This window comes from Streptomyces sp. NPDC091292, assembly GCF_044757265.1.
GTDB lineage: Bacteria > Actinomycetota > Actinomycetes > Streptomycetales > Streptomycetaceae > Streptomyces.
In genome coordinates this window covers 871,280-1,317,353 of sequence record NZ_JBIVUQ010000001.1, presented here as the reverse complement: position 1 = coordinate 1,317,353, position 446,074 = coordinate 871,280, and the positions used below count along the sequence as shown (strand labels likewise).

Below are 446,074 nucleotides of genomic sequence, written 5' to 3'. Positions count from 1 at the left end.
GATCGACGCGGTCCGTACGGTGCATGTCGCGGACCCCGTCCGGCGCTATGCCGTCGACCTCGTCTCGGCCACGCGCAGCCACCCGGACCTGAGGCTCGGCGCCTCCCCGCGCGCGACGCTGCATCTGCTGCGCGCGGCGAAGGCGGCGGCAGCGCTCGCCGGCCGGGAGTACGCACTGCCGGACGACATCCAGGCCCTCGCCGTCGCGGTCCTGGCGCACCGCCTGCTGCCGACGGCCCAGGCCCAGCTCAACCGCAGGTCGGCCGAGCAGGTCGTGCAGGAGATCCTTCAGCGCACCCCGGTGCCCGCCGCGCCCCAGACGAACTCCCACGGCGGCTACCCGGGCCGTGCGCCGAACGCGTCGGTCGTCGGATTCGGTGAGCGTCAGCCGGGCACCCGGAGGCTGTGATGACGGCACCCGGCGGCCCGGCGGCGACGCGGGCCGACGAGGATCACGGGACCGGCGGGGACGCGGGGGACAAGAGCGGGCTGCGGACGGCGCTCGCGGGGCTGACCACCCGGGGCCGTTCCTTCCTGGCGGCGGGCGTCGCGGCGGCCGTGTGCGCCTATGTGCTCGGGCAGAGCGATCTGCTGCGGGTCGGACTGCTGCTCGCCGCGCTGCCGCTGGTCTGCGCGGCCGTCCTGTACCGCACCCGCTACCGCGTGGCCGGCAGCCGCCGCCTCGCGCCCGCGCGGGTGCCCGCCGGGTCCGAGGCCCGGGTCCATCTGCGGATGGACAATGTCTCGCGGCTCCCCACGGGCCTGCTGATGCTCCAGGACCGGGTGCCGTACGTACTGGGGCCGCGCCCCCGGTTCGTCCTGGACCGGGTGGAGGCGGGCGGGCGCCGTGAGGTGTCGTACCGGGTGCGCTCCGATCTGCGCGGCCGGTACCCCCTGGGCCCGCTGCAACTGCGGCTCAGCGACCCGTTCGGCATGTGCGAACTGACCCGCTCCTTCTCGACGTACGACACGCTGACCGTCGTCCCGCGCGTGGAGCCGCTGCCGTCGGTGCGGCTGAGCGGCGAGGCGAAGGGGTACGGCGACGGGCGTCAGCGCTCCCTCGCGCTCGCGGGCGAGGACGACGTCATCCCGCGCGGATACCGCTACGGCGACGACCTGCGCCGCGTCCACTGGCGCTCGACCGCGCGGTACGGCGAGTTGATGGTGCGCCGCGAGGAACAGCCGCAACGCGCGCGGTGCACGGTGCTCCTGGACACCCGGTATCTCGCGTTCCACGGCGCGGGCCCCGACTCGGCCTTCGAGTGGGCGGTCTCGGGCACGGCGTCGGTCCTGGTGCACATGCTCGAACGGGGCTTTTCGGTACGGCTGTTGACGGACACCGGCACCTCCGTACCCGGCGAGGGCTCCGACGGCTTCGCCGGGGTGAGCCAGGAGTCGGCGGACTCGGCCGGAATCATGATGGACACACTCGCCGTCGTGGACCACTCGGACGGCGCGGGCCTCTCGCGCGCGTACGACGTGCTGCGCGGCGGGCACGAAGGTCTCCTCGTCGCCTTCCTGGGCGACCTGGACGAGGAACAGGCCGCCGTGGTCGCCAAGATGCGGCAGCGCAGTGGCGCGGCCGTCGCGTTCGTGCTCGACAGCGTGGCGTGGGCGCGCGGGGCGGACGGCGGCGCGCCGGTCCAGCGGACCGAGGAACGGCTGCGGATGCTGCGCGAGGCGGGCTGGACCGCGGTCGCCGTGGCACCGGGCAGGTCGGTCGCCGCGCTGTGGGAGCAGGCGGACCGGGAGCGCACCGCGGTGGGCCCGGCGCCGTCGACGGGGACGACAGGGGGTTGGTCATGAGCGGGCGCGCACGGCTGGCGCTGTGCTCGGCGGCGGCGACGCTGCTCGCGGCGACCGCGCTGCTGCCGCTGGTCAAGCCGGCGACCTGGATCCTCCAGGCGGCGATTCTGCTGGCGATCCAGACCGCGGTGGGCGCCGCCGGGCGGCGGGTGCCGCTGGCCCGGCCGCTGACGGTGGCCGTGCAGGCCCTGGTGACGCTGCTGCTGCTGACGCTGGTCTTCGCGCGCGAGCAGGCCGTCGCCGGGGTGGTCCCGGGCCCCGACGCGATCCGGCACCTGGGCGAACTGCTCCAGGCCGGCGGGGACGACGTGGGCCGGTTCGCGATACCGGCGCCGCTGTCCCCCGGGATCCGGCTGATGCTGGTGGGCGGCGTCGTGGTGATCGGTCTCGCGGTGGACGCGCTCGCGGTGACGTTCCGCAGCGCGGCCCCGGCGGGCCTCCCGCTGCTCGCGCTGTACTCGGTGGCGGCGGGTCTCGGCGACGGCGGCACGGGCTGGTTCTGGTTCCTGCTCGCCGCGGCCGGCTATCTGGTGCTGCTCCTCGCCGAGGGCCGGGACCGGCTCTCGCAGTGGGGACGGGTCTTCGGCGGCACCCCACGCCGCCCCGGCAACGTCGCGGGCGGCCTGGAGAGCGAGCGCGGCGGAGCGGTCGCACCCGTACGCACGGGACGCCGTATCGGCGCGCTCGCGCTGGGGATCGCCCTCGTGGTGCCGCTGGCGCTGCCCGCCCTCGACGGCGGACTCCTCGACGGGACGGGCGGCGGCGCGGGCACCGGGCCCGGGGGCGGCGGCACCATCTCCGCGGTGAACCCACTGGTGTCGCTCCAGAACAGCCTCAACCAGCCCGAGGACCGCGAGGTCATGTCGTACCGCACGGACTCCGAGGAGAAGCAGGACCTGTATCTGCGGATCGTCTCGCTCGACGAGTTCGACGGCACCGCGTGGAAGCCGTCCGTACGGCGCATCAGCGATGTGCCCTCACCCCTGCCGGAGCCTCCAGGGCTCAGCGGGGACGTACGCCGTACGGAGGTCACGACGCGGATCTCGGCCGCCGACTGGTACGCGCAGGACTGGCTGCCGATGCCCTATCCGGCGAGCCAGGTCCGGATCGACGGCCGCTGGCGGTACGAGCCGGTCGGCCGGACCCTCGTCGGCGACCACGGCCAGACCACGCGGGGCGCGAACTACCAGGTGACCAGCCTGATCGTGCAGCCGACCGCCGACCAACTGGCGAACGCGCCCGAGCCGTCACGGGACTTCGCGCGCGAGTTCACGCGGGTGCCGGAGTCACTGCCCCCGGTGGTCGCGCAGACGGCCCTCAGGGTGACGGAGGGCTCGGCGAACGACTACGAGCGCGCCGTGAAGCTTCAGGACTACTTCGCGCAGAACGGCGGCTTCACGTACAACACGGAGGTCTCGGCGGGCAGCGGTTCGGCGGCGATCGCCCGGTTCCTGGAGCAGAAGGAAGGCTTCTGCGTCCACTTCTCGTTCTCGATGGCGGCGATGGCGCGGACGCTGGGGATCCCCGCGCGCGTGGCGGTCGGTTTCACACCGGGCACCCCGCAGGCCGACGGCACGATGTCGGTGGGCCTCAAGGACGCGCACGCATGGCCGGAACTGTACTTCGAGGGCGTGGGCTGGACCCGTTTCGAGCCGACGCCGAACCGGGGCACGGTGCCCGACTACACCCGGGCGGACACCCCGGCCGGTACGCCCAGCGATCCGGCGGCGCCCTCGCAGTCGGCGAGCACCGCGCCGTCCGCCGCGCCCTCGCAGTCCGAGAGCTGCACGGCGCAGCAGAAGAAGCTGGACGGCTGCGGCAGTACGCCACCTTCCGACGCGGGCGGCTCGGGCAGCGGCGGCCCTCCGCTGAAGACGATCTTCCTGATCGCGCTGGGTGTGATCCTGGCCGTGGGGCTGCCGCTGCTGCCGATGCTGGCGCGGCTGCGGACCCGGTCCGTACGGCTCGGCTCGCCGGGTCGTACGCAGGCGGACGCGGCGGCGAGAACGCTGGCGGCCTGGCTCGAACTCACCGACACGGCCTGGGACTTCGGCATCGCCCCCGACGGTTCGCAGACGCCGCGCGGGACAGCCGCGCGGATCATCCGCCTCGGCCGGCTCGACCCACCGGCGGCGGAGTCCGTGCAGCGCCTGGCGGCAGCGGTGGAGCAGGTCCTGTACGCGCCGCAACCGCAGCCGGTGGCGGGCCTCGCGGAGGACGTACGGCGGGTACGGGCAGCCCTGAGCGCGTCGGTCAGCCGCCGCACGCGTCTGCGCGCCCTGCTCCTCCCCCGGTCGACGGTCCGCATCGTCTGGGCCGTGTCGGACCGCCTGACGTCCCTCCGGATCCGGGCCACCGCCGCCTGGCCGAGGCCGGGGAAGCAGCGCCCGAGCGAATCGGGGTGACCAGGGCAGGGCCCCGGTCGGGTACCCGACCGGGGTGTTCCCGGCCGTCCTCGTGCAGCGGAAATCGGTCCACCCGTCCGCCCTGGCAAACGAAAAGGGGCGACCACTCTCGGTCGCCCCTCGGTACAGCTTCGGTTATGGATGGCCCACACACATGGGCTGGGCACGTGGAACTAGCCCGTGGGTCTAATGGCCACCCTGTTCATCACGCCGTCGCTGCCAGCGCTGCTCGATCCGGTCCATCATCCCCTTGCGCTGACGGCTCTGGCGCCGGGGTGACGGCGGAGCACCTGGCGCCGCACCCGCGGCGCTCGGCTGCTCACCTGGTTTCGGGGCTTTACGCCAACCGGTGACGGCAAGTACCGCGCAACCCAGCATGACGAGGAATCCCACCACGCTGACCCAGATCTGCTGGGCGACCATTCCGGCCATGAGGAGCGCGATACCCACCAGGAAGCCTGCGACCGCCTGGTATACCCGTCGCCGGGTGTACGTACGCAGCCCGCTTCCCTCAAGCGCTGTCGCGAACTTGGGATCTTCGGCGTACAGCGCTCGCTCCATTTGCTCGAGCATTCGCTGCTCGTGCTCCGAGAGCGGCACGGAGTCCTCCTCATCGTGCAGTCGCCGGGGCGACCGGGGGGTTCCCTTCAGGATAGGCAGGGAATCGCCCCCGTGAAACCCGCCCCTCTACGCCAATTCGCCAGTCAGAACCCGCCATGGCGCTCCGGCTCGCTGAGGCGTCCATTCCCCGGCGGGCCGTCCGTCATGCCGAACCTTCCCCCTCGATCATACGGCGAGTAGCGCCCGATCGGGGTGCCTGTGGCGTACTCCATGTGCTGCTGCGCCGCTGATCAGCGGCTGACTCCCGGGGCGCCCCGGGAGTCGACTCACGCCTCGGCCGTTCCGCGCTTCTCGCCGAGGACGTGGAGCTGTGTCGCCACGGAGTGGAAAGCGGGCTGTTCCGCAGCCGCTGCCTCCAGTTTCAGCAGCGCTTCCAGCGCCCCCGGTTCGGTGTCGACCAGCACTCCGGGGACCAGGTCCGCGAAGACCCGTACGCCGTGTACGGCGTCGACGCGGACGCCGGCGGCCTCGACGAGACCGGTGAGCTGCTCGGTGGTGAAGCGCCGGGGCACCGGGTCGCCCTCGCCCCAGCGCCCGTCGGGGTCGGTCAGCGCGTGCCGGGCCTCCGTGAAATGACCGGCGATGGCGCGCGCGAGGACGGCGCCGCCCAGGCCCGCGGCGAGCAGACTGAGGACGCCGGACGGCCGGAGCGCGCCGATGGCGTTGCGGATGCCTTCGGCCGGGTCGTCCACGTACTCCAGGACGCCGTGGCAGAGCACCGCGTCGTACCCTCCGCGCTCGACCACGTCGAACAGGCCGAGTGCGTCGCCCTGGACGCCGGTGACGCGGTCGGCGACGCCGGCCTCGGCGGTCCGGCGCTCCAGCGCGAACAGGGCGTTCGGGCTGGGGTCGACCACCGTGACGCGGTGGCCGAGCCGGGCGACGGGCACGGCGAAGTTGCCGCTGCCGCCGCCCGTGTCGAGGACGTCGAGCGCGTCGCGTCCCGTGGTCTTGACCCGGCGGTCGAGGGCGTCCTTGAGAACGTCCCAGACCACGGCGGTTCGGAGAGAAGCGCGGGGGCGCATCGGGTCCGACACGGCAGTTGACTCCTCGGCGCGGCACCGCCTGTCGTGGGGCGGAGCGATGGGCGTCCTCCGTCGTCCGGCGGATGGTCCGGGGCGGACGGGGAGGTTCAGGCTTTCCCACCCTATTGCCTCGGACCGGCTGCCCCGCGCTCCGTCCCACCTGGGGCTCTCGTTTCGGATCAGGCCGCGCCCGGCCCGCCCTCCCCCCTGGCCGTGCCCGGTGGCCCTTCCTCGGCGCGTGGCGCGGGCAGTACCGGCTGGAGGACGAGCATCCGCTCGACCAGGCGCAGGAACATCGCCACGTCGCGCAGCAGGTCGTCGGCGTCGCGGGTGGTGGCCGCGCCCCGGATGCCCGCCTCGGCGCGGGCGCGGCGGCTCGCTCCGGAGGCGAACAGGGCGCTCCACTCGGTGAGTTCGGGGGCTATCTCGGGGAGGACTTCCCAGGCGCTGCGGATCCTGGCGCGGCGCCGCTCGCCGATCTCCGGGCGGCCCCGGGCCGCGAGTACGGCGGCGGCGGTGCGCAGGGCGGCTAGGTGGGCTGTCGCGTAGCGCTCGTTCGACGTTTCGAGCAGGCCCGCCTCCTCCAGGCCCGCGCGGGCCTGGGCGAGCAGATCGAGGGCGGCGGGCGGTGCCGTGGCCCGGCGGAGCACGGGGTGCACATCGCTCGGCGGGCCGGTCAGTGAGGGGGCAGGGCCGCCGGTGCGGCGCCGGTGGGCGGCGGCTGCGGATGAGCTGGCCATGACGAACCTCCTGTCGTCTGTGTGACGGCGCGGTGGCCGTATGTGCCCATAGTGGACGACGCCACTGACAATGCGGGCTGACCTGCGGTTTTGATTCGATCGCACATTCGAGGTGGCCAAGCCTGTGAGAATCGGGGCCATGGACAGCAGCAGCACCCGCCGTCAGGCGACCCGGCAGAAGCTGTACGAGGCGGCCGTCACGCTCATCGCCGAGCAGGGTTTCTCGGCCACGACGGTGGACGAGATCGCCGAACGCGCCGGGGTCGCGAAAGGGACGGTCTACTACAACTTCGCCAGCAAGTCGGTTCTCTTCGAAGAGCTGCTGCGGCACGGCGTCGGCCTGCTCACGGCCTCGCTGCGCGACGCGGCCGAACGCACCGCGCGCGGGGGCGGCGGCATGGTCGACGCGCTGGACGCGATGATCCGCGCGGGACTCGTCTTCATGGACCGCTATCCGGCCTTCACACAGTTGTACGTCGCCGAGTTGTGGCGCACCAACAGGGCCTGGCAGTCCACCCTCATGGTGGTGCGCCAGGAGGCCGTCGCGGTCGTCGAGGACGTCCTGCGCGAGGGTGTCGCGAACGGCGAGCTGAACGAGGAGATCGACATCCCGCTGACGGCCGCCGCGCTGGTCGGCATGGTGCTGGTCGCGGCCCTGGACTGGCAGGCGTTCCAGCCGGAACGCTCCCTCGACGACGTCCACGCGGCGCTGTCACGGCTGTTGCAGGGGCGCGTGAGCGGAGGGAGCTGAGCGGAAGGTCAGGAAGGCGCCGGCCCGGCGCGGCCTCATCCCCCTGAGACCCCACCGGACCGGCGTATCCCCCGTTTCGTTCCCCCGTCGGGCCCGTGCGGTCCTTCTCCGGGCCCGTCGGTCCTCGTTCCCGTGGTCACCGGGACGAGCCGGCCAAGGGCGCCCGCGCCGTTCCGCCGCCCCGTGCCGGCGGTACCGGCGGGGCGCCCCTTTCCGTGCCACCACTCTTCCGTCCGCGCAGGTCGGGCCCCATCCGCGCGCGTACTCATCTCCCCTACTAGGTACGCGTACTCAGACCTGCGCACGCATCCTCAGGACGCGCCGCCGCCCACTGGTTACGATCGCGTCCGTGTCCGTACTCCCCCTGGTCTTCACCAGCGGCTGGGCGAGCGGGATCAACGCGTACGCGGTGGTCCTGCTGCTCGGCATATTCGGCGCGACCGGTGTCACCGACGAGGTGCCCGCGTCGCTCCAGAGCACTCCCGTCCTGATCACCGCCGGAGTGCTGTTCCTGTGCGAGGCCGTCGCCGACAAGATCCCTTATGTCGACTCGGTCTGGGACACCGTGCACACGGTGATCCGCCCGGCGTCGGGCGCCGTCGTGGCGGCGCTCCTGGCCGGGCAGAGCGGCTCGCTCCCCGACATCGCGGCCGGTGCCATCGGAGGGTCGACGGCGCTGGCCAGTCACGCCGTCAAGTCCGGTACGCGGATGGCGATCAACTCCTCGCCCGAGCCGTTCAGCAACTTCATCGTGAGCACGGCGGAGGACCTGGGCGTCGGCGGGCTCGTGACGTTCGCCATGTTCTATCCCCGGACCGCCGCCGTCATCGCGGCCGTGCTGCTGCTCCTGGGTTTGGTTCTCACGGTGTTCCTGATCTCGCGGATCAGACGGTTCCTGCGGCGGCGCGCGCAGCGCCGCGAGGAGCGCCGCCGGGGGCCACTGGGCGCACCACCCGGGGCGGGTGCGCCACCCGGCGAACCGGGTCCCGTGCGCCGCTGGTAGGCGGTGGATGCGGGCCCGGATCGGCCCCGGCAAGGGCTCAGGGCGTGACTGTCAGTGGTGGCCGATAGAGTCCCTGACATGGCACGGATTGCGGTGATCGGCGCGGGGATGGGCGCCCTGGCGACCGCCGCCCGGCTGGCCGTCGCGGGCCACCGGGTGGTGGTGTTCGAGCGCGCGGAGACCTATGGCGGGGCGGTGGCGGCCGTCGAGCGGGACGGTTTCGTGTTCGACACGGGACCGGGGCTGCTGCTCCTGCCCGCCGTCCACCGGGACCTGTTCCTCAAGACGGGCAAGGAGCCACTGGAGAGCAGCGTCGAGCTGTCCCAGGTGGAGCCGGCGGCGCGCCATGTCTTCGCGGACGGCAGCGAGGTCTCCTTGCCCAACGCGTCCCGCGCGGGCGTCGGCGAGGCCCTGGACGCGGCGCTCGGCGCGGGCAGGGGCGCGCTGTGGGCCGCTTTCATGAACCGCGCGCGGGAGGCATGGGACCGCTCGCGCCGCCCGCTCCTCGAAGAGCCCCTGTGGCCGAACTGGCAGGTGCTGGCCGACCGTGAGCCCTATCCGGCGGTGCCGCACCGCAGGCTCCTGCGCAAGGACCGGGTGGCGACGACGCTGAACGAGGTCGCCGAGCTGGAACTGGACGGCGACCCGGGGCTGCGGGCGCTGCTTGAGCAGTACGCGGTGGCGTGGGGCCTCGACCCGCGCACGGCACCGGCGAGCGCGGCGGTGCTGCCGTATCTGGAGCAGACGTTCGGGGTGTGGGCGGTGCGCGGCGGGATGCGGTCCCTCGCGCGTGCCGTGTACGAGCGGTGCCTCGCGCGCAGGGTCGAGTTCCGGTTCGGCGCGGCGGTGGTGCGGATCGTCGAGAAGGACGGGCGCGCGGCGGGCGTGGAGACGGCCGAAGGCACCGTGGAGGAAGCCGACTTCGTGGTGGCGGGGATCGCGCCGGGCCCGCTCGCCGCACTGCTGCCGGGTACGGACCCGCGCGCGGGGGACGGTGTCGCGCCGCAGTCGGGGATGCCGAGCCGGCTGACCGTCCTGCTGGCGCTGCGCGGCGCCCGGCCCGAGGGCACCCCGCATCGCACGGTGGTCCACGCGGCGGACCGCGACGCCGAGTTGGACGCCGTCTTCGGGACCGCGCCGAGCCTGCCGGAGCGTCCCACGGTCACGGTGCTGCGCCCCGGTGACCCCGCGGGTGTGCCGGACGCCGAGCACGAGGCGGTCACCCTGACGGCGACGGTCCCGGCCCACCGCGCCGGGTCCACGGGCGCCGGCCATGACGCGGTGGCCGACCGGATGATCGAGGCGGCCGGGCGGGCGATACCGGGGCTGCGCGAGCGGCTGCTCTGGCGCGAGGTGCGGACCCCCGCGGACATCGAGGCGACCACGGGCGCGCCGGGCGGGGCGGTCCCCGCGCCCGCGCTGGCGGCGGCCGGGGGCCGGCTGCTCCATCCGTCGAACAGCACGTCCCTGCCGGGCCTGTTCACGGTCGGCGGCTGGTCGCACCCGGGCGGCGGGCTGCCGCACGCGGGCATGTCGGGCGCGCTGGTGGCCGGACTGATCGTGGAGGGACCGGAGTTCCGCGGCTCACGCTGAGCGCGGGGCGACGTCGGCGCTGAGTTCCTGAGTCCGGGACGTGGGAGGGGTCAGTACCGGTACTGCTGCTGTCCGTCGTACCCGGCGCCCGGGTCGGCGGCCGGATAGCCGCCGTTCTGGTACGGATATGGCTGCGGCTGCGGCTGCTCGGGCGGGAGTTCGCCGCCGTACTCGCCGGGCTGACCGGGCTGGCCGTCGACGCCGCGCTGCTGCGGGACCCAGACACCGCCGGGCGGGGTCTCGCCGTAGCCATGGGGCGCGTAGGGGTCCTGGGGGTACGCCTGTTGGGCGTACGGATCGTAGCCCTGGCCGTCGTACGACTGGGTGCCGGTGTACGGGTCGGAGTAGGCCGCGTACTGATGCGGGTCCTGGTTGTATGCGGGCTGCTGCTGGTCGTAGCCGGCGTAGGAGTCGTAGCCGTAGTCCGGGGTGCCCTGGTTCTGCGGGTAGTCCGGGGTGTCGGGCCGGCCGTGGGTGGAGGCAGCCGCGTAGGCCGTGTCGCTGTATATGCCGTACTGGCCGGTGTCGTCGGGCAGGGGCTCCGGCTCGTAGATCGTGGTGGCCGGGCCCGCGCCTGACTGGTCGTACGCGTAGGCGGCGGTCCCGGGGTGCGCGGCTCCGGAGGCGTAGGCCGGGTCGCGGTCGTTGCGGAAGACGTCGTCGTCCGCGTAGGCGGTGTCGGCCGCGTAGGCACCGTTGTCGTGGTGGGGGGCGTCCGGGTGCTGGGCGTCCGGCGGGTAGGGGTCGTCGGCGGACTCCAGGTCGGAGACCTGGAGGGTGGGCTCCTGGCGCCCGCCCGAGCCGGTCCTGCGGCGCTTGCTGCCGCCCGGCCGACCGCCGATGGCCCAGCCGGTCGAGAACCCTCGGCGGAACGACAGCGTGACGTACGTCTGACCCACCGCGAAGGCGATGGCGCCCAGCGCGATCACCGGGACCGAGGGGATCAGGACGCCGAGGACGACGCCGAGGAAGCCGCAGAAGGCGAGCGCGCGATAGCGCAGTCGCGCCTTGTACTGGAGCAGCACCTCACCGAGCAGCCACAACGCGACGATGCCGAACGCGATGTACAGGACCGTCCAGCCCATGTACGCCCCTCTCCTGCGGTCGGTGCCCCACCGCGTACGGCCGGTCTAGACCTGCGGGTGATGCAGCCCCAGATTTTCGTAGATCTCCAGTGTCGCCGTCGAGTTGTTGAGCGTGATGAAGTGCAACCCGGGGACACCTTCGTCCAGCAGCCTCGCGCAGAACTCGGTCGCGAACTCGATGCCAATGGAGCGTACAGCGGCCGGATCGTCCCGCGCCGTGAGGATCCGCTCTTTCAGCGCGGCGGGGAAGGAGGCGTTGCTGAGCTGCGCCAACCGTTCCAACTGCTTCACGCTGGTGACGGGCATGACCTCGGGGATGATCGGGGTCGCGCAGCCCGCTTCGGTGACGCGGTCGCGGAGCCGGAGGTATGACTCGGGGTGGAAGAACATCTGCGTGATCGCGTAGTCGGCGCCCGCGCGGCACTTGTCCACGAAGTGCCGTACGTCGGACTCCTCGTCCGCCGAGCGCGGATGGGTCTCGGGGAAGGCCGCGACGCCGACGCAGAAGTCGCCGGACTCCTTGATGAGCCGGACCAGCTCGGCCGCGTACGTCAAACCCTCGGGGTGCGCGATCCAGTCGCCCATCGGGTCGCCGGGCGGATCGCCGCGGACAGCCAGCATGTTGCGGATCCCGGCGTCGGCGTACTGGCCGATGATGTTGCGCAGCTCGGCGAGGGAGTGGTTCACGGCGGTGAGGTGGGCGACCGGCGTCAGCGTCGAGTCCTCGACGATCTGCTCGGTGGCCTTCACGGTCCCCGCGCGCGTGGAGCCGCCCGCGCCGTACGTCACGGAGACGAAGCTCGGGGCGACCGCCTCGACCCTGCGCAGCGCGTTCCACAGGTTGCGCTCGCCCTTCGGGGTCTTGGGCGCCCAGAACTCGAAGGAGTAGGTGGTTTTGCCCGACGCGAGCATGTCGCGCACCGTGGGTGCGCGATCCGTCCTGGTGGAAGCTGTGCCGAAGGCCATACCGGCAGGTTAGCCAGGTGACGGGAGTCCCCCAACCGGGCGCATGGCTTTTGTCGCGAATGCCGGACTGTTGTCCACGCCTCGGACACCCGGCCGGCGAGGGCCGGACGGAGGGGGAAGGTCAGCCGGCTGCCCGGAGGCGCTTGGCGAACTCCGCCGCCGCGGCTCCCGGGTCGTCCGCCTCGGTGATGGCCCGTACGACGACGACCCGGCGGGCGCCCGCGTCGAGCACCTGGTCGAGGTTGCCGAGGTCGATGCCGCCGATGGCGAACCAGGGGCGGTCGGTGCCCAGGGACGCCGTGTGGCGGACGAGGTCGAGGCCCGGGGCGTGCCTGCCCGGCTTGGTGGGGGTGGGCCAGCAGGGGCCCGTACAGAAGTAGTCCATGCCGTCCTGGGCCGCGGCGGCGTCCGCTTCGGCGGGGGCGTGGGTGGAGCGGCCGATGAGGATGTCGTCGCCGAGGATCGCGCGGGCGGCCGGGACGGGGAGGTCGCCCTGGCCGAGGTGGAGGACGTCGGCGCCGATGGCGTGGGCGATGTCCGCGCGGTCGTTGACGGCGAGGAGGGTGCCGTGGCGCCGGCAGGCGTCGGCGACGACCTGGAGGTGTTCCAGCTCCTCGGCCGCCTCCATGCCCTTGTCGCGCAGTTGCACCACGTCGACGCCCTGGGCCAGGACGGCGTCCAGGAACTCCGGGAGGTCGCCGCGGGTCGTTCGGGCGTCCGTGCAGAGATAGAGCCGGGCGTCGTCGAGACGGTTGGACATGGCGAGGTCCCCCCTGGGCGGTGTACGGCGTGTCAGTGGCGTACGGAACCCGGCCACGACGGCGAGGGCCGTGGTCCGGGGTCCGTACGCGTACGGTTGTGCGTTTGTGCGTTTGCTCAGACGGCGAGCGCCTGGGCGCGGCGCTTCACCTCCGTGCCACGATTCTCGCTGAGCGCCTGCGCGGGGGTGCCGGGCAGGGTCGGGTCGGGGGTGAAGAGCCACTCCAGCATCTCTTCGTCGCTGAAGCCGTCGTCCCGCAGGAGCGTCAGGGTGCCGGTGAGGCCCTTGACGACCTTGTCGCCGTCGATAAAGGCGGCGGGCACGTGCAGCGCCCTGTTCTCGCCACGGCGCACCGCGATCAGCTGGCCCTCCTTGACCAGCTGCCGGACGCGCGTCACCTCGACGCCGACCTGTTCGGCGATGTCGGGGAGGGTGAGCCAGGCGGGGACGAGAGCATCGATCTTTGCGTCAATCTCGGTCACGTGTCCAAGGTTGCCATCTAGCTCTGACAGCGGAAAGCCGGACGCCGTCCCGGCGGGGTGACGGGAACCCTGGCATGGGCCCCACCGACCCGCCCTCCGTACGGGTGGGGCACCGCCTGGCTGCACCGCGCACCGCGTCCCGCTGCGGCGGCGGAGACAGAACGCGGCTGCCGCCGGGGTCGCAGCAGGCGGCCGGGCCGGCTCGGCACTGCCGAACCACCACATCCGCGTCCCGCCATCGCGGCGGAAACGCAACCCGGCTGCCGCCGGGACCACGGCAAACGGCTTGGGCACGCTTGGCACCGCCGGACACCATGTCCCGAGTCCCGCCACCGCAACTGAGAGAGAACCCGGCTGCCCCCAGGGACCACACCGAACAGCCCTACCAGCCCGGCACCACCGAAATGCCACCGCCGCGACGGACACAGAACCCGGCCACCGGCAGGCCGCACCGAACAGCCAGCCGACTCGGCACCGCCGGAACGCCACATCCCACTTCCCACCATCGCGGCGGAAACAGAACCCGACCGCCGCCGGGGACCACACCAATCAGCCGGACCGGCCCGGCACCGCCGCACCACGACAACCCGTGCCCCGCTACCGCGGCGGAGACAGAGCCCGGCCACCGCCGGAACGACCTCAGAGCCGCCAAGGTGGTCCGGCGCCGTAGGGCTGCGCTGCTCCACGGCCCGCCCTCTCGGCGGACGCAGCACCACACAGCCATGCCCGCCCGGCACTACCGGAACACGACATCCCGCCTCCGGCGGGGCCGTGACGCCAAGCCGAGGCCGCACCAAACCGTCGCGTCGACTTCCGCGCCGCCCGCGCACGGCATTCCGGCGTCGTGGCGGAAGGAGGCTTCGGCCGGCACCCGGACCCTTGCCAGTCCACCCGGCACTCACACCTGCGCACCGGGCATCGCTGCGGGCGGATGGGTGGGCGGATGGGTGGGTGGGTGGTCTTCAGCAGAGCTATCTCGTCGCTGATTTCAAGGGGCGCGACGCGTCCGGGAGGAGGGCTGTGTTCATCAGCGTCGCTGATTCGATCAGCTTTCGGCCCTGGGCCAGGTCTCGGGGGCGGCCCACCGCCAGGACCGCGATCAGGCGGTCGTCACGGAGCCAGCAGACCGACCATGCCGCGCCGCTGGGGCTGCCCCGCCATACGGTCGTGTCGGCGCCCCCGTGATGTCCGGCGTACTGCACGAAACGGCCGAACTGCTCCGACCAGAAGTACGGCACCGGGTCGTACACGGCACGTGTCTCGCCGATGATGTCGGCGGCGACCGTGCGGGGGCCCTGGAGGGCGTTGTCCCAGTGGTGGACGAGGAGTCGCGTGCCGTAGCGCGCGGAGGGGAACGAGGCGCAGTCGCCGACCGCGTACACATCCGGTACCGACGTCCGCAGCCGGTCGTCCGCGACGACCTCCCGCTGCGCGCCGAGCGCGATCCCGGATCCGGCGAGCCACCCCGTGGCGGGCCGCGCCCCGATACCCACGACGACGGCGCCCGCGCGCAGCGCCGTGCCGTCGTCCAGGACGACCGCCCCCGGCTCGATGCGCGCCACGCGCGCGTGGGTGCGCAGTTCGGCGCCGGCGTCCGCGTACCAGTCGGTCATCGGCTCGGCCACCTCCGCCGGCAGCGCCCCGGCGAGCGGGCGCCCGGCCGCCTCGACCACGGTCACCGCGCACCCCGCCTCGCGCGCGGCGGTGGCGAACTCGGCGCCGATCCAGCCGGCGCCGACGACCACGATGTCGTGCTGCGCGGCGAGTACGGGCCGCAGCCGCTCGGCGTCGTCCAGCGTGCGCAGCAGATGCACCCCGGGCACCCCCTCGGCGCCGGGCAGCTGAATCGGTTCGGCGCCGGTCGCGACGACCAGTACGTCGTACGGGACGGGCCCCGACTCGGTGTCCAGCTCGTGGTCCCCGGGGCGCACCCCGGTGACCTCCAGGCCGAGCCGCAGCTCCACGCCGAACGCATCGAAGTCGATGTCGAAGGCGGAGCCCTCGGCCTTGCCGAGCAGGACCGCCTTGGACAGCGGTGGCCGGTCGTACGGCTGATGCGGCTCCGCGCCGATCAGCGTGATGCTCCCGGTGAACCCCCGCTCGCGCAGCGCCACCGCCGTCTGCACCCCGGCCATGCCCGCGCCCGCGATGACGACGCGTCCACCCACGCGCGGGCGCCCCGCCGTCCCGTCGTCCACCTGCGTCTGCTCGCTCACGCGATCACCATAAACAACTGACGTTCAGTCAGTCAGGTGGTCGGGCCCGTGACCTCTTGCACACCACGGGCTAGGGTGGCCATGTAGCACTCGCGGGAGCCCGGACGGACCGGGCTGAGAGGGAGGCTGGGCGGCCTCCGACCGTACGAACCTGATCCGGGTCATGCCGGCGAAGGGAGGGGCTGGACGCCCATGTCGCGTACCTCCGACACCCCAAGCGACACCTCAAGCAACTCGAACCCCATAGAGAACAGCACCGAGAGCAGCACCGAGAGCAGCACCGAGAACACCAGCGACGGAAACGCCTCGGACGTACTGGTCGTCGGGGGCGGCATCATCGGGCTCGTGAGCGCCTGGCGGGCCGCCCAGCGCGGACTCCGTACGGCGGTCGTGGACCCCGAACCCGGTGGTGGCGCCGCCCAGGTCGCGGCCGGAATGCTCGCCGCCGTCACCGAACTGCACTACGGCGAGGAGACCCTGCTCGGCCTCAACCTCGCATCGGCGCGCCGCTATCCGGAGTTCGTCGCCGAACTCACCGAGGCGACCGGACTCGACCTCGGCCACCGCGTCTGCGGCACCCTCGCCGTCGCGCTCGACGCCGACGACCGCGCCCACCTCCGGGAGCTGCACGCCCTCCAGAGGCGCTGCGGCCTGGAGTCGGAGTGGCTGTCCGGGCGCGAGTGCCGGCGGCTTGAGCCGATGCTCGCGCCGGGCGTACGCGGCGGCCTGCGGGTCGACGGTGACCACCAGATCGACCCGAGACGGCTCGCCACGGCCCTTCTGACGGCCTGCGAGCGCGCCGGGGTGGTCTTCCGCCGTCAGTGGGCCCGACGGCTCTCAGTGGTACGGGACCGGGCCGCCGGAACCGTCCTGGCCGACGGCTCCCGGCTCACCGCGGATCAGGTGGTCCTCGCGGCGGGCAGCCTCAGCGGCCGGCTCGCGGGCGTACCCGCCGCCGTCCTGCCGCCGGTGCGCCCCGTGAAGGGCCAGGTGCTCCGGCTCACCGTGCCGCGCCGGTACGCGCCGTTCCTGAGCCGGACCGTACGGGCCGTCGTCCGGGGCAGCCACGTCTACCTCGTACCGCGCGAGAACGGCGAACTGGTCGTCGGCGCCACCAGCGAGGAGCTGGGCTGGGACACCACGGTCACCGCGGGCGGTGTGTACGAGCTGCTGCGGGACGCGCACGAACTGGTGCCCGGCATCACCGAACTGCCGCTGACCGAGACCCGCGCGGGCCTGCGCCCCTGCTCACCGGACAACGCGCCCCTGCTCGGCCCGACCGATCTGCCGGGCCTGCACCTGGCCACCGGCCATTTCCGCAACGGCGTCCTGCTGACGCCCGTCACCGGCGACATCGTCGCCGAGGCCCTTGTCACCGGTGAACTCCCGGCCGAGGCAAGGCCCTTCGCACCCCAACGCTTCGGCGCCAGCGCGCCCGTACCCGTGGAGCTGCCCGTATGACCGCGTCGGTACCACCGTCGACCTCCCCCTCGCTCCCCGCCTCCGCCTCCGTCTCCGTCTCCGTCAACGGCGAGGCGCGTGACGTGCCGGCCGGCACCACCCTCGACGTGCTCGTCGCGACGGTCGCCCCGGCACCGTCCGGTGTCGCCGCGGCCCTCAACGAAACCGTTGTCCCCCGCGCGCGGTGGTCCGCCACCACGCTCGCCGACGGCGACCGCGTGGAAGTCCTCACCGCCGTCCAGGGAGGCTGACCGCCATGGCCGACGATCCGCTTGTCATCGGCGGTACGTCCTTCACGTCCCGGCTGATCATGGGTACGGGCGGTGCGCCCAGCCTCGACGTCCTGGAGCGGTCCCTGATCGCGTCCGGCACGGAGCTGACGACGGTGGCGATGCGCCGCGTCGACCCGGGCACCCAGGGCTCGGTGCTCTCCGTGCTCGAACGGCTCGGGATCCAGGTGCTGCCCAACACGGCGGGCTGTTTCACCGCCGGTGAGGCCGTGCTGACGGCACGCCTCGCGCGCGAGGCGCTCGGTACGGAGCTGGTGAAGCTGGAGGTGATCGCCGACGAGCACACGCTGCTGCCCGATCCGGTGGAGCTTCTCGACGCGGCCGAGACCCTGGTCGACGACGGGTTCACCGTGCTGCCGTACACCAATGACGATCCCGTGCTGGCGCGGAAACTGGAGGACGTGGGGTGTGCGGCCGTGATGCCGCTGGGGTCGCCCATCGGGTCCGGGCTCGGGATCCGGAATCCGCACAATTTCCAGTTGATCGTGGAGCGGGCCGGGGTGCCGGTGATTCTGGACGCGGGGGCCGGGACGGCGTCCGACGCGGCGCTCGCGATGGAGTTGGGGTGTGCCGGGGTGATGCTCGCGTCGGCCGTTACGCGGGCTCAGGTGCCGGTGTTCATGGCGGAGGCGATGCGGAAGGCCGTCGAAGCGGGCCGGCTCGCCTCCCGGGCAGGGCGGATTCCCCGGCGCCTGTACGGCACCGCCAGCTCTCCCACGGAGGGCCTGGCCTCCCTCGACCCGGAGCGCCCGGCCTTCTAGGTCGCAGGCGTCACAGGTGTGCTTCAGTCGTGGACCCGTCCCGCCACTGTCCGGTCAGGCCGAGCGCGGCGCCTCGTAGACTCGCGGGCGTGGACACGACCCTTCAGGACCCGCTTGTCGGGCAGGTGCTCGACGGCCGGTACCGCGTCGACGCACGTATCGCGGTCGGCGGGATGGCCACGGTCTACCGGGCCATGGACACCCGCCTCGACCGTGTGCTCGCGCTCAAGGTGATGCACCCCACGCTGGCCGCCGACGTCTCGTTCGTCGAGCGGTTCATCCGTGAGGCCAAGTCGGTGGCGCGGCTGTCGCACCCCAATGTGGTCGGTGTCTACGACCAGGGCGCCGACGGGGCGTACGTGTACCTGGCCATGGAGTACGTCGCCGGGTGCACCCTGCGGGACGTGCTGCGCGAGCGCGGGGCGCTGCGGCCGAGGGCGGCCCTCGACATCCTGGAACCGGTCCTGGCCGCGCTCGGCGCCGCGCACCGGGCGGGGTTCGTGCACCGGGACATGAAGCCGGAGAACGTCCTCATAGGGGACGACGGCCGGGTCAAGGTCGCGGACTTCGGTCTCGTACGGGCCGTGGACACCGTGACGAACACGACCGGCGCCGTCCTCGGCACCGTCTCCTATCTCGCCCCGGAACAGATCGAGCACGGCACCGCGGACCCCCGTGTCGACGTGTACGCGTGCGGGGTGGTCCTCTACGAGATGCTGACGGGCGCCAAACCGCGCTCCGGCGACTCCCCCGCGCAGGTGCTCTACCAGCACCTCAACGAGGACGTACCGCCGCCGTCGGCCACCGTGCCGGGGCTGCCGTACGAGCTGGACGACCTGGTCGCGGCGGCGACCGCCCGTACCCCCGAGGTCCGGCCGCACGACGCGGTGGCCCTGCTGGCGCGGACCCGTGAGGCGCGGGCCGGGCTCACCGACGCGCAGTTGGACGCGGTGCCGCCCCGGGCGCGGGCCGAGGACGGGCGGGACATCTCCGACGACCGTACGAGCGTCATCCCGCGCGCGTTGGCGTTTCAGATGCCGTTGCCGGTGAACGAGGACGACGACGCGGACGGATTCCACCGCACCAGCCGCCTGGAGATGCCGCCGCCGTCCGGTCCCGCGCCCCGCTACCGGCGCTCCCGGCGCGGCCCGCTCGCGGCCGTGGTCGCCGTGCTCCTGGTGCTCGGTCTGGGCGCCGGTGTCTGGTACATCAACTCGGGCCAGTTCACGAAGGTCCCGGCGCTGCTCACGCAGTCCGAGGCGGACGCCAGGAAGCGGCTCGCGGACGCCGGTCTCGACGTGGGTGAGGTCAAGCGCGCGTACAGCGACACCGATCCGAAGGGCACCGTCGTCGCCACCGACCCCGCGGCGGGGACCCGTATCCGCGACAACGGCAAGGTCGGGCTGACGCTCTCGCTGGGCCCCGAGACGGTGAAGGTGCCCGATGTCGAGGGCCTGCCGCTGGCCGGCGCGCGGACCCGGCTCAAGGACGCCGGACTCGAACCGGGCATGGTCACGCAGGAGTTCAGCGACGCGATCGACCAGGGCGCCGTGATCCGTACGGACCCGGCGGCCCGGGAGTCCCGCAGGGCCGGCTCGGCCGTGGCCATCACCGTCAGCAAAGGCGCCCCCGTGGACGTCCCCGATGTGACGGGCGAGTCCGTGGACGACGCGACCGAGGAGCTGACGGACGCGGGCCTCAAGGTGGAGATCGCCACCGAGCAGGTCACGTCGGAGTTCGACGCGGGCGAGGTCGCCCGGCAGTCCCCCGGCGCCGACAGCCAGGCCGCCGAGGGCGACACGATCACGCTGACGGTCTCCAAGGGGCCCGAGATGGTCGAGGTCCCGGACGTCGTGGGACAGAACGTGGACGACGCCAAGCGGACGCTGGAGAGCGCGGGCTTCAAGGTCAGCGAGGACCGCGGGCTGCTGGGGCTGTTCGGCGACACCGTGAAGAGCCAGTCCGTGGAGGGCGGCGACGAGGCGCCCAAGAACTCCACCATCACCCTCACGATCCGCTGAGGTACGCGCGCGTGACACCCTGAAACGTGTGACCAGCACCCAGTCCCGTAACCCCGTCGGCGGCCATGTCCCCGTGGCGGGCGGCCTCGCGAAGGTCGGCATCGGCTACGCGCGCGAGATGGGCGACGAGACCATTCAGGTCTTCGTCGCCAATCCGCGCGGGTGGGCGACCCCCGCGGGCAACCCCCGGCAGGACGAGGAGTTCCGCGCGACCTGCGCCGCCGAGAACATCCCCGTGTACGTCCACGCGCCGTATCTGATCAATTTCGGCTCGCACACCGAGGCGACCGTCGACCTGTCCGTGGAGTCGCTGCGGCACTCACTGCGCCGGGCCCGCGTGATCGGCGCACTGGGCGTCGTCGTGCACACGGGCTCCGCGACCGGCGGCAGGCCGCGCGCGGTGGCCCTGGCGCAGGTACGGGAGCGGATGCTGCCGCTGCTTGACGAGCTGACGCACGACGACGACCCGTATCTGCTCCTGGAGTCGACGGCGGGTCAGGGCGCCTCGCTCTGCTCACGCACCTGGGACTTCGGGCCGTACTTCGACGCGCTGGACGCCCATCCGAAGCTGGGCATCTGCCTGGACACCTGCCACATCTTCGCCGCGGGGCACGACCTGACCGGCCCTGACGGCATGGCGCAGACGCTCGATCTGCTGGTGGACACGGTCGGCGAGGGGCGGCTGCGGCTGATCCACGCCAATGACTCGCAGGACGTGGTGGGCGCCCACAAGGACCGGCACGCGAACATCGGCGCCGGGCAGATCGGCGAGGAGCCGTTCCGGGCCCTGATGCGGCATCCGGCGACCGAGGGCGTGCCCCTGATCGTCGAGACGCCCGGGGGCAAGGAGGGCCACGCGACGGACGTGGCGCTCCTCAAGAAGCTCCGGGGTACCCCATAGAGGTATACGGCATCACAGCTCGGGGCCGTCCCCTGGCTCCTCCTGATAGGAGTAGCGCTGCTCGCGCCAGGGGTCACCGATGTTGTGGTAGCCCCGCTCCTCCCAGAAACCCCGGCGGTCGGCGGTCATGTACTCGATACCCCGGACCCACTTCGGGCCCTTCCAGGCGTACAGATGGGGCACCACGAGGCGGAGCGGGAAGCCGTGCTCGGCGGTGAGCAGCTCGCCGTCCTTGTGGGTGGCGAACATCGTCCGCTCGGTCAGGAAGTCGTCGAGCCGCAGATTCGAACTGAAGCCGTACTCGGCCCAGACCATCACATGGGTGACGCTCGGCGCGGGGGGCGCGAGTTCCAGGACCGTGCGGGCCAGGACACCGCCCCACTCGGCGCCGAGCATGCTGAATTTGGTGACGCAGTGCAGATCGGCCACCACCGTGGCGTACGGCAGGGCCGAGAACTCGTCGTGGTTCCAGCAGTGCTTGTCGCCGTCGGCCGTCGCACCGAAGACCCTGAACTCCCATCGCTCGGGCCGGAACTTGGGCACCGGGCCGTAGTGCGTCACGGGCCAGCCGCGCTGGAGCCGCTGTCCCGGTGGAAGCTCCGACGCCCCTGCCTGTCCAGATTCGCGCCCCACCGGATGACCCATGTCTCCATCCTGACAGACCCACGACAGTGGCCGTGACCAGCCCGGTCCGGCCCACCGGGCACCACCCGGCCCCGCCCGCACCACAGCCTCGACCCGTCCGCACCACCGCCTCGCTCCGCCCTCACTCCGCCCTCACTCCGGCTTCGATTCGGGCAACTCCTACTAAGCATGCACTTACTGGACGGCCCCCGGTGCCGATGCGAGGATGCGCCCACCTGCCCCCGACCCCCGTCCCCGTCCGGAAGGAGCCTCTGCGATGCAGGGCGACCCCGAGGTCATCGAATTCCTCAATGAGCAGCTCACCGCCGAGCTGACGGCGATCAACCAGTACTTCCTGCACGCGAAGATGCAGGAGAACTTCGGCTGGACGAAGCTCGCCAAGTACACCCGGGCCGAGTCGTTCGACGAGATGAAGCACGCGGAGGTGCTGACCGACCGGATCCTGTTCCTTGAGGGCCTGCCCAACTATCAGCGGCTCTTCCATGTCCGGGTCGGGCAGACGGTCACTGAGATGTTCCAGGCGGACCGGCAGATCGAGGTCGAGGCCATCGACCGGCTGAAGCGGGGGATCGAGGTGATGCGGGCCAAGGCGGACATCACATCGGCCAAGATCTTCGAGGACATCCTCAAGGACGAGGAGCACCACATCGACTATCTCGACACCCAACTGGAACTGGTCGAGAAGCTCGGCGAAGCGCTCTACATCGCCCAGGTCATCGAGCAGCCGGACAGCTGAGCCGGGGTCGACGGCCCACCCGGACGGCCGACCGCGCCGGCGGAACGTTCAGGCGGCTTCGGCGGGCTCCGAGGCGGACAGCTCCGCGAACGCCGGGCGCCCCTCGTCGGCGGCCACCCGGCTGGGGCACGCGCCACGGCCGAGCAGCGCCTGAATGCGGCGTACGCACGAACCGCAGTCCGTGCCCGCTTTGCAGGCCGAAGCGATCTGGCGCGGGGTGCAGGCACCCGACTCCGCATGCCGCTTCACCTGCGCCTCGGTGACTCCGAAGCAGTTGCAGACGTACACGCGGGTTCACCTCCCGGGCGGGATCGCTGATCAGGGGCCGCCCCGAAGAGTCGGTGAGGCTAACCTAACCTTACCCGCCGTCCGGGGTGGGCAAAAGTCCCCTTGACGCAGGTGGGGCGCGGATCACATCGATCCGCGCCCCACCCGCGTCTGTGCGCCGGTGTCACTGGTCCCGGTACATCTCCGCGACCAGGAACGCGAGGTCCAGGGACTGGCTGCGGTTGAGCCGGGGGTCGCACGCCGTCTCGTAGCGCTGGTGGAGATCGTCGACGAAGATCTCGTCGCCGCCGCCCACGCACTCCGTGACGTCGTCGCCGGTCAGCTCGACGTGGATGCCGCCGGGGTGGGTGCCGAGGGCCTTGTGGACCTCGAAGAAGCCCTTGACCTCGTCCAGTACGTCGTCGAAGCGGCGGGTCTTGTGGCCGGACGCGGCCTCGAAGGTGTTGCCGTGCATCGGGTCCGTCACCCACGCGACGGTCGCGCCGGAGGCCGTGACCTTCTCGACCAGCTCGGGGAGCTTGTCGCGGACCTTGTCGGCGCCCATGCGGACGATGAAGGTCAGCCGGCCGGGCTCGCGGTCCGGGTCGAGGCGGTCGATGTACGTGAGCGCCTCGTCCACCGTCGTCGTCGGGCCGAGCTTGATGCCGATCGGGTTGCGGATCTTCGACGCGAACTCGATGTGCGCGCCGTCGAGCTGCCGGGTCCGTTCACCGATCCACACCATGTGCCCGGAGACGTCGTACAGATGGCCCGTGCGGGAGTCGACGCGGGTCAGCGCGGACTCGTAGTCGAGGAGCAGCGCCTCGTGCGAGGCGAAGAACTCGACGGTCTTGAACTCCTCCGGGTCCGTGCCGCAGGCCCGCATGAAGTTCAGGGCGTTGTCGATCTCGCGGGCCAGCTGCTCGTACCGCTGGCCGGACGGGGACGACTTCACGAAGTCCTGGTTCCAGGCGTGCACCTGGCGCAGATCCGCGTATCCGCCCGTGGTGAAGGCGCGCACCAGGTTCAGCGTGGAGGCGGACGCGTGGTACATCCGCTTCAGGCGCTCGGGGTCCGGGACGCGCTCCGCCTCGGTGAAGGCGAAGCCGTTGACGGAGTCGCCGCGGTAGGTCGGCAGCGTGGTGCCGTCGCGGGTCTCGGTCGGCTTGGACCGCGGCTTCGAGTACTGCCCGGCGATCCGGCCCACCTTCACGACGGGCACGGACGCGGCGTACGTGAGGACGGCGCCCATCTGGAGGAGGGTCTTCAGCTTGGCGCGGATCTGGTCGGCGCCGACACCGTCGAAGGACTCCGCGCAGTCCCCGCCCTGGAGCAGGAACGCCTCGCCCCTGGCAACGGCTCCCATCCGGGCACGCAGCTGGTCGCACTCCCCGGCGAAGACGAGCGGGGGATAGCTTTCGAGCTCGGCGATCACATCGCGCAGAGCCTCGGCATCGGGGTACTCGGGCTGCTGCGCCGCGGGCAGGTTCCGCCAGGTGTTGCCAGCGCTCGCGCTGGGCTTAGCGTTCACGGTCACCTCGCCCACATTACGGGGTCGTGTCGGGCGTCCACCCCAGCGCTCACGTTGTGAGACAAGATGTCCGTGGGACGGGCCGGGCGTCGCGTGGTCGGGCGGCGGACGTCGGGTAGGGTGCGTGACATGTTCGCGCACTCGCTCCCCAGCTCCGTTCAGAACTGGTGGTGGACCGCTCATCCGGCGGCCCACTGACTGCGCGTACCCGATCACGCGAAGGCCGCCCGAGGGGCGGCCTTCTTCCGTTTCCGGGGCCGTTCCTCCTCCGATCCACCCGTACGCGATGCGCGTACGGACCCAACCGGAAGGAACGAACCCATGGCCCCCATGGATCTGCGCCGCCTGCTCGACGCCGACTGCCCCCCGTTCGCGCTGCTGCGCCGCCGTACGCCCGGCCATGACCACGACACTGTGGAGGTGCTGCTCGGGCCGGTGCGGAATGTCGAGCGGCTGGCGGACATCCCGGTGGGCGACCGGCCGTCGCTGGCTCTCGTGCCGTTCCGGCAGATCCGGGAGCGCGGCTTCGACGTCCGCGACGAGGGCACCCCGCTGGCCGTCCTGACCGCCGACGAGACGTACGAGCTGCCGCTCGCGGACGCCCTGGCGCAGTTGCCGGCGCACGGGGTGCGGGTCGAGGGCGGCGGGTTCGACGTGGCCGACGACGCGTACGCCGAGATCGTCGGGCGGGTGCTGCGCGAGGAGATCGGGCGGGGCGAGGGCGCCAACTTCGTGATCCGGCGGACGTACACGGGGGAGATCCCCGGGTTCGGGCGGGCGGACGCGCTGGCGCTGTTCCGGCGGCTGCTGGTGGGCGAGCAGGGCGCGTACTGGACGTTCGTGGTGCACACCGGGGAGCGGACGCTGGTCGGCGCGAGCCCGGAGGCGCATGTGCGGATGAGCGGCGGCACGGTCGTGATGAACCCGATCAGCGGGACCTACCGCTACCCGGCGGGCGGCCCGACCGCCGAAGGGCTGCTCGGTTTCCTCGCCGACGGCAAGGAGATCGAGGAGCTGTCGATGGTCGTCGACGAGGAGCTGAAGATGATGTGCACCGTCGGCGACATGGGCGGGGTCGTCGTCGGTCCCCGGCTCAAGGAGATGGCCCATCTCGCGCACACGGAGTACGAGTTGCGGGGCCGCTCCTCGCTGGATGTGCGCGAGGTGCTGAAGGAGACCATGTTCGCGGCGACGGTGACCGGATCCCCGGTGCAGAACGCGTGCCGGGTCATCGAGCGGTACGAGCCCCTGGGACCCGACGGCGCGGCACGCGCGTACTACGCGGGCGCGCTGGCGCTGATCGGGCGGGACGCCGGGGGCGCGCAGACCCTGGACTCCCCCATCCTGATCAGGACCGCCGACATCGACGCGGCCGGGCGGCTGCGGGTGCCGGTCGGCGCGACGCTGGTGCGCGGCTCGGACCCGCACGGCGAGGTCGCCGAGACCCACGCCAAGGCGGCGGGCGTCCTGACCGCCCTTGGGGTGCTGCCCGCACGGCCCGGCACGGCGGACGTACGCCCAGTCCTGGCCGACGATGCCCGGGTGCGGGCCGCGCTGGACGGGCGGCGGGCGGGGCTCGCGCCGTTCTGGCTGCGGATGCAGGAGCGGACGGACGGGCTGCGGGGGCATGCGCTGGTCGTGGACGGCGAGGACACCTTCACGGCGATGCTCGCGCATGTGCTGCGCTCGTCGGGGCTCGACGTGACGGTACGGCGGTACGACGAGGAGGGGCTGCGCACGGCGGTCGTCCGGCACCCGGGCCCGGTGGTGATCGGCCCGGGGCCCGGCGATCCGACGGACACGGCCGACCCGAAGATGCGGTTCCTGCGGTCGCTGGCGGCCGAGCTGATCAGGGGGCACGCGCACGGGGTCCTGGGCGTGTGTCTGGGGCATGAGCTGATCGCGGCCGAACTCGGGCTCGACCTCGTCCGCAAGGAGGTGCCGTACCAGGGCGCGCAGACCGGGATCGAGCTGTTCGGGCGGACGGAGACCGTCGGCTTCTACAACAGTTTCGTGGCGCGCTGCGACGACGACACGGCCCTGGAGCTGGCCGCGCACGGGGTCGAGGTCAGCCGGGACACCCGCACCGGCGAGGTGCACGCGCTGCGCGGACCGGGGTTCACGGGCGTGCAGTTCCACCCCGAGTCGGTGCTGTCGCTGCGCGGGGCGGGGATCGTGCGGGAACTGCTCGGTCAGCTGGTGGGGGCGGCCGGTACGAGGACGTTCTCGGAGCGGCGGCCCGCGCGGTAGTCGAGGATGTTGTGCAGGGTCGTGTCGATGATCTGCTGGACGGCGTCGCGGGTGTAGTACGCCTGGTGCGAGGTGACGACGACGTTCGGGAAGGTGACGAGGCGGGCCAGGGTGTCGTCCTCGACGGCCTCCAGGGACTTGTCGAGGAAGAACAGCCCGGCCTCCGCCTCGTACACATCGAGCCCGACGCCCGTGAAGCGGCCCTCGCGCAGTTCGGCGACGAGGGCCCGGGTGTCGATGAGGCCGCCCCTGCTGGAGTTCACGAGGACGGCGTCGTCCTTCATCGCCTTGAGGGCGGCGGCGTCCACGAGGTGGTGGGTGTCCGGCAGCAGCGGGACGTGCAGGCTGATCAGGTCGGACTCGGCGAACAGCCGGTCCTTGCCGGTGTACTCCATGCCGAGCGCGGTGCAGGCCGGGTTCTCGGCGATGTCCCAGCCGAGCAGCCGCATCCCGAAGCCGTGGGCGATCCGGGTGAACGCCTCGCCGATCTTGCCGGTGCCGACGACTCCGGCGGTGCGGCCGTGCAGATCGCGGCCCATCAGCCCGTCGAGGCGGAAGTCGAAGTCGCGGGTGCGGTTGGAGGCGCGGACGATACGGCGGTTGACGGCCATACCCAGGGTCCAGGCGAACTCGGCGACCGAGTACGGCGAGTAGAAGGAGACGCGGGCGACGGTCATGCCGAGGCGTTCGGCGACGGGGAGGTCGATGTTGTTGAAGCCGGTGGAGCGCTGGGCGATCATCTGGGTGCCGCCGGCCGCGAGGGTCTGGAGGACCCGGTGGCCGAGGTCCGCGTTGACGCTGGTGGAGATCGTCTCGTAGCCCGCCGCGATCGGGGCGGTGTCCTCGTTGAGGAAGACGTCCAGACACCGCACCTCGTGGTGGCCGGCGAACGCCTGCTCGATGAGGGGCCGCTCGTCGGACTGCACACCGAAGGCCAGGATTTCCATGGGCGCTCCCGTCACTCCCGCGAGGGGTGGTCACCGCCGAATATAGGGCGGTGACCACCTGGCCGCGCGGTACGGGCCCGGTGCGTCGGTCGGCCGGTGGGCCGGCCGAGCCGTCAGGTCAGCCGAAGAAGACGCCGACCTCCTTGTACAGCTCCGGGTCGACCGTCTTCAGCTTGGCCGTGGCCTCCGCGATCGGGACGCGGACGATGTCCGTGCCGCGCAGGGCGACCATCTTGCCGAAGTCGCCGTCCCGTACGGCGTCGATCGCGTGCAGCCCGAAGCGGGTGGCGAGCCAGCGGTCGAACGCGCTCGGCGTCCCGCCGCGCTGGACGTGCCCGAGGACGGTGGTCCTGGCCTCCTTGCCCGTACGGGACTCGATCTCCTTGGCCAGCCACTCGCCGACGCCCGACAGCCGCACATGCCCGAAGGAGTCGAGGGTGCCGTCCTTGAGCACCGCGTCCCCGTCCTTGGGCATCGCGCCTTCGGCGACGACCACGATCGGGGCGTACGAGGCCTTGAACCGTGACGTCACCCAGGCGCAGACCTGGTCGACGTCGAAGCGCTGTTCGGGGATGAGGATGACGTTGGCTCCGCCGGCGAGGCCCGAGTGCAGGGCGATCCAGCCGGCGTGCCGGCCCATCACCTCGACGACGAGGACCCGCATGTGCGACTCGGCGGTGGTGTGCAGCCGGTCGATCGCCTCGGTGGCGATGCCGACGGCGGTGTCGAAGCCGAAGGTGTAGTCGGTGGCCGACAGGTCGTTGTCGATGGTCTTGGGGACGCCGACGCACGGAATTCCGTACTCGTCGGACAGGCGCGCGGCGACGCCGAGGGTGTCCTCGCCGCCGATCGCGATGAGGGCTTCCACCTCCTGCTTGGCGAGGTTCTCCTTGATCCGGCGGACGCCGTTCTCCACTTTGAAAGGGTTGGTGCGCGAGGAACCGAGGATGGTGCCGCCGCGCGGCAGGATGCCACGCACCGAGGGGATGGCGAGCGGAATGCTGTCCCCCTCCACGGGACCCCGCCAACCGTCCCGGAAACCGACGAAGTCATAGCCGTACTCCTGCACGCCCTTGCGGACGATGCCCCGGATGACGGCGTTGAGCCCGGGGCAGTCGCCGCCTCCGGTCAGTACTCCGACGCGCATGGAAGTGTCCCTTCGCTCTGGGATGAGCCGATGGGGGCCACGCTAGTAGTGATCCACGTCACTCCGGGATGGGTCGCATGGTCAATTCCGGGGCGATTGTGGGGAGTTGATCACTGGGTGTTCACTCGAAGGAGGGGTCGGCGAAGGAAGGCTGACGGGCAACACCGCTGACCGGGGCGGCGGTCATGGGGCGGTCACGCGGCGGTCACGCGTCGTCGAGGCCGCGCTCTATCGCGTACCGCACCAGCTCGACGCGGTTGTGCAGTTGGAGTTTGCCCAGGGTGTTCTGGACGTGGTTCTGCACGGTGCGGTGCGAGATGACCAGGCGCTCGGCGATCTGCTTGTAGCTCAGGCCCTTGGCGACCAGCCGCAGCACCTCCGTCTCACGGTCGGTGAGCTGGGGCGCCTTGGGCTCGTCGGGCGCCGATGGCGCGGGGTCGGACGCGAGCCTGCGGTACTCGCCGAGGACGAGACCGGCGAGGCCCGGTGTGAACACCGCGTCGCCGACGGCGGTGCGGCGCACGGCGTCGATCAGCTCCTCGGTGGACGCCGACTTCAGCAGATAGCCGGTGGCGCCGGACTTGACCGCCTCCAGGACGTCCGCGTGCTCCCCGCTCGCCGACAGGACCAGGACGCGCAGCGCGGGGTTGGCGCCGACGAGTTCCTTGCAGACCTGGACGCCCGGCTTGGCGGGCAGGTTGAGGTCGAGGACGAGGACGTCGGGTCCCGCGGCAGGCGCGCGGCGCACCGCCTGCTCGCCGTCGCCCGCGGTGCCGACCACGTCGAACCCGGCCTCGGCGAGATCGCGTGCGACGGCGTCCCGCCACATCGGATGGTCGTCGACCACCATCACCTTGATCGGCCCGCCCGGCTCCTGGTGCTCGCTCACGGTCATCCCGCCGCCCCCTTCTCGTTCCGGCTCTCGTACCGGCCCACTCCTGCGCCCTGCCGCACCGTCATCGGTCCGCCTTCCCCCGTGGAACTCTCAGCTCTACTTCCGTGCCCTGGCCCGGTACCGACAGCAGTTCGGCCGTGCCGCCGATGTCCCGCAGCCGGCCGCGGATCGACAGGGCGACACCGAGGCGCCCCTCGCCCTCGGCCTGCGCGAGCCTCCCCTCGGGGATGCCCGGCCCGTCGTCCCGCACGGTCACGATCACCTCGTCCGGCTCGTCCTCGACCAGGATCCACGCCCTGGCACCGGCACCCGCGTGTCTGTCGACATTGTCCAGGGCGGCACTGACAGCGGCGGCCAGCTCCCGCGCCGCGACCGGTCCGAGCAGCACCGGAGCGCCCGGCTCCGACAGGGTTACGCGGGATCCGGCGTGCCGGGCGAGCAGCGACCGCAGATCGCGCGGCCCGTCGCCCTGCTCACCGTCGGGTTCCTCGACGGCCCGCACCAGGGCGCCCTGCGAAGCGTCCTCCGACGCGCGCGACGCGGGCACCATGCCGCCGGCGACGAGGGTGCGCAGCGCGACCTCCTGCTCGCCTGCCATCCGGCCCAGCTCGGCGGCCTCACCGCCCAGCGCGCTGCCGCGCCGCTGCACCATCGCGAGGACCTGGAGGACGCTGTCGTGGATGTCGCGCGCGAGGCGCTCGCGTTCCCGGGTCGCGGCCTCGATCTCCAGGGCGCGCGCGAGGGTGCGTTCGGAGGCGCGGGCCAGCTCCACGACGTAGCCGATGGCGATGGCCGCGACCCAGACGAGGAGGACGTTGTGCAGGGTGTCCCGGGTGATGTCGCCGCGCTGCACGATGTTGGCGACCCCGACGAGCGCCGACGCGCCGGCCGCCCAGCGCCAACCGCCCTTCAGCGCGTACGCGAGGACGGCGCCCGCCGTCCATATCGACGGGAGCGTGGGACCGCCGGAGGCGATGCGTTCGCCGGTGGCGGCGACGGGGGTGAGGAGGATGCCTGCCAGCGCGATGGTCAGGTCGGCGGCGAGGAACCGCTTGGTGCAGCGCGCGGCGCTCGCGACCTTGCCGAGCGTGGTGAGGGTCCAGACGACGAGGACGGCGTAGAAGGCGATGGCGACCGAGGGGCGCTCGAACTCGTCGTACGCGGAGATGAACAGGGCGATGGCGTACACCATCGTGAGGACGCGGTACGCGGTGAGCGCGCGCCACAGCGGCTGCTCGACCGACATCTTCATGACGCGTTCACGCCTGGCCATGTCCCCCACCCCTTGGGCGCCCTCCTGGACGCCCCTCTGCCCGGCGGGCCCGCCGCCGCTCAGCGGCCGGGCCGCTCCTGCCCGTCGCTGTCACCGTTCTGACCGGCCTGATCGGCCTGATCGGCCGCCGCCCGGTCCGTCTTCTGGGCCTTCGCGGCCTTCTCCGCCTTCGCGGCCTCCGCGATCTGCCGCTTGGCGGCGGTCGCGTAGATGTCGACGTACTCCTGACCCGAGAGCTTCATGATTTCGTACATGACCTCGTCGGTCACGGCCCGCAACACGAACCGGTCGTGCTCCATGCCCTGGTAGCGCTCGAAGTCGAGCGGCTTCCCGATCCGGATGCCGGGGCGCATCAGCTTCGGCATCACCTTGCCCGGCGGCTGGATCTTCTCGGTGTCGATCATCGCGACCGGGATCACCGGCGCGCCCGAGGCGAGCGCCACGCGCGCGAGGCCACCCGGTTTGCCACGGTAGAGACGGCCGTCGGGCGAGCGGGTGCCCTCCGGGTAGATGCCGAACAGCTCCCCGCGCTCGAGGACGTCGACACCGCTCTTGACGGCGGCCTCGCCCGCGCCGCGCGCGCCGGAGCGGTCGACGGGCAACTGTCCGACGCCCTTGAAGAAGGCGGCCGTCATGCGGCCCTTGATGCCAGGCGTGGTGAAGTACTCGGCCTTCGCGATGAACGTCACTTTGCGGTCGAGCACCGCGGGCAGGAAGAAGGAGTCGGAGAACGACAGATGGTTGCTCGCCAGGATGGCGGGACCCTCGGCGGGGATGTTCTCCAGGCCTTCCACCCAGGGCCTGAAGGCGAGCTTCAGCGGCCCTCCGATGGAAAACTTCATTGCGCCGTAGATCAACCGACTGCCTCCTGTGTCTGTCGGTCAGACCTTAACCCGCAGGGCGCGTGCGGGGCCCGACGACCCTGGTCGGTGTCAGTGCGGTCGCGTACGGTGAAGTACGCCGCTTCGCCGCGGCGCATCCCGAACGCCCCTCGCGTGCCGTGCGACCACGTCAGCCGCTCCCTTCACACGCGCACGTCCCGATCACCCGCACACGCCCCGATCACCCGCACACCCCCCGATCCCTTACACGGATCCCTTCACCCGGATCCCTTCACACGAACAGGAGACCGAAGGTGCCGGTCCTCCCTGGAGCCGAGCCGTACCGCCACGAGGGCGGCGAGGTCGGCGTCCTCCTCTGTCACGGATTCACCGGTTCCCCGCAGTCGCTCCGCCCCTGGGCGGAACATCTCGCCGAGCACGGTCTGACCGTTTCACTGCCGCTGCTGCCCGGACACGGCACACGCTGGGAGGACATGCAGGTCACCGGCTGGCAGGACTGGTACGCGGAGGTGGACCGCGAACTGAGCGCCCTCCGTGAGCGCTGCGACCAGGTCTTCGTCTTCGGCCTCTCGATGGGCGGCGCACTGACCCTGCGGCTCGCCGCGCGGCACGGAGACGCGGTCCGGGGTGTCGTCGTCGTCAACCCGGCGATCCAGATGCACGGGCTCGCGGCGAAGGCACTGCCCGTCGCCCGGCATCTGGTGCCCTCGATCAAGGGGCTGGTCAGCGACATCGCCAAGGAAGGCGTCGAAGAGGTCGGATATCACCGGGTGCCGCTGCACGCCGCGTATGCCCTGTCCAAGCTCTTCGGTGTGGTCGACGCGGAGCTGCCGCAGGTCACGCAGCCGATGCTGCTGCTGCACAGCGTGGTGGACCATGTGGTGCCGCCCGCCGACTCGGCCCGGATCCTGAGCCGCGTGTCGTCCACGGACGTCACCGAGATCCTGCTGGAACAGAGCTACCACGTCGCGACGTTGGACCACGACGCGGACCGGATCTTCGAGGAGAGCCTCGCGTTCATCGGCCGGCTCGCTCCCAGTGTCGGCAAGGAAGGGACGGCCACCGGTGGCTGAGCACGACGCGGACCGCGACGAAAGCCGCGACCCGGACAAGCGCCCGGTCCCCGGGGACCAGGACCCGGGCGGCGAAGCGGTGCCCATCGACGAGACGGCGGCCTGGGAGGCGATCGTCGCGGGGTACGGGACGGAGCCCCCGGACCCGCCGGGCGCCAAGCCGTTCAAGTCGATCGAGGACCTGGCCCTCCTGGAGGCGGAGCCGAACGGCACGGGGGACGACAGACCGGCGAAGGGCATGTCGAAGGACGCGGGACCGGGTGCCGAATCCAGCGCCGGCCCCGCCTCGGACTCCGGTTCCGGGCCCGGCTCGGGTTCCGGTTCCTCGGATGACGCCTCCGGCCCCGGCAAGCCCCTCGGCAGCTCGGTCGCCTTCGCCCCCGGCGTGGGACCGCGTGACTACACGGCGCCCGAACCCTCCGACGACGACTTCGACAGCGACGACGAAGGGCACTTCGTACCGCCCGAGCCGCCGCCGCTGCCCCCGGCCGACGTCACGGCCAAGTTCGCGTGGCTCGCGGTGCTCGGCGGGCCGGTCCTGCTGCTGCTCGCGGTGCTGCTCGGCTGGGAGATGACGTGGTGGCTGGCCACCGTCGGCATCGGCGGCTTCCTCGGCGGCTTCGGCACCCTGGTGATGCGGATGCGCCCGGACGACGAGGACGACGACCCGGGACGCGGCGCGGTGGTGTGACCCGGGGCGCGGCGGCACCAAGAGAGCCATGCCGCCGTAGACGCCATGACGCTATGACGCCATGACGCTATGACGCGGGGATTCTGAGGGCGGCGAGCACCGGCAGATGGTCGGTCGCCGCCCTCAGATCTGCCCGGGTGACCCCCGGCTGCTCGGTCGGCACCCCGCAGCCCAGCACCTCCACACCCGCCGTCGCGAAGATCGCGTCGATCCGCCGCCGGGGGTCGTCGGGGCTGAAGGTCTGTTCCGTACCCCACGGCTTCGTGGCCCAGCAGTCCTGGAGCGCGGCAGCGAGTCGGCGGAACGTATGGCCGTGGGGGCGCTCGTTGAGATCGCCGCCCGCGACGGCATGGTCCACGCCCAAGCCCGCGAGCCGGTCCAGGAGCATGCCGCCCTGCTCGTACCGCTCGTCCGCCCGCAGGGACAGATGGCAGCTCACGACGCCGAGCCGGGCCCGGCCGAAGCGGACCACGGCGGTGGCGAAGCCGCGGCGGTGCTCGCCGGGCGTGAGGGGCAGCAGTACGTCCTCGGTCCGCTCGACCGTGGCGCGCAGCGAGCACAGCAGCGCCGGTCCCGCCGAGGTGCCACCGCCGGAGAGGACGACCAGGTCCGTGGCCGAGGCGAGGCGGGCCAGCTTCTTCCGCCAGCGGAAGAACCGGGGAGCCTCCTGGAGCAGCACCAGGTCCGGGGCGCAGGCACGGATCACCCGGGCGAGCGCCTCGGTGTCGTCCCTCAGGGAGCGGATGTTGTACGACAGTACGCGGACTACGGCCGAACCATCGGGTTCCGCCGAGGAGTTGGGGAGCATGGGGTCAACGTACGCCGCCCCGGCACCGGCACCTGTGAAGGCACCCGGCGCCGGGGCGGCGGAAGGTCGAACGGGTCAGCCCTGGCGGGCCAGGTCGGCCGCGCCCACCAGACCGGCCTTGTTGCCCAGTTGGGCGGCGAGCACCTGGGCGTGGGGGCGCCACTGGCCGCCGATGAGCCAGCGGCGGAAGGACTTGCGGATCGGGTCGAGCACCAGCTCGCCCTCGTCCGACACTCCCCCGCCGACGATGAACGCGGACGGGTCGAACAGCGAGGCGAGATCGGCGAGTCCGGCACCGGCCCAGCGGGCCAGTTCGCGGAACGAGTCGATCGCGACGAGATCGCCCTGACGAGCGGCCTGGCTGATGTGCTTGCCCTCGATACCGGCGGGCGTGCCGTCGCCGAGGCCGAGCAGCACGGTCGCGTTCTCGGGTGTCGCGTTGGCCCGCTGGCGTGCGTACCGCACGAGGGCGCGGCCCGACGCGTACTGCTCCCAACAGCCCTGGCTGCCGCAGCCGCACAGGAGTCCGTCGGGTACGACGCGGATGTGGCCGAACTCGGCGGCCACGCCGAACCGGCCGCGGCGCAGCTTGTTGCCGATGATGATGCCGCCGCCCAGGCCGGTGCCGAGCGTGATGCAGATGACGTCCTCGTGGCCCTGGCCCGCGCCGAACTTGTACTCGCCCCACGCCGCCGCGTTGGCGTCGTTCTCCACGACGACCGGCATGCCGACCCGCTGCTCGACCTTGTCCTTCAGCGGTTCGTGGCGCCAGTCGATGTTGGGCGCGAACAGCACCGTGGCGCGTTTGTCGTCCACATAACCGGCGGCGCCGATGCCGACGGCCTCGATGTCGTGCCCCGAGCCGGCGCCGGCGACGGCAGCGCAGATCGCGTCGACGATGCCCTCGGCGGTCGCCGGAGTGGGCACGGTGTGTGTCTCCAGGATCGTGCCCTCTTCGTCGACCACTCCGGCCGCGATCTTCGTACCGCCGATATCGACGCCGATGGTGAGTCCCATGTGTCCCTCAGTTTCGGTCGAGCCCCGCTACGGCCAACCGTACCCGAGGGGGCATCAGTCGAGGTCGATGTGTTCCCCGGGACCGGGGCCCTCGTCGCGCGGATCGCGGGGGTCGCGGGACTCCCGGGTGTCGCTGGGGTCCCGGCCGTCCTGCGCGGCGCCGGACCCTCGGGTCCAGCGGCGCTCCTGCGCCTCGACCGCGGAACGGTAGGCGGCGAGGAGTTCGGAGCCCGCGGCGGCGAGGTGGTCGAAGACGTCGGGGTTGCGCTCGATGACCGGTTCGACGGCGGCCTTCGCCTGCTGCACGACCTGCTGGACGGCCTGCTGCGCGGCGCCCTGGGCCAGTCCGCCGAGGAGCGGCGACTGGAGCCCGGAGAGCTTTTCGGCGACGGTGTCGACCAGTCGGCGCAGCTCTTCGGCGGCCGAGCCGGGCTGCGAGCCGTACTGGGTGCGGCGGCGGGCCTTCTCGGCGGCCAGGTCCTCGGCGCAGGCCGTGGACCACGCGTCGGCGTCGAAGGCTCCGGGCTGCTGGGGCTGCTCGGGCTGTGTGTCTCCGCCGGATTCGGGAACGGGGCGCTCGGTGGCATCGCTCATGGCGGTCAGACTCCTGCGGCAGGCGGGCGGGTCGTACCTTCGACGGTACCCGAACGCGGCCCGGTGTTTCATGCCCGAGGCCACAGCTCCGGATCCGGTACGAAACGGATGCGCAGCTCGCCCTCGCGCAGCCCGGCCCCGGCGACCGTGCAGCGGCGCAGCGCGGACGGCAGCTCGACGACCCGGCGGAACTGCCCCGTGGTGACGACGAGTTCGTCCCCCCGCCGCACCAGATCGAGGGTGTCGCGTACCGCGCCGGGCAGCGGGATGTGCCACACGTAGAGGCCACCGTGGCCGCCGCCCTCCTCGGAGCTGTGGTCGGTGAGCGGCCAGGTGACGCGGTGCCGTGGCGCGGAGATCAGGGGTACGCGGAGGGCGGCGAGGTCGTCGGTGCCGCGCGGTTCACGTCCCAGGTGCGGAATCTCGTACACCGAATGCGCCCCGCCGGTCCCGCCGGCCCCACCGGCCCCATCGGCCCCACCGACCCCATCCCCGGCGGACGCCCACTCCTTGAGCGTCTTGCGCTGCTGGGCCACGAGTCCGGCGAGCCAGGTGTCGGCGGTGTCGTCCGGCAGGACGCGGTTCGCGAGGAGCGCGTCGACCCGCAGGCCGTGCAGGGCGAGCCCGGCGGCGGTGGTCCGCAGCAGGTCGCTCGCGGCGGGGCCCGGTTCGGCGACCAGCCGGACCGTGGTCTCCGGGTCCTCGACCACGGCCTGGACGGCGGCCAGGGCGACGTCCCAGCCCTCGGCGGTCTCGTACAGACCGGCCGACGGCATCGGGACCCCGGCGAGGCGGCCGAGCAGGGGCCGCAGGGCGCGGGCCGCCTGCCGTTCGGGCGGCAGGAGCCGGCGCAGATAGCGGCGGAGTTGCTCGGGCAGCGCGAGCAGAGGCAGGGCGGCCGGAAGCGGGGGGAGGTCGACGACCACGACGTCGTACGGGCCGTACGCGGCCGTGGACAGGGCGCCGAGCAGGGCGAACTCCGCGCCGCCGGGGAGCAGGGTGAGTTCCTCGTCGTCAAGGCGGGCGGCGCCGAGCAGGCCGAGGGCAGGCGCGAGACGGTCCTGAAGGCTGACGAGGCCGTGGCGGAGTGCGGCGGAGGGGTCGGGGCGGACCGCGGTGAGGCCGGGTTCGACGGTCACGGGGGTGGCGCCGGTGGGGGTGCCGAGCGCGGTGCCGAGGGTGTCCGTGGGGTCGGAGCCGAGGATCAGGGTGCGGTTGCCCTGCCGGGCTGTTCCCAGTGCGGTGGCTGCCGCCGCCGTGGTCTTTCCGGTGCCGCTTTGACCTGTGACGAAGATGGTGCGCATTGCTTACGGTCCCTTTGAGGCGGGCGGTACTTGGCGTTGTGCCCACCCTCCCCCAGTCTCGGCTTCGCTCGACAGGGTGGTGCCCCCATCGCCGTGCGGAACGCCTGCCCACAACGAGGGCGGGTTCACTGAGGACAGGGGGCGGGCTCGCCTATGAGCCGACTGGGATCAGGAGCCCGTTTCCACTCGCTTCTTCAAGCCCGCCAGAGCCCGGTCGATGATGACCTTCTCGGCCTTGCGCTTGATCATGCCGAGCATGGGGATCTTGACGTCGACCGTGAGCTGGTAGGTGACCTCCGTGCCGCCCGTGCCGGCCGGCTTGAGGAGGTAGGAGCCGTCCAGGGAGCGCAGCATCTGGGACTTGACCAGGGTCCAGCTCACCTCGTGGTCACCGGTCCAGGTGTACGCGAGGGTCTGGTCGTCCTTGATGGCGCCCGCGTCCATGACGAGGTGGACCTGTTCGGCGCGGCCCTGGTCGTCGGTGGCCAGGATCTCGGCCTCCTTGACCTCGCCGGTCCAGTCCGGGTAGCGCGCGAAGTCGGCGATCACTCCCATGACGTCGGCCGGTGCCGCCTCGATCGTGATGCTCGAACTGGTGTGTTCCGCCATCGCCGTGGCTCCTCCAGATGCGGTCCGGTCGGGGTGCGCTGTGAAGGCTACCGCGCAGCACGCCGTCACCGTCCCAGGCCCCGGCCCGTCACCACTCCAGCGCCCACGGCCTGCCCGCCGACGCGAAGTGCCCCACGTTCACGCACTCCGTGGCGCCGATCCGCATCCGCCGGACCAGCGGCTGGTGGACATGGCCGAACAGCGCGTACCGGGGCCGGGTGCGGTGGATCGCGGCGAGGAGGGCGCGGCTGCCCCGCTCGAAGCGGCGCGGCACGGTGTCGTAGCAGAGTTCCGGAACGTCCGGCGGGATGTGGGTGCACAGCACGTCGACCTCGCCGACCGCCTCGATCTTGGCGGCGTACTCCTCGTCGCTGATCTCGTATGGCGTGTGCATCGGGGTGCGCAGTCCGCCGCCGACGAAGCCGAAGACCCGGCCGCCGATCTCGGCCCGCTGCCCGTCGAGGACCGTCGTACCGGGGCGGGCGTACTCCGGCCACAAGGTCGGGATGTCGACATTGCCGTAGGTGGCGTACGTCGGTGTCGGGAAGGCCGCGAACATCTCGGCGTACTGCCGGCGCACCGCGTTCTCGATGGCACCGGCGCGGTCGCCGATGCCCGCCCACAGGCTCGCCCCGAAGTCGCGGGCCTCCTCGAAGCGGCGGGCGGTGCGGAGTTCGACGATGCGGTCCGCGTTCTCGGTGCCGAAGAGGTCGGGGAAGATACCGCGCGAATGGTCGGCGTAGTCGAGGAAAAGCACCAGGTCACCGAGGCAGATCAGGGCGTCGGCGCCGTCGCCCGCACGGGCCAGGTCACGGGTGTTGCCGTGCACGTCGCTGACCACATGAACGCGCGTGGAGCGCGCTTCCGCTCGCCTACCTGCCATGGCGATCACCCTAGATCCGGCGGACGGCGGAAGGTAGGGGCGGCCGGACCTGCGGTGACTTCCTAGTCATGAAGCGGGTGGACTACTGTGCGCGCAGGAACTCCATGACATGTGACGCAGCGAACATCTGGCCGGAACCCTCTATCGAAGGAGCCGTACCGATGGGTAACGTCCGGGCCGTCCAGTAGTGCTCACGGTTTCATCGATCCGGTCTCCAGGAACCCCGATCCCTGAACCCCGAGCACCTGCCCGAGCCGTTGGACCGCACCGCCGCAGCAGCACACCGTCGTGGCGCCGGCGCCGTATGAGGAGCAGCAGTCTTGCGCGAGTTCAGCCTTCCGGCCCTGTACGAGGTCCCCGCGGACGGCAATCTGACCGACATCGTCCGCAGAAACGCCGCGCAGCATCCGGATGTCGCCGTGATCGCCCGGAAGACCGACGGCGCCTGGCGGGACGTCACGGCCACGGCCTTCCTCGCCGAGGTCCGAACGGCGGCGAAGGGTCTGATCGCCTCGGGCGTGCGACCCGGCGACCGGGTCGGCCTGATGTCGCGCACCCGCTACGAGTGGACGCTCCTCGACTTCGCGATCTGGAGCGCGGGCGCCGTGACGGTCCCGGTGTACGAGACCAGCTCGCCCGAGCAGGTGCAGTGGGTGCTGTCCGACTCGGGCGCGGTGGCCTGCCTGGTGGAGCAGGACGCGCACACCAAGATCGTCGAGGCGGTACGGGACCGGCTGCCGGCGCTCACCCAGGTCTGGCAGATCGACGCGGGCGGCGGCGCGCCCGGCGCCGTCGAGGAGTTGGGGCGGCTCGGCGCGGACGTCGATGACGCGACGGTCGAGGAGCGCTCGTCGCTCGCCAAGGCCGACGATCCGGCGACCATCGTCTACACCTCGGGCACCACGGGCCGCCCGAAGGGCTGTGTGCTGACCCACCGCAGCTTCTTCGCGGAGTGCGGCAACGCCGTGGAGCGGCTGCGTCCGCTGTTCCGTACGGGCGAGTGCTCGGTGCTGCTGTTCCTCCCGATCGCCCATGTCTTCGGGCGGCTGGTGCAGATCGCGGCGATGATGGCGCCGATCAAGCTGGGCCATGTCGCGGACATCAAGCATCTGACCGATGAACTCGCCTCGTTCCGGCCGACGTTGATCCTCGGGGTGCCGCGGGTCTTCGAGAAGGTCTACAACTCGGCGCGGGCCAAGGCGCAGGCCGACGGCAAGGGCAAGATCTTCGACAAGGCGGCGGACGCGGCCATCGCGTACAGCCGCGCCCTCGACGCGCCGTCGGGTCCCTCGCTCGGGCTGCGGATCAAGCACCGCGCCTTCGACAAGCTGGTCTACGGCAAGCTGCGCGCGGTGCTCGGCGGGCGCGGCGAGTACGCGATCTCCGGCGGCGCCCCGCTCGGTGAGCGCCTGGGTCACTTCTTCCGCGGTATCGGCTTCACGGTTCTGGAGGGCTACGGCCTGACGGAGACGTGCGCGGCGACGACGTTCAACCCGTGGGACCGGCAGAAGATCGGTACGGTCGGCCAGCCGATGCCCGGTTCGGTGGTGCGGATCGCGGACGACGGCGAGGTGCTGCTGCACGGCGAGCACCTGTTCGCCGGGTACTGGAACAACGAGGCCGCGACGGCGGAGGCGCTGGCCGACGGCTGGTTCCACAGCGGCGACATCGGGACCCTGGACGAGGACGGGTATCTGCGGATCACCGGCCGCAAGAAGGAGATCATCGTGACGGCGGGCGGCAAGAACGTCGCCCCCGCGGTGATCGAGGACCGGATCCGGGCGCACGCGCTGGTCGCCGAGTGCATGGTCGTCGGCGAGGGCCGCCCCTTCGTGGGCGCGCTCATCACTCTGGACGAGGAGTTCCTGGGGCGCTGGGCCCGGGAGCACGGCAAAGCGGAGGGAACGGCCGCCGCGCTGCGCGAGGACCCGGATCTGCTTGATGCGATCCAGAGCGCGGTGGACGACGGCAACGCGGCGGTGTCCCAGGCGGAGTCCGTCCGTAAGTTCCGGGTGCTGCCGTCCCAGTTCACCGAGGACTCGGGGCATCTGACGCCCTCGCTGAAGCTCAAGCGGAATGTTGTGGCGAAGGACTTCGCGGACGAGATCGAGTCGATCTACCGGGGCTGACACCCCGATCCACGGAAGCCGCCACTCCGGCGCCGACTACCCCGGGCCGCCCGTCACAACAGCTCCTTCAGGCGCTCCGCCAGCAGATCCCAGCGCCATTTCTCCTCCACCCAGGCGCGCCCTCGCTCGCCCATGCGGGCACGGAGTTCCGGGTCCGCGAGGAGGGCGAGGACGCGGTCGGCGGTCTCCGGTGCGTCCCCGCCGCGTACGACCCAGCCCGTCTCCCCGTCGAGCACGGCGTCCGGGGCGCCGCCCGAGTCGCCCGCGACGACGGGCAGTCCGGTCGCGGACGCCTCCAGATAGACGATGCCCAGGCCCTCGACGTCGAGGCCGCCCCTTCGCGTACGGCACGGCATGGCGAAGACGTCACCGGCGCCGTAGTGCGCGGGCAGCTCCGACCAGGGGACGGCGCCCGTGAAGCGGACGGAGTCGGCGACCCCGGTGCCTCGCGCGAGGGTGCGCAGGTCCTTCTCGTACGGGCCGCCGCCCACGATCAGCAGCACGGTGTCGGGGCGGGCGGCCAGGATCCGGGGCATCGCCCGGATGAGGGTGTCCTGGCCCTTGCGCGGGACGAGCCGCGAGACGCAGACCACGACGGGCCGGTCCGCGAGGCCGAGCCGGGCCCGGACCGCGGCGCCGCCGGAGTCCGGGTGGAAGGTCTTCTCGTCGACGCCGGGCGGGAGTTGGACCATCCGCGCGGCGGCTTCGGGCGTGAGCGCGGCGGCGATCCGGGAGCGGGTGTACTCGCCCAGGTAGGTGAGCGTGTCGGTGTGCTCGCCGATGCGGCGCAGCAGTTGCCGGGACGCGGGGAGCTGGGCCCAGCCGGCCTCGTGCCCGTGGGTGGTGGCGACCAGCCGCCGCGCTCCGGCGGAGCGCAGTGCGGGCGCCATCAGACCGAGCGGTGCCGCGGCCCCGAACCAGACCGACGTACAGCCGTGCTCCCGCAGCAGCCCGACCGCGCGCCGGGTGGTCCGGGGGGTCGGAAGGAGCATCGTCGTACGGTCCCGTACGACCGTGAAAGGCTGTTCGGCGTCGAAGGCCGCGGTGGCCTCGGCGCCCTCGTGGCCGCGCTTCCAGGTGGAGGCGTAGACGACGATGCGGTCCGGGTCGAGGCGCAGCGCCATGTTGTGCAGGAACGCCTGGATTCCACCGGGCCGGGGCGGGAAGTCGTTCGTGACGATCAGGGTCTTGTGCATCGCCGCCGACAGTACCGAACGGCACCGCGCCCGCCGAACGCCACCGGCCGGACGGCACCGCACCGGCCCCGCCTGATGGCACGGGCGCGGCGGTGCCCTGCATGATGGAGACCCCGGACAAATAGCGCAAACAGCGAAAAACTGACCAAAGGGCTATGAGAACGAGGTGGGTATGACGGGCGCATGGGGGAAAAGGGTCCCCGAGTACGGCTGGATCCTCACGACGTGGCTCGCGACGAGAGCCATGCTCCTGTTGCTCGTCTTCAAGGTCATCGGCTTCCCCGGCCCCGATGTGACCAGCGATGTCTCAGTGATCTACCAGGGCTGGTTCGAGATCCTGCGCCACGGCACCTTCCCGCTCGACGACGTCACCTGGCAGTACCCGCCCGCCGCCGCCTTCGCGATCCTCTCCCCCGGTCTGCTGCCGTTCCTGGACTACGCGTCGGCGTTCTTCGTGCTCGTCCTGTGCGCGGACGCCGTGGTACTCGGACTCCTCCAGTACGCGGGCACCCGCCCCGGCAAGTCGGCGCGCGGCGCCTGGGTGTGGGTCGTCGGAGTCCCGCTGCTCGGCCCGACCGCGTACGCCCGCTACGACCTGATGGTGACCGCGGTCGCCGTCACGGCCCTGCTCGCCGGGGCACGGCACCCGCGGATGATGGGCGTCCTCGCGGGCCTGGGCGCCATGCTCAAGGTGTGGCCGGTGCTGCTGCTCACCGGCACCCCGCGCGGCCGGGCGACGCTCCGGTCCTGGACGGCGGCGCTGGTGACGGGCGCCGCCCTGCTCGCCGGGTTCGCGGTGACGATGCCGGGCGCGCTGTCGTTCCTCGGCTTCCAGCGGGACCGGGGCACCGAGATCGAGTCGCTGGGCTCCCTGGTCTTCCATGTCGCCCGGCACTTCGGCTGGTCGGGGCACGCCCAGCTCAACTACGGCTCGGTGGAGTTCCTGGGCCCGTACGTGCCGCTGGTGAGCTTCCTCGCGCAGGCCCTGTCGGTGCTCGCGCTCGGCTGGCTGGTGCTGTGGCGGCTGCGGGCGCGTGCCTGGACGGCGAGCACGCCCGCCGACGCGGCCTTCGTCGCGGTGCTGCTGTTCACCACGACGAGCCGGGTGATCAGCCCCCAGTACATGGTGTGGCTGGTGGGTCTGGCCGCCGTGTGTCTCGCGTTCCGTGGCACCCGGATGGGGGCGCCCGCCCTGCTGGTCCTGGCCGCGACGCTGGTCACGACCCTGGAGTTCCCGGTCTGGTTCTCTCATGTCGTCGCGAGCGACTGGCTGGGTATCGCCCTGCTCGGCGCCCGCAACGCGCTGCTGGTGGCCGCGACCGTCCTGGCCTCGGTGCGGCTGTGGCGCCGTACGGTCACCGAGCCGGCGCGGCGGCAGAAGCAGGGCCCCGCCGCGCCACCACGGATCAGCCGAGTTCCGTCCGCAGATACCGCTGCCAGCGCTCGGTGAACTGCTCCGGGGTGGTGTCCAGGACGTCCCGCAGCGCCGTCTCGACCGCGCCCGCCCGCTTCCCGTGGGCGCCGACCGCCCGGTAGAAGGCGTTCAGCTCGGACTCGCCCCATTGCTCGGCGATCATCCGGCAGGCCAGCCAGCCGCCCTCGTACGCCTGGGCGAGCGCGTCGGCGTCCCGGCCGAAGCCGAAGTCCTCGTCCTTCGGCAGCGCGGCGGGCACCCGCCCGGCGACCACCGCCGCCTCCAGTTCGGGCGCGGCCTGGGCCGGGGTGCGCCCGGTGTCCCGGTAGCCCACCCAGTCGGCGTAGCCCTCGGAGAGCCAGAGCGGGGTCGCCGCCGATGTCCGGGCGCGGGTCGCCACATGCGTCGACTCATGGGTGAGGACGACCTGCTTGCCGAAGTCGCCGAGCGCGCCGTACGCCTCCGGGTTGAGGATGATCCGGTCCGCGGGCGCCCGCGCCGATCCACCGGCTTCCCCGGTGGTGACGGCGGCGATCCCCCGGTACCCGCTCGCGGGCGCCCCCAGGAGCCCCGCCATGTCGTCCAGGGTCTTCGGTACGAGGACGACGACCTGCCGGGTCCAGTCCTCGCCCCACGCGGCGCTCACCTGGGGCACCGCGCGGTCGGCGAGGCGCGCGAAGCCGCGCAGCCCCGCCTCGTCCTGCCCGACGCCCAGGACCAGGCTGTGCGCACCCCGCGCCACCCCGACCGGACCCTGCTCCCAGAGCTGCCGTCCCGCCTTGCCGGCGGGGCGGTCCCCGGTCACGTACCAGCGCCCGTCGCGCTCACGGAGGTCGAGGGTGCGCGGGGTGACGACGGGGGCGCGGTCGTAGCCCTCGATCCGGTAGGCGAGGTCGGCGTCGGCGGTGGCGCGGGTGCCCGAGCGGTGGACGGCGGTCACGCGGTACGTCCAGGCGGCCAGCGGGACGTCGCGGAGGTTGCGGAAGGTGTCGCCGCCGGCTGCCGGGGCCGGGTCACCGGTGGCGCGGTACGCGGACGCGTCCTGGGCGAGCACCGCGCGCGCCCGCCGGTCCAGGAGCCGCTGGATCTCACCGGTCGCCGTGTCGGGCGCCGGGGACCCGCCGCAGCCGACGAGGACGGCGCCCAGGGCTCCCAGTACGAGCCACAGAACCGCCGTCCGTCCGCTCTGCCGTCCCTGCCGTCGACCCGCCACCCGGCCGATCGTACGAGGTGACGGGCGCGGCGCGAACGGGGCGCGGTCGGGATCCGGCCGCGCCGGGCCGGACCCGGGTTACGTCGGACCGGGTGACCTCAGACCCGGGTGACCGACGAGACCGGCATCATCCCGACGGGGTCGTAGCGCACGGGGGCGCCCGGATAGGGCGCGTGGATCACCTGGCCGTTGCCGACGTACATCCCGATGTGGCTGGCGTCGCTGCGGTACGCGACCAGGTCGCCGGGGCGCGCCTGCGAGAGCGGCACCTGATGGCCCGCGTACCGCTGGGCCTGCGAGGTGCGCGGCAGTCCGACACCGGCCTGGCCGTACGACCACTGCGTCAGGCCCGAACAGTCGAACCCGGAGGGGCCGTTGGCTCCCCAGACGTACGGGCGGCCGACGGCCGAGCGGGCCGCGGCGACGGCCGCCGCCGCGCGCGCCGACGGGGCGGCGGAGCCGCCGAGGTCGGGCAGCGTGTCGCGCCCTGAGCGGGATGCCCGGTCGTAGGCGTCGCGCTCGCCGGGCGGCAGCGCCGCGAGGAGACGGCGGGCCTCGCCCAGCTTCCGTTCGACGACCCGCTTGTGGCGGGCCACGGCCTGGCGGCTGCGCTCCAGGTCGGCGAGTGTGCGGGTGGCGTCGGCGCGCTCCTGGGTGAGGTCGCGCTGCGCCGCGAGGAGTTCCCTCAGCTCACCCGCCTGGCGGGCGCTGACGCGGTCCAGGGTCGCCGCCCTGTCGAGGTATCCGGCCGGGTCGGAGGAGAGCAGCAGCGCGAGCGAGGGGTCGACGCCGCCCGCCCGGTACTGCGCCCCGGCCAGTGCGCCGAGGGCGCCGCGCATGGTGTTGACGCGGTCCTGCCCCCGGGCGATCCGGTCCTGCGCCGTGGACACCTTCTTGCGGAGCCGGTCCGCGCGTTCGTCCGCGCTGTTGAACGCCTCGGTGGCCTGTTCCGCCTGCGTGTACAGCCGGTCCACCTCGGTCCTGGTGTCGGCCGGTGTGTCCCGGGGCGCGGCGCCCGCGGGTGCCGCTCCTAAGGCGGCTGCCGCGGTGGCCGCGGCGGCGGACAGGACGGTGACCCGGGTGCTCCGGTCGAGACCGGAGGCTGCGGGACGGCGATGGGACCCCACGGGTAGCCGCTCTCCCTTCCGCTGACGGACCCCCGGATTCGGGGGAATGCGCGGCAGACAGTAGCCGTGTGATCACCCGGGGGCCAAAGACCGCGCCGTGCACGCACGGTGACGCCCCGCCGGAGACGCAGGTCACCGACGGGGCGCGGGGTCAGCGGGACGCACCGGAATTCGCCCGATCGGGCGGTACCGGCACGGGCGCCGGAGGTCAGATACGGACGCCGAACTGGTACGGCATGTTGTTGATCGACTCGTAGCGCACATTGGCGCCGGTGCGCGGGGCGTGCAGGACCTGGCCGCCGCCCGCGTAGAAGCCGACGTGGTGCAGGTCGCTGTAGAAGATGACCAGGTCGCCGACCTGGAGATCGCTCTGCGAGTAGATGCGCGTACCGGCGTTGGCCTGGGCCTGCGAGGTGCGGGGAATCGTCACGCCGGCCTGGGCGAAGGCCCAGGAGGTGAGGCCCGAGCAGTCGAAGGAGCCGGGGCCGCTGGCGCCGTAGACGTACGGCGAGCCGATCTTGCTCTGCGCGGCGCCGTAGGCGGAGCCGGAGAAGCCGCTGGCGGGCTTGCCCGAGCTGAGGGCGGAGCGCTCGCTGGCGCGGCTGGCGCGCTGGTCCTCCTCGGCGAGGGCCGCCTTCTCCTGCGCGGTCAGGGTGTTGAGGAGCTTCTGCGCCTCACCGAGCTTGCCCTGGACTTCCTTCTTCTTCTTGCCGAGTTCGGTCCGGGTGTCGGCGAGGTCGCCCAGCTTGTCGGAGGCTTCCTGGCGCTGCTGCGAGAGCGAGCGCTGCTTCTCCTGGATCTTCTTCAGCGCCTCGACCTGCTGGCCGCTGAGCTGGTCGAGCGTGGACGCCTTGTCGAGGTAGTCGTCCGGGTCGGCGGAGAGGAACAGCTGGACCGAGGGGTCGATGCCGCCGGTGCGGTACTGGGCACTGGCCATCGAACCGAGGCCGCCGCGCAGGTCGTTCAGCTCGTCCTGGCCGCGGGCCACCTTGTCCTGGAGGTTGCCGATCTGCTTTTCGAGCTTTTCCTGCTTCTCCTTGGCCCCGTTGTACTTCTCGGTGGCCTTCTCCGCCTCTTCGTAGAGCTTGTCGACCTTGGACTTGACCTCGTCCTTGCTCGGCTTGGCGCTCGGGGCGGCCTGAGCGGCCTGGGAGGTCAGTGCCACGGCTGCGGCGGCGGTCGCGGTGAGCACAGTCACGCGGGTGCGGCTCGGCTGCTTCGGTCGACGGTGGGACGCCACGGAGGCGAGCTCCTTCTTCCCTCAGCCGCCTGCCGAGAACGCCGGCGGGCGGTGCCCCTCCACCGTCACTCCTTATGAGTGATCACCCGAGTGGAGGTTCGACGCCTGACCTTAGTGACCTTCTTGTGATCAGTTCAAATCCTCATGAGAAAAAAGTCGGTCTCCCGGAGGTTTCTTTGCCGACAACACACGTGCAGTGATGCTCGATTGACCCTATGTCGCGATCAGAACACGCCAATTCGGGCATGCGGAACAGAGGTTACGGAGGGGATGGGGGGAGACTTAGGGTGCCTACGGGCCTTATGCCGCGCGCATCGACGGCACCACGCGGGGCAGGACGCTCAGCCGTGCGAGAGGCGCTTGAGCAGCACCACGGAGGCGACCGGACGCGCGCCCGCCTTGGCGACCCCGTCGGCCACCTCGCGGTCCGTCGACACGACGATCACGGGCCGCCCCGGCGGTTCGGCACGCACCAGCCGGCGGATCAACTCGTCGGCGGTGACCCCGGGTTTCGAGAACAGCACCCGCACCCCGCGCGGCGGCGCGAGCAGCACGGGCGCGGCCAGTTCGGCGCCGTCGAAGACACAGGTCACCTCGGCACCGGTCTGCGCGGCGAGCAGCGACAGCTGCCCGAGGAGCCGCAGCCGCTGCTTCTCCAGCGGCATCTGCGGATAGCCGGTCTTGGTCACGTTGTAGCCGTCGACGACGAGATGGGCCTGCGGCAGGGCGAGCAACTGGTCGATGATGGCCGGGTCGTGCTCGGACAGGGCGCGCGCGGCGATGTCCTTGGGGGTCATCCGGCCGGGCTCGACGGCGTCCACGGTCTCGGCGGGCCGTACCGACACGGGCGGCAGCGCGAGTTCCCTGCGCAGCCCCTGGGCGGACTCCAGGACGGTGTCGAGGAGCAGCCGCACCCGCATGTCCTCGACGCTGCGGCCCTCGCGGGCGGCCCTGCGGCTGGCCTCCAGGGCGGCCTCGGCCTCCCCGAGCCGCGTCCTGAGCCGGCGGCTCTCGCTCTCGGCCGCCGACACCTGCGCCTGCGTCTCACCCCGCAGGGTGTCGCTCTCGGCGTGCGCCTTGCGCAGCGCCGCCTCGCCCCGCTTCACATCGCTGAGGGCCCCGCGCAGCTTGCGGTGAAGCGATTCGGCTTCCCGCTTCGCCGCGTCGAGTTCGGTGCGCAGCCGTTCGGTCTCGGCCCGGGTCTGCGCGCGGGCGCCGGCCAGTTCGTCGCGCAGCCGCTCCAGCTCCTGCCGGGTCTCCTCGTCGACCCGCTCGGCGTCGGCGCGCTGCGCCTCCTCGCCCGCGGCGGCGACGAGCTTCACCCAGCCCGTCGGGCGCAGGACGTACGCGGCGGCGGCGACGTCCAGCGGATCGGCGGCGGGCGGCGGCGCCCCGGAGTCGAGCGCGCCGGCGATCTCCGGCTGGGTCTCGCGCAGGCGTTCGGCGATGCGCTGCCGGAACAGGGTGTCGTTCTCCAGCGCCGCGGCCATGGCGTTGCCCGCGAACTTGACGCGCCGGGTCGGGGTGAAGCGCGCGTACTGCCGCAGAGGTGCGGGCAGTTCGGCCACGGTGAGTCCGCCGAAGCCGTCCGACACGATCTGGACGACCCGGCGCCGCACACCTTCGGGCAGCGGGCGGTCGAGCACCTCAGCGGCGCCGTCCTCCGGCCCCCCGCCTCCGCTCTCCACCATCGGTCACCCCACTAGCTGTGCGGGGCCCGCTCCGTCAGGAGCCGGCGCCCGGCCTGTCCACGAGTTCCACCTGATCCACGGCGTTGCACCAGCGGCATCGCACGGACTCGATGGTCTCACTGACGACGTCGCGTTCCTCGATCTTCGGCTCACCGGCCAGGTCGAGATGGACATACTCGACGACCTTCGACGAACGGGTCACGTCGAAGCGGGTGAGGTTGCCGCAGAGCGTGCACCGCCAGCGGGTGCGGTCGGTCGGCAGGGGAACCGTCATCGGGGCCGTCGCTTCCTTCGTCACCGGGGGCGCGCCGTGGCGCACCCGTCTTCTCCATGGTGCGCCCGTCCTTCCCGGCGCGTGTGGCCGTAACCCTACGGCCTGCCCGGGGGCCCCCGCTCCGGCATCGGAACCGGCGAGGCGATCTGTCAGGTATGGCCGCTTTCCGCCATGATCTGGTCATGATCGGGACTCGGGGTGGCAAGACGGGAACGACGATCGGACGCATGCCGCGCGGCCTGCCCACCGCCCCGGTGACCTACGCGCTCGTCGCCGCCTGCTGTCTGGTCTTCGTCTTAGGGCCGGGCTCGGGGCTGAACCCGGTGTACGGGACCGGGGACGAAATCCTTGTGGCGCAGCGGGCGTACTTCGCGCGCTGGGGGGTGATTCCGGCGGACCTGTTCAGCGGTGACCCGGGCGCCGCGGTCACCCCGGCGACCGCCCTGTTCATCCACGGCACCTGGCCGCACCTGCTGGGCAACATGCTCTTCCTGTGCGTCTTCGGGATCATGGCCGAGGAGCGGATGGGCCGGTTCCAGTTCGCGCTGTTCTATCTGTGCTGCGGCTACTTCGCGCTGTTCGGGTACGCGCTGGTGCACGCCGATTCGACGCAGACCCTGGTGGGCGCGTCGGGGGCGATCGCGGCGGTGCTCGGCGCCTTCCTCTATCTCTTCCCCAAGGCACGCGTCACCAGCGTGTTCCCGTTCCTCTTCTTCCTGCCGCTGCGCTTTCCCGCGTGGATGGTCCTGCCGTTCTGGGCGTTACTCCAATGGCTGGCCACGGGCCAGGACAGCCAGGGTCCCGGGGTGGCGTATCTGGCGCACCTGATCGGCTTCTTAGTGGGGTTCGTCTACGCGTGGGGGCGTTGCGGGCGGACGGCTAGAGTGAGGCAACCAGCCACGGCCACCGAGGGAGACAGCAAGCCGTGATCACCGCGATCGTGCTCATCAAGACCAGCGTGGACCGCATTCCGGAGATCGCGGAGTCGATCGCCGCGCTGGACAGCGTCAGCGAGGTCTTCTCGGTCACCGGCACCTATGACCTGATCGCCATGGTCCGGGTGCGGTCCCATGACGATCTGGCGGATGTCATCCCCGGCCGTATCAGCAAGATCCCGGGCGTCGAGGGCACGGACACGCATGTGGCGTTCCGTACGTACTCGCAGCACGACCTGGAGGCCGCTTTCGCGATCGGCCTGGACTCCTGATTCCTGCTGCCTGCTGCCTGATTCCTGATTCCTGATTACTAGCGGGACCCTTCGCTTCCGGTGGCCGGGACGCAGCGGCCGTCCTCGGTGCGGTAGGTCCACCGCGCGCCCTCGGTGACCAGCTCCCGGACGGCCCGTACGAAACGCTCCACATGCTCGTCGGGCGTGCCGGCACCGAAGCTGACCCGGATGGCGTTGAGGGACGGCTCCCCCGGCGCCGCCTCAGGCGCCCCGCACTCGCCGGTGTCGCCCGGCTCCGCGCCGAGGAGGGTGCGGACCAGCGGGTGGGCACAGAACAGACCGTCGCGTACGCCGATGCCGTACTCGGCGGAGAGCGCCGCCGCGAAGTGCGAGCTGTTCCAGCCGTCGACGACGAAGGAGAGGACGCCCACGCGCGGGGCGTCGTCGCCGAACAGCGACAGGATCCGCACCTCGGGCACCTCGGCGAGGCCCGTGCGCACGGCGTCGATGAGCTGCCGCTCCCGCGCCACGAGCGAGTCGAAGCCCGCCTCCTGAAGGGCCGTGCAGGCGGAGGCGATGGAGTAGGCCCCGATCACATTGGGCGAGCCGGCCTCGTGCCGGGCGGCGCTGTCGTGCCACTCGACGTCCACTCCGCCGTCGGCGCGGCGCGCGACCTTCCGTGAGGCGCCGCCACCGGCGAGGTACGGCTCGGCGTCCCGCAGCCAGTCGGCGCGCCCCGCGAGCACACCGGAGCCGAACGGCGCGTACAGCTTGTGTCCCGAGAAGGCGACCCAGTCGACGTCCAGTTCCTGGACGGAGACGGGGTGGTGGGGCGCGAGCTGGGCGGCGTCGAGGACGATCCGGGCGCCGTGCGCGTGCGCGGCGGCGGCCAGCTCCCGCACCGGCCACAGCTCGCCGGTCACATTGGAGGCGCCGGTGACACAGACCAGGGCCGACCCCTGCGGATCGCGGTCGGCGAGGGCGCGCTCCAGGGTGCGGACGGCGTCGGCGTGGGTGCGGGGCGCGTCGAGGTAGGTGGTGCGGGCGTCGCGCCAGGGCAGCAGCGAGGCGTGGTGCTCGGTCTCGAAGACGAAGACCTCGCAACCGGCGGGCAGCGCTGCGGCGAGCAGGTTCAGCGAGTCGGTGGTGGAGCGGGTGAACACGACCTGGTCGCCGTCGCGGCAGTCGAGGAAGTCGGCGACGGTCTTCCGGGCGTTCTCGAACAGGTCGGTGGAGAGCTGCGAGAGGTATCCGGCGCCGCGGTGGACGCTGCCGTAGTACGGGGCGTAGGCGGCGACGTCGTCCCAGACGCGCTGGAGGGCGGGGGCGCTGGCGGCGTAGTCGAGGGCGGCGTACGTGACATCGCCGCCGGTGACGAGCGGGACGCGGACGTCACGGCCGAGGACGGGCAGCGGGGTACAGCCGGCTTCGGCGGAAGGGGCAGTGGCGGTGGCGGTGGCGGTGGCGACGGCAGTGGTGGCGACGGACATGGCGAACTCCCGTGAGTGGCAAGCGAGATGACCGCGCCGTCGGGGGCCGCGCGAAGACGCGGGCCACACCAGGACGGCACGGGAAGGGGGGGACGATCACACCGGACGGGGGTGTGTGCGGAGGCGGGGCTCTGCGCCCTATCGCATTCGCTTGCTCACGAGACTGCTCCCTCGACGACCAGGACCCCTGGTGGAGCGAGGGGTCCGCGCTTGCCGTAGACCTCGCTGCCTACGACCTGGTCTTCACCCGGGGCACCCCGCCACGGACGGAGGGTTGCCGGACAGCGGGCCGGGGCCGATTCGCTGTCACTCATGACCTGCCGAAATTATGACAGACACCCGGAGGCCGGGCCAACGGGCGTCCAGATAGCGGACCCTGCGGGCCCCCGGGGGCCGTCCGTCACTTCGAGGTGGCGTTCACCCAGCGCTCCAGGGTCCGCCGCGCCGATCCCGAGTCGATGGACTCGGCGGCACGGGCCAGCTGGGCGCGGATCTGTTCGGTGAGAGGCCCGTCGCCCGGTGCCAGGGCGACCAGCGCGGCGGCCGAGTTGAGCAGCACCGCGTCCCGTACGGGCCCTGTCTCGCCGGCGAGCAGCCGCCGGGCGACCTCGGCGTTGTACGAGGCGTCGGCTCCGCGCAGCGCCTCGACGGGCACCAGCTCGATCCCCACGTCCCGCGGGTCGAACGCCTGCTCGCTCACCGCGCCGTTCCGCACCACCCACACCTTCGATGTGGCGGTCGTCGTCAGCTCGTCCAGTCCGTCGTCGCCGCGGAACACCAGCGCCGACGAGCCGCGCTCGGCGAGCACCCCGGCCATGATCGGCGCCATCCGGGCATCCGCGACACCGGTCGCCTGGGCCTTCACACGGGCCGGATTGGTCAGCGGGCCGAGGAAGTTGAAGGTGGTCCTGATGCCCAGTTGACTGCGGGCAGCGGCCACATGGCGCAGCGCCGGGTGGAACTTCACCGCGAAGCAGAAGGTGATCCCGGCCTCCTCGGCGACCTCGGCGACCCGCTCGGGCGTCAGGTCCAGATTGACGCCGAGCTTCTCCAGGACGTCCGACGCGCCGCTCGCCGACGACGCGGCCCGGTTGCCGTGCTTGACGACCTTCGCCCCGGTCCCGGCGACGACGATCGCCGACATCGTGGAGATGTTGACGGTACGGGCGCCGTCCCCGCCGGTGCCCACGATGTCGACGCTGGGCCCCGGCACCTCGATCACCCGGGCGTGCTCGTACATGGTGCGGACGAGTCCGGAGATCTCCTCGACGGTCTCGCCCTTGGCCCGCAGCGCGACCGCGAACCCGGCGATCTGCGCGTTGGTGGCCTCACCGCGCAGGATCCGGTCCATCGCCCACGCCGTGGCGTCCGCGCCCTGGTCCTGCCCGGACAGAAGCGCGTCCAGGACCCGGGGCCAGGAACGGCCCGCCGTGGTGTCGCCTCCAGCGGGGGTCACAGCGCTCATGGTCGCTCCTGGGTCGTAGACATGCGTACCGACGTACCGACAGGGCCACCCTATCCAGCCGTGGGGACAGCGAAGAGCCCCGTCCGGGCTGTGGACGGGGCTCTCGCTGTGGCGACCTGATGGCGACCAGGGCGTCAGTGGTGACCGTGACCGCTGGTGATCTCCTCGTACTCCTCGACCGTCGGCTTCGGGATCTGGCCGTCCTCGCCGTAGTAGCCCTTGGACAGCTTGGCCCGCAGCTTCTGGCCGCGCGAGATCTTGCGCTTGACGCCGTTCTCGTCGACCTCGGGGCCGATCTCCTCCGGCCGGTACTGCTCGTGCGCGGTGAGCGTGTGCAGCGCCTGCTGGTTGAGCGGCTCGTGGACCTCGATGAACTCACCGTGCGGCAGGCGCTTGATGATGCCGGACTCGCGTCCGTGCAGCACCTTGTCCCGGTCCCGGCGCTGGAGGCCGAGACAGATCCGCTTGGTGATGAGGAACGCGACGACCGGCGCCACGAAGAACGCGATCCGTACGAACCAGGTGATGACGTTGATCGACAGATGGAAGTGCGTGGCGACGAGGTCGTTGCCACCGCCGATCAGCATGACCACGTACCAGGTGATCCACGCGACACCGACACCGGTACGGGTCGGGGCGTTGCGCGGGCGGTCCAGGATGTGGTGCTCGCGCTTGTCGCCGGTGACCCAGGACTCGATGAACGGGTACACCGCGATGGCGACCAGGACCAGCGGGAAGATCATCAGCGGGATGAACACGCCCAGGGCGAGCGTATGGCCCAGGAAGTTGATCTCCCAGCCCGGCATGGTGCGGATCAGGCCTTCGGAGAAGCCCATGTACCAGTCGGGCTGTGCGCCGGTGGACACCTGGTCCGGGCGGTAGGGGCCGAGCGCCCAGATCGGGTTGATCGTGACGAGCGCCGAGATGACCGCGATGACACCGAAGACCAGGAAGAAGAAGCCTCCGGCCTTGGCCATGTAGACCGGGAGGAGCGGCATGCCGACGACGTTCTTGTTGGTCCGGCCGGGGCCCGCGAACTGCGTGTGCTTGTGGTAGAAGACCAGGATCAGGTGGCCGACGACCAGGCCGAGCATGATGCCCGGCAGCAGCAGGACGTGCACCGAGTAGAACCGGGCCACGAAGTCCCCGCCGGGGAACTCTCCGCCGAACAGGAAGAACGACAGGTACGTGCCCACGATCGGCACGGACAGGACCGCGCCCTCCATGAAGCGGACGCCGGTGCCGGACAGCAGGTCGTCGGGGAGCGAGTAGCCGGTGAAGCCGGTGAACATGCCGAGGACGAACAGCAGGAAGCCGAACATCCAGTTGATCTCACGGGGCTTGCGGAACGCACCCGTGAAGAAGACGCGCATCATGTGGACGAACATGCCGCCCAGGAAGATCAGCGCCGCCCAGTGGTGGATCTGCCGGATCAGCAGACCCCCGCGGACGTCGAAGCTGATGTGCATCGTCGAGTTGAACGCCTCGGACATCAGCTGGCCCTGGAGCGGGATGTAGCTGCCGGTGTACTCCACCTCGTTCATCGAGGGGTGGAAGAACAGCGTCAGATACACACCGGTCAGGATGATGATGATGAAGCTGTAGAGGCAGACCTCGCCCAGCATGAAGGACCAGTGGTCCGGGAAGATCTTGCGCATGTTGGCCTTGGCCAGGGAGTAGATCCCCAGCCGGCCGTCCGCCCAGTCGGCGACGCGCTCACCCGCGGGTGCCTCGCGGCGCGCGCTGCCGCTCTCGTTCGTCTCGTTCTTCTCAGTACTCATCCGCGCTCCCAGAAGGAAGGACCGACGGGCTCTGCGAAGTCGCGGAGCGCCTCAAGGTATCCGTCCGCGTTCACTCCGATTTCCAGCTGCGGCAGGGCGTGCCCGGCCGGGCCGAAGATGACCCGGGCGCCGTCGGAGAGGTCGAAGGTGGACTGGTGGCACGGGCAGAGGACGTGGTGCGTCTGCTGCTCGTAGAGGCTGATCGGGCAGCCGACGTGGGTGCAGATCTTGGAGTACGCCACGATGCCCTCGTGCGACCAGGCCAGCTCCTGCTTGTCCTTGATGTTCTGCGGCTGGATCCGCACGACCATCACGGCGGCCTTGGCGATCTCGACCTGGAAGTCGTGGTCGTGCTCCTCCAGGCCCTCCGGCTTGACGAAGGTGAGCGAGCCGACGGCGATGTCCTCGGGACGCAGCGGCTCGTTCGTGTTCATGTTGACGAGCAGCTTGCCCTTGCGCCAGGCGGTGTGCCGGAGCTTGGTCCCGGGCAGCGGGCCCAGGTCGCGCAGCAGCACCACACCGGAAAGCGGTACGAGGGTCAGCGCGCCGAACATGGTGTTGCGGATCAGCTTGCGCCGGCCGAGCGCGGACTCCTTGGCGCCCTGCTTGAAGTCGGCGAGGACCTTGGCCTTGACCTCGGGCTCGGCCGCGATCGGGTGCCGCTCGTCGGCGATCTCCACGTCGGACATCAGGGTGCGGGCCCAGTGGACCGCGCCCGCGCCGATGCAGAAGAGGGCGACGCCGAGGGTCATGCCCAGCGCGAAGTTCAGCGCGTTGATGTGGCCGAGCGGCCACACGTAGATGGGCTTGTCCTTGGGGATGCCCACGTAGGAGGCGATGAAGCCGACGGCGGCCAGCATCGACAGCGTGAACAGGAAGGCGACGACGCGCTCGGAGCGCTTGGCGGCCCGGTCGTCGATGTCCTGGACACGGTGCTCGTGCGGCGGCAGTCCGGGGTCCGCGAACGGGTTGTCGGTGTCCGCGAGGGCGACGGTCCCGTGGGCGGTGTCCTGCTCAGCGGGCAGGTTCTCTTCTGGAATGTCTTGGCTACTCATGACTTCTTGGCCTTTGCGGTCCGAGCGGCGACCCAGACGGCGACGGCGATCAGCGCGCCGAGTCCGAAGATCCAGGCGAACAGGCCCTCACTGACCGGCCCGAGGCCGCCCAGGTTGAGACCGCCGGGGCTCACGGTCTTGTCACCGTTGACGGCGTCGACGTACGCGATGATGTCCTTCTTGTTCTGCTCGGTCATCGTCGTGTCCGGGAAGGACGGCATGTTCTGCGGGCCGGTCTGCATGGCCTCGTAGAGGTGCTTGGGGCTGACGCCCTCCAGGCTCGGCGCGTACTTGCCGTGGGTCAGCGCACCGCCCTGGCCGGTGAAGTTGTGGCACTGCGCGCAGTTGGTGCGGAACAGCTCACCGCCCTTGGCGGCGTCCGCTCCGGCGGGGTCGTACTGCTGCTTGGTCGGGATCTCCGGACCGGCGCCGAGCGACGCGACGAACGCGGCGAGCTGGTCGATCTCGGCCTGCGAGTAGATGACCTTCTTCTTGGGCGCCTGCGCGCTCTGCTGCTGGAGCGGCATACGCCCGGTGCCGACCTGGAAGTCGACGGCGGCGGCGCCGACACCCACCAGGGGCGGGCCGTCGGTACTGCCCTGACCGCCGGTGCCGTGGCAGCTCGCGCAGCCCACGGCGTACAGCTTCTTCCCCTCTTCGATGGCGAGGGACTGGGCGGTTGTGTCGGCCTGCGCCTTGTCCGCCGGGGCGAACACGGCGTACAGCCCCCCGGTGGCCGCCAGCGCGAGGAGTAGGACGACGACAGCAGCCAGCGGATGGCGTCGTCGTGCGGAGAGCTTTTTCACGGATTACCCCGGTGTCAGGATCTTCTGCGTCGATGCTTCTGGGTGTCGGGCGGGCGGCTTCCGGGCCGCCACCCGATTACTTGATCAAGTAGATCGTGGCGAAGAGGCCGATCCACACGACATCGACGAAGTGCCAGTAGTAGGACACGACGATCGCGGCGGTCGCCTGCTCGTGGGTGAACCTCCTGGCCGCGTAGGTGCGGCCCAGGACCAGCAGGAAGGCGATCAGTCCGCCTGTCACATGCAGTCCGTGGAAGCCGGTGGTCAGATAGAACACCGAGCCGTACGGGTCGGAGGAGAGCGAGAGCCCGTCCTTGATGACCAGCTCGGTGTACTCGAATACCTGACCGCCGATGAAGATCGCACCCATGATGAAGGTGACGATGAACCACATCCGGAGCTTCTTCACATCACCGCGCTCGGCGGCGAACACACCGAGCTGGCAGGTGAGGGAGGAGAGCACCAGGATCGTGGTGTTGGTCGCCGAGAAAGGAATGTTGAGGCTGTGCGCCATTTCCTTCCAGTGCGCGGGACCGGTCACCGATCGCAGGGTGAAGTACATCGCGAAGAGGGCCGCGAAGAACATCAGCTCGGAACTCAACCAGATGATGGTTCCGACGCTGGTGAGGTTCGGTCGGTTGACCGACGGGTGCGCGGGCCCGGTGTCTACTGTCGTTGCTGTCGCCACGACCGACATTATGTCGGTCGCTTATCTTGCGCTCACTCCGGGGGTGCCGTTCGGCGCGTCCATCGCGTCTGCCCAGCCCGGATGGCCCATCGAAGCGGTGTCCGAACCGGTGTTGACGCGGTGGGTGAGGGAGTAGCATCCGCGGCATCGGATCCGATCAAGGCCCAGCGACACGGAGGAACCATGCAGCCGACCGCCACGGTGCTGGTGTACAGCGATGACGCGAACACCCGCGAGCAGGTCCGGTTGGCGACCGGCCGCAGGCCCGCGACCGACGTTCCCGAGGTCGAGTTCATCGAGTGCGCCACCCTGCCCGCGGTGCTCAAGCAACTGGACCGCGGCGGCATCGACGTGTGCGTGCTCGACGGCGAGGCGGTGCCCGCCGGCGGGATGGGTGTCTGCCGGCAGATCAAGGACGAGGTCTTCAACTGCCCGCCCGTGCTGCTGCTCATGGGACGGCCCCAGGACGCCTGGCTGGCCACCTGGAGCCGCGCAGAGGCCGCGGTGACCCTTCCGATCGACCCGGTCGAGTTCGCCGACGCACTGGCCCGCCTGATCCGCGGCCGGCTCTCCCTGGACGTCTGAACGGGTCGTACGGGCGGTCCAGTGCCGCCCGTACGTGTCACCCCGTACGTGTGACCCGGTGTCAGACCTGGGGGCGCAGCCGGGCGATCTGGGCGGCCGGGGGCCTGCGGTCCTTGGCCTTGCCGATCAGCGAGCTGCCCTCTTCCCAGTCGCCCCAGTCCAGGTTCCAGTCGCCGTAGCCGTTCCCGAACGCGTCCATGTCCTCGCCGTTGCTGTTGATGACCTTCACCAGGTCGCCCTCCTTCACGGTCTCGAAGAACCATGCGGCGTTCCCGGTGCTCATGCCGGTGCATCCGTGGCTGACGTTGGCGGCTCCCTGGGAGCCGACGGACCAGGGTGCGGCGTGCACGTACTCACCGCTCCAGGTGACCCGGGTCGCCCAGTACACGGGCAGGTCGTAGGAGTCGGAGCTGCTGCTGGAGATGCCGATGCTGGTACCGCGCATCCGTACGAAGTATTCCTTGCCGAGGATGACCTTGATTCCGTTGCGGGTCTCGTAGCCGGGCTTGCCGGTGGTGACCGGGATCTCGTTGATCTCCTCGCCGTTGCGGTACACGGTCATGGAGTGGGCCGAGGCGTCGGTGACGGCGATGATGCGGTCGCCGATGGTGAGGTTCAGGGGCTTCGTCTCCTCGCCCCAGAGACGGTCGGCGACCTTGATGCCGTTCAGATTGGAGCGGACCGTGATCTTCGAGTCGGCGGGCCAGTACTCCTTGGGGCGGTAGTGCAGGGTCTGGTCGTCGATCCAGTACCAGGCGCCGTCCACGACGGGCTTCGACTCGATCTTGAGGCCGCGCTCCACGATCTTGCGCGACGCCGCGTCCTTGACGGGCTCGCTGAGTTCGGCGATGACGGGCTGTCCGACACCGTAGGTGCCCTCGTCGGGCCCGAAGCTGACCTCCAGGGTGTTCTTCTGCTTCGGGGTTCCCGTGTCGAAGGTGATGACCTTGTTGCCGGGGGCGCCCTCCTTGTCCTCGGTGCTGACGTGGAGGGTGTAGTGGGCCGCCGCGGCCAGCGGGACGGTGGTGTGCCAGCGGGTGCCGTCGGCGGAGAGTTCTCCCGCCACGTAGCGGCCCACGGCGTCGGTCGCGGTCACATCGGTGATGCGTCCCTCGCCGCCCTTCGACGTGACTTCGAGGGGCTTGTCGGGGTCCGCCTTCTGGTTGCCCGTGGGCCCGTTGAAGACGATCTGGCGCGCCGCGTCGTACGGCTTCGCCGACAGGGGATGGTCGTCGGATTCGCCGCAGGCGGTGCCGCCCACGCAGAGGGCGACCACCAGCAGACTGCAGCTCAGTACCGTACGGGTACGCGGTGTGTGGCTCATGTAGCTCACGGTAAGAAGCTTCGCGCGCGCCAGCGCGGCGGGTGAGCCGTCCGAGGGGGGACCTTTACGGCAAAGGGGGAACCCTTGAGGCAAACGGCGGACCCGGACCCTCCAGGAGGAGAATCCGGGCCCGAGTGCCGTGCTGGAAAAAAGCGTCCTACTGGTTCTGGTTCTCGCCGTGGTAGTACTCGAAGACCCAGCCCCAGAGCCCGACCAGGATGAACGGGAGCGAGAAGAACAGCAGCCACCAGCCGAAGACGATGCCCGAGAAGGCGAGCGCGCCACCGGTGGCGAGCGTCAGGGGCTGCCAGCTGTGCGGGCTGAAGAAGCCCACCTCGCCGGCGTCGTCCGCGACGTCGGCCTCCTTGTTGTCCTGCGCGCCCACGTCGACCCGCCGGGCCGTGAAGGCCAGGTAGTAGCCGATCATGATGCACAGGCCGAACGTCAGGAAGAGCGCCGTGGTACCGGCCGGCTCCTTCGACCACACGCCGTAGACCACTGCCATGGCGAGGACGAAGACACTCAGCCAGATGAACATCTTGCCTTGGATCTTCACTTGCCGGCCTCCTTGCCACCCGCGGTGAGGGCGTCACCGGTGGGGCCGTAGCCCGCGTTCTGGAGCTGGTCCAGCGCCGCGATCTCCGGGTGGTGGAGGTCGAACGCCGGGGATTCGGAGCGGATCCGGGGCAGCGTGAGGAAGTTGTGCCGCGGCGGCGGGCAGGACGTGGCCCACTCCAGCGAACGGCCGTAGCCCCAGGGGTCGTCGACCTCGACCTTCTTGCCGTACTTGGCGGTCTTCCACACGTTGTAGAAGAACGGCAGGACGGAGAGTCCGAGGAGGAACGAGCTGATCGTGGAGATGGTGTTCAGGGCGGTGAAGCCGTCGGCCGCCAGATAGTCGGCGTACCGGCGCGGCATGCCTTCGGCGCCCAGCCAGTGCTGGACGAGGAAGGTGCCGTGGAAGCCGACGAACAGCGTCCAGAACGTGATCTTCCCGAGGCGTTCGTCGAGCATCTTGCCCGTGAACTTGGGCCACCAGAAATGGAAGCCCGAGAACATCGCGAACACGACGGTGCCGAAGATGACGTAGTGGAAGTGCGCCACCACGAAATACGAGTCCGAGACATGGAAGTCCATGGGCGGCGACGCCAGGATCACGCCGGTGAGACCGCCGAAGGTGAAGGTGATCAGGAAGCCGACCGCCCACAGCATCGGTGTCTCGAACGACAACGACCCCTTCCACATCGTGCCGATCCAGTTGAAGAACTTCACACCGGTCGGTACCGCGATGAGGAATGTCATGAAGGAGAAGAAGGGCAGCAGCACACCACCGGTGACATACATGTGGTGCGCCCACACGGTCACGGAGAGACCGGCGATCGCGATCGTCGCGCCGATCAGACCCGAGTAACCGAACATCGGTTTCCGCGAGAACACCGGGATCACTTCCGAGATGATCCCGAAGAACGGCAAGGCGATGATGTAGACCTCTGGATGCCCGAAGAACCAGAACAGGTGTTGCCACAGCAACGCGCCGCCATTGGCCGGGTCGAAGATCTGCGCACCGAACTTCCGGTCCGCCTCAAGTGCCAGCAGCGCCGCCGCGAGCACCGGGAACGCCAGCAGGACCAGCACACCGGTCAGCAGCACGTTCCACACGAAGATCGGCATACGGAACATCGTCATGCCCGGCGCCCGCATGCAGATGATCGTGGTGATGAAGTTGACCGAGCCCAGGATCGTGCCGAAACCGGAGAACGCCAGACCCATGATCCACATGTCGGCGCCGATACCCGGCGAGCGCACCGCGTCCGACAGCGGCGAGTACGCGAACCAGCCGAAGTCCGCCGCGCCGCTCGGCGTCAGGAACCCGCCCACCGCGATCAGCGAGCCGAAGAGGTACAGCCAGTAGGCGAACATGTTCAGCCGCGGGAACGCCACGTCCGGCGCGCCGATCTGCAGCGGCATGATCCAGTTCGCGAAACCGGCGAACAGCGGCGTCGCGAACATCAGCAGCATGATCGTGCCGTGCATCGTGAACGCCTGGTTGAACTGCTCGTTCGACATGATCTGCGTACCCGGCCGGGCCAGTTCGGCGCGCATGAACAGCGCCATGACTCCACCGATGCAGAAGAACGCGAATGACGTGACCAGGTACAACGTACCGATGGTCTTGTGGTCCGTGGTCGTCAGCCACGAGACCACGACACTTCCTGGCCGCTTACGCCTGACCGGCAACTCGTTCTCGTACGAGTCGTCGGCCTCGGCGGCACCCTGGGATTCGTTGAGGATGCTCACAGGTTCGTCGTCTCCCGGTTCTTTTCGTGGGTCGTCTGCGCGATGCCGGCCGGGACGTAACCGGTCTGACCCTTGTCCGCCAGCTCCTTGAGGTGCTGCCGGTAGCGCTCGGGCGAGACGACCTTCACGTTGAAGAGCATGCGGGAGTGGTCGGTGCCGCACAGCTCGGCGCACTTGCCGAGGAAGGTGCCCTCCTTGTTGGGGGTCACCTGGAAGGCGTTGGTGTGGCCCGGGATGACGTCCATCTTCATCAGGAAGGGCACGACCCAGAAGGAGTGGATGACGTCGCGCGACGTGAGGACGAAGCGGACCGTCTCTCCCTTGGGGAGCCAGAGCGTCGGGCCCGGGTTGCCCGTCTGCGGGTTGCGGTCACCGGGGACACCGACGTCGTAGACTCCGCCGGCGTTGGCCGGGTAGGCGTCCTCGAACCGGTCCGGAATGGCCGCCAGGTTCGGGTCCGTCTTGGCGTTGCCCGTCGAACCGGGCACATCCTCGATGTAGTTGAACCCCCAGCTCCACTGGAAGCCGACCACGTTGATCGTGTGGTCGGGCTTCTTGCCGAGGTCGAGGAGCTTCGACTCGTCGCGGGCCGTGAAGTAGAACAGCACCGAGACGATGATGATCGGGACCACGGTGTACAGCGCCTCGATCGGCATGTTGTACCGGGTCTGCGGGGGAACTTCGACCTTGGTGCGGCTGCGCCGGTGGAAGAACACGCTCCACAGGATCAGGCCCCACACCAGTACGCCCGTGGCGAGCGCGGCTGCCCAGGACCCCTGCCACAACGAGAGGATCCGCGGAGCCTCTTCTGTGACCGGGGTGGGCATACCGAGGCGGGGAAAGTCCTTGTATGTGCAACCGGTGGCGGTCGCCAGGACCAGGCCCGCGGTCAGTGCCTGGACCAGCTTTCGCCGCATCGGGCGCCGCAACTTGGGGGTACCTCCCACGCCCTTCAGGCAGTGGGGGAGGTCGGAGCCGTTGGGACTCACGTAGCGCCTTCCCGAGAGTCTCGCCCGCGCGGTCGGCTGCGGCCTCCACGCTGGTCGGTCGCCGCCCCCTGCCGCGGGCAGGGGTTTGGATGTTTATGCGGGGCAAACCCTACTGGACGCTATTTGGGGTCGCGCGGGGAGGGTGCCCAACGCGCCGTCCGACTCCCCGAAGGGGTGGCCAGGGCTGGTGGGAGCCGTGCGGAACGGCCCGGATCGGGCGCTTGATGTGCCGTTCTGACGGCCCTTCCGACGCCTCTCGCGACGCCCCTTCCGAAGCGCTGCGCGGCCCGCGGGTTAGCGTACTGACGTGGTCTATTTCGATGTCGCGTCCTCCGCTCCGCTGCATCCCGTCGCCCGGCAGGCGTTGCAGGCGTCGCTCGACGAGGGGTGGGCGGACCCGGCGCGGCTGTACCGCGAGGGGCGGCGCGCCCGCATGCTGCTCGACGCCGCGCGCGAGGCGGCGGCGGAGGCCGTGGGCTGCCGTCCGGACGAGCTGGTCTTCACCTCTTCGGGTACGCGTGCGCTGCACTCCGGCATCGCCGGGGCGCTCGCGGGCCGGCGCCGCACCGGACGTCATCTGGTGGTGTCGGCGGTCGAGCACTCCGCGGTGCTGCACTCCGCCGAGGTGCACGCGGCGGCCGGCGGTGAGGTGACCGAGGTGCCCGTGTCACGGTCGGGCGCGGTCGCGGTGGACACGTACGGCGGCGCGCTGCGGGCGGACACGGCGCTGGCGTGTCTCCAGTCGGCGAACCACGAGGTGGGCACCGAGCAGCCGGTGGCCGAGGTCGCCGAGGTGTGCGGCGCCGCGGGGGTGCCGCTCCTGGTGGACGCGGCGCAGTCCCTCGGGTGGGGGCCGGTGGCCGGGGGGTGGTCGCTGTTGACGGCGAGCGCGCACAAGTGGGGCGGTCCGGCGGGTGTCGGGCTGCTCGCGGTGCGCAAGGGGGCGCGGTTCGCGCCTCAAGGGCCCGCCGACGAAAGGGAGTCGGGGCGGGCGGCCGGCTTCGAGAACATCCCCGCGATCGTGGCGGCGGCTGCCGCGCTGCGGGCGGTACGGGCCGACGCGGCGGCCGAAGGGGCGCGGCTGCGGGAGCTGACGGAGCGGATCCGGGCGCGGGTGCCCTCGCTGGTGCCGGATGTGGAGGTGGTGGGCGACCCGGTACGGCGGCTGCCCCACGTCGTCACTTTCTCCTGTCTCTATGTCGACGGGGAGACCCTGCTGCACGAGCTGGACCGCGAGGGCTTCTCGGTGTCGTCCGGCTCGTCCTGTACGAGCAGCACGCTGACGCCGAGCCATGTGCTGAAGGCGATGGGGGTGCTGAGTGAGGGCAATGTCCGGGTGTCGCTGCCGTTGGGCGTGACCGGTGCGGAGGTGGACCGGTTCCTCGGGGTGCTGCCGGGTGTGGTCGCCTCGGTCCGCGAGCGGCTGGGCGCCCCGGTGTCCAGGGCCGAGGTGTCCGGCACGTCCGTGGTCGTCGACTCCTTGGGCAAGCGCTGCCCGATCCCGGTGATCGAGCTGGCCAAGGTGATCGGGGACGTGCCGGTCGGCGGCACCGTGACGGTGCTCGCCGACGACGAGGCGGCCCGGCTCGACATTCCGGCGTGGTGCGAGATGCGGGACCAGGAGTACGTGGGCGAGCGCCCGGCGCCCGTGGGTGCGGCCTACGTGGTCCGCCGCACCCACTGATCCCGGGGGGTCAGCCGAAGTGGGCCCGGATCTCGTTGCCCGCCTCGTCCCCGTACGCCTTGACGAAGCGCTCCATGAAGTGGCCCCTGCGTACCTGGTACTCCTGGGTGCCCAGGGTCTCGATGACCAGGGTCGCGAGCATGCAGCCGACCTGGGCCGCCCGCTCCAGGCCGACGCCCCACGCCAGGCCGGACAGGAATCCGGCGCGGAAGGCGTCACCGACACCGGTCGGGTCGACCTTGGCCTCCTCCTGCGCCACTCCGACCTCGATCGGGTCGTCGCCGGTCCGCTCGATACGGACGCCCCGCGCGCCGAGGGTGGTGACCCGGTGCCCGACCCGGCCGAGGATCTCCTCGTCGGACCACCCGGTCTTGGACTCGATGAGCCCCTTCTCGTACTCGTTGGAGAAGAGGTAGGTCGCGCCGTCGAGCAGTATCCGGATCTCGTCGCCGTTCATCCGGGCGATCTGCTGCGAGAAGTCGGCGGCGAACGGGATCGACCGGGTGCGGCACTCCTCGGTGTGCCGGAGCATGCCCTCCGGGTCGTCGGCGCCGATGAGGACGAGGTCGAGACCGCCCACGCGGTCGGCGACGGCCTTGAGTTCGATGAGACGGGCCTCGCTCATCGCGCCCGTGTAGAAGGAGCCGATCTGGTTGTGGTCGGCGTCGGTGGTGACGACGAAGCGGGCGGTGTGCAGCACTTCGGAGATACGGACGGAGGCGGTGTCGACGCCGTGCCGGTCCAGCCAGGCCCGGTACTCGTCGAAGTCGGCGCCTGCCGCGCCCACCAGGATCGGGGTCGCGCCGAGCTGTCCCATTCCGAAGGCGATGTTCGCCCCGACACCACCCCTGCGGACATTGAGGCTGTCGACGAGGAAGGAGAGGGAGACCGTGTGCAGCTGATCCGCGACGAGCTGGTCGGCGAAACGGCCGGGGAAGGTCATCAGATGGTCGGTGGCGATGGAGCCGGTGACTGCGATACGCACGGCGAGGCTGCTCCTGGGTGGACGGCGCTGACATCTCACGCTATCGGGTCGCCGCGCCACCGGTAACAGCGCCGAAGTGGGAAAACTACCCGATAGTAGGTCTTTTTTGCCGGGGTCCGGGGTGCTTACGGTGCCCGTATGACGAACTTCCGGTTCCGGGATTCCGCTCCGCTCGACCTCGAAGGCGGGCTCGCCTCACTGCGCGGCGACTGCGCCCGGATGGCGCCGCACTGGAGGGCGCCGCACGATGCCGCCCCGCGACCGGTGCCGTCGTCCTTCGCCCCCGGGATCCACGGCGTGGTCGTCCCCGCCGCGTCGGCGAAGCTGCTCGACGCCATGTCCGAGTACGGCGACTGAGACGCCCGTACCGGAAACCCCCGTACCTCCTGGGGCGCGCGGGGGAACCGTGCGCTCCCCCGGTGCGTCCCATCGCTGTCCCCCGCGCGGGGGACATGGGCAATGAAGGGGCGATGCGGTGAGCACCGAGCGGGACGACCACGACACGACCGGGCAGCGAGCGCGCCGTTCCCCGTGGACGATCGTCTCCGTCGCGGCGGCGGTGCTGCTGGCCGGGGGCGGCGGCGCGTATCTCGCGACCGCGTCGGACAGCGGCCCTGGCGACGACAAGTCCGCCGCGCCGAGCGGCCGGGGGGCCACACCGCCACCGCTCGCGCTGGACGGGTACGCGGGTGTACCGGCGGATGCGGGGAGTTCGGCACCGGGCATCGCGCCGGGTGAGCCCGATCCGAACGGGACGGCGTACAGGGCGGTGGGTCCGCTGCCGGACGGGCCGGGCAGCGCGGCCGTGTACCGGCCGGACGGCGAGGTCGGCGCGGGTGAAGTGGGGCGGCTGGCAAAGGCGTTGGGCGTGGCGGGCACGCCTCAGCGGTCCGGTGGGGCATGGGTCGTGGGTGCCGCAAAGGACGGCTCGGGTCCGGTACTGCGGGTGGACACGAACGCGCCGGGCACCTGGACGTTCTCGCGGTACGCGCAGGGCACCGACAACTGCGAGTCCGCGACCACCTGCACCTCGACCGCCCCGAAGGGCACGGACACCGCGAAGCCGGTGACCGAGCGGACCGCGAAGGCCGCCGCCGCTCCCGTGCTGAAGGCCCTGGGCCAGGACGACGCGAAGCTCGACGCGGGTCAACTCATGGGTGCGGTACGGGTGGTGAACGCGCAGCCGACGGTGGGCGGGCTGCCCACCTACGGGTGGACGACCGGGGTGCGGGTCGCGGCGAGTGGTGAAGTCGTCGGCGGGAGCGGCCAGGTGAAGGCGCCGGCGAAGGCGGCGACGTATCCGGTACTCGGTGCCCGGGAGACGCTGGAGCTGCTGAACAAGGAGGGCGGTTCGCGCGTCGGTATCGGTGGCTGCGCGACGCCCGTCCCGCACAAGGACCGGCTGGAGCAGCCGTGCGGCGACGGGTCGGCCACCGACCTGCCGAAGCGGGCGCCGCTCGACGTCAAGGGCGCCACCTTCGGCCTCGCGGCCCAGTCGGTCGCCGGGCGGCAGGCGCTCGTACCGTCCTGGCTGTTCGAGGTGCGGGCGCCGGGCGCGGGGGACGCGTTCACGGTGACGTATCCGGCGGTGGACCCCGCGTATCTGGCGGTGCCCGAGACGGTTTCGCAGCCGCCGTCCGGTGAGACGGTCACCCGTAGCGTCCCCGTCGACTGGTACCAGGCGTCCGGATCGGAGCTGACGGTGCACTTCACGGCCGGGGTGTGCAGCACGTACGAGGCGTCGGCGAGCGCGAGCGGCGACGAGGTGACCGTGAAGGTGACCGAGACCGGGGAGAAGGGGCAGCTCTGCGTCGCGATGGCCAAGTTCGAGAAGCGGACCGTGCGGCTCGACGCGCCCCTCGGTGACCGGACAGTCGTGGACGCGCACGGCAAGGCGGTGTCGAAGACCGCACCGAAGGGCACGCCCCAGGAGCGCTGAAAAGGCATCGGGTACGACGGTGGCGGCGCCCCTGTGTGATGCGGGGCGCCGCCACCGTCGTACCCGCGAGTCAGACCCGCGAGGGTGCTTTAGCTGAAGGAGTCACCGCAGGCGCAGGAGCCCGTGGCGTTCGGGTTGTCGATCGTGAAGCCCTGCTTCTCGATGGTGTCGACGAAGTCGATGGAGGCGCCGCCGAGGTACGGGGCGCTCATCCGGTCGGTGACGACCTTGACGCCGTCGAAGTCCTTGACGACATCGCCGTCGAGGGAGCGCTCGTCGAAGAAGAGCTGGTACCGCAGGCCGGAGCAGCCGCCGGGCTGGACGGCGACGCGCAGCGCCAGGTCGTCCCGGCCTTCCTGGTCGAGCAGGGCCTTGACCTTGCCCGCGGCGGCGTCGGACAGAACGATGCCGTCGGTGGTCGTGGTCTCGTCCGATACGGACATCTACATCTCTCCCGGGTTGTACGGAGACTGCTTGCCGACGTGTGCAACCGGCGGGGCCGCGGATTCATTCCGGGCCTGGGGTGTCTTTCCGCTCGCTTTTCGCGTGCGCTTCCATGCTCGCACATGGGCCCGCGGACCGGCATGGTCGCGGCTGCCGGTGATGCGTCACATCGACGCGATGGCCATCGTCAAAGTGACGTGAAGCAGTTATGATAGATAGCGTCAAATAGACGAAAAGGGGGGCCGGGGCACGAGCCCGCGGGCCGCCCGAGAGCCCCGAGCGGCGCGGAGCAGCGCCCCGGGGCCATCCCTCGCAGAGAAGAAAGGGTGCGTGACGTGACCACCGCCCAGCCCTTGGATGTCCAGCCGACCCCGCTCGCCCTGCTGCTGCTCGGCCGCGAGGCCGACCCGCGCAGCGAGCGGGGCGTGGAGTGCCCCGGAGACCTGCCGTCACCGTCCGACCCGGACCTGGTGGAGCGCGCCCGCGCGGCCAAGGAGAAGCTCGGGGACAAGGTCTTCGTACTCGGGCACCACTACCAGCGCGACGAGGTCATCCAGTTCGCGGACGTCACGGGTGACTCGTTCAAGCTGGCCAGGGACGCCGCCGCGCGCCCGGAGGCCGAGTACATCGTCTTCTGCGGTGTGCACTTCATGGCCGAGTCCGCGGACATCCTCACAGGCGACGACCAGAAGGTCGTCCTGCCCGACCTCGCGGCCGGCTGTTCGATGGCCGACATGGCGACCGCCGAGCAGGTCGCCGAGTGCTGGGACGTGCTGACGGACGCGGGCGTCGCCGAGCAGGTCGTGCCCGTCTCGTACATGAACTCGTCCGCGGACATCAAGGCGTTCACGGGCCGGCACGGCGGCACGATCTGCACCTCGTCCAACGCGCGCCGCGCCCTGGAGTGGGCCTTCGCGCAGGGTGAGAAGGTGCTCTTCCTGCCGGACCAGCACCTCGGGCGCAACACCGCCGTCCGCGACCTCGGTCTCTCGCCGGCCGACTGCGTCGTCTACAACCCGCACAAGCCCGGCGGCGGTCTGACCGCCGAGCAGTTGCACGACGCGAAGATGATCCTGTGGCGGGGCCACTGCTCCGTGCACGGCCGCTTCTCGCTGGAGTCCGTCGAGGACGTACGGGCCCGGATCCCCGGCGTCAACGTCCTGGTGCACCCCGAGTGCAAGCACGAGGTCGTCGCGGCGGCGGACCAGGTCGGCTCGACGGAGTACATCATCAACACGCTGGAGGCGGCGCCCGCCGGTTCGAAGTGGGCGATCGGTACGGAGCTGAATCTCGTACGGCGCCTGGCGAACCGTTTCGCCGACCAGGGCAAGGAGGTCGTCTTCCTCGACAAGACGGTCTGCTTCTGCTCGACCATGAACCGCATCGACCTCCCGCACCTGGTGTGGACCCTGGAGTCCCTGGCCGAGGGGAACCTGGTCAACCGCATCGAGGTGGACCGCGAGACGGAGAAGTACGCGAAGCTCGCGCTGGAGCGGATGCTGGCTCTTCCGTAACGGACTCTTCCGTGGACAGAACCTGAGAGGGGCCCGGGGTACGTGCGTACCCCGGGCCCCTCTTGTGCGCTACCGGTGGAACCCGGCCGTCAGACCTGTGCCGGCTCCGGTGCCTCCGTCGCCTGCGGCGGGACGCCCCCGTCGCCGCCCGCCCGCTTCGCCTCGCGCTTGGCGCGTCGCTTGTCCTTGCGGAGTTCGACGAACGCGTACAGCGTCGGGACGAGGAGCAGGGTCAGCAGCGTCGACGAGATCAGTCCGCCGATCACGACCACCGCGAGCGGCTTGGCGATGAATCCGCCCTCGCCCGTGACGCCGAGCGCCATGGGCAGCAGCGCGAAGATCGTCGCCAGCGCCGTCATCAGGATCGGGCGGAGCCGGTGCCGGCCGCCCTCGATGACGGCCTCGACCGTGCTGTAGCCCTGGCGCCGGTACTGGTTGATCAGGTCGATCAGCACGATCGCGTTGGTGACGACGATGCCGATGAGCATCAGCATGCCGATCATCGCGGGCACACCCATCGGCGTACCGGTGAGGAGCAGCAGGCCGATCGCGCCGGTCGCCGCGAACGGGATCGACACCAGCAGGATCAGCGGCTGGATCAGCGAGCGGAACGTCGCGACCAGCAGCATGAAGACGATCGCGATGGCCGCCAGCATCGCCAGGGCCAGGTTCTTGAACGCGTCGTCCTGGTCCTCCGAGACACCGCCGATGGACGCGGTGGCGCCGTCGGGCAGCTTCAGCGAGTCGATCTTCGACTGGAGTTCGGTGCTGACCGCGCCGGTGTTGTCGCCGGTCGGCCGGGCCGTGATGGTCGCGGCCCGCTGACCGTCGATCCGGGTCATGGAGACCGGACCGTCGACCAGCTTCACGGTGGCGATGTCACCGAGCTTCACCTGACCGAGCGGCAGCGCCTTGAGCTGGTCCAGGGTCTCGGCGGGGTTCGCGGACCGGACGACGATGTCGCGCTCGGTGTCGTCGAGGGTCGCCTTGCCGCTGACCGAGCCGCCCACCGCCTGGGTGACGGCGGCGCCGAGCGTGGCATCGTTGAAACCGGCCGCCGCGGCCTTGTCGTTGGCGGTGACGGAGATCCGCGGGACGGACTGCGACAGGTCGCTCTGGACGTCGGTGACGTCGTCCAGCTTCGCGACGGTGTCCCGGACCTCGTCGGCCGCCTTGCGCAGCACGTCGCCGTCCGCGGCCTTCACCACGACGCTGAGGTCCTGGCTGCCGAACCCGTCACCGGCGGAGAGCGTCGTCTGACCGATGCCGGAGAGCTTGCCGAGCCCCTCCTCGATCTGGTCCCGGGTCTTGTCGAAGGTCGCCTTGTCCTCCAACGTGACCTGGAACGAAGCCTGGTTGGTGTCCGTGCCGCCGCCGAAGGCCGCCATGAAGCCGGACGAGCCGATGGTGACCTGGTAGTCCTTGACGTTGTCGATGCCTTCGAGCATCGTCTCGATCTTCTTCGCGGACGCGTCGGTCGCCGCCAGGCTGGTGCCCGGCTTCTGCTGCTGCTTGATCGTCACGATCTCCTGCTCGCCCTGGTCGAAGAAGTTGGTCTTCAACAGGGGCGCCATCGCGAAGGTCGCGACGAGCACCAGGATCGCGATGGCGAGGCTGGTGAAGCGGCGGCGGGTGGCGAACTGCAGCACCGGCACGTACACGCGCTGGAGGCGGCTCTTGGCCTCCTTCTCCTCCGCCAGGCGGCGCGCCTCGTCGGGGTCGACGCCCCGCGCGGCCTTCGGGGGCCGCAGGAACCAGTACGAGAGCACCGGGACGACGGTCAGCGAGACCAGCAGGGACGCGAGGAGCGCCGCCGTCACGGTCAGGCTGAACGAGCCGAACAGCTGGCCGACCATGCCGCCGACCAGACCGATCGGCAGGAACACCGCGACGGTGGTCAGGGTCGAGGCGGTCACGGCGCCCGCGACCTCCTTGACCGCCTTGAGGATGGCCTCCTCGCGCTCCTCGCCGTAGCCGAGGTGGCGCTTGATGTTCTCCAGGACCACGATCGAGTCGTCCACGACGCGGCCGATGGCGATGGTCAGGGCACCGAGGGTCAGCATGTTGAGCGACAGGTCGCGGGTCCACAGGACGATCAGCGCGAGGACGATCGAGAGCGGGATGGAGACCGCGGTGACCAGCGTCGAGCGGATCGACGCCAGGAACACCAGGATCACGAGGACCGCGAAGAGCAGACCGAGCGCGCCCTCGGTGGTGAGGCCGTCGATGGACTTGGAGACCGCGGGGCCCTGGTCGCTGACGACGGTGAGCGTGGCGCCGGAGCCGAGGTCCTTGCGGAGGTCGGGCAGCTTGTCCTTGACCGCGTCGGAGATGGCGACGGCGCTGCCGTCCTGGTCCATGGTGAGCGCGACCGCGAGGCTGGGCTTGCCGTTGGTGCGGGTGAGCGAGGTCGCCTTCGACGGCTCCTGCTTCACCGAGGCGACATCACCGAGGCGTACGGGCGGCGTGCCGCCCTGGCCCGTGATCATCAGGTCCTCGATCTGCTTCAGCGAGGTGAAGCCGCCGCCGACCTGGACCGTGCGGTTGCTGCCGTCCTGGTCGAAGGAGCCGGCCGGGACGGTGGCGCCGCCCGCCTGGAGCGCCGGGCCGAGCGCCGCCGATGTGAGACCGGCCTGCGCCATCTTCTTGTCGTTCGGGGTGACGGTGACCTGGAGGTCGCGGACGCCGTCGATGGTGACCTGGCCGACGCCGTCGATGTTCCTCAGCTCGGGTACGACCGTACGGTCGAGCTGGTCCTTGAGCGCCTGCTGGTCCTTGTCCGAGGTGACGGCGAGGACGACGGTCGGGATGTCGTCCGTCGAGCCGGCGATGACCTGCGGGTCGACCGAGTTGGGCAGTTGGGCGCGGGCGCGGTTCACGGCCTGCTGGACATCGGCGACGAGCTGCTTGGTGCCGCCGCCCCCGAAGTCGAACTGGGCCATGATCACGGCGCTGCCCTCGCTCGCCGTGGAGGTGACACCGGTGATGCCGTCGACCGCCTTGATGCTGTCTTCCAGCGGTTCGACGACCTGCTTCTCGACCACATCGGGAGACGCACCCTGGTACGGGGCCAGGACGGACACCATCGGAAGTTCGATGGTGGGCAGCAACTGCTGCTTGAGCTGGGGTATCGCGATGGCACCGAAGACGATCGCGATGATCGACATCAGTCCTATCAGGGCCCGCTGGGCGAGGCTGAATTTCGACAGCCAGGACATGGGTGCGGTCTCTCTTCTGTGGCTTGCGCGGCAGGAGGAGGGATATCTGAACCCCCCGGGATACACCTTGCGCCATGCCCGAACCCGTCTTCCTCGCCCCCAGGTCCCTTTCCCTTATGCGGCGCATACTGCGGGCGGAGTACGCGCCATACACCTTCGGGTCTAGTGGTCTTTCGTTTGGATCAGGCCGGATCAGGGAGCGGGGTCTGGTGCCGTGCATCGCAAGGCGGAGGAGGGAGTCAGGGCGGCGCCCTGGCGACCGACGACAACGCGGCGAGGTGCGGCGCCAGGGCCCGCGAGCCCGGCCTGATCCAAACGAGAGGCCCTTGGCCGTCGGGTGGACGAATGGACCCGTGGTTCTGTGGGCGTCAGTCCGTGCGGGGGCGGACGAGTCCCGACTCGTAGGCGATGACGACGAGTTGCGCGCGGTCGCGGGCGCCGAGCTTGGCCATGGCCCGGTTCACATGCGTTTTCACCGTGAGCGGGCTGACTTCGAGGCGCTCGGCGATCTCGTCGTTGGAGTGGCCGCCGGCGACCTGGACGAGGACTTCGCGCTCGCGCACGGTGAGGGCGTCGAGCCGTTCGGCGCGGGCCGGGTCGCGGTCGTCGGCGCCGTCGCTCTGGGCGAGGAACCGGGCGATCAGGCCCTTGGTCGCGGCCGGGGACAGCAGGGCCTCGCCGCCCGCGGCGACCCGGATCGCGTTGAGGAGTTCCTCGGGCTCCGAGCCCTTGCCGAGGAATCCCGAGGCGCCGGCCCGCAGCGACTGGACCACGTACTCGTCCACCTCGAACGTCGTCAGCATCACCACCCGGACCCCGGCGAGGGCCGGGTCGGCGCAGATCAGCCGGGTCGCGGCGAGGCCGTCGGTGCCGGGCATCCGAATGTCCATGAGGACGACGTCGGCCCGCTCGGTGCCGGCGAGGCGTACCGCTTCGGCGCCGTCGGACGCCTCGCCGACCACCTCCATGTCGGGTTCGGAGTCGACGAGGACCCGGAACGCGCTGCGCAGCAGTGCCTGGTCGTCGGCGAGCAGCACCCGGATGGCGGTCATACGCGGTCCCCCGTCTCCTTCGTGCCCCGGCCGGCACGGGTCTTGACCGGCAGGATCGCATGGACCCGGAAGCCGCCTCCGTAACGGGGTCCCGCGGCGCAGCTACCGCCGAGCGCGCCGACGCGTTCGCGCATGCCGAGCAGTCCGTGCCCGCCGCCCTCCTCCAGCGGCCGGTCCGACTCGGGCGGCGGTGCGTCACCGACCGCCGCGGTCGCTCCGCCGTCGTCAAGGACGGTGATCTCCACCCGGGGGCCTACCCGGACGACACTGACCTCGGCCTTCGCACCCTCGCCCGCGTGCTTCTGCACATTGGTCAGGGCCTCCTGGATGATCCGGTACGCGGCGAGGTCGACGGCGGCGGGCAGGGCGGTGCCGTGGTCGCCGCGGGCGACCTCGACGGGCAGCCCGGCGTTGCGGAAGGTGTCGACCAGCTCTTCCAGGCGGTCCAGGCCCGGCGCGGGTTCGGTGGGGGCCTCGGGGTCGCCGGACTGCCGGAGCAGGCCGACGGTGGCGCGCAGCTCGCCGAGCGCGGAGCGGCTGGCCTCCCGGACGTGGGCGAGGGCTTCCTTGGCCTGGTCGGGGCGCTTGTCCATGACGTGCGCGGCGACGCCCGCCTGGACGTTGACGAGGGCGATGTGGTGGGCGACGACGTCGTGCAGGTCGCGGGCGATCCGGAGGCGCTCCTCGGCCACCCGGCGGCGGGCCTCCTCGTCGCGGGTGCGTTCGGCGCGTTCCGCGCGTTCGCGTATGGCGTGCACGAAGGCGCGGCGGCTGCGGACGGCGTCGCCCGCCGCCGCTGCCATACCGGTCCAGGCGAAGATGCCGAGGTATTCCTGCGCGTACCAGGGCAGGGGTCCGGCGAGCATGGCGGCGGCGGTCAGGGCGGTCATCGTGGGCAGGCCGGCCCGTGCGGTGGTGGGCCGGTCGGTGGTGGCGGCGACGGTGTACAGCGCGACGACGACGCTCATGACGACGGGGGCGCGGGGCTCGCCGCTGACCAGTTCCACGAAGGAGAGGGCGCCGGTGGCGCAGAGAACCGGCACGGGGGCGCGGCGCCGGAAGATCAGCGCGGTGGCGGCCAGCACCATGAGGACGAGGCTGAAGGCGCTGGGGGTGTGGGTACCCCATTGGTCGGGGCCGTGCTTCTGCGGGTCGACGAAGGCGCCGGCGATCATGCAGACGAGGACGCCGGCGGCGAGCGCGGCGTCCGGTGCCAAAGGGTGCTCCTGGAGCCAGGAGCGGGCGGCTTTCGCCCGGTGATGCACGGCCGTGCTCCTCCCGCGTGGGACGTGACCCGACCACGGCCTGATCCGTGGTCGGCCCTCGGCCCTGCGGCCGTTCGATATATCCGTCCGACGCCGTCCGACGCCGTCCGACCCGGTCCGCAGGGGAGCCCGCAGGGCCGGTCAGTCAGCCGGTCAGCCGGGGATCAGACCCTCGTCCGTCAGCAGGTCGCGGACCTCTTCGATCGTCGCGTCCGGGGACGGAAGGATCAGTTCCGACGGTTCGAGGGAGTCGTCCGGGAGGGGCGTGCCCAGCTCCCGGACCTTGTCCAGGAGTGTGGTCAGGGTGAGCCGGAAGCCAGGACCGTCGCCGTTCTCCACCTCGGCCAACAGTTCGTCGTCCAGCTTGTTCAGTTCGGCGAGGTGGCTGTCGGCCAGCCTCACCTGCCCCTCCCCCATGATCCGTACGATCATGACGCCCTCCTCGGCGTGGGCCACTGCTTCTCGGGGTTACTGCCCGACCGATTACTGCTCGACCGATTACTGCTCGACCGGTTACTGCTTGTCGAAGCGCGGAGTGTCCTGCGGCTGCTGCGCCTGGCCGGACTGCTGACCGGACTGCTGACCGCCCTCGATGGCCTGCTGCGACGACGAGGTGCCGCCCGCCAGCTCGGCCTTCATGCGCTGCAGCTCCAGCTCTACATCCGTACCACCCGAGATGCGGTCCAGCTCGGCGGCGATGTCGTCCTTGGCCATGCCGGACTGGTCGTCGAGGGCGCCGGACGCCAGCAGCTCGTCGATCGCGCCCGCGCGGGCCTGGAGCTGCGCCGTCTTGTCCTCGGCGCGCTGGATCGCCAGGCCGACGTCGCCCATCTCCTCGGAGATGCCGGAGAACGCCTCGCCGATCCGGGTCTGCGCCTGGGCCGCGGTGTACGTGGCCTTGATGGTCTCCTTCTTGGTGCGGAAGGCGTCCACCTTGGCCTGGAGCCGCTGGGCCGCGAGGGTGAGCTTCTCCTCCTCGCCCTGGAGGGTGGTGTGCTGCGTCTCCAGGTCGGTGACCTGCTGCTGGAGCGCGGCGCGCCGGGACAGCGCCTCACGGGCCAGGTCCTCGCGGCCGAGCGCGAGCGCCTTGCGGCCCTGGTCCTCCAGCTTGCTGGACTGGCCCTGGAGCTGGTTGAGCTGCAGCTCAAGGCGCTTGCGCGAGGTCGCCACGTCGGCGACACCGCGGCGCACCTTCTGGAGCAGCTCCAGTTGCTTCTGGTACGAGTAATCGAGGGTCTCGCGCGGGTCCTCGGCCCGGTCAAGGGCTTTGTTCGCCTTCGCGCGGAAGATCATCCCCATACGCTTCATGACACCGCTCATGGGCTTCGCGCGCCCCCTTCTGACGGACTCCAGCTCAAGCTCTCCAACAGGTCCCACAGTACGGGTCCTGCCTCTATTACCGCACTGTTCGGGGACGGATGCGGTCATCCCCAAGGACGACTGCGTCCGACTCCGCTCCGGCGTAGGGAGTAGGTGTTCCCCGAGGCCCACCGGAGGAACCGTCGGCAACGTCCGGTCTGTCCCTAGAAGGACGACCGGTGTTGCCGGATCGTTCCCCACCTGACCGGTGTCCATACCTCGGCACCCCGTACCCTTGGGTTTTGTGTTCCGTAGCCGTGCCAAGGAAGAGAAGGCCACCGCCGCCAAGGCGGCCGTGACCGACTCCAAGCAGCCCCGTGACCCGCAGGCCCCGAAGGGCCGCCCGACCCCCAAGCGCAGCGAGGCCCAGACGCCGCGCCGCTCCGTGGCGAACACGAAGCTCACGCGCAAGGACGCATCGAAGCGTCAGCGCGACGAGCGGCGTACCGCGATGGAGCGCCAGCGCCAGGCGCTGGCCAGTGGCGACGAGCGTTATCTGCCCGCCCGCGACAAGGGCCCGGTGCGGAAGTTCGCGCGTGACTTCGTCGACTCGCGCTTCTGCATCGCGGAGTTCTTCCTGCCGCTCGCCGTGATCATCCTCGTGCTGAGCATGGTCCGGGTGCCGCAGCTCCAGAACATCGGGATGCTGCTCTGGCTCGCCGTGATCGTGCTGATCATCCTGGACTCGGTCGGCCTGGTGATCCGCCTGAAGAAGCAGCTGAACGCGCGCTTCCCGGACCAGTCCAAGAAGGGCGCCACGGCCTACGCGCTGATGCGCACGCTCCAGATGCGCCGTCTGCGGCTGCCGAAGCCGCAGGTCAAGCGCGGAGAGCGGCCCTGAATCCGGATCCTTTCCCGGACGGTGCGGCGGCCTGGCTGCAGGGTCTGGGCGGGCTGCGTGACGCCGTACGGCAGGAGCTGGTGGCGCGGCAGCTCGACGAGCAGATAGCCGGCCGGTTCCGGGTGGGACGGCGGCTGCGCGTGCTCGACGTCGGCATGGGGCAGGGCACCCAGGCGCTGCGCCTGGCGCGCGCCGGGCACGAGGTGACGGGTCTGGAGCAGGACGCGCGGATGATCGCCGCCGCGCGGGACGCCCTGGCCGCGGAACCGGAGGGCATCCGGCAGCGGGTGCGGCTGATCGAGGGCGACGGCCGGGACACGGGCGTCCACTTCCTTCCCGGCAGCTTCGACGTGGTGCTGTGCCATGGCGTGCTCATGTATGTCGAGGAGCCGGATCCGCTGGTCGCGGGCCTGGCCCGGATGCTGGCCTCGGGCGGTCTGCTGTCCCTGCTGGTACGGAACGCCGACGCACTGGCGATGCGGCCCGGCCTGAACGGGGACTGGGCGGGGGCCCTGGCGGCCTTCGACTCGACCGCGTACCGGAATCGGCTCGGGCTCGACGTGCGGGCCGACCGGCTGGACGCGCTCACCGCCACGCTCGCGGGGATCGGGGCGCCCCTGCACGCCTGGTACGGCGTGCGCGTCTTCACGGACACCGCCCCCGACGGGACCCCGCCACCGCCCGACACGGCGGCCCTGCTCGACGCGGAGGAGCGCGCGGGGCGGACGGATCCGTATCGCGGGGTCGCGGCGCTGCTGCATCTGTGCGGGGTGCGGGGCTGAGGCAGGTGCCGACAGGGGTTCTGACGCGGGGTACCTGATCGGACCCCCACCGGAAGCCGGACATACCTGTCCGAAGTGATACTCCGGACATGGACATAACCCCCCGTACCCATCGCCGTACCCGTGGCCACCGGCTGCTGCTCCCCCTGGCGGCCTCCATGGCCTGCGTGGTCTCCGTGGCGCTGATCGGTGGCTGCTCCGATGCCGGTTCATCGTCCGGGAAGACCGACACGACCACCCGGGCCGCCCCGCCGGTCAAGGCGTCGAACAGCCTCCAGGACGACTACGAGAAGGTCATCAAGGACGTCCTGCCGTCCGTCGTACAGATCCAGGGCTCCAAGGACCTCGGCTCCGGTGTGGTCTACGACGGTCAGGGCCACATCGTCACGAACGCGCACGTGGTCGGCTCCGACCGGACCTTCAAGGTGACCACCGCCAACAACGAGACGGCGCTGACCGCCAAGCTGGTGTTCGCCTACCCGGAGCAGGACCTCGCCGTGGTCAAGCTGGACAGTGTGCCGTCGGGTCTGAAAGCGGCGTCGTTCGCGGACTCCTCGCAGGTCCAGGTCGGGCAGATCGTGCTGGCGATGGGCTCACCGCTCGGGCTGTCCTCCAGCGTCACGCAGGGCATCGTGTCGGCGGTCGGGCGGACCGTCAGCGAGGGCAACGGGGGCGGGGGCACCGGTGCGACCATCGCCAACATGATCCAGACGTCGGCCGCGATCAACCCCGGCAACAGCGGGGGCGCCCTGGTCAATCTGGACAGCAAGGTCATCGGTATCCCGACGCTCGCGGCGACCGACCCCCAGTTGAGCAACAGCGCGGCGCCCGGGATCGGCTTCGCGATCCCCGCGAACATGGTGAAGACCGTCGCGGACCAGATCATCAAGCAGGGCACGGTGACCGATTCGGGACGGGCCGCGCTCGGCATCACGGGGCGTACGGTCGTCGGGCCCAACTACCAGCCGGCCGGGGTCGCGATCGTGGCCGTGACGAACGGCGGGGCCGCCCAGAAGGCGGGGCTCCGGGCCGGGGACATCATCACCAAGCTGGGCGGGCAGCAGATCACCACGATCACCTCGCTGTCCGAGGTCCTGGCCTCCGCCAAACCGGGCGACAAGGTGCAGGTGACGTACGAGCGGGACGGGAACCAGAGCACGGTCGACGTGACGCTGGGCGAGATGTAGCGCGTGGGTGGGGCGGGTGCGCCCGGCCGTAGGTGTGTACGGCCGGGCGCGGGCGGTGCGGTACGCGGCGCTCAGGACGCGGCGTCCTCCGTCTCGGTCTCGGTCGCCGTCTCCGCGTGCAGGCTCATCGGCCCGTAGATCTCGGTCGCGTCCTCGAACAGGCGGACCTGGTCGGCGCCGCCCGCGACGAGCGCCTTCCACTCCTCGCCGATCCAGGACTCGGCGTCGCCCTGCGTGGTGAACTCCTCGGGCTGCACCGCGGGCGGGACCTCGGTCCCGTCGGCCTTTTCGAACCGCCACGTCCACGCCGCCATGCCAGCCTCCTGGGGGTCGATCACGCTGTTCACCACCCCGAAGCCTATGCGCTCCGCTTGGTTACCGGTTCGGAATGCGGGGGTCGTTCGTGGCAGCGGGGTTCGCCGTCGGGGTGATGCCGGTGGGGACGTGCGGGTCGTCCGTGGCCGGGTGCGCAGTTCCCCGCGCCCCTGAAAGGCGGGCGTTGCCCGCCACCTCGAAAGGCGGGTGCTGCCCGTCATCCGTTCGCTGGCCGTCTGTCGGCGTTCGCCCTCCTCTCCTGGACGCGGGAAGATCTTTCCGTGGAACTCACACTGCTTGGTACCGCTGGGCCCGACGGGCTGCCCCGGGGGGGTTGTCCCTGTGCTGTTTGTGCTTTGGCGTTGCGGGATGCTGCTCGGCGGCCGACTGCTGTGCTCGTGGACGGGACGTTGCTGCTCGATCTGACGCCGGGCGCGGCGTTCGCCGCTGCTCGGGCGGGTCACTCGCTCGGGGGCGTGCGGCAGGTGCTGCTGTCGCATCCGCACGACGGGCCGGCCGTCGACGTGCCCGCCGGGCTGCCGCAGCCCGGACGGGTGCCCGACGGGCGCGAACTGGCGCTGCTCACCGGGCACCGGGTGCGCGCGGTGCCGATGGACTCCCCCGGTACGGGGTACGCGGTCACCGGTCCCGACGGGCAGCGGCTGCTCTATCTGCCGCCGGGCGCGGCGCCCGCGGGGCTCGCCGACGACGGCCCGTACGACCTGGTGCTCGCCGATGTCGTGGGGCGGCCGGACGGGGTTGCGCGGCTGCGGGCGGCCGGGGCCGTGGGGCCGACCACCGATCTGATCGCCGTCCATCTCGACCACGACGTGCCGCCGGGCCGTGAGCTGCGGCGCCGCCTCGCGGCGGCCGGGGCGCGGGCCGTCCCGGACGGTACGACGCTGGTCGTGGGCGCCTACGAGGACGTACCGGACGTGCCGCGCCGGACCCTCGTACTCGGCGGCGCGCGGTCCGGGAAGTCGGTGGAGGCCGAGCGGCGGCTCGCCGCGTTCCCCGATGTGCTGTACGTGGCCACCGGCGGGGCGCGCGACGGGGACGCGGAGTGGGCGGTACGCGTGGGGGCGCACCGGGAGCGGCGGCCCGGGTCGTGGCGTACCGCCGAGACCTGTGACCTGGTGCCGCTCCTCGATGAGGCCGGGCCGCCGCTGCTCATCGACTGTCTGTCGCTGTGGCTCACCGACGCCATGGACTCCGTGAACGCGTGGGACGACGCCGAGTGGGGCGGGGGCGGTGAACGGGAGTTGCGGCGCAGGGTCGACGAACTGACGTCGGCCCTGCGGCGGACTCGCCGTACCGTCGTCACCGTGTCCAACGAGGTCGGCTCCGGCATCGTCCCCGCGACCGCCTCCGGCCGCCGCTACCGCGATGAACTCGGCCGCCTGAACGCTGCGTTCGCCGCCGAGTGTGAACATGTCCTGCTTGTCGTCGCCGGTCAGGCCCTTCGTTTGCGCTAGGCCCGAGTGTCCTTGCGGGCGATCACCCGGTACGCGTTCGTGAAGGTCGTCCTGGAGGTCAGGGGGGTCAGCGCGTGGTCCGTGGCCTGGGCCGCTGTGGTCAGGGGGATGGTTGCCCGGGTGAGGAAGGTGCGCGCCCTGCGTTGGGCGGAGGTTGGCGGGTGGGTGCGCCAGGGGGTGTCGGGGCGCGGTAGGTAGTGGTCCAGAGCCAGGGTCAGGGCGCCTGAGAGGTCCAGGGGGGCGTGGGCCGCTCGGTGGTCCGTGAGGATGATCGTGAAGCCCAGGTGGCGGAGTTCGCGGGTGAGGTTGGCCGGCGGGATCAGGTGGAGGGTGCGGCAGTGGGACGGCCACCAGCGGCCCAGGAGGGCGGCGGCCCGGCTGTCGGGGTCCGGGGTCTCGATCAGCAGGTGTCCGCCGGGGCGCAGGACGGTGTGCGCGGCGACGAGTTCGGCGCGTGGGTCGAGGACGCGTTCCAAGTGGTGGAACATGCTCAGGACGTCGTAGCGATCCGTAAGGCGGGGCGCCAGTGTGGGGAGTGGTCCCCTGTGGGCCTCCTCGATCCGGCCCCGTTCCGCCGCTTTCTCGACAGCCGGGCCCGCGTCCAGGCCGTCGAAGGAGGTGTACGGGTGGATCTGCTGCGCGACCGCCGGGAACAGGGCGTCGCCTGTGCCCACGTCGAGCCAGCTCTCCGGCTCCCCGAACGGCAGCAGCGCGCGGGCGGCGGACCGGTGGCGCCGTACCCCGTGCCGGGCGGCGAAGACCCGCGCGGTCCTGGCCGCCGCGTCGCGCTCGTAGAACTCCAGGCCCTCGGGGGTCAGCAGCGGGTTCTGGAAGCAGTGGCCGCAGTCCCGGCACCGTTCGATGACGAAGGCGCCGGGTTTGTGCTGGAGGAGGTCGGGGGTGCGCAGGCGGACGGCGAGGGCCGTCGAGCCGCACCAGGGGCAGTCGGGGCGGCGGCGCTCGTGGAAGTGGTCGGTGCCGCGGGCGAGTTCGGTCAGATACGCGGGGCGCCGCTCGGCGACGGTCCGCTCGGCGACGGTCTGCTCTGTGGAGGGCACAAACCGGAACGTAAGGGATCATGCCGACGGGTTCAACGACAGAGCGGAACCGGTGCGTCACGTGCCGCCGCCAACGCGGGAGGCCGGGTACCGGACGCGGGCGCTGCCGGTACTGTTCGGCGAATGACGTCCCTCAATCTCGACGACTTCACCGACCTGATCGAGCGCCCCGACGGCGGTGTGCGCCGCGACGCCGAGGAGCGCAGGGAACGGCTCGTCGTGCCGCCCGGGGCGCTGGGCCGCCTCGACGAACTCGGCGAGTGGCTGGCGGCGGCGCAGGGCTCCGTACCGGTCCGGCCGATCGAGCGGCCCCGCGTCGTCCTGTTCGCCGGCGACCACGGGATCGCCGAACTCGCCGTCTCCGCACGGCCCGCCGGCACCGCCGACCGGCTGGTGCGCGCCGTCCTGGACGGCACCAGCCCCGTCGCCATCCTGGCCCGCCGCCTCGACGTGCCGATCCGGGTGGTCGACCTGGCGCTCGACTGCGACCGGGACACCCTGCCCGACGAGGTCGTACGCCACCGGGTGCGGCGCGGCTCCGGGCGGATCGACGTCGAGGACGCGCTGACGCCCGAGGAGGCGGAGGCCGCGTTCCGCACCGGGATGGCCGTCGCCGACGAGGAGGCGGACTCCGGTACGGATCTGGTGGTGCTCGGCGATCTGAGCGTGGGCGGTACGACGGCGGCGGCGACGCTGGTCGCGGCGCTGTGCGGCACCGACGCCTCCGTGGTGACCGGGCGCGGCGGCGAGACCATCGACGACCTGGCGTGGATGCGCAAGTGCGCGGCGGTACGCGACGCGCTGCGCCGGGCGCGGCCGGTGCTCGGCGACCAGTTGCAGTTGCTCGCGGCGGTGGGCGGCGCCGACATCGCGGCGGCGACCGGGTTCCTGTTGCAGTGCGCGGTCCGCAAGACACCGGTGATCCTGGACGGCGTGGTGTCGGCGGCGTGCGCGCTGGTGGCGCAGCGGGTCGCGTTCCGGGCGCCGGACTGGTGGCTGGCCGGACACGGCAGCGGGGAGCCCGCGCAGGCGAAGGCCCTGGACCGGATGGCCCTGGAACCCGTACTGGAGCAGGGCGTCAAGGTCGGTGAGGGCGTCGGCGCGCTGCTCGCGCTGCCGCTGGTCCGGGCCGCCGCGGCGCTGTCGGCGGAGCTTTCGGAGCGTACGGAGGCCGGGCCCGCGGAGACGGAGACGGACACGGAAGGGGCCACGGAGGCCGCTGAGTAGGACTCCGTCCGGGCGGAAGCGAACGGCGGACGGGTGGCACACCCAAGTGCCCCATATGATCCCTCATCATGGGAGATGTCCGTACGGCCGTGGCGCAGACGCAGGAGCAGGACCGGGACGAGGCCGTCCGGGACGGCACCCGGCCCCGCTCCACCGCCGCTCCACGGCGAGCCGCCGGGTTCGCGGTCTGGTACCTCCGGGCCGTCACCTTCGTCAACTTCCTGAGCGCCGTCTGGGTCTCCCTCGGCCAGGACCTGCGGCGGCACAACCAGGAGAACCTGTTCACGCCGTATCTGCTGACCGCGGGCTTCGCGTCCGGCGCGTTCACCATGTTCCTGGCGATCACGATGCGCCGCCGCAAACGGGCCGCGTGGATCCTCAACCTCGTGGTGAGCGGCCTGTTCCTGCTGCTCTTCGCCTTCGCGATGGTCTTCCCCGAGATCAGGGGATCCGTACAGAACTGGGTGTCGCTGCTCCTGACCGCCGCGTTCTTCGCGGCGCTCCTGGTCGGCCGCCGGGAGTTCTACGCCAAGGGCGACCGCTCCAACCCCCGGCTCGCGGCGCTCGTCGCGGCCGGCGGGCTGCTGGTGTCGTCGCTGTTCGCGGCGCTCCTGGTCACCCTCACCAACCACGCCCACGACGAGTACCGCTCGACCTTCCTGGACCGCTGGCGCTACGGCACCCTCCGGCTGATCTCGGTCGCCGCGAACGACGAGCGCTTCCCCGGCATCGAGACGTCGAACTGGGTCAACGTCGTCATCAACGTCATCAGTACCCTCCTCCTGCTCGCCGTCCTGTACGCCGCGTTCCGCTCCCGCCGCGCCGTCGACCCGCTCACCGAGGGCGACGAGGAGCGGCTGCGGGCGCTGCTCGACCGGTTCGGCGACCGTGACTCGCTGGGGTACTTCGCGCTGCGCCGCGAGAAGAGCGTGGTGTGGTCGCCGACGGGCAAGGCGGCCGTGGCGTACCGCGTGGTCGGCGGGGTGTCGCTGGCGTCCGGCGATCCGATCGGCGACCCCGAGGCGTGGCCGGGCGCGATCGAACCCTGGCTCGCCGAGGCCCGCGTGCACGGCTGGCTCCCGGCCGTGATGGGCGCGAGCGAGGAGGCGGGCACGATCTACGCCCGGCACGGCCTGGACGCACTCGAACTCGGCGACGAAGCGCTCGTCGAAACCGCCGACTTCACCCTGGACGGGCGGGCGATGCGGACCGTGCGGCAGGCGTACAACCGGGTCAAGCGCGCCGGGTACCAGGTCCGTATCCGGCGGCACGCGGACATTCCCGACGACGAGATGCGGCTGCTGCTCGCACGCGCCGACGACTGGCGGGACGGCGCGACCGAGCGCGGCTTCTCGATGGCGCTCGGCAGGCTCGGCGACCCGGCGGACGGGCAGTGCGTGATGCTCGAATGCACCGACGGGACCGGCGAGTTGCGGGCCGTCCTCTCCTTCGTGCCGTGGGGTCCGCGGGGGCTCTCACTCGACCTGATGCGCCGGGACCGCGCATCCGAGAACGGCCTCATGGAGTTCATGGTCATCGAACTCCTCCAGCGCGCCGACGAGATCAAGATCACCCAGGTCTCACTCAACTTCGCCATGTTCCGTTCCGTCTTCGAACGTGGCTCGCGTCTCGGCGCGGGCCCGGTCCTTCGGCTGTGGCGCTCCCTGCTGAGTTTCTTCTCGCGCTGGTGGCAGATCGAGTCGCTGTACCGAGCCAACGCCAAGTACCGGCCCATCTGGGAACCCCGGTTCCTGCTCTTCGAGAAGAGCGCGGACCTGCCCCGTATCGGCATCGCCGCCGCGCGCGCCGAAGGGTTCCTGGAGGCGCCGGGGTTGCCGAAGTGGCTGCACCGCAGGCATCTGGAGTCACAGCGCGCACCCCTGGAGTCACAAGAATGAGAACGCTCGCCCGTCTGGCACGCGCCGAGTGGGGGCCCCTGTGGGCGGCCGTGCGGGACGGGCTGGCGGAGCGCGGCTGGCGGGCCGCGCCGATGACACTCACGGCGGTCTGTCTGACGGCGGTGTTCCAGTTCGTGCAGAACCAGTCGTGGGGCTTCCAGTTCATCCAGAACCTGGGCTCCGTACGCGCCGACGAACCCCTCTGGCTCGCCCTCGTACGCACCCCGCTGTCCCTGTTCGTGCCCGCGCTCGACCTGCCCGTGTGGGGGGCGCTCGCCCAGATCCTGGTGGTGTTCGGGCTCGCCGAGATCTGCCTCGGCTGGTGGCGCACCCTCGTCATCGGGTACGCGGCCACCCTCGCCGGCACCCTCTACGCGCGCGTGGGCATCGCGCTCGGCCCCGACGGCTTCCTCGGGCTGCCCGCGTCGGACGCACAGATCGTCGACACGGGCCCGTCGGCCGCCGTCGTCGGGCTCGCCGTCTTCCTCGCCTGGCACTACCGCGCGTACGCCACCGGGGCCGCCGTCGTCGCCGCGATGATCGGCGAGGTGATCATCAAGGACAACCTCGCGGGCAAGGAACATCTGGCGGCCGTCCTCGCCGCGTTCGTCCTGATCGCGCTGTCGGCCGCCCGGCACCACCGGGCGGCGGAGGGCACGCTAGCCTGCGGGCGATGTCCGAGAGCGAGAGCGCGCCCCCGTCCGCGGCGCCGGGATGGCACGGGCCGAGGTTCGCCTTCGGCACGCTGACCGCGCTGCCCATACGGGTGACCCGCTGGGACCGGGCCGCCGCCCGCTCCGGCATGCTGTGGGCGCCGGTCGCCGGGCTCACCGTCGGCCTGTGCGCCGCCGCGCTCGGCGGGCTCCTGCTGCTGCTCGGCGCGGGCCCCCTGCTCGCCGCCGTCGCCACCGTCGCCGTCCCCGCCGTGCTGACCCGGGGGCTCCACCTCGACGGCCTCGCCGACACCGCCGACGGGCTCGGCAGCGGCAGACCGGCCGCCGAAGCCCTGCGGATCATGCGGCAGTCCGACATCGGCCCCTTCGGCGTCGTCACGCTCGTCCTCGTGCTGCTCGCCCAGGTCGCCGCCCTCGCCGGTCTCTACGCCGACTCGTGGGCGCGCGGAGCCGTCGCCGCCGCGCTCTGCGGGGTCACCGCCCGGCTGGCGCTGACCCTCGCGGCCCGTACCGGCGTACCGCCCGCGCGCCCCGAAGGACTGGGCGCCGCCGTCGCGGGGACCGTGCCCGTGCGGGCCGCGCTCCTGGTGGCGGCCGGGGCGGTGGGGCTCGCGGCGGGCGCGGGCGCGGCGGGCGGGCCGTACGGAGCGGTACGGTGCGCCGCCGCCGTGCTCGTCGGATGCGCGGCGGCGGAACTCCTGCTGCGGCACTGCGTCCGCAGGCTCGGCGGAATCACCGGAGATGTCTTCGGGGGGATCGCCGAGACGGCGGCGACGGTGAGCCTCGTCATGCTCACGCTCGGTGGATGAGAGGGGCCGATCCCGGCCCGCTCCCCGGCAGCCCCTCCCCTACAACCCCTTGGCGCCCGCACCGGTGGACCACCACGGCGTCACTGAGCGTAGGCTCCGGGTTGGCACTCTTCCGGCCCGGCCAACAAAGCTCGGGTCGGGCCCGGTCCAGGGCCTGTCGTCAGATCCCTGTCTGCCGTGCGACGCCTGGCACGCACGCTCGCCGCGTTGCCGAAAGGCCCCCGTAGCGCCGCTACGAAGACCTTCCGGCGCCTTGCGATCGCACGCACCAGACGCCGCACGGCACGCCCTGCCGGGCGAACGACAGGAATCTGACGACAGGCCCTGGCCCATCCGCCCTCGGCCATGAACTAAACGGAAGCGAGAATTCACCACCGTGACTGCTCTCACTCTCAGCACCGCAGCGGCAGCCGGCCTGCGCGCCGACGCGATCGTCGTAGGGGTCGCCAAGAGCCCCAAGGGCGGCGGCGGACTCGTCGTCGCGCCGGGCGCCGAGGCCGTGGACAAGGCGTTCGACGGAAAGCTCGCGGCCGTCCTGGAGACCCTCGGCGCCACGGGCGGCGAGGGTGAGGTGACCAAACTCCCGTCGCCGTCCGGACTGAAAGCGCCCGTGGTGCTGGCGGTCGGGCTCGGCACGGCGCCCGGGAAGGACGCGACCTACGCCGCCGAATCGCTGCGGCTGGCCGCGGGTACGGCGGCCCGCGCGCTGAACGGCGCGAAGAAGGCCGCGTTCGCGCTGCCCCTCACGGACGCCGAGGCCACCGGCGCCGTCGCCGAGGGCGCCCTGCTCGGCGCGTACGCCTTCGACGCGTACAAGGAGAACGGCAAGGACGCCAAGAACGGCAAGGGCCCCCTCGGCGAGATCGCCCTGACCGGCGGCAAGCCCCGCGACAAGGCGTACAAGGCGGCCGTCGAGCGCGCCCTCGCGGTCACCGAGGAGCTGAACCGCGCCCGCGACCTGGTCAACACCCCGCCCAACGACCTCGACCCGGAGGCGTTCGCGGCGGTCGCCGCCGCCGCGGCCAAGGAACACGGCATCAAGATCCAGGTCCTGGACGAGAAGGCGCTCGTCAAGGGCGGCTTCGGCGGCATCCTCGGTGTCGGCGCCGGCTCCGCCGCGCCCCCGCGCCTGGTGAAGCTCGCGTACACGCACGCCAAGGCCACCAAGCACCTCGCGTACGTCGGCAAGGGCATCACGTACGACTCGGGCGGCATCTCGCTCAAGCCGGCCGGGCACAACGAGACGATGAAGTGCGACATGAGCGGTGCCGCCGCCGTGTTCGCCGCGGTCGTCGCCGCCGCCCGACTCGGCCTTGAGGTCAATGTCACCGGCTGGCTCGCGCTCGCCGAGAACATGCCGTCGGGTTCGGCGACCCGCCCCGGTGACGTGCTGCGCATGTACTCGGGCAAGACCGTCGAGGTCCTCAACACCGACGCCGAGGGCCGGCTCGTGCTCGCCGACGCGCTCGCCAAGGCGTCCGAGGACAAGCCGGACGCGATCGTCGACGTGGCGACGCTGACCGGTGCGATGGTGCTCGCGCTTGGCAACCGCACCTTCGGGATCATGGCCAACGACGAGGCGTTCCGTACCTCGCTGCACGAGATCGCCGGGGAGGTCGGCGAGCCGTCCTGGCCGATGCCGCTCCCCGACCACCTCCGCAAGGGCATGGACTCGCCGACGGCGGACATCGCGAACATGGGCGAGCGGATGGGCGGCGGCCTGGTCGCCGGTCTGTTCCTCCAGGAGTTCGTCACGGACGGGATCGCCTGGGCGCACCTCGACATCGCGGGCCCCGCCTTCAACGAGCAGGGCCCCTTCGGCTACACCCCCAAGGGCGGCACCGGCTCCGCGGTCCGCACCCTGGTCCGCCTCGCCGAGCGCACCGCGGCGGGTGACCTGGGCTGACGCCCTCTCCCCACGTAACGGCCCCGGGCTCCGGCCCGGGGCCGTACGCGTTCCCCGGCCGGGTCCCGCGCATGGGACGTACGTCGCACTCGGCGGCCCGGCGTCCCGGCTGCCGCCGAGTAGTGCGAAGATGGGTTCTCGGCAGGACAGGGCCCCCACCACAGGGCCGAAGACAGAGCGGCCGAATACCAGCCGACCGACCGGTCGACCCCCCGGAATGGGGCCCGGCGCCCGGCGCACATGCATGGAGGACGTGACGTGGCGAACGACGCCAGCACCGTTTTCGACCTAGTGATCCTCGGCGGCGGTAGCGGCGGATACGCCGCGGCCCTGCGTGCCTCGCAGCTGGGCCTGGACGTCGCCCTGATCGAGAAGAACAAGCTGGGCGGCACCTGCCTGCACAACGGCTGCATCCCGACGAAGGCCCTGCTGCACGCCGGCGAGATCGCCGACCAGGCGCGGGAGGCCGACCAGTTCGGTGTCCTCACGACGTTCCAGGGCATCGACATCAAGGGCGTCCACAAGTACAAGGACGACGTCATCGCGGGCCTGTACAAGGGCCTCCAGGGCCTGGTCGCCTCGCGCAAGGTGACGTACATCGAGGGCGCGGGCCGACTGTCGTCGCCGACCTCCGTCGATGTGAACGGACAGCGCATCCAGGGCCGCCACATCCTGCTGGCGACGGGCTCGGTGCCCAAGTCGCTGCCGGCTCTGGAGATCGACGGCAACCGGATCATCTCCTCGGACCACGCGCTGGTCCTGGACCGGGTCCCGCAGTCCGCGATCATCCTGGGCGGCGGCGTCATCGGCGTCGAGTTCGCCTCGGCGTGGAAGTCCTTCGGCACCGACGTCACCGTCGTCGAGGGTCTGAAGCACCTGGTGCCCGTCGAGGACGAGAACAGCTCCAAGCTCCTGGAGCGCGCGTTCCGCAAGCGCGGCATCAAGTTCAACCTCGGCACCTTCTTCGAGAAGGCGGAGTACACGCAGGACGGCGTCCGCGTGACCCTCGCCGACGGCAAGGTCTTCGAGGCCGAGGTGCTGCTCGTCGCGATCGGCCGCGGTCCGGTCTCGGCCGGTCTCGGGTACGAGGAGCAGGGCGTCGCGATGGACCGCGGCTATGTCCTGGTCGACGAGTACATGCAGACCAATGTGCCGACGATCTCGGCCGTCGGTGACCTGGTCCCGACGCTCCAGCTCGCGCACGTCGGCTTCGCCGAGGGCATCCTCGTCGCCGAGCGCCTGGCCGGTCTCAAGACGGTCCCGATCGACTACGACGGCGTGCCCCGGGTGACGTACTGCCACCCCGAGGTCGCGTCGGTCGGCATCACCGAGGCCAAGGCCAAGGAGATCTACGGTGCGGACAAGGTCGTCGCCCTGAAGTACAACCTCGCGGGCAACGGCAAGAGCAAGATCCTGAAGACCGCGGGCGAGATCAAGCTCGTCCAGGTCAAGGACGGTGCCGTGGTCGGCGTCCACATGGTCGGCGACCGCATGGGCGAGCAGGTGGGCGAGGCCCAGTTGATCTACAACTGGGAGGCGCTGCCCGCCGAGGTCGCCCAGCTCATCCACGCCCACCCGACGCAGAACGAGGCGCTCGGCGAGGCCCACCTGGCCCTGGCCGGCAAGCCCCTCCACTCCCACGACTGACCTTCAGTCTCCGGGCGCGACGACCACAGACTTCCGCACTTTTCGTAAGGAGCAACCGAAACCATGGCGGTTTCCGTATCCCTTCCGGCGCTCGGTGAGAGCGTCACCGAGGGCACTGTCACCCGCTGGCTGAAGGCGGAGGGCGAGCGCGTCGAACTCGACGAGCCGCTGCTTGAGGTGTCGACCGACAAGGTCGACACCGAGATCCCGTCGCCCGCCGCCGGCATCCTGTCGTCCATCAAGGTCGCCGAGGACGAGACGGTCGAGGTCGGTTCCGAACTCGCCGTCATCGACGACGGTACGGGTGCTCCGGCGCCCGCCCCGGCCCCCGCCGCCGTCGAGGCCCCGGCGGCCCCGGCGCCGGTCGCCGAGGCCCCTGCCCCTGCTCCCGCTCCCGTACCGGCCGCGGCGCCCACCGCCCCGGCCGCCGGCGCGGCGCAGGGCACCGACGTGGTCCTTCCGGCGCTCGGCGAGAGCGTCACCGAGGGCACCGTCACCCGCTGGCTGAAGGAGGTCGGCGACTCCGTCGACGCCGACGAGCCGCTGCTTGAGGTCTCCACCGACAAGGTCGACACGGAGATCCCGGCCCCGGCGTCGGGCGTTCTCCTGGAGATCGTCGTCGCCGAGGACGAGACCGCCGAGGTCGGCGCCAAGCTGGCCGTGATCGGTGTCGCGGGTGCCGCTCCGGCGGCTGCCCCGGCTCCGGCTCCGGCCGCCCCGGCACCGGTCACTCCTCCGGCCCCGGTCCCGGCTCCGGCGCCCACCCCGGCTCCGGCTCCGGCTCCGGCTCCGGCTCCGGCTCCCGTCGCTCCGGCCGCTCCGGCGCCGGTGGCCGCGCCCGCCCCCGCTCCGGCCCCCGTGGCCGCCGCGCCCGCCGCACCGGCTCCGGCCGCCGCGCAGGCCGTGGACGACGGCACGTACGTGACCCCGCTGGTGCGCAAGCTCGCCGCCGAGCACGGTGTCGCGCTCGCGTCCGTCAAGGGCACGGGCGTCGGCGGGCGGATCCGCAAGCAGGACGTCATCGCCGCCGCCGAGGCCGCGAAGGCCGCGGCAGCCGCGCCGGCTCCCGCCGCCGCTGCCGCTCCGGTCGCCGCCAAGAGGGCTCCGGCCCTTGAGGTGTCGCCGCTGCGCGGTCAGACGGTCAAGATGACGCGGATGCGCAAGGTCATCGGCGACAACATGATGAAGGCCCTGCACTCGCAGGCCCAGCTGACCACGGTCGTCGAGGTCGACATCACCAAGCTGATGCGGCTGCGCAACCAGGCCAAGGCCGACTTCGCCGCGCGCGAGGGCGTCAAGCTGTCCCCGATGCCGTTCTTCGTGAAGGCGGCGGCCCAGGCGCTGAAGGCCCACCCGGTCATCAACGCCCGGATCAACGAGGACGAGGGCACCATCACGTACTTCGACTCGGAGAACATCGGCATCGCCGTGGACTCCGAGAAGGGTCTGATGACGCCGGTCATCAAGGGTGCGGGCGATCTGAACATCGCCGGTATCTCGAAGGCGACCGCCGAGCTGGCCGGCAAGGTCCGGGGCAACAAGATCACCCCGGACGAGCTGTCGGGTGCGACCTTCACGATCAGCAACACCGGGTCGCGGGGCGCCCTGTTCGACACGGTCATCGTGCCGCCGAACCAGGTCGCGATCCTGGGCATCGGTGCCACGGTGAAGCGTCCGGCGGTCATCGAGACGTCCGAGGGCACCGTGATCGGCGTCCGGGACATGACGTACCTGGCGCTCTCCTACGACCACCGGCTGGTGGACGGTGCGGACGCCGCCCGTTACCTGACCACGGTCAAGGCCATCCTGGAGGCCGGCGAATTCGAGGTCGAGCTGGGCCTGTAAGGCTCACCACACCTGGGTGAACGCCCCCGTCCGGAGCATGTCCGGGCGGGGGCGCGGCCGTATTGTCTAGGGCCTGTCGTCACATTCCCGTCTGCCGTGCGACGCCTGGCACGCACGCTCGCCGCGTTGCCGAAAGGCCCACGTAGCGCCGCTACGAGGACCTTCCGGCGCCTTGCGATCGCACGCACCAGACGCCGCACGGCCCGCCCTACCGGGCGAACGACGGGAATGTGACGACAGGCCCTAGAGGTCAACGCCCTTGGGGTCACCAGGACACCCTGCCGAAGGAGCACCGCATGACCGCGCCCGTCGTCCACTCGCTGCGCGAACAGATCCGCGAGCACATCGTGGAGGGGATCGTCAGCGGGCGCTGGAAGCCGGGTGAGCGGATCGTGGAGCGGCGGATCGCGACCGAGCTGGAGGTCAGCCAGACGCCCGTACGGGAGGCCCTGCGGGAGCTGGAGTCGCTGCGGCTGATCGAGTCGGCGCCGAACAAGGGTGTACGGGTACGGAATCTGACGGCGGCCGATCTGGAGGAGAGCTATCCGGTACGGGCCGGCCTCGAAGCGATCGCCGCGGAGCTGGCGGCGGACCGGCTGGCCGAGGACTGCTCGGCCCTGGAGCCGCATGTGGCGGCGCTGTACGAGGCCGACCGGCTGTCGGACGGGACCGGGCAGGTGCGGCACACGGTGGCGTTCCACCGGGAGCTGGTACGGGCCGCGGGCAACAGCGTGCTGCTGCACACCTGGGAGGGCCTGGGCATCGAGGTGTTCACGGCCCTGTCGATCCGGTGGCTCGGAACGGTGCAGCAGTCGTACGCGGAGGAGCACGAGGCGCTGGTGGCCGCCTTCAAGTCCCGCGACCCGGCGATCGCGGACCTGGTCAAGTCCCACGTACTGGGCTGCGCCCCGCGCCCCGACTCCACCGTGGCGCTCTGAGAACACCGGTCCCCCTTCCGCCGGACCCTCAAGCGGGTCGCTGATCACCGCTGCGGCGGGAAAGATCTTCCGCTTACCAGCGGCCGGCCACACCAGGACGCGACACCACCACGCCCCAAGGTCAACCCGCTGACCACCAACACCCACCACACGCCACCAACCCGCACGAATCTGTTCCCGCCGCAGCGGCGCACCACCACCACGACCACCACCACGACCCAAGCTCAACCCCCGACAACCACCCACACGCCCACCACACGCCACCACCCGCACGAATCCTTTCCCGCCGCAGCGGCGGGACGCCACCACGGCGGGTGTCCGGCGGAATCATCGGCGGCAGGACCGGGATGGTCGGCCCCACTTCGGGAGGCGCCCCCGGCGGCCGAGCCGGCGTCCTGCCCCCCGCGCCGGGAAATCGCACCTGGAAACGGCTGCGGAGCCCATGTCATCCGTCGCCGCATCGCCGTGCCGCCGCGCCGTCCAGGCGCACGGCAGAACGGCACCCCGCACCGGAAATCTGCGGCCAGCGGCAGGGCACCCGGTGCCTGCCGCCAAGGCACTCCGTGCCGACTTTAGCCCTCCTCGCACCTTTTACCCTTCGACCCTTTGATCGATCATCGATCAGGGAGTTAAAGTCCCCGATGGGCTCTCACCCAGAGCCCACGCCCTGTCCTGCCAAAGACCTAGGGCACCCGAACCCTTACCGATGAGGGAACCCCCCTTCGACTCCGGAAGGCGGCGCACATGACCGACCCCGCAGCAATCCAGCCGAGCGAGCTGGACCAGCTCCCGGACCGCGACCCCGAGGAGACCGGCGAATGGCTGGCCTCCCTGGACGCCGTCACCAAGGCGGCCGGACCGCACCGTGCCGCGTACCTGATGCGCCGCACGCTGGAGCGCGCCGAGGGCGCGGGCCTTGCGCTGCCGAAGCTGCTGGAGACGGACTACGTCAACAGCATCCCGACCGCCGCCGAGCCCGCCCCCGAGGGTGACGAGGCGCTGGAGCGGCGGATCACCGCGTGGAACCGCTGGAACGCGGCGGCCATGGTCACCCGTGGCAGCAAGCACGGCGTGGGCGGCCACATCGCCACCTTCGCGTCGGCCGCCTGGCTCTACGAGACCGGCTTCAACCACTTCTTCCGCGGCAAGGAGGGCGACGGATCCGGCGACCAGCTCTACATCCAGGGCCACGCCTCGCCCGGTATCTACGCCCGCGCCTTCCTCGACGGCCGCCTCACCGAGGCGCACCTCGACCACTTCCGCCAGGAGGCGGGCGGCCAGGGCCTGCCCTCGTATCCGCACCCCCGCCGCCTGCCCTGGCTGTGGGAGTTCCCGACCGTCTCGATGGGGCTCGGTCCGCTCTCCGCGATCTACCAGGCCCGGTTCAACCGGTATCTGACGAGCCGCGGCATCAAGGACGTCTCGCAGTCGCACGTGTGGGCGTTCCTCGGCGACGGCGAGATGGACGAGCCGGAGGCCACCGCCGCGCTCGGGCTGGCCGCCCGTGAGGGCCTGGACAATCTGACCTTCGTCATCAACTGCAACCTCCAGCGCCTCGACGGCCCGGTCCGCGCGAACTTCAAGATCGTGCAGGAGCTGGAGGCCCAGTTCCGGGGCGCCGGCTGGAATGTCGTCAAATCGCTCTGGGGCTCCGCCTGGGACGAGCTGTTCCAGCTCGACACCACGGGCGCCCTGCTCCGCCGCCTGCGCGAAGTGCCGGACGCCCAGGTGCAGACGTACCAGACGCGTGATGCCGCGTACATCCGGCAGGACTTCTTCGGGAAGGACCCGGCGCTCGTCGAGCTGGCGAAGCTGCTGAGCGACGACAAGATCCTGGAGTGCTTCCACCTCTCGCGCGGTGGCCACGAGCCGCGCAAGGTGTACGCCGCCTACCGCGCCGCGGTCGCCCACAAGGGCGCGCCGACCGTGATCCTCGCGCAGACGGTGAAGGGCTTCACGCTCGGCTCCGGTTTCGCGTCGAAGAACGCCAACCACCAGATGAAGAAGCTGACGGTGGACGAGTTCAAGAGCATGCGGGACCTGCTCGAACTCCCCATCTCCGACGCTCAGTTCGCCGATGGCGTCGTACCTTACGGCCACCCCGGCGCCGACTCGCCCGAGGTCCGCTACCTCCAGGAGCGCCGCGCCGCACTCGGCGGCCCGGCCCCGGCCCGCCGTACGCACGCCGTCGCCCCGCTGCCCGCGCCCGCCGACAAGGCGTTCGCGTCCTTCGACAAGGGCTCCGGCACGCAGTCGGTCGCGACGACCATGGCGTTCGTGCGGCTCGTCAAGGATCTCGTACGCGACAAGCAGACCGGCCGCCGCTGGGTGCCGATCGTCCCGGACGAGGCCCGTACCTTCGGTATGGAGTCGCTGTTCCCGTCGCTCGGCATCTACTCGCCGAAGGGCCAGACGTACGAGCCGGTCGACCGCGACCAGCTCATGTACTACCGCGAGGCCGAGGACGGCCAGATCCTCAACGAGGGGATCACCGAGGCCGGTTCGATGGCGGACTTCATCGCCGCGTCCAGCGCGTACGCGACGCACGGCGAGCCGATGATCCCGTTCTACATCTTCTACTCGATGTTCGGCTGGCAGCGCACGGCCGACCAGATGTGGCAGCTCGGCGACCAGCTCGGCCGCGGCTTCCTGGTCGGCGCCACCGCAGGCCGGACCACGCTGACCGGTGAGGGCCTTCAGCACGCGGACGGCCACTCGCCGGTGATCGCCGCGACCAACCCGGCGGCCCTGTCGTACGACCCGGCGTTCGCGTACGAGATCGCGGCGATCGTCAAGGAGGGGCTGCGCCGGATGTACGGCGAGGCCGCCCCGGGCGAGGACCAGGACGTCTTCTACTACCTGACCGTCTACAACGAGCCGATGCCGCAGCCCGCGAAGCCCGCGGGCGTCGACGAGGGCATCATCAAGGGCCTGTACCGCTTCAACACGGCCGAGTCGGCGGGGCTGACCCTCCCGGTGAACGCCGCGCGGATCCAGCTCGTCGGCTCCGGCACCGCGATCCACTGGACCCTCCAGGCGCAGAAGCTGCTCGCCGAGGAGTGGGGCGTGGGCGCCGACGTGTGGTCGGCGACGTCCTGGACCGAGCTGCGCAGGGACGCCCTGGAGGCGGACGCGGCGCTGCTGCGCGGCGAGGACCGGGTGCCGTACGTCCGCAGGGCGCTGGCCGGGGCCGAGGGTCCCGTCCTGGCGGTCAGCGACTACATGCGGCAGGTCCCGGACCAGATCGCGCAGTGGGTCGAGCAGGACTGGACGTCGCTCGGCGCGGACGGCTTCGGACTCTCGGACACCCGGGACGCGGCCCGCCGGCACTTCGGTGTCGACGCGCGGTCGATCGTGGTGGCGGCGCTGGCGCAGCTCGCGCGGCGCGGCGAGGTTCCGGCGGCGGCCGTGAAGGAAGCGCGGGAGCGGTACGGAGTGTAGGGAGCGGGCGGAGTGATCCGTACGGGGCGTGACGGTGGATACCGTCGCGCCCCGTCGCTCATCATGGGCGCATGCGTGCTGCCCGGCTGATCAAGATGGTGCTCCTGCTCCAGTCCCGCCCGTCGATGACGGCGGCCGAGCTGGCCCGGGAGCTGGAGGTCTCCGAGCGGACCGTCACGCGGGACGCGCAGGCCCTGTCGGAGGCGGGTGTCCCGGTGTACGCGGACCGGGGCCGCACCGGCGGCTACCGGCTGATCGGCGGCTACCGCACCCGGCTGACCGGCCTGGCGCGCGGCGAGGCGGAGGCGCTGTTCCTGTCCGGGGTGCCGGGCGCGCTGCGCGAGATGGGTCTGGAGGACGCGGCGTCGGCGGCCCGGCTGAAGGTGTCGGCGGCGCTGCTTCCGTCGATGCAGGGCGCCTCGCGTACGGCGGCGCAGCGGTTCCATCTGGACGCGCCGGGCTGGTTCCACGAACCGGCGCCGTCCGAGCTGCTGCCGGCGGTCGCGGACGCGGTGTGGGACGACCGGCGGATCACCGCGCGCTACCGGCGGCCGGGCGGCGGCGGTGAGCCGGAGCGCGACGTGGAACGGGAGCTGGAGCCGTACGGGCTCGTCCTGAAGGGCGGCGTCTGGTATCTGTGCGCCCGGGTGGAGTCGGGCACTTACCGCGTGTACCGCATCGACCGGTTCACGGCGGTCACGGCCGGCGAGACCCGCTTCGCACGGGACCCGGAGTTCGGGTTGCCGGAGTTCTGGGAGGAGCGGGCCGAGCAGTTCGCGCGGGCGATCCTGCGGACGGCCGTGGTCGTACGGCTGTCGGGGACGGGGGCGCGGCAGTTGCGGCACGCGGTCGGGCGGGCGTCCGCCGAAGAGGCGCTCGATGCGGCCGGGCCGCCGGACGGCGAGGGCCGCGTGACGGTGACCGTGGCGGTCGAGTCGGAGGACGTCGCGTACACCCAACTGCTCACGCTGGGGCCCGAGGTGGAGGTCCTGGAGCCGCCCGGACTGCGCGCCCGCTTCACGGAGGCGGCGGCCCGGACGGCCCGTCTCTACGAGTGAGCCGGCCGACGGGTAGGGGTTGTGGGCTACCGGTAGTCGCTCACGGCCGGTGACTCCCCCGCGCGCTCCGCGAGCAGGTACCCCCACATGTCCGGGCGGCTCCCGTCCGTGTCGGTGAGGTCGTACTCCTGGGCGAGCTGTCCGCTGTCGAGGGACGTGCCGTTCCAGCGGGCCGCCTCCGGGTCGGCGGCGAGGGCCGCGACGCCTCGGGCGAGGTACTGCGGGGTTTCGGACAGCGCCCAGTGCGGCTGTTTGTCGATGCCGTCGCGCCAGGTGGCCTCGGTGAGTCCGAAGTGGTCGAGCATCTCCTCGGAACGGATGAATCCGGGGGTGACCGCCACGGCCGTACCGCCCACGGCCTTCAGCTCCTCGCCGAGGACGTACGCCATCCGGATCGGCAGGTTCTTGGTGAGGTCGTAGTAGAAGTTCTCGCGGTAGTCCTGGTTGCTCCTGGCCGTGCCGTCGGTGACCTCCACGACCAGGCCCCCGGGGCGCCGCACCAGCAGCGGAAGCGCGACGCTGCTGGTGATGATGTGGGTCCGGGTCCCCAGGTCGATCATCCGCAGCCCGCGCTCCAGGTCGACGTCCCACATCCGGGTGTCGAAGTCGAGCAGATGGTTGCCGCCCCAGACATCGTTGACGAGCACGTCGAGCCGGCCGTGGACCCGGTCGATCCGGTCGACCAGGGCCCGCACCTGGGCGGGGCCGAGGTGGTCGGTCGGTACGGCGATGCCCGCGCCCTCGGTGCCCGCCGCCGCGTCGACCAGTTCGGCGGTCTCCTCGATGGTCTCGGTGGTCCGGCCCATCTCGCTGACCCGGGTACGGGTGGTGCGTCCGGTGACGTAGACCGTGGCGCCCGCGCGACCCAGCTCGACGGCGAGGGCCCGGCCGGCGCCCCGGGTGGCGCCCGCGACCAGGGCGACCTTTCCCCGCAGGGGTGTGGTGTTCGTGGTGTTCATACGGGCGATCGTCGCGCCGAAAGCCGACATCCTCTGTCGGACTTTCCGCGGGCATGTGCGCGCATAACGAAAGAGGGGTGCATCCGGGGTACTCGGCGTGCGGGCGCCTGTCCGAAGGCCGATGCTGGTCCCGTGATGGACGAGACGGAGTTCTGGGAGCTGATCGACGGCACCCGCGAGGCCGCCGACGGCGACCCCGAGGACCATGCCGAGCTGCTCGTCGACCGCTTGACGCAGGCCGACCCGGAGTCCGTGCTCGACTTCGCCCGTCACTTCGAGTCCCGGTACCGCCGCGCGTACCGCTGGGACCTGTGGGGCGCCGCCTGGGTACTGCTCGACGGCGCGAGCGACGACGCCTTCGACTACTTCCGCTGCTGGCTGATCGGGCAGGGCCGCGACGTCTTCGAGGGCGCCCTGCACGACCCGGACGCCCTCGCCGACCTCCTGGACGACTTCGACGACGAGATCGACGGGGACGGCGAGGAGCTGGGGTACGCGGCGGACGAGGCGTACGAGACGCTGACCGGCACGGTCGCGCCCGACCTCGGCATCCCGCCCGCGCCGCCGGAGCCGGAGGGCACGGCGATCGACTTCGAGAACGACCAGGAGCTGGCGCGGCGGTATCCGAAGCTGTGGGAGCGGTTCGGGGTGGCCGGGGCCGGGGCCGGGGCCGGGGACTGAGACGCCCCGGAACATCCGGCGGCGTTCCCCGATCGCGCTGCTCGCTGGCGCTACTCGTTCGCGCGTTCTACCAGTAGGTGGCCGGTCCTGTGAGGACCCAGCCGGCGTCGGTGGGTCTGACCCGGAAACCTAATGCCACCTCGATCACCTGCGCACGGTAGGTGATCTCGACGTAGCAATTACTGCTGGTGTCGCTCCAGTGGAAGTCCGCGAGAGCGAGTTCGCCGAGCCAGGACAGGTCCTGCTCCCACTCGTCGGCAGAAGGGCTGCCGCTCGCCTCGTCCTCATCGGCGCTCGCTTCGACGGAGCCGGACCACAGCGACTTGAGCACATGCCGGACCGGGTAGTGATCGGTGAGCTGTTCGGCCTCAGGGATCCTCCCGGCTCGGAGCAGGCTGAAGTAGCCGCGAACGACCGCTTCGACGTCTGTCCTGGCAGGGTGCTCCGTCCAGATCTTCACCGCGAGATCGTATGAGTCCGCAGGGCTCGGACACAGCGCTTCTAGAGACTCCGGCCCATCATGACGTCGTCCACATACGCGCCGCCCAGGTAGAACTCCTCGGGCTGCACGCCCTCGACGACGAAGCCCTCGGACTCGTACAGCTTGCGCGCGGGGGTGTTGTGGCCGAGCACCCGCAGGGTGATCCGGCGCGCGCCCTGGCGGCGGGCCTCGTCCAGGACCGCGCGCAGGAGCGCCCGGCCGACGCCGCTGCCGCGCGCCGCGTCGGCGACGGCGAGGCCCTGGATCTGGCGGACGTGCGCGTTCGACGCGAGCGGGGTCGGGAAGCCGAGCCGGATGTAGCCGACGATCCGTCCGCCGGTCTCGGCGACCAGATGGTCCCTGGGACCGAACCGCTCGTTGAAGAAGGGTTCGTACGGCGGCTCGTCGGGCGGCTTCACGGCGTGCAGCGGGGACCAGGTCTCGCGGTCGAGACGGCCGAGCGCCGTGTCGTCGGCGGCCAGGGCGAAACGTATGTGCGGCTCGGGCATGAAGGTCATCGTACGGCGGACGCGGCGCCACGCCCCGGGGTTTTTCGGCGGGCAGGACGGGCGGGGCAGGATGGGGGCATGCAGCCCTCTCGGATCGCGATCGCCGGCTCGACCGGCCTCATCGGTACGGCACTCACCCGCTCACTGACCGCCGACGGGCACGAGGTGGTGCGGCTGGTGCGGCGCGCCCCGCGCGCGCAGGACGAGGTGCGCTGGGATCCGCTGCGGCGGCGAATCGATACGGCAGGCATCGCCGGGTGCGACGCCGTGGTGAATCTGGCGGGTGCCGGGGTCGGCGACCACCGCTGGACGGACTCGTACAAGCGCGAGATCCGGGACAGCCGGATTCTGGGGACCGGGACCCTGGCGCGGGCGGTGGCCTCGCTCGACGTGCCGCCGCGGGTGTTCGTGAGCGGCAGCGCGGTCGGCTTCTACGGCGAGACCGGTGACTGCGCGGTGGACGAGAGCGCGCCGGCCGGCGAGGGGTTCCTGCCGTCCCTGTGCCAGGAGTGGGAGGGCGCGGCGGGGGCGGCGGCCGACGCGGGCGTACGGACGGTGTTCGCGCGGACCGGTCTGGTCGTGGCGCGCGAAGGCGGCGCGTGGCAGCGGCTGTTCCCGCTGTTCAAGGCGGGTCTGGGCGGGAAGCTGGGGGACGGCGGGCAGTACTGGAGCTTCATCGCGCTGCACGACGAGGTGGCCGCGCTGCGCCATCTCCTGGCCACGGACGCGCTGTCCGGGCCGGTCAATCTGACGGCGCCCGAGCCGCGGACGAACCGTGAGGTGACGGCGGCGATGGGGCGGGTCCTCGGCCGCCCGACACTCTTCACGGCGCCCGCGCCGGTGCTGAAGGTGGTGCTCGGCGAGATGGCGGGCGATGTGCTGGGCAGTCAGCGGGTGGTGCCGAAGCGGCTGTTGGATTCGGGGTTCGTGTTCGCGTTTCCCGGGATCGAGGACGCGGTGCGGGCGGCGCTGTAGGGCGCGGTCCTCTTCTGGTACGGGGGCTCTTGAGGGGGCGTACGACGCGTGCGTGGGGGCGTGCGACCCGGCTGGGCGTGGTGTGCGACCGTCGTGCGACTGTGCCCGGTCGGTGCGCGAGTGTTCCCGGTCCCGCCGACTTCTACCCTCGTCCCGAACTCGGGTATTCCGGCCGTACGTTGGGGGCAAGAGGCCCCCAACAGCCGCGCGACCTCGGGAGGGGCACGTGCTTGAGCCCGCACGCCATGCGGACGTCGTCGTCGTGGGAGCCGGGGTCGCGGGACTCACGGCCGCCAAGGAGCTGATCAGGGCAGGAGTAACGACCGTGGTCCTGGAGGCCGCCCCTTACGTGGGGGGCCGGATGTCGACCGAGAAGGTCGACGGCTTCCGGCTCGACCGGGTCGGCCAGCTCCTGTCGACCGCGTATCCCGAACTGCGGCTCACACCGGGGCTCGAAGGGCTGGTGCTGCGCCCGTTCTCGCCCGGTGTGCTGGTCCACAGCGAGGGGCGGCACCACCGGGCCGGGGAACCGGGGATCACGCGGCGCGCGAGGGGCGCACTACGGGCGGCACGCGCCCTGGCGAGCGCCCCTCGGGGGGCGTACGGAGTGCGGGGTACCGGGAGGTTCGGGGCGCCGGGCGCCGGGCCCGTGGGCGGGCCGATCGACCAGGCGCGACTCGGGGCCGCGCTCGCCCGGCTCGGCGAGACGCCCGTGGAACGGCTGCTTGCGCGGCCGGAGTCACCGGCCGGGCAGGCCCTGCGGTCGCGCGGTCTGCCCGCGCGGACCGTCGACGGTTTTCTGCGTCCGCTGCTCGCGGCGCTGCTGTGCGACCCGGACCTGACGACGTCGAGCCGCTGCGCGGACCTCGCCCTGCACGCCTTCGCGCGCGGGCGGCTGTGTCTGCCGGAGGGGGGCGCGGAGGCGATCCCCGAACTACTGGCGGCGGGCCTGCCCCCCGGAACCCTACGAACCGGCGTACGCGCCACCGCCGTATCGACGACCTCCGTCGCCACCGCCGAACACGGAGAACTGCGGTGCCGGGCAGTCCTGCTGGCGACGGACGCGCGGTCGGCCGCGGAACTCCTTCCCGGGTTGCGCGTACCGGACTTCCACCCGGTGACGGTCCTGCACCACACGACGGATGAACCGCCGCTGACCGAGCCGGCGCTGCTGCTCGACGCGGACCGGTCGGGGCCGGTGGCCCACACGGCGGTGGTGAGCACGGTGGACCCGACCCGGGCGCCGGCGGGCCGCATATTGGTCTCATCCACGGTCCTGGGCCCCCCACCCCCCGCCCTGGACAAGGAGGTACGCACCCACCTGGCCGCCCTGTACGGCACGTCCACAGCGAACTGGGACCTCCTGTCCGTCCACCACACCCCGGAGGCGGTCCCGGCAATGCGCCCACCCCACGACCTGCGCCGCCCGGTCCGCGTCCTGTCGGGCCTGTACGTGTGCGGCGACCACCGCGACACGAGCACGGTCCAGGGCGCCCTGCATTCGGGCCGCCGGGCGGCGCGGGCGTTGCTGACGGACCTGGGAGCGGGGGCCGGTGCCGTCCGGCGGTCGGGCGGATTACGTCCGGCGGCGTAGCGCACACCAAAGACACCGGCACCTTCGGAGCCGGGGCCGGCGGACGCTGTCCCGAGTGACATGGACGAGTGACATGAACAAGGAGGGGATGCGGTTGACCAGTTCCGTGCCGTGGCAGGAGAGTCTTTCCACCGGTACCGAGGCGGTTCAGGACGAGGTGATCCGCTGGTACCAGGAGACGCCCGAGGGCAAGGGATACGTACCGACCATGATCTGGGGGACCCTCCAGACGGAGGCGTACGCCACCGTGATCCTGGGGCAGGTGGTCGACTTCCTCGGTGTCCCGAACGACGTGCCGGCGGGAGTGGCCAAGCGCATGCGGCGCCAGCAGGTGCTGTACGACGGTGAGCACCACTACGCCGTCGTCCTCGGCGAACAGGCCCTCTACACGAACATCGGCGGACCCGAGGTCATGCGGGAACAACTGGACCGCATCCTCCGCGACATCGACCTCCCGTCACTCACGCTGGGCATCATCCCCGCAACGGCACGCGTGAACATGCTCCCTGTCCACGCCTTCAACATGCACGGCGAACAGGTCCACGTAGAACTGGTCTCCTCGGGAGTGGACATCACCGACCCCGGCGAACTCGCGCTCTACCGGAAGGCGTTCGACAGACTGAGCGAAGCGGCGCTGTACGGAGACAAGGCCAAGGAACTCCTACGGAAGGCCCTCGCTTTCTGGACCGATTCCTCATCTGGCTGACGACACCAGGAACGGAGGTGGGAGCCTGGCAGCGCCCGGTCAGGATCCCGGGTGAGCCGCCGGTTCCCCTCCGTCGAAGTGGGCTGTTGCCGGACGCCTCGAAGACCCCTACGTCACCCCTACGTCAGCCCTGCCGCGCCCCCGCCAGCCGCCCCCGCGCGGCGGCCTGGATCTTGGAGGGGCCGAGTCCCCATTCGAGGGTGCGGCCGACGGCTGTTGCCAAGGGGCGGTCCCAGCCGGTGCGGACGGGGGGCGGGCGGTGGATGTCGAGTTCGGTGCGGGCCCAGTCGGGGAGGAGTCCGACCGAGGCGTTCATGAGCAGGCCGACGACCAGCCGCTCCCGTCGGGTGCGTCCGAAGCGGCGGAGGAACCGTACGGAGTCCAACGCGGCCGGGGTGGCGTGGAGTTGGGGGCGGAGGCGGGTCAGGTAGTCCTCGGCTTCGAGGGAGGTGCGCGGTACGTTCCGTGCGCCCAGCGCCTCAGCCACGGGGGCGGCCTGGCGGTAGTAGGCGTCGCACTCGGCGGGGGTCAGCCGGAGCGGCCGGGGCGCGTAGGTCTGATGGCCCGCGAGGAAGCTGCGTACCTCGGCAGTGTGCACCCACGTGAGCAGGTCGGGGTCGTCCGCGCGGTACGGCCGGCCGTCGGGGGCGGTGCCGTGCACCCGGGTGTGGATCCGCCGGACGAGGTCGATCACCTCGCGGGCGGCGGCCGACGAACCGAAGGTGGTCGCGGTGATGAACCGTACGGTCCCGTTCAGCCGCCCGACCGGATCCGCGCGGAAGTCGGAGTGCTGGGCGACCCCCGCCATGGCCAGCGGATGCAGCGACTGGAGCATGAGCGCGGCGAACCCGCCGGTGAGCATCCCGGTGGCATGCCCGTGCACCCGCCACACCGGGTCCCCCGGCGCGATCCCGAACAGCCCGGGATCACCGGGCGGCCCCGCGTACCGCTCCAGCTTCAGATCGCCGCCGTGCGTGGTCGCCGTGAGTTCCGCCGCGATCCGTTCCCGCAGTCCCACCAGCACCTCCAGGGTCCGTCTCCCTCAGCCGAGCGTACCGACCCGCCCGGCGAGCACGGCCGCGAGGACGAGCAGCCCGCACAGGGGGTTGGTGGCGAACACCCGCCCGCACGCTCCGACGTCCGAGGGATCGGCCCGCCACACCTGCCATCCCAACTGCCCCGCGACCACGCCCAGTCCGGGCCAGTACAGCGGCCCGAGCCCGGCCACGACCCCGAACCAGGCGAGCAGCACCACACACCCCGCGTACACACCGCCCACCAGCACCCGGCTACGGCGCCCAAGGAGCACGGCGGCCGACCTCACCCCGGCCCGTACATCGGCCTCCCGGTCCTGGCAGGCGTAGATCACGTCCGTCCCCACGGCCCAGCAGATCAGCGCCCCGTACAGCACCGCGCCCGCGAGCCCGAGCCCGCCGGTGAGCAGGCCGTACACCAACGGCACCGCCCAGTTCATGCTGATCCCCAGCCACACATGCGGCCAGTGGGTGATCCGCTTCATGTACGGGTACACCGCCGCGAGGGGCGCCCCGGCCGCCGCCCAGAGCACGGCCTCCACGCTCCAGAACGCCATCACCAGCGGAGCGACGGCCCCCACCACGACACACAGCACCAGTGCCCGCCCGGCCGACAGCCGCCCCGAGGCGACGGGCCGCCCCGCCGTACGCGGCACCTGGGCGTCGAACCGGGCGTCCAGCACATCGTTGAGCCCGGAGGCGGCCCCGCGCGACAGCACCCCGTACACCAGGAGCAGCAGCCCGAGCAGAACCCCGTCCCGGGGCCCAGCCATCGCCCCGAGGGCGATCCATCCGGGAACCACCAGCAGCCAGGCCCCGACCGGCCGGTCCAACCGCAGCAACTCCAGATACGCCCGCACCCCGACGGGCGCCCGCCCCACCAGCCGGGCAGCACGGCCCTGGGCCGAGGCTTGCGGAACGGCGGTCATACCGATTCAGGCCCCTCCCCAGAAGGATTGTGTGCTGATCGGTCCAACCTAGCGCCGCGCGTCCTACGTGGGTGTCAGATGGCTAAGCCTGCCCGTCTGGCCAACCTGGTCAGGCGGTTGTTCGACCGCTTGTGCTTGGACACCAGAACGCGGGTCAGTTCCAGGCTGGTCGGGTGTACGGCTGCCATCTCCGGTGCGACATCCCACGCCTTCTCCAGGCATTCCAGGGTTCCGTCCTGGTCGCCGAGCGCTAGGTGAGAGCGGGCAACGTTCATATACAGGGGACCCACGCGGGTTGCCGGAAGGGTCATTCCTCCGCTGATCAGGTCGTCCGCCGTATTCAGGGCCCGCCTGTGCTCGTCCATGTCCGACGCGGTGGCGATGACGTGCGTAGCCGTGTTTTCGGGGCCGAAGTGGAGTCCGTGCTCTGCGATGTCCTCGGGGAATTCTTCGGCCGCTTGCTGCGCCGCATTGATATGCCGGTTCGTCAACTGCCGGTCTTTGAGCCGACCGGCGAGAGTCAGACCCCGAAGGTGAAGAATTCCGAGAGCATAGGCCCGGTCTCGTCCGGCGAGAGTCGACTCTGCCTGAACAATGGACCGATCAATGATGGTGAGGCCCCCGGCGAAGTCACCGCTGTTGAGGAAGGTACCGGCTTCGTCCCGTGCGGCGACCATCGCCGCCACCGGATCCGCTCGCTCCGCCGCCAGGCGCTGCTTCGTGGTGGCCAGTTCGGCGAGGTGCATCCACCGGTGCCGGGCGGCAAGCCAGTAGACAACGCCGTAGACATCGGCTACCAGCGTCCATGCCTTCGGTTCTCCGGTCAGGTGCGCGTGGCTGGTTACCCGGTTGAGAAGACTTGGGAGGCGCAGAATAATTTTGGACAGCTCGGTATTCCATCGGAGCTGATTAAGTTCGTCCACTTCTTGTTGCAGCAACTCAGGATGGACCGGTGGTTCGCCGGGAATGTTGAATCGGCGGATGGCCCAGTCCAGGTCGCGCAAGTTCTGCTCGGGTGCGCTTCCCAGTAGTTCATCCAAGGTGATCTTCATGGCGTGGGCGAGAGCGGCGCCCACGCCTTGGGTGAGCGCCCGGTCCCCCACCTCGATCTTGCTGAGAAGAGAAACCGAAACACCTGCCCTTCGAGCGAGGGCGACTTGGCTGAGTCCGAGTTGTTTCCGGCGCACTGAGACGTTGGCGCCTGGTCCGGGTACCTGCGTAGCGCTCATACGTTGAGCCTTCCCCGCTCGGTGACGTCCTCCCTCACATGGTGGCCCGCCGTAACCGGGCGCCGTTGAGCGCAGCGTCGACTTACGCTCGAAGCATGAGTGCCAACCTGGGCAAGCGGCTTCAAGTAGTACGCAAGCGACGAGGCATGACGCAACGTCAACTCGCCGACGAGTCAGGCGTATCCCTGTCTCTGGTCCGAAAGCTGGAGCAGGGGGAGCGCGCGGATACGCGTCTGGAGACCGCGCGGCGGCTGGCTCAGGCGCTGCGGGTGCCGACCACGAAACTGATCGCCGACCATGTGGACGAGCCTGGGGCGGCGTCGGGGGTTGATGACCCCTGGAACGGCGTACGGCGGGCCCTTGTTGCTCCGGTGCGGACCGGAGAAGGGCCGGCCGAGGAGCCGACGGTGGACGGTGTCCGTGATGCCGTCGAATCGGCGCTGCCGCTCTTTTCCGGCGACCGCTGCGCGGAGCTGAGTGAGATCCTTCCGCCCTTGCTCCGGGACGCCGATCTCGTCGCCGAACAGGGTCCCGCCGGGCGGGCCGTCCGGGTCCGGCTGTCTCATCTGACGGGCTGGCTGCTCACGCAGACCCGGCAGTTCGAGTCGGCCGACATCGCGCTGTCCCGCTCGCTGGAGGAGTCCTCGGACCGGCTTCAGGCCGCCGCGACGGTGAGCACGCAGTGCTGGCTCCTGCTGCGGCTCGGCCGGCTGGCCGAGGCGCGGGAGTTGGCGATCCGATGGGCGGACGAGGTCGAGCCGCGTATCTCCCGGGCGACTCCGGCGGAGCTGAGCGCGTGGGGCTGGCTTCTCCTACGGGCATCCGCAGCCGCGATCCGCGACAACCGGCCGGGTGAGGCCGAAGAAGCACTGCGCTACGCCCACTCGGCCGCGGTCGCCATGGGCCGGGAGTTCGCCCCACGTGACGACTTCTTGCAGGCGTACGGCCCGGTGACCGTGGCCCTGAAACGGGCCGAGAACGCGATGATCGCCGACAAACCGGACCTGGTCCTCAAGCTCTCGGCGCGTATCCCGACGGGTGGCATGCGACCAACCTCCAACAACCGCAACCGCCACCTCCTGGATGTGGCCGAGGCACACGCCCGCGCGCGGGACTACACAAGCACGGTCGAGGTCTTGCAGCGCATCCACACGGACGCCCCACAGTGGCTGCCGAATCAGCGGTACGCGCGGGACATCTTCGGCCGGGTCATCGGGCGTCGCCGTCAGAGGGCTTCGCTGTTCTCCTGGCCGGTAGCGGCCGTACTCTCGGACCATGGCTGAGCACCTGGGAGACCGGCTGGTACGACTACGGCGGCTCGCCGACCTCACGCAAGAGGGGTTGGCGGAGAAGTCCGGTGTGTCGTCCGACGTGGTCAAACGGCTTGAGCAGAAACGCAAGCACAGCGCGCGCTTACCGACCCTGCATGCCTTGGCCCAGGGACTCGGCGTCGAGCTGACCTCCCTGCTCGGTGATCCGCCGGGGGTACCGTCCACGGGGGAGGTCGATCCGCCCCAACTCGTCGCCGTACGGCGCGCGATCATGCCGCCCCTGTTCGCCCCGCCACCCGACCCCAGCGGCGCCGAGCGGCTGACCGTACCGCTGCTCCGGCGCGAGATCGCCGACGCGTGGACGCTCTACCACGGCGCGGAGTTCGGTCGGCTGATGGAGGTACTGCCCGGCATCATCCATGACGCCCGCTTCACGGCATCCGTCGGCAGCGGGGACGAACGGGCGGCCGGGCAGGCGGCCTTGGGCAAGGCCCTCCAGTTGGCCGGCCACCTCGCCATCCGGCTCGGCAAGACGGACCTCGCACTGAGTGCGCTGGAGCGTGCGATGAACGCCGCCGAGCAGTCGTCCGATCCGCTGCTCGCCCCCATGGTCAGCAACTCGGTCGCCTGGAACTACCAGCGCCAGAACCGGTTGGACGACGCGGAGCGCCTCGCGGTGTACGCGGCCGACGGCGTCGAACGCGACCACGGTGACACCGCCGAGGGCGTCCGCGTATGGGGCGGCCTGCTCATGTCGGCGGCGACGAGCGCGGCCCGCTCGGGCGACTACGACACCGCGAGCGACATGATGACGACGGCCGAGAAGGCGACGACGCGGCTGGCCGCGCTTCCGCCCCCGGTCAACGGCCGCATGGTGTCGGTGTTCAGCCGCTCGTCCGTACGCATCGAGCGCGTACGCCTGGCCGTACAGCACGCCCGCCCCCAAGAGGCGCTGAACCTCGCCAAGGGCATGCGCCTCCGCGCCGACACCCCGCCGTCATGGCGTACATGGCTTCTGCTGGATGTCGCCCGCGCCCACACGGACCTCGGCAACGCCGAAGGCGCGGTGAAGGCGCTGACGCGACTCCGCGAGATCGCCCCGGCCTGGATGCGACACCACACCCTGGCCGTCTCGATAGTGAACGACCTGTGGGCCCTACCGAATCACCCGCCAGGGCTCCGCAAACTCGCGGAGTTCCTTGGAGTCACCAGCTAAGGCAGCAGAAGTGGGCCGTTGCGTCCCTGTAGCGCCGCGACAACTCTGCGTGACGATTGCCCTTCGTAAGTAGTCGACACGAGGGGTTGATCATGACGCGGCAGGTCGAGGCAAACACGACGGCCCCGCAGCGAGGGGCGCTGGTGTACGACCCGGTGAGGCGCAAAGTCGGTGAGTTTCAGGACCGAGCTGGGCCGTATGCCATGCTCCGCCCCGTCGGCGGCGGTCGCGAATGGGAAGCCGATCCTGCTCGCATCCGCCCCGCCACCCCCACCGAACGCCTCAGCGCCAACGTCAAAGCCGCCAACCAGCGGGCGGAGCGTGCCCTATGAGTACCCGCTCCGTCATCCGCCACGAGCGGTGGACCCTCGAACCCGACCTAGAACCGGACGCCGAAGCCACCACGTACGCCATGCAATGCGCCGTATGCGAAGCCGCCTCGGACACCGACGAAGACTTCGCCGACCCCCAGAGCTGGGCCCTCAAACACAGCGGGCGCAACCCCTCCCACCACTCCTACCGCGAAATCACCACCCAGCCCTGGCGCACCTGGATGCACACGGCCCCCGTGCGCTGGGGATTCGACGTGGGCGACGTCGTCTGGGACGACCACGCGCGCCGCCGAGGCATCGTCACCGTCCGCAACGGCGGCTCCGTACGCCTCTCCGGCGACTCCCGGCAGGAATGGATCACCGACATCGACTCGGTCGCCACCTACCCGACCGACCTCGACCCCGACTGCCCGCCAGGCGCCGTGGCGATGAAGGTCGGGCCGGACACTGTGCGGATCGGAGACCGCGTACGCGTACGCGGTCAGGTGTACGCCGTCCACGACCTCCGGCCCCCCGTCAACAACACCTCCCGCACCCTCGTACTCCCCGGCCACCCCATGAAACGCTGCACCAGCCAATTCGCACCCCCACCCGACATGCAGACCGAAGCCTGCCGCCTCGCAGGCGTCTACGCCGACGACGACGCCGCCCTCGTCCTCGAATGCGAACTCCACGAACACGACGACGAGCACGACGATCACCACGCCGCCGGCATCATCGAGGCCCAGGACGAGACCGGCCGTATGACCTGGGTCTGGTGGCGCGCCGGGGTCGAAATGCGCGACACCTGTCCGATCAGCTCCCACCCTGACCACCCCGACCACCCCGACCACCACGACCGCGTCGACCACGAGGCATGCGGGCTCTTCGCCGGTCATCCGGGCCCCCACACCTGGGAACAGCTCCTCTAGAACGGCCAAGGGCCGCCATCTCCAGCCCGGAGAATGGCGGCCCTCGTAGTCCGCTCAGGCACAGCGCCCAGCGTCACCGCATCTTCGGCCCACCCCGAGGCATCCGCATCCCCTTGGGCATCGGGCCCTTCGGCAACGGCATGTTGCTCATCAGGTCGCCCATCGCGCGCAGGCGGTCGTTGGTCGCGGTCACCTGGGGGCCCGTCAGGACGCGGGGGAACTTCATGAGGGTGGTGCGGACCTTCTTGAGGGGGATCTCTTCCTCGCCGGTGCCGACGATCACGTCGTGCACCGGAACGTCCGCGACGATGCGCGCCATCTTCTTCTTCTCGGCGGCGAGCAGGCCCTTCACACGGTTCGGGTTGCCCTCGGCGACCAGCACGATGCCCGCCTTACCTACCGCGCGGTGCACCACGTCCTGGCTGCGGTTCATCGCCACGGCGGGCGTGGTCGTCCAGCCCCGGCCGATGTTGTCGAGTACGGCCGCCGCCGCTCCGGGCTGGCCCTCCATCTGCCCGAAGGCGGCCCGCTCGGCCCGGCGCCCGAAGACGATCGCCATCGCGAGGAAGGCGAGCAGGAGACCGAGGATGCCGAGATAAATGGGGTGACCGATCAAGAAACCGATCCCGAGCGCGACACCAAGGGTGACGATGCCGACGCCCGCGAGCACCAGACCGATCTTGGAGTCGGCCCTGCGGGTCATCTTGTAGGTCAGGGCGATCTGCTTGAGCCGCCCGGGGTTCGCAGCGTCCGCTGCGGTTTCCTTCCTCGCCATGCCCCGAAGTCTACGTGGCCCACGCGGCGGCCACGACGCCCGGTCGGCCCCGGCTTCCGGGACCCGGCAAGGGGCACCTCACGGTGCGCGATACATCCGGTATGCGGTGTTACGGCCTACCGGATTACGACGTACGGGCGGCCAGTGCCTCGTCGAGCAGGCGCTCGGCCTCGGTGCGGTCCTTGGCGCGGCGGCGGTCCTCCAGGACGGAGGTCCAGGCGTTACGCCGGGCGGTGCGCTGGCCGCCGCTCATGAGGAGGGATTCGACGGCGCGCAGGGCGCCTGTGAAGGACGGGATGGCGGTGGCACGTACGGGTGCGGCCTGCATGGCGGTGGTTCCCCTCGGAGCGCTGGTTGGGCGTTGGGACGGGTCCGGCTCCAGGTCCGGGTACGGACGGGTACGTAGCGCCGACGTGCGACGGCGTACGCGGAGTGGAACCAGGGTCACTCACTGGTGTTACCAGGGCGTGACCGACCGGTCAAACGCCCATGAAGCCTGGACAGTGCCCCTCCGAACAGCCCGGGAACAGCGGAACGGCCCCGACCGGCCCGCTACCTGCGGGGACAGTCGGGGCCGCGCCGAACCGGCCACTACCGGCCGGTAATGTCATGTGCCCAGATTCACACGGGCCCCAGCACCGGCCCCAGCACGGGCCCCACGCCCAGGGCTCAGACCGCCTGCGAGGCCACGTACGCGCCCCGGTGCTCCACCGCCATCTGGTACAGCCGCCCGGCGCGGTACGAGGAGCGCACCAGCGGGCCCGACATCACACCGGAGTAGCCGATCTGCTCGGCCTCCTCCTTCAGCTCCACGAACTCGTGCGGCTTGACCCAGCGCTCCACGGGGTGGTGGCGCACCGTCGGGCGCAGGTACTGCGTGATGGTGATCAGCTCGCAGCCGGCCTCGTGCAGTTGGCGCAGCGCCTCGCTGACCTCCTCGCGGGTCTCGCCCATGCCGAGGATGAGGTTCGACTTGGTGACCAGGCCGACCGCGCGCGCCTCGGTGATCACCTTCAGGGACCGCTCGTACCGGAAGCCGGGGCGGATGCGCTTGAAGATCCGGGGCACCGTCTCGACGTTGTGCGCGAGGACCTCGGGGCGGGACGAGAAGACCTCGGCGAGCGCGTCGGGCTCGGCGTTGAAGTCGGGGATCAGCAGTTCGACCTTGGTACGCCCGGCCTCGCGCCCGGCGGTCATGGCGTGGATCTGGCGGACGGTCTCCGCGTACAGCCAGGCGCCGCCGTCCTCCAGGTCGTCGCGCGCGACGCCGGTGATGGTGGCGTAGTTGAGGTCCATCGTGACGACCGACTCGCCCACGCGGCGCGGCTCGTCACGGTCGAGCGCCTCCGGCTTGCCGGTGTCGATCTGGCAGAAGTCGCAGCGCCGGGTGCACTGGTCGCCGCCGATGAGGAAGGTCGCCTCGCGGTCCTCCCAGCACTCGTAGATGTTGGGACAGCCCGCCTCCTGGCAGACCGTGTGCAGTCCCTCGCTCTTCACGAGCTTCTGCATCTGCGTGTACTCGGGGCCCATTTTCGCCCGGGTCTTGATCCACTCGGGCTTGCGCTCGATGGGGGTCTGGCTGTTGCGGACCTCCAGGCGCAGCATCTTGCGTCCGTCGGGTGCGACTGCGGACACATCGGCTCCCTGTTGGTTGGCGTGATCTTCGCCGGTGGCGTGATCCTCGCGGGGTGGCGTGATCTTCGATTCTTCGGCGTACACCAGGGTACGCCCGTCATGTGTACGGTCCTGCCCCCGGGCCAACCTCCGGCTGCCGGGGTGCATTCCCCCGTTCGCTACGCGGTCGCGGGCACCACGGGGGCCGCTTCCAGCGGGCGGGGTCGCGGGTCGGCGTTCTCCAGGACCTCGGCGAGGTGCCGCTCGACCACCGGGAGGACATCGGCGATGGTGAGGTCGCGGCCCAGTTCGTTCGCGAGCGAGGCGACGCCCGCGTCCCGGATGCCGCAGGGCACGATCCGGTCGAACCAGGTGTTGTCGGGGTTCACGTTCAGCGCGAAGCCGTGCATCGTCACGCCCTTGGCCACGCGGATACCGATCGCGGCGACCTTGCGGTCCTCGCGGCGCTGGCCCGCGTTGGACGGGGCGTACTCCGGACCGTTGAGCCGGGGGTCGAACTCGTCGTCGTGCAGCCGGGGGTCGAGGTCGAGCGAGAGCCCGCCGAGCGCCGGGCCGCCGTCCACCTCTTGCCGGGGCTCCCCCAGCACCCACACCCCGCTGCGGCCCTCGACCCGGGTCGTCTCCAGACCGAACTCGGCGCACGTACGGATCAGGGCCTCTTCGAGGCGGCGGACGTGCGCCACGACATCGACCGGGCGCGGCAGCTTCATGATCGGGTAGCCGACGAGCTGCCCCGGGCCGTGCCAAGTGATCTTGCCGCCGCGGTCGACGTCGATCACGGGGGTGCCGTCGAGCGGGCGCTCGCTGTCCGAGGTACGGCGGCCCGCCGTGTAGACGGGCGGGTGTTCGAGGAGGAGGCAGGTGTCGGGGATCTCGTCGGCGAAGCGCGCCGCGTGGACGCGCCGCTGCTCGTCCCATGCCGCCTGGTACTCCACCCGGTCCGCGCCGAATCCGATGCGGACGAACCGCAACTCACTCACGGCAAGCGCCTCCCTCAAGGTTCACGGTGCATGCATCCCGCCCTCCGCCACTGTACGACTCGTCATTTCACGTCAGCGGTCCGGGCGATCCTCACACGATCGGATGAATGCAGGGCGAACCGGACTGCGGGGACTTCGCCGACCGCTACATTCGCGCCGTTCACAAGGCCATAAGGGCTGCTCAAGGCGTGGCCCGGAAGGCAGGAGACCGCACAGCTGATGACGGAACGACCTCCGCAGCGCACCCCGAACCGCCAGCTTGCCGCGCTCATCGCGGAGGCAGGGTTCTCCAACGCCGGTCTGGCCCGCCGTGTCGACCAGCTCGGCCTGGAGCATGGGCTGGATCTGCGGTACGACAAGACCTCCGTGACCCGCTGGCTGCGCGGCCAGCAGCCTCGCGGCACGACCCCCGCGCTGATCGCGGAGGTCTTCACCCGGCGCCTCGGCCGCCGCCTCTCCGCGCAGGACCTCGGACTCGACGCGTGCGCGCCCGTGTACGCGGGCCTTGAGTTCGCCCATGGGCCCGAGGAGGCCGTCGACATCGTCAGCGGCCTGTGGCGCAAGGACTCGGGCACCCACGCCGAACTCCGCAAGATCGCCTTCACCCCGGCGGGCCTCGTGGTCCCCAGCCGGGACTGGCTGATCGGCCGGGCGGACGACCGGGTGGGACGGACGGACGACGCGGCGCACGGTCAGGGCGAGGCGGGAGGACGAAGCCAGGGCGAGGCGGCTCGGGCACGGGCGGACGCGAGCCCCGAAACCTCCACGGCACCCACCCCCGTACCCCGCCCCTCCCCCGCCCCCAAGCCCACCGGCCCCAACAAACCCACCGTCTCGGGGTCCGCGTCTCCCGGGCGGATTCCGGCGCAGCGGCAGCGGGGTGCCGAGCGGGGGCCGGGACACCGGGTCACGGCCGGTGACATCTCGGCCCTGCGCTCCGTCGCCGACCTGTTCCGCACCCTCGACAACACCTACGGGGGCGGGCACGCGCGACAGGCCCTCGTGCGGTACCTGGAGCACGAGGCCGAACCGATGCTGCGGGGCGCGTACGGGGAGCAGACCGGGCGGCGCCTGTTCGCCGCCGCCGCGGATCTGACCCGGCTCGCGGGCTGGACGTCGTACGACATCGCGGCGCACGGCCTCGCGCAGCGCTACTTCGTCCAGGCGTTACGGCTGTCGCAGGCCGCCGGGGACCGGGCGTACGGGTCGTACGTGCTGGTGACGATGAGCCGACAGGCCGTGTACCTAGGGCACGGGCGGGAAGCCGTGCAGTTGGCCCGGGTCGCCCAGCAGGGCGTCGGTTCGTCGGCGCCGCCCGTCGTGCAGTCGCTGCTCCACGCGGCGGAGGCCCGGGGGCACGGGGTGCTCGGCGAGGTACGGGCGTGCACGGCGTCGCTGGTACGGGCCGAACGGGCGCTGGAGGCCGCGCGGCCCGGGGACGACGTACCGCACTGGGCGCGGTTCTTCGACGACGCGCAGCTCGCGGACGAGTTCGGGCACTGTCACCGGGATCTCCAGCAGTACCGGGCCGCCGCGCAGCACGCGGAACGGTCGCTTCAGTTGCGGGGGCCCGGGTTCGCGCGCAGCCGGGTGTTCTGCCGGGTCGTCCTGGCCACGGCCCGCCTCGGCCTCGGGGAGCTGGACCAGGCGTGCCTGCTCGGCGCCGAGGCCGCGAAGGAGGCCGCCGACATGCGGTCGGTACGGGCCCTGGAGTATGTCCGGGACTTCGAACGCCGCCTGGATCCGTACCGGGACACGGCACCGGCGCGTACGTACCGGGAGAAGGTGGCGGCGATCCCTTAGCGGGTGGCTGGGGCGGGGCGGCGGGCCGGGTTCAAGGGTGGAGTGCGCGGCGGGCGGCGGTCCAGGCGGCCTCCGGGTCGTACTCCTCCGCCTGCCAGGTGGTGGACGTCAGGCTGCCGCGCCCCCGGTACCGTCGCATGATCTCGACGTGCGGTGGCCAGGCTACGAAACCGCGCAGGGCGCTCTCGTCGCGCCATATCGCCACGGCACCGCAGCGGCGGGCCGTGGGCAGCGTCCACAGCCGGAGTCCGTACGCGCCGTCCAACTCGGGCCATTTCGCGGCGAGTCGGCGGGCGGCGCGGTATACGGCGGGCAGGTCCGTCGGCCGGTCGAGGGTGAAGTCGGTGACGCTGACCAGGACCGGGGCACCGTTTCCGTCGTGGGGCACGCCCGGTAGCCAGGACGATGTCAGCACGCCGTGTCCGGCCGCCAGTCGGGAGACCGGCCCAGGGCGGTCAGCATCCGATCCAGCTCGCTAGCGCCGGCGGTCGCGCTCAGGCCCGGCGCGAAGGGGCTGCCCGGGGAGAGCCGGGCGTCGCCGTCGGGTACGGCCAGGGCGATGGGCAGCGCGGCCCGGACGAGGTCGGGCCCCGGCACGTAGGGGACGCCCAGGCTTCTCGCCACATCCCAGGTGTGGGCCACGTAGTCCACCAGGTGGAAGGCGATGGCCCGGGTGGCGGGGATCGGTCGGGCGATGGTGAGTTCCGGGAGGGTGAAGGGGCGGTCCGGGGCCGCCACGGTCGCGAAGGCGGCGACGACCCGTTCGGCCGCTTCGCCGTAGGCCGCGATCGGGTCCTCGGTCGGCGGGGGTGGCGCCCAGTGGGTCAGGTCCTCGCCCTGGCCGAGGGCCGCCGCCGCGAATCCGCAGTGCTGGGCCGTCATATGGGCGAGCAGATCGGCCAGCGTCCAGGCCGAGCACGGGGTGGGCCGGGTCAGGTCGCCGGGGGTCACCCGGCGTATCAGAGTCAGGCTGTCCCGTACCGCCTCGGCGTCGAGGGCTCGGAGGTGGTCGAGGCGGTCAAGGTCCGTGGTGTCGCGAGAATTCGTACGCATACGCCTACGATCTGCTCACGCATACGAATTGTCAACCGGTCTTCGGGACGGCGGGTACTTTCGTGTCATGGCTGAGCATGTGGATCACGGCGACTCGCTCCCGGGGGACGACACCCTCCCGGGGGACGGCCCGGACCGGCCGGATCTCGCGGCGATGGTCGTACCCCTGGGCCGCGCCCTGATGGCGGCCGAGCAGCCGATTCTCGCCGCGCACGGGCTGACCATGTGGGCGTACATGGTGCTGCTGCACCTGGACGAGGAGCCGATCCGTACGCAGGCCGCTTTGGCCAAGGCCATCCAGGCGGACAAGACGCGGATCATCGCCGTGCTCGACGATCTGGAGGCGCGGGACCTCATCCGCCGGCGGCCCGACCCGACGGATCGGCGGGTGCGGCTGCTGTCGGTCACCGGTGGGGGGCGGTCGGTGCGGGACGCGGTGCGGGACGCTATTCGGGAGGGCGAGGAACGGCTGCTCGCCGGATTGCCGGCCGCCGATCGCGAGGGCTTCCTCAGGGGCCTGCGAGCACTGTCGGCCCGCCCGGAACTGACCCTGCTCCCGAAGTCCGGGCTTGACTAGAGACGGACCTCGACCGTGCGGGCGAGGCGGTCGTGGAGGCCGCGGCCGTCGCGGTCCCAGATGAGGGCCGGTACGCCGATGCAGAGCAGGACCGTCCGCAGCAGTGTGCGGAGCGGGGCGGGGGTACCGCCGTCGGCGGCGACCACGCGCAGCCCGAAGAGGCGCTTGCCGGGGGTGAAGCCGACCGTACCGACGGTGAGCAGGCTCAGTACGAAGAAGATGAGCAGGGCCCAGTTGCCGGTCGCCTGGTTGTAGCCGTCCGTGAGGAGCCCGTATGCGATCAGCAGGCACAGGCCCCAGTCGACGGCGATCGCTCCGATACGGCGCCCGGGGCGGGCGATGGAGCCGGGGCCCGACTCGGGCAGACCCAGTTGCTCGCCGCGGTAACCGAAGTCGGCTCCGGCGTCCTCCGCGGCGGCGCGGGGGCCGGAGAGCCACGATCCGATTGCTTGCCTCTTGTCCACCGGGCCACGGTACTGCGCGTCTCCCGGCCCCCGACCGGCCGGGGTGCGGAAGGGGTCCGCGCGGGGTACGCGAGGTGGCCGGAGGGGGGTGTTCGTACGGGATCCGGGGCCCGGGTCGGTTAACTTCGGCGAAACAAATGGGTCACGCTTGAGAAATCCCGCGTCCCTATCGTCAGCCCCAGCGTGTGCCACCGCACTGGCCGCACGACCGAGCTATAAAACCCCCGCCCCTCCCGGGGTCGGGAGGAGGAGGAGCTGGATGTTCCAGAACGCCGACGAGGCCAAGAAGTTCATCGCGGACGAGGACGTCAAGTTCGTCGACGTCCGCTTCTGCGACCTGCCGGGCGTCATGCAGCACTTCACGGTGCCTGCTGAGGCGTTCGACCCGGCCGAGGAGCTGGCCTTCGACGGATCATCGATCCGCGGCTTCCAGGCCATCCACGAGTCCGACATGGCGCTGCGCGCCGACCTGTCGACCGCCCGCGTCGACCCCTTCCGGCGCGACAAGACCGTGAACATCAACTTCTTCATCCACGACCCGATCACGGGCGAGCAGTACAGCCGTGACCCGCGCAACGTCGCGAAGAAGGCGGAGGCGTACCTCGCGTCCACCGGGATCGCCGACACCGCGTACTTCGGCCCCGAGGCCGAGTTCTACGTCTTCGACTCGGTCCGCTTCGAGACCTCCGCGAACCGTTCGCTGTACGAGATCGACTCCGAGGCGGGCGCCTGGAACACCGGCGCGGTCGAGAACAACCGCGGCTACAAGGTCCGTTACAAGGGCGGTTACTTCCCGGCCCCGCCGGTCGACCACTTCGCGGACCTGCGCGCCGAGATCTCCCTGGAGCTGGGCCGCTCCGGGCTGAAGGTCGAGCGGCAGCACCACGAGGTGGGCACCGCGGGCCAGGCGGAGATCAACTACAAGTTCAACACGCTGCTCGCCGCCGCCGACGACCTGATGCTCTTCAAGTACATCGTGAAGAACGTCGCCTGGCGCAACGGCAAGACCGCGACGTTCATGCCGAAGCCGATCTTCGGTGACAACGGCTCAGGCATGCACGTGCACCAGTCCCTGTGGAACGGTGGCGATCCCCTCTTCTACGACGAGCAGGGTTACGCGGGTCTCTCGGACACCGCCCGCTACTACATCGGCGGCATCCTGAAGCACGCCCCGTCGCTGCTGGCGTTCACCAACCCGACGGTGAACTCGTACCACCGTCTGGTCCCGGGCTTCGAGGCGCCGGTGAACCTGGTCTACTCGCAGCGCAACCGGTCGGCCGCGATGCGCATCCCGATCACCGGGTCGAACCCGAAGGCGAAGCGGGTCGAGTTCCGCGCGCCGGACCCGTCGTCGAACCCGTACCTCGCGTTCTCGGCGCTGCTCCTCGCGGGCCTGGACGGCGTCAAGAACAAGATCGAGCCGGCCGAGCCGATCGACAAGGACCTGTACGAGCTGGCCCCCGAGGAGCACGCGGGCGTCCCGCAGGTCCCGACGTCCCTCCCGGCGGTCCTGGAGGCCCTGGAAGCGGACAACGAGTACCTCCAGTCCGGCGGCGTCTTCACCTCCGACCTGATCGAAACCTGGATCGACTACAAGCGCACCAACGAAATCGCCCCGATCCAGCTCCGGCCGCACCCGCACGAGTTCGAGCTGTACTTCGACATCTAAGTCGGCATCACCATCGGCTTCTGAGTTGTCGGAGTCGGCAGTAGTGAGGGCCGTCACCCGTTTTGGGTGGCGGCTCTCAGTTGTGTGGGGTGGGGCGTGGGGGTGTTCGGCGGGTGAGTGCGGCGAAGGTCGCGGACAGCGCTGTGGTGAGGGTCAATAGGGCAGGGGCCAGGGTCCTCGCGTCCGTGTGGTGGATCAAAAGGCCTGTCAGGGCCGGAAATGTTGCCGCTCCCAGTTTTGACGCTGCTATTTGGATGCCGATCGTTCGGGGGGTTTCGGCGGGGCCTACTCGTTGTGCCGTGGTGAGGATCAGGAGGGGGAACATCGGGGCCGCTGCCGTGCCCAGGAGCAGCATTCCCGCTACGGCCAGGGGGGCCGGGGCCCCCGGGACCGTCATCAGGAGCGCTCCCGCCGTCATGCCCGTCAGCGAGGCGCGCAGGACCCGTGTCGCGCCTACGCGTTCCGCTACCGGGCCCAGGATCACGCGGGACAGGCACAGGACCGCCCAGTAGGACGAGACCGCGAAACCCGCGCTCCACGGGGTCAGGCCCTTGCCGTCCGTCAGATATACGTACGCCCAGAGGCTGATCGTCGCCTCGATGCCCAGGTGGAGCGCGAAGACCGCCGCGCTCAGGGAGGCGATCGTGTATCCGGGGCGGTGGCCGGGTTCCGCGGGGGTCGGCCGGGGGGATGCCATCTGGGGTGGCCAGGCTTTGGTGAAGGTCAGGGCCAGGGCCAGGAGCACCGTCGCCATCAGCCCGTACGTCCATCGCCAGTCGATCCCCGCGCCCAGCGCCGTCGTGATCGCCGCCGGGCCGATCACCGCGCCCAGGCCGTAGCTGGCGTGCATCCAGTTGATGTGCCGGGCGCCGAAGTGGCTCGCGGCGTAGGCGTTCAGCGCCGCGTCCATCGCGCCGAAGCCCAGGCCGAGGAGGACCGTCGCCGCCACCAGCGCCCCGAGGGAGGGGGCGAGGCTGTGGCCGAGCAGGGCCAGGGACGACAGGGCCGTGGCGGTGGACAGGAGGCGGCTCATGCGTACGCGGGTGAGCAGGCGGCCGGTCAGGGCGCTCGACACCACCGCCGCGCCGACACCGAACGGCAGGAGCACGCCCAACGCGCCCACCGGCTGCCGGAACTCGGCGCTCATGGAAGGCCAGGCGATGCCCAGCACACTGTCGGGGAGCGCGATGCCCGCGAAGGCCAGGCAGGCGAGAGCGACAAGAAACATGGGAGAGGCGAGCCCTTCGGGGCACGTCCAGGGGACGTTCAAAGAGAAACGGGATCAGGCGGCGTCCTCATCGCGGACGTCGCCTCGCCGTGCCACCGAACCGAAACGAACCGAAACGGTCAGCACGCGACAACAGTTCACAGTCGAACCACGTCACCGCGTGCGGTGCTGACCGGGTCCTCCATCTCCACCCATGTCCGAACCTCCGGGCACGGACCCTACGCCGACCCGCACCACCGCAGCGAAGGAATTACGCACGCAAGGGCTTCCCGGCGAGTGCAACGTCACACTCCGTAGCTCTGATGCGACTCAGGTGGCCTGTTCTAGCATCGGCGGCATGACGGTCCTGCCCGATGACGGGCTTTCGCTGGCCGCCCAGTTCCCTGATGCGACCCATGAGCAGTGGCAGCGCCTCGTGGAAGGTGTACTGCGCAAGTCGGGCAAGGAAGTCTCGGGCGACGCAGCCGAGGAAGCACTCTCCACGACGCTGGACGACGGGCTCGGCACCCGGCCGCTGTACACCGCGCGGGACGCGGTGGCCGGCGCCTCCGGGTACCCCGGGTTCGCCCCGTATGTCCGCGGTTCCCGTCCCGAGGGCGCGACCCCGGGCGGCTGGGACGTACGGCAGCGGCACACAGGTACCGACCCCGCACGCACCCGCGAAGCGGTCCTCGCCGATCTGGAGAACGGCACCACCTCGCTGTGGCTGACCGTCGGATCGCACGGCATCCCCGTCTCCGGCATCGCCACGGCACTCGACGGCGTGTACCTCGACCTGGCCCCCGTATCCCTCGAAGCGGGCGCCGAATACGGTGCCGCCGCACGCGAGTTGCTGCGGATCCACGAGGAGCGCGGCACGCCTCGTGCCGAGGCGAGGGGCACGCTCGGTGCCGATCCGCTCGGGTACGAGGCGCGTAGCGGACGGCCCGCCGACACTGCCGACGCGGTCGCCCTCGCCCGGGAGACCGTGAGCCGCTGGCCCGGCCTGCGCGCGCTCGCGGTGGACGCGCTGCCGTACCACGAGGCCGGCGCGTCGGCCGCGCAGGAACTCGGCGCGTCGCTCGCGACCGGGGTCGCCTATCTGCGGCTGCTCACCGACGCGGGCCTGTCCGCGGCGGACGCCTGCGGGCAGTTGGAGTTCCGGTACGCGGCGACCGCCGACCAGTTCCTGACCGTCGCCAAGCTGCGGGCGGCCCGGCGGCTGTGGGCGCGGGTCGCCGAGGTGTGCGGCGCGCCGGGCGCGGGGGCGCAGCGGCAGCACGCCGTGACCTCGTCGGTGATGATGAGCCGCCGGGACCCGTGGGTGAACATGCTGCGGACCACCGTGGCGTGTCTGGGCGCCGGGGTCGGCGGTGCGGACGCCGTGACGGTGCTGCCCTTCGACGACGCGCTCGGGCTGCCGGACGCCTTCTCCCGCCGTATCGCCCGCAACACCTCGACCATCCTCCTGGAGGAGTCGCACCTCGCACGGGTGATCGACCCGGCGGGCGGCTCCTGGTATGTGGAGCGGCTTACCGATGAACTCGCCCACGCGGGCTGGGAGTTCTTCCGGACGATCGAAAAGGCCGGTGGGCAGGGCGCGGCGCTGCGGTCCGGGCTCGTCCATGAACGGCTCGCCGCCACCTGGGCCGAGCGCAGCCGTGCGCTGGCGCGGCGCCGGGAACCGATCACCGGCGTCAGCGAGTTCCCGGACCTCGCCGAGCGGACCGTCGCACGCGACCCCGCCCCGGCCCCGGTCACCGGCGGGCTCCCCCGGGTCCGGCGCGACGAGGCGTACGAGGCGCTGCGCGCCCGGTCCGACGCGCATCTCGCGGCGACCGGCGCCCGCCCGAAGGTGTTCCTCGCGGCGCTCGGCCCGGCCGCCGCGCACACCGCGCGCGCGACCTTCGCGTCGAACCTGTTCCAGGCGGGCGGGGTCGAGCCCGTTCACGATCCGGTGTCCGTGGACGCGGCCACCGTCGCCGGGGCGTTCGCCGCGAGCGGGGCGTCGGTCGCGTGCCTGTGCTCCAGCGACGCGCTGTACGCGGAGGAGGCGCAGGCGGTCGCCGCCGCGCTGAAGGCGGCGGGCGCGAGCAGGGTGTTTCTCGCGGGGCGGCCCGGTGAATACCCCGATGTGGATGCCTATGTGTCCGCCGGTGGTGACGCGGTGGCCGTGCTCACGTCCGTACTCGAATCTCTCGGAGTGTCGTGATGGCGATTCCCGATTTCTCCGGCGTCGAGCTGGGCACCGGCCCTTCGGGCGGGTCCGACGACCAGTGGCGTACCGCCGTGAAGGAATCCACGGGCAAGGACGACGGCGATCTGCTCTGGGAGACCCCGGAGGGAATCCAGGTCAAGCCGCTGTACACGGGGCGTGATCTGGAAGGGCTCGACTTCCTCGATACGTATCCCGGCATCGCGCCCTATCTGCGGGGCCCGTATCCGACGATGTACGTGAATCAGCCGTGGACCATTCGGCAGTACGCCGGATTCTCCACCGCCGAGGAGTCCAACGCCTTCTACCGGCGTAATCTCGCCGCCGGACAGAAGGGCCTGTCGGTCGCCTTCGACCTGCCGACGCACCGCGGTTACGACAGTGACCACCCGCGCGTCACCGGCGATGTCGGCATGGCCGGGGTCGCCATCGACTCGATCTACGACATGCGGCAACTGTTCGACGGAATTCCGCTGGACAGAATGACCGTGTCGATGACGATGAACGGTGCCGTGCTGCCCGTGCTCGCGCTGTACATCGTCGCCGCCGAGGAACAGGGCGTACCGCCGGAGAAGCTGGCCGGGACCATTCAGAACGACATTCTCAAAGAGTTCATGGTCCGCAACACGTACATCTATCCGCCGAAGCCGTCGATGCGGATCATCTCCGACATCTTCGCCTTCACCTCGCAGCGCATGCCCCGCTACAACTCGATCTCCATTTCCGGTTACCACATACAAGAAGCCGGTGCGACGGCCGATCTGGAGCTGGCGTACACCCTCGCCGACGGCGTCGAATATCTGCGGGCGGGCCGGGACGCGGGGCTCGACGTGGACGCGTTCGCGCCACGGCTCTCCTTCTTCTGGGCGATCGGCATGAACTTCTTCATGGAGATCGCCAAGATGCGGGCGGCGCGGCTGCTGTGGGCGAAGCTGGTCAAGGAGTTCGGCCCGAAGAACACCAAGTCCCTTTCCCTGCGCACCCATTCGCAGACCTCCGGCTGGTCGCTGACCGCGCAGGACGTCTTCAACAATGTGACGCGTACGTGTGTCGAGGCGATGGCCGCGACGCAGGGCCACACGCAGTCCCTGCACACCAACGCCCTCGACGAAGCGCTCGCCCTGCCCACCGACTTCTCCGCGCGCATCGCCCGCAACACGCAGTTGCTGATCCAGCAGGAGTCGGGCACCACCCGGGTCATCGACCCGTGGGGCGGCAGCGCGTACGTCGAGAAGCTGACGTACGACCTGGCGCGGCGGGCCTGGCAGCACATCGAGGAGGTCGAGGCGGCGGGCGGGATGGCGCAGGCCATCGACGCGGGCATCCCGAAGCTGCGCGTCGAGGAGGCGGCGGCCCGTACGCAGGCGCGCATCGACTCGGGGCGGCAGCCGGTCATCGGCGTCAACAAGTACCGGGTCGCGACCGACGAGCAGATCGACGTACTGAAGGTCGACAACTCCTCCGTGCGCACCCAGCAGATCGAGAAGCTGCGGAGGCTGCGGGCCGAGCGCGACGAGGCGGCCTGCCAGGACGCGCTGCGGGCGCTGACCGCGTCCGCCGAACGCGGCGCGGGCCCCGGCCTCGACGGCAATCTGCTCGCCCTCGCGGTGGACGCGGCCCGCGCCAAGGCGACCGTCGGCGAGATCTCCGACGCCCTGGAGAAGGTGTACGGGAGGCACGCGGGCCAGATCCGTACGATCTCCGGTGTGTACCGCAACGAGGCAGGCGAGTCCCCGTCCGTGGAGCGCACCCGCGCGCTGGTGGACGCCTTCGGGCGGGCCGAGGGGCGCCGGCCGCGCATCCTGGTCGCCAAGATGGGGCAGGACGGGCACGACCGGGGCCAGAAGGTGATCGCGACCGCGTTCGCCGACCTCGGATTCGACGTCGACGTGGGCCCGCTGTTCCAGACCCCGGCGGAGGTCGCGCGGCAGGCCGTCGAGGCGGACGTCCACATCGTCGGCGTCTCCTCGCTGGCCGCCGGGCACCTCACGCTCGTCCCGGCGCTGCGGGAACAGCTCGCCGAGGAAGGCCGCGAGGACATCATGATCGTCGTCGGCGGCGTGATCCCCCCGCAGGACGTCGAGACGCTGCACGAGGAGGGCGCCACGGCGGTGTTCCCGCCCGGCACGGTCATCCCGGACGCCGCGTACGACCTGGTGAAACGGCTCGCCGCCCAACTGGGGCACGAGCCCGACGAGCTGTGAGCCCATGCCACGGACGATCGATCTCGACAGTTATGTGAAGGGCGTACTCGACGGGCGGCGCGCACACATCGCGCGCGCGATCACCCTCGTCGAGTCCACCCGGAGCGACCACCGCGAGCTGGCGCAGCGACTCCTCACCGCGTTGCTGCCGTACGCCGGGCAGGCCCGGCGGGTCGGTATCAGCGGCGTGCCGGGCGTCGGCAAGTCGACGTTCATCGACGCGCTCGGCACGATGCTCACCGCGCTCGGACACCGGGTCGCGGTGCTCGCCGTCGACCCGTCGTCCACCCGGACCGGCGGGTCGATCCTCGGCGACAAGACCCGGATGGAGCGGCTGGCGGTCGACCCGTCCGCCTTCGTCCGTCCTTCGCCGACGGCGGGCACACTCGGCGGGGTCGCCAAGGCCACGCGCGAGTCGATCGTGGTGATGGAGGCCGCCGGATACGACGTGGTCCTGGTGGAGACCGTCGGCGTCGGGCAGTCCGAGACCGCCGTCGCCAACATGGTCGACACCTTCCTGCTGCTCTCGCTGGCCAGGACCGGCGACCAGTTGCAGGGCATCAAGAAGGGCGTCCTGGAACTCGCCGACGTCATCGCCGTCAACAAGGCCGACGGTCCGCACGAACGCGACGCCCGGTCGGCCGCGCGCGAACTCGCCGGGGCGCTGCGGCTGATGCACGGCGCGGATGCCGTGTGGCGTCCGCCGGTGCTCAGTTGCAGCGCGCGCGAGGGCACGGGGCTCGACACCGTCTGGGAACGGGTCGAACAGCACCGGGCCCTCCTCGACTCGACCCGCCGGCTGGCCGCCAAGCGGCGCGACCAGCAGGTCGACTGGGTCTGGACCATGGTCCAGGACGAGCTGCTGGGGCGGTTGCGGGGGCATCCCGTCGTACGGGAGCTGACGGCGGGGCTTGAGGGGCGGGTACGGGACGGGGAGCTGACGGCTACGAGTGCCGCCGAACGGATTCTTCGGGCTTTCGAGGGCGGGGAGTAGGAGTAGGGCGAGGGGTAGGGGTAGGGGTTCGGTCGGGGGCTGGGGTCGGCTTTGATTCCGCCGGGCAGTCGCGTCGTGGGGGCTCACGGTGGCGGCGGGGAAAGGGGCTGCGCGTCTTCTGGGCGGTGCTTCTTCCTCAGCAGGACGGCTATGAGGACCGCGCCGAGTGCGAGGAGGACGGCAGCGACGGTGAGCGCGAGTGAGAAGCCCTCCGTCGCGGCGTGCAGGGGGTCGTCCTGTGAGGCCAGGGCTTCGCTGCGGCGCGTGGCCAGAGCGACAAGCACCGCCACCCCCACAGCGCCGCCGACTTGTTGAACGGAGCTGAGAACGGCTGAGCCGAGCCCGGCGTTCTCCTCTGTGGTGCCGGTGAGCGCGGCGACGGTCAGAGCGGGCAGACCCAGTCCGCATCCGAGGCTCGTGACGAGCATGCCGGGCAGCACTCCGGAGGCGTAGCCGTCGTCCGGTGCCACGCCGGACAGCAGCAGGAGTCCGGCCACGCTGATCAGGAACGAGAGGACGAGGGCCGGGCGTACGCCGAGCCTGATCACTGCTCGGGAGGAGAGCCACATGCCCGTCAGGATGCCTGCGCAGTAGGGCAGGTAGGCGAGGCCGGCCGTGAGGGGGCGGTAGCCGAGCACGGTCTGCAGGTGAACCATCAGCAGGAAGGCCATCGCGTACATCGCGGCGGAGAACAACAAGATCGCCCCATTGGCGACGGCGCGGAACCGGAAGGACAGGAACGACAGCGGTACGAGCGGCTCGGCGGTTCGTGCCTCGAACGCGACGAAGGCGACGGCCAGGAACACGGCCAGAACGAGGGGTCCGACAGCGGTGGTGTCCCCCCATCCCGACTCCCCGGTGCGGAGCAGTCCGTAGACCAGGGACACCAGGGCGCCGGTACCCAGTAGCGCACCGGGTACGTCGAGGCGTACCGCGCGCCCGGCCCGGCTCTCGGGGACCAGGCGCGGGAGGAGCACCAGGGCCGCGAGGGCCACCGGCAGGTTGATCAAGAAGATCCAGCGCCAGGACGCGAGGCCGGTCAGCGCGCCGGAGATCACCAGGCCCATCGTTCCGCCAAGCCCCGCGATGCCGCCCCAGATGCCGAACGCCTTGGTGCGCTCCTCGGTACCAGGGAAGAGGAGGGTGATCAGTGCCAGCGCGGCAGGGCTGGCCATGGCCGCTCCCGCGCCCTGGACGAACCGCCCGGTCACGAGCTGCCATGGCTCCTGCGCGAGCCCGCAGACGAGGCTCGCCGCACCGAACAGCGCCACACCGGTCAGGAAGACGCGTCTGCGGCCCAGCAGGTCGGCCATGCGGCCGAACAGCAGCAACAGCCCGCCGAAGGCGAGGAAGTAGGCGTTGACGACCCAGGCCAGGCCCGCGGTGCTGAAGCCGAGGTCGTCGCGCATGCTGGGGAGCGCGACGCTCACCACGTTGTCGTCCAGGACGAGCATGAACTGTACGAAGCACAGCACTACCAGGGCCGGTCCCCGGCGCCCGACGACGTGGGTCGCGGCTGCGGTTGACACCGACGTCATGCCGGGCGCCCTGTCCTCGTGAGCGGCCTGTGCGAACGGTGGTGGCGCCGGTGGCGCGGATGATTGCTCGGCATAAGCGGATGATTGATGGGCATAAGCGGATGATTGATCGGCATAAGAGGACGCTATGCACCGGCCGTGTTGGCCGCGATGCGCTACGGGGCCATGTCGTATCGCATGGGGGACATAGGCTGGGGAGCATGACCGATGCCGTCGTGGGGGCCGTCCCGGCCGGGGTGGGCGCAATCGTCGTCGGGAACTTCCCGTTGGCGTACGGGCAGTGGTTCGTCCCGCACAGCCACCCGCAGCACCAGTTGGCCTGGGCGCGGCGTGGGGTGCTCGGCGTCGCTGTCGACGACGCCTACTGGGTCCTGCCGCGTACAAGGGCGTTGTGGCTGCCCGCCGGGGTTGTCCACCGGACCGGTGCGACCCGCGACGCGGTGCTGTGCTGCCTCTACTTCGAACCGGACAGATGCGATCAGGACTGGACGGAACCCACGCCGGTCGGAGTCGACGGGCTGCTGGCCCACCTGATTGCCTACCTCAGCCGCGAGGAACTCCCCGATGACGCCCGGCTACGGGCCGAGGCTGTCGTGCTGGACCTCCTGCGCCCCTTGCCGGCCACGCCCATCGATGTGCCGGACCCCGCCGACGACCGCGTACGCGTCGTGGCCGACGCGCTGCTCGCCAACCCCGCCGACCCCCGAAGTCTTGAAGCACACGCACGGGCTGCCGGGGTGAGCCGACGCACCCTGACCCGGCTGTTCGTCCAGGACACCGGCATGAATTTCGACCGCTGGCGAACCCATGTGCGGCTGCGTGCCGCCCTTCCCCTCCTCGCCGAGGGCCAGCCCGTTTCCCGCGTCGCACATACCGTCGGATACGCGACACCGAGCGCCTTCCTCGCGGCATTCCGACGAACCGTCGGCACTTCCCCGGGACGCTACCTCCATGGCGACGCCTCGGTTGAGGCATCGGCCGCGAGCGCCGTCGATGAATGAGCACTGCGGGCGGTGTCAGCAAGTCGGCGTGGGCACCCCAAGAAAGGGCACCTCAAGATTGGGCACCCCGAGAAAGGGTGGCTGCCGCCCCCCTCCCTCCTCCACCCCCCTCAGACCCCCGCCGTCTCGCGGCTCGATGTCTCCTTCCGGGGGCGTGCGCCCAGCAGTTCCGTCGGGACCTTGTGGGTCTCGCGGTGGAGAACATCTCCCCTTGAAGTGCTCTCCCCCCTTCGCAAGCTCAGCAGGGAGATTCCCGCTTACTTTGCAGCAGCGGGCTTGACGCCACGAGTGCGCCTGGCGACTGCTCTCCCAGCAGCCGGGACCGCCACGATGTGGCTGATCCGGTATAGGTGCAAGATGTTCCGGGCCGCGTTCCAGTCGGCGTTGCCCGACCATCCGCAGTCCGGGTTCTTGCACACGAACGTGGCCTGATCTTCCCGGCTTCCGGGTGTGATGAAGCCGCACGTCGAGCACCTGCGGGAGGTGTTCGGGGCGGGGACCTTGACCAGGGTGCCGCCGTAACGGGCGGTCTTGTACGTCAGCAGCGTCACGGTGCGGCCCCATGCCTCTTGGCTGATGGAGCGGTTCAGGCCGGACTTCTGGGCGACGTTCTTCCCTGGCTCGTCCACGGTGCCCCTGGCGGACTTGACCATGTTCGTGATGTTGAGCTGTTCCACCACGACCGTGCCGTAGGTGCGGGCGATGGTCGTGGTGGTCTTGTGCTGCCAGTCAGCGGCGCGGCGCGTGGCTGTTGCGCGGAGCTGCTTGATCTGGTCGTAGGTGTTGCGCAACCGGTTCGAGCTGCGCTCTTTCGGCTTGCGGAAGCTCTTGCGGTGCGCGGCCCGCTGTTCCAGGCGCAGCAGCTTGGCCTTCTCGCCGGCCGTCAGCCACTTGTCCCGGTCGGCTTTGCCGTCCTCGGTGCGGGCGGGGCGGCCATGGTCCTGGTGGTTGCCGTCGCAGAGGGCGAGGGGCAGGTTCACTCCGGCATCGATGCCGACCTCGGGGCCGGTGTGCGGCTCGGGGGCCGGTTCGAGGGACTGGATGCGGAAGGCGATGTGCCAGCCCGAGGGCGTCTTTGACGAGTCGGGCCCCGGTGATGCGGTTCTCTTTGCCGGCGTGCCTGCCGACGGGGAGATCCCTGGTCCAGCGGAAGCGGACACGGCCGATCCTGGGAATGTTGGCCACGCCCCAGCGGCGGTGTACGCGCTTGATCTGCAAGTCCCTGCCCTGGGGGATGTCCACGGACATCACCGACCTGATGCGGGCCTTGAAGTTCGGTTCCCCGGCCCGCCCGTCCCAGCAGTTCTTCCACGCCTGGTGATACGTCTTGAGGACCGCTTGCGCGGCCTGCGCGGGCAGGACACCGAGCCAGTCGATCTCTTTGCGGGCCTGGCGTATCGCGGCATCCATGCGCGTGAGGGACCGCTGGCACTTCGGTGTCATGGTCCACAGGTCGTGCAGCAGGTTCCACGTCGTACGAGCGGCATGCGCCTGGTCGTCCATGAGCCGGGCCTGAGCGGGCGTCAGCGCCAGTCGGGCACGGTGCCCGAACTGCCGCTTCTCCCACGCCCGTCACGTCCACTTGGTTTTCGTCACCAAGTACCGGCGCAACGCCATGACCGGCGAGATACTGACGCGCTGCGAAGAGATCATGCGAGAGGTCTGCGAGGACTTCGAGGCCGAGCTGAAGCAGTTCAACGGCGAAGAGGACCACGTACACCTACTCGTGCACTACCCGCCCAAGGTCCAGCTCTCCAAGCTGGTCAACAGCCTCAAGGGCGTCTCCGCCCGGCTCCTGCGCAAGGAGTACGACACGCACATCCGCCGATACCTGTGGGGCGGACACTTCTGGTCCGGCTCCTACTTCGCCGGGTCCTGCGGCGGGGCACCGCTCACGGTCGTCCGCCAGTACATCGAGAACCAGAACCGGCCCACCTGACCGACCGCCCCGGAATCGCCGGCTGGACGGGCGACTTCGCGCCGACCACGGATACGCCGGCCACGGACACAGCGGGTACGGGGGACGTCACCGGCATCGACCACCTGGCCCTCACCCAGCCCTGGCACCAGTTCGACGAGGCGGCCCTCTTCCACCGCGGGGTGCTCGGCCTGGACGCGCAGGAGAGCGTCGACGTCGCCGACCCGTACGGTCTGCACCGCAGCCGCGCGGTCAGCAACGCCGACGGCAGTGTCCGTATCGCCCTCGGCGTCGGGCCCGCGCCCGGCGACGGCGGCGCCCGCGCCCAGCACATCGCGCTCGCCACCGACGACGTGGTCCGGGCGGCGCGCCGCTTCCGCGCGGTCGGCGGCCGGCTGCTGCGGATGCCCGCGAACTACTACGACGACCTGGCCGCCCGCCATGAACTGGCCGACGGCGAACTGGAGACGTACCGCGACCTCGGCATCCTCTACGACCGGGACGGCGGCGGCGCCTTCCGCCACTGCTACTCGGAGACGGTGGGCCGGCTGTTCTTCGAACTCGTGCAGCGCGATCCGGGCTACCGGGGGTACGGCGCCCAGAACGCACCGGTCCGGATGGCTGCTCAGAGCGCGTCATCGTCCCGGGCGCAGGTCCTCTAGGGCGGGTCACGGCTGTCACCCGTTCGGACGCACTCCGATCGCCCCGCCGATCGGGCGGGCCGATGCTCGGGGCACCGGGTCCTTCCGGCCGTGCGGCCGGAGGACCGAGCTTCGAGGGGAGACCCCATGAGCACCTCCACACCTCCGTCGGCCGGCGCTCCGGCGCCCGGCAGGACACCGCACGACCGGCGACCGACCGGCCGTGAGGGCTGGGCCACGGGCGGCACGGTCTTCGCCGGTGTCCTGCTGCTGGTCACCGGAGTCCTGGCCATCCTGAACGGCATCGCGGCGGTTGCCACGGACGACATCTACACGTCGATCGGCAACTACGTCTTCAAGTTCAGCCTGACCTCCTGGGGCTGGATCCACATCGTCCTCGGTGTCGTCGTGGCACTGGCCGGCTACGGCGTCCTCAAGGGCGCCGACTGGGGACGCGCCCTGGGCGTGGGCCTGGCGTCGCTGACCATCGTGCTCAACTTCATCTGGCTGCCGTACCAGCCGCTGTGGGCGCTCACCATGATCGCGCTGAGCATCTTCGTGATCTGGGCCCTGTGCTCGTCCTGGGGCCGCAAGAGCGCGTTCTGAGCCCAGCGGTTCAGCAGTCCGGCACCCGGGGCCGCGCGCCGGCCCCGGGTGCCGGCACCGGCTGAGAGGGGAGACCCATGGCACCCGTGCTGCCGTCCCTGGCCACCCTCCGGTCGCTCGCCGCCGAGGCGTACGTGTACGGCAGACCGCTGGTCGCGAACCTGACCACGGTCGACGGTTTCGTACGCGAGGGCCTGGGCCCGCTGCGGGCGCGCCCCTTCAACCGGTTCGCGCACGCGACCCGGCTCGCCGGCGCCGACACGCCTTTCGTGTCCGTGAACACCGACACCGTGTACTCGGTCGCCCAGCTCGACCTCTCCGGCGGACCGCTGCTGCTGCATGTCCCGGACACCAACGGGGCCTACTACGTGCTCCAGTTCGTGGACGCGTGGACGAACAACTTCGCGTACGTGGGGCGGCGGGCGACCGGCACCGACGAGGCGTCGTGGCTGATCGTGCCGCCCGGCTGGGCGGGCGTCGTCCCCCGGGAGGTGCGCGGGGTGATCGACGCGCCGACCTCGCTCGCGACGATCGTCGGACGCACCGCCTGCGAGGGGCCCGACGACATGGAGCGGGTCCGGATCCTGCACCAGCGTCTGACGCTGACCCCGGTCGGCTCACCGCACCCCGGCGGACTGCCCGCGCCGGACCCGGGCGCCGACGCCGGTCTGCGGTTCTTCGAGCGGCTGCGGTTGTGGACGGCCGCGTTCCCGCCTTCGGCGCCGGATCAGGCGTACCAGGAGCGGTTCCAGCCGCTCGGCCTGCTGGAGGAGGGCCCTTCGCCGTACGCGGACCCCGATCCGGTGGTCGTACGGGCGCTGCGGGAAGGGCTCGCCGAAGGGAAGGCGCTGGTCGAGGCGGCGAGCACGGCGGAGGAGTTCGGGGAGGCGTTCGGGGAGGCGGGCGGGGAGGCGGGCGGGGATGGTGAACGGCCGCCCGGGGCCTGGCATATGGACCCCCACCTCTTCGACTACAACCTCGACCACTTCGGCGTCGGCACGATCGACGCGCCGCGCTGGCGGGCCCCCGACCGCGAGGCGTCGTATCTGCGGCGCGCGGTCGCCGCGCGGCTCGCGCTGTGGGGCAACCACGGGTACGAGGCGGTGTACGCGCAGACCTTCCGGGACGCCGACGGCGAGCCGCTGACCGGCGGCCGGTCGTACACGCTGCGGTTCGACGTGCTGCCGCCGGTCGCCGCGTTCTGGTCGGTGACGATGTACGACGCCCCGGAGTACCACCTCGTCGCCAACCCCCTGGACCGGTACGCGATCGGGGACCGTACGCCCGGTCTGCGGTACGCCGACGACGGGTCGCTGACCCTGCTGATCCAGCGGGATCCGCCGCCGGACCCGGCCAACTGGCTGCCCGCGCCGCCCGGCCCCTTCCGCCCGGTGGTCCGCCTCTACCAGCCGGAGGACCCGGTCATCGACGGCGCGTACACGCTGCCCCGGATCGTCAGACGCCGTGCGCGGCGGTGACCACGCCCGCGGTGATGGCCGCCTCCAGGGCCTTGTGGTCGAGGGCGGTCCGGTCGGCGTAGCGGAGGGCGAAGTCGGCGACGGCGTGGTCGAAGCCGTCGCCCGAGCCGAGGTAGGCGGCGATCGCGATCCGGTCGCCCGAGCGGGCGTGGGCACGGGCCAGGGCCCTGCCGCAGAGGCGCGCGTACCGGACGAGTTCGCCGTGGCTCATGCCCGCTATGTCGGCGCAGCACTTCACGTCGCGTAGCTGGCGCCAGTAGTACGCGCGGCCCTGCGGCCCGGTCATCCAGCCGAGGAACATGTCGACGGACGCCTGGAGCAGCCGCTGCCCGGCGACGACACGGTGGGCCGGGTGGACGTACGCGCCGTTGGGCAGGTGCTCCTCCAGGACGGACCGGCCGGCCTCCTTGATCTGGAGGAACAGCGGGTCGCCGGTGTCGCGCCCTGTGAGCAGGGTGACGAAGCAGCGGGTGCCGACGCTGCCGACGCCGACGACCTTCCGGGCGGCGTCCACGAAGTGGTAGCGGTCCAGGAGCAGTCGGCGCTCCTCGGAGAGCGTGGAGCGGTAGTCGTTGAAGATCTTCCGCAGCGCCGCCATGTCCGGCTTCCCCACGGGGTCGAGGACGGGCGGGTCATGGACGAGGCGGCGCCCGCCGTCGACGGTCTCGGTGAGCCGGTCGAGGGCTTGCAGGCTGGTACGGCGGCGGGGGCGCGCGAGGCTTCCGGGGACCCGGCGGCGCCCGGCGGAGCGGGCCAGCGGGCGGATGTCGTCGGCGCCGATGCGGTCGTACCAGACGGCCAGTTCGCCCCGGTTCGCGAGGCGGCGCATCGTGGTGCGGTACGCGGTGGCCGCCTCCTGGGCGGTGCGGTGGGCCTGGGCGTCGGTGTGGCCGTTCTCGCGGGCGGCGACGGCGGCGCTCGCGGCGAGCCGCTTCACGTCCCACTCGAAGGGGCCGGGGTACGTCTCGTCGAAGTCGGTGAGGTCGAAGAGCAGGGCGCCCTGCGGTGACGCGAACGCGCCGAAGTTGAGCAGATGGGCGTCGCCGCAGAGCTGGACGGTGAGGCCGGAGTGCTGCTGCGCGGCGAGGTCGGCGGCCATCAGCGCGGCGGCTCCGCGCAGAAAGGCGAACGGCGACACGGCCATCCGTCCGTACCGGATGGGAAGCAACTCCGGTATGCGGTCGGCGGCCTGGCGCTCCAGGACGGCGACGGGGTCCGGACGCCCCGCGGCGGGAATCCAGGCCCCGTGCGAGCCGCGCGGAGCACGTTTGCGCGCCGCGCGACCGAGGGCGGCGCGTTCGGCGGGGCCGGCGGGGGTGACACTCATTACCGCACCTCCGGCCCTGGATCTGTCTCATCAGTGAACAGGCGGTGAACGGGGTCGGCACGTGGGGCTGGTCGAATGGGGTGAAGGTCCCTCCGGGGGAAGACCGGAATGAACGCGCACCCCCTCGAACCGGCCTTCGACACCGCACGGCTCGGCACCGCCGAAAGCCACCGCGGCGGCTGAGCGCCGCGGCGGCGGAGAAGAGGAAGGGGGCGGCGCCCCCTTCATCCCCGTTTCGTCAGCGGTTGTATCGCATGAAAGCGCGGACCATGTGGCACGTCGTGTCCGACGGGGGGTGGATGCCTATGCGGTGGGCCATGGTCCTGATGCGGTGGTTGTGGGCCTGGTCCGGGACGTGGACGCCCGAGTCGAGCAGGGCGATCGCGAGCCGCATGGCCTTGAGCCTGCGGTTGTGCGTGATGTACCACTCCCGCGGGCGTCCGGCGGGCAGCGGCTTCTTCTCCATCGGGGTGTACGGCAGGTCGATCAGCAGAGGCTGGTGCATGAGTGCGGCAGCGGGCACGGGCATCCTCCTGTCGCGAGCGGGGGCTCCCCTCGAACCCCTCGAACACTGCCTCCAGTTTACTGCCCGCCACTGACATCCAGGGAGTCCAAAGAGTCCGCCGAATGCCCAGGTGGGCAAGGGAATTGGCGCTGTGTAACACCAGGTCCGCAAGGGGTTTGCGAGGCGTCAGAAATTCGAACATGGCGGCGGATCACCGACGTGGGGTGCGGCCTCTGCCGCCTCATCGCCGACCTGACCGGCAACGGTCGGAACGCCCCTCCCGTTCAGTGCCTCGCCTGTGGTCTACGTAACTCCTGTTCCGGCTGGTGCCGTTGAGTCGAGGGTGGCTGTGGTCCGTACCTAGGGCCATCAGCCGCACCGGACCACAGGAGGTCGCGCATGTCGCGGAAGAAGTCCCTCAGCTCGAAGCGGAAGATCGCGCTGGCCGTGAGCGCGGCCGTCGTGGCCGGCGGTGGCGCGTTCGCGTTCGCGGCGAACAGCAACGCCGCCCAGTCCTCGACCGTGTGCGACGGGCTGAACACGGCGCTGGCGAACAATCAGAAGTTCATCGAGGGGCAGCGCGCCAACCCCGACGCGCAGTCGGCGGCCCGGATCGCCAACCGTGAGGCCGTCATCGCGCAGATCCAGGTGCAGCAGAAGGCGTCGGGGTGCGAGGTGACCGGTGGCGGGGACGGGCAGGCGGCGGAACCGGCGGCTCCGAGTGCGCCAGCCGAGCAGACCGGTGGCGCGGGCGGGGAGCAGGTGTGCAACGGGTCCACGGTCACCCTGTCCGGCGAGGGCGGCGCCCCGGCCGCGTCGAGCAATCAGTTCCCGGCCGGCACCAAACTCAAGGTCACCAACCTCGACAACAACAAGTCCACGACGGTGGAGGTCACCTCGGTCTCCGGAAGCTGCGTCCTGCTCAACAACGCCGCGTTCGAGCAGGTCCGCGAGCCGGGCAAGTTCCTCATCCGCCGCGCGGTCATCGAGAAGGTCGGCTGAGGGGCCCCAGGAACGCGGCCGTCCTGCCGTGCACATCGGCGTGCATCGCGTACGGGAGAACGTGGTGCGAGACGCCTGGCAGGACGGTCGCCGTCACCTCCGGCAGCACCGCGGACGCGCGGGCGGCCACCCGGTGAGGGTCGTGCGCCCGGCCGTCGCCCGCCAGGAGCAGCAGCACCGGACACCGCAGCCCGCGCAGCGCGGCCGGGTCCGGGCGCGGCCCGGTGACCGGCCGGACGGCAGGGAGGACCGCGGCGCGCTCCTGGAGGCGCAGCAGAGCGGGGTCGAGCGGCGCTCCCCCGGCGGTCTCCCACTCCAGGAAGCGGCGGACCCGGCGCGCGGAGGGCCGCAGCAGCATCGGCAACGCCCGCAGCAGATAGCTCGCGCGGAACCCGGCGAAACACCCGGTCGGATCGAGCAGCACCGTCCTCCGTACCCGCGTGGGCGCGTGCAGCGCGTAGTGCAGCGCGATCCACGCGCCGTACGAGTGCCCGCACAGGTCGACCGGCGGCCCGGACGGCAGACCGATCGACAGGCCGTCCAGGAGGGCGTCCAGCCATGCCGTGAGGTCCCCCACCGAGCGCACCGGCCGCTGCGGGTCCGGTGCGCTGTGTCCCGCGTCCCCGACCAGGTCGACCGCGAACACCCGGTGCGTTTTGGACAGTTCGGCGGCCAGGGCGTACCACCCGGCGGAGGTCGCGCCGCCGCCCGGCAGCAGGACGAGCGGCGGTGCACCACGCGGCCCGCACGCGTGCACCCGCGTCGGGCCGTACGGCGTGGGCACGGTCAGGGACTCCGTGCCGTCCGGCCAGCGGGCCATGATCGCGTCGTACGCCGTGTCGAACGACTCGTGGTCGGCGTCCCGCGTGGTCCGCCGCCGTCCTTTGGTCATCGTGGCCCCCTCACCCGTCGATACCTCGCCCGGCATTGTCTCGTTCAGCGACAATCTTGTCCGGGGGCTTCTGGAGGGCGTGCGGGCGGCGGCCGGGTAACACGGGGTTCATCGTCGGGCAACGACCGGGAAATCGCGGGTTGACAGGGTCGTCGTACCGCCGCACGCGCACCGCGCCCCTCGCGGGCACCGCGCCCCTTGCGGCGCCACCCGCGAAGACCGCGCCGCGCAGGCGCTCCCCGAAGGATGTGGCCCGTGACCTTCAAGGCTGAGTACATCTGGATCGACGGCACCGAGCCGACGGCCAAGCTGCGTTCCAAGACCAAGATCCTCACGGGCTCCCCGGAGTCGGTGCCGGCCGTCCCCGGGCTGCCGATCTGGGGCTTCGACGGATCCAGCACCAACCAGGCCGAGGGTCACGCGTCGGACTGTGTGCTCAAGCCGGTCTTCTCCTGCCCCGACCCGATCCGCGGCGGCGACGACATCCTGGTGCTGTGCGAGGTCCTGAACACGGACATGACGCCGCACCCCTCCAACACGCGCGCGCAGCTCACCGACGTCGCGGAGAGGTTCGCCGCGCAGGAGCCGGTCTTCGGCATCGAGCAGGAGTACACGTTCTTCGAGGGCGACCGTCCCCTCGGCTTCCCCGTCGGCGGCTTCCCGGCGCCGCAGGGCGGCTACTACTGCGGTGTCGGCGCGGACGAGATCTACGGCCGCGACGTCGTCGAGGCACACCTGGAGAACTGCCTCAAGGCGGGCCTGGGGATCTCCGGCATCAACGCCGAGGTCATGCCGGGCCAGTGGGAGTTCCAGGTCGGTCCGCTGGCCCCGCTCGACGTCTCCGACCAGCTGTGGGTGGCGCGCTGGCTGCTGTACCGCACGGCCGAGGACTTCCAGGTGTCGGCGACCCTCGACCCGAAGCCGGTGAAGGGCGACTGGAACGGCGCGGGCGCGCACACCAACTTCTCCACCAAGGCCATGCGCGAAGGACCCGAGGGCTATGCCGCGATCATCACGGCGTGCGAGTCCCTCGGTGAGGGCTCCAAGCCGCTGGACCACGTCAAGAACTACGGCGCAGGCATCGACGACCGGCTGACCGGTCTGCACGAGACGGCCCCGTGGAACGAGTACAGCTACGGCGTGTCGAACCGGGGCGCGTCGGTCCGTATCCCGTGGCAGGTCGAGAAGGACGGCAAGGGGTACATCGAGGACCGCCGCCCGAACGCGAACGTCGACCCGTACGTGGTGACGCGGCTGATGGTCGACACCTGCTGCACGGCGCTGGAGAAGGCCGGCCAGGCCTGACCCGTGCTCTCTCCGCTCCAGGGGCTGTCCCCGAAGGGGGCGTCCGCCGCATCCGGTGGGCGCCCCCTTCGTGCTGCGTCAAGTTCACGCCAAGGCTGCGTCCGACCCGTGAGAGGGCCCTCCTCGGTCCCGTACAGGTCTGGTTCAATGGGGCGCATGGCCAGCCAACGGAACGCAGACACGGGTCGCCCCGACCTGTATGACCTGGAGCCCTTCTGGCCGTCCCGTCAGCACCACGACTTCGACCGGGTGTGTTGCCGCGTGGTGAAGGCGCGGGCCCTCTAAAGCCGCTCACCCCGGCGTTCGGCCAGCGCGCACGACGTACGTCCCTCGACGACGCGACCCATGGATCTCGCCGTCATCGACGCCACCGACGACTCCTCGCGCGAAAGAGCTGACCTCTCATGGCGAACACCCGTTCCCCGCATTCGTCCCGTACCCCCCGCACTCCCCGTACGCCCAGTCCTCCGCTTCCTTTCCCCGCCTACTCCAGCGCCTCGACGGCCGCCGCCCCGGCCACCGGCTCCGGTCCCGCGCGGCACCGGCTGCGCGCCGTCGACCGGGACGAGGTGGTGAACGTCGCGGATCTGCTGCCGCCGGGCGCCACCTGGCTGCCCGCGCCGCAGCACACCCTGCCGACGCTGCCCGGCCAGCCGCCGATGGTCGGCTATCTGGTCCTGGTCCCGGCGGACCTGCACCCGCCACTGCCCGTCCCGGTCCCGGACCACCTCGCGCAGGAGCCCGGCGCCCGTACGGCCCCGGCCACCCCGCCCGGCGCCCCCGACGACGTACTCGTCCGGGTCGACACCGCCCAGCGCACCGCCTATATCGACGGCCGTCTCCTGGACCTCACGTACCTCGAATTCGAACTGCTCGCCCATCTCGTCGCGCACCCGCACCGCGTGCACACCCGCGACCAGCTCGTCACGACGGTCTGGGGCTACGGCCATGTCGGCGACGGCCGCACCGTCGACGTCCACATCGCCCGGCTGCGCCGCAAGCTGGGCGCCGAGCACCGGAAGGTGATCCAGACGGTACGGAGGGTCGGGTACAAGTACGCGCCGCCCGCGCATCGCCCGTAGTCCCACCGTCGGGGGGCGTCGCCGTCGGGGGTGGTGCTGGCCCCACCCCCCGACCCGGGGGCCGCCCCCCGTGACCCGCCGGATCCGGGCAGGGAGACTGGTGCCGGGGCCGGGGGCCGGCCCCGGGGCGACGGACGGAGCGGTCGGGTGAGTGCGGGCATGAGGGTGCGGGCGGCGGTGGTCGCCGGAGTACGCGGGCTGATGGTGTCGGTCATCGGGCTCGCCGGGTCGATCATCCTGTTCGTGCTGCTGGTCCTGTCGATCGTGCTCACCGTCGTGAGCGTCGGGTTCTTCACCCTCCCCACGGTGGTGGGCTGGACACGGGCGTTCGCGAACTGGCGGCGCCTGGTGGCGGCCGAGTGGTGCGGCGTACGGATCCCGGCCACGTACCGCCCCCTGCCGCCGGACCTGCCGCGCGGGCCCGCCGGGCAGATCCGGCTCAGTGTCCATCTGCTCAGGGACCCGGCGACCTGGCGGGAGCTGGCCTGGCTGCCGGCCGACATGACGGCGGGCTTCGTCACCGCGCTGGTGCCCGCCGCGCTGATCGTCTACCCGGTCGAGGGCATCGCGCTGGGCGCCGGACTGTGGCGGGTCTTCACGGACGGCTCCGAGATCGGCTACTGGTACGGCTTCGTGCCCATCGCCGGACCGGGCACCGGCCTCCTCGCCGCCCTCCTCGGCGTGACGCTCTTCACGGTCGGCGTGTTCACGGCGCCACGGCTGCTCACCCTGCACTTCCAGCTCGTGCGGACCTTCCTCGTACCGGACCAGGGCCAGCTCGCCGAGCGGGTCCGCGTCCTCACCGAGACCCGGCAGGACGCGGTCGACACCTCGGCGGCCGAGCTGCGCCGGATCGAACGCGATCTGCACGACGGCGCGCAGGCCCGCCTCATCGCGATGGGCATGGACCTCGGCACCATCGAGGCCCTGGTCGACAAGAACCCCGAGAAGGCCAAGGAACTCCTCACCCGCGCCCGCCGGTCGTCCGCCGACGCCCTCACCGAACTGCGCGACCTGGTCCGGGGCATCCACCCGCCGGTACTCGCCGAGCGCGGACTCGGCGACGCGGTCAAGGCGCTGGCGCTGCGGCTGCCGCTGGAGACCGAGGTCGACGTGGAGCTGCCGGAGCGGCCTGACGCACCGGTCGAGTCGGCGGCGTACTTCGCGATCAGCGAGGTCGTCACCAACGCGGTCAAGCACGCGGGCGCCGACCGCCTCTGGGTGGACGTGCACCACGCCGAAGGCATGCTGCGGATAGCGGTCACCGACAACGGCGGCGGCGGCGCGGTGGTCGGGGCGGGGTCGGGGCTCGTCGGCGTGGAGCGGCGACTCGGTACATTCGACGGCGTCCTGGCCGTCAGCAGCCCCGCGGGCGGTCCCACCATGGTCACCATGGAGATCCCTTGCGCGTTGTCCTAGCCGAAGACCTCTTCCTGCTGCGCGACGGTCTGGTCCGCCTCCTGGAGGCGTACGACTTCGAGATCGCCGCCGCCGTCGAGACGGGGCCCGAACTCTCGCGCGCGCTGGCCGAGTTGGCGCCCGACGTGGCCGTGGTGGACGTCCGGCTGCCGCCCTCGCACACCGACGAGGGGCTGCAATGCGCCCTCGCGGCCCGCCGCGCCCGCCCCGGTCTTCCGGTCCTCGTCCTGTCGCAGCACGTGGAGCAGTTGTACGCGCGCGAGCTGCTGGCCGACGGGACCGGCGGCGTCGGCTATCTCCTCAAGGACCGGGTGTTCGACGCCGACCAGTTCATCGACGCGGTACGCCGGGTCGCGGGCGGCGGTACGGCGATGGACCCGCAGGTGATCCAGCAGTTGCTGTCGCGGCGCGCGCAGGACAAGCCGCTCGGCAGGCTGACACCGCGTGAGCGGGAAGTGCTCGACCTGATGGCGCAGGGGCGGTCCAACGCGGCCATCGCGGGCCAACTCGTCGTCACGGAACGGGCGGTGGCGAAGCACACGTCCAACATCTTCGCGAAGCTCGGGCTGCCGGTCTCGGACGACGACAACCGCCGGGTGCTCGCGGTGCTCGCCTATCTCGACGGGGAGAAGTGACGCGGGAGCGGGCACCCGTGGGGCGTACGAAAGGTGACCCGTTGAGCGTGTGAAACGTGGCCCGTGGGGCGTTCGCCCGCAAGCGGGGAATGTGCGGGAGTTGAGGGAGTTGCGGAGGAATTGGTCACGGAGACTCCTACAAACTCCTGAGAGGTTTGAACACCAGCACCACCCGTCCCGTATGGAATGGAGCCGCTTCACCCCTGCCGTACGCCCCCGGCCCGGCAAGGAAGCAGAGGAGTTCCATGGGACGCACATCACGTAAACGGCGATCAACACTGGCCAATCGCGCAATAGCCGCGTCGGCCGCGTTGCTCCTGGGCGGAGGCGGGCTGATCGCTGCCAATGTCTATGCCTCGGCGCATGAGGAGAACGGGGGGCAGCAAGGCGGCGGCGCGAACGCCCGGCCGGTCGTGGCCACGATCGACTGCCCCGACATCGGCACCGAACTGAAGGACGTGCCGGACGCCGCGCGCGGGGAGGTCGACGGCGAACTGGCCACGCTGGACAGCCAGATCACCGAGTCGTACCAGCGGCTGGCGGCGTCCCGTGACGCCGCGGCGCGCGACCCCAACTTCGTGAACAACGCCATTCTCGGCCCGCTCAAGGACCGGCGTACGGCGATCATCCAGCGCATCCGTCTGGAGATCACCCGCCAGGGCGGACAGCCGCCACGGGACATCGACTCGATGGCGCCCTGTACGGGGCGCGCACCCGACGACACCGGGCAGAACCCCACCGACGGCTCGGGCCAGGGCAACGGCGGCAATCAGAACGGAGGCCAGAACGGAGGCCAGAACGGAGGCCAGAGCGCAGGGCAGGACGGAGGCCAGAACGGCCAGGACCCGAACGCGAACGGCGGCCAGGGAGCGAACGGCGGTCAGGGCGACGGCGGTCAGAATCCCGGCAACGGCGGTCAGGCCGGCAACGGCCCCTCCGACGCGGACTTCGTCGACATCAAGTCCGTCCAGCCCAATGTGAAGACGCCCCGCGCCAAGCGGAACGCCGCGCGCGGCACCTTCACCACCAAGTGCGGCACCAACCAGAACGGCAAGTTCAACCCGGACAACGTCATCGTCGCGCCGGGTGTGAGCAATGGCGCCCACCACATGCACGACTACATCGGCAACCAGGCGACGGACGCGTTCTCCAGCGACGACGATCTCGCCAACGGTACGACCACCTGCAAGAACCAGGGTGACAAGTCGACGTACTACTGGCCCGTGCTGCGGGTCCAGAACGGTCAGGCGGGCAATGACGCCGAGGCCGACGGTGGTGGCAAGGACAGCAACGTCGGTCAGATCCAGACGCCGTCGCAGGTCACCATCAAGTTCACCGGCAGCCCGGTCGGCAAGGTCGTCGCCATGCCGAAGTTCCTGCGGATCATCACCGGTGACGCCAAGGCGTTCATCAACGGCAACGCGAACGCCAACGCGTCCTGGAGCTGTACCGGGTTCGAGAACCGGCAGCTCAAGGACAAGTACCCGCTCTGCCCGCAGGGCAGCCAGGTGGTGCGGACCTTCCGCTTCCAGAGCTGCTGGGACGGCCAGAACACGGACAGCGCGAACCACCGTGCGCATGTGGCGTTCGCCGATCCCAACTCGGGCGCCTGCCCGCAGGGGTTCAAGGCGATCCCGCAGATCGTGCAGCGGATCGTGTACAACGTGCCGGCCGAGCGGAACTTCGCGGTCGACTCGTTCCCCGAGCAGTTGCACAAGCCGGTCACCGACCACGGTGACTTCATCAACGTCTTCGACGAGAACCTGATGAACAGGGCTGTGAGCTGCATCAACCGCGGCAAGAGCTGCGCCTGACGGCGGAGGCGGGCGGCCCCTGACGCCGGGGGCCGCCCGCCTTCCCTGTCCACGAGACCTGCGCGGTCAGCTCATCGGGTGACCCGAGTGCCCGGACGGGTGCTCGGAGGGGTGCCCGGAAGGGTGCTCGGAAGGAGTGTCCTCGCCACCCCCGCCACTGGTCCCCCCGTGGTGCGAGGACTCCTCCACGTCACCGCCGAGTTGGCCGCGCAGCGCCGTGACCACGTCGGACTCGCCGACGGCGACCCATTTGCGGCCCACGAGGTACGAACCGCCGTAGTCCTTGGCCTCGTTCAGCCACTCCCGCTGGCCCCGGTCGGTGGCGAAGGTGGCGAGGACGAAGCGGCCGTCACCGGTCCGGCAGTTCGCCTGCCGCAACTCCTGCGCGTCGGTCTGGAGATCGGGCTCGCACTTCACCTTCGACGCGAGCTGTTCCAGGCTGCCGGTCGCCGTCTTCGGCACCTCACCGCCCCGGTCGCCGCCGCATCCGCTCAGGGCCGCCATGAGCACCACCGCGCCCGCGGCCACCACGGCGTACTTCCCGTTCATCGCGTCTTCCTCTCGTCCGCGTACAGAGCCCCTCCTTCGATACGGCTCCCGCGCGCGCCGTGCTCAATCAGCCGACGGCGGGGGTGTTCGGGGCATGTGCGGGGCGTGTTCAGGGGGTGACCATCGCACGATTCGCTCGTTCTGCTGAACGTGCAGTCACAGGATGTCGCCACCCGCCGCCCCGACCACTCCTCCGGACCGGTCGTCGACGTGGAGCAGGCCGAGGCCGCCCTCGTCGAGCACTATCCGCGGCTCGTCCGGCTCGCCTATCTGGTCCTCCCGCCCGGCCTCGGCCGCAACCGCCGTGTCCTCACGGCGCACGCGCTGACTCAGCGGGCGCTCCCCCGCAGCCGGACGACGAGCGACGTGGCGGTGTCCGACGACCCCCGCCCGGACGACGCCCGCAACGCCGACCCCGCGTACACCTTCGTACGCGGGCGGGTGCTGCGGACCGCGCTGGAGGCCGGGCTTCCGCTGCGGCGGCTCGCGTGGCCGAAGCGGGCGCAGTTGCCGCCGGTGCTGCCGCACGTCTGGGGTCTGCGGCTGTTCCCGCGCTCCGGTGGCGCCGATGAACTCGCCCTGGACCAGCGCCTTTCGGGGCTGAGCGGCGCGGCGCGCGCGGCGTACGTGCTGCGCGGTCTGGAGCGGCTGCCGGACGACGAGGTGCGCGCGCTGCTCGCCGCCGCCGGTGCCGAGGACCCGGACGACGCGCTGGACGAGGCCGACGAGGCGGGCGGGGACGACACGTCATACGCGCTGCTCGCGTCACCGGAGTTCGACCCGTGTTCGCTCCAGGCGCGGCCGACGGATCTGATGCGCCGCAGGCAGCACATGAAGGCCGGGCTAGTCGCGGCGGTCGCCGCGCTGGTGTGCGGGGCGCTGCTCGGGCTGCCGGGCGACGGCTGGGGCCCGGACGGCGCGGCGGCCCCGCCGTACGCCCGCAACCCGGCCGGCCAGGCGGCCCTCGATCCGGCGCGGCTCACGAAGGTGGCCCCCACCGCGTGGAAGGACTCCGCGCGGACGGACTACTCGGTGTGGCCCGCGCGCGGAAGCCTCACCGGCGACAAGGCGCTGCTGCGCCGGGCGCTCGCCGTGTGGGCGCGGCCCGGCGGCTCGGTCCAGGTGTCGGCGACACCCGGCACGGCGGCCGGTGCGCCTCCGGGCCCGGCGCAGTTGCTGTACGCGGGCGAGATCGACCAGGCCCGTGTGGTGCTGCTGTACGACGGGCTGCGGATCGTGCGGTACGCGGAGCCGAAGGACGGCACGAGCGGCGCGGCCCTCGACTTCGCGCGGGTCGACGGGGCGACGGGGTCCGAGGCGAACGCGGTGGTCGCGGGCCGGGCCGATGGCAACGTCCGTTATCTGACGGCGCCTTGGGTGACGGGGACGTCGATGCGGGATCTGCTGAAGCCGGACGCGGCGCCGACGCCGCTGCGGCGCTCGGCGGACGGGGTCACGGATCCGCTCGCGGGCTCGGGGCAGGCGGATGCGTCGACGGGCGTGTGCGCGTCCTGGAACGCCCTGGAGATCAAGGACAACTCGGGGAACCGGCTGATGAGCGACCTCGGCGAACTGACGCCGGCGCATCTGACGGCCGGGAAGCCCGGCGCGCCGCGCGAGGCGACGAGTCGGGCCGCCCTCGCCTCCTGGGCGCAGACGGGCTGCTCCCTGGCGGCGGTACGCGGCCACGGCGTCCGCACCGTCAACGCCTGGGAGTACGCCCGGCAGACGCTCCCCGAGACCAATGGCACCGCGACCTGGCTGTGCACCCGCGCCGACACCTGGCGCGGCGTCGGCAGCCAGGTACTCGCCCAGGTCCAGGCCCCCGGCAAACCGGCCGCCGCGGTCGCGGCCCAGGCCGAGGACTCCCCCGCCTGCGGCACCCGCGACCCCAGGGTCCTCGCGGGCGTCCTGTGGAAGTCGGAGGCCGGAGCCTGGTACCTCCTGGCAGCGGCCACGGACGACGTCACGGACGTCACGACGACGGGCGACGTGAAATCCACGACACCGGGCAACACGGTGGCCCTCCCCACCAAACAGAACACCCAGGCCACGCTGGTGGCCCACTTGCCGGATGGCAGGGAGATCACGTCGTTGCATTAGGGGCCAGGGGCTGGAAGCTAGGGGCTCTCTGAACCCCCGCAACCAGGCCGGACGGCGCCACCCGCACCCCGCTCAGAATCCCCAGGGATTCGGGTGGGGTGTTGCCGTTGGGTCCTCCGACCAGACCAGGCGGATCTCCAGGTCGGGGCCGATCAGGGTGTGGAGGCGGGTGGTGGCCCACTGGGTCCAGTAGACGCCGCCCGGGTATTCGGGGAGGCGGAAGGCGGGGAGGTGGGTGGGGAGGGCTTCGGGGCGGAAGACCGCCTTCTTTACCTCGCCCGTCGTCTTCTTCGGCTTCGAGGAACGGCGGGTGTCCAGGCAGTCGACGATGCTCTCGACCAGGAAGAGGACGTAGGCGCCGGGGGCGGCACCGTCGACGTGGACCGGGACGAAGGTGCCGGCCGGGGCGAACTCGTCCCGTACGAGATCGGCGACCCGGCGGCTGAGGATCGGCGCCCCGGGATATCCCGAAGGGAACTCGGTCGGCCGCAGCTTCGGGTTCCCCTGCAACTCCGCGTGCAACTCCGGAGGCCGCTCGTCCAACGGCGAGCCCTTGATCTGCCAGCGGATGAGGGGGACGAGGGAGGAGCCGAGGAAGAGGGTACGGAAGTCGCCCATCACGGGGAGCAACCGGTACACAGCCTGCTTGTCGTTCGTCATGGTGCCGTCCAGTACGCCGTCGATGAAGGGGATCCGCCTGAGAGTTCACCCTCGACCTGACGGCCGATGCTGCGCAACTCGCGCCGGAGTTCGGTGCGGATCGCCCGGTCGCCGAAGCCCTGGGCGGTGCGGTCCGCGACGACCTGGTTGAGGCGCTGGTTGACCCGGTCGAGGAAGGGTTCCCGGTGGGTGAAGTTGTGGGGGCTGGGGTGGCCGAGGGGAATGCCGTTGGCCGCGTCGTTGATGTTGACGTTGTACCGGTCCAGGATGGCCCGGCTGCGGGCCCCGGGCACCCAGTGACCCATGGTGCCGCCCGACGGCACGATGTGGGCGGCGGCCTGACCGCGCGCGACCGGACGCCCTTCGCGCCGCATGTTCCTGCGCAGGCGCCGGGCGTTCTGGCGGCAGGTCAGCAGACCGAGGTAGTCGATCCACAGCAGCGGATTGATCACGTACGCCCGGGAGTTCGGGCCCGCGTCCATGCCCAGCGGGTCCGGGCTGACATAGGAGCCGGTCGCCGGGTCGTAGTGCCGGAAGTAGTTGTAGTGCAGGCCCGATTCGGGGTCGTCGTACTGGCCGGGGAAGCGGAGGGGTGTGGCGGTGTCGCCGGGTGCGTCCCAGGCGGTGAGGCCCCAGAGGGTCGGGGTGGCGCGCCAGGCGACCTCGCCGGTCTCGGTGACGAGTTCCGTCGGGGTGCCGACGAGGTCCGTGACGATCGCGAAGAAGCGTTCGTCGACGATGTCCTGGGGCGCGTCGGCCAGGGCGACCCGTTCGGTCTGGGCCACGGGCCGGGTGCCGTCGCGGTCCCAGGTGAGGGTGCGTTCCTCCGGGTCGCCGGGGGTACGGGTGGTCTGCTCCACCAGGTGCGGCCCGTCCCAGGTGAACCGGGTCTCGGACACGACGGTCCCGCCGTCGGCGGCGAGCCGCTGCTTGGCGGTGCGGCGGCCGAGCGGGTCGTAGAGGTAGCGCCAGACCGTACCGTCCGGGGTGGTCACGGAGGTGAGGCAGTCCTCGGCGTCCCACGTGTACCGCCAGATGTCGGGCTTGCGCGACAGCCGGGTCCTGCGCCGCAGGACGACCCGTCCGGCGGCGTCGTACTCGTAGTGGACCGCGCCGGCGCGGGTGACCCGGTTCCCTGCGTGATCACGGTCACCGCGCGCCTCGGTGTCGGGGCCCCGGTCCGGCCAGTCGGCGCGCGTCTGGTTGCCGGCCGCGTCATAGGCGTACGACTCGGTCCAGTCCCGGGCGCGGACGGCGGTGACCCGGCCCGCGTCGTCGGTGTCGAAGGCGCGGCGGCCGGTGCGCTGGTCGTCCCACGCGGTGAGGCCGCCGTCGGCGCGGTAGCTGAAGGAGTCCCGCTTGAGCGGCGATCCGGCTCCGCCCGCCCCGGTCAGCACCCGGCCGGTGAGCCGGTCGTCGGAGTCCCAGACCTGGGTGAGCGTGAGCCCGGCGCCGAACCGGCGGCTGGTCTCACGGCCCAGCGGGTCATGGGCGGATGCCAGGGTACGGCCGGACGCGGTGAGCGCGGTGCGGTTGCCCGCGGGGTCGTAGCCGTACGTGGTGGTGGCACCGGACGGCGTGGTGCGCCGGGCCGGGCGGCCGAGGGCGTCGTAGACGGTGGCGAGGGCGCGCCCGTCGATGGTCTCGGCGGTGACCCGGCCCGCGAGGTCGTAGCGGTAGGCGAGGGAGGCGTCGGGGCCGGACGCCTGGACCAGCCGCCCGGCCACGTCGTACGTGAAGTCGGTGGTGCGTCCGTCCACGGTCTTGGTGACCTGGTTGCCGACGCCGTCGTAGGTGTACGCGGTCGTCTGCCCCAACGGATTGGTACAGGACAGGAGTTGGCCGGCCGCGTCATAGGCGTAGGTGAGGGTGCGGCCGTCGAAGTCGGTCTCCGACAGCGGGTTGCCCACGGCGTCGTAGGTGTAGTCCCAGGTCAGTCCGCGCGGCCCGGTGACACGGGTGAGGCGGAGTTCGGTGTCGTGGACGAAGGTGTGGCGGACCCCGTCCGGGGTGGTCCGCCGGGTCAGCCGGTCGAAGGGGCCGTACGCGAAGCGGGTGACGCGGCCCAGCACGTCGGTGTGGGTGACGCAGTTGCCCTCGCCGTCGTACTCCCAGGTCTCCCGGGCGCCGTCCGCGTCGGTCCTGGACGCCTCGTACCCCTCGACGGTCCATGTCGTCCGGGTGGTGTGGCCGAGCGGGTCCGTGACGGCGGTGCTCCGGCCGAAGGCGTCGTACTCCACCAGGCTCACCGCGCCGAGCGGATCGGTCATCGACACCGGCTGGCCCGCCGCGTTGTTCTCGTACCGCAGGACCGCGCCCGTCGGATCGGTCAGCGCCGTCAGCGCGCCGGCCGGGTCGCGGGTGAACGTGACGGTCGCGCCTGCCGGGTCGGTCACCGCCGTGCAGTTGCCCCGCTCGTCCCAGTCCTGCCGTACGACGGCGCCGTCGTAACCGGTCAGCTCCACCGGGAGGTTCAGCTCGTTGAAGCGGGCCGACGACGTGGACCCGTCGGGCAGCGTGAACGAGACGAGGTTGCCCGCCGCGTCCCGCTCCATCCGGGTCGTACGGCCCAACGGATCGGTGGTGGAGAGGAGTTGGTCGCGCCGGTTCCACTCCTGGCGCACGGTGTGCCCGAGCGGATCGGTCTCGGCGACGAGTTGGAAGGCGTCGTTGAACTGGTACCGCGTCGTCTGCCCCAGGGAGTCGACGGCGGTGGTCAGATGCGTCTCGTCGTCATAGGCGAAGGTGTAGTCGAGGGTGCCGTCGGTGCCCCGGCCCGCCACACAGCGGTCGGCTTCGTCGTAGGCGAAGCGGTACCGGATGCCGTTGCGGTCCTCCCAGCCGGACAGACGGTGCCGGTCGTCGTAGGAGTAGGTCAGCGGGAGCCCGGAGGAGTTGCGGACCTCGGCGAGGTGGCCCTGTGCGTCGTACCCGTAGCGAAGGAGTACGGGCCGGTCGGGGGCGCTGGTCAGGGTGAGGGCGGTGACGTGGCCGTCCTCGCAGGTGACGCCGATGCGATAGCCGCCGTGGTGGACGATCTCGTCGGGTGTGCCGTCGGCACGGTAGGTGACGGTGATCGTGTTGCCGTTGCGGTCGCCGACGGCGGCGAGCGGCAGCTCCGTGGACGGGTGGCCGGGCAGCGGGCGGAAGGACAGGGTGTGCCCGGTCTCGGGCCGAAGTACGGTGATGTCGCCCTCGGGGGTGCCGTCCCAGCTCATCGGCCACGCCGGACCCTCGACCGGGAGGACGGTGAGGTCCGGCTCGGGTACGGGGTACTCCAGGACCATGCCGTCGTCGGCGACGAGCCGTACGCCGGTGGCGTCCAGGGTCAGCCGCTGGTCGAGCGTCGAGGTCCAGGAGCGGCCGAAGAAACGGCCGGTGCGGGTGCCGGTGCGGTAGTGGCGCTCCAGGACCAGAGGCAGGATGCCGTCGAGGCTGACGTCGGTCTGTGACATGACCATCTCGCCGGTCGCCATGTCGATCGGGTCGCCCCGGGTGAACAGCTTCTTCATCGAGCGGCCCAGGGAACGGGCGCCCTTGCCCAGGCCCTTGACGCCCAGGGCCATGCCCTTGAGGCCCGTCTTGCCGAGCCCTTTCAGCCCCTTCGCGAGCCGGCCGAGGCTGGTGAGGCCCTTGCCGCCGGGTATGCAGTCCAGCGCCGCGAACGCCACGTCCCACAACGACGCCTGCCCCTTCGCGTATTTGCTCAGGGTGTCCGCCAGGACGACGAGAGCCGCGATCAGGACGATCGCTCCCAGGATCGGCCCGCCGATGATCAGCGCGATGATGCCCACCACCGCCACGACTACCTTGCAGACCGCGACAATGGTGTCCCAGTTGTCGGTGAACCAGTCGCCGACCTCCTCCCACCACTTCCGGTTCTGGATCCCCGCGTCCGACGCGTCGCCGATCTTGTCCTTCGCCTCGCGCGCCGCGTCCTCCCGCATCTTCCGGGCGTCCGCGGCCATCTTCTTCGCCGCGTCCAGCGCGTTCGACGCCGACGACACATCCGACTGGGCGCTCGTACGCGCGTCCTTCGCGCTCTGCGCGTCCCGCGTTGCCGCCTTCACCTTGTCCGGATCCGGCTTCGGCACGTCCTTGCCGCCGGTCGGGTCGTCCTTGTACTTGTCCGCCTCCTTGCCCGCCCGGTCCACCCACGACTCGGCCGACGTGAGACGGGACTGGGCCGACGACAGGTCCGCCTGCGCCTCGCGGCCCTTCACCAGGGCCTTGTCCGCCAGCGCCTGGGCGCGTTCCAGTTTCGGCCAGTACGCGGCGAGCGCGTCGCCCGCCATCTCGTACGACTTCTTCAGCTTCCGCAGATTCTTCGGGACACCCGAGAACTCGTCCTGGAAGGCTTTGGCGGACTTGCCCGCCCACGTCAGGACCGCGTCCTCCTCCGCCATCCCCTTGACCAGCCGCAACGCCTCGGCGACGTCGTCCGCGAAGTCGTGCAGACTCTTCGCCAGCGTCCGCACCCGGTCCGGATCACCCGGCGTCGGATCCTTGTCCAGGTCAAGGACATGCCAATCCGTTGGCCGATATGCCGCCATCCCGTGCCCCCGTCACTCCCACGAACGACTATGGGAAGTCCCTTGCCCACCAACGAAGTTACTGGCGGGGCGCGCGTCCGGTAAACACGGCCCGCGGCTGCGCCTTCGGGGAGCGGTAGGTGATGGACATGTGAAGAGTCCGCTCCCGATAGGCTGTTCGTATGACTACCGGGGTGCGCCGCAGGATGGGTGTCGAGGAGCGGCGGCAGCAACTGATCGGGGTCGCCCTCGAACTGTTCAGCCGGCGCTCGCCCGACGAGGTCTCCATCGACGAGATAGCCGCGGCGGCGGGCATCTCACGGCCGCTGGTGTACCACTACTTCCCCGGCAAGATGAGCCTGTACGAGGCCGCGCTGACGCGGGCGGCGAGCGATCTCGCGGACCGGTTCCGTGAGCCGCACGAAGGCCCGCTCGGCACTCGGCTGCTGCGCGTCATGTGCCGCTTCTTCGACTTCGTGGACGAACACGGGCCCGGGTTCTCGGCGCTGATGCGGGGCGGCCCGGCGGTCGGCTCGTCGGCGACGAACGCGCTCATCGACTCGGTGCGGCAGGCCGCGTACCTCCAGATCCTCGCGCATCTCGACATCGACAAGCCGCCCGCCCGGCTCGAACTCGTCGTGCGGTCCTGGATCTCGCTCGCCGAATCGACCGCGCTGATCTGGCTCGACGGGCGGCGCATTCCGCGCGCCGAGCTGGAGGTGCAGCTCGTCCATGACTTCGCGGCGCTGACCGCGGTGAGTGCCGCATGCGACGACGAGATGGCGGGCATTCTCATGGCCGTCCTCGCCAAGGAGCCGGCCGACGGCCCGTTCAGCGAACTCGTGGGCCGGCTGGTCGCGCTGGCGCCCCGGGCGGCCTGAACCACCCGGGGCAGCACGCTCCCTACCGTTCGCCGGCGAACACCGCGACCGTCCTGCCGGGCACGGCAAAGGTGCCGCTCCCCCGGTCGTAGGACGCCGACTTCACGACCCGATCGGCGCCGGACGCCTGCACGGGATGCAGCCCGTACGCCGATCCGGCCGCCCCCGGCACCGTCTGCGTCTGCCGCTCCGGGGTCGCGTTGAAGACGACCACGAGCGACCCGAGCCGCATGGTGATGACACCGGGTGTCTCGTCCTTGCCCGACAGCGGGAAGGACAGCGCGTCCTTCACCTCACCGGCCGTCCGCAGCCCGAACCCCTGCTCGGTGGTCCGGATGCGCAGCAGATCGCGGTACGCGGTCGACGTGCCCTCGATGTCGGCGCAGCCGACCGCCGGAACCCCGGTCAACAGGGGCTTGGCGTAAGGCCACTTGGGCTGGTTGTCGGTGGCCGGGGGCAGGCCGCGCCCGAAGCCGTTGCCGTCCCGGCAGTCCCAGTGGATCGCGTTGAACCAGTCGCCGCTGTCGTACGAGTTGCGGTCCAGGGACTTGGAGCGCAGCAGGTCGGTGCCCGCCTGAGAGAGCGCGGGGCCCTGCGACAGGGCGGCCGTCGCCAGCGCGACGACCTGCATCCGCGCCCGGTCGGCGGCGCTCGCCGACACCGGCAGCTTGTAGGCGAGCGCGTCGTACAGGGACTCGTTGTCGTGGGCGTCGGCATAGGCGAGCGCGTCGCCGGGCGCGTCCGCGTATCCGGCGGGCGAGCCGTTGTAGTCGACCTCCGCGCCCGTGACCGTACGCCCGCTCGTGTCGGTGAACGCGTACGACGCGAGGTTGCCCGTCAGGCCGACCTTGATGAGGTCCTGGTAGTGCAGGAGGCGGGCCTTCTGTTCGGCGCGGGTGCCGTTCGCGGGCGAGGTGTTGGGGTCGGTGTAGAGGCCGGAGGCGAAGCCCTGGACGCGCGGGTCGTCGTCGAAGGGGCCGCCGCCGCGCACCGCGTCGCGTGCCCGGTCCGAGAAGGTGGCGATGCCCGTGCCGGCCATGTTCTTCTGCGTGGCCTGGAGGAAGCGGGCGTCGTCGGCGATCTCGCCGAAGTTCCAGCCCTCGCCGTACAGCACGATCTTCTTGCCGTCCACGCCGTCCTTGGCGAGGGTCAGCGCGTCGAGAGCCTTGCGTACGGCCAGGATGTTGGCCTTCGGGTGGTGGCCCATGAGGTCGAAGCGGAAGCCGTCGACCTTGTACTCCTTCGCCCAGGTGACCAGCGAGTCCACGACGAGCTTGCCCATCATGGCGTGCTCGGGCGCGGTGTTGGCGCAGCACGTCGAGTTCGCGACCGTGCCGTCGTCGAGGAGGCGCTGGTAGTAGCCGGGCACGATCCGGTCCAGAACGGAGGTGTTCGCCTGGCCGCTCGCGGCGGTGTGGTTGTAGACCACGTCCATCACGACCCGCAGCCCGTCCCCGTTGAGCCCCGACACCATCTCCCGGAACTCGACCGTGCGCCGTGTCCCGTCGGGATCGGTCGCGTACGAGCCCTCGGGGACCGTGAAGTGGTACGGGTCGTAGCCCCAGTTGTACGCGTCCTTCGCGGCGGTCTTCGCGACGCACTCCTGCTGCTTCTCGGAGTCGGCGGGGAAGGACGCCAGGTCGCAGTCGGGCCGCGCCTGGTCCTGCCGCCGCTCGGGGATCGTCGCGATGTCGAACGCGGGCAGCAGATGCACGTACGAGGTACCGGACTTCGCCAGCTCCCGCAGATGCTTCGAGCCCTTGCTCTCCTTGTCGGTGAACGCGAGATAGGTGCCCGGGTGCTTGGCCGTGCGGTCGCCGATGGAGAAATCCCGGATGTGGAGTTCCTGGATCTGGGCGTCCCGCAGCGGCACGGCGGCGGGCTTCTTCAGGGTGCGCCAGCCCTTGGGCGCGAGCTTCGGGTCGGCGAGGTCGACCACGAGACTGCGCGCGGAGTCGGCGGTGAGGGCGGTGGCGTACGGGTCGGTGACCAGGTTGGTCACCAGCTTGCGGACGGTCGGCGCCCAGACGGTCACCCGGTAGCGGTACGGCTTTCCGGACCAGCTCGCAGGGCCGGTGACCGACCAGACGCCGGTACGGTCGTCGCGGCGCATCGGCACCTTGCGCCCGTCCAGATCGAGGGCGACCTCGTGGGCGGTGGGCGCCCAGACGGACAGCGTGGGCCGTCCGGCACGGAAGACAGGGCCGAGGTCGGCCTTGGTCGCGGCGGATCCGTACACGGCGTCGAGAACACCGGGAATCTGGACGCCCGTCGCCGCGAGCAGGGCGCCGTTGGCGGCACGCTGAGTGGCGATGAGCTGGCCGCGCAGGGAGTCCGTGATCCTGTCCCGGTCCCTCGGGTCGACGGTGAAGGCGGGGTACTCCTTGAGGTGCGGGTAGGCCGCCTTCTGGGCGTCGGTGAGCGCGCCCGGGTTCAGGCGCAGCCAGTGGCCCTCGTCGGACAGGGCGCCGTCCTCGACGGTGATGCCGCCGTCGGGCGCGTACACGAGCTGCTGGCTGGTGGCCTCGGTGGCCTTGACCTTCCAGACGACGGTGTCCCGGTCGATCCACTGCGCCTCGGCCTTGCCCAGGTCGAGATCGGGCGCGCCGCCGGTGCCCGGCAGCAGGTACTTCGGCTGCCCGGCGAGCATCCACACCTCGTGCCCGTAGGTCGCGAGGTCGAGGGACTGGTCGCTGGGGAGGTCCTTCTCGTCGCCCTTGTGGAGGATGTAGCTGAGCGAGGTGGCGCCTTCGGTGAGCGGGACCTCGAAGGTGACGCCGTACGCGTCCTTCTTCACGGGCTGGAGCGGCTTGGTCCAGTCGGTGGGGTTCGCGGCGCCGGTCCAGGTGTGCAGACCCCAGCCGTCGTAGTCGCCGCCGGGCCGCTGGTAGTGCAGGACGGCCTTGCCCTTGTCCTGCGGCGGATAGACACCGTCGGGCCGGGTGTCGGCCTGCCCACCGGCGCCCTGCTCGATCCACACCTCACCGGTCTTCGCGAGGTCGACGGTCCGCTGCGGTCCGTCGGCGGTGCCGCCCTTCTCGACGGTGTACGTGAAGTCGGTGGCGCCGTCGTCCAGCTTGATCCAGGCGAAGGCTCCGAAGGCGTCGCGTCCGGTGAATTGGCCTGTCTTGCCTGCGGACTTGAGCTGCCAGCCGTCGTAGTCGCCGTCGGCTCGCTTGTAGTGGACGACCGCGTGGTCGCGCTCCACGGCGCTCGGCTTCTCGGGCGCGGGCGGCTGCCCGGCCGTCGTCTCCGCGCGGTCGCTCGCCGTCCGCCCGGCACCGTCCACCACGACGGCCTTGTACCGCAGCGGGGTCCCGGCCCGCACGCTCTCCGGGACGTACTGCGTGATGCGGTACGGGGCGTGGTCCACGGAACCGAGGGTGCGCCAGGGTCCGTCCCCGGTCTGCGCGGCGAACACGACCCGGTTCAGGCCGCCGCCGTCGAGGTCGGCGGACAGCTCGACGGTGCCGGTGGCGCCGGCGGCCGGGGCCTTGAGCGTGATCGCGGGCTTCGTCGCCGGGGTGCCCAGGGGCTTCGCGGCCTTGAGGACGAGGGACGACAGCGCGGGCACGGTCACCGTGATCTTCTTGCCGCTGTCGCTGCGCACGGTGCCCGAACCGCCGTACAGGGTACGGAAGTCGGTGGCGGCGGACCCGGTCGGGATCTCCACGGTCTTCGCGCTCGTGGCGTTGTTGACGGCGACGACGTACTCGGTCTGCTTGCGCCCGTCGGTGCGCGAGAAGGCGTACACGGAGCCCTCGGCGTACCGCTCGGTCTGCACACCGTCGGCGAGCGCCGGGTTGTCCTTGCGGAGCTGGGAGAGCGCGGCGATGTCGCGGTAGAGCGGCGCCTTCGTGTCGTAGGCGTCGCTCGCGTGGGTGCGGTCGGTGCCGAGCTGGTCGTCGTCCAGGTAGTCGGGGACCTGCGAGGCGAACAGGGTCTGGCGGGCGTCCTTGTCGCCGCCCGCGCCCGTGAAGCCCTGCTCGTCGCCGTAGTAGATCACCGGGTTGCCACGGCCGAGGAACATCAGCTCATGGGCGAGCCGGTCCCGCTTCAGCAGCTCGGCGTCGCCGGCCCCCGGGTTGTCCTGCTTGAGGAAGGTGCCGATGCGGCCCATGTCGTGGTTGCCGAGGAACGTCACCTGCTCATAGGCGTTGGCCTTGTCGGTGGCGTACCGGTAGTCGTCGGCGAAGACCTTCCCGAGGCGTTCGGCTCCCGCGCCCTGTGAGGCGTAGGCGCGGGCCGCGTCCTGGAAGGGGAAGTCGAGGGTCGAGTCGAGGCGTCCGCGCGTCACATAGGGCGAGGTGATCGCGGTGTCGGCGGAGTACACCTCGCCGAACATGAAGAAGTCGTCGCGGCCGTGGCGCGCCGCGTACGCGTCGAGCGCGGTGGCCCACTGTGTCCAGAAGTCCATGTCGACGTGTTTGACGGTGTCGATGCGGAAGCCGTCGATGTCGAAGTCGCGGACCCACTTCTCGTAGATCTTCTCCATGCCGCTGACGACTTCGGGCCGCTCGGTCCACAGGTCGTCGAGCCCGCTGAAGTCGCCGTACTCGGCGCTCTCGCCCGCGAAGGTCGAGTCACCCCGGTTGTGGTACATCGTCGGGTCGTTGAGCCACGCCGGCACCTTCTTCTCGCCCGTGCGGACGGTCGGCGTGTACGGGAAGGAGTCCGCGTCGACCTTGCCGATGCCGTCGCGGTCGTCGAAGGGGCGGCCCTGGGTGTCGAGGTAGGGGTACGCGCCCTTGGGGCGGTAGCCGTACTTCTTCTCGGCGTAGTCGACGGTGTCGGCGGTGTGGTTGGTGATGACGTCGAAGAAGACCTTCATGCCCTTGCCGTGGGCCTTGTCGATCAGCTTCGTCAGGTCGGCGTTGGTGCCGAAGTGCGGGTCGACCTGCGTGAAGTCGGTGATCCAGTACCCGTGATAACCGGCCGAGGCATCCTTCCCCTCCCCCTGCACCGGCTTGTTCTTGAAGATCGGGGCGAGCCAGATCGCGGTGGTGCCGAGGCCCTTGATGTAGTCGAGCCGCTGCGTCAGACCCTTGAGGTCGCCGCCCTGGTAGAACCCCTTGTCGGTGGGGTCGAACCCGGTCGCGAGCCGTGAACCGGTGAGTCCGCCCCGGTCGTTGCCCTTGTCCCCGTTGGCGAACCGGTCGGGCAGCACGAAGTAGAACTGCTCCCGGGTGAGGTCGTGGCGGGCGGGGGTTGCGGCCAGCGACTTGTCCGACGGGGGTGGGGGCGGGGGTTTGGGGGCCGCGGAGGCGGCGGGAGTGAGGGTCGCCGACAGCGCGATGACGGCTGCCGCGACGGTTGTTCTCCGTATGAGCACAGGTGACTCCTTCGAGGAGGCTGTGGGTTCTTACCGGCGCGCCCGCCCCTTCGAGGGGCGGGCGCGCGGGGACAACATCGCGCCGGAGGCGCGATGGACATCAGTCGGAGGAGACCGACCACCAAACAGTCACATCAGCCGACAACTCGGCCAGGCCGTCCGCCAGGACAACGCCCCCCTCAACACTGGCGAGCACCACATCCCCGTAAACAGGCACCCGTACGGCAGATCCGGTGGTGTTGGACGTGCAGACGAATCCGGCACCCCCGCTCTCCCGGCGGAACGCCAGCACACCGTCCGGCGCGTCGAGCCACACGACGGAGTCCCCGGCGCCCAGCGCCGCGTGCGAACGCCTCGCGGCGAACGCCGCCCGGTACAGCTCCAACGTCGACCCCTCCACCCCCGTCTGGGCCTGCACGCTCAACTCCCCCCAGCCCTCGGGCTGCGGCAGCCAGGACCCGCCGCCGCCGAACCCGTACGAGGGGCCGTCGACCGTCCACGGGATCGGCACCCGGCAGCCGTCGCGGAAGCCGTCCTGTCCGGCGGCGCGGAAGAAGGACGGGTCCTGACGGACCTCGTCGGGCAGGTCGACCACATCGGGCAGGCCCAGTTCCTCGCCCTGGTAGACGTAGACCGAGCCGGGCAGCGCCAGCATGAGGAGGGTGGCGGCGCGGGCGCGGCGCAGGCCGAGTTCCCGGTCCCCGGCGGTACGGATCTGCGTACCGAGTCCGGGCGGGTTGGCGAAGCGGGTCGCGTGCCGGGTGACGTCGTGGTTGGACAGCACCCAGGTCGCCGGGGCGCCGACGGGCCGCATCGAGTCGAGGGAGCGGTCGATGATCTCCCTCAGCTCGGTGGCCTGCCAAGGGGCGCTCAGGTACTGGAAGTTGAAGGCCTGGTGGAGTTCGTCGGGCCGGACGTACAGCGCGGTGCGTTCGACGGTCGGGGTCCATGCCTCGGCGACGAAGATGCGCTCACCCGCGTACTCGTCCAGGATGCCGCGCCAGGCGCGGTAGATGGCGTGGACGCCGTCCTGGTCGAAGAACGGCATCACGTCGTTGCCGAGCAGCCGAACCTGGTCGTGGGCGCCGAGGTCGGGCAGGCCCGGCGCCTTGACGAGGCCGTGGGCGACGTCGATACGGAAGCCGTCGACGCCCATGTCGAGCCAGAACCGCAGGATCGAGCGGAACTCGTCGCCGACGGCCGGGTGGTCCCAGTTGAAGTCGGGCTGCTCCGGCGCGAACAGGTGGAGGTACCAGTCCCCTGGCGTGCCGTCCGGATTCGTCGTGCGGGTCCAGGCGGGGCCGCCGAAGATGGACTCCCAGTCGTTGGGCGGGAGTTCACCGTCCGTGCCGCGCCCGGGGCGGAAGTGGTAGCGCTCGCGCAGCGGGGAAGCGGGGCCTTCGGCGAGGGCGCGCTTGAACCACTCGTACTGGTCCGACGAGTGGTTCGGTACGAGGTCGACGATGATCCGCAGATCCAGTGCGTGCGCGTCGCGGATGAGGGCGTCGGCGTCCAGGAGGTTGCCGAACATGGGGTCCACGGCGCGGTAGTCGGCGACGTCGTAGCCGGCGTCGGCCTGCGGTGAGGCGTAGAAGGGGCTGAGCCAGACGGCGTCGACACCGAGGTCGCGCAGGTACGGGAGCCGGGAGCGTACGCCCTCCAGGTCACCCATGCCGTCGGCGTTGCTGTCGGCGAAGCTGCGGGGATAGACCTGGTAGATCACCGCGTCGCGCCACCAGTCGGGGCCGGTCGCTGCGGCGAGGGTCGAGGTCTGCGGCTGGTCGGCGGTGTGCTGACTCATGACGTCCTTGCTGCGTAAGGGGGTTGCGTAGGAGGACTTGTTGCGTTGGGGGCTTGTCGCGTGCGGGCCTTGTCGCGTCGGGGGTGGGCGTCAGCCCTTGGTGCCGCCCGATGTGAGGCCCGTCACCAGATTCCTCTGCACAAGGTAGAAGAACGCCGAGACGGGCACGGCGATCAACACCGCCGTCGCGGCCATGTAGTTCCACTGTGCGTCGTGCTCGCTGATGAAGCTCTGGAGGCCGACGGCGAAGGTGTACTTCTGGTCGTCCAGCATGAACGTGGAGGCGAAGGCGACCTCGCCCCACGCGGTGATGAAGGTGTAGAACGCGGCGACCGCGAGGCCCGGCCGGGCCAGCGGCAGGATCAGGCGCCAGAACGTGCCGAAGGGCGACAGACCGTCGATGCGGCCGGCCTCGTCGATCTCGATCGGAATGGTGTCGAAGTAGCCCTTGAGCAGCCACGCGCAGTACGGCACCGCCGTGGAGCAGTAGATGAGGATGAGCGCGCCGTAGCTGTCGATGAGGCCGAGTTCGCCGAGGATCTCGTACATCGGGACGATGAGGACGGCGATCGGGAACGCCTGCGTGAGCAGCAGCAGCCACATCAGCTTCTTGTACCCGGGGAAGCGCATCCGGGAGACGGCGTACCCGGTGGTCGCGGCGAAGGCGACACCGATGACGGTGGTGCCGAGCGCCACGATGACCGTGGACTCCAGCCACTTGAAGAAGTTGGTGTGCTGCAACACGAACGAGTAGTTGGAGAACGTCATCTTGTCGAAGATGCGCCCCGGATGGAGGTAGTCGTCCTTGTCCGGGCCGAGCGACAGGAAGATCAGCCACACGATCGGGAACAGCGCGATCAGGCTGGCGACGGTCAGCAGGCCGTGCGACACGAGGGCGGTGGCGCGGCCCCTGCGGTCGCGGCTCACGGTGCGACGGGGCTTCGGCGCGGCGGTGGCGGGCGGCGTGGCGGGGGCCGTCGCCTCGGTGGTGGTGGTCGGGCTCATGGGGACGGCTCCTGCCTCAGACGGCGATCTGCTCATTGCGGGCCAGCCAGCGGCGGTAGACGGACGTGAAGACGATCAGGATGGAGAGGAGCAGCACGCCGTACGCGGCGGACTGGGCGTAGTCACGCGGCTGTTGGCCGAAGCCGAGCTGATAGGCCCAGGTGACGAGGATCTGGGCGTCGGGTGCGCTGTTGCCGAACAGCAGGAAGATGATCGTGAACTGGTTGAACGTCCAGATCACCCCGAGCAGCACGACGGTCGAGCTGACCGAGCGCAGTCCGGGCAGGGTGACATGGCGGAACCGCTGCCAGGCGTTGGCGCCGTCCATCTCCGCTGCCTCGTACAGCGCGGAGTCGATGGACTGGAGGCCGCCGAGGAGCGACACCATCATGAAGGGGACACCGCACCAGGTGTTGACGAGGATCGCGGCGGCCCGCTGGAAGGTGGTGTCCTCCAGCCACTGCGGCTGCGGCAGATGCAGCGAGCCGAGCATGCTGTTGATGAGCCCGGAGTCGGCGAGCATGATCCGCCAGGAGAACACGGTGACGAAGGTGGGCACCGCCCACGGCAGGATCAGCAGCAGCCGGTAGACGGTCCGGCCGCGCAGCTTCTGGTTGAGCAGCAGGGCGAGCCCGAGCCCGATGAAGTAGTGCAGGGCGACACACAGCACGGTCCACACGACGGTCCACACGAAGTGCGACCAGAACCGGTCGTAGGCGGTGGGGCCCCAGAGGATGTCCGCGTAGTTGTCGAGGCCGATGAACTGGTACGTGGCGTCGATGTGGTTGACGCCGATCGTGCGGGCCGAGTTGAGGCTGTTGGCGTCGGTGAGCGTGAGGTACAGGCCCCGCGCCAGCGGATAGCCCACGAGCACACCGAGCACGACGACGACCGGCAGGATCATCGCGTACGCGTACCAGTACTTCTGGTACGAGCGCTTCAGGCGCTCCAGTGGTCCTGGCCGCTGCGGTCCGCGGTCACGGCGGCTGTCGGCGGCCGTGGTCTCGACGGCGACTGTCATGGTTCGGGCACCTTCTGGGAGTTCTGCTGCGAGCGCGCGGGTCCGCCGGCGCCGGGGCGCAGGCGCGCGGGGGCCGCCGGATCCGACCGCCCCCGTCAGGGCGGACCCGGCGGCCTCTCAGGTCACTTGGTGAAGCCGGGCAGGAGCTTTTCCATCGCCAGGTCGGCGTTGTCGAGGCCCTTGGTCAGGGACTCCTTGCCGGAGGCGATCTTCGGCAGCTCGGTGTCGAGGGGGCCCCACAGGGAGCTGTACTCGGGGAGCGCCGGGCGCGGCTGGGCGATCGGGAGGACCGTCTGGTAGCCGGCGATGCCCGGGTCGGCCTTGACCTGCGCGGTGTAGGCGTCGTCGCGGGTCGGCAGCGTGGAGTTCTTGAGCGCGATCTGCTCCTGCGACTTCGCGGAGGTCATGAAGTTCACGAACTTCAGCGCGGCTTCCTGGTGCGCCTTGTCGGAGCCCGCGTACACGGAGAGGTTGTGGCCGCCGGTCGGGGCGCCCGCCTTGCCGGTGGAGCCGCCGGGGACGGGGGCGATACCGAGGTTGGCCTTGTCCGTGAAGGCGGAACCCTTGTAGAAGTTGGTGATCTCCCACGGGCCCTGCATGATCGCGGCGACCTTGCCGTTGACGAACGCGTCCTGGATGTGGGCGTACGCGTCGGCGGTGGTGTCGGCCTTGTGCAGGCCCTTGCCGTCGAACATGCCCTGCCAGGTGGTGAGGCCCTTGACGGCCGCGTCACCGGTGATGGTGCGCTTCTTGGCGTCCGCGTCGATGGTGTCGGTGCCCTCGCCGTAGAGGTAGGGCTGCGCGTAGTACGCCTGCGTGGAGCCCCAGTAGCCGTCGACTCCGGTCTTGGACTTGATGGTGGCGGCGGCGGCCTTCAGGTCGTCCCAGGTGGTGGGCGCCTTGTCGATGCCGGCCTTCGCGAAGAGTTCCTTGTTGTAGACCAGCGCGAGGGTGTCGGTGACGAACGGCACACCGTACGTCTTGCCCTCGAACTGCGCCTGCTTCAGCAGGTTCGGCTGGAACTTGTCCTGGTCGGCAAGGGCCTCGGTGCCGTCGAGCGGCAGCAGGAAGCTCTTCTTCGCGAAGGCAGGCGTCCAGCCGACCTCGGCGCGCAGGATGTCCGGGGCGCCCTTGCTGCCGGCGGCGGTGTCGAACTTGTTCTGCGCCTGGTCGAACGGCACGTTGACGTACTTGACCTTGATGCCGGAGTTCTGCTTCTCGAACTCCTTGGCCAACGCCTTGTAGGTCGGGGCCTCGTTGGTGGCGTTCGACGTGTCCCACCACGTGAGCGTCACGGGCCCGTCGGCCTTGCCGTCCTTGCCGCTGTCGCTTCCGCCGCAGGCCGTCGCCGTGAGGGCGAGGGACGCCGCCAGCGCGGTGGCCGCTATGCCACGCCGCATGAGATCTCCTTGAGGGTGAAGGCCCGTGGGGAGCGGTCCCGCCCGCCCCCCTTGGCCGACTTGCCGACCATGCCTTTTCGGCCGCCGGGCGACGTGAACGTAACAGCGATGCAACCGGTGCGAAAGACCTTGCAGCAAAAAAGTGCAAGTCGTTTCGCAAGTCGCTGCAAGGTCTTGCCATCCGCGCCGGGCCGGGGAATCATCGCTCGATGTCCGGTCTTACCTTGGCATTTGATACCCCGATGCCCTTGATGTCCGGATATTCCCCCCACTCGTCGCGACCACGGCGAGACGGCTCTACCGCAACAAGAGGAGCGCGATGACGCAGCAGCCCGCGGCGCGCCGTTCAACGCACGGCACCCGGCGCCCGGTTGGTGGGCAGTCCGTCACGCGGCAGGTACAGTCCACTCCCGTGACCGCACGCCTCGCCGACATCGCAGCCCAGGCGGGTGTCAGCGAGGCGACCGTCAGCCGGGTGCTCAACGGCAAGCCGGGTGTGGCCCCGACCACCCGCCAGTCCGTACTCGCCGCGCTCGACGTCCTCGGCTACGAGCGTCCGGTGCGGCTGCGGCAGCGCAGCGCGGGTCTGGTCGGGCTGATCACCCCGGAGCTGGAGAACCCGATATTCCCCGCGCTCGCCCAGGTCATCGGCCAGGCCCTGACCCGCGAGGGGTACACCCCCGTACTGGCCACACAGACCCCGGGCGGCTCCACCGAGGACGAGCTGACGGAAATGCTCGTCGACCGGGGTGTCGCCGGCATCATCTACGTCTCCGGGCTGCACGCCGACACCACGGCGGACACCCAGCGCTACGAGCAGTTGCGGGCGCAGGGGGTGCCGTTCGTCCTCGTGGACGGCTTCTCACCGAGGGTGCAGGCACCTTTCATCTCGCCGGACGACCGGGCCGCGATGCAGCTCGCCGTCACCCATCTGGTCTCCCTCGGGCACACCCGGATCGGGCTCGCGCTGGGTCCGAAGCGGTTCGTACCGGTGCAGCGGAAGATCGAGGGGTTCGTCCGCACCATGCGGGACCTGCTCGACCTGACGCCCGAGGACATAGGGACCCGGCTGGTCCAGCACTCCCTGTACACCCTGGAGGGCGGGCAGGCGGCGGCGACCGCGCTGATCGACCGGGAGTGCACGGCGGTCGTGTGCGCGAGCGACATGATGGCGCTCGGCGCGATCCGGGCCGCCCGGCAGCGCGGGCTTGAGGTGCCGGACGACATATCCGTCGTCGGATTCGACGATTCGCCGCTGATCGCGTTCACCGACCCACCGCTGACCACGGTCCGCAAGCCGGTGCCCGCGATGGGGCAGGCGGCGGTGCGGACGCTCCTGGAGGAAATCGGGGGGACACCCGCGCCTCACAGTGAGTTCGTTTTCATGCCGGACCTGGTGGTCCGGGGTTCCACCGCCTCGGCCCCTGGGGAGCGAAATCGTCCGCAGGGTGGAGAGAATGCGAGCGGGACCCGACCGGGGGATGATCGGGCGTAGAAGGGATTTCTCGTAGACTCTTTCCTTATGGGAGAGACGACCGTGACGACACTGGACGGCCAACGGGAGGCGACCAGCGGGGGTCCGGAGTCCGAACCGCGGGAAAGGGTCAACGCCCCGGTGGAGGGCGCGGGCGCCCCTGGCAAGTGGTCCCCTCGCGTACTGCTCGGCCGGCTGCGGACACCGCGCCGGCCCCGGCTCTGGTTCGAGATCCTGCTGATCGCCGTGAGCTACTGGACGTACTCACTGATCCGCAACGCGGTCCCCGAGCAGAAGGCGCAGGCCCTGCGGAACGCGGACTGGATCTGGCGGCTCGAACACGACCTGGGGATCGCGGTCGAACAGTCGGTCAATCACGCGCTGAACTCCGTGACATGGCTGATCGTCGGCATGAACTACTACTACGCGACGCTGCACTTCGTCGTGACGCTCGGCGTCCTGGTCTGGCTCTACCGCTCGCATCCCGGACGGTACGCGGCGGCGAGACTCGCCCTCTTCGCGACCACGGCGGTCGCCCTCGTCGGCTACTACCTGTATCCGCTGGCGCCGCCCCGCCTGATGACCGGCGGCCACTTCATCGACACCGTCAAGGTCCATGAGACGTGGGGCTCGATGGCGTCGGGCGACCTGAAGAACATGTCGAACCAGTACGCGGCGATGCCCTCGATGCACATCGGCTGGTCCCTGTGGTGCGGGCTGACCATCTTCGCGCTGGCGTCGGTGCCGTGGGTGCGGGTCCTCGGGCTGCTGTACCCGGTGGCGACCCTCGTGGTGATCGTCGCCACCGCCAACCACTTCTGGCTGGACGCGGTCGGTGGCATGCTCTGCCTGGCCTTCGGCTTCCTGGTGGCACGGACGTGGTACGGGGCATTGCCGTACCGCCTCCCGAGGCTCCCGGCGAGAGACCGCAGGGGTACGGGGAAGCCCGCACCGGAGCCGTCGAAGGCGTAGCGGTTCGACCGGCGGGGCACGGACGGGGGGTGCGGAAGGTCGGCACCGCCGGGGTGCGCCGTAGTGGCGCGGACGGGGGTTGCGGAAGGTCGGCACCGCCGGGGTGCGCCGTAGTGGCTGAGCGCCGTCGCGGCGGAGATGCCGACCCGGCAGGATCAGCCGGCGGCGCTCGACCCGGGCCCTCCTCCGTCCGCTGTTCGTTCCGCCGCGACGGCGATCAGCCACGACGCTCGTCGCCGGCGGTGTTCGAGCGCCGCTCGGGGGCCACTCAGGGGCCACTCGGTCAAGCACGGCATGCCATCCGGCCTCGCTCAAGCCCGGTGCGTCACCCGGCCCGCCACCACCGTCAGACGCACTGGCGCCTCCGTCACCTCGTCCGGGGACGCCGTTACCGGGTCCAGGGTCAGGGCCGTCAGGTCGGCACGGTAGCCGGGGGCGATACGGCCCGCCACCTTCGCTTCGCCTGCCGCGACCGCCGCGTGTGAGGTCAGGCCCTCCAGTGCCATGAGTCCCGTCAGCCCGGAGCCCGAAGACGCGCCGCGGGGCACTCGCGCGGTCGCGAGAACCGTGCGTGCGTCGTACCCTGCGATCGGCCAGTCGGAGCCGAGCGCGACATACGCGCCGGCGTCCCGCAGATCCCGGATGCGCCAGGCGCGCGCCGCGCGGTCGGGGCCGAGCCGTCGGGACCATTCGTCGGTGTGGTCCGCGCGGGTGTAGGCGGCGTGCTGCGGTTGCATCGACGCCACGACCCCGAGCCGCGCGAACCTGGTCACCGTGTCGTCCGGCACCGTCTCGATGTGTTCGATCCGGTGCCGCAGGAAGGCGTCGGCGCCCAGCGACTCCACCGTGTCCAGGACATGCCGTACCGCCGCGTCCCCGATGGCGTGCGTGGCGGTCCGGACGCCGGCCGCGTGGAGGTGCCGTACGGCAGCCGCGTACTGGGCCGGGTCCGGCCAGAAGGCGTCGGTGCCCTGGCCGTGGCAGTCGGCGTGTTCCAGCCAGGCCGTGCCGCCCTCGACGGTGCCGTCCATGAAGAACTTGACGCCGCCGACCCGCCAGTTCCGGCCCCGCCGCGCCTGGGTGGCGACCAGTTCGTCCAGGGTGTCGCGGTCCGCGCCCGGCATGCACCAGGGCGCGAACCGCAGCCGCAGCGGAAGGACCGTCTCCTCGGCCACCGCGGCCAGCAGGTCCACATCGCCCAGGTCCATGACATGGGCGCCGGTCAGCCCGGTGGCCGCCATCCCCGACAGCAGGTCGAGCAGCCGGGCGCGCCGGACCTCGTACGGGAGGCGGGGCAGCACCTCCCCGACCAGGTCCATCGCGGCGTGCTCGATCAGGTGTCCGGTGGGCCTGCCCTCGCTGTCGCAGACGACCTCCGAGCGCTGCGGGAAGTCGCGGGGGCCCGTGACGCCGGCCGCCGTGAGAGCCGCGCCGCTGACCAGCGCCGAGTGGCCGTCGTACAGCCGCAGGAAGGCGGGGGCGCCGCCGAGGGCGTCCTCGATCAGGGAGCGGTGCGGCGGCCGGCCGCCGAAGGCGTTGTGGTCGAGGCCCCAGCCGATGATCCAGCCGTCGACGCGTTCCGCGCCCGCGAGCGCCGCCCGCAACTCCGCGAGGTCCCGCACCCCCGACAGATCGGCCCCTGTCGCCATCTCCAGCCCCCACACGGGGTGGCTGTGGGCATCGGTGAGCCCCGGCACGAGGGTGGCGCCGCCGAGGTCCACGACCTCGGTACCGGCGCCGCGCCAGTCGCGTACGTCCCCTTCGTCACCGACGGCCACGATCACGCCGTCCCGTACCGCGACGGCGCTCGCCGAGGGGCGCGCGGGATCGAGGGTGCGGACCCGGGCGCCGGTCAGGACGAGATCGGCCACGGACGTGCCGGCCACGGACTTGCTGTGCTGCATCAGTTCGGTTCCTCAGGGAAGCGGGCGTAGATGTCGGGTCCCGGGGCTACGAACCGTAGAACAGCTCGTCCGTCACCGCTCTCGCGCGCCGCGTCACCCTGCGGTAGTCGTCCAGCATGTCGCCCACGTGCCCGGGGCCGTAGCCCAGGTAGCGGCCCACGGCGGCCAGCTCGCGGCCGTCGGAAGGGAAGGTGTCGCCGGCCCGGCCACGGACCAGCATCACCGCGTTGCGTACGCGCGTCGCGAGGACCCATGCCTCGTCCAGGGTCGCCGCGTCCTCGCCGCCGATCAGCTTCGCGGCGCAGGCCGCCGCGAGGGCGTCGCGGGTCCGTGTGGTGCGCAGCCCCGGCTCCGCCCAGCCGTGGCGCAGTTGCAGCAGTTGCACCGTCCACTCGACGTCGGACAGCCCGCCGCGCCCCAGCTTGGTGTGGAGTGTCGGGTCCGCGCCGCGCGGCAGGCGTTCCGACTCCATGCGGGCCTTCAGCCGCCGGATCTCGCGCACCGCGTCCTGGCCGAGCCCTTCGGCGGGGTAGCGGAGCGGGTCGACGAGGTCGATGAAGCGGGCGCCCAGCTCGGCGTCACCGGCGACATGTTCGGCCCGCAGCAGCGCCTGGGACTCCCAGACCAGGGACCAGCGGCGGTAGTACGCCTCGTACGACTTGAGGGTGCGGACCAGCGGGCCGCTCCTACCCTCCGGGCGCAGGTCCGCGTCGATGAGCAACGGCGGGTCTGCGGAAGGGAGTTGGAGGAGCCGCCGCATCTCGGAGACCACGGCGTTCGCCGCCTTCGCGGCCTCGTGTTCCACGACGCCGGGGCGCGGCTCGTGCACGAAGAGGACGTCGGCGTCGGACCCGTAACCCAGTTCGTGGCCGCCGAAGCGGCCCATGCCGATGACCGCGAAACGGGTGGGGAGTTCGTCGCCCCAGCCCGCGCGGACGACGGCCCGCAGGGTCCCGGCGAGTGTCGCCGCCGTGAGGTCGGACACGGCGCCGCCGACCCGGTCCACCAGCGCGCCCTGATCGGCCTCGACGGGGTTCTCCTCGGTGCCGTAGGAGCCGACGATGTCACCCGCCGTCGTACGGAACAGCTCGCGACGGCGGACTCCGCGCGCCGCGACGACGGCCTGTTCGGCGCCGTCCGCGCGGCCGACGGCGGCAAGGATCTCCTGCTCCAGATGGGCCCGGTCGCGCGGGACGAGTCCGCTCGGGTCGCCGAGCAGCGCGACCGCCTCGGGCGCCCGCATCAGCAGGTCGGGCGCGAGCCGCCCGGCGGACAGGACGCGGGCGAGGTTCTCCGCCGCCGCGCCCTCGTCCCGCAGCAGCCGCAAATACCACGGTGTCTTGCCGAGCGCGTCGGACACCTTGCGGAAGTTCAGCAGCCCGGCGTCCGGGTCGGCGGAGTCCGCGAACCAGCCGAGCATGACCGGCAGCAGCGTCCGCTGGATCGCCGCCTTGCGGGTCACCCCCGACGCCAGCGCCTCCAGGTGGCGCAGGGCCGCCCCCGGGTCCGCGTAGCCGAGGGCGACCATCCGGGCGCGGGCCGCGTCGGTGCTCAACCGGGCCTCGCCGGTGGCGAGTTGGGCGACGGCGTCGAGCAGCGGCCGGTAGAACAGCTTCTCGTGCAGCCGGCGGACGACGGAGGTGTGCCGGCGCCAGGCGCGGCCCAGATCGGTGATCGGCTCGGTGCGCATCCCCAGCGAGCGGCCGATGCGCCGCTGGTCGGCCTCGTCCTCGGGTACGAGATGCGTACGCCGCAGCCGGTAGAGCTGGATGCGGTGTTCGAGGGTGCGCAGGAAGCGGTACGCCTCGTCGAGCTGCGCGGCGTCGACCCGGCCCACGTATCCGCCGGCGGCGAGCGCCCGCAGCGCGTCCAGCGTGGTGCCGCTGCGCAGCGAGGTGTCGGCGCGGCCGTGCACCAACTGGAGGAGCTGTACGGCGAATTCGACGTCCCGCAGACCGCCGGGACCGAGCTTCAGCTCGCGGTCGATCTCGCCCACCGGAATGTTCGCGACGACCCGGCGGCGCATCTCCTGCACATCGGCGACGAAGTTGTCCCGTGCGGCGGCCTGCCAGACGAGCGGTGCGAGCGTGGCGACGTAGTCGTCGCCCAGCTCGGGGTCGCCGGCGACCGGGCGGGCCTTGAGCAGCGCCTGGAACTCCCAGGTCTTCGCCCAGCGCTGGTAGTAGGCGAGGTGGCTGGAGAGGGTGCGGACGAGTGGCCCGTTGCGGCCCTCGGGCCGCAGGTTGGCGTCGACCGGCCAGATCGTGCCTTCGACGGTCGTCTCGGAGCAGATCCGCATCAGGTGCGAGGCGAGGCGGGTGGCGGCGCGGAGGGCGGCGGTCTCGTCGGCGGGTTCGGTCGAGCCGTCCGCACCCGTGGGGAGGGTGCCGTTGGTGACGGGCTCCGCGACGAAGATGACGTCCACGTCGGAGACGTAGTTCAGCTCGTGGCCCCCGCACTTGCCCATCGCGATGACGGCGAGCCGGCACTGCGCGGCGTCCTCGGGCGCGGCGGCGCGGGCGATGGCGAGCGCGGCGCGCAGGGTCGCCGTGGCGAGGTCGGCGAGTTCGGCGGCGGTCTCGGCGACGTCGGTCGTGCCGCAGACGTCCCGCGCGGCGATGGACAGCAGACAGCGCCGGTAGGCGACCCGCAGCGACACGGGGTCGGTGGCATCGGCGAGACCCCGCTCGAAGTCCTCGACACCGGGGTGCAGATCCTGCGCCTCGTACGTGACGAGCGCCTGCCAGTCCTGCGGGTGCCGGGCCAGATGGTCGGCCAGCGCCTCCGACGCGCCGAGCACCCCGAGGAGCCGGTCCCGCAGCGGCTTCGCCGCGATGAGCGTGTCCAGGAGTACGCGACGGCCGTGCGCGTCCGGCTGCGCCTCGACCAGGCGGACCAGACCGAGCAGCGCCAGATCGGGATCGGCGGCGCCGCCCAGGGCGTCGAGCAGGACAGGGTCGCCGCGCACGGGTGACAGACACTCGCTGCCGAGCAGCCGCTCCGCCGTGGACGGGTCGGTGAAGCCGTGCCGCAGCAGCCGGGTGAACGTACTGCTCCTGCGCCCTTGCGGCACCGTCATGTCCGCCGCCCTCCTGATCGATCACAGCTGAAGCGAGCCTACGACCTGGCCGATGAATTCCGCGCGTGTGCGAGGTCTCCCTTTCGCAGGCACCATCGACGCATCGACAAGGAGGCACCCATGTCGCAGAAGGAGCCGGTCACGGACCGCACGGCACCGGTCACCGAGCTGGACGCCCGGTTCAGCAGCCCCGGAGCCGAGGCGCTGCCCTGGTCGCGGGGAGAGGAGCTGCTGACCGCCGCCGAGCTGTTCTGGATCTCGACGGTACGGCCCGACGGGCGCCCGCACGTCACCCCGCTGATCGGGCTCTGGTACGAGGGCGCGCTGCACTTCACGACCGGGGAGCAGGAGCGCAAGGCCCTCAACCTCGCCGCCAACCCGGAGGTCGTCCTCACCACGGGCGCCAACACCTGGGCCGAGGGCACCGACCTCGTGGTGGAGGGCGCGGCGGTCCGGGTCACCGACACGGCCCGGCTGCGGGACCTCGCCAAGGCGTTCGAGGAGAAGTACGGCGCCGTGTGGCACTTCGAGGTGCGCGACGACGCCTACTTCCATGGGGACGGAGGGGCCGCGATGGTGTGCGCGGTGGCGCCCCGGGTGGTCTTCGGCTTCAGCAAGGGCGAGCCATTTGGGCAGACGCGCTGGCGTTTCCGCTGAGGGGACGGGGAGACGTTCATCCGTTCTTTACGCGGGTTGGGGGGTGGCGGCACCAGAGTGGGGCATCTTGGCGTGTGCATGCTCTGTACGGCAACGCACACCCACGCCCCACCCCCGTCCCCCGTCCTTCTCTCCCCTCCCCATCTCCGTCTCCCCACCGGAGGTCCCCGTGTCCGGCAGTTCCGCGTCCGGCAGTTCCGCGTCCGGCAGTTCCCTGTTCAGCGGTGTCGGTTCCACGTTCCGCGGCGCCCGTTCCGCCGTCGTCTCCGCCGTGGCGCTCGTCGCCGCGTCCGTCGGGCTGTGGACGGCGGCGCTCGGCGACACACCGGCCGCGCGGGCCGCGGCCGGTGTCCCCACGCCGGACCACGTCGTCGTCGTGGTGTTCGAGAACCACGCGTACAGCCAGGTCATCGGCTCGTCGAGCGCCCCGTACATCAACTCCCTGAAGACCGGCGGCGCCAACCTCACCCAGGCGTACGCCGAGACGCACCCCAGCCAGCCCAACTATTTCGCCCTGTTCTCCGGCTCGACGCAGGGCATCACGGACGACAGCTGCTACACGCCCGGCTTCAGCTCCGCGCCCAATCTGGCGTCCGAGCTGATCGCGGCCGGCAAGAGCTGGGCCAGCTACAACGAGACGCTGCCGAGCCAGGGTTCGACCACGTGCAGCAGCGGCACGTACGCCCGTAAGCACAACCCGTGGTTCGGTTTCAGCAATGTGCCGACGTCGAGCGCGAAGACGTTCGCCCAGTTCCCCACCGACTTCACGGCGCTGCCGCAGGTCTCCTTCGTGGTGCCGAACCTGTGCAGCGACATGCACGACTGCTCGGTGGCGACCGGTGACACCTGGCTGAAGAACAAGCTCGGCGCCTACGCGACCTGGGCGAAGACCCACAACAGCCTGCTCGTCGTCACCTTCGACGAGGACAACCGGCTCAGCGGCAACCGCATCCCCACGGTGCTGTACGGCCAGCAGGTGACCGCGGGCACGTCGTCGGCGACCACGTACAACCACTACGACCTGCTACGCACCCTGGAGAGCATGCACGGGCTGCCGCACGCGGGCAACGCGGCGACGGCCAAGGACATCACCGGCATCTGGACGTCCTGACGTGTATGTGGCGGACAGCCGCGCCTCGCGCGCGGGGTCCGCGGACGGCTCCGCCCGGGACGCCTCGCGCCCCGGGCGGCGTGCCGCCCTCGCCCCGACGGTGTTCGCGCTCGGCACGGTCAGCCTGATCACCGATGTGTCGTCGGAGATGGTCAGCGCGATCCTGCCGCTGTATCTCGTTGTCGGACTCGGCCTGTCCCCGCTGGGCTTCGGGCTGCTGGACGGCGTCTACAACGGGGTCTCCGCGCTCGTACGGCTCGTCGGCGGGCATCTCGCCGACCGGGGCGACGGCCGCCACAAGACGGTCGCCGTCCTCGGCTACGGCCTGTCCGCCCTCTGCAAACCGCTGCTGCTGCTCGCGCACACCCTGCCGCTGATCGGCGCGGTCCTCGCGGCCGACCGGACCGGCAAGGGGCTGCGGACCGCGCCGCGTGACGCACTGATCTCGCTGTCGAGCGCGCCGGAGGCGCGGGGGCGCGCGTTCGGGGTGCACCGGGCGATGGACACGGCGGGCGCGCTGCTCGGGCCGCTCGCCGCGTTCCTGATCCTGCGGGCGACGGTGGACGGGTACGACGCCGTGTTCATGGTGAGTTTCTGTGTGGCGGCGGTGGGGGTGGTGGTGCTGGTGCTGTTCGTGCCCGGTCGGCGGGCGGTGGCGGTGCCCCGCGCGCCGGAACCGCATCCGGAACCGGAGAAGGCTCCCACTCTCCGTGCCGCGTTCCGACTGCTGCGGGAGCCGGGCGTCCGGCGGATCACGCTGTGCGCGACGCTGCTCGGCCTGGCGACGGTCAGCGATTCGTTCGTCTTCCTGCTGCTCCAGCGGCGGCTCGGCGTACCGGACCGCTGGTTCGCGCTCCTGCCGCTGGGGACGGCCGCCGCGTTCCTGCTGCTCGCGGTGCCACTGGGGTGGGTCGCGGACCGGATCGGGCGGTTGCGGGTGTTCCTCGCGGGGCATGGCGCGCTGCTGGTGGCGTACGGGCTGCTGCTCTGGTCCGGGTCCGGGTCGGGGTCGAGGTCGGGGGTCGTATCCGGGTTCGGGTCGGTGATCGCCGTACTGCTTCTGCACGGTGCCTTCTACGCGGCGACCGACGGGGTGCTGATGGCCGCCGCGTCGGACCAGGTGCCGGCCCGGCTGCGGTCCTCGGGGCTGGCCCTCGTCCAGACGGGGCAGGCGCTGGCGCGGTTCGTGTGCTCGCTGACGTTCGGCGCGGCGTGGACGGCGTGGGGCGACCGGACCGCGCTGACGGGATCGCTGGTGGCGCTGGCGGTGTGCGCGCTGTTCTGTCTGAAGGTGAACCCGTGGAGGGAGCCGGTATGACCGTACGGACCCGGCTGATCGTCCTGCTCTGCGCGCTCGCGCTGCTGGCCGGGGTGGCGACGGTGTCGGTGCTGCGCGCGGCGGACCGCGCGGAGCGGCGGGACCGGGTGGTGCCGGGTGGCCCGACGGTCACGTCGGGCCGGGTCGCGCTGAGCGGCGGTGACGGCGGGCTGCTGGTGTTCCGGAACATGGCGTGGGGCCCGCACCGCGACGAGCTGACGACGGTGCCGGCGGACCGCCCGGACGGCGAACGGACCGCCGGTGGCATCAAGTGCCTGCGCTTCTACGCGGCTTCGGGTACGGGCATCTGTCTCCAGGCGGAGCACGGGCCGGTGCAGGACACGTACCGGGCGGTCGTCCTCGACGCGCGGCTGCGGGTCACGGCCCGCTATGACGTGCCGGGCATCCCGTCGCGGGCGCGGGTGTCGCCGAGCGGCCGGTTCGCGGCGTGGACGGCGTTCGTCGGCGGCGACTCGTACGCGGGCAGCGACTTCTCGACCCGCACGGCGGTGGTGGACCTGCGCACGGGACGGCTGACCCCGTCCCTGGAGGCGTACCGGATCGTCCGGGACGGCCGTACGTACCGAGCCGCCGACGCCAACTTCTGGGGCGTGACCTTCGCACCGGACGACCGCACCTTCTACGCCACGCTGGGCACGGCGGGCCATACCTATCTGGTCCGCGGCGACCTCCAAACCCGCACGGTCACCACCGTCCGAACGAACGTCGAATGCCCGTCCCTCTCACCGGACGGCACCCGAATCGTCTTCAAGAAACGAGTCAAGGACCTCCCACCGGACGCCCCTTGGCACCTGTACACCCTGGACCTCCACACCCTGCGGGAGACGCCCCTGGCAGAACCCCGAAGCGTGGACGACCAGGCCGTCTGGCAGGACGACACGACGGTGACGTATGCCCTGCCGGGCGATTACGGGGCGGACCTGTACACGATCCGGACGGATGGCACGGGCACGCCACACCTGCTCACGAGGTCGGCGGTGTCTCCGACGTACCTGAACTGACCGACGCACTCCACCACCACGGAAACGTCGAGGACGGCAATGAAGTGTGCAGTTAGCATGAACGGGGCCAGAAGCGTCGACGGATAAGGCTTGTATCTTGATCACCACCGGATTAGCGGCAGCGCTACGGAGGCTTCGACGGGGCGGCGGCGAGGTCGGCAGATTCGGTGCCGTGGGCGCGGTCGGCTGGGTGGTGGACACCGCGGTGTTCAACCTGTGCCTGCATGTCGCACATCTGCAGTCGGTGCGTTCCGGACTCATCGCCACCAGCGTGGCGATCGGCACCAATTACATCGGAAACCGTTACTGGACCTACCGCCATCGCGACAAGAGCCGCCGCACCCGCGAGGCTGTCCTCTTCGTTCTTTTCAGCAGCGTCGGCATGGTCATCCAAAACGGCGTACTCGCCCTGTCGCACTACGGCTTCGGATACACATCGACCATGGCCGACAATCTGGCGAAGAACGTCATCGGCCTCGCTCTGGCAACGGCCTTCCGCTTCTGGTCCTACCGCACCTGGGTATTCCGCGCCAAGCCCCTGAGCCGATGTGAGCTGCGTACCGCCGAGCGCACCCTGGAAAATACGAGTTCGGGCAGGAACGCGGTTGGCGAGAGCTGATTCGAACCAGAGGAGTGACGTGTTGTGGGGCGCCGGGAGAAGGAACTCGACCCTGCTGAAGGGCCGGTTCAGCATCTGGCCCACGAACTGCGGCAGTTGAGGGATGCGGCGGGCAGCCCTACATATCGCGAGCTGGCCCACCGGGCCGGATATTCGGCGCCCACTCTTTCCGAGGCGGCTGCGGGCCGCAGACTTCCGTCGCTGTCCGTCACGTTGGCCTACGTCCGTGCCTGCGGTGGTGACGAAGAGGAATGGGCTCAGCGCTGGCATGCGGCGGCAGATTCCCCCGCGCGGCAGAATGCTCACGCCGATGACGACGCGTCTCCGTACCGGGGACTTTCTCGCTACGGCACGAGCGATCGACACCTCTTCTTCGGACGCCAACCGGAAGTCGAGCGTCTGGCACATATGATCGGCGAGCACCGCTTCGCCGCCCTTGTCGGCGCTTCGGGCAGCGGCAAGTCGTCGCTACTGCGAGCAGGTCTGGTCACCGAACTCCACGACGGAACCCATGAATTCCAGGGGGGACCAGGGGACGTTCACATCTGCACTCCCGGGCCGGATCCGGTGGCTGCCCTGCGTCCCCTTCTTGCTCTGCCTGGCCAGGGCGGCAGGGACACGGTCCTGCTGGTGGACCAGTTCGAGGAACTCTTCACGCTCTGCCAGGATCCGCAGGAGCGTCGCGAGTTCATCGAACTGCTGCTGACCGCGCGGGACGAGACGAGCCACCTGCGTGCCCTCATCGCGGTCCGAGCCGATTTCTACGGGCTCTGCGCCGACCATCAGGCCCTGGCCGAGGCGATGAGCAAGGCTCATCTGCTCCTCTCGCCGATGGCGCCGCAGCGGTTGCGCGAGGCGATCGTCGGGCCGGCGCGGCAGGCCGGACTCCTCGTGGAGCGCGCGGTGACCGACCAGATCCTCGGCGAGGTGACGGACGAGCCCGGTGGACTGCCGTTGATGTCGCACACCCTGCTTGAAGTGTGGCGTCGCCGCACCGGCCGGCGCCTGACCCTGGCGGCCTACGAGGCGATCGGCGGTGTCCGAGGGGCGATTGCCCATACCGCCGAGAGTGTGTTCGCCGGCCTCGGCCCGGAGCAGGCGGACACCGCTCGCGCCATGCTGCTCAGGCTGGTCTCTCCGGGAGATGGCGCTCCGGACACGCGTCGCCCGGTCTCCCTGGCGGAGCTACAGGCCGACGAGGTGCGGGCCGAGGTCCTGGAACGGCTCGCCTCGGCGCGCCTGTTGACGATCCATGACGACAGCGTCGAGCTGGCACATGAGGCCCTGATCGCCGAATGGCCGCGGCTGAATCGATGGGTGGACGAAGAGCGTGAGCGGCTGCACCTGCACCGCCGGCTGACCGAGGCGGCTCGTACCTGGCAGGCGCTCGGTGAGGACCCGGGTGCGTTGTACCGGGGAATACTCCTGAGCGCTGCGCGCGCGGAGTTCACGACAGCCGGGGATCAGCCGTCCACAGCGCTCAACGCTGTCGAAGCGCGGTTCCTCACGGCCGGCATCGCGGAGCAGGACCGTGCAGCCGCGGAAGCAGCGCGCACGGCTCGCCGCATACAGCTGCTGATGACCTTGCTCGCGGTGCTTGTGGCGAGCGGCCTCACCATCTGGCTGATGTGGTTCGTCAACCGCGAGCACCCGTGAGGCAACGGGTTGTCGGCTCCCGCTCGACTGCGATCTTGTAGCAGCCGCAAACATCGCCGCGCGCTCGCCCGCTCCAAGCGGAACGGTCCTGTCATTTGGCCAACCATGATCCGGAATTCTTCAATCCAGAATGCGTGAAGGGACGGTAGAGGTCCTGGCAGCACGTGTGCCGCACGGATCACTGACGTGGTCGTGAGGTACTGCCGATTCCGGCCATCGGCGCCATCGATCGTTGACGCGGCCTCGACTTTACCCTTGTATTACCTACGACAAGAAAGGGCCGCGCGACTACTCGCCTTCCGGTGAGGTTTTCACGTTGTGCCGTTGCGCGGTCATTGACCACGTCAATCGGAAACGGGAGAAACAAATGCGCAGAGCAATCATCGCCGGTGTCAGCTCGGTCGCACTCGCCGGTGCGGCACTATTAGGCGCTTCGCCGACGGCAACCGCCGGCGAGACGGGCACCCAGGCCACCTACTTCTGGCTCTTCCAGCACGACAACTACGGTGGCAGCAGTAAGAACTTCTCCGGTGACGACACCTACCTCAACAACACCTACTGGAACGGCACGAGCAACCTGGTCGACAACGGCGCCAGCTCGATGAAGAACCAGACCAGCAGCGACGTTGTGCTGTGGCAGAACAACGGCTGTTCAGGCGACCAGTACTTCGCGAATCCCAACTCGTCCGACTCGGACTTCAGCAACAACGGCTTCGACAACAGGGCCAGTTGCGTGGACTTCCGCTAGCACGACGCTTGCCTTGGGTGGTGCCGGCGCTCTTCCCGGCACCACCCATCCCCGCGAGAACGCCTGCCGGATCACGCGCGAGGTAGTCGATGAAAATGAGTTACGCGGCCCTGCCTGTTGCACTTCTCGTATTGGCGACGGGTTGCTCACCCGAGACCTCCACCCGTACCGGAGGACAACCGGCTGAGGCGCCGGACCCGACCGACCAAGTGCTCGCACTCGTTTTGCCGTTCGACAAGTATGAGCCGACCCAACAGGAATCCTACAGAGCAGCGAAGGCCCGCGACTTCCTCATCGAGGAGTGCATGGAGAAGCGAGGCCATGAATGGGAGATCCTGCGTTACCCCACACACGTGGACGAGATGAAGAACCGCCGCAGGTACGGTGTGATCGAGATTCAGGTGGCACGAGAATTCGGCTATCACGCGAACTCGGCGATCCTGTCCGGTGAAACCGATGTCCCCCGGCAGCGCGACGAGCGGGACAAGCGTCTGGACGCCGACGGAATACAGGCGGCCTACAACGAGAAGAGCGGCTGCGGGTACAAGGCGAATGACGTACTGGTACCTGCTGAAGCAGGCGTCGACCACGACCTGTTCAACCGCTTGAGTTCATCCCTCCTGACCAAAGCGAAGAAGGACACGAAAGTTGTGCAAGTCACCCGTAATTGGGCGAAGTGCATGCGTGAGCGCGGATACGCCTACAAGACGCCCGACGAGGCGATAGGCGACCCCCGCTGGTGGAAGAGGAAGTCGGACAAGCCCACATCCGACGAGAGAGAGGTAGCTGTCGCCGATGTTCAGTGCAAGAGCCAGGTGAGCCTGGTCGACACGCTGTTCACGACGGAGTCCGGAATCCAGGCGCAGGCGATCAAGCAGCACCACGCCTACTTCAGCAAGCTCTCGGCGGCACAGACCAAGTACCTCGCCCGTATCAATGAGGTGATCGAGGCCAAGGGCACACCGTAGAACCCTCTCGTCAGCAATACCCGTCGCGTGCGTGCACCTCGATGCGGGCGGTCCGCAGCTCCCGGCCGCCGCACGGCGTGAACCACTGCTCCAGCAGGCGCTGCTTGGCCTTCTCCCCCTCGGACGACTCCTCCCTCTCACGCACCGGCTCACGCAGCACGACAACGCGTGACACACGCGACATGCGCTGCCGCATCACGGCAGGAGACACCTCAGTGCCGTAGAGGTTGCGCGCGTCTCGTGGCGAGGCGGCCAGGGTCAGGTCGACGAGCCCGAGCGATGCGGGTGTCCGCTGCACCATCCACACGCGTCGGCTGCTGGGGAGGAAGAGCACTCCGTCGCCGGGTCCGGCCATCTGTTCCACCACCCGGGAAATGGCCGTGACATCGTCGGTACGGCTGGCCGGGCTCCGTAAATGCGTCGCGAGCGGTGCCTCCACGGCCAGGACGGCAGCGGCCACCACGGCAAGGACCATTCCTCGGCGACGGTGCAGAAGCCGCCACAGCGTTTCGAGCGCCGCACCCGCCAGTAAGGCCAGGCCGGCCTGGGCGTACAGCACGTACCGATCGACATAGAGGGGCTTCACCACGGACACCAGCAGCAGGAGTCCGGGCGGAACGACCAGCAGAGGCAGGGCGAGGGTCGGCAGGCTGAGGGACGCCTGCCGCACGCCGGGCCCACGGGCGCTGAACCGGGTCACCAGCGCCGCGCACCCGACTCCGGCAACGGCCAGCAGCGCGAGCCCCGCCACATCACCCGTGAGGGACAACTCGATCCAGGCGATCTGCTGCGACTGCCGCATGCTCAACCACACCAGCGGCGAAGCGATCGCGGCGGCACAGCAAGCGACGGCAGCCCATGCTCTCGCCACTGTCCACGGCACGCGGGCGGCAAGCAGCGTCGCACCATGCGCGGCCAAGGCCAGTACGGCGAATTCGTGCAGGAGGATCGACAGCGCGACCAGCACCCCGTAACCCGCCCACGTGGCAGGGCGGGGACGCGTACAGCCCTTCAACAGGACCCAGGAAGACGCGACCACCAGCGCTGTCACGAGGGCGTAGGAACGGCCCTCCTGCGCGTAGCGCTGCACTGCGGGCAGAAGGGCGAAGACGACACCCGCCACCAACCCGGCCCTGGGGCCCGCCAGTCGGCGCCCCAGGGCGGCGACGCCGGACGCGGCGCACGCCATGGCGATGGCGGACGGCAGCCGGAGGGCGACGACTCCGCCCTCCCACAGGCTGAACACGCCGTGCATCAGGAGGTAGTACAGACCGTGCACGGCGTCGTTGTTGCCCAGCGTCGCCCACAGGACGGGCAGCGGCCGATGGGCCATGTCGTACGTGACGGCCTCGTCCATCCACATCGAACCCTGCCGCCGGATCCCCCAGAGCCCACCGGACAGAGTCAGCAGAAACGGGATGAGGAGGTCCAGCCGCCGTGCGACGCGGCCACGGGGACGCGGCGCGGTCCAGCGGACGGCCGGGGGCGATCCGAAGACGGGGCGGATTGACTGCGAGACAGAGATGGCGAACCGGCTTTCATCGACGTCAGGTCGTTGCCGACCCGACGCAACCAGCCCGTTCGTTGATGGTCACCCCGGTCCCGAACCACCAATCAATTCCTGGCGGGGGCGACGGCACTGTGCCTGGGGATACGTGCGCCCCTTAAAACGTGCACCTGTGCAACCTGCGCCTCTCGGCCTCGGCCGCCCGGCTATGCTGCCCGCACCGTTCACGGCACGGGGAGGCGCTCGGCGCTCGGCGTTCGGCGGGACCAGGGGGGCACGTGGCTGAGCTGATATTTCCCGGGCTCGGGATATCCGGCTACCGCAGCTTCGGTGCGGGTATGCAGTACAGCGGGAAAATGGGTGCGGTCACCCTGCTTGCCGGGCAGAACAACACCGGGAAGTCCAATTTTCTGCGGTTCTTGAAGAAGGCGGCGTCGGGGAAGGTCGAGCTGGGTCGGCTGGACCATCCTCAGCAGGAGCCTTCCACTCCGTGCCGTTACTCCCGGGCGTTCTACCCCGGAAAGCTCCTCAACGGCCTCAACAAGCATCAGCGGTCGGCCAAGTCCGCGCTTGCGGACGTCCTCGCTCACCCCTCCCTGCAAAGGCAGGACGACCAGCTCATCTGGCTCGACCTCGATACGGAAGGCCAGCTTCACGACCCGCAGTTCGATGACATCATCGGCGCCTTCGGTGACTTGTCGGGCTTGGCCAAGGCGGTGGCCGGAATACACGCCGAAGGGTCCCCGTCGCAGGCCGGGCGGAGGAATGCGCGGACCATTTTCGAGGCGATACTGCACCCCCGCGACCTGCACATCCCCGTGGCCACCATCGAATCCTTCCGCCAGATCCAGCCGATCGCCCCTGGCATGACGGTGGAGGGCTCGCACGAAGGGTTCGGGCTGCTGGAGCGGCTACAGCGGCTGCAAAACCCTAGCGCGGAGCGGTACGCGGAGGACTCGGCGAGGTTCGCGGCCGTCAATCACTTCCTGCGGAACGTCCTCGATGACGATTCGGCCGAGTTGGAAGTTCAGCACGATGCCACCACGCTGAACGTTCATCACGCCGGGAAGATGCTCCCCCTCGATCATCTCGGCACCGGAATTCACCAGGTGGTCATTCTCGCCGTCGCCGCGACCGTGCTCGAACACACCGTGGTCTGCATCGAGGAGCCGGAAGTGCACCTTCATCCGGTTCTCCAGCGTAAATTCATCAGGTATCTGGCGAACGAGACCACCAATCAGTACGTCATCGCCACCCACTCCGCCCACCTGCTCGACTACCAGCGGGCTTCGGTCATTCACGTCCGGCATGACGGGGAACACACACGGCTCAGCCCCGCCATGAACCCGGCGGCTCTCTCCACCATCTGCTCGGATCTCGGCTATCGCCCCTCCGACCTTCTCCAGACCAACGCCGTCATCTGGGTCGAAGGACCCTCCGACCGCATCTACCTCAAGCACTGGATCGAACGGACCGAAAAGGATCTGATCGAGGGCATCCACTACTCGATCATGTTCTACGGCGGCGGGCTGCTGAATCAGCTGACGTCGACCGACGAGGAAGTCACCGACTTCATCAAGCTGCGCCGGCTGAACCGGCACCTCGCCATCGTCATCGACAGCGACCGCACCCGGGCCGACATGCCGATCAACGCGACCAAACAGCGGATGCGGGACGAGTTCGACACCGATCCGGCGGCGCAGGGATTCGCCTGGATCACTGACGGATACACCATCGAGAACTATGTCCCGCCCGCGATTCTGCGCGCCGCCGTCGCCGAGGTCCATCCGAAGGCCGCGCCCCTGGCGTGGGACGGAGAGCAGTGGGAGAACCCGCTCAGTCTCCGGAGCGTGACCTCCGGAAACCCCACCCCACCCGACAAGAACAAGATCGCCCGCAAGGTGTGCGAGAAATGGACCGACCCGCCGGCGCCCCGGAGCCACCTCGACACGATGGTGCGTGAATGCGTCGATTTCATCAGGGACGCCAACACGGGCGCGGACCGCGAATTCTGAACAGAGGAACCGACGAAACTCCGCCGCCCCTACAGCACCGGCAAATTCTTCCGCAGCTCGAACGCCGTGACCTCCGAGCGGTACTCCTCCCACTCCTGCTTCTTGTTGCGCAGGAAGAAGTCGTAGACGTGCTCGCCCAGCGTCTCGGCCACCAGTTCGCTGCGCTCCATCAGCGTGATCGCCTCGCCGAGGTTCTGCGGGAGGGGTTCGATGCCCATGGCGCGGCGTTCGGCGTCGGTGAGGGCCCAGACGTCGTCGTCGGCGCCCGGCGGCAGCTCGTAACCCTCCTCGATGCCCTTGAGTCCGGCGGCGAGCAGGACCGCGTACGCCAGGTACGGGTTCGCGCCCGCGTCGATGGAGCGGACCTCGACCCGGGCCGAGCCGGTCTTGCCGGGCTTGTACATCGGGACGCGGATCAGCGCGGAGCGGTTGTTGTGGCCCCAGCAGATGTACGAGGGTGCCTCGCCGCCGGCGCCCGCCGTGCGCTCCGAGCCGCCCCAGATCCGCTTGTAGGAGTTCACCCACTGGTTGGTGACCGCCGAGATCTCCGCCGCGTGCTTCAGCAGGCCCGCGATGAAGGAGCGGCCGACCTTGGACAGCTGGTACTCGGCGCCGGACTCGTAGAAGGCGTTCCGGTCGCCCTCGAAGAGGGAGAGATGGGTGTGCATGCCCGAGCCGGGGTGCTCCGAGAACGGCTTCGGCATGAACGTGGCCTGCACGCCCTGCTCCAGCGCGACCTGCTTCATGACCAGTCGGAACGTCATGATGTTGTCGGCCGTGGAGAGCGCGTCGGCGTACCGGAGATCGATCTCCTGCTGGCCGGGGGCGCCCTCGTGGTGCGAGAACTCGACCGAGATGCCCATCGACTCCAGCATGGTGATGGCCTGGCGGCGGAAGTCCATGCCGACGTTCTGCGGGGTGTGGTCGAAGTAGCCGGAGTTGTCGGCGGGGGTGGGGCGTGAGCCGTCGAGCGGCTTGTCCTTGAGCAGGAAGAACTCGATCTCGGGGTGGGTGTAGAAGGTGAACCCGAGGTCGGAGGTCTTGGCGAGGGCCCGCTTCAGTACGTACCGCGGGTCGGCGAAGGACGGGGAGCCGTCCGGCATGAGGATGTCGCAGAACATGCGGGCCGTGCCGGGGGCCTCGGCGCGCCAGGGCAGGACCTGGAAGGTGCCCGGGTCCGGCTTGGCGATCATGTCGGATTCGTACACGCGGGCGAATCCCTCGATGGCGGAGCCGTCGAAGCCGATGCCTTCGTCGAACGCCTGCTCAAGCTCGGCGGGGGCGACCGCGACGGACTTCAGGAAGCCCAGCACATCCGTGAACCACAGGCGTACGAACCGGATGTCGCGCTCCTCCAGGGTGCGGAGCACGAATTCCTGCTGCTTATCCATTGTCGACTTCCACCCATCCTTGCTGGTCAGGCCGCGTGCTCCGCTGCCGCGAGGGCAGAGCGGGGCTCATGAGCATCCCACCACACCGTTTCGGGCGCGTTGCGGACCTCGGTCTGAACGTCCCCGGTCCTGTGGATGTACCTCTGCTCACTGCCCATACTGCCTGCTGACCCGGGGTTCTGTAATGGCCGGGGCGGCCGGGGCGGCCATACGGAATGGCCGGGGGCCGTGTGGCGGGACGCCCCCCTGTCCCCATTACCATCAGCGGGCCCGCTCGTCCCTTTCCGCAGAAGGACACACCATGGGTTCCGCCAAGAACACGCCGACGCCGTCCCGCAAGGCGCGGATAGAGGAGATGCGCCGCGCCGAGCGCTCCCGCGACCGCCGCAACCGCGGCCTGGTGATCACCGGGAGCGTGATCGTCGTCGCGGCCCTGGTCGCCGGCGGCGCCTATCTCTTCTCCCAGAACTCCGGCGACGACGACAAGGCGTCGACCCAGGCGGACTCCAAGAGCGCCGGTACGGCGACCGTGGACAAGGACGGCGTCTCGTCGTGGGACGCGAAGAAGCTGGGCCGCACCCATGTCACCAAGACGGTCACGTACCCGATGACGCCCCCGGTCGGCGGTGACCACAACCAGGCGTGGATGAACTGCAACGGCGACGTCTACGAGAAGGCGATCCCGGACATGAACGCCGTGCACTCGCTGGAGCACGGCGCGGTCTGGGTGACGTACAACGACAAGGCGCCGGAGGCGGACGTGCAGAAGCTGGCGGAGAAGGTGAAGAAGACCCCGTACACGCTGATGAGCCCGGTGCAGGGGCAGAAGGACCCGATCATGCTCACCGCGTGGGGCAAGCAGCGGACCGTGACGGCGGCCGACGACCCGAACGTGGACGCGTTCTTCTCGGCGTACGTGCAGGGTTCGCAGACGCCCGAGCCGGGTGCGGCGTGCACCAACGGTCTGTCGCAGTGAGGCGGCGCGCGGGCCTGATCGCGGGGGCGGTCGCACTGGTGGCGCTCGCCGCGGGCGGTGGCTTCACCGTCGCGTCGGCGAAGGGCACGGACGCGCCGCGCACCCCGGCCGCGGACTCCGCCGACGCGGGCTTCGCGCGGGACATGGCCGTCCATCACCAGCAGGCCGTCGAGATGTCGTACATCGTCCGGGACCGCACCGAGGACGAGGACGTGCGCAGGCTCGCGTACGACATCGCGCAGACGCAGGCCAACCAGCGCGGGATGCTGCTCGGCTGGCTGGATCTGTGGGCGCTGCCGAAGGTGTCGTCCGACGGGCCGATGGCGTGGATGGGGATGGCGGGCATGCCGCCCGGTGAGGACGGCGCGCTGATGCCGGGCATGGCCACCGACGCGCAGTTGGACGAGTTGCGGAAGGCGAGCGGCAAGCAGGCCGAGGTGCGGTATCTCCAGTTGATGACGGCTCATCACAAGGGCGGCATCCATATGGCGCAGGGCTGTGCTTCGGCGTGCGAGGTGGGCGCCGAGAAGCGGCTCGCACAGGGCATGGTGGACGCGCAGCAGTCCGAGATCGACCTGATGGCGGATCTGTTGAAGGCGCGGGGCGCGAAGGCGGAGTGAGCGGCCTGGCAGGCGTACGGGCGCTCAATTCCGTTGCCTGGCAGGCGCCCTGACCATGCGCTGACGCTTCCTTGGCGCCTTCTTGGAACTCCCGTTCCCCTGGCATGAACGGTTCATCGCGAGAGTGATCTCTTACGTGTGCGCACCACCTGCCACACGCGACGAACCGCATCCCTGGGGGTTCCATGAGATCCGGCACGAGATCGGGCACGAGATCCAACCGAGCCGCACTGCGCGCCGGTCTGAGCCTGGCGGCGACCCTGCCGCTGCTCGCCGGAGCGCTCGCCCTCGGCACGACGGCGCACGCGGACCCGGACCCGGGCGCCCGGCAGGCGCTCCAGGGCACCAAGCCGGTGTGGGCCACCGGCTCCGCCGACCAGGGCGCCGCGGCGAGCGGCGGCAAGGTCACCGCCCGCGTGTATCTGGCGGGCCGGGACGCGGCGGGTCTGACGGCGTACGCGCGGGCCGTGTCCGACCCGGACTCGCCCTCGTACGGCGACTTCCTCACCGCCGCGCAGGCGCAGAAACGCTTCGGCGCGACCGGGCGGCAGGTCGCCGACGTCACGAAGTGGCTGAAGGGCGCCGGGCTGACGGTCACGGGCACGACCCGGCACTACATCTCCGTCACGGGCGATGTCGCCGCCGCCGAGCAGGCGTTCGGCACCCGGCTGCACACCTACCGCAAGGACGGCCGCAGTTACCGCGCGCCCGCGTCGATCGCGTCCGCCCCGGCATCCCTCGACGGCGCCGTCCTGACCGTCACCGGTCTGGACACCGCCCCGCACAAGGCGCGCCACCAGGACGAACTGCCGCCGCCGGACGCGGTGTTCCGCAACGCCGGGCCGTTCTCGTCGTACTTCGGCTCGAAGACCGCGTCGTCGCTGCCGAGCGCCTACGGGGCGAAGGTGCCGTACGCGATCAAGGGGTACACCGGGAAGCAGTTGCGGGCCGCGTACGGCGCGGGCAAGCAGACCGGCAAGGGGGTGCGGGTCGCGATCACCGACGCGTACGCCTCGCCGACGATCGCGGAGGACGCGGCACGGTACGCGCAGCGCAACGGCGACCCCGGCTACGGGCGCGGTCAGCTCAAGCAGGTACTGCCCGCCGCGTACACGCGGACCGAGGAGTGCGGGGCGGCCGGCTGGTACGGCGAGGAGACCCTCGACGTGGAGGCCGTGCACGCGCTCGCGCCCGCCGCCGACATCACGTACGTCGGCGCCGCGTCCTGCTACGACGACGATCTCCTCGACTCGCTCGGCAAGATCGTGGACGGGCACCTCGCGGACATCGTGTCCAACTCGTGGGGCGACATCGAGGCCAACGAGACGCCGGACATCGCCGCCGCCTACGACCAGGTGTTCAAGCTGGGCGCGATCGAGGGCATCGGGTTCTACTTCTCCTCGGGCGACGACGGTGACGAGGTCGCCAGTACGGGGACCAAGCAGGTCGACACGCCCGCCAACTCGGCGTGGGTGACGGCGGTCGGCGGTACCTCGCTCGCGGTCGGCAAGCGCGACACGTACCAGTGGGAGACCGGCTGGGGCACCCTCAAGGCCAATCTGTCCGCGAACGGCAGGAGCTGGTCGGACTTCCCCGGCGCCTACACCTCCGGCGCGGGCGGCGGCACCAGCGGGACCGTGGGCCAGCCGTACTACCAGCGCGGGGTGGTCCCGGACGCGCTCGCCAAGGCGAACGGCGGCGGTCGGCGGATGCGGACGGTCCCCGACATCGCGGCCGTCGCCGACCCCAACACGGGCTTCCTGGTCGGCCAGACGCAGACCTTCCCCGACGGGTCGCAGAAGTACAGCGAGTACCGCATCGGCGGCACCTCGCTGGCCGCGCCGGTGCTCGCGGGCGTGCAGGCGCTCGCGCAGCAGGCACGCGGCGGGCGCGCACTCGGCTTCGCCAACCCGGCGATCTACGACCGCTACGGCTCGGCGCAGTACCACGACGTGACGGACCACCCGCTGGGCAGGAACCGTGATCTCGCGGTGGCCCGCGTCGACTTCGCCAACGGCGTCGACGCGGCGGACGGGCTGCTCACCTCGGTACGCAGCCTCGGCAAGGACAGTTCGCTGAAGGCCGTGCGCGGCTACGACGTGGTGACGGGCGTCGGCTCCCCGGCGCCGGGTTATGTGACGTCGTACCGCCGCTGATGCCGTATCGCCGCTGATCGCCTGCCGCCGCTGTTCCGCGGCCCTGTACCGGCGCCCGTCCCCCTGTCCCGTGGGGGGCGGGCGCCGTCCTTGTGTGAGATCGGCGGGCGGGGTCATCCGGTGGCGAGGATCGCGTCGGCGACGTCCCGGGGGCGGTCCAGCATCACCATGTGTCCCGAGGGGGACGAGATCCAGTACGCGGCGTCCAGTTCGGCGGCGAGTGCGCGCTGCCGGGTCAGCCAGCGGGCGGCGCTCCAGCCGCCGGGGTCGGCGGCGAGGACGGTCACGGGCAGCCCCGGGGGCAGCGGGTCCGTGCGGCGGAGGGCGGCGAGGTCGGTGGCCTGGTCGTGGTAGCGCGCGTTCTCGGCGATGACCGTACGGAACACGCGGCCGGTCCCGTACACGGCCCGTACCAGCGCGTCCGGGGCCGGGTCGCCGCCCCCGTGGCGGGAGGCCCGTACGGCCGTGCGGCGCAGGGCGGGGCCGAGGGCACGGGGCACGCCCGCGCGGGCCAGCGCCGTGCCGCACGCGCGCGTGCAGGCGTCCCGGACCGCCGCAGCCCTGCGGGCGCGGGGCCGCTCCTCGATGCTGGTGTCGACCAGGACGAGTCCCGCCACGCGCGCGGGGTGGCGCCGGGCGAAGGCTTCGCAGTGGAACCCGGCGAGCGAGTGCCCCACGAGGGTCGCGGGTCCGTCGAGTCCGAGGGCGTCCAGGAGCTGCCCGATGCGTTCGGCCTCGCCCTGGAGGGTGGGCATCCCGCGCGCGGGCGCGCTGAGTCCGAGGCCCGGCCGGTCGAACCGGACAACGGTGCGGTGCGGCGCGAGCAGCGGCACCACCGGGTCCCAGTCGAACCAGCAGAGGCCGAGCCCCGCGCTGAGCACGCACACGGGTCCGCTGCCGTCGGTCTCGACGTGGTGGGGCACGCCCCCGATCCGTACGAAGGTCATGGGGCAAGCATCACGGATCGGCCGTCACGGATCCGTCATCACGGCTCCGTCAGGGCGCGGTGAGCAGGGAGCGCGGTCGGCGGGCGAGCGCGGCGGCCAGGACGAGCAGCCACGCGGCCAGGAACGCCACCTGGAGCCGCTGGGCGATCCCCAGGCCCCATCCGTCGTGCCCGGCGCCGAAGGCCGCGACGGCGGTCAGGGTCCAGACGGTCGCGGCGAGTTCGGCCGCCGCCAGGCAGGTGGCCGCGTGGCCGAGCGGGCCCGCTCCGCTCATGCGCAGCGCGACGGTCAGCGCGACGACGGCGACGAGGGCTCCGCACATCGCGGTGGAGCTGGTGACCAGGTGGGCGGTGTGCGTACCGGGGACCAGGCCCGCCCGCTCACGGTCGGCGCACACGGCGTCGGCGGTGGGCGCGCAGCTCAGCGGCAACCGTGAGTCCGCGACGGTGGCGAGCCCGTAGAGCGTGAGCCCCGACCAGCCCGCCGCGCCCCACCGCGCGCGGGGCCACGGCAGCCGGGGCCGCCATCGCAGCCCGCCGACGGCGGCGGCGCCGACCAGGAGCCCGGCGACGAGGTCCATGGTCCGGAAGAGGGTGCCGTACGGCTGGTTCGCGGCGGCCAGTTCGCTGACGTACGCGCGCGTGGGTGACAGTCCGGTCGGCAGGAGCGCCTCCAGGGTCCACGCGCTGTAGGCGAGGGCGCCGAGGGCGAGGAGGAGGGCGAGGGCGGGGGCGGGGACACGGGGCGGAGGCGGGGACGGCGGGCGTACGGCGGGGGCGCGCGGCACGGTCGTCGGCCCTGCTCCGTCCGCTCCGCCCTCGGTCGCCATGCGGCCATGATGTGTCGGCAGGGGCGGTCACGCACGTCACCACGCGCCGGGAGGGGCGCCGGGTGGGCTGGGCCACACCGCTCCCCCGGGACATCGCGTCGCTCTGACGATTACACTGGGCGGCGTGCCTCAACTACGTCTCGCCCTGAACCAGATCGACTCGACCGTCGGCGATCTCGCCGGGAACGCGGACGCGATCGTCCGCTGGACCCGGCACTCCGCCGAGCAGGGGGCGCATCTCGTGGCGTTCCCCGAGATGGTGCTGACCGGGTATCCCGTGGAGGACCTGGCGCTGCGTTCGTCGTTCGTCGAGGCGTCCCGGGCCGCGCTGCACGCGCTGGCGGGCCGTCTGGCCGACGAGGGCTTCGGCGGCCTCCCGGTGATCCTCGGCTATCTCGACCGCAGCGAGTCGGCGCGGCCCGCGTTCGGGCGTCCGGCCGGGGCACCGCAGAACGCGGCGGCAGTGCTGTACGAGGGCCGGGTGGCCCTCACCTTCGCCAAGCACCACCTGCCGAACTACGGGGTCTTCGACGAGTTCCGCTACTTCGTGCCGGGCGACACGCTCCCCGTCGTACGGGTGCGGGGTGTGGACGTGGCCCTCGCGATCTGCGAGGACCTGTGGCAGGACGGCGGCCGGGTGCCCGCCGCGCGCACCGCGGGTGCCGGGCTGCTGATCTCGGTCAACGCCTCGCCGTACGAGCAGAACAAGGACGACTCCCGGCTGGAACTGGTCCGCAAGCGGGCGCAGGAGGCCGGGTGCACGATCGCCTATGTCGCGATGACGGGCGGCCAGGACGAGCTGGTCTTCGACGGCGACTCGATCGTGGTGGACCGGGACGGCGAGGTGGTGGCGCGGGCGCCGCAGTTCGCGGAGGGCTGTGTCGTCCTGGACCTGGAGCTGCCGGCCGCCGCCGCCGAGCCGCCGTCGGGCACCGTGGACGACGGTCTGCGCATCGACCACGTCACGCTGTCCGCCGAGCCGCTGCCCGCGTACGGGGCCGAGCTGAGCGGGGGGTACGCCGACCGGCTCGGCGACGACGAGGAGGTGTACTCGGCGCTCGTGGTCGGGCTGCGGGCGTATGTCGCGAAAAACGGTTTCCGCTCGGTCCTGATCGGCCTCTCCGGCGGTATCGACTCGGCGCTGGTGGCGGCCCTGGCGTGCGATGCGCTGGGCGCGGAGCACGTGTACGGGGTCTCGATGCCGTCGAAGTACTCCTCCGGCCACTCCAAGGACGACGCGGCCGACCTCGCGGCACGCACCGGGCTGCATCTGCGTACGGTGCCGATCGAGCCGATGTTCGACGCGTACATGGGTTCCCTCGGGCTGACGGGCCTCGCGGAGGAGAACCTTCAGTCCCGGCTCCGGGGCACCATGCTGATGGCGATCTCCAACCAGGAGGGCCACATCGTCCTGGCGCCGGGCAACAAGTCCGAGCTGGCGGTGGGGTATTCGACGCTGTACGGGGACTCGGTGGGCGCGTACGGGCCCATCAAGGACGTGTACAAGACGTCGGTCTTCCGCCTGGCGGAGTGGCGCAACAGGGCTGCGGCGGAGCGGGGCCAGACCCCGCCCATCCCCCCGAACTCGATCACGAAGCCGCCCAGCGCGGAGCTGCGCCCGGACCAGGTCGACACGGACTCGCTGCCGGACTATCCGGTCCTGGACGGGATCCTCGCGCGGTACGTCGACCGGGACGAGGGCGCCGACACGATCGTCGCGGCGGGCTACGACCACGAGTTGGTCACCCGGGTCCTCCGGATGGTCGACACGGCGGAGTACAAGCGCCGCCAGTACCCCCCGGGCACCAAGATCTCCCCCAAGGGCTTCGGCAAGGACCGCCGCCTCCCGATCACGAGCGCATGGCGAGAAACGGTGTGACTGCCGCCGGCTGACCGGAATCAACCCGGGGGGGACTGCCGTCGGCTGAGCGGAATCAACCCGGGGGCTCCGCCCCCGACCCCCGGGACGGCCGGCTCGGCACCGCCGGCTTCCGCCGTGGGACTGCTCGCCGTCGCGGCGGAAATGGGTGGCCGGACACTTCCGGCACGACTGCCCCGGCGGGGCCCGGATACCAGGACACGCAAGACGTGATCACCAGCGAATCCGAGCTGTTGCGGGCGCTGTACGCCTACACCGCGATGGCGGCCCGGCTGATGGCGGGGACGGTGAGCCGCTTCCGCATGGTGGTCCACACCATCGTTACGGGGCACCTCATCGGGCACTACGAATGGGCGCGGAGCCCTGAGGCCGGTCGACTGGTGCCCGCCGTCGAACCGTGGACCTGTTGGGGTACGGACGTCGTCGCCGCATGAGTGAACGACGGTTCCTAGTGGGGCACAAGGAGAGGGCCGACGCGTTCGCGGCAGCGCACCGCCTCGCCGCTGTACTCGTACGCGCAGGCATCACAGATAGGTACGGCGTGAGCGTGCACCGGATCGCCGGGACTCGTAACGCGTGGGGTGTGTACCTGACCGACCGCATGCCCAAGCTGGAGCCGACCGAAGGGATGGTGCTCCGGGCGCCCGTTCGTTGCACGTCCCGACTCCGGGCGGCGTGAGCAAAGCCCCGCTGTACTTCCCGATGTGGGGGTACGGCGGGGCTTTCGTCTTGTGGGAATCGGTGCGCAAATCGGAGTATTCAGACTATGTCGAACTCTCCGGCCTTGACGCCTGCCACGAAGGAAGCGAACGTGCTGGCGGGAAATTCGAGAACCGGGCCACTCGGGTTCTTCGAGTCACGGACGGGGGCCATGCCGTGAGAGACGATCAGGTCGGCGGTGACCTCAATGCACTGGCCACCGTTGGCGCTGTAGGAGGACTTGAACCAGCGGAGTGTCACAGGATGCCCTTTCTTACCTGACTGATCATGGCTACGGACTCTGTCTGCGAGAGTGCCTCAGCCTCTAGCTGATGGTAGGCCGTGAAAAGAGGCCGGACCAACCGCGTATCACGCTCTAGGCGCCCGGAGTGCGCGGACTCCGCGTAGGCCATGCAAGACCCGTCAGGAAGCGTGACCAAGGTAACGGGCGTGTAGAAGGACCGGCGTTCCCCCAACTCGAACGGGGCGAGTTGTACAACGGTGTTAGGCATGTCCGCGACTTCCAGAAGCCGCCCCAACTGCTGCGCTAGGACGCGGGGTCCGCCTACAAGCTGCCTGATGCAGCTTTCATCCAGCACGACGTACATCTGCGGGGGCGGTGTCCGCGCAATCGACGCTTGTCGGCGAGCCAGGAGCGCAAGTCGTTCGTCTGCTTGCTCCTGCGTGATCGCGCCGCGTCGTACGGCACCCCTCGTGATGGCTGCGGCGTACTCCGGTGTCTGAAGCAAGCCGGGAACGATCCCCAGTTCGAACAGGCGGATCTCTGAGGCCATGGCCTCATATCTGACGAACTCAGGGAAGCCGTCGAGTATCGCCGATTCCCGGACGGCCGCCCCCTGCCGAGCTAGTGCTTCGCCAGTACCGAACGCCCTGTCGGAACGTGCAGTGAATCGGGAAGTTGGATTTCGTGCCCCAGTTTCCACGCCCGAAATATGCGAAGCGGAGTATCCGGTACGACCTGCCAAGTCATCCTGAGTCCATCCGCGCTCCTCTCGCAGCCTGCGTAGACGCTCTCCGAAGGCTGCGCGGGGCCCCTCGGCAGGGTCAAGCTCTTTGCGGTTGGTCACCCTGTACCCAACTTTCATTCAACTAGGGGGATGTTGAAGGTTCCTTGAGACTAGGTCACGCTGAACCTCCCGGTAGTGGATTCACTACAGAGAGGAGTGATCTGTGTCTGGCGATGGGCTTCCAGTCGAGCGGTATGAATCTCTCCAAGTCCCTCCCCCCGGCACGCTCTTGGTTGACGCGCACGAACGGGTCGGGGAGTTCCGCGGTGAGTGGTGCGGTCGGTGGTCCCTGCGTCCCGTATTAGGTGGTACCGAGTGGACCGTTGCCCCCGAGGACGCCCGGCAGCCGACTCCTGATGAGCGCTTGCGGGCCAAGACTGCCCGTGCGAACGCGCGAAGCCGGGGCGAGTACCTGTGACCGGCGTGACTCGCCGCGTATTCCGCTACGTCCGATGGACGTTACGACCCGACCAGGACGACGACGCCCCGCCCCTCACGTACGCCTTCCGCTGCCTCACCCTCACCGACGACGACACCGAATGCGACGCCAAGTCGCCCACCAGCACCGACCCCACCAAACCCCTGACCTGGGCGTTCGCCCACCTCCGCGACCACGCCGACCACACCAGCTACGCCGAAGTCATCGAACGGCCCTGGGTGATGTGGCGCGAGGGGACCGTATGAACCGCGCACCCGATCCGGAGGGCTACTGGTCCGAAGTGCGTGCCGAAGGACCGGTGTACGGCACCAGCGAAGCCGCGCAGTACGTCTTGGGCACCTTCCAGACCATCTCCCCGATACTCGCGCTCCGTTGGCTCCAGGGCGAAGCCCTGCGGATCGCGGACCGCCTCGACCCCGACCCCACCCACTCCCCGTGGGTGCAACCCGCCATGCGCACAGCGATCGTCCCCGTGCCCGACTGCCCCACGGACTTACGTGTGTGGGCCGAAGACCCGGAGGAGCAGCGGGCCGCCCGCGACCACATCAAGGCCGGGCACCCCCTGTTCGTCAAGGTCCCGGATGCGGACTGTACGTACACCCTCTGTGTCTGGCCGGTCCGGCTGCCCGCCGGCGAGCCCGAACCGGGGTTGCCCGAGCCGATACGGCAACGAATCGGTGGTCTCTCGCATCCCCTGTACGTGCTCGCGAAGAACCCGTGGCGCGTCCCCGGAATTCATCCCTGAGACTCCGCCCCCTGCCCCGACTGGATCGCTTCCCCAAACGTGATCACTCGCAGGGGGCGGGCACTACCCCCGTCGGCTGTCTGCGTGACGGTCGGCAGCCGACCGGGCCCACCCCATACCAACCAACGGAGAACGGTGCAATGAGCAAGGCGAAGAACACGGTTGCGGCTGCCGCGGCAGCCATCAAACGGGACACGAAGAAGAACCCGAAGCCCCGCCCCGACCAGACACAAGGAGCGTTGGCGGACCGGCACGTACGCAACCACACCCCGGAAATCCTGTACGGAGCCCCGGAAGACGACGAGTAACCGCCCTGCCGGACACGACAGTCCACGCCCTCAAGACCCCCCGAGGAGAAGAAATGCCGACCGCCGAACTCCCCGACGACGACACCGAGACCGAGACCGTCGAACCGATCAACCCGGACGACGACGAGCAGCAGTACGACACCGCCGCAGCGCTCGGCGGATACCTGCTGCTCGTCGCATAGCCACAGCCGACCCAACCCGAGGTACGCAACGTAAGGAGTGCAGTAAATGACCACTGTCGAACTTCCCAGCGCGGACCGCGTGGCCGAGCGCGCACGGGAGATCCTGACGGCTCTTGAGGCCGATCCGGAGTTCCCCGCGTTCAAGGCCGCGAGCCTCCGCTACAACGAGGACTGGACGTGCTTTTCCGGCGGACCGGTCATCAGCGAGTACGACCAGGCCGCCGACGCTGCACCGCTGTTCATCGAGGGTCTGCGGGCGCTCTGTCTCAAGGCCGCCGTGTTCGAGGCGACCGGCGACGAGCGCGCGGCGGAAATCCCTGTCGCCGTGCCCGTGGACGAGATGACGCACGCGATGATTGCTCAGCCGCAGATCCTCGCCCGGATCACGGCTCGGGTGGGCGCGCAGATCATCCACCAGACCGACCAGGAGCACACCGACTGGACGCGGGACGACTACACCCACCAGGCGTACCGCGCCGCGTGGGGCGAGCCGCCCTCCCGGTACTGGATCACGCACGACGAGGTAACCCGCCGGCTCGGCATCCTGCGCGAGAGGTACGAGGCAGCGGGGTTCCGCCGTATGGGGCTCGCGCACAACATCACCTTCGGGCCCGTTGCCGTATAGCGGCTACCCGAGGGCTCGCCGCATCACGGTGAGCGGGTCCAACTCGGGGAAGCGCTGCCGAACTTGCTGCTGTGCCTGAGAGATCAGGTCATCGAGCAGCACCGGTGCAGCGTTCCACAGCACATCGCGTAGGTACGGCACCACTTCGGAAGGGTCGGGCGGCAGGTCCAGTTCGACCACCAACGGGGCGCCCTCGCTCTTGTATCGGCCCGCAGGGAGCCCGACCTTTTCGGGGTGGACGCAAACCGGCGTGCCATCGGGCGCGTAGCGGTGCCCGTCCTCGGGATTGAACGGGCATTCTCTCGTCGGTCGTTGCCACACATCGAAACCCCCGACAGGCAACCGGCGGGAAGGGCAGATACCGCACGCACGGTGGTGTACATCGCCGTTCACGAAGGGCTCGGGCATGACCGGAGCCTAGCTTTTTGCCAGCACCACAGACGCCCGTTCCGGACCGCACCACCCCCTTCACGGGGACGAGCGCCGGACCGGGTTGCGAAACCCGTTGCGGGGCCGCTGGGCGTGTTCAGCAACGGATGAGGTACCGACCCACGGTGCGCACCGTGCAAGGTTCCGCCTGCCCCGTCCGTGTGCTGCCTCCGGAGCACACGGACGGGGTATCCCTTTCCGGCCCCTCCGTAGAAGGATCAGCCGTGCCCGCTCTCATCCCCTACGTCACCGCCTACAGCAACGAACTCGGGCCCCGTGAGTCGGACCTGTGTTTGGAAGTGCCGCGCAACGGTGTACCTCATCTCGCCTACATGCACCCCCGCCCGGATGACCGCGACGCGCACGGCAACCTGTGGGCCCGCATGACCAGGCCGCCCGAGGACGAGCGCGGACGTGCCCTCTGGGCCTTCATGGACCCGCTACGACAGCGCGAATGCATGGACCGACTGCTGTGTCAGGTGTGTGCGAAACCGGCCGAGACCGACGCGGGCACGGTGTTCATCGAGTGGCAGCGTCCGGGGGGAGGACCGAAACCGCTCAACAAGATCACGACCGACGCGCCCCCTGTATGTCTGACATGCCTTCCGGTGACGTTCCAGGCGTGCCCGTTCCTGCGGGACGAGAAGACCGCGCGGGTGCTGCTCGCCCGCAAGTCGGTGCTGAGTGGGGTGTCCGGCACCCTCTACCGCGTAGCCGCTGACCTACAAAGCTGGATTCCGTCCGAGCAAGACGCGTACTCCAGCTTCAATAAGCCCCGGTATCCCGGGATGCTCGCCCAGCGGCTTCACCGCAAGCTGCGGGGCGTGACCGTACTGGACCTGTGAGGGGGCAAGCCCCGGATGGTCCCTACCCGTCGTCCTGGTGCTCGTCCTCGCCGGACCGGCCGACCACGAAAGACCCTTTGCCCCACTCGGTGTAGACCATTCCGCGCGCCTTGAGTTCCCGCACCGCTCGGCGAGCAGTCATCGGCGCCACTTTGTGAGTCGCGCAGAGTTGCGATTCCGAGGGGATTCGGTCGCCCGGTCCGTATGTCCCCGCCTCAATCGCTGCGATCAGCGCATCGCGCACCCGCATGTACGGGGCGCGAGGGCCGTGCGGGCCGCTCGGGGTCTCAGGCATGAGGGGAAGCGTAGACACCCACTCATCGAATGTGCGACTTAGCGATGTTAGCGGTGTAGCTGAGTTAGCGGAGTTGGTCTACCGTTATGCGGAGCACAACAGAAACGCCCCGCCAGACCGGTCCTACGCGGTCTGTCGGGGCTTGCCGAAACAGCTTTAGGGAGCTGAAACGACCATGCGCGACTCTATCCCCCACACCCTTGTTTGGGTGCTCTCCGTCCTCATCCCTCGCCGGCCCGGACGACACACCGCCGAATACCTCGCCGCCCACACCCCCGAACCCGCCCCGGTCCCCGCCTCGCCCTGGTCCCGCCCGTGGACAGCTCCGTCCGCTCAGGAAGTGCGCGCCATCTTCCGGGACAAGCGCACACAGGAGCTTTCCGAGCTACAGCGTGAACGCGTCTGGGCTGCCGAGTTCGCCGCCCTCGGTCTCGACTACGACTTCCCGACCATGCCCCTCGGTAGCCTCGTAAAGCGGGAGCAGGTGGCAGCGTGACGCGCGACGGACTGACCACCGACCCTGCCGTGACGGTCGCCCTGTGCATTGAGTGCCGCACCCTCACCACCGCCCCCGTGGCAGTCCGCTGGATCCAGAGCAACAGCGGCCCCGGGACGACCCTCTACGCCTGCCCCGAGCACGCCATGAAGCTCGGGGCGGGCCCGACCCCAGAGGACGAGCTACGGGCCCCGTAGTCCCTCGCTCGGGACGGCCGGCTCGGCACCGCCGGCCACCACCGTGGGACTGCTCGCCGTCGCGGCGGAGATGAGGAACCGGACCTTTCGGGGGCAACGACGGCATCCCCCGGGGGCTTCGCCCCCTCCAACCCCGCACGCCACCACTGACCTGGAACTATCCATCGCGGCGGGGGGAGGGAAGGCCGGGCGCTTCCAGGGTTCATGGGATGTCTCGCCGTCGCGGCCGGGGGTGGGCGGCGGCCCGTCCCCTCAGTACCCCCGTTCCCGTTGTGGGCAGGCGTTCCGCTGGGGGTCCCCCCAGGCCCTTGAGGCACTGGGGGGAGGGACGGGTGGGCACAACCCGGTTCACGGGTTCCCCGAAGGGGACCGTCAGGGAGTGTGCGTAGGAGTCTGCTGTCGTGCCGGTGGGACATGGGCCGCGATCAGGCGGCCCGGCATGACGGGCAGATCCGACCGTCGCCGGTCAACCCCGTACGCCACCCCCGCCACCACGATCCCCAGCACCGCGAGCCCCACCCCGGCCACCGCCGGAGACGTCACGCCGAATCCGGCGGCCAGCACCAGACCCCCCACCCAGGCGCCGCCGGCATTCGCCAGATTGAACGCCGCCTGATTCGCCGAAGAGGCCAGCGACGGCGCAGCCGCCGCCTTTTCCATCACCATCAGCTGAAGCGGCGACCCGGTCGTGAACGCCGCCGTCCCCAGCAGCGTCACCCCCACCGCCGCACTCCACTCGGCCCGCATCAACAGCGGGAAGAGGGCGAGCACGGCCCCGAGCGCGATCAGCCCGCCGAACAGGGTGCCCCGCAGCGAGTGGTCCGCCAGCCGCCCCCCGAGCAGATTCCCGGCGGTCGCGCCGACCCCGAACAGCGCGAGCAGCACCGTCACACTGGCATCCCCGTACCCGGCGGCGTCCGTCAGCATCGGCGTGATGTAGCTGTACGCCGAGAACAGCGCCCCGAACCCGGCCACGGTCGTCCCGAGCGCCAGCCACACCGGCAGCCCCCGCAGCGCGGCGATCTCCCCGCGCAGCCCGCCGCTCTCGCCCCGGGTGTGGTCGTCCGGTACCAGCAGGGCGAGCGCGGCGATGGCGACGAGCCCGATCGCGCTGACGGCGAGGAAGGTGGCCCGCCACCCGAGGTGCTGCCCCATGAGCGTGGCGGCCGGCACCCCGACGATGTTCGCGACGGTCAGCCCGAGGAACATCAGCGACACGGACCGCGCCTTGCGCTCGGGCGCCACGAGCCCGGTCGCCACGACGGCCCCGACCCCGAAGAACGCGCCGTGCGGCAGCCCGCTGAGGAACCGCGCGGCGAGCAGCCAGCCGTGGTCGGGCGCGGCGGCGGACAGGGCGTTGCCCGCGACGAAGAGGACCATCAGGCCGACGAGGACGCGGCGCCGGGGCAGCCGCGCGGTGACGGCGGCGAGCAGCGGGGCGCCGACGACGACGCCGAGCGCGTACGCGGAGACCAGATGTCCGGCGGAGGGGATCGAGGTACCGAGGTCGCCCGCGACATCGGGCAGCAGCCCCATCATCGCGAACTCGGTCGTGCCGATGCCGAAGGCGCCCACGGCGAGGGCGAGCAGGGCCAGGGGCATGAGGAAGGGGCCTTTCACGGATGAACTTTCACGGAAGAAGGGGGCGACACGTTCGCGTACGACGCGTACGACTGCGTACGCACTATGTTCGCGTACGAAACAAAGTCTGCCAGGCCCAGTATTCCGTGAGGTTAATGCGTGATTGCGGGCGCCCTTCGAACAGCGCTCACGATGAGCGGAGCTGGATCCGTGCCGCCACCGGCAGGTGATCGCTCCCGGTGCGCGGCAGCGTCCACGACGCCACCGGCTCGACACCCTTCACCATGATCTGGTCGATCCGCGCCATCGGGAACGACGCGGGCCAGCTGAACCCGAACCCGTTGCCCGCCGCGCCCTGCGCGGACCGCATCTGCGAAGTGACGCCGTTCAGGGACCGGTCGTTCATGGTGCCGTTGAGATCGCCGAGGAGCGCGACCTTGGCCAGCGGTTCGCTGTCGATGGCCTCGCCGAGCGCGTCGGCGCTCTGGTCCCGCTGGCTCGCGGTGAACCCGGCGTTGAGCTTCACCCGTACCGACGGCAGATGCGCCACGTACACGGCGATCTTCCCGGTCGGCGCGGTCACCGTCGTGCGCAGTGCGCGGGTCCAGCCGAGCTTGATGTCGACGGGCGCGGTCGCACTCAGCGGGTACTTGCTCCACACCCCGACCGTGCCCTGCACCGAGTGGTGGGGGTACTTGGCGGCCAGCGCCCGCTCGTACACGGGCACGTCCCGCGCCGTGACCTCCTCCAGGGCGAGGACGTCGGCGCCGGAGGCGGCCAGGTCGCGTGCGGTGCCCTCGGGGTCCGGGTTCTCGGCGTTGACGTTGTGCGTCGCGAGGGTCAGATCGCCGGCCGTGCCGGCGCCGCCGCCCTTGTCGGTGAGCAGTCCGCCGAAGAGGTTGACCCAGACGATCGCCGGCACCATGACGGCGATCAGCGCGGTGCCCGACTTGCGGATCACGGCGAGGACGAACAGCAGCGGCACGAAGACGCCGAGCCAGGGCAGGAACGTCTCGTTGAGGCTGCCGAGGTTGCCGATGGTGTTGGGGATCTGCGCGTGAAGGATCGTCACCAGGGCGACGGCCAGGGCGAGTGCGGCGACGAAGAGGCCGCGCCGCCAGGGCCCTTTGCCCTCGCCCCAGCCATGAGTCAGACGTCGCAGGCCGGATCTCCGGCGGTCGGGGGAGCCGCCGCTGTCCGTGTCCATCGCGTACGTCTGCTGCGCCATACCGTCGCCTCACTGCCTGCCGTGCACTTCGTCTCCGCCCAAGACCCTAGGCGATGATCGCTGTTGTTCCGGCCGTTCCACGACGGCCGTACGGGCAGTGGGACGAGCGGCGCGGTACGACAAGTTCCGGGTAAGGGACCCACCGGGCGGTCTGTAACGAAACGCTCATATTCACTCCGGAGGGCGCAACCCGGCCAGAACGGCGTCCACGACGTCCGTCGGCAGGCTCTCCGGCAGGTCGGCGCCGGGGCGGATCACGGAGCGCACCAGGAGCGGGCCCACGAAGAGGTCGTTGACGAGGTCGACGTCCAGGTCGGCGCGGATCTCGCCGGTCTCCTGGCCCCGGCGCAACACCTCGTTCGTGCGCCGCCGCCGCGGCTCGATGACTGTCGCGTGGTACGCCTCCCAGAGCCTGGGCTGCGACTTCATCTGGGCGTGCACGTTGTGCAGGAGCGCCGAGGAACGGTTCACCACGCCCCTTCTGCGGACGGCTTCGAGGATGGCGATGAGGTCGTCGCGCACCGAGGTGCCGGGCAGGTCCGGGTCGGGGGCCTCGGCGGCGAGCAGGGCGTCGCAGAACAGGGCCTCGCGACCGCTCCAGCGGCGGTAGATCGTGGACTTGCCCACACCCGCCGTACGGGCCACGAGTTCGATGGAGACCTCGGCCAGAGGCACGCCGTCCTCGATGAGTTTGATCACACCTTCGAGGATGGCGCGCTCCACCGCCTCGCTGCGGGGGCGGCCCCTGAGGGCCTTTGCCGTGCTCAATTGCCTTCCCTTCGCTGCGTCCTCGCGGGAGGGGGGATCGGCGCGCCCGGTCCCGCACCGGCCGCCGTGCTCAGCTCCCCGTGGTCACAGTCTCCCCCGGTTCCTTCTGCGGCTCGGACAGCTTCGGGGCTCTGCCGGGCAGGAAGGCCGCCGTGACCAGGGCGCCGACGACCGCGACACCGGCTCCGCACAGGGCGGTGAGGTGCATCGCGTGCAGGAAGGCGTCGTTCGCCGGGGTGACGAGGTCCTGCCCCCGGGGGCCGAGCTTCGCGGCGACACCGAGGGTCGCTTCGATGGACTCGCCCGCCGCGTGCCGCATCCCGGCCGGGACGAGGGCCAGCTTGTCCTCGATGGACGAGCGGTACACGCCCGACAGGACCGAGCCGAGTACGGCGATGCCGAGCGCGCCGCCGACCTGCCGGAAGGTGTTGCTCAGCGCGGACGCGGACCCGGCCTTCTCGCGGGGCAGCGCCTGCATGATGACCACGCTGGTCGGCGTCATGATGTGCGCCATACCCGTGCCCATCAGGAAGAAGATGACTTCCAGGAGCCAGATCGGGGTGTCCGCGTCGAGCACCGTGAAGGCGGCGAGCATCGCGGCGAGCAGCAGCAGTCCGCCGGTGGTGACGGCGCGGTTGCCGAACCGGTCCACGACGAGCCGGGCGCGCGGCGCGAAGATCATCTGCGCGGCGGCGAGCGGCAGCATCAGCAGACCGGTCTGGAGGGGCGAGTAGCCGCGCACGCTCTGGGTGTAGAAGACCGAGAAGAAGGTGACGCCCATCAGCGCGAAGAAGACGAGCGCGATGGCGGCGATGGCGGCCGAGAAGACCTTGTTCCTGAAGTAGGCGATGTCGATGGACGGATGGTCGCTGCGCTTCTCGTACCAGACGAACAGGCCGAGGACGACGAGGCCCGCGGCGATGGTCAGCAGCACCTCGGCGTCGGTGAAGTCGGCGAGCTGGCCGCCCTTGATGATGCCGTACACCAGCAGGACCAGGCCGACGACGGAGAGCAGCACGCCGACGGGGTCGATCCGGCCTGGCTTCGGGTCGCGCGAGTCCGGGACCAGGACGAGCATCAGGGCGATGGCGATGGCGACGATGGGGACGTTGATCAGGAAGACCGAGCCCCACCAGAAGTGGTCGAGGAGTACGCCGCCGGTGATGGGGCCGATGGCGATGGCCAGGCCGACGCCTCCCGCCCAGATACCGATCGCCTTGGGCTGCTCGTCGCGCTCGAAGACGTTCATCAGGACGGCGAGCGTCGCGGGCATCACGAAGGCGGCGCCGAGGCCCATCACGGCGCGGAACGCGATGAGTTGGGCGGACGAGCCGGACTCGGCGGCGAGGGCCGAGCCGATGCCGAAGACGGCGAGGCCCGCGATGAGGACCTTCTTGCGGCCGAGGCGGTCGCCGAGGAGGCCCGCCGAGAAGAGGAGGCCGGCGAAGACGAGGGTGTAGGCGTTGATCGCCCACTCCAACTCGCTCTGGGTGGCGCCCAGGCCGGTGGGGGCCGGGGTGGAGATCGTCTTGATCGCGACGTTCAGGATCGAGTTGTCGAGGACGACGATCAGCAGGCTCAGCATGAGAACGGCCAGGATCGCCCAGCGCCGCCGGTGCACGGCTTCGGGTATGCGCGGGGCGCTGTCGGCAGGAGAAGTCATGAGGAGCAGCGTAGAGAATTTCCGATACGGGACCGTCTCGTATCGGAAAGCATGGAGAGAACTTTACGCGGCGGTGGGGCGGGCGGTCCGGCGGGCGGGCTGTATGGCGGGCGTCCGGGCGGTGTGACGCTCACCCCACCCCTGACCACCCCCTGCCCTAGCCGATCGGCGGCACCAGGTGCCACCATGGAGGCGGTCCAGGGACGCCGTCAGGGCGCCTTGAGATGACAGAAGGAGCCGTTGCGATGACGCAGCTTTCGGCTGCCGCCGAGCCCGGCCGGGATGCCGGTAAGACCCCCGACAGCAGCAAAGCGCTGTACGGAGGCAAGAGCACCCGGCGCATCACCGTACGCGACCTCACCGTCGCCAAGGAGCGGGGCGAGAAGTGGCCCATGCTCACCGCCTATGACGCGATGACCGCGTCCGTCTTCGACGAGGCCGGGATCCCGGTGATGCTCGTCGGGGACTCGATGGGCAATGTCCACCTCGGGTACGAGACCACCGTGCCCGTGACCCTGGACGAGATGACCATGCTGTCGGCCGCGGTCGTACGGGGCACCAAGCGCGCCCTGATCGTCGGCGACCTGCCCTTCGGGACGTACCAGGAGGGGCCGGTGCAGGCGCTGCGCAGCGCCATGCGGCTGGTGAAGGACGCCGGGGTCGGCGCCGTGAAGCTGGAGGGCGGCGAGCGGTCGCACCGGCAGATCGAGCTGCTCGTCGAGTCCGGCATCCCGGTGATGGCGCACATCGGGCTGACCCCGCAGTCCGTGAACACCATGGGCTACCGCGTGCAGGGGCGCGGCGAGGAGGCGGCCCAGCAGTTGCTGCGCGACGCCAAGGCGGTGCAGGACGCGGGCGCCTTCGCGGTCGTCCTCGAACTGGTACCGGCCGAGCTGGCCGCCGAGGTGACGCGGGTGCTGCACATTCCGACCGTCGGGATCGGGGCCGGGGCCGCGTGCGACGCCCAGGTGCTGGTGTCGACGGACATGCTGGGCCTGACGGGCGGGAAGATGCCGCGGTTCGTGAAGCAGTACGCACAGCTGCGGTCCGTCATGACGGACGCGGCTCGGGCGTTCGCGGACGAGGTGGTCGGCGGGACGTTCCCCGCCGAGGAGCACTCCGTCCACTGATCCGACCCGTGATCCCTCGCGGTACCGGCCACTGATCCACTGCGGCACCAGACAGCCCGCCGATCTTCCCCCGTCGGCGGGCTGTCCCGTGTCCGGAACCGGACCCCGAGCCGTCGCCACCTAGGAATTTGCCACCTAGGCATTTGCCTAAAGCTATTAGGCGTATGCATAATCGGTTCTGGCAAACGAGGGGACGATGATGGCGTACGCGGGACTCAACACGGAGCGGCTGACCCTGGCGGGGGCCGAACTGGCCGACGAGGTCGGCTTCGACCAGGTGACCGTCTCGGCGGTCGCCCGGCGGTTCGACGTGAAGGTCGCGAGCCTCTACTCGCATCTGAAGAACTCCCAGGACCTCAAGGTCCGGATCGCCCTGCTCGCCCTGGAGGAGATGGCCGACCGGGTCGCCGCCGCGCTCGCGGGGCGGGCCGGCAAGGACGCGCTGGCCGCCTTCGCGAACGTCTACCGCGACTACGCCCGGGAGCATCCGGGGCGCTACGCGGCGGCGCAGCTCCGGCTCGACGCGGAGACGGCGGCGGCCAGCGCGGGCGTACGGCATGCCCGGATGACCCGGGCGATCCTGCGCGGCTACGACCTGACGGAGCCCGACGAGACCCACGCGGTCCGGCTGCTCGGCAGCGTCTTCCACGGCTACGTCAGCCTGGAGCTGGGCGGCGGCTTCAGCCACAGCGCCCCGGACTCGGACGAGACGTGGACGCGGGTCATCGACGCCCTGGACGCCCTGCTGCGGAACTGGCCGGCACCGACCGGACCGGTCCCCCCATCCCGTACGACCGACACCACAGGCTGAGGACGATGAGCACCCTCGATCACGAGAACACCACCCGCTGGATCACGACCCCGATCACGGCCGACCTCCTGCGCGGCGCCCTCGATCTGGAGCGCACCGCGCACGGCGTGCTGCCGCACCGGCTGCCCGCCCGCGCCCGCGCCCAGTGCGCCGACCCGCAGCTCGCGATGGTGGAGTCGCAGCCCTCCGGCGTGCGGCTGGCGCTGCGGACCCGGGCCACCGCCGTGGAGCTGGACACCCTGCCCACCAAGCGGGTCTACGTGGGTGCCCCGCCGCGCCCGGACGGCGTGTACGACCTGCTCGTGGACGGCCGTCCGGCCGGTCAGGGCACCGTGGCCGGCGGCAACACGCTGACGATCGACATGACGACCGGGAGCGCCGAGCACCGGGCGGGTCCGGTCGGCACGGTCCGCTTCAGCGGGCTGCCCGAGGGCGACAAGGACGTCGAGATCTGGCTGCCGCACAACGAGACCACCGAGCTGGTCGCGCTGCGCACCGACGCTCCCGTCGAGCCCCTGCCGGACCGGGGCCGCAAGGTGTGGCTGCACCACGGCAGTTCGATCAGCCACGGCTCGGACGCCGCGAGCCCCACGACCACCTGGCCCGCGGTCGCCGCGTCGCTGGGCGGTGTGGAGCTGATCAATCTGGGTCTCGGCGGCAGCGCGTTGCTGGACCCCTTCACGGCGCGGGCGCTGCGGGACACGCCCGCCGATCTGATCAGCGTCAAGATCGGCATCAATGTCGTCAACGCCGACCTGATGCGGCTGCGCGCCTTCGGACCGGCCGTGCACGGCTTCCTCGACACGATCCGCGAGGGCCACCCCACGACGCCGCTGCTGGTCGTCTCGCCCATCCTGTGCCCCATCCACGAGGACACCCCCGGCCCGGCCGCCGTGGACCTCGGCTCCCTCGCCGAGGGCCAACTCCGGTTCCGCGCCACGGGCGACCCGGCGGAGACGGCGAACGGAAAGCTGACCCTGCGTATCATCCGCGACGAACTGTCCCGAATCGTGACACAACGGGCCATCGAGGACCCGAACCTCTCCTACCTCGACGGCCGCGCCCTGTACGGCGAGGCCGACGCCACCGAACTCCCCCTCCCCGACGCCCTCCACCCCGACGCCACCACCCACCACCGCATGGGCGAACGCTTCGCATCCCACGCCTTCACCCCGAACGGCCTCTTCGCGGACCGGACTGCCGTGGTGTGACTCGGGGCGGGGGCCGTCGGCGGGATGTCGGGTGGTGTCGGTCTTGCTGTCGGTCGGGTGTCGGGGGTTTGTCGGTGGGGGGTGGGAGCGTCTGGGGCATGACGCACACCGATTCATTCTCCGATCGGCCGGGAGCGGTCGCGGTCTCCGTGCGGGGACTCGTGAAGCACTACGGCCAGACCAAGGCCCTCGACGGAGTCGACCTCGACGTCCGTGAGGGCACGGTCCGCGGCGTACTCGGCCCGAACGGCGCCGGTAAGACCACCCTCGTCCGCATCCTGTCCACCCTGATCACGCCGGACTCGGGCAGCGCGACCGTCGCCGGGTACGACGTCGTCAAGCAGCCCCGCCAGCTCCGCCGCGTCATAGGTCTGACCGGCCAGTACGCCTCCGTCGACGAGAAGCTGTCGGGGCGCGAGAACCTGTACATGATCGGCCGGCTGCTGGATCTGACCCGCAAGGACTCCCGTGTCCGCGCCGACGAACTCCTTGAGCGCTTCTCGCTCACCGAGGCGGCCAAGCGCCCGGCCAACACGTACTCGGGCGGTATGCGCCGCCGGCTCGACCTCGCCGCGTCGATGATCGGCAGCCCGGCCGTGCTGTACCTGGACGAGCCGACGACCGGCCTGGACCCGCGTACCCGCATGGAGGTGTGGGACGAGGTCAAGCGGATGGTCGGCGACGGTGTGACCGTGCTGCTGACCACCCAGTACATGGAGGAGGCCGAGCAGCTCGCCGGTGAGCTGACGGTCATCGACCGCGGCAAGGTCATCGCGGGCGGCGGCATCGACGAGCTGAAGGCCCGCGTCGGCGGCCGTACGCTCCGCATCCGCCCCGCCGACCCGCTGGAGCTGCGCCCGACGGCGGCGGCGCTGGACGACTTCGGGCTGACCGGCCCGGCGAACGCGACCGTGGACACCGCGACCGGCACCGTCCTGGTGCCGATCCTCAGCGACGAACAACTGACGGCCGTCGTCGGCGCCCTCACCGCGCGCGGGATCACCCTCGCCGACCTCACCACCGAACTGCCCAGCCTGGACGAGGTGTTCCTGTCCCTCACCGGCCACAAGGCCACCGCGCCGCAGGACCAGCCCGCCCCCGCCCTTGAGGAGGTCGCCGTATGAGCGCCGCCACCGTCACCGCCGCACCCGCCCCCGGACGGGCCGACGGCCGGATCGGGCTGCGGGCGCACCTCCGGCACACCAGCGCCCTGGTCCGCAGGAACGTGCTGTGGATCCGGCAGGACCCGGAGTCGATGTTCGACGTCGTGCTGATGCCGATCGTGTTCACCCTGCTGTTCGTGTTCGTCTTCGGCGGCGCCATCGCCGGCAAGGGCAACCAGGACGCGTACGTCAACTACGTCGTGCCCGGCCTGATGGCGATGATGGGCATGAATCTCGCCATGGGCGTCGGCACCGGCTTCAACCAGGACTTCCAGACCGGTGTCATGGACCGCTTCCGGTCCCTGCCGATCGCCCGGTCGTCGGTCCTCATAGCGAAGATCGTCGTCGAGATCGGGCGGATGCTGGTCGCCTCGGCGATCCTGCTCGCCGTCGGGTTCATGCTCGGTATGTCCGTGTCGAACGTGCCGGGTCTGTTCGCCGCGATCGGCATCGCGATGGTCTTCGGCTCCTCGATCATGTGGATCTTCCTCACCCTGGGCGTCGTGATGAAGAACGCCCAGGCCATCCAGGGAATGGGGTTCCTCGTGCTGATGCCGCTCCAGTTCGGTTCCTCGATCTTCGCGCCGCCGGACTCCATGCCGGGCTGGCTCCAGGCGTTCACCGACTACAACCCGCTGTCGACGCTCGCGGACGCCGCGCGCAACCTGATGAACGGCGGCCCGGTCGCCCACGAGGTGACGATCACGCTGCTCTGGGCGGTGGCGATCACCGTGGTGATGGCGCCGATCGCGATCCACAAGTTCCGCACCAAAGCCTGACGCCCCGCGATGGCCCACGCGGACGCGGGACGGTACGCGCACACAACGGGGCAGGGCGGGAACGGTTCAGAGCAGGGCGGTGGCCTCCTCCAACGTGAGGCCGCCGCCCTCGGCGTACGCGGCGTCGTAGGCCGCGTCACCGAGGGCCCCGCGGGCGACCTCCTCCACCTCCGCGCGCAACTCCCGCTCCATCGCGGTGGGGAAGTGCTGGGGCGGCAGCAGGGCCGTCGCGGCGCCGAGGAGTCGGGCGGCGTCCCGGACCCGCGCCCCGCCCGGGTACGACACGAGCGCGAGGGAGCCGGTCAGCAGATGGATCGCCGGCATGTGCGGGGCGATCATCTTCGACATCGGGTCCGTGGTCAGCGCCATCGCGGCGCGCAGCTTCTCCAGGCCCTTGTCGGGGTGCCCGTCGGCGATGTCGAGCCATGCCTCCACGCCGGTCAGATACCCGTCGAAGAAGACGAAGTTCGCCGCGCTGAACTTCTGGCGCATCAGGCGCAGTTCCTCGTGCGCCTCCGCGAGCCGGCCGGTGCGGCCGAGCCGCAGGACGAGGAAGAGCCGGGCGGCGGGCATGCCCTCGTGGTGGGCGTCGCCGTCCGTCCGGATGATCTCGCGCAGCATCTCCTCGCCGCGCTCGGCCGCGCTCCCGCTCTCGATGAGGACGGCGGCGAGCCGGGCCGTCAGCACGGCGATCTGGGCGGTGGCGCCCAGCGCCTCGGCGTGCACGATCGCCGCCTGGTAGTCGTCGGCGGCGCGGGCGAATTCGCCCAGCCGCTCGTACGCCTCACCGCGCGCGGACAGCGCCTCCGCGGTGCCCCACGCGTCGCCGATACGGGCGAAGATCTCCAGCGACTCGTCGGCGTCCCGGGTCGCGTCGCCGGACCATTCGGTGCGGTTGGCGAGGATGTTGGCGCGCAGATGCAGGGCGGTCGCCAGTTCCCAGGTGTAGCCGAGGTCGCGGGCGGTGTCGACGGTCCCGTCGACGACCCTGCGCAGCGCCTTCAGGTCGCCGGTCAGCATGACGGCGTAGAACCAGAGGTACCCGGGGACACGGCAGATCTGCGGCAGTCCGGGCCGGTAGCTCTCGGCGATGGCCTTGAGTTTGGCCCGCGCCTGAGGGGTCTGCCAGGTGTCCAGCTCCATGTCCATGCAGGACACCAGGATCAGGTGGGCGCCGCGCCGCGCCTCGACCAGGACGTCCGGGGCCATCGGCGGTGGGTGCGCGGTGCAGCTCTCGTACATCGGGGGCGCCGGTCCGGCGGGCGGCGCGAAGGGGTCGGGTCCGAGCGCGGTGACGTCCCGCGCCCAGTTGCGGGCGTCGGTGCGCAGATCGCGGACCTGCCAGAACCAGCACAGCGACAGCAGGAGACACAGCGCCTCCTGTTCGTCGCGGGTGGCGACCGCGTACCGCAGGGCCGTACGCAGATTCTCGTACTCGGTGGTGAAGCGGTCGATGGCGGCGAGCTGTCCGGGGCCGCGCAGTTCGGGGTCGGTGGTGCGGGCGAACTCGCGGTAGTGGACGAGGTGGGCGTGCTCGGTGTCCCGGCGGTCGCCGGCCTCGTCCAGACGCTCACGGGCGTACTCGGCGACGGTCTCCAGGAGCCGGTAGCGCATCGCGCCGTCCGCCGCCGGGGCCGCGACCACGAGGGACTTGTCGACCAGGGAGCCCAGCGCGTCCAGGGCCGCCGGGCCGGACACGGCCTCGGCGGCGGCGAGGTCGCAGCCGCCCGCGAACACCGAAAGGCGGCGCAGCACGGTCCGCTCCGGCTCGTCCAGGAGGTCCCAGGACCAGTCGACCACCGCGCGCAGCGTCTGCTGGCGGGGCAGTACGGTCCGTGCGCCGCTGGTCAGCAGCCGGAAACGGTCGTCCAGGCGGTCGGCGATCTGCCGGGGCGTCAGCATCCGCAGCCGGGCGGCGGCGAGTTCGATGGCGAGCGGCAGCCCGTCGAGTCGGCGGCAGATCTCGGCGACGGCTTCCGGGGCGTCCTCGACCCGGAACCCCGGGTGCGCGGCGGCGGCCCGGTCGGCGAACAGACGCAGCGCCACGGGCTGCGGCAGCGGCTCGACGGGGCGCAGCAACTCCCCCGGTACGCCCAGGGGTTCGCGGCTGGTGGCCAGGATCGTCAGGCCGGGGCAGCGCTCCAGGAGGTGGGCCGCGAGGCGCGCGGCGGACTCCACCACGTGTTCGCAGTTGTCGAGGATCAGCAGCATCCGGCGCTGCGCGCAGTGCTCGGCGAGCCGGTCGAGCGCACTCTCGCCGTACCGGTCGGCGACGACGCGCATCTCCTCGGCGCCCGCGCCGCGCAGGACGGTCTCGCGGGCGCCGAGCGCGGTGAGGACGGCCTCGGGCACGTCGTCGGGGTCCTCCACGGGCGCCAGTTCCGCGAGCCACACCCCGTCCGACAGGTCACGCGAGTCCCCCGGGTCACGCGGGTCACGCGCGGCGCTCTCGGCGGCCTCCTGCGACAGCCGGGTCTTCCCGGCGCCGCCGGGCCCGAGCAGGGTGATCAGCCGGGCCCGCGCGAGGTCGTCACGGATCACCTCGATGTCGGTCTCACGCCCGACGAAGGAGGTGAGACGGGCGCGGAGGTTGCCGGGCGGGCGGGGCGCGGGGGCCGGAGCGGGGGCCGTCGTGGGAGGCGCGGCGGCGGGGGTGGAGAAAGTGGTGGGCCGGCCGGGTGCGGTGACGCCGTCGTACGTGCCGGGGGCGCGGTGGCCGTTGTGGGCGGAGTGGTCGTCGTACGGGCCGGGGGCTCGGTGGCCGTCGGGCCCGGGGCGGCCGTCGGCCGGGCTCAGCAACTCGCCGTGCAGGGCGCGCAGTTCGGGCCCCGGGTCGGTGCCGAGCCGGTCGGCGAGGGCGCGGCGCACGTCCTCGTACTGCGCCAGTGCCTCGGCCGGGCGGCCGGCGGCCCGCAGGGCGCGCAGCCGCAGTGCCTGGAGGGGTTCGTCCAGCGGGTGGGTGTCGCACAGGGCGGTGAGTTCGGGCAGGGCGCGCTCGGCGTCGCCCAGGGCGAGGGCGGCGGCGAGCCGGGTGCGCTGGGCGTCGAGGCGGCGGGCCTGCGCGCGGGCCGCCTCGGCGGTGTGGTCGGGGAGGTCGGCGAGCGCCGGGCCCTGCCACAGGGCGAGGGCGTCGTCCAGGACGCCCGCCGCCTTGGCCGCGTCCCCGTCGGCCAGCGCCCGCGCGCCCTCTCCCGCCAGCCGCTCGAAGCGGTACAGGTCGACGTCGTCGGTGCCCGCGCGCAGTCGGTAGCCGCCGTCCACCGAGGCGACGGCGTCCGCGCCGACGGCCCGGCGCAGGCGGCCCACGAGGGCCTGGAGGGCGCCCGGCGCGTCGGCGGGCGGTTCGGCGCCCCACACCTCGTCGACGAGCACGGACGCGGGCACGGTCCGGCCCGCCCGTAGCGCGAGGACGGTGAGCAGGGCGCGCAGCCGGGCGCCGCCGACGGGGAGCGGGGTGCCGTCGGGGCGCTGGGCCCGGGTGGTGCCGAGGATCCGGTAACGCACGGGGTCCATTGTCACCGGTCGCGCCCGCTGCCGTGCGGCCGGTGCCCCCGGCCGGAGCGGAGGCATGGGCTCCGCCGCCCCTGATCGCCCCGGAGGCGGGGACGGTGGCGGATACGGGGGCTGCGGTGTCATGAAGGCCACCCTCTCCGGAACTCCTGTCGTACCGCGAGACGTTTTCGGCGTGCGACCGATACGGTCGGCAGGCCCCGGCCCGCACCGAAGCCGCACGACACGGCCCGTCCCCGTACCCCAGCCCCGCACCCCAGCCCCGTACCCCAGGAGCACCGCGAGATGACCACCGCCTCCACCCGCCGCAGCGACCGGCGGGTCAGCCCCGTCTTCCTCGGGATCGTGGCCGTCACCGCCGTCTCCGGCTGGGCCGTCTGGACCGGGTATGCGAATCAGCCCGGATTCGCCGTCTTCCTGTTCGTGACGGCGGCGTGGATCGTCTCGCTGTGCCTGCACGAGTACGCGCACGCCCGCACCGCCCTGCACAGCGGCGACATCTCGATCGGCGCGAAGGGCTATCTCACGCTGAACCCGCTGAAGTACACGCACGCGCTGCTGAGCATCGTGCTGCCGGTGATCTTCGTGATCATGGGCGGGATCGGTCTGCCGGGTGGCGCGGTCTTCATCGAGCGCGACCGGATCCGGGGCAAGTGGAAGCACAGCCTGATCTCGGCGGCGGGCCCCCTGACGAACGTACTGTTCGCGCTGGTGTGCACGGCCCCGTTCTGGCTGCACGCGCTGGACGGCGTCCCGGCGACCTTCCGGTACGGCCTGGCGTTCCTGGCGCTGCTCCAGGTCACGGCGGCGATCCTGAACTTCCTGCCGGTCCCGGGGCTCGACGGGTACGGAGTGATCGAGCCCTGGCTGTCGTACAAGGTGAAGCGGCAGGTGGAGCCGTTCGCGCCGTTCGGGCTGCTCGCCGTGTTCGCGGTGCTGTGGATCCCCGAGGTGAACATCTGGTTCTTCGACGCCATCCACGCGCTGCTGCGGGGCATGGGCGTCGGCGAGGTGGACTCGTACTGCGGGCAGAACCTCTACCGGTTCTGGAAGGAGACCAACCCGGGCTGCGTCAGCGGGTGACCGGGGCGGACGCCTCGGCGGCGCGGAGCTTCGCGCGGCGGACGTAGTACCAGGTCATGTTGGACGAGAGGCCCGCGAGCAGCACCCAGACGACGCCGAGCAGCCAACTGCCCTGGACGAACGAGATCACGGCCGCGGCCACGGCGAGCGCGCAGACGGCGAGGGTGTAGAGGGCGAGGCGGGGCATCGGTTCGGCTCCTGTCGGGGGACACTGCTGCGCTCCCAGTGTCCCCCAGGCCCCGACCACACGGGCACGCCACCCGGCACCCGTGCCGAAGAACGCCCGTACCGAAGGACGCCCGTACCGAAGGACGCCCGTACTAGACGTCCGTGACCCGCAGGCCCGCGTGTGCCTTGTAGCGGCGGTTGACCGAGATCAGGTTGGCGACGAGCGATTCGACCTGGTGGGCGTTGCGCAGGCGGCCCGCGAAGACGCCGCGCATCCCGGGGATGCGGGCGGCGAGCGCCTGGACGAGGTCGGTGTCGGCGCGGGATTCGCCGAGCACCATCACATCGGTGTCGATCTGCTCGACGGACGCGTCCTGGAGCAGCACGGCCGACAGATGGTGGAACGCGGCCGTCACCCGGGACCCGGGGAGCAGCGCGGCGGCCTGTTCGGCGGCGCTGCCCTCCTCGGGCTTGAGCGCGTAGGCGCCCTGCTTGTCGAAGCCGAGCGGGTTGACGCAGTCGACGACGAGCTTGCCCGCGAGGTCGTCACGGAGGGCTTCGAGCGTCTTGGCGTGCCCGTCCCACGGCACGGCGACGATGACGATGTCGCTGCGGCGGGCGCACTCGGCGTTCTCGGCGCCCTCGACACCGAGGCCCAGCTCCCCGGCGGCGGTCTGCGCGCGCTCGGCGGCGCGGGAGCCGATGATCACCTTCTGGCCGGCGCGGGCCAGCCGGTACGCGAGGCCGCGGCCCTGGTCCCCGGTGCCGCCGAGGACGCCGACGACGAGCCCGGACACATCGGGAAGGTCCCACGGGTCCTTGGCGGGGGCCTTCTGCGGCCGGTCGGAAGCACGGTCGGAGGCGTCGGAAGCGGAGGAAGAAGTCATACGGCGACCTTACGTTCCGTCGACCGAACACGCCGTAGCACAAGCACGTGGCCACCGTCACTCGCCACCGCACCGGCCGTCGTCACGCCTTGAGGCTGCCGTCCGCCAACCCCCCGCGCCAGTACCGCTGGAGGACGCCCATGAGCACCATCAGCGGGACGACGGACAGCAGCGCGCCGCCCACCGTGTACTGGTAGAGCACGGGTTGCCGGTCGGCGTACCCGAGCCATTGGGTGAGGCCGAGCTGGATCGGGTACAGCGTGGAGTCGTTGAGCATGACCAGCGGCAGGAAGAAGTTGTTCCAGATGTGCACGAACTGGAACAGGAAGACGGTGACGAGCGCCGGGCTCATCAGCCGCAGCACCAGTCCGCCGAAGATCCGCCCCTCGCCCGCGCCGTCGAGCCGGGCGGCCTCCAGGAGGGAGGCGGGGACGGCGGCGTCCGCGTAGATCCGGCAGAGGTAGACCCCGAAGGGGCTGACGACGCTCGGGATCAGTACCGCCGCGTAGCTGTCCGCGAGGCCCACGGCCGCGAACAGGAAGTACAGCGGGAGCGCGAGCGCGGTGGCCGGGACGAGGACGCCCGCGAGGACGACGTTGAGGACGGCGCCGCGCCCGGGGAAGCGGAAGGTGGCGAGGGCGTATCCGGCGGCGGCCGACAGGAGGGTGGCGATGACGGCTCCGGCGCCCGCGTAGAGCAGGGAGTTGGCGAACCAGCGGACGAAGACGCCGTCCTGGTACGTCAGGACCGCCCGCAGATACCGGAGCGGGTGCGGGTCGTGGAACCAGAGGCCGAAGCTGCCGAACAGGCCGGGGGTGTCCTTGGTGGCGGAGACGGCGAGCCAGTAGACGGGGACGAGGAAGTAGACGGCGGCGACGGCGAGCGCGGCGGCGGTCAGGATCCGGTACCGGGCGGCGGGCCGGTTCGTGGGCGGTGTGCTGGGCCGGGTGGCCAGGGTGCTGCTCATCGGGTGTCGTCCTTCCGGCCGCCCGTGAGCTTCAGGAACCCGAAGCTGAGCACACACGCGACGCAGGCGAGGAGGACCGCCTCGGCGGCGGCGAGATACGGGTTGTCGGCGGTGAACGCCTGGTTGTAGGCGTGCAGGTTGGGCGTGTAGCCGGAGTCGATGGTGTGCGTCAGGGGGCGCAGGACCATCGGCTCGGCGAAGAGTTGCAGGGTGCCGATGATGCTGAACACGGCGGTGAGGACGAGCGCGGGCCGGATCAGCGGGAGCTTGATGTGCCGGGCGACCTGCCAGGCGTTCGCGCCGTCGATGCGGGCGGCCTCGTACAGCTCGGCGGGGACGGCCTTGAGCTGGGCGATCAGGACGAGCATGTTGTAGCCGGTGTACTGCCAGGTGACGATGTTGGCGATCGACCACAGGGTGGTGTGCGGGCCGAGGAAGTCGAGGTGCCAGCCGATGCCGTCGGCCAACTGCACGAAGGGGCTGATCCCGGGCACGTACAGGAAGCCCCAGAGGATCGAGGCGATCACGCCGGGGATGCCGTACGGGAGGAAGTAGGCCGTGCGGAAGAAGCCGATTCCGCGGGCGCTCGCCGCGTCCAGGAGCAGCGCGAGCCCGGCGGCGAGCAGCATCATCACGGGGATCTGGACGGCGCCGAAGAGCAGCACCCGGCCGAAGCCGGCGAGGAACGACGGGTCCTGGAGCGCGCGGGTGTAGTTGGCGAGCCCGGCGAAGATCTCGTGGCTGCCGCCGAGCCCGAGCGGCCCGGACCGCTCGACGCGCAGCACCGACTGGTAGGCGGCGTACGCGAGCGGGGCGAGGTAGCAGAGCGCGAAGAGGGCGAGGAAGGGGCCGAGGAAGAGGGCGGCGGTGCGGGTGTCGCGGCGGGTCCGGGGGGTGGTCCGGCCACGGTGGGCGCGGGGGCCGGGAGCGCGTGGGTCCGAGGGTCGGCCCGCAGGTTCGTCGCGAGGGCGGGTCGCGGTATCGGTCATACGGTGTCCGTATCAGGCATACGACATCGATACCGGTCATATATGTTCATGTCGGTCACATTATGCCTTTATTCGATCATGCGGCCTCCGCTTTGAGCCCCTTGGCCCGCAGGTCGGCGACGGTTGCCCGCTGGACGGTGCGCAGGGCGGCGCGGAAGCTGCCGCCGCCGTCGAGCGCGGCGGTGAGGGCGTCGCCGAGCTGCTGGTAGAGGACGTCGGTGGCGGGTCCCCAGCGCCAACTGGTGTCGACGGCCGCCGCCGACTTCCGGAACACGGCGCCGTAGTCCTGCCCGCCGAAGAAGTCCCGGCGGGTCTCCAGGGCGGCCGGTGCGTAGGCGCCGGGTGCGCCGGGGTAGCCGATGCCGCCCTCGATCAGGAGCGGTACGGACGCGGGGTCGGCGTTGAGCCAGAGGGCGAAGGCGAGCGCGTCGCGGGGGTAGCGGCACGCGGCGAAGACGGCGGTGGACGAACCGCCCCAGTTGGCTCCGGCGTTATCGCGCGCGGACCACTGCGGGAGAGGGGCGACACGCCACTTGCCGACCGTCCTCGGGGCGTTGCCCGCGAGCAGCGCGTCGCCCCAGCTCGCCCCCAGCCAGGAGGCCATGGCGCCGCTCTGGACGTCCTTGTACCACTCGTTCTGCCGGTCGGGCACGGTCTTGACCAGCTTCGCGCGGACCAGGTTCTCCCAGTAGTCGGCGACCCGGCGGGTGGGTTCGTCGTCGAGCGAGACGATCCAGGTGTCGCCCTCGGTACGGATCCAGCGGGCCCCGGCCTGCCAGGCGTACGCGGCGAACCGGTTGCCGTTGGTCGCGGCGAAGGTCTCGATCCATGCGCCGCGCTTGCGGATGGCGCGGGCGGCGGACTCGTACGCGTCCCATGTGGTGGGCACGGGGACGTCCCATGCGTCGAAGAGGTCCTGCCGGACGAAGAGGCCCATCGGGCCCGAGTCCTGCGGCACCGCGTACACGGCGCCCGCGTAGACGGACTGCTGCCACAGCCAGCCCTCGAATCTGCCCCGGTCGCGCGCGGCGCCGTACCGGGTGAGGTCGGTGAGCCCCTGGTCGAGGAGGAAGCTCGGCACGACGGAGTACTCGATCTGCCCGAGGTCCGGCGGGCCGCCCGCCCGCACGGCGGCGCGCATCTTCGCGTACTGCGCGCCCCCGACGGCGGACACTTTCTCCAACTTGACCTGCACGTCCGGATGCTGACGGTTCCACAGATCCACGGAGCGGTCGATGCCGGGCACCCAGGACCAGAAGCTGAGCGTGATCTTCTGCCCGGGGGCGCGGGCGGGCCGCTCCCCGGCTCCGGTGTCCCGGCCGCCGCCGCAGCCGCCGGTGGCGAGCGCGAGTCCGGTCCCGGCCGCCGTCGCGAGGGCGGCCCTGCGGCCGGGACGGCGGCTCACAGCAGGTCCGCGACGGGGATACGGCGGAAGGTGAGGGTGTCGTACGCGCTGAAGTCGCCCGTCTCGTAGAGCAGTCCGACGGTCCGGTCGTCCACGCGGACGAGGTCGGAGTACGCGGCGGGCAGTCCGTCGACCGTGAGCGCGGGCTGCCAGGTGGTGCCGCCGTCGGTGCTGCGGCGCAGGGTCATCACGGCGCGGTGCGGACCGGCGGGGCCCGAGTAGAGGAGTACGTCGGGTTCGCCGAGGTGCAGCAGGCTGCCCTGGACGACAGGGCCCGCGAGCCCCGCCTGCGGACGGAACGGCTTGACGAGTGTGGCGCCGCCGTCCGTGGAGTGGGCGTCGGCGCGGGTGCCGGGTGACGGCGAGTCGGTACGGGTGTTGAAGTAGAGCCGCCCGTCCGGGAGTTCGGCGGCGGTGGTCTCGTTGGCGTTGATGTATCCGCCGGGGTGGTCGTCGACGTAGCCGATGCGCCAGGTGGCGCCGTGGTCGTCGCTGAGGAGGCAGTGGCCGCCGTAGTAGCGGCCCTCGGTGCCGGTGTCGGCGTCCGCGGGCGGTGACGAGTGGTTGGCGGGGACGACGACGCGGCCGGTGGTGAGCTGGAGGGCGTGGCCGGGCGTGGTGGCGTACCAGCGCCAGTCGGGCCGCTTGACGCGGTCGGTGATCTCGCGGGCCTCGGACCAGGTGAGCCCGGCGTCGTCGCTGTGCCGCACCCAGACGCGGCGCCCGTCGGCCGCCGGGACCTCGCCGCGCCGGATGGCGTCCTCGGTGGCGCTCGCCTTGTTGCGGACGTGGACGAGCAGGACGCGGCCGGTGTCGAGGACGACGGGGGCCGGGTTGCCCGCGAGGTCGTGGCCGTTGCGGGCGACGACCTGGAGCGGGCCCCAGGTACGGCCGCCGTCGAAGGACCGTTTGAGGACGATGTCGATGTCGCCCGCGTCGGACCGGGAGGCGACGCGGCCTTCGCAGAAGGCGAGGACGAGGGCCCGGCCGTCGGTGGTGGTGGCGACGGTCGCCGGGATACGGAAGCCGGCGTAGCCCTCGTGGCCGGCGCGGAAGGGTACGGACACGTCGGTCGGGGTGGGGTCGGGCAGGGAGTCCGGTACGGAGTCGGGCACGGGTTCCTCGCTCGGCATTGCGGTCCCCCATGATCGCCGAAGGTAGGACGTCCGTTGTCCTCTGCGTGACCCTAAGGAGCACCCAGGGCAGCGTCAAGGCACGGCACGGGCCGGTTCGTACGCGTCCCCGGGCCGGGGGAATTCCCCTTGGTTTCCGCCTGACGGACCGTCCGGCTGGGGCAGGATGCGGGCCCATGGACGCCGTACGGGTTGCACTGCTGCGCGAAGTACTCGCCGGGACCGAGTGGCTGGGGGCGGCGCGCCGTTTCGCGGGCACCCTGCGCTCGTCCGTCGTCCCGCACGGGGGCGGGCTGCTGCTGGTCGGCACCGAGGAGTACGAGCCGTGGCATCTCGCCGCTCATCTGGTGGACGAGGCCGCGTGGTCGGGAACGCCCGAGCTGACGCCGACGCTGGTGCGCCATCGGGTGCCGGCCGGGGGTGCGGCGGCGCATCTGGCGGTCGGGCTCGGCCGGATCGAGGCGGCGCGGCGGGGCGAGACCCTGCTCGTGGTCGCCCCGGACGCACCGGGCGCCGCCCTGCTGGAGCGGGTGCATGACGCGCGGCGGGCCGGGGCGACGGTCCTGGCCCTCGACCACGGGGACCGCGAACTGCACTCCATGGCCCACGAGGCGCTGGCCGCGCCGGCCGAACCGGACCTCTCCCTGGACACCGTCCAGCACCTGGTGAGCGCGGCGACCGGAGAGAACAGCCTGCCACCGGCGGCGGGGGGCCGCCGCCGCTTCAGGGACCGCCTGTCCCGACTGGCGGACCAACTGACCACGCCACCGCCGGTCCGGTGGTGAAGGGCTCCGCGCCTGCGAAGAAATCAGTTGTCCGCGGGGTGGCGGCGGGGAAGTATCTCGGGCTGTGAGTGAAGAGGGCGGGCCGCGGCGGCTGTTGCCCGATCTGTCGCCGTTGCGGTCGACGCCGGATTTCCGGCTGCTGTGGGTGCAGGGGTTCGTCACCTACTGCGGCAGCGCGATGGCGATGGTCGCACTGCCCTTGCAGATCAAGCACCTGACCGGCTCACCGCTCGCCGTCGGCGCGATGGGCGCCGTGGAGCTGATTCCGCTGGTCGTCTTCGGCCTGTACGGCGGCGCGCTCGCCGACGCCGTGGACCGCCGCAAGGTCATCATCGGCACGGAGGCCGCCCTCGGCGCGCTCGCCGTCGTCCTCCTGGTGAACGCCCTCCTCCCCTCCCCCTTGCTCTGGCCCCTCTACCTCGTCGCGGCCGGCGTCTCCGCGCTCACCGGGCTCCAACGCCCCGCCCTGGACGCCCTGGTGGCCCGGATCGTCCCGCACGATCAGCTCACGGCCGCCGCCGCGCTGACCTCGCTGCGCTGGCAGGCGGGCGAGATCGCGGGTCCTTCGCTCGCGGGGCTCGTGGTCGCGTTCGCGGGCAGCGCGACGGCGTACGGGGTCACGGCCGTCACGTTCGCCGTGTCGGTGGTCATGTGCACCCGTCTCGCCCCCGCTCCCCCGGCCCGCGGCGCGCCGAAACCGTCGCTGCGGGGCCTGGCGGAAGGCGCCCGGTACGCCTGGTCCCGGCCGGTGCTGCTCGGTACGTACGCGATCGATCTGGCGGCGATGTTCCTGGCGTTCCCGCACACGATCTTCCCGTTCCTCGCCGACGAGCTGGACGCGACCTGGTCGCTCGGCCTGATGTACGCGGCCGGGGCGGTCGGTTCGGCGGCGGTCGGCCTCACCAGCGGCTGGGCGTCCCGGGTACGGCGGCACGGGCTGCTGGTCGTGTGCGGCGCCACAGTGTGGGGGGCGGCGATCGCGGCGGCGGGACGCCTCGACCAGGTATGGCCGGTACTGGTGTGTCTGGCGGTGGCCGGCGCCGGGGACATGGTCAGCGGTCTGGGACGCAGCACCATCTGGAACCAGACCATCCCCGACGAGCTGCGGGGGCGGCTGGCCGGGATCGAGGTGCTGTCGTACAGCGTGGGGCCCCAGTTGGGTCAGGTGCGGGCCGGGGCCATGGCCGGGTGGACCGGGACCCGGCCCGCGATCTGGTGGGGCGGGGCCGCCTGCGTGGGGGCCGTGGGCCTGCTCGCCGCACTCCTGCCACGCCTGCTGACGTACGACGCCGACACGGACCCCGACACCCGGCGCAACCGCACCGCCAAAATCTCCGACCCGAGCCCTGGGTGACGCGGGACTCCCCCGGGGGAGGGTTACTTCTCCTGGTCCGGGGAGCGGTCGTGCCACCTCGGGTCCGTCTCCCATTCGAGGTTCCGCTCGGCCGCCGTGTCCATGGCGTGCTGCGCCTCCTCGCGCGACGCGTACGGCCCGAACCGGTCCTTCGCGGGGCACTCCGGCCCCTCCTCGACCTTCTTGTGGACCAGGCAGTAGTACCACTCGCCCGGTTTCCCGACCGTCCGCTTCTTGAACAGGGCCATCACGGGCTCCTCACCCTCGGCGACCGGTACCTGCGGGTACCTACAGCGGCCATGCTGCCCCATCCCGGCTGGCTACACTCGCTGGCATGTCTGGCCAGTCACTGCTCGCACCAGGGCACCTCTCCCCTCCCCGCGCCGTCCCGGGCACCATCGTCCGCCCCGAGTACGTCGGCAAGGCCGCCCCGACCCCGTACACCGGGCCGGAGGTCCAGGACGCCGAGACGATCGAGCGGATGCGGATCGCGGGCGGTATCGCCGCACGGGCGATGGCCGAGGCCGCGAAGATCATCGCGCCCGGGGTCACCACGGACGCGCTGGACGAGGTCGCGCACACGTACATGTGCGACCACGGCGCGTACCCGTCCACGCTCGGCTACCGCGGCTTCCCGAAGTCGCTGTGCACCTCGCTCAACGAGGTCATCTGCCACGGAATCCCCGACTCCACCGTCCTGCGGGACGGCGACATCATCAACCTGGACGTCACGGCGTACATCGGCGGCGTGCACGGCGACAACAACGCCACGTATCTCGTCGGTGACGTCGACGAGGAGTCCCGTCTGCTCGTGGAGCGGACCCGCGAATCACTGAACCGCGCCATCAAGGCGGTCAGGCCCGGCCGGCAGATCAATGTCATCGGCCGGGTCATCGAGTCGTACGCGAAGAGGTTCGGGTACGGGGTGGTGCGGGACTTCACCGGGCACGGGATCAATTCGTCGTTCCACTCGGGTCTGATCGTGCCGCACTACGACAGTCCGCAGGCGACGACGGTGATCCAGCCGGGGATGACGTTCACCATCGAGCCGATGCTGACGCTGGGGAGCTACGAGTACGACCTGTGGGACGACGGGTGGACCGTCGTCACGAAGGACCGGCGCCGGACGGCCCAGTTCGAACACACGCTCGTGGTCACGGAGAGCGGGACCGAGATCCTGACCCTGCCGTAGCGGCCACCCCGGCCCAGTACCTCCACCTCCCACGGCCCGCCCCTTCCAGGGCGGGCTTTTCCCGGTACTCTTTTACCGACAGGATGTCGGGAAGCCATTGACTTAGGTTAGCCTAACCATAGATGATCGGGGTCCCGACCCCCTCGGCACCCGGAGGTCCCATGGACACGACGCCGTTCTCGACGCTCATCCGCACCGCGTCCCATGACGCGCACACCGAGGCGGAGACCTCGACGTTCATGAGCGATCTGCTCGGCGGAAAGCTCGGCGTGGGCGCGTATGCCCGCTACACCGAGCAACTGTGGTTCGTGTACCGCGCGCTGGAGGACAGCGCGGAGAGCCTGCGGGACGACCCGGTCGCCGGGCCTTTCGTCCAGCCCGAGTTGCTGCGGCTCGCCGCCCTGGAGCGGGACCTCGCCCATCTGCGGGGGCCGTCCTGGCGTACGGGACTGACACCGCTGCCCGCGACGGAGGCGTACGCGGGGCGGGTCGAGGAGTGCGTACGGGAGTGGCCGGCCGGCTATGTCGCCCACCACTACACGCGCTACCTCGGTGACCTGTCCGGTGGCCAGATCATCCGGGACAAGGCGGAGCGGACCTGGGGGTTCGCGCGCAAGGGCGACGGCGTCCGGTTCTACGTCTTCGAGGAGATCACCAACCCGGCGGCGTTCAAGCGGGGTTACCGCGAACTGCTCGACCAGGTGCGCGCGGACGAGTTGGAGAAGCAGCGGATCGTGGCCGAGTGCAAGCGGGCCTTCGCCCTCAACACGGCCGTGTTCCAGGCGCTGGGCGAGGAGTTCCCGCTCAGCGCGTAAGCGCTCCGCTGTATCTCCGGTGCATCTCCGGTGCATGGCGACTCCGGTGCGTTACCTGCGGGTCCGTCGTGGCTGGTCGCGCAGTTCCCCGCGCCCCTTCAGGGCGCTGCCGAGCCGTACGCCCGCCTGGGTCAGGTCGACCCGGCCGCCCAGCTCCACCCAGCCCTCCGGCTGCGGTGCCGTGAGCAGTTGGGAACCCTTGCCCTGGCGGATGTTGAGGGCGCGGCCGAGTGCGGCGGTGAGCAGGAGCGCGGCGGCGCCGGTCGCCTCGTCCTCGTCGATGCCGTCGCCCCGGCCGGGGAAGCCGCGGGCCCGTACGCGGCCCGCGGCCTCGTCCTCCCAGGCCCAGGCGTACAGCCACTCGCCCTGCGGCGGTACGTCGAGTGCGTCGACGTCGAAGGGTGACGGGTACTGGCGCAGGGTGCGCGGGGGCGCCCACTCGGGGCGGGCCTCGATCCAGCAGAACTCGCCGTCCTGGCGCGCGCCCACCGGGCCCGCCGGGGTGGCGAGTTCCGGCACGTCCAGGAGCCAGGCGGTACCGACGCAGGGGTGTCCGGCGAAGGGGAGCCGGAGGGTGGGCGTGTAGATGTCGATCACGCCGCGCTCGGGGTCGTCCACGAAGACGGTCTCACTGAAGCCGAGCTTCCCGGCGGTGGCCTGGCGGCCTGCCTGACCCGGGACTACGGCACCGTCGCGTACGACGCCCAGTTCATTGCCGTGGCGGCCGTCGGGGCCGCAGAACACCCGCAGTACGTCCAGTTGATTCACGCGCCTATTGAAGCGCGAGATGAGCGACCGGGGGCAAGCCCCCGAACCCCCCACCGACACCGCCAGTTCGGCACCGCCGGTCCGCACTCCCGTGGCTGAACACCACCGCGGCGGAAAGATCACGGCCACCGGCCGATTCGCCGAGCCCAAGAGACCTGGCCTGCGGCCGGCCGACGAGCCGAAGAGGACCGGGCCGTCGGCCGACCACCCAGCCCAAGAAACCTGGCCTGCGGCCAACCGCCCCGAGCCGAAAAAGACCAGGCCGGCGGCCAACCGCCCAGCCCAAGAAGCCTGGCTTGCGGCCGACCGCCCCGGACCGAAGAAAGCCGGGCCGTCGGCGGCCGACCGGCCGAAGGACACCGACTCGCCTGCCCGCCTGCCCGCCTGCCCGCCTGCCCGCCTGCCCGCCTGCCCGCCTGCCCGCCTGCCCGCCTGCCCGCCTGCCCGCCTGCCCGCCGCGAGGATCTCCTCCTCGCCCGCTGCAAAAGTGCCGCGCCATCCATCCCGCCGCAGCGGCGCCCAGCCCACACGGCGTAGACCGGCGGTGCCGAACCGGCTCAGGCCCCGCGAACCGGATCAAGCCCCGCGCAGCGACCCTCGGTCCCGAATCCGGCTCAGGCCCCGCGCAGCGGCCCTCGGTGCCGTAGCTGGCCAGACCCTGGCCGACTCGGCCCGAACCGGCCGTGGCCGGGCGTCCGCTCTGGGGCGCCCGGCCACGAATGCCTCTGGTCAGACTTCCTGCTGCGGTCGGCGTCGGCGGACCGACAGGAACACCGCCGCCCCCGCCGCCGCGATGGCGCCCGCGCCTGCCAGTAGGGCGGTCGAAGGGATGTCGGTGCCTGTCGATGCGAGGGAGCCCGAGCCGCCTGCCAGGCCGCCGACCGAGCCGCCGCCGCCCGTGGTTCCGCCGGAGGCGGAGCCGCCCGAACCGCCCGGCAGGACCGCGTCCTTGGAGAGGGCGAGCGCGATCGTCACGGGGTCGATGGCCTGGCCCTCCTTGTACAGGGACCCGGTGGTGTCGTTGGCGAACTGTTCGGCGCCCTCCGCCGTGAAGGCCGCCGGAACCTTGTCCAGTAGCACCACGTCGTCCTTGGCCGTGTACGACGCCTTCGACAGGTCGAGCGTGGCGAACGGCACGTCCTCGTTGGTGCCCTTGGCCGTCTTGACGTCCACGGTCAGCGTGCCCTTCGAACCGGACGCCTCGATCCGCACATCACCGAACGTCATGTCGATGCCGTGGCCGCTGTACACGAACTGCGCACTGCCGTCGAAGGCCGCGCTGAGCTTCTTCGCGTCGGAGTCGAGGTCGGCCTTGGCGTACGGGAAGTCGAAGCCGTTGCCGTTGTCCTTGGCGCCGCCCGCGAGCTTGATCTCGCCGCCCGTCCTGATGTACGTCCGGAAGGATTCCTTCAGGCCCCAGGAGAGGGTGCCGCCCACCACCGTACCGGGCGCGGGGCTCTCCGTACCGCTGGTCTCCGTCGGGGACGGGTCACCGGTCGGCGTCCCGCCGGACGGCGTCGTGCTGGGCTCTGTGCTCGGCGTCGCCGTGGGCGGCGGGGACGTCGGCGGCGGCGTGGACGGGCTCGCCGAGTCCGTGGCGGGCGGGACGGGTGTCACCGTCAGCGTCGCCGGGTCGAGCGCGGAGCCCGCCTGGTAGAAGTTCTGGAACGCGGCGGACCCGGCGGCCGTCAGCTTGGCGGGGATGTCCTTGAACACCATCGCGCCGCCCGCGCCCGTGCCCGGCCTGATGCCCGTGAGGTCGAGGTCGGCGATGACGAGGTCGTTCTGCGTGGTCGGGGTGCCGTCCTTGACGGTGGTCACGTCCGACGAAATCGTCCCGGTCGTCCCGGAGGTGGTGACCTTCAGGTCGGACAACTTGATGTCCAGGACACCCTCATGGCCCTCGAAGCGGACGCTGCCCTTGAAGGCGGTGTTCGTGCCGTGGGTGCCCGTGTCGTAGCTGCCGGCGCCGTCCTTGAAGGTGAACGGACCGTTGTCGGGAGCCTGTACGGCGCCGTCCCCGACCGTGATCTTCCCGTGCGCGATCGGCGACAGGAGGTACTTGCGGAAGGACTCCTTGAACCCCCAGTCCAGCGTGCCGTTCTTGAGGGCTATCGGCGGGGCGCCGGCCGCTGCGGGGCCCGCTGCGGGGGCCGCGAAGGCCGGCAGGGCGAGCGCGGTGGCGCCGAGCGTCACGGCCGTCGCTGCGGTGACCACGAGCGCGGTCGGGCGGCGGGTAGCTGCCATGGTCGTCGTTCTCCTTGAGATGAAGGGGTGAGGGGGAGGGAGGGGAGGGAGAGGGGCGGCCGGCACGTGGTTGCCCGGCTCGATCGCCTGGCTTTACCAGGTTTTATCCGGCTTTACCGGTCTCATCCTTGGTGCGCCGAGCGCGGATCACACCGAACGCGGCTCCGGCGGCGAGCAGGACGCCCGCGCCCACCGCGAGGGGCAGCACCGGTACGGACGACGAGTCCGTGGCGGACGCCGCCTCCCGGGGTTTCGCCGCCGGTTCGGCGGTCTTCGTGGGCGTGGGCGACGGGTCGCTGCCCAGGTCAGGCAGCGCGGGGAGGGCGGCGCCGGAGTCGAGGGCGACGGCAAGGGACACCGGGTCCATCGCGGTGCCCGCGCGGTACATCCCGCCGAACGCCTCGGCGCCCCGCGCGGTGAGTTCGGCCGGCGCCTCGACGACGGTGACCAGACCATCCGCGGATTTCAGCCCACCGGTGTCGAAGGTGACCAACGGCACCTTCTTCCCGCTGAACTCCTTGCTCGCGACGTCCGCGTAGAGCGTGCCCCGGTCGCCCTTGGTGGTGACGGCGACCTTGCTGAGCGCGAGGTCGAGCCCCTGCTTTCCGGTGAAGCGGACCGTCCCGGCGAAGCGCGCGTCGAGCGTCTTCTCCCGGTACGTGCCCTCTCCTCGCGGGAAGCGGAAGAGGGCGCCGCCGTCCTGGGCGCCGGCCGTCAGGGTCCACTTGCCGTCGGCGATGGACCCGGTGACGTACTCGCGGAAGGTGCGGCGCACGCCCCAGTCGACGGCCGCGTCCTCGATACGTCCGGCCGAACTCTTCGTCTCCGCATCGGCCTTCGGCTTCTCCGGCTTCTTCTGCTTCGGCGGTGGCGAGGACGGCTGGGTGTCCTGGCGTACGTCGGCCGAGAGGCTGACCGGGTCGAGCGGGGTGCCCGCCGTGTAGTACCCGGCGAACGCCTTGGCGCCCTGGGCGGTGAGCGTGGCGGGGATGCCGTTGAGGGCGACGGGGCTGGTGCCGCCCTTCATGTTGACGCCGGACAGGTTCAGCGCGGCGAGCGGGACCTGCGCGGTCGAGGTGACCTTGCCGGTGCCCTTCTCCTTGCTGACCATGTCGGCGTACAACGTGCCCGTACCGCCGGTGATGCGGACGGTGGGGCGGCCGATGGTGAGGTCGAGTTCGTACCCGCCGGCCTTCTTGTGTCCGACGAAGTGCACGGCTCCGGAGAATCCGGCGCGGAAGGCGCCGGTGTCCGGGTCGTAGGTGCCGGTCGCGGAGTGGAAGCGGAACTGACTTCCGCCGACGGTGGCGGCGCCGCCCTGGAGGCTGAAGCTCCCCTGGGCGATCGGGCCGGTCACATAGCTCTGGAACGAGGACTTGATACCCCAGTCGAGCCGTCCCCCGCTCACCGTCCGGTCCGCCGCCTGTGCGGTCGTCGCCGGGAGCGCGAGGGCTCCCACGAGAGTCGCGCACGCCAGCGCTGCGGCGCCTCCGGCACCTCTTGCGGACAGCATCGGTCCCCCCTCCTCGGGCTGGTCAATAAGGTAAGGCTAACCTAAACTATCCTCGGACCCGGCCGGAAGCCTCCGGCCGACGGAACGTCAACCGGAACCTCAACCGGAATCCCGACCAGCACCTCGACCAGACCCTCAACCAGCACGACAGGACGGTGAATTCGTGCGCATCCCACGACCGGCCGGCGTCCTCGCGGCCGTCCTCGCCCTGGCCCTCACCGGCTGCGGCGGCGCCCAGGACGGCGCGGGGGCGAAGGCCCGGACGGAGTCGGCGCGGACCGCCGCCGACCGGGTCGAACCCCTCACGGGGACTCCGGAGCCCAAGCTTCCGGTCACCGTCGCATCGGCGGACGGACAGCGGGTGAAGGTCACCGACACCAGCCGGATCGTGCCGCTCACGGGCAGCCTCAGCGAGATCGTGTTCACCCTCGGACTCGGCGGGAACGTCGTCGCGCGGGACATCACCGCCACCTTCGAACAGGCCGCCGATCTGCCCGTGGTGACCCGCGCGCACGACGTGTCCGCCGAGAGCGTCCTCTCACTGCGGCCGACCGTCGTCCTCGCCGACACCACCACGGGACCGGCCGAGGCGATCGACCAGATACGCGACGCGGGCATCCCGCTCGTCGTCCTCGAACCCGCCAAGAGCCTCGCCGACGTGGACCCCCGGATCACCGCGGTCGCGGAGGCGCTCGGGGTGCCGGACGCGGGCGGCAAGCTCGTCTCCCGTACCGAACAGCGGATCGCGAAGGCCAAGGCGGCGATCCCCGCGCACGCGGACCGGCCGCGCGTCGCCTTCCTCTACGTACGCGGATCGGCCTCCGTCTATCTGCTCGGCGGCCGTGAATCCGGGGCGAGTTCGCTCCTGGAGGCGGCCGGCGCTGTCGACGCGGGCAAGGCGTCGGGCCTGGAGAAGGACTTCACGGCGATCACCAGCGAGGCCCTGGCGAAAGCGGCGCCCGACGCGATCCTCGTGATGAGCAAGGGGCTCGCATCGGTCGGCGGCGTCGACGGGCTGGTGAAGATCCCGGGCGTCGCCGAGACCCCGGCGGGCGCGGACCGCCGCGTCGTCTCCATCGAGGACGGCGTCCTCCTCAACTACGGCCCCCGCACGGACGAGGTCCTGACCACGCTGGTCGACCAGTTGTACGGGGAGTCCGACGGCGGCAACGGCTCCAGCGGGAGCGGGAACTCCGGCGAGAGTGAGGGACGTTGACCACTCTGACGGGCCCCACCGACACCGCCGCCCCGGACGAACCACCGACCCCATCAACCCCGACCCCACCCGCCGCCGCCCCGGCCTCCGCACGCAAACACCGCACGACCGTCCCCCTCACCGCCGCCCTCGTCACCGCGCTCGCCGTCGTCGCCCTGGTCTCCGCCGGCACGGGCGCGTACCACATCCCGCTCGGTGATGTCCTGGCCTCCGTGCAGCACCGGATGGGGCTCGGCGGGCAGGCCCTGGACCGGGTCGGCGAGAGCGTCCTGTGGAACGTGCGATTTCCACGGGTCGTGCTCGCCCTGCTCGTCGGGGCGTCCCTGGGCTGTGCGGGCGCGCTGATGCAGGGCGTGTTCGGCAATCCGCTCGCCGAGCCCGGGGTCATCGGGATCTCGGCGGGCGCGGCGGTCGGCGCGGTGTCGGCCATCGCGTTCGGGCTGACCTTCCTCGGCAACTGGACGGTGACGGCCGCCGCGTTCGTCGCGGGCCTGGTGACCGTCCTGCTCGTCTATGTGCTGTCGCGGGCGGGCGGCCGTACCGAGGTCGTCACGCTGATCCTCACCGGGATCGCCGTGAACGCCTTCGCGGGCGCCCTCATCGGGCTCGCGATCTTCTTCGCGGACAACGCCCAGATCACCCAGATCACCTTCTGGCAGCTCGGCTCCCTCGCCCAGGCGACCTGGCCGAAGGTGCTCGCCGTACTGCCCTGCGCGGCCCTCGGCCTGCTCGTCGCGCCGCTGTCCGCACGGAAGCTCGACCTCCTGGCCCTCGGCGAACGCCCCGCGCGCCACCTCGGCGTCGACGTCGAACGGCTGCGGATCACCCTGATCCTCGTCGTGGCGCTGCTCACCGCGGCGGCGGTCGCGGTCGCCGGGATCATCACCTTCGTCGGACTGCTCGTACCGCATCTGCTGCGGATGGCCGCCGGACCCGGGCACCGTTTCCTCGTACCGGGCAGCGCGCTCGGCGGCGCGCTCGTCCTGGTCGGCGCCGACCTCGCGGCCCGCACGGTGGCCGCGCCCGCCGAACTGCCGCTCGGCGTCCTGACCGCCCTGTTCGGCAGCCCGTTCTTCTTCTGGCTGCTGCGCAGGACCCGTCGCAGGCAAGGAGGCTGGGCATGACGGACACGGACACCACCATCTCCCGCGTACGAGCCCTCCTGGGCGGACGGACCCGGACGCTGCCCGATCCCTTCGCGCCCGGGGACATCGTCGCCGAGGCGCGGAGCCTCACCGTCCGGCTGGGGACCCGTACCGTGCTGCGTGGGGTCGATGTCGCCGCGCGCGCCGGTGAGGTGCTGGCCCTCATCGGACCGAACGGCGCCGGGAAGTCGACGCTGTTGTCCGCGCTCGGCGCCGATCTGGCGCCGGCCGACGGCACCGTACACATCGCGGGCCGCGCCGCAGGCGATTGGACGGCGGCCGAACTCGCCCTGCGCCGGGCCGTGTTGCCGCAGTCCGCGGCGCTGTCGTTCCCCTTCCCGGTCGAGGACGTCGTCCGGATGGGGCGCGCGCCCTGGGCGGGCACGCCCCGCGAGGACGAGGACGATCCGGCCGTGCGCGCCGCGATGGCCGCGACCGAGGTGACCGGGTTCGCCGACCGGCCGTTCCCCGCGCTCAGCGGCGGCGAACGCGCCCGGGTCGCGCTCGCCCGCGTGCTGGCCCAGCGCGCGCCGCTGCTGCTCCTCGACGAGCCGACCGCCGCGCTCGACCTGCGCCATCAGGAACTGGTCCTGCGGATCTGCCGGGAGCGGGCCGCCGCCGGGGACGCGGTGGTGGTCGTCCTGCACGACCTGGGCCTGGCCGCCGCCTACGCGGACCGGGTCGCCGTCCTGCACGACGGGGAGATCGCCGCCGACGGGCCGCCCGCCGAAGTGTTCACGGACGAGTCCCTGAGCACGGTGTACGGCCACCGGATCGAGATCCTTCCGCACCCCCGCACGGGCGCCCTGCTGATCGTCCCGGAACGGACCCACGGGCAGACCCACGGACAGACCCACGGACGGCCGCTTGACCATCCCTTGACCCGCCCGTGAATTTCCTTTGGTTCTATCGTGATGCGGCCGTTTCCCCTGCGAATCCTTGAGAGGTGAATCACGGGAGCAGTGAAGACGGAGAAGGTAAGCCTCGGATAAGTTAGGCCAGCCTCACCTCCGCCCCACCTTCGACAAACCCCTCTTTTTGGAGCCCGTATGCGCGCCGTCAGACTCTCTGTCGTCACCGCCGCCGCCACCGCGGCGGCTCTGGCCGCCGTCACGGGCTGCACCGAGAAGAGCGACGCCAAGGGCGGCGACCGCGTGATCAATGTGACCGCCACCGACGACAAGTGCGACGTCTCCAAGAAGGAGTTCCCGGCCGGGCACATCGAACTGGCCGTGGAGAACAAGGGCTCCAAGGTCACCGAGGTCTATGTCCTGTTCCCGGACGACCGCATCGTCACCGAGCGCGAGAACATCGGCCCCGGCACCCGGCAGAAGCTCACGGCGGAGATCAAGGCCGGTTCGTACGAGATCGCGTGCAAGCCCGGCATGAAGGGCGACGGCATCCGGCAGAAGGTCACCGCGACCGGCGGCAAGGTCGCCCAGCGCGACCCCCGGCTCGACGCCGCCGTCGCCGCGTACCGCCAGTACGCGCAGGAGCAGGCCGACGAGACCCTGCCGAAGGCCCAGGAGTTCGCGGACGCGGTCAAGGCGGGCGACATCGAGGCCGCCAAGAAGGCGTACGCCACCTCGCGCATCGGCTGGGAGCGCACCGAGCCGGTCGCCGAGTCGTTCGGGGACATCGACCCCAAGGTCGACATCCGTGAGGACGGTCTGGAGGACGGCCAGGACCCGGTGAAGGACTGGACGGGCTGGCACCGCCTGGAGAAGTCCCTGTGGGCGGACAAGAAGATCACGCAGCGCGAGAAGGACCTCGCCGACCAGCTCATCACCGACCTGACCGACTGGCAGAAGCGGGTCGGCAAGGCGGAGATCACGCCGACCTCGATGGCCAACGGCGCCAAGGAACTCCTCGACGAGGTCGCCACCGGCAAGGTCACCGGTGAGGAGGAGCGCTACTCGCACACGGACCTGGTCGACTTCAAGGGCAATGTCGAGGGCGCCGAGAAGTCGTACGAGCTGCTGAAGCCGGTCGCCGCCGAGAACGACCCGGCGCTGACGAAGGAACTCGACAAGCAGTTCGCCGCCCTGAACACGCTGCTCGACAAGTACCGCGAGAACACCTCCTCGTACGACTTCACGTCCTACGAGAAGGTCGGCAAGGCGGACCGCAAGGAGCTGTCGGACGCGGTGAACGCGCTCGCCGAGCCGCTGTCCAAGCTCGCCGCCGCCGTCGTCACCAAGTAGCGGCAGGGGACGGCCATGCGGGACAAGGACAGTGCGACCGGCACGTCTCAGGACGGCGCGCCCTCGCGGCGGGTGCTGCTCGGCTGGGGTGGCGCGGGGATCGCGCTCGGCGCCGTCGCGGCCGGCACAGCCGTCGCGGCGGTGCGCGGTGACGACGCGGCGCCGGTCGCGGAGAGCGGCGCCGCCGTGCCCTTCCACGGCGCGGTGCAGGCGGGGATCGCCACCGCCGTACAGGACCGGTTGCACTTCGCCGCGTTCGACGTGAAGACCGACGACCGCGCCGAGTTCGTCCAGCTCCTCAAGGACTGGACGCGGGCCGCCGAGCGGATGACCGCGGGGCACCCGGTCGGCGAGGGTGCGTTCGGCGGGCTCGCGGAGGCTCCGCCGGACGACACCGGGGAGGCCCTGGGCCTCAAGCCGTCCCGGCTGACCCTCACCGTCGGCTTCGGGCCGTCCCTGTTCGACCGGTTCGACCTGCGCGACCGGCGGCCCGATGCCCTGGTCGACCTGCCGAAGTTCCCCGGCGACAACCTGGACGCGCACCGCAGCGGCGGCGATCTGTGCGTGCAGGCGTGCGCGGACGATCCGCAGGTCGCGGTGCACGCGATCCGCAATCTGGCCCGGATCGGCTTCGGCAAGGTCGCCATCCGCTGGTCCCAGCTCGGTTTCGGCAAGACCTCGTCGACGACGCCGGACGCGCAGACCCCGCGCAATCTGATGGGCTTCAAGGACGGCACCCGCAACATCGCGGGCACCGAGACCGACCGCCTGGACGAGCACGTGTGGGTGGGCGAGCAGGACGGCCCGGACTGGATGGCCGGCGGCTCGTATCTGGTGGCGCGGCGGATCCGGATGAACATCGAGACCTGGGACCGCGCCTCGCTCGGCGAGCAGGAGGACGTGTTCGGGCGCGACAAGGGCGAGGGTGCCCCGGTCGGCAGGGCGAAGGAGCGGGACGAGCCGTTCCTGAAGGCGATGAAGCCCGACGCGCACGTCCGGCTCGCGCACCCCGACACCAACGGCGGCGCGACGCTCCTGCGCCGCGGCTATTCGTTCACGGACGGCACCGACGGGCTCGGCCGGCTCGACGCGGGCCTGTTCTTCCTCGCGTACCAGCGCGATGTGCGCAAGGGGTTCATCCCGGTGCAGCGGAGCCTGGCGCGCGCGGACGCGCTCAACGCGTACATCCAGCACGTCGGTTCGGCGGTCTTCGCGATCCCGCCGGGCGTCCGGGACACGGACGACTGGTGGGGCCGGGCCCTGTTCGCCTGACCGGGCACGTCCGCCCGACCGCGCACCGCACTACCAACCGAGGGAAGAGAATGTTCGCCAACTATCTGATCGGGCTGCGTGAGGGCCTTGAGGCCAGCCTGGTCGTCTGCATCCTCGTCGCCTATCTCGTCAAGACCGATCACCGGGCGGCCCTGCGGCCGATCTGGATCGGCATCTCGGTGGCGGTGCTCCTCTCGCTCGGCTTCGGCTTCGCGCTGGAGTTCGGCTCGCAGGAGATGACGTTCAAGGCCAAGGAGGCGCTGGGCGGTTCGCTGTCCATCGTCGCCGTGGCGCTGGTGACGCTGATGGTCTTCTGGATGCGGCGTACGGCCCGGCATCTGAAGAAGGAGCTGCACGGCAAGCTCGACTCGGCGCTGCTGATGGGCACGGGCGCGCTGGTGGCGACCGCGTTCCTCGCGGTGGGCCGGGAGGGTCTGGAGACCTCGCTGTTCGTGTGGACGTCGATCCACGCTGCGGGCTCCGAGAACGGCACCTTCCAGCCGATGCTGGGCGCCTTCCTCGGCCTCGGCACGGCGGTGCTCCTGGGCTGGCTGTTCTACCGGGGCGCGCTCCGGATCAACCTGGCGAAGTTCTTCACCTGGACCGGCGGCATGCTGGTCGTCGTCGCGGCCGGTGTCCTCGCGTACGGGCTGCACGACCTCCAGGAAGCGGACATCGTGCCGGGCCTGACGAGCAAGGCGTTCGACATCAGTACGACCATTCCGCCGGACAGTTGGTACGGGACGCTGCTGAAGGGTGTGTTCAACTTCCAGCCCGACCCGACCGTTCTTCAGGTCACGGTGTGGGCGCTGTACTTGATCCCGACGCTCGCCCTGTTCTTCGCCCCGGTAGGGTTCGGGGCCGGGAACGGGAAGGCGAAGGGGCCCGATGGAGAAGCTGCACAGGGTGAGCCGGCCGTTCGCGACGGCGGCGGCGCTGACGGTGCTGTCGCTGACGGCGAGCGGGTGCGTGACGGTGCACGGGGAGCGGGAGGTGCTGCCGGCCGCGACCAAGGCTGAGGCGGCACGTGCCCTGAAGGACTTCACCGCCGCCTACAACGCGGCGGACAAGGCGCTGGACCCGGCCCTGGACGCGGACCGGGTCACAGGCCCGCTGGGCGCCATCAACCAGGCCGGTCTCACGGCGCGCCGGGCGAGCAACCCGGACGGCAATCCGAACCATGTCCCGCTGACGCTGACGGACGCCCGGTTCACGATTCCGAAGCAGGCGGGCTGGCCCAAGTTCTTCCTGGCGGACACCGATTCGAACCGGGACCGTGACGACGACCCGAAGCTGGACAACCGCTGGGTCCTGATCTTCACGCGCACGGGCCCCGACGAGGTGTGGCAGGCCGCGTATCTGACGGTGATGGCGCCGGACAAGGTGCCGGAGTTCCGGCTCGACAAGGACGGCCTGGCGCGGCCCGTGCCGGTGGACTCCCCCGAACTGTCGCTCGCGCCGAAGGACTTGAGCAAGGCGTACGCGACATATCTCCAGGACGGCGGCGACGCGTTCGCGCCCGGTACGCACACCTCGGCGTGGCGTGAGCAGCGGCTGAAGAACGCGAGCCGACCCGGTCTGGCGAGGCAGTACGTGGACCGGCCGATGGTGTCGGGCGCGTACGCACCGCTGGCGCTGCGCACCAAGGACGGCGGCGCGCTGGTCTTCTTCTCGACGCACCACTACGAGAAGCAGACGGCGGCGAAGGGCCTGAACCTCACGATCGACCCCGATGTGAAGGCCCTGATGACGGGCGACGCCAAACAGTCGGTGACCCTGGAACGCGTCTCGAACCAGGCGGTCCTGGACCCGACCCGCACGGCGACGGACTCGAAGGTCCAGTTCCTGAGCAGGATTCAGGGGTTGACGGGGGCGAAGGGCGAATAGCGCCGAACGGCCCCGCCGAGGCTCAGCCGCGCAGCGGCCACGCCACCGACGCGTGGTCCTGGTCCGAACCGGCGTGCCGGGCGCAGGAGTCGGTGAGGACTTCGAGGAGGTTCAGCGGGTCGGGCAGCGGGTGCTCGGTGCCGCGGACCCACTCGACGGCCAGGTCACCGGGCAGGCGGGCGGGGGGCACCAGGACGTAGGAGCCGCGGCAGTGCCAGCGCAGGCCGGGGTGCTCGTCCATGGTCTCGGGGTGGCAGTCCAGCTCGCAGGGCCACCATTCGTCCTCGTCGTCGGGGGTGCCCCGGGTCGCGGTGAAGAACAGCATCCGGTCGCCGCCCGACTCGGCGACGGGCCCGACGTCGATCCCGGAGGCGAGCAGCCGCTCCAGCGCCTCGCGCCCGGCGTCCACGGGTACGTCGAGCACGTCGTGGACCATGCCGGTCGCGGTGATGAAGTTGGCCTGCGGCTGATGCCGGGCCCAGCGCTCGATCTGGGCGCGGTCGGTCGTGGACTGGGTCTGCCAGGCGAAGGAGACGGGGTGCTGTCCCGGGGTGGGACAGCCGACGCGGTCGCAGGAGCAGCGGTACGAGGAGGGGTGGGCGGCGGGGGCCAGCGGGAGTCCGGCGGCGGCGGCGCCGATCAGCAGGTCCTCGCGGGCGGAGTCGTGGGCGGTCGCGGCACCGTCGGACCCCTTGGGGCGCAGGCCGCGCAGCCACTGGGAGATCCTGCCCTCTCCGCCGGACCTGCGGTCGAACTGTCCACCGGACCTGCGGTCGAACTCCGCGCCCATCTGTCCCCTCACCCCGTCCCGAGTGTCGAGTCCCGAGTGCCGACTCGTCCGTCCATCGTCCCACCATCCTGCGCGCCGGGTGGCCGGAGCCCTCATCCGGGGTCCTTACGGGTCAGTAAGGGGCCGTGTCCGCAGCCTGAATACGGTGTCATTGCGGGGCATACCGGGATTTAGCGGCCTACCGTGGTCGCCATGGTCACCAGGACTCTGCTGACGGGCCTCACCTCGCTGGCCCTCCTCGGGCCGACCGGCGTGCTCACGCCTGTCGAGTGGGGCGCCGGACCCTTCACCCTGCGGGCGCTGCCGCCCCTCGTGTACACCGCGCACCGGGGCGGGGCCCTTGAGGTACCGGAGAACAGCATGTCGGGCCTGATGGCGGCGTACGACCGCTCCACCGCCCAGGTCCTGGACTTCGACACCCGGATGCTGCGGGACGGCACCCCGGTCGTGATGCACGACGCGACCCTGGACCGTACGACGTCGGGCACGGGCCCGGTCGAGCGGCTGTCACGGGCCGACTGGCGCGCGGTGCGGCTGCGGCCGGGCCCTGAGCTGCCGGGCAGGTGGCGGGCCGAGCGTCCGCCGACGGTGGCCGAGGTCCTGGACCGGCTCGGCGGCCGGATCGTCCTGACCCTGGAGGCGAAGGATCCGCGGAGCCTGCGGGCGCTCGGCGCACTGATCAAGGACCGGGGCCTGAGCCGCTCCGTCCTGGTCAACTCCAACCGCCCCGATGTGGCCGAGCGCGCCCACGCCCTGGGACTCCTCTCCCAACTCTGGCGCTCCGCACGGCAGATGCGTACCGACCGCCCGGAGCGGTGGGCGCCGTTCGTGGACGTCCTGGACGTGGACCACAAGGCCCGTGACACGGATCTCGTACGGGCGGTGCGCTCGGGGGTGCCCCGGGTGTGGGCGCACACGGTGAACTCTGCGCGGCAGCGGGACCGGGTGCTGCGGCTCGGCTGTGACGGTGTCCTGACGGACGCCCCGGGGCTGATGGCGCGGACGCCCGTGCGGGCGGGCACGCGGGCGGCCGAACCCCGGTGACCGGGTTCAGCGCGGGGTGAGGCCGCCGAGGGCGTAGTCGACGAGGGTGTCGGTGTACGCGTAGCTGAGGGGCCCGCTGTGCTGGAGCCAGCGCTGCGCGACGGGTGAGACGAAGAGTTCGAGGGCGATGCGCGGGTCGATGTCGGCGCGGATGTCACCGGCGGCCTGGGCGGAGCGCAGCCGCTCGACGTAGAGCTGGAGTTGGGGCTCCAGGAGTTTGGCGACGAATTCGGTGCCGACCTGGGCGTTGACGACGCCTTCGGCGGCCAGTGCGCGGGACGGTGCCTCGAACTTGGGGTCGTGGAGTTGGTCCACGGTGGCGCGCAGGACCAGCTTGAGGTCGGCCGCGAGGTCGCCGGTGTCCGGGAACGTGAACGGGGTGCCGCCCGCCGCCTCGGCGGCCTGGTCCTGGAGGTCGAGGAACGCTTCGAGCAGCACCTCGGCCTTCGACGACCACCAGCGGTAGATGGTCTGCTTGCCGACGCCGGCGCGTGCGGCGATGCCTTCGATGGTGGTCTTCGGGTACCCGGACTCGGCGACGAGGGAGAGGGCGGCGGCGTAGATGGCGCGGCGGGAGCGCTCGCTGCGGCGGGCGGCGTCGGGCGGGGGCTTGAGGCCGTCCTTCTTCGGGTCGGTCTTGGAGTCCGGCTTCGGGTCCGTGGCGTTTCTGGTCATGCGGGGAATGTACAGCGTGACGAGACGGAGCGTCTTGGGTGGGGCGACGGGCGACGGAAAAGGGGTTGAGCAAGACGATACGTCTCGTTCATAGTGAAGCCACGAAGTCGTACGCGAGTGCGCGAGTGACGGAGGTGACGGCGTATGAGCAAGGGATCGGCCGGAAACATGCTGGGGGTCGGTGGTACCCGCAGCAAGATGTCCCGCAAGGCGCTGCGCGGCGGTGGCCGTGGCGGCCAGGTCGGCGGGGGTCTCGATCCGCAGGCGCAGAAGCGGGAGCTGCTGCGCAAACTGAAGGAGGGCCGCCCGACATCCGGTGAATCGTGAGTGTCCGCGAACGGGCTGTCGTACAACCACCCGTTCGGTTTACTGCGGTGAGGGCTCCTCTGGGCGCACCATGGGCAGCGACTGACCCCACCCTGGGCAGTCTCTGATCCTGCGGTCGTGAGGAGCCCTCATTGCCTGGTCTGCTTGGTCGCCGCGCCACACCCCGGCGCTATCTCATGTGCTCACCGGCACACTTCAAGGTCACCTACTCCATCAACCCCTGGATGGACCCCGCCAAGCCGGTGGACGTCCCGCTGGCGGTGGCGCAGTGGGAGGACCTCCGTGACCGCTATCGCTCACTCGGTCACACCGTCGAGGAACTCACCCCCCGGGCCGGACTGCCCGACATGGTCTACGCGGCGAACGGCGCGACAGTCGTGGACGGACGGGTGCTCGGCGCCCGGTTCGCCTACGCGGAGCGGGAGGCCGAGGCCGAGGCGCATCTGGACTGGTTCCGCGCCCACGGCTACGACGAGATCCACGAGCCGCTGCACATCAACGAGGGCGAGGGCGACTTCGCCGTCACCGCCTCCTACGTGCTCGCCGGACGCGGCTTCCGCGCCAGCCCGCTGTCGCACGGGGAGGCTCAGGAGTTCTTCGGGCGCCCGGTGATCGGGCTCGACCTGGTAGATCCGCGCTACTACCACCTCGATACGGCACTGGCCGTCCTCGACGACGCCGGTGACGAGGTCATGTACTACCCCGGCGCCTTCTCACCGGGCAGCCGGTCCGTGCTGGAACGCCTGTTCCCGGACGCCCTCATCGCCACCGAGGCCGATGCGGCGTCCCTGGGCCTGAACGCGGTGTCGGACGGCCTGAACGTCCTGCTGCCCCACGCGGCGTGGGGCCTGTTCGACCCGCTGAGGGAGCGAGGGTTCACCCCGGTGGGGATGGACCTCTCGGAGCTGCTGAAAGGGGGCGGCAGCGTGAAATGTTGCACCCAGGAGCTACGCCCCTAGGGGCCTTCCGCAAGGGGGCTACTCCCCCGGAGGTGGCCAGGGCGCGCCCCAGCGTGTGTCCCTGGCCGCTCGGTACAGCGTGCCGTTGCGTTTGGTGACCGTGGATTTGTGCAGGGTGCCGTCCGGGTCGCAGAGGTCCAGGAGGACCTGGCCCTTGCGGATCTGGGGGTGGCGGACCACCCGGGACGCGGCCGGTGTCGCGGGCAGGCGGGTCGCCGCGACATAGCTGAACTTCTCGTCCTCGTACGGGAGTGAGCCGCCCTTGACCTGCCGGTGCAACGACGACCTACTGACCCGGGCGGCGAAGTGGCACCAGTCGGTCCCCGGCACGATCGGGCACGCCCCGCTGTGCGGACACGGCGCCGCCACCCGGAACCCCGCGTCGACCAGCCGCCGCCGCGCCTCGATCACCCGCCCGTACCCCTCGGGCGTCCCCGGTTCGATCACGACCACCGACTGAGCGGCCCCCGCCGCCACGTCGATCGCCGCCGCCCGGTCCGCCTCCGTCAGTTCGCCGAGTACGTACGACACCGTCACCAGATCGACCGGCGGCAGTGTCAGCGCCGGGCCCACCCGGGCGCGCCGCCAGGTCGCCGAGGACAGTACGGGGTGGTCCGCCGCGATCTCGCGGCCCAGCGCCAGGGCCGGTTCCGACCAGTCCAGGACCGTCACCGGGCGCGCCCCCGACCAGGTGGCGGCCACCGCCCAGGCCGCGGCCCCGGTGCCGCCGCCGATGTCCACATGCCCCTCGGGCGCCCAGCCCTCCGGCAGGGTGTCGGCGAAGGCCGCCAGGGCGGAGCACACCGCTTCGTAGGTGGCGGGCATGCGGTAGGCGGCGTACGCGGCGACATCGGCGCGGTCCCGTAGAACCGGGGCGTTGGTCGGGGTGCGGCCCCGGTAGTGGCCGATGAGCCGTTCGACGGACTGCGCGGCCTGGCGGGACGACATGCCGTCGAGGAGTCCGTCGAGCACGGCACGGAGGCTGTCGACGGAGGTGTGCGGGGCGTTCACCCCAGGATTCTACGAGGGTGGCGCCGCCACCGACGACGACGGCCGCCGGTCCGCCACGGCCCGCGCCAGACAGGTCGCCGCCGCCGCTCTCGGCGCGTTGTCGGCGGGGCGCCGCACGGGGTGGACCGTGTTCGCGAGGAGGATCAGGAAGGTGTCCGTGGCCGGGTCGAGGACGAGGGAGGTCCCGGTGAACCCGGTGTGCCCGGCGGCCCCGCGCCCCGCCAGCTCCCCCATGAACCACGGCTGGTCGACGGCGAACCCGAGCCCCGGCGCCGTCAGCATCAGCTCCACGTAGTCGGGCCCGAGGATCCGCGCCGTACCGTACGAGCCGCCCGCGAGCAGGGTGCGGCAGAAGACGGCGAGGTCGCGTCCGGTCGAGAAGAGGCCCGCGTGCCCGGCGACCCCGCCGAGCGCCCACGCGTTCTCGTCGTGCACGCTGCCCCGGACCATCCCCCGGTCCGCCTTGCCCCACGGCCGCCGCTGGTCCTCGGTGGCCGCCGCCCCCGGGCACGGCCCGAAACGCGTCGCCGCCATCCCGAGCGGCCGGGTGATCCCGTCCCGGACGAGCACGTCGAGGCCGCGGCCCGTCACCCGTTCCAGGAGGTGCTGGAGCAGCAGCATGTTCAGATCCGAGTAGACGTAGGCGCCGGGCTCCGTGACAGGGGCCTCCGCGCGCAGCGCCGCCCGGCGGGCCGCGGCGTCCCGGCAGTCGTAGAGCGGGAGTTCGGGCCGCAGCCCGGAGGTGTGCGTGAGGAGCTGGCGTACCGTGACGCGGTGTGCGGCGGCGGCCCTGAAGTCCGGCAGATACGCGCCGACCAGGGCGTCGATGCCGAGCGTGCCGCGCTCCAGTTGCTGCACGGCCGCGACCGTCGTGAACAGTTTGGTCAGTGAGGCCAGGTCGAAGGGCGTGTCGGTACGGGCCGGGACCCGCGCGTCCGGCGGCAGCTCCACACCCGCGCCGGCCTTCTCGTCGTACCCGGAGTACCGCACGGCCCAGCCCGCCGCCTCCTCGACCGCGACGACGGGTCCGCGTCCGGCGACGACGACCGCGCCCCCGCACCAGGGCCGCGCCCCGCCGGGCAGGGCACGCACCGCGCGGACGAGGTCGGCGAGCGGCCCGGGGTCGAGCCCGGCGCGCTCCGCCGAACCGGTCCTCAGCCGTGCGCTGCTCAGCTCGCCACCTCCTCCGTACGGCGTCCGCGTCCAGGTCGGCACAGTCCCACGAAGCAGCCGACGGCGACCAGCGACGACGCCAGTTGGACGACGGCCATCGGGACGGCGGTGTGTTCCCCGGCGATACCCACGAGAGGGGACGCGACTGCGCCGATGAGGAACGACGACGTACCGATCAGCGCGGACGCGGAGCCCGCGGCGTGCGGGGTGCGCAGCAGGGCGAGCGCATTGGTGTTGGGCAGGGCGAGGCCCATCGCGGACATCAGCACGAACAGCGCGGCGGCGACGGGGAACAGGCCGACCTCGCCGAAGACGCCGGTGGTCATCAGGAGCAGTGCGACCGACGCGGCGGTGACCAGGGCGAGCCCGGTGCCGAGCGCCTTGTCGAGGCTGACGCGGCCGATGAGGATCTTGCCGTTGATCTGGCCGACGAGGACGAGCCCGATGGAGTTGACGCCGAACAGCAGCGAGAAGGTCTGCGGGGACGCGCCGTAGATCTCCTGGACGACGAACGGGGACGCGGCGACGTACGAGAACAGGGCGGCGAAGGTGAAGCCGCCCGCGAGCATGTAGCCGCTGAAGACACGGTCGGCGAGCAGGCCGCGCATGGTGCGCAGGGCCGCGCCGACACCGCCCGCGTGCCGCTTCCCGGGGGCCAAGGTCTCGGGCAGCCGGAACCAGACCAGCGCGGTGAGCAGGATGCCGACGACCGTGAGGACGTGGAAGACGCCCCGCCAGTCGGTGACGCGGAGCACCTGGCCGCCGATGACGGGCGCCACGATCGGGGCGACACCGGAGATCAGCATCAGCGTGGAGAAGAACCGGGCCATGTCGACGCCGTCGTACAGGTCGCGGACGACCGCGCGGGCGATGACGATCCCGGCGGCTCCGGCGAGGCCCTGGAGGAGGCGGAAGGCGATGAGCGTGTTGAGGTCGGGCGCGAGCGCGCAGGCCGCCGTGGCGACGATGTAGACGAGCATCCCGATCAGCAGGGGGCGCCGCCGTCCCCACTTGTCGCTCATCGGTCCGACGACGAGCTGCCCGAGTGCCATCCCGGCGAGGCAGGCGGTGAGGGTGAGCTGCACGGTGGCCGCGGACGCGTCAAGGGCGCCCGTGACGTCGGGCAGCGCCGGGAGGTACATGTCCATCGACAGCGGCGGGACGGCCGTGAGCCCGCCGAGGATGAAGGTGACCAGGAGTCCGGTGCGGCGGAGGGCGGCGGGGTCAGGGGCGGCGGTCGTGGCGGCGGCCGGATTCGGCTTCGTGACCGGCATCACGGCCGGTGTCGCCGGCGGTGTCTTCGTAGGTGTCGTGGTCGGTGAGGGTCCCTGCCGGTGGTCCGGTATGTGGCCCTCTCGGTCCTCGCCGTCGCGTCTGGTGCGCCCGCGCTCGGGCATCTGCCCCTCCCCTTCATCGAATCCGGTCTCTATGCTCTCAGTTCGAACAGAGTGGTCGAGACCTCGCAGAAGGGTTCGCGATGACGGCGGAACGTGTGCGGTGGGGCGTCCTGGCTACCGGAGGGATCGCCGCCGCGTTCACGGGCGACCTGCTGGATCTGCCCGACGCCGATGTGGTGGCGGTGGCGTCCCGTACGGACGCGTCCGCGAAGGCGTTCGCGGAGCGGTTCGGGATTCCGCGCGCCTACGGGGACTGGGCGTCGCTCGCCGCCGACGACGAGGTCGACATCGTCTATGTCGCGACCCCGCACGCCGCGCACCGCAAGGCCGCCGGGATGTGCCTGGAGGCGGGGCGTGCCGTGCTGTGCGAGAAGGCGTTCACCCTCAACGCGCGCGAGGCGGGTGAGCTGGTCGATCTGGCGCGGGAGCGCGGCCTCTTCCTGATGGAGGCCATGTGGATGTACTGCAACCCGCTGATCCGCCGCCTCAAGGCGCTCGTCGACGACGGCGCGCTCGGTGAGATCCGTACCGTGCAGGCCGACTTCGGCATCGACGGTCCGTTCCCGCCCACGCACCGGTTGCGGGACCCCGCGCAGGGCGGTGGGGCGCTGCTCGATCTCGGGGTGTACCCGGTGTCGTTCGCGCATCTCTTCCTGGGTGAGCCTTCGGGGGTGACGGCCCGGTCGACGCTGTCGCCCGAGGGGGTCGACCTCCAGACCGGGATGGTGCTGTCGTGGGACAGCGGTGCGCAGGCCGTGCTGCACTGCGCCGTCAACAGCAGTACGCCGGTCGCCGCTTCGGTGACCGGTTCCGAGGGCCGGGTGGAGATTCCGGGGGGCTTCTTCCATCCGGAGCGGTTCGTGCTGCACCGGGACGGCCGGGAGCCCGAGGAGTTCCTGCTCGATCCGGCGGACGGGCCCCGGGGCACCCTGCGGCACGAGGCGGCGGAGGTCATGCGGTGTCTGCGCGAGGGTGCGACCGAGTCCCCTCTCGTGCCGCTGTCGTCGTCGCTCGCCGTGATGAGGACGCTGGACTCCGTCCGGGACCAGGTGGGAATCCGGTACCCGGACGAAGTCCGCTGATCCGACTCCGTCCGCATCAGGACGGGTTCGCGAGGGGCGGGTCGGTTCAGGACGGGTGCAGACCCGGGGCGCCCGCTTCCGTCGTGAACGAGGCCGCCGTGGTCAGCGCTGCCCCCGGGGTCGTCACCGCGTCGACCGTCTTGAAGGTCGAGCGGGCCGCTTCCCGGTCCAGGGAGACGGTCACATAGCCGCGGCGGCCGTTGTAGAACTTCAGATGCGGGTTGGCCGTCATGTAGGTGTTCCAGTTGGCCGGCTTCTCGGAGCCGTTCCGGCCGCTGGTGACGGACGTCGCCACGATCTCCGTACCGACCGTCCGTGACCCGGGGTCGTCGAAGTCCCGCTTGATCTCGAAGGCGTAGCCGACATGGACGTCGCCGGTGAGGATCATCAGGTTCTCCACACCGGCCGCCTCGGCCCCGGCGAGCACCCGCGCGCGGGACGCCGCGTACCCGTCCCACGCGTCCATGCTCACCTTGGACACGGGGTTGAGGTCGAACTTGCGCTGCGAGAAGACGACTTGCTGCGGTACGACGTTCCACAGGGCGTGCGACCGCCGCCAGCCGTCGATCAGCCACCGCTCCTGCGTGGCGCCGGTGATGGAGCGCGCCGGGTCCAGGGTCTCCGGTCCCGGCACATGGGCGACATCCCCGTACGCCTGGTCGGAGCGGTACTGGCGGGTGTCGAGGATGTCGAACTGGCCGAGGGTGCCCCAGCCGAGACGGCGGTAGAGCTGGGCGTCGGGCCCCTGCGGGAGCTGGGCGCGGCGCAGCGGTTGGTTCTCCCAGTACGCCCGGTACGCGCCGGCCCGGCGGAGCAGGAACTCCTCGGGCGGGCCGCCCTGTTCGTCGATGGCGCCCGCGTAGTTGTTCTCGGCCTCGTGGTCGTCCCAGGTGACGACAAAGGGGTGCGCGGCGTGCGCGGCGCGCAGGTCCGGATCGCTCTTGTAGAGCGCGTACCGCAGCCGGTAGTCCTCCAGCGTGACGGTCTCGCGGTTGAAGAGGTCGGGCAGGGTCCGGTCGGTGTAGGCGCGGGCGCCGCCCGCGGAGTTGACGGCGTACTCGTAGATGTAGTCCCCGAGGTGGAAGACGACATCGATGTCCTCGTCCGCGAGGTGCCGGTACGCGGTGAAGTAGCCGTCGTGGTAGGCCTGGCAGGACACGGCGGCGAAGGTGAGTGCGGCGGCGCGGGACCGGGTGGCGGGCGCGGTACGGGTGCGGCCGGTCTCGCTGGTCCACTCGCCGGCGCGGAAGCGGAAGTAGTACACGCGGTCGGCGTCGAGGTGTTCGACCTCCACATGGACGGCGTGGTGGTACTCGGGGTGCGCGGTGGCCGCGCCGCGCCGCACGACGCGGCGGAAGCGGTCGTCGTGGGCGATCTCCCAGTGCACGGTGACGCGCTGCTGGGGCAGTCCGCTGTCCGGCTGGTACGGGGCCGGGGCCAGCCGGGTCCACAGCAGGACGGAGTCGGGCCGGGGGTCGCCGGACGCGACGCCGAGCGTGAAGGGGTCGTCGGTGAGCTTGCGGGCGTCGAGTTCGGCTGCCGCGGCGGCGCCCGCGGTCGGCAGGTTGGTGGCGAAGGCGAGCGCGGCTGCCGCGCCGGTGACGGTGAGGAATCTTCGGCGGCCGAGGTGACGGGCGGCGGCGCGGAGTTCGGGGGCGTGCTGCGACGGCGGTGTACGACGTGCTGCGGGTGTCATCCGGTCCTCCCCTGACAGGTGATGTCATGGTCATTGGAGTGGTGGGGAACGACGCGATCCTGTCGCGTACACGGCACTCAGATGGCGGATGCATGAGTTCCGCATGAGGGACGCCCGTCACCGGTACGGATTCGGCCATGCCGCCGCGCGCGCCCGCTCCCGTACGCTGCGGGGCCATGACCGACGAGCGAACGAAGAGCGCGATCGTGACCGGCGCGGGATCCGGCATCGGCCGGGCCGTCGCCCTCGAACTGCTGCGTACCGGCTGGTCCGTGGCGCTCGCGGGCCGCCGCCCCGAGACCCTGGAGGCGACCGCCGCGCTGGCCGCCGACGGAGCGCGGACGCTGGTGGTCCGTACCGACGTGGCGCGGCCCGACGAGGTGGCGGCCCTGTTCACGGCGGTACGGGACCGCTTCGGCCGGCTCGACCTGCTGTTCAACAACGCGGGCACCTTCGGCCCCGGCGGCCTCACCTTCGACGAGTTGCCGTACGAGGCGTGGCGCCATGTCGTGGACACCAATCTGAACGGCGCCTTCCTCTGTGCGCAGGCGGCGTTCCGGCAGATGCGGGCGCAGGATCCGCAGGGCGGCCGGATCATCAACAACGGCTCGATCTCGGCCCACGCGCCGCGCCCGAACTCGGCGCCGTACACGGCGACGAAGCACGCCCTGACCGGTCTGACGAAGTCGCTGTCCCTGGACGGCCGTCCGTACCGGATCGCGTGCGGGCAGATCGACATCGGGAACGCGGCGACCGACATGACCGAGCGGATGCGGACCGGAACCCTTCAGGCGAACGGCGAGTCGGCGGTCGAGCCGGTGATGGACGCGGCGGACGTGGCCCGCACGGTCCGGCACATGGCGGAGCTGCCGCTGGAGGCGAATGTGCAGTTCGCGACGGTGCTCGCGACGACGATGCCGTTCATCGGCAGAGGCTGAACGGATCGCCGCCGGTGCCGGAGTGGAGATCTACACATCCGGAACGGATGATTCCGCACAGTACGCCCGCCTGCTCCCCCTAAGCTCGGCATCTCTTCTCGTAACTCTCCATCAAATATCCACACTTGGAGCACATGTTGCGTCTGCGTGCCGCAGCCCCGTCCGTCCTCGCCGCCCTCGCCCTCGCGGCCCCGCTCCTCGCCGCGACCCCGGCATCGGCGGCCACCGCCCCGGCCCACCAGGGCGGCCTGCACCTGGGCTACATCCAGTACGACAGCCCGGGATCGGACAACCGCTCCAACAGCTCCCTGAACGCGGAGTGGGTGAACATCCACAACAACACCCGCTCCGCGATCCAGCTCAAGGGCTACAAGCTGAAGGACAACACCGGCTACACGTACACCTTCGGCAGCTACAAGATCGGCGCGGGCAAGACCGTGAAGGTCCGCACCGGAAAGGGCACCGACGCGTCGGGCGTCCGCTACTGGGGCCGGGGCTCGTACGTCTGGAACAACACCAGCGACAAGGCCCGGCTGATCAAGCCCAGCGGCTCCTTGCTCGACTCGTGCGCCTGGACGACGTCCGACCCCGGGTACAAGAAGTGCCACTGAGCCACTCCTGAAGGGGGAGGGCAACCGCGCCGCGATGCCAGGGTGGGGGTGGGGGAATGACCCGGAGCGCGGAGCGGTTGCCCAGCACGTGAACCAGACCTCGAACGGTGCCTCATCCGCCGGCGTGCTGCGGTACACGGCCTTCGCCACCGACCCGGCGGGCGGGAACCCGGCCGGCGTCGTCCTGGACGCCTCCGCCCTGGACGACGCGGCGCGCCTCGCCGTCGCGGCCGACCTCGGCTACAGCGAGTCCGCCTTCCTGACCGACCCGCCGGCCGGTCTCGGGGAGCCGGGCCGCGCGTACACGCTGCGGTTCTTCAGCCCCCAGGCCGAGGTCTCCTTCTGCGGCCACGCGACCGTGGCGACGGCGGTCGCCCTCGCCGAGCGGCACGGCACCGGCGACTACGTCTTCGCCACCCCGGCCGGCACCGTCCCGGTGACCGTCGCGTCGGTCGGCGGGACCCTGCGGGCGACGCTCACCAGCGTCGAGCCGCATATCGAGGAGATCACGGACGACGACCTCGCGGAGGCGCTGGCCGCGCTGGACTGGCCGCCGGCCGACCTCGACCCGGCGTTCCCGCCGCGTATCGCCTACGCGGGCGCCCGCCATCTCGTCCTGGGCGCCGCGACCCGAGCCCGCCTCGCCGACCTCGCGTACGACGTACCACGCCTGACCGCCCTGATGCACGGCCTCGATCTCACCACCGTCCAACTGGTCTGGCGAGAATCCGAGTTCACCTTCCACGTACGCGACCCGTTCCCGGTCGGCGGCGTCTACGAGGACCCGGCAACCGGCGCCGCAGCAGCAGCCTTCGGCGCCTACGCCCGAACCATGACCCTGGTCCCACCCACCGCAGAACTAACCCTCCACCAGGGCAAAGACCTGGGCCGCCCAGGCGTCCTGACGGTAAACCTGAGGGAGGAAGACCCCCGGGTACGCGTAACGGGAGCAGCAGTCCCCCTACCCACCCCATAACCCAACCCCACTCCCGCCGGGCCAGGCCACCCGGCTCCCCGAACACCCCCACCCCCGCCGCAACGGCGAACACCCCCACGACGCACCCCGGCGGCATCACCACGAACCGCCACGGGCGGGGCCCGGGGGGTCCCGGTCACGTCGGCGGGCGGGGCGCGCCAGCGTGGTGGGGTGGAGGGGCGGAGCCCCTCCAGTTAGCCGGTCAAGCCCAGCGCAAGCGTCATGCCTGGCCGGTTTCGAACCGTGTGATCTTGCCGTTCTCCACCTCGAAGTTCCACCTGGTGCGCATCTCGCCCCAGGTGTCGTTGCGGTAGCTGACCAGCAGGGTCCGGCCGCCGGCCGTCTCCTTGTCGATGTCCATGTGGCCGTGCGAGGAGAAGATCTCCCGGTCGGTCCAATCGGCGACGTCCCGGTCGGAGCCGTCGTCGGACATCGTCGCGTCGGGCGCGAGTACGGCCTGAAAGGCGTCCCTGTCATGGGCGTTGACGGCCGATACGAAGTCCCGGACGGCGGGGTCGCTGAGCCGGGTCACCTGAATGGGCATGGGGTCTCTCCGTGCGTTGTTGGGCGGCCCCCGCGCCCAGACTCACACCGGCCCCGGGCGCCCGCCACCCGAACGGCGGCGGAACCCCGTACACGCGGCCCGACCAGTGCCACCGTAGAGAGAAGAACCGCAACCGTCCGTGCCCGAGAAAGGACCCCTCGTGAGCTGCTTCGACCGGCGTGACCTGGGCCTGCTGCTGCTCCGCCTCGGGGTCGGCGGCACCCTGGCCGCCCACGGTGCCCAGAAACTGTTCGGCTGGTTCGGCGGAGGCGGTATCGAGGCGACCGGCGCCGCCATGGAGTCCATGGGGTACGCGCCCGGCCGGCCCAGCGCCCTCGCGTCCGGCCTGGCCGAGGCGGGCGGCGGCACCCTCATCGCCCTGGGCCTCGCCACCCCGGCGGCGGGCGCGGCTGCGGCGGGCGGGATGGCGGGCGCGTCGGCCGTGCACGCCCCGAACGGCTGGTTCGGCCAGAACGGCGGCTTCGAACTCCCGGGCGTACTCGGCCTGGCCGCCGCGAGCATCGCCATCGCGGGCCCCGGCCGCCTCTCCCTCGACCACGCCCTCGATCACGCCCTCAACCGCGACTGGATGGTGCCGGTCGCCCTCGCGGTCACCACGGCCGCGGCCGTCCAGGTCATCGGCGCCCGCACCCGCCGCGTCCGGGCCGCCGCCGCCGAGCGGGAGGAGCAGGAGGAACGGGAGGAATGAGCAGGTCCGGCACCCGTTCGACGTAACTCCCGAGGAACCCCGAGGAGGCCCCCATGGCTACGAGCAAGCCCGACCCGTACGACGAGAAGCCCACCGGCGCGAAGGCGAAGGCGAAGGAGCAGCCGCGCCGGGTCTTCGAGGTGGACCGCTCCGGCACGGCCCGCACCTCGGACGAGGACGAGGGCAAGGACGAGGCGCAGACCGAGGCCGGCGGCGACCGCGACAAGGGCAGGCGCCGGAAGACGGACGACAAGTAGCGCCGAACCCCCACCCCGCCCCGCTCCCCCGGCCTACCGTGGCCAAATGCCCAACCGAATGCCCGGCGAGACCCCCGGCACCCCTGTCGAAAGCTGGGAAACAGCCGCCGGAATCCTGCGCCTCCCCTCCGGCCGCCTCGTCCGGGGCCGCGGTCTGCGACGCCCCCTCCCACCCGGCCCGACCCCCACGTACGCCGTGTACCTCCTCGGCAAGCAGCCCCCCGCCACCGACTGGGAGTCCCACTGGCTGCGCTGGCCCGACTTCCGGCTGCCCCGGGACCGTACGGAGGCCCGGACCGTCCTGACGGACGCGTGGCGGCGGTGCGCGGCCGAACGCGTCGAGATCGCCTGCGGCGGCGGCCGGGGCCGAACCGGAACGGCCCTGGCCTGTCTCGCGGTCCTGGACGGCGTACCGGCGGACGAGGCGGTCGCGTATGTACGGGAGCACTACGACCGGCACGCCGTGGAGACCCCGTGGCAGCGCCGCTACGTAAGGGAGTTCACGACGTAGGCTGCCGCAGACTCCCTCCAGCCGGCGTAGGGCGCCGCAGGCTCCCTCAAGGGGCGCGGGGAACTGCGCAACCAGCCACCGACGACCCGCAGCTCACAGCCCACAGCCCGCCCCCCCCACCGGTCATCCAGCGGAGCGCCCTTCGCCGATCAGCGACGCAAGCTGCGTCAGGCTGTCGACCTGCCAGTCCGCCGCCGCCAGCACCTCGGGATCGTCCGCCCACAGATGGCCCCAGGGGCCCCTGCGCAGATGGGCGACGCGCAGCCCGGCGGCCTTGGCGGGGAAGACGTCGTGGGCGGGGTGGACGCCGACGTGGACGGTCCGTTCGGGCGCGGTGCCGCAGACGCCGAGCAGCCGCTCGAAGAACTCGGGGCTCGGCTTGGTCACGCCCCACTCGCCCGAGGTGCAGACCTGGTCGGCGGGCAGGTCGAGCCCGCGCAGCAGCTCGCCCGCGCGGGCGGACCGGTTCCCCGCGACGACGACCCGTACCCCGCGCTCCCGCAGCCCCGCGAGGGCGGGCCGTACATCGGGGTACAGGTCGCTCTCGTCGAGGTGTTCGCCCCGGCCCGCCACGTCCCGGGCGCGATGGGCCGAGGTGATGTCCATGTCGGGGCTGATGAGGCGCAGGGCGTCCTCGTGGTCGCGGCCCTGAGCGACGACGGCGCCGACAAGGGCGGAGACGGTGTGGCGCGGGATGCGGAGCCAGTCGGCCCAGCCGGACCAGTACCGGTCGTCACGGATCACGGTCTCGCCGACGTCGAGCACAATGGTTTCGATCACCGTCCGAAGCGTAGGGCGCGGGGGGCCGGGGGCCCGGACGGCGGACCGGGGCGCGCGGAAACGGAACCCGTCTGCGGGGCAGACCGAGGGAACGGACCAGCCCTGCGGCCGACCACTCGATCGACCGAATTCAGGGGTCCTTGGGTGCGGCGGACGCGGGCGTCCTAGACTGCACCCCCTCACGGGTGATCGCGATTGATCGGGATCTGATCGCGATCTGTTCGAACAGGACCATTCCCAGGGCCAATCCCAGGGCCATCCCGGAGCTATCCCGAAGGGGTTCGACGCTTGATAGTCATCGAGGATGCCAGCAAGCGGTACGCGGACGGCACGGTGGCTGTCGATCGCCTGTCACTCGATATTCCGGACCACTCGATCACGGTGCTCGTCGGCCCCTCCGGCTGCGGCAAGACGACCACCCTGCGCATGATCAACCGCATGGTCGAGCCGACCTCCGGCACCATCCGCTTCAACGGCGAGGACATCACCCGCCGACCCGTCAACACCCTCCGCCGTTCCATGGGTTACGTCATCCAGAACGCCGGGCTCTTCCAGCACCGCACCGTCCTGGACAACATCGGCACGGTGCCCCGGCTGCTCGGCTGGAGCCGGCAGCGGTCCCGGGCCCGCGCGGCGGAACTCATGGAACGCGTCGGCCTCGACCCGTCAATGGCCGCCCGCTACCCGTACCAGCTCTCCGGCGGCCAGCAGCAACGCGTCGGTGTCGCCAGGGCACTCGCCGCCGATCCGCCGGTGCTGCTGATGGACGAGCCGTTCTCGGCGGTCGACCCGGTCGTACGGAAGGGTCTCCAGGACGAGTTGCTGCGGATCCAGAGCGAACTCGGCAAGGCCATCGTCTTCGTCACGCACGACATCGACGAGGCCATCACGATCGGCGACCGGATTGCGGTGCTGCGCACGGGCGGCAGGCTCGCGCAGTACGCGCCGCCGGACGAACTGCTCGCCGCGCCCGCCGACGCGTTCGTGGCCGAGTTCCTCGGCGCCGACCGGGGCATCCGCGGCCTGTCGTTCCTGTCCACGGACGGCCTGGCACTCGACCGGAGCCGGGTGTTCCCGGCCGGCGCCAACTGGCAGGAGATCGCGGAGCGTTCGGGCCCAGGGCCCGTCCTCGTGACGGACGCCGACGGCAGGCCGCTCGGCTGGGCGGACCCGGCGGTGTGGCGCGGCGACGCACAGGCACTCATCGCGTACGGGCAGACCTTCGAGGTGGGCCAGGACTCGCTGCGGGTCGCGCTGGACCGGGCCGTGCTCTCGCCCACCGGGCAGGCAGTCGCCGTCGACCGGGCCGGACGGGTCCTCGGCACCGCCGGACAGGACGCGGTCTCGGCGGCGGTCCGCGCCGCGCGCGGGCGGCCTGAAGCGGAGGCAGCGGCGGCGGTCCCCGAGGATGCTCCGCGGGCGAAGGCAGGCCGGTGAACGGGTTCTTCGACATTCCCAGCGACCTCCAGCACAGCTACCTGGGCCTGGTCTCCTGGCACTTGCAGGAGGCTTTGATCCCGGTGCTCGCCGGATTCGCCGCCGCGCTGCCGATCGGCGCGCTCGTCTTCCGCTTCAAGTGGCTCTATCCACCGGTGCTGTGGATCACGACCGTGCTGTACGCGATCCCGTCGCTCGCCTTCTTCGTGGTCCTCATCGACTACACGGGGCTGAGCCAGATCACCGTGATGATCCCGCTGGGCTTCTACAGTCTGGTGGTCCTCGTCCCGGCCGTGGTCGACGGTGTGCGGTCCGTGCCCGAGGAGACGAACCAGGCAGCCGCCGCGATGGGCATCGGACCCGTACGCCGCTACCTCACGGTCCAACTCCCCATCGCCGTACCGCCGATCATCGCCGGACTGCGCGTCGCCGCCGCCTCCAGCATCAGCCTGGTCAGCGTCGGCGCCCTGATCGGCAACCAGGGCGCGCTCGGCAATCTGCTCAGCACCGCGATGCTCTACGACCGTCCCCAGCTCGCGGTGACCTCCGTCGTCACGACGGCGGTCCTCGCGGTGATCGTGGACGCCCTGCTCGTCCTGCTGAGGCACTTCCTGACGCCCTGGCAGCCGCCCGCGTCCGGCGGGACCGGCTCCGGCGCCCGCCGGGCTCAGGCGCGCCACTCGAAGGCCGCCTCCAAGGCCGGCGCCGAGGCGGACTCGCCCCGGGCGACCACGCCTTCCTCCCGCGCACCGGAGCGTGTTTCGTGAACGTTCTCCACTACATCCAGGCGTTCTTCTCCGACGGGGCCCACTGGCAGGGCTACGACGGCATTCCGCAGCGCGTGTGGGAGCACGTGCAGTACTCGGCCGCCGCACTCGCCATCGCCGCGGCCATCGGCCTGCCCATCGGTCTGATCACCGGGCACACCGGGCGCGGCGGCAACACGCTCGCCCTGGTGGCGGCGGCGGGCCGCGCCCTGCCGACGTTCGGTCTCCTGGTGCTGATGTTCGTATGGCTCGGGCTGAGCGTGCTGCCGGTGATGATCCCGCTGGTCGTGCTCGCCGTCCCGCCGATCCTCGTCACCACGTACGAGGCGGTGCGGGGCGTGGATCCGGCGCCGGTCGACGCGGCCCAGGGCATGGGCATGCACCCGGCGAAGATCCTGCTCCAGGTCGAACTCCCGGTCGCGCTGCCGCTGATCCTCAGCGGCCTCAGGTCGGCGGCGATCCAGATCGTGTCGACGGCGACCATCGCGGCGTACGTGAGCCTGGGCGGGGTCGGCCGGTACATCGTGGACGGCCTGTACCAGCGGAACTACGAGAAGGTGATCGGCGGCGCGACCCTGACGGCGGTCCTGGCGCTCCTCGTACTCGCCGTGTTCTGGGCGGTGAGCCGGGTGTGGGTGTCTCCGGGGGTGCGGCGCCGGACGGCGTGAGCAGCCGGAGCCTGTGACGGCGTGAGCGGGCTTCTGACGGCGTGAGGGCCGGGTACGCGGTGGTGATGCCGCGTACCCGGCCCTCTCGTACGACCGGCCCGTCCGTGCCGTGCGTCACTGCTCCGCGGCGGCCAGGGCGTGTTCGAGTACGACGAGCAGCGCGTCCCGTACGGAGCCCCGCTCGCGGGCGTCGAACACGGTCAGCGGCACATGGTCGCCGACGTCCAGGGCCCACCGCACGTCGTCCAGGTCGTGTTCGACGGTGCCGTCGAAGGCGTTGACCGCGACGGCGAACGGGATCTCGCGGTGCTCGAAGTAGTCGACGGCCGCGTAGCAGTCGTCCAGCCGGCGGGTGTCCACGATGACGAGCCCGCCGAGTGCGCCCTCGACCAGCTGGTCCCACATGAACCCGAAGCGTTCCTGACCGGGCGTCCCGAACAGATAGAGCTTCAGCGTCGGGTCGAGCGTGACGCAGCCGAAGTCCATGGCCACCGTGGTGGTGGTCTTCTCGGGGGTGTGCGAGAGGTCGTCGATACCGGCGGCCACGGAGGTGATGGACGCCTCGGTGGTCAGCGGCTCGATCTCGGAGATCGCGCCCACGGTGGTCGTCTTGCCCACGCCGAAGCCGCCGGCGATCACCATCTTCACCGGCAGCGGCGGCCGGGTTCTGTCCGTGTCAGCCTTCACGGATGGCTCCCCGGGAGTCGGGGATAGCTCGGAGACCATCGATAACCCTTCGCAATACGGTGACGTCCCGCGCGGATGTGGCCTGCGGTGCGTACAGGGCCAGTTGTCCGTCGGCGCGCAGGTCTTCGGCGAGGACGCGGATCACATTCAGGTGCATGCGCAGCTTCGCCGCGATCTCCGCCAGCGACTGGGGCTGGCGGCAGACCGCGACGATGTCACGGTGCTGATCGAAGACGAAGGCGTCCAGCGCGGACAGGCCGAGCTTGGTCGCCACCACCTGCGTCTCGATCGGGATCGGCGGGACCAGACCGTCGCCCCCGGCGATCCGCCCGGCGGTCAGCAGGAACGGACGGACGACCGAGGCGGCGGGTTCGACGCCCCAGTTGCCGTCGGCGGCTGGCGTGTCACCGGCCGTCATCGCGGTCCTCCCTCTTCACCTCACGGGCCCTCACACATGGTCAACCGGTCGACCCGATACCCACGGTGTTCTTCAACTCCAGGACGAGCTGTGGGCTGAGCGCGGTGCCGGCGCGGTTGGCGAACAGCGTCATCTCGTAGGCGATGTTGCCGAGCTTCGCCTCCTTGGACGCGATGACGCCGAGAACGGCTCCCGCGCCGAGTGCCGACACCAGGAGGTGGCCGCCCTCCAGGTCGATGATGACCTTGTTGAGGCCGCCGAGGCCGTAGTTGCCCGACGCGCCCATGGCGAGGCTGGTGATGCCCGACACGATCGCGGCGAGCCGTTCGGAGTCGGCCTGGGCGCGGAGTTGGGAGACCGCGATCAGCAGACCGTCCGACGAGACGCCGATGGCGTCGACGACACCGGCCGTCTCGGTGGCGAATCGACTGAGCAGCCAATTGAAGTCGGCAGCGGCGGCTCTCATGTCCGTCACCGGTTCCGCGGCTCCGGACTCCGGCCCACCTGTCCACATGGTCACTGGCTCATGCCTTCCGGGAATGAGGGTCTGTTGTCGTCAAACGGGTGCGCGTTCGGCGCGCCGGGGGGTTCTGGGGACGGTCGGCCCGCGCCCGCGCCGCTCTCGCGGTTCGCCCGCTGCACGGCTGCCTCGAACTCGTCGATCTCGGTACGGGCCGCCTCCGCGTCGCTGGGCTGCCACGCCGCCAGCCGCTGGCTCGGGGGCCGTTGGGTGGTGGGCCGCTTGGACAGCACGCTGGAGGCGGTGGTGGCCTTCAGGGTCGCGCCGCGCACCCGACGCCGCAGCGGGCGCGGTGGCTCGCCGGGGCGGGGCGGGGCGTTGCCGTCGTCGGTCAGGGGCGGCGGGGGTGCGCCCGTACCGCCCCGGGGCGGTGGCAGGCCGGGGCCGCCGCCGCGAGCCGGGGGCAGGCCGGGGCCCGCGTTACGGAGCGGGAGTCCGCCGCCGATCCGGGGCTGGGCCTGGCCGGGGCCGCCGGGGCGGGATGTTCCGGGGCGCGGCGGGTACGGGGTCTGCGTGCCGGGCGGCGGGCCGCTCCTGGCGGGCGGCGGCGCCATGCCGCCGGGTCCGGCGCCCGGTCCGCGCGGCGGCACGGTGGGAGCACCGGCGCCACGACCGGGTGGCATCGCGGGACCACCGGCGCCACGGCCCGGCGGCATGCCGGGTCCGCCGCCCGCGCGGCCCTGCCCTGGCGCGCCCGGACCACCCGGGTGCTGACCACCTGAGCGCTGTCCACCCGGGTGCTGACCGCCCGGGTGATGCGTCAAGGCGTCCTCCCGGCCGATCCCGCCGCCCACGCCGATGCCGCCCGCCGGTTCCGACGGGCGTCCGTGGCCGCCGGTGCCCCGGCCCGAATCTGCGGGGATCCGGCGGGGAAGTGCCGAACGGCCGGGGGCCGGGTCGCGGGGCGGCTCGACCATCGCCGGTCGGGGCGACATGGAGGCACCGCGCCGGGCGGGCGGCAGCATGTGCGGGGCCCGGGACGCGGATCCGGAGGGGTCGGCGAGCAGCAGGTGCGAGGCGGGGATGCCGACGGTGGCGGTGACACCGCCGCCGGGGGTGCGGGACAGGACGACCTCGATGCCCCAGCGCCGGGACAGACCGCCGACCACGAACAGGCCCAGTACCTCGGTGGGCACCAGGTCGAGCCGTTCGCGGCGGACCAGCCGGGCGTTCTCCTCGTCCATCCGCTCGGCGTTCATACCGAGCCCGTGGTCGATGATCTCGATCAGGGCGCCGTCGCCGGTCGCCGGGTCGCGGCGGGGCCGCAGGACGACCTCGACACGGCTGGAGGCGGGCGAGAACGTCACGGCGTTCTCCAGCAGTTCGGCGAGCATCAGGGTGAGGTCGCCGACGATGTCGGGCGCGACCGTGACATCGCCCTCGGCGTGCGGGGTGACCCGCTGGTACGCCTCGATCTGGCCGAGCGCCGCCCGCACGATGTTGCTGAGCCGCATCGGTCCGGTGCCGAGTCCGGCCTCGCGGATGCCGGCGAGCAGCATCAGGCTGTCGGCGTTGCGCTGGAGGCGTACCGCGATGTGGTCGATGCGGTAGAGCCGGTCCAGGACGTCCGGGTCGGTCTCGCCGCGCTCCACGGAGTCGATCAGGGCGAGTTGACGTGCCGTCAGGTTGCTGACGCGGCGGCCGACGTTGCCGAACATCTCGGCGATGTTGCGCCGGCTGACAACCTGGCGTTCCAGCAGCGCGGTGGCCGTGACCTGCACCTGGTTGAAGGCTTCGGCGAGTTCGCCGATCTCGTCGCGTACCGGTACCGGTACGGCCTCCAGGCGCGGCGGTCCCGCGTCCTCGGAGTCGTCGTCCGCGACGCGGGCCAGCTCCTGTTCCGCCGCGGCGGCCACGTGCTGGGCCGCGCCGGTCAGCACCGTCACGGTCCGCACCACGGAGCGGCGGATCAGCACCGAGAACAGGAACCAGGCGACGAAGGCGACGAGGGCGCCCGCGATCAGCCAGACGGCGCGCCACCAGGCGTCGTTGGACTGCGCCTGCGTCTCGGCGGCGATCTGGTCGATCAGCGACTGGGTGATCTTCAGCCGGTTCTGCGCCTGGCGTTCATAGGTCGGGTCGGCGCGCAGGGCCTCGTCGAGCGCGGCCCGGATCTGTCCGGTGTTCTCCGCGACCAGTCCGCTGGGGTCGACCTGGAGCGCCGCGTAGTGCTGGGCGATGACGCCCTGGTACGGGCTGCGCTCCATCCCGGCGAGTTCGGCGCCCTGCGCCTGCGTCGCGAAGCGGGTGAACCGTTCCGCCTGGTAGGTGTACTGCTCGTAGTCGCCGACGGCGCCGGTGAACTCGATGAGCGCGTTCGGGTCGCGGGTCCTGGCCGAGAAGACGCTGGTCTCGAAGGAGGCGTGGGCGGTGTCGGCGCGCAGCAGGGCGTCGAGCAGATTGCCCGCGGACGACGAGGACTCGCTGCCGGACGAGCCGAGCCCGAGGCCGTTGATGAGTTCGTCGAGTACGGAGCTGTACGCCGGGTCGATGTTGTCGGCGGGGATCGGCCCCTTCTCGATGGTCTGGCGCAGGCTGTCCAGGCCCTCCAGCTCCTTGAGCGCCTGTGCCTCGATGGCGGGCAGCCGGGAACCGAAGGCCGCGCGGACCGCCTCGACCTGCCCGTTGGTCTTCTGCTGGGCCTGGAGGTACGAGGAGGTGTCGGGCGGGCTGGCTCCGGGAGCGGCGGCCTCGTAGCGCAGGGAGACCAGGAGCGCCTGCCGGTGCTCGGTCTCGACGGCGTCGATGAGCTTCGCCACCTGGGCGCTGTCGCGGACGAGTTGGGCGGTGTCGGCCTCGGTCCTGGCCTGCTCCACCTGCCCGTACACGACCCAGGCGAGCATCGCCGACACAATCGCCAGCGGGACGACGACAAGGACGTTGAGTTTCCTGCGGAAAGGCCAACGGTCGAGAAGGAGGGCTGCCGTCCGGCGTATTCGGGGAGCCGCGGACGGCTGTCTCCGGGCGGCTTTCCTGTGCGCGGGCACCAAACCTCCTTGGCTTCATTCCCATGGCAGCCCGCCGCCCGTGCCGGGTGGATTCTCGGCCGTGACAGCGGGTCAGGCTGGTCAAGCGGAGCGGGGCCTTCGGGGTGCCCACACTAGCGAGTGCCGGAACACCACGGCCATGAGTCAACCAAAAACCGACAACTCGTTACCCCTGGTCGCTCGCATCTTAGTCACGTAGCGCACTGAGTGAAGTCGGCCGGTGTCCATCAGTGATCTATTCGTGTCTTGACGGTGCGTAACTCGGCTCGCTTGGATCGACGCTACGCCGGATCCCGGCGCCGTCTGCCTAGACCGAGTCTGGATGAGACAGCATGAGAAGCAGGATGACCACCAGAACTGCCAGAACGACCGCCGCCCCCTTGCTGGTTCTGCTTGCCGCCGCACTGACGGGTTGCGGTTCCTCCGACGACACCTCCAGCTCCGACGACCCGCTGAAGAGCGACCAGGCCGCCAAGGGCGGTACGGTCGTCGTCGGTTCGAACAACTTCCCCGAGAGCATTTTGCTCGCCGACATCTACGGTGAGGCGCTCAAGGCCAAGGGGATCAAGGTCACTTACAAGCCGAACATCGGCAGTCGGGAGACCACGTACGGTCTGATCAAGAACGGCACCCTGACCGTTCTTCCCGAGTACAACGGTGCGTTGATGGCCTACCTCGACCCCAAGGCGCACCCGACGACCGTCGAGGGCACGGGCAAGGCCATCGAGGCCAAACTGGACCCGAAACTCGCCCTGCTCGAACCGTCCGAGGCGCAGGACCGTGACGCGGTGGCCGTGAACTCGGCAACCGCCGAAAAGTACAAACTCACGGACAAGTCGACCATCGCGGACCTTGTCGACGTAGCGCCCGAGATGGTCATCGGCGGATCGCCGGAATTCCAGACCAGGAAGCACGGCCTGCCGGGCCTCAAGGACCTATACAACGTCGAATTCAAATCTTTCAAGGCCCTTGACGCGGGTGGTCCGCTGACCGTGGCGGCCCTCAAGGGCAACCACATCCAGGCCGCAGATGTTTTCACGACGGACCCGGCTATCGGCAAGAACAAATTCATCGTCCTCCAGGATCCGAAGAATCTCTTCGGGTTCGAGAATGTCACCCCACTCGTGTACAAAAGCGACCTTCCGGAGACCGGCGTTGCCGCGCTGAACGCGGTGTCGGCGAAGCTCGACACGGCGACGCTGCTCAAGCTCAACAGCGAGGTGCAGGACGAGAGCAAGGACCCCCTGGACGTGGCCAAGGCATGGCTGTCCGAGCAGGGACTCGTCTGACGGACCGTCTGAAGCAGGGCGAAAGGCCCTGACGGTACGTGCCGTTCGCCCCGGTCGGATTCGCAGGCCGGGGCGGGCGGCTTTCCCTGTCGCCGTCCGCCGGGTCGGCATCCCGCGGGCCGGCGCCCCCCGGGTCGACACCCGCCGAGCACAGTCGAGGAGCGGCCATCCATGCTGACGCCCACAGCCGGTCCACCCACGGCCGGTCCCCCCGCCGCGCATCCACCCACCACGCATCCGACCACCGGCGCACGGCTCGACGGCCGGGGGCTCGACGTCGCCACGGTCGCCCGGATCGCCGACGGCGGCCCCGTACCGGAGATCGCCCCGGCGGCGCTCGACGCGATGGAGCACACCTGGCGGGCCGCCCGGCGCATGGCCGCCGAGGGCGCCCGGGTGTACGGGCGCAGCACCGGAGTCGGCGCGCACCGGGGCATGGACGTCCGGGACGGCGGGGAAGGTGACGGCGCCGGGCACGACCTGCGGCTGCTGCTGAGCCACGCGGGCGGCATCGGCGCCCCGCTGCCGTCGCGCGACATACGGGCGATGATGGCGGTACGGGTCAACCAACTGCTCGCGGCGGGTTCGGGGTTGCGCCCCGAGTACGCGGTGACGCTGGCCGGTGCGCTGCGGGCGGGGGTGCGGCCCGAGATCAACGAGTACGGGGCGGTGGGGACAGGCGATCTGACGGCGCTCGCGCAGACCGGGCTCACGCTGATCGGGCACCGGGAGTGGTACCGGGACGGGGGTCCCGAGGGTGCCGGGGACAGTGCCGTGGTCGCGCCCGCGCCGCTGACGCTCACGCTCCAGCCCGGCGAGGCCCTGGCCCTGTTGAGCAGTAACGCCCTCACCCTCGGCCAGTCCGCGCTCGCCTGTCACGACCTGGGCGTCCTGCTGCGCGCGTCCCACACCGTGACGGCCCTCTCGCTGCTCGCGACGGGCGGCTCGCTTGAGGCGTACGCGGCGGAGGTGCACCGGGCCCGCCCGCACCCGGCGACACTGGGCGCCGCGACCCGCGTACGCCACCTCCTCGGCGTTCCGGACGGACCGCTGCCGCCGTCGGCCCGGGTGCAGGATCCCTTCGGGTTCCGCTGTTTCCCGCAGAGTCACGGCCCGGCGATGGAGGCGCACGCGACGCTGGAGCGGGTGCTGTCGATCGACCTCAACTCGGCGTCCGAGAACCCTCTGATCGGCTGGGACGACACCGGATCCACCCCGGTCGCCCACCATCACGGCGGCTTCTTCGCGACCCCGCTGACCCTCGCGCTCGACCAGCTCTGTCTGGCGGTGCTCGGCACGGCCCGGCTGTCCACGGCCCGGCTCGCGGGCCTCGGCCGCCCCGAACTCACCGGTCTGCGCTCCTACTTGGCCGACGAGGCGTCGGCGAGTTCGGGGATGATGATCCTGGAGTACGGCGCGGCGGCGGCGGTCGCCGAGATCCACGCGTGCGCCACCCCTGCCGCACTCGGCCATGTGGTCCTGTCGCACGGCGTCGAGGAGGCGGCCAGTTTCGCCACGCAGGCGGCCCGCAAGGCGCTGCGCGCGGCCGACGCGTACCGCCTGGTGCTCGCCTGCGAACTGGTCACGGCGGTAAGGGCCCTGCGCCAGCACGGCACGACGCCCTCACCCGCGACCCCGGCGGGCCGCGCCTACGCCCTGGCGTCCGCCGCCCTCGACCCGGACATGACCGACCGCCCCTTGACGGACGACGTCACCCGGGCCACGGCCCTCCTCGCGGACCTGTCGACGCTGCCCGGCTGACACCCGCGCCCGGTTTTCAGTGGGAGTTCGGCGGCCAGGTGATGCCCGCCGCCGTGAGGACGCGTCCGTATCTGGTGAGGCGGCGGCGGGCGAGTGCCAGGCCCAGGGTCCACAGGGCCGCGAAGAACAGCCAGACGGCGCCGCAGACCAGCAGCGCGGTCGCGGTGAAACCCGTCTGGGACAGCGGGATGAGCATGACGAACGGGAGGACCACCAGGGCGGCCAGTCCACGCCTGCGGTGCGTGCGGTGGTAGTCGACCTGGATACGGGCGTGCAGCAGCTCGACATCGCGCCGGGCCTCGGGCAGCGGACGCAGCCGGCCCCCGCCCGGCCGCATCCCCGGCAGCGGACCGCCCTGGAGCGCCGCCGGATGCCGTGCGGCGGTGGCGGCGGCCCGCTCCACCGCGTCCGGGGCCCGGCGGAACGCGAAGTACGGGTTGGGGCTGCCCTTCGGTGAGACCGGCGACAGCCCCTCGTACACGTATCCGTACTGCTCGGCGACGTACGCGAAGGCCGCGAACTTCCGCCAGGAGCGCTGGAGATTGCGGGCGTCGTGCCGCTCGGCGCCCCGCGCCCCGTCCCGCAGCAGCGCGTCGAGCTGGGACCGCAGGAACATCTCCGCCTCCTCGGGGAACCACCCGCCACATCAACGGCTTCCTATTATCCGGACGGCTGACGGGTGGGGTCGGCCGGGAACGGACCTGTGGACGGCGAGGGCGAGAAGGGGGATGTGACGGTGGGTTCGACGGAGTATCCGCATCTGGGGTTCGATCCGGCGCCGGGCGATCTGGAGACCGTACGGCTGATGGTCGCCGCGGTCGGCCGGGTCAGCCGTGAAAGCGGCGGCGCCCAGACGCAGTTGAGCAAGATCGGTACGTCGGACGGCATCTGGGTGGGCAAGTCCGCCGACACCTTCGCGGACTCCGTCGCCAAGATCCCGCCGTATCTCAAGAAGGCGCTGGACTCGGTGGACTCCGCGCACCGGGCGCTGTCGGCGTGGGAGACCAGCCTGGACGGGTTCCAGTCCCGGGCCCGCACGCTGGAGGAGGAGGCCGCCGCGGCGGCCCGGAAGGTGAGCACCGCGCAGGGCGGCCTCGACGGGCTGCCGCAGGACACCGCCGGCATGTCCGACCAGGACAAGGAAGAACACGAGAAGGACAAGAAGGGCAAGGAGAAGGCCGTCGAGTCGGCCAACGGCGAGCTGGAGGCCGTACGCGGCCGGGCGCACACCCTGCACGCCGAGTACACGGGCGCGGCGGACACGGCGGCCCGGCAGATCAGGGACGCGGCGGACGACGCACCGCCCGAACCCGGCTGGTTCGACGATCTGGTCGACGGCATCACGGACTTCCTGTCCGACGCGTGGAACGTGCTCTCGGACCCCAACTTCTGGAAGCTCGTCGGGGACCTCCTCGCCGACATCGCCATGGTCATCGGCGTGATCTGTCTCGTCGCCCTCGCGCTGGGCACGGGTGTGGGCGCGCTCGGTCTGATCGGGCTCATCGTGGGCGTGGGCGCGCTGGCCGCGCACAGCGCCGCGATGATCGGCGGCGCCGAGGGCGTGACCTGGCAGACGCTCGCCTGGGACGCGCTCGGTGTCGTCGCCGGCGGTGTCGGTCTCGCGGGCGTCAAACTGGCCCAGGCCGGACGGCTCCTGGTGCAGTCCGGGCGGGCGCTCCGCGCGTCCGAGGGGTTCCTCGCGACGCTCGGCAAGATCGGTCCGGGGGCGTGGGGCAACATCCTGAAGATCCCCAGCGGCATGGCCAACACCCTGCGCGGATTCGCCATGTCGGGTCAGGGCTGGATGCATGTCGCCACCGGCAAGATGCTCGACATCGTCGGCACGGTCACCGGCGCGGGCTTCGCCATCGGCTCCAACACGAACGACGGCAGGTGGCTGGACGGCGACTGGAACATCTCCGACATCCCGATCGTCGGCCCCATCGCCGGCTTCACGCAGTACGACGCCCCGGACAACGACCCCAAGGTCATGGCACCCGGCCCGCTCGGCCCGGACTTCGACGCCCCCACCACCCTGACATCGGCGGGCGCCAGCTTCACCCAGGGCCTCCAGCAGTCCCAGTACGGAACCGTCGCGTGACGGGCGGCGACCCGATCGGGTCGGCGGCGGCGCGCGAGGTCGCGTACGCCTTCCGGTACCAGGTCCCGGACGAGTTCGTACGGCTGCCCGACCCCACCGCGTCGGAAGGCTGGCGCGAGGCACTGGCGAAGCTGCTGCCGGACGCGGACGAGGCCCAACTCGACTCCGCTTCCGACCAGATGCGGGCGAGTCTGCCCGGTCTCGCGGCGGGCGGCACGGAGAACGTCGTCCTGACGGCGATGTGTCTGGGCACCGAGTCCGTTGTCGGGCCCGACGGTGTCGCCGACGAACGGCTCTCCATGGGCCTGCTGGCAGTGACCACCCGGCTCAGCGACCACCGGGACCGGCTGCTCGCCGCCGAGGGCATCTACCGCGCCAAGGAACGGAAGTTCTTCGCGGGCGAGACCCGACTCCAGGATCTGGACTTCGACCTGGGCAAGGGCGTGCAGGGACGGCAGGACATGCTGCTCGCGGCCAAACTGCCGGCCGGGCCCGGCATCATGTCGGCGTCGCTGCGGATGCTGACGCTGCCGGCGGCGTTCGCGGCCGGGACGGGCATCGCGGACGTGACCGGCACGGACACGGAGACCGGTACGGGTTCGCGTACCGGCAGCGGCGAGCCCGTACGCCCGACCGTCCCCATGGCGTCGCTCCAACTGATCGTCCCCGCACCCCGCGACTACTGCGTGTACGTGACCCTCTCGACGCCCTCGGTCTTCCTGCTCGACTCGTACTGCGGGCGGCTCGCGCACATCGGGCGGACGTTCACCTTCGACGTACCGGACGACGAGAGCTGAGGCTCCCGTGCGGCGGGGGCTACTTCCGGCCCCCGCCCTCGCCCGCCTTCTTCAACTCGTCGTACAACTGCTGATCCAGCTTCACGAACTCCTCGGCCGCCTTGCCCGCGAACTTCGATACGCCCTTGGTGAGTTCGGAGAGCTGACCGAAGCCGTAGTCCCAGGAGTCCGCGAAGTCGTCGCACGCGGACTCCAGGCCGCGGTGCCCGATCTGCTTCGCGTCGGCGTGCTTCATCTCCTTGGACGCGGACTTCATCCGGCCGCCGCTGCTCTCCAGCGTCCCGGCCATCTCCTTCACCTCGTCACCCGCGAACCTCAAGAAGGACATCCGCTCCCCCACTCCCCCCACTTCGCACCGTCCACCGTCACCGGCAGCTCACCCGGACCGACGCTCCACGCCCCCTGGATGGTTTCACGCTCCCTCGACCCGCAGACGCGGGTATCAACCTGGCCTTACGCTGGTCGACATACCGAACTCGACGGCAGACAGCGGCGATCGGGAGGTCACGGGGGTGGAAGGGCGCAGCCCTGCGCGGGTTCGCAACGAGTTGGTGGCCGGAGTGGTCGACGTGCTCCAGGAGTCGGCCACCGTACGGCACACGAGCAGTGCCGATCTGTGGGTGAGCATGCTGGGCCAGGAGCTGGGCACGTCGGTGGAGCCGCAGCGCGCCGAGGCGCTGAGACCCTGGCTGCTGAACCTGGTGGAGACATGTGCGCAGGTCCCCGACGGCCTGCCCTGTCTGGTGCGCTGTCTGGGCTATGTGGAACAGCAGTCGGCCACCATCGCGGCGTTACGGCGCCTGGTGGACGAATGGGAGGCGATGGACTTCTTCGACGGCGCCGATCTGCATCCGTTACGGCCGATCCTGTTCGAGATGCGTTCGTCGGCCGGGCTCGCGACCCTGGCGCGGCGGGCCAGCCGGTCCCGGGTGCAGGAGCTGCCCGCGTGGTGCGACACGGGCTGGGCGGTCTTCCTGCGCCTGGCCGGGGAGAACTCGGGCCCGAAGGAGCTGCCGGCGAGCATGGCGTTCCTGGCCCTGGCCGCCGACCGTCTCGTGGAGGACGGGCAGGTGGCGGCGGCCGAGCGGCTGCGCCACTGGAACCGCCAGCAGGCCCGCACCTGGGGCCTGGAGGACACCATGACGGACTGGCAGCGCGGCGGTGTCGCCGAGGCGCCCCCGTCGATGGTCCCCGCGTATCTGATGATCCAGTTCGAGCCGGACGGGGTCGACCCGGAGCGGTACTACCTCACGCACTGGCGGCAGTCCGACGCGGAAGGCTGGCACCCGGTGCCGGGCGAGACCCTGCATCTGCACCGCGACGAACTGCCCGGCGAGGTCGAAGTCCTCATCGAGCAGACCGAGGAGCGGTGGGCGGACCTGCGGCAGCCCGTCGTCCTCGAATTCATCCTGCCGTGGGAACTCCTCGGCGAACCGGTCGAGTGGTGGCACAAGGAGTCCTCGTCGCCGTCCCCGACCCCCCTGGTCATGGACTACGCGGTACTCGTCCGCAGCTTCGAACGGCTGCGCAAAGCGGCCTGGCACCGGCCCTGGCACAACAAATGGCGCCAGCTCAAGGAGAAACCGGCGGACAGCCACTCGTACTGGAACCGTCCCGGCCGTTCGCACTTCCATCTGGAGCGCGAGCTGAAGGAGGACGAGCACGCGGTCTGCCTCGTGCTCAGTCAGCCGCCGGGCGGCGCGTCGCCGGCCGGCAACGAGGAGTACATGGCCGGGCTGCGCGCCGGGGTGCCCGCGATGATCTGGCACCGAGGTGACTGCGCCGACCCGGCGTTCAAGGAGGCGGTCGCCGACATCGTGCAGGACCGGGGCCTGGCCGGGCTGATGGAGCGGGCCGGGAAATGGCGCAGGGAGGCCCTGGCGATGGGGCCCGAGGGCTGGGACAGCCATGTGGGGCGCCATCTGGCGATCCTGCTCGACGATCCGGAGCGCAGACCGGGGCCCGCGGGGCCCGACCGTGCGCCGGTGAAGCAGTGAACCGGCGCACGCGCCGCACAGTCGGACACCGCCCGCACACGGCGAGAAAGGTGCGCCACGCCGTGACCCCGCCGGACCCCACCCCCGCACATCCGCAGCCCCGCACGTGTGTGCCCCCCGGCGTGCCGGTGCGCCCGGCCACCCCGGCCCGTACTGCGTACTTGCCCGGAGCGCCGAGGCACTGCCAGGCTTCGCATGTGGATGTCTCGCATGCCGGCGGTCTGCGGGATTCCGCGCAACTCTCACCGTCACACCGACGCCTTGAGAGCCCTTATGCATGATGACGACGGGCAGCGACCGGTACGGGCCACGCGGGCACGGAGAGACGCCGCGCAGGTCCTGAGCCGACTTGGACAGCCGGGCGGGCAGCGCCCCGCGGAGGCCGTCCTCGTCCTCGACACCCACCTGACGATGGCGGTCTGGGACCAGGCCGTCGACGAACTCGTCGGTGAGCTGGACCGCGCGGGCGACTTCACCCGGGTACGGGTGGTGCCGCTGCGGGGCACCGACGAGACCGATCCGGCCCTCGTACGCCTGGAGGAGCCGCTCGGCGAACCGGCCGACGCCCGCCGGATGGTCCTGTTCGTGACGGACGGCCTCGCGGCCGGCTGGACATCGGGCGCCGTCCAGCCCCTGTTACGCGCCTCCGGGCGCACATATCCCGTCGCGGTGGCGCACGTCCTGCCGCAGCAGCTCTGGTACCGCACGGGCCTGGACGTCTGCCGCGTACGGGTCCGTGCGCCCCACGCCTGGGCGGCCAACAGCGAGTTCGACTGGGAGCTGCGGGAAGCCCCGGTGGAGTCGGCCGACACCGACGACCCGGAGTCCGACGGCGACGCGGTCCTCGTACCGGTGCTCGCGCTGACCAGCCGCTGGGCGACGGCGTGGACACGGCTCGTGTCGCGGCCCGAGCCGCAGTGGCTCGATCTGTCCGCCATCCGGGCCAGGGAGTGGAAGCGCAGGCCCGACGCGGCGCGCGCGCTGCCGTGGCGGGACGACGTCCCCGACCCGAACAGCACGGTGCCCGCCGCCGAACGGGTCTCGGAGTTCCGGGCCGCCGCTTCGCCCACGGCGTTCGCGCTCGCGGCCCGGCTGTCCGCCGCCCCGCTGAGCCTGCCCGCGATCCGCCGGGTGGTCGGGACGACACCGGACGCGGGCCCGGTCCATGTGTCCGAGCTGCTGATGAGCGGTCTGGTCCGGGCGGCGGCCCGGGAGAGCGGCCGGGGCGCGGCCGACGTGGTGTTCTCGTTCGCCCCCGACATCCGCGAGGAGTTGCTCGCCCTGGGGCGGCGCAGCGAGACCGTGCGCACCTTGCGAGACGTACGCGCGCTGCTAGCCACCGACACCGGAGCCGCTGGTTCCGGCGGTGCCGCCGCCCTGCTGCCGCCGCCCACGGAGCCCCTGGACACCCTGGCCATGCCCCGGGTGACGAGCCGTAACATCGCGTTCCTCCGCGTGGAGCTGGCGGCGCTGCGCGCGCTCTCCGGCCGCTACGCGCAGCGTGCCGCGATGCTCGCCACGGTCCTCAGCTGGCACGATCGTCGCTACGCGGTGAGCCTGGACAAAACACCCCATACCTCGGCGGGCCGCACACCGTCAGGCCCGACCACCCCGGCATCCGGACACCGCGATGCCACGGATACGCACACAGTTTCTGAAGGAGCCTCGGACATGTCGACTTCGCCCCAGCGCACGGTGGAGGGGGACCGCACGTCACAGCCGCGCGTCTGGGGAAACCTGCCGCCCCGGAACCAGAACTTCACGGGCCGCATGGAACTCCTCGAACTGCTAGACGAGCGGCTCCGCGAGGGCACCACCACGGTCCTGCCCGAGGCGATCCACGGCATGGGCGGCGTCGGCAAGACGCAGCTCGCCATCGAATACGCGTACCGGCACCAGTCCGAGTACGACATCGTCTGGTGGATTCCGTCGGAGCGCCCCGGCCAGATCGGGCAGGCGCTCGTGGAACTCGCCGGGCGCCTCGGCCTGGAGACCAGTACCGAGGCGAACATCGCGGGCCCCGCCGTCCGTGAGGCGCTGCGCGAAGGCCGGCCCTTCTCCCGCTGGCTCCTCATCTTCGACAACGCCGACAACCCCGAGCAGGTCCGCCACTACTTCCCCACGGGCGGCGACGGCACGATCCTCGTCACCTCCCGCAACCGGCGCTGGGGACTGGTCGGCGGCTCGCTCGAAGTCGACGTGTTCACGCGTGAGGAGTCCACCGAGCTGCTGCGCCGCTCCGGTCCGCCGCTCCAGGACGACGAGGCCGACCAGTTGGCCGAGGCCCTGGGCGATCTGCCGCTGGCCCTGGAGCAGGCCGCCGCCTGGCGCGCGGAGACCGGGATGCCCGCGTCCGAGTATCTGCGGCTGTTCGAGAGCAAGCGGACCGAACTCCTCGAAGTGGCTCCGCCGCCGGACTACCAACTGCCCGTCGCCGCCGCGTGGAACGTCTCCCTCGACCATCTGGAGAACCGCAGCCCGGCGGCGCTGCGCCTGCTCCAGCTCTGCTCCTTCTTCGCGCCCGACCCGATCTCCCGTTCCATTTTCTCGGGCCTCGGGAACAGCAGCATCTTCCCCGAGCTGGACGCCACGCTGAACGACCCGATCAAGCTCGCGCGCGCCATAAGGGAGGTGAACCGCTACTCGCTCGCCCGGATCGACTACCGCACCAACTCGATCGAGATGCACCGGCTGGTCCAGCTCGTGCTGAACAACCGTATGACCGTCGAGGAGCAGTCCCGCATGCGCCATGGCGCCCACACCCTGCTGGCCGCCTCCGACCCGAAATCCCCGGAGAGCCCCGGCAGTTGGTCGCGGTACGCGGAGCTGTACGGCCATGTCATCGCCTCCGAGGCGGTCAAGTCCGACCAGCCGTGGGTGCGCCAGCTCGTGATGAACATCGCCCGGTACCTGTACTACTGGGGCGACCACGACGTGTCGCTGGACTTCTCCGAGGAGGCGTGGGACTCCTGGCGGACCATCTTCGGCGAGGAGGACCAGCAGACCCTTCTCATGGGCCAGTTCCTGTGCTTCTTGTACCAGAAGGTGGGCCGCATCGACCGCGCGGCGGCACTGGTGGCCCAGCTCAAGGAGATCTACGAGCGCACCGCCCCCGCCGGCCGCGAGGACACCCGCGAGGACGCCCTGGACGCGATCCAGCTCGAAGCGGCGGTACGCCGAGTGGAGGGCCGCTTCAACACGGGCGCCGACCTGGACGAGACGGCGTACGAAAGGGCCCGCAGGGCGTTCGGAGAGGACGACCCGACCACCCTGAACATCGCCCACAACCTCGGCGTCAGTCTCCGTCTCACCGGTGACTTCCGCCGGGCCCTGGAGCTGGACCAGAACACCCTCGCCCTGAAGATGCGCCTGTTCGGCCGGGACGACCGGCGGACCCTGATGACCGAGAACTCGGTCGCCATCGACGTCCGCGAGACCGGGGACTACGTGGGCGCGCGCGCCCTTCAGGAAGCCGTGGTGGACGCGTACCGTGACGTGTTCGGCCGGGGCAATCCCACCACGATCACCGCGATGCGGCAGCTCAGCGAGGCGTGCCGCAAGGAAGGCGACCACGCGCGCTCCCTGGACCTGGCGACGCAGGCGCACAGCCGGTTCACCCGGCGCTACGGCGACGCCCACCCCCAGTCGCTGTCCGCCGCGCTGACCCTGTCGGTCGCGCTGCGCGAGAACGGCGACCTCCAGGCCGCGCGGGCCCGGGGCCTCAAGGCGTGCGAGGGCTACCGGCGGGTCTACGACCCGAGCCACCCGCACGTCCTGTCCGCCGATGTCGACCTCGCGGTGACGCTGCGGCTGCTCGGCGACCCGGACGAGGCGCGCCGGCTCGACGAGGCGGCGATCGGCACACTGACCCGGCGGCTCGGTCCCGGACACCCGCTCACCCTGGCCTGCGCCATCAACCTGGCCAGTGACCTGGCCGCGCTCGGCGAGCACCAGGAGGCGCGGACGAGGGGCGAGGAGACGCTGGCCCACTCCCGGTCAGCGCTCGGCACGGACCACCCGACGACGCTCGTCTGCGCGAGCAATCTCGCGATGGACATGATCACCATCGGCGAGGAGGCGGAGGGCGCTGCGCTGCGCGGCGACACGCTGGCGCGCATGGAGCGGGTACTCGACGCGCCCCGGCTGGCGGGGCGTCTGGCGGGGCCGCACCCGGCGACGGTCCAAGCCAAGGAGGGGCTGCGGGGGAACTGCGACCTCGACCCGATGCTGCTGTAGCCGACCGATCGGTGTGACGCCGGCCGGCCGACGGGCCGGTCCGCACGATCCGTACCGGGCGATCCCTGCTGGTGTCAGGCGTGGCTCAGCCAGGCCGCGAGGCGTACGGGGTCGGCGGGCCGGCCCGTTGTGGCGATCAGGGCGTCCTGTACGGCGCGGGCGCGCTCCGGGAAGCGGCGGAGGAGGCGGGACGCGGACGCCGTGTGGGCGCCTTCTTGGGCGCGGCTTTCTGTGGCGTGGTTTTCGTGGGCGTGGGCGAGGGCTCGGCCGAGGCCGGCCCAGGCTGACGCGAGGGCGCCCTTGTCCGAGAGTTGGGCGACGAAGGCGTCCCGTGCGGCGGCGTGTTCACCGAGGGCCAGCAGGACGTCCGCCTCGGTTGCGCCCTCGACCGTCCCGGCCGCGGTGTGCCGCCAGGCCCGGTCGGGCTCGGCGATGCGGTAACGGGTCAGGACGGCCGCGCAGTCCAGGAAACGGATCTCCGGGTCCGGGACGAGTTCGGGTGCGGCGGCCAGGGCGGCCGGGGGGCGCGGGTCGCCGCGCCGCCACGTGGTCACCGCCGCCGCGACGGCCGCGGCGGAAGGCCGGAGATGGTGGGCGCGCCACCGGGCGCGATGGTCGGCCGCCGCCTCCTCGGCCAGCGCCAGTTCGGCGGCCGGCACGGGGTCGGTCATCCAGACCGCGCAGCGCTCACCGAGGCTCGCCAGCAGATGGCGCCCGAGCGGGGTCAACTGCCGGTGGTCGCGGACCAGGGTGAGCGTGGACCACACCTGGGTGCGCCAGAGCGCGAACTCGAAGTGCGCCAGCGGGGCGTACGCGGCGTCGGCGGTGTGCCGGTGGGTCCGCCAGAACCGGGTGACACCGGCGAAGGCGTAGATCCCCTGGAGCAGCCCGCCGAGGGGGCGCGGGTCGTCACGCCACGGCGCGTAGAACCGCTCCTTGGCCGGGCCGTCGGACGGTGTCGGCACGGTCAGGGGTCCCAGGTGCATCAGGCCGCCCAGCTTGGTGTGCTGGAACTCGTGCACGAGAGTGGCGGCGAGTTGCGGAACGTCGTCCGGGAGGGACGCCGTGATGCCGCCGAACGCGTCGCCGGCCGTTCCGCTGTACGGCCGAAACCTTTCCCTCCGTGGCGTGGGCGCCATCGACATCAGCCCGTGCCGCATCGCGTCGGCGCTCTCCGGCTCGTCGCGGAGCAGCACCTTCCAGGCGCCGCCGAGCTTGTCCTCCCAGTCCGCGGCCTCGTCGGCGGGGAGCGGGTGGGGTGCGCTGGGCCGGGGGAAGGTGCGGTACGGGTCCAGGTCCTCCAGGACCAGGGGCTTCGGGGGGCGTTCGGCGCCGGCCGCGGGCTGCTCCGCGTCCAGGAGTACGCGGCGTACCGCATGCCAGCCGGGGCCGCCGCGCCGCCATCCGGGGTGGGTGCCGTGCGGCCGGATCAGGACGACCTCGCCGCCTCCGCCCGTGAGGGTCAGCCGTCCGTCCCGGGACTCGGCGCGGGCCTCGCTCCAGGGCTCGGTCGCGGGGAGCACCGCGCAGCCGAGGGTGGGCAGGGGCACGAGACCGTGGCGTACGGGGACGGTGAGCGCGAAGTCGAGGCCGGCCCGTGCGGCGGTCGACGCGGCGAGCGCCGAGAGATGTCCGAGGACGATCCAGAGGGGCGCCTCTTCGGAGAGCCTGCCCCTCAACTGCCGTAACGCGAGGGAGAGCCACATGCCGGTGTGCGGGGACATGAGGACGTCCTCGAACACGTCGGGCGCGTGGCGCTGGGCGCGCTCCAGGAGGGCCCAGCCGGCGCGGTGCGAGATCCCGGTACCGCCCGTGGGCGCGGTGTCACCCCGTGCCGCCGCGTCGCCCCGCGATACGCCGTCGTCCAGCGCCCGTAACAGCAGAAGCCGCCGACTGCGCTCGGCCCCGAGCAGCTCGCGGACCGCCGAGCCGTCACCTTCTCCGCGGGCGAGGGCCTGTAAGGCGGCGGCCGAGAGACGGTGGTACGGGAGGTCGGGTGCCGGGACATTGCCGGGCGCTGGGACATTGCCGGACGCCGGGGCGCTGCCGGGCGTCGATTCCCCCGTCATGACCGCGGCTCCGTGCCGATCGCTCCGGCCGGTTCAGTCGAAGCGGGACGGGTTGTACGAGACGGTGATGGCCTGTGGACCGTCGATATGGAGCAGCAGGTGTGCCAGCGACTCCGTGACAGCCGTGCCGTCCATGGAGCGCAGCGCTTCAAGAGAAACCCCCGAGAGATCCACGAGACCGGATTCGATGGCAGGCATCGATTGATCCATGGCTGCCAAGTCCCCTCCCGTGATTCCATGTCCGCGCGGTCCGTGCCCCTTTCATCATGACCCAACGGGGCACGCCGCGAAACCCCGCACCGGGGCGTGCCGCGACATCAAGTCAGCGGTGACGGCGGGCCAGTTGGGCGACGGCGCTGTCCACGCGGGCCATTTCGGCGGAGGGCCCGTCCAGCAGCCTTACCGCTTCGAGGAGTTGGTCGAGGGTGCCCGGGTAGCGCAGACAGGTACGGACGATGCCGTACACATCCATCCGGAGCCGTGGGTCCCGGGGGCTGTTGGCCGCGATCTCCGCACTGATGCTGTCGAGCACCAGGGCCATGCCGGTCGGGCCGCGCAGGGTGGGCAGGGTGATCAACGCGTCGACGAGGTCGGTCAGTTCGCGCAGGGGAAGGTCGGCGGGCAGGGCCGCCAGCCCTCCGGGGGGCTGGAGTTGCGGGGTGCCGGTGGCGGCGCCGAGCGCGTGCCGTGCGGGCAGCCCCGCGTACCGCGAGCAGCGCTCCACCTCCTCCGGGGTGAGGACGTCGTACCAGTGCTCGACGCGGCTCGCGGCGAGTCGTCCGAGCCCGTCGGTGCGGTGGTGGGCGCTGACGGTGCCGATGACGGCGCCGTCGCACCAGACGGCGGCGCCCGACATGCCTTCCCAGGGGGAGCGGCGGGGGTCGGGGTCGGCCTGGGGTGCGGGGACGGCCAGTTCGAGGGTGCCTTCGCGGCGGTTGGACAGGACGGAGACCGTGCCGGAGACGTGGCTGGAGTCCCGGTAGCGGCCGGGGCCGCCGTCGTCGTCGCGCAGTTTGAAGCGGGGGAAGCCGACGGCGCTGAACGGGAGGACGAGGTCGGCGTCGGGCACCGCCGCGTACCGGACTGATGCGTCGGGGGCTGCGGACGGCAGGTCGGCGGCGATCTCCAGGAGGGCGATGTCGGCGGCCTCGGCGAGTAGCACGATCCGGGCGTCGGCGGTCCACTCGCCGGGCCGGTCGGCGTCGAAGCGGACGCGGACCGCCGCGGTGGGCCCGGCCACCACATGCGCGGCGGTCAGTACGCAGCCGGGCGCGACCCGGTAGCCGGACCCGCGCCGACCGGGCCCCCCGCCCGGGAGGCCGACGATCACTTCGGCGACGCGGGCGGCTTCGAGACCGGGGGCCGCGGGATGCGCCGAAGTGGTATCAGGCGTCTCGGGGAACGTCAGCGCTCACCCTCCGCCTCGGCGCCGCCGACCCAGGGCCGGGCGCCGGAATCGCGGAGCACCGGCTCCAGGGTGAGGGTGACCCGGTGGGTGGCGCTGGTGCCGGCCTGGCCGGAGGCTCCGGCCTCCACGACCCAGAACCGCACCCGGCCCTCGCCGCCGGCGGACCGCTCCACGGAGAACTCGGCCTCCAACTGGACGGTTCCCAGCCCGAATCGCAGCTCTTCCCCCTCGGCGGCGGTCATGGCACGAGCCAGCTCCGCACGCAACTGCCCGATCATCTCGGCGAGTTCAATCACCGAGCCCCCTCCCCGTCACCGTTTCCTCCTCCTTCCGCTACTTGCTGATGGCGAAACGCATCAGGGCCTGCTCGTCGCCCTGCTTGATCTTCCCGGTCTCGTTGATGACGTGGAGCTTCCAGCTCGCGCCGTCCCGGACCGCCTTGGCGACGGCGCAGCCGTTGTCATTGGTGAGCAGGCTGGGCCAGATGTCGGCGACCTGTTCGGTGGTGCCCCCGGTGGCGTCGTACACCTTGAAGCTGATGTTCCGCGCCTTCTGGAAGGCGCTGCCCTTCTTGTACGCGGCGGCGACGAACACGATGGAGGTGATGTTGTCCGGCACCTTGCCGAACTCGACGATCACGGTCTCGTCGTCACCGTCGCCGTGCCCGGTCTGGTTGTCCCCGCTGTGCACGAGCGAGCCGTTGCCCAGCGGGTCGAGCGAGTCGAGCCCCGCCAGCCGCACCGGATCGGCCCCCTGCATCGCGATGGCGATCAGATCGAGGTCCGTACCGGTCTTCCGGCGAAGCTTCCCCATCAGCCCACCACTGCTCCCGGCGGTGGGGTCCCAGGACACCCCGATCGACAGATGAGTAACCCCACCAAGATCCGCCGGCCCGTCTTCCTTCTTCAACGTGATCATGCGCAATCCTCAACAACGAAGAAAACAACGACAACTGAAGTGTGCCTGGTACCCACGGGTTCCACCCCATCAGGTGGCACGCCACCCGCACCGGGGCACGGGCGTCACTTCACCGGGCCGTGCCCGCTCTCCTCGAATCCGGCGAAGCGGAGGCTGCGCAGGACTCCGGCCATCATCGGGGCGTAGCACGTCTCCCAGTGCCCGATGTTGGGGGTGGAGAACGCCAGCAGGCACAGGTATCGGCTGTCGCGGCTCACCTCTGTCGGAACGGGGACGATCGCGTGGAACTGAGCAGTCACTACATCGACCGGCTCGCCGTTGAGCGAGAACGCCGGCGGAAGCGTGTACTTCTGTCCCCCGGTGAAGACGGCCACGCGTCCGCAGGGAGCATCGATCACTCCCCCGACCCACCCCTCTCCCCGGGAGTCGAGTACCGCGCGCAGGGTGCCTTGGGCCGCGGTCCTCGCGTCGTCGCCGTAGGGGAAGTCCACGACTGCGACGGCGAGGGTGCCCAGCGAGGGTGCGCCTTGGAAGGAGTGCAGGCAGTTGGCGGCGTACACCACTCCGGCCTTGGCCAACAGACGGGAGATCTGGTGGAGATTCCGGGCCATTTCGGTGAGTGACTGCTGATCCGTTTCTGTCGCCGCGAGTGAGAGTTGCGCATTGCGGGTGTTGACTTCGGCCCACGCCTCAGCGAAATCGACCCCGATCGGCACGTCCTCGAATTCGGCCGGGACGGTGAAGTCGACACGTATCACGAGCCTTCTCCTCTCTGGTCCGGGTGCGTTCCCTTTCCGGGAGGAGGCGGTGGTGGGCCCCATTGTTGATTCCGCGCCTGCTCGAAGCGCGCCACCGTCTGGCGATTGCGCTCGTACCAGCGCTTCATCAGCCGGGGGGTGAGGAGTGCCGTGGCGGCGAGAGCGGCACCCACGACCGCCAGGCCGACTGCCGGGCCCGGGACGTCACGGCGTACCCATACAAGGACGAAACAGCCAAGGCTGAGCAGTGCGACGAGGACGACGACAGACGTGGCCCCGTGCGTCTCGTAGGCAGTAATGCTTCGCCGTGCGGAAGCCGCCTCCGTGGCCGTGATCAGCCGCCTTCCGCCATGTGGTGCGCCGACAGCGCCCCATACCTGCGGAAGCAGCGGACCACCTGCCCGCATCCTCTCCACGGCACCCTGAACACGCAGGCGCACCTCGGGCGAGTCATTGCGTACATAGATCATGCGCCATTGCCCTCTGGTCACGCATATGGCTTCCCGAAGGTCATAGCCCAACTCGAAGCCGATGGCGGTGATTCTGTCGCTTTGGGCCACATCGGGCCCCCTCAATGTGAACTCGGCAGTCCCCTGGCCATTGAAGCCGGCAAGGATCTCTTGGTCTTTCACAAGACGGACCTTCACTTTCCTCGCTTGGCAGCACGGTCCTTCTCGCTGCCCGCCTCCCAGGCATTCTCGAAGGCAACGAGAATGGGGCCACCGGGTACCAGTGCCGCGGTACCGAACTGCCTGCTGCTGTCCGGCTCGAAGTAGCCGAGGGCGGTCGGGTCTCCCAGGAATCCGGCAACAGTGTCCACCAGTCCGAAGTTGGCCGCGGCGTCTCCCGCACGACTGCCTGAGACCACTGCGGACACGCCTTTGAAGCCCAGGCCGAACGGGACAATCCCGAGAGCGTCCTGGGCCAACGTCCGGTTGGCTACGACGGAGTCACCGCCGACTGCAGTCATGGTTCCCACTCTGCGGTCAGCGGTTGATGGTTGATGGCCTGGATCTCCCGAACGTCGATGCGCCGGGTCCCGTCGAAGGTGCCGTCAGGCAGGTCGTCACCGGTGTCGCCGGCGACCTTCCAGGTGAACTCCCCGGTGGCGGGGAGAACGTGACCGCTCAGTCCGTGTAGTGATAGCGAGCCTTGAGGATCTTGACCTCCTTGGCATCGGCTCGGTAGACGAGGCGGTGTTCGTCGTCGATGCGGCGGGACCAGTAGCCGGACAGGTCACCTTTGAGCGGTTCGGGCTTGCCGATGCCGCTGAACGGATCGCGTTGGATCTCCCCGATGAGACGGACGACGCGGCGTGCCATTTTGCGATCGGTCTCCAGCCAGTGCTGAAAGTCGTCCCAGGCAGCCGGGTCGAAGTTGACGGCCCTCACTCCTCACCGACCAACTCTTCAAGCTCTTCAAGGGTCTTGGTGGCCTCCGTCCGGCCCGCACGGTCGCGGGCGACCGCTTCCATGAGACGGCGGGCATTGGCCGGCGATCGCAGGAGGTAGATGGTCTCCTGCCAGGCGTCGTAATCCTCGGCGGACATGAGGATGGCATCGCCGTTCTTCGAATGGATGCGTACGGGCGCGTGGTCGTCGTTGACCTTTTTGATCAGGGGAAAGAGTTCCTTGCGCGCCTCGCTGGCAGTGAGGGCCATGACACACATCCTCTCTGGACTGGTACGAAGTATCGTACCTAACCGGTACCAAAATTCGTACCACTTTGCGCGGCGTAGGGGATGTCCACAAGAGGAATGCTGACAACGCGGCACGACCAGGGCGTGGGGAAAGGGCAGACGAGTCGGGCTGTACGCCGGGTTCTGTCCCGGGGGGCCTCGCGGTCCTCCCGGTGGCGGCCATCCATCTAGGGCCGGTGTTGCCACCGGCCTCGTGCGGTCTACCCGGGGACTCGGGCGGGCAGCCCTCGAACGTCCTCGCAGAGCGCGTTTTACGGCGCTCCTTTTGACCTTGCTCCAGGTGGGGTTTACCTAGCTGCCCAGGTCACCCTGGGCACTGGTGGTCTCTTACACCACCGTTTCACCCTTACCGAGGACCGAGGTCCCCGGCGGTCTGTTTTCTGTGGCACTGTCCCGCGGGTCACCCCGGGTGGCCGTTAGCCACCACCCTGCCCTGTGGAGCCCGGACGTTCCTCGGGAAGCCCCCTAAGGGGACTCCACGCGGCCGTCCGCCCGGCTCGTCTGCCGTGATGACCATGCTACCCGGCGGGACCGGGGTCCCGCCCCGCCCGCCCCGCCCGCTCCCCCCGTCGCCAGGAACGAACCCGCCAGGATCAGCGCGAACGCCGTCACGACCCCCGCCGTCAACGGCTCGTCCAGGAACGCCACTCCGGCCGCGACCGCCACCGCCGGGTTCACGTAGGTGAAGACGACCGCCCGCGTCGGGCCCGCCTCGCGGATCAGCTCCAGGAAGACCACGAAGGCGAGGGCCGTGCACAGCACTCCGAGGCCGGCCAGCGAGAGCCAGACCTGGGCGGTGGGGGGCTGGGACGGCCAGGTCAGGGCGGCGGCCGGTGCGTACACGAGCGTCGCGAGCGCCAGGCACGGGACTATCAGGTGGAGGGTCGGTACGGATTTGAGATGGCGGGCGACGATCAGTGGGGCGATGGCGTAGCCGAGGGCGGTGAGGAGGACCTCCGTCAGGGACCAGGTGTCGCCGCCCGACAGGTGGGGTGCCGTGAGGACCGCGACGCCCGCGAGGCCAAGGCCCAGGCCCGTCAGCCGGCGCCCGCCCAGCCGCTCGCTCGCGCCGAAGTAGCGGCCGAAGACCCGGGCGACCACCAGGCCGATGATCGGCACCGCGGCGATCAGCAGCCCGGCCGTGGAGCTGGAGAGGTGGCGTTCGGCGTCGGTCAGGGTCCACCAGGGGCCGAGGATCTCCACGCACGCGAACGCCAGCATGGGACGCCAGTGCGTACGCACCGTGCGCCCGAGTCCGCCCTGCCGCAGCGCGAACGGCAGCAGCAGCGCCGTACCGATGGCACAGCGTACGAAGACGACGGCCGCCGGGGACATCCCCTCCACCGCCACTTTGATCATCAGATACGGGATGCCCCACAGGACACCCATCAGCCAGAACAGGACCCAGGCTCGTGCAGTCATGCCCGCAGCATCGGCCCCGCCGGGGGGCGTGGTCTTGAACGCTGTTGCGCCGCCCGGACGCTTCTCCGGTACGCCGCCGGTGTGACCCCCAGTACGCGCCGGAACCACCGCGTCAGATGCGCCTGGTCCGCGAACCCCACGAGCCCGGCGACCTCCGCCGGCCGCAGACCCGACTCCAGGAAGCCGCGGGCGCGCTCGACCCGGTGCTGGGCGAGCCAGGCGTACGGGGGCAGGCCCATGGTGTCGCGGAAGGCGCGCAGCACCTGGTACCGGGAGAGTTCAAGCTCGGCGGCGAGTTCGGCGAGCGACGGCGGGGCGAGGAGTCCGTCGGCGAGCCTGTCCCGTACGGAGAGGGCGATGCGGTCGGCGCCGGGCACCACGTCGCGTACGGGACGGGCTCCGGTGCCGTGCCGGCGGGCGAGCGCCGTGAGCAGCCACGGCAGCCGGGACTCGGCCTCCAACGGGTCGGCGCATTCGCTGAGTTCGGTGTGCGCGGTGCGCAGGGCCGTCGCGAGTTCGGGGTCGTCCAGGATCGGGTCGCGGAAGTGCGGGAGGGTCGTGGTGCCCTCGGCGAGGAGCGGCTGGAGGGGGTACATGGCCCGGTACGCGTAGCCGCCCCCGCAGGGGCCGGGGCGGCCGGTGTGCACCTCGCCGGGGGCGAGGACGACGATGGAGCCGGGCCCCACGTGCACGCGCCCGCCCCGGTAGTCGATGATCTCGGTGCCGCCGACGCAGACGCCGATGGTGAATTCCTGGTGGGCGTGCGGGGCGTAGCGGTGCCGGTCGAAGCGGGCGGTGAGCAGGTCCAGGGATTCGCCGCACTCCGGTGGGCCGAGGGGGGTACGGGTCCAGACGGCCAGCTCACGCGGCGCAGACCGCGCACGGGAACTGGAATCTCCCCCGCCGGACTCCACACGCATCCCCGTACCCCCCGTACCGGACGACTCCATGTCTCCCGCTCCCCTCACTCGTACCGCCTACCGCCACCCCGCACACAGCCCTCAACGCGCCCGCCCCCGTCATCCATGCCGCGCCGGGCGTCAGCCGTGCTTGACCTTGCCGCAGCGTCAACGTTTCTACTGAAGGCATGCGTATCGGCGAGCTGAGCGCCGTCGTCGGGGTGACGACGCGCGCCATCAGGCACTACCACCATCTCGGACTGCTGCCCGAGCCCGAGCGGCGGCCCAACGGCTACCGCGACTACGGGCTGCGGCACGCCGTCGTGCTGGCCCGTATCCGCCGCCTCACCGAGCTGGGGCTCGGCCTCCCCGAGGTACGGGACGTCCTCGCGGACGACGCCGGGCGGGAACTCGTCGCGGTGCTCGGTGAACTCGACGACGACCTCGCCCGGCAGGAGGAGGCGCTGCGGGTGCGGCGGGCGCGGCTGCGCGGGCTGCTGGCGGACGCGGCGGCGGGGCGGCTGCCCGCCGAGGGGCCCGTGTCGCCCGAACTCGGCGCGCTGCTCGGCGAGTTGGCGGACTCCGGGTATCCGCCGGGCGGCGTGGAGTCGCCGATGGCCGCGAAGGACCGGGAGCTGCTCGTGCTCCTCGACTCGACGGCGGCGACGGGCGACCAGGCCCGGATGGCGGCCCTGCTGGGGGATGTGGTGCGGGCGCCCGGCGGGGTGGAGCGGGCGAACGAGGTGTACGCGCTCCTCGACGCCCTGGCCGGTGCGGAGGCGGACGATCCGCGGGTGGCGGACGCAGCGCGGGCGCTCGCGGATCTGCTGCCCGCGTCACTGGCAGACGCGGGCGTCACCCTCGACGCGCTCGACGGTCCGCCGGACAGCTTCATGGAGGCGTTCTTCGCGGAGTTCTCACCGGCACAGGCGGAGGCCGTGCGCCAGGGTGTGCGGCTCGTCCTGGAGAGGGGTGCGGGGTGAAACCGGTCGTGGCCGTGGTGCGGCACGAGTGGCGTGTCCTGATGTCCTTCGGGCTCTGGGTGGCGCGGCGGCGGCACGGGGTGCGGCGCGGGGACGGGAACCAGGTGTTCGGGTACGCGCGTGAGCAGGCCGCGATGATGTACGGGCTCGCGTTCGCGTGCGTCGTGGAGACCGTCGGGCTCGCGTATCTGCTGCGGGACTGGCCGGTCGTGCATCTGGTGGTCCTGGTGCTGGACGTCTACACGGTGGTGATGATCGTCGGCCTGCACGCCGCATCGGTGGTCCGGCCGCACGTCCTTGGCCCGGACTCGCTGCGGGTGCGGAAAGGGGCGTACCTCGATCTGCGGATACCGCTGAGCAACATCACCGCGATCCGGCGGGAGCTGCGCACCTCGCACGAGAAGGCCGACGGTGAACTCGACCTCGACATCGGGGCGATGACGTCGGTGACCCTTGAGCTGGGGGCGCCGGTCGAGCGGCTGACGCTGTTCGGGCGGCGCCAGCAGGTGACGCTGGTCCGGCTGCACGCGGAGGAGCCGGATGCGCTGGTACGCGCGTTGCGGTCGCGCGGCGGGGTGGATGTCCGGCCCTGACGCGGGCGAGTCCCCCCGTACCCGGACCGGGCGCGGGGGGACTCGTTCCGAAAGGGGGACCCTCCTACGAGACCGGCTCCGGGACCGCCGGGGTCCGGTTCTCCGGGGCGTCGCCGTCCATGTGCAGCTCCGGTGGGCGGCGGGTGAACAGGCGGGTGGAGACGGCCAGGATGACCACGCCCGCCGCCATCCACGCGAGGCCGACCTTGAACGTGGTGCCGGAGAGGCTGGTCCAGAGCCAGACCGTGCTGGCGAAGCCGAGGCCCGGAAGCAGGCCGTCGACCAGGAGGGAGCGGACTCCGAGGGTGCGGTCGGGGCCGAAGAGGTAGTGCTTGATCACGCTGAGGTTGACCATCGAGAAGGCCGCCAGCGCACCGAAGTTGATCATCACGACGGCGTCGTCCAGGGTGAGCACCGTCGACAGCAGCGCCACCGCCGAGACGGCGACGAGCGCGCCGACCGGCGTACCGAACCTGGGGTGCAGCCGGCCGAAGACCCGGCGGGGCAGCAGACCGTCGCGGCCCATGGAGAAGATGATCCGCGAGACGCTCGCCTGGGAGACCATCGCGGAGCCGAAACAGCCGAGGACATAGACGGCCGTGAACGCGCCGCTCATCGCGTTGCCGCCGACGATCCGCATCAATTCGGCACCCGCCGCGTCCGGATTCGCGAAATTGCCTTCGGGCCGGACGAGCGCGCCGATCCAGGCGACGAGAATGAACAGACCGCCGCCGATCGCGGTGGTCAGAATGATGCCGAGGGGCACGGTACGGCGCGGATTGTGGGCCTCTTCCGCGAGCGTGGAGACCGCGTCGAATCCGAGGAAGCTCAGCGCGAGGATCGCGGCGCCGCCCGCGAGGAGCGACCACTGGTCCGACGCCGGGACGAACGACTGGAAGGCGTCGCCCGCCGACACCTTGGACTGGGCGCCGCCCAGCGTCACGAACGCCACCAGAAGCACCGCCGTGACACCCATGATGACGGCCGTGATACGGCTCATGAATTTCACGCCGAGCACATTGAACACCAGCACCACGAGAAGAACGATCACACTCCATACTCCCTGCGATATCGCCGGGAATTGTGCGTGCAGATAGACTCCGGCGAGCAGGAAGGACACCATCGGGAGGAAAAGGTAGTCGAGCAGAAGCGTCCACCCGGTGAGAAACCCGATATGGCCGCCGAAGGCGCGCTGTGCGTACTTGTACGCGGAACCGGCCGCCGGAAAGCTGCGCACCATGCGCCCGTAGCTGTGGGCGGTGAGCAGCATCACGGCGAGTGCCAGGACGTAGGCCGCGGGAAGGTGGCCGCCGGTGTCGTCGCCGACGATTCCGTACGTGGTGAAGACCGCGACGGGCGACATGTAGGTGAGGCCGAACAGGACGATCGCGGGCAGCCCGAGGGCTCGCTTCAACTGAGGTGCTTTTTCCGTGGTGGGACTGGACACCGGCATGTTTCCTCTCCGCGCCCGTCGGTTCAACGGGGGTTCCATCGATTCCCGAAGAGTGACAAACAGCGACGGTGACCGACATACGCAACTGTACGTACGGCCGGGGCCTGCCCAGACCCGCGTGCCCGCGTACGTAATCTTACGGAGTTCGCATTCCGTACCCCGCCCGTACCGTGTTCCTTGATCCCCGCGAAGGAGAGAGGACCCCGTATGTGGCCACAGGGCTATGAAGCGGCAATGGCGGTGACGGTCGACTTCGACGCCGAGGAATTGTGGCTCGCCGAGGACCCCGCGAACGCGGCACGACCCGGAGTGCTGTCCCAGGCACGGTACGGCGCCGAAATCGCCGTACCGCAGCTTCTGGATCTGTTCGAGCGGCTCGATGTTCCGGCAACGTTCTTCGTGTGCGGCGGTGACGCGGAGCGATATCCGCATGCCGTGGAGGCCATTGCCGGGCGGGGGCATGAGATTGGGCATCACGGTTTCTCGCACCGCTCCCCGCATCTCATGGCCCGCGGTGAGGAAGAGGACGAACTCGTGCGCGGTCTGGACGTGTTGCGTGCCTTCACCGACCGGGTCGCGGGCTATCGCTCGCCCTCGTGGGACATCAGCCCGCACACCCTGGATCTGCTGGTCGAGCACGGGTTCGGGCACGCATCGAACATGATGGACGCGGTCCTTCCGTACGCGCATCCGGACCATGATCTGGTCGAGATCCCGGTGCACTGGTCGCTGGACGACGCACCGCACTTCTGGTTCGACGCGACGAGCTGGGACCGGACGATCCGCTCCTCGCGGGAGGTCGCGGAGCTGTGGGGCGAGGAGGCGTCGGCGATCCGCGCGGCCGGGGGGCTGATCACGCTGACCGTGCATCCGCAGATCATCGGGCGCCCCGGCAGGCTGCGGATGCTGGAGACCTTCCTGACCGGGCTCCGGAGTGACGACGGGATCTGGTTCGCGCGGTGCGAGGAGATCGCCGGCGCTGTCCGTGCCGCGTCCCCGGCCGCCCCCGCCGCCGCGGCGGTGCTGTCATGAGCCGCCGCCTCACCGCCGTGGTGACCGGCGCCGCCCGTGGGATCGGGCACGGGGTCGCGCTGCGGCTGGTCGCCGAGGGGTGGAACGTGCTGCTGTCCGACATCGACCCGGAGGTCGAGGGCGCCGCCCGCGCGATCGACGCCAGCGGTGAGCGGGTGGCCGCCGTCGTCGGGGACGTGTCCCGCGCCGAGGACGCGGCGCGGATGGCGCGGGGCGCGATCGCCGCGTTCGGCGCCATCGACGCGCTGGTGGCGAACGCCGCCGTCGGCGGGCCCGAGACCCCGCTGCTCGACACCGCCGACGACGACATCCGCCGCGTTCTCGACATCAACTTCTTCGGCGTACTGCACTGTGTGCGGGCGGTACGGCCGTTCCTGGGAGGCACCGGTAGTACGCGGGGGCGGATCGTCGTCATCGGGTCGCTCTTCGCCCAGCAGCCGACGCCCGGCGCGGGCGCCTACAGCGCGTCCAAGGCGGCCGTCGCGTCCCTGATGCGCACGCTGTCCGTGGAGCTGGCCGCCGTCTGCACGGTCAACGCCGTCGCGCCCGGCTATGTGATGACCGACATGCACCGCGAGGAGCTGACCTCACGGGCCCGGCGCAGCGGGCGGACCTACGACGAGGAGCGCCGCCAGGTGGTCGCCGAGGTGCCGCTCGGGCGGCACGGCACCGCGGCCGATGTCGCCGACGCCGTCCACTATCTGCTGTCCGGCGCCGACTACGTGACCGGCCAGACCCTGAACGTCAACGGAGGAGTGCTCACCTCATGAGCGACATGAGCAACACGGGCGATAAGGGGGGCGGCTCCCCCGTCCGGCGGCGCCTCGTCGTCACCGGCTCCCACTCCGGCATCGGCCGGGCGACCGCCGCGCTCGCCGAAGCCCTCGGCTGGTCCGTGATCGGCCTGGACCTGGCGGCGGACGGCCGGCGCGTGGGCGGGGAGCTGATCGCGTTCCCCTGCGACCTCACGGACGAACACTCGGTACGGGAGGCCTTCGAGAAGGTCGACGAGGAGTGGGGCGGTCACGCGCCGCACGCCCTGGTCCACTGCGCCGGGATCTACCGCTTCAAGGCCGCCACCGGGACGACCGCCGCCGACTGGGACGCGGTCGTGAACCTCAACGCGCGCGGGTCGCTGCTCGTCGCTGCCGCTGCCGCCCGGCGCATGATCGACGCGGGCGAGGGCGGCAGCGTCACGCTCCTGTCCAGCATCGCCGCCGTGCGCGGGGACGCCGGTGAGCCGAGCGCCGCGTACAGCGCGAGCAAGGGCGCCGTCGTCTCCCTGGCGCGGCAGCTCGCCGTCGAATGGGGGCCGGACGGCATCCGCTGCAATGTGGTGGCGCCCGGGGTGATCGACACCCCGATGACCACGGTGTCCGGCGACCCGGAAGCATTCGCGCAGGTCCTGCGGCGCATTCCGGCAGGGCGGCTCGGCACCGCGGACGAGGTGGCGCGGGTGTGTCTGTTCCTCGCTTCGCAGGACGCGGCGTATGTGAACGGGACCGTGATCGCGGTCGACGGCGGGCAGAGCGCGTCATGAGCACCGCACAGGCGGCGGCCACCCCGGTCCGCGATCCCCTGATCGTCCGGACGACGGGCGGTGCGCGGGAGCGCGGCCGGCAGTACGGCACGGCGGCCCGGCAACGGATTCTGCTCTCGCTGGAGAACTACGAGCGGGTATACGCGAAGTTCGCCGCGCTCGACTGGGGTGCGGCGACCGCGCTGGCCGAGACGTTCGTACCGGCGATCCAGGAGGTCGACGAGAGCCTGCTCGACGAGGTACGCGGGATCGCGGAAGGCGCCGGGGTCTCCTTCGATGACGTCCTCGCGCTGAATCTGCGGACCGAGATCCTGTTCTCAGGCAAGGCCCGCAAAATCGCCGCAGCCGGCGCGTCCCGGGCGTCCGCCGCCCGAACGCCCTTGGAGTGCACGTCCTTCTGCGATCTGCGCGGGTCCGAGCCGGTCGTCGGGCAGAACTGGGACTGGATCCCCTTCTCGCACGAGACCGTCGTCGTCCTGGAGGCGGCGCCGGACGCCGGGCCCCGGTGGGTGTCGGTGGTCGAGGCGGGGCTGCTCGCCAAGTTCGGCATGAACTCGGCGGGGCTGACGGTCCTGACCAACGCGCTGGTGACCTCGCTCGACGTGGGCTCCCCCGGGATGCCGTACCACCTGCTGCTGCGGATGCTGCTCGGCGCCGGGTCCGTGGCGGCGGGCGAGGAGCTGCTGCGGACGGTCACCCGCTCCTCCTCGGCGAACTATCTGCTCGTCGGCCGTGACGGCAAGGCGGGTGACGGTGAGGCGGGTGACGTCGGAGCGGTCGACCTGGAGTGCCGGCCGGGCGGCCCCCGGGACGTGAGCGCGCTGCGGGTCCGGCGGGGCGGACTCCTCGTACACGCCAATCACTTCGACAGCGGTGACTCGGCGTTCGCGTCCGCCGGTACCGACCACGGCCCGAGGGTCATGCCGGACACGCTGTTCCGGCGGGCGCGGGCCACCGCGCTCGCGGAGCTGATGCCGGTGCCTTCGGTGGCGGGGTGGCACGAGGTGCTGAGCGACCACGAGAACTATCCGGACGCGCTGTGCTGCCACCCGAACCCCCGGGAACACCCGCTGGAACAGGGCTCGACGGTCGCGAGCGCCCTCATCGAGCCGCACCGGTCCACCCTCCGACTCACCCTCGGCCATCCCTGTACGGCGCCCCGGGTCACGTACGACTACGAGGAGTTCTTCGCCGGCGCCCGGTGAGGGAGTGAGGGAGCGGGGGCGTCAGGCCACCGAAAGGATCTCCTGGCCGCTGCCGGAGAGCCGGTAGGTGAGCGTGGGCTGCGACAGGCTCTGGTCGACGGTGTCGTACGGATAGCCGGAGACGGCCTGGCCCGGTGAGGCGAAGAGGTACGTGCCGTTCACGCCCCGGTAGGCCGAGTCCCGCAGATAGGCGCCGACCGCCTCCGGGCTGAGCGAGCCCGTCACGGAGAACGCGGCGTGCACCATCCGCACCTGGTCGTAGGCCGCGCTGGCCTGGCTGCGGCCGGGCGGCACTCCGTAGGCCCGGGTGTACGCCTCGGTGAAGCGGCGGCCGAGCGGGTCGTCGGGGCGGCCGGTGACCGTGGACCAGATGACCTGCCCGCCCCGGTGCTCGATCCGCCGCGCGAAGCCCGGCACCGACGGGGTGTAGATGTGGTACGTGAGCTGGTGCGGGTGGTGCCGGGTGATCGCGTTCTGGAGGGCGGCGGCGGTGTCGACGCTGAGGTGGGACACCACGATCACGTCGGGCCTGTCGTCGAGGACGCCCAGGACGAGGGCGTCGGGGTCCGTGACGGTCAGGCCGACGCGGTGCGCCGATGTGACGGTCCAGCCCCGCTCCCGTACCCGGGCCGCGAAGGTGGGGTCCGTGACCGCGCAGCCGTAGCCGTCGAGTTCGATCACGGCGAGCCGGGGCGCGCGGCCCGCGACGGGCGGGCGGGAGCGCAGATAGGCGAGGAGAGCTGCCTGGTAGGCGGTCTCGGACGGGCAGGTCTGGAAGACGTGCCCGTAGCGGCGCGGGTCCTCGCGGACCGCGTCGACGCTGCGCGTCCAGGTGTTGGTGTGCAGGAAGGTCCGTCCGAAGTCGGCGGCGAACTCGAAGACGGCGGGGCTGATGGCGCTGGCGTAGCTGCTGGTGATCGCGTCGACGTCGGCGTCGGTGAGGGCGGCGAGACCGGCGCGTACGGAGTCCTCGTCCAGGGGGTCCACGCGGACGGTGACGTGTTCGAGGGCGCGGCCGTAGTCGTGGCGGAGCGCGTTGACGTCGCGGACGGCGAGCGCCGCGCCCTGCGCCGACTCGCGGCCGTCGGCGGCGAAGGCTCCGCCGACGACGAGGGTGCCGATCCGTACCGTGTCCCGGCGGACGGCACGGGCCTGGCCGGTGTGTACGGCGCGGGGCGCGGGGACGGTGGCGGAGGTCGCGGTGGCCGCGTGCCGCTCGATGTCCAGGACGCGGATGCCCGAGCGGTGTTCGACGCCGCCGGGGATCGGCAGCCGGATCAGGTCGCGGTCGACGGCGAGCGCGCTCAGGCCCGCCCGCGAGTCCTGGCCGAGCTTCTTCAGGAGCCGTTCGACCTGGGTCGTCACGGTGCGGATGCTGGTGCCGAGGCGGCTGGAGATCTCCCGGTTGGACAGCCCGAGCGCGACCAGCGAGATGATGTCGATCTCACGGGCGGTCAGTCCGGACGGCGGGCCGGTCAGGGGGCGGGTGCGCAGCTCTACGACGGCTTCGCCGAGCGTGGGGGTGGGTGCGAGCGCGGGTGTGGGGCTCAGGAGGAGACGGCAGCGGGCCCAGTGGCCGTCCTCGCACCAGAGGAATCGTGCGGTACGGAGGCCGGAGGCGTGGAATCCGGCGACGCGGCGGAGGAGGGCGGGGCTGAGGGCCGGGTCCGGGACCGCCGGGGTCGAGGTCGGGGTCGTGTCCGCGGCGTGCGGCAGCCGGGGGGCGACCGTGACGTCCCAGAAGCGCTCGGTGCCGGTGCCTGTGCCTGTGCCGGGAGGCGGAAGCGATCGCACGGGGACTCCTCCATTCGTCGGCACGGAACTCGACGGTGACCACGACTTTCGCGACGGAACCCCCGCGAAAAGCACCATAAACCCCGCACACCCCGCCCGACCAGGGCCGTACGCCCCAGCCCCCTCGCCGCTGATCACCCGGGAGTCACGCGGGAGCGAACAGCACCCGCGCCGTCCCCGGGTCCGCCTGGACCAGCCGGACGCGCAGCCGCTCGCCCAGCGGCAGCGGCTCCGTGCCGCCCGCGACCCGCGCCACGATCGCCGGGTCCTCCACCTGGACGGTCCCGACGGTCGGTTCGTGCTCCTGTACGTCGACCACGCAGCCGTCGAAGAGGTCGCCGACCCGGTCCTTGAGGAGCGCCGCCTCCACCACGTCGACGCACGCGCGCTCCACGGTGCCCGCGCGCCGGGCCCCGTCCGCCATCTCCTTCGGCAGCCCGTCGAGCGCGGCGAGCACCCACTCGGGCGGCGCGGTGCCCGCCGAAGCGGCCACGCACAGCTCGGACGTGTACCGGTCGACCAGGCGCCGCAGCGGCGCGGTGCAGTGGGTGTAGGGCGCGGCGACGGCGGCGTGCACGGCGAGTCCTGGCCTGGCGCCGTCGCGGAAGACGGTGTATCCGGCGCCGCGCAGCAGGGTCGTGCACTCCTGGAGGAACGCCGCGTGGCGGGGCTGCTCCGGGTCGAGCGAGCGGACGAGTTCCGCGTACGGGACGTGGTGAGGCCAGTCGATGTGCAGGGCCTTCGCGGTGCGCCGCAGCCGGCCGACGGCGCCGTCCGGGGCCGGGGGCAGGGTGCGCAGGACCCCGGTGCCGGTGGCGAGCATCAGATCGGCGGCTGCCGCGCCGGTGAGCAGGGAGATCTGGGCGTTCCACGCCTCGGTGGGCAGCGGGGCGCGGAAGGCAGGTTCGTAGGTGTGGTCGCGCTCGACGATCTCCTGCTCGGGCACGTTGAGGGAGATGCCGCCGCGCTCGATCTCCAGCCGTTCGCGCAGCCGCCCGATCTCGCCGAGCAGGACGACGGTCTCCTCGGCGGTGCCCGTGTCGAGGGCCCGCTGCACGCCCGCGTAGTCGAGCTGGGCGCGGCTGCGGACCAGGGCGCGCCGCACGTCGGCGGTGGCGGTACGGCCGTCCGCGTCGAGGTCGAGGGTCCACAGCACCGCAGGGCGGGTCGTGCCGGGCAGCAGGCTGGCGGCGCCTTCGCTGAGGACGGCCGGGTGCAGGGGGACGCGCAGGTCGGGGAAGTACAGGGTGGTGACCCGGCGGTGCGCCTCGCGGTCGAGGGCGCCGCCCGGGGTGACGAAGGCGGCGACGTCGGCGATGGCGTACCGGACGCGGTAGCCGGTGGGGGTGCGGGCGAGGTGCATCGCCTGGTCGAGGTCGCGCGAGGTGGGCGGGTCGAGCGTGAAGAAGGGGACGTCGGTCGCGTCCCGCACCGGGAGCCGGGGGTCCCCCGCGGCCCGGCGCGCCTCGTCGGCGACCTCGGGCGGAAAGCCGTCGGGCACCCCGAGCGTGGTCCGCAGGGTACGCAGGGCGGCCCGCAGCGGAGCCTCGGCTGCGCCGGTGACGTGCAGGTGGCGGCGGGGCATGGGTCGAGCCTAGGTCGGTGCGGTGGGGACGGCACCCTGTGCGGTCGGCGGGACCCGGTGCGGTTCCGCGTACGCTGGCTGACCACGTCCGACGACTTACGGAGAACCGATCGTGCTCGTGCTGCTGCCGCCCTCCGAAGGCAAGGCATCCTCCGGTCGCGGCGCCCCGCTGAAGCCGGAATCGCTGTCGCTGCCCGGACTCGCCGGGGCCCAGCAGGCCGTCATCGACGAACTCGTCGAGCTGTGCGTCGCCGACGAGGAGAAGGCGCGCGAGGTACTGGGCCTGAGCGAGGGGCTGCGCGGCGAGATCGCGCTCAACGCGGTGCTGCGCACGGCGGGCACCCGCCCGGCCGGTGAGATCTACACGGGCGTCCTCTACGACGCTCTGGGGCTGTCCTCGCTCGATCCGGCGGCGAAGCGGCGCGCGACCCGGTCGCTCCTCGTCTTCTCGGGGCTGTGGGGCGCGGTCCGCGTGAACGACCGTATTCCGCCGTACCGCTGCTCGATGGGGGTGAAGCTGCCGGGGCTCGGGGCGCTCGGCGCGTACTGGCGGCCGGTCCTGGCCGGCGTCCTGCCCGACGCGGTGGGCCGGGGGCTCGTCCTGGACCTGCGGTCGTCGGCGTACGCGGCGGCCTGGCGCCCCACGGGTGAGGTCGCCTCGCGGACGGCGACCGTCCGGGTGCTGCACGCGCAGAGGGTGAACGGTGTCGAGAAGCGGTCCGTCGTCAGCCACTTCAACAAGGCGACGAAGGGCCGGATCGTCCGCAGTCTGCTCACGGCGGGCGCGGAGCCCAGGAATCCGGCGGCGCTGGTGGAGGCGTTGCGGGATCTCGGGTACGTGGTGGAGGCGGCGGCGCCGGAGCGGGCGGGGCGGCCCTGGGAACTGGATGTCGTGGTGACGGAGATTCACTGAGCACCCCCGAAGGGTGTCGTGTGGTTGCACCCTATGCAACGCCCTTTGCGCAGGGTGCCACTCGCGCGGCAGGATGACGCCATGACTCCCCCGCCCCTGCCTTCGCCCCCGTCTCCGTCGCCCTCGGTCCTCGCTCTCGCGCCGGTGCTCCCGGTCGTCGTCGTGGAGGACGTCGCGGACGCCGTGCCGCTGGCGCGGGCGCTGGTCGCGGGCGGGCTGCCGGCGATCGAGGTGACGCTGCGGACGCCCGCCGCACTGGAGGCGATCCGCGCCATCGCGGACGCGGTCCCGGATGCGGTGGTCGGCGCGGGGACCGTCATCACGCCCGAGCAGGTCGCCGCATCGGTGGCGGCCGGGGCCCGGTTCCTGGTCAGCCCGGGGTGGACCGAGCGGCTGCTCGCCGCGATGAAGGCGTCCGGAGTGCCGTTCCTGCCGGGCGTCTCGACGGCGTCGGAGGTCGTGGCGCTGCTGGAGCACGGGGTGTCCGAGATGAAGTTCTTCCCGGCCGAGGCGGCGGGCGGCACCGCGTATCTGAAGTCCCTCGCGGGGCCGCTGCCCGGCGCCCGGTTCTGCCCGACCGGCGGGATCACACCCGCGTCGGCGCCCGCGTATCTGGCGCTGCGGAACGTCGGGTGCGTGGGCGGTTCGTGGATGCTGCCCGCCGACGCCGTCGCGGCCGGGGACTGGGAGCGGGTGGCGTCCCTGGCGCGCGAGGCGGCGGCGCTGCGCTGACGCGCGGCCGGTTCAGCGCAGGTGGCCCGTGTCGTTGAGGAGCCGGACGCTCGGGTTCCCGTCGCCGTAGTACGCGACGACCGACACGGACGCCGACGAGAGTTCCATCCGGAACACGGACTCCGGCGGGGCGCCGAGCGCGAGCCGTACCAGCGTCTTGATCGGCGTGACGTGCGTGACGACGAGGACCGTGCGGCCCGCGTACGCGGCGACGAGCTTGTCGCGGGCCGCGGTGACCCGGTGCGTGACCTCGTCGAAGCTCTCGCCGCCGCCCGTGGGGCGGACGTCGGTGGAGGCGAGCCACGCGGTCAGGTCGTCCGGGTGGCGCTCCTGGACCTCGGCGAAGGTCAGGCCCTCCCAGGCGCCGAAGTCCGTTTCGCGCAGGCCGTCCTCGATGGTCACGTCGAGGCCGAGGCGGTCCGCGACGGTCCGCGCGGTCTCCATGCAGCGGATGAGCGGGGACGAGACGACGGCCTGGATGGTGCCGCGCGCCGCGAGTGAGGCGGCGGCCCGTTCGGCCTGGGCGCGACCGGCCGCGGTGAGCGCCGGGTCGCTGCCGCCGCTGCCGGAGAACCGCTTCTCGGGGGTCAGCGGGGTCTCGCCGTGCCGCAGCAGGACGAAGGTCGCCGGGGTGCCGAGGTCGGCCCCGCCCCAGCCGACGGAGGGCGCCTGCGCCAGATTGCGCGCCGCGCGGAGGTCGGCGGCGGCCTTGCGCCCGGCGGGCTGCCGTTGCTCCGTCGCTCCGCGACGGGAAGGACTGCTCGCCAGGGCCGCCCTCGCCTTCGCGGCGCCGGCCGCCGCGTCGCCGGGCGCTCCCGTGTCCAGATCCGCCGTCGACTTCGAAGGAGACCACTGCTCGCCCCGCTTGCCCGCGTCCATCGCCTCGTTGGCCAGGCGGTCCGCGTGCTTGTTCTTCTCGCGGGGGATCCACTCGTAGGTGACCCGGCCCGGCGGGTAGACCGACGCGGCCTCGGCGGCGAGGGGCTTCATGTCCGGGTGCTTGATCTTCCAGCGGCCCGACATCTGCTCCACGACGAGCTTGGAATCCATACGGACATGGACCGGCACCGACGGGTCGAGGGCGTGGGCCGCGCGGAGACCGGCGACGAGACCCCGGTACTCGGCGACGTTGTTCGTGGCGATCCCGATGTACTCGGCGGCCTCCGCCAGGGTCTCCCCCGTGGCCCCGTCGATCACGACGGAACCGTAGCCCGCGGGCCCCGGGTTGCCCCGGGATCCGCCGTCGGCCTCGACCACGAACTCCCGTGCAGCGCTCACCTGGACAACCCCTACAGGCCGGACTCGGACGTGCGGACCAGGATGCGGCGGCAGTTCTCGCAGCGCAGCACCGTGTCCGGCGCGGCGGCCCGCACCTCGTTCACCTCGGTGATGTTCAGCTCCAGACGGCAGCCCTCGCAGCGCCGCTGGTACAGCTTGGCCGCGCCGACGCCGCCCTGCTGCGCGCGGAGCTTGTCGTAAAGCTTGAGGAGGTCGGCCGGGATGGTGCCCGAGATGACCTCGCGCTCCTTGGTGGCGGTGGCGGCCTCGCCGTCCAGCTCCTCGAAGGAGGCGTCGCGGCGGGCGGTCGCGTCGTCGATCTTCGCCTGCACCGAGGAGACCCGGCCCGTCAGTTCGGTGACGCGCTCCTGCGCGGACTCACGGCGCTCCATGACCTCCAGGACGATGTCCTCCAGGTCGCCCTGGCGCTTGGCGAGCGAGGCGATCTCGCGCTGGAGGTTCTCCAGGTCCTTCGGCGAGGTGATGGCGCCGGAGTCGAGCCGCTGCTGGTCGCGGGCGGCGCGCTGGCGCACCTGGTCGACGTCCTGCTCGGCCTTGGTCTGCTCGCGGGAGCAGTCGCTCTCCTCGGTCTGCGCCGCGACGAGCAGGTCACGGAGCTGGGTGAGGTCCTTGGTCAGCGACTCGATCTCGGCGTGCTCGAGCAGCGACTTCCGCTTGTGCGCGAGCTGTTGCAGCCTGGCGTCGAGTGCCTGGACGTCGAGAAGGCGGAGCTGGTCGGCGGGCGCGGCGTTCAGTTGGGGGCTCCCTGGTTCGAGGGGTAGCGGGCGAAGGGTCCGGCGGGGTGGGTGGACGCCGCGTGGGCGGTCCAGGGGTCGGTGACCGTCGCGGAGACATGCGTACGCAGTCCCCATCCGTTCCGGTCGGAGATCTGGTCGAGCTGGGCGGCGGCCAGCTCGCACCAGGGCCACTCGGTGGCCCAGTGGGCCGCGTCGAGCAGCGCCGGTGTGCCCTGGCCGTGGGGCTGGCGGGCCTCGGACGCCGGGTGGTGGCGCAGGTCCGCGGTGAGGAAGGCGTCGACGCCGGCGGCGCGTACGTCGTCGAAGAGGCTGTCGCCCGAGCCGCCGCTGACGGCGACCGTACGGACGGGGGCGTCGGGGTCGCCCGCGACGCGGATGCCCTGCGCGGTGGCGGGCAGCCGCTCGGCGGCGCGCGCGGCGAGTTCGCCGACGGTCAGCGGACCGTCCACCTCGCAGACCCGGCCGAGGCCCCGCCGCCCTTCGGGGTCGGTCGGGTCCGGGACCAGCGGCCGGACGACCCGCAGGTCCAGGGCGCCGGCGAGGGCGTCCGAGACACCGGGGTCGGCGCGGTCGGCGTTGGTGTGGGCGACGTGCAGGGCGATGTCGTTCCTGATCAGGGTGTGCACGACCCGGCCCTTGAAGTGCGAGGCCGCGACGGTCGTCGTACCGCGCAGATAGAGCGGGTGGTGCGTGACGAGGAGGTCGGCGCCCAGTTTCACGGCCTCGTCGGCGATGTCCTGGACCGGGTCGACCGCGAACAGGACCCGTCCGACCTCACTGTCAGGATCCCCGCAGACGGTCCCGACCGCGTCCCAGCTTTCGGCCCGCTCGGGGGGCCAGAGAGCGTCGAGCGCGGCAATGACTTCAGAGAGACGGGGCACGGATGAAAGGCTACCCGCAGTTCGTACCCCTTCGAACGGTCCCGTCCGTCCCTCCCGATCCCGGGGGTTACGAGGCCAGGAAGCCCTTCAGGTCGTCCAGGACCTTGTCCGCCGCCGTGACGCCGAGGCCGAGGTACCAGGTCTCGTCCGGGACGTCCTTGGCCTGGCCGTTCTTGACGGCGCCGAGCTTCTTCCAGAGGGGGTTGTCCTCGGCCTTGGCGCGGTCCGTCTTCTTGGCGTCGCCGTAGACGCCGGTGAAGACCCAGTCGGCGTCGGCGTCGTCGATCTTCTCCGGCGAGATCTCCGTCGCGAGATCGTTGATCTGCTGGTTCTTGGGCCGGGGCACGCCGACGTCGTCGAGGATCGTGCCGATGAAGGACGCCTTGGCGTAGAGGCGGATCATGCCCGGCATGTAACGGAGCATGGTCACGGTCGGCTTGTTGTCCCCGAGTTCATCGCCGAGCGCCTTCGCCTTCTTCTCGTACGCGGCGAGCTTCGCGTCGGCCTCGGCGGAGCGGTCGAGCGCGGCGGCGTTGAGGCGGTAGTTCTCCTTCCAGGTGAAGCCGGGGCGGATGGAGAACACGGTGGGGGCGATCTTCGAGAGCTGGGGGTAGAGCTGGGCGGCGCGCAGTTCGCTGCCGAGGATCAGATCCGGCTGGAGGTTCGCGATGGCCTCCAGATTGAGGGAGTTGATCGTGCCGACGTTCTTCGGCGACCCGGCGTCCTTCTTCAGATAGGACGGCAGTGCCGTGTCCCCCTCGGTGGGCGCGTAGCCGACGGGCTTGACGCCGAGCGAGACGACGTTGTCGAGTTCGCCGACGTCGAGGACGACGACCCGCTGCGGCCTGGCCTTGACCTCGGTGCTGCCCATGGCGTGCTCGACGGTGCGCGGGAACTCGCCCGGCTTGGCGTCGGTGCCCATCTTCGCGGTGTTCTCGGCGGCCTTCGCGAAGTCCTCGCCGCCCTGCGCGACGGACTTGCCGCCGGCCCCCTTGTCCTTGGCCCCGGAGCCGGCGGAGGACGCGTCGTCCCCGGAATCGGAACCGGAACCGCAGGCGGCGAGGGACAGCGCGGCGGCCACGGCGAGGGCGACGGCGGCCGTACCGCGGCGTCGTATGGACATCGAGAACTCCTGAAACGGGCGAGGCGAAACGTGCAAGGCGAAACGTGCGAGTTAGGTCTGCCTAACTTTAGAAGACCGGCTTCCGCGCAGCACAACCGCCCCCGATCAGACCGGCGAATCGGTACATCGCCACCCTTTGGGGTGAAGTGGTGGCCCCCGGTGCCACGCCAGCGCGTACGAAAACTAGCTTCGTCGCCGGAGGTGACCGATCGATGACGGCCTGTGCCATCGAAACCGCGGCGGGAGACAACGAGGACGCCGACCGGTCCGTTGAAGCGGCGGTGGCGGCGGGGTGCGTCATCGCCGCGGACGGGTCCTACGCGGCGCGCCTGACCCGCCCCCGCGACCCGGCGTTCGCCGAAGCCTGGTTCCCGGAGCGCTGGACGCTGGACGGCCCCGAGCCGTACGCCGTACCGCTGCCGGGCGGCCAGCCCGAGGAGGCCGACAGCGACGTGCAGCCGATGGGGGACGGCCGGGTGCTGATCCGGCGGTCCGTCGACGGGCGGCACGCGTTCTCGCTGCTGTATCCGACGGGTGCCGGTACGGGCGAGGTGCCGCTCGGGGCCGTGGAGTGCGGGGAGTTGAGGCTGCTGCCGCCCGCGCCGTGCGGCGACCGCGCGTACGCCCTGGTCCCCGGCGCCACGACGACGGCGCTGTGGCTGGTGGCGGGCGGCGCCTTCGGGCCCGAACTGGTCGCCGAGCTGCCCGGCCGCTGCTCCGGGGGCGCGTGGCTGGACCGGGCCGGGCGGTTGATCGCGCTCGACCGGGAGCTGGAGGGGCGTACGAAGGCGGTGGCGGTCGACATCGAGCGGGGCGGCGAGGTGTCACCGCTGCTCCAGATCGCCGAGGACAGCACGGACCGGCTGCTGCTCGCGGACGCCGACAGCGGGCTGCTGCTGATCCGCTCGGACGCGCCGTCCCCCGGGCACGAACGGCTCGGCTGGGGCGTCCTGGGCTCGACGCTGCCGGTGCGGTTCCCGGAGTCGCTGCGGCCCGCGGACAGCGCGCTCACGCCGTTCGCGATCCAGCCGGGTCAGGTACTGACCCCGGAGAGCTGCGCGGTGGCGCTGCGCGTGGACGGTCCGGCCGGTACCTGCGTGGGCCTGTGGCGCCCCACCGACCGCCAGGTGCAACGGATCGCGGCGCCGGAGGGATGGCTGACGGGGGCTGGGGTGTGGACGCGGGAAGGGGTGCTGCGCCTGCCGTACGCGACGGACGCGGTGCCGTGCGGGGTGGCACGGGTCACCGCGCCCCTGGCTCCCCACGCGAAGTCCCCCGCGGTGGTCCGGGTGGCACGCCCGGTGCCGTTGCAACAGGCCCCGCTGAGGGGGCGGGTGACCGCCGGTTAGAATCTTCCGGCTGTTACGCGAAAGATCTTCAAGACGGGGTGACCTTTTCAATGACCGAAGCACACACGGACGCACCCACCGACCCCACAGACCAGGCGGACCAGCCCCCACACGGCAAACACCGGGGCCAGGTATCCCCCCAGGAAGAGGAAGCCCAGCCCCACGGCCGCCACCGCAAACCACTGGAGGACGGCCAACAGGCCGACTCCTGACAGGGGCGCGGGGAACTGCGCAATCAGGGGCGCGGGGAACTGCGCAAATAGGGGCGCGGGGAACTGCGCGATCAGGGGCCGCAGGCCCCGATCTCAGGGGCGCGGGGAACTGCGCACCCAGCCACGCACGGCCGTCAGCCAAGCACCAACAGCACCACCCCCACCCCCGCCCCCAAAGACGACCTACCCCCGCTTAAGACCAAGCACCTCACTCGCCGCAAAAGTCTCCCCCGCCGAACGCCCCCCGTAATAAGGACTCAGCACCGCGTCCAACTCCTCATACGTAAACACGTCCTTCGCCGTATCGAACTGGGCACAGACCCGCGGCCGTTCCATCACCGCAACCATCCCCCCATGCACGACGAGCAACTGCCCGTTGACCCGCCCGGCGGCCGGCGCCGCCAAATACCCGACGAGCGGAGCGACATGCTCCGGCGCCAGCGGATCGAGATCACCGGCCTCCGGAACCCCGAACCCCGCGAACACGTCCTCGGTCATCCGGGTCCGCGCCCGGGGGCATATCGCGTTGGCGGTGACCCCGTACTTCGTGAGGGCCAGTGCGGTGGACGTCGTCAGACCGACGATGCCGCCCTTGGCCGCCGAGTAGTTGGGCTGCCCCGCCGAACCGGCGAGGAACGCCTCGGACGAGGTGTTGACGATCCGCCCGTACACCGGCGCACCCGCCGCCTTGGACCGCTCGCGCCAGTGCACAGACGCGAAGTGCGTGGTGTTGAAGTGGCCCTTGAGATGGACCCGGATCACCGAGTCCCACTCGTCCTCGCTCATCGAGAAGACCATCCGGTCCCGCAGAATGCCCGCGTTGTTGACGAGGATGTCCAGCTTCCCGAAGGTGTCGGCCGCCAGGGCGACCAGGGCGCGGGCCTGCGCGAAGTCGGCGACGTCGCCCGTGTGGGCGACGGCGGTACCGCCCGCCGCGACGATCTCGGCGACGACGGCGTCCGCGGGGCCCGCCGACGCCGTACCGGAACCGTCACGGCCGGGCTGCCCGTAGTCGTTGACGACGACGGACGCGCCGAGCCGGGCGAGTTCCAGCGCCTCGGCCCGGCCCAGTCCGCGGCCCGCGCCGGTCACGATCGCGGACAGGCCCTCCAGTGGCAGTGACATCGAAGTCCTCTCGGGATCGGTGGTGGTCCGGCGGGCTCAGATCTCGATGCAGGTACGCAGGGCCGTACCCGTCCGCATCTGTTCCAGGGCGTCGTTGATCTCGGCCAGCGGCACCCGGTGCGTGATCAGGTTCTCCAGGTCGATCCGGCCCGACCGCCACAGCGCGATGGCGCGCTCGTACGACCGCAGGACGTCGCCGCCGCCGTACATCGACGGCAGGATCCGCTTCTCGTCGAAGAACAGCTCGAACATGTTGAGCTGGAGGTGGTCGTCCATGGCGCCCGCGCCGACGACGCAGAGGGTGCCGCCGCGCCGGGTGGTCTCGTACGCGGTACGGGCCGTGGCGGACTTGCCGACGACCTCGAAGACGTAGTCGAAGCCCTCGCCCGCGGTGAGGCGCTGTTTGGCGTCGGCGAGCCCGTCGGGCGCCACGGCTTCCGTCGCGCCGAAGCGGAGTGCCGCCTCGCGCCGGGACGCGACGGGGTCGACGGCGACGATCTCGGCGGCGCCCTTGAGCCGGGCGCCCTGGATCGCGGAGATCCCGACGCCGCCGCAGCCGATGACGGCGACCGACGAACCGGCCGCCACGTCGGCGGTGTTGACGGCGGCGCCGAGGCCCGTGGTCACGCCGCAGCCGATGAGCGCGGCGATGTCGAAGGGCACGTCGTCGGGGATCGGTACGGCGCAGCCCGCGTCCACGACGACCTCCTCGGCGAAGGTGCCGGTGCCCGCGAAGCCGAAGACGTCGCCGGAGGGGCGCTTGAAGTTGGGGGTGCCCGCGTTCATGAAGCCGGCCAGGCAGAGCTGGGTCTGGCCGCGCTTGCAGGACGGACACTGGCCGCAGGACGGCAGCCAGCAGAGCAGGACCCGGTCGCCGGGCGCGACCGCCGTGACGCCGTCGCCGACGTCGAGTACCTCGCCGGCACCCTCGTGGCCGGGGACGAACGGCGCGGGCTGCGGCAGTACCCCGTTCATCGCCGAGACGTCGGAGTGGCACAGCCCGGTGGCCCGGACGCGGATCCTCACCTTGCCGGGGCCGAAGCCCACCGCCTCGACGTCGTCGAGGACTTCGAGCTTGTCCTGGCCTGTCTCGTGGAGTACGGCTGCGCGCATGCTGACGAGTCCTCTCGTGTTCAGGTGTGCTCGTGCTCAGGTGTGGGTGACGACGGTGTCGGCGAGGACCGGGGCGTCGTCGCGCTCCACGGCGGAGACCGTCACCTGGATCCGACCAGTGCCCGATTTGTCCGCCCCGGGGGTGTCCGCCCCCGAGGTCCCGCGCCACATCCGCACGCGCAGCGTCTCGCCGGGGAAGACGATGCCGGTGAAGCGGGTGGTGTAGGAGCGGACGCGGGTGACATCGCCGTCGAGCAGCGTGTCGACGACGGCCTTCAGGGTCATTCCGTACGAGCACAGGCCGTGCAGGATCGGCCGGTCGAAGCCCGCGAGCTTCGCGAACTCGGGGTCGGCGTGCAACGGGTTCCAGTCGCCGGAGAGCCGGTACAGCAGTGCCTGGTCCTCGCGGACCGGGCGTTCGACGGTACGGTCCGGCTCCCGCGCGGGCAGCTCCAGGCGGGTCGAGGGGCCGCGGTCGCCGCCCCAGCCGCCCTCGCCGCGTACGAAGATCTGGGAGTCGCTGGTCCACAGCGGCCCTTCGGCGTCGGCGGCCTCCGAGCGCAGGACGAGGATCGCGGCCTTCCCCTTGTCGTAGACGGCGGCGACGCGTGAGGTGGAGACCGCGCGCCCGGCGACGGGGAGAGGGCGGTGCACCTCGACGGTCTGGCCGCCGTGCAGGACGGCGGCGAGGTCGATGTCGACGCCGGGCGCCGAGAGACCGCCGACCACACCCATACCGGCGCCCGCGACGGTCGCGAAGCTCGGCAGCACATGCAGCCGGGACTCCAGGGTGTAGCGGAGTTCGTCGGGGTCGGTGGCGGGGACGCCCGCGCCGAGGCCGAGGTGGTAGAGCTGGACGTCCTTGTGGTCCCAGGCGATCTCGGCCGACCGGGGCTCGGCGGCGACGGCCTGGGCGGCGTCGATGGGCATGGGCCTCCTGCCTTCTGGGGGACGGACTTCCGGGACAAGACCTCGGTGCGGCCGTCCGCACCGTCGGCCGCACCGAGGTCGTCATCGGGCCGGACGGACCATCCGTTCTAGAACGCGTTCCAGTCCGGCGATCCCCATGTATAGCCGAGGCCACCTGAGTTGTGAAGACTGCTGACGCCATGTCAGATTCGGTTCGGCATATGGGTGTTGACTGCCGGGTCGACACACGTACACCCCGCACCCGTGACATTTGTCCTGCCCGATTCCGTACGGGTGCATCTGCCGGGTGGCGGCCCCGGATACGTAGCGTTCCTGGCATGACGAAGACATCGGGAACGGCGGGCACGGAGCCGGCCGTTTCCTTCACGGGGGCGGTCAAGAGGTTCGGCGCGGTGCGCGCCGTCGACGGGATCGGGCTCGACATCGCCCGAGGCGAGACGGTCGCCCTGCTCGGGCGCAACGGCGCGGGCAAGTCCACCACCATCGCCCTGCTCCTCGGGCTCGACGAGCCGGACGAGGGCGCGGTACGGCTCTTCGGCGCGGCGCCCGACGCGGCGCTGCGGGCGGGCCGGGTCGGCGCGATGCTCCAGGAGGGCCGCGCGGTGCCCCGGGTCACCGTCCGCGAGCTGGTCACCTTCGTGGCCCGCCGCTATCCCGACCCGATGCCCGTCGCCGACGCGCTGCGCCTCGCGGGCGTCACCGACCTCGCCGATCGCCGCGTGGACCGGCTGTCGGGCGGCCAGACCCAGCGCGTACGGTTCGCGGTCGCGCTGGCGGGCGACCCCGAGCTGGTGGTCCTGGACGAGCCGACGGCCGCCCTGGACGTCGAGGCGCGGCACGCGTTCTGGGCGTCCATGCGGGCCTACGCGCGGCGCGGGCACACCGTCCTGTTCTCCACGCACTACCTGGAGGAGGCCGACGCGCACGCGGACCGGATCGTCGTCATCGACCACGGCCGGATCGTCGCGGACGGCTCCGGCGAGAGCATCAAGCGGTCCGCGGGCGGCCATCTCGTCGCCTTCGACCTGGCGGGGCGCTCCACCGAGGGGCTGAGCCTGCTGCCCGGTGTCGTGTCCGTGGAGGTACGGGGCGACCGGGCGCGGCTGCGCACCGACGACTCCGACGCGACGGTGGTGGCGCTTGCCGCGATGGGGGCGATCCGGCGCCTTGAGGTGGCGCCCGCGTCGCTGGAGGACGCGTTCCTCGCCCTGACATCGGAGCCGGCCGCCCCGGCAGCCGACATCCCCGCCGACGCCCCCGCCGACGTCCCCCTGAAGGAGTCCGTCCGATGATCGACTATCTGCGTCTCGAAGTGCGCCGGGCTCTGCGCGACACCGGCTTCGTGATCTTCGGGATCGGGATGCCGGTCCTGATGTATCTGCTGTTCACGAATGTCGGCGGCGGCGCGGACGGCGAGTGGAAGACCCTGTCGATGGTGGGCATGGCCGCGTACGGCGCCGTCGGTGCCGCCCTGAACACCGGGACCGGTGTCGCCGAGGACAAGACCGTCGGCTGGCTGCGGCAACTGCGGGTCACCCCGATGGCGCCGCGCACGGTGGTCGTGGGCCGGGCGCTGACCGGCTCGGTCACGGTCGCGCCCGCCGTCGCCTCGGTCCTCCTCGCGGGCGCCCTGGTCAACGGGGTCCGGCTCGCACCCGGCCAGTGGGCCGCGCTCGCGGTGCTGCTGTGGCTCGGCGCGCTGCCCTTCACGCTGCTCGGCCTCGGCAACGGCTACCGGCTGACCGCGCAGACCACGGGCGTGGTGAACATGGTCTGCAACCTCGGTCTGTCCGTCGTCGGCGGCCTGTGGTTCCCGATCGCCCTGTTCCCCGGCTGGCTGCGCGCCCTGTCGGACTGGACGCCCACGTACCGCTTCGCCGAGCTGGGCAGGACGGTGGCGGACGGACGGCTGCCGGGCCCGGCCACGGTCTCCGTCCTGGCCCTCTGGCTGCTGGCCTTCGGCTCGTACGCTGTGGTCTCGTACCGCAGGGCCGCGCGGACGGTGTGACCTGGTATGACCGGCACAACAGGAGTGACGATGGGGAACACGGCCGCGACCACCGGGACCTGTGCGACCGGCGCGGACAAGAGCCGTATCGGCCGGTGGGTCCGCCGCTGCAAGCGGACGCGTGCCGCCGAGGAGATGGGCCCGCCGAACGGCTTCGCGCTGCTGCCCTGGCTCCTCATGGGCATGGGGTCCTTCTCGAACCTGCTCCAGGGCAAGACCGCGAACCCGCTGATCGCAGGGCTCGGCCTGCTCACCTTCAACTCCCTCTACGTGTCCCTGGTGTTCCGCGCCTTCGTCAAGGAGAAGCGCGAGTCACCGGCGACCCGCAACCTACTCCTCGCCCTGGGCGCGGTGACCTGCGCGCTCGCCATCGGATACGGCGGAAGCTGGCTGCTGTTCTTCCCGCTGCTCGGCCTCGCGACGGGCGCGGTCGTCCGGGGCCGCGCGATCGGCCCCGTCGGACTCGGCCTGAGCGGTCTCGCGGGCGTTGTCGCCGGGTTGCGGGACGGCTGGGGCGCGGTCAATGTCGCGTACGGCACCTTCCTGTCCTGCATGGTCACGGCGGCGATCCTCACCCTCTCCGAGACCGTGCGGGAGCTGCGCGAGACCCGGGAGGAGCTGGCGCGGTCCGCCGTCGAGAAGGAACGGCTCCGCTTCTCGCGCGACCTGCACGACCTGCTCGGACACACCCTCTCCGTGATCGTGGTGAAGTCGGAGGCCGCCCGGCGCGTGGCGCCGCGTGACATGGCGGCGGCGCTCGACCAGATCACCGACATCGAGTCCGTCGGCAGGCAGGCCCTCACCGAGATCCGCGAGGCCGTCACCGGCTACCGCGTGGGCAGCCTGGACACCGAACTGGACGGCGCGCGGGGCGCCCTGAGCGCCGCCGGGGTGGAACCCGTCGTACGCCGCTCGGGCCCACCGCTCGCCCCCGGCACCGAGGCCCTGCTCGGCTGGGTGGTCCGCGAGGCCGTCACCAATGTGATCCGGCACAGCGGTGCGAGCCGCTGCGAACTGACCATCGAGAGCGGTACGGAACGGGTCCGGCTGACGGTCGCGGACGACGGGGGCGGGAGCGGAGGCTCAGGGGGCGCGGGTGGCACGGGTGGCTTCGGCGGCATCGGCGGTACCGGGCTGAAGGGCCTCACCGAACGCCTCGCGACGGCGGGCGGCGCCCTCACCGCGGGACCCGCGGCGGGCGGCGGCTTCCTGGTGACGGCGGAGCTGCCGTCGGAGCGGCCCGAACTGACTACGGAACGCGCCGAGTTGACCACAAAATGACCCCCGATCGCCGATCGGGCCCCTACAGTCCCTCTCATGGTGGAGCTATTCCAGGTGCTCGGCGGGATCGCCGGCCTCAGCGGTGTCGCGCTCGGTGTCCTCTTTCTCCTCTACCGGGACTTCGTCCGCACCATCATCCGCGAGAAGATGTTTCGCGCCCTGACATCGGCGCAGGCGACCGCGCTGTTCGGGGCGGTCATCGTGCTCGCGTTCACCATCGCGATCCTCGGGCTCTTCGTGACGCTCGCGGACGGCGAGGGCGCCCAGCGGTTCATGGTGATGGCGGGCATCCTGCTGGCGTTCCTGCTCGCGGTGCTGCTGGTCGCGGTGCGGGTCGTCACGGGTGGCCGCCGGTCACCGGCCGCTGACGAACCGCCCGGCGAACGCGCCCTGACGCAGGTCGCCCGGCATGTCGCCCGCGCCGAACCCGACCGGGCCGAACGGATCCTGGAGGGCTCGGGGGTCGACCGCGAGGCCGAGGAGTTCTGGTACTGGAAGGCACGGATCGCCCTCGCCCGCGGCCATGTCCCGGTCGCCCTGCGCTACACCGACGAAGCCCTGCAACTCGACGCCCGCAATCCGCACGCCATAGCGCTGAAGATCAAGCTCCTGCTGCTCGGCGACGACCCGGCCGACCGTGAACGGGCCGCTGCGCTTGCTTCGGCGAGTGAGGGGGTGGGGGCCGAACTCGACGTGTGGCTCCGCCGGTTGAGGGGGGAGGGCATGTTCGAGCCGGGCGTCCGGACGAACACGGAAATAGACGACCGTTGCCCGCTGCCTTCGCGGCATGGCCTTGAAACGGCGTGAGTGCGCCGGCTTGAGGGTCGGTACGAAGCTGCGGGACGGTGCGTGGCTGGTCGCGCAGTTCCCCGCGCCCCTTGAAGGGCGTCCCTGTCCCTGTGTCCTTCCCGGTTCCCGGAGTGTGTGTCCATGTCCCACGGTCCGTCCAATACCCCGTCCGCCGTGCTCTACGTGGGTCCGCCCGCCGTCGTCGACCTGCCCGAGGCCGCATGGGACGTCCTTGCCGACGAGGCCCGCACGGGGGCGTTCCGGCTCGGTCTGCGGCCGGTGGGGTCCGCCGCGAAGGACCGCGCGGTGGCGGACGCTGCGCTGGCGTCGGCGCCGGACGCCCCCGTCCTCGTACACCTCGGGCGCGACCTGGACCGCTGGTGGGACGAGACGGCGCTGCGGCCCCGGCCGGGTGCGGTGCTGTGGCATCTGCTGAGTCTGGGCAGCGTGTTGTGGGTCTGCGGGGAGGGAACGCGGACACCCCCCGACGGGCGGCCCGTCGCGCGCGGCGGACCCACGTACGCCGTCACGTCCCTGCCCGGCGCCCCTGCCCTGCCGGCGGCCGAGGCGGCGCGCAGAGAGGCGCACTGCCGGGCCTACGCGGGCCGGTACGGCCTGTACTACGTCGGCGAGCTGAGCGACGAGGTCGGCGCATCGCGCACCCACACGTCTCTGACCGTGTCGACCTTTCTGTACGCGCGCCGGGACCGGGTGGGCTCGGCGTTCCTGATCCATCCGGACGCGCTCACCGACGAGTTGGCCCTGTCCCCCGAGGCACCCGACGCGCTGCTCCTCGACTGGCTGCGCGCGGGACGGGTGATCCGGCCGGTCGAGGGCCGCTCCCTGATGCACCATCAGGAGCCCTCTGGCTACGGCCGTGCCATCGCCGTCTCGGGGGATTCACGCGTCTACCAAGCCGGACGCGACCAGGAGTTCTCAAGGCCCGCCGCGCGGGAGGTCGACTGGATGAGCCTGGACACCCGCTCCACCGGCTCCGAGCTGATGAGCAGGCGCATCGCCGCCTCCAAGTCGGGCCGCCTGCGCTCCAGCTCCGGCGCCGGAAGCGACACCCCCCGCCACCCCGCCCGCGACCCGGGCGTCCCCCTCCCCCACGACGGCCTGTTCATCCGCCGTAACAACGCCTTCGGTACGCGCGCCTCGCTCGGGGTGTCCGAACTGGTCGACCACGGCGTGCTGATCGACCAGGAGCAGATCAGGTTCGACGACTTCGTGGCCGCGCGTACCGATCAGGTGCCGGGCCCCGGTGCGGGTGAGGCGGTCGCGGTCAGCCATGGTGTGGCCTCCGTGCGCGGCGGGTCCAAGGCGAAGGAGGCGACGACGCACTTCGTGGAGATCGCACTGCGGGCCGCGCCCGAACCGCCGGACGCCGCCCCGGCGAAGGAGCCGCTGCCGGTGAACTTCGTGTTCGTCGTGGACACGAGTTCGTCCATGCACGGCGAGAAGCTCGACACGGTGAAGTCGGCGCTCCAGGCGATCCACACCCGGCTGCGCCCCGACGACTGCCTCGGCATCGTCACCTTCGACTCGCAGGTCCGCACCGCGCTCAAGGCGACCCGTAAGGCCGACCTGGACGACGCCCAGTTCGCTCGGATCGTCGCGGGGCTGCGGGCGGAAGGGGCGACGGACATCAACCTCGGCGTGCAGTACGGCATCGACGAGATCAGCCGGAACGCGCGCGGCGGCCGTACCGTCAACTGCCTGTACCTGTTCTCGGACGGCGATCCGACCTCCGGTGAGCGGGACTGGATCCGGATCAGGACCAACATCGCGGGACGGACCCGGGCCGGTCTGACGCTGTCGTGCTTCGGGTTCGGCTCCGACGCGCGGATGCCGGAGCTGGCGGCGCTCGCCGGGATCGCGGGCGGCCAGGCGACGTTCGTGACCCGGCCCGAGCAGGTCGGCACGCATCTCCTGGAGGATCTGGGGCGCCGCGACCATCTCGCGGCGATCGACATCCAGGTGAAGATCGACGTGGCGGCGGACGTCGAGGTCTGGCATCTGTACGGGCACGACCTGATCACCGACCCGAAGCAGCGGGCGTCGGTGCGTAGGGCCGCCGCCGCGGCGGGGACGCGGGCGCGGGAGGAGTACGGGACGGCGCCGCTGCCGGATCTGATCGACGAGGAGCGGGGCATCCGGATCTTCGCTCCTGACCTGGCGTTCGAGGAGACGTACTGGGTGGTTCTGGAGGTCAGGGTGCCGGAGGGCGGGGACGCACCGGCGCCGGGGACGGCGGTCGTGCAGTACGTGGACACGGTGGCGCGGGAGGCGCGGCGCCATGAGATCGACCTGTCGTCGGCGGGCGGGCTCTCCCCCGAGACGGTGACGGTCCACGCGGTGGGCCTGCGGACCAGTGAGATCACCTTCCACGCCCTGGACGACCTGTACGAGAACGACCGCGAGTCGGCCACCGATCGGCTGAACCAGCACATCCAGGTCCTTGAGGACGTCCAGGGCGAGGTCGCGGCGCCGGAGTTCCGGGAGGACCAGGTGACCCTGCGCAAGCTCATCTCGCTCGCGGGCACGCTCGGTCAGGTCGTGACGTACTCGGACTCCCCGGGCGGGGGCGGCTCGATGTCGACGGCGGTCCGGGCGATGAACACCTTCGGACGGGTGCGGGGCGGGTTCGACCAGCGCTTCTGACGGGGCGTCGCGGGCCTCACCGTAGCCTGACCCCATGGATGAGATGCACCATGGATGAGATGCACCGTGGATGAGATGCCCGGCGACCACAGCCCCTCCCGCCCCGCCCGGTCCGTGCGTGTCCTGCTCGCCGAGGACCAGGGCATGCTGCGGGGCGCGCTCGCGCTGCTGCTCGGGATGGAGCCGGACATGGAGGTCGTCGCGCAGGTCGGGACGGGGGACGCCATCGTCGGTGAGGCCCTGGCGACCCGGCCCGACGTGGCGCTGCTCGACATCGAACTGCCGGGGCGCAGCGGGCTGGACGCGGCGGCGGATCTGCGCGAGGAGTGCCCGGAGTGCCGGGTGCTGATCCTGACGACGTTCGGGCGGCCCGGGTATCTGCGGCGGGCGATGGAGGCGGGCGCGGCGGGGTTCCTCGTCAAGGACGGGCCGGTGGAGGACTTGGCGCGGGCGATCCGGCGGGTGCTGGCCGGTGAGACGGTGATCGATCCGGTGCTGGCCGCCGCCGCGCTGAGCGCGGGACCGAATCCGCTGACGGCCCGTGAGTGCGATGTCCTGAAAGCGTCGGTGGACGGGGCGACGGTCGCGGACATCGCGGGCCGACTCGCCCTGTCCGAGTCGACGGTCCGCAACTATCTGTCGTCGGCGATCGGCAAGACGAGCACTCGCAACCGGATGGAGGCGGTACGGGAGGCGCGTCAGCGGGGCTGGCTCTGACCGTCCCTGGGGCGGTCCCGGAGGTGGGGCGCGGCGGGTTTCTTCGGGAGCCACACGGCCATCAGCACCACGCCGACGAGGAGGATGGCGGCGCCCCAGCGGAACGCCAGCGCGTAGCCCTCGGTCAGGGACACCGGGTCGGTGCCGCCGCCGGTGCGGGACGCGGCGACTGTCGACAGGACCGCGAGTCCGAGGGCGCCGCCGAGGGTGCGGGAGGTGTTGACCAGGCCGGAGACGAGGCCCGCGTCGCCCGGCTCTGCGCCCGATGTGGCGAGCGAGGCGAGCGGGGTCGCGGCGAGTCCGGCGCCGAGCATCATCAGGATGCCGGGCAGCATGATCGCGGTGACGTACGTGCCGTGCGGGCCCATCGTGGACTGCCAGCCGAAGCCGATCACGGCGACGAGGGTGCCGCCGGCCGCGACGTTCCGCGCGCCGAAGCGGCGCATGAGGCGGGGCGCGATTTTGGAGCCGATGACGACGCTCAACGAGGAGGGGATGAGGGCGAGTCCGGCGCCGAGCGGGGTGTAGCCGAGGACGTTCTGCGCGTACAGCGTCATGAAGAACCACATGGAGAACATGCCGCCGCCGCAGAGGAACATCGCGACATTCGCCGAGGCGACCGACCGTCGGCGGAACAAGTTGAGCGGCATCAGCGGGGCCTTCGTCCGGGCCTCGACGGCGAGGAAGACGCCGAGCAGCGCGAGGCCCGCGCACAGCGGTACGAGGGTCGCGGCCGATGTCCAGCCCGACGCCTCCGTCTGCACGATGCCGTACGCGAGGGTCGCCGCGCCCGCCGTCACCAGGACGGCGCCCGGCAGGTCGAGACGGCGGGCGCCCCCGGCGCGGCTCTCGGGTATCCAGCGGGCGGCGGCGGCCAGGACGAGGGCGCCGATCGGTACGTTGATGAGCAGGACCCAGCGCCAGGACAGACCGTCCGTGAGGACCCCGCCGACCAGACCGCCCGCCGCGCCGCCGCCCGCGCCGACCGCCGTCCAGGTCGCTATCGCCCGTGCGCGGGCCGCGCCTTCGGGCACCGCCGAGGTGAGGATCGTGAGGGTGGACGGCGCGAGGACGGCGGCGCCGAGCCCCTGGACGGCCCGCGCGGCGAGCAACTGCCAGCCCTCCTGGGCGAGTCCGCCGACGAGCGACGCCAACGTGAACAGGCCGAGCCCGAGGAGAAACATCCGCTTACGCCCGAACAGGTCGCCCGCGCGCCCGCCGAGCAGCATGAACCCGGCGAAGGCGATCGAGTACGCGTTGACGACCCACTGGAGCCCGGTACCGCTCAGGGCGAGGTCGCTGCGCATGGACGGCAGCGCGACATTCACGACGGAGACGTCGAGAACGACGAGGAACTGACCGGCGCAGGCGGTGGCGACCAGGAGCCAGGTTTTCGGGGCGGGGCGGGCGGGGCGGGATGCGGTACGGGGGTGGGCGCGGGAGTCGGTGCCGGTGCCGGTGCCGGTACGGGAGTCGGTGCCGGTGCCGGCGCCTTCGTCGGAGGGGGTCCGGAGCATGGGTGTAATACTCCCAGGCCCGGTTGACCTGTTGCACGAGCATTTCGGGGCAGTTGTTCGGGTCCCAGGACCCACGTACACCCATGCGCTACCCGTGCCTTTTCCCGCGTGTTCACCTTTGCCGTAATTGGTGCTTATGTACTTTTTCAATTTGAGGCGGAGCCTCCGTCACCGCGATTTCGAGGAGCGAAGTTGAGTCAGTACTGGCACGGCGGCCCGGACGGCATCGCATGGTTCCCCAACGGGAAGAACCTCGCGTTCACCGACGCGGACGAGCGGATCAACCCGGCCCTGACCGCCCACTCGCGCAAGATGGACCAGGGCGTGTTCAAAATCGGGGAGAACGCGTTCCAGGCGTACGGGTTCGCGCTGACCAGCCCGACCATGGTCGTCGGACCCACCGGTGCCATGGTCATCGACCCGCCCGAGGACGCCGGGAAGGCGCGGAACTGCCTGGCCGCCTTTCGTGAGTACACCGATGCCGAGATCGTCGCCGTGATGTACAGCCACTGGCATCCCGACCACTATGCGGGCGTGCGCGGCTTCGTCGACGAGGCGGACGTCGACTCGGGCAAGGTCAGGATCATCGCGCACCGCACGTTCATGTCGAACGTGAACGCCAGCTCGTCCGGCGGTGACGGCCCGATCATCGGGTTCCGCGTCGACTACTCACTCGGAACGCTTCTGGACGTCGGCCCCGAAGGCCGTATCAACGGCGGCCTCGGGCCCGATTTCGAGATCCGCGAGATGACGCTCATCCCGCCGACCGATCTGGTCGACAACGAACTCGACCTGGAGCTGGGCGGGCTGAAGGTCCACTTCAAGTGGGTGCCCAGCGAGGCGGCCGACGAGATCGTCGCCTGGTTCCCGCAGCTCGGCATCCTGCACTCCGCCGAGACACTGCAGGGAGAGTCCTTCCCGAACCTCCACTCCATCCGGGGTACGAAGTACCGCGATCCGCAGGTGTGGTTCCGCGGCCTGGACACGATGCGCGACTACCCGGCGGCCTACCTGGTCCCCTCCCACGGCCGGCCCGTCGCCGGTGCGGCCGAGGTCGCCGCGACCATCACCGCGTACCGCGACGCGATCCAGTACGTCTACGACCAGACACTGCGCCACATGAACAAGGGGCTGCTGCCGCACGAACTCGTCGAGGCCGTCCAACTGCCCGAACACCTCGCCGCCCACCCCTGGCTGGGAGACTTCTACGGCGGTGTCCAGCACTCCGTCCGCCAGATCTACGTCGGCCAGCTCGGATGGTTCGAGGGCGACCCGACGTTCCTCCAGCCGCTGCACCGCACCGAAGCGTCCCGACGGCTGATCGGCCTCATGGGCGGCCCCGAGAACGTACGGGCCGCCGCGGCAGCGGCCACCCGGGCCGGCGACCACCAGTGGTCCGCGGAACTGCTCACCCACCTCATCCGCGTCGACAACAACGACACCGCCGCACGCCTCGCCAAAGCCGAGAACCTCCGCCACATCGGCTACACCCTCACCAACAACAACTGGCGAAACTGGTACATGACCTCCGCTCAGGAGCTGGACGGCACCCTCGACCACTCCAAAGCCATCGACCTGCAAGCCCCCGACCTGGTCAAGGTGTTCCCCGTCCGCGACATCCTCGAAGGGCTCCGCGTCCGACTCGACCCGCGGAAGGCGGCGGACACCGAAACCGCCATGGGCGTCACCATCACCGGAGAAGGCGACTACTCGCTGACGCTGCGCCGCGGCGTCCTCGAATTCCTCCAGACCACACCCGACTCCCCCGACATCGCCCTGGAACTGACACACGCCGCCCTGCTCGGACTCCTCGCCCCGACGGCGCGCTCAGGGGCGGACTCCCCCGTCCCCGCAACCCCCCTCGACAAGCTCCTCGCGGGAATCGGCGACGGGTCCGTCACCCTCACCACCGGCACCGCCGACGATGTCCGGGAATTCTTCTCCCACTTCGACCCTCCGGCCACGGACCCGGCACCCATCACGGTGAAATGACCGCTGCGGGCCGGTCCGCCCTGGTCCAGGACGGCGACCGAGGCGAACCAGGCAGGGTCGTCTTCGACGGTCCGGCTGGTGACGAAGGTGTTGTTCCGGTAGGCCGGAGGGAGGGACAGAACGGAGTTCAGGGCGTCACGAGCACCGTCCACGTCTCCGTTGTACAGGCCGCCGACGAGATCCCGGAGGGCGGGCTCAGCGGCGGTCGCTAAGGAAGTCGCGGGCGCGTGCGTCGAGTTCGGCGGCGCATCGTAGTCCGCGGGTGCGGAAGGGGGACAGGTCGCGGCGCATGTTCCGTACGGCCCTGCGGGTCCGCCCGGACTTCACGCCGTCCATGTGGTCGATCGCCCGGCCCCAGGTAGCGCATGCCTGCTCGATGCTGCCGTCGGCGGCCTGCATTTCGGCTTGGGCGACCAGGTCAAGGGCGACGATCCGCGCGTAGGTTCCCGGCGGCCGGCTCGATGCCGCCGCCCCGTACATCGCCGCTGCCCGGCGCCGGTCCCCGAGCGTTTCGAAGACCTTCGCGCTCCGGCTGTGAACGGTGGCGGCGGGCGGCCCCCACGACAGCGCCCAGAACGGCACGTCATCACCCTTCGCCGCGCCGAGGGCGGTGCGGGCGCGCTCGACCTCCCGTACCGCCTCCGTCCGCCGGCCCGCCTTGGCGAGGGCGTGCGCGTGGGTGACGGCGAACAGCGCCTCGGTCTGCGCGTCGACCCGCCCGTGGACCTTGTCGACCGCGCTCGCTGCCAGGTCCAGGCAGTGCTCCGGGCGATGCAGTTTCATGCCCTGCTGCGACATGGTCCTCATGACGAACGCGTCGTGACCGGTGATCCCGGACTCACGAGCCAGCGCAAATGACTGCAAATAGTACCTTTGAGTAAGTCCCTGTTCCCCGCCGTCATACGCCCGCCAGCCGGCCTGGTGAACACCGACAGCGGCGGCGGACAGCATGTGGCGGTGGTCGGTGTCGGAGCTGAACCGCCCCCGGCACAGGGCCGCGACGTCCGTCATCAGGTACTGCACCAGTGCGGAGCGGCCGTGCCGACCGCCGTGGCGTTCGTCCATCACCGCGAACATTCCGATCATGTCGCGTACTGCGGCGGCGTCCGCGTGCCCGACGATCGCGCCGGTCCGGGCCTTGGCCGCGCGGGAGGCGATATCGGTGACGTGCTCCAGCGGCAGAACTGCGGCGGCCACCGAGTAGGCGGCGCCGGACAGGAAGCGTCGGCGGTCCAAATCGCCCCTCCAGATGGGCAGTAGGGCGTCGATCGGGTCCCTTCCAAGGGACAGGCCCACGGTGTCATCCTCTGCCTCGTTCGGGCTGGGCAGACCGATTCCCGACCGTGATACCCGTTGACCTCCCCGTCACCGTACCGACCAGGGGCCGCCGCCGGTTGACTGGTCGTCATGCTCGGCATCAGAGCGGACCGGATGTTTCGGAGCCACCGAACTCCATGCGACCCTCGGTGCGGGCCGAACGCCTCATGCCGCCCTGGCACACCGCCGAGTGAGTGCAGCCCCAGGAATTGACCGCCCCTTCGAGGAGCCCGGCGTGGACGACCTGCCTGACGCCCACTTTCGTGACCTGATCCACCCGCACACCGGCACCGTCACCCACGTACACATCCCCGACCGGGGGTTCAGCGCCGACTACGCCGCCGTCATCACCGGCGAGGCCGGGCGCTTCTTCGTGAAGGCCATGTTCAACGAGCCCGGGGGCCGGCTCGACTCCCTCCACCGCGAACAGGTCATCAATCCCTACGTACGGGCGGTGGCTCCGCGCCTGCTCTGGAGCGTGGACGGCGACGAGGCCGGTTGGGTCATCCTCGGATTCGAGGCGGTCACCGCGCGGTCCTCACGCTTCGAGTCGGGCTCGCCCGATCTCCCCGCGATCACCGACGCCCTCAACCGCGTGGGGGAAATCGCCCTCCCTGGCGTGGCCGCGCACTGGGCCGAGGACCGATGGGACAGCTTCGCCACCGACACTGAAGCAGCACTGCTGAAGGGGGATGCCCTGCTGCACACGGACATCGCCCCCAGCAACATCATGATCGGCGCCGAGGAGCGCACCTGGGTCGTGGACTGGTCATGGCCCACCCACGGCGCGGCGATGATCGACCCCGCGATCCTGGTCGTGCAGCTCATCTCCGCCGGACACAGCCCGGCAGCCGCCGAGACCTGGGCCGCGCGCTGCCGGGCCTGGACCGAGGCCGACCCCAAGGCCATCGACGCATTCGCTGCCGCCAACGCCCGCCTGATCCGGGCCCACGCCGAGCGATACTCCGACGCGACGTGGATGATGTCCCTGGCCGAATCAGCTCAGGCGTGGGCGGGGCACCGGGGCCGTTTCGTGGAGTAGGTGGCAGCCGCGAGGACCGGTTGTCTTCGTGCCTGTGGCCTCCATGACTTGGCGTGCGTCCCCGGCTTCAGAGGGGAAGCCGCCAGCTCGGTCCCGTCGGGGAGCCGATCCATACTGTCTGTTCGTAGGGGGTGGCGGTCATTCCGAACTCGGTGAGGTCGGGCGCTCCTGCCTTCTGCCAGGCGGCGAGGGCGTCTTCGACCTGGTCCCAGAGGCGGAGCGGCCCGTGCTGGTGCACCGTCGCCCCCTCGCCGTCGGATTCGGTCCATACCTGTGAGCCGGTGGCTACGTCGCGGAGGACGATGCCGGACTCAATGGTCATGAACTCGGCTGAGGGAGCGGCGAGTTGGGCGACGAATGCTCCCGCCCACTCCTTCAGGAGGCCGGGGGCCTGGCGCGTGCTGCGGGTGTCTCCGTCGAGTAGGAAGACCCTTGGGGACGGGGGCCGTTCGTGGGGGCGGGCCAGCATGTAGGAGATGGTGTCGCCGTTGAACCGGCCGTGGGCGGTTCCCTCGTCGTCCAGGACGAGGTGGATCAGTCCGGCGGCGAGCATCCAGCCGCTGATGGTGGTGGTGATCGATCCGCCGTCGTTCAGTTGCCAGAACCATGAGGGTGGGATGGCCCGTACGGAGCAGGTGGCGATGATGGCGTCGTAGTCGGCGTGCTCCGTGCAGCCCTGGAGGCCGTCTCCGACGGCGAGCGTCGGTGTGTGTCCGGCGTCGTGGAGGTGCGCGGCGGCGCGCGCCGCGACGCCGGGGTCGTACTCGATGCTGACGACGTTTCCGGCTCCGAGTCGTTGGCAGAGTACGGCGGTGGAGTAGCCCGTACCGGTGCCCACCTCAAGTACTTTCTGGCCTGGCTGGAGTTGGGCTACCTGGGCGGTGCGCACGACGAGGGAGGGGAGGGTGGTGGAGGAGGTGGGGCTGCCGGAGACGGGGCCGGTGGCGTCGGCGGCGTCCCGCCCGTCGATCTGGGTGACCCAGGTCTGGTCCGAGTAGACCATCCGAAGCCATTCGTCCTGCCCGACCTCGGCCCGGCGTACGGGCTCCCACGCGCGTCCGGTGAGTCGGAAGGCGGCATCGCCGAGGAACAGTTCGCGCGGGACGGCTGCGACGGCGTCGTGCCAGGCGGGGTCGAGTGTGGGGTTGGCGGCGGCGATCTCCTCGGCCAGGGCTTGGCGGAGCGAGGTGGGGTCAGCGGGCACGGTGCTCTCCTGCGTGCTGGAGCTGGTCGGCGACGGCGGTGACGATCCTGCCGGTGATCGGTTCGGGGAACCAGGCGAACTGCCCGTTCGGGTTGCACTCGTACAGCCAGATCCGGCCATCGCGTTCCACACCGAAGTCGAAGGCTCCGAAGACGAGCCCGAAGGCTTTGAGGTAGTCGCGGATGGTCTTGGCCAGGTGCGGCGGTGTGTCGATGAGCGTGTAGTCCAGGGCGTCGTAGTGGCGTCGCCAGTCCAGGCCCGGGGAACCTTCGATCCGTACCGTGAACACCTGCTCGCCTACGGCCGTCACCCGTAGGTCGGCGACGGATCGCACCCGCTTCTGGAACAGGTGCATGGTCTGGGTGACGCCTGCGTTCAGGTCGGCGGGATCGACTTCTTCGACCCATACCGTCAGCGCCCGGCCGTCGGCATTCAGGTAGTCCGTGCTGCGCAGCGGCTTGTAGACGACGGGGCCGTGGTGGCGGACGAACTCGCGCGCGGCGGTCTCGTCGTTCGTGAGGAGGGTCGGCGGGATGTCGAAGCCGCAGCGTGCCGCGGTGGCGAGTTGGGCGGGCTTGTACTCGGCGTTCCGGTTCCGCCAGGGGTGGTTGACGTAGTGCGCGCCGGGGAGGGAGGCGAGGATGCCGCCGAGTCCGTAGCGGGCCTCTTCCCGGCACCAGTGGGCGTCCTGGTCTCCCAGCCCGGGTGGAGCTGTGTAGGGGCGCGGTCGGCGCCAGTACACGGATCGAGCCCTGCTGAGGTCCATGACACGGGATCGGGTCCGCGCGCTCCCCTGCATCCCGTCCTCATCCAGGCGGGCCGCGACGGTGATGTCTGTGGGGAAGTCGCCGGGATCCAGGCGCACGACCGGAACCTGTCGGCGGTTCAATTCCTCGATGACCGAATCGGCGGTTACGTCATCGACCTGCGAGACGACGAGAACGGGGCGGCCGATGTCAATCCGTGTCGCTGTTCTGGTCGCTTCCCTCATCTTTGTTGCCGTCCAGACTTGTCTTGGTCTTGGTCTCTTTGCACGTCTGGGACCTCTTGTGCTTACCCGTGAGGGGCACGTCCAGACCGTCCGGGCCGACCCATCGGCCGGTCTGCGTCGCGAGGTCGAGGACGACCTCCGCATCCGGACAGGGGGCTGCCTCGGGGTAGGGCCTCATGCGGGTGGCACCCCACGGCGCCGTCGTCTCGCTCGTCGTCTCGCTCACTTCAGCCTCCCGTCGCTTCTGACTTTCGGCGCACAGTGTGTCGCCCTGCTTGAACACCCTCGTGGTAGCGCGAACGCCGCGTCCGGTCACTGCTGGCTTGGGGACCACTCCCGGTCGAGGATCGCGTGCACCACGGAGTCCCGCCACGCGCCGTTCTTCTGGATGTGTTCGCGGATGATGCCCTCGCGGACCATGCCGGCAGCGGTCATGGTGCGGTCGGAGGCCGTGTTCTCCGGGGATCGGGCGCCCCACACCCGGTGGAGGTTCAGTTCCTCGAAGGCGAGTCCGCAGAGGAGTCGTACGGTTTCCAGGCCGTACCCCACGCCCCAGGACGCGGGGCGCAGTGCGAAGCCGATGGTCGCGGCACGCTGCTGGTGCGGGTCGATGGCCAGCCGGGCGACCCCCATCGTCTCGCCCGTACTCGTCTCGACCACGGCGAGCGAGTATTCGCTGCGCGGCGTGGCCTGGGCGGACGCGATGACCCGAACCGCCATGTCCTCCACCTCGGCCTTGCCGCGAGGTTCGAACGAGAGGTGTCGCGTCGCCTCGGGGCTGCTGTAGATCGCGTACACGGGGTCCACGTCGTTGAGGCTCAGTTCACGGAGTACGAGACGGCGGCTGGAGCGCATGACCGGATACACGCGGCGCACCCTACTCGCCCCCTAGGCCCGGCTTCCGGGCAGGAGGACCGGTCGCCGAGGTGGGAAGGCCGCGATCTCCTCGCGTACGCTCCCACCTCTTTTGGTACGTCTGCACGACAGCGGCCCGCTTCCCCGGATATGAGCTGAGGGAATCGGGCCACTGTCGTGATGGGGCTCCCTTCGTTTTGAGGGGAAGCCGGTCAGTGGTCGGTGTCGCTGGGCCTCACGAGACCGACGAATGACGACCAGGCGGCGGCCGGTACGACGAGTGCGGGGCCGTTCTTGTTCTTGGAGTCACGGATGCCGACCTGGTCGGCAAGATCAGCGACTTCTACGCAACTGCCGCCCGTGTCATTGCTGTACGACGACTTGAACCAGGCGGACTCGGGGGCCACTTCGAGGGCAGTGATGTTGGTGTTGATGGCTACGTCCACTCTCGTGTCAGTTGTTGCAGGAACCCGGGCGTTCGAGCCGGGGGCAGGGCGCTGTCGCGCATGGCGTCGAAGCGGCGGACGTTCCGTTGGACCTCCAGCCGCTCGTCAGTGACGCTGATCGTGTTGGGCATGTCGACCTGCACTACAGGGTTGAGGGTTTCGGAGAAGTCGAGGATCGTGAAGTTGCTCTCCGTGCGATACGTCACGACGTCGTGCGGCAGGATCTGGATGGTCACGTTGTCCAGCTCGCCCAGCATCACGATCTCCTCGTACTGGGCGCGCATTACTTCGGGGCCGCCGACCATCCGTCGGACGGCTGCCTCGTCCATGACGACGCGCAGTTCCACCGGGTCCACAGAGCGAGTGATCAGCTCCTTCCGCTCCAGCCGAAGCCGAACGTTCTGCTCGACATACTCGGTCGTTGTCTCGTCGACCGGCTTGGCGATCAGATACAGCGCCTTCGTATAGCCCTGGGTCTGGAGCAGGCCATGCACGAAAGCGGGCTGCCAGACGCGCATCACCGTGGCGTCCTGTTCCAACCCGCGATACGTCGGCATTCTCGACGGCATGTACGCCTTGTACGGCGTCCACGGCTCCTTGCTCAGGGACTCCCGGTGCAACTGGAGCAGGGTTTCCAGGTCCCCCTTCGGGAGGCCCGGATCGAGATGGTCGATGAGTGCTTCGAGGTCGCTTACGCGTGGCAGATCGTTCGCGCCGATCTCCACGCGCGCGAGTTTCGTGTGCGAGAAGCCCAACACATTCGCCACCTCCAAAAGCGTCTCGCCCTTCTTCTCTCGGAGTTTGCGTAACTCCTTGCCCAGTTCCCTGCGCCGGAAGGTCGCTCCGCGCTTCGCTGCCATTGCGTAACCCTTTCCCCAGATCTGTCGGTGCTCAACGTGCTTCGTGTCCGGTGCCATTGCGGGCCGTGATCCTCTTCGCGACACCCCCTGTGTGCTCTCGCTCACCCCGTGCCTGTGGTCGGGCATGTGCCAGTTTGGCCGACATCCCCATTTCGCTTGCACAGTAAATCGCCCATGCAGCACGGTAGTTGAGCGAGCAGCTCGTGTGCACATTTCACGAAAACTCATGAGAGTGCGCCCTCGAATCCGTGTGCGGTCCTGTCCTCAGTAGGGGGCAGCCCAGAAAACTCCGGAGACCAGGGCCGCACCCACGCCCCTCCGCACTCCGCCACCTGGGAGGCACCGATGAGCCGCACCCCAGCCGTCGTTCCGCCGGCCGCAGAACCGAAGACGCCAACATCGCGCGGCTTCGAGGTAGCCATGGCACCGCACCGGGTCGGCATCGCCCAGATACGCCGTATCGCCGTCGCACACCTGCGGCTGTGGTCCGTACCCGCCCCGCTGACCGAAGACGTACGGCTCGTCGTCTCCGAGTTGGTCACCAACTCCGTCGAGCACGGCCACGGAACCGTCGTCCTGCGCATTCGGCACACCGGCACCCAACTCCGCGTCGAGGTCACCGACGAGAACCCGGCCCCCGCCCAGCTTCAGGACGCCGACGACGAAGACCTCTGCGGTCGGGGCCTGTTCCTCGTCGCCGCGCTGGCCGACACGTGGGGTGTCAGTGACGACGGCCGCACCACCTGGGCCGCCTTCGCCTTAACCGGCGGGACGTGACGACGGCCGTCATGCACGAGTCCCCACGGCCGAGCGACGACTTCTCCGACGACGACGCCACAGCCGGCAGGCTCCTCCTCGGCCTGCTCCGCTCCCTCGCCGCCGAGGCCGTCACCGATGAGCTGTACGACGACCTGGAAACCGTTCTCGGCGAGTACGCCGTCCCCGCCTCCCCCGCCGAAGGCGCGGCCATCGCCAACCGGCTGAGGCAGACGGCCACCAAGCTCACCTACGTCGTCCCCCGCCTCATCAAGTCGTATCCCATGGCCCAACAGCGCCTCGCAATAGACCAGTTGCGCACCGCGATCAATCTCAGCAACCAGCACCCCGCACCGGAAAACTCCCACGGCCACCTCGTCCGCTTCGCAAGCTCCCTCCTCACCCTCCTCGACCACCTGGGAGACGCCGCCGCATGACACGCCCTCCCCTCAGCCGCACACCCACCAACCGCACCTACCGAGAGCGCAACTGACCATGTCCCACCTCTGGACCACCCACCGCATCCGCCGCAAAACCCACGAACCCCACACCCTCCTCGACATCCTCATGAACGGCGACCCGCCACCCGCCACCCCCAAGCCCCGGCGCCGCCGCAAACACCCCGCACTCATCCACGTACTCGCCACCTGCCTCAGCACCGCCTCCTTACTCGCCGCCGTCATCACGGCCCACACCACCCAAGGCCGGTGACAGAGCGATGGAGCACGTGCGACTCGACACCGCGGCGCTCCGGCGCGCGAACGACGACCCGGCCTACATGACCGCCCTGGCCAACCGCCTCATCGCGACGGGCCAAGCCGTCCCACCCTGCGCCCGGCACGACTACCGGCTCACCCCTGCACAACACTCCGCCGCGCTCGGCATCGACGGCGGACCACACGCGGACAACCACCTCACCGCCGGTTCCTGGTGCCCCTTACGCCCCCATCACCCCGGCCCCCACCACGCCCTCCTCCGCTACCTCGGCGGCGACACAGCCGTGTGGATCAAGTGGCTCGGCCCCCGCCGGAGCGAGCTGGTCACCCTCTCCGACTGCGCCCGCTCCCCGACCCCCGACGACGCCTGCCCCCTCTTCACGGGCCACCCCGGAATCTGCCCCACCCCTAAAGCCACCTGATCCCAGAAGCCCCCACTTTCAACTCTCTCAGTACAAAGTATGGACGTCATCGGTAGAAGTACCTATGGTCTCGGACCAAGTTGACTGTGGCGGCGCGAGAACCGCCGTGCGAGCCGCCCCCTGACCCGCGTGCCAGGAGGAACCATGGACCACAGCTCACTCCGCAGCTCACTCCGCCGATGGCGCAGATCACTGATCGGTCTGATCGCCGCCTCGTTCATCGTCAGCGGACTCTCGGCGTCCCCGTCCGCCGCCGCCGACCCGTCCGCCGCAGCCACCACTACCGGCCGGGCCGCCGAAGACAACCACGCCGCCCGCGACCTGCCCCCGCAGGAACCCGGCGTCACCCTGCGCGTCTACGACGTACAGGTACCCCTCGACAAGATCTGCGCGCTCAAGCCGGGGCAGACCCCGAACGTCGACAAGCTGATGCCCACCATCGACTGGTCGTCGCCCGACGACTTCGGCGGTTTCAGCGACTACTTCGCGTCCGAGGTGATCGGCAACATCACCGTGCCCGATGACGGTGAGTACACCTTCCGGCTGACCAGCGACGACGGTTCCCGGCTGCTGATCGACGGGCAACTCGTCATCGACCACGACGGATTGCACGGCGCCGACCCGAAGGACGGCACCGTCACCCTGACGGCGGGCGTCCACGCCCTCCGCATCGACCACTTCGAACGCACCGGCGGCCAGCAGATCACGCTCGCCTGGAAGCCGCCGGGCGCCGCCGACTTCGCCGTCGTCCCGAACTCCGTACTCAGCACGGACGCCGACGTGGTCCGCGTGACGGCGCCGGGCCGCAAGGAGTGCGAGGGTGTCAACGACTCGCCGGGCGACGGGCTGCCGCTGCGGGACGTGCACCCGAACTTCTCGCTGACCGATCTGCGGCCCAAGGGCTTCGAGCCGCAGGTCACGGCGATGGACTGGCTGCCCGACGGGCGGCTGGCCGTGGCGACCTGGGGCGGCACCGACAACAAGCTCGGTGAGGTGTACGTCCTCAGCGGTGTCACGGGCAGTACCGGCCCGGAGAAGGTGAAGGCCAAGAAGGTGGCCGAGGGGCTGAAGGAGCCCATGGGCATCAAGTACGTGGACGGCTCGCTGTACGTGTCGCAGAAACACGAGCTGACCCAGCTCCAGGATCTCGACAAGGACGGCGTCACCGACAAGTACAAGACGGTCGCCACCTGGCCGTTCGGCGGCAACTTCCACGAGTTCGCGTTCGGCCTGCTCTACCGCGACGGGTACTTCTATCTGAACCTGTCGGTCGCCATCAACTACGGCGGCGCCACGACGGATCCGCAGCCCGCGAAGGACCGGGGCTCCACGATCAAGGTCAACAAGAAGACCGGCAAGGTCTCATGGATCGCCGGCGGCCTGCGCACCCCCAACGGCATCGGCTGGGGCCCGGACGGCGACCTGTTCGTCCTCGACAACCAGGGCGGCTGGCTGCCCTCGTCGAAGCTGCTCCAGATCAAGCAGGGCCGCTTCTTCAACCACTACACGAACCCGGCGGGCCCGTTCGACTCCGCCCCGGTCACCAAGCCGGTGCTGTGGCTTCCGCAGAACGAGATCGCCAACTCGCCCAGCACGCCACTGATGTTGAAGAAGGGACCGTTCGCCGGGCAGATGGTGTTCGGTGACGTGACGTACGGCGGTCTCCAGCGCGCCTACCTGGAGAAGGTCAAGGGCGACTACCAGGGCGCGGTGTTCCGGATGACGCAGGGCCTGGAGGCCGGGGTCAACCGCATCAGCATGGGCCCGGACGGCGCGATCTACGCCGGCGGTCTCGGCGCGGGCGGCAACTGGGGCCAGGAAGGCAAGCTGAACTACGGCCTCCAGAAGCTGACGCCGAACGGCAAGAACGCCTTCGACATCAAGGCGATGCGCGCGAAGCCGGGCGGTTTCGAGCTGGAGTACACACAGCCGCTCTCCGAGGAGACGGCGAAGGACCTCGCCGAGCACTACAAGGTCGAGCAGTGGCACTACACGCCGACCCCCTCCTACGGCGGCCCCAAGGTCGGCGAGGAGAACTTGAAGGTCAGCTCGGCGAAGCTGTCGCGCGACGGCAAGAAGGTCACGCTCGCCATCGACGGGCTGAAGGCCAACCGGGTGGTGCACGTCCGCTCGCCGCGCCCGTTCAGCGCGCAGAACGGCGAGACGCTGTGGAGCACCGAAGCCTGGTACACGCTGAACTCCCTGCCGGGCAAGCAGGCGACCCCGACCCAGTACGAGGCCGAGGAGGCCACACTCACCGGCGGCGCCGGGCTCGGCACCGACCACTCGGGCTACTCGGGCGGCGGCTTCGTCGACAAGTTCGGCACCAAGGGCGCGGCGGCCACCTTCGCCGTGGACGTCGACAAGGCGAGCACGTACGACCTGGGCCTGCGCTACTCCAACGGACCGAACCCCTTCACCGGGGACAAGACCGTGAGCGTCTACGTCAACGGCACCCGCGTCAAACAGACGACGCTGCCCTCCACCGGCACCTGGGACGCGTGGGCGACCGGGACGGAGTCGCTGCCGCTGCGCAAGGGCACCAACTCCGTCATGTACAAGGTCGACAACGACGACACCGGTCACGTCAACCTCGACCTCCTCACCGTGCACGCCAAGGGCAGCCGTATCGCCCTCTTCGACGGGACGGGTCAGGACCAGTGGCAGCACACGGACGGCCGGGCGGTGCAATGGCCGTCGGCCGGCGGGGAGATGGAGGTCTGCTGCGGAGACATCCGTACGAAGCAGAGCTTCCGCGACTTCAAGCTGCACGTCGAGTTCAAGCTGCCCCTGCTGCCCGATGACGTGACGGGCCAGGACCGCGCCAACAGCGGCGTCTATCTCCAGGACCGCTACGAGATCCAGGTCCTGGATTCGTACGGGGTCCCGAAGCTCGCCAACAACGAAGCGGCGGCGATCTACCTCAAGAAGGCCGCCGACTCGAACGCCGCGACGGCACCGGAGACGTGGCAGACGTACGAGATCACCTTCCGCGCGGCACGGTACGACTCCGCCGGGAAGAAAACGGAGGACGCCCGGGTGACGGTGAAGTGGAACGGCGTCGTCGTGCACGACAACGTCGCCGTGGACGGGCCGACCGGTGGCGGCGCCCCCGAGCTGACGTCCACCGGCCCCATCCGCCTCCAGGACCACGGGAGCAAGGTCCGTTACCGGAACATCTGGATCGAGCCGACGGCGTAGGAGCGTCTTCGCAGTCGAGTCGTAACGGTTGGGCGCGGCGACCGTCTCCCGGGCTTCCGGGCGGCGGTCGCCGTCGTGGTCGAGGGACTACTTACGCAGCACGGTCACCACCGCCGCGCCCCCCAACCCGATGTTGTGGGCCAGGCCCACCCTCGCGCCGGGCACCTGCCGCTCACCCGCCTCGCCCCTCAACTGCCAGGCCAGCTCCGCCACTTGGGCGATCCCGGTGGCCCCGAGCGGGTGCCCCTTGGAGATCAGACCGCCGGACGGATTGACCACCCACCGGCCGCCGTACGTCGTGGCGCCCGACTCGACCAGCTTGCCGGACTCGCCGGCCCCGCACATGCCCAGGGCCTCATAGGTGAGGAGTTCGTTGATCGAGAAGCAGTCGTGGAGTTCGACCACGTCCACGTCCTCGATACCGAGGCCCGACGCCTCGTACGCCTGACGGGCCGCCTCGCGGGACATCGGCTGTCCGACGACGTCGATGCAGGAGCCAGACGCGAAGGACTCGTCGGTGTCCGTCGTCATGGTCTGCGCGACGATCTCCACCGCCCGGTCTTCGAGGCCCCGCTCCCGTACGAACCGTTCCGACACGACGACGGCCGCCGCCGCGCCGTCCGACGTCGGCGAGCACTGGAGCTTGGTCAGCGGCCGGTGGACGGTCTTCGCCGCCAGGATCTCGTCGACCGTGTACGGGTCGCGGAACTGGGCGTTCGGATTGTGCACCGAGTGGCGGTGGTTCTTGGCGCCGACGGCGGCGAGCTGCGCCTCGGTCGTGCCGTACCGCTCCATGTGTTCGCGGGCCGCGTCGCCGAAGATCTGCGCGGTCGGCGGGGACATCTCGAAGCCGTGCCGGGCGGCCATGATCCCGTAGTGCCGGGCGACCGGTGACGTCGAGAAGTCGCCGCCGTCCGCGCCGCCGCCGAGCGCGCCGCGCGTCATCTTCTCGAACCCGAGCGCGAGAACGCAGTCGCTGACCCCGCCCTCCACGAACTGCCGGGCGAGCATCAGGGCCGTCGAGCCCGTGGCGCAGTTGTTGTTGACGTTGTAGACGGGGACGCCGGTGAGACCGAGCCCGTACACGGCGCGCTGTCCGGCCGTGGACGCCTGGAAGCAGTACCCGACCGGCACCTGCTGCACGTCCTCGTAGCCGATGCCCGCGTCGGCGAGCGCCTTGGTGCCCGCCTCCTCGGCCATGTCCCAGTACTGCCAGTCCCGCGTCTCGGGCTTCTCGAACCGGGTCATCCCGACCCCGACGACATACGCCTTCATGGTGTGGCCTCCCTGGCCTGATACGTGGCCTGCTACTTGGCCTGATACATGGCCTGGTCCCGGGGCAGTCCCAGGATCCGTTCCGCGACGACGTTCAACTGCACCTGCGTGGTGCCGCCCGCGATGGTGAGGCAGCGGGAGAGGAGGAAGCCGTGCACGGCCCGCTCCCCCGCGCCCTCGCGCACCGCGCCTGCCGGGCCGAGGAGTTCGAGCGCGAGGTCGGCGACCCGCTGCTGGTGCGCGGTCTGCACGAGCTTGCGTACGGAGGCGCCCGCGCCGGGCTCCAGGCCCGACACCTGGAGCACGGTGGTCCGCAGCCCGATACAGGCGAGCGCGTGCGCCTCGGCGGCGAGCGCGCCGATCCGCGCCCGGTACGCGTCGTCAAGGTCCGGCGCCCGCCCGACCAGCGCCTCGATGCCCGTGTCGAACGTCAACTGGTCGGCCATGTGGACGCGTTCGTTGCCGAGCGTGTTCCGCGCGACCCGCCAGCCGCCGCCGACCTCGCCGACGACCGCGTCCGCCGGGAGCACGACATCGTCGAACCAGACCTCGTTGAAGAGGGATTCCCCGGTGATCTCCTTGAGCGGCCGGATGTCGATGCCCTCGGCGGATTTCATGTCCACGACGAAGTAGGTAAGGGCCTGATGGCGCGGCGCGTCGGGGTCCGTGCGGGCGAGGAGGACGCCGTGGTCGGCCCGGGTCGCTGCCGATGTCCACACCTTCTGCCCGTTCACCCGCCAGCGCCCGTCGGGCAGGCGTTCGGCGCGGGTGCGCAGCGACGCCAGATCGGATCCGGCGCCGGGCTCCGAGAACAACTGGCACCAGAGCAGTTCGCCGCGCAGCGTCGGCGGCAGATACCGCTCCCGCTGCTCGGGAGTGCCGTGGGCGAGGAGCGAGGGAACGACCCAGGTGGCGATCCCGAGATCACCGAGCCGTACGCCGGCCGCCCTCAACTCCTCCTGGACGGCGAGCTGTTGGACCGGGTTCGCGCCCAGGCCGTAGGGCGCGGGGAGGTGGGGGGCCGCGTAGCCGGTGGGGGCGAGGGCGCGGCGGGCCTCTGCGGGGCCGAGTCCACGGGCGCCCTCGATCACGGTACGGGCGGCCCTGCGGTACGCGGCTGCCTCAGCGGGAAGTTCCAGGCGCAGTTCGCGCCGGGCGCCGCCCTCCGCGAACCGGACCGCGCGCAGCCGGTGCGCGTCGCCGGGTCCGAGGAGCTGCCGGGCCACCAGTGCCCGGCGCAGATACAGATGCGCGTCGTGCTCCCAGGTGAAGCCGATGCCGCCGAGGATCTGGACGCAGTCCTTGGCGCAGGACAGGGCGGCGTCGAGGGCGGTGGCGGCGGCGAGGGCGGCGACGAGACCGCGCGGCGCCGCGCTCTCGGGGGCCGGTCCATCGGCGGCGCGTGCCGCGTCCCACGCGAGCGCCCGCGCCTGCTCAAGCCGGACCAGCATGTCCGCGCAGAGATGCTTCACCGCCTGGAACCGCCCGATCGGCCCCCCGAACTGTTCCCGTACCTTGGCGTGTTCGGTGGCCGTCTCCAGACACCACGCGGCCGTCCCGCACGCGTCCGCCGCGAGCACCACACACGCCAGGTCTGCCACGAGGGCGGGGTCCACGGCAAGGACACGGTCGTCCGGTACGAAGGTGCCGGTGGCGGTGGTCTCGGCGGTGGGGCGGGTGGGGTCGGCGCTGTCGTGCACCCGGACCTCGACGCCGTCCGCCGCTCCATGGACGTCGACCGCGCACCAGACCACCGTTCCGTCCGGTGCCGTGGCGCCGAGGACGAGCAGATCCGCGTCGCCGCCGGAGAGGACGGGCGGGGCGGTGCCGTCGAGTACGTAGCCGCCGGGCGCGGGGGTCGCGGTCAGGTCGCCGGGTCCGAGGGCGACGGCACCGATGCGCCGCCCGGACGCGAGATCGGCCGCTTCTCCGGCGCGGGCCGCGTTCAGGACGGCCGCCGCGAGCGCGTTCGCGACGAACGGGCCCGGCAGCGCGCGATACGCGGCCTCCTCCACGACCACCGCGAGGTCGACAAGACCGCCGCCCCCGCCGCCGCACTCCTCCGGCAGATGCGGGGCGAGCAGCCCCTGGTCGGCGAGTACGTCCCAGTGCGCGGGACGGGCACCGGTGCCCGGTGGGGCGTCGAGGAGTTTCCGTATCTCCTCCGGCGGCACGGTCCGCGCGAGGAGGCCGCGTACGGCCTCGGCCAGTTCCCGCTGCTCCTGTGTGATCCCGATCCCCATGCCGCGCAGACTAGAACACGTTCCATTCTGACGGAAGGTCAGATGTCGATGAGATCGTTGCCTGAGTAAACAAGAAGTCAAGTGTCCTGTAGCTCTGGACCCTGCAAAGGTCAGCGTGACTCTGCATCCGATCTCGCAATGGTCGGGCGTGGTCTCACATGCGGATCCACGAGGGACCCTCACCCTCACCACCTCCCTCATCTCAACCGGTATCCGTGACCTCGAAACCCTCCCGCGCGTGAGGCTTCAACCTGCACGGGCAGCCCATGTCAGTCCTTCCTGGCACGATGCCTGGACGTCACACGAGAAGGAGAGAACATGGGAACCTGGGACGTCGGGCCCTTCGATAACGACACCGCGGGGGACTGGTGCGACGCCCTCGATGCGGCGACCACAGCCACACGCAAGGGCATCATCCGCAACACGCTCGCCCGCGTGATCGACACGACCGGATACCTCGACGCGAGTGTCTCTGAAGAAGCCGTTGCCGCAGCTGGCTTGGTCGCCGCGCAATGCCCCGGCGGCGAACCGGCCGACCCCGACTACGGGCCGGAGCAGCCTCTGCCCGACCTCACAGGTCTGCGCGCGCTCGCCTTCCAGGCGCTCGACCGGGTCATGACCGAACCGTCCGAGCTAATGGCCCTCTGGGCCAAGTCAGACGGCGAGCCCTGGCAAGAAACGATCAACCAGCTCCGGGCCACGCTCCAGCCCCAGCCTCCGGAGGCTCAGCTAAACCTGAGCTGAGCCAGCCAACGACACGCTGCTTGTTCCCCGACCTGAAGGTTCACATGAGCTGGGATGTCCTCCTCCTTCACCTGCCCGACAACGTCACTTCGGTGCAAGAAATCCCCGGTGACTATGCACCGCCGTCGCTCGGCCGCCAGCAGGACGTTCTATCCGCCGTGAAGCACGCCACCCCCGAAGTCGATCTCTCCGACCCGACATGGGGTGAACTCCTCGGGCCCACCTGGTCCATAGAACTCAACATTGGTTCGGAGGACCCCGTGGACTCGATCATGCTCCACATCCGCGGCTCTGGCGACGACGTACTCGCCCCCGTCCTCAGCCTCGCAGCTGCCCTGGGTTGCAAGGCTCTGGACTGCTCGCAAGGAGACCTGCTTACTCCTCAGGACTCGTCCGGCTGGCACACCTTCCAGGAGTTCCGCGACCGCGTGATCGACCCGTCACGCTGATCGCAGCAAGCTGGTCGACGGCCCCGAAAATGCAAAGTTGATCTGCCCAGTTCCGGGCTGGCCAGACCCACACCTTTCTCCACCTCCCAGCTCAGCGCACGGTCAAGATGCAGCTCGAATCGCGACCAGACATCAAGTCTTGCGTCGTACAACGTTCATGGGAATAGCAGCCCGGTACGGAAGGGTTCACCCTGCACGTACCCCTCTCTCCCCGCCCGGAGGCCGCACGCGATGCCGCAGACGACGGATTCGTCCGCCCTACCCGCCCTACCCCCCGATCCTGACCGCACCCGGAGCCCCGGGCGCGGTCTCGTTCCGGTTCTCGCCTTCGCGGGCATCGTCGTCGCGGTCATGCAGACCCTGCTCGTCCCCGTCATCAAGGACCTGCCGGAGCTGCTGAGCACCACCCCGTCCAACGCCACCTGGGTCATGACGTCGACCCTGCTCGCGGGCGCCGTCTCCACGCCGATCATGGGCCGCCTCGGCGACCTGTACGGCAAGCGCAGGATGCTGCTGAGCAGCCTGGCTGTGATGGTGGTCGGCTCGCTGACAGCCGGGTTCACCAGCGATCTTCTGGTGATGATCACCGGGCGGGCGCTCCAGGGCTTCGCGATGGGCGCGATACCCCTCGGTATCGGCCTGATGCGGGACGCGCTGCCGCGCGAGAAGCTCGGCTCGGCGATGGCCCTGATGAGTTCGTCCATCGGCGTCGGCGGCGGTCTCGCGCTGCCCGCCGCCGCACTGATCGCACAGCACCTCGACTGGCACGCCCTGTTCTTCTCGTCCGCCGTCCTCGGCGTGATCTCGATCCTCCTGACGCTGCGGGTCGTACCGGAGTCCCCGCTGCGCGCCCCCGGCCGCTTCGACCTCCCCGGCGCGCTGGGCCTCTCGGCCGGTCTGGTGCTGCTCCTGCTACCGGTCACCAAGGGCAGCGACTGGGGCTGGGGGGCGCCGCTCACGCTCGGCCTGTTCGGCGCGGCCGTCGCCGTACTGCTCGGCTGGGGCGTGATGGAGCTGCGCGTGAAGGCCCCGCTGGTGGACCTGCGGACCAGCGCCCGCCGCGAGGTCCTGCTCACCAACCTCGCCTCGGTCATGGTCGGCGTCGCCTTCTACGCCGTCTCGCTGGTCCTCCCCCAACTCCTCCAGCTCCCCGCGTCGACCGGCTACGGACTCGGCCAGTCGATGGTGGTCGCGGGCCTGTGCGTGGCGCCGCTGGGCCTGACGATGATGCTCATGGCCCCGGTGTACGGGCGCCTCTCGTCCACGTACGGCCCGAAGGTCACGCTGATCCTCGGCATGCTGATCATCGCGATCGGCTACGGCGCCGGGATCGGCATGATGACCGCCGTCTGGCACACCGTCGTGATCTCGGTGGTCCTGGGCGCGGGCATCGGTCTGGCGTACTCCTCGCTGCCCGCGCTGATCATCGGCGCGGTCGACCCGTCCGAGACGGGCGCGGCGAACGGTCTGAACACGCTGATGCGGTCGATCGGTACGTCCGTGTCGAGCGCCGTGATCGGTATGGTCCTGGCCCGCACCGCGACCCAAGTGGGACCGGTCGCGGTGCCGACGCTGCACGGTTTCCGGCTGTCGTTCCTGATCGCCACGGGTGCGGTCATGGGCGGGCTGGTGTTCGCGGCGTTCCTTCCGTCGCGGCGGAAGACGGCGGCGGCACGGGGCGCGGCGGTGCGGAACACGGTGGCGACGACGGGTGAGGCGACCAGTGTCGAGGTGACCCGTTTCGAGGGGCCGGGGTGCCCCGGGTTCCGGGGCCGGGTGCTGGACGCGGCGGGGCTGCCGGTGGCCCGCGCGAAGATCACCCTGATCGACCGCCGGGGCCGCCAGGCGGGCGCGACCCTCTCGGACGAGGCGGGGCGCTACGCGCTGGCGGTGCCGGCGGGCGGTGCCTACGTCCTCGCGGCGACGGCCCCCGGCCACGCACCGCTGGCCCGCGCGGCGACGTCCCTGACGCCGGAGGATTCGGTCGAAATGGATCTGCGGCTGCCGATGGGGGTGCCGATGGGGGTACCGGACGCGGCGGCGGCGCCTCGGGCGAACGCGACCTGATCGGGCGCTGCTCCCTCTTCTTGGGGCTTCTGGGGGCGGCGGGCGGGCACAACCCCGGTGCCGGGTCACCGGACCCCGTACGGAACGATGATCGTATGGACCGTATGAGCACCGAGTCCCTGTCGCCCGAGTCCCCGTCGCCCGAATCGCTGTCGTCCGGGTCCCCCTCGCCCGAGGTGCTGGACGCCTTCCGCGCGGCCAAGGGTTTCCTCCCCGAGCACGAGGGGCTGGCGCTGTACCGCGCGGCGCTCGACGCCGGCCGCCTCGGTCTTCCGCTCCTTGAGGTCGGCACGTACTGCGGCCGGTCCACGATCCTGCTCGCCGACGCGGCCCGCGCGACCGGCGCCACGGCGGTCACCGTCGACCACCACCGCGGCAGCGAGGAGCAGCAGCCGGGCTGGGAGTTCCACGACCCGGAGGTGGTGGACCCCGAGGTGGTCGACCCGGACACGGGCGCGCCGCTGATGGACACGCTGCCCACCTTCCGCCGGACCCTGCACCGCGCGGGCCTGGAGGACCACGTCGTCGCGGTCGTCGGCCGGTCCCCGCAGGTCGCCCGTGTCTGGGGCGGCCCGCTCGGCCTGGTCTTCATCGACGGCGGCCACACCGACGAGCACGCCACGGCGGACTACGAGGGCTGGGTGCCGCACCTCGCGGACGGCGGTCTGCTCGCGATCCACGACGTGTTCCCCGACCCGGTGGACGAATTCACCGGCCAGGCCCCCTACCGCGTCTACCTCCGGGCGCTGGCGTCGGGCGCCTTCACGGAGCTATCCGTGACCGACTCCCTGCGCGTCCTGCGCCGAACCGCCCCCGGCGCCTGACCCCCCGGTTAGAGTCGCTGTCGTGTCGTACGCAGGTCCGGAATTCGAGCCCACCCCGCAGCCGAGCCGCTCCCGTGGGCGTACCGCCTTGGTCGCGGTCGCCACACTGGTGCCCACGGCCCTCGTCGCCTGGCTGATCTGGACGGTGGTGGGCAGCGCGTCCGACGGGGGCGGGCCCGCGCGCTCGCTGCCCGAGACGCAGGGCTCGACCACGTCGGCGGCGGCCGACCCGACGCCGACGAGGTCCGCCACCCAGAGCGAGAGCGCCACCGACGGCAGCAAGGACGACACCAAGCCGGGCGGCAGCAAGCCGGGCAGCGGCAAGCCCTCGGCGTCGGCGCCCGCCGCGAACGGCCCGCTCAAGGGCAAGGTCGTCGTCATCGACCCGGGGCACAACCCGGGGAACTTCCAGCACACGACCGAGATCAACCGCCAGGTCGACATCGGGACGAACCGCAAGGAGTGCGACACCACGGGCACGTCGACCAACGGCGGTTACACCGAGGCGGAGTTCACGCTCGACGTCTCGCGCAAGCTGCGGACGCTGCTCGAACAGCAGGGCGCCACGGTCACGTTGGTGCAGAACGGCGACCGGCCCTGGGGTCCCTGTGTGGACGAGCGGGCCCGGATCGGCAACACGGCGAAGGCCGACGCGGTGGTGTCGGTGCACGCCGACGGTTCGGCCGCGGGCAACCGGGGCTTCCATGTGATCCTGCCCGCCCTGGTGAAGGGCGGCGACGCAGACACGTCCCCGATCGTCGCGCCTTCACGCGCTCTCGGTGAGCGCATCGCGGGCAACTTCGTACGCGCGACCGGCAGCGCGCCGTCCAACTACGTCGGCGACGGCACCGGTCTCGACGTCCGCAGCGATCTCGGCGGTCTCAACCTGTCGAAGGTGCCGAAGGTGTTCATCGAGTGCGGCAACATGCGGGACGCGAAGGACGCGGCGCTGTTGACCGACGGCGCGTGGCGGCAGCGCGCGGCGCAGGGTATTTCTGAGGGAATCGTGAGTTTCCTGCGAGGGTGACCTTGCGCGCCCTTGACCTGGCAGACACCCCCGCCATACGGACGATAGTGTCACCTCTACGATGGGGGGCCACCCCCGCGCTTCGTACCGTGAAACACCGCGGCCCCGCACCATCGCATGACCGCGAGACACCGCGACCGATCGGCGACAGCGACGCCCACCAGCGACCGACCACACGACTGACGAAGGACCTGAAGTGAATATCCGCTCCCTCACTAGAGGCGACGGCGTGGTGATCGGAGCAGCGGTGTTGCTGTTCATCGCCTCGTTCCTCGACACGTTCGACTGCAAGGGCAGCAGCTGCGACAACGTGCCGAACGCCTGGGACAACGGCAACCTCATCATGAGCGTCTATCTCGCGGGGATCATCGCCGCGGGTCTGATCATCGCGAGCCGCGCCCTGCCCGAGGGAAAGAAGGTCGCCGGCCTCGAACTCGGTCCGGCCGGCGTCGTGGTCGCGATCTTCGCCGCCTGGTCGTCGCTCGGCGCCATCTTCGACCCGGCGGGTTCGTTCGACGACCTGCTGGGCCTCGGCGGTGACCTGTCGGCCGGAGTCGGCCTCATCCTCGGCCTGATCGCCGCGCTGGCGCTCGCCGCCGCGGCCGTCGCGACCCCGCTCGTGCCCGCGCTCAAGGCCCCGCTCGTCGGCGCCCCGCGCCCGCAGGTCCCGCCGTACGGCGGACAGCCGCAGGGTGGTTACGGCTACCCGGGCGCCCAGCAGCAGCCCTACGGGGGCCAGCAGCCGCCGCAGCAGAACCTGTTCGGCGCGCCGGCGCCCGCGCCGCAGCCGCCGGCCGGGGCGGGCCAGCCGGGTCCGGCGCCGGCCGCCGCGTCCGGTGACTTCTCGCCGTTCTGGTTCGCGGTGCCGGTACCGCGTCCGCTCTACCCGGAGGACGGCTCCCCGACCCCGATCGCCGAACTCGCCCCCGGTACCTGGTACTTGGCGGTCGAGCAGCGGGGTCCCGGGCTGATCGCGCAGACGCAGGACGGTCGGCGCGGGGTGCTTCAGGACACGACGGGGATTCAGCGCGGCTGATTTCTTCTTGCACGGTACGCAGCGGCCTCCGCCCGGATGGGTGGGGGCCGTTGTCGTTGCGTCGATGGGTTGGGTGGCCGTACAGTCCGAGCGGGACGCATATCTGACGGACCGTCAGGCTTACTGCGTTGAGTATCCCGGGAGGTTGGTGCGGGCATGGGCATGCGGCTAGGACTGGCACTCGGCTACTGGGGTCGCGGCCCCGACCCCGCGCACGTCGAACTGGCCCGCGAGGCAGAGGAGTTGGGCTACGACTCGGTGTGGACGGCGGAGTCCTGGGGCTCGGACGCGTTCACGCCGCTGACGTGGATCGCGGCGCGCACGAGCCGTATCCGGCTGGGCACGGCGGTGGCGCAGATGGCGGCGCGCTCCCCCACGACGACGGCGATGCACGCGCTGACCCTGGACCATCTGTCGGGCGGCCGGATGATGCTGGGCCTGGGCCTGTCGGGCCCGCAGGTGGTGGAGGGCTGGTACGGCCGCCCGTTCCCTTCATCACCGCTGACGGCGACGCGCGAATACGTGGACGTCATCCGCCAGGTGCTACGCCGCGAATCCCCGGTGACGACGGACGGCCGCTACCACCCCCTCCCCTACCGGGGCGACGACGGCACGGGCCTGGGCAAATCCCTGAAGCCGATCACGCATCCGCTCCGCGCGGACCTGCCGGTCCTGCTGGGCGCGGAGGGCCCGAAGAACATCGCGCAGACGGCCCGGATCGCGGACGGCTGGCTGCCGCTGTACTGGTCGCCGCAGCGGGCGGACCTGTACGAGGCGCCGCTTGCGGAGGCGCGGGAGGGTTTCATGGTGGCCCCGATGGCCCGGGTAGCGGTGTGCGACAACGTGGCCGAGGGACTCCTCCCGGTCAAGGCGATGCTCGGCTTCTACATAGGCGGAATGGGCCACGCGGCCCGAAACTTCCACGCGGACCTGATGGCGAGGATGGGCTACGAGGAAGAGGCGCACCGGATCCAGTCCCTATTCCTGGCCGGCCACCGCGAAGAGGCAATCAAGGCGGTCCCGGACGCGTTCGCGGACGAAATCTCTTTGGTGGGCCCCCGGGAACGCATAGCGGAACGCCTGGAGGAATGGCGCAAGGGCCCGGTAACGGACCTGCTGGCCCTGTCCCCGGACCGCCATACGCTGCGGATACTGGCGGAGCTGAACGGCTGACTTGGGGTTGGGGGCAGGGGGTCGGTTGGTTGACCTGCGGGAACCCGGCTTCAAGAGAGCCATAAGCTGAGTCCTCTGACCTGCTGATTCCACCCTTCACACAGAAGCCGAGGACTCCACTCATGTTGCGCTATTGGCTCGCGACCGTGCGTCGCACCGCGGTGGCCGCCGCCTCGGCCGCCGTTGTCATTGGGACAGCGGCGGCCGGAGTACTGATATCGGAGAACCCGAACGCCTGGTCTGCCGGGCTGTTCCAAGGGGTACTCGCCGGACTCGTGGTCGGCGTAGTCCTCGCCCTCGTGATCGCCACGTCGAACACGTGGCAAGCCAGGCGTACGGCCTCACGGCACGGTCTGACGCTGACCGCCGAGGCTGCGGCGGTGCCCTGCACCGCCGAGTTCCGCGTACCAGCGCCTGCGGGCGCCACTGCCTACCAGCTCACCGACAGCGTGCTGCACGCCCTCAAGGGGGTGCCGCTCCCCCGGATCGACGAAGTCAAGGAGTTCACGCACGGCAAACTCACCCTTGTCTGCGCGAGTTCGCCCGCCGGCCCGGTGACGCTGCGCATCTCCATCACGACAGACCGGAACACCGCGACAGTGACCATGGACGCCCGCCCTGCGACCACGTGGAAGCGTCTTGACGGCGGCGCCAGTTGGAGCGTCCTCACAACTTTCAAACCGCACGTCAGCAACGCCATCCACCACGAAGCGAGCAGCACGAACGCAACCTGAGCACGGTTGCTGCTACTGAGTGGTCAGGTGGGGGCGTTTGGGGTGGTGCTGGTCGGAGGGCCATGCACGACTTCAGAAGGGAACAGCCAGCCCGGCCTCACGCAATCGAAGCAGTGCCCCGCCCATGCACTCGAAGACCGAGGCCCCGTCGGCCCTCATCCCACCGTCCAGCGGCCCACCAGAAGCGACAAATGTCCACGCCGGCTGACCGTCACGCATGCGCTCCGCGTCGACCCGGATCATGGCGCCGACTCCCTGCTCGCCAAGCCACTCCAGGATGGACAGCGTCACGTCCTCGACACCACTGTCCAGGTCCACTTTGAGCCGCCGCCCCATCCCCTCGCTCATGGCCACGACCCTACTCAGCGGGCGGCCGGTTCTTGCTCCCGAACGGCCGTCCGGGACCGGCACCACGAGGTTGGGGAACGCGGGCGGGGCAGAACAGGTGGGCTCGGGTGTTCCTATGTATGGGCTCCACGCACTGCAGATCCTCCGCCCCGGGCTGTCCAGTCAACTACCGCTGAGTGCCATCCATATGGCACCCATGCCGGATATGACCGCGCACAGCAGAAGAGCGAGATCGGCACTTGTACACCGCGTCCAGCGGACGTGCGGGCCGCCGGCATCCTCCGATTCACGTACCGAGACATCAGAGTTCAACCAAGTCCTGATCTTCCACTCTGCCTCACTGCTGGTGCCTCTGAAACGATCGATGACAGACCCTCCAAACGCAAAAACGGCGATTTCCCGCTCGTGATCGAGATGCACCTCCAGCGTGCCGTCATCACCGACCGAGACACCACGGATCGCTGTCCTCGGCAGAACATGGGTGCGCACAAGGTTCACCACAAGGATCACGTCCTCACGCAGGTCCACCTTGCAGTTCGCGACCCGTCCTGAAATCCCGGCGAGCGCCAAATAGACCGGGATCCCCTGCCAGCCGGTTCGAAATCCATTGACAGAACTGACCTTGAACACTGCAAGAAGCATGCCCACACCAAGGCCCACGATGGCAATCCAGGGAAAGACCAGCCAAGAACGTCGCCTCAGTACATTTCCCCTGGTCTTCTGCATACTCACCATCGAACAACCCGTCCTAGCGAACAATCTCAGGGAGAACGGATAGCCATTTCTCGCGGGTGCCGCAAAGAAGGGCGCAATGTCAATTGTCAAGCCAAATCAATCTTCTGCTCGTCCGAAGCCGATCGCGCTTCCGAGCACCGCACCGACTACCACCGGGACTACGATGTTGAAAGGTCCCGGGAGAGGGCGAGTTGCGACGTAGAAACCGATTACAACAAGTACACCAGCAGCAACCGTCAACCTTCGAATCCTTCGTCTAGTCGCCACATATACCCCTTCACATCTTTTTTCAAGATCCCTTTCCAGCTTCCATCGACCGCAATTGTGGACCGGCATATCTTGCACCTATACAGCCGCCGGCACCGGTCGCTACAGTCGTGATGCCGAATCCCGTCCAGTTCCAGTTTTCGATACCCGCGTTGGAATCAGCATAGTCTCGCCAGTGATCAGCGAAGTGATCGCCTACCGTTCCTGGGACATCCGCTACTCCTGAAACTACCTTCCCTCCGATAGCGTCCCAGGCACTTCCGATGCCGCCTTTGATGCCCCCCAGATTCCGTCTTTCTTGCGGCGTTCCGCTTCTACCTTTTCTCGTGCTACTGCCTGGGCCGGCCTTGGCTTGCGCTGCCTTCTTTGGGATCCCGGACGCTTTCGCCGGCGACATCTCCCTGGTGGGCCCCGAGAACGCATAACGGAACGCCCGGAGGCATGGCGCAAGGCCCGGTACACGGACCTCCGCCCCTCCCGGGACAGGAACAGACTCCGGGCGATGGCGGAACTGAACAGCTGAAGAAGAACTACCCAAGCCAACTCACAAGATCCAATACCAGCCCGATTGCACCGAGCACCGCTACGCCCCCACCAACAACACGAAGCAGCCTGGGCGTAGCCCCACCAACAAAACCAAAACTGAGCCGAGAAACAAGAGAAAAGAACCTCTCCGCAGCCCCTCTCCAGTCAAGCGCAATCACCACCCCAAACACAGTAAGTACCACGCTAATAGCAACACCCGGCATGTTCACACTGGACAAGACCTGCCCGCCAGCAAAGGTCGACATAAGCGAGTCGCGCATCAAGAATCCATTTCTAACGTTCGGAGAGAGTGTTTTCTACGTATCTCGCATCACCAGTTACCCTTTCCTCTATCTCCAATCAACAGTGAAAAGCTTACCGACCTTGGTACCGTGGGAGGTCGTAAAGCCTGCTTCCGCTCCCAGACCGAGACCGACACCGATGGTGGTCGACCCAACGGCCTCTCCCCTGCTGTTCGTTGTATTGATTGCTCTTTCATGGCTGCCAGAAACAGCCACGCCATAGGCCCCCGTCACAGTCCCACCCCAACCGTCACCGCGAAGCTGTTCAAAGTCCGTGGCATTGCTTCCCATCATACCGATTTCAACATTCGTACCGAAAGAAGGTGTTTCAGTTCCCCGGCTGAAACTCAGCCCGTAGTCCGTCTTGCCGTCCGCTCGCGTAGTACTCACAAAGCAGATCGATGCTGTCACACCGAACCCGAATCCGGCAGAACCACTCACGCAAAAACCCGCTGTATCACCAGCGAAGTATGCATCCCAGATCCTCTCACTCTTACCGGTCAGCCCATTCCAGGCAGATTTGACGGCTCCGATTACACTATTCCTCTTACGCCGTTCCGATTCGGCCTTTTCTCGTGCTACTGCCTGGGCCTTCGCTCTCGCGTCGGCTTGGGCCTTGGCTTGGGCTGCCTTCTTTGCGTCATAGTGGTAGACCTTGTAGTTGCTGGGGTTGGCTTTGTAGGCGGCGTATTTCTTTTGGGAGGACTTGTCTTTGAGGGGGGTTTGTTGCCAGACCCATTTGCCGTTCTTCTTGGTGTAGCCCGCTTTCATGCCGCGGTCGTTGGCCCAGCGGTCGTCGTTGTAGCCGGCGCCGCCTGCCGGGCCGTCGGGGCGGAGGCCGGTGGGGTCGGACTTGGTGATCGGGTTGTTGTGAGCGTAGCTGTAGGCGTTCAGTTGGGCCGGGTCGTCGTGGTCGATGATCGGGTCGACGGAGAGGAAGCGGCCGAGTCGGGGGTCGTATTCGCGGGCGCCGAGGTGGGTGAGGCCGGTGGGGTCCGCAGTCCCGCCTACGTAGCCCCGGGTACCCGGGATCGTTTCGGTCTGTGCTGATCTGGGCTGGCCGAAGGGGAGTTGTTTGCGGCGGGTGATCGCGAGGGTGGTCATGGCGACGGCCGCCATGGACGTGCCCTGATGGTCGGGGAGCAGGAAAGAGAAACCGGCGCCGGTCCGGACGGCCACCGTCTCCTCTCCGTGGGTGTAGTAGCGGACGCCCGACTTCGTACCGGTGGCCGTGGTCTTCAGTTCGTTGCCGCCGGGGAGGGTGAGCGTCTGGCTGCCGTCCGCGTCGCGGGTGATCATGCGGTTGCCGTCGGCGTCGTACTGGTAACCCGTGGTCTTTCCCGCCTCGGTGAGGGAGGCGAGGTGGCCCTCGTCGTCCCAGGCGAACGTCTGTGTCTGCGTACCGGTGGTGCGGGTGCGGGTGTTGCCGGTCTCGTCGTAGGTGAAGCCGGTCTTCTTGCCGTCGTCACGGCCGCCCTTGGTGGACGTCTCCTGGACGGCGTGGGGCAACCCGGTGCCCGGGTCGTTGTGCCGGTACGTCGTGATCCCGTCCGTACCCGCGAGGATGCCCGTTCCGTGGTCCGTCTGCTCGGTGCGGTTGCCCGCTGCGTCGTAGGCGAAGGACTGCCAGTAGGCGTCCGGGCCGCCCACCGTCGTGGCCGAGGGCTGGGCGGCGCAGTCGTTCCGGGCGGTGGTCCAGGCTTCGGTGAGGCGGCCGAGGGTGTCCTCGGTGAAGCACTGGCGGTCGACGGATTTGGAGGTGTCCTGGCCGCTGGTGGTGGTGATGCCGGTGATGTTGCCCGCGGGCGCGTAGTCGTAGACGGTGTCGTCGATGCGCTGGGGGGCGAGGTCCCGGTCGGTGGTCTGGCGGTTGAGGCGGCCGGTGTGGTCGTCGTAGAGACGGGTGCGGTAGACCTTTTTGCCGAGGGTTCCGTACTCGGTGCGGGTCGGGCGCGAGAACACGTCGTACCCCGTGGAGTTGACGAGGGTGATCGACCCGGCGGTGGTCTTCAGGGGGAGGTTGCCCTCCGCGTAGACGGTGGTCTGCCGTTCGCTGGGGAGGTTGCCGACGGCCGGGTGTCTGATCCATTCCTGCTGGCTGGTGTACGTGTTGTAGCCGTACGTCCAGGTGTACGTGCCCGCGAGCGGGCCGGCCGCAGCCGGAATGGTCACCGTCTGGGAGGTTGGCTGGTAGCTGTCGTTGTAGGCGTCGACCGAGGATGTGTACGCCTTGCCGTCGAGGTAGCGGACGCTGCTGTCCGCCTGCCCCTTCGCCGCCTTGTCGTACGTCCACTCCGCCAACAGGGCTGATCCCTTGGTGAGTTCGGTACGGCGGCCCAGTGCGTCGTACTTCGAGGTCAGCGTGATGTTGCGGGCGTCTGTGGTGGTGACGGGGCGGCCGGCCTTGTCATAGGTGGTGTGTGAGGTGCCCTTGTCGGGGTCGGCGGAGGTCTTCTTCTGGCCGCGCGCGTCGAAGACGTATCGCCACACGTTGCCCGCTGGGTCGGTCACCGTCTCCGGCTCGTCCCACTTCCCGTATCCGTACGTCGTCTTCTGCGAGGTGGTGCGGGCGGCGTTGGTGTACTGGAGCCGTTCGGTGGTGCGGCCACGGGCGTCCGTGACCACCGTGGTGGCCGTGCCGCCCTTGGGTGGGACGACGGTGGTGCGGTCGCCCGCGTACTGCGTGACGGTGCGCCACTTCTCGTCGCCGTACGCGCGGGAGATGGCGTCGGTGACGCGGCCCTGCCCGTCGTACAGGTTCTCGGCGGCGGTGGGCACCTTGTTGTCCGGAGCCGTGGCGAGGGTCTTGGAGGGGGCGCCGTCGGCGTAGTAGGCGGCGTAGGACTTCCACGCGAAACCGCGGGTGTCGTAGTGGGTTTCGGAGATGATGCGGTTGGTCGTGCCGACCGCCGGTGCCTGGGTCTCGCGCTCGCGCAGCAGGCCGTCGTAGAGCTGGTAGGCCGTCGCGTACGAGCCGTCGTACTGGAGGGTCTTGGTGGCCACGGCATTGGCCGCCGTCTTCGAGATCGTGTACGTGAACTCGGTCGACGGCTGCGTGGCGTGATCGGCCTTGGCCCAGCCGGGGTTCCACACCTTCAGTACGCGGCCCAGACCGTCGTACGTGGCGTCGGTGCGCTTGGTGTTGGGGTCGATCACGGTGGTGGCGACGCCACGGGCCGGGTCGTAGTGGGTGGTCGTGGAGTGCGTGAGGGCGTTGGTGACGACGGTGGTTGTCGGTGCCTCGATCGTCGTGGGTGTGTACTTGGTCCCGGTGGTGCTGTTCTCCGCGTCGGTGCTGGTCAGCTCGCGGCCGTGCTGGTCGTAGGTGTGGGTGGCCGTGGTGAGGAAGCCGGTGCCCTTGTCGTCCTGCTCGTCGAGGCGGGTCACCTCACCCCTGGTCGGTGGGGTGTCCAGGCTGGTGGCGTCGTCGTAGTAGTGGCGTTCGACGGAGATCAGGTCGGCCGGGAGTGTGGGTGTCTTGTCGCAGGCGACAGCGGTCTGCTTGACCTCCTTGACGAGGGTGAGCATGTTCGCGTCGGTGTTGCGGTTGTACGTGGTGGTCGTGCACTCCTCGTCGCCGGTCCTGGCGGTGTCGCCGAGGTCGGACTCGGTCAGGACGTGACCGTAGGTGTCGTGGGTGCGGTCGATCCGGGTGGAGCGCCAGCCGCCACCGACCGCCGTACGGGTCTTCTCCGACTTGCCGCCGGTGGCGTACGCGCGCAGGGCGGTCATTCCGGGGCGGGTGCGGGTGGCGTTGGCGGCCGAGCGCCAGGGTTCGTAGCTGGTGGTCGCTTCGAGTTTGCCGCCGTCGCCGTCGAAGGTGGCTTCCTCGCGGGTCATGCCGGCGAAGGAGGGGTGGTCGGTGACGGCGATGCCCTCGTGGTCCTCGACCGTGGCGCCGTCGATGCCTCGGAAGTAGCGGTACTCCTTGAGGGTCTGCTTGTCCGACGCAGGCGCGCCGGTGCGGACCTGGACTCGCCCGTAGCCCCTGCGGTCGCCGTAGGTGAGGTGCTTGGGCTTGGCGAACTCGTCCTCCTCCTTCGCCCAGGCCATGCCGCCGAGGTAGGAGTAGTCGGTCTGCTTCACGGGCGCGCCGCCGGTGTTGTCGGCCTCCAGGATCTGGGTGACGACATAGGTGTGGAACCAGTCGAGGTACGGCTCGTAGTCGGCGGCCGGGGCGTCCGGCGGGGACCAGATGACGGGGTAGCAGCGGCGGGTGTTCGACGCGGGTGCGGGGATGCTGCCGGCCTTGCAGTCGGGGGTGGAGTAGGTGACGCCGAGGGTGGAGCCGGTCTCGGTGTCGATGCCGTAGATCCGGTAGCGGACCAGCGGAGGGACCGGGTCCGGTCTGCCGCCTGTGGTGGCGCCCTCGACGCGGTTGGCAAGCTGCTGGCCCCTGAAGGTGACCGGCGGCATGGTGACGTCGCCGGTGCCGGTGTGCCCGGTGCGGGTGAGGGACGCCAGCCACAGGGCGGGGTCGGTTCCGTCGCCGGTGGTGGGGAACTGGTGGGCGAGCGTCCAGGTGTCGACCGGTTTGTACGCGCCCCCGGTGAGGACCGAGGTGTCGATCTTCGTCAGTCGCTTGCGGGTCCAGAAGGACGGCGAGTAACGGTCCTTGCACTCGTCGCCGGACGCGCAGTAGCGGTCGAAGGGGACGTCGGGCCAGTTCTTCGCGTTCGTTTTGTCGAACGTGGCACAGTCCGTCAGGCAGCGTTCCGAGACGGTGAAGTCGACTTTCCCGGCGGCCTTCTGGGCGTACATGGTGCTGGAGCGCAGCCCGTATTCGATGCGGTCGAGGTGGCCGCCGCGGTCGTAGGTGGTGGCGGTGGAGGCGCCGGTGTCCGGGTTGACGTTGCGCCCGTAGGAGTTGGTCTCCTTGTTCCAGTAGTAGGCCATGGCGTCGGCGTGCGGGTCCACGACGTAGTCGAGGTTCCATCGCCATGCCTGCCGGCACCAGGAGTCCTTGAACGCGGTGGCGTGGCAGGGCTCGTCCTTGTGGTTGCCGAAGACCGGCACGGTCAGGGTCGAGTTGGTCTCGGGCTTGCCGTCGGTCCAGCCGGGCAGCCGGTTGTAGCCGAAGTAGTAGCGGGTGCCGTCGGGGGTGGTGACGCGCCAGTACTCGCCGTCGTTGTCGCCGTTGCCCCGGCTGCCGCTGGTGAGTCTGACGGCCTTGGTGCCGTCGTCGCTCTCCATATGCCACTCGCCCTCGGGGTCGTCCTTGGCCGAGTCGTCCTTGACGAGCACGCTGGTCTGTCCGTTGAGGCTGATGACGGCGTTGTCGTTCTTCCAGCAAAGGTCACCACTCTTGTCGGTGCCGTTGCCGTCCTTGGCGTCGTCGCCGCAGGACACGTAGCGGCGTTCGATGTAGCCGGGCTCCATCGACCAGCCGTCGCCGATCCAGTTCGCCTGGTTGTTGGTGGCGGCCGTCCGCCCGTCCACCGCCTGCGAGTTGTACGCGAGCTTGAGGTCCGGCTGGACGCCGCCTGGTACGTCCGGGGTGGTGAGGCCGTAGTTCCAGGAGAAACCGCCGTTGGATCCGCCGGCCGACCAGGAACCGGACGGTGACAGCGAGGTGGCCCCGAAGTCCCCTCCGGCGCCGCTGGCCGCGGCGGTCACGGCCAGGAGAATTGTGCCCGTGGCGGGGGTGGGCGGGGTGTTCGACGTGCGGGTCACGGGGGGTGTGGCGGTGGGGAGGGCGGTGGGTAGGGCGGACGTGGCCGTCGGGTTCTGGGGCTGGGGCGTGGGATCCGGCTGGGGCTGGGGCAGCGTTACGGGGGCGGAGAGCGTCGCGTTCCGGGGGTCGTTGTGTGTGGCCAGGGTCCGGCCCTGCCGGCGGCAGTTCGGCTGATCCGGATCGGTCAGGGCACACGTCGGGAGCTGGCGCAGGGTCAGTCGCGAGGCCCAGTCGCCGCCGAAGGCGTGGCGGAAGCCGGAGTAGTCGACCGTGACGTCCAGGGTGCCCTTGCTGCCGGTCAGGGGGCGGACGGCGAGGAGTACGCCGTCGATACCGGCGCTGTCGGCGGTGTCCTGGTCCAGTACCTGGATCTGCGTGCGCTCAGGTCCGGTGGCGGTCTGTTCCGTCTTCGCTTCGCTGTGGGCTGACTTGGAGTTGGCGTGGGCCGACTTGGCGTCCGGGCGAGCGAGACGAACGGGAAGCGAGCCCACCGTCGTGGTCGCCGCGCCGTCCTGGGGAACAGCCATCGTGCGGGTGGCGGGAGTCGGCCAGTCCGCATCGGACTTGGGGCGCCAGGGGTGCTGTGCCGTCTGGTCGGGCCGGTCGATCTTCTGGGGCTTGGGGGTCGAGGTCCCGACCGGGTCCGGCTTCTTCAGGGTCCGTAGCCCCAGTTCGGCCGCCGCCGCGACGGGACCGCCGAGGAGGCCGAGCAGCAGGTACGCCGCCAGGGAAATGGCTATCCACCGCACCCGGCTTACGCGCCGCCTGGCTGCACTCCGGGAAAGACCCGAGGCGTCTGACCACAAACCGGCCACCATTCCCCCCACAGGAAGTTCATAGAGATGAAGATCCCGGCGACCTTAGCAGCACATGATTGGAAGGAGAAGAGAGCCAGATAAAGACTCTGATCCGCGCACCACTACAGCGGATTCCCTTATCACTGCATTGCCTGAAAAAAAATGGGTGGCAGCATGTAGATCTGACACAGAAACACACAGCACAAGCCATCTACCTGCATGAACGTCTGCACCTTGCAATGGAATTGAAGGGTGCGTGACACATGCACACACAATTCATAATCCTCACCAACAGGACACATCACCATCTCCTGAAGAACACGCACAGAAACCCTTCGTCGCCTCATGATGCAGGGTTGTATGGTGCGCGAAATTCTGTGCAGAATTCGAAAAGGAAGCACGATGGGAAATCATTTGGAGGCGGCGAGACATCTCTCGCCGCGCCGTATCGCGGCGGCAGCCGTCGCGGTATTCGTCATCGCCGCGTCGGCGTCCACTCCCTCGGTGGCCGCCGAGCCCACCGGCCCTGCCACCGGACAACAGGAGCCGACCACAGATGGGTCCGATGACTCCGATGAGTCCGCCGCTCTGGCCCGCGCGGCGGACTCGGGCGAGCAGGTCCAGGTGGTCTCCCGCCGAACGGAGACCTCCCAGGTCTTCGCCAACCCCTCGGGGACCTTCACCGAGGACCGCTACGCCACCGCCCAATGGGTGCGGCAGGGCAACCGTCTGGTGGACATAGACACCAGCCTGCGTGTCAGCGGTAGTGGCAGCGGCGGAATATCCCCGGGGGCCACAGCGGTGGGGCTGGAGTTCTCGGCGGGCGGCAGCGGCCCGCTCGCCACCATCACCCGCGACGGGCGCAGCATTTCGCTGAGCTGGCCCACCCCGCTGCCGCAGCCCCTGATCGCCGACGACACGGTCACCTACCCGGATGTCCTGCCCGACGTCGACCTCAAACTGCGCGCCGGGACCTCCGGCTTCGCCCAGTTGCTCGTGGTCAAGACCCCGGAGGCCGCCGCCGACCCGGCGCTGAAGACCATCGCGTACAAGATGGTCGGCGACGGTGTGAGCGTGTCCGCCGACGCGCACGGCAATCTCAGCGCCGTCAACCCGGGCGGTCAGGAACTCTTCACCGCGCCGACGCCCCGTATGTGGGACAGCACCACCAGTTCCGCCAGCGCTCCCGAGTCGGACCCAGCGACCAGAGCGGCCCAGCGGACCGAGAGCGGTCCACCGCCCCAGGGCGACGCCACGGAGAACGGTCCGCCACCGCACGAAGACGAGTTCGAGCCGGGCCCCGGCGCCCAGCAGTCCGCCATGCCCGTCAAGGCCGACGACAGCAGCCTCGAACTCACCCCGGACCCCGCCCTGATGACCGGCCCGGACACCCGTTACCCGGTCTACATCGACCCCTACATCGACGGGTCGCGCTACTCCTGGACCATCGCGTACAAGAAGTACCCCACCGCCTCGTACTTCAACGGAGCCGGCTGGGGCGGCACGGGCAAGAGCACCACGACCGCCCGCGTGGGATACGAGGACGAGACGAACGGCCTGGCCCGTTCCTACTTCCGTATGAACACGAAGAATCTGTGGAGTACCGACAAGCAGGTCCTCAAGTCCACCTTCCGTATCAAGAACACGTGGTCGTGGTCGTGCACCGCCAAGCCCGTCGAACTGTGGCGCACCGCCACGATCGGCTCCTCGACCACGTGGAACAACCGCCCCGACCGGCGCACACGGATGGACACGGTCAACGACGCGAAGGGATGGGGCTCCGGCTGCCCGGCCGGGAATCTGGCCTTCGACGTCACGCGCGGCGCCAAGGACGCGGCGGCGAGCAAATGGAACACCATCAGCCTCGAACTCGCCGCCACCAACGAGTCGGACGTGTTCGGCTGGAAGAAGTTCGACGCCAAGTCAGCCGTGATGTCGACCGAGTACAACACCGTGCCGAACGCGCCCACCGGCCTGGACACCATCCCCAGCACCAAGAACAGCAAAGGGTGCGGCAACGTCTCCCCGTACGGCCTGATCGGCAACACCGACGTCTACCTGACCGCGAAGGCCGGTGACAAGGACGGCGGCACCGTCAAGACCAAGTTCCATCTGTGGGCCACCGGACACCACGACGACGGGCCCGGCGTCTTCTTCAACCAGACGGTCTCCGCCACCTCAGGCACCGTCGCCAAGGTCAAGGTCCCCAAGACGACGCTCAGCCAGTACCTCTCCACCGCGAACGGCAACTTCTCCTGGAAGGCGCAGGCCGACGACGGCAAGGCCGTCTCCGACTGGACACCCACCCTGGGCGCGCCGGGCTGCCGTTTCGTCTTCGACCCGAACCGGCCCAGCAATCCGCCGGGTATCACCTCCAGCCGGTTCCCCGACGGCGGCGACGGCTGGCCGTCAGTGACCGGCAGTGTCCGCACCGAGGGCACCTTCGTCCTGTCCAGCGGCGGCATCGGCGACGTCAGCGCCTACGAGTACTGGACCGACACCGACACCACCGTCCGTACGGCAACCCCCGCCGCCCTCGGCGGCAGCGTGAGCGTCAAGTTCACGCCCACCAAGTCCGGCGCCAACTATCTCCACGCGCGCAGTCTCGACAAGGCGGGCAACAAGTCCGACCCCGCCGCCTACCTCTTCTACGCCAACGGCCTGAAACAGGCCGACCAGCCTGGCGACATCAACGGTGACGGACACCCCGACATGTGGGCCGTCGACAAGGACGGCGGTCTGCACCGCTACTACGGCGCCGGCGACGGAACCGTCACCGACAACCCCTCCCTCGCCTCCGACGCCAACTGGAACCAGGTGAAGATCACCCATCGCGGCGACTGGACCGGCGACGGATACGAAGACCTCGTCGCCCTGCGCCGCGACAGCGACGGCACCGACCGCCTGTGGGTGCACCCCAACAACGGCTACGGCTTCGCCTGCACCGCATGCGCGGGCATCGAAGCCGACCGGCAGGAACTCACGGTGTACGACGCGTCCAACAACCACTGGCAGAACGCCGACCAGATCCTCGCCGTCGGTGACGTCGACGGCCCTCTCGACATCGACGGCGACGGCGTCCCCGACATCCCCGGCCACCCGGATCTGCTGGTCAAGAAGGGGAATCTCCTCTGGCTCTACTTCGGCGCACCCGACAACCGGCTCGACACCGACCGCGAACCCCTCCTCATCGGCGACGACGGCTGGCAGAACATGGACCTGTTCGCCCCGGGCGACACCAACAAGGACGGCCGCGTCGACCTCGGCGCCCGCGACCGCGCCAACGGCGACCTCTACGTCCACCGAGGCACCGGCGATGACGGCGATGGCCTCGCCGACCAGTCCACCAAAATCCGCACCGGTACGAACTTCACCCCCGCCACCACTCCCCTGATCACCTCCCCCGGCGACGCCGACCACAGCGGCAAGGGCTTCGACCTCTGGTTCACCCGCAGCGACAACGCCCTGTGGAACTACCTGGACGTCAGCAGCGGCAGCGGCACCATGTCCAAGGTCAGCGATGGATGGCAGGGATACCAGACCATCAGCTGACACCCCTCACACCGAAGCCCCGGGCACACCTGCATACCGGTGCCCGGGGCGGTCCGGAGTTTGGAGATCGAATGATTCATTTCGTGTGGGCCGTGGCGCTTTTCGTTCTCGGTTCGCTGATAGCTCTGGACTACCGCAATCTCGCCCTTCGGGTGTACGACATCATCGCGATGGTGACGCCAGGCGGCCCGCCCGGCCCTCGATTCACACCGGATCACCTGAGGCTCGTGTGGGCCTGCCTGGCGGTGGCCGGTGCGGTGACAGCGGTGGTGAGAGGTTGGTCACTGTTCGGCTGACTCACCGCTTCGGTGCCGCCCCGACCTTCGCTCGCGTGTCGAAAACCTCGGCCTCGACCGACCACACCTACACCGAACGGAAAAGTTCCGCCCACTGCTGCGCCGTCAAGGACTTCGGCAGGGCGGCCGACGCCACCCCCGACTCCCTCAACGCACGTTCGACCTGACGTCGCGACACATTCGGCACCGCACTCGTCACGATCTGCGGCAGCCCCCGCCCCTTCCCCGTGAACACCCGCTGCACGAAGTCCTGGTACCGCTTGCGGTCCCTGCGGTCGAGCAGGGGGTACGGGCGCCGGGCCATCGTCATCAGGCCGCCGTCGACTCCGGGGCGCGGGCGGAAAGCCGCAGCCGAGACCCGCTGGACCAGGCCGAATTCGAACCACGGCCACCACTGGGCCGTCATCAGGGTCGCCCCGCCCACCCCCGCGCGGCGCCGCGCGACCTCCCACTGCACCAGCAGGACCGCCTCGGTCCAACCGGGTGCGCCGAGGATGTGCCGCAGCATCGCCGTGGTCTGGTGGAAGGGCAGGTTCCCCACCAGGACGTGCGGGGTCGCGGGCATGGCGTAGCGGAGGAAGTCCGCGTGGACGATCGCGGTCGACGGGTGGGTACGGCGCGCGAGCCGTGCCGCGCGCCGGTCGTCGATCTCGATCCCGGTCAGTTGCCGGCCCAGCCGCTGCAACGGCAGGGTCAGCGCGCCGTCCCCGGCACCGATCTCGATGACGGGTCCGTCTGTTCGCGCGACCAGGTCGACGACGGAGCGGATGACGGACTGGTCGTGCAGGAAGTTCTGGCCGAGTTCATGGCGGCCAGGACGAGAAAAGGAGGTGGGCATTGCTGGAACTCCACGGCTTCGGGGGGAAGCCGGGCAGCACAAGAGGAGCCGCCCGGCGAGGTCTCTCCGGAGCGGCGGTACTTTTCGCTACGCACGCACGTCGAAGCGCGGATCGGTGCGTCGAAGGGCCGCCGCTAGACGCGGCGCTCGCGAATCAGCGCGATCCCTACGAATACCGAGAATCCACAGCACATGCCGATCACCGTACCCGGCCGTCCTGGGCCCTCCGCAACTGATTTTCCCGCTCGCGCCGGCACCCCCCTCAAGGACCGTTGAGGTTTGGCCCCTGCGATCGGGGCTAGGCGCAGAGCATGTCGTCTCATACGCGCAAGGGAGCCAACCAGGCCGGGACGGTCATCGCGCTCGTCGCCGATGTCCTGGCCGTGATCCTCGCACTGTGGATCCTGATGTACCTGCTCGACGCGAACCGCGGGAACGACCTCGTCCAGTTCGTCCACCACCTCGCCGACTGGCTGGCGGGCTGGTCGCACGACCTGTTCACCTTCGACGAGGCATGGGCCCGGGTCGTGGCGGGCTACGGGCTTGCGGCGGTGGTCTACCTGTTCGTGGGCCACGCCATCGCCAACCGCCTCCACCGCCGGTAGCACCCTCACCCGGACCCGTACCCAAAGGGCCTACGACAGGTCCTAGCAGCCGCAGTCCGGATCCAGCCCCACCGGCAGCCGCTCCCCGCCGAACACGGCGCACGTCGCCTCATGGCCGCCGAGCGCCGCCACGGCGAGCAGCAGGGAACCCGCCGTCCAGGTGGTGAGTTCCTCGGGCCAGGTCGCGCGATCGTCGAAGACGTACCCCGTCCAGTACAGGCCCGACGCGGGGTCCCGCAGATGCTGGATCGACTGGAGGACGTCCAGCGCGCGGTCGGACTCGCCCACCATCCACAGAGTGAGGGCGAGTTCGGCCGATTCACCGCCCGTGACCCACGGGTTGGGCACCACACAGCGCACCCCGAGCCCGGGTACGACGAACCGGTCCCAGCCCGCCGCGATCCGCGCGGTGGCCTCCGCACCGGTGACCGCGCCGCCGAGCACCGGGTAGTACCAGTCCATCGAGTACCGGTCCTTGTCGAGGAACCGCTCGGGATGGCGCCGTATCGCGTGCCGCAGCGCGCCCGCCGCCAACTCCCAGTCGGGTTGCGGCTCTTCGCGCTGTTCGGCGATGGCGAGCGCGCAGCGCAGCGCGTGGTGCACCGATGAACTCCCGGTCAGGAGCGCGTCGGTGACGGCGCGTCCGTCGGCCTCGCGCTTCCAGCCGATCTCGCCGCCGGGCCGCTGGAGCGCGAGGACGAACTCGACGGCGGCGTACACGACGGGCCACATCACGTCGAGGAACACGTCGTCGCCGGTGGCGAGGTAGTGGTGCCAGACGCCGACGGCGACGTACGCGCAGAAGTTGGACTCGCGGCCCCGGTCCGTGACCTGCTCGAAGTCGCCGTCCGCGTAGGCGGCGTACCAGGAGCCGTCCGGGTTCTGGTGCCGGGCCAGCCACGCGTAGGCGCGCGCCGCGGCCTCGTGCTCGCCTGCCGCGTCGAGTGCCATCGCGGCCTCGGTGTGGTCCCACGGGTCGAGATGGTGGCCGCGGAACCACGGGATCGCCCCGTCCTCGCGCTGCACGGCGAGGATGCCCCGGACGGTGGCCGCGGCCTCATCCGCGGTGAGGACCCCGGGCAGTACGAGATGTTCTGTCCGGGGTGTGGTCACGAGGTGACCGCCGCGGGCAGGTGCGGCGCGGGCAGGTGCGGCTTGGTCGCGTACGCCACGAAGCTCTTGCCGATCAGCGGGTTCAGCGCCTGCTCGGCGACCCGCGTGGCCAGGGGTTTCTTCATGATGTCCCAGACGAGGAGCTTGTGGTACGCGCGGACCGGCAGCGCCCGGTCGTTGTCGACGCCGAACGCGCACTTGAGCCACCAGTACGGCGAGTGCAGTCCGTGCGCGTGGTGCGTGCCGTACGGCTTCAGGCCCGCCTCGCGCATCCGGCCGAGCAGTTCGTCGGCGCGGTAGATACGGATATGGCCGCCCTCGACCTCGTGGTACGCGTCGCTGAGCGCCCAGCACACTTTCTCGGGGCCGTAGCGCGGGACGGTGACGGCGATCCGGCCGCCGGGGCGCAGGACGCGGACCATTTCGGCGAGTACGCCTTTGTCGTCGGGGATGTGTTCCATCACCTCGGAGATGATCACGACGTCGAAGGACTCGTCGGGGAACGGCAGCGCGAGCGCGTCGCCCTCCATCGCGGTGGCGGTGGCGCCCTCGGGCGCCTCGCCCTCCGCCTTCATCGCGGCGAACCACTTGGCGACCTCGCGGATCTCCTCGCCGTTGCGGTCGAGGGCGACGACCTGGGCGCCGCGCCGGTAGCACTCGAAGGCGTGCCGGCCCGCGCCGCAGCCGAGGTCCAGGACGCGGTCGCCCGGGGCGAGCGGGAAGCGGGTGAAGTCGACGGTCAGCATGCGTGGTTGCTCCCCAGCGGGGCCGCCGCCGGGCGGCCGGGATCGGTGGCCGGCGAGCGGCCGATGGCGTCACGGTAGTGGTCGACCGTCCCGCGCGCGGCCCGCGCCCAGGTGAAGTGGTTGAGGACCCGTTCGCGTCCGGCGTGGCCGAGGCGCGTGCGCAGGTCCGGGTCGCCGAGGAGGCGGCCGAGCGCGGCGGCCAGGGCTCCCGCGTCGCCGGGAGGCACCGCGAGGCAGGTCTCGCCGTCGGTGCCCGCGACCTCCGGGATGGCGCCGCCGGTGGTCGCGACGAGCGGTGTCCCGGTCGCCATCGCCTCGGCGGCGGGCAGCGAGAAGCCCTCGTACAGCGAAGGGACGCAGGCGACCTGGGCCGAGCGGACGAGGTCGACCAGCTCGGCGTCGGAGATGCCCTTGACGAACTCGACGGCGCCCTGGAGCCCGTACCGCTCTATGGCGCCCGCGACCGGCCCGTCCTCGGCCCGCTTGCCGACGACGACGAGGTGCGCGTCGGGGCGTTCGGTACGGAGTTTGGCGAGCGCTTCGACGAGGTGGACGAGGCCCTTGAGGGGGACGTCCGCGCTGGAGGTCGTGACGATACGGCCGGGTACCTCGGCCACCGACGGGTCCGGTGAGAAGAGGGTCGTGTCGGCGCCGATGTGGACGACGTGGACCCGCTCGGACCGTACGCCGAGGTGGTCCACGATCTCCTGGCGCGACGAGCCGGAGACGGTGAGAACGGACGGGAGGCGGCGGGCGACGCGCTTCTGCATCCGGGTGAACGCGTACCAGCGGCGGACGGACGCGCGGCGCCGCCAGTCGTCGGCCGCGTCCAGCTCCAACCGGCGGTCCACGGTGATGGGGTGATGGATCGTCGTGACGAGCGGGGCGCCGAGGTCGCCCAACAGGCCGTACCCGAGGGTCTGGTTGTCGTGGACGACGTCGAAGTCGCCGCGCCGGGCGCGCAGATGGCGGCGGGCGCGCAACGAGAACGTCAGCGGCTCCGGGAAGCCGCCGGTCCACATGGTGCCGACCTCCAGCGCGTCGATCCAGTCGCGGTATTCGGAGCGGGCGGGGGTGCGGAAGGGGTCGGGCTGGCGGTAGAGGTCGAGGCTGGGCAGCTCGGTGAGGGCGGGATCGGTGAGTACGGGATCGCCGTCGTTCCCGTCGTCCCCGTCCAGCACGTCGAGTACGGGGTAGGGCTGGGCGCCGATGACCTCGACGCGGTGGCCGAGGCGGGCCAGTTCGCGGGAGAGATGGCGTACGTAGACGCCCTGGCCGCCGCAGAACGGGTTGCCCTTATAGGTGAGGAGTGCGATGCGCAGTGGCCTGCCTCCGTCCGCCGGGGGGCCTGTCTCCATGGAGGCACGAGGGCCTGCTTCCATGGCCTCAGCGGTCACTCCGGGCCCCCTTCTCGCGGCGATTCCACGCGACCCTACGCGTGGGCGCTAATGTAGAACAAGTTTCAGACTTGATCGTTCAAGAAGCTCTGAATCTACCGGCAGGTAGCCACCGGCGGTCGGCGGGACCAGGTGATTCGCGCCACGGCTGAGGGCCCTGCCATGCTGTGCGGCCGGGACCCTGGTCCCCTTTGGTTCAGTTCGGTGCACATTCCTTCATAATCGATGTGAACGCAGACGAAAACCGACGAACGCTGACGAACACGGACGACCGCCATGGAACGGGACAGATGACAGCGGAAGCCAAGCCGTCGGATCCGGCATCGCCTCCTCTCACCGAGCGCCAGGAGGCGCGCCGCCGGCGCATCCTGCACGCCAGCGCCCAACTCGCCAGCCGGGGCGGCTTCGACGCGGTGCAGATGCGGGAGGTCGCCGAGTCGTCGAGCGTCGCCCTGGGCACGCTGTACCGGTACTTCCCCTCGAAGGTGCATCTGCTGGTCGCGACGATGCAGGACCAGTTGCAGCATCTGCACTCGACGCTGCGGAAGCGTCCGCCGGGGGCCGAGGCGCCCGCGGAGCGGGTCGCGGAGACCCTGATGCGGGCCTTTCGCGCGCTCCAGCGGGAGCCGCATCTCGCGGACGCCATGGTGCGCGCCCTGACCTTCGCCGACCGGTCGGTCAGCCCCGAGGTGGACCAGGTGTCCCGCCAGACCACGGCGATCATCCTGGACGCGATGGGTCTGGAGAACCCGACGCCCGAGCAGCTCTCCGCGGTCCGCGTGATCGAACACACCTGGCATTCGGCCCTCATCACCTGGCTCTCCGGCCGGGCGTCGATCGCCCAGGTGAAGATAGACATCGAAACGGTCTGCCGCCTCATCGACCTCACGGAACCGGCTCCCCGGAAGTAGCGGCACCGGAGTTCCCCGGTGCCCCCCGCCTGCCTCACCCGTGGGCGAGGCCCTGCCCGTGGCTTTCCGCCGGATGGGAAGGACACTGCCCGAGGCCGGGCCCGCCACCCATTCCGCCGAACACGCGCCAACGTGGCGGGCCGCCGCTGCGGCGGGAAGGTGCCCCGGCGGGGCAGAACCCCCACCACCCATGCACCGTCCCACTCCCTTCCCGCCACGACCGTGGCGGACCGCCGCTGCGACGGAAGGTTTGCCCCTCCGGGGCAGGAGGACATCGCGCCGACGGCAGGAGCCCCGCCCCCAACCCTCGCCACCAACCAGTACCGCCGCACTCCCTTCCCGCCGCAGCCGTAGCGCGCCACAACAGCGAGAGACCGGCGGAATGCCGACGCGGCGGGCCACCGCTGCGGCGGGAAAGTTGCCCCTCCGGGGCCAGAGGACACCGCACCAACGGCACGAGCCCCGCCCCCAACCCTCGCCCCCAAGTACCACCGCCACACTCCCTTCCCACCGCAGCCGCGGCGCGCCACAACAGCGACAGTCCGGCGAAATGCCCACGTGGCGGGCCGCCACTGCGGCGGGAAAGTTGCCCCTCCGGGGCCGCAGGACAACCGCACCAACGACACGGGCCCCGTCCCCAACCCTCGCCCCCAAGTACCACCGCCGTACCCTCTTCCCGCCGCAGCCGTGGTGCGCCACGACGGCGAGGGTCCGGCGGAATGCAGGAACACCCGCACGCCCCACCCGCCACCGCACCGCCTTCCCGCCGTGGCCGTGGCGCGCCACCGTCACGGGGGTCCCGCTCAGCGGAATGGGTGGCGGACCCCCGCCCCTCACCACCCCCACCGGTCACGCCCCCTGCGCAAGGGGTTTCAATCGTCCGGCGGAAACACCGGCTCCCCGGTCTCGCGCAGAGTGATCGTGATCGCCTCGACCGGGCACCCTTCCGCCGCTGCCAGGATGTTTTCGTTGGCGTCCGTCTCCGGGTCCAGGGGGTGGGACTGGCGGGCCGGGTCGAGGCGGAAGCCCGCGGGGGCGGTGGAGACGCACATGCCCGAGCCGATGCACACCCCCCGGTCCACCTCGACATCCCAGCGGTCTCCCATCGTTACGCCTCCCACCCGGCCGGCAGATGGATCATCTTGTGCTCGAAGTACTCGCCGTACCCCTCGGGCCCGAACTCCCGCCCAAGACCGGAGTTCTTGTAGCCGCCGAACGGCCCGAGCATGTCGAGGCTGAAGGTGTTCACGGAGTAGGTGCCCGTGCGCACCCGGCGGGCGATGTCGATGCCGCGTTCGACGTCGGCGGTCCATACGCTGCCGGAAAGCCCGTAGTCGGAGTCGTTCGCGATCGAGACGGCCTCGCTCTCGTCGCCGTACGGAAGCAGGCAGATCACCGGGCCGAAGATCTCCTCGCGGGCGATCCGCATCGAGTTGTCGACGTCACCGAAGAGCGTCGGCTCGACATACCAGCCCTGCTCGAACCCGGCCGGACGGCCGCCGCCGGCAAGGACCTTGGCGCCCTCCTCCTGGCCGATACGGATGTAGTCGAGCGAGCGCTTCTGCTGGCGCTCGGCGACCAGCGGGCCGAGTTCGGTGGCCGGGTCGAGCGGGTCGCCGACCTTGAGCCCGTTCGCGGCGGCGGCGAACGCCTCGGCGAACTCGTCGTAGCGCGTACGGGGTACGAGGATGCGGGTCTGGGCCACGCATGCCTGGCCGTTGATCATCCAGGCGAAGGGCGTGATGCCCGCGACCGCGGTGGCCGCGTCGGCGTCCGGCAGGATCACCGCGGCCGACTTGCCGCCCAACTCCAGGGTGACGCGGGTGAGATGGCGCGCCGCGACCTCCATCACGCGCTTGCCCGCGGCGACCGAACCGGTGAACGACACCTTGTCGACCCCGGGATGCCCGACCAGGTACTCGCTGACCTCCCGGTCGGCGGGCAGGATCGACAACACTCCCTCCGGCAGCCCCGCTTCGGCCGCGATCTCACCGAGGATGTACGCGTCGAGGGACGCCTCGGGCGAGGTCTTCAGGATGGCCGGACACCCGGCGAGCAGCGCGGGCGCCAGCTTGGCGGCGGCGGTGAACTGCGGGACGTTCCAGGGGACCACGGCCGCCACGACCCCGACCGGCTCCCGCCGCACCAGCAGCTTCCCGAGGATCCCGTCGCGGGCCTCCTCGTACGGGAAACCGCGCGCCACGGTGATCGCCGCGTCCCACACCATCATCGCGGCCAGCGCCTGCACCATGACGCTCGATGTGTACGGGGTGCCGTTCTGGGAGCTGATGCAGCGGGCGATCTCCTCGTGCCGTACGGCGATTCCGTCCTTGATCCGCGACACGATCTCGATGCGTTCGTCGAGGGTCATGCGGGGCCAGGGGCCCTCGTCGAACGCCGTGCGGGCGGTGGCGACGGCGCGGTCGACGTCGGCGGGCGAGGCGTGCGGGACGCGGCCGAAGACCTCACCGGTGTGCGGCGAGATCACCTCGATGACCTCCTGGCCGAGGGGGTCGGCCAACGCCCCGCCGATGAACAGCTGTCCATGTTCCACACGCTCGGTCATGGCTGTGACCGCCTCCCGGGGGACGCTATCTGACACTGTCTCAGAACTAGTACCAGTTCTAGTTAAACTAAACCAGCCCTGGGGTCAGATAGGCCCCCACCAGCGACTTTCCCGCTGGCAGGGGTGCACTCATGCCGCGTGGGCCGTCCCTGGGCCGTCATTGCCCTCAGCGACCGCCCGATACATGCCGTCGACCGCGTTCCGCGTGCGGCTCTCGCTGCTCGGCATGAGGTGCGTGTAGACCCGCAGGGTGAACCCCGGGTCGCTGTGCCCCAGGTAGCGGCTCAGAGCCTTGATGTTCTCCCCCGCGTCGAGCAGAACGGACGCGTAGAAGTGCCTGAGCGCGTGGGTGCCGTCCTCCCTCGATTCCGCGACGCGTTGGCCCGGCTCAGGCTCAGGGAGCACCCCGGCGGTCACCAGGGCGGGCTTCCAGGCGTGCACGTTGAAGTGGTTGCGCAGGAGCGCCCCGCCGTCGGGAGCGGTGAACAGAAGCCTCTTCGTCACCTGCGGCCCTCCCGGAGCGAGCCACGGCAGAGTCACCTCAGTCGGCGGGAAGCGCTTCATGTGCGCCGCGAACGCCTGCCCCACCCGTTCGGGCAAGGGCACGTCGCGCACCTTGCCACGCTTCGGAGGTGCGAAGACGGCCTGTCCGTTGACCAGCTTCACCTGGTAGGCGACGTGTACCCACCCCTTGAGGAAGCCGACTTCGTCAACGGGGAGACCGAAGATCTCCCCCTGCCGCATGCCACAGCCGCCCCCCGCGTCCACCATGGCGCGGTACTGCTCGGGGAGCGCAGCCCGGACGGCGAACACGCGCTCAGGGGTCCACGGCCGCACCCGACTGGGCACCATGGCCGGCGCCTTCACCGATGCGGCACGGAAGGGGTTCTTGGCGATGAGCGCGTCATCCACGGCGGCCGTGAAGACGGCCGACACGTTGGCGAAGATGACGCGCCGGTACGACGCAGCCAGTCCCTTGTCTTCCAACTCCCGGGACCACGCCCGGATCTGCTCAGGCTGGAAGGACCCGAGCGGACGCGAGCCGATGTGCGGGTAGGCGTGCAGCCGGAGCCGGGACTCCGTGCCCGCCCGCGTAGAAATGTCGGTCGTCTGCGCGGCTACCCAGCGTTCGGCGTACTGCTGGAAGGTGGTGCGGCTCGCTTTCGGGTCGATGTACTGGCCGCGCGCCATGTCGGCTTCGATCTGCGCCAACCACCGGTCAGCGTGGCGCTTCTGCCCATCGGGGAAGCTCTTGGACTTCTCGGTTCCGTCGGGGCCGACGTAGCGGGCGCGGTAGCGCAGTCCGGTGCCGTGGCGGTCGGACTTGACCTTGACGGTCTTGCCGTCGTCGGTGGTTTCGGTCTTGTACCAGCGGTCTTGGATGTGGCCTGCCATGGGCGGATGACTCCTTGGGAATGACGGCGGGGGGGGGCGGGGCGGGGGGGGCCCCCCCCCCCCCCGGGGGGGGGGGGGCGGGGGGGGGGCGGGGGCGGGGGGGGGGGGGCGGGGGGGGCACCCCCCCCCACCCCCCGGGGGGGGGGGGGGGGGGGGGGGTGCTTTTTTTTTAGAATTTTATAATGTTGGGGGGGGGGGGGGGGTTGGGGGGGGTGGGGGGGGGGGGGGGGGGGGGGGGGGGGGGGCCCCCCCCCCCCCCGGAGGTGCTGGTGTTGGGATCAGGCGGCTTCGGTCTCGTTCATGCGGTCGTTGACCCACGCGCGGACAGCGGCGGGGTCGTAGCGGAGGTGCTTGCCGACGCGGAAACCGGGAGGTCCGGTGCGCTTCTTGCGCCACTGGTAGACGGTCTCCAGGGGCACTCCGAACGTCATGGCGATGTCGTCGGGGGTGAGGTAGCGATCCGGAAGCCCAGCCCTGAGTACGGCCGTGGCGGACGGTGTTGCCATACGGAATCTCCTCGGGCAGTCCTTCGGGGTGCCTCTCTGAGGGCCGCTACTTCCGCTACCGCCGCTACCTCGCAGGTCAGGGGCCTGTTCGAGGTAGCGGGAAGGGGTAGCGGTAGCGGACGGGTAGCGGCGGGGTAGCGGCAACCGGGGCTGGTTGCCGCTACCCTGTTTCCGCTGGTCAGACGGCGTTTTCGGTGCCGGGTAGCGGAGGTAGCGGACTTTCCGGGGGTGGGGGGCAGTAGCGGGCCCACGCGTCCCTGAGATCGGCGGCGTAGTAGCCCTTGAGGACGCTTCCGGCGGTCTTGATGTTGCGGGAGGCGATGGGCTCGTTGTCGCCGGTCATGTACTCCGCGAGCATCTTCGACAGGCGCCGGCTGTCGAACGGCTTGCCGTGCAGGTCGGCCCACGGCGCGTCATCGAGGGCGTTGAGCCGGTCGAGGATGGCGATGGTGGGCAGGCGGTCGATGCCGACCATGACGTGATCACGCAGGTCGGTCAGCAGCCGGACCCCGAGACTGCCTTTGTCGTTGGCCTGGGACGCGGTCACCAGCGTCACGCATGCGGCGCGTGCCCGTTCGGGCCAGTCGCCTCCGGCGGCGTCGGCGATGGCGAGCAGGGGTTCCCACACGTCGGCCGGGCGGTCGGTGACGCCGTCGGGCATGTCGGGCCAGGCGCCCAGGACGAACCCCCGGGCGTGTTCGGCCCATTGGGCGAGCCGGTCCCGGAGCTTGTGCCCTTCGGCTTCGTGGAGGCGGGCGCGGAAGGCTTCCACGTGTTCGTTGCGGGCCCGCCGGCGCATGCGGATGACGACGGAGCGGGTCATGATCGTGTCGGGGAGGTTCCCGAGTCCGGCGACCGCGACCGCGCAGTACGAGGGGAATGCCTGAACGGTCTGGTTGCCGCCGTCGCCGATACACCGGTAGGTGACCCCTGTACGGCGGTGTCCGGCGTTCAGGAAACCGCGCAGCTCCTCGTTGTCGCCCGCCTTGGGCCCGAAGACCGTGTCGATCTCATCGAACAGGATCGTGGGCCGTCCGTTGGGGTTGGACACGGACCGGAACAGGGCAGCGGCGGACGCGTTGACCGCCGTCATCGGCGCGGGGACGAGGGTTTCCACGACCTCCAGCGCCCGCGACTTCCCCGACCCCGGTTCCGGGGAGAGGAACGCCAGCCGGGGGGTGGAGTCGAACGCGTCGAGGAGGTGGGCGTGGGCGTCCCACAGGGCGACGGCCACGTAGGCGGCTTCGGTGGGGAAGACGTTGAAGCGGCGGTGGAAGGCTTCCACCTCGGTGAGCAGTTCGGCGCCGTCGATGGTGTCGGTCATGCGGCGGCCCTTCCTTCCTGCGGGGAGCAGAGGGGGCAGGTGGCGCGGTGATAGTCGTAGTCATCGACCAGGACGGCCACGTCGTCGCGGCCGGTGGCGGTGTCGGTCTGGCCGCAGGGGCAGGCGTAGGCGGCGGTCGGGGTGTCGGCGTAGCGCTTGGACCAGCGGGCGCCGTCGTAGTGGTGGCGGTAGACGGGCGGGGCGTAGATGCGGATGCCGGGCCGGTCCGGGGTGGGGTTGTCGGGGTTGGTCGTCTGCGGGTCAGGGCGAACAGCAGTGGGGACGCCCTTGCGGGCGGCGACCTTCGGCCCGCCCATGGCCGTCGTGTCCACAGCCTGTGGGGCGACGGACGGCCTGGTAGGGGTGGTGGTGATGCTCTTCAGGCGGGGGCGGGAAGGGGTACTCATGCCGCACCCCGTGCACCGGTCCGGTTGTGGGTGATGGACCAGTCCAGGGCGCTGCGGAGGGTGGAGCGGCACTCGGACGCGGACAGTCCCGCCCCCTCTCCCGCCTCCTGAAGAGCCTGCTCCACCACGTGCCGGGGGAGGTCGCCCCACGCGACGAACCGCCCCAGGGCTCGCGCCGCCCGGAACAACGCGGCTTCCCGCCCGCCGTGCTGCGAACGGGCCAGGTTTTGCGTCTCGTTGGCGAGTGCTACGTCAGCGTATCGGCGGGATTGCCCCGCTACGGCCCCCGAGGGCGTCTGGGGCGGCTTGGGGGCCGGTTTGAGGATGCTCAGCAGCCACGACGGCAGAGGAGCCGCCACAGGGCCGCCTACGGCTTCGTAGGGCCCGGCGGGGGTGATACTGCCGGCGGCGACGACGTACCCGCCCCACGCACGCGTGTCGACCAACGGGCCTACCGTTCCCGCAGTGTTGGCGAGCCGCACCCCGGCGGGGGCGGTGAAGTACAGGTGCTGGCCGCCGGTCGCGGTCCGCACCCGGTAGGTGTCGGGGACGGCGTGGCCGGTGCGCTCGCAGAGCGCTTCGAAGGTCGCCGCGCCGCAAGGCGCGTCCTCATTGCCCTTGTCCTTGCTCTTGGGCATGTCGAGGTCCACGACCAGCAGCCCGGAAGGGCCGGTGGCCACGCCGATGTTGAACGGTGCCCGCGACCAGGCGGCGCGGATGCGGTCGGGGTCGGTGGTGGCGCGTTGCTCCCATTTGCGGTGCCCGGTGGCGCAGGGCCCGGTACGCGGGCAGGCGGTTTCGCCGTGGAGGGCGGGGCGCTTGGCGCCGGGGCGCAGGGGGAAGACGTGCCAGCCGCGTTCCGCGGCGCCCAGGGCTGCGTTGAGCAGGTGTGCGCTCACGCCGCGGCCTCCCGTGCGAGCGGGGCGGCGTTGGGGGCCCTGAGGAGCAGGCCGTAGGCGTGGTGGGCCTGTTGGGGGACGACGCCGTTGCCGAGGATCTTGAGTTGTTCCTTGCGGGGGATGCCGGGTACGGCGGTGACCCAGCTGGCGGGCAGGCCCATGAGCCATTCCACGAACGCCGGCGACAGTCGCCGGTTGCCGCGGGTGCCGGGCTCGGTCGGGCAGGGTGCCGGCCGGCCGGTGATGTGCTCCCACCGGTGGATGGCGGGGCCGTAGTCGGTGCCGTCACTGGCCACCCACCGGGCATCGAGCCGTACGGCCTGGCCGGGCAGGTAGTAGCGGCCCGACGTGTCGCGCTGGTTGGGTCCTCCGTGCGGGCCGTCCGACGCCTTCGGGGTGGGGAGCAGGTTCAGTCCTGCTCCGGCCACAGGGGCAGCTCCGTGACTGCGGTGCGCAGGTTCATGCCGCCCTTGCGTTTGGGGGAGGTGCCGGGGCCGCCAGTGCCGTCCGAGGTGGTGGGGGTCGGCATCAGCGGGATGGGCGATTGCGAACCAGCGGTCCCGCGGGTGCGGGGCGCCGGTTTCGGGGTCACCAGCTCGTAGACATGTCCACCGGACGTCATACCCGAGCGCGGCCAGGTCTGCGGCGACGACGTCCAGGCCCCGCCCCCGCGAGCGGATCGCCGCCACATTTTCCAGGAAGACGAGGTGCGGTCGAAGGACGCCCACAGCCTGAGCGACGTTTTTCCAGACCCGAGACCACTGGCCATTGATTCCGTCCCTTCGTCCAGCGTTGGAGATGTTGCGGCACGGAAACCCCGCGCCGATGACGTCCGGCGCGTACAGGTCGCGGACCTGGTCCCAGTCGACGGCGGTGATGTCCCCGAGGTTCGGCACCTGGGGGTGGTGCGCGGCGAACACGCCGGCCGCGTACGGGTCGTTCTCCGCGAACGCGGCGACCTGGCCGCCGATGCCCGCGCGGATCGCGGTTTCGAGTCCGCCGTAGCCGGCGCACAAAGCCACGATCCTCGGTGGCGAGCCGGGGGCTCGCCGAATGTCGGTGGGTTGCGTCATGCTCGATGTCTCCAGTTCCTTCGTGAGGTGCTGGTGGACAAGGGCGGCCCCGTTCTTTGGCGAGATGCGGGGGCCGCCCTTGGCATAGCTACAGGTGGGCGGGGGCGCTGGCGTTCAGCCGTGCGGCGGCCTGGTGGAGCTTGGCGGCCAGGGTGGAGGCGGGGTCGGGGTCGAAGGAGTGCATGGCGACGGCGGCGGCGATGATGACGTCCGCGAGTTCGTCCGCCACCTGGTCGGGTCCGTGGGTGAAGCCCTTGCGGGGGTTCTGGCCCACCGCGCCGATGTACGCGGCGGCGGCTTCTCCGGCCTCTTCGGTGACCTTGAGCAGCCGGGCGGCGTTCTCGTGCGGGCAACGGCCGTTGGCCTCATCCAGCGCGGCCACGATCCCGGCGACGACGTCCCACAGGGCGGCGCCCGGGTCGTCGTCGCCTCCGGTCGGCGGGGGGATGTGGTCGCGCCTGGTCCATGCCGTGTACTGGTCTCGGACGTAGCCGCGCGGGTCGTTCCCGGCTCGGGTCACCGCGTCCGGGTCGAGACCGGGCCGGTCGGTGTCGAGCAGGTACAGGGCGGCGGCCACGGCGGCTTCGATGGCGGCGGGGGCGGGGTCGTCCAGGAGCGCGATGCGGTCCAGCAGGACGGCCTTGCGGAGGTAGTACTCCCTGTCGAGTTCGGTGTAGCACTCGGCGGTTGCGGCGGTGTGGGTGGTCCATCCGATCTCGCTGTGGATGCTGGGGGCGAGCCGGTACGCCGCGTCCGGTGTCGGCCACGGCGGCGGCGCACCACCGCCGGCCGGTTCGCAGATGTCGCGCGTGTCGGACATGGGTGTTGGTCTCCTGTCAGCCGTTCGTGCAGGTGGGGTAGCGGGCGCCGCGTACGCAGTGGGTGTAGTCCGGAATGGAGACGCGGAAGCGGCGGGTGGAGCCGTCCTCCTGACGCACAGTCAGGTGCATGGACCATGTGCAGGTGCGGTTCTTGCGGACTCCGGTGCACTGGTAGGCGCGGGATTTGTCGATGACGACACCGGGCGGCCCCTGGGGCAGGGAACACCCGGCCAGTACCGCGAGGCACGCCCCGGCGGCGGCCAGGTGGAGGGTGCGCTTCATGTCGGGTCCCTTCCGGCTGGTCAGCCGTGGCGTTCGGTGTGGGTGCGGGCGATCAGTCCGCGTGTGTGGGTGGTGGTGTTGTCCTGCCGGACCGGCCCGGCGTAGTGGTAGTGGTGCTCGGTGTGTACGGCCTTCAGCGACCGCAGGGCGGATCCGATGGCGGCGGCGACGGCGGCCACGGCGGCGATGGGCAGGGTGACGAACAGGACGGACGCGAGGGAGACGGCGGCGAATCCCTGGCAGGCGAGCCAGACACCGCAGCCGATGCCGACGCACGCTGCGCCGACGCCGATCCCGGCGACGGCGGTGCCGGCGGCCCACGGGGGGACGATCCGGCGGTCCGGCTGCGGGACGGGGGGTGTGCTGCCGTAGGCGGGCAGCGGGGTCGTGTCGCGGTAGGCGGTGGGCACGGCGGGTGCGGGGCGGTAGGCGTCGGCGATGATCCGGGCCGCTTCTGCGGCGGCCACGTCATCACTCATCCGGGCGCCCGGCGGGATACGGCCGGGGGTGGTGTCGGGGTGCATGCGGAATCCCTTCCGGTACGGGTCGGGGGAGGCGGGGACACCCCCTGCCGGGGGCGTGGTGGAGGGGGTTTCAGGGGGTTGACCTGGGGCGCCTCCCCGCCTCCCCGAAACGATGTTTTCGCTGATCAACGTGGGGGAGGCGGGTTGGGGAGGCGGTTGGGGAGTTCTCCCCGCCTCCCCGGTCCGAACGGGTCCGCCTCCCCGCTACTCCACGGCGGAAGCGGAACCGTCCCCGTCACGGTCGGCAAGAGCGCGGGCGAGACGGTCACGGTCGATGACCATGCGGCCGTGGGACTTGTACGGCTCGGCTCCGGTGCCGTCCAACACGCGCTTGAGGTCGATGAACGACCAGCCGCCGTAGGCATCGGAGTTGAGGGCGGCGAGCCGCTTGAGGGCGTCCTGCGTGAGAACACGGGAGGCGTCCCCGACGACGGACGCGATGTCCGCGAGCGGGTCACGGTCCTCGCCGCGGTCGATGGCGCGCAGGGTGGTGACGCCGGCGCGCAGGGCCTTGGCCCGGTCGGTGATGGCCGTGGCCGCGTCGTCGTCGATGTAGTGCGTGCGCACGGTGAGGGACGACTGTCCGGCCGGGAGGGTGACGCCGTCGGACGCGACGACCAGGGTTCCCCGGTCCAGGCCGGGGCGCAGCAGGTTGGGGGCGGCGCCGCCGTCGACGGCCTTGTCCCCCAGCGCCATCCTGGCCTGGGACTCCGTGCCGAGGGCGAGTGAGGCACGCGTGTGGGCGCCCTCGCGGACCAGCTTGGGCAGGTTGTCGTTGGTCGGGTCCTGGGTGCCCTGCCACATCAGCACGTTGACGGCCCTGCCCTGGTTGTGGATCTTCCGGACGGCCATGAAGTACCGGGACGTGGCCTTGGACCCGCCGTAGGGGCGCTTGTCCTCGTCCTTGGCCGGGCACATGAACGCGACCTGCGCCTCATCGACCAGCACGATCAGCGGCGGGAAGACAGTGCCGGGCGGGGCCTGGATACGGCGGTTCATCTCCTCCACCGCGCCTTCCACCATCTCGGTCACCTGGATCACGTGCTCATCCGTCGGACCCTGGATGAGGGTGGTGGCAAGGCCGTCGAACATCTTCCAGTCGCCGACGCCCTTGAGGTCGCCCATGAGGAACTGCACCGACTTGTCCAGCGACAGCCACAGGGCCAGGGAGCGCAGGGCAACGGTCTTGCCCTGGTTCGACAGGCCCGTGATGAGGAGGTGGCGCTGGTAGAGGCTCAGTCCGGCGGCGTCCCCGCGCAGGTCCTGCCCCCACGGGGCCCTGCCCTTCTTGTAGTCGGCGGTCATCGTGTCGTCGGTGACCAGCGGGGACGGGCCGATCGGCTCATCGAGCGCGCCGGAGTCGGCGACCCACAGCCGTACCGTCCGTGCGGCCTGCGGGATCGTGATGAACACCTCGTGCTCATGCCGGGTCAGGTTCTCGGCAAGCTTCCGGCGCCTGCCCTGCACTTCGTTGGTCGACACCCCCGAGGGCAGCGTCACGTCGACCTCGACCCCGCATCCGGCAATGGTGATCGGCCCGAGCATCGACGCACCCGCGTCACCCATCTCCTTGATGGCGCCGCGCAGCGCGGGCACGCCGAGGTCGCGCAGGGCCTTGACGACAATGGACGGGGTGATCGGCTCACCCTCGCCGGATCGGGCGGTGGCGGGAAGCGCCCAGTGGGGTGCGGCCTGCTGCTTGCTGCCGACGGCCCACAGGGCGAGCAGCGCGAGGAACGGCCCGATCGTCAGGGCGGGGCCCCAGACGACCTGCACGATCCGGATGAGCAGGTTGATGAAGTCGACCACGGCCATGAGCGGGGTGACGACGTGCGCGGGGTCGCTGGTCGCGATGGCCATGACGACCCCGAGGGCGACCAGGGACCCGATGCCCATCCCGGTGCCGACGGCTACGCCCCGGGCGGCGTCGAGGGGGGAGTGCAGCAGGTCCATGCGGCGGCGGTGGCGCGCGTCGCGGAACCGCTGCCCGCGCTCTTCCCACTCCCGCGCCTCTTCCAGGTTCCCCGCGGCTTCCGCGGCACGCATCATCCGCTCGTAGCGGGCGGGGGTACGGGCGTCCCAGGTGCGGCGGGCGACGATCCGGCCGCCGCCGTAGACGTAGAGGGAGTGCCGGGCCAGCGCACGGGCCCCGGTACGGGTCATCTCGTGCGTGAGCGCCGACCTGACGGCCCGTCCGGAACGCACCCACAGCGGCAGCGGCGCCGCCGGGGGCGTGTCGGGGACGACCGTGAGCACGGTCGGCGCGGCGTCGTCGGCCGTCGGGTCGGTGGGCTTGTGGAGGTGAACGACGTTGTCCGTCATGCTGGTAGATCTCCTGACTGCCCCGATCGGGGCGGGAGTTAGGGAGAGAAGAGCCGGGGTGGCCGTGTCCGTGGAAAGAGGCGGGCACCCCGGCGTTCTCGCTGGTCAGATCCAGCGGGAAGGCTTCTTCGGGACGATGTACGGGCAGCCGTTGACCATGTGGTCGACGCACTGCGGGCAGTCCTCGCGGGGGCGCAGGTGGCGGTGAGCGCTCCTGTCGTGGGCGTGCTGCCAGCACTGCGGGCACTCGCCCGGAGGCGTCTGCCGTGCGGCCATGCTCACCACAGCCCCGACGACTTCTTGGCCGCCTTGGCGCGGGCGGCCTCGGTGATCAGCCGCTGACGCTCGCCGTGCAGGGCGGTGAGTTCCGCGTTCAGCCGCATCTCAGCGGCGTTGCCGGTGGCGTCCATCCGCTCTTCGGCGCCGTCGGTGCTCCGGCCGCGCGCGGCCCGGTAGGCGCCTCCGGCCAGCGAGCGGGCCATGGCGCGGCGCTCGCTGCCGTTCAGCGGCCACCACTCACCGCGCTTGACGGCGTCGAGCTTCTTGGCCGTCTGCCGGATCTCCCGGTCCAGACGGCGGATGTCAGAGTTGCCCACGGTCAGGTACTCCCTTCAGGCCCGTGCGGGTCGGGGTAGGCGCAGGGGATGCACATGCCGAGCGAGCCGGGGATGACGTAGCCCGCGTCGCGGCGGCAGGCCAGGCAGGTGCGGCGGGCGGCGTTGGCCTTGGCCAGGGCCGCCCGCCGGGCGGGCGTCATCGGACGCACCGGCAACGCGAGTTCGACGCGGTAGAGGTAGGCGACCAGCGGCGGTCGCCGGCGGCGGGGTCGTTCGAGCTGGGCGGCGACGTCCTGACCGCCGGGCCGCAGACCGCGCGCGCGGAGCTGGCGGCGGGTGGCGTAGCCGTCCGGCGCCAGGCGCCACCGGAACACCGGCAGCGCGCCCATCAGGCGACGCGCTTCCACGCCGCCCGCAACCGGACTTCGGAGGCAGCGTGTCCGGCGGCACGGAACCGGGTGGCCATCTCCCGGTAGGACAGCGGCGGGGTCTGACTGTGCCGGATCTCATCGACCAGCACGTCAAGCGCCTCGTCGGTCAGAGCGGGCGCGGCTTCCAGCGCGGGCGGCCCGGCAGGCTCGCTCGGTCCCCACACCGGCAGGTCCCACCGGGCCGTGACGCCGGGTGTGACGGGGCTCGTCACACTGGTCAGCGCCCGACCGGTCTCCTTGCCCGTCCGCGCCGATTCCAGCGTCGACCACGCCCCCGCAAGCCGCTCGGCGGTCCGGGACTGCACCCGTGCGACGCGTGCACCGGCGGCCGTCACAGCGTCGAGGCGGGTCTCCTCGGTGGCGGCTTCGGCCCGCAGCCGCGCGCGGGCCACGGCCGCTTCGTCGCGGGCTTCCTGCTGAATGCCCCGGATCGCGTCCAGCGCGGTCGTGGTGAGCGCGGTCCGCTCCCACATGCCGTGCACCAGCCACAAGGCTTTGGCCGCGACCGGCAGCCACGCCACGGCCAGCCACGCCCCGACGGACGCCTCAGCGGTCAGCGCGTGGGCGACCAGCACGCCGGTCGCGATGAGGCCGAAGCCCCAGCCGACGGCGGTCACGGTGGGGTTGTGGTCGCCCTGCGCGGCGAGGCGGCGTTCGTAGGCGAGGGTGGCCAGCCAGCCGCCGTCGATACCGAGACCGACGACCACCGCGACCGGCCACGGCACGGCCGTGCCGAGCCACATCACGACCACGGCCAGCGTGAGGACCATGGACACCGCCGTCATCGCGACGGCGGGCAGAACGGTCTTGCCTGTCATGCCGCTCCCTTCCGGTGCGGTGAGTGGTGGGTGCCGGGCCGTCCGGTGCGGCGTCCGGCGGTCGTCGTGACGGCCGGAACGCAGGCGGCGGGGTAGTGCCAGCCGCCCCCGGCGCGCTTGGCCGTGTACATGGCTTCGTCCGCCAGCCGCAGCAGCACCGGCAAAGCCCCGGACGGCGTGAGGTCGCTGGACAGGGACGCTCCGACGGACGCGCCCACGACCAGGTCGCGGCCCGCGTGCCGGAACGGGGCGGTGATCTCGTCGTGCAGGGCGCGCAGCAGCCACGGCAGCGCGACCGGATCGTTGAGGGGAACGGCGGCGGCGAACTCGTCCCCGCCGATCCGCGCCGCGACCGCCCCCGGACGCTCGCTGAGGGCGTCGGTCAGCGCGGTGGCGGTCGCGTGGATCGCCTCGTCACCGGCGGCGTGCCCGTACCGGTCGTTGACGGCCTTGAAGCCATCCAGGTCGACCAGAAGCACCGCGACGTGAGGGCGGCGGGCCAGCGTGCGGGCGGCACGGGACTCGAACGCCGCACGCGTCCACAGCCCCGACAGCGGGTCGCGCCGCGCGGCCGACAACCGGCGGCGCATCAACAGCCCGTGGACACCCCACCCGGCCGCCAGCGGCCCGGCGGCAGACACCATGGTCAGCACGTCGTTCACCACGCACCCGCCGAGTTCGCCGGCGGGGTGGCGGGAGCCTGCGCGTATGCGGTCAGCTCCACCCGGGCACCCGCGTACTCGGTCTCGGCCCGCAGCACCCACGTCTCGCCGCCGCTCTGGAAGCGACCGTCCACCGCCGTGTCCGGCACCCCGAGCGCGGCCCGCCACGCCTCGAACGCCCGCAACGGCGAGTCGGTGAAGAACGTGTGATGGAAGCTCAGGGCGAGCCGGTCCGGGTGGATCGGGGTCATGCCTACGGTCGGGGCGGGCAACTCGGGGAAGTCGGCGCAGACCAGGCGCAACGCCCGCAGCGGCACCGACAGATCCGACAGCACACCACGACTGTCCAGGTAGGTCGGCGCGTTCATGCCGCACCCCCCACAGCGAGCAGGGCGGCGAGGATGAGCAGCGCGCCGCCGGTCATGGTGAGGTCGACCGCGCGGCGCAGGTGCCGGTACTTGGCGACCGCGAGCCGGGCGAGTCCGGCCACGTCTGCGGCCAGATCGCCGCCGTCGACGGTGGCGGTGATCCCCTCAGCGGTGAGCGTCGCCCACAGCGGGAAGCCGTGCCGGCCGCCAAGGTTCGGGCGCACCGACCGCAGCAGCAGACCGGCCGCCACGACCAGCGACACGAGACCGCAACTGCCCGCGACGACGGCGGGCACGTTCAGCGGCACATCCCGGGCGACGGTCCAGGTACCCGCGAGCACCGCACCGACGAACGCCAGCAACAGACCGGTCTTGGTGTCGGTCCGGGCGATCTCCGCCTTCACCTCGGCGTGTGCGGCCTTCAGCCGCTCCGACGCGCTCACGCGGCACCCCCGGACAGGGTCGTACCGGCCGACAGCCTGAGGAGAGCGGCGCGGGCGGCGAGCGCCCGGCGGCGGGCCCGGCGGATACGCCGCCGGTCCAGCTCACCCGGGACGCGGTCCAGGGTGACGATGTACGCGTCGAGCAGGTCGACGTCCGCGAGGATCACGGGCATCTCCCGCTCGATCGCGGCAAGCTGTCCTTCCGTCGGCTCCATGTCGGCGAACGCCGTAACAGCGTCCTGAACAGTAACGATGTGTTCCATTGGGTCGTAGGTCCTTTCGCAGGGACGGCCCGAAGCACCCCCGGAGTGCCAGCTCCGGGGGTGCACGCCGTACAGGGGGAAAGGCCACGCTTCGTGGGCGTGGCACGGCCGCAGACAGCGGCCGGAGCGCCCCGCACGGGAGTCGAACCCGCGCTTGCGACCATCGGGGCGGTTGGATCAGCGGCCGGTCACGGCCGGATACGGGTGCGGACGCGGCGGCCGGATCGGCAGCGGCTCCTTCGCCTTCTCATGCTCGGTACCGGCCATCAGCGGCCATTCCGCGCACGGAAGCTGTCCTCGCTGCGCTTGGTCGCCTCAGCCGCCTTGCGGGCCAGTTCCTCCCGCTCCGCGTCTGTCAGACTCGTCACCACAGGTGACCTCCACTTCAGGTGCCTGTACGCGGCACCCGGGTTGCCCCCCGGGTGCCGCACTCGTGTGGGCCACGCCGGTTCGGCGCGGCCTGCGGCCCTTCGACGTGCGGGGCCGTCGTGCCCCGGGCCGGATCCGATCCGGCGCCCTCACCGCTGGATACCGGGGCTGTGGCAGGTCAGAAGCGGTGCTGCTCGCTGGTGGCCCGGATCGCGGCGTCCGACCAGCCCGATTTGCGGGCCTCGTTGACGGCGCGGGCGGCGCGGCGAGCCATGTACTCCGGCGGCGTGGCGCCGTGGCCGTCGAGCCGGGACGCCTCAGCCGCGATGGCGCAGGCGGCGACCTCTCGGGCCGCGTTGGACAGGCGCTGCTCGCCCCGGCGGATCAATTCGGCGTCGGCCTCGGCCGCCGACGACTCCCAGGTCGAGGCGGACGCCATGCCCCAGTTGCGGGCGCGGCGGGCGGCGTTGAGGTCGGCGTCACGCTGCCGTGTGACCTCGGCATCGGAGGACTTGCGGTTCCAGCGACCCATGGCGGGCTCCTTCGTGGTCGTAGCTTCGGGACGGTGGGGTTCAGCGCTGAACGACGGGCTTGCCCAGGTCGCGGTGGACCACGGAGACGTGGTGACCGGCGGCCGTGAGCCGTTCGGCGAGGGCTCGGGCGAACGTGGGCGCCCGGTGTCGGCCGCCGGCACATCCGTCGGCGACGATCACAACTCCGGCGCTGGGACCGGAGCCGAACGCGGCGACCGCCGTAGCGGTGGCGTCGACCAGGTCCCTGATGCCGGGGGTGTTCAGTACAGCGGTGCGGACCGGCTCGTCATCGGCGGTCATGTACCGCAGCTCCGGCGATACGTGCGGGTCGCGGAAGTGGTGGCGCAGATCAATGGTCAGATCCGCGACGGGCGGCGCAGCGTGCAAGTAGCCGAACGAAACGATCTCGACAGCAGCAGACATACGAACTCCCAGAAAGCGAAGGGGGTGTTCCGGCTCCCCGCACTCCCGCCCGTACGCCCCGCGTGATACGCGGAGCGGACGGGCGGGAGAGGCAGCCGGCCGCAGCAGCGCTGCGAACCAGGAGACGGACCGGAGAGTTCTACGGGCGCCGCCGACCGGTCCGTCCGGCAGCGCCCTCGGTATGTCGTCGGTCCACGACCGACCTCCCGCAGATAGCAGGGACACCGGAATTTCGCCGGTCGCCGTTGCCACGGCATACCGGCCCCGAGCCGGGGAATCGGGCGCGTCATCATCACTGCTCTGACGCCAGCAGGGCAGCGCGCACCCGGGGTGACCGCCAGCAATGACGGGATGATCCGGGCACGCGGGCAGGACATGTTCACCCGCCGCAAAGTGGCTGCCGACGGCCATCACCCGGGCCGCCACGGGGACGGGGAATCACACCCCGCCAACTCGATTCACTGTTCAGTTCTCAACCAACCGGCGCTTCCTTCGAACCCGTTTCACGGGGCCCTCCGGGCGCTGTCAGCGCATGAAGGCACACTTGCAGGTGTTGAACCACCTGCTCAACTTGTACCAACAAGCTGACATCCATGACTGTGCACTACCCGGAGACCGCCGTCAAGAGATTGGGGACCGCATGTACCAACAAGTTGCGCGAGTGCGTCATGATGAGGGCATGAGCAAGCAGCCGAAGTACCGCCAAGTGGCCGATGTACTGCGCCGTGAGATCAACAACGGCGAGCACTCCACGCGTCTTCCCTCGGAAAGCGAGCTGTCTGCCCGCTTCGACGCTTCACGGAACACCGTGCGGTCCGGGCTGAACCTGCTCGTGAGCGAGGGGCTGATCTCATCCAGTCAGGGGCTCGGGTACGAGGTTCGCAAGCACAAGCCGTTCGAGCTGAACGCGTCGCGGTTCGAGAACCTGGACTTCCCGCAGAACGGCGACGCCTACAACACCGACGTGACGTCGGCCGGCCGACACCCGACCCAGACGTTCCGCGTGGAGATGACTCCAGCGACGGAGTACGTCGGCAAGCGACTGACTGTCGAGACGGACTCCACCACGGTCCTGCGGTTCTGCCACCGTTTCGTGGACGACGTGCCGTGGTCCACACAGGCGACGTACTACCCGGAGTGGCTGATTCAGCAAGCGCCCCGCCTCACGGATCCGGGGGACATCGAGGAAGGAACCACTCGCTACCTGGCCGGTCTCGGTGTCGAGCAAGAGGGCTACTTCGATGAGATCGCAGCCCGCATGCCGACACCCGACGAAGCGCGGCTGCTGGAGATCGGGGCGGGCGTGCCCGTGCTGCTCTGGACCCGTACCGGGTACTCGAAGGACCGCCCCATCCGCTGCACGATCACGACCTTCCGTGGCGACCTGAACCGCATGAACTACGAGATCGGCGACCTGTCCGCCCGAAGCGAGAACGAGCCCAAGTGAGAATCCTCCCCGCCCAACCCTCCGACGTGGCCAAGCTGCTCGCCTTCCGTGAGGAAGCGGCGGCTTGGCTCACTCGACTCGGGAGTGACCAGTGGCAACGGCCGTATCCCGCTGACCGGCTGCTCGCCACCGTTGAGGCCGGAACCGTATTCATGGTCGTGGACGACGACGTGACGGCGGCCACCATCACTCTCACGCCGGATGCCGAGGATGGCCTCTGGACCGAGTCGGAGTTGAGCGAGCCATCCCGGTTCATCAACAAGCTCACAGTGGGACGTGCGTACGCAGGTCAGAACCTCGGGGGCCGACTGCTCGATTGGGCAGGGGGTCGGGCGTACCGAGACGGGGCGAAATGGCTGCGGCTCGATGCGTGGACCACGAACGAAGCCCTACAGCGGTACTACCTGCGCCAGGGGTTCGACCACGTACGCACGGTGCGCGAGGGTGGTGCGGTGAACGGTGGTCCGCGCGTTTCCGGATGGCTCGCGCAGCGTCTCACGGGACCGACCGACCACGGGTTTCTCGACCTGACCGAGTGAGCGTGGCGGCGGGCGCTGGAGTGCGCCCGCCACCTTGCCGGCGTCCGGCGCCGGGCCGTCCCCGGGCCGCCCGAGGGTGGCCGACGACAACCAGCAACGACCATCAACCCCCGCTCCACAGCAGGTCGGAGCGGGGTTCTTCGGCGTTCCCCCTGGCCAATCTGACACCGCATCAGTTCTAGTTATAGTGGGCAATGGCCGTGCCACCGCAGAGAGATGGGGCAACCGTTGACTTCGCAGACGCAGGTGACCGATCACGGCGGAGGCGTCCGGTCGATCCGGGTCCCCATACCGGACAATCCGCTGGGGCATACGCTCGTCCATCTCCTCGACACCGACAGCGGGCCCGTCCTGGTCGACACCGGATGGGACGACCCCGCGTCCTGGTCCACGCTGACGGCCGGGCTCGCCGCCTGCGGGACCTCGGTGGACGCGGTGCACGGCGTCGTCATCACGCACCACCACCCCGACCACCACGGCCTGTCGGGCCGGGTCCGCGAGGCGTCGGGTGCGTGGATCGCCATGCACGCGGCCGACACAGACGTGGTGCGCCGCACCCGCGAGAACCGGCCCGAGCGCTGGTACGCGTACATGGCCGCCAAGCTCGCCGCCGCCGGGGCGCCCGACGACCTGGTGGCGCCGTTGCGCGCGGCCCGCGACGCCGGCCGGTCCGCCGGGGTGCCGGGCCTGCGCCCCGCGCTGCCGGACCGCGAGATCGTCCCCGGCGACCTGCTGCCCCTCGCGGGCCGCCGACTGCGCGCGATCTGGACGCCCGGCCACACCCCGGGACATGTCTGTCTGCATCTGGAGGAGGCGCATCCGGCGGGGCTTCCGGGCCACGGCCGCCTCTTCTCCGGCGACCATCTGCTGCCCGGGATCACCCCGCACATCGGGCTCTACGAGGACCCGGACGACAGCAGCGCCGTCCCGGACCCGCTCGGCGACTACCTCGACTCGCTGGAGCGCGTGGGCCGGCTCGGGCCCGCCGAGATCCTTCCCGCGCACCAGCACGCGTTCACCGACGCTCCCGCCCGGGTGCGGGCCCTCCTCGACCACCACGAGTCCCGCCTCACCCATCTGCACGCCCTGCTCGCCACCCCCCTCACGCCCTGGCAGCTCGCCGAACGCATGGAGTGGAACCGTCCCTGGACGGAGATCCCCTTCGCCTCGCGCACCATCGCCGTCTCGGAGGCGGAGGCCCATCTGCGCCGGCTGGTCAAACTGGGGCGGGCGGAGGCGGTGCCGGGGAGCGAGCCGGTGACGTATCGGGCCGTGGAATGACCGGCCATACGGATCCCGGTGCACCCTGAGTGCCCGGTTCCGAGGCGCCGGAGTGCCCGGTTCCCCGGCCGGTACAGTAAGCAGGTCGTCATCATGCCCTGATGGGGGGAAGCCGGTGCGAATCCGGCGCTGACCCGCAGCCGTGAGCCTTCGAGCCGTCGTCGAGTTGTCCTCGCGCCGTGTTCGAGGTGAGCCGGAATGCCCCGCCGTGGACATGACCGGCTCGTGTCACCGGGACCCCCGGTGACCGGCACCGTCGAGGCATACGGAGCCGGAGCCGCCCGGTGCCCCGTGTGTGCCCGTGCTGCCCGGCTCCCCCGTAGGGAGAGGCACCCGCCGATCATGAACATTCGCCGCAGCGCAGCGGTCCTGGCCGCCACCGCAGTGATCGGCACCGCCACGGCCCCGGCCGCCTTCGCGGACGAGGCGGCCCCTTCGCCGTCGCCCTCGGTGGCGCTCCCCTCCGGCCTCTACGGCACCGCCGACCCGACGTACGACGGTGTGTGGCGGCAGTCGCTCGCGCTGCTCGCCCAGGACACCGTGAAGGTGGTGCCCTCGGCCAAGGCCGTCGACTGGCTCACCGGACAGCAGTGCGCGGACGGCGCCTTCGCCGCGTTCCGGGCCGACTCCGGCACCGCGTGCGGAGCGAAGACCGCCGTCGACACCAACAGCACGGCCGCCGCGGTGCAGGCGCTCGCCGCGCTCGGCGGGCAGGACGCGGCGGTGCGCAAGAGCGTGGACTGGCTCCGGTCCGTCCAGAACAAGGACGGCGGCTGGGGCTACAACCCGGGCAGCCCCAGCGACACCAACTCCACCTCCGTGGTGATCGGCGCGCTCGCGGCCTCCGGCACCAAGCCCGCCGACGTCGCGTCGCCGGACGGCAAGTCCCCCTATGACGCACTCCTCGCCCTCGCGATCCCCTGCGCCGAGAAGGACGGCGGCGCCTTCGCCTACCAGCCCGACAAGAAGGGCAAGCTCGCGGCGAACGCGGACGCCACGGCCGCCGGTATCGTCGGCGGACTCGGCGTCGGCCTCGCGGCCACGGCCGCCGAGGCCCCGAAGGAGACCAGTACGGGCTGCGACGCGGCTTCCGCCAAGGTTCCGGACGGCGCCGCCCGCAACGGCGCCGCCCAGCTCGCCCTCGCCATCCTCAAGGACGGGCACCTGACGTCCACGCTGCCCGGCGCCGATGACCAGCCGGACTACGGCAACACCGCCGACGCCGTCGTCGCGCTCGCCGCCGCCGGACGGACCGACGAGGGCGAGAAGGCGCTGGCCTGGCTGGAGGGCAACGCCACCGCCTGGGCCGACCAGGGCGGCCCGGCCGCGTACGCCCAACTGATCTTCGCCGCGCACGCGGTGGGCTCCGACCCGCGCGCCTTCGGCTCCACCGACCTGGTGCGGCAGTTGAACGCGACCGGACCTGCGCCGCAGGCGAAGACCGCGTCCCCGGGCGGGAAGGCCGAGGCCGCCAAGGACAAGGCCGCCGAGAGCAGTGACGACGGCGGGGGCGTCAGCGTCTGGTGGATCGTCGGGGTCGGGCTCGTCGGCGGTATCGGCATCGGGTTCCTGCTGAGCGGACGCAAGAAGAAGCAGCAGCTGTGACCCCGGTACCGACCGCCATCGCTCGTGTCGGCGCCCCTTTCCTCGCCCTCTTCCTCGCCCTGTCCGCCGCCCTCATCGGCGCGGCCCCCGCGCACGCCGCCGGCTACCGCTACTGGTCCTTCTGGGACCTCGACGGCGACCGATGGGCGTACGCGACGCAGGGCCCCTCCACCGCGCGCCCGTCCGACGGTGCCGTCCAGGGGTTCCGCTTCGCGGTGAGCGAGGACTCGAAGGACGCGACGACACCGCGCGGCGCCCATGAGTTCGGTGCGATCTGCGACGGCACCCCGGCGCGATCCGGCGAGAAGCGGATCGCGCTCGTCATCGACTTCGGCACACCGGGCGACGCCCCGGACGGCGAGACCCCGCCGGCCGCCCGTACCGCCTGCGCCCGCGTCGGCGGGGACGCGACCACCGCCGAGGCGCTGGCCGCCGTCGCGAAGCCGCTGCGGTACGACACGAACGCGCTGCTGTGCGCCATCTCCGGGTATCCGAGGACCGGGTGCGGGGAGCAGGTGGCGGGGTCAGGGGGCGCGAAGAGCGGCAAGCCCGCCGCTTCCCCGGCCCCCGACAGTGACGGCGGTGGCTCATCCGTGGGCGTCGCGGTCGGGGTCGGTGCCGTGGTCGTCCTCGGGGGCGCCGCGTACTGGCAGTCCCGCCGCCGCCGGGGCTGACCGGCACCCCGCCATGAGCCCCGCGCCGTTCCGCTTCCGCCCGCGCACCGCCCCCGAGGCGCACCGCGCCAACTCCCTGCACCCGGGCGCCTGGTGGCTCTGGGCGCTCGGTCTGGGCACCGCCGCGTCCCGTACGACGAATCCGCTGCTGCTCGGCCTGCTGATCGGCGTCGCGGGCTATGTCGTCGCCGCGCGCCGCACCGAGGCGCCCTGGGCCCGCTCGTACGGCGCGTTCGTGAAGATCGCCCTGGTGGTGATCGGGATCCGGCTGGTGTTCGCGGTGTTCCTCGGGTCGCCGATCCCCGGTACCCGGGTGCTGCTCACGCTGCCCGAACTGCCGTTGCCCGACTGGGCGCAGGGGGTGCGGATCGGCGGCCGGGTCACCGCCGAGGGCTTGGTGTTCGCGCTGTACGACGGGCTGAAACTGGCCACCCTGCTGATCTGCGTCGGCGCCGCGAACGCGCTCGCCAGTCCGGCGCGGCTCCTGAAGTCGCTGCCGGGCGCCCTGTACGAGGCCGGGGTCGCCGTCGTCGTGGCGATGACGTTCGCGCCGCAGCTGATCGCCGACGTACGGCGGCTGCGGGCCGCGCGCCGGCTGCGCGGGCGGCCCGACCGGGGGCTGCGCGGACTGCTCCAGGTCGGACTGCCGGTCCTGGAGGGCGCGTTGGAGCGGTCGGTGGCGCTGGCCGCCGCGATGGACGCGCGCGGCTACGGGCGCACCGCCGATGTCCCGCCCGCCGTACGCCGTACCACCGCCGTCCTCACCCTCGGCGGTCTGCTCGGCGTGTGCGCCGGGACGTACGGGCTGCTGTCGACGGACGGCGCGGGGTACGCGCTGCCGCTGCTGCTCGCCGGGGTCGCCGCCGCGCTTGGCGGCCTGTGGCTGGGCGGGCGCCGCTCGATCCGTACCCGGTACCGGCCCGACGCGTGGGGGGTGCGGGCGTGGCTGGTCGCCGGGTCGGGCGCGGTGGTCGCCGCCGCGCTGGTGAGGGCAGGTGCGGTCGATCCCGCGGCCGTGCATCCCGGGGTCGTGCCGCTGACCGTGCCGGAGCTGCCGCTGTGGTCCGCGGTGGTCCTCGTCGGGCTGCTGCCCGCGTTCGTCACCCCGGCCCCGGCGCCGTCAAAGGCCCCCGCCCCTCCCGTGTCGAACGCCGCCCCCTCCGAGGAGACCGCGTGATCCGCTTCGAGGATGTCTCCGTCACCTACGACGGCGCCGGTGAACCCGCCCTGCGCGGCGTCGACTTCACCGTGCCGGAAGGCGAGTTGGTGCTGCTCGTCGGCCCGTCCGGGGTCGGCAAGTCCACGCTGCTCGGCGCCGTCAGCGGTCTCGTACCGCACTTCACCGGCGGCACCCTGCGCGGCCGGGTCACCGTCGCGGGCCGGGACACGCGGACCCACAAGCCACGGGAGCTGGCCGATGTCGTGGGCACGGTCGGACAGGACCCGCTCGCGCACTTCGTGACGGACACCGTCGAGGACGAACTCGCCTACGGCATGGAGTCGCTCGGGATCGCGCCGGACGTGATGCGGCGGCGCGTCGAGGAGACCCTCGATCTGCTGGGGCTGACCGAGCTGCGCGACCGGTCCATCGCCACGCTGTCCGGCGGGCAGCGGCAGCGCGTCGCGATCGGCTCGGTCCTCACCCCGCATCCGAGGGTCCTGGTCCTGGACGAGCCGACGTCCGCGCTCGACCCGGCCGCCGCCGAAGAGGTCCTTGCCGTGCTGCAACGCCTCGTGCACGACCTGGGGACGACGGTCCTGATGGCGGAGCACCGGCTCGAACGGGTCGTGCAGTACGCGGACCAGGTGCTGCTGCTCGCGGAACCGGGCGCCCGTCCGGTCCTGGGCGCGCCCGCCGATGTGATGGCCGGGTCGCCCGTGTATCCGCCGGTGGTCGCCCTGGGGCGGCTCGCGGGCTGGTCCCCGCTGCCGCTGACGGTACGGGACGCGCGGCGGCGGGCGGCGGGGCTGCGGGAACGGCTGGCGACGGCCACGCCCCCACCGGCACCCGTACCTCCTCCTGGGGCCCCTGTCGCGGACGTCTCCCGGCTCACCGTCCGCCACGGCCGGGTCGAGGCCCTGCGCGGGGTCGGGTTCTCGCTCGCCCCGGGCGAGACGGTCGCGCTGATGGGCCGTAACGGAGCGGGAAAGTCCACCCTGCTGTCCGCGCTGGTCGGCCTGGTCCCGCCCGCGTCCGGCTCCGTCCGCGTCGGCGGCGCCGTACCGCACCGTACGAGCCCCCGTGACCTGGTGCGCCGCGTCGGCCTGGTCCCGCAGGAGCCGCGCGATCTGCTGTACGCGGACACGGTGGCCGGCGAGTGCGCGGCGGCGGACCGGGACGCGGGCGCGGACGCCGGTACCTGCCGGGCGCTGGTGTCCGGGCTGCTGCCGGGGATCGACGGCGCCACGCATCCACGCGACCTGTCCGAGGGGCAGCGTCTGGCGCTCGCGCTCGCCGTCGTCCTCACGGCCCGCCCGCCGCTGCTCCTGCTCGACGAGCCGACCCGTGGCCTGGACTACGCGGCGAAGGCCCGGCTGGTCACGCTCCTTCGCTCGCTGGCGGCCGAGGGGCACGCGATCGTCCTCGCCACGCACGATGTGGAGCTGGCGGCGGAACTCGCCCACCGGGTGGTCATCCTCGCTGACGGCGAGATCGTCGCGGACGGCCCGACGCCCGAGGTCGTGGTGGCGTCGCCGTCCTTCGCGCCGCAGGTCACCAAGGTCCTCGCGCCCGAGCCGTGGCTCACGGTCACCCAGGTACGGGAGGCGCTCGGATGAGGGCCCGGGTCGTCCGCCTGGGCCCGCGCTCCGTCGCCGCCCTCGGACTGGTGAGCGCGGTCGGGGTCGCCGGTTTCGGCTGGCCGCTGATCGCGGGCCCAGGCTCGCAGCTCAACGCCCATGCCCAGGACGCGCCCTGGCTGTTCGCGGCACTGCTCGTCCTCCTTGTCGGGGTGGTCGCGGCCACCGTGTCGGAGTCCGGGCTCGGGCCCAAGGCCGTGGCGATGCTCGGGGTGCTCGCGGCGACCGGCGCGGCGCTGCGGCCCCTGGGCGCGGGCACGGCGGGCATCGAACCGATGTTCTTCCTGATGGTGCTGAGCGGCCGGGTCCTGGGCCCCGGCTTCGGGTTCGTGCTCGGTTCGGTGACGATGTTCGCGTCCGCGCTGCTGACCGGGGGCGTGGGGCCCTGGATGCCGTTCCAGATGCTGGCGATGGGCTGGTTCACGCTGGGCGCGGGGCTGCTGCCGGGGCCCGAGCGGCTGCGGGGGCGCGGCGAGCTGCTGATGCTCGCGGGGTACGGGTTCCTGGCCGCGTTCGCCTACGGCACGGTCATGAATCTGGCGGGCTGGCCCTTCATGGGCACGCTGACGTCGAGCGTCGCCTTCCACCCCGGGGACGCGGTGCACGCCAATCTGGTCCGGTTCCTCGCGTACTGCGCGGCGACCTCGCTCGGCTGGGACCTGGGGCGGGCCGCGCTCACCGTGGTCCTCACGCTGACGCTGGGCGCGACGGTACTGAAGGCGCTGCGGCGGGCGACCCGGCGGGCGGCTTTCGAGGCGGCGGTGGCTTTCGAGGGGACGGTGGCTTTCAAAGGGGCCGAAGGGGGCGGTGGGCGGGCGGACCGTTCCCCCTGACTCGTACCACCCCCCTCGATTCGTACCGCACATTTCGACCATTCCGGGCATAGCGTCAGCGACCCGCGTCACACCCCAACTCCCCACCCTGCGACCCGCGCCACACTCCCCGCATCCACCCCGTGGACGCCCGTACGCGATCCGTCACCGACCAGGGCCCACCCTCGTGAGCCATCCCACAGCACATCGACCCTCAACTATCCGGGGCCGTAGCCCCACAGCCTTGACATGTTCGCGTCCGCGACCCCTCTGACCTGCGGATTGAGAGCCACGTCACACAGAGGTCCTTCCCGGCGAATGCGACTCCCACTAGTAAAAGGGGCGATTGCCGCGAGGGGGTCGGCTTTGCTTCTCTGGAGCAGTCGCACGGCGCCGACGTGCCCACCCGGGCCGCGGCGCCGACGCATTCCCCGCGGACCTCCGCGGTCCCCGATGCGCCCGCGACGGAATCTGTCCCCCATCGGAAGGTCCGAAGTTGTCCGCCTCCCTGCTCCGCCGCATCGCCTCCCCGAAGAAGGCCCTCACCGGTGCCGCCGTCGCCGCTGTCGCGGCCGGCTCCGTGTTCGCCGCCGCTCCGGCGCAGGCCGCGGCCCCCGCCGCCACGCCCGCCTCGGCGCAGTCGATCGCGAAGAAGCTGATTCCGGACGCCGCCCAGTACAAGGCCTTCGACAAGATCGTGACCCACGAGAGCAACTGGAAGGTCACGGCCACCAACTCCTCGTCCGGCGCCTACGGCCTGGTCCAGGCGCTGCCCGCGTCGAAGATGTCGACGCACGGCACGGACTGGAAGACGAACCCCGAGACCCAGATCAAGTGGGGCCTGGACTACATGAAGCAGCGCTACGGCAGCCCCGTGGCCGCGTGGAACTTCTGGCAGGCCAACGGCTGGTACTGAGCCGCACCCGGCACAACCGCCGCACAGACGCAGGCGGCGGCACCCTGACCCCCCGGGTGCCGTCGCCTGACCCAATCCCCCGTGGATTTCCCGTGGTCCCGTCGCGCCCCGCGCGCCGGGACCATCTGTGTGTCCGGAAAGCGCACCATGTCGGTTCCACACCTTGGGAGGCGCGACATGGCCACGGCGGTCGGCGGTACGGACGAACCGAACGAACCGAATGCTCCGAAGCATGCGGACCCGGAGCTGCGGGGGCTGCGGCTGCCCCTGGTGCTCGGGGCGCTGACGGTCGTCAGCGGGCTCATCGACGCCGTGAGCTACCTCGGTCTCGGCCACGTCTTCACCGCGAACATGACCGGCAACGTGGTCGTCCTCGGCTTCGCCGCCGCCGGCGCCCCGGGCTTCTCGGCCACCCACTCGCTGGTGTCGCTCGGCGCGTTCCTGATCGGTTCGGTGGTCGGCGGCCGGGGCGTCCTGCGGTTCAGCGAGGGCTCCCGGCGTACGTGGGTGCGGGTGGCCCTGTGGTGCGAGGCGGTCCTGGTCGCCCTCGCGGCGGCCGTCGCGTTCGCGGCCCCGGACGCGCGCGGCACCGTCTTCGCGCTGATCGCGTTGACGGCGCTGGCGATGGGCCTGCGCAACGCCACCGTACGCAAGCTCGGCGTGACCGACATGACGACGACCGTGCTCACCATGGCCCTCACCGGCCTCGCCGCCGACTCCCGGCTGGGCGGCGGCGACAGCACCCACGCGCTGCGGCGCGCGGGCTCGGCCCTGGCGCTGCTCGCGGGCGCGCTGCTCGGCGCGTATCTGGTCCTGAACCACGGGCTGGGGCTGCCGTTGCTGGTGGCCGCCGTGATCGCTGCGGCGCTCGCCCTCGTGACGTCGGGCCGACTCTGACAGCGCCCCACTCACCACTGCCGCGCACCCGCTCACAAACGCTCACAACCAACCGCTCACAACCGCTGAATGATCGTCCCCGTCGCCAAGGCACCCCCCGCGCACATCGTGATCAGTGCGAACTCCTTGTCGCGGCGCTCCAGTTCGTGCAGCGCGGTCGTGATGAGCCGGGCGCCGGTGGCGCCGACCGGGTGGCCGAGGGCGATGGCGCCGCCGTTGACGTTCACCTTCTCCAGGTCCTGGCCGAAGACCTGGGCCCAGCTCAGCACCACCGAGGCGAAGGCCTCGTTGATCTCGACGATGTCGATGTCCTTGAGGGACATGCCGGCCTTGCCGAGGACCGCGCGGGTCGCGTCGACCGGCCCGTCGAGGTGGAAGTGCGGATCGGAGCCGACGAGCGCCTGGGCGACGATCCGGGCGCGCGGGCGCAGCTTGAGGGCGCGCGCCATCCGCTTGGACGCCCACATGATCGCGGACGCGCCGTCGGAGATCTGCGAGGAGTTGCCCGCGGTGTGCACGGCGGTCGGCATCACCGGCTTGAGCCGGCCCAGCGCCTCCATCGAGGTGTCGCGCAGCCCTTCGTCCCGGTCCACGAGCCGCCACATGCCGTGCCCGGCGGCCTGTTCCGCCTCGGTGGTCGGCACCTGCACGGCGAAGGTCTCGCGTTTGAACCGCTCCTCGGCCCAGGCGATGGCGGCCCGCTCCTGGGAGATCAGGCCGAGCGAGTCGACGTTCTCGCGGGTCAGGCCCCGGTGGCGGGCGATGCGTTCGGCGGCCTCGAACTGGTTGGGCAGGTCGACGTTCCACTCCTCGGGCGCCGGTTTGCCGGGGCCGTGCTTGGAGCCGGAGCCCAGCGGCACCCGCGACATGGCCTCGATCCCACAGGAGATGCCGATGTCGATGACGCCGGCCGCGATCATGTTGGCGGTCATGTGCGACGCCTGCTGCGAGGAGCCGCACTGGCAGTCGACGGTGGTCGCCGCGGTCTCGTAGGGCAGGCCCATGGTGAGCCACGCGGTGCGGGCCGGGTTCATGGACTGCTCGCCCGCGTGGGTGACCGTGCCGCCGACGATCTGTTCGACGCAGTCCGGCTGGATGCCGGTACGGCCGAGGAGTTCACGGTAGGTCTCGCCCAGCAGATAGGCGGGGTGGAGATTGGCGAGCGCCCCTCCCCGCTTGCCGATGGGGGTCCGTACGGCTTCGACGATGACGGGTTCAGCGGCCATGAGCGCGTCCTCTCTCCACATCCGCGGGGCGTGCGGTCACCCACGACAGAACTAGTACGCGTTCTAGTTCTGTGAGAAGTTTCGCGGCGTCACAGCCGGTACGCAAGGGTCGTGCACGCATCTCGCGGTACGACAGCGCGCAACAGATCCCGTCACGCCCCTTGCGAGTTGTAGAACCGGTTACTACCTTTCCCGCAACTTCTGATGGAGCGTCATTTTCTGATGGACCGTCACTACGCGTCTCCGATGGACCGTCACTATCACCCCTCACCTACCTGATGAGCCATCGACTTACGGTGAAACAGCTGGAGTTGCCGATGTCCTGCCCCGCGTTGTCCGAAGGGTTCGACTTCACGGATCCCGATCTGCTCCACCACCGTGTGCCGCTGCCGGAGTTCGCCGCCCTGCGGGAGTCCGAGCCGGTCCGGTGGATCGCCCAGACCCCCGGCATCTCGGGCTTCCAGGACGCCGGCTACTGGGCCGTCACCCGGCACGCGGACGTCAAGTACGTCTCCACCCACCCGGAACTCTTCTCCTCGCACCTCAACACCGCCGTCATCCGCTTCAACGAGACCATCAGCCGCGACCAGATCGAGGTCCAGCGGCTGATCATGCTCAACATGGACCCGCCCGAGCACACCCGCGTCCGGCAGATCGTGCAGCGCGGTTTCACGCCACGCGCGATCCGCTCCCTGGAGGACACCCTGCGCGCCCGCGCCCGCTCCATCGTGGAGACGGCGCTGAGCCAGGCGGGCCCCGACGGCTCCTTCGACTTCGTCACCAATGTCGCCGTGGAGCTGCCGCTCCAGGCCATCGCCGAACTGATCGGCGTCCCGCAGGCGGACCGCGCCAAGATCTTCGACTGGTCCAACAAGATGGCGGCGTACGACGATCCGGAGTACGCGATCACCGAAGAGGTCGGCACCGAGGCCGCCGCCGAACTCGTCTCGTACGCGATGAATCTCGCCGCGGCCCGCAAGGAGTGCCCGGCCAAGGACATCGTGTCGCAGCTCGTGGCCGCCGAGGACGAGGGCAACCTCGGCTCCGACGAGTTCGGGTTCTTCGTGATCCTGCTCGCCGTCGCCGGCAACGAGACCACCCGTAACGCCATCACGCACGGCATGCACGCCTTCCTCACCCACCCCGACCAGTGGGAGCTGTACAAGCGCGAGCGGCCCGAGACGGCCGCAGAGGAGATCGTCCGCTGGGCGACGCCCGTCGTCTCCTTCCAGCGGACCGCCACCGAGGACACCGAGCTGGGCGGGCAGCGCATCAAGAAGGGCGACCGCGTCGGCATGTTCTACTCGTCGGCGAACAACGACCCGGAGGTCTTCGACGCGCCGGAGCGGTTCGACGTCCTGCGCGACCCGAACCCGCATCTCGGATTCGGCGGCGGCGGACCGCACTTCTGCCTAGGCAAGTCCCTCGCCACGCTGGAGATCAACCTCATCTTCAACGCGCTGGCCGACGCGGTGCCCGATCTGCGGCTCGTGGGCGAGCCGCGCCGGCTGCGCTCCGCGTGGCTGAACGGGGTCAAGGAGCTACGGGTGTCGGGCACCGCCTGACCCGACACCCGCCCGTTCCCGCCTCAGCGTGCGTTGAGCTTGCCGTCGGGCGAGGTCGCCTGACCGGGGATGGCCTGACCGGGGACGGGGACGCCGTCCTGCCCCGGTTCGGGCGCCTTCTTCGCCCCCTTCGCCTGCTCCGGCAGGACGGCCTCTCCCGCTTCTGTCTCCCGCTCCGCCGCCTCCCGCGCCGCCGCACGGGTCACGACCCCCGCCCTCGGTCCCACCAGGAGGTAGCCGAGGCCGAATCCGAGGCCGACCACGACCGCGCCGCCCACCGCGTCGAGGACCCAGTGGTTGGCGGTCGCGACGATCGCCGAGACGGTCAGCAGCGGATGCAGCAGCCCCAGGGCCTTCAGCCACCACCGGCGCGCCAGGATCACGACGACGAGACCGCACCACAGGGACCACCCGAAGTGCAGCGACGGCATCGCCGCGTACTGGTTGGTGACCGAGGTGAGGGTGCCGTAGTCCGGCTGGGAGAAGTCCTGGACGCCGTGCACCGTGTCGACGAACCCGAGGCCCGGCATCAGCCGGGGCGGGGCCAGCGGATAGAGCCAGAAGCCGAGCAGCGCGAGCAGCGTGGCGAAGCCGAGCGCGGTCCGCGCCCAGCGGAAGTCGACGGGCCGCCGCAGGTACAGGACGCCGAGCACCGCGAGCGGTACGAAGAAGTGGAACGACGTGTAGTAGAAGTTGAAGAAGCTCTCCAGCCAGGGGACTTTCACCACGGCCTGGTTGATCCCGTGCTCGATGTCGATGAAGAGGAACTTCTCGATCGAGTGGATCTGCTCCCCGTGCCGCTCGGCGGCGGGCCGGCCACCGGCCGCGGCGAGCCGCACCTGCGCGTAGGCGGAGTAGCCGACGCGGATCAGCAGCAGTTCGAGCAGCAGGTTGGGCCGGCTCAGCACCCGCCGCCAGAACGGCATCAGCGGCACCCGGCTCCATCGCGCCTTCACCGGGGCCGCGTACACCGTGGGGACGGGGTCCCGGTAGTACGGCGAGGTCCTGGACAGGAACGGCACGAAGCAGGCGGCGGCGAGGGCCGCGAGGACCACCACGTTGTCGCGCACCGGGAACAGCACCGGCATGTTCGGCAGCATCATCTTCGCGGGCAGCGTCATCACCAGGACCACGGCGACCGGCCACACCGGGCGGTCCGACGCGCGCTTGCCGACGCGGCCGACCACGGCGAGCAGTACCCACAGGAGCTGGTGCTGCCAGGTCGTCGGGGACACGACGACGGCGACACAGCCGGTGATGGCGACGGCGAGCAGCAGTTGCCCGTCGGCCGCGTACCGCACGGCCCGGCGCAGGCCGACCACGGCGACGGCGGCGCCGAGGACCAGGAACAGCCCCTGTTCCAGGGGTCCGCTCAGCCCGAACCGGAGCAGGGCGCCGTGCAGGGACTGGTTGGCGAGCCCGTCGGGGTTCGCGCCGAGCCCGGCGCCCGCGAGGTGGCTCACCCAGTACGTCCACGAGTCCTCGGCCATCGCGGCCCAGGCGACGGCGGTGCAGGCGGCGAAGGTGAGGCCGGCGGTGACGGCGGCCCTGCGGCGGCCGGTGAACCAGAGCAGCGGGGCGAAGAGCAGCACGGTGGGCTGGAGGGCGGCGCCGATACCGATCAGGACGCCGCTCGCGCGCTCCCCGCGCACGGCGAAGCAGCCGAGGAGGACGAGCAGGACGGGGATGATGCTGGTCTGGCCGAGGTAGAGGGTGTTGCGGACGGGCAGCGACAGGATCAGCAGGCAGATCGCGACGGGCGCGGCGAGCAGCGAGGTGCGGCGCGAGACGGGGTGCGGCAGGGAGCGCGCGGCGACCAGGCCGAGGACGACGACGAGCAGCAGCGTGCCGAAGGTCCACGCCCAGCCGAGTGACTGTTCCGCGGACCGGGCGAGCGGCTTCAGGACGAGCCCTCCGAAGGGGGTGCCCGTGAACTGGCCCGCGTCGTACAGCGACCCGTTGACGTGCAGGACGCCGTTCGGTCCGATCCATGCCTCCAGGTCGGTGAAGCGCTCACCGGGTGGCTGCCGCAGGACGGCCGTGACCTGGCGTACCGCGAGCAGCGCTGCCATCAGCCACAGGGCCGCGCGCAAGGCCGCGATACGGGGGTTCACCGCCCCCGTCGGTCTCGCCAAGACGTTCCCTGGTCCACCGTGCTCCGCATTCGCCACGCCGCGTCGGCCCTCCGCCCCGTTCGTCACCCTGCCCGGCCCTGTCCCCGGGCCGGGTCGTCAAAGGCTCGCACTGCCTTCATGAGGAGACGCAGGCAACCCCCTCTTCACCTGGCGGCCTCTTCACTTTTGAACGGATGACGATAGTGCGGGGAAGGTGCCGTTTTCTGCCCAAGGCGCGACACAGATCACAATCTGGCCAGCTCTGGCCCCCTTCCCGGTCGCTTTGGCGTGCACCGCCCGGCTATATTCCTTAGCGAAACTACTTAGTCGTACTAATGACTACCTCTGGGGAGAGCCGCCCATGACCGAGCAGCTGTGGACCGACGTCGACGCCTACTTCACCTCGTCCCTCTCCCCGGCGGACGAGGCCCTGGACGCGGCCCTGCGCGCCAGCGACGCCGCCGGACTGCCGCGGATCGCCGTCGCCCCCAACCAGGGCAAGCTGCTCCACCTGCTCGCCCGGATCCAGGGCGCCCGGCGGATCCTGGAGATCGGCACGCTCGGCGGCTACAGCACCATCTGGCTGGCCCGCGCACTCCCCGCCGACGGCCGGCTGATCAGCCTGGAGTACGACCCGGCCCACGCCGACGTGGCCCGCCGCAACCTCGCCCACGCCGGCCTCGACACGGTCGCCGAGGTACGCACGGGCGCGGCGCTCGACTCGCTGCCGGTCCTCGAAGCGGAGGGTGCGGGCCCGTTCGACCTGGTCTTCATCGACGCCGACAAGGTCAACAACCCGCACTACCTGGACTGGGCGGTGAAGTTGACGGCGCCCGGCTCCGTCATCGTCTGCGACAACGTGGTGCGGGGCGGCGCCGTCGTCGACGCCGCGAGCACCGACCCGGGCGTGCGCGGCACCCGCGCCCTGATCGAGCGGGTGGCCGCCCATCCGAAGCTGAGCGGCACCGCGATCCAGACAGTGGGCAGCAAGGGGTACGACGGGTTCGTGCTGGCCCGGGTGGAGGACTGACCGACTGTCCGACGGTTCTTGTCAGGCGGTGGGTCAGACCTCGTGGTAGAAGCCCACGTTGACGCTGCGCGCGCTCGTCCGGTCCCGGACCACGACCTCGCCGGAGCCCCCGCGCGGCAGTGTCATACCCCCGCCGTACAGGAGCGGTTGCGTGGCTCCACCGCTCACGATCCGCACATCGGACGACGGGTCGGGCTGTGAGCCGCGCAGCCAGGTGACGGTCCAGGTGCGGTCGGGTCCGCAGCGGAACTCCAGATGGGTGCGGGACACGAACAGCCAGTCGTCGGGGGTCGCGAGACGGCACTGGTTGCGGTCGCGGCCGACGAGCAGCAGCGCTCCCGGGTCGCTCGGCGCCTCGGCCATCTGCATGCCCGCGGTCGCGCCCGCGTCGCCCTCCGCCACGGTGGCCATGGTCAGCTCCAGCACGTACGGCTCCTTCGTCCCGCCGGTTCCTGGTCCTGGGGAGCGTCGCACAGCCCACCGACATCCGTCCCCCGTCTGGGACAATGACGGCATGACGGAGCGAAAACCCCCAGGTGTGAGCTTCGAGTCGTGGGTCGACAAACAGATCCACGACGCGGAGGCCCGAGGCGAGTTCGCGGAGCTGTCCGGAGCGGGCAAGCCGCTCAAGGAGACCTCCGAGACGACGTACGACGAGCTGTGGTGGATCAAGGCGAAGCTGGCGCGCGAGGGCATCTCGCATCTGCCGCCCTCGCTCGCCCTGCGCAAGGAGGCCGAGGACGCGCTCGCGGCGGCCTACGAGGCGCCGTCGGAAGCGGCGGCCCGGCGGATCGTCGACAAGGTCAACCCCAAGATCAAGGACATGATGCTGAAGCCGCCCCCGGGACCGCCGTTGGGGCTGAAGCCGTTCGACCTGGACGAGATCGCCGCCGAATGGCACCGCCGACACCCTCCACAGCCCTCGGCCTGAACGTCAAGCGGAGCCCGCGCCGGCTGACGCGTCGTACGGCAGGATCCGGCGCAGCAGACCCCGGGGGTGGCCGCGTTTGCGCCACTCCCGCGGGTAGCCGATCGACACTTCCTCGAAGCGGACGCCGTCCTGGAAGGTGGTGCGGGGGATGTGGAGATGGCCGTAGACGACGGCGGCGACAGGGAAGCGGGTGTGCCAGTCGGCGGTGAGTTCCGTACCGCACCACTGGGCGAACTCCGGGTACCAGAGCACCTCCGTCGGGTGCCGTTCCAGGGGCCAGTGGCCCGCGAGGACGAGCGGGACCGCCGGGTCGTGGGCGGCGAGGCGGCGTTCGGTGAGCGCGACGCGGGCGCGGCACCAGTCGTCCCGGGTCGGATACGGGTCCGGGTGCAGCATGAATTCGTCCGTGCACACCACTCCGGAGGCGTGCGCGGCGGCCAGCGACTCCTCCTTGGTCGCCGTGCCGGGCGCCCGGAAGGTGTAGTCGTACAGCAGGAACAGCGGGGCGACCGCGACGGGTCCGTCCGGTCCCGGCCACAGGGCGTACGGGTCCTCGGGGGTCAGGACGCCGAGGCTGCGGCACAGGGCGACCAGGTGTTCGTACCGGGCCTGCCCCCGCAGGGTCACCGGGTCCTCGCGCGGGGTCCACAGCTCGTGGTTGCCAGGCGCCCAGATCACCCGTGAGAAGCGGCGGGCGAGCAGGTCGAGGGCCCAGGCGATGTCGTCGACGCGTTCGGCGACGTCTCCCGCGACGATGAGCCAGTCGTCGTCGGACTCCGGCCGCAGGGACTCCACGAGGGGCCGGTTGGCCGGCATGGCGACATGCAGGTCGCTCACCGCGAGGAGAGCGCCGGTCGGTGCCGCCATCGCAGAACCCCCCTTCGCGGTCGTACCGGGCGACGACGCTGTGGGAGCCTAACCGCGCCCCACCGCGGCGATCAACGAGGCGACCGCCGGTCAGACCTCTTCGACCACGCCCGCCGCCATCAGCTCCTCCAGCCAGCGGGCGAGCATCATCCGCACCCACAGCACATCCATCGCCCAGATCCTGCCCAGGGCGTGCGCGGTCGCGTCGACATGCCAGTCGTGCTGCTGCAACGCGATCCACATCGCCGTACCGCCGGGCCCGCACGAGAAGGTCTCGTCGCGCGCCTCGCACTGCAGGGTCAGCCGACCGTCGGTGTCGATACCCGAGACGACATCGGGTACGGGTCGTACATGCCGGAGTAACTGGTCGTGTTCCATGGCAAGTCCCTCAGATATCGATGACATGGCCTGAACTGGTCGTTACCGCCGGGTAGTCTCGCGTCTGCCCCGCAGGGACGCACAGCCTTGTGGACGCGCTCCCTCCGCCGAAAGGCGGCGCGCCGGGGCGCGGGGCCGGAAACAGCGGTGCGGAAGCGGGCCGGAAACGGCGGTACGGAAGCGGTGCGGAAGGGGTCATTCAGATCACCGTGCCGCGTACGGGGCGTTCCTTGCTGCTGCCGTCCTGCGGGCGTTCCGCGTCGCAGCCGCACATCTCGGCGTTGAGTTCCTTGACAAGGGTGACGAGGTCGGTGGGGCGGCCGGGGCCCCACCAGTCGCCGAGCAGTTCGGCGAGGGATTCCTCGCGGGCCCGGGACAGCGCGGCGGCGACCTCGCGGCCCTCGTCGGTGAGGACCAGCGGCAGCCCTTCGCGTACGGCGAGACGGCGCTCCTCGACCTGCCGGGCCGCGTTCGTGAGGACGTCGAGCGGGACGGAGCTGCGTTCGGCCAGGAGCGCGGGCTCCGCCGAGCCGTACCGGTTGATGCGCAGCAGCAGCCAACTCGCCGCCGGCAGCAGGTCGTAGCCGGCCTTCTCGGTGATCGTCCGGTAGATCTCGCGGCGGCCCTCGCGGGTGCCGAGCAGCGAGAGGGCGCGGGCCACCTCGTCGTGCGAGGACCGCTGGACCGGGTTGCTGGCCAGGGTCTCGGTCACGTCGGGCGCCCGTACCGAGCCGCGCAGCGGGTCCTCGCGCATGAACCAGGCGAGGAGGAAGGCGACGAAGGCGACCGGGGCCGCGTACAGGAAGACATCGGTGATCGAGGACGCGTAGGCGTGGACGACCGGTGGGCGCAGGGCGGGCGGGAGCAGGGCGATGCCGCGCGGGTCGGCCTTGAGCGAGTCGACGCCGACGCCCGGCGGGAGCGGCTGTCCGGCGAGCGCGGCGGTGAGCTTGGTACCGAGGCGGCTCGCGAAGATCGACCCGAAGATGGCCACGCCGAACGACGCCCCGATGGACCGGAAGAAGGTGGCCCCGGAGGTCGCGACGCCGAGATCCTCGTACGACACGGCGTTCTGCACGATGAGGACCAGGACCTGCATCACCAGGCCGAGGCCCAGGCCGAAGACGAAGAAGTAGGCGCTCTGCTCGGCCGTGCCGCTCGTCTCGGAGAGCCGGTGCAGCAGGAGCAGCCCGATCGTCGTGATGCCGGTCCCCGCGATGGGGAACACCTTCCAGCGGCCCGTACGGCTGACGATCTGTCCGGACAGCGTGGACGACAGGAGCAGCCCGACGACCATCGGCAGCATGTGCACGCCGGACATGGTCGGCGAGATGCCCTGGACGACCTGGAGGAACGTCGGCAGGTAGGTCATGGCCCCGAACATCGCGAAGCCGACGACGAAGCTGATGAACGCGGCCAGCGTGAAGGTGCGGATGCGGAACAGTTTGAGCGGCAGCACCGGTTCGGCCGCCCGCCGCTCCACGCTCACGAACCAGCCCGCCAGGATGACGCCGAGCGCGGCGAGCCCGATGATCTGCGTCGAGTTCCAGTCCCAGGTGGTGCCGCCGAGTGAGGCGACGAGCACCAGACAGGTCGCGACGGACGCGATGAGGAAGGTGCCGAGGTAGTCGATGGTGTGCCGGGTCGACCGGCGCGGGATGTGCAGATACGCGGCGATGACGGCGAGCGCGATCACGCCGATCGGCAGGTTGATGTAGAAGACCCACCGCCAGCTCAGATGCTCCGTGAACACCCCGCCGAGCAGCGGCCCGAGCACACTCGTCGCCCCGAACACCGCACCGAACAGGCCCTGGTACTTACCGCGCTCACGCGGCGCGACGACATCGCCGACGATCGCCATCGACAGCACGATCAGCCCGCCGCCGCCGAGCCCCTGCAAGGCCCGGAAGCCGATGAGCTGCGGCATGTTCTGCGCCAGGCCGCAGAGCGCGGAGCCGATCAGGAAGATCACGATCGCGAGCTGGAACAGCCGCTTGCGCCCGTACTGGTCGCCGAGCTTGCCCCACAGCGGGGTCGCCGCCGTCGAGGCCAGCAGATACGCCGTGACCACCCACGACAGATGCTCCAGACCGCCGAGATCGCTGACGATCGTCGGAAGCGCCGTGGAGACGATGGTCTGATCGAGCGCGGCGAGCAGCATCCCCATGAGCAGCGCGCCGATCGACACCAGAACGCCGCCCTGGATGTGGTCCTCGTCCTTGCCCGAGTGTGCGGCGTGCGTATCGCTCGCCCGGTGAGCGCTCTGGGCCATGGACACCTCCTGAGACCGTCCCGGCGTTTCCCGCACTCCCATCGTGATCGGTATGCCCCGTTATGGCCTGTTGACGCACGTACCCCACGGCTGGGCGTGGGGGCCCGGTGTCTGCATAATCGGGCGTGTTCTCAGGGGAGGGGACCCATACGGTGAACGGACAGATATGTCCACAATGTGGTACGGCACGGGGCCCGGGGGGCGCCCACGGCTGTACCTGCGCCCAGCGCGCGTCCGACGCGCTGCGCGACACGAGAACGGCGGAGACCGCGGCGGCGGAGGACTACGACCCGCTCAGGGTCCGTCCCTATGTGTCGCTGCCGGAACCCGACGAGTCGGAGCCTCCGGGTGCCGTGAAACCGGCCCTGGCGCCGGCCGGGCCGCTGCCGGCGCTGGCGGAACCTCCGGAGCCCACCGGGCCATCCGGGCCATCCGGGCCATCCGGGCCATCCGGGGGAGACGCCTCCGCGCAGCCGCCCGACGGCCCTGATCCGCGCTCCCGGCGCCGCCGTCTCGCCCTGGTCGCCGTGTCAGGCGCCACGGTGGCCGTGGTCGGGGCCGCCGCCTTCGCGAGCGGCCTGTTCTCCTACAAGACGCCCCGGCACGAGGACACGGCGCTCCCCGACACCCCGCGGAGCGCCCCGGACGCCACGGAACCGGAACCGTCGTCACCGACCCCGTCCGCCTCGTCCTCTTCATCGGCCCCGGCCGCGGCGAATCCGTCGCCGTCCGCGCCGTCGAGCACGCCGGGCGGCACGCCCTCGTCGTCCGCGTCGGCGGCACCGTCGCCGAGCAGGTCGAACCCGTCGGCGCCCTCATCGCCCGTACCGTCGACCGCGCGGGCGCCGGGGTCCGAGGCACCGGCCCCGCCGCCGCCCGAGTCCGGCGAGACGCTGCGCCCGGGTGACGAGGGTCCCGCGGTCCGCGAACTCCAGGAGCGCCTGCGCCAACTCCGTCTCTACAACGGCCGGTTGGACGGCGAGTACGGGCGCCGGGTCGCGGAGGCCGTGGGGCGCTACCAGTGGGCGCGCGGCATCCAGGAGGAGCTGGGCGTGTACGGGCCTGTCACGCGGCGGAGCCTGGAGGCGGAGACGTCCAGCCGCTGACGCTGCGGGGGGGCGGATGCGGGGGCGCCGGGCGGGTACGCGGGATACGGGGGCTGCGGTGGTGACTCAGCCGATGTGCAGCCGCACGGCTCCGTCACCCGACCGCTCGACGCGGACGCGCGTCAGATCGTCCACCTGGACCGTGGGACCGTACGCCGCCGCGCGGGGGCCGATGCCGACCACGCGCATCCCTGCGGCCCGCCCGGCGGCGATGCCCGCCTCGGAGTCCTCGAAGACGATGCAGTCGGCGGGGTCGACACCGAGTTCGGCCGCGCCCTTGAGGAAGCCCTCGGGGTGCGGCTTGCTCTCGCCGACCGACTCGGCGGTGATGTAAGTCCCGGGAATGGCCAGATCGGCCGCACCCATCCGCGATCTGGCCAACTCCAGCGTCGCGGACGTCACCAGCGCGTGCGGCACACCCGCGAGCGCGGCGAGGAACGCCGGGGCGCCCGCGATCGGCACGACGCCCTCGATGTCGGCGGTCTCCTCGGCGAGCATCAGCTCGTTCTCGGCGTAGTTCTCGGCCATCGGCCGGTCCGGGAGCAGCACCGCCATGGACGCGTACCCCTGCCGGCCGTGGACGACGCGGATGACCGCGTCGAAGTCCAGGCCGTGCCGGTGGGACCAGCGCCGCCAGCATCGCTCGACCACGGCATCCGAGTTCACGAGGGTGCCGTCCATGTCGAGCAGCAGGGCACGGGCGGTCAGGACGGTGGTGGCCGGCATCGGCAAGCTCCAAGCGCTCCAAAAGGAACTGAAAGAAGAGGGACACAGAAACAGGGACACAGAAAGAGGTCAAGCGGCTCCGCCCGCCGGTCAGGGTGAGCGGGCGGAGCCACTTTGTTTCTTCACGATACAAAACGAGGGCCCGACCCGCCACCGCCCCAGCCCACGTGACGTACGCCACATCCGGCCACCGCACGCGCCCCCGACATCTCCCCCTTTGTCAACTCCCGCGCTCCCTCGTGGAGATGACATCACGCCAGACCTCTTGATGTGACGTGCGCATGACGCAACCCTGTTACCTGTCGCCCACCCGCCGGAAACCCTCGGACGCCACCATGGCCGGGTTCGAGCGGCCAATACACCCCCACCCCCAGGGAGTTCGCATGTCAGGTGTCTACGCGCGTCGACTGTCCGGTTCTTCCTCACGTCGCCGTCGGCTCGGCGTTCTCGGCGCCCTCACCGCCGCGATGTCCGCCGTCGCGCTCCTCACCGGCCCGCCCGCGCAGGCCTCGCCCCCCACCCCGGTCACCGCCGCCACGGCCCGTACGTACCTCTCCTCGCTCACCGTGCAGGCCCCGGGCTCGTCGACCGGCTACAGCCGCGACCTGTTCCCGCACTGGATCACCCAGTCCGGCTCGTGCAACACCCGTGAGGTCGTCCTCAAGCGCGACGGCACCAACGTGGTGCAGGACTCCAGTTGCGCCGCCGTGTCCGGCAAGTGGTACTCCGAGTACGACGGTGTCACCTGGTCCGCCGCGTCCGACGTCGACATCGACCACGTCGTCCCGCTCTCCGAGGCGTGGAAGTCCGGTGCCAACAGCTGGACCACCGCCAAGCGCCAGAGCTTCGCCAACGACCTGACCCGCCCGCAGCTCATCGCCGTCACCGACAGCGTCAACCAGTCCAAGGGCGACAAGGACCCGGCCGCCTGGATGCCGTCGCGCACCGCCTACCGCTGCACGTACGCCCGTATGTGGGTGCAGGTGAAGTACTACTACAACCTCACGGTCGACTCGGCCGAGAAGAGCGCGCTCCAGTCCGTACTCAACGGCTGCTGACGCTCCCCCGCCGGCCTCTCCCGACTCCTCCCGGCTCCTGACCCGGAACCACCACGCCGGCCTCCGTCGTTCCGTACCGTACGGGGCGACGGAGGAGGGTGATCACCGTGGCGAAGCTGCGTCTGGGGCCACTGCTGAGGTATGTGGACGGCTCGTCCGCGACGGTCTGGGTCGAGGCGAGCCGTCCGTGCTCCGCCGAGGTGCGCTGCGCGGACGGGGCGGGGGGTGCGACGCGCACGTTCCAGATCGCGGGGCATCACTACGCGCTCGTGCCGGTGGACGGTCTCACGCCGGGCACGTCCACGGCGTACGAGGTGATGCTCGACGGGGTCCGGGTGTGGCCGTTGCCGGAGTCGCGGTTTCCGCCTTCGGAGATACGGACGCCGGGGGCGGGTGCGGGTGACCCGGGTGCCGGCGGTGATGACCGGGCCGTGCGGGTGTCGTTCGGGTCCTGTCGCTGGGCCGCGCCGCCCGCCGATGAGAAGGACCCGGTCGGCCCCGACGCGCTGGACACGCTCGCCGCGCGCCTCGCCGCGACGCCCGGCGCCGAGTGGCCCGACGTCCTGCTGCTCCTCGGCGACCAGGTGTACGCCGACGAGACCTCCGAGGCCACGCGCCGCTGGATCGCCGCCCGCCGCGACCTCACCGAACCCCCGGGCAGCCAGGTCGCGGACTACGAGGAGTACACCCGCCTCTATTACGAGTCCTGGCTCGACCCGGAAGTCCGCTGGCTGCTGTCCACGGTGCCGAGCTGCATGATCTTCGACGACCACGACGTGATCGACGATTGGAACACCAGCGCCTCCTGGCTGGCCTCGATGCGGGCGACCCCGTGGTGGAACGAGCGCATCCTCAGCGGCCTGATGTCCTACTGGGTCCACCAGCACCTCGGCAATCTCCCACCCGCCGACCTGGCCGCCGACCCGCTCTACGCGGCCGTGCGCGCGACCCCCGACGGCACCGACGCGCTGCGCGCCTTCGCCGCCCGCGCCGACGCCGAGCCCGCGTCGACCCGCTGGAGCTACCGCCGGGACTTCGGCCGGGTCCGCCTGCTGATGCTCGACACCCGCGCCGCCCGCGTACTGGACGAGGACCGGCGGGCGATGCTCGACCCGGAGGAGGCGGCCTGGGTCCGCGCCCAGGCCCTGGACACACCCGGTTCGTACGACCACCTCCTGATCGGTACGTCACTGCCGTGGCTGCTGCCGCCCCTGATCCATGACGCCGAGTCGTGGAACGCGGCGCTGTGCGGGGGTTCGCGGGGCGGACGGTGGGCGCGGTTCGGCGAGAAGCTGCGGCGCAGGGCGGACCTGGAGCACTGGGCGGCGTTTCCGTCTTCCTTCCGGGCGCTGACGGATCTGATCGCGGAGGCGGGTTCGGGGCCGGGGGCTCCGGCGAGCGTGCTGGTGCTCTCCGGGGATGTGCATCACGCGTATGTCGCGGAGCCGTTGGGGTGGCCTGGGGGTGCGGGGGTCGGCGGTGCGAGATCTGGCGGGGCGGGGCTTGGTCGTACGGCGCCTGACGCGCGGGTGTTGCAGCTCACCTGTTCGCCCGTGCACAACTCGATCCCCCGCTATATCGAGTTCGGCTTCCGCTTCGGCTGGAGCAGGATCGGGCAGGCGCTCGGCCGCCGGATCGCCCGCCACGGCCGGGCGGGTGAACCGGGACTCACCTGGGGCAGGACGGGCGGCCCCTGGTTCGGCAACCAGCTCATGACCCTGACCCTCCGGGGCCGTACGGCGTCGCTGCGGCTGGATCAGGCGCGGGAGGTGGGGGGCGGCGGGGCGCGGCTGGAGACGGTGGAGGAGATGGCGGTGACGGGCTGATACGTGAGGGGCAGGCCATGGCCAAATGTTGAACTTGCAAGCACTGGTGAGGCGTACCTAATCTGGGCCCACTCGGTTTTGTCCCCCACCAGACCGAAGGAGTCCCCCACCATGACTGGACGGCTCAACAGCGCCCAGCCCTACGCCCTCGGGCTGTTCCGCATAGTGATCGGCCTGCTCTTCGCCTGCCACGGCGCCGCCTCGCTCTTCGGCGTACTCGGCGGCGCGGCGGGCGGTGGCAGCATCCCCGCCGGCACCTGGCCCGGCTGGTACGCGGCCGTGATCCAACTCGTCGGCGGCGCCCTGATCCTGCTCGGCCTCGGCACCCGGGCCGCCGCGCTCGTCGCGTCCGGCTCGATGGCGTACGCGTACTTCAAGGTGCACCAGCCCGAGGCGCTCTGGCCGATCCAGAACAGCGGTGAGGCAGCCGCGATGTTCTGCTGGGCCACGCTGCTGCTCGTCTTCACGGGGTCGGGCGCCTTCGGCCTCGACCGCCTGTTCGCCGGCGGCCCGGAGAACGCGGGGCGCTCCGGTCGCTCCGGGCATTCGGACCGGGACGGCGGTGGGCCCGACGGCCCGGCGCGCGACCGGAAGACGGTCACAGCCTGACCCCTCGCCCCTCTCCTTGAGGCCCCGCCCCTCCCCGGCACCCCAGGTATCCGGACACCCGGGTACCTGGGGAAGGCGGCCGGGTGAACGTCGCCGGGCGAACACTTGAGCCCCGGTGGATCTCCGGCCCACCACCCCGCGTACGCTGTATGGCTGTCACCAGGCCGCCCCTGCCGCTCCCCCGCGACATCGCGGCGTCGTCTGCCGAACGGGGAGTTCCGGTGCTGGAAAGTGTGGGGTCGCTGACCGGCAGCCCATGGATCTACGCGGTCGTGGCCCTCTCGGTGTTGTGTGACGTGTTCCTGCCGGTTCTGCCGAGCGGTGTCCTGGTGATCGCCGCCGCGACGGCGGCGGCGGCCGGTTCGGGCGCGGCGTCGGGACGGGTCCCGCACGAGGTGCCGGACATGCTGATACTGACCCTCTGCGCGGCGACCGCCTCCGTACTCGGCGACCTGGTCGCCTACCGTCTGGCCCGGCGCGGGGGCGCACGCCTCGACCGCGCGATCGCCCGTTCCCGCCGGCTGAGCAGGGCTCAGGAACACCTCGGCGCGGCCCTCGCCCGGGGCGGTGGCGCCCTGGTCGTGATCGCCCGTTTCGCCCCCGCGGGACGCTCGGTCGTCTCCCTGGGCGCGGGCGCGGCCCACCGTACGATCCGCGAATTCCTCCCCTGGTCCGCACTCGCGGGCCTCGCCTGGGCCGCGTACAGCGTGAGCCTCGGCTACTTCGGCGGCCAGTGGCTCGGCGCGACCTGGCTGGCCACCGGCGTCTCCGTCCTCGCCCTGTTCGCGGCGGGGGCCGGGGCGGCGTACGTGGTACGGAGGCCGCGGGCGGCTGCGGGGGCCTGAGGGGACCCGGGGACCTGGGGGGACCTGGCGGGGCCTGGCCGGGACCTCGCTGAGGGCCGACTCGGGTCAGCTCACCGCCTCTGCCTCTGCCCCTGCCCTGGCGGTGGCTGCCGACTGCCCCCGTACCTCCAGACCGTCGAGCAACTCGGCGGTCGCTTCGGCGATGGCGTCCACGGCCCGTTCGAAGACCTCGCGATTGTGCGCGGCCGGGGCGCGGAACCCGGACACCTTCCTCACGTACTGAAGCGCGGCGGCGCGGATGTCCTCCTCGGTGGCCTCTTCGGGGAGAACGGGCGGGCGGAGAGTCTTGATGCTGCGGCACATGCGTCAAGTGTCTCCCCTGGCTCCTCTTTCGTGTGAAGCCCGGGGGAAGTCCCTGGATTGACTCGCTTCATAAAATCGAACAGGCGTACCATTGCCGCGTGGCTGCGACCTACGACTTCCCGAGCGATCTCCTCGCTGGCCAGGAGGAGCTGCGTCAGATACGGACCGAGCTTCTGGAACTGCTCAAGCGACTGCCCTGGTCGGTGGAGCCCCTCGACGGCTTCAGCGACGACAACGGCTGGCGCAAGGTCGAACGCCCCGCATCCCCCGGCTGGACCCCCGACGAACAGGCCCAGGTGGAAAAACTCCGCGACCGCGAGCGCGAACTGGCGATCTTCATCAGTTGCCATCGCTACTGGACCGACCTCACCGGTCCCGACACGGTGGACGCCCGGATGAGCCTGAAACACACGGGTCCGCCAGCGCCTCCGGCGGCGATCGGCACGACCGGGGACCTGTGACCCTTCGCTCGGCGCGCCCAGGGCTCGGGGCCTGCGGCCGACGTCGAGACGGGGAAGGCCCCCAGCCGTCACTGGCTGAGGGCCTTCCTCTTCACCGGGTGGGCGCGGACGGTTTCGAACCGCCGACATCTGCCTTGTAAGGGCAGGCGTTCGCGGCTCCGAGGGGTGTCGGGCAGGGCTCTAGCCAGCCGCGATCCCGGCGTGAGTGCAGGTCAGCGGCTCGCAATCGACATCTTCCCGACGGCGTCACCCTCGGCAGCACGCTGGGGCTACGTTGCCAGTACGGCCCGAGTACGGCATCGCGCCTCCTAAATTCCCCCTAAATGATCTACGCGTTTTCGCTGGTCAGGTTACACAGGCGACCCCTCGCGCCTTGAGGTGCGAGGGGTCGCCCCGAGTGCCGAGTCACCACCGAGGGGGGGCTAGCCATTCGGTGGCGCCCGGCACGTTCATTGGTGTGACCGCCACCCATGTCTAACGGATGTACGGGTTCCGGGTCTGTCACCCATTCGGGTGAACACTTGTTCGAATCGGTACGCTACCGCGAGCCCTGCGGCATATGCCAGAGCGCCGCAGGGCTACGGACGTTTCAAGATCACAAAATGCCCGGTAAACCGGGCTGACTTATGATCATCTTCGGTCGACTGTTTGTCGAGTGCCGACCCTGCCCGACGACGACGAGTGGCTCCTCCATGAGCGCCGCGCCATCGGCGACCGAATCCGGGTGACCCGCATCACGCAGGGCCGCACCCAGGAGTCCGTCTTCCTCGCAGCACGCGTCGCCCGATCCACCTACCAGCACATCGAAGCCGGCACCGCAGACGGCCGCATCGGAACCCTGATGCGCATTGCGAGAGTTCTCGGGGTGCACGTCACAGACCTCCTTCGCGGCTGAACGGTCGTCAATAACAACAGACTGTTGACGCCGCGACAAGTGTGTCCGCCACGCGTATCCGTGAACTCGGTGTACACCCCGGGTGAATTTGTTACAGGCTGCGCGGCCTCTGGCCAGCACTTCTCGCCCAGCGAGGGAATCGACGGGTCGCCGAAGGCCGTCAGTGTCCGCCGCGGAGTCGGCGGAAGGCGTCGTTCGATGCTTCCTGCCAGGCGGCCCACAGTAGTACGGAGGTGTCGCAGTGCTCGCGATCGATGTCGCGGCATTGCGGGCAGTTGCTGGCATGGGCGACGTAGGTACTCCAGGCTTCCTGGGGTGGGCTGAGGCGGGCCCCGGAAGCGATGACGGGCAGGCGGGTTCCGGAGGCAGGGGGTGGGTCTTTACGCTCGTCCACGTCGGCGCTCCGTCCGTCGGCCACGCCCCCGGGTCGCCGGCCAGCGATCGCGGGGGTCCTTCATGCCTTGAGGCTACCGCTACAGACCGCTCCATAGCGCTACATGGAGCAGCATGCAGCCCCCTGTCGATGCATGGAGGTATGGGCAGCTTTACGTTGACACCGTGGATGATCAAGCGTCGGTGGTGGATCCGAACTCGCCTGTGTACGTGTTCGTGCAGATCGCCGACGATATTCAGGCCCGCATCCTGCGAGGCGAGCTACAGCCTGGCGCTCGGCTTCCCGGGGAACGCGAGCTGGCCGAGCAGTACCAGGTCGCCTACGGGACAGCCCGACGAGTCATCCAGGAACTGCGGGATCGAGGGCTTGCGCAGACCGTGCCGAGCAAGGGAACTTTCATCGTCGAGCCTCCGGCCTCTAAGGGCTGACCGTCTGTCGTACCCCCGCTTTAGACTGCTCGACATGTCTCCCACTCCCCCGCCTGACGGCACTGTGCGGCCTGCTGCTGTGGTGAATGAGGAGATCCGTGCGTTGATGCTGCGGACGGGCGGGTGGCTGACGCGCGAGGACCGGGACGTGTACGAACGGCTGCGGGCCGAGTGGGTCGAGGCGGCGTAGGATCCTCCGGTGGCAGCCATCGACCTCCCCCCGGATTTGATCGCGCTGGAACGTTCCGCCTGGGAGGCGATCCAGACCGGCACGCTGACCGTGGACGCAGCGCGGGCCGTGCACGAGGCGGTCGCCGCGTTCGCCGAGCAGGCCGGGATCCCTCGCCTCGACGTCGAGATGGAACTGAAGAAGGCCGTTCGGCATCCGGCCGACGTGGTCGAGACTGCCTGAGCTACTGCTGCTACCAGTCGATCCACCGATTCGGCCGGGCCTAGTAGTTCGGGACACCCAGCGGAAGAACCGCAGGTAGCCCACACCCATCGAATTCGAGCGCCTCGCCCTGGTGGCGCTGTCCATCAGGGCGAGGCGGGCGCGTGCAGCCACGCAGCGCGGATAGAAGCGGCCAGCGTAACGGCGAGCACCGACAACGCGGCGCGAGGTGCCCCTCGCCGACGGGGGTTCAGCGAGGGGCACAGTCAGTCTTGCAGCCGTTCCGGCTCGTCGGGCCAGGACGCAAGTACCTGCTGCTCCGCTTCGTCGGTGAGGACGATGCGGGCGCCTTCGACGCCGGAGTATTCGCCGATCCACCGGGCGAACTTCCGCTCCGCGACCGCCGGGTCGGGCCACCAGCCGCGCATGGCGGTCCTGCCCTCGGTAGCAAGGGTGAGCAGGTAACGCTGGGAATCGTCCACAGGCCGATGCTAGATCTGGCCGGTGGTGTCCTTCCAGGGCAGCCCCAGCTCGCGGAGCGCATCGAGGAGCAGGGTGGCGGTGTCCTCGAACGGCTCCGGGGGGCCGGCGTCTTTCTTCGCTGCGGTCAGGTAGCAGGTGCGGCAGAGGTCGAGCCAGCGCCGGCCGTGCTCGGGGGTGTCGATGATGCGGGTGGCCATTGCGGGCTCGCAGCAGGCCACGCAGGGTACGGGCGTGGCGCCGACGCGCTCTGCCGCGGTCCGCGTCGACACCGGGCCGCTTGGGGCCGACGGGAGTCGGGGCGGGTCGAGGGCGAAAAGCAGCAGGGTGTCGGCTGGGTGCACGTCGTTCTCAGTCTGGTCGGGCCTGCGTGGGTGGCTGGGTCAGAGTAGCCGTAATATCGAACATGTGAACGATCAGCGTCCGCTTACCCGTCTCGACCGGCTGCGCTTCCTGGAGCGCGTGCAGCTCGGCGACCTCGAACGCACGCGGCGGTGGATCGCGGCGGAGGAGGCGAGGGAGACAGAGCGAAAGCGGGGCGCACAGGCCCGGCCGGCACCGCCGGACTGGCTGATCGAGATGAGCCTCAACCCCAAGGCGCCCCCCGGTCTACATCCACGTAGGCGACTGCTGGAGTGCCGGGAAACGCAGTCGCCCACTCCGGCGCGAGCAGGCGATCCGAGCCCTCGCGGACGGCGTACCGGCGTGCCCGCAGTGCAGACCGGACACCGCCCTCCAGGTGCTGGAGTAGGGGTCCTCACGCACTCCGGGGCTTCCGCCCCGCAGCCTTCTTGGCCGCCTTCTGCGCGGCCCGCTTCTTCGGCATGTCGTGGACGGTCGCCTCGCCGCGGCTCTCCCGGGCGCGGGCGACGGACTGCTCAAGCGCCGCCATCAGGTCGACCACGCCACCACTGGCGGGCGCCGGCGCTTCCTCGGGGGCGGCAGGCAGTGGCGCCCCTTCAAGTTTGGCTTCGATGACTTTCTCCAGGGCGGCGCGGTATTCGTCGCGGTAGCCGGTCAGGTCCGGCACCTCCATGGCCTCCAGGAGTTGGACGGCCTCGTCGACCTCAGCGTCGGGGACCGCAGTCTGCGGCGGCGCCAGCTCCTGCGGGGAGCGGATCTCGTCGGGCCATTTCATGGCGTGGAGGGCGATGACGCCGTCCTTGACCCGGAGCAGGCCGAGGCGTTCCCGGTCGTGCCAGGAGAATTTGGCGACCGCGACCTTGGCGTTGCGTTCCAGCGCCTTGCGCAGGAGTACATACGGCTTCGCGGCGACCTGCCCGTCCGGCTCCAGGTAGTAGCCCTGCCCGATGCGGATCGGGTCGATGCTGTCGGCGGGTACGAAAGCCTCGATCTCGATGGCTTTTGCGGTGGGCAGTGGCATGGCGTCGAGTTCGTCGTCGGTGATCTCAATGGTGCCGCCGTCGGACGTCTCGTAGCCGCGGCCGATGTCCTCGGCGTCGAGGGCTTTGCCGTCCAGTTCGCACACCTTCTTGACGCGGACGCGGGCCATGTCCGTGAGGTGGTACTGGTGGAAGGTGATGTTGCGGTTCAGGGTCGCGGCCTCGACGCGGATCGGGATCGTGACCAGGCCGAAGCTGATCGCGCCGGACCAGACGGTGGGCATGACGCACCTCCTTCGCGGGTCGATGCCTGCACCTCGATCGTCGCGCCGCAGAGGCCCTACCGCACGCCAGGGCGTCCCCCGCCCCTGGTGGCATCTCTCGCAATGAGTCGGGTCGGCTCCAGGTGCCTTCGAGACGAGGGAGACCTCCTTGGTCCCATACTTCTCGGACTCTTGAACTTCGCCTCACTGTGAGGCATAGTTGCGGATATCGAAAGGAGACACCGTGAACAACGCGCCCCGACTGCTCCCCATCCCGATGGACACCCCGGTCCTGGTTGAAACCTCCTATTCCTTGCAAGAAGGCCCCGCCGCTCACGGCGTGGACACGGACACCCAGTGGTGGTGTGAGGTCACCCGTCGACCGCGCACGGGCGACGCCATCGCATCCGTCACACCCCCCGGAAGCGGCGAGTACAGCGAACTGGTGACCGTCACCCTCCCGGCGGATGACCTGGACGACACCGAAACTGCGGGACGCTACGCCGTGAATCTCGCCCGCGCACTCGTTCAGGCAGTCAACGACTCGGACGACGATGCGGCAATCGAAGAACTGAAGGGTCTGCTGTCATCGGCCGGACCAATGGGCGACTACTCCGGCCCAGCATGGAGCCGAGTACTTGAGTGGCTGAAGGCCGCCCGGTCCGGAGACCTCCAGGAACTCGTTCTGCATGGAAACGGGTGGCCGCAGAACTGGACGATCGCCGAAGTCGCGGACTACCTCGGCTATGCGGGGGTGTCCGCAACCGGTAGCGCCCGCAGGCAACTGTCCCGCTGGGGAATCCAAGCCGTGTCACGGCAGCCCGGAAGGGACGGTCAGAACCTGTACGCCGTGGACCAGGTGCGGGCAGCGCACACCCAGCGCCCCGGCCAGGGCGCCCGCAGCGACCTCCGGAAATGAGCCCCGACTGTGGACTTCGAGCGCGACAAGGCACGGATGCTCACGTGGGACTGGGAACTGCTGGCCCCCATTTCTAAGGCCGCGGACGAATGGGCGCATGCACGATGCGTTGGATGCGGGGAAGAGGTCCAGGACAGGTCGTATACCTTCGTGGGCGGCCACGGCTGCCCGGAGCAGACCGTGCTGCGTGCGGAACGGGAAGCGCGGGAGGCGGACGAAGCGGCCCGCGAGCGCGGCTGGGAGCCCCAGGAGCCCTACCCGGGCAGCCGCACCAAACGGCGGACCCTGAAGTGCACGACTTGCGGGACGGTGGAGCGTCGGACGCTTCAGTCACTCGGCCGGTGCCGCCACGGAGCCCCGGCACCGAAAAGGGCGCCGACCGACCCGGAAGCTCAGGAAGCTCTCGCCTTCGAGCGGATCCGAGCCGTCGGCTGGGAGCCCGGCCCCTACGGCGGCAGCCTCACCACGGTCATGGCCATGACCTGCCCCGAGTGCGGATTCGTCGCCCACCGCAAGCCCGGCCCCAAACTGGCGTCCTGCACCCACCCTGAAGGGCTGCGGAAGGCGCAGCAGGAAACGAGAGCGGAGAGGGAGAAGAGGGTCCTGCTGCGGTACCGGCTGCGGTACGCCAAGGAGCAGACGGAGCAGGCCCTCAAACAGCACGGGCTGAAGGCCCTGGAGCCCTACCCCGGCCCGGACCAGCCCATGTGGGTTGAGTGCAAGCACTGCTCTCGCCGGTGGTCGATGTCGTCATCCAAGATCAAGCCCTGCCCTCACAAAGGCAGGGAGCCCCGCAACGCACCTCCGCGCCGGAAGACCCACGGGCCCGCGCTCACACCGCCGCCGACGACGTTCTCGGCGGACGAGGGCTGGGAACTCCAGCGGGCTGTGCTGCAGCTCTTCACGGCGTGGCTCGACCGGGACCCTGCCACGGGGCTCTACAAGGTCGACGTCTACGAACGCGACAGTTACCTGCCGCAGGAGTGGAGGTGGCGCCAACTGGACAGCCTCATCGTCGCCGATGCCGCAGACAGCCCGCCGCTCGATCAGGCCGAGCAGATCCTCACCAGCGTCGAATGGGAGCCGGAGGGCGAGTGGGTGGCCGACGACGGCGGCCACCGGATCGACGTCACCACCGGCATGATCTCCCTCTACGAGATCACCGGCGAGCTGATCCACTCCGAGGCACGTGACCCGGAGACGTCCGTCGCAAAGACACTCGAAAATATGGGCGTGCACTCCTTCGGAACCTATAAGAAGCCGGGATCCCACCGACGCCACCACATGTACTACCGAGGGAAGGTGTTCACGGCACTCGCCGCGCGGGACGCCCGCGCGGCCGAGGAAGCGCGCAAACAGGCCGAACAGCCTGACTGAAGCATCACGCCATCCGCCAAGCTCCGGCCTGCGCGATGGCATCGAAGCGCTGGCCACGCCCGCAAGGCTCCTTGTACGACTGACGGCGCACATGATGAGGGGAACCATGAGCGACGACCACAAGACGAACTACGGCTCGGACCGGGCAAGGGACGCTGAGCGGCTGGCGCGCAAACGCGGCTGGGAGCCCCAGGAGCCCGTCCCGTTCCAGCGCAACTCGCTCTGGCTCCTGAAATGCACGACGTGCGGCAGAGAGGAGCGCAGGTCGATCCTGGCACTCATCGAGTGCGACCACGGAGACTCGGCCAACCGCAGCGAGGCGTACCGTCGCCTAGAACAGACGGCGTATGAGCGTGTCCGGGCGGCAGGCTGGGAGCCGATCGAGCCGTACCCCGGGCGGCTGATGGCGCGCTGGCGGCTGAAGTGCACGACCTGCGGCCACGAGGTAGGACGCCAGACCACGCCGGCGAAGGCCCGGCCGTGCACCCACCCCGGAGCGCAGCCGAAAGAGCCGAAGCCTGAGAGCCCTGCCGAAGCGAGGAAGCGCCGGCACAAGGAGTTGGGGTGGTGGGAGATGAACTCCGGTGACGAGGCCATCGAACCGGACGGGCGGATGTGGCTCCAGTGTCGTGCCTGTGGGTTGTGCTGGCTCATCGACCCGGCGGAGGAACGGCACTGTAAGCACCGGGGTGTCGGCGACCCGAATCCGCCTCGCGGAAAGAAGCGCAAGCCACCGGCCTCACGCCGTCGCCGGCGATAACGTCACGGCCCGCCCTGAGACGCTTCTCGCACAGCTTCTCACCACACCCGAAGGAAGAGGAAGCCGATGAGTGACAACGACCTGCCGCCCACCCCATCCAAGCGGCCACCAGTTCCCATGAGCGCGCAACAGGGCCATTTTGAGGGCCTGATCAAATCGCAGGTACGGAGCCCGCGATACCGGGCGCAGATGCGGCGGGAAGAGTACGGCGACCTGACGCGCGGCCAGATCCTGGCTGCATGCTGGAACAATGCCGTCCCGTGGCGCGGCCAGGAACCAGCACGCACCGAGCCGATGACCGTGGCGGAGGCGGAGGCATACATCGCCGGACTGATGGTGCACGGCCAGGGAGGCCGGGCCTACGTCGCGGTCAAGGAAGTCCATGGGCGCACGGTGCCTCTCCGCTTCAAGGACACCGCCTGGGAGGCGACTGGCTACGACCTTTACCAGGGCCGCCTTGAGGCAGGAGCGGTCCAGGAGGCGGGGGGCCTGCTGGACCGAGTCCTCGCGCAGGTCCGCGAGACGGGATCGGTCGACCGGTTGCCTCAGTCCTAACGGACCGCCCCAGCCCGCGCCTTGGGAGTGCAAGCCCCGTAGGCGCGACTGGTCCCCGCAGACGCGGGGTAGATGGCCACACTTGGCCCAGCTCCGCTCATGCGGAGAGAACGTCCGATCGGCACTCGCTGCCCAACCGGTCACCCCCGCCCACGTGGGGAGCCCGAAACACGTCCGCCCGCCCCACGGGGGTGAGGACGGGCAGACAGGTCCCCGGGGGCCTCAACCCGCACGGCGTGACTCCCTCTATCGGGCGCCGCGTAGCGGGAGGATCCAGTCACCTGGTTCCGACCTGATCCCGGCAGACGTGGCCCGCCCGTCTATCCACCGACAGAATCTCGGATGCCCGGGTCTCCCACGAGCAGACGAGCGAGACCACGACCAGGATGCCATCCGCAACGAGCTGGCTGTGGGGATCTGGCAGATCCACAACGAAGAGGCCCCCGCCAGAGCGGAGGCTTGCGTGCGGGCCTACCCGCCAAGGAGGGTGGGATCAGTCCACTACTTCGCCAGGGTGTGCCCACAGGGGTGCAGGGTCACCAGCCAGCCGAGAGTCCCAGCGTGGCTCTCGTACAGGTGGCTGAAGCCCTCGCGCATGCCGTATACCGATTCCTGGTCGACGGCTGTGACCGCAGTCCCGCACACAGGACACGGCACCGGCTGAGCCGCCTCGTTGGCGCGCGCCGCCTCGAACTCGGCGGTCCAGTGAGCATCCGGGTGCTGCCAATCATCGACAGGGCCTTCGAGTCGCGTGCCGCCGAATGCTGAAGTCCAGGTGTCGGTCATGCAACCAGTGTGGCACCAGTGGCCGACAGCAGGACAGACAACCAACGCCCGGGATTACGGTGCGGGCCCGAACTCGACCTGCTCCTGCCCGCGTCCGCAGGCGCACAACCGCCCGTCACGGACAGGTGACTACTACCCCATACGTCCACGAGCGCCCAGTCAGACGACTACCGTCATCCCTCCACCACAAGCAGGGGGGAACACTGACCAACCCGTATATGCCGCCCCAGGTCACCAGACCCGCGCCCAAATGGGCACGTAAGCGCTACGTGCTGCCCGCGCTCGGCTTCGCGTTCATCATCGGCATCATGGCCGCCGGCGCCAGCGACCCGCAGACGAAGACCGTCGCCGACGACAAGCCGCAGCCCACCGCGACCAGCACCGTCACAGCGACCGCGACCGCGACGGAGACTGCCGAGCCAGAACCCGCACCCACCGTCACGGCCACCGAAACCGTCAAGGTCCGCGTCACCATCACCGCAGGCGGCAGCACAGGCGGAAGCGGCGGCGGGTCGAGCAACGACGACAGCGGCAGCGGTGGCGGCAGCGTCTACTACCGGAACTGCGACGCCGCCCGCGCCGCCGGAGCCGCACCCGTCCGTGTCGGCGACCCCGGCTACGGGCGGCACCTCGACCGCGACGGCGACGGCATCGGCTGCGAATAACGGCAGCGGGCCCGCCTCGACGGGGGATGCGAGGAGGGCCCACCGGCAGTCTGGCACGAAGGGAGTCAGTCGTCTGAGGCTTCGCCTGCCTTGCGCCCATCTTCCTGTTGCTGTTCTGCCAAGAGGTTGCTGTACAGCTTCTGGATGCGCTCGATGGCCTCGGGCGACAGCGGCTTCTGCCAGGTGATCTCCCCCGTCTCGAACCACATCTCCATCCAGTCCTCTGGTTTCCCTTCGGGTGGGTCGCCGCTCATTTCTCTTCCCCAGCCGTTTGGAGTCGCTCGCCGAGTTTGGCGGCGAGTGCGTAGGCGGGGTGGTTGTCGAGTTGACGCCGACGCCGGTTGTAGCGCTGGGTGGTGCGCGGGTCGGAGTGGGAGACGGCGTCCTGGACGTCTTGCAGCGGCACGCCGTTGGCGAGGTTGTCGGTGATGAATTGATGCCGCAGCGTGTGGGGTTTGATGCTGCCGGCCTGCGGAATCCCTGCGTGGCGGGCGAGGACGCGGAGGTGCTTCCAGACTTCGGGCTGCGTCCAGCGGCGCAGTCGCCCGCTGTCGGTGACGAAGAGCGGTCCGTCGGTGCGCTCGCCGAGGTAGCCGAGGAGTGCGTCGAGCGCGAGCGGTGGCACGGGAGCGGGCCTCTTCTTCCCGCCTTTCTGCGTGAGGGGCAGCGTGCGGTGACCTCGGTCGTAGCCGAGCTGGTCGGCGTTGAGGGAGAGCAGTTCATCAACGCGGGCGCCGGTGAGGTAAAGGAGCATGACGAGGGCGTAGGAGCGGGGTGCCCAGTCGCGCGCGGTCTCGATGAGCCGCGCCGTCTCCTCTTCGGTCATCCCCTCAGTCGGCGAGTAGTCGGGGTCGACGTAGGGCCGGTTGACGGCGGCGAACGGGTCGGAGTCGATGGCCTGCAACCGTGCGGCGTAGGTGTAGAAGCTCCCGGCGGCGGCGAGGGCCTGCGCCTGCGTCGTCTCGGCGGGCGGCATGCCTTTGCGTGTGGGCGTCTTGGCGAGGTGCTTGGCGTAGGCGTCGGCGAGCGGCAGCTTCGCTTGGAGCGGGTGGATCTTGCTCTTGCGGGCGTACTGCTCCCAGGACTTGAACGTGCGGACGTAGGCCCGCCGTGTGTGCCGGGACTTCTGCCGGGCGACCCAGCCGCCCGCGATGGTGGGCAGCGGGTCGGCGTCGCCGTAGAACTCGGCGAGGTGGTCGGCGAGGGCGCGGGCTTCGTCGGGCCAGTCGTCGCGGGGGTCGTGCCGGTCGGTCGACAGTTCTGTCGACGGGCGCGGGACGAGGTCGGTCACCGTCCCGTCTGCCCCTTGTTCTGCTTCGGTTGCTTCAGGGCGTTCGGCTCCAAAACGAAGCACAGCACTGCCGCATCAGCCAGTGCCCCCACTTGCTCGCGGGCGTACTTGAGGACATCGAGCGTCAACCCCTGGCGAGTTGCGCCCTCACCAGCCGTGATCGTTCCCGCGCCGGTCTGAGCCTTCGTAATGCCCCGGGCGTCCGTCCACTGGAGCGTGACGAGCCAGTGGTACTCCGTGCCAGTCATGTGAATTCCTCCGCGATCAGTATTGGATAACTGTCATTATCAACCATAGAGTTGATCGGCGGCAGGCGTTCCCACAAAGTGGCCCCACACCCTCGCCAGCACCCCGGAGGCCACATGAGCGAGAGCAGCGCACACTCCGTCGGCTTCAAGCCGCCCATACCCCATCTCCTTGCAGGTGTCGGCGATGAGGAGCTGAGCATCACCGTGGGCCTCGGGCTCCTAGCCCGGAAGGCAGCAGAGGCCGAGTACATCCTCCACAGCATCTACGTGCACCTCGTTGAGGCGGAGAGGGCGTACAGCGAACTGGCCGTGGCAACCGGCGGCAAGCTGACGCAGCATTGCCGGCTCAAGCTCCGGATCTCGGACCTGCCCGAGTCATGCCAGACCTCACTCGCTCAGGACTTGGACACGGCGGAGGAGGCATTTCGGCTGCGGAATCGGTACCTGCACGGCTACTGGATCTACGACGACGAGTCCTACCAGTGGCTGACCCTCAAGGGCGCCCACAACAGCGACCGCCCGGAGATCACCTTCGTAGAAAGCGGCGAAGTGTGGCAACTGACTGAACGGCTTGGGAAGCTTTGCTCCGACCTACTCCACTGGGACACCGCCCACTTCGGCGAGCCGGCTGACGAAGAGGACGGCCACCAGGGGCTGGTCTCACGCAAACGGATCTGACTCGGCCCGCGATACTGCATGTTATCGAGAGTCCAACTGGGGTGCGGTGTCGCTGCACGCAGCGAGGCGCGGACCGCCCCTCGCCAAAGGGATTGCGTTGCAGCCCGCGCCTCGCCAGGTTGGAGTCAGGTCAGGGAGCGACCTCACGCACCCAACGTAGAGCGCCGCCCCTTCGCCAGCCAGGGCCACGGCCAGGCTGGCGCGATTCTGAATCAACTCCCCCGCCCCGCCGTCCTCTAGCGCCTAAGGGAACGTTATGCGCTAGTGGCGGGGGGAGTACTTGCGCCGAGCCCATCCGCAAGGCTGCCTCTCACAACGCTTGACTGTAGCAAACGCTACATGCAGCGTATGATGCATGACGATGGACGAGAGGCGCGCAGCCGCCGAACAAGCCCTCAGCCACTACCGGCAGGCCATAGACGGTCGCGACGGCATGGTGCGCGACGCCACGACCTCCGGAATCAGCAAGAACCGCATCCACACCCTCACCGGCATCGCCCGCACGACAATCGATCGCATCCTGGAGGACACCATGGCCGTCGTTCTCGTCTCCGCCCAGTCCGGCGACCAGGTCCCGGGACACGAACTCGCCGACCCGGACTGCCCCGAGATCCCCGGCCTCCTCGACCGCCCGGACGTCGAAGCCTTCATGGAGGCACACGGGTACGGCCCGGACGACCCCGACGAACTGATGTACCTCGTCACTGAATCCGACCTCGACGACATCCCCGACGGATTCCCCACCCTGACGATCCGCCTACCGAGGACGACCTGACCCACTTCATGCCCGGCCGACGCTCCCGGGCCGGGCCGAGGTGAAGATGGGTCTTGGCATTAACCCTTGACATCAAGTCTTGACTTGCTATCTTGAATGCATGCCCAACGATGACAAGCCCCGCCTCATCCCGACCGGCAACTGCTGGTGCGGTTGCGGCCGTGAGGCCGGCCTCGGGAAGTTCTTCGCCCAAGGCCACGACAAGACTGCCGAGTCCGCGCTCATCGCCCTCAAATACGAAGGCAGCGTCCCGCACTTCCTCCACGCTCACGGCTACGGGCCCCAGCACTCTGTCACCGAAGCCGCCATCAAGAGCAAGGAGACAGACTGGGTGGAGTGCGACGAGTGCACCACCACGCCCGGCTACCGGGGAGCGAAAGCCAGCGTCGCCAAGCACAAGCGGATCTACCACAAGAAGGGTTGACACCTGATGACCCGCGAGGAATACGAGGAGAAGCGCCGCCGCCTGGAGGCGGACGCCGAGGACGCGAAGAAAGCGTACAACCGGGCTCGCGCCGTGTACGACGGGATCTGCGACGAACTGCGCAACCTGCGCATCGACTGGCAGGAGCAGGAGCGCGCGTCGGCCATCGAGCAGTAGCCACACGAAACCGGAGCCCGGCCCGAGGAAAGCGGGCCGGGCTCCAGCATGCGTGAGGCTACCTGGCGGGAATGGGGTCGTCTGCGGTTAGCCTCCCGCGCATGGACATTGCATGGCTGGAGATCGCCGGGTTCACCACAGCGGCGTTGAGCGCCGTCGCCGCTGTCGGCTCCTGGGCGGCAGCCCACCGGGCGAACTCCGTGAGTAGAAGGCGCAGGCGACGGGGGAACGTGCCTACGAGACGGCGGAGGCGCTCGGGCGGATCGAGGCCGGCCGGTGGCACGCGGAACTCACGCCGCAGTTCGAGATCACGGCGACGAAACTCGGGGCGGGGACTGGCCGCGCGTCTCTGCTGATCTCTCTCGTTGGGCCGACGGGGCTTCCGGGACTGGACAGGGTGGTGCTGAGGATCCGCGATGACGGGCACAGGCATGCGCCGTTGGGGCGTGTCACTCAGGAGATGATCGACCAGACGATCTACGGGCCCTACCGGTTCGAGCCTGGGATCGACCAGGCGTCCCCTGACGGACGTACCGTCACCAGTCGCCCCATCAACCTGGGCGACTGGGACAAGTTCGCCCTCACCTCCACCCTGGTGCCGGAGTGCAGTCATCGCGAGATCTGGCAAAGTCAGTACCGCGATTCCCCGATACGACTCTCGTTGGAATGCCATGCCGCAGGCCACAAGCCCTGGTACGTGGCTTGCGAGGTGGAAGTTACAGACCCACAGCTCACGCCATGACTGAAGACCGCCGTCGGCGTGGAAGCGGAGCACGACCGCGACGGATGAATCGTCACGGATCGGCTACGACGTTCACATGTTCTTTACGGTCGGCTTACGGTGATCGGTCTGTAGCGTCACCTCTGGGGGGATCTGTGCGTACTCGCATCGTGTCGGTCATCAGTGCCTGTCTGCTCGCCGCATCGCTTGCCGCTTGCAGTGGTGGTAGCGACGACGCTGGCGGCAAGCAGTCTTCACCACCGAAGTCCAGTACGCCGAAGGCCGACGACTTCGACTGCATGGCGGAGAACGTGAGTCAGGCCGACTGGACGAAGTACTGCTCCGACGAGGGCGCCGAGACTGGCGGGGACGGGACCGAGGGGACCGTGGACTTGGAGTTCGGGACTACGGTCTCGACCGTGGGTGCCCAATCGCCGGCGGATGGCAGCCCTGGAAGCGAGCCGCTGGATGTAACTCCGACGACGGTGGTCTATCAGAAGACCGCTATGGGGTATACGGCCGCGAATGGCGTGTACGCGATCATCGCGGTGAAGGATGAAGCGACTTCTGGTGGGGCGGCGGAGTCCGCGCCGATTGAGGGTGGCGGCTGGCAGTGGATTGCCCCGGACGGCGAGGCCCTCGAAGCGGGCGAGGGTGGGGCGGCGAGCATTACGCCGTCGGGTTTCGCTGGGGGCGGGATGATTCCGGCTGGCGCGTTCAAGTGGGACACAGTGGCGTTCGATTTGACCCAGGAGCAGGCGGATGGTGGCGCGCTCGTCTACACGGACGGGGCGGGCGCGACATTCCGTTGGAAGGTGCCTGCCAAGGATTCCGGGCCGGAGTTGGCGAAGCTGGAGAGGGGCATGGAGGGCAACTACTAGGCGTACTGGCGTCGTTGCGGGTCGAGTGCCATTGACAGCAGCACGCCCTTCTCCTTGGGTCCCTTGGCCGGTTGTGGGGCGGTCTCGCGGCGGCAGACCAGTGCATCCGGGTCGCTAGGCGGTGGCCGCAGCGAGTAGCCGTCGGGGCAGGTCTGCCCGTCCTTTCCGTCTCGCCCTGCCGCTCCGGTGGGCCCCGGTGGTCCGGCCGGTCCAGTCGGTCCCGCAGGGCCGGTCGCACCCAAGGGTCCGGCTGGTCCGGTCGCGCCGGCAGTTCCCGGCACTCCGTCCGCGCCGTTCTTCCCCGGTGCCCCGGATGGGCCTGGAGTACCTGGTGTTCCGGACGGTCCGGTCGCGCCGCGGGGCCCGGGGATCGGCACCGGAATGGCGGCTCGCGCAGGGAGGTCATCGACCGCGGTGGCGGGGTCCGGTGCTGCGGGGGTCTCTCCTGCGGCCTTGATCTGCTCCCGCAGCGCCCTCACGTCGCCCGCCAGCGTCGATACCGCGGTGCCGCGCAGGTCAGCCTCCCGCGCCACCTCTGCCCGTGCGTCCGCCTCCCTGTGGATCAGCAACAGCGAGAGGGCGACGCCGCCGCCGAGGGTGAGCAGGATGGCGGTGAGAAGGAGTAGGCGCCGGTTGCGGTACAGCACGATCTCGGTGCGGGTCATGGCGTCCCTCCGAGCTGCTGCACGAGTAGCCGCAGTCGTGCGGACTCCAGGCGTTCCGTCTCCAGCTCGGCGCGCACGGCGGCGAGGTCGCTCCGAAGTTCCGTCCGTTCCTCCTGGAGTTGATCCGTGAGGCTGTTGAATCCGGTCACCGCGTTGCCCTCCCGGGCTGCCCTGTTCGCGCCGCGGTTTCCGTGCATGACGCCCCACGCGGCCAGGGGCCCGCCGATCAGTGCTGCGATCGCCGTCACCATGGCCGCGTCCACGCCACCACCGTCCCCTCGGCATGTTCACGGGGCAGGGTCAGATGTCCCGGGCGAGGCTCGCCGAGTTCGTCACGGATCGGAGGCGGGCGGCGAGGCCCTTGAGGAGGGCGAGCGCGGCGCCTACTCCGCCGGCTGCGGCGGCGTACCACATGCTGCCGTCGAGGGGCTGGGTGACGACGATGCCGCCGATGAACGCCTGGAGGAACGTGGCGAGGGTGCGCTCGGCGAGGTCGCGGCCGTAGGCGCCTGCGGTCTTCACGACGGTGCGCGGGTCGGGGAGGTTGAGGTCAGACATGACGGTTCCTTCCGGGGGTTACTGCTTGGGGACTTTGAGGGCGTTCCAGGTGGTGGGGCCGGGCGGCCACGTCGCCGACGCCCCGGTGTAACCGCACTTGCGCTGCCAGGCTTCGTAGCTGGCCTTGTCGCCGGTGCCGATTACGTCGGGGTTCTTGGTGGACTGGTACCGCCCGCAGCCCACGGCGATCAGCCGCTTCCGCATGGCCAGCACGATCGGGGACCTGCGGCCCATGACGAACCAGCTAGCGCCTGGGAACGGCTGGTATTTCGCGGGCGGCTTGCTGGGGGGCGGCGGAGTTCCGTCCTCGGGGCGGGGCGCGCCCTTCTGGACCCACGTGTAGAGGGGGCCGCCGGGGCATGCGGTGGCGTAGCCGTCGCGGTGGCCTTTGATCTCGCTGCCTGCGCCGTGCTTGCGGAGGAGTTCGATGCCGTCGCGTATCGCGTCGAGCATGGCGTCGGTCGGCTCGGTGAGCCCGGAGGATCCGACGAGGCCAACGATTGCGTAGTGCGCGCGGTTCAGGTCTTGGTTGCCGTTCGCCCCGGTGCGGCGGCCGATGCCGCGTCCTTCGAGGAGGTAACCGTGGGGGCAGGCGGCGTAGTTGTAGGCGACGTCCGAGTAGCCCTCGGTCTTGTTCGCAAGGTGGCTCTTGCGGATGTTCTTCCACTCTGTGACGCATGCGTTGTGGTCGGTGAGGAGTTTGCCGCTGACGGCGGTGCCTTCGTAGTGGACCTTGACGCCTTTGGTGGTGGTCTGTGTCGGCGCGGCGGATGTGGGCCAGCCGAGGTCTTGGCGGGTGATGAGCTTCATCGGTCCTCCGGGATCCATCCCGACTCTTGACCTTTGAATCATAGGCCACATCACCCAAATAGCCTACGTTTCAAAGGTTGTGGGCTATGCTCCGAGCGGGGTCCCGTCGCCGGTTCAGACCCCTCGCGGCGGGCCCGGCTGTGCGGGTCCGGCCCGCCGCCCCAACCCGCACCACCCGCACCGGAGATGCCCATGAATAATGTTCAGGGCCACTGCCCCGCCTGTGGCGGCAGCAGCCTCTTCCTCGGCGAAGGCGGGCATGTCACCTGCTCCCGCCTCGACTGCCCAGCGCCTGATACCGCTGATGGCCTCCTTCGCGGCGGCGAGACTGCGCTCGTTCAGGCCCTCGGCGGCGGACGGAAGGCCATCGTGATAGCGCACACTCTGCACTTCCATGGTCATTCGCTGGCCGATGTACGGCGGCTGACGGACGAGGAACTGCTTGCGGTGCCGGGCATCGGCGATACGTCACTCGGCCGTAACCGGCGTGCGTTCCCGGCGCCCGCACCCGGCCGTGACCGTGTCGCCCTCGACACCTTGCAGCTCATCTTCAGGCGCTGGGAGAACGCGGGCCATGTGCCGTCATCGTCTGAGGAACTGCTCGACCTCATCAAGTCAGTGCGCCGCGTGGCGGCGACTGAGACCACCCCCCGCCCCCTCGACTGCGGCCTGTGCTACGAGGAGAACGGGGAAGAGGTGCACCCGCACCCCGAATGCCCTGTGGAGCGCACCGTTCTGCCCGCAATCGAAGTGACTGGCGCGGCAAGTCTCCCGCTCGGTGATCGCGTAGACCGGGGGTTCGTCCTCGTGGGCGACACACAGTCAAAGATCAGCGTTGACGGTCGGGTTCCCGCCGTCAGCGCGGAGAAGCCAGTAGTCGTCGAGCCCCATGGCCCCGGCGTCCCGGGCGGTGCTGTCACCCTCACCCTGCACTGCGACCGCATCCTCATCGACGGCAAGGAAATCGGCGATGCCTGACCACCTGGATCCGGTTCGCCGTCTCCCCTTCGGCGAGTTGGCCCCGCTCGCTCTTGCCGCCGCCCAAGTTGACGCGGGACTCGCGCCACCCGACAGCGAGTTGGGGCCCTGCCCAGACTGCGGCGGGGGCGTGACCGGCGGCACGAGTTCGGAGCGTCCGGCCACGCTTGATATCGCCTGGGTCGTGCAGCCCTGCGGCTGCTGCTTCCTCGTCTCCGACAAAACCCTAGGGCGCCTGGCCCAGGAGGTCGGCGATGCCTGAGACTCCGGAGCAGGTGGTGGCAGCGAATGTAAGGCGGCTGCGGAAGGCTCGCGGATTGAGCCAGGAACGCCTCACAACCCGACTCAAGGCGGGGAGCGGGTTGGCCACGATGTCTGTGTGGGCGATCGAGAGGGGGCGCCGCCGCGTCACCGTCAACGATCTCGTCGCCCTCGCCGACGCGCTGGGTACGACGGCTGCGGATCTCATGTCCCCCGACCCGGACGACGCGACCGCACCCGTGCGGCGCGTGTACAACGTCGCTCTGGACAACGGGACCGTGCAGGCCGTCACCTGCGACCAGTCCGAGATCGATCCGAACGGCTGGCTGTGCCTCTACAACGACCGTGAACTGGCGTTCACAGCACCGGGTGCCCGAGTGGTGTCCGTCCTCGACGCCGACAAGGGAGCAGAACGTGGCGCGTGACGGACTCTGTCCGACTAGTGCGGTGACCGGAAAGGTTCACCGGGTCGGTGTACGTCGCGCCCCAATTGGGCCCGGGAGAGTGTGCTGCCTCGGTACGGTCAGTTCATGGAGACTCGGTGCCCTCGCTGCCATGGCCCTTTGATCAACGGATATGACCAGGATGGAGCGTCCCGCGCCGTCCCTGACCGGGATATCGACGTGTGCGGCCCCTGCACCACAGACGAGGCGGTCCGACAGTCGGTCGGGCTCGGCGTGGAACGCATGGCCGAGTGGCCCGTGCGCGAGCCCCACATGACGTGGGACGACGTACCGACCCGGTGAACCTTTCCGGTCACCGCACTAGCCGACCCCCTCGACCCGCACACCCAACTGCTGCAACCCGGTACTGATCCGGCGTCCACGCCCTGCCGCCCGCGAGGAACACCGGCTCCAGCCGCGCACCACCTGCGGCGTCCGGGTCGGCGACCAGCACCCAGCCCACCACACCCCCACCCGGCGGAACGCCCGCCGTGTCGACTCCGGCTGGCGCCGACACCTGCACCATCAGCCCGTTGAGCGCGGGCAGCATCCCCACGATGCTGCCCGCCACCCCATCCGCCATGATCCGCACCCGAGTCAGCTCGTCACCAACGGCAGCAGCACGTCGGCCATTGCCTGGAACCCCACGTCCGACAAGTGCACGCCGTCCGTCCCCGAGGCCCCCGTACCTGCTGGCGTGCCCCAGTAGCCGAGGCTGTTCCAGTACTGCCAGGAGTTCCGGCCGATGGTCCACCAGTCGACGAACGCGCACCCGTAGGCCTCCGCCAGGCCGCGCGCTCGGATCGCGTAGTCCTGGTATTTGAAGTTCGTGACGTCATGCGTCCCCAGGTGCGGCAGAGCGATGATGATGTCACAGTCCCCCAATGCCGTACCGGTGTCCTTCACCGCCTTCAACCACTTCGCGACGTTCGCCGCCCACGTGTCGCCCACAGTGTTCGAGGCGGCGTCGTTCGGACCCGCTGTGTAGATGACGAGGTCACCGGGGTAGTCGACACCACCGTTCCAAGTGGCGTTCAGGGCGGTCGTCGCGTTGTTTCCGAACGTCGCCGAGGTGGCGCCGGCGAGGGCGCAGTTGTTGACGACGACGCCTGTCGTGTTCTCTCCGGTGACGCCGCAGACGCTCAGGTACTGCCCGGTCGTGGCGGTGCCGACCTTGAGGACCACGGTGTGCGTCGTATTCGACAGGCCGGTGATCGTGGTGACTTGGATGGCGGCGGTGCCGGACGGCTGGGCGACGGATACGTCGGCGGCGCCGTCGATCGAGTACAGCATCGCCGGGCGGGTGCCCGACCCGGTCACCGTGTAGATCTTGACGGTGGTGCCGCGCGCCTTGAACGTCAGGGTGTTCCCGGTGACGTCGGAGTAGATGTAGTTCGCGCCGGGCCCGTACTTCGAACCGCCCTGCGTCCACGTACCGGTCTGTGTCACCACCGCGCCCGCTGTCGTCCATGCGGCGAGGGCTGCGGCGTCACCGGCAGCGAGGATCGTAGACGACAGGGACGTCTGCTGTAGGCCGCTCCCGCCATCCCCGTACTGGCCCTGAAGGGTCGTGGCCAGTACTCCCGGCCACGACTTGGTGCGCGGGTTGGACGCGTACATGCCCTGTGTCGCCGAGCCGCCCAACGTCACGATCCGCGCGATGCCGGACCCGGCGCCGGCCGCATCTCGCTTGGCCCGCCAGAAGCGGCCCCAGTCCGCAGGTACGTACAGCCCGGAACGGTCCGGGATGATCGATCCGGGCGCGCCCATGTTGGCCCGCACCATCGAATACTTGCCCGCCAGTTCCGTCAGGCCGACAGCCAGTGCCCCCTCGGTCGTCAGCACGTTTCCGCTGATGAGGTTGAACCCGGCGTTCCCGGAGGCTTCCTCGCGGATGAGGCTGCGTGTCTTGCCTGCGGTCGTTGAGGAGACAATCGAGTTGCCCTGGATCAGGTTCCGAGCAGCGCCGTACTCCAGGTGAATACCCGAAGCTTGTCCGGCGGTGCCGACTTCGCCCGGCGAGACGATCGTGCAGCCGGTGACGACGTTCTTCGTCCCGGCGATGAAGATCGAGTCACCTGCGGTGCCGTCGAAGTTCGACCCGACGATCTTCGTGGACGAGCAGTCCTGTATCCGCACGCCCTTGGTGTTGTTCGTGGCGCCACCCACGAAGTTGCAAGCGTCGATGAACTGAGTGCCCGCCCGGTCCAGGATGCACACGGCGGTGCCCCAGGTGGTGCCGCCGGAACCGCCGAGGAATTCGAAGTCGCAGCCGATGATCTGGTTTTCGTCGTTGCTGTTCAGGTGGATACCGCGGCCCGGTCCGGTGGAGGCCATAGAGCCGTCGAACAAACAGCCGATGATCCGGTTGTTGTGGCCGAAGGCGCCACCGGTCTGGCCGCCGAGGTAGAGGGCGTCGTCTCGGCACGCCACGAAGTGGATGTTGTCGAAGCGGCAGGCGACCGCGCCTGCGGCGTTGATGCCGCCGGACGATCCGGCGGTGGACTGGCTCAGGCAGTTCCCGTCGATCTTCATGTCGCGGATGATGACCCGCGTGTCCTCCCCCTCCATCGCCAGCACGAAGCAGTTCGCCGCGTTGGCCAGCTTCAACGAGGTCCCCCCACCCGACCCGGCCAGCGCGTATCCCTCACCCGCAGGCAACAAGATCGGCGACGACACCATGTAGGTGCCTGCCGGGATGTACATGGTGGTGCGGGCTGCTGCTGCGGCGTCTACGGCTGCTTGGAGGGCGGCGGTGTCGTCAGTGGCCCCATCGCCCTTGGCGTTGTACGGGGCGGTGGTGGCGACGATCCAGTCGATGCTGCTACTGAGCATCGGGGCGGGAATGCCGCCGGCTTCATCAAGCTGGAGCCAACCGCCGGGCTGGCCGCCTTGTCCCTTGAAGTCGCTGAGGACTTCACCGACGTCGGTCGCGGTCATCGTGTAGCGGCGGCTGTATCCGAAGTCAACGTGGCAGGCGGTGATGTTGTCGGGGCCGTAGAAGGCGACGCCGCCATCGGAGTCGGCAGTGACCTGAGAGATGGGGGCGCCTGCCAGGTCGGTGAGGTCGGTGAGCTGGGTGCCGCCTGTACGGGAGGTCCATACGGTGCCGACGGCGCCGGGGCGGAGGAGGAGTTGGCTCCCGACTCGCTCCATGGCGTAGTCGGCCGGACTTGAGCCGAACGGGTGTCGGGCCACTGGGTCACCTCTTTCTGTGGGCTCAGGCGAGCCAGTAGGAGCCGTCGATGGTGAGGACGTCGTCCTTGCGGATGTCGAACGGCCTGTTCGTCAGCAGGTTGTGGGAGTTCGGGGTGTCGCTGGTCGTATTTCCGGTGGAGGTCGGGTATCGAAGCCTCGCGATCTTGTTGGTGCCGTCCGTCGTGGGGAACGTCATGCCTGTACCAGTCGCCGAGCCCTCACCGTTGGCGGAGGTGAAGTTCCACGTGAAGAGCGACCGGAACGCGCTCGTACAGGGCAGTCCGGGTGGCAACGTGACCTGGATCGGCTCGGTGTACGCGGGCGGATTCCCGGTCGGGATGAGCTGGATCGTCACGTCGACCCTTTTGCCGACGCACTGGTAGCGGCCGATGTTCGTCGAGCCGGAACCCCAGTTGATGGTGGTCGTCGACGAGTTCCACACCGGGGTGTAGGTGGAGTCGTCGACACCTGCGCTTGCCAGCCACAGCCATCCGGCGCCGTCGCCGACGTAGAGCTTGCCGTCCTCAAGGAGAAGCTGCCCTTTCATGGATGGTGGGCGCGCGCCAGCGATACCAGGCACTACGCCGCGGTCGGTGAGGTAGCGGCGATCCTGCACGTTGGCGGCGGTGACGACGGAGGATCCGGCGGCAACGGTGCATTGGGCGAGGGGAATTTCCCAAACGCCGGAGTCATCCTGGGTGAGACTAGGGGCGATCGCGCCGCCGGTCTTGTACTCAGCGCTGACCTTCTTCGCAACGGGGTCGGCGCGCAGTACGACGAGGTCGATGCGTGCCGTGCCGCCCGCGTTGGGGGGCACGGTCAGGTTTTTGGTGACGTCGAGGAAGTAGTAGAACCCGACGACGAAAGCCCGGCCTGATGCGACGGCTACCGTGGTGGTGCCGGAGCCGGTGACCTTGAGGGCGGTGCTTCCGGCCTCTTGGGCGTGCACACCGTCGAGGCCCCATCGACGGGCCATGCGAGACCACTGGAGCTGAGTGTTGATCGGTGAGCCGTCGAACGGCGCGGAGAACTCAGCCATAGTCAGGCCGCCTTCCGTGTCTTGAGGCGCCCGACGTCTTTCTTGACCTGGGCGATGTACGAGTAGATGCGGGCCACCGTGCCGCCATTGGACGAGTCGCCGCCGACAGTCGCCTTCGTGGACGAGCCGCCCGCGGAGCTGGTGAGAGTGACCTCGCGGACGACGTCCGTGTACCAAGTCCCGCCTCGGAGTTGGGCGGATACGGTGTCGCCGACGTTGTAGTCCCGGCCGTACCGGAGCAGCGGCAGGTCGATCGGCGAGATCGATAGCGAACCTTGACCGGCGCCGTTGGAGAGTGCTTCTTCTCCGGCTTGGTCCATCTGTGCGGCGAGGTCGACGGAGGCGGTGTCGACGGAGGTCTGATCGACGAACTGCTCCAGGACGAGGCCGGGCCATAGAGGGTCTGTGCGGTCGTAGGTCTTGCAGACTCGTGGGGACGTGCCGCCCCCGGCGACGACGATGGCCCGAGTGCATGTCGGCGGGGTGGTCGAGTAGCTGGCGTCGGTGAGATTGCCGAGCCCGAAGCTGAAGCGGGCCGTACCAGTTTTGTCGGCTGGCTGGAACACCTGGAACTGGAGTGCGGATCCGACCTGCACCACGCGGAACCCGAGCCCTGCCGCGCCCGCGATGTCCTGGAGGACGGTGAGGAGGTTGTCGAACTGGTTGACCTCGCGGGTCACGGCCGGGCCGAGGACCGTGTTGGGGGCGAGCGTGAGCAGCGGGTTCCGGCGGGACGTGAGGGCGCCGGGTCCGGCGTTGACGTTGACGAGGGTTCGCATCGCGGTCTCCGCCGCCGTGGCGCTGATCTTGTAGACGGAGGCGGTCTGTGATCCGATCGCTGAACCAGGTGATGGCCAGCATGCGTACCGGGCCAGCACCTCATCATCGGACACGGCGCCGATGGTCAGCTTGCCGTTCCCGGCGTCGGACTCGGAGCGGGACCAGTCCGGGGTGCGGATCGGCCCCGACATGACGGTCTGCCCGGACGCCGTCTTCACGACCAGCCCGTTGCCTTCAACCAGCAGTGGAGCGATCGGCGAGTCTGCGGAGATCGCCATTGTCATCGCACCGATGGCATTGAACCGGGGCACGACAGTGAGGTCGGTGTACTCGGCGACCTGACCGAGACGCTTGAGAGTGCTGTCGCGGACGTAGACGCGCAGTGCGGTCGATTCCATGGTCACCCCCTACGACGCCAGGTAGCGGGGCTGGTAGGTCATGGACACGCTGGTCGCCGACGTCGAGCCGGCCACGAGCAAATTGAGGGCGTTGTCGCCTTCTTCGAGCGGCCACAGCTCGGAGGCGTCGCTGAGGTCTGGCCACAGGTTCGTCGTCCCGTTGAGGAGGGCGGTCTGGCGGCGCTCCCGGGTGTCGATGACGATCGTGTCGGCACCCGTGATCGAGCGGGTGAGGGCGAGGGTGCGGGTCATGGTGCCGGTGACGCCGCCCTCTGCCATGGTGATCGTGTTGGTGAGCGTGATGCTGGTCGCCGGGCCCTTGACCGTCCACACGGGGTAGGCGACGTCGTCGCCCGGGTTGAGGACAATGACCTCGCCGAGGACTTGCGAGTCTCCGACGATGAGCGGCAGGACCGGAAAGAACTCGGCGCTGCTTCCTGCCTTCCAGTTGTGAGTGACGGGGGCTCCGGTCCAGTACGGGGACGGCACCCCGAACGTGATGGCGTTGATGCACCACCGCTCCCCCGCCGCGTCCAGGCTTTCGTCGCCTTCGAGGCCGTCGGCATAGTAGGCGCCGACGCTACGGGTGTCGCCGTCTGGCTGGGTCAGAATGAGGGTGCCGACGCCGCGCTTGGGGTTGAGCGAGTTGATGAAGGCCCGGCGCCGCTGAAGGTAGGCGGCCCGGCTGTCGTTGGCCCAGAACGCGACCGGCAGGATGATCTCTTTGCCGTTGGCGCGGACGTCACGCAGGGCATAGCCGTCGATGCCCGGTGACTCGTCGGTCGAGAACTGGTAGCCGGGCATGTCGAGGCCCTTGGCGCCGGGCTGGAGGAGCCAGCCGTTCTCCCAGTCCGACAGGTGAGTCGTTACGCCTCGCGGGTCGGTGAAGCTGACCTGCGGCATCTGGTTGATGAGGGTGGGCCAGGGAACGCCGGGCCGCTCCTCGGGCGGGATGTAGACCGGGGGGACGAGGATGGGCATGTCAGACCACCACCGTTCGGTGCAGCATGTCGTCTACGGCGAGGGCGTCGAGGATGCTCTTGCGGGAGGCGACCTCGCGGACGGCAGCGTTGTAATGGAGGTGCCGGTCGCCGGCGTTGTTCACGGTGGAGCTGGTCTGGATTCGGGCTGCGGTTGCGGCGGCGCTTCTGCGGACGGCGGCGGCCATGCGGGCGGCTGCGGCTTGTGCTTGAGGCACGGTGTCATCGACGCCTTGGACGTAGCCGAGGCCGGTGAATCGCCCGAGACCTCTGAGGATCTTTGACGGGGACGCCATCTTGAGTTCGACCTTGATGGTCTTCTGAATCGCCTTGGCGATCTTCTTCATCTGGTCCTCGATCGCTTTCTGCGTCGAGGCCAGGCCCGTCAGATACCCCTTGCCGGAGTTGGCGCCAGCGTCGTACATGGCGTCTGCGGCGTCCTTACCAAAGGCGCCCGTGGCCTTGTCAATGCTCGCCTGCGTCGTGTTGATCTGCTTGAACAGGTCGGGGGTTGCATCGACCAGCGCTTGAGCGTAGGCGGCGCCTGTTTCGGGCCCTGCGGTGATGATCTGCTGAAGCAGCGTCTTCGACAGGCCCCGGTCGGCGAGGGTCTTCAGGTTGGCGCCGAACGTCTTGAGTTGGCCGAGCCGGACGTTGAGTCCGCTGAGGATGCCGCCCGCGTCGAAGGTGTTGCCGCCGTTGGGGAGGCCGGTCATCGAGGTGAACTGGACGGCCTGCCCCGTGGCATCGGCGGCCAACTGGTTGGCGGCGGCGATCTTCGCCGTGATGGCGTCACGCTGTTTGGCCAGATTCTGGAGCTGCTTGTTGGCAACACTGATCTGCTTCAGCAGCCTGTCGTCGAGGGTGGTCTTCACGCCCTTGAACGCGTTCTTGATGGCCGTGGCCACCTTCGACATCGCCGAGTCGATAGCGGACGCCGTCCCGGCGAGTTGCTTGAGAAAGTCCGAGCCGACGGACGCTGCGATCGGCCCTGTGTCGATGCGCTTGCCGCCGACCTTGATGACACCGCCGCCGGCGTACCCGCCGCCTCGGGGTACCCCACGGCTGATGCGGACGCCGCCGATGATGCCGCCCAGCGCATATCCGCCGGGGCGGTTGTAGGCCCGGGACAGGCTGCCGTAGGTCTTGAGTGCGTACCGCATCGATGCGTACACGTTGGCCATCGGGTCGACGCTGACGCCGTACATGAACGGGCCGGTCTTCAGGTACTTCCCCGCGTAAGCCCGGAACGTCGGCCGGATCACCTGCATCAGCCCTGTCGACGGATACCCGGCCTTCGCGTTGGAGTCCCACAGATTGACGGCGCGCGGGTTGCCGCCGGACTCCTGGTTCATGCGGCGCAGAGTGGTGGAGACCAGGCCCATGGACTGGTTGAGCTGGCCAAGGGCTTGCTGGACAACGCCTGTCCATCGCTGTACCCCAGATCCGCCGTCGCCTCCGCCCGTGAGATAGAGCATCGGGTCCACGGCTTTGCCGTTGAGGCGTGCCTCAAGGTGGAGGTGGGGGCCGGTGACGTTGCCGGTGGCGCCGACGGAGCCGATGCGGGCGCCCCGCTTGATGCCCTGCCCTGCTCGGGCGGCCATCGCCGACATGTGCGCGTACAGGGATGCGAGGCCGCCGCCGTGGTTGACGGTGATGTGCTTCCCGTAGGGCCCGCCGGACTGGACGGAGGCGACGGTGCCGTTGTCGACGGCCCGGATCTTCGTTCCTGTCGGTGCGGGGAAGTCGAGGCCCGTATGCCTGCCGGACGACCACATGAGGCCGCGGACACCGAAGCGGGTGCCGTAGCCCGCGTTGACCGGCTTGAGCCACTTGCCAGTCGACTCCGGGATGTCCTTGCCGCGGATGTAGTCGATGGCCTTGTCGATCAGGCCGATGGGCAGGCCGCCGACGATGCCGGGCCAGGTGCTGGTGTTGGAGCCGAGGGCCTTCTTGATGCCGGACTTGACGGGCTTGAATGCGCTCGCGGCGAGGTCGGCGAAGCCGCCTCGGACGACGTCGGCGCCCTTGCCGAGGGCCTTACCGACGCCGGACGCGATACCGGAGCCGATGCTGGACAGGCCGGAGCCGATGTCGCCCAGGATGCCGCCGCCCGCGAACCCCCGGAACTGGGACAGCGAACGCCCCGCCATGGCGGCCTGGTTGACGGCGTGGAGCCGGGCCCGCTCATACGGGTCGCGCATCGCCTCGCTGACGTACACGCCTTCGCCGCGGCGCATGGGGACCAACTGGTCGTCGCCCTGCCGGAAGGTGCTGAAGCCAGGGAGGATGCCGCCGCGCGCGAAGCCCTTCGGGAGCCCCATGGGTTTGAGGTCGGGTACGCCTGGGAGGTGTGCGGCGGTGTGGTTCCAGACGCCGACGATGCCCTTGTTGTAGACGGTCTGGATCCAGAACTTGACCGGGCCGCCGACCTTGTCTTCGATTCCTTTCCAGACCTTGCCGATGTTTTCGCGGAGGTCGCGGAACGCGCCGACCATGCGGCCTGCCCAGCGTCCGAGGCCGCCGAATGCGTCGTCCATCGCGCCTGAGGCGACGCGGCCGACGGTGCTCCACAGGGAGCGCCAGGTGTCGGCGATGCCGTCGCGGATGTCGCGGAAGATCTGCACGCCGCGCCGCCACAGGCTGGTGAACCAGCGGATGGAGCCGTTGACGATATCGGGGATGATCGAGTGGCCGAGGAGGATGTCGTACAGCCACCGGAAGTGCCCGGCGATCTTCTCCGTGAGCCACTTCGCCGCGTCGATCGCCGGGCGGAAGCCCTCCTTCAGCCGGGCGAGGTCGGAGACGATCTGCTGGATGGCCGGGATGACGACCTGTGTGATGACCCAGGTCGCGAGGCGGGTCATCAGGTCGGTGAATTCGATCAGCGGTGGCATCAGCGGCAGCAGCGCGGGCAGTAGCTCGGTCGCCATCTGGACGCTGAGCAGCAGGAGTTGCGGCAGCAGGGGTGCGAGCTGGGTGAGGATGTCACCCAGGGACTCGGCCATCAGGATGAAGCTCGGGATCAACTGGGGCAGTACGGGGAGGAGTTGCTGGAGCAGGTCGAGGAATGCGACGGCGTACTGCTCCGCAAGCTCGGCGATGATCTCGGTCAAGCCGGAGATGACGGGAGTCAAGATCGGGCCGAGCATGCCCGCCACGTCCCGAACGACAGGGGTAAGCGCAGCGAAGATCGTGACCAACAAATCGAACAAAGGTTCGACCGCAGGTAGCAGTTGAGCGACAAGATCGCCTATTACGGGCAGAAGTGGCGAAAGTGCACCAACGAGCGCAATCGCCGCCTGAGCCGCGAGTACGAGGATCGGGCCGAGAGCCTTCCCGATCGGTAGCAGCGCCTCCCTGAGGGTCTGCATCAGGTCGCGGATAACCGGGGCCAGCAGGTCCGCGACCTGGACGATGAAAGGGGCGAGTGCGGCGAGGATCGGCAGGACCGCTTGGATGGCCTGCCCGAGAGCGCCGGCGAGGAGCCCGACGATCGCCGACACTGCGGTGAAGATCTGCTTGAGGGCGTCTTGCACTTCGGGCAGTTCAACGACGCGCCGCAGCTCCTTGATGGTGGCGCCGATCGTCGCGAAGAAATCTCCCTGCCCCCCGGCCGCGGCCTGTGTGATCCCCCGGATCAGGCCGCCGACGTCAGCGAGTACATGCCCAAAGCTGATCGCCACATCGAGGGAGGCGTTGATGGCGTCGGTGAGTTTCCCGTTCTCCAGGCCCTTGGCGAGCTTCGCCATGACCTGGTCCATCGCCGACGCGGCCCCGGCCGTCATGCGGTCGAATGCGGGCTGTGCGGCGATGCTCAGTTGTGCGAGGCCGGTGAGGAGTTGGCCGGGGATGCGGTTGAGGTTGCCGAGGCTGGACTGGACGCCGTCGAACACGCCCTTCAACTGCCCCGTCTTTTCCAGGTTCGCGACGGCGTCGAACCCGTACCGCGCCATGCGGTTGAGTTCGTCGGCGATGCCTCCGAGCCCGGCCTGGACGGTCGGGAGGATCAATGCGCCGACGGTTTGGAGGCGGGTGCCGATCCCGGCGAACAGGCGGTCCTGGACGTCGAGCCGTAGCCCGGTCCAGGCGGGTGCCATTGCCTGCAACGCCCCGACGAACAAGCGCGCGTTCGGGCTGAGTTTGGCGAGTGCTTCGTTGACCTTGCTCGTCTGCGTGGCCGCGCTGGTCTGAGCGTTGGCGACGGAGCGTGCGGCGTCCGCGACGGCCCGGTGGGCGTCCTGTACGGCGCGTTCCTGCTGCGCGACCTGTTCGCCCGCCTTACGGATCCGGTCCCGCGCGGCAACAACCTGATCCGACCCGTCGACCCCTGCCTTGTTCGCGGCGGCAGTGTCTGCGGTGAGGCGTTTCTGCTGGCGGGCCTGTTCGTCGGCGGCGGCGCGTGCCTTTTCGAGGGCGAGTTCCTGCTGCTGGATCTGGAGCTGCGTCGCCGTCGGATCCGACCGAACCTTCGCGAGGTCGAGTTCGGCTTGTTCGATGTCGAGCGCGGCTTGCTTCTGGTCGAGGGCGCCTTGGCGGAGGCGCTGGTTCATGTCCTCCAGGTCGCGGGTGGCCTGCCGTCGTGCGGCCGACAAGGCGTCTTGTGCCTGCCGGGCGTCCCGTTGGGCTTGGGTGAGAGACCGTTCCGCGTCGGCGACGCTGCGCTGAGCCTGGGCGAGTGAACGTTGCGCCGTCTCCACCTGGCGCGTCCCAGACGCCGCCGCCAGTGCCTGAGCTGGGGCGGGAGCGAACGCTTCCTTGATCGCGCCGCCGACGCCCTTGAACCCCACCAGCAACGTCGCGGCGGAGAGGCCGAGGGTGGTCAGCATGGGCGCCGTGGTCGCGGCGAGCGGCCCGAGCTGCGCAATCGCACTGCCCAGTGACGCGACCGTCGGGAGCGCCCCTACCGCCGCCGCTGTCAGCTTGAGGATGCTGCCGCCGAGCGACGACACGCCACCGCCCGCACCGTCGCCGCCGAGGCCGGTCAGCGCGCTGAGCCCCAGCGTGCGGATGCGGATATTCGCAGTCCGGTCCCGGGCCACATGGTTCAGCGCAGTGTTCGCCGCTGCCGTGTTCGCCCGTGCCGTGACCGCAACAGTTCGACGCCGGGTGAGGTTGGCGATGTCGTCAGCAGCGACCCGCGTATCAACATCAATGCCGATACGTACCCGCTGGCGCCGCACCAGGTTCTGTATCTCCTGCGCCCCGACACGCGTATCAACCGACGCGCGAATCTTGACGACACGGTCTTTGACCAGCCGGTCCAACTGCCGCTGCGTCGTGTTGTACGCCGCCTGCTGAACCCTGGGGAGGATGTCAACGGTCCGCTGCCCAAGGATCCCCTGAAGGCGCTGCTTCGCCCCAGCCTCGTCAACGTCGACATTCACCTTCACCGTGCGTGGCTGGGTGAGCCTGTCGAGACCGGTACGGGCCGCCGTATCGTCGAGCTGGACTCTCGCCTTGACCGTGCGGTCCGCGGTGAGCTTGTCGAGCTTCGTCTCCGCCGGTTTGGTGTCGAGGTCGAGGGACAGGCTGATGGTCCGCGGGGCGGTCAGCTTGTCCAGCTTGGTCTTTGTGGCGGCGGTGTCGAGGTCGAGGCCGACCTTGATGACGGGCCGCAGTTTTTCGACGGCGGTCCGCACCTTGCGGGTGAGGATGTCGCCGATCTCGTCGCCGGCGGCGACGGCGCCAGGGCGGACCGCCTTGGGGAGTTCGGCGAGCAGTTCGGGGCCGAAGCGCGAGGTGTCGGGGGTGAGCGATACCCGCGTCCGTCCGACGACGGTGGCTTCGGGCATGCTGCCCCTCCCCTCTTACTGCGTTTCGAGTTCGCGGATCTTCGCTGCCCAGTGGTCGATCTCCGCCTGATCGGGCGGGGTTGTGCCGGGCGAGTACTGGTTGAGGACGGCTTCGCTGTACCCGCGGCCTGCGGCTTCGAGTTCGGCTCGGGTGTCGTCGGCGGCGAGGCGGGGTGGTTGGATGACGTCGAGGTCTGGTGGTTGGCCTTTGAGGTGGGCAGTCCACAGGATCCGGACGAGCATGATCAGAGCGTTGTATTGGGCGGCACCGATGTAGGTCTGCTGTGTCCAGCGCCGCCCCTCCATGTCGCCGGAGGCTGCCGCTTTGGTCGCGGAGTCCTCCGGTAGGGCGTCCACCAAGTCCCGGAGTTCGGCCCAGTTCATGGACCCCTCGCCCCAGGACATGGCCCAGAACTCATCTAGGCGGCGGCCGGGGTAGTAGCGCTGGATGTCGGCGCGGAGGCTCCCGGCGTGCTCTCGGAGGAGGGCGAGGAGCCGGAGCCTTCCCCCTGGTCGGTGCCCGCCTCGCCATCCATCTGATCGATGAGGTCCTTGAGTTCGCCGACGGTGAGCTTGGCGACCTTGACGAGGCGGTCGAATGCCTCCGGCGGGGAAGCGATTTCGCGGAGGACGTTGATGTTGGCGTTTCCGCCCTTTCCTTCGACCTCTTCGATGACCTCGACGGGCCAGTTGTCCTGGGTGAGGAGGGTGCAGGTCTCCTCGTAGCCATGCTCGTTCTCGAAGACAACGTCGACGTACTTGATTCCTGCGGCCTCGGCGCGCTGGGCGCGCATCTGCTGGAGGCGGATGACCTTGCGGTTGGGCTTCGACATGGCGGTTCTTTCTCAGGCGGGGGCGGGGCGGGGGCTTGTCAGGTGATCCGCTGTGCCGCCCCCGCCCAGGAGATGGGCGCAGCGGATCACCAGTCAGCGGGTTACGGGGTCGGGAGGGTGACGTCGGTGATGAAGTGCTGCACCGACTGGGCGCCGCCGGGGGCTGCGAGGGCGGTGAAGGTGAGGCCGAAGTTGGAGGAGTCGTCGGCGGAGTGCTTGACGGCTTCCCGGTCGGACACACCAGCGCGGGCGATGCCGATGCGATGCCGCTTCCCCGACATGATCACGTCCAGTCCGAGGGCGATCTCTACCGTGTCCGCGACCGAGCCGGAACCGAAGGAGATGAACTGTTTCTTGGCCACGGGTGTAGTCACCGCCGCCGTGGACGTCATCGCCGCCAACTTCACCTGGTAGTAGAGCGACAGGTTGTAGGCGTTCGTCTCCCGGAACACCAGCTTGAAGGTTTGCGTCCTCTTCTTCGCCAGGTCCACGACCGGGGCGTCCTCGCCCCACGCGTCGAGCTGCGTGCGCTCCTCCTCCAGAGCCTCCTCCAGGCCATCCGGAGTGATGAAGCCCAGGTCGGTCCAGCCCGTCCCCCACGCCTCTTCCGGCCCGGTCGGGAACGTGGCTCCGACCTCGGCTCGGTATGCCTTGCCGGCGGTGCCGACGATGATGTTTGCTGCGTCGCCCACGACGGGCCTCCTAGCTGGTCACTCGGGGTGGGCTGACGCTCATCCCCACAGTCATGCCGACACGGGTGATCCCGGTGTTCGGCTCTTCGGGTCGGTCCTGGGGTCCGGTCTCCTGGCTGACGCCAGTGACAATCCCGTCGGCGGTCGCGCGGCCGGGCAGCAGCTCCCACTCGGCGCACACCCGCTGTGCGAGTCGCATGGCGCCGTCCTCGGTGGCGGCGTAGCAGTCGAGGGAGAGGCGCGGGTTGTCGCGGTTCGCCGGGTCCGCCCAGCCCCGCACGTCCGCGACCCCGCCGACCCGCAGTACCCGCACGGCAGGCAGCGCGGCATTCAGCGCCCGCCCTTCGGGCGTCTTCGAGGAGACTTGTACGTCGGGCATGGCGGCGGCGAGCAGGTCTATGGCGATCTTCTTGCCGTCGGGGAGGGCAACCGGCGTGGCCACAGGGCTACTTCGCCTTCAGTGTCTCGGCCGTCACGGCAGGAACCGTCTTGCTCGTGGGCTTCGGCTCGTCGACCTGCGTGGCGAAGCCCTTCCACCTGTGGACCTCGTCGACGGGAACGTCGATCACGTCGCCCGGCTTCTTGTCGCCGCGCCAGAACGTGAGCTTCATCTTTACGGTGTCGCCGTCAGCCATCGTGGGTCTCCTCGCTGGTAAGTGCGGCAACGATGGCCGCGAACAGGGCGTCCTTGCGACGCTGCTCGACAGGCAGCTCGTGGTAAGGCACAAGGCACGGATGGGTCTTGGCCGCCTCGTCCTTGACCGGGCCGTACACCCAGCCGTCCCGGTTCTTGAAGTCGCACCACGCCTGGTGCAGTTCCTCGCCCGTCGTTCCGGCCTGCGCCTTGCGGACGCCGTCGATTGCGCTGGCGCGCTGCCAATCAGGAGCGTCGTCCCAAGGCGGGGACACGGCGGGGTCGCCCGTCGCGATCTGCCAAGCGCGGTTGGCGGCGTGGCACACGCGGGCGGTGCCTTCGAGAGCCTTCTCGTCAGACATCAGGCACGCTCCGGCCAGTGCCAGGTGCCGCCCTGGTTCTCGGTGAAATCGGCCATGCACCCGCCAGCGCCCAGGGAATGGAAGAACTGGCCCGTCGGGTTGAGGACGGCGAGCCCGACCCGGTACCGCTCGGTGTCGTCGACCTCGGTGACGACAGCGGCACGGCATTGCGGCGAGAATGCCCGGGTACCGTCCTCGCGGACCGGGGTGCCGTGGCTCACGTAGTGGACGATGCGCCCGACGGTGGGCTTCTGGTCAGGCATTGCACTTCTCCTTGTCGGTGAACAGGCGGTTCCACACGGCTTCACTGGCGGTATGGACGTGGCACCAGAGCAGGTCGCGAACCTCCGAGTCGGCCGCCGTCCAGCCGTCCCGCATCTGGTCGACGACGTGGACGAGGCTCTGGACTTCAGGAGGGAGACCATGCAGCTCAGCCCGGTCGGTGTTGAGGTCACCGCTCATCAGTGGTCGCCTCCTGCGGCGTCGAGTGCGTGTCCGAGGGTGTGGTGGGGCAGGTGGATGCGGCGCCCGTGCCGGTCGGTCTGCCGGGTGCCGTACTCGACGTAGATGGAGTGCTCGGCGTCGGCGTCGACGTGGTTGGTGCCGTCGTTGTCGTGCCCGCCCACGCGGTGGATCTTCGACCGGTACTCGCCCGTGTCAACGGGAGCAGTGGCCTGCGCGACCTCGACGACGCGGTCCAAGCGCTGCCGCATGTCCGCCTGCACCTCGTCACTGACCGCGAGAGAGCGCACGGCTTCCTCGTCGACATCGGCACGGATCTCGACCCGGGTGGCCATCAGCCCGCCACCTCCTTGAGATCAACGACCTGCCCCGACACCGGCCCGGACGCCTCCGGCACTGCCGGAACCCCGTCAACATCCCAGTCGCGGCCCTGCCAGCGGACCCGCATCCACTCCGTCACCTGCGGGGCGCGCGGCGGCATGAACAAGCGGGCGATGGTGGTGGTCTGGTCTGATGCGTTCTCCGTCTCGGTCGAGCCCGTGTAGTCGACAGTCGCCCGCCGCACCTCGGTCTCCACCGCTGAATCCCAGTCGCGGACCTGCGTGTTGTATCCGCCCTCGATGAGCGGCGCATCCAGGATCGTCACCGTCTGGCGGCCGATGTTGTACGGCATCAGCCCCACGTCCAGACGAAACCCGGGAAATGGCCGCTGGTCAGCAGAACATCCGCAGCCGACTGCGTCAGCCGTGCCGACGTGCCGCTGGCAGACCCGTCCTTCGACGCCCGCCGAGTGAAAGACCGCTGCCCGGTGCTCATCGACGCCAAATCGTCCTGCGCGCCCGTCTCATCGTCACGGTCGATCAGCCACTGCACCTGCCGCACACACGCGTCCGTCAGAGTCCGCTTCACGTCCGGGTCGTCACCGTCATACGCGAGGCCGTACAGCGCCCGGTCGATCGCCGTCGACGCCCGAGCCAGCAGGCGCACAGCGTTCTCCGGCGCAGGCTCGGGTACGAGCCACGCCTCCAGGTCGCTGACGGTCGCGTAGGACATCGGTTACACCTGCGGCCCGTCGTTGGCGTCCTCGACAACCTGGACGTACTCCTGGCAGTCCTTCTTCGTCGCCCCGGCCGCATCCTCCTCGGGCATGCCGAGGGACACCGCGTAGGCCCGCCAGTCGTCGACCCTGCTGTTCGCGGTCGGCTTCTCCACCGGAGCATCGGGGTCGGCCGGCGTCGGCGTCGAGGAGGGGTAGGGCTCCGCCTCAAGCACCTCATCGACGACGGGCACGAGGTGGCCTCGGGCGACCTGCTTGGCCATCTCGTCGGATAGCGGCTCATCCAGCAGCAGCCGCATACCACCCGCACCCTGATAGATGCGTGCCATCAGAGGGCCCTCGGAATCTTGAAGACCGTGATGCTGCCTGTGGTACCGGTGGCGAAGTCGACGAAGAGCTGAGTGCCCTTCTGCTGGAACCGTCCGCTGGTGAGCGGCGGGAACCATGCCGTGGCGGTCGTCGGGATGCTCGCCGCGAGATCGCCCTGGCCAGCCGACAGGGCCGGCGTACCGGTGCCCGCCTTGACCGTGACGACTCGGGTAGCGCCCGAGGAGTTGGTGACGCGGATCAGGGTGTGCTCGGGATCGGCGTTGTTGATGACGACCCCGTTCGTGACGAGGGTCGCGTCGATGGTGGTCCCTGCCGGGTCGGCGAGAGCACTGTTCGGGAGGAACGGGGTGTACGGGACTGCGGTGCGAGGCATGGGAGGACTCCCGGGGTCAGGATCGGAGGCGACGACGAGGATCACGCGCGGGGATGGTCACGCCGGGTCGATGAACGCCACGGCGATACCGGTCGGGCGCGCGAGCTTCGCCCCGTACACGTGCAGACCACGGATCGCGTCCGAGAACGACCCCTCCAGGCGCAGCGCCTCGGTCTCCAGAATCTGGTCCGCATAGGTGATCGCACCCGGGTAACCGGCCTGGATGACCTGCGTGTCGCTGGAAGGGTTCGGGGCGTTATTCGACATCAGGATGTCCATGCCGGCGGCGCGGCCGATGTACCCGTTGCGGAGACCGTCCGTGGTGCCGGAGGCGTCGGCGCGGACGAACCGGTCGTCCTGGAGGAGGCTGGCTTCCAGCTCCGGGGTGATGACGCAGTACCGGCCCTCGGTGGGCACGTTGGCTCGGTTCAGCCGGGTGCGGAGGGGGATGAGGACCTTGTTGTAGGCGTCCGTCGGCGTGGTGAACGTGTTGATCGGCGCGCCCGTGGAGCCGACCGTGTTGCTCGCGGCGGCGCCGGTGTAGAGGTTCGCCACGTAGCTGTCGGCGGCGTCGCGCAGCTTGTACGCGGAGTTCTGGGCCACCCTGGTCATCGGGTTGACCCGAACCTGGGCCTTGTCGACGTCGTCGAGCTTGAACGCGAAGAACTTCTGCCGGTCGATGATCAGGTCGATCCCGGCGGTCTCGATCTTCTCGTAGTTGAGGGTGCTGTCGGGGTCGTAGTCGCTGACCGTCGGGTCACCGACGGTGGTGATGCGCACCGACTGGCCGAAGTTGGCGATCTCGCCCTCGTAGTCGCTGTTGACGAGCTGCGGCTGGGCGTAGACGAGGGCGTTCCGGAGCGCGTCGAGGAGGAGTGCGCTCCAGATCTGGGGCTTGAAGTTGGCGACGGACAAGGGAGGCTCCTATGGTCAGCCTCCGCCCCCCAGGTAGGCGGCGAAGCGCCCGTCCTTGACGGCTTTGGCGATCTCTTGGGGTGTCATCCGCTTCCGGTCCGCGTCGCCCAACTGCCGCTTGCTGCCCGGTGCCCCGTCCATCGGTGCTCCACCCGCAGGGGTGGGCTCCGGCTTCTGCTGCGGCGCCTTGGCCGCGAGCTTCGCGTTGGACTCCACCGCCGTCTTCACGGCCTTGCCGACCTGCTCGTCGAAGTCGGCCGCGGACGGGTCGAGCTTCGCGATGGCGTTGGCGAAAGCACGTGAGTCGAGCAGGGCGTCGGGGTCTCCGCCGTGTGTTCCGGCCGTCTTGTAGACGGCGAGTTCGACCTCTCGCTGGCGGGCGCGATCGTCGGACGCCTTGGTCCGGTTCTGCTCCTCGGCCAGTTGTTGGGCGAGCTGTTCGGGTGTGGGCGGCTTGTCCTCGTCGGTCTGGACGCCGAAGAGTCCGGCCAGCTTCTTCATGAAGTCGGCCTGCTCGTCGGCAGCCTTCTGCTTGTCCTCGGCGCGCTTCTTCTTCTGATCGTCGACCTCGGTGCGGAGGTTCTCGATCGCCTTCATTGCGCGCTCGGGGTCGAAGTCGCCTTCGAACTTGGGCGCCTTGGCCTTGGGTTCGCTGGGCTTCGGGTCGGTGACCGGTTCGGAGCGTGTGGCGGGTGCGGCCGGCTCTGGCGGAGTCGGTGCGGGGGCCGGGGTTGCGGGCGGGGTGCTCGGGTCCTGCGCCGGGTTGTCGGCGGGGGGTGTTGCGGGGGCGGGGGTCGTCATCTCGGTGCCTCCTTGGGCGGCCTGCGCGGGTCGGCGATGCCTTGATCGCTACGCGTTGGCCCCGATGTTAACCCTGAACCCGCCTCAATGCTGCACAATCAAAGGTGGGAATGCAAGCTAACCTTGGAATCAAAGATGAAAGAGGGTGTCGTGGTAGCCAGCTCAACCCAGGTCGCCGACACGGCGCAGGCCCACCCGGCGGCTATCCGCGCCCTCGAACAGCGCACCATCCCCGGCGCCACACAACCGCTCGCCCAAGCCCTCACCGCCGCCCACTCCGCGGCCACCGCCCGCTGGATCCGCGAAACCACCACCGTCAACGTCCCGGAACTACTCGCCGAGTTCGCCGCCTACGTGACCCGGCTCCTCAACGCCGCATTCGCCGACAAGGGCAGGCAAGCCCAACGCGCGGCAGAACGAGCCGGATTCACGGCAGCGCATGCAGGGGCCCGGCAGGCGTCACAACTCGCCGCCACCATGCGCGGCACACCCACCCCACCCGTCAACGCCGCACCCGGAGACGATGCGCAAGCCGCCGCCGAAGCCATCCCCGCCGCCGTCCAGGAAGAGCACAACCGCGCCCTCGCCCTGCTCACCACCGCGAGCCTGACCGCAATGGGCCTGGCCGGACTCAACTCCGTATTCGCCAGAGCCCGGCGGGCCATCGGCAGGATCACGGCAGCCATCGCCGTCACCATCACCACCGCCCACGCACACGGCGCCAACCTCGCCGCCCGCGCACTCGGCACCGGAGTCCGCCTCCTCTGGGTCCCCGAACCAGACGCATGCCCCGCCTGCGCCGCCTACGCCGGCCGCAGCATCCGACCCGGCGGCAAGTTCCAAGGCGGCCTGTCCACCGACCCACCGCGCACCGTGTTCCTCACCGCGATCACCGGCCCTCCACGGCACCCCCGCTGCCGCTGCGTCCTCATCCCCTGGTCGCCGACCTGGCCACTCGACGGCCCGCCCCTGCCCACCCTGCTGCGCCAACGCGCCCACGCCATCCGGAGGACGGCATGAGAAGGGTTACCAAACCGTCTCACCACAGCCTGATGGCGCAAGCCCGCTGGGACGAGCTTCGCGAACTCCACGCGCAGGGCAAGGGGCGCAACCAGATCAGTCGCGAGATGGGTATCACCAACTCAGTCGTGTCTCGTACCGCCGCACACCTAGGCCTCGAATTCGACCGCTCAAAGATCGCCGCAGCGACGGAGGCGCGGCTCGTCGACCTCGCCGAACGCAGGTCGCTCCTGGCCGAAGACCTCATCGGCGACGCCGAGAAGCTCCGCGCACAGATGTGGGAACCGACCACCGTGTACGCATTCGGAGGCAAGGACAACGAGTACAACGAGCACACCTTCAACGAAGCCCCCGCTGCCGATAAGCGGGCCCTGATGGGCACTGCGGGTATGGCAATCGACAGATCGTTGAAGCTGGCGCCGAATGAGGAATCGTCGGGCGTGGAGGCGGCGAAGAGCATGCTGAGTGGTTTGGGTGAGGCGCTGTCGGCGTTCGCGCGCGCGGAGGATGAGCGCGATGCTCAGGCTGAGGGCGACAAGGCGTAGACGTGCTGGATTCGCTGCCTCTTTCCCGTAAGCAGATCAGGTCTGTCGCCGAGTCGACCACGAAGATTTCCTGCTGGGAAGGCGCGATCCGGTCCGGGAAGACCATCGCCTCATTGCTGAAGTGGCTGATCTTTATTGCGAATGCGCCGACCACGGGCGAGTTGGTCGTCATCGCGAAGACCAGTCAGACCGCGCACCGTAACCTGTTTTTGCCGCTCCAGGATCCGGCGCTGTTCGGGGATATCACCAAGCTGATCCACTACACGCAGGGCGCTCCGACGGCCACCATCCTCGGCCGGACGGTGCACGTCATCGGCGCGAACGACGCCAAAGCGGAACCGAAAATTCGAGGCATGACCCTGTGTGGCGCCTACGTCGACGAGGTCACCCTCGTACCGCAAGTCTTCTTCGAACAGCTCCTCGGCCGCATGTCCGTGAAGGGCGCCCAACTGTTCTGCACGACCAACCCTGATAATCCGGCGCACTGGTTCATGCGGGACTGGCTTTCCCAGGAAGGCGTCAAGCCGCTCAGACGGTTCAGTTTCACGATCGATGACAACCCGTTCCTGGACCCTGACTATGTCCGCGACATCAAGGCCATGCATGAGGGCTTGTTTTTCCGTCGTTTCATTTTGGGAGAGTGGGTCGCAGCCGAGGGTGCGATCTACGATTCGTGGGACCGGGAACGCCACATCGTCAGCAGCTTGCCCAAGGCCGGTATTCACCGGTGGATCAGCCTCGGCGTGGACTACGGAACAAAGAACCCGTTCCACGCTGTGCTCATCGGCCTCGGCGTGGACCGCAAGCTGTACGCGGCGGCGGAGTGGCGCTACGACTCGCGGCAGAAGCGCCGCCAGTTGACCGACGCGGAGTACTCGCAGCGCCTCAAGGCGTGGCTGGGCGAGGTGCCGCAGATCGGCCCGGTGCGCCCGCAGTTCATCACCGTCGACCCGTCCGCCGCATCGTTCTCCACACAGCTACAGCGGGACAAACTGCGGCCAACGCCGGCGAAGAACGACGTCATGGACGGCATCAGGACGGTCAGCTCACTCCTAGCCTCAAATCAGCTTCTCGTTCACGAGTCCTGCAAGGACTTGATCACGGAGATCGGCGGCTACTCCTGGGACGACCAGGCAGCCCTCCGAGGCGAGGAACGACCCATCAAGGTAGCTGATCACGGCGTCGACGCCCTCCGTTATGCCCTATTTACGACCCGAACCCTGTGGCGACACAGGCTCGCCCTGGCCGCCTGAAAGAGAGAACCGTCATGACCGACTACCCTCGCCGTTTCCGCCTCCAGCGCACCACCGACATCACCGGCGTGTCCGGCACCGGCCGCGTCGCCGACGGAATCCTCTGGCCTGACGGCACCGCCTCCGTCCGCTGGACCGGCGAACACCCCAGCATCGTGTTCTGGGACGGCGGCATCGCCGACGCCGAGCACGTCCACGGACACGGCGGCCACACCGTCATCGTCTGGGACGACCCCGAGCCCGCCGCGCCCGGAGACTGCGAGCACTGCCCCGACGGCCACACCCCCGCAGACTCCGGCACCCAGCCGTGGGGCGTGTACGTCGCGGTCGACCGCGACGGCGACGGCCAGCCGACCCATCTGATCGTGGCCCGCTCCGGCGGTGCGCACGTCGCCGAGTCCGACGCCCAGTGGATCCGAGACCGGCTAAACGGCCCGAACAGCGACCGCCCAGCGCCTCCCCCGGAGAGCACCTTCTCGCGGCTCGGACGCGGCGCATAGCCAGCCCCCGCCCTCACCAGAGACACTGACAAGGAGCCACGCCATGCCGCTGCCCCCGTCTGGTAATACGCCGTGGCCGCCGCCGCAGTTGGAGATCCCACACGCCGACATGGACATGTGGCGCGCCTGGTACGCCGGCGATACGACGCACCTGGCCGCGGTGTATGGCGGGCCATCGAGCTATACCCGCAACGGGGTCGCCCGCCAGTTCTTCGAGGTGGATAAGCGGCGGACGGTGGGCGGCGATGAGTTGCGCATGTTTTGGGGTCAGGCGCCGACGCCGGGCCAGCAGGCCGCCAAGCTCCACGTGCCGATCGCGGGGGACATCGCGGAGATGTCGGCGAACTTGCTGTGGGCTGAGGTGCCGCAGGTGACGGTCGACGTGGACTCGACGGATGCGGATGCGGCGAAGGCGACGACCGCGCAGATCGGCCGCTATCTGGATGACCGCGGGCACGCGAAGTTGCGGGAGGCTGCGGAACTGACTGCGGGCCTGTCGAACGCGTACCTTCGGGTGGTGTGGGATACGTCGCTGCGTCCGCGGCCGTGGCTGGATGTGATTCCGGCGGATGCGGTGGTCCCGGAGTGGCAATGGGGTGTTCTCGCCGCGGCGACAGCGTGGCGGGAGCTGGCGCCGTTGGAGGAGGCGTCGGAGGTATGGCGGCTGCTGGAGTACCACACGCCCGGGACGATCGAGTACGGCGTGTACAAGGGCGGGGTGGGGGTCCTCGGGATACGGATGGACTTCGCTGACCATCCCGAAGCGGAGTTCCTGACTGGGCGGACAGACGAGCACGGCCGTCAGGCGACGCAGATCAACCGCCTGCTGATCACGCATCTGCCGAACGTCCTGCCCAACCGACTATGGGACGGCATCCCGGACACGGCACCACTGGGCCGCTCCGACTATGCCGGGGTCGAGCCGTTGATGGACGCACTGGACGAGTCCTGGTCGAGCTGGATGCGTGATCTGCGGCTCGGCAAGGCCCGTCTGCTGTTGCCTCAGTCGATGTTGGAGACCGAGGGCGCCGGCAAGGGTGGTTCATTCGATTTGGAGCAGGAGGTTCGGGTCGCGCTGAACATGTTGGATGAGGGCGGCGCCAAGGACTCGATCACCATGGTGCAGTTCGCTATCCGCGTGGACGATCACGAGCGGACCGCCAAGGCCCTGCGCCGCCAGATCCTGTCCTCGGCCGGCTACTCCGCGCAGAGTTTCGGTGAGGAGGGGACGGTGGCGGTGACAGCGACGGAGGTCGCGGCCCGTAAGGAGGAGTCGTTGACGACGCGGGGCCTCAAGCTGCTCTACCAGCGGCCCGCGCTGCTGGAGGTGCTGTCGACGATGCTGTGGGTGGATGCGGTGCACTGCGGCGCCAAGGGCATCGACCCGGCGGCGGAGTTGACGGCGTCGTGGCCCGCTGCGGTGCAGCCGGATCCGGAGGCCCAGGCACGAACCCTGTCGCTACTCGATTCGGCGGGCGCCATTTCCGCGTTCATGAAGGTGCGGGGGCTGCATCCGGAGTGGGATGAGGAGGAGGTCGTGGAGGAGGTACAGCGGATCCGCGCAGACAAGGCGGATGCGGTCCCCGCCGGGGACCCGTTCAGCACGACGGATCCGGCCGTGATCGATGCGGCCCTCCCGGGATCAGTAGCCGACGATGCGCAGCCGGGCGCGGGCGAAGGAATCGACGGTCAGCCTGTCGACCTCGGGCAGACGGTGTGATCGCTGGTCAGCGGTCCTTGCCGAGAGTGGGCAGTCCGCCACGGTAGGGGTGGTACGCGGATGCATTGGTGCGCGGTGTGATGCCGAGCCTCCTTTTCAGTGCGGCGAGGTGCTCAGCGTCCTGTTCGGCCTGTTTGGCTTCGTCGTCCGCAGCCCGCCGTTGAACCGCCTCATCGTCGGAAACGACCTTCTTCGGTTGCCCGGTGAGGAGGGTTTCCGTTTCAAAAAGGAAGCCTTGCCCCCACGACTTGTAGCGCTCAGCTGCCGCCGCGTCACCACGTTCAAGGGCCTCGCGGCTCTTGGCTTCGAAATCGAGGGCCGCATGAACGCAGAAGGCGTGCCGACTCTCGCCGATCCAGTCCGAACCCGACATCGTGTTGTACGTGGCGCTCATCGTTTCCCCCTGCCGCCAGCAGATGGTGGACGCAATGTCGGGGAGTCTAGCGGCGGGCGCTCTCCGTGTGGAGCGGCAAGGGGCCATGCGTGAGGGCCTGCTCCGTCGGCGGGAGCAGGCCCTCGGGGTGGGGCGGTCATTCGGCTCTGCGGACTTTGACGTGCTGCCACAGGTATCCGGTGATCTGGTCGGTGCTGCCCGGGTTGGTGACGATCGTGCCCGATGGGGTGCGGTCGAGTTCACGCACCGTGGTTTCGCCGTCGTCGTGGATGATGATGTCGCCGATGCGGAGGTCGTCGGCGGGGATGTGCAGGTTGGTCATGGCTGCTCCTTGCTGGTGGTCCACCGCATCCAGGCTGCGAGCCCGGCAACGGCGGCTTTCTCTCGGGTGGGTTCGGGTCGGTGGCGGGTGCAGGGCCCGTCGGCGAGCCACCAGTTCCACCCGTTGCGGCCAGTCCGGCTGGTGCCGCCGTAGGGCGGTTCGATGACCACGAGGATCTGACCGCCGGAGATGACGTGCCAGTGGCGGGTGTTCGGCCAGTCGGGGGCTTTCACCAGCTCGGCGTCGTCGAGGATGGCGCGGGCACGGCGAGCCGACAGGGGGCGGGTCACCATTCGCCGTCCTTGTTGTGTTGCTGCCGCCACTGGTGGCGGAGTTCGCGCCGCTCCTGGCTGAGGCTGTCCCAGAGGTCGCGGGCTCGGTTGAAAGCTTGGTAGGCGGCGTCGACGTCGGCTGCGAGGCGACGATCGCGCGCTTCGAACTCCTCTTGCGTCATGGGGTCGGTGGAGGTCATCCGACCTCCGTCCCGGGCTCGGGCGGGCAGATGCGGTTGCAGCCGGGGCAGGGCCAGTCGACGCAGTGCTGCTTGCGGGCGTGCCACGCGCCGCCACAGTTGCAGGCGGAGTCGTCTCCGGCGTCCGGGGATTCGATGTAGGGGTCGTCTCCGGGGGCGTAGTGGAAGCCGGATCGGTTCGGCCGCTCGGATTCGGGCTCCGTGGCGCCAGGGTTGTCGGTGCGGGCGGCAATGTGCGTGTCCCGCTGGATGTCTCGTTCGCGTTCGGCGGCTTCGGGGTCCTCGGGGTCGTAGCCGTGCGTCATGAGCGTGTCCTTTCGGTTCGTCGGGCGTGCATGCGGTCTTTGATCTGCTGCTGTGTGGGCTGCTCCCACTTGTGCCAGCCGACGGGCTTCTTCCACTGCTGGGCGTGGGGCCGCTGGTCGATGCCGCACCAGCGGCAGCTCATCGGATTCGGGGCGGCCATCAGATGGTCTGGTCGCTGTTCTCGCCGCCGGTCGGGTAGTTCACGGCGCAGAGAAGGTGCTGGCGGGCGTGGGTGCACTCGCCGGACAGGCAGCGGCGGGAGCGGTAGCGCATGCAGCGGCTGGCTTCGTGGTCGCAGTGGCCCTTGCGGCAGTCGGCGGGCAGGTAAGGGTAGTTGGTCATGGTCAGCTCTCCTCATCTCGGTTGGCCGCGCGGTCGGCAAGCTTGACCAAGGCGGCTGCCGTGTCGGGTGCGAGTCCGACAAAGCCGCCGCCGCTGCCGTAGGCGTCGGGGGTGCGCTCGGGCTTGTCGGGGATGCTGATGGCCCCGACGAACGCCTCATCCGTAGGCTGGTCGCCCTGAACAGCCACAGGTAGGCGGTGCCGAGGGTGTCGGTGCCGATTGCGATGCTGTGGCCGGGCGGGGTGGTGTCGTCGACACCGTGCCAGTTGATCGTGCAGTGGGCGGCAAGGAACTTAGCGGGCATGTCGGTCCTCGTCTCGGTTGTACAGGTCGTCCCAGTAGCGGTCATCGGCTCGTGCGCAGGTGTGAGGGTCGTCGTCCCAGTCGTGCACGCGAGGCTCGGTCAGCGGCGTGGGCACATCGGGGTCCGGGGCGGGTGCCGGCGGGGTGGTCATCGGGTCCAGGTTTCGTCGGCTGACGGGTCGTAGCGCTTCCGACGCTTGGGGTCGGTGCTGTCGGCGTGTTCCGGGCTCTTCCAGCACACAAGGGCGTTGCCGTCTTGAGTTGTGGTCGCAAGGCACTTGTCGCCCGTGCCCCTGTGGGCCTTGAGAACGGAAACTTTGCGCATCACCACGCTCCTCGTCGTAGGGCTCGACCGGCCGCGCGGTCCGCGCAGCGGCCCGCTGCGGTTGAGCCGGTTTGGGATGAGTCAACGGCGGGCGGCGAGCAGCCGGCCAGCCTCCGCCGCCTCCCCCGCCGCCTGCTGTACGCGCGGCGGGAGTTGGCGAGCGGTACGGAGGGCGATGCCGTCCGGAACCGGGACCGGCAGACGCAGCGAGGCGATCACAGATAGGTCTCCGCCCGCTCAAGCCAGAAGCCGTCCGAGTGCCCGTCACGGTGCGCGCGGCCGACGGTCCAGCCGTTGAGCCGGGAAAGGTCCTGCCACGTCCACCGGCGCGCCAGAGAGGCCCAGCCGTCCTCCGGTCGGTTCATCAGGTACGGGCGGCCGTCTGTCGGATGAATGCGGACGAGGACGCGGTCATCGAACGACCCCAGCTCCAATGGGGCGGCCTGGAAGATCGGGCAACCGTCGCACTGGCCCTCGGCAATACACGGGCCATATCCGCCGTATCCGGCGCGCCGAGTGTCCGCGTGAGACTCACGCAGGTGGCTGTAGTCCCGGGGCCGGAGCGCGCACTGGTCACCGGCGAGGGAGCCGACTGAGATCCGGTTCCACCCCTGCCCGTCTGGGCCGCCGTTGGGGTGAGCGGGTGCGCGAAGGTGGATCGGCATCACTCGGCCCTCCCCTCGGTGATGACCCGGTCGACCAGTGTGCGGGCGGTTTCCGGGCTGTAGCCGTAGGCGGTGAGGGCGTGCTCGATGACAGGGCGGAGGCTGCGCGCCGCTTCGCGGCGGGCGGGGCCAGGATCCTGGTTTTCGGGGGCGTCGGCCATGGCGGGCTCCTAAGCGGCGAGGGCGAGTCGTGCCGCGGCGGTCTTGAATAGGTCGCGGCGGGGCCGGTAGATGACCGCGATCCGGCCGACCTGCGCGGCGGTGTACCGCAGGCAGGGGCGGGCGCGGCCCTTGCGGTAGGCGACCCCGGGAATTCCGGCGACGCCGGCCTTGACCGCGTTGTTGCGGAGGCTTCCGGCGACGGTGCGGGCGTCGCGCGGGGAGAGTCCGGTGGCGAGGCAGTGGCTGGCGAGGGTGCCGACGCCGGTACGACGGATACGGGCCTGCGCGCGGTTGGTCAGCGAGCGGGCCTTCAGTGTGGCGCGGCGGGTGCGGTTCGAGCGGATCATGCGGGTCCCCCTGGGTGCGGTTGTGCGGTGGATCGGCGGGCCCGGCCAGTGGCGGCCGGACCCTGGGTGGGTCAGTTGGCGATGAGGATCGCGTCGGGGATGACCTGCATGATCGGCAGGTCGCGGCCACCACTGTCCTCGTCCCAGTCGGTGACGATCTCGACGTAGCCGACGCCGGGGACGTCGACGGTGAGCGTGATCTCGGTGGCCTTCCAGGTGGTGTCGCAGCCGTAGGGGGAGCGCTCGACGATGCGGGTGGTGACGATGCCGCCGACCTGCTCGTACATGTCGTTGAGTTCGTGCTGGGTCCAGGCGGTGATGTAGGTGGGGGTTTCGCCCAAATGGGGGGCGGGGGTCCATCCGTACCGGAAGCCCAGCGCCTGGCGGACAGCGGCGACCTTCTCGCGGTCGGGGGCGGCGAGCTTGTGCTCGATGCGAGCGATGGCGTACTGGGCGTCGACGGGGAGGGGCTCGGTGGGCCGGACGGGGTGCAGGTCGATCGGCGCGAGGACGAGGGCCGTTCCGGCGACGACGGTGGCGGCGAGTTCAAAGGTCTGCATGTGACTCTCTCCCCTTATTGAGACTGCCAACTTTCTTGGCGTTTCGATAGTGACACAGTCGCCACCCGTAGTGCAACATAGTTGGCATGATGAACCCCCGAAACGATGCCCACTCAGTTGGCGCAGCGCTGCCTACCGACTTGGCAGCCGCACGTGAGATCATCTGGGTCATGACGCCGCGCCCAGACCCGCAAACCGAAGCCGCCTGGCTTCGCAAGCTCGACCGAGCGACCACCGCTCACGAGAAGGCCAGGGCCACGCTGGACGAACTGATCGCTGACGCCCGAGGGGCTGGCGTCCCGCTTATGACCATCGCCAAGCACACGCCCTACAGCCGAGAGTGGGCGAGGAAGATCGCCGACCGGATCGACACCGAACGCGCCAATCAGACCTCCGACCCCGAACCCGAGGATCCGTCATGACCGACAACCTGCCGGACTGGTTTCGAGCCCAGTTCGACAAGGACGAGCGGATCGCGCGGGAGGCGGCCGACGAGGCGATGGAAGCCGTGAGCAGCGACACGGGCGCAGTGTTCCTTCCCGACTCGGGCAGCCTCCCGCCATGGGTACGGATCACCGCCGCCGTGGTGATCGTGGGCCTGGTCGTCGCCCGTATCTGGCTCAGCTACCGCAACCGCCGTAAGAAGTAGGGCCGATCCCGCATTCCCGCCCCCTATCCCCATCCGGCCGGGCAGACTCCAGGGATGGGTCTACGGTTCGCGGTGCAGGCCGACACGGAGCGGGAATGCGCGGAGGGCCTGAAGGTGCTCCTCGCTCTCGGCATGCAGCCGACGATGCGACCACGCATGGTGTCCGACGGACGGTGGATGGCCCGCGCCCTACCCGACACAAAGGCCCCGGCCGACGATGGTCGGGGCTTTGACGTGCCTGGCTGATCAGGCGGCCTTCTGACGTCCCCTGGGGATGGACACCCACGTGACTGGGATGGCGCCAGGCTGCCCCTCCTGTGAGGCGTGCACGTGCCGGTGCTCGTAGCCGGTGCCCAGGTCCTCGTTCGCGGAGGACTCGCAGGTGCACAGGATGAAGAACTCGTCGAAGTCGAGGGGACCGGGTTCTTCATCATCGCCTGTGACGAGGTAGCAGTTGTCGGCGTGGGCGGTGAACTGCTGCCAGGTCTGCCGGATGCTGTCGGCATCGACAACGTAGGGGTACTCGGCACGGTGCTCCGGGTAGATCGCGTAATACAGGTCAGCGATCTGTACAGCGGCGAGGTGCCCGTTGAAGAAGTAGTCGGTGCTCTCAGGACCCTCGTTGGTACGGAAGTCGTAGCCGTCGAAAACCTGCTCGACCGACATGGGCGTCTGGGATGTCACGAGGTCAGCCCTCCTCGTCGCCGTCGTCGACCATGAGCCGGTACTCGTCGGCCATGTCCCAGACGGGTGTGAGAAGTTCGTCGGCGCGCTTGAGGAACACGGGCCGCTCGGGGGCGTCGGAGTCGCGAGCCTCGGCGAGGAGCGTCAACGCGGTCTCCAGGTCCTCATGCCCTTGCATTTGGGCCATGGCGAAGTTCCGGACTGCTGTGTCGAGTTGATCGATGAAGCTTTCGAGGTCGGTGGCGGGTGCGGGCGCCTCGGCAACGTAGGCGATCTCGGCGGCGTAGCGCCGGACAACATCGGCGTCGGTGAGTGTGGCGGTGGGCATGACGCTCTCCTACTGGTAGGCGGGGCCGTCGTACTCGACGGCGTAGATGCGGGCGGTCGGGTTCTCGCGTTGGGTGCGGAGGACGTCGGTGACGAGGCTGTCGATGCTGTTCGTCGAGTTGAAACTGAGCAGCTTGCCGGTGCTGCGGTCGTACAGCCGGTAGTGGATCTCAGTGAAGGTGCGGTGGCGATCGGGCAGCATCTTGCCGTTCCAGATGTCGGGCACGGTGTCTCCTGAGTGGGTTCGGATTGGGGGTGGTGGACTGTGGTCAGTCCCACACCCAGTTCTGGTCAGCTTTTGAGGCCCGGTTCGCTGCGCCGCCGAGGAGGACGGCGAGCTGCGCCCACTCGGGGTCCATGGCCCGGCTGCTGGCCGCCTTCATGAGGAGGACGGCGATACGACCCGCCTGGGCAGGCGGGGTCGAAATGGGGGTGTAGAGGTGCCCGTCGAAGAGATACGCGGCCTCCTGCCATTCGCTGCCGGTGAGGGTGTGGGCGAGGTGCTGGCCGAGATTGGCGATGGTGGTCGCGGACCGGGTGAACGGAACTCCGTGACTAATGCTGATTCCCACGGTCACTGCCCTCTCGCGGCGCCGTAGGGCCGGACAGGTCCGTCTTCCTCCAGCACAGCAAGATCGTGTTCAGAGCAGAAGTACTTGCCTCGCGCCTTGGGCTCGGCGCAGTACTCGGACCAGGGCATCCCATAGGCGATCTGGTAGCCGCAGATTTGCCCGGTCAGGTCGGGTTCCGTGCGCGTCGTCTTGGCCACGACTATCGCCCGATCGCGTTGCCGGGGGCCATGCGGATTTCGCCGCACTCATCGAGCACCCAGTCGTGGTGTTCTTGGCAGAAGTACCGGCCTGCGGCCTTCGGTTCGCCGCAGAACTTCTGACCGTCGTTGTGCCAGCCGCCGACCTGGATCTGGTAGCCGCAGACCTGGCCGCCGCGGTCGGGCTCGCGATTGAGGATTCTGGGCATGGTCAGCTCCCGGTGTTGGGGTGGTGGGCGATGAGTTTCGGGAGGGCGGTGATGGCCCATGACTCGCCGCGCCCGTGCGCCGTTTCGGTGACAGTCAGGTAGATCGTGTGAGCATCAGCGCTGACCACACTGGCGGTTCCGGCGAAGATGGCCGCGATGACTGCGTCGACCATCGGGGCGGCACTCGCCCGGTCCATGGAGTAGGCCTGCATCACCATGTTGATCGCTTCATTGCGCGCCCAGTCATCTTCGGGAACCGGGCATCTTCGGCTCACCGGGTGTCCCTGCGTGCCCGACCGGGGTGATCGTTTGAATTTCACCGTCGTCCTTGTCGGGTTAGAGGAGTCGCGCGTCGGCGAGTGCCGCAGCCCGGTCGAGGTACGCGCCAGGCAGTCGCGAATCGCGCTGGGCGTCGTTCCACGACGGAACGGTCTCCGCCTGGGGAAAGTCACGGCGGATCGCCTCCAGCAGCAGCACGCACGCGTCGTCACCTTCGTGCCGGCTGCTCGCTTCGGCACGGATGGCTCCGTCGAGGCACAGGGCGCCACGTTCGCTGCGGCGCGCTCCGGTGCACCAGCCGGCGCGGTCAAGGCGGTGTCGGGCTCGATGGAGGGTGGCGGCGAGCGGTGTCCGGTAGGGGCACGGTTGCGAGGTTGGGGTGAGCCGGAGCGGGCCGGTGATCTCCGGGACTGGTGCGCCGGGGATGTGGGCAGTGTTCACCTCGAAGGCGACGGCGGCCTGGTCGAGGCGGGCGCTCATCGCCGCTTCTCGGAGCGCGAGTCGCGCGTCCAAGTCGAGGTCAGGTGCCGTCGTCCGGGCCGGGGTTGTGGGCGTGCGGGTGATCGTGGGCATGATGGGGTGCCTGTCTGCGCGATGCGCGTGGTGGGTGGAAGGGGCGCCCCTGTGTGCTGGCAGGCCGGAGGGGCGCCCCGGCTTGGCTACTCGCGGTCGTCGGGCGTCTTGGCGACGGTCAGGTCCGGCACGTACTTCCGGATGCGGTCGATGCGCTCTCCCGCGAAGTCCGGTGCGTTGGTGCTGAATTCGTCGAGGACTTCGCCGTCGGGTCCTTCAACGCGGTAGCGGATCATGCCGATGCCCATGTGGTCTCCTCGTGTGTTTGCGGCGGACAGTGGCTAGCTAAAGAGGCTCCACTTGCGGCGGGCTGCCTTCTCGGCCGCCTCCTGGCGCACCGCCTCGGCCTCCTTCGTCCGCTTCGTCAAGTGGCGGATCGCGGTGGCGTCCAGGTCATGGATCTTGGAGGCGTCGACGGGGCCTGCGACCTGCGGGCCGGGGGTAGCGACATTGCGGATCCCCACCGGCCGGTCCTCGTAGACGGGGCCGTAGGTGAGGCACAGTTGACCGGCACCCATGGAGCCGTCAAGGGGGATGCCGGTGAACGGCTGCCGGGTGGTGAACACGTACTCGCTGTAGAGGTGCGAGTCCTCGTAGGGCGCGAGGTTTTGGGCGACCTTGAGGATGACGTAGTACGGAACGTGAAGCTTGGCTTCACGAGCGAACTTCTTCGACTTGTTCGGCGGCCAGACCTTGCCTGCCATGGTGATCTCCTTTTTCGGGGTTGGGTTTCGTCGGGTTAGGTGGTGGCCTTGCGTCGACAGGTCGTGGCGTGGCGGGATGCCTCGCGGCTGGTCGCGATGTTGTCCGGGTGCCAGGTCTCGTTGCCGAACATGTCCCAGTCGACGTCCATCTGGCGTCCGGTGGTCTGGCAGCCTTCGCACTGCCACCAAGCGCCCTCTAGGGAGTCGAGGACGACGACGGGAGCGCCCTTCCGGTTCAGATAGCGGTAGATCTCCACGACACCCTCCGTGATCGATTTGTTGTACTTTGTTCGGGAGGACATGGGATGGTTTGCCCCGGACTGCACCCCAGACACGGCCGGATCAAGGGTGGACACTGTCCGGACACCGTCCGGGTGGCGTCCATCCCGTCCTAGCGGACAGTCCGGGG

At 70.6% G+C, this 446,074-nt stretch carries 440 protein-coding genes, 1 tRNA gene, 1 other RNA gene, 3 pseudogenes and 3 riboswitches (1 of these 448 only partly in view); of the genes and pseudogenes, 204 read left to right on the top strand and 241 right to left on the bottom strand.

Translation table 11 applies throughout. The features are described 5' to 3' along the window. The 3 genes in view from ACIQNU_RS06460 to ACIQNU_RS06450 are tightly spaced (each overlapping or abutting the next) and all read left to right on the top strand, a layout consistent with a single transcriptional unit that may run on beyond the window. On the top strand, window positions 1–409 hold the end of the coding sequence (locus tag ACIQNU_RS06460) for an AAA family ATPase (RefSeq protein WP_401361512.1). Its footprint begins 650 nt before the window's first position; the window shows 409 of its 1,059 coding nt (coding positions 651–1,059); the start codon falls outside the window, past its left edge; it ends in the stop codon at window positions 407–409. Continuing rightward, window positions 409–1,806: a DUF58 domain-containing protein gene (locus ACIQNU_RS06455; RefSeq protein WP_401361510.1), complete on the top strand. Its 1,398-nt coding sequence runs from the start codon at window positions 409–411 to the stop codon at window positions 1,804–1,806. The genes ACIQNU_RS06460 and ACIQNU_RS06455 overlap by 1 nt, the downstream gene beginning before the upstream one ends. Then, complete coding sequence (locus tag ACIQNU_RS06450) at window positions 1,803–4,211, top strand: DUF3488 and DUF4129 domain-containing transglutaminase family protein (protein ID WP_401361508.1); 2,409 nt, start codon at window positions 1,803–1,805, stop codon at window positions 4,209–4,211. Before ACIQNU_RS06455 ends, ACIQNU_RS06450 begins: the two co-directional genes overlap by 4 nt. A gap of 186 nt (window positions 4,212–4,397) precedes the next feature. Here the strand turns inward: ACIQNU_RS06450 and ACIQNU_RS06445 are convergent, their stop codons facing one another. From ACIQNU_RS06445 to ACIQNU_RS06435, 3 genes are all read right to left on the bottom strand, one after another. After that, window positions 4,398–4,811: a DUF3040 domain-containing protein gene (locus ACIQNU_RS06445; protein WP_401361506.1), complete on the bottom strand. Its 414-nt coding sequence runs from the start codon at window positions 4,809–4,811 to the stop codon at window positions 4,398–4,400. A 287-nt stretch (window positions 4,812–5,098) separates the two neighbouring features. Then, window positions 5,099–5,869 carry a methyltransferase gene (locus ACIQNU_RS06440; protein ID WP_401361504.1) on the bottom strand — a complete coding sequence of 257 codons (771 nt, stop codon included), beginning with the start codon at window positions 5,867–5,869 and terminating at the stop codon, window positions 5,099–5,101. Window positions 5,870–6,036: 167 nt separating this feature from the next. After that, the gene (locus tag ACIQNU_RS06435; RefSeq protein WP_401361502.1) at window positions 6,037–6,597 is read right to left on the bottom strand and encodes an SAV_6107 family HEPN domain-containing protein; all 561 of its coding nucleotides are present in this window, start codon (window positions 6,595–6,597) and stop codon (window positions 6,037–6,039) included. 139 nt (window positions 6,598–6,736) lie between these two features. Here ACIQNU_RS06435 and ACIQNU_RS06430 point away from each other — a divergent pair, with 139 nt between their 5' ends. From ACIQNU_RS06430 to ACIQNU_RS06420, 3 genes are all read left to right on the top strand, one after another. Beyond that, window positions 6,737–7,348 (top strand): TetR/AcrR family transcriptional regulator, encoded by a 612-nt coding sequence (locus ACIQNU_RS06430; protein WP_401361501.1) that lies wholly within the window; start codon window positions 6,737–6,739, stop codon window positions 7,346–7,348. 349 nt (window positions 7,349–7,697) lie between these two features. Then, window positions 7,698–8,351, top strand: a complete 654-nt coding sequence (locus ACIQNU_RS06425) for a DUF4126 domain-containing protein (protein ID WP_401361499.1) — start codon at window positions 7,698–7,700, stop codon at window positions 8,349–8,351. A gap of 78 nt (window positions 8,352–8,429) precedes the next feature. After that, a complete protein-coding gene (locus ACIQNU_RS06420) occupies window positions 8,430–9,944 on the top strand; it encodes a phytoene desaturase family protein (protein ID WP_401361497.1) in 1,515 nt (504 codons plus the stop codon). 50 nt (window positions 9,945–9,994) lie between these two features. Here the strand turns inward: ACIQNU_RS06420 and ACIQNU_RS06415 are convergent, their stop codons facing one another. The 5 genes from ACIQNU_RS06415 to ACIQNU_RS06395 all read right to left on the bottom strand — a co-directional run bounded on the left by ACIQNU_RS06415 (window position 9,995) and on the right by ACIQNU_RS06395 (window position 15,453). Then, window positions 9,995–11,029 (bottom strand): hypothetical protein, encoded by a 1,035-nt coding sequence (locus ACIQNU_RS06415; protein WP_401361495.1) that lies wholly within the window; start codon window positions 11,027–11,029, stop codon window positions 9,995–9,997. Between the two features lie 45 nt (window positions 11,030–11,074). Continuing rightward, window positions 11,075–11,995 (bottom strand): methylenetetrahydrofolate reductase [NAD(P)H], encoded by a 921-nt coding sequence (gene metF / locus ACIQNU_RS06410; RefSeq protein ID WP_401361493.1) that lies wholly within the window; start codon window positions 11,993–11,995, stop codon window positions 11,075–11,077. Window positions 11,996–12,116: 121 nt separating this feature from the next. Further along, on the bottom strand, window positions 12,117–12,755 hold the full coding sequence (gene thiE / locus ACIQNU_RS06405; protein WP_401361491.1) for a thiamine phosphate synthase: 639 nt from the start codon (window positions 12,753–12,755) through the stop codon (window positions 12,117–12,119). A gap of 116 nt (window positions 12,756–12,871) precedes the next feature. Continuing rightward, window positions 12,872–13,237 carry an Rv2175c family DNA-binding protein gene (locus ACIQNU_RS06400; protein WP_401361489.1) on the bottom strand — a complete coding sequence of 122 codons (366 nt, stop codon included), beginning with the start codon at window positions 13,235–13,237 and terminating at the stop codon, window positions 12,872–12,874. A gap of 971 nt (window positions 13,238–14,208) precedes the next feature. Further along, entirely contained in the window at window positions 14,209–15,453 is a 1,245-nt protein-coding gene (locus ACIQNU_RS06395) for an NAD(P)/FAD-dependent oxidoreductase (RefSeq protein WP_401361487.1), read from the bottom strand. Between the two features lie 82 nt (window positions 15,454–15,535). Then, window positions 15,536–15,648, top strand: a riboswitch (TPP riboswitch). Here ACIQNU_RS06395 and thiO point away from each other — a divergent pair. The 5 genes from thiO (at window position 15,646) to ACIQNU_RS06370 (ending at window position 20,887) form a co-directional block, all read left to right on the top strand. Further along, the gene (thiO, locus tag ACIQNU_RS06390) at window positions 15,646–16,914 is read left to right on the top strand and encodes a glycine oxidase ThiO (RefSeq protein WP_401361485.1); all 1,269 of its coding nucleotides are present in this window, start codon (window positions 15,646–15,648) and stop codon (window positions 16,912–16,914) included. Its footprint overlaps the riboswitch before it by 3 nt. Continuing rightward, a complete protein-coding gene (thiS, locus tag ACIQNU_RS06385; protein ID WP_401361483.1) occupies window positions 16,911–17,165 on the top strand; it encodes a sulfur carrier protein ThiS in 255 nt (84 codons plus the stop codon). Before thiO ends, thiS begins: the two co-directional genes overlap by 4 nt. 5 nt (window positions 17,166–17,170) lie before the next feature. After that, window positions 17,171–17,965: a thiazole synthase gene (locus ACIQNU_RS06380; protein ID WP_401361481.1), complete on the top strand. Its 795-nt coding sequence runs from the start codon at window positions 17,171–17,173 to the stop codon at window positions 17,963–17,965. Between the two features lie 89 nt (window positions 17,966–18,054). Further along, window positions 18,055–19,986, top strand: a complete 1,932-nt coding sequence (gene pknB, locus ACIQNU_RS06375; protein WP_401361479.1) for a Stk1 family PASTA domain-containing Ser/Thr kinase — start codon at window positions 18,055–18,057, stop codon at window positions 19,984–19,986. A gap of 28 nt (window positions 19,987–20,014) precedes the next feature. Then, window positions 20,015–20,887: a deoxyribonuclease IV gene (locus ACIQNU_RS06370; protein WP_401361478.1), complete on the top strand. Its 873-nt coding sequence runs from the start codon at window positions 20,015–20,017 to the stop codon at window positions 20,885–20,887. Between the two features lie 12 nt (window positions 20,888–20,899). On the opposite strand, the gene ACIQNU_RS06365 is transcribed toward ACIQNU_RS06370, so the two are convergent. After that, a complete protein-coding gene (locus tag ACIQNU_RS06365; protein WP_401361476.1) occupies window positions 20,900–21,532 on the bottom strand; it encodes a sulfite oxidase-like oxidoreductase in 633 nt (210 codons plus the stop codon). Between the two features lie 256 nt (window positions 21,533–21,788). Between ACIQNU_RS06365 and bfr the strand changes: the two genes are divergently transcribed. Next, window positions 21,789–22,268 carry a bacterioferritin gene (gene bfr / locus ACIQNU_RS06360; protein ID WP_401361474.1) on the top strand — a complete coding sequence of 160 codons (480 nt, stop codon included), beginning with the start codon at window positions 21,789–21,791 and terminating at the stop codon, window positions 22,266–22,268. A 48-nt stretch (window positions 22,269–22,316) separates the two neighbouring features. Here the strand turns inward: bfr and ACIQNU_RS06355 are convergent, their stop codons facing one another. Both ACIQNU_RS06355 and ACIQNU_RS06350 read right to left on the bottom strand, forming a co-directional pair. After that, window positions 22,317–22,556, bottom strand: a complete 240-nt coding sequence (locus ACIQNU_RS06355) for a bacterioferritin-associated ferredoxin (protein ID WP_401361472.1) — start codon at window positions 22,554–22,556, stop codon at window positions 22,317–22,319. A 163-nt stretch (window positions 22,557–22,719) separates the two neighbouring features. Continuing rightward, window positions 22,720–24,072, bottom strand: a complete 1,353-nt coding sequence (locus ACIQNU_RS06350) for a class II 3-deoxy-7-phosphoheptulonate synthase (protein ID WP_401361470.1) — start codon at window positions 24,070–24,072, stop codon at window positions 22,720–22,722. A 60-nt stretch (window positions 24,073–24,132) separates the two neighbouring features. Here ACIQNU_RS06350 and ACIQNU_RS06345 point away from each other — a divergent pair, with 60 nt between their 5' ends. Both ACIQNU_RS06345 and ACIQNU_RS06340 read left to right on the top strand, forming a co-directional pair. Next, window positions 24,133–24,264, top strand: a complete 132-nt coding sequence (locus tag ACIQNU_RS06345; RefSeq protein WP_401361468.1) for a trp operon leader peptide — start codon at window positions 24,133–24,135, stop codon at window positions 24,262–24,264. Between the two features lie 132 nt (window positions 24,265–24,396). After that, window positions 24,397–26,316, top strand: coding sequence for an anthranilate synthase family protein (locus ACIQNU_RS06340; protein WP_401362488.1), 1,920 nt, complete (start codon window positions 24,397–24,399; stop codon window positions 26,314–26,316). Here the strand turns inward: ACIQNU_RS06340 and ACIQNU_RS06335 are convergent. The 5 genes from ACIQNU_RS06335 to ACIQNU_RS06315 form a co-directional block, all read right to left on the bottom strand. Next, window positions 26,259–27,263, bottom strand: a complete 1,005-nt coding sequence (locus ACIQNU_RS06335; protein ID WP_401361466.1) for a 2-hydroxyacid dehydrogenase — start codon at window positions 27,261–27,263, stop codon at window positions 26,259–26,261. The two genes, ACIQNU_RS06340 and ACIQNU_RS06335, sit on opposite strands and share 58 nt — an antisense overlap. 118 nt (window positions 27,264–27,381) lie before the next feature. Next, window positions 27,382–28,410 carry a 6-phosphofructokinase gene (locus tag ACIQNU_RS06330; protein WP_401361464.1) on the bottom strand — a complete coding sequence of 343 codons (1,029 nt, stop codon included), beginning with the start codon at window positions 28,408–28,410 and terminating at the stop codon, window positions 27,382–27,384. A 205-nt stretch (window positions 28,411–28,615) separates the two neighbouring features. Then, window positions 28,616–29,305 carry a response regulator gene (locus tag ACIQNU_RS06325; RefSeq protein WP_401361462.1) on the bottom strand — a complete coding sequence of 230 codons (690 nt, stop codon included), beginning with the start codon at window positions 29,303–29,305 and terminating at the stop codon, window positions 28,616–28,618. Between the two features lie 61 nt (window positions 29,306–29,366). Next, window positions 29,367–30,578, bottom strand: coding sequence for a MacS family sensor histidine kinase (gene macS, locus ACIQNU_RS06320; protein WP_401361460.1), 1,212 nt, complete (start codon window positions 30,576–30,578; stop codon window positions 29,367–29,369). A gap of 59 nt (window positions 30,579–30,637) precedes the next feature. Continuing rightward, a complete protein-coding gene (locus ACIQNU_RS06315; RefSeq protein ID WP_401361458.1) occupies window positions 30,638–31,420 on the bottom strand; it encodes a lysophospholipid acyltransferase family protein in 783 nt (260 codons plus the stop codon). A gap of 293 nt (window positions 31,421–31,713) precedes the next feature. Between ACIQNU_RS06315 and ACIQNU_RS06310 the strand changes: the two genes are divergently transcribed. Both ACIQNU_RS06310 and ACIQNU_RS06305 read left to right on the top strand, forming a co-directional pair. Continuing rightward, a complete protein-coding gene (locus ACIQNU_RS06310; protein WP_401361457.1) occupies window positions 31,714–32,493 on the top strand; it encodes an alpha/beta hydrolase in 780 nt (259 codons plus the stop codon). Continuing rightward, window positions 32,486–33,184 (top strand): hypothetical protein, encoded by a 699-nt coding sequence (locus tag ACIQNU_RS06305; RefSeq protein WP_401361455.1) that lies wholly within the window; start codon window positions 32,486–32,488, stop codon window positions 33,182–33,184. The genes ACIQNU_RS06310 and ACIQNU_RS06305 overlap by 8 nt, the downstream gene beginning before the upstream one ends. Window positions 33,185–33,251: 67 nt before the next feature. On the opposite strand, the gene ACIQNU_RS06300 is transcribed toward ACIQNU_RS06305, so the two are convergent. The 6 genes from ACIQNU_RS06300 to ACIQNU_RS06275 form a co-directional block, all read right to left on the bottom strand. Next, the gene (locus ACIQNU_RS06300; RefSeq protein ID WP_401361453.1) at window positions 33,252–33,992 is read right to left on the bottom strand and encodes an endonuclease/exonuclease/phosphatase family protein; all 741 of its coding nucleotides are present in this window, start codon (window positions 33,990–33,992) and stop codon (window positions 33,252–33,254) included. 75 nt (window positions 33,993–34,067) lie between these two features. Then, window positions 34,068–35,009 carry an ROK family glucokinase gene (locus ACIQNU_RS06295; protein ID WP_401361451.1) on the bottom strand — a complete coding sequence of 314 codons (942 nt, stop codon included), beginning with the start codon at window positions 35,007–35,009 and terminating at the stop codon, window positions 34,068–34,070. 54 nt (window positions 35,010–35,063) lie between these two features. Next, the gene (locus ACIQNU_RS06290) at window positions 35,064–35,603 is read right to left on the bottom strand and encodes a DUF5304 domain-containing protein (protein WP_401361449.1); all 540 of its coding nucleotides are present in this window, start codon (window positions 35,601–35,603) and stop codon (window positions 35,064–35,066) included. Window positions 35,604–35,671: 68 nt separating this feature from the next. Beyond that, window positions 35,672–36,907, bottom strand: coding sequence for an ArsA family ATPase (locus ACIQNU_RS06285; RefSeq protein ID WP_401361447.1), 1,236 nt, complete (start codon window positions 36,905–36,907; stop codon window positions 35,672–35,674). 168 nt (window positions 36,908–37,075) lie between these two features. Continuing rightward, window positions 37,076–37,516 carry an SRPBCC family protein gene (locus ACIQNU_RS06280; protein WP_401361445.1) on the bottom strand — a complete coding sequence of 147 codons (441 nt, stop codon included), beginning with the start codon at window positions 37,514–37,516 and terminating at the stop codon, window positions 37,076–37,078. A gap of 88 nt (window positions 37,517–37,604) precedes the next feature. Then, on the bottom strand, window positions 37,605–38,399 hold the full coding sequence (locus ACIQNU_RS06275) for a metallophosphoesterase (protein ID WP_401361443.1): 795 nt from the start codon (window positions 38,397–38,399) through the stop codon (window positions 37,605–37,607). 320 nt (window positions 38,400–38,719) lie between these two features. On the opposite strand from ACIQNU_RS06275, the gene ACIQNU_RS06270 reads away from it, so the two are divergent. Next, a complete protein-coding gene (locus tag ACIQNU_RS06270; protein ID WP_401361441.1) occupies window positions 38,720–40,528 on the top strand; it encodes an AMP-dependent synthetase/ligase in 1,809 nt (602 codons plus the stop codon). Between the two features lie 53 nt (window positions 40,529–40,581). On the opposite strand, the gene ACIQNU_RS06265 is transcribed toward ACIQNU_RS06270, so the two are convergent. After that, the gene (locus ACIQNU_RS06265; protein WP_401361439.1) at window positions 40,582–41,724 is read right to left on the bottom strand and encodes a glycosyltransferase family 4 protein; all 1,143 of its coding nucleotides are present in this window, start codon (window positions 41,722–41,724) and stop codon (window positions 40,582–40,584) included. 172 nt (window positions 41,725–41,896) lie between these two features. On the opposite strand from ACIQNU_RS06265, the gene ACIQNU_RS06260 reads away from it, so the two are divergent. Then, window positions 41,897–43,174: a glycosyltransferase 87 family protein gene (locus ACIQNU_RS06260; protein WP_401361438.1), complete on the top strand. Its 1,278-nt coding sequence runs from the start codon at window positions 41,897–41,899 to the stop codon at window positions 43,172–43,174. On the opposite strand, the gene ACIQNU_RS06255 is transcribed toward ACIQNU_RS06260, so the two are convergent. From ACIQNU_RS06255 to ACIQNU_RS06235, 5 genes are all read right to left on the bottom strand, one after another. Further along, window positions 43,131–44,351 (bottom strand): hypothetical protein, encoded by a 1,221-nt coding sequence (locus tag ACIQNU_RS06255; protein WP_401361436.1) that lies wholly within the window; start codon window positions 44,349–44,351, stop codon window positions 43,131–43,133. The genes ACIQNU_RS06260 and ACIQNU_RS06255 overlap by 44 nt on opposite strands. A 98-nt stretch (window positions 44,352–44,449) precedes the next feature. Then, entirely contained in the window at window positions 44,450–45,478 is a 1,029-nt protein-coding gene (locus ACIQNU_RS06250; protein ID WP_401361434.1) for an NlpC/P60 family protein, read from the bottom strand. Window positions 45,479–45,686: 208 nt separating this feature from the next. Further along, complete coding sequence (locus ACIQNU_RS06245) at window positions 45,687–46,718, bottom strand: NlpC/P60 family protein (protein ID WP_401361432.1); 1,032 nt, start codon at window positions 46,716–46,718, stop codon at window positions 45,687–45,689. Window positions 46,719–47,059: 341 nt separating this feature from the next. Continuing rightward, entirely contained in the window at window positions 47,060–48,409 is a 1,350-nt protein-coding gene (locus tag ACIQNU_RS06240) for an NYN domain-containing protein (protein ID WP_401361430.1), read from the bottom strand. A 34-nt stretch (window positions 48,410–48,443) separates the two neighbouring features. Continuing rightward, window positions 48,444–48,683: a hypothetical protein gene (locus ACIQNU_RS06235; RefSeq protein ID WP_401361428.1), complete on the bottom strand. Its 240-nt coding sequence runs from the start codon at window positions 48,681–48,683 to the stop codon at window positions 48,444–48,446. 182 nt (window positions 48,684–48,865) lie between these two features. Here ACIQNU_RS06235 and ACIQNU_RS06230 point away from each other — a divergent pair, with 182 nt between their 5' ends. Both ACIQNU_RS06230 and ACIQNU_RS06225 read left to right on the top strand, forming a co-directional pair. Beyond that, window positions 48,866–49,612, top strand: a complete 747-nt coding sequence (locus ACIQNU_RS06230) for a rhomboid family intramembrane serine protease (protein ID WP_401361426.1) — start codon at window positions 48,866–48,868, stop codon at window positions 49,610–49,612. Beyond that, the gene (locus ACIQNU_RS06225; protein ID WP_366828688.1) at window positions 49,609–49,890 is read left to right on the top strand and encodes an Lrp/AsnC ligand binding domain-containing protein; all 282 of its coding nucleotides are present in this window, start codon (window positions 49,609–49,611) and stop codon (window positions 49,888–49,890) included. Before ACIQNU_RS06230 ends, ACIQNU_RS06225 begins: the two co-directional genes overlap by 4 nt. 38 nt (window positions 49,891–49,928) lie before the next feature. On the opposite strand, the gene ACIQNU_RS06220 is transcribed toward ACIQNU_RS06225, so the two are convergent. The 6 genes from ACIQNU_RS06220 to ACIQNU_RS06195 form a co-directional block, all read right to left on the bottom strand. Then, on the bottom strand, window positions 49,929–51,341 hold the full coding sequence (locus ACIQNU_RS06220) for an aminotransferase class V-fold PLP-dependent enzyme (protein WP_401361424.1): 1,413 nt from the start codon (window positions 51,339–51,341) through the stop codon (window positions 49,929–49,931). Window positions 51,342–51,542: 201 nt separating this feature from the next. Then, a riboswitch (SAM riboswitch) is annotated at window positions 51,543–51,659 on the bottom strand. An 82-nt stretch (window positions 51,660–51,741) separates the two neighbouring features. Further along, window positions 51,742–52,806: an anthranilate phosphoribosyltransferase gene (gene trpD / locus ACIQNU_RS06215; protein WP_401361422.1), complete on the bottom strand. Its 1,065-nt coding sequence runs from the start codon at window positions 52,804–52,806 to the stop codon at window positions 51,742–51,744. A gap of 134 nt (window positions 52,807–52,940) precedes the next feature. After that, the gene (locus ACIQNU_RS06210) at window positions 52,941–54,587 is read right to left on the bottom strand and encodes a cytochrome bc complex cytochrome b subunit (RefSeq protein ID WP_401361420.1); all 1,647 of its coding nucleotides are present in this window, start codon (window positions 54,585–54,587) and stop codon (window positions 52,941–52,943) included. Beyond that, the gene (locus ACIQNU_RS06205; protein WP_401361418.1) at window positions 54,584–55,642 is read right to left on the bottom strand and encodes a Rieske 2Fe-2S domain-containing protein; all 1,059 of its coding nucleotides are present in this window, start codon (window positions 55,640–55,642) and stop codon (window positions 54,584–54,586) included. Before ACIQNU_RS06205 ends, ACIQNU_RS06210 begins: the two co-directional genes overlap by 4 nt. After that, a complete protein-coding gene (locus ACIQNU_RS06200) occupies window positions 55,639–56,448 on the bottom strand; it encodes a c-type cytochrome (protein ID WP_401361416.1) in 810 nt (269 codons plus the stop codon). The genes ACIQNU_RS06205 and ACIQNU_RS06200 overlap by 4 nt, the downstream gene beginning before the upstream one ends. 76 nt (window positions 56,449–56,524) lie before the next feature. Then, on the bottom strand, window positions 56,525–57,145 hold the full coding sequence (locus ACIQNU_RS06195) for a heme-copper oxidase subunit III (protein WP_401361414.1): 621 nt from the start codon (window positions 57,143–57,145) through the stop codon (window positions 56,525–56,527). A 174-nt stretch (window positions 57,146–57,319) separates the two neighbouring features. On the opposite strand from ACIQNU_RS06195, the gene ACIQNU_RS06190 reads away from it, so the two are divergent. Then, window positions 57,320–57,721: a hypothetical protein gene (locus ACIQNU_RS06190; RefSeq protein ID WP_401361412.1), complete on the top strand. Its 402-nt coding sequence runs from the start codon at window positions 57,320–57,322 to the stop codon at window positions 57,719–57,721. Window positions 57,722–57,782: 61 nt separating this feature from the next. Here the strand turns inward: ACIQNU_RS06190 and ACIQNU_RS06185 are convergent, their stop codons facing one another. The 4 genes from ACIQNU_RS06185 to coxB all read right to left on the bottom strand — a co-directional run bounded on the left by ACIQNU_RS06185 (window position 57,783) and on the right by coxB (window position 62,332). Continuing rightward, window positions 57,783–59,045: an Ig-like domain-containing protein gene (locus tag ACIQNU_RS06185; RefSeq protein ID WP_401361410.1), complete on the bottom strand. Its 1,263-nt coding sequence runs from the start codon at window positions 59,043–59,045 to the stop codon at window positions 57,783–57,785. 157 nt (window positions 59,046–59,202) lie between these two features. Continuing rightward, entirely contained in the window at window positions 59,203–59,601 is a 399-nt protein-coding gene (locus tag ACIQNU_RS06180; RefSeq protein ID WP_401361408.1) for a cytochrome c oxidase subunit 4, read from the bottom strand. Then, entirely contained in the window at window positions 59,598–61,343 is a 1,746-nt protein-coding gene (gene ctaD / locus ACIQNU_RS06175; protein ID WP_401361406.1) for a cytochrome c oxidase subunit I, read from the bottom strand. The genes ACIQNU_RS06180 and ctaD overlap by 4 nt, the downstream gene beginning before the upstream one ends. Continuing rightward, complete coding sequence (coxB, locus tag ACIQNU_RS06170; protein ID WP_401361404.1) at window positions 61,340–62,332, bottom strand: cytochrome c oxidase subunit II; 993 nt, start codon at window positions 62,330–62,332, stop codon at window positions 61,340–61,342. The genes ctaD and coxB overlap by 4 nt, the downstream gene beginning before the upstream one ends. Before the next feature lie 307 nt (window positions 62,333–62,639). Between coxB and ACIQNU_RS06165 the strand changes: the two genes are divergently transcribed. Continuing rightward, window positions 62,640–64,016 (top strand): cysteine desulfurase/sulfurtransferase TusA family protein, encoded by a 1,377-nt coding sequence (locus ACIQNU_RS06165; protein WP_401361402.1) that lies wholly within the window; start codon window positions 62,640–62,642, stop codon window positions 64,014–64,016. A gap of 10 nt (window positions 64,017–64,026) precedes the next feature. Here the strand turns inward: ACIQNU_RS06165 and ACIQNU_RS06160 are convergent, their stop codons facing one another. After that, the gene (locus ACIQNU_RS06160; protein WP_401361400.1) at window positions 64,027–65,001 is read right to left on the bottom strand and encodes a carbohydrate kinase family protein; all 975 of its coding nucleotides are present in this window, start codon (window positions 64,999–65,001) and stop codon (window positions 64,027–64,029) included. Window positions 65,002–65,139: 138 nt separating this feature from the next. Between ACIQNU_RS06160 and ACIQNU_RS06155 the strand changes: the two genes are divergently transcribed. Together ACIQNU_RS06155 and ACIQNU_RS06150 are read left to right on the top strand one after the other, a co-directional pair. Further along, on the top strand, window positions 65,140–65,358 hold the full coding sequence (locus tag ACIQNU_RS06155; protein WP_401361398.1) for a hypothetical protein: 219 nt from the start codon (window positions 65,140–65,142) through the stop codon (window positions 65,356–65,358). 118 nt (window positions 65,359–65,476) lie between these two features. Then, window positions 65,477–66,940 carry a hypothetical protein gene (locus ACIQNU_RS06150; RefSeq protein ID WP_401361396.1) on the top strand — a complete coding sequence of 488 codons (1,464 nt, stop codon included), beginning with the start codon at window positions 65,477–65,479 and terminating at the stop codon, window positions 66,938–66,940. Window positions 66,941–67,029: 89 nt separating this feature from the next. Here ACIQNU_RS06150 and ACIQNU_RS06145 read toward each other — a convergent pair whose 3' ends face one another. After that, complete coding sequence (locus ACIQNU_RS06145) at window positions 67,030–67,383, bottom strand: HesB/IscA family protein (protein ID WP_401361394.1); 354 nt, start codon at window positions 67,381–67,383, stop codon at window positions 67,030–67,032. 336 nt (window positions 67,384–67,719) lie between these two features. On the opposite strand from ACIQNU_RS06145, the gene nadA reads away from it, so the two are divergent. Beyond that, window positions 67,720–68,898 (top strand): quinolinate synthase NadA, encoded by a 1,179-nt coding sequence (gene nadA / locus ACIQNU_RS06140; protein WP_401361392.1) that lies wholly within the window; start codon window positions 67,720–67,722, stop codon window positions 68,896–68,898. A gap of 89 nt (window positions 68,899–68,987) precedes the next feature. On the opposite strand, the gene ACIQNU_RS06135 is transcribed toward nadA, so the two are convergent. The 5 genes from ACIQNU_RS06135 to ACIQNU_RS06115 form a co-directional block, all read right to left on the bottom strand. Beyond that, entirely contained in the window at window positions 68,988–72,116 is a 3,129-nt protein-coding gene (locus ACIQNU_RS06135) for an efflux RND transporter permease subunit (protein ID WP_401361390.1), read from the bottom strand. Between the two features lie 368 nt (window positions 72,117–72,484). Beyond that, on the bottom strand, window positions 72,485–73,168 hold the full coding sequence (locus ACIQNU_RS06130) for a response regulator (RefSeq protein ID WP_401361388.1): 684 nt from the start codon (window positions 73,166–73,168) through the stop codon (window positions 72,485–72,487). Next, window positions 73,165–74,433, bottom strand: coding sequence for a sensor histidine kinase (locus ACIQNU_RS06125; RefSeq protein WP_401361386.1), 1,269 nt, complete (start codon window positions 74,431–74,433; stop codon window positions 73,165–73,167). The genes ACIQNU_RS06130 and ACIQNU_RS06125 overlap by 4 nt, the downstream gene beginning before the upstream one ends. A gap of 153 nt (window positions 74,434–74,586) precedes the next feature. Beyond that, window positions 74,587–74,865, bottom strand: coding sequence for a hypothetical protein (locus ACIQNU_RS06120; RefSeq protein WP_401361384.1), 279 nt, complete (start codon window positions 74,863–74,865; stop codon window positions 74,587–74,589). A gap of 81 nt (window positions 74,866–74,946) precedes the next feature. Then, window positions 74,947–75,753 carry a PspA/IM30 family protein gene (locus ACIQNU_RS06115; protein WP_401361382.1) on the bottom strand — a complete coding sequence of 269 codons (807 nt, stop codon included), beginning with the start codon at window positions 75,751–75,753 and terminating at the stop codon, window positions 74,947–74,949. Window positions 75,754–76,000: 247 nt separating this feature from the next. On the opposite strand from ACIQNU_RS06115, the gene ACIQNU_RS06110 reads away from it, so the two are divergent. The 3 genes from ACIQNU_RS06110 to ACIQNU_RS06100 all read left to right on the top strand — a co-directional run bounded on the left by ACIQNU_RS06110 (window position 76,001) and on the right by ACIQNU_RS06100 (window position 78,602). Then, entirely contained in the window at window positions 76,001–76,633 is a 633-nt protein-coding gene (locus ACIQNU_RS06110; protein ID WP_401361380.1) for a DUF3043 domain-containing protein, read from the top strand. Between the two features lie 80 nt (window positions 76,634–76,713). Continuing rightward, window positions 76,714–77,415 carry a class I SAM-dependent methyltransferase gene (locus tag ACIQNU_RS06105; RefSeq protein WP_401361378.1) on the top strand — a complete coding sequence of 234 codons (702 nt, stop codon included), beginning with the start codon at window positions 76,714–76,716 and terminating at the stop codon, window positions 77,413–77,415. Window positions 77,416–77,504: 89 nt separating this feature from the next. After that, entirely contained in the window at window positions 77,505–78,602 is a 1,098-nt protein-coding gene (locus ACIQNU_RS06100) for a S1C family serine protease (protein ID WP_401361376.1), read from the top strand. A gap of 71 nt (window positions 78,603–78,673) precedes the next feature. Here the strand turns inward: ACIQNU_RS06100 and ACIQNU_RS06095 are convergent, their stop codons facing one another. Then, complete coding sequence (locus ACIQNU_RS06095; protein WP_401361374.1) at window positions 78,674–78,916, bottom strand: hypothetical protein; 243 nt, start codon at window positions 78,914–78,916, stop codon at window positions 78,674–78,676. 282 nt (window positions 78,917–79,198) lie between these two features. On the opposite strand from ACIQNU_RS06095, the gene ACIQNU_RS06090 reads away from it, so the two are divergent. Further along, window positions 79,199–80,392: a bifunctional adenosylcobinamide kinase/adenosylcobinamide-phosphate guanylyltransferase gene (locus ACIQNU_RS06090; protein ID WP_401361372.1), complete on the top strand. Its 1,194-nt coding sequence runs from the start codon at window positions 79,199–79,201 to the stop codon at window positions 80,390–80,392. Here ACIQNU_RS06090 and ACIQNU_RS06085 read toward each other — a convergent pair. Then, complete coding sequence (locus ACIQNU_RS06085) at window positions 80,389–81,450, bottom strand: class I SAM-dependent methyltransferase (protein ID WP_401361370.1); 1,062 nt, start codon at window positions 81,448–81,450, stop codon at window positions 80,389–80,391. The genes ACIQNU_RS06090 and ACIQNU_RS06085 overlap by 4 nt on opposite strands. Window positions 81,451–81,573: 123 nt before the next feature. Here ACIQNU_RS06085 and cobT point away from each other — a divergent pair, with 123 nt between their 5' ends. The 10 genes from cobT to ACIQNU_RS06035 all read left to right on the top strand — a co-directional run bounded on the left by cobT (window position 81,574) and on the right by ACIQNU_RS06035 (window position 96,893). Continuing rightward, window positions 81,574–82,677, top strand: coding sequence for a nicotinate-nucleotide--dimethylbenzimidazole phosphoribosyltransferase (gene cobT, locus ACIQNU_RS06080; protein ID WP_401361368.1), 1,104 nt, complete (start codon window positions 81,574–81,576; stop codon window positions 82,675–82,677). Window positions 82,678–82,745: 68 nt separating this feature from the next. Next, on the top strand, window positions 82,746–84,575 hold the full coding sequence (locus ACIQNU_RS06075) for a phosphatidylglycerol lysyltransferase domain-containing protein (protein ID WP_401361366.1): 1,830 nt from the start codon (window positions 82,746–82,748) through the stop codon (window positions 84,573–84,575). Further along, complete coding sequence (locus tag ACIQNU_RS06070) at window positions 84,572–85,324, top strand: hypothetical protein (RefSeq protein WP_401361364.1); 753 nt, start codon at window positions 84,572–84,574, stop codon at window positions 85,322–85,324. The genes ACIQNU_RS06075 and ACIQNU_RS06070 overlap by 4 nt, the downstream gene beginning before the upstream one ends. Further along, entirely contained in the window at window positions 85,249–86,058 is an 810-nt protein-coding gene (locus tag ACIQNU_RS06065) for an adenosylcobinamide-GDP ribazoletransferase (protein WP_401361362.1), read from the top strand. The genes ACIQNU_RS06070 and ACIQNU_RS06065 overlap by 76 nt, the downstream gene beginning before the upstream one ends. Window positions 86,059–86,434: 376 nt before the next feature. After that, on the top strand, window positions 86,435–87,964 hold the full coding sequence (locus tag ACIQNU_RS06060) for a leucyl aminopeptidase (RefSeq protein WP_401361360.1): 1,530 nt from the start codon (window positions 86,435–86,437) through the stop codon (window positions 87,962–87,964). A 258-nt stretch (window positions 87,965–88,222) separates the two neighbouring features. Next, window positions 88,223–89,611, top strand: coding sequence for a dihydrolipoyl dehydrogenase (gene lpdA, locus ACIQNU_RS06055; protein WP_401361358.1), 1,389 nt, complete (start codon window positions 88,223–88,225; stop codon window positions 89,609–89,611). Between the two features lie 63 nt (window positions 89,612–89,674). Next, window positions 89,675–91,456 carry a 2-oxoglutarate dehydrogenase, E2 component, dihydrolipoamide succinyltransferase gene (gene sucB, locus ACIQNU_RS06050; protein ID WP_401361356.1) on the top strand — a complete coding sequence of 594 codons (1,782 nt, stop codon included), beginning with the start codon at window positions 89,675–89,677 and terminating at the stop codon, window positions 91,454–91,456. A gap of 296 nt (window positions 91,457–91,752) precedes the next feature. Further along, window positions 91,753–92,394, top strand: coding sequence for a GntR family transcriptional regulator (locus tag ACIQNU_RS06045; protein ID WP_401361354.1), 642 nt, complete (start codon window positions 91,753–91,755; stop codon window positions 92,392–92,394). 744 nt (window positions 92,395–93,138) lie between these two features. Continuing rightward, window positions 93,139–95,835 carry a pyruvate dehydrogenase (acetyl-transferring), homodimeric type gene (gene aceE, locus ACIQNU_RS06040; protein WP_401361352.1) on the top strand — a complete coding sequence of 899 codons (2,697 nt, stop codon included), beginning with the start codon at window positions 93,139–93,141 and terminating at the stop codon, window positions 95,833–95,835. 71 nt (window positions 95,836–95,906) lie between these two features. After that, on the top strand, window positions 95,907–96,893 hold the full coding sequence (locus tag ACIQNU_RS06035) for a helix-turn-helix transcriptional regulator (protein WP_401361350.1): 987 nt from the start codon (window positions 95,907–95,909) through the stop codon (window positions 96,891–96,893). Between the two features lie 26 nt (window positions 96,894–96,919). On the opposite strand, the gene ACIQNU_RS06030 is transcribed toward ACIQNU_RS06035, so the two are convergent. Further along, on the bottom strand, window positions 96,920–97,852 hold the full coding sequence (locus ACIQNU_RS06030; RefSeq protein ID WP_401361348.1) for an SDR family oxidoreductase: 933 nt from the start codon (window positions 97,850–97,852) through the stop codon (window positions 96,920–96,922). Window positions 97,853–97,987: 135 nt separating this feature from the next. Between ACIQNU_RS06030 and ACIQNU_RS06025 the strand changes: the two genes are divergently transcribed. Beyond that, window positions 97,988–98,533, top strand: coding sequence for a DUF4240 domain-containing protein (locus ACIQNU_RS06025; protein ID WP_401362485.1), 546 nt, complete (start codon window positions 97,988–97,990; stop codon window positions 98,531–98,533). 67 nt (window positions 98,534–98,600) lie between these two features. On the opposite strand, the gene ACIQNU_RS06020 is transcribed toward ACIQNU_RS06025, so the two are convergent. Together ACIQNU_RS06020 and ACIQNU_RS06015 are read right to left on the bottom strand one after the other, a co-directional pair. After that, a complete protein-coding gene (locus ACIQNU_RS06020; RefSeq protein ID WP_401361346.1) occupies window positions 98,601–98,993 on the bottom strand; it encodes a hypothetical protein in 393 nt (130 codons plus the stop codon). Window positions 98,994–99,034: 41 nt separating this feature from the next. Then, window positions 99,035–99,532, bottom strand: a complete 498-nt coding sequence (locus tag ACIQNU_RS06015; protein WP_401361344.1) for a GNAT family N-acetyltransferase — start codon at window positions 99,530–99,532, stop codon at window positions 99,035–99,037. A 69-nt stretch (window positions 99,533–99,601) separates the two neighbouring features. On the opposite strand from ACIQNU_RS06015, the gene ACIQNU_RS06010 reads away from it, so the two are divergent. The 3 genes from ACIQNU_RS06010 (at window position 99,602) to ACIQNU_RS06000 (ending at window position 102,798) form a co-directional block, all read left to right on the top strand. Continuing rightward, complete coding sequence (locus ACIQNU_RS06010; RefSeq protein ID WP_401361342.1) at window positions 99,602–100,498, top strand: TIGR01777 family oxidoreductase; 897 nt, start codon at window positions 99,602–99,604, stop codon at window positions 100,496–100,498. A 226-nt stretch (window positions 100,499–100,724) separates the two neighbouring features. Beyond that, a complete protein-coding gene (locus ACIQNU_RS06005; RefSeq protein ID WP_401361340.1) occupies window positions 100,725–102,092 on the top strand; it encodes an NAD(P)/FAD-dependent oxidoreductase in 1,368 nt (455 codons plus the stop codon). A 73-nt stretch (window positions 102,093–102,165) separates the two neighbouring features. Then, complete coding sequence (locus ACIQNU_RS06000) at window positions 102,166–102,798, top strand: DUF5753 domain-containing protein (RefSeq protein WP_401361338.1); 633 nt, start codon at window positions 102,166–102,168, stop codon at window positions 102,796–102,798. Window positions 102,799–102,922: 124 nt separating this feature from the next. Here the strand turns inward: ACIQNU_RS06000 and ACIQNU_RS05995 are convergent, their stop codons facing one another. From ACIQNU_RS05995 to ACIQNU_RS05985, 3 genes are all read right to left on the bottom strand, one after another. After that, window positions 102,923–103,816: an oxygenase MpaB family protein gene (locus ACIQNU_RS05995; RefSeq protein ID WP_401361336.1), complete on the bottom strand. Its 894-nt coding sequence runs from the start codon at window positions 103,814–103,816 to the stop codon at window positions 102,923–102,925. Window positions 103,817–103,840: 24 nt separating this feature from the next. Beyond that, a complete protein-coding gene (locus ACIQNU_RS05990; RefSeq protein ID WP_401361334.1) occupies window positions 103,841–104,761 on the bottom strand; it encodes a 4-hydroxybenzoate octaprenyltransferase in 921 nt (306 codons plus the stop codon). Window positions 104,762–104,835: 74 nt separating this feature from the next. After that, window positions 104,836–105,990: a helix-turn-helix domain-containing protein gene (locus tag ACIQNU_RS05985; protein ID WP_401361332.1), complete on the bottom strand. Its 1,155-nt coding sequence runs from the start codon at window positions 105,988–105,990 to the stop codon at window positions 104,836–104,838. Window positions 105,991–106,085: 95 nt separating this feature from the next. On the opposite strand from ACIQNU_RS05985, the gene ACIQNU_RS05980 reads away from it, so the two are divergent. The 3 genes from ACIQNU_RS05980 to ACIQNU_RS05970 all read left to right on the top strand — a co-directional run bounded on the left by ACIQNU_RS05980 (window position 106,086) and on the right by ACIQNU_RS05970 (window position 109,720). After that, complete coding sequence (locus ACIQNU_RS05980) at window positions 106,086–107,273, top strand: helix-turn-helix transcriptional regulator (protein WP_401361331.1); 1,188 nt, start codon at window positions 106,086–106,088, stop codon at window positions 107,271–107,273. Continuing rightward, on the top strand, window positions 107,266–108,477 hold the full coding sequence (locus ACIQNU_RS05975; RefSeq protein WP_401361329.1) for a helix-turn-helix domain-containing protein: 1,212 nt from the start codon (window positions 107,266–107,268) through the stop codon (window positions 108,475–108,477). The genes ACIQNU_RS05980 and ACIQNU_RS05975 overlap by 8 nt, the downstream gene beginning before the upstream one ends. A 328-nt stretch (window positions 108,478–108,805) precedes the next feature. Then, window positions 108,806–109,720, top strand: coding sequence for a hypothetical protein (locus ACIQNU_RS05970; RefSeq protein ID WP_401361327.1), 915 nt, complete (start codon window positions 108,806–108,808; stop codon window positions 109,718–109,720). Window positions 109,721–109,793: 73 nt separating this feature from the next. Here ACIQNU_RS05970 and ACIQNU_RS05965 read toward each other — a convergent pair whose 3' ends face one another. The 4 genes from ACIQNU_RS05965 to lipB form a co-directional block, all read right to left on the bottom strand. Continuing rightward, entirely contained in the window at window positions 109,794–110,495 is a 702-nt protein-coding gene (locus ACIQNU_RS05965; RefSeq protein ID WP_401361325.1) for a DUF4191 domain-containing protein, read from the bottom strand. A 124-nt stretch (window positions 110,496–110,619) separates the two neighbouring features. Then, window positions 110,620–110,823 carry a hypothetical protein gene (locus ACIQNU_RS05960; RefSeq protein ID WP_401361323.1) on the bottom strand — a complete coding sequence of 68 codons (204 nt, stop codon included), beginning with the start codon at window positions 110,821–110,823 and terminating at the stop codon, window positions 110,620–110,622. Between the two features lie 341 nt (window positions 110,824–111,164). Next, window positions 111,165–112,130, bottom strand: coding sequence for a lipoyl synthase (gene lipA, locus ACIQNU_RS05955; RefSeq protein WP_401361321.1), 966 nt, complete (start codon window positions 112,128–112,130; stop codon window positions 111,165–111,167). A 158-nt stretch (window positions 112,131–112,288) separates the two neighbouring features. Continuing rightward, window positions 112,289–113,110, bottom strand: coding sequence for a lipoyl(octanoyl) transferase LipB (gene lipB, locus ACIQNU_RS05950; RefSeq protein ID WP_401361319.1), 822 nt, complete (start codon window positions 113,108–113,110; stop codon window positions 112,289–112,291). Window positions 113,111–113,329: 219 nt separating this feature from the next. Here lipB and ACIQNU_RS05945 point away from each other — a divergent pair, with 219 nt between their 5' ends. After that, window positions 113,330–114,913: a regulator gene (locus ACIQNU_RS05945; protein ID WP_401361317.1), complete on the top strand. Its 1,584-nt coding sequence runs from the start codon at window positions 113,330–113,332 to the stop codon at window positions 114,911–114,913. 31 nt (window positions 114,914–114,944) lie between these two features. Here the strand turns inward: ACIQNU_RS05945 and ACIQNU_RS05940 are convergent, their stop codons facing one another. Next, window positions 114,945–115,301, bottom strand: a complete 357-nt coding sequence (locus tag ACIQNU_RS05940; RefSeq protein ID WP_401361315.1) for a hypothetical protein — start codon at window positions 115,299–115,301, stop codon at window positions 114,945–114,947. 20 nt (window positions 115,302–115,321) lie between these two features. Beyond that, on the bottom strand, window positions 115,322–115,966 hold the full coding sequence (locus tag ACIQNU_RS05935; RefSeq protein ID WP_401361313.1) for a TIGR03086 family metal-binding protein: 645 nt from the start codon (window positions 115,964–115,966) through the stop codon (window positions 115,322–115,324). A gap of 67 nt (window positions 115,967–116,033) precedes the next feature. Between ACIQNU_RS05935 and ACIQNU_RS05930 the strand changes: the two genes are divergently transcribed. Continuing rightward, a complete protein-coding gene (locus tag ACIQNU_RS05930; RefSeq protein ID WP_401361311.1) occupies window positions 116,034–116,543 on the top strand; it encodes a MarR family winged helix-turn-helix transcriptional regulator in 510 nt (169 codons plus the stop codon). On the opposite strand, the gene ACIQNU_RS05925 is transcribed toward ACIQNU_RS05930, so the two are convergent. Beyond that, complete coding sequence (locus ACIQNU_RS05925) at window positions 116,540–117,007, bottom strand: RDD family protein (RefSeq protein ID WP_401361309.1); 468 nt, start codon at window positions 117,005–117,007, stop codon at window positions 116,540–116,542. The two genes, ACIQNU_RS05930 and ACIQNU_RS05925, sit on opposite strands and share 4 nt — an antisense overlap. Before the next feature lie 259 nt (window positions 117,008–117,266). On the opposite strand from ACIQNU_RS05925, the gene glnA reads away from it, so the two are divergent. Continuing rightward, a complete protein-coding gene (glnA, locus tag ACIQNU_RS05920; protein ID WP_401361307.1) occupies window positions 117,267–118,676 on the top strand; it encodes a type I glutamate--ammonia ligase in 1,410 nt (469 codons plus the stop codon). 76 nt (window positions 118,677–118,752) lie between these two features. Here glnA and ACIQNU_RS05915 read toward each other — a convergent pair whose 3' ends face one another. After that, window positions 118,753–119,904, bottom strand: a complete 1,152-nt coding sequence (locus ACIQNU_RS05915; RefSeq protein WP_401361305.1) for an MFS transporter — start codon at window positions 119,902–119,904, stop codon at window positions 118,753–118,755. A 337-nt stretch (window positions 119,905–120,241) separates the two neighbouring features. On the opposite strand from ACIQNU_RS05915, the gene ACIQNU_RS05910 reads away from it, so the two are divergent. The 3 genes from ACIQNU_RS05910 to meaB are packed head-to-tail and all read left to right on the top strand — an operon-like array spanning window position 120,242 to window position 125,296. Further along, entirely contained in the window at window positions 120,242–122,095 is a 1,854-nt protein-coding gene (locus ACIQNU_RS05910; protein ID WP_401361303.1) for a methylmalonyl-CoA mutase family protein, read from the top strand. Beyond that, on the top strand, window positions 122,095–124,302 hold the full coding sequence (scpA, locus tag ACIQNU_RS05905; protein WP_401361301.1) for a methylmalonyl-CoA mutase: 2,208 nt from the start codon (window positions 122,095–122,097) through the stop codon (window positions 124,300–124,302). Before ACIQNU_RS05910 ends, scpA begins: the two co-directional genes overlap by 1 nt. Window positions 124,303–124,306: 4 nt before the next feature. After that, a complete protein-coding gene (meaB, locus tag ACIQNU_RS05900) occupies window positions 124,307–125,296 on the top strand; it encodes a methylmalonyl Co-A mutase-associated GTPase MeaB (protein WP_401361299.1) in 990 nt (329 codons plus the stop codon). Between the two features lie 83 nt (window positions 125,297–125,379). Here meaB and ACIQNU_RS05895 read toward each other — a convergent pair whose 3' ends face one another. Beyond that, window positions 125,380–126,834, bottom strand: a complete 1,455-nt coding sequence (locus tag ACIQNU_RS05895; protein WP_401361297.1) for an MFS transporter — start codon at window positions 126,832–126,834, stop codon at window positions 125,380–125,382. Window positions 126,835–127,034: 200 nt separating this feature from the next. Here ACIQNU_RS05895 and ACIQNU_RS05890 point away from each other — a divergent pair, with 200 nt between their 5' ends. After that, window positions 127,035–127,835 carry an AraC family transcriptional regulator gene (locus tag ACIQNU_RS05890; protein ID WP_401361295.1) on the top strand — a complete coding sequence of 267 codons (801 nt, stop codon included), beginning with the start codon at window positions 127,035–127,037 and terminating at the stop codon, window positions 127,833–127,835. A gap of 257 nt (window positions 127,836–128,092) precedes the next feature. Here ACIQNU_RS05890 and ACIQNU_RS05885 read toward each other — a convergent pair. Beyond that, window positions 128,093–129,338, bottom strand: a pseudogene (locus ACIQNU_RS05885) (RNA-guided endonuclease InsQ/TnpB family protein). Window positions 129,339–129,417: 79 nt separating this feature from the next. Here ACIQNU_RS05885 and tnpA point away from each other — a divergent pair. The 4 genes and pseudogenes from tnpA (at window position 129,418) to ACIQNU_RS05865 (ending at window position 132,478) form a co-directional block, all read left to right on the top strand. Then, window positions 129,418–129,774 carry an IS200/IS605 family transposase gene (gene tnpA / locus ACIQNU_RS05880; RefSeq protein WP_401361293.1) on the top strand — a complete coding sequence of 119 codons (357 nt, stop codon included), beginning with the start codon at window positions 129,418–129,420 and terminating at the stop codon, window positions 129,772–129,774. A 47-nt stretch (window positions 129,775–129,821) separates the two neighbouring features. Continuing rightward, window positions 129,822–130,415: pseudogene (locus ACIQNU_RS05875) on the top strand (VOC family protein); the annotation flags it as partial. 126 nt (window positions 130,416–130,541) lie between these two features. Beyond that, complete coding sequence (locus tag ACIQNU_RS05870) at window positions 130,542–131,000, top strand: hypothetical protein (RefSeq protein ID WP_401361291.1); 459 nt, start codon at window positions 130,542–130,544, stop codon at window positions 130,998–131,000. A 77-nt stretch (window positions 131,001–131,077) separates the two neighbouring features. Then, a complete protein-coding gene (locus tag ACIQNU_RS05865; RefSeq protein WP_401361289.1) occupies window positions 131,078–132,478 on the top strand; it encodes a DUF1254 domain-containing protein in 1,401 nt (466 codons plus the stop codon). On the opposite strand, the gene ACIQNU_RS05860 is transcribed toward ACIQNU_RS05865, so the two are convergent. Together ACIQNU_RS05860 and ACIQNU_RS05855 are read right to left on the bottom strand one after the other, a co-directional pair. Further along, window positions 132,456–133,805 carry a DUF2252 domain-containing protein gene (locus tag ACIQNU_RS05860; protein WP_401361287.1) on the bottom strand — a complete coding sequence of 450 codons (1,350 nt, stop codon included), beginning with the start codon at window positions 133,803–133,805 and terminating at the stop codon, window positions 132,456–132,458. The two genes, ACIQNU_RS05865 and ACIQNU_RS05860, sit on opposite strands and share 23 nt — an antisense overlap. Before the next feature lie 238 nt (window positions 133,806–134,043). Then, complete coding sequence (locus ACIQNU_RS05855) at window positions 134,044–134,334, bottom strand: hypothetical protein (protein ID WP_401361285.1); 291 nt, start codon at window positions 134,332–134,334, stop codon at window positions 134,044–134,046. A gap of 375 nt (window positions 134,335–134,709) precedes the next feature. Here ACIQNU_RS05855 and ACIQNU_RS05850 point away from each other — a divergent pair, with 375 nt between their 5' ends. Further along, on the top strand, window positions 134,710–135,312 hold the full coding sequence (locus tag ACIQNU_RS05850) for a hypothetical protein (protein ID WP_401361283.1): 603 nt from the start codon (window positions 134,710–134,712) through the stop codon (window positions 135,310–135,312). Here ACIQNU_RS05850 and ACIQNU_RS05845 read toward each other — a convergent pair. After that, complete coding sequence (locus tag ACIQNU_RS05845; RefSeq protein ID WP_401361281.1) at window positions 135,293–136,204, bottom strand: alpha/beta fold hydrolase; 912 nt, start codon at window positions 136,202–136,204, stop codon at window positions 135,293–135,295. The two genes, ACIQNU_RS05850 and ACIQNU_RS05845, sit on opposite strands and share 20 nt — an antisense overlap. Before the next feature lie 255 nt (window positions 136,205–136,459). Between ACIQNU_RS05845 and glnII the strand changes: the two genes are divergently transcribed. The 6 genes from glnII to ACIQNU_RS05815 all read left to right on the top strand — a co-directional run bounded on the left by glnII (window position 136,460) and on the right by ACIQNU_RS05815 (window position 142,459). Continuing rightward, the gene (gene glnII, locus ACIQNU_RS05840; protein ID WP_401361279.1) at window positions 136,460–137,509 is read left to right on the top strand and encodes a glutamine synthetase; all 1,050 of its coding nucleotides are present in this window, start codon (window positions 136,460–136,462) and stop codon (window positions 137,507–137,509) included. Window positions 137,510–137,665: 156 nt separating this feature from the next. Continuing rightward, window positions 137,666–137,794 carry a hypothetical protein gene (locus ACIQNU_RS05835; protein ID WP_401361277.1) on the top strand — a complete coding sequence of 43 codons (129 nt, stop codon included), beginning with the start codon at window positions 137,666–137,668 and terminating at the stop codon, window positions 137,792–137,794. 119 nt (window positions 137,795–137,913) lie between these two features. Then, on the top strand, window positions 137,914–138,591 hold the full coding sequence (locus ACIQNU_RS05830; protein WP_401361275.1) for a winged helix-turn-helix domain-containing protein: 678 nt from the start codon (window positions 137,914–137,916) through the stop codon (window positions 138,589–138,591). A gap of 159 nt (window positions 138,592–138,750) precedes the next feature. Further along, a complete protein-coding gene (locus ACIQNU_RS05825) occupies window positions 138,751–140,010 on the top strand; it encodes a sensor histidine kinase (protein ID WP_401362482.1) in 1,260 nt (419 codons plus the stop codon). Then, window positions 139,995–140,645, top strand: a complete 651-nt coding sequence (locus tag ACIQNU_RS05820; protein WP_401361273.1) for a LuxR C-terminal-related transcriptional regulator — start codon at window positions 139,995–139,997, stop codon at window positions 140,643–140,645. The genes ACIQNU_RS05825 and ACIQNU_RS05820 overlap by 16 nt, the downstream gene beginning before the upstream one ends. Before the next feature lie 245 nt (window positions 140,646–140,890). After that, window positions 140,891–142,459: a DUF1996 domain-containing protein gene (locus ACIQNU_RS05815; RefSeq protein WP_401361271.1), complete on the top strand. Its 1,569-nt coding sequence runs from the start codon at window positions 140,891–140,893 to the stop codon at window positions 142,457–142,459. 66 nt (window positions 142,460–142,525) lie between these two features. Here ACIQNU_RS05815 and ACIQNU_RS05810 read toward each other — a convergent pair whose 3' ends face one another. Continuing rightward, window positions 142,526–143,008 carry a hypothetical protein gene (locus tag ACIQNU_RS05810; RefSeq protein WP_401361269.1) on the bottom strand — a complete coding sequence of 161 codons (483 nt, stop codon included), beginning with the start codon at window positions 143,006–143,008 and terminating at the stop codon, window positions 142,526–142,528. A 150-nt stretch (window positions 143,009–143,158) separates the two neighbouring features. On the opposite strand from ACIQNU_RS05810, the gene ACIQNU_RS05805 reads away from it, so the two are divergent. After that, a complete protein-coding gene (locus tag ACIQNU_RS05805) occupies window positions 143,159–145,111 on the top strand; it encodes a hypothetical protein (protein WP_401361267.1) in 1,953 nt (650 codons plus the stop codon). Window positions 145,112–145,183: 72 nt separating this feature from the next. On the opposite strand, the gene ACIQNU_RS05800 is transcribed toward ACIQNU_RS05805, so the two are convergent. Together ACIQNU_RS05800 and ACIQNU_RS05795 are read right to left on the bottom strand one after the other, a co-directional pair. Further along, a complete protein-coding gene (locus ACIQNU_RS05800; RefSeq protein ID WP_401361265.1) occupies window positions 145,184–145,771 on the bottom strand; it encodes a hypothetical protein in 588 nt (195 codons plus the stop codon). After that, window positions 145,768–150,324, bottom strand: coding sequence for a DUF6531 domain-containing protein (locus tag ACIQNU_RS05795; RefSeq protein ID WP_401361263.1), 4,557 nt, complete (start codon window positions 150,322–150,324; stop codon window positions 145,768–145,770). The genes ACIQNU_RS05800 and ACIQNU_RS05795 overlap by 4 nt, the downstream gene beginning before the upstream one ends. 161 nt (window positions 150,325–150,485) lie before the next feature. Here ACIQNU_RS05795 and ACIQNU_RS05790 point away from each other — a divergent pair, with 161 nt between their 5' ends. Beyond that, entirely contained in the window at window positions 150,486–151,184 is a 699-nt protein-coding gene (locus tag ACIQNU_RS05790; protein ID WP_401361261.1) for a TetR/AcrR family transcriptional regulator, read from the top strand. Window positions 151,185–151,206: 22 nt separating this feature from the next. Here the strand turns inward: ACIQNU_RS05790 and pulA are convergent, their stop codons facing one another. From pulA to ACIQNU_RS05765, 5 genes are all read right to left on the bottom strand, one after another. After that, window positions 151,207–156,516: a pullulanase-type alpha-1,6-glucosidase gene (gene pulA / locus ACIQNU_RS05785; RefSeq protein ID WP_401361259.1), complete on the bottom strand. Its 5,310-nt coding sequence runs from the start codon at window positions 156,514–156,516 to the stop codon at window positions 151,207–151,209. A gap of 100 nt (window positions 156,517–156,616) precedes the next feature. Next, the gene (locus ACIQNU_RS05780) at window positions 156,617–158,317 is read right to left on the bottom strand and encodes a glycoside hydrolase family 13 protein (RefSeq protein ID WP_401361257.1); all 1,701 of its coding nucleotides are present in this window, start codon (window positions 158,315–158,317) and stop codon (window positions 156,617–156,619) included. Between the two features lie 90 nt (window positions 158,318–158,407). Next, entirely contained in the window at window positions 158,408–159,322 is a 915-nt protein-coding gene (locus ACIQNU_RS05775; RefSeq protein WP_401361255.1) for a sugar ABC transporter permease, read from the bottom strand. Window positions 159,323–159,338: 16 nt separating this feature from the next. Further along, a complete protein-coding gene (locus ACIQNU_RS05770) occupies window positions 159,339–160,343 on the bottom strand; it encodes a carbohydrate ABC transporter permease (RefSeq protein WP_401361253.1) in 1,005 nt (334 codons plus the stop codon). Window positions 160,344–160,465: 122 nt separating this feature from the next. Next, window positions 160,466–161,743 carry an extracellular solute-binding protein gene (locus tag ACIQNU_RS05765; protein ID WP_401361251.1) on the bottom strand — a complete coding sequence of 426 codons (1,278 nt, stop codon included), beginning with the start codon at window positions 161,741–161,743 and terminating at the stop codon, window positions 160,466–160,468. Between the two features lie 412 nt (window positions 161,744–162,155). Here ACIQNU_RS05765 and ACIQNU_RS05760 point away from each other — a divergent pair, with 412 nt between their 5' ends. After that, the gene (locus ACIQNU_RS05760) at window positions 162,156–163,238 is read left to right on the top strand and encodes a LacI family DNA-binding transcriptional regulator (protein ID WP_401361249.1); all 1,083 of its coding nucleotides are present in this window, start codon (window positions 162,156–162,158) and stop codon (window positions 163,236–163,238) included. Window positions 163,239–163,265: 27 nt separating this feature from the next. Then, complete coding sequence (locus ACIQNU_RS05755; protein ID WP_401361247.1) at window positions 163,266–164,189, top strand: phosphatase PAP2 family protein; 924 nt, start codon at window positions 163,266–163,268, stop codon at window positions 164,187–164,189. Between the two features lie 311 nt (window positions 164,190–164,500). On the opposite strand, the gene ACIQNU_RS05750 is transcribed toward ACIQNU_RS05755, so the two are convergent. Both ACIQNU_RS05750 and ACIQNU_RS05745 read right to left on the bottom strand, forming a co-directional pair. Next, window positions 164,501–166,093 (bottom strand): amidohydrolase, encoded by a 1,593-nt coding sequence (locus tag ACIQNU_RS05750; protein WP_401361245.1) that lies wholly within the window; start codon window positions 166,091–166,093, stop codon window positions 164,501–164,503. Window positions 166,094–166,139: 46 nt separating this feature from the next. Then, complete coding sequence (locus ACIQNU_RS05745) at window positions 166,140–169,172, bottom strand: bifunctional [glutamine synthetase] adenylyltransferase/[glutamine synthetase]-adenylyl-L-tyrosine phosphorylase (RefSeq protein WP_401361243.1); 3,033 nt, start codon at window positions 169,170–169,172, stop codon at window positions 166,140–166,142. A 120-nt stretch (window positions 169,173–169,292) separates the two neighbouring features. Between ACIQNU_RS05745 and ACIQNU_RS05740 the strand changes: the two genes are divergently transcribed. The 8 genes from ACIQNU_RS05740 (at window position 169,293) to ACIQNU_RS05705 (ending at window position 177,271) form a co-directional block, all read left to right on the top strand. Beyond that, a complete protein-coding gene (locus ACIQNU_RS05740) occupies window positions 169,293–169,829 on the top strand; it encodes a pyridoxamine 5'-phosphate oxidase family protein (RefSeq protein ID WP_401361241.1) in 537 nt (178 codons plus the stop codon). Window positions 169,830–170,043: 214 nt separating this feature from the next. After that, window positions 170,044–170,940, top strand: coding sequence for an alkaline phosphatase family protein (locus ACIQNU_RS05735; protein WP_401362479.1), 897 nt, complete (start codon window positions 170,044–170,046; stop codon window positions 170,938–170,940). A 1-nt stretch (window position 170,941) separates the two neighbouring features. Continuing rightward, window positions 170,942–172,258 carry an MFS transporter gene (locus ACIQNU_RS05730; protein ID WP_401361239.1) on the top strand — a complete coding sequence of 439 codons (1,317 nt, stop codon included), beginning with the start codon at window positions 170,942–170,944 and terminating at the stop codon, window positions 172,256–172,258. Further along, window positions 172,255–173,280: a TolB-like translocation protein gene (locus ACIQNU_RS05725; RefSeq protein ID WP_401361237.1), complete on the top strand. Its 1,026-nt coding sequence runs from the start codon at window positions 172,255–172,257 to the stop codon at window positions 173,278–173,280. The genes ACIQNU_RS05730 and ACIQNU_RS05725 overlap by 4 nt, the downstream gene beginning before the upstream one ends. Before the next feature lie 97 nt (window positions 173,281–173,377). Continuing rightward, a complete protein-coding gene (locus ACIQNU_RS05720; protein ID WP_401361235.1) occupies window positions 173,378–173,899 on the top strand; it encodes a GtrA family protein in 522 nt (173 codons plus the stop codon). A 24-nt stretch (window positions 173,900–173,923) separates the two neighbouring features. After that, on the top strand, window positions 173,924–175,555 hold the full coding sequence (locus ACIQNU_RS05715; protein WP_401361233.1) for a helix-turn-helix domain-containing protein: 1,632 nt from the start codon (window positions 173,924–173,926) through the stop codon (window positions 175,553–175,555). A gap of 367 nt (window positions 175,556–175,922) precedes the next feature. Beyond that, complete coding sequence (locus ACIQNU_RS05710; protein WP_401361230.1) at window positions 175,923–176,303, top strand: peptidase inhibitor family I36 protein; 381 nt, start codon at window positions 175,923–175,925, stop codon at window positions 176,301–176,303. Between the two features lie 95 nt (window positions 176,304–176,398). Next, window positions 176,399–177,271, top strand: coding sequence for a hypothetical protein (locus tag ACIQNU_RS05705; RefSeq protein WP_401361228.1), 873 nt, complete (start codon window positions 176,399–176,401; stop codon window positions 177,269–177,271). Window positions 177,272–177,281: 10 nt separating this feature from the next. Here ACIQNU_RS05705 and ACIQNU_RS05700 read toward each other — a convergent pair whose 3' ends face one another. After that, entirely contained in the window at window positions 177,282–178,628 is a 1,347-nt protein-coding gene (locus ACIQNU_RS05700) for a glycosyltransferase family 39 protein (RefSeq protein ID WP_401361226.1), read from the bottom strand. 314 nt (window positions 178,629–178,942) lie between these two features. Between ACIQNU_RS05700 and ACIQNU_RS05695 the strand changes: the two genes are divergently transcribed. Continuing rightward, a complete protein-coding gene (locus ACIQNU_RS05695) occupies window positions 178,943–180,793 on the top strand; it encodes an AAA family ATPase (RefSeq protein WP_401361224.1) in 1,851 nt (616 codons plus the stop codon). Between the two features lie 29 nt (window positions 180,794–180,822). Here ACIQNU_RS05695 and ACIQNU_RS05690 read toward each other — a convergent pair whose 3' ends face one another. Continuing rightward, window positions 180,823–182,184, bottom strand: a complete 1,362-nt coding sequence (locus ACIQNU_RS05690; RefSeq protein WP_401361222.1) for a glutamine synthetase family protein — start codon at window positions 182,182–182,184, stop codon at window positions 180,823–180,825. A 301-nt stretch (window positions 182,185–182,485) separates the two neighbouring features. Here ACIQNU_RS05690 and ACIQNU_RS05685 point away from each other — a divergent pair, with 301 nt between their 5' ends. The 3 genes from ACIQNU_RS05685 to ACIQNU_RS05675 all read left to right on the top strand — a co-directional run bounded on the left by ACIQNU_RS05685 (window position 182,486) and on the right by ACIQNU_RS05675 (window position 185,936). Next, a complete protein-coding gene (locus tag ACIQNU_RS05685; RefSeq protein WP_401361220.1) occupies window positions 182,486–183,160 on the top strand; it encodes a DUF3105 domain-containing protein in 675 nt (224 codons plus the stop codon). Beyond that, complete coding sequence (locus tag ACIQNU_RS05680; protein WP_401361218.1) at window positions 183,157–183,780, top strand: DUF305 domain-containing protein; 624 nt, start codon at window positions 183,157–183,159, stop codon at window positions 183,778–183,780. Before ACIQNU_RS05685 ends, ACIQNU_RS05680 begins: the two co-directional genes overlap by 4 nt. 185 nt (window positions 183,781–183,965) lie before the next feature. After that, on the top strand, window positions 183,966–185,936 hold the full coding sequence (locus tag ACIQNU_RS05675; protein WP_401361216.1) for a protease pro-enzyme activation domain-containing protein: 1,971 nt from the start codon (window positions 183,966–183,968) through the stop codon (window positions 185,934–185,936). A 113-nt stretch (window positions 185,937–186,049) separates the two neighbouring features. On the opposite strand, the gene ACIQNU_RS05670 is transcribed toward ACIQNU_RS05675, so the two are convergent. Both ACIQNU_RS05670 and ACIQNU_RS05665 read right to left on the bottom strand, forming a co-directional pair. Next, complete coding sequence (locus tag ACIQNU_RS05670; protein WP_401361214.1) at window positions 186,050–186,883, bottom strand: alpha/beta fold hydrolase; 834 nt, start codon at window positions 186,881–186,883, stop codon at window positions 186,050–186,052. A gap of 49 nt (window positions 186,884–186,932) precedes the next feature. Continuing rightward, window positions 186,933–187,712: a DUF998 domain-containing protein gene (locus ACIQNU_RS05665; RefSeq protein ID WP_401361212.1), complete on the bottom strand. Its 780-nt coding sequence runs from the start codon at window positions 187,710–187,712 to the stop codon at window positions 186,933–186,935. A gap of 124 nt (window positions 187,713–187,836) precedes the next feature. Here ACIQNU_RS05665 and ACIQNU_RS05660 point away from each other — a divergent pair, with 124 nt between their 5' ends. Together ACIQNU_RS05660 and ACIQNU_RS05655 are read left to right on the top strand one after the other, a co-directional pair. Beyond that, window positions 187,837–189,591, top strand: a complete 1,755-nt coding sequence (locus tag ACIQNU_RS05660) for an NAD+ synthase (RefSeq protein ID WP_401361210.1) — start codon at window positions 187,837–187,839, stop codon at window positions 189,589–189,591. A gap of 209 nt (window positions 189,592–189,800) precedes the next feature. Continuing rightward, entirely contained in the window at window positions 189,801–190,025 is a 225-nt protein-coding gene (locus ACIQNU_RS05655; RefSeq protein WP_401361208.1) for a hypothetical protein, read from the top strand. Between the two features lie 325 nt (window positions 190,026–190,350). Here the strand turns inward: ACIQNU_RS05655 and ACIQNU_RS05650 are convergent, their stop codons facing one another. Next, a complete protein-coding gene (locus ACIQNU_RS05650) occupies window positions 190,351–190,551 on the bottom strand; it encodes a DUF397 domain-containing protein (protein WP_401361206.1) in 201 nt (66 codons plus the stop codon). After that, entirely contained in the window at window positions 190,548–191,378 is an 831-nt protein-coding gene (locus tag ACIQNU_RS05645; RefSeq protein WP_401361204.1) for a helix-turn-helix domain-containing protein, read from the bottom strand. Before ACIQNU_RS05645 ends, ACIQNU_RS05650 begins: the two co-directional genes overlap by 4 nt. 363 nt (window positions 191,379–191,741) lie before the next feature. Between ACIQNU_RS05645 and ACIQNU_RS05640 the strand changes: the two genes are divergently transcribed. From ACIQNU_RS05640 to ACIQNU_RS05620, 5 genes are all read left to right on the top strand, one after another. Then, window positions 191,742–192,002 (top strand): hypothetical protein, encoded by a 261-nt coding sequence (locus ACIQNU_RS05640; protein WP_401361202.1) that lies wholly within the window; start codon window positions 191,742–191,744, stop codon window positions 192,000–192,002. Next, window positions 191,999–192,502, top strand: a complete 504-nt coding sequence (locus ACIQNU_RS05635; protein ID WP_401361200.1) for a hypothetical protein — start codon at window positions 191,999–192,001, stop codon at window positions 192,500–192,502. Before ACIQNU_RS05640 ends, ACIQNU_RS05635 begins: the two co-directional genes overlap by 4 nt. A gap of 140 nt (window positions 192,503–192,642) precedes the next feature. After that, entirely contained in the window at window positions 192,643–192,810 is a 168-nt protein-coding gene (locus tag ACIQNU_RS05630) for a hypothetical protein (protein ID WP_401361198.1), read from the top strand. 53 nt (window positions 192,811–192,863) lie between these two features. Beyond that, window positions 192,864–192,992: a hypothetical protein gene (locus tag ACIQNU_RS05625; RefSeq protein WP_401361196.1), complete on the top strand. Its 129-nt coding sequence runs from the start codon at window positions 192,864–192,866 to the stop codon at window positions 192,990–192,992. 46 nt (window positions 192,993–193,038) lie between these two features. Next, a complete protein-coding gene (locus tag ACIQNU_RS05620) occupies window positions 193,039–193,617 on the top strand; it encodes a hypothetical protein (RefSeq protein ID WP_401361194.1) in 579 nt (192 codons plus the stop codon). A 3-nt stretch (window positions 193,618–193,620) separates the two neighbouring features. Here ACIQNU_RS05620 and ACIQNU_RS05615 read toward each other — a convergent pair whose 3' ends face one another. Continuing rightward, window positions 193,621–194,025: a hypothetical protein gene (locus ACIQNU_RS05615; RefSeq protein WP_401361192.1), complete on the bottom strand. Its 405-nt coding sequence runs from the start codon at window positions 194,023–194,025 to the stop codon at window positions 193,621–193,623. Window positions 194,026–194,270: 245 nt separating this feature from the next. Here ACIQNU_RS05615 and ACIQNU_RS05610 point away from each other — a divergent pair, with 245 nt between their 5' ends. Further along, window positions 194,271–194,891 (top strand): hypothetical protein, encoded by a 621-nt coding sequence (locus ACIQNU_RS05610; protein ID WP_401361190.1) that lies wholly within the window; start codon window positions 194,271–194,273, stop codon window positions 194,889–194,891. 22 nt (window positions 194,892–194,913) lie between these two features. Here the strand turns inward: ACIQNU_RS05610 and ACIQNU_RS05605 are convergent, their stop codons facing one another. Next, window positions 194,914–195,141, bottom strand: a complete 228-nt coding sequence (locus ACIQNU_RS05605) for a GntR family transcriptional regulator (protein ID WP_401362476.1) — start codon at window positions 195,139–195,141, stop codon at window positions 194,914–194,916. Window positions 195,142–195,361: 220 nt separating this feature from the next. On the opposite strand from ACIQNU_RS05605, the gene ACIQNU_RS05600 reads away from it, so the two are divergent. Continuing rightward, entirely contained in the window at window positions 195,362–195,682 is a 321-nt protein-coding gene (locus ACIQNU_RS05600; RefSeq protein ID WP_401361188.1) for a hypothetical protein, read from the top strand. Continuing rightward, the gene (locus tag ACIQNU_RS05595; RefSeq protein WP_401361186.1) at window positions 195,679–195,879 is read left to right on the top strand and encodes a hypothetical protein; all 201 of its coding nucleotides are present in this window, start codon (window positions 195,679–195,681) and stop codon (window positions 195,877–195,879) included. Before ACIQNU_RS05600 ends, ACIQNU_RS05595 begins: the two co-directional genes overlap by 4 nt. A 372-nt stretch (window positions 195,880–196,251) precedes the next feature. Here ACIQNU_RS05595 and ACIQNU_RS05590 read toward each other — a convergent pair whose 3' ends face one another. The 4 genes from ACIQNU_RS05590 to ACIQNU_RS05575 all read right to left on the bottom strand — a co-directional run bounded on the left by ACIQNU_RS05590 (window position 196,252) and on the right by ACIQNU_RS05575 (window position 201,119). Beyond that, the gene (locus tag ACIQNU_RS05590) at window positions 196,252–197,481 is read right to left on the bottom strand and encodes an MFS transporter (protein ID WP_401362474.1); all 1,230 of its coding nucleotides are present in this window, start codon (window positions 197,479–197,481) and stop codon (window positions 196,252–196,254) included. A gap of 166 nt (window positions 197,482–197,647) precedes the next feature. Continuing rightward, window positions 197,648–198,688 carry an endonuclease/exonuclease/phosphatase family protein gene (locus ACIQNU_RS05585; protein WP_401361184.1) on the bottom strand — a complete coding sequence of 347 codons (1,041 nt, stop codon included), beginning with the start codon at window positions 198,686–198,688 and terminating at the stop codon, window positions 197,648–197,650. A 171-nt stretch (window positions 198,689–198,859) separates the two neighbouring features. Then, complete coding sequence (locus ACIQNU_RS05580; protein ID WP_401361182.1) at window positions 198,860–199,456, bottom strand: TetR/AcrR family transcriptional regulator; 597 nt, start codon at window positions 199,454–199,456, stop codon at window positions 198,860–198,862. A 70-nt stretch (window positions 199,457–199,526) separates the two neighbouring features. Next, a complete protein-coding gene (locus tag ACIQNU_RS05575; RefSeq protein WP_401361180.1) occupies window positions 199,527–201,119 on the bottom strand; it encodes an MFS transporter in 1,593 nt (530 codons plus the stop codon). Window positions 201,120–201,364: 245 nt separating this feature from the next. On the opposite strand from ACIQNU_RS05575, the gene panB reads away from it, so the two are divergent. From panB to ACIQNU_RS05550, 5 genes are all read left to right on the top strand, one after another. Further along, the gene (panB, locus tag ACIQNU_RS05570; RefSeq protein WP_401361178.1) at window positions 201,365–202,249 is read left to right on the top strand and encodes a 3-methyl-2-oxobutanoate hydroxymethyltransferase; all 885 of its coding nucleotides are present in this window, start codon (window positions 201,365–201,367) and stop codon (window positions 202,247–202,249) included. Between the two features lie 199 nt (window positions 202,250–202,448). Further along, the gene (locus ACIQNU_RS05565) at window positions 202,449–203,060 is read left to right on the top strand and encodes a TetR/AcrR family transcriptional regulator (RefSeq protein ID WP_401362472.1); all 612 of its coding nucleotides are present in this window, start codon (window positions 202,449–202,451) and stop codon (window positions 203,058–203,060) included. Window positions 203,061–203,065: 5 nt separating this feature from the next. Further along, a complete protein-coding gene (locus ACIQNU_RS05560; RefSeq protein ID WP_401361176.1) occupies window positions 203,066–204,271 on the top strand; it encodes a GDSL-type esterase/lipase family protein in 1,206 nt (401 codons plus the stop codon). A 98-nt stretch (window positions 204,272–204,369) separates the two neighbouring features. Next, entirely contained in the window at window positions 204,370–205,395 is a 1,026-nt protein-coding gene (locus ACIQNU_RS05555) for an ATP-binding cassette domain-containing protein (protein ID WP_401361174.1), read from the top strand. Continuing rightward, the gene (locus ACIQNU_RS05550) at window positions 205,392–206,213 is read left to right on the top strand and encodes an ABC transporter permease (protein ID WP_401361172.1); all 822 of its coding nucleotides are present in this window, start codon (window positions 205,392–205,394) and stop codon (window positions 206,211–206,213) included. The genes ACIQNU_RS05555 and ACIQNU_RS05550 overlap by 4 nt, the downstream gene beginning before the upstream one ends. A gap of 66 nt (window positions 206,214–206,279) precedes the next feature. Here ACIQNU_RS05550 and ACIQNU_RS05545 read toward each other — a convergent pair whose 3' ends face one another. Continuing rightward, window positions 206,280–209,726 carry an AfsR/SARP family transcriptional regulator gene (locus ACIQNU_RS05545; RefSeq protein ID WP_401362470.1) on the bottom strand — a complete coding sequence of 1,149 codons (3,447 nt, stop codon included), beginning with the start codon at window positions 209,724–209,726 and terminating at the stop codon, window positions 206,280–206,282. Between the two features lie 282 nt (window positions 209,727–210,008). Here ACIQNU_RS05545 and ACIQNU_RS05540 point away from each other — a divergent pair, with 282 nt between their 5' ends. Then, entirely contained in the window at window positions 210,009–210,806 is a 798-nt protein-coding gene (locus ACIQNU_RS05540; RefSeq protein WP_401361170.1) for a site-2 protease family protein, read from the top strand. On the opposite strand, the gene ACIQNU_RS05535 is transcribed toward ACIQNU_RS05540, so the two are convergent. The 6 genes from ACIQNU_RS05535 to ACIQNU_RS05510 form a co-directional block, all read right to left on the bottom strand. Continuing rightward, entirely contained in the window at window positions 210,796–210,993 is a 198-nt protein-coding gene (locus ACIQNU_RS05535; protein WP_401361168.1) for a hypothetical protein, read from the bottom strand. The genes ACIQNU_RS05540 and ACIQNU_RS05535 overlap by 11 nt on opposite strands. Before the next feature lie 133 nt (window positions 210,994–211,126). Further along, the gene (npdG, locus tag ACIQNU_RS05530; RefSeq protein ID WP_401361166.1) at window positions 211,127–211,861 is read right to left on the bottom strand and encodes an NADPH-dependent F420 reductase; all 735 of its coding nucleotides are present in this window, start codon (window positions 211,859–211,861) and stop codon (window positions 211,127–211,129) included. Between the two features lie 82 nt (window positions 211,862–211,943). After that, the gene (locus ACIQNU_RS05525) at window positions 211,944–212,828 is read right to left on the bottom strand and encodes a carbohydrate ABC transporter permease (protein ID WP_401361164.1); all 885 of its coding nucleotides are present in this window, start codon (window positions 212,826–212,828) and stop codon (window positions 211,944–211,946) included. Beyond that, window positions 212,825–213,817, bottom strand: a complete 993-nt coding sequence (locus ACIQNU_RS05520) for a carbohydrate ABC transporter permease (RefSeq protein ID WP_401361162.1) — start codon at window positions 213,815–213,817, stop codon at window positions 212,825–212,827. The genes ACIQNU_RS05525 and ACIQNU_RS05520 overlap by 4 nt, the downstream gene beginning before the upstream one ends. Window positions 213,818–213,893: 76 nt before the next feature. Then, on the bottom strand, window positions 213,894–215,222 hold the full coding sequence (locus ACIQNU_RS05515) for an ABC transporter substrate-binding protein (protein ID WP_401361160.1): 1,329 nt from the start codon (window positions 215,220–215,222) through the stop codon (window positions 213,894–213,896). Further along, window positions 215,219–216,355: an exo-alpha-sialidase gene (locus tag ACIQNU_RS05510; RefSeq protein WP_401361158.1), complete on the bottom strand. Its 1,137-nt coding sequence runs from the start codon at window positions 216,353–216,355 to the stop codon at window positions 215,219–215,221. Before ACIQNU_RS05510 ends, ACIQNU_RS05515 begins: the two co-directional genes overlap by 4 nt. 176 nt (window positions 216,356–216,531) lie before the next feature. Between ACIQNU_RS05510 and ACIQNU_RS05505 the strand changes: the two genes are divergently transcribed. Continuing rightward, window positions 216,532–217,140, top strand: a complete 609-nt coding sequence (locus tag ACIQNU_RS05505; protein ID WP_401361157.1) for a hypothetical protein — start codon at window positions 216,532–216,534, stop codon at window positions 217,138–217,140. A 64-nt stretch (window positions 217,141–217,204) separates the two neighbouring features. Beyond that, on the top strand, window positions 217,205–218,494 hold the full coding sequence (locus ACIQNU_RS05500; RefSeq protein WP_401361155.1) for an MFS transporter: 1,290 nt from the start codon (window positions 217,205–217,207) through the stop codon (window positions 218,492–218,494). Between the two features lie 23 nt (window positions 218,495–218,517). On the opposite strand, the gene ACIQNU_RS05495 is transcribed toward ACIQNU_RS05500, so the two are convergent. Continuing rightward, window positions 218,518–218,742, bottom strand: coding sequence for a hypothetical protein (locus ACIQNU_RS05495; protein ID WP_401361153.1), 225 nt, complete (start codon window positions 218,740–218,742; stop codon window positions 218,518–218,520). Between the two features lie 86 nt (window positions 218,743–218,828). Between ACIQNU_RS05495 and map the strand changes: the two genes are divergently transcribed. Together map and ACIQNU_RS05485 are read left to right on the top strand one after the other, a co-directional pair. Then, the gene (gene map, locus ACIQNU_RS05490) at window positions 218,829–219,686 is read left to right on the top strand and encodes a type I methionyl aminopeptidase (protein WP_401361151.1); all 858 of its coding nucleotides are present in this window, start codon (window positions 218,829–218,831) and stop codon (window positions 219,684–219,686) included. A 161-nt stretch (window positions 219,687–219,847) separates the two neighbouring features. Next, window positions 219,848–220,501: a heme oxygenase (biliverdin-producing) gene (locus ACIQNU_RS05485; RefSeq protein ID WP_401361149.1), complete on the top strand. Its 654-nt coding sequence runs from the start codon at window positions 219,848–219,850 to the stop codon at window positions 220,499–220,501. Window positions 220,502–220,552: 51 nt separating this feature from the next. Here ACIQNU_RS05485 and ACIQNU_RS05480 read toward each other — a convergent pair whose 3' ends face one another. The 3 genes from ACIQNU_RS05480 to ACIQNU_RS05470 all read right to left on the bottom strand — a co-directional run bounded on the left by ACIQNU_RS05480 (window position 220,553) and on the right by ACIQNU_RS05470 (window position 225,029). Then, window positions 220,553–221,269 (bottom strand): PhzF family phenazine biosynthesis protein, encoded by a 717-nt coding sequence (locus tag ACIQNU_RS05480; RefSeq protein ID WP_401361147.1) that lies wholly within the window; start codon window positions 221,267–221,269, stop codon window positions 220,553–220,555. Between the two features lie 729 nt (window positions 221,270–221,998). After that, window positions 221,999–223,516 carry an HtaA domain-containing protein gene (locus tag ACIQNU_RS05475; RefSeq protein ID WP_401361145.1) on the bottom strand — a complete coding sequence of 506 codons (1,518 nt, stop codon included), beginning with the start codon at window positions 223,514–223,516 and terminating at the stop codon, window positions 221,999–222,001. 103 nt (window positions 223,517–223,619) lie between these two features. Further along, entirely contained in the window at window positions 223,620–225,029 is a 1,410-nt protein-coding gene (locus tag ACIQNU_RS05470; protein WP_401361143.1) for an HtaA domain-containing protein, read from the bottom strand. Between the two features lie 163 nt (window positions 225,030–225,192). Here ACIQNU_RS05470 and ACIQNU_RS05465 point away from each other — a divergent pair, with 163 nt between their 5' ends. From ACIQNU_RS05465 to ACIQNU_RS05435, 7 genes are all read left to right on the top strand, one after another. Next, on the top strand, window positions 225,193–226,245 hold the full coding sequence (locus tag ACIQNU_RS05465; protein WP_401361141.1) for a hemin ABC transporter substrate-binding protein: 1,053 nt from the start codon (window positions 225,193–225,195) through the stop codon (window positions 226,243–226,245). 5 nt (window positions 226,246–226,250) lie between these two features. Continuing rightward, the gene (locus ACIQNU_RS05460) at window positions 226,251–227,369 is read left to right on the top strand and encodes a FecCD family ABC transporter permease (RefSeq protein WP_401362467.1); all 1,119 of its coding nucleotides are present in this window, start codon (window positions 226,251–226,253) and stop codon (window positions 227,367–227,369) included. Continuing rightward, entirely contained in the window at window positions 227,366–228,283 is a 918-nt protein-coding gene (locus tag ACIQNU_RS05455; protein ID WP_401361139.1) for a heme ABC transporter ATP-binding protein, read from the top strand. Before ACIQNU_RS05460 ends, ACIQNU_RS05455 begins: the two co-directional genes overlap by 4 nt. Window positions 228,284–228,439: 156 nt before the next feature. After that, window positions 228,440–229,594 carry an iron uptake system protein EfeO gene (gene efeO, locus ACIQNU_RS05450; protein ID WP_401361137.1) on the top strand — a complete coding sequence of 385 codons (1,155 nt, stop codon included), beginning with the start codon at window positions 228,440–228,442 and terminating at the stop codon, window positions 229,592–229,594. A 15-nt stretch (window positions 229,595–229,609) separates the two neighbouring features. Further along, the gene (gene efeB / locus ACIQNU_RS05445; protein ID WP_401361135.1) at window positions 229,610–230,866 is read left to right on the top strand and encodes an iron uptake transporter deferrochelatase/peroxidase subunit; all 1,257 of its coding nucleotides are present in this window, start codon (window positions 229,610–229,612) and stop codon (window positions 230,864–230,866) included. 50 nt (window positions 230,867–230,916) lie between these two features. Then, window positions 230,917–231,885, top strand: a complete 969-nt coding sequence (gene efeU, locus ACIQNU_RS05440; RefSeq protein ID WP_401361133.1) for an iron uptake transporter permease EfeU — start codon at window positions 230,917–230,919, stop codon at window positions 231,883–231,885. Beyond that, the gene (locus tag ACIQNU_RS05435; protein WP_401361131.1) at window positions 231,773–232,753 is read left to right on the top strand and encodes a hypothetical protein; all 981 of its coding nucleotides are present in this window, start codon (window positions 231,773–231,775) and stop codon (window positions 232,751–232,753) included. Before efeU ends, ACIQNU_RS05435 begins: the two co-directional genes overlap by 113 nt. 22 nt (window positions 232,754–232,775) lie before the next feature. Here the strand turns inward: ACIQNU_RS05435 and ACIQNU_RS05430 are convergent, their stop codons facing one another. Beyond that, window positions 232,776–233,543: a bifunctional DNA primase/polymerase gene (locus tag ACIQNU_RS05430; protein ID WP_401361129.1), complete on the bottom strand. Its 768-nt coding sequence runs from the start codon at window positions 233,541–233,543 to the stop codon at window positions 232,776–232,778. Window positions 233,544–233,735: 192 nt separating this feature from the next. Here ACIQNU_RS05430 and ACIQNU_RS05425 point away from each other — a divergent pair, with 192 nt between their 5' ends. Beyond that, entirely contained in the window at window positions 233,736–234,587 is an 852-nt protein-coding gene (locus tag ACIQNU_RS05425; RefSeq protein ID WP_401361127.1) for a glycerophosphodiester phosphodiesterase, read from the top strand. Between the two features lie 6 nt (window positions 234,588–234,593). Here ACIQNU_RS05425 and ACIQNU_RS05420 read toward each other — a convergent pair whose 3' ends face one another. Next, window positions 234,594–235,262, bottom strand: coding sequence for a TetR/AcrR family transcriptional regulator (locus tag ACIQNU_RS05420; protein WP_401361125.1), 669 nt, complete (start codon window positions 235,260–235,262; stop codon window positions 234,594–234,596). A gap of 144 nt (window positions 235,263–235,406) precedes the next feature. On the opposite strand from ACIQNU_RS05420, the gene ACIQNU_RS05415 reads away from it, so the two are divergent. Both ACIQNU_RS05415 and ddaH read left to right on the top strand, forming a co-directional pair. Beyond that, window positions 235,407–235,589: a DUF6243 family protein gene (locus ACIQNU_RS05415; RefSeq protein WP_401361123.1), complete on the top strand. Its 183-nt coding sequence runs from the start codon at window positions 235,407–235,409 to the stop codon at window positions 235,587–235,589. A 131-nt stretch (window positions 235,590–235,720) separates the two neighbouring features. Continuing rightward, window positions 235,721–236,548 carry a dimethylargininase gene (gene ddaH, locus ACIQNU_RS05410; protein ID WP_401361121.1) on the top strand — a complete coding sequence of 276 codons (828 nt, stop codon included), beginning with the start codon at window positions 235,721–235,723 and terminating at the stop codon, window positions 236,546–236,548. Window positions 236,549–236,566: 18 nt separating this feature from the next. On the opposite strand, the gene ACIQNU_RS05405 is transcribed toward ddaH, so the two are convergent. From ACIQNU_RS05405 to ACIQNU_RS05395, 3 genes are read right to left on the bottom strand one after another with little or no spacing between them, the layout of a single operon-like run. Next, window positions 236,567–237,559 carry a small ribosomal subunit Rsm22 family protein gene (locus tag ACIQNU_RS05405; protein WP_401361119.1) on the bottom strand — a complete coding sequence of 331 codons (993 nt, stop codon included), beginning with the start codon at window positions 237,557–237,559 and terminating at the stop codon, window positions 236,567–236,569. A gap of 9 nt (window positions 237,560–237,568) precedes the next feature. Further along, window positions 237,569–238,774: a serine hydrolase domain-containing protein gene (locus ACIQNU_RS05400; RefSeq protein WP_401361117.1), complete on the bottom strand. Its 1,206-nt coding sequence runs from the start codon at window positions 238,772–238,774 to the stop codon at window positions 237,569–237,571. Next, on the bottom strand, window positions 238,729–240,129 hold the full coding sequence (locus tag ACIQNU_RS05395) for a multidrug effflux MFS transporter (RefSeq protein ID WP_401361115.1): 1,401 nt from the start codon (window positions 240,127–240,129) through the stop codon (window positions 238,729–238,731). The genes ACIQNU_RS05400 and ACIQNU_RS05395 overlap by 46 nt, the downstream gene beginning before the upstream one ends. 80 nt (window positions 240,130–240,209) lie before the next feature. Here ACIQNU_RS05395 and ACIQNU_RS05390 point away from each other — a divergent pair, with 80 nt between their 5' ends. Continuing rightward, on the top strand, window positions 240,210–241,211 hold the full coding sequence (locus ACIQNU_RS05390; protein WP_401361113.1) for a Gfo/Idh/MocA family protein: 1,002 nt from the start codon (window positions 240,210–240,212) through the stop codon (window positions 241,209–241,211). Between the two features lie 46 nt (window positions 241,212–241,257). On the opposite strand, the gene ACIQNU_RS05385 is transcribed toward ACIQNU_RS05390, so the two are convergent. Continuing rightward, window positions 241,258–242,907 carry an alkaline phosphatase D family protein gene (locus ACIQNU_RS05385; RefSeq protein ID WP_401361111.1) on the bottom strand — a complete coding sequence of 550 codons (1,650 nt, stop codon included), beginning with the start codon at window positions 242,905–242,907 and terminating at the stop codon, window positions 241,258–241,260. 176 nt (window positions 242,908–243,083) lie between these two features. Between ACIQNU_RS05385 and ACIQNU_RS05380 the strand changes: the two genes are divergently transcribed. The 3 genes from ACIQNU_RS05380 to ACIQNU_RS05370 all read left to right on the top strand — a co-directional run bounded on the left by ACIQNU_RS05380 (window position 243,084) and on the right by ACIQNU_RS05370 (window position 245,432). After that, window positions 243,084–243,845 (top strand): SDR family oxidoreductase, encoded by a 762-nt coding sequence (locus tag ACIQNU_RS05380; RefSeq protein WP_401361109.1) that lies wholly within the window; start codon window positions 243,084–243,086, stop codon window positions 243,843–243,845. A 137-nt stretch (window positions 243,846–243,982) separates the two neighbouring features. Continuing rightward, window positions 243,983–244,456 carry a lamin tail domain-containing protein gene (locus ACIQNU_RS05375; RefSeq protein ID WP_401362465.1) on the top strand — a complete coding sequence of 158 codons (474 nt, stop codon included), beginning with the start codon at window positions 243,983–243,985 and terminating at the stop codon, window positions 244,454–244,456. Window positions 244,457–244,544: 88 nt separating this feature from the next. Further along, complete coding sequence (locus ACIQNU_RS05370) at window positions 244,545–245,432, top strand: PhzF family phenazine biosynthesis protein (protein ID WP_401361107.1); 888 nt, start codon at window positions 244,545–244,547, stop codon at window positions 245,430–245,432. A 220-nt stretch (window positions 245,433–245,652) separates the two neighbouring features. On the opposite strand, the gene ACIQNU_RS05365 is transcribed toward ACIQNU_RS05370, so the two are convergent. Further along, window positions 245,653–245,976, bottom strand: a complete 324-nt coding sequence (locus ACIQNU_RS05365; protein WP_401361105.1) for a nuclear transport factor 2 family protein — start codon at window positions 245,974–245,976, stop codon at window positions 245,653–245,655. 160 nt (window positions 245,977–246,136) lie between these two features. Between ACIQNU_RS05365 and ACIQNU_RS05360 the strand changes: the two genes are divergently transcribed. Genes ACIQNU_RS05360 through ACIQNU_RS05350 form a run of 3 tightly spaced genes read left to right on the top strand, consistent with a single transcriptional unit; the run spans window position 246,137 to window position 247,453 of the window. Continuing rightward, window positions 246,137–246,685: a DoxX family protein gene (locus ACIQNU_RS05360; RefSeq protein ID WP_401361103.1), complete on the top strand. Its 549-nt coding sequence runs from the start codon at window positions 246,137–246,139 to the stop codon at window positions 246,683–246,685. Window positions 246,686–246,738: 53 nt separating this feature from the next. Continuing rightward, window positions 246,739–246,942: a hypothetical protein gene (locus ACIQNU_RS05355; protein ID WP_401361102.1), complete on the top strand. Its 204-nt coding sequence runs from the start codon at window positions 246,739–246,741 to the stop codon at window positions 246,940–246,942. A gap of 46 nt (window positions 246,943–246,988) precedes the next feature. Then, window positions 246,989–247,453 (top strand): protein-tyrosine phosphatase family protein, encoded by a 465-nt coding sequence (locus ACIQNU_RS05350; protein ID WP_401361100.1) that lies wholly within the window; start codon window positions 246,989–246,991, stop codon window positions 247,451–247,453. Window positions 247,454–247,576: 123 nt separating this feature from the next. Here ACIQNU_RS05350 and ACIQNU_RS05345 read toward each other — a convergent pair whose 3' ends face one another. Then, on the bottom strand, window positions 247,577–248,233 hold the full coding sequence (locus ACIQNU_RS05345) for an HAD family hydrolase (protein ID WP_401361098.1): 657 nt from the start codon (window positions 248,231–248,233) through the stop codon (window positions 247,577–247,579). Window positions 248,234–248,521: 288 nt separating this feature from the next. Between ACIQNU_RS05345 and ACIQNU_RS05340 the strand changes: the two genes are divergently transcribed. The 3 genes from ACIQNU_RS05340 to ACIQNU_RS05330 are packed head-to-tail and all read left to right on the top strand — an operon-like array spanning window position 248,522 to window position 251,105. Then, entirely contained in the window at window positions 248,522–249,670 is a 1,149-nt protein-coding gene (locus tag ACIQNU_RS05340) for an ABC transporter ATP-binding protein (protein ID WP_401361097.1), read from the top strand. Beyond that, window positions 249,667–250,437 (top strand): ABC transporter permease, encoded by a 771-nt coding sequence (locus ACIQNU_RS05335; RefSeq protein WP_401361095.1) that lies wholly within the window; start codon window positions 249,667–249,669, stop codon window positions 250,435–250,437. Before ACIQNU_RS05340 ends, ACIQNU_RS05335 begins: the two co-directional genes overlap by 4 nt. Further along, complete coding sequence (locus ACIQNU_RS05330; RefSeq protein ID WP_401361093.1) at window positions 250,434–251,105, top strand: ABC transporter permease; 672 nt, start codon at window positions 250,434–250,436, stop codon at window positions 251,103–251,105. The genes ACIQNU_RS05335 and ACIQNU_RS05330 overlap by 4 nt, the downstream gene beginning before the upstream one ends. A gap of 114 nt (window positions 251,106–251,219) precedes the next feature. Here the strand turns inward: ACIQNU_RS05330 and ACIQNU_RS05325 are convergent, their stop codons facing one another. Genes ACIQNU_RS05325 through ACIQNU_RS05310 form a run of 4 tightly spaced genes read right to left on the bottom strand, consistent with a single transcriptional unit; the run spans window position 251,220 to window position 255,717 of the window. Next, on the bottom strand, window positions 251,220–251,831 hold the full coding sequence (locus ACIQNU_RS05325; protein ID WP_401361091.1) for a GTP-binding protein: 612 nt from the start codon (window positions 251,829–251,831) through the stop codon (window positions 251,220–251,222). Continuing rightward, window positions 251,782–252,210, bottom strand: coding sequence for a DUF742 domain-containing protein (locus tag ACIQNU_RS05320; protein WP_401361089.1), 429 nt, complete (start codon window positions 252,208–252,210; stop codon window positions 251,782–251,784). The genes ACIQNU_RS05325 and ACIQNU_RS05320 overlap by 50 nt, the downstream gene beginning before the upstream one ends. Window positions 252,211–252,250: 40 nt before the next feature. Next, window positions 252,251–252,724 carry a roadblock/LC7 domain-containing protein gene (locus ACIQNU_RS05315; protein WP_401362462.1) on the bottom strand — a complete coding sequence of 158 codons (474 nt, stop codon included), beginning with the start codon at window positions 252,722–252,724 and terminating at the stop codon, window positions 252,251–252,253. A gap of 2 nt (window positions 252,725–252,726) precedes the next feature. Continuing rightward, entirely contained in the window at window positions 252,727–255,717 is a 2,991-nt protein-coding gene (locus ACIQNU_RS05310) for an ATP-binding protein (RefSeq protein ID WP_401361087.1), read from the bottom strand. Between the two features lie 344 nt (window positions 255,718–256,061). On the opposite strand from ACIQNU_RS05310, the gene ACIQNU_RS05305 reads away from it, so the two are divergent. Together ACIQNU_RS05305 and ACIQNU_RS05300 are read left to right on the top strand one after the other, a co-directional pair. Continuing rightward, a complete protein-coding gene (locus ACIQNU_RS05305) occupies window positions 256,062–257,006 on the top strand; it encodes an ABC transporter substrate-binding protein (RefSeq protein ID WP_401361085.1) in 945 nt (314 codons plus the stop codon). 171 nt (window positions 257,007–257,177) lie between these two features. Further along, window positions 257,178–258,767 (top strand): aromatic amino acid ammonia-lyase, encoded by a 1,590-nt coding sequence (locus ACIQNU_RS05300; RefSeq protein ID WP_401361083.1) that lies wholly within the window; start codon window positions 257,178–257,180, stop codon window positions 258,765–258,767. Between the two features lie 16 nt (window positions 258,768–258,783). Here ACIQNU_RS05300 and ACIQNU_RS05295 read toward each other — a convergent pair whose 3' ends face one another. Then, window positions 258,784–259,383: a hypothetical protein gene (locus ACIQNU_RS05295; RefSeq protein ID WP_401361081.1), complete on the bottom strand. Its 600-nt coding sequence runs from the start codon at window positions 259,381–259,383 to the stop codon at window positions 258,784–258,786. Window positions 259,384–259,470: 87 nt separating this feature from the next. On the opposite strand from ACIQNU_RS05295, the gene ACIQNU_RS05290 reads away from it, so the two are divergent. Both ACIQNU_RS05290 and ACIQNU_RS05285 read left to right on the top strand, forming a co-directional pair. After that, a complete protein-coding gene (locus ACIQNU_RS05290; RefSeq protein ID WP_401361079.1) occupies window positions 259,471–260,868 on the top strand; it encodes a putative T7SS-secreted protein in 1,398 nt (465 codons plus the stop codon). Next, on the top strand, window positions 260,865–261,665 hold the full coding sequence (locus ACIQNU_RS05285) for a hypothetical protein (protein WP_401361077.1): 801 nt from the start codon (window positions 260,865–260,867) through the stop codon (window positions 261,663–261,665). Before ACIQNU_RS05290 ends, ACIQNU_RS05285 begins: the two co-directional genes overlap by 4 nt. Before the next feature lie 19 nt (window positions 261,666–261,684). On the opposite strand, the gene ACIQNU_RS05280 is transcribed toward ACIQNU_RS05285, so the two are convergent. Beyond that, entirely contained in the window at window positions 261,685–261,993 is a 309-nt protein-coding gene (locus ACIQNU_RS05280) for a hypothetical protein (RefSeq protein ID WP_401361075.1), read from the bottom strand. Window positions 261,994–262,177: 184 nt separating this feature from the next. Here ACIQNU_RS05280 and ACIQNU_RS05275 point away from each other — a divergent pair, with 184 nt between their 5' ends. Further along, complete coding sequence (locus ACIQNU_RS05275) at window positions 262,178–263,662, top strand: hypothetical protein (protein WP_401361073.1); 1,485 nt, start codon at window positions 262,178–262,180, stop codon at window positions 263,660–263,662. Between the two features lie 273 nt (window positions 263,663–263,935). After that, window positions 263,936–267,898 (top strand): FxSxx-COOH system tetratricopeptide repeat protein, encoded by a 3,963-nt coding sequence (fxsT, locus tag ACIQNU_RS05270; protein WP_401361071.1) that lies wholly within the window; start codon window positions 263,936–263,938, stop codon window positions 267,896–267,898. A 74-nt stretch (window positions 267,899–267,972) separates the two neighbouring features. On the opposite strand, the gene ACIQNU_RS05265 is transcribed toward fxsT, so the two are convergent. From ACIQNU_RS05265 to ACIQNU_RS05205, 13 genes and pseudogenes are all read right to left on the bottom strand, one after another. Continuing rightward, entirely contained in the window at window positions 267,973–269,967 is a 1,995-nt protein-coding gene (locus tag ACIQNU_RS05265; protein WP_401361069.1) for an HEXXH motif domain-containing protein, read from the bottom strand. 33 nt (window positions 269,968–270,000) lie between these two features. Further along, on the bottom strand, window positions 270,001–270,165 hold the full coding sequence (locus ACIQNU_RS05260) for a hypothetical protein (protein WP_401361067.1): 165 nt from the start codon (window positions 270,163–270,165) through the stop codon (window positions 270,001–270,003). Between the two features lie 124 nt (window positions 270,166–270,289). After that, window positions 270,290–271,297 carry a trypsin-like peptidase domain-containing protein gene (locus ACIQNU_RS05255; protein ID WP_401361065.1) on the bottom strand — a complete coding sequence of 336 codons (1,008 nt, stop codon included), beginning with the start codon at window positions 271,295–271,297 and terminating at the stop codon, window positions 270,290–270,292. A 74-nt stretch (window positions 271,298–271,371) separates the two neighbouring features. Then, window positions 271,372–271,671 (bottom strand): trypco2 family protein, encoded by a 300-nt coding sequence (locus tag ACIQNU_RS05250; protein ID WP_401361063.1) that lies wholly within the window; start codon window positions 271,669–271,671, stop codon window positions 271,372–271,374. 37 nt (window positions 271,672–271,708) lie between these two features. Next, a complete protein-coding gene (locus ACIQNU_RS05245; protein ID WP_401361061.1) occupies window positions 271,709–272,293 on the bottom strand; it encodes a TerD family protein in 585 nt (194 codons plus the stop codon). A gap of 104 nt (window positions 272,294–272,397) precedes the next feature. After that, window positions 272,398–273,051 carry a hypothetical protein gene (locus tag ACIQNU_RS05240; RefSeq protein ID WP_401361059.1) on the bottom strand — a complete coding sequence of 218 codons (654 nt, stop codon included), beginning with the start codon at window positions 273,049–273,051 and terminating at the stop codon, window positions 272,398–272,400. Then, window positions 273,048–273,683, bottom strand: a complete 636-nt coding sequence (locus ACIQNU_RS05235) for a hypothetical protein (RefSeq protein ID WP_401361057.1) — start codon at window positions 273,681–273,683, stop codon at window positions 273,048–273,050. Before ACIQNU_RS05235 ends, ACIQNU_RS05240 begins: the two co-directional genes overlap by 4 nt. 11 nt (window positions 273,684–273,694) lie before the next feature. Continuing rightward, on the bottom strand, window positions 273,695–274,021 hold the full coding sequence (locus ACIQNU_RS05230) for a hypothetical protein (RefSeq protein ID WP_401361055.1): 327 nt from the start codon (window positions 274,019–274,021) through the stop codon (window positions 273,695–273,697). A gap of 157 nt (window positions 274,022–274,178) precedes the next feature. Then, on the bottom strand, window positions 274,179–274,442 hold the full coding sequence (locus ACIQNU_RS05225; RefSeq protein WP_401361053.1) for a Txe/YoeB family addiction module toxin: 264 nt from the start codon (window positions 274,440–274,442) through the stop codon (window positions 274,179–274,181). Beyond that, complete coding sequence (locus ACIQNU_RS05220) at window positions 274,439–274,711, bottom strand: type II toxin-antitoxin system Phd/YefM family antitoxin (RefSeq protein ID WP_401361051.1); 273 nt, start codon at window positions 274,709–274,711, stop codon at window positions 274,439–274,441. Before ACIQNU_RS05220 ends, ACIQNU_RS05225 begins: the two co-directional genes overlap by 4 nt. A gap of 135 nt (window positions 274,712–274,846) precedes the next feature. Then, window positions 274,847–275,250: RNase P RNA component class A (rnpB, locus tag ACIQNU_RS05215), an RNA gene on the bottom strand. Between the two features lie 130 nt (window positions 275,251–275,380). Next, a pseudogene (locus ACIQNU_RS05210) lies at window positions 275,381–276,109 on the bottom strand (DMT family transporter); the annotation flags it as partial. Between the two features lie 59 nt (window positions 276,110–276,168). Continuing rightward, entirely contained in the window at window positions 276,169–277,092 is a 924-nt protein-coding gene (locus tag ACIQNU_RS05205) for an AraC family transcriptional regulator (protein ID WP_401362459.1), read from the bottom strand. Window positions 277,093–277,259: 167 nt separating this feature from the next. Here ACIQNU_RS05205 and ACIQNU_RS05200 point away from each other — a divergent pair, with 167 nt between their 5' ends. Together ACIQNU_RS05200 and ACIQNU_RS05195 are read left to right on the top strand one after the other, a co-directional pair. Next, complete coding sequence (locus ACIQNU_RS05200; protein ID WP_401361049.1) at window positions 277,260–278,054, top strand: MerR family transcriptional regulator; 795 nt, start codon at window positions 277,260–277,262, stop codon at window positions 278,052–278,054. Window positions 278,055–278,095: 41 nt separating this feature from the next. Continuing rightward, window positions 278,096–278,647 (top strand): hypothetical protein, encoded by a 552-nt coding sequence (locus tag ACIQNU_RS05195; protein WP_401362457.1) that lies wholly within the window; start codon window positions 278,096–278,098, stop codon window positions 278,645–278,647. Between the two features lie 64 nt (window positions 278,648–278,711). Here the strand turns inward: ACIQNU_RS05195 and ACIQNU_RS05190 are convergent, their stop codons facing one another. Further along, the gene (locus ACIQNU_RS05190) at window positions 278,712–280,094 is read right to left on the bottom strand and encodes an APC family permease (protein WP_401361047.1); all 1,383 of its coding nucleotides are present in this window, start codon (window positions 280,092–280,094) and stop codon (window positions 278,712–278,714) included. A 240-nt stretch (window positions 280,095–280,334) separates the two neighbouring features. Between ACIQNU_RS05190 and ACIQNU_RS05185 the strand changes: the two genes are divergently transcribed. Genes ACIQNU_RS05185 through ACIQNU_RS05170 form a run of 4 tightly spaced genes read left to right on the top strand, consistent with a single transcriptional unit; the run spans window position 280,335 to window position 283,877 of the window. Next, the gene (locus ACIQNU_RS05185; protein WP_401361045.1) at window positions 280,335–281,132 is read left to right on the top strand and encodes a polysaccharide deacetylase; all 798 of its coding nucleotides are present in this window, start codon (window positions 280,335–280,337) and stop codon (window positions 281,130–281,132) included. After that, window positions 281,129–281,902: an SDR family NAD(P)-dependent oxidoreductase gene (locus tag ACIQNU_RS05180; protein WP_401361043.1), complete on the top strand. Its 774-nt coding sequence runs from the start codon at window positions 281,129–281,131 to the stop codon at window positions 281,900–281,902. Before ACIQNU_RS05185 ends, ACIQNU_RS05180 begins: the two co-directional genes overlap by 4 nt. Then, a complete protein-coding gene (locus ACIQNU_RS05175) occupies window positions 281,899–282,672 on the top strand; it encodes an SDR family NAD(P)-dependent oxidoreductase (RefSeq protein WP_401361041.1) in 774 nt (257 codons plus the stop codon). The genes ACIQNU_RS05180 and ACIQNU_RS05175 overlap by 4 nt, the downstream gene beginning before the upstream one ends. Continuing rightward, window positions 282,669–283,877, top strand: coding sequence for a C45 family autoproteolytic acyltransferase/hydolase (locus ACIQNU_RS05170; RefSeq protein WP_401361039.1), 1,209 nt, complete (start codon window positions 282,669–282,671; stop codon window positions 283,875–283,877). The genes ACIQNU_RS05175 and ACIQNU_RS05170 overlap by 4 nt, the downstream gene beginning before the upstream one ends. Window positions 283,878–283,898: 21 nt before the next feature. On the opposite strand, the gene ACIQNU_RS05165 is transcribed toward ACIQNU_RS05170, so the two are convergent. Beyond that, complete coding sequence (locus ACIQNU_RS05165) at window positions 283,899–285,671, bottom strand: ABC transporter substrate-binding protein (RefSeq protein WP_401361037.1); 1,773 nt, start codon at window positions 285,669–285,671, stop codon at window positions 283,899–283,901. 145 nt (window positions 285,672–285,816) lie between these two features. After that, a complete protein-coding gene (locus ACIQNU_RS05160; RefSeq protein ID WP_401361035.1) occupies window positions 285,817–287,256 on the bottom strand; it encodes an RNB domain-containing ribonuclease in 1,440 nt (479 codons plus the stop codon). A gap of 112 nt (window positions 287,257–287,368) precedes the next feature. Between ACIQNU_RS05160 and yaaA the strand changes: the two genes are divergently transcribed. Further along, complete coding sequence (gene yaaA / locus ACIQNU_RS05155) at window positions 287,369–288,169, top strand: peroxide stress protein YaaA (RefSeq protein WP_401361033.1); 801 nt, start codon at window positions 287,369–287,371, stop codon at window positions 288,167–288,169. Window positions 288,170–288,250: 81 nt separating this feature from the next. After that, on the top strand, window positions 288,251–288,901 hold the full coding sequence (gene eda, locus ACIQNU_RS05150) for a bifunctional 4-hydroxy-2-oxoglutarate aldolase/2-dehydro-3-deoxy-phosphogluconate aldolase (protein WP_401361031.1): 651 nt from the start codon (window positions 288,251–288,253) through the stop codon (window positions 288,899–288,901). Window positions 288,902–288,913: 12 nt separating this feature from the next. Here the strand turns inward: eda and ACIQNU_RS05145 are convergent, their stop codons facing one another. From ACIQNU_RS05145 to ACIQNU_RS05130, 4 genes are all read right to left on the bottom strand, one after another. Then, the gene (locus ACIQNU_RS05145; protein ID WP_401361029.1) at window positions 288,914–290,179 is read right to left on the bottom strand and encodes a bifunctional RNase H/acid phosphatase; all 1,266 of its coding nucleotides are present in this window, start codon (window positions 290,177–290,179) and stop codon (window positions 288,914–288,916) included. A gap of 11 nt (window positions 290,180–290,190) precedes the next feature. Continuing rightward, the gene (locus ACIQNU_RS05140; protein ID WP_401362455.1) at window positions 290,191–290,934 is read right to left on the bottom strand and encodes a zinc ribbon domain-containing protein; all 744 of its coding nucleotides are present in this window, start codon (window positions 290,932–290,934) and stop codon (window positions 290,191–290,193) included. Then, window positions 290,931–291,818, bottom strand: coding sequence for a Nif3-like dinuclear metal center hexameric protein (locus tag ACIQNU_RS05135; RefSeq protein ID WP_401361027.1), 888 nt, complete (start codon window positions 291,816–291,818; stop codon window positions 290,931–290,933). Before ACIQNU_RS05135 ends, ACIQNU_RS05140 begins: the two co-directional genes overlap by 4 nt. Window positions 291,819–291,885: 67 nt before the next feature. Continuing rightward, entirely contained in the window at window positions 291,886–292,941 is a 1,056-nt protein-coding gene (locus tag ACIQNU_RS05130) for an ABC transporter substrate-binding protein (protein WP_401361025.1), read from the bottom strand. 212 nt (window positions 292,942–293,153) lie between these two features. Here ACIQNU_RS05130 and ACIQNU_RS05125 point away from each other — a divergent pair, with 212 nt between their 5' ends. After that, the gene (locus tag ACIQNU_RS05125) at window positions 293,154–294,290 is read left to right on the top strand and encodes a hypothetical protein (RefSeq protein ID WP_401361023.1); all 1,137 of its coding nucleotides are present in this window, start codon (window positions 293,154–293,156) and stop codon (window positions 294,288–294,290) included. Window positions 294,291–294,685: 395 nt separating this feature from the next. Here ACIQNU_RS05125 and ACIQNU_RS05120 read toward each other — a convergent pair whose 3' ends face one another. From ACIQNU_RS05120 to ACIQNU_RS05110, 3 genes are read right to left on the bottom strand one after another with little or no spacing between them, the layout of a single operon-like run. Beyond that, window positions 294,686–295,627 (bottom strand): 3-oxoacyl-ACP reductase, encoded by a 942-nt coding sequence (locus tag ACIQNU_RS05120; RefSeq protein WP_401361021.1) that lies wholly within the window; start codon window positions 295,625–295,627, stop codon window positions 294,686–294,688. Between the two features lie 36 nt (window positions 295,628–295,663). Beyond that, window positions 295,664–296,740 (bottom strand): Zn-dependent alcohol dehydrogenase, encoded by a 1,077-nt coding sequence (locus ACIQNU_RS05115; RefSeq protein WP_401361019.1) that lies wholly within the window; start codon window positions 296,738–296,740, stop codon window positions 295,664–295,666. Between the two features lie 36 nt (window positions 296,741–296,776). After that, on the bottom strand, window positions 296,777–297,670 hold the full coding sequence (locus tag ACIQNU_RS05110; protein WP_401361017.1) for a MaoC/PaaZ C-terminal domain-containing protein: 894 nt from the start codon (window positions 297,668–297,670) through the stop codon (window positions 296,777–296,779). Between the two features lie 317 nt (window positions 297,671–297,987). Here ACIQNU_RS05110 and ACIQNU_RS05105 point away from each other — a divergent pair, with 317 nt between their 5' ends. The 6 genes from ACIQNU_RS05105 to ACIQNU_RS05080 all read left to right on the top strand — a co-directional run bounded on the left by ACIQNU_RS05105 (window position 297,988) and on the right by ACIQNU_RS05080 (window position 305,129). Beyond that, window positions 297,988–298,962 (top strand): ATP-binding cassette domain-containing protein, encoded by a 975-nt coding sequence (locus ACIQNU_RS05105; RefSeq protein WP_401361015.1) that lies wholly within the window; start codon window positions 297,988–297,990, stop codon window positions 298,960–298,962. Beyond that, window positions 298,959–299,678 (top strand): ABC transporter permease, encoded by a 720-nt coding sequence (locus ACIQNU_RS05100; protein ID WP_401361013.1) that lies wholly within the window; start codon window positions 298,959–298,961, stop codon window positions 299,676–299,678. Before ACIQNU_RS05105 ends, ACIQNU_RS05100 begins: the two co-directional genes overlap by 4 nt. Window positions 299,679–299,708: 30 nt before the next feature. Then, on the top strand, window positions 299,709–300,959 hold the full coding sequence (locus tag ACIQNU_RS05095) for a sensor histidine kinase (RefSeq protein WP_401361012.1): 1,251 nt from the start codon (window positions 299,709–299,711) through the stop codon (window positions 300,957–300,959). Window positions 300,960–300,995: 36 nt separating this feature from the next. Further along, the gene (locus ACIQNU_RS05090) at window positions 300,996–301,766 is read left to right on the top strand and encodes a hypothetical protein (RefSeq protein WP_401361010.1); all 771 of its coding nucleotides are present in this window, start codon (window positions 300,996–300,998) and stop codon (window positions 301,764–301,766) included. A gap of 123 nt (window positions 301,767–301,889) precedes the next feature. Further along, window positions 301,890–304,412 (top strand): VWA domain-containing protein, encoded by a 2,523-nt coding sequence (locus ACIQNU_RS05085; protein ID WP_401361008.1) that lies wholly within the window; start codon window positions 301,890–301,892, stop codon window positions 304,410–304,412. Window positions 304,413–304,487: 75 nt separating this feature from the next. Continuing rightward, the gene (locus tag ACIQNU_RS05080; protein WP_401362452.1) at window positions 304,488–305,129 is read left to right on the top strand and encodes a response regulator; all 642 of its coding nucleotides are present in this window, start codon (window positions 304,488–304,490) and stop codon (window positions 305,127–305,129) included. Here the strand turns inward: ACIQNU_RS05080 and ACIQNU_RS05075 are convergent. After that, window positions 305,111–306,646 (bottom strand): MFS transporter, encoded by a 1,536-nt coding sequence (locus ACIQNU_RS05075; protein WP_401361007.1) that lies wholly within the window; start codon window positions 306,644–306,646, stop codon window positions 305,111–305,113. The genes ACIQNU_RS05080 and ACIQNU_RS05075 overlap by 19 nt on opposite strands. Window positions 306,647–306,838: 192 nt before the next feature. Between ACIQNU_RS05075 and ACIQNU_RS05070 the strand changes: the two genes are divergently transcribed. After that, the gene (locus ACIQNU_RS05070) at window positions 306,839–308,638 is read left to right on the top strand and encodes an alkyl sulfatase dimerization domain-containing protein (protein ID WP_401361005.1); all 1,800 of its coding nucleotides are present in this window, start codon (window positions 306,839–306,841) and stop codon (window positions 308,636–308,638) included. Between the two features lie 195 nt (window positions 308,639–308,833). Here the strand turns inward: ACIQNU_RS05070 and ACIQNU_RS05065 are convergent, their stop codons facing one another. Next, window positions 308,834–309,874: a hypothetical protein gene (locus tag ACIQNU_RS05065; protein WP_401361003.1), complete on the bottom strand. Its 1,041-nt coding sequence runs from the start codon at window positions 309,872–309,874 to the stop codon at window positions 308,834–308,836. A 316-nt stretch (window positions 309,875–310,190) separates the two neighbouring features. Between ACIQNU_RS05065 and ACIQNU_RS05060 the strand changes: the two genes are divergently transcribed. After that, complete coding sequence (locus ACIQNU_RS05060) at window positions 310,191–310,997, top strand: protein kinase (RefSeq protein ID WP_401361001.1); 807 nt, start codon at window positions 310,191–310,193, stop codon at window positions 310,995–310,997. A 67-nt stretch (window positions 310,998–311,064) separates the two neighbouring features. On the opposite strand, the gene tgmC is transcribed toward ACIQNU_RS05060, so the two are convergent. The 6 genes from tgmC to ACIQNU_RS05030 all read right to left on the bottom strand — a co-directional run bounded on the left by tgmC (window position 311,065) and on the right by ACIQNU_RS05030 (window position 315,353). Beyond that, the gene (tgmC, locus tag ACIQNU_RS05055) at window positions 311,065–312,201 is read right to left on the bottom strand and encodes an ATP-grasp peptide maturase system methyltransferase (protein WP_401360999.1); all 1,137 of its coding nucleotides are present in this window, start codon (window positions 312,199–312,201) and stop codon (window positions 311,065–311,067) included. Next, window positions 312,191–313,192, bottom strand: coding sequence for an ATP-grasp ribosomal peptide maturase (gene tgmB, locus ACIQNU_RS05050; protein WP_401360998.1), 1,002 nt, complete (start codon window positions 313,190–313,192; stop codon window positions 312,191–312,193). The genes tgmC and tgmB overlap by 11 nt, the downstream gene beginning before the upstream one ends. Beyond that, window positions 313,158–313,370 (bottom strand): putative ATP-grasp-modified RiPP, encoded by a 213-nt coding sequence (locus ACIQNU_RS05045; protein WP_401362449.1) that lies wholly within the window; start codon window positions 313,368–313,370, stop codon window positions 313,158–313,160. Before ACIQNU_RS05045 ends, tgmB begins: the two co-directional genes overlap by 35 nt. A gap of 134 nt (window positions 313,371–313,504) precedes the next feature. After that, window positions 313,505–314,059 carry a GNAT family N-acetyltransferase gene (locus tag ACIQNU_RS05040; protein ID WP_401360996.1) on the bottom strand — a complete coding sequence of 185 codons (555 nt, stop codon included), beginning with the start codon at window positions 314,057–314,059 and terminating at the stop codon, window positions 313,505–313,507. A 200-nt stretch (window positions 314,060–314,259) separates the two neighbouring features. After that, on the bottom strand, window positions 314,260–314,493 hold the full coding sequence (locus ACIQNU_RS05035; protein ID WP_401360994.1) for a DUF397 domain-containing protein: 234 nt from the start codon (window positions 314,491–314,493) through the stop codon (window positions 314,260–314,262). Then, window positions 314,484–315,353 (bottom strand): helix-turn-helix domain-containing protein, encoded by an 870-nt coding sequence (locus ACIQNU_RS05030; RefSeq protein WP_401360992.1) that lies wholly within the window; start codon window positions 315,351–315,353, stop codon window positions 314,484–314,486. The genes ACIQNU_RS05035 and ACIQNU_RS05030 overlap by 10 nt, the downstream gene beginning before the upstream one ends. Window positions 315,354–315,698: 345 nt before the next feature. Between ACIQNU_RS05030 and ACIQNU_RS05025 the strand changes: the two genes are divergently transcribed. From ACIQNU_RS05025 to ACIQNU_RS05005, 5 genes are all read left to right on the top strand, one after another. Beyond that, entirely contained in the window at window positions 315,699–316,130 is a 432-nt protein-coding gene (locus tag ACIQNU_RS05025) for an ATP-binding protein (protein ID WP_401360990.1), read from the top strand. Next, the gene (locus tag ACIQNU_RS05020) at window positions 316,127–316,546 is read left to right on the top strand and encodes a DUF6415 family natural product biosynthesis protein (RefSeq protein WP_401360988.1); all 420 of its coding nucleotides are present in this window, start codon (window positions 316,127–316,129) and stop codon (window positions 316,544–316,546) included. The genes ACIQNU_RS05025 and ACIQNU_RS05020 overlap by 4 nt, the downstream gene beginning before the upstream one ends. Window positions 316,547–316,604: 58 nt before the next feature. After that, window positions 316,605–316,820, top strand: coding sequence for a hypothetical protein (locus ACIQNU_RS05015; protein WP_401360986.1), 216 nt, complete (start codon window positions 316,605–316,607; stop codon window positions 316,818–316,820). 16 nt (window positions 316,821–316,836) lie between these two features. After that, on the top strand, window positions 316,837–317,247 hold the full coding sequence (locus ACIQNU_RS05010) for a hypothetical protein (RefSeq protein ID WP_401360984.1): 411 nt from the start codon (window positions 316,837–316,839) through the stop codon (window positions 317,245–317,247). Window positions 317,248–317,391: 144 nt separating this feature from the next. Next, entirely contained in the window at window positions 317,392–320,448 is a 3,057-nt protein-coding gene (locus ACIQNU_RS05005) for a family 16 glycoside hydrolase (RefSeq protein ID WP_401360982.1), read from the top strand. 87 nt (window positions 320,449–320,535) lie between these two features. Here the strand turns inward: ACIQNU_RS05005 and ACIQNU_RS05000 are convergent, their stop codons facing one another. Both ACIQNU_RS05000 and ACIQNU_RS04995 read right to left on the bottom strand, forming a co-directional pair. Next, window positions 320,536–321,723, bottom strand: coding sequence for a lipid-transfer protein (locus ACIQNU_RS05000; protein WP_401360980.1), 1,188 nt, complete (start codon window positions 321,721–321,723; stop codon window positions 320,536–320,538). A gap of 32 nt (window positions 321,724–321,755) precedes the next feature. After that, entirely contained in the window at window positions 321,756–323,966 is a 2,211-nt protein-coding gene (locus ACIQNU_RS04995) for an acyl-CoA dehydrogenase (RefSeq protein ID WP_401360978.1), read from the bottom strand. 318 nt (window positions 323,967–324,284) lie between these two features. Here ACIQNU_RS04995 and ACIQNU_RS04990 point away from each other — a divergent pair, with 318 nt between their 5' ends. The 8 genes from ACIQNU_RS04990 (at window position 324,285) to ACIQNU_RS04955 (ending at window position 332,020) form a co-directional block, all read left to right on the top strand. After that, window positions 324,285–324,710 (top strand): DUF4259 domain-containing protein, encoded by a 426-nt coding sequence (locus ACIQNU_RS04990; protein WP_401360976.1) that lies wholly within the window; start codon window positions 324,285–324,287, stop codon window positions 324,708–324,710. 44 nt (window positions 324,711–324,754) lie between these two features. Next, window positions 324,755–325,159, top strand: a complete 405-nt coding sequence (locus ACIQNU_RS04985; RefSeq protein ID WP_401360974.1) for a hypothetical protein — start codon at window positions 324,755–324,757, stop codon at window positions 325,157–325,159. 231 nt (window positions 325,160–325,390) lie between these two features. Beyond that, a complete protein-coding gene (locus ACIQNU_RS04980) occupies window positions 325,391–327,226 on the top strand; it encodes an MFS transporter (protein ID WP_401360972.1) in 1,836 nt (611 codons plus the stop codon). A gap of 104 nt (window positions 327,227–327,330) precedes the next feature. Beyond that, entirely contained in the window at window positions 327,331–328,050 is a 720-nt protein-coding gene (locus ACIQNU_RS04975) for a class I SAM-dependent methyltransferase (protein WP_401362446.1), read from the top strand. Window positions 328,051–328,072: 22 nt separating this feature from the next. Further along, entirely contained in the window at window positions 328,073–329,077 is a 1,005-nt protein-coding gene (locus ACIQNU_RS04970) for an N-acetylmuramoyl-L-alanine amidase (protein WP_401360970.1), read from the top strand. Window positions 329,078–329,273: 196 nt separating this feature from the next. Next, window positions 329,274–330,113, top strand: coding sequence for a DUF5336 domain-containing protein (locus ACIQNU_RS04965; RefSeq protein ID WP_401360968.1), 840 nt, complete (start codon window positions 329,274–329,276; stop codon window positions 330,111–330,113). 162 nt (window positions 330,114–330,275) lie between these two features. Continuing rightward, entirely contained in the window at window positions 330,276–331,286 is a 1,011-nt protein-coding gene (locus ACIQNU_RS04960; RefSeq protein WP_401360966.1) for an LLM class F420-dependent oxidoreductase, read from the top strand. A gap of 122 nt (window positions 331,287–331,408) precedes the next feature. Then, on the top strand, window positions 331,409–332,020 hold the full coding sequence (locus tag ACIQNU_RS04955) for a hypothetical protein (RefSeq protein ID WP_401360964.1): 612 nt from the start codon (window positions 331,409–331,411) through the stop codon (window positions 332,018–332,020). Between the two features lie 72 nt (window positions 332,021–332,092). Here ACIQNU_RS04955 and ACIQNU_RS04950 read toward each other — a convergent pair whose 3' ends face one another. The 3 genes from ACIQNU_RS04950 to ACIQNU_RS04940 all read right to left on the bottom strand — a co-directional run bounded on the left by ACIQNU_RS04950 (window position 332,093) and on the right by ACIQNU_RS04940 (window position 340,611). Further along, complete coding sequence (locus ACIQNU_RS04950; RefSeq protein ID WP_401360962.1) at window positions 332,093–332,368, bottom strand: hypothetical protein; 276 nt, start codon at window positions 332,366–332,368, stop codon at window positions 332,093–332,095. Window positions 332,369–332,530: 162 nt separating this feature from the next. Continuing rightward, complete coding sequence (locus ACIQNU_RS04945; protein WP_401360960.1) at window positions 332,531–333,094, bottom strand: PH domain-containing protein; 564 nt, start codon at window positions 333,092–333,094, stop codon at window positions 332,531–332,533. A gap of 1,151 nt (window positions 333,095–334,245) precedes the next feature. Beyond that, window positions 334,246–340,611, bottom strand: coding sequence for an RHS repeat domain-containing protein (locus ACIQNU_RS04940; RefSeq protein WP_401362443.1), 6,366 nt, complete (start codon window positions 340,609–340,611; stop codon window positions 334,246–334,248). Window positions 340,612–341,070: 459 nt separating this feature from the next. Between ACIQNU_RS04940 and ACIQNU_RS04935 the strand changes: the two genes are divergently transcribed. Both ACIQNU_RS04935 and ACIQNU_RS04930 read left to right on the top strand, forming a co-directional pair. After that, window positions 341,071–344,220: an FG-GAP-like repeat-containing protein gene (locus ACIQNU_RS04935; protein WP_401360958.1), complete on the top strand. Its 3,150-nt coding sequence runs from the start codon at window positions 341,071–341,073 to the stop codon at window positions 344,218–344,220. Between the two features lie 71 nt (window positions 344,221–344,291). After that, entirely contained in the window at window positions 344,292–344,516 is a 225-nt protein-coding gene (locus tag ACIQNU_RS04930; protein WP_401360956.1) for a hypothetical protein, read from the top strand. Window positions 344,517–344,583: 67 nt separating this feature from the next. Here the strand turns inward: ACIQNU_RS04930 and erm are convergent, their stop codons facing one another. Then, window positions 344,584–345,354 (bottom strand): 23S ribosomal RNA methyltransferase Erm, encoded by a 771-nt coding sequence (erm, locus tag ACIQNU_RS04925; protein ID WP_401360954.1) that lies wholly within the window; start codon window positions 345,352–345,354, stop codon window positions 344,584–344,586. Between the two features lie 311 nt (window positions 345,355–345,665). Here erm and ACIQNU_RS04920 point away from each other — a divergent pair, with 311 nt between their 5' ends. Further along, the gene (locus tag ACIQNU_RS04920) at window positions 345,666–345,959 is read left to right on the top strand and encodes a hypothetical protein (protein ID WP_401360952.1); all 294 of its coding nucleotides are present in this window, start codon (window positions 345,666–345,668) and stop codon (window positions 345,957–345,959) included. A 42-nt stretch (window positions 345,960–346,001) separates the two neighbouring features. Here the strand turns inward: ACIQNU_RS04920 and ACIQNU_RS04915 are convergent, their stop codons facing one another. The 3 genes from ACIQNU_RS04915 to ACIQNU_RS04905 are packed head-to-tail and all read right to left on the bottom strand — an operon-like array spanning window position 346,002 to window position 349,215. Next, a complete protein-coding gene (locus ACIQNU_RS04915; protein ID WP_401360950.1) occupies window positions 346,002–347,072 on the bottom strand; it encodes a prenyltransferase in 1,071 nt (356 codons plus the stop codon). Further along, the gene (locus tag ACIQNU_RS04910; protein ID WP_401360948.1) at window positions 347,069–347,818 is read right to left on the bottom strand and encodes a methyltransferase domain-containing protein; all 750 of its coding nucleotides are present in this window, start codon (window positions 347,816–347,818) and stop codon (window positions 347,069–347,071) included. The genes ACIQNU_RS04915 and ACIQNU_RS04910 overlap by 4 nt, the downstream gene beginning before the upstream one ends. After that, a complete protein-coding gene (locus ACIQNU_RS04905; RefSeq protein WP_401360946.1) occupies window positions 347,812–349,215 on the bottom strand; it encodes a glycosyltransferase family 4 protein in 1,404 nt (467 codons plus the stop codon). The genes ACIQNU_RS04910 and ACIQNU_RS04905 overlap by 7 nt, the downstream gene beginning before the upstream one ends. A gap of 290 nt (window positions 349,216–349,505) precedes the next feature. Here ACIQNU_RS04905 and ACIQNU_RS04900 point away from each other — a divergent pair, with 290 nt between their 5' ends. Beyond that, window positions 349,506–350,126, top strand: coding sequence for a TetR family transcriptional regulator (locus ACIQNU_RS04900; RefSeq protein ID WP_401360944.1), 621 nt, complete (start codon window positions 349,506–349,508; stop codon window positions 350,124–350,126). An 872-nt stretch (window positions 350,127–350,998) separates the two neighbouring features. On the opposite strand, the gene ACIQNU_RS04895 is transcribed toward ACIQNU_RS04900, so the two are convergent. The 22 genes from ACIQNU_RS04895 to ACIQNU_RS04790 all read right to left on the bottom strand — a co-directional run bounded on the left by ACIQNU_RS04895 (window position 350,999) and on the right by ACIQNU_RS04790 (window position 367,112). Next, window positions 350,999–351,232, bottom strand: a complete 234-nt coding sequence (locus tag ACIQNU_RS04895; protein WP_401360942.1) for a ferredoxin — start codon at window positions 351,230–351,232, stop codon at window positions 350,999–351,001. A gap of 2 nt (window positions 351,233–351,234) precedes the next feature. Next, window positions 351,235–352,692 (bottom strand): aldehyde dehydrogenase, encoded by a 1,458-nt coding sequence (locus ACIQNU_RS04890; protein WP_401360940.1) that lies wholly within the window; start codon window positions 352,690–352,692, stop codon window positions 351,235–351,237. Window positions 352,693–352,821: 129 nt separating this feature from the next. Next, the gene (locus tag ACIQNU_RS04885; protein WP_401360938.1) at window positions 352,822–354,087 is read right to left on the bottom strand and encodes a tyrosine-type recombinase/integrase; all 1,266 of its coding nucleotides are present in this window, start codon (window positions 354,085–354,087) and stop codon (window positions 352,822–352,824) included. Window positions 354,088–354,365: 278 nt separating this feature from the next. Further along, complete coding sequence (locus tag ACIQNU_RS04880) at window positions 354,366–354,593, bottom strand: helix-turn-helix transcriptional regulator (protein WP_401360936.1); 228 nt, start codon at window positions 354,591–354,593, stop codon at window positions 354,366–354,368. 178 nt (window positions 354,594–354,771) lie between these two features. Next, on the bottom strand, window positions 354,772–355,917 hold the full coding sequence (locus ACIQNU_RS04875) for a DUF3631 domain-containing protein (RefSeq protein WP_401360934.1): 1,146 nt from the start codon (window positions 355,915–355,917) through the stop codon (window positions 354,772–354,774). Beyond that, on the bottom strand, window positions 355,914–356,324 hold the full coding sequence (locus tag ACIQNU_RS04870; RefSeq protein ID WP_401360932.1) for a hypothetical protein: 411 nt from the start codon (window positions 356,322–356,324) through the stop codon (window positions 355,914–355,916). Before ACIQNU_RS04870 ends, ACIQNU_RS04875 begins: the two co-directional genes overlap by 4 nt. Then, a complete protein-coding gene (locus tag ACIQNU_RS04865) occupies window positions 356,321–357,223 on the bottom strand; it encodes a bifunctional DNA primase/polymerase (RefSeq protein WP_401360930.1) in 903 nt (300 codons plus the stop codon). The genes ACIQNU_RS04870 and ACIQNU_RS04865 overlap by 4 nt, the downstream gene beginning before the upstream one ends. Then, complete coding sequence (locus ACIQNU_RS04860) at window positions 357,220–358,296, bottom strand: DNA cytosine methyltransferase (RefSeq protein WP_401360928.1); 1,077 nt, start codon at window positions 358,294–358,296, stop codon at window positions 357,220–357,222. Before ACIQNU_RS04860 ends, ACIQNU_RS04865 begins: the two co-directional genes overlap by 4 nt. 88 nt (window positions 358,297–358,384) lie before the next feature. Beyond that, on the bottom strand, window positions 358,385–359,116 hold the full coding sequence (locus ACIQNU_RS04855) for a hypothetical protein (protein WP_401360926.1): 732 nt from the start codon (window positions 359,114–359,116) through the stop codon (window positions 358,385–358,387). Between the two features lie 16 nt (window positions 359,117–359,132). Next, entirely contained in the window at window positions 359,133–359,399 is a 267-nt protein-coding gene (locus ACIQNU_RS04850) for a hypothetical protein (protein ID WP_401360925.1), read from the bottom strand. Window positions 359,400–359,419: 20 nt separating this feature from the next. Then, window positions 359,420–359,923: a hypothetical protein gene (locus ACIQNU_RS04845; protein ID WP_401360923.1), complete on the bottom strand. Its 504-nt coding sequence runs from the start codon at window positions 359,921–359,923 to the stop codon at window positions 359,420–359,422. 204 nt (window positions 359,924–360,127) lie between these two features. Further along, the gene (locus ACIQNU_RS04840; RefSeq protein WP_401360921.1) at window positions 360,128–362,245 is read right to left on the bottom strand and encodes an FtsK/SpoIIIE domain-containing protein; all 2,118 of its coding nucleotides are present in this window, start codon (window positions 362,243–362,245) and stop codon (window positions 360,128–360,130) included. Window positions 362,246–362,350: 105 nt separating this feature from the next. Then, complete coding sequence (locus tag ACIQNU_RS04835; RefSeq protein WP_401360919.1) at window positions 362,351–362,521, bottom strand: pRL2-8; 171 nt, start codon at window positions 362,519–362,521, stop codon at window positions 362,351–362,353. Between the two features lie 2 nt (window positions 362,522–362,523). Then, window positions 362,524–362,841, bottom strand: coding sequence for a hypothetical protein (locus tag ACIQNU_RS04830; protein ID WP_401360917.1), 318 nt, complete (start codon window positions 362,839–362,841; stop codon window positions 362,524–362,526). Window positions 362,842–362,843: 2 nt separating this feature from the next. Continuing rightward, entirely contained in the window at window positions 362,844–363,191 is a 348-nt protein-coding gene (locus ACIQNU_RS04825) for an RRQRL motif-containing zinc-binding protein (RefSeq protein ID WP_401362440.1), read from the bottom strand. Further along, window positions 363,191–364,051 carry a protein spdB gene (locus tag ACIQNU_RS04820; RefSeq protein WP_401360915.1) on the bottom strand — a complete coding sequence of 287 codons (861 nt, stop codon included), beginning with the start codon at window positions 364,049–364,051 and terminating at the stop codon, window positions 363,191–363,193. The genes ACIQNU_RS04825 and ACIQNU_RS04820 overlap by 1 nt, the downstream gene beginning before the upstream one ends. After that, window positions 364,048–364,713 carry a GGDEF domain-containing protein gene (locus ACIQNU_RS04815; protein WP_401360913.1) on the bottom strand — a complete coding sequence of 222 codons (666 nt, stop codon included), beginning with the start codon at window positions 364,711–364,713 and terminating at the stop codon, window positions 364,048–364,050. Before ACIQNU_RS04815 ends, ACIQNU_RS04820 begins: the two co-directional genes overlap by 4 nt. After that, on the bottom strand, window positions 364,710–365,081 hold the full coding sequence (locus tag ACIQNU_RS04810) for a hypothetical protein (RefSeq protein WP_401360911.1): 372 nt from the start codon (window positions 365,079–365,081) through the stop codon (window positions 364,710–364,712). Before ACIQNU_RS04810 ends, ACIQNU_RS04815 begins: the two co-directional genes overlap by 4 nt. Further along, a complete protein-coding gene (locus tag ACIQNU_RS04805; RefSeq protein ID WP_401360909.1) occupies window positions 365,078–365,524 on the bottom strand; it encodes a Pycsar system effector family protein in 447 nt (148 codons plus the stop codon). The genes ACIQNU_RS04810 and ACIQNU_RS04805 overlap by 4 nt, the downstream gene beginning before the upstream one ends. Continuing rightward, window positions 365,521–365,787: a DUF6284 family protein gene (locus ACIQNU_RS04800; RefSeq protein ID WP_401360907.1), complete on the bottom strand. Its 267-nt coding sequence runs from the start codon at window positions 365,785–365,787 to the stop codon at window positions 365,521–365,523. Before ACIQNU_RS04800 ends, ACIQNU_RS04805 begins: the two co-directional genes overlap by 4 nt. A gap of 547 nt (window positions 365,788–366,334) precedes the next feature. Further along, the gene (locus ACIQNU_RS04795; RefSeq protein WP_401360905.1) at window positions 366,335–366,688 is read right to left on the bottom strand and encodes a hypothetical protein; all 354 of its coding nucleotides are present in this window, start codon (window positions 366,686–366,688) and stop codon (window positions 366,335–366,337) included. 40 nt (window positions 366,689–366,728) lie between these two features. Continuing rightward, the gene (locus tag ACIQNU_RS04790) at window positions 366,729–367,112 is read right to left on the bottom strand and encodes an ATPase (protein WP_401360903.1); all 384 of its coding nucleotides are present in this window, start codon (window positions 367,110–367,112) and stop codon (window positions 366,729–366,731) included. A gap of 679 nt (window positions 367,113–367,791) precedes the next feature. On the opposite strand from ACIQNU_RS04790, the gene ACIQNU_RS04785 reads away from it, so the two are divergent. The 10 genes from ACIQNU_RS04785 (at window position 367,792) to ACIQNU_RS04740 (ending at window position 378,082) form a co-directional block, all read left to right on the top strand. Next, window positions 367,792–368,559 (top strand): GntR family transcriptional regulator, encoded by a 768-nt coding sequence (locus ACIQNU_RS04785; protein ID WP_401360901.1) that lies wholly within the window; start codon window positions 367,792–367,794, stop codon window positions 368,557–368,559. After that, complete coding sequence (locus ACIQNU_RS04780; RefSeq protein ID WP_401360899.1) at window positions 368,556–369,098, top strand: GNAT family N-acetyltransferase; 543 nt, start codon at window positions 368,556–368,558, stop codon at window positions 369,096–369,098. The genes ACIQNU_RS04785 and ACIQNU_RS04780 overlap by 4 nt, the downstream gene beginning before the upstream one ends. A gap of 216 nt (window positions 369,099–369,314) precedes the next feature. Continuing rightward, window positions 369,315–370,379: an MBL fold metallo-hydrolase gene (locus ACIQNU_RS04775; protein ID WP_401360897.1), complete on the top strand. Its 1,065-nt coding sequence runs from the start codon at window positions 369,315–369,317 to the stop codon at window positions 370,377–370,379. A 69-nt stretch (window positions 370,380–370,448) separates the two neighbouring features. After that, a riboswitch (cobalamin riboswitch) is annotated at window positions 370,449–370,602 on the top strand. Between the two features lie 119 nt (window positions 370,603–370,721). Further along, window positions 370,722–371,984 carry a prenyltransferase/squalene oxidase repeat-containing protein gene (locus ACIQNU_RS04770; protein WP_401360895.1) on the top strand — a complete coding sequence of 421 codons (1,263 nt, stop codon included), beginning with the start codon at window positions 370,722–370,724 and terminating at the stop codon, window positions 371,982–371,984. Continuing rightward, complete coding sequence (locus tag ACIQNU_RS04765; protein ID WP_401360893.1) at window positions 371,981–372,658, top strand: SCO2322 family protein; 678 nt, start codon at window positions 371,981–371,983, stop codon at window positions 372,656–372,658. Before ACIQNU_RS04770 ends, ACIQNU_RS04765 begins: the two co-directional genes overlap by 4 nt. Window positions 372,659–372,671: 13 nt before the next feature. Then, window positions 372,672–373,835, top strand: a complete 1,164-nt coding sequence (locus ACIQNU_RS04760; protein WP_401360891.1) for an energy-coupling factor transporter transmembrane component T — start codon at window positions 372,672–372,674, stop codon at window positions 373,833–373,835. Next, on the top strand, window positions 373,832–375,436 hold the full coding sequence (locus ACIQNU_RS04755) for an ABC transporter ATP-binding protein (protein WP_401360889.1): 1,605 nt from the start codon (window positions 373,832–373,834) through the stop codon (window positions 375,434–375,436). The genes ACIQNU_RS04760 and ACIQNU_RS04755 overlap by 4 nt, the downstream gene beginning before the upstream one ends. After that, a complete protein-coding gene (locus ACIQNU_RS04750; protein ID WP_401360887.1) occupies window positions 375,433–376,290 on the top strand; it encodes an ECF transporter S component in 858 nt (285 codons plus the stop codon). Before ACIQNU_RS04755 ends, ACIQNU_RS04750 begins: the two co-directional genes overlap by 4 nt. A gap of 475 nt (window positions 376,291–376,765) precedes the next feature. Continuing rightward, window positions 376,766–377,185, top strand: coding sequence for a transglycosylase SLT domain-containing protein (locus ACIQNU_RS04745; RefSeq protein WP_401360885.1), 420 nt, complete (start codon window positions 376,766–376,768; stop codon window positions 377,183–377,185). A 177-nt stretch (window positions 377,186–377,362) separates the two neighbouring features. After that, window positions 377,363–378,082: a YoaK family protein gene (locus ACIQNU_RS04740; protein WP_401360883.1), complete on the top strand. Its 720-nt coding sequence runs from the start codon at window positions 377,363–377,365 to the stop codon at window positions 378,080–378,082. Window positions 378,083–378,138: 56 nt separating this feature from the next. On the opposite strand, the gene ACIQNU_RS04735 is transcribed toward ACIQNU_RS04740, so the two are convergent. Then, complete coding sequence (locus ACIQNU_RS04735) at window positions 378,139–379,308, bottom strand: steroid 3-ketoacyl-CoA thiolase (protein ID WP_401360881.1); 1,170 nt, start codon at window positions 379,306–379,308, stop codon at window positions 378,139–378,141. 317 nt (window positions 379,309–379,625) lie between these two features. Here ACIQNU_RS04735 and ACIQNU_RS04730 point away from each other — a divergent pair, with 317 nt between their 5' ends. Next, on the top strand, window positions 379,626–380,873 hold the full coding sequence (locus ACIQNU_RS04730) for a cytochrome P450 (protein ID WP_401362437.1): 1,248 nt from the start codon (window positions 379,626–379,628) through the stop codon (window positions 380,871–380,873). Between the two features lie 23 nt (window positions 380,874–380,896). Here ACIQNU_RS04730 and ACIQNU_RS04725 read toward each other — a convergent pair whose 3' ends face one another. After that, on the bottom strand, window positions 380,897–383,044 hold the full coding sequence (locus ACIQNU_RS04725; RefSeq protein WP_401360879.1) for a bifunctional glycosyltransferase 87/phosphatase PAP2 family protein: 2,148 nt from the start codon (window positions 383,042–383,044) through the stop codon (window positions 380,897–380,899). Window positions 383,045–383,348: 304 nt separating this feature from the next. Here ACIQNU_RS04725 and ACIQNU_RS04720 point away from each other — a divergent pair, with 304 nt between their 5' ends. Beyond that, complete coding sequence (locus tag ACIQNU_RS04720) at window positions 383,349–384,017, top strand: O-methyltransferase (RefSeq protein ID WP_401360877.1); 669 nt, start codon at window positions 383,349–383,351, stop codon at window positions 384,015–384,017. Between the two features lie 33 nt (window positions 384,018–384,050). On the opposite strand, the gene ACIQNU_RS04715 is transcribed toward ACIQNU_RS04720, so the two are convergent. Beyond that, a complete protein-coding gene (locus ACIQNU_RS04715; RefSeq protein ID WP_401360875.1) occupies window positions 384,051–384,443 on the bottom strand; it encodes a hypothetical protein in 393 nt (130 codons plus the stop codon). Window positions 384,444–384,531: 88 nt separating this feature from the next. Here ACIQNU_RS04715 and ACIQNU_RS04710 point away from each other — a divergent pair, with 88 nt between their 5' ends. Then, the gene (locus ACIQNU_RS04710; protein ID WP_401360873.1) at window positions 384,532–384,948 is read left to right on the top strand and encodes a DUF1992 domain-containing protein; all 417 of its coding nucleotides are present in this window, start codon (window positions 384,532–384,534) and stop codon (window positions 384,946–384,948) included. A 3-nt stretch (window positions 384,949–384,951) separates the two neighbouring features. On the opposite strand, the gene ACIQNU_RS04705 is transcribed toward ACIQNU_RS04710, so the two are convergent. From ACIQNU_RS04705 to ACIQNU_RS04695, 3 genes are all read right to left on the bottom strand, one after another. Further along, window positions 384,952–385,815 (bottom strand): metallophosphoesterase family protein, encoded by an 864-nt coding sequence (locus tag ACIQNU_RS04705; protein WP_401360871.1) that lies wholly within the window; start codon window positions 385,813–385,815, stop codon window positions 384,952–384,954. 90 nt (window positions 385,816–385,905) lie between these two features. Further along, window positions 385,906–386,193: a PqqD family protein gene (locus ACIQNU_RS04700; RefSeq protein WP_401360869.1), complete on the bottom strand. Its 288-nt coding sequence runs from the start codon at window positions 386,191–386,193 to the stop codon at window positions 385,906–385,908. Between the two features lie 199 nt (window positions 386,194–386,392). Next, on the bottom strand, window positions 386,393–388,465 hold the full coding sequence (locus tag ACIQNU_RS04695; protein ID WP_401360867.1) for a DHA2 family efflux MFS transporter permease subunit: 2,073 nt from the start codon (window positions 388,463–388,465) through the stop codon (window positions 386,393–386,395). 152 nt (window positions 388,466–388,617) lie between these two features. On the opposite strand from ACIQNU_RS04695, the gene ACIQNU_RS04690 reads away from it, so the two are divergent. Beyond that, complete coding sequence (locus tag ACIQNU_RS04690; protein ID WP_401360865.1) at window positions 388,618–389,571, top strand: peptidoglycan-binding protein; 954 nt, start codon at window positions 388,618–388,620, stop codon at window positions 389,569–389,571. Window positions 389,572–389,637: 66 nt separating this feature from the next. Here the strand turns inward: ACIQNU_RS04690 and ACIQNU_RS04685 are convergent, their stop codons facing one another. Then, entirely contained in the window at window positions 389,638–390,297 is a 660-nt protein-coding gene (locus ACIQNU_RS04685; protein ID WP_401360863.1) for an HAD-IA family hydrolase, read from the bottom strand. 383 nt (window positions 390,298–390,680) lie between these two features. Here ACIQNU_RS04685 and ACIQNU_RS04680 point away from each other — a divergent pair, with 383 nt between their 5' ends. The 4 genes from ACIQNU_RS04680 to ACIQNU_RS04665 all read left to right on the top strand — a co-directional run bounded on the left by ACIQNU_RS04680 (window position 390,681) and on the right by ACIQNU_RS04665 (window position 394,635). Then, complete coding sequence (locus tag ACIQNU_RS04680) at window positions 390,681–391,355, top strand: HNH endonuclease family protein (protein WP_401360861.1); 675 nt, start codon at window positions 390,681–390,683, stop codon at window positions 391,353–391,355. Between the two features lie 107 nt (window positions 391,356–391,462). After that, complete coding sequence (locus ACIQNU_RS04675; RefSeq protein ID WP_401360859.1) at window positions 391,463–393,181, top strand: alkaline phosphatase D family protein; 1,719 nt, start codon at window positions 391,463–391,465, stop codon at window positions 393,179–393,181. 111 nt (window positions 393,182–393,292) lie between these two features. Continuing rightward, window positions 393,293–393,790 carry a DoxX family protein gene (locus ACIQNU_RS04670; protein ID WP_401360857.1) on the top strand — a complete coding sequence of 166 codons (498 nt, stop codon included), beginning with the start codon at window positions 393,293–393,295 and terminating at the stop codon, window positions 393,788–393,790. Between the two features lie 221 nt (window positions 393,791–394,011). Continuing rightward, window positions 394,012–394,635: a DedA family protein gene (locus ACIQNU_RS04665; protein ID WP_401360856.1), complete on the top strand. Its 624-nt coding sequence runs from the start codon at window positions 394,012–394,014 to the stop codon at window positions 394,633–394,635. Window positions 394,636–394,701: 66 nt separating this feature from the next. On the opposite strand, the gene ACIQNU_RS04660 is transcribed toward ACIQNU_RS04665, so the two are convergent. Beyond that, on the bottom strand, window positions 394,702–394,959 hold the full coding sequence (locus ACIQNU_RS04660; protein ID WP_401360854.1) for a DUF2277 domain-containing protein: 258 nt from the start codon (window positions 394,957–394,959) through the stop codon (window positions 394,702–394,704). A 98-nt stretch (window positions 394,960–395,057) separates the two neighbouring features. Here ACIQNU_RS04660 and ACIQNU_RS04655 point away from each other — a divergent pair, with 98 nt between their 5' ends. Next, window positions 395,058–395,420 (top strand): hypothetical protein, encoded by a 363-nt coding sequence (locus tag ACIQNU_RS04655; protein ID WP_401360852.1) that lies wholly within the window; start codon window positions 395,058–395,060, stop codon window positions 395,418–395,420. 99 nt (window positions 395,421–395,519) lie between these two features. On the opposite strand, the gene ACIQNU_RS04650 is transcribed toward ACIQNU_RS04655, so the two are convergent. Continuing rightward, a tRNA-Val gene (locus ACIQNU_RS04650) sits at window positions 395,520–395,618 on the bottom strand. Window positions 395,619–396,075: 457 nt separating this feature from the next. Between ACIQNU_RS04650 and ACIQNU_RS04645 the strand changes: the two genes are divergently transcribed. From ACIQNU_RS04645 to ACIQNU_RS04630, 4 genes are all read left to right on the top strand, one after another. Next, window positions 396,076–396,315: a helix-turn-helix domain-containing protein gene (locus tag ACIQNU_RS04645; RefSeq protein WP_401360850.1), complete on the top strand. Its 240-nt coding sequence runs from the start codon at window positions 396,076–396,078 to the stop codon at window positions 396,313–396,315. A gap of 558 nt (window positions 396,316–396,873) precedes the next feature. Continuing rightward, window positions 396,874–397,137 (top strand): GntR family transcriptional regulator, encoded by a 264-nt coding sequence (locus tag ACIQNU_RS04640; protein WP_401360848.1) that lies wholly within the window; start codon window positions 396,874–396,876, stop codon window positions 397,135–397,137. 34 nt (window positions 397,138–397,171) lie between these two features. Next, window positions 397,172–397,327: a hypothetical protein gene (locus ACIQNU_RS04635; protein WP_401360846.1), complete on the top strand. Its 156-nt coding sequence runs from the start codon at window positions 397,172–397,174 to the stop codon at window positions 397,325–397,327. A 9-nt stretch (window positions 397,328–397,336) separates the two neighbouring features. Then, complete coding sequence (locus ACIQNU_RS04630; protein ID WP_401360844.1) at window positions 397,337–397,549, top strand: hypothetical protein; 213 nt, start codon at window positions 397,337–397,339, stop codon at window positions 397,547–397,549. Between the two features lie 245 nt (window positions 397,550–397,794). On the opposite strand, the gene ACIQNU_RS04625 is transcribed toward ACIQNU_RS04630, so the two are convergent. Together ACIQNU_RS04625 and ACIQNU_RS04620 are read right to left on the bottom strand one after the other, a co-directional pair. Continuing rightward, window positions 397,795–398,010, bottom strand: coding sequence for a hypothetical protein (locus tag ACIQNU_RS04625; protein WP_401360842.1), 216 nt, complete (start codon window positions 398,008–398,010; stop codon window positions 397,795–397,797). A gap of 9 nt (window positions 398,011–398,019) precedes the next feature. Continuing rightward, entirely contained in the window at window positions 398,020–398,208 is a 189-nt protein-coding gene (locus ACIQNU_RS04620) for a hypothetical protein (protein ID WP_401360840.1), read from the bottom strand. 413 nt (window positions 398,209–398,621) lie between these two features. Here ACIQNU_RS04620 and ACIQNU_RS04615 point away from each other — a divergent pair, with 413 nt between their 5' ends. After that, complete coding sequence (locus ACIQNU_RS04615; protein WP_401362434.1) at window positions 398,622–398,759, top strand: DUF6233 domain-containing protein; 138 nt, start codon at window positions 398,622–398,624, stop codon at window positions 398,757–398,759. A 6-nt stretch (window positions 398,760–398,765) separates the two neighbouring features. On the opposite strand, the gene ACIQNU_RS04610 is transcribed toward ACIQNU_RS04615, so the two are convergent. Then, complete coding sequence (locus ACIQNU_RS04610; RefSeq protein WP_401360839.1) at window positions 398,766–399,635, bottom strand: Ku protein; 870 nt, start codon at window positions 399,633–399,635, stop codon at window positions 398,766–398,768. Window positions 399,636–399,891: 256 nt separating this feature from the next. Between ACIQNU_RS04610 and ACIQNU_RS04605 the strand changes: the two genes are divergently transcribed. The 4 genes from ACIQNU_RS04605 (at window position 399,892) to ACIQNU_RS04590 (ending at window position 403,225) form a co-directional block, all read left to right on the top strand. Beyond that, complete coding sequence (locus ACIQNU_RS04605) at window positions 399,892–400,533, top strand: hypothetical protein (RefSeq protein ID WP_401360837.1); 642 nt, start codon at window positions 399,892–399,894, stop codon at window positions 400,531–400,533. A 9-nt stretch (window positions 400,534–400,542) separates the two neighbouring features. After that, on the top strand, window positions 400,543–401,910 hold the full coding sequence (locus ACIQNU_RS04600) for a hypothetical protein (RefSeq protein ID WP_401360835.1): 1,368 nt from the start codon (window positions 400,543–400,545) through the stop codon (window positions 401,908–401,910). Window positions 401,911–402,016: 106 nt separating this feature from the next. Further along, entirely contained in the window at window positions 402,017–402,670 is a 654-nt protein-coding gene (locus ACIQNU_RS04595; protein ID WP_401360833.1) for a hypothetical protein, read from the top strand. Between the two features lie 66 nt (window positions 402,671–402,736). Beyond that, window positions 402,737–403,225, top strand: coding sequence for a hypothetical protein (locus ACIQNU_RS04590; RefSeq protein WP_401360831.1), 489 nt, complete (start codon window positions 402,737–402,739; stop codon window positions 403,223–403,225). Between the two features lie 501 nt (window positions 403,226–403,726). Here the strand turns inward: ACIQNU_RS04590 and ACIQNU_RS04585 are convergent. Further along, the gene (locus ACIQNU_RS04585; RefSeq protein WP_401360829.1) at window positions 403,727–404,011 is read right to left on the bottom strand and encodes a hypothetical protein; all 285 of its coding nucleotides are present in this window, start codon (window positions 404,009–404,011) and stop codon (window positions 403,727–403,729) included. 218 nt (window positions 404,012–404,229) lie between these two features. On the opposite strand from ACIQNU_RS04585, the gene ACIQNU_RS04580 reads away from it, so the two are divergent. Next, complete coding sequence (locus ACIQNU_RS04580) at window positions 404,230–404,676, top strand: excalibur calcium-binding domain-containing protein (RefSeq protein ID WP_401360827.1); 447 nt, start codon at window positions 404,230–404,232, stop codon at window positions 404,674–404,676. 65 nt (window positions 404,677–404,741) lie between these two features. Here the strand turns inward: ACIQNU_RS04580 and ACIQNU_RS04575 are convergent, their stop codons facing one another. The 3 genes from ACIQNU_RS04575 to ACIQNU_RS04565 are packed head-to-tail and all read right to left on the bottom strand — an operon-like array spanning window position 404,742 to window position 406,215. After that, window positions 404,742–404,930, bottom strand: coding sequence for a hypothetical protein (locus ACIQNU_RS04575; RefSeq protein WP_401360825.1), 189 nt, complete (start codon window positions 404,928–404,930; stop codon window positions 404,742–404,744). Next, entirely contained in the window at window positions 404,927–405,967 is a 1,041-nt protein-coding gene (locus ACIQNU_RS04570) for a tyrosine-type recombinase/integrase (protein ID WP_401360823.1), read from the bottom strand. Before ACIQNU_RS04570 ends, ACIQNU_RS04575 begins: the two co-directional genes overlap by 4 nt. Continuing rightward, window positions 405,964–406,215 (bottom strand): hypothetical protein, encoded by a 252-nt coding sequence (locus tag ACIQNU_RS04565; protein ID WP_401360821.1) that lies wholly within the window; start codon window positions 406,213–406,215, stop codon window positions 405,964–405,966. Before ACIQNU_RS04565 ends, ACIQNU_RS04570 begins: the two co-directional genes overlap by 4 nt. A 114-nt stretch (window positions 406,216–406,329) precedes the next feature. Here ACIQNU_RS04565 and ACIQNU_RS04560 point away from each other — a divergent pair, with 114 nt between their 5' ends. From ACIQNU_RS04560 to ACIQNU_RS04535, 6 genes are all read left to right on the top strand, one after another. Next, window positions 406,330–406,893: a hypothetical protein gene (locus tag ACIQNU_RS04560; protein ID WP_401360819.1), complete on the top strand. Its 564-nt coding sequence runs from the start codon at window positions 406,330–406,332 to the stop codon at window positions 406,891–406,893. Between the two features lie 361 nt (window positions 406,894–407,254). Beyond that, window positions 407,255–407,668 (top strand): hypothetical protein, encoded by a 414-nt coding sequence (locus ACIQNU_RS04555; protein ID WP_401360817.1) that lies wholly within the window; start codon window positions 407,255–407,257, stop codon window positions 407,666–407,668. A gap of 100 nt (window positions 407,669–407,768) precedes the next feature. Beyond that, window positions 407,769–408,092, top strand: coding sequence for a hypothetical protein (locus ACIQNU_RS04550; protein WP_401360815.1), 324 nt, complete (start codon window positions 407,769–407,771; stop codon window positions 408,090–408,092). 6 nt (window positions 408,093–408,098) lie between these two features. Next, window positions 408,099–408,269, top strand: coding sequence for a hypothetical protein (locus ACIQNU_RS04545; RefSeq protein ID WP_401360813.1), 171 nt, complete (start codon window positions 408,099–408,101; stop codon window positions 408,267–408,269). A 460-nt stretch (window positions 408,270–408,729) separates the two neighbouring features. After that, a complete protein-coding gene (locus tag ACIQNU_RS04540; RefSeq protein ID WP_401360811.1) occupies window positions 408,730–409,011 on the top strand; it encodes a hypothetical protein in 282 nt (93 codons plus the stop codon). 149 nt (window positions 409,012–409,160) lie between these two features. Beyond that, window positions 409,161–409,871 carry a hypothetical protein gene (locus ACIQNU_RS04535; protein WP_401360809.1) on the top strand — a complete coding sequence of 237 codons (711 nt, stop codon included), beginning with the start codon at window positions 409,161–409,163 and terminating at the stop codon, window positions 409,869–409,871. On the opposite strand, the gene ACIQNU_RS04530 is transcribed toward ACIQNU_RS04535, so the two are convergent. From ACIQNU_RS04530 to ACIQNU_RS04515, 4 genes are read right to left on the bottom strand one after another with little or no spacing between them, the layout of a single operon-like run. Further along, window positions 409,868–410,536, bottom strand: coding sequence for a collagen-like protein (locus ACIQNU_RS04530; RefSeq protein WP_401360807.1), 669 nt, complete (start codon window positions 410,534–410,536; stop codon window positions 409,868–409,870). The genes ACIQNU_RS04535 and ACIQNU_RS04530 overlap by 4 nt on opposite strands. Beyond that, on the bottom strand, window positions 410,533–410,799 hold the full coding sequence (locus tag ACIQNU_RS04525) for a hypothetical protein (protein ID WP_401360805.1): 267 nt from the start codon (window positions 410,797–410,799) through the stop codon (window positions 410,533–410,535). The genes ACIQNU_RS04530 and ACIQNU_RS04525 overlap by 4 nt, the downstream gene beginning before the upstream one ends. 37 nt (window positions 410,800–410,836) lie before the next feature. Next, complete coding sequence (locus ACIQNU_RS04520) at window positions 410,837–411,094, bottom strand: hypothetical protein (RefSeq protein WP_401360803.1); 258 nt, start codon at window positions 411,092–411,094, stop codon at window positions 410,837–410,839. Window positions 411,095–411,112: 18 nt separating this feature from the next. Beyond that, window positions 411,113–411,904, bottom strand: a complete 792-nt coding sequence (locus ACIQNU_RS04515) for a peptidoglycan-binding protein (RefSeq protein WP_401360801.1) — start codon at window positions 411,902–411,904, stop codon at window positions 411,113–411,115. 186 nt (window positions 411,905–412,090) lie between these two features. On the opposite strand from ACIQNU_RS04515, the gene ACIQNU_RS04510 reads away from it, so the two are divergent. Together ACIQNU_RS04510 and ACIQNU_RS04505 are read left to right on the top strand one after the other, a co-directional pair. Beyond that, window positions 412,091–412,882 (top strand): hypothetical protein, encoded by a 792-nt coding sequence (locus ACIQNU_RS04510; protein ID WP_401360800.1) that lies wholly within the window; start codon window positions 412,091–412,093, stop codon window positions 412,880–412,882. Window positions 412,883–413,136: 254 nt separating this feature from the next. Then, window positions 413,137–413,568 (top strand): helix-turn-helix domain-containing protein, encoded by a 432-nt coding sequence (locus ACIQNU_RS04505; RefSeq protein ID WP_401360798.1) that lies wholly within the window; start codon window positions 413,137–413,139, stop codon window positions 413,566–413,568. A gap of 331 nt (window positions 413,569–413,899) precedes the next feature. Here the strand turns inward: ACIQNU_RS04505 and ACIQNU_RS04500 are convergent, their stop codons facing one another. From ACIQNU_RS04500 to ACIQNU_RS04400, 21 genes are all read right to left on the bottom strand, one after another. Continuing rightward, entirely contained in the window at window positions 413,900–414,169 is a 270-nt protein-coding gene (locus tag ACIQNU_RS04500) for a hypothetical protein (protein ID WP_401360796.1), read from the bottom strand. A gap of 14 nt (window positions 414,170–414,183) precedes the next feature. After that, window positions 414,184–416,784, bottom strand: a complete 2,601-nt coding sequence (locus ACIQNU_RS04495) for a glycosyl hydrolase family 28-related protein (RefSeq protein WP_401360794.1) — start codon at window positions 416,782–416,784, stop codon at window positions 414,184–414,186. 22 nt (window positions 416,785–416,806) lie between these two features. Then, a complete protein-coding gene (locus ACIQNU_RS04490) occupies window positions 416,807–417,823 on the bottom strand; it encodes a hypothetical protein (protein WP_401360792.1) in 1,017 nt (338 codons plus the stop codon). 2 nt (window positions 417,824–417,825) lie between these two features. Then, entirely contained in the window at window positions 417,826–419,001 is a 1,176-nt protein-coding gene (locus ACIQNU_RS04485; RefSeq protein ID WP_401360790.1) for a siphovirus ReqiPepy6 Gp37-like family protein, read from the bottom strand. Between the two features lie 9 nt (window positions 419,002–419,010). Next, window positions 419,011–419,982: a phage distal tail protein gene (locus ACIQNU_RS04480; RefSeq protein WP_401360788.1), complete on the bottom strand. Its 972-nt coding sequence runs from the start codon at window positions 419,980–419,982 to the stop codon at window positions 419,011–419,013. 1 nt (window position 419,983) lies between these two features. Beyond that, a complete protein-coding gene (locus ACIQNU_RS04475) occupies window positions 419,984–425,776 on the bottom strand; it encodes a peptidoglycan DD-metalloendopeptidase family protein (protein ID WP_401360787.1) in 5,793 nt (1,930 codons plus the stop codon). Between the two features lie 15 nt (window positions 425,777–425,791). Continuing rightward, the gene (locus ACIQNU_RS04470; protein WP_401360785.1) at window positions 425,792–426,181 is read right to left on the bottom strand and encodes a hypothetical protein; all 390 of its coding nucleotides are present in this window, start codon (window positions 426,179–426,181) and stop codon (window positions 425,792–425,794) included. 14 nt (window positions 426,182–426,195) lie between these two features. Next, a complete protein-coding gene (locus tag ACIQNU_RS04465) occupies window positions 426,196–426,609 on the bottom strand; it encodes a hypothetical protein (protein WP_401360783.1) in 414 nt (137 codons plus the stop codon). A gap of 101 nt (window positions 426,610–426,710) precedes the next feature. Next, complete coding sequence (locus tag ACIQNU_RS04460) at window positions 426,711–427,301, bottom strand: phage tail protein (protein ID WP_401360781.1); 591 nt, start codon at window positions 427,299–427,301, stop codon at window positions 426,711–426,713. 10 nt (window positions 427,302–427,311) lie between these two features. After that, window positions 427,312–427,743: a hypothetical protein gene (locus ACIQNU_RS04455; RefSeq protein ID WP_401360780.1), complete on the bottom strand. Its 432-nt coding sequence runs from the start codon at window positions 427,741–427,743 to the stop codon at window positions 427,312–427,314. Window positions 427,744–427,747: 4 nt separating this feature from the next. Beyond that, window positions 427,748–427,936 carry a hypothetical protein gene (locus tag ACIQNU_RS04450; protein ID WP_401360778.1) on the bottom strand — a complete coding sequence of 63 codons (189 nt, stop codon included), beginning with the start codon at window positions 427,934–427,936 and terminating at the stop codon, window positions 427,748–427,750. Continuing rightward, the gene (locus ACIQNU_RS04445) at window positions 427,929–428,297 is read right to left on the bottom strand and encodes a RyR domain-containing protein (protein ID WP_401360776.1); all 369 of its coding nucleotides are present in this window, start codon (window positions 428,295–428,297) and stop codon (window positions 427,929–427,931) included. Before ACIQNU_RS04445 ends, ACIQNU_RS04450 begins: the two co-directional genes overlap by 8 nt. Then, window positions 428,297–428,560, bottom strand: coding sequence for a hypothetical protein (locus ACIQNU_RS04440; protein ID WP_401360774.1), 264 nt, complete (start codon window positions 428,558–428,560; stop codon window positions 428,297–428,299). Before ACIQNU_RS04440 ends, ACIQNU_RS04445 begins: the two co-directional genes overlap by 1 nt. Then, a complete protein-coding gene (locus ACIQNU_RS04435) occupies window positions 428,553–428,759 on the bottom strand; it encodes a hypothetical protein (RefSeq protein WP_401360772.1) in 207 nt (68 codons plus the stop codon). The genes ACIQNU_RS04440 and ACIQNU_RS04435 overlap by 8 nt, the downstream gene beginning before the upstream one ends. Then, on the bottom strand, window positions 428,759–429,094 hold the full coding sequence (locus tag ACIQNU_RS04430) for an HK97 gp10 family phage protein (RefSeq protein WP_401360770.1): 336 nt from the start codon (window positions 429,092–429,094) through the stop codon (window positions 428,759–428,761). Before ACIQNU_RS04430 ends, ACIQNU_RS04435 begins: the two co-directional genes overlap by 1 nt. Beyond that, window positions 429,094–429,432: a head-tail adaptor protein gene (locus tag ACIQNU_RS04425; protein WP_401360768.1), complete on the bottom strand. Its 339-nt coding sequence runs from the start codon at window positions 429,430–429,432 to the stop codon at window positions 429,094–429,096. Before ACIQNU_RS04425 ends, ACIQNU_RS04430 begins: the two co-directional genes overlap by 1 nt. Beyond that, entirely contained in the window at window positions 429,432–429,812 is a 381-nt protein-coding gene (locus ACIQNU_RS04420) for a hypothetical protein (protein WP_401360766.1), read from the bottom strand. Before ACIQNU_RS04420 ends, ACIQNU_RS04425 begins: the two co-directional genes overlap by 1 nt. 3 nt (window positions 429,813–429,815) lie before the next feature. Further along, window positions 429,816–430,145: a hypothetical protein gene (locus ACIQNU_RS04415; RefSeq protein ID WP_401360764.1), complete on the bottom strand. Its 330-nt coding sequence runs from the start codon at window positions 430,143–430,145 to the stop codon at window positions 429,816–429,818. Then, a complete protein-coding gene (locus ACIQNU_RS04410) occupies window positions 430,145–430,519 on the bottom strand; it encodes a hypothetical protein (RefSeq protein WP_401360762.1) in 375 nt (124 codons plus the stop codon). Before ACIQNU_RS04410 ends, ACIQNU_RS04415 begins: the two co-directional genes overlap by 1 nt. A 57-nt stretch (window positions 430,520–430,576) precedes the next feature. Next, window positions 430,577–431,434, bottom strand: a complete 858-nt coding sequence (locus ACIQNU_RS04405) for a P22 phage major capsid protein family protein (RefSeq protein ID WP_401360760.1) — start codon at window positions 431,432–431,434, stop codon at window positions 430,577–430,579. A gap of 15 nt (window positions 431,435–431,449) precedes the next feature. Next, window positions 431,450–432,235, bottom strand: a complete 786-nt coding sequence (locus ACIQNU_RS04400; RefSeq protein ID WP_401360758.1) for a hypothetical protein — start codon at window positions 432,233–432,235, stop codon at window positions 431,450–431,452. A 150-nt stretch (window positions 432,236–432,385) separates the two neighbouring features. On the opposite strand from ACIQNU_RS04400, the gene ACIQNU_RS04395 reads away from it, so the two are divergent. The 5 genes from ACIQNU_RS04395 to ACIQNU_RS04375 are packed head-to-tail and all read left to right on the top strand — an operon-like array spanning window position 432,386 to window position 437,273. Further along, window positions 432,386–433,255: a hypothetical protein gene (locus tag ACIQNU_RS04395; RefSeq protein WP_401360756.1), complete on the top strand. Its 870-nt coding sequence runs from the start codon at window positions 432,386–432,388 to the stop codon at window positions 433,253–433,255. 32 nt (window positions 433,256–433,287) lie between these two features. Then, window positions 433,288–433,800, top strand: coding sequence for a hypothetical protein (locus tag ACIQNU_RS04390; RefSeq protein WP_401360754.1), 513 nt, complete (start codon window positions 433,288–433,290; stop codon window positions 433,798–433,800). A gap of 2 nt (window positions 433,801–433,802) precedes the next feature. Further along, window positions 433,803–435,053 (top strand): PBSX family phage terminase large subunit, encoded by a 1,251-nt coding sequence (locus tag ACIQNU_RS04385; RefSeq protein ID WP_401360752.1) that lies wholly within the window; start codon window positions 433,803–433,805, stop codon window positions 435,051–435,053. A 14-nt stretch (window positions 435,054–435,067) separates the two neighbouring features. Continuing rightward, window positions 435,068–435,553 (top strand): hypothetical protein, encoded by a 486-nt coding sequence (locus ACIQNU_RS04380; protein ID WP_401360750.1) that lies wholly within the window; start codon window positions 435,068–435,070, stop codon window positions 435,551–435,553. Between the two features lie 43 nt (window positions 435,554–435,596). Further along, window positions 435,597–437,273 carry a hypothetical protein gene (locus ACIQNU_RS04375; RefSeq protein WP_401360748.1) on the top strand — a complete coding sequence of 559 codons (1,677 nt, stop codon included), beginning with the start codon at window positions 435,597–435,599 and terminating at the stop codon, window positions 437,271–437,273. Window positions 437,274–437,280: 7 nt separating this feature from the next. Here the strand turns inward: ACIQNU_RS04375 and ACIQNU_RS04370 are convergent, their stop codons facing one another. The 14 genes from ACIQNU_RS04370 to ACIQNU_RS04305 form a co-directional block, all read right to left on the bottom strand. After that, entirely contained in the window at window positions 437,281–437,667 is a 387-nt protein-coding gene (locus ACIQNU_RS04370; protein WP_401360746.1) for a hypothetical protein, read from the bottom strand. Window positions 437,668–437,803: 136 nt separating this feature from the next. Next, window positions 437,804–437,989, bottom strand: a complete 186-nt coding sequence (locus ACIQNU_RS04365; protein WP_401360744.1) for a hypothetical protein — start codon at window positions 437,987–437,989, stop codon at window positions 437,804–437,806. Continuing rightward, the gene (locus ACIQNU_RS04360) at window positions 437,986–438,282 is read right to left on the bottom strand and encodes a hypothetical protein (RefSeq protein ID WP_401360742.1); all 297 of its coding nucleotides are present in this window, start codon (window positions 438,280–438,282) and stop codon (window positions 437,986–437,988) included. Before ACIQNU_RS04360 ends, ACIQNU_RS04365 begins: the two co-directional genes overlap by 4 nt. Beyond that, window positions 438,276–438,461 (bottom strand): hypothetical protein, encoded by a 186-nt coding sequence (locus tag ACIQNU_RS04355; RefSeq protein WP_401360740.1) that lies wholly within the window; start codon window positions 438,459–438,461, stop codon window positions 438,276–438,278. Before ACIQNU_RS04355 ends, ACIQNU_RS04360 begins: the two co-directional genes overlap by 7 nt. Further along, on the bottom strand, window positions 438,458–438,766 hold the full coding sequence (locus tag ACIQNU_RS04350) for a hypothetical protein (RefSeq protein ID WP_401360738.1): 309 nt from the start codon (window positions 438,764–438,766) through the stop codon (window positions 438,458–438,460). The genes ACIQNU_RS04355 and ACIQNU_RS04350 overlap by 4 nt, the downstream gene beginning before the upstream one ends. After that, on the bottom strand, window positions 438,763–438,927 hold the full coding sequence (locus ACIQNU_RS04345; RefSeq protein WP_401360736.1) for a hypothetical protein: 165 nt from the start codon (window positions 438,925–438,927) through the stop codon (window positions 438,763–438,765). Before ACIQNU_RS04345 ends, ACIQNU_RS04350 begins: the two co-directional genes overlap by 4 nt. Continuing rightward, window positions 438,927–439,109 carry a hypothetical protein gene (locus ACIQNU_RS04340; RefSeq protein WP_401360734.1) on the bottom strand — a complete coding sequence of 61 codons (183 nt, stop codon included), beginning with the start codon at window positions 439,107–439,109 and terminating at the stop codon, window positions 438,927–438,929. Before ACIQNU_RS04340 ends, ACIQNU_RS04345 begins: the two co-directional genes overlap by 1 nt. Window positions 439,110–439,111: 2 nt before the next feature. Next, window positions 439,112–439,297, bottom strand: a complete 186-nt coding sequence (locus ACIQNU_RS04335) for a hypothetical protein (protein WP_401360732.1) — start codon at window positions 439,295–439,297, stop codon at window positions 439,112–439,114. A 105-nt stretch (window positions 439,298–439,402) separates the two neighbouring features. Further along, the gene (locus ACIQNU_RS04330; RefSeq protein ID WP_401360730.1) at window positions 439,403–439,564 is read right to left on the bottom strand and encodes a hypothetical protein; all 162 of its coding nucleotides are present in this window, start codon (window positions 439,562–439,564) and stop codon (window positions 439,403–439,405) included. A 254-nt stretch (window positions 439,565–439,818) separates the two neighbouring features. After that, on the bottom strand, window positions 439,819–439,956 hold the full coding sequence (locus tag ACIQNU_RS04325; protein WP_401360728.1) for a hypothetical protein: 138 nt from the start codon (window positions 439,954–439,956) through the stop codon (window positions 439,819–439,821). Next, window positions 439,953–440,102 carry a hypothetical protein gene (locus ACIQNU_RS04320; RefSeq protein ID WP_401360726.1) on the bottom strand — a complete coding sequence of 50 codons (150 nt, stop codon included), beginning with the start codon at window positions 440,100–440,102 and terminating at the stop codon, window positions 439,953–439,955. The genes ACIQNU_RS04325 and ACIQNU_RS04320 overlap by 4 nt, the downstream gene beginning before the upstream one ends. Window positions 440,103–440,401: 299 nt before the next feature. Further along, the gene (locus tag ACIQNU_RS04315) at window positions 440,402–440,563 is read right to left on the bottom strand and encodes a hypothetical protein (protein WP_401360725.1); all 162 of its coding nucleotides are present in this window, start codon (window positions 440,561–440,563) and stop codon (window positions 440,402–440,404) included. A 9-nt stretch (window positions 440,564–440,572) separates the two neighbouring features. Further along, the gene (locus ACIQNU_RS04310; RefSeq protein WP_401360723.1) at window positions 440,573–440,911 is read right to left on the bottom strand and encodes a hypothetical protein; all 339 of its coding nucleotides are present in this window, start codon (window positions 440,909–440,911) and stop codon (window positions 440,573–440,575) included. A gap of 71 nt (window positions 440,912–440,982) precedes the next feature. After that, window positions 440,983–441,471: a hypothetical protein gene (locus ACIQNU_RS04305; RefSeq protein WP_401360721.1), complete on the bottom strand. Its 489-nt coding sequence runs from the start codon at window positions 441,469–441,471 to the stop codon at window positions 440,983–440,985. Window positions 441,472–441,557: 86 nt separating this feature from the next. On the opposite strand from ACIQNU_RS04305, the gene ACIQNU_RS04300 reads away from it, so the two are divergent. Continuing rightward, entirely contained in the window at window positions 441,558–441,893 is a 336-nt protein-coding gene (locus tag ACIQNU_RS04300) for a hypothetical protein (RefSeq protein ID WP_401360719.1), read from the top strand. After that, complete coding sequence (locus ACIQNU_RS04295; protein ID WP_401360717.1) at window positions 441,890–442,120, top strand: hypothetical protein; 231 nt, start codon at window positions 441,890–441,892, stop codon at window positions 442,118–442,120. Before ACIQNU_RS04300 ends, ACIQNU_RS04295 begins: the two co-directional genes overlap by 4 nt. Window positions 442,121–442,366: 246 nt before the next feature. Here ACIQNU_RS04295 and ACIQNU_RS04290 read toward each other — a convergent pair whose 3' ends face one another. From ACIQNU_RS04290 to ACIQNU_RS04240, 11 genes are all read right to left on the bottom strand, one after another. Next, window positions 442,367–442,804 (bottom strand): hypothetical protein, encoded by a 438-nt coding sequence (locus tag ACIQNU_RS04290; protein ID WP_401360715.1) that lies wholly within the window; start codon window positions 442,802–442,804, stop codon window positions 442,367–442,369. A 4-nt stretch (window positions 442,805–442,808) separates the two neighbouring features. Then, the gene (locus tag ACIQNU_RS04285; protein ID WP_401360713.1) at window positions 442,809–443,132 is read right to left on the bottom strand and encodes a hypothetical protein; all 324 of its coding nucleotides are present in this window, start codon (window positions 443,130–443,132) and stop codon (window positions 442,809–442,811) included. Between the two features lie 9 nt (window positions 443,133–443,141). Next, entirely contained in the window at window positions 443,142–443,357 is a 216-nt protein-coding gene (locus tag ACIQNU_RS04280) for a hypothetical protein (protein ID WP_401360711.1), read from the bottom strand. 43 nt (window positions 443,358–443,400) lie between these two features. Continuing rightward, window positions 443,401–443,703: a hypothetical protein gene (locus ACIQNU_RS04275; RefSeq protein WP_401360709.1), complete on the bottom strand. Its 303-nt coding sequence runs from the start codon at window positions 443,701–443,703 to the stop codon at window positions 443,401–443,403. Window positions 443,704–443,705: 2 nt separating this feature from the next. Next, window positions 443,706–443,900 (bottom strand): hypothetical protein, encoded by a 195-nt coding sequence (locus ACIQNU_RS04270; RefSeq protein WP_401360707.1) that lies wholly within the window; start codon window positions 443,898–443,900, stop codon window positions 443,706–443,708. Between the two features lie 2 nt (window positions 443,901–443,902). Beyond that, window positions 443,903–444,109 carry a hypothetical protein gene (locus tag ACIQNU_RS04265; protein ID WP_401360705.1) on the bottom strand — a complete coding sequence of 69 codons (207 nt, stop codon included), beginning with the start codon at window positions 444,107–444,109 and terminating at the stop codon, window positions 443,903–443,905. Between the two features lie 2 nt (window positions 444,110–444,111). Then, on the bottom strand, window positions 444,112–444,429 hold the full coding sequence (locus ACIQNU_RS04260; protein ID WP_401360703.1) for a hypothetical protein: 318 nt from the start codon (window positions 444,427–444,429) through the stop codon (window positions 444,112–444,114). Window positions 444,430–444,445: 16 nt separating this feature from the next. Then, on the bottom strand, window positions 444,446–444,961 hold the full coding sequence (locus ACIQNU_RS04255) for a hypothetical protein (protein WP_401360701.1): 516 nt from the start codon (window positions 444,959–444,961) through the stop codon (window positions 444,446–444,448). Between the two features lie 86 nt (window positions 444,962–445,047). Further along, window positions 445,048–445,209, bottom strand: a complete 162-nt coding sequence (locus ACIQNU_RS04250) for a hypothetical protein (RefSeq protein WP_401360699.1) — start codon at window positions 445,207–445,209, stop codon at window positions 445,048–445,050. 33 nt (window positions 445,210–445,242) lie between these two features. Further along, window positions 445,243–445,665 (bottom strand): hypothetical protein, encoded by a 423-nt coding sequence (locus ACIQNU_RS04245; RefSeq protein ID WP_401360697.1) that lies wholly within the window; start codon window positions 445,663–445,665, stop codon window positions 445,243–445,245. A gap of 35 nt (window positions 445,666–445,700) precedes the next feature. Continuing rightward, complete coding sequence (locus ACIQNU_RS04240; RefSeq protein WP_401360695.1) at window positions 445,701–445,967, bottom strand: hypothetical protein; 267 nt, start codon at window positions 445,965–445,967, stop codon at window positions 445,701–445,703. Window positions 445,968–446,074 lie beyond the last annotated feature (107 nt).

Bases quoted from the DNA above. Each gene is read 5' to 3' on its own strand.
- ACIQNU_RS04440 (WP_401360774.1), bottom strand. From the start codon at position 428,560: ATGCCTGACCAGAAGCCCACCGTCGGGCGCATCGTCCACTACGTGAGC.
- ACIQNU_RS04415 (WP_401360764.1), bottom strand. From the start codon at position 430,145: ATGGCACGCATCTATCAGGGTGCGGGTGGTATGCGGCTGCTGCTGGAT.
- ACIQNU_RS05045 (WP_401362449.1), bottom strand. From the start codon at position 313,370: ATGAGGCCCTACCCCGAGGCAGCCCCCTGTCCGGATGCGGAGGTCGTC.
- ACIQNU_RS05800 (WP_401361265.1), bottom strand. From the start codon at position 145,771: ATGACGAACGACAAGCAGGCTGTGTACCGGTTGCTCCCCGTGATGGGC.
- ACIQNU_RS04315 (WP_401360725.1), bottom strand. From the start codon at position 440,563: ATGGCCGACGCCCCCGAAAACCAGGATCCTGGCCCCGCCCGCCGCGAA.
- ACIQNU_RS05870 (WP_401361291.1), top strand. From the start codon at position 130,542: ATGAGCACCTCCACACCTCCGTCGGCCGGCGCTCCGGCGCCCGGCAGG.
- ACIQNU_RS05965 (WP_401361325.1), bottom strand. From the start codon at position 110,495: ATGGCGAGGAAGGAAACCGCAGCGGACGCTGCGAACCCCGGGCGGCTC.
- ACIQNU_RS06030 (WP_401361348.1), bottom strand. From the start codon at position 97,852: ATGAACACCACGAACACCACACCCCTGCGGGGAAAGGTCGCCCTGGTC.
- ACIQNU_RS05125 (WP_401361023.1), top strand. From the start codon at position 293,154: ATGACGGCCTGTGCCATCGAAACCGCGGCGGGAGACAACGAGGACGCC.
- ACIQNU_RS05855 (WP_401361285.1), bottom strand. From the start codon at position 134,334: ATGCCCGTGCCCGCTGCCGCACTCATGCACCAGCCTCTGCTGATCGAC.
- ACIQNU_RS06365 (WP_401361476.1), bottom strand. From the start codon at position 21,532: ATGGGTCATCCGGTGGGGCGCGAATCTGGACAGGCAGGGGCGTCGGAG.
- ACIQNU_RS06285 (WP_401361447.1), bottom strand. From the start codon at position 36,907: ATGCGCACCATCTTCGTCACAGGTCAAAGCGGCACCGGAAAGACCACG.
- ACIQNU_RS04850 (WP_401360925.1), bottom strand. From the start codon at position 359,399: ATGAAGCGCACCCTCCACCTGGCCGCCGCCGGGGCGTGCCTCGCGGTA.
- ACIQNU_RS06025 (WP_401362485.1), top strand. From the start codon at position 97,988: ATGGACGAGACGGAGTTCTGGGAGCTGATCGACGGCACCCGCGAGGCC.
- ACIQNU_RS05120 (WP_401361021.1), bottom strand. From the start codon at position 295,627: ATGTCACTGCCACTGGAGGGCCTGTCCGCGATCGTGACCGGCGCGGGC.
- ACIQNU_RS05455 (WP_401361139.1), top strand. From the start codon at position 227,366: ATGACGGACACGGACACCACCATCTCCCGCGTACGAGCCCTCCTGGGC.
- ACIQNU_RS05090 (WP_401361010.1), top strand. From the start codon at position 300,996: ATGGTGGAGCTATTCCAGGTGCTCGGCGGGATCGCCGGCCTCAGCGGT.
- ACIQNU_RS05505 (WP_401361157.1), top strand. From the start codon at position 216,532: ATGGACGCCGTACGGGTTGCACTGCTGCGCGAAGTACTCGCCGGGACC.
- ACIQNU_RS04255 (WP_401360701.1), bottom strand. From the start codon at position 444,961: ATGCCCACGATCACCCGCACGCCCACAACCCCGGCCCGGACGACGGCA.
- ACIQNU_RS05015 (WP_401360986.1), top strand. From the start codon at position 316,605: ATGTCCCACCTCTGGACCACCCACCGCATCCGCCGCAAAACCCACGAA.
- ACIQNU_RS04620 (WP_401360840.1), bottom strand. From the start codon at position 398,208: ATGGCCACCCGCATCATCGACACCCCCGAGCACGGCCGGCGCTGGCTC.
- ACIQNU_RS05260 (WP_401361067.1), bottom strand. From the start codon at position 270,165: ATGCCTGCCATCGAATCCGGTCTCGTGGATCTCTCGGGGGTTTCTCTT.
- ACIQNU_RS04950 (WP_401360962.1), bottom strand. From the start codon at position 332,368: ATGAGCGAGGGGATGGGGCGGCGGCTCAAAGTGGACCTGGACAGTGGT.
- thiE (WP_401361491.1), bottom strand. From the start codon at position 12,755: ATGTCCAACCGTCTCGACGACGCCCGGCTCTATCTCTGCACGGACGCC.
- ACIQNU_RS06065 (WP_401361362.1), top strand. From the start codon at position 85,249: ATGTCCGAGAGCGAGAGCGCGCCCCCGTCCGCGGCGCCGGGATGGCAC.
- ACIQNU_RS05185 (WP_401361045.1), top strand. From the start codon at position 280,335: ATGGCGGTGACGGTCGACTTCGACGCCGAGGAATTGTGGCTCGCCGAG.
- ACIQNU_RS05605 (WP_401362476.1), bottom strand. From the start codon at position 195,141: ATGCGGGTGCGCGATGCGCTGATCGCAGCGATTGAGGCGGGGACATAC.
- ACIQNU_RS05415 (WP_401361123.1), top strand. From the start codon at position 235,407: ATGAGCAAGGGATCGGCCGGAAACATGCTGGGGGTCGGTGGTACCCGC.
- ACIQNU_RS04735 (WP_401360881.1), bottom strand. From the start codon at position 379,308: ATGGCCGCTGAACCCGTCATCGTCGAAGCCGTACGGACCCCCATCGGC.
- ACIQNU_RS04450 (WP_401360778.1), bottom strand. From the start codon at position 427,936: ATGGCTGACGGCGACACCGTAAAGATGAAGCTCACGTTCTGGCGCGGC.
- ACIQNU_RS05195 (WP_401362457.1), top strand. From the start codon at position 278,096: ATGTCCTTCGGGCTCTGGGTGGCGCGGCGGCGGCACGGGGTGCGGCGC.
- ACIQNU_RS05555 (WP_401361174.1), top strand. From the start codon at position 204,370: ATGACGCACACCGATTCATTCTCCGATCGGCCGGGAGCGGTCGCGGTC.
- aceE (WP_401361352.1), top strand. From the start codon at position 93,139: ATGACCGACCCCGCAGCAATCCAGCCGAGCGAGCTGGACCAGCTCCCG.
- ACIQNU_RS05590 (WP_401362474.1), bottom strand. From the start codon at position 197,481: ATGCCCCTGGCCCTGCTCGCCCTCGCCGTGGGCGCCTTCGGCATCGGC.
- ACIQNU_RS04825 (WP_401362440.1), bottom strand. From the start codon at position 363,191: ATGGGCGCGCTGCCGGTGTTCCGGTGGCGCCTGGCGCCGGACGGCTAC.
- ACIQNU_RS06330 (WP_401361464.1), bottom strand. From the start codon at position 28,410: ATGCGCGTCGGAGTACTGACCGGAGGCGGCGACTGCCCCGGGCTCAAC.
- ACIQNU_RS05710 (WP_401361230.1), top strand. From the start codon at position 175,923: ATGCGCAGAGCAATCATCGCCGGTGTCAGCTCGGTCGCACTCGCCGGT.
- ACIQNU_RS05030 (WP_401360992.1), bottom strand. From the start codon at position 315,353: ATGGCAGCGAAGCGCGGAGCGACCTTCCGGCGCAGGGAACTGGGCAAG.
- ACIQNU_RS04360 (WP_401360742.1), bottom strand. From the start codon at position 438,282: ATGGTGACCCGCCCCCTGTCGGCTCGCCGTGCCCGCGCCATCCTCGAC.
- ACIQNU_RS05690 (WP_401361222.1), bottom strand. From the start codon at position 182,184: ATGGATAAGCAGCAGGAATTCGTGCTCCGCACCCTGGAGGAGCGCGAC.
- ACIQNU_RS04990 (WP_401360976.1), top strand. From the start codon at position 324,285: ATGGGAACCTGGGACGTCGGGCCCTTCGATAACGACACCGCGGGGGAC.
- ACIQNU_RS05970 (WP_401361327.1), top strand. From the start codon at position 108,806: ATGAGTACCCGCTCCGTCATCCGCCACGAGCGGTGGACCCTCGAACCC.
- ACIQNU_RS04700 (WP_401360869.1), bottom strand. From the start codon at position 386,193: ATGGAACACGACCAGTTACTCCGGCATGTACGACCCGTACCCGATGTC.
- ACIQNU_RS04310 (WP_401360723.1), bottom strand. From the start codon at position 440,911: ATGATCCGCTCGAACCGCACCCGCCGCGCCACACTGAAGGCCCGCTCG.
- ACIQNU_RS04985 (WP_401360974.1), top strand. From the start codon at position 324,755: ATGAGCTGGGATGTCCTCCTCCTTCACCTGCCCGACAACGTCACTTCG.
- ACIQNU_RS04955 (WP_401360964.1), top strand. From the start codon at position 331,409: ATGTTGCGCTATTGGCTCGCGACCGTGCGTCGCACCGCGGTGGCCGCC.
- ACIQNU_RS05475 (WP_401361145.1), bottom strand. From the start codon at position 223,516: ATGGCAGCTACCCGCCGCCCGACCGCGCTCGTGGTCACCGCAGCGACG.
- ACIQNU_RS04550 (WP_401360815.1), top strand. From the start codon at position 407,769: ATGCCCAACGATGACAAGCCCCGCCTCATCCCGACCGGCAACTGCTGG.
- ACIQNU_RS04775 (WP_401360897.1), top strand. From the start codon at position 369,315: ATGGGGCAACCGTTGACTTCGCAGACGCAGGTGACCGATCACGGCGGA.
- erm (WP_401360954.1), bottom strand. From the start codon at position 345,354: ATGCCCACCTCCTTTTCTCGTCCTGGCCGCCATGAACTCGGCCAGAAC.
- ACIQNU_RS04470 (WP_401360785.1), bottom strand. From the start codon at position 426,181: ATGTCCTGGGGCGAGGGGTCCATGAACTGGGCCGAACTCCGGGACTTG.
- ACIQNU_RS04560 (WP_401360819.1), top strand. From the start codon at position 406,330: ATGAGCGAGAGCAGCGCACACTCCGTCGGCTTCAAGCCGCCCATACCC.
- ACIQNU_RS06290 (WP_401361449.1), bottom strand. From the start codon at position 35,603: ATGAGCGATGCCACCGAGCGCCCCGTTCCCGAATCCGGCGGAGACACA.
- ACIQNU_RS04705 (WP_401360871.1), bottom strand. From the start codon at position 385,815: ATGGCGGCACCGACCGGCGCTCTCCTCGCGGTGAGCGACCTGCATGTC.
- ACIQNU_RS05665 (WP_401361212.1), bottom strand. From the start codon at position 187,712: ATGGCGACCGAGGGCGGAGCGGACGGAGCAGGGCCGACGACCGTGCCG.
- ACIQNU_RS05205 (WP_401362459.1), bottom strand. From the start codon at position 277,092: ATGCGTGTGGAGTCCGGCGGGGGAGATTCCAGTTCCCGTGCGCGGTCT.
- ACIQNU_RS06190 (WP_401361412.1), top strand. From the start codon at position 57,320: ATGCAGCCGACCGCCACGGTGCTGGTGTACAGCGATGACGCGAACACC.
- ACIQNU_RS05835 (WP_401361277.1), top strand. From the start codon at position 137,666: ATGGCCAGCCAACGGAACGCAGACACGGGTCGCCCCGACCTGTATGAC.
- ACIQNU_RS05620 (WP_401361194.1), top strand. From the start codon at position 193,039: ATGACCACTGTCGAACTTCCCAGCGCGGACCGCGTGGCCGAGCGCGCA.
- ACIQNU_RS05675 (WP_401361216.1), top strand. From the start codon at position 183,966: ATGAGATCCGGCACGAGATCGGGCACGAGATCCAACCGAGCCGCACTG.
- ACIQNU_RS05630 (WP_401361198.1), top strand. From the start codon at position 192,643: ATGAGCAAGGCGAAGAACACGGTTGCGGCTGCCGCGGCAGCCATCAAA.
- ACIQNU_RS06240 (WP_401361430.1), bottom strand. From the start codon at position 48,409: ATGGTGGAGAGCGGAGGCGGGGGGCCGGAGGACGGCGCCGCTGAGGTG.
- ACIQNU_RS05380 (WP_401361109.1), top strand. From the start codon at position 243,084: ATGACCGACGAGCGAACGAAGAGCGCGATCGTGACCGGCGCGGGATCC.
- ACIQNU_RS04835 (WP_401360919.1), bottom strand. From the start codon at position 362,521: ATGGCCGCACGGCAGACGCCTCCGGGCGAGTGCCCGCAGTGCTGGCAG.
- ACIQNU_RS04795 (WP_401360905.1), bottom strand. From the start codon at position 366,688: ATGGGTCGCTGGAACCGCAAGTCCTCCGATGCCGAGGTCACACGGCAG.
- ACIQNU_RS04530 (WP_401360807.1), bottom strand. From the start codon at position 410,536: ATGACCCGCACCGAGATCGTGCTGTACCGCAACCGGCGCCTACTCCTT.
- ACIQNU_RS05600 (WP_401361188.1), top strand. From the start codon at position 195,362: ATGCGCGACTCTATCCCCCACACCCTTGTTTGGGTGCTCTCCGTCCTC.
- ACIQNU_RS05550 (WP_401361172.1), top strand. From the start codon at position 205,392: ATGAGCGCCGCCACCGTCACCGCCGCACCCGCCCCCGGACGGGCCGAC.
- ACIQNU_RS06265 (WP_401361439.1), bottom strand. From the start codon at position 41,724: ATGCACAAGACCCTGATCGTCACGAACGACTTCCCGCCCCGGCCCGGT.
- ACIQNU_RS04885 (WP_401360938.1), bottom strand. From the start codon at position 354,087: ATGGCAGGCCACATCCAAGACCGCTGGTACAAGACCGAAACCACCGAC.
- eda (WP_401361031.1), top strand. From the start codon at position 288,251: ATGACTCCCCCGCCCCTGCCTTCGCCCCCGTCTCCGTCGCCCTCGGTC.
- ACIQNU_RS05860 (WP_401361287.1), bottom strand. From the start codon at position 133,805: ATGAGTGTCACCCCCGCCGGCCCCGCCGAACGCGCCGCCCTCGGTCGC.
- ACIQNU_RS06435 (WP_401361502.1), bottom strand. From the start codon at position 6,597: ATGGCCAGCTCATCCGCAGCCGCCGCCCACCGGCGCCGCACCGGCGGC.
- ACIQNU_RS05755 (WP_401361247.1), top strand. From the start codon at position 163,266: ATGGGAGAGACGACCGTGACGACACTGGACGGCCAACGGGAGGCGACC.
- ACIQNU_RS06000 (WP_401361338.1), top strand. From the start codon at position 102,166: ATGAACAAGGAGGGGATGCGGTTGACCAGTTCCGTGCCGTGGCAGGAG.
- sucB (WP_401361356.1), top strand. From the start codon at position 89,675: ATGGCGGTTTCCGTATCCCTTCCGGCGCTCGGTGAGAGCGTCACCGAG.
- ACIQNU_RS04855 (WP_401360926.1), bottom strand. From the start codon at position 359,116: ATGTCCGACACGCGCGACATCTGCGAACCGGCCGGCGGTGGTGCGCCG.
- ACIQNU_RS04595 (WP_401360833.1), top strand. From the start codon at position 402,017: ATGAGCGACGACCACAAGACGAACTACGGCTCGGACCGGGCAAGGGAC.
- ACIQNU_RS04520 (WP_401360803.1), bottom strand. From the start codon at position 411,094: ATGTCTGACCTCAACCTCCCCGACCCGCGCACCGTCGTGAAGACCGCA.
- ACIQNU_RS04685 (WP_401360863.1), bottom strand. From the start codon at position 390,297: ATGCCGGCCACCACCGTCCTGACCGCCCGTGCCCTGCTGCTCGACATG.
- metF (WP_401361493.1), bottom strand. From the start codon at position 11,995: ATGGCCTTCGGCACAGCTTCCACCAGGACGGATCGCGCACCCACGGTG.
- ACIQNU_RS04355 (WP_401360740.1), bottom strand. From the start codon at position 438,461: ATGACCTCCACCGACCCCATGACGCAAGAGGAGTTCGAAGCGCGCGAT.
- ACIQNU_RS05750 (WP_401361245.1), bottom strand. From the start codon at position 166,093: ATGCAGCACAGCAAGTCCGTGGCCGGCACGTCCGTGGCCGATCTCGTC.
- ACIQNU_RS06130 (WP_401361388.1), bottom strand. From the start codon at position 73,168: ATGACCGCCATCCGGGTGCTGCTCGCCGACGACCAGGCACTGCTGCGC.
- ACIQNU_RS05890 (WP_401361295.1), top strand. From the start codon at position 127,035: ATGACCGATGCCGTCGTGGGGGCCGTCCCGGCCGGGGTGGGCGCAATC.
- ACIQNU_RS04870 (WP_401360932.1), bottom strand. From the start codon at position 356,324: ATGAGTACCCCTTCCCGCCCCCGCCTGAAGAGCATCACCACCACCCCT.
- ACIQNU_RS05825 (WP_401362482.1), top strand. From the start codon at position 138,751: ATGAGGGTGCGGGCGGCGGTGGTCGCCGGAGTACGCGGGCTGATGGTG.
- ACIQNU_RS04320 (WP_401360726.1), bottom strand. From the start codon at position 440,102: ATGAACCGACCGGAGGACGGCTGGGCCTCTCTGGCGCGCCGGTGGACG.
- efeB (WP_401361135.1), top strand. From the start codon at position 229,610: ATGCGGGACAAGGACAGTGCGACCGGCACGTCTCAGGACGGCGCGCCC.
- ACIQNU_RS04840 (WP_401360921.1), bottom strand. From the start codon at position 362,245: ATGACGGACAACGTCGTTCACCTCCACAAGCCCACCGACCCGACGGCC.
- ACIQNU_RS04995 (WP_401360978.1), bottom strand. From the start codon at position 323,966: ATGGGGATCGGGATCACACAGGAGCAGCGGGAACTGGCCGAGGCCGTA.
- ACIQNU_RS04265 (WP_401360705.1), bottom strand. From the start codon at position 444,109: ATGCCCAGAATCCTCAATCGCGAGCCCGACCGCGGCGGCCAGGTCTGC.
- ACIQNU_RS04500 (WP_401360796.1), bottom strand. From the start codon at position 414,169: ATGGCGGATGGGGTGGCGGGCAGCATCGTGGGGATGCTGCCCGCGCTC.
- ACIQNU_RS05980 (WP_401361331.1), top strand. From the start codon at position 106,086: ATGAGTGCCAACCTGGGCAAGCGGCTTCAAGTAGTACGCAAGCGACGA.
- ACIQNU_RS04575 (WP_401360825.1), bottom strand. From the start codon at position 404,930: ATGAGCGGCGACCCACCCGAAGGGAAACCAGAGGACTGGATGGAGATG.
- ACIQNU_RS05830 (WP_401361275.1), top strand. From the start codon at position 137,914: ATGGCGAACACCCGTTCCCCGCATTCGTCCCGTACCCCCCGCACTCCC.
- npdG (WP_401361166.1), bottom strand. From the start codon at position 211,861: ATGACTTCTTCCTCCGCTTCCGACGCCTCCGACCGTGCTTCCGACCGG.
- ACIQNU_RS04695 (WP_401360867.1), bottom strand. From the start codon at position 388,465: ATGGCCCAGAGCGCTCACCGGGCGAGCGATACGCACGCCGCACACTCG.
- ACIQNU_RS04930 (WP_401360956.1), top strand. From the start codon at position 344,292: ATGATTCATTTCGTGTGGGCCGTGGCGCTTTTCGTTCTCGGTTCGCTG.
- ACIQNU_RS04660 (WP_401360854.1), bottom strand. From the start codon at position 394,959: ATGTGCCGCAGCATCAAGACTCTCCGCCCGCCCGTTCTCCCCGAAGAG.
- ACIQNU_RS04980 (WP_401360972.1), top strand. From the start codon at position 325,391: ATGCCGCAGACGACGGATTCGTCCGCCCTACCCGCCCTACCCCCCGAT.
- ACIQNU_RS05930 (WP_401361311.1), top strand. From the start codon at position 116,034: ATGGCTGAGCATGTGGATCACGGCGACTCGCTCCCGGGGGACGACACC.
- cobT (WP_401361368.1), top strand. From the start codon at position 81,574: ATGACGTCCCTCAATCTCGACGACTTCACCGACCTGATCGAGCGCCCC.
- ACIQNU_RS05230 (WP_401361055.1), bottom strand. From the start codon at position 274,021: ATGACTGCAGTCGGCGGTGACTCCGTCGTAGCCAACCGGACGTTGGCC.
- ACIQNU_RS04340 (WP_401360734.1), bottom strand. From the start codon at position 439,109: ATGACCAACTACCCTTACCTGCCCGCCGACTGCCGCAAGGGCCACTGC.
- ACIQNU_RS04590 (WP_401360831.1), top strand. From the start codon at position 402,737: ATGAGTGACAACGACCTGCCGCCCACCCCATCCAAGCGGCCACCAGTT.
- ACIQNU_RS04845 (WP_401360923.1), bottom strand. From the start codon at position 359,923: ATGCACCCCGACACCACCCCCGGCCGTATCCCGCCGGGCGCCCGGATG.
- ACIQNU_RS06095 (WP_401361374.1), bottom strand. From the start codon at position 78,916: ATGGCGGCGTGGACGTGGCGGTTCGAAAAGGCCGACGGGACCGAGGTC.
- ACIQNU_RS05325 (WP_401361091.1), bottom strand. From the start codon at position 251,831: ATGGTCTCCGAGCTATCCCCGACTCCCGGGGAGCCATCCGTGAAGGCT.
- ACIQNU_RS05765 (WP_401361251.1), bottom strand. From the start codon at position 161,743: ATGCGGCGTGGCATAGCGGCCACCGCGCTGGCGGCGTCCCTCGCCCTC.
- ACIQNU_RS04465 (WP_401360783.1), bottom strand. From the start codon at position 426,609: ATGTCGAAGCCCAACCGCAAGGTCATCCGCCTCCAGCAGATGCGCGCC.
- ACIQNU_RS05430 (WP_401361129.1), bottom strand. From the start codon at position 233,543: ATGGGCGCGGAGTTCGACCGCAGGTCCGGTGGACAGTTCGACCGCAGG.
- ACIQNU_RS05705 (WP_401361228.1), top strand. From the start codon at position 176,399: ATGAGTTACGCGGCCCTGCCTGTTGCACTTCTCGTATTGGCGACGGGT.
- ACIQNU_RS05420 (WP_401361125.1), bottom strand. From the start codon at position 235,262: ATGACCAGAAACGCCACGGACCCGAAGCCGGACTCCAAGACCGACCCG.
- ACIQNU_RS05975 (WP_401361329.1), top strand. From the start codon at position 107,266: ATGGCTGAGCACCTGGGAGACCGGCTGGTACGACTACGGCGGCTCGCC.
- ACIQNU_RS04710 (WP_401360873.1), top strand. From the start codon at position 384,532: ATGACGGAGCGAAAACCCCCAGGTGTGAGCTTCGAGTCGTGGGTCGAC.
- ACIQNU_RS05350 (WP_401361100.1), top strand. From the start codon at position 246,989: ATGCCCAACCGAATGCCCGGCGAGACCCCCGGCACCCCTGTCGAAAGC.
- ACIQNU_RS06230 (WP_401361426.1), top strand. From the start codon at position 48,866: ATGATCGGGACTCGGGGTGGCAAGACGGGAACGACGATCGGACGCATG.
- ACIQNU_RS04295 (WP_401360717.1), top strand. From the start codon at position 441,890: ATGACCGACAACCTGCCGGACTGGTTTCGAGCCCAGTTCGACAAGGAC.
- ACIQNU_RS04960 (WP_401360966.1), top strand. From the start codon at position 330,276: ATGCGGCTAGGACTGGCACTCGGCTACTGGGGTCGCGGCCCCGACCCC.
- ACIQNU_RS04365 (WP_401360744.1), bottom strand. From the start codon at position 437,989: ATGACCAACCTGCACATCCCCGCCGACGACCTCCGCATCGGCGACATC.
- ACIQNU_RS04760 (WP_401360891.1), top strand. From the start codon at position 372,672: ATGAGCCCCGCGCCGTTCCGCTTCCGCCCGCGCACCGCCCCCGAGGCG.
- ACIQNU_RS04605 (WP_401360837.1), top strand. From the start codon at position 399,892: ATGGACACCCCGGTCCTGGTTGAAACCTCCTATTCCTTGCAAGAAGGC.
- ACIQNU_RS04245 (WP_401360697.1), bottom strand. From the start codon at position 445,665: ATGGCAGGCAAGGTCTGGCCGCCGAACAAGTCGAAGAAGTTCGCTCGT.
- thiS (WP_401361483.1), top strand. From the start codon at position 16,911: ATGACCGCGTCGGTACCACCGTCGACCTCCCCCTCGCTCCCCGCCTCC.
- ACIQNU_RS05365 (WP_401361105.1), bottom strand. From the start codon at position 245,976: ATGCCCATTCAGGTGACCCGGCTCAGCGACCCCGCCGTCCGGGACTTC.
- ACIQNU_RS05495 (WP_401361153.1), bottom strand. From the start codon at position 218,742: ATGGCCCTGTTCAAGAAGCGGACGGTCGGGAAACCGGGCGAGTGGTAC.
- ACIQNU_RS06340 (WP_401362488.1), top strand. From the start codon at position 24,397: ATGGATCTGCGCCGCCTGCTCGACGCCGACTGCCCCCCGTTCGCGCTG.
- ACIQNU_RS05915 (WP_401361305.1), bottom strand. From the start codon at position 119,904: ATGTTTCTTGTCGCTCTCGCCTGCCTGGCCTTCGCGGGCATCGCGCTC.
- ACIQNU_RS04565 (WP_401360821.1), bottom strand. From the start codon at position 406,215: ATGACTGGCACGGAGTACCACTGGCTCGTCACGCTCCAGTGGACGGAC.
- ACIQNU_RS06450 (WP_401361508.1), top strand. From the start codon at position 1,803: ATGAGCGGGCGCGCACGGCTGGCGCTGTGCTCGGCGGCGGCGACGCTG.
- ACIQNU_RS04300 (WP_401360719.1), top strand. From the start codon at position 441,558: ATGATGAACCCCCGAAACGATGCCCACTCAGTTGGCGCAGCGCTGCCT.
- ACIQNU_RS05160 (WP_401361035.1), bottom strand. From the start codon at position 287,256: ATGCCCCGCCGCCACCTGCACGTCACCGGCGCAGCCGAGGCTCCGCTG.
- ACIQNU_RS05000 (WP_401360980.1), bottom strand. From the start codon at position 321,723: ATGAAGGCGTATGTCGTCGGGGTCGGGATGACCCGGTTCGAGAAGCCC.
- ACIQNU_RS05320 (WP_401361089.1), bottom strand. From the start codon at position 252,210: ATGACGGCCGGTGACACGCCAGCCGCCGACGGCAACTGGGGCGTCGAA.
- ACIQNU_RS05170 (WP_401361039.1), top strand. From the start codon at position 282,669: ATGAGCACCGCACAGGCGGCGGCCACCCCGGTCCGCGATCCCCTGATC.
- ACIQNU_RS06075 (WP_401361366.1), top strand. From the start codon at position 82,746: ATGGGAGATGTCCGTACGGCCGTGGCGCAGACGCAGGAGCAGGACCGG.
- ACIQNU_RS05615 (WP_401361192.1), bottom strand. From the start codon at position 194,025: ATGCCCGAGCCCTTCGTGAACGGCGATGTACACCACCGTGCGTGCGGT.
- ACIQNU_RS05960 (WP_401361323.1), bottom strand. From the start codon at position 110,823: ATGCAGGCCGCACCCGTACGTGCCACCGCCATCCCGTCCTTCACAGGC.
- ACIQNU_RS05305 (WP_401361085.1), top strand. From the start codon at position 256,062: ATGACCACCAGAACTGCCAGAACGACCGCCGCCCCCTTGCTGGTTCTG.
- macS (WP_401361460.1), bottom strand. From the start codon at position 30,578: ATGGCCAGGCGTGAACGCGTCATGAAGATGTCGGTCGAGCAGCCGCTG.
- ACIQNU_RS04585 (WP_401360829.1), bottom strand. From the start codon at position 404,011: ATGACCGACACCTGGACTTCAGCATTCGGCGGCACGCGACTCGAAGGC.
- ACIQNU_RS04540 (WP_401360811.1), top strand. From the start codon at position 408,730: ATGATCGACCAGACGATCTACGGGCCCTACCGGTTCGAGCCTGGGATC.
- ACIQNU_RS05845 (WP_401361281.1), bottom strand. From the start codon at position 136,204: ATGACCAAAGGACGGCGGCGGACCACGCGGGACGCCGACCACGAGTCG.
- ACIQNU_RS05815 (WP_401361271.1), top strand. From the start codon at position 140,891: ATGGGACGCACATCACGTAAACGGCGATCAACACTGGCCAATCGCGCA.
- ACIQNU_RS06380 (WP_401361481.1), top strand. From the start codon at position 17,171: ATGGCCGACGATCCGCTTGTCATCGGCGGTACGTCCTTCACGTCCCGG.
- ACIQNU_RS05725 (WP_401361237.1), top strand. From the start codon at position 172,255: ATGACCGTACGGACCCGGCTGATCGTCCTGCTCTGCGCGCTCGCGCTG.
- ACIQNU_RS06070 (WP_401361364.1), top strand. From the start codon at position 84,572: ATGAGAACGCTCGCCCGTCTGGCACGCGCCGAGTGGGGGCCCCTGTGG.
- ACIQNU_RS05560 (WP_401361176.1), top strand. From the start codon at position 203,066: ATGAGCACCCTCGATCACGAGAACACCACCCGCTGGATCACGACCCCG.
- ACIQNU_RS05850 (WP_401361283.1), top strand. From the start codon at position 134,710: ATGTCGCGGAAGAAGTCCCTCAGCTCGAAGCGGAAGATCGCGCTGGCC.
- map (WP_401361151.1), top strand. From the start codon at position 218,829: ATGTCTGGCCAGTCACTGCTCGCACCAGGGCACCTCTCCCCTCCCCGC.
- ACIQNU_RS04400 (WP_401360758.1), bottom strand. From the start codon at position 432,235: ATGACGACCCCCGCCCCCGCAACACCCCCCGCCGACAACCCGGCGCAG.
- ACIQNU_RS04505 (WP_401360798.1), top strand. From the start codon at position 413,137: ATGCCTGAGACTCCGGAGCAGGTGGTGGCAGCGAATGTAAGGCGGCTG.
- ACIQNU_RS05085 (WP_401361008.1), top strand. From the start codon at position 301,890: ATGTCCCACGGTCCGTCCAATACCCCGTCCGCCGTGCTCTACGTGGGT.
- ACIQNU_RS04445 (WP_401360776.1), bottom strand. From the start codon at position 428,297: ATGTCTGACGAGAAGGCTCTCGAAGGCACCGCCCGCGTGTGCCACGCC.
- ACIQNU_RS05220 (WP_401361051.1), bottom strand. From the start codon at position 274,711: ATGGCCCTCACTGCCAGCGAGGCGCGCAAGGAACTCTTTCCCCTGATC.
- ACIQNU_RS04770 (WP_401360895.1), top strand. From the start codon at position 370,722: ATGAACATTCGCCGCAGCGCAGCGGTCCTGGCCGCCACCGCAGTGATC.
- ACIQNU_RS05985 (WP_401361332.1), bottom strand. From the start codon at position 105,990: ATGAGCGCTACGCAGGTACCCGGACCAGGCGCCAACGTCTCAGTGCGC.
- ACIQNU_RS05520 (WP_401361162.1), bottom strand. From the start codon at position 213,817: ATGACCGATACCGCGACCCGCCCTCGCGACGAACCTGCGGGCCGACCC.
- ACIQNU_RS04580 (WP_401360827.1), top strand. From the start codon at position 404,230: ATGCCGCCCCAGGTCACCAGACCCGCGCCCAAATGGGCACGTAAGCGC.
- ACIQNU_RS05180 (WP_401361043.1), top strand. From the start codon at position 281,129: ATGAGCCGCCGCCTCACCGCCGTGGTGACCGGCGCCGCCCGTGGGATC.
- ACIQNU_RS06335 (WP_401361466.1), bottom strand. From the start codon at position 27,263: ATGGAAATCCTGGCCTTCGGTGTGCAGTCCGACGAGCGGCCCCTCATC.
- ACIQNU_RS05685 (WP_401361220.1), top strand. From the start codon at position 182,486: ATGGGTTCCGCCAAGAACACGCCGACGCCGTCCCGCAAGGCGCGGATA.
- ACIQNU_RS05745 (WP_401361243.1), bottom strand. From the start codon at position 169,172: ATGACGGTGCCGCAAGGGCGCAGGAGCAGTACGTTCACCCGGCTGCTG.
- ACIQNU_RS05280 (WP_401361075.1), bottom strand. From the start codon at position 261,993: ATGTCCTTCTTGAGGTTCGCGGGTGACGAGGTGAAGGAGATGGCCGGG.
- ACIQNU_RS04430 (WP_401360770.1), bottom strand. From the start codon at position 429,094: ATGGCCACCCGGGTCGAGATCCGTGCCGATGTCGACGAGGAAGCCGTG.
- ACIQNU_RS05670 (WP_401361214.1), bottom strand. From the start codon at position 186,883: ATGACCTTCGTACGGATCGGGGGCGTGCCCCACCACGTCGAGACCGAC.
- ACIQNU_RS05625 (WP_401361196.1), top strand. From the start codon at position 192,864: ATGCCGACCGCCGAACTCCCCGACGACGACACCGAGACCGAGACCGTC.
- ACIQNU_RS06210 (WP_401361420.1), bottom strand. From the start codon at position 54,587: ATGAGTACTGAGAAGAACGAGACGAACGAGAGCGGCAGCGCGCGCCGC.
- ACIQNU_RS05485 (WP_401361149.1), top strand. From the start codon at position 219,848: ATGGACACGACGCCGTTCTCGACGCTCATCCGCACCGCGTCCCATGAC.
- ACIQNU_RS04285 (WP_401360713.1), bottom strand. From the start codon at position 443,132: ATGCCCACCGCCACACTCACCGACGCCGATGTTGTCCGGCGCTACGCC.
- ACIQNU_RS04410 (WP_401360762.1), bottom strand. From the start codon at position 430,519: ATGCCTCGCACCGCAGTCCCGTACACCCCGTTCCTCCCGAACAGTGCT.
- ACIQNU_RS06045 (WP_401361354.1), top strand. From the start codon at position 91,753: ATGACCGCGCCCGTCGTCCACTCGCTGCGCGAACAGATCCGCGAGCAC.
- ACIQNU_RS05895 (WP_401361297.1), bottom strand. From the start codon at position 126,834: ATGACGTCGGTGTCAACCGCAGCCGCGACCCACGTCGTCGGGCGCCGG.
- ACIQNU_RS06205 (WP_401361418.1), bottom strand. From the start codon at position 55,642: ATGAGTAGCCAAGACATTCCAGAAGAGAACCTGCCCGCTGAGCAGGAC.
- ACIQNU_RS05635 (WP_401361200.1), top strand. From the start codon at position 191,999: ATGAACCGCGCACCCGATCCGGAGGGCTACTGGTCCGAAGTGCGTGCC.
- ACIQNU_RS04475 (WP_401360787.1), bottom strand. From the start codon at position 425,776: ATGCCCGAAGCCACCGTCGTCGGACGGACGCGGGTATCGCTCACCCCC.
- ACIQNU_RS05535 (WP_401361168.1), bottom strand. From the start codon at position 210,993: ATGCCCCGCCTCGCCCTCTACACCCTCGCCGTCTGCGCGCTCGCCGTG.
- ACIQNU_RS04935 (WP_401360958.1), top strand. From the start codon at position 341,071: ATGGGAAATCATTTGGAGGCGGCGAGACATCTCTCGCCGCGCCGTATC.
- ACIQNU_RS04420 (WP_401360766.1), bottom strand. From the start codon at position 429,812: ATGTCCTACGCGACCGTCAGCGACCTGGAGGCGTGGCTCGTACCCGAG.
- ACIQNU_RS06195 (WP_401361414.1), bottom strand. From the start codon at position 57,145: ATGTCGGTCGTGGCGACAGCAACGACAGTAGACACCGGGCCCGCGCAC.
- ACIQNU_RS04820 (WP_401360915.1), bottom strand. From the start codon at position 364,051: ATGACAGGCAAGACCGTTCTGCCCGCCGTCGCGATGACGGCGGTGTCC.
- ACIQNU_RS04945 (WP_401360960.1), bottom strand. From the start codon at position 333,094: ATGCAGAAGACCAGGGGAAATGTACTGAGGCGACGTTCTTGGCTGGTC.
- ACIQNU_RS04895 (WP_401360942.1), bottom strand. From the start codon at position 351,232: ATGGGAGACCGCTGGGATGTCGAGGTGGACCGGGGGGTGTGCATCGGC.
- ACIQNU_RS05110 (WP_401361017.1), bottom strand. From the start codon at position 297,670: ATGCCCATCGACGCCGCCCAGGCCGTCGCCGCCGAGCCCCGGTCGGCC.
- ACIQNU_RS04740 (WP_401360883.1), top strand. From the start codon at position 377,363: ATGGCCACGGCGGTCGGCGGTACGGACGAACCGAACGAACCGAATGCT.
- ACIQNU_RS04485 (WP_401360790.1), bottom strand. From the start codon at position 419,001: ATGGAATCGACCGCACTGCGCGTCTACGTCCGCGACAGCACTCTCAAG.
- ACIQNU_RS06015 (WP_401361344.1), bottom strand. From the start codon at position 99,532: ATGACCTTCATGCCCGAGCCGCACATACGTTTCGCCCTGGCCGCCGAC.
- efeU (WP_401361133.1), top strand. From the start codon at position 230,917: ATGTTCGCCAACTATCTGATCGGGCTGCGTGAGGGCCTTGAGGCCAGC.
- ACIQNU_RS04680 (WP_401360861.1), top strand. From the start codon at position 390,681: ATGTCAGGTGTCTACGCGCGTCGACTGTCCGGTTCTTCCTCACGTCGC.
- ACIQNU_RS05565 (WP_401362472.1), top strand. From the start codon at position 202,449: ATGGCGTACGCGGGACTCAACACGGAGCGGCTGACCCTGGCGGGGGCC.
- ACIQNU_RS04545 (WP_401360813.1), top strand. From the start codon at position 408,099: ATGACCCGCGAGGAATACGAGGAGAAGCGCCGCCGCCTGGAGGCGGAC.
- ACIQNU_RS05175 (WP_401361041.1), top strand. From the start codon at position 281,899: ATGAGCGACATGAGCAACACGGGCGATAAGGGGGGCGGCTCCCCCGTC.
- ACIQNU_RS05080 (WP_401362452.1), top strand. From the start codon at position 304,488: ATGCCCGGCGACCACAGCCCCTCCCGCCCCGCCCGGTCCGTGCGTGTC.
- thiO (WP_401361485.1), top strand. From the start codon at position 15,646: ATGTCGCGTACCTCCGACACCCCAAGCGACACCTCAAGCAACTCGAAC.
- ACIQNU_RS05355 (WP_401361102.1), top strand. From the start codon at position 246,739: ATGGCTACGAGCAAGCCCGACCCGTACGACGAGAAGCCCACCGGCGCG.
- ACIQNU_RS05300 (WP_401361083.1), top strand. From the start codon at position 257,178: ATGCTGACGCCCACAGCCGGTCCACCCACGGCCGGTCCCCCCGCCGCG.
- ACIQNU_RS05200 (WP_401361049.1), top strand. From the start codon at position 277,260: ATGCGTATCGGCGAGCTGAGCGCCGTCGTCGGGGTGACGACGCGCGCC.
- ACIQNU_RS06145 (WP_401361394.1), bottom strand. From the start codon at position 67,383: ATGTCCGTATCGGACGAGACCACGACCACCGACGGCATCGTTCTGTCC.
- ACIQNU_RS06155 (WP_401361398.1), top strand. From the start codon at position 65,140: ATGACGAACTTCCGGTTCCGGGATTCCGCTCCGCTCGACCTCGAAGGC.
- ACIQNU_RS06135 (WP_401361390.1), bottom strand. From the start codon at position 72,116: ATGTCCTGGCTGTCGAAATTCAGCCTCGCCCAGCGGGCCCTGATAGGA.
- ACIQNU_RS05510 (WP_401361158.1), bottom strand. From the start codon at position 216,355: ATGCCGAGCGAGGAACCCGTGCCCGACTCCGTACCGGACTCCCTGCCC.
- ACIQNU_RS04490 (WP_401360792.1), bottom strand. From the start codon at position 417,823: ATGGCTGAGTTCTCCGCGCCGTTCGACGGCTCACCGATCAACACTCAG.
- ACIQNU_RS04880 (WP_401360936.1), bottom strand. From the start codon at position 354,593: ATGGCAACACCGTCCGCCACGGCCGTACTCAGGGCTGGGCTTCCGGAT.
- ACIQNU_RS04375 (WP_401360748.1), top strand. From the start codon at position 435,597: ATGCCGCTGCCCCCGTCTGGTAATACGCCGTGGCCGCCGCCGCAGTTG.
- ACIQNU_RS04810 (WP_401360911.1), bottom strand. From the start codon at position 365,081: ATGAACGCGCCGACCTACCTGGACAGTCGTGGTGTGCTGTCGGATCTG.
- ACIQNU_RS04800 (WP_401360907.1), bottom strand. From the start codon at position 365,787: ATGGAACACATCGTTACTGTTCAGGACGCTGTTACGGCGTTCGCCGAC.
- ACIQNU_RS06325 (WP_401361462.1), bottom strand. From the start codon at position 29,305: ATGACCGTGAGCGAGCACCAGGAGCCGGGCGGGCCGATCAAGGTGATG.
- ACIQNU_RS04345 (WP_401360736.1), bottom strand. From the start codon at position 438,927: ATGGCCGCCCCGAATCCGATGAGCTGCCGCTGGTGCGGCATCGACCAG.
- ACIQNU_RS06220 (WP_401361424.1), bottom strand. From the start codon at position 51,341: ATGTCCGTCGCCACCACTGCCGTCGCCACCGCCACCGCCACCGCCACT.
- ACIQNU_RS06300 (WP_401361453.1), bottom strand. From the start codon at position 33,992: ATGCTCCCCAACTCCTCGGCGGAACCCGATGGTTCGGCCGTAGTCCGC.
- scpA (WP_401361301.1), top strand. From the start codon at position 122,095: ATGGCGATTCCCGATTTCTCCGGCGTCGAGCTGGGCACCGGCCCTTCG.
- ACIQNU_RS05700 (WP_401361226.1), bottom strand. From the start codon at position 178,628: ATGGACGAGGCCGTCACGTACGACATGGCCCATCGGCCGCTGCCCGTC.
- ACIQNU_RS05990 (WP_401361334.1), bottom strand. From the start codon at position 104,761: ATGACCGCCGTTCCGCAAGCCTCGGCCCAGGGCCGTGCTGCCCGGCTG.
- ACIQNU_RS05865 (WP_401361289.1), top strand. From the start codon at position 131,078: ATGGCACCCGTGCTGCCGTCCCTGGCCACCCTCCGGTCGCTCGCCGCC.
- ACIQNU_RS05005 (WP_401360982.1), top strand. From the start codon at position 317,392: ATGGACCACAGCTCACTCCGCAGCTCACTCCGCCGATGGCGCAGATCA.
- ACIQNU_RS06010 (WP_401361342.1), top strand. From the start codon at position 99,602: ATGCAGCCCTCTCGGATCGCGATCGCCGGCTCGACCGGCCTCATCGGT.
- ACIQNU_RS06275 (WP_401361443.1), bottom strand. From the start codon at position 38,399: ATGGCAGGTAGGCGAGCGGAAGCGCGCTCCACGCGCGTTCATGTGGTC.
- ACIQNU_RS05265 (WP_401361069.1), bottom strand. From the start codon at position 269,967: ATGACGGGGGAATCGACGCCCGGCAGCGCCCCGGCGTCCGGCAATGTC.
- ACIQNU_RS04720 (WP_401360877.1), top strand. From the start codon at position 383,349: ATGACCGAGCAGCTGTGGACCGACGTCGACGCCTACTTCACCTCGTCC.
- ACIQNU_RS05130 (WP_401361025.1), bottom strand. From the start codon at position 292,941: ATGTCCATACGACGCCGCGGTACGGCCGCCGTCGCCCTCGCCGTGGCC.
- ACIQNU_RS05470 (WP_401361143.1), bottom strand. From the start codon at position 225,029: ATGCTGTCCGCAAGAGGTGCCGGAGGCGCCGCAGCGCTGGCGTGCGCG.
- ACIQNU_RS05780 (WP_401361257.1), bottom strand. From the start codon at position 158,317: ATGAGTCAGCACACCGCCGACCAGCCGCAGACCTCGACCCTCGCCGCA.
- ACIQNU_RS04555 (WP_401360817.1), top strand. From the start codon at position 407,255: ATGGACGAGAGGCGCGCAGCCGCCGAACAAGCCCTCAGCCACTACCGG.
- ACIQNU_RS05585 (WP_401361184.1), bottom strand. From the start codon at position 198,688: ATGGCGCAGCAGACGTACGCGATGGACACGGACAGCGGCGGCTCCCCC.
- ACIQNU_RS04435 (WP_401360772.1), bottom strand. From the start codon at position 428,759: ATGAGCGGTGACCTCAACACCGACCGGGCTGAGCTGCATGGTCTCCCT.
- ACIQNU_RS05425 (WP_401361127.1), top strand. From the start codon at position 233,736: ATGGTCACCAGGACTCTGCTGACGGGCCTCACCTCGCTGGCCCTCCTC.
- ACIQNU_RS04610 (WP_401360839.1), bottom strand. From the start codon at position 399,635: ATGCCCACCGTCTGGTCCGGCGCGATCAGCTTCGGCCTGGTCACGATC.
- ACIQNU_RS06345 (WP_401361468.1), top strand. From the start codon at position 24,133: ATGTCCGTGGGACGGGCCGGGCGTCGCGTGGTCGGGCGGCGGACGTCG.
- ACIQNU_RS04330 (WP_401360730.1), bottom strand. From the start codon at position 439,564: ATGACCACCCCGCCGGCACCCGCCCCGGACCCCGATGTGCCCACGCCG.
- ACIQNU_RS06415 (WP_401361495.1), bottom strand. From the start codon at position 11,029: ATGGGCTGGACGGTCCTGTACATCGCGTTCGGCATCGTCGCGTTGTGG.
- meaB (WP_401361299.1), top strand. From the start codon at position 124,307: ATGCCACGGACGATCGATCTCGACAGTTATGTGAAGGGCGTACTCGAC.
- ACIQNU_RS04510 (WP_401360800.1), top strand. From the start codon at position 412,091: ATGCCCATGAATAATGTTCAGGGCCACTGCCCCGCCTGTGGCGGCAGC.
- ACIQNU_RS06420 (WP_401361497.1), top strand. From the start codon at position 8,430: ATGGCACGGATTGCGGTGATCGGCGCGGGGATGGGCGCCCTGGCGACC.
- ACIQNU_RS04860 (WP_401360928.1), bottom strand. From the start codon at position 358,296: ATGACGCAACCCACCGACATTCGGCGAGCCCCCGGCTCGCCACCGAGG.
- ACIQNU_RS04790 (WP_401360903.1), bottom strand. From the start codon at position 367,112: ATGTCTGCTGCTGTCGAGATCGTTTCGTTCGGCTACTTGCACGCTGCG.
- ACIQNU_RS05540 (WP_401361170.1), top strand. From the start codon at position 210,009: ATGACCACCGCCTCCACCCGCCGCAGCGACCGGCGGGTCAGCCCCGTC.
- ACIQNU_RS05395 (WP_401361115.1), bottom strand. From the start codon at position 240,129: ATGCCCGAGCGCGGGCGCACCAGACGCGACGGCGAGGACCGAGAGGGC.
- ACIQNU_RS05545 (WP_401362470.1), bottom strand. From the start codon at position 209,726: ATGGACCCCGTGCGTTACCGGATCCTCGGCACCACCCGGGCCCAGCGC.
- ACIQNU_RS05245 (WP_401361061.1), bottom strand. From the start codon at position 272,293: ATGATCACGTTGAAGAAGGAAGACGGGCCGGCGGATCTTGGTGGGGTT.
- ACIQNU_RS05025 (WP_401360990.1), top strand. From the start codon at position 315,699: ATGAGCCGCACCCCAGCCGTCGTTCCGCCGGCCGCAGAACCGAAGACG.
- bfr (WP_401361474.1), top strand. From the start codon at position 21,789: ATGCAGGGCGACCCCGAGGTCATCGAATTCCTCAATGAGCAGCTCACC.
- glnA (WP_401361307.1), top strand. From the start codon at position 117,267: ATGTTCCAGAACGCCGACGAGGCCAAGAAGTTCATCGCGGACGAGGAC.
- ACIQNU_RS06120 (WP_401361384.1), bottom strand. From the start codon at position 74,865: ATGATCGTACGGATCATGGGGGAGGGGCAGGTGAGGCTGGCCGACAGC.
- ACIQNU_RS04515 (WP_401360801.1), bottom strand. From the start codon at position 411,904: ATGAAGCTCATCACCCGCCAAGACCTCGGCTGGCCCACATCCGCCGCG.
- ACIQNU_RS04785 (WP_401360901.1), top strand. From the start codon at position 367,792: ATGAGCAAGCAGCCGAAGTACCGCCAAGTGGCCGATGTACTGCGCCGT.
- ACIQNU_RS06100 (WP_401361376.1), top strand. From the start codon at position 77,505: ATGGACATAACCCCCCGTACCCATCGCCGTACCCGTGGCCACCGGCTG.
- ACIQNU_RS04240 (WP_401360695.1), bottom strand. From the start codon at position 445,967: ATGTCCTCCCGAACAAAGTACAACAAATCGATCACGGAGGGTGTCGTG.
- ACIQNU_RS04730 (WP_401362437.1), top strand. From the start codon at position 379,626: ATGTCCTGCCCCGCGTTGTCCGAAGGGTTCGACTTCACGGATCCCGAT.
- ACIQNU_RS06185 (WP_401361410.1), bottom strand. From the start codon at position 59,045: ATGAGCCACACACCGCGTACCCGTACGGTACTGAGCTGCAGTCTGCTG.
- fxsT (WP_401361071.1), top strand. From the start codon at position 263,936: ATGCATGATGACGACGGGCAGCGACCGGTACGGGCCACGCGGGCACGG.
- ACIQNU_RS06315 (WP_401361458.1), bottom strand. From the start codon at position 31,420: ATGAAGTTTTCCATCGGAGGGCCGCTGAAGCTCGCCTTCAGGCCCTGG.
- ACIQNU_RS06295 (WP_401361451.1), bottom strand. From the start codon at position 35,009: ATGGGACTCACCATCGGCGTCGATATCGGCGGTACGAAGATCGCGGCC.
- ACIQNU_RS04350 (WP_401360738.1), bottom strand. From the start codon at position 438,766: ATGACGCACGGCTACGACCCCGAGGACCCCGAAGCCGCCGAACGCGAA.
- ACIQNU_RS04390 (WP_401360754.1), top strand. From the start codon at position 433,288: ATGGCGCAAGCCCGCTGGGACGAGCTTCGCGAACTCCACGCGCAGGGC.
- ACIQNU_RS04910 (WP_401360948.1), bottom strand. From the start codon at position 347,818: ATGCTGACCGTCGACTTCACCCGCTTCCCGCTCGCCCCGGGCGACCGC.
- ACIQNU_RS05740 (WP_401361241.1), top strand. From the start codon at position 169,293: ATGTCGCAGAAGGAGCCGGTCACGGACCGCACGGCACCGGTCACCGAG.
- ACIQNU_RS04635 (WP_401360846.1), top strand. From the start codon at position 397,172: ATGTCTCCCACTCCCCCGCCTGACGGCACTGTGCGGCCTGCTGCTGTG.
- ACIQNU_RS05385 (WP_401361111.1), bottom strand. From the start codon at position 242,907: ATGACACCCGCAGCACGTCGTACACCGCCGTCGCAGCACGCCCCCGAA.
- ACIQNU_RS06430 (WP_401361501.1), top strand. From the start codon at position 6,737: ATGGACAGCAGCAGCACCCGCCGTCAGGCGACCCGGCAGAAGCTGTAC.
- ACIQNU_RS04890 (WP_401360940.1), bottom strand. From the start codon at position 352,692: ATGACCGAGCGTGTGGAACATGGACAGCTGTTCATCGGCGGGGCGTTG.
- efeO (WP_401361137.1), top strand. From the start codon at position 228,440: ATGCGCGCCGTCAGACTCTCTGTCGTCACCGCCGCCGCCACCGCGGCG.
- ACIQNU_RS04750 (WP_401360887.1), top strand. From the start codon at position 375,433: ATGAGGGCCCGGGTCGTCCGCCTGGGCCCGCGCTCCGTCGCCGCCCTC.
- ACIQNU_RS06115 (WP_401361382.1), bottom strand. From the start codon at position 75,753: ATGAGCGGTGTCATGAAGCGTATGGGGATGATCTTCCGCGCGAAGGCG.
- ACIQNU_RS06260 (WP_401361438.1), top strand. From the start codon at position 41,897: ATGACGGGCGCATGGGGGAAAAGGGTCCCCGAGTACGGCTGGATCCTC.
- ACIQNU_RS05810 (WP_401361269.1), bottom strand. From the start codon at position 143,008: ATGAACGGGAAGTACGCCGTGGTGGCCGCGGGCGCGGTGGTGCTCATG.
- ACIQNU_RS05075 (WP_401361007.1), bottom strand. From the start codon at position 306,646: ATGCTCCGGACCCCCTCCGACGAAGGCGCCGGCACCGGCACCGACTCC.
- panB (WP_401361178.1), top strand. From the start codon at position 201,365: ATGACGCAGCTTTCGGCTGCCGCCGAGCCCGGCCGGGATGCCGGTAAG.
- ACIQNU_RS04370 (WP_401360746.1), bottom strand. From the start codon at position 437,667: ATGAGCGCCACGTACAACACGATGTCGGGTTCGGACTGGATCGGCGAG.
- ACIQNU_RS04670 (WP_401360857.1), top strand. From the start codon at position 393,293: ATGACTGGACGGCTCAACAGCGCCCAGCCCTACGCCCTCGGGCTGTTC.
- ACIQNU_RS04900 (WP_401360944.1), top strand. From the start codon at position 349,506: ATGACAGCGGAAGCCAAGCCGTCGGATCCGGCATCGCCTCCTCTCACC.
- ACIQNU_RS05910 (WP_401361303.1), top strand. From the start codon at position 120,242: ATGACGGTCCTGCCCGATGACGGGCTTTCGCTGGCCGCCCAGTTCCCT.
- trpD (WP_401361422.1), bottom strand. From the start codon at position 52,806: ATGAGCGCTGTGACCCCCGCTGGAGGCGACACCACGGCGGGCCGTTCC.
- ACIQNU_RS05945 (WP_401361317.1), top strand. From the start codon at position 113,330: ATGACGGAACGACCTCCGCAGCGCACCCCGAACCGCCAGCTTGCCGCG.
- ACIQNU_RS05315 (WP_401362462.1), bottom strand. From the start codon at position 252,724: ATGTGGACAGGTGGGCCGGAGTCCGGAGCCGCGGAACCGGTGACGGAC.
- ACIQNU_RS05095 (WP_401361012.1), top strand. From the start codon at position 299,709: ATGGGGAACACGGCCGCGACCACCGGGACCTGTGCGACCGGCGCGGAC.
- ACIQNU_RS05575 (WP_401361180.1), bottom strand. From the start codon at position 201,119: ATGACTTCTCCTGCCGACAGCGCCCCGCGCATACCCGAAGCCGTGCAC.
- ACIQNU_RS06235 (WP_401361428.1), bottom strand. From the start codon at position 48,683: ATGACGGTTCCCCTGCCGACCGACCGCACCCGCTGGCGGTGCACGCTC.
- ACIQNU_RS05100 (WP_401361013.1), top strand. From the start codon at position 298,959: ATGATCGACTATCTGCGTCTCGAAGTGCGCCGGGCTCTGCGCGACACC.
- ACIQNU_RS04380 (WP_401360750.1), top strand. From the start codon at position 435,068: ATGACCGACTACCCTCGCCGTTTCCGCCTCCAGCGCACCACCGACATC.
- ACIQNU_RS05390 (WP_401361113.1), top strand. From the start codon at position 240,210: ATGACGGCGGAACGTGTGCGGTGGGGCGTCCTGGCTACCGGAGGGATC.
- ACIQNU_RS05790 (WP_401361261.1), top strand. From the start codon at position 150,486: ATGACTACCGGGGTGCGCCGCAGGATGGGTGTCGAGGAGCGGCGGCAG.
- ACIQNU_RS05770 (WP_401361253.1), bottom strand. From the start codon at position 160,343: ATGACAGTCGCCGTCGAGACCACGGCCGCCGACAGCCGCCGTGACCGC.
- ACIQNU_RS04920 (WP_401360952.1), top strand. From the start codon at position 345,666: ATGTCGTCTCATACGCGCAAGGGAGCCAACCAGGCCGGGACGGTCATC.
- ACIQNU_RS05795 (WP_401361263.1), bottom strand. From the start codon at position 150,324: ATGGCGGCATATCGGCCAACGGATTGGCATGTCCTTGACCTGGACAAG.
- ACIQNU_RS05105 (WP_401361015.1), top strand. From the start codon at position 297,988: ATGACGAAGACATCGGGAACGGCGGGCACGGAGCCGGCCGTTTCCTTC.
- ACIQNU_RS05115 (WP_401361019.1), bottom strand. From the start codon at position 296,740: ATGCGCGCAGCCGTACTCCACGAGACAGGCCAGGACAAGCTCGAAGTC.
- ACIQNU_RS05295 (WP_401361081.1), bottom strand. From the start codon at position 259,383: ATGTTCCTGCGGTCCCAGCTCGACGCGCTGCTGCGGGACGGGGCGCGG.
- ACIQNU_RS05935 (WP_401361313.1), bottom strand. From the start codon at position 115,966: ATGCGTACGAATTCTCGCGACACCACGGACCTTGACCGCCTCGACCAC.
- ACIQNU_RS04305 (WP_401360721.1), bottom strand. From the start codon at position 441,471: ATGCAGACCTTTGAACTCGCCGCCACCGTCGTCGCCGGAACGGCCCTC.
- ACIQNU_RS06035 (WP_401361350.1), top strand. From the start codon at position 95,907: ATGCGTGCTGCCCGGCTGATCAAGATGGTGCTCCTGCTCCAGTCCCGC.
- ACIQNU_RS05775 (WP_401361255.1), bottom strand. From the start codon at position 159,322: ATGAGCCCGACCACCACCACCGAGGCGACGGCCCCCGCCACGCCGCCC.
- ACIQNU_RS05525 (WP_401361164.1), bottom strand. From the start codon at position 212,828: ATGAGCAGCACCCTGGCCACCCGGCCCAGCACACCGCCCACGAACCGG.
- ACIQNU_RS04975 (WP_401362446.1), top strand. From the start codon at position 327,331: ATGAGCACCGAGTCCCTGTCGCCCGAGTCCCCGTCGCCCGAATCGCTG.
- ACIQNU_RS04425 (WP_401360768.1), bottom strand. From the start codon at position 429,432: ATGCCGTACAACATCGGCCGCCAGACGGTGACGATCCTGGATGCGCCG.
- tgmB (WP_401360998.1), bottom strand. From the start codon at position 313,192: ATGAGGGAAGCGACCAGAACAGCGACACGGATTGACATCGGCCGCCCC.
- ACIQNU_RS06455 (WP_401361510.1), top strand. From the start codon at position 409: ATGACGGCACCCGGCGGCCCGGCGGCGACGCGGGCCGACGAGGATCAC.
- ACIQNU_RS04875 (WP_401360934.1), bottom strand. From the start codon at position 355,917: ATGACCGACACCATCGACGGCGCCGAACTGCTCACCGAGGTGGAAGCC.
- ACIQNU_RS04480 (WP_401360788.1), bottom strand. From the start codon at position 419,982: ATGCCCATCCTCGTCCCCCCGGTCTACATCCCGCCCGAGGAGCGGCCC.
- ACIQNU_RS06280 (WP_401361445.1), bottom strand. From the start codon at position 37,516: ATGGCGGAACACACCAGTTCGAGCATCACGATCGAGGCGGCACCGGCC.
- ACIQNU_RS04250 (WP_401360699.1), bottom strand. From the start codon at position 445,209: ATGGGCATCGGCATGATCCGCTACCGCGTTGAAGGACCCGACGGCGAA.